439 protein-coding genes, 3 tRNA genes, 2 other RNA genes, 1 pseudogene and 3 riboswitches (2 of these 448 only partly in view) are annotated in these 459,331 nt (G+C 52.5%); of the genes and pseudogenes, 251 read left to right on the plus strand and 194 right to left on the minus strand.

Going from position 1 to position 459,331, the window contains the following annotated elements:
* Both ABKW30_RS11740 and hemH read right to left on the minus strand, forming a co-directional pair.
* Positions 1–590, minus strand: the 5' portion of a protein-coding gene (locus tag ABKW30_RS11740; protein WP_348599115.1) for an SPFH domain-containing protein. Its footprint begins 403 nt before the window's first position; 590 of the gene's 993 nt are visible here — the first part of the coding sequence; the start codon lies at positions 588–590; the stop codon falls past the left edge of the window.
* Between the two features lie 100 nt (positions 591–690).
* Complete coding sequence (hemH, locus tag ABKW30_RS11745; protein ID WP_348599116.1) at positions 691–1,740, minus strand: ferrochelatase; 1,050 nt, start codon at positions 1,738–1,740, stop codon at positions 691–693.
* Between the two features lie 345 nt (positions 1,741–2,085).
* Between hemH and ABKW30_RS11750 the strand changes: the two genes are divergently transcribed.
* Entirely contained in the window at positions 2,086–3,561 is a 1,476-nt protein-coding gene (locus ABKW30_RS11750) for an NCS1 family nucleobase:cation symporter-1 (RefSeq protein WP_348599117.1), read from the plus strand.
* A 202-nt stretch (positions 3,562–3,763) separates the two neighbouring features.
* Here the strand turns inward: ABKW30_RS11750 and ABKW30_RS11755 are convergent, their stop codons facing one another.
* Positions 3,764–5,653: a 5'-nucleotidase C-terminal domain-containing protein gene (locus ABKW30_RS11755; RefSeq protein WP_348599118.1), complete on the minus strand. Its 1,890-nt coding sequence runs from the start codon at positions 5,651–5,653 to the stop codon at positions 3,764–3,766.
* Positions 5,654–5,843: 190 nt separating this feature from the next.
* Here ABKW30_RS11755 and ABKW30_RS11760 point away from each other — a divergent pair, with 190 nt between their 5' ends.
* Positions 5,844–6,542 (plus strand): alpha/beta hydrolase, encoded by a 699-nt coding sequence (locus tag ABKW30_RS11760; RefSeq protein ID WP_348599119.1) that lies wholly within the window; start codon positions 5,844–5,846, stop codon positions 6,540–6,542.
* A 54-nt stretch (positions 6,543–6,596) separates the two neighbouring features.
* Here ABKW30_RS11760 and ABKW30_RS11765 read toward each other — a convergent pair whose 3' ends face one another.
* Positions 6,597–6,977: a hypothetical protein gene (locus tag ABKW30_RS11765; protein WP_348599120.1), complete on the minus strand. Its 381-nt coding sequence runs from the start codon at positions 6,975–6,977 to the stop codon at positions 6,597–6,599.
* A gap of 193 nt (positions 6,978–7,170) precedes the next feature.
* On the opposite strand from ABKW30_RS11765, the gene ABKW30_RS11770 reads away from it, so the two are divergent.
* Positions 7,171–7,563 carry a VOC family protein gene (locus ABKW30_RS11770; protein WP_348599121.1) on the plus strand — a complete coding sequence of 131 codons (393 nt, stop codon included), beginning with the start codon at positions 7,171–7,173 and terminating at the stop codon, positions 7,561–7,563.
* Positions 7,560–8,024, plus strand: a complete 465-nt coding sequence (locus ABKW30_RS11775) for a GNAT family N-acetyltransferase (protein ID WP_348599122.1) — start codon at positions 7,560–7,562, stop codon at positions 8,022–8,024. The genes ABKW30_RS11770 and ABKW30_RS11775 overlap by 4 nt, the downstream gene beginning before the upstream one ends.
* Here ABKW30_RS11775 and ABKW30_RS11780 read toward each other — a convergent pair.
* From ABKW30_RS11780 to ABKW30_RS11795, 4 genes are all read right to left on the minus strand, one after another.
* Complete coding sequence (locus tag ABKW30_RS11780) at positions 8,021–8,629, minus strand: LysE family transporter (RefSeq protein WP_348599123.1); 609 nt, start codon at positions 8,627–8,629, stop codon at positions 8,021–8,023. The two genes, ABKW30_RS11775 and ABKW30_RS11780, sit on opposite strands and share 4 nt — an antisense overlap.
* Before the next feature lie 139 nt (positions 8,630–8,768).
* Entirely contained in the window at positions 8,769–10,214 is a 1,446-nt protein-coding gene (locus tag ABKW30_RS11785) for a homospermidine synthase (protein WP_348599124.1), read from the minus strand.
* Positions 10,215–10,367: 153 nt separating this feature from the next.
* Positions 10,368–11,267 carry a DUF3445 domain-containing protein gene (locus ABKW30_RS11790; protein ID WP_348599125.1) on the minus strand — a complete coding sequence of 300 codons (900 nt, stop codon included), beginning with the start codon at positions 11,265–11,267 and terminating at the stop codon, positions 10,368–10,370.
* The gene (locus tag ABKW30_RS11795; protein ID WP_348599126.1) at positions 11,268–13,130 is read right to left on the minus strand and encodes a M3 family oligoendopeptidase; all 1,863 of its coding nucleotides are present in this window, start codon (positions 13,128–13,130) and stop codon (positions 11,268–11,270) included.
* 404 nt (positions 13,131–13,534) lie between these two features.
* Here ABKW30_RS11795 and ABKW30_RS11800 point away from each other — a divergent pair, with 404 nt between their 5' ends.
* Both ABKW30_RS11800 and ABKW30_RS11805 read left to right on the plus strand, forming a co-directional pair.
* Entirely contained in the window at positions 13,535–15,451 is a 1,917-nt protein-coding gene (locus tag ABKW30_RS11800) for a DUF882 domain-containing protein (protein WP_348599127.1), read from the plus strand.
* Positions 15,452–15,611: 160 nt separating this feature from the next.
* Entirely contained in the window at positions 15,612–15,995 is a 384-nt protein-coding gene (locus tag ABKW30_RS11805) for an endonuclease domain-containing protein (protein WP_348599128.1), read from the plus strand.
* A 13-nt stretch (positions 15,996–16,008) separates the two neighbouring features.
* Here the strand turns inward: ABKW30_RS11805 and ABKW30_RS11810 are convergent, their stop codons facing one another.
* Positions 16,009–16,647 carry a 2-dehydro-3-deoxy-phosphogluconate aldolase gene (locus ABKW30_RS11810; protein WP_348599129.1) on the minus strand — a complete coding sequence of 213 codons (639 nt, stop codon included), beginning with the start codon at positions 16,645–16,647 and terminating at the stop codon, positions 16,009–16,011.
* A gap of 156 nt (positions 16,648–16,803) precedes the next feature.
* Here ABKW30_RS11810 and ABKW30_RS11815 point away from each other — a divergent pair, with 156 nt between their 5' ends.
* The gene (locus ABKW30_RS11815) at positions 16,804–17,733 is read left to right on the plus strand and encodes a rhodanese-related sulfurtransferase (RefSeq protein WP_348599130.1); all 930 of its coding nucleotides are present in this window, start codon (positions 16,804–16,806) and stop codon (positions 17,731–17,733) included.
* A 273-nt stretch (positions 17,734–18,006) separates the two neighbouring features.
* Positions 18,007–18,723, plus strand: coding sequence for a tellurite resistance TerB family protein (locus tag ABKW30_RS11820; protein WP_348599131.1), 717 nt, complete (start codon positions 18,007–18,009; stop codon positions 18,721–18,723).
* A gap of 173 nt (positions 18,724–18,896) precedes the next feature.
* Here ABKW30_RS11820 and ABKW30_RS11825 read toward each other — a convergent pair whose 3' ends face one another.
* Entirely contained in the window at positions 18,897–20,066 is a 1,170-nt protein-coding gene (locus ABKW30_RS11825) for a pyridoxal phosphate-dependent aminotransferase (RefSeq protein ID WP_348599132.1), read from the minus strand.
* Positions 20,067–20,158: 92 nt separating this feature from the next.
* On the opposite strand from ABKW30_RS11825, the gene ABKW30_RS11830 reads away from it, so the two are divergent.
* Positions 20,159–20,839, plus strand: a complete 681-nt coding sequence (locus ABKW30_RS11830; RefSeq protein ID WP_348599133.1) for a GNAT family protein — start codon at positions 20,159–20,161, stop codon at positions 20,837–20,839.
* Between the two features lie 55 nt (positions 20,840–20,894).
* Here ABKW30_RS11830 and ABKW30_RS11835 read toward each other — a convergent pair whose 3' ends face one another.
* Positions 20,895–21,650: an SDR family NAD(P)-dependent oxidoreductase gene (locus ABKW30_RS11835; RefSeq protein WP_348599134.1), complete on the minus strand. Its 756-nt coding sequence runs from the start codon at positions 21,648–21,650 to the stop codon at positions 20,895–20,897.
* 404 nt (positions 21,651–22,054) lie between these two features.
* On the opposite strand from ABKW30_RS11835, the gene ABKW30_RS11840 reads away from it, so the two are divergent.
* Positions 22,055–22,264 (plus strand): hypothetical protein, encoded by a 210-nt coding sequence (locus tag ABKW30_RS11840; RefSeq protein WP_348599135.1) that lies wholly within the window; start codon positions 22,055–22,057, stop codon positions 22,262–22,264.
* On the opposite strand, the gene ABKW30_RS11845 is transcribed toward ABKW30_RS11840, so the two are convergent.
* The 4 genes from ABKW30_RS11845 to ABKW30_RS11860 all read right to left on the minus strand — a co-directional run bounded on the left by ABKW30_RS11845 (position 22,258) and on the right by ABKW30_RS11860 (position 26,109).
* Positions 22,258–23,274, minus strand: a complete 1,017-nt coding sequence (locus ABKW30_RS11845; RefSeq protein ID WP_348599775.1) for a nickel/cobalt transporter — start codon at positions 23,272–23,274, stop codon at positions 22,258–22,260. The genes ABKW30_RS11840 and ABKW30_RS11845 overlap by 7 nt on opposite strands.
* A gap of 10 nt (positions 23,275–23,284) precedes the next feature.
* Positions 23,285–23,899, minus strand: coding sequence for a DUF1007 family protein (locus ABKW30_RS11850; protein WP_348599776.1), 615 nt, complete (start codon positions 23,897–23,899; stop codon positions 23,285–23,287).
* Positions 23,900–24,022: 123 nt separating this feature from the next.
* Complete coding sequence (locus tag ABKW30_RS11855) at positions 24,023–24,922, minus strand: LysR family transcriptional regulator (RefSeq protein WP_348599136.1); 900 nt, start codon at positions 24,920–24,922, stop codon at positions 24,023–24,025.
* Positions 24,922–26,109 (minus strand): amidase, encoded by a 1,188-nt coding sequence (locus tag ABKW30_RS11860; protein ID WP_348599137.1) that lies wholly within the window; start codon positions 26,107–26,109, stop codon positions 24,922–24,924. Before ABKW30_RS11860 ends, ABKW30_RS11855 begins: the two co-directional genes overlap by 1 nt.
* 542 nt (positions 26,110–26,651) lie before the next feature.
* Between ABKW30_RS11860 and odc2 the strand changes: the two genes are divergently transcribed.
* Positions 26,652–27,785, plus strand: a complete 1,134-nt coding sequence (gene odc2 / locus ABKW30_RS11865) for an ornithine/lysine decarboxylase (protein ID WP_348599138.1) — start codon at positions 26,652–26,654, stop codon at positions 27,783–27,785.
* A 192-nt stretch (positions 27,786–27,977) separates the two neighbouring features.
* Positions 27,978–28,589, plus strand: coding sequence for an N-acetyltransferase (locus ABKW30_RS11870; RefSeq protein ID WP_348599139.1), 612 nt, complete (start codon positions 27,978–27,980; stop codon positions 28,587–28,589).
* A gap of 191 nt (positions 28,590–28,780) precedes the next feature.
* Here the strand turns inward: ABKW30_RS11870 and ABKW30_RS11875 are convergent, their stop codons facing one another.
* A complete protein-coding gene (locus ABKW30_RS11875) occupies positions 28,781–29,389 on the minus strand; it encodes an alpha/beta hydrolase (protein ID WP_348599140.1) in 609 nt (202 codons plus the stop codon).
* Positions 29,390–29,634: 245 nt separating this feature from the next.
* Between ABKW30_RS11875 and ABKW30_RS11880 the strand changes: the two genes are divergently transcribed.
* On the plus strand, positions 29,635–30,198 hold the full coding sequence (locus ABKW30_RS11880; RefSeq protein ID WP_348599141.1) for an isochorismatase family protein: 564 nt from the start codon (positions 29,635–29,637) through the stop codon (positions 30,196–30,198).
* Positions 30,195–31,190 (plus strand): helix-turn-helix domain-containing protein, encoded by a 996-nt coding sequence (locus ABKW30_RS11885; RefSeq protein ID WP_348599142.1) that lies wholly within the window; start codon positions 30,195–30,197, stop codon positions 31,188–31,190. Before ABKW30_RS11880 ends, ABKW30_RS11885 begins: the two co-directional genes overlap by 4 nt.
* Positions 31,191–31,236: 46 nt before the next feature.
* On the opposite strand, the gene gndA is transcribed toward ABKW30_RS11885, so the two are convergent.
* Complete coding sequence (gene gndA / locus ABKW30_RS11890) at positions 31,237–32,652, minus strand: NADP-dependent phosphogluconate dehydrogenase (RefSeq protein ID WP_348599143.1); 1,416 nt, start codon at positions 32,650–32,652, stop codon at positions 31,237–31,239.
* 234 nt (positions 32,653–32,886) lie between these two features.
* Here gndA and ABKW30_RS11895 point away from each other — a divergent pair, with 234 nt between their 5' ends.
* A complete protein-coding gene (locus tag ABKW30_RS11895; protein WP_348599144.1) occupies positions 32,887–33,948 on the plus strand; it encodes an endonuclease/exonuclease/phosphatase family protein in 1,062 nt (353 codons plus the stop codon).
* 7 nt (positions 33,949–33,955) lie between these two features.
* On the opposite strand, the gene ABKW30_RS11900 is transcribed toward ABKW30_RS11895, so the two are convergent.
* A complete protein-coding gene (locus ABKW30_RS11900) occupies positions 33,956–34,789 on the minus strand; it encodes a MurR/RpiR family transcriptional regulator (RefSeq protein WP_348599145.1) in 834 nt (277 codons plus the stop codon).
* A 136-nt stretch (positions 34,790–34,925) separates the two neighbouring features.
* On the opposite strand from ABKW30_RS11900, the gene ABKW30_RS11905 reads away from it, so the two are divergent.
* The 6 genes from ABKW30_RS11905 (at position 34,926) to ABKW30_RS11930 (ending at position 41,896) form a co-directional block, all read left to right on the plus strand.
* A complete protein-coding gene (locus ABKW30_RS11905) occupies positions 34,926–35,711 on the plus strand; it encodes an N-formylglutamate amidohydrolase (RefSeq protein ID WP_348599146.1) in 786 nt (261 codons plus the stop codon).
* A 71-nt stretch (positions 35,712–35,782) separates the two neighbouring features.
* A complete protein-coding gene (locus ABKW30_RS11910) occupies positions 35,783–37,276 on the plus strand; it encodes an amino acid permease (RefSeq protein WP_348599147.1) in 1,494 nt (497 codons plus the stop codon).
* A gap of 75 nt (positions 37,277–37,351) precedes the next feature.
* Positions 37,352–38,722, plus strand: a complete 1,371-nt coding sequence (locus ABKW30_RS11915; RefSeq protein ID WP_348599148.1) for a glutamine synthetase family protein — start codon at positions 37,352–37,354, stop codon at positions 38,720–38,722.
* A 38-nt stretch (positions 38,723–38,760) separates the two neighbouring features.
* Complete coding sequence (locus ABKW30_RS11920) at positions 38,761–40,146, plus strand: aldehyde dehydrogenase family protein (RefSeq protein WP_348599149.1); 1,386 nt, start codon at positions 38,761–38,763, stop codon at positions 40,144–40,146.
* Positions 40,147–40,157: 11 nt separating this feature from the next.
* A complete protein-coding gene (locus tag ABKW30_RS11925) occupies positions 40,158–41,324 on the plus strand; it encodes an iron-containing alcohol dehydrogenase (protein WP_348599150.1) in 1,167 nt (388 codons plus the stop codon).
* A gap of 155 nt (positions 41,325–41,479) precedes the next feature.
* The gene (locus ABKW30_RS11930) at positions 41,480–41,896 is read left to right on the plus strand and encodes a hypothetical protein (protein WP_348599151.1); all 417 of its coding nucleotides are present in this window, start codon (positions 41,480–41,482) and stop codon (positions 41,894–41,896) included.
* 105 nt (positions 41,897–42,001) lie between these two features.
* Here the strand turns inward: ABKW30_RS11930 and ABKW30_RS11935 are convergent, their stop codons facing one another.
* The 6 genes from ABKW30_RS11935 to ABKW30_RS11960 form a co-directional block, all read right to left on the minus strand.
* A complete protein-coding gene (locus ABKW30_RS11935; RefSeq protein ID WP_348599152.1) occupies positions 42,002–43,066 on the minus strand; it encodes an ABC transporter ATP-binding protein in 1,065 nt (354 codons plus the stop codon).
* Positions 43,067–43,081: 15 nt separating this feature from the next.
* On the minus strand, positions 43,082–43,873 hold the full coding sequence (locus tag ABKW30_RS11940) for an ABC transporter permease (RefSeq protein ID WP_348599153.1): 792 nt from the start codon (positions 43,871–43,873) through the stop codon (positions 43,082–43,084).
* Positions 43,870–44,775 carry an ABC transporter permease subunit gene (locus ABKW30_RS11945; protein ID WP_348599154.1) on the minus strand — a complete coding sequence of 302 codons (906 nt, stop codon included), beginning with the start codon at positions 44,773–44,775 and terminating at the stop codon, positions 43,870–43,872. The genes ABKW30_RS11940 and ABKW30_RS11945 overlap by 4 nt, the downstream gene beginning before the upstream one ends.
* 158 nt (positions 44,776–44,933) lie before the next feature.
* Positions 44,934–46,040 (minus strand): ABC transporter substrate-binding protein, encoded by a 1,107-nt coding sequence (locus ABKW30_RS11950; RefSeq protein ID WP_348599155.1) that lies wholly within the window; start codon positions 46,038–46,040, stop codon positions 44,934–44,936.
* Positions 46,041–46,430: 390 nt separating this feature from the next.
* Positions 46,431–48,023 carry a DHA2 family efflux MFS transporter permease subunit gene (locus tag ABKW30_RS11955; protein WP_348599156.1) on the minus strand — a complete coding sequence of 531 codons (1,593 nt, stop codon included), beginning with the start codon at positions 48,021–48,023 and terminating at the stop codon, positions 46,431–46,433.
* A 33-nt stretch (positions 48,024–48,056) separates the two neighbouring features.
* Positions 48,057–49,235, minus strand: coding sequence for an HlyD family secretion protein (locus tag ABKW30_RS11960; protein WP_348599157.1), 1,179 nt, complete (start codon positions 49,233–49,235; stop codon positions 48,057–48,059).
* A 146-nt stretch (positions 49,236–49,381) separates the two neighbouring features.
* Here ABKW30_RS11960 and ABKW30_RS11965 point away from each other — a divergent pair, with 146 nt between their 5' ends.
* The gene (locus ABKW30_RS11965; RefSeq protein WP_348599158.1) at positions 49,382–50,080 is read left to right on the plus strand and encodes a TetR/AcrR family transcriptional regulator; all 699 of its coding nucleotides are present in this window, start codon (positions 49,382–49,384) and stop codon (positions 50,078–50,080) included.
* A 5-nt stretch (positions 50,081–50,085) separates the two neighbouring features.
* Here the strand turns inward: ABKW30_RS11965 and ABKW30_RS11970 are convergent, their stop codons facing one another.
* Positions 50,086–50,490, minus strand: coding sequence for a Fur family transcriptional regulator (locus tag ABKW30_RS11970; RefSeq protein ID WP_348599159.1), 405 nt, complete (start codon positions 50,488–50,490; stop codon positions 50,086–50,088).
* Between the two features lie 187 nt (positions 50,491–50,677).
* On the opposite strand from ABKW30_RS11970, the gene aztA reads away from it, so the two are divergent.
* The 5 genes from aztA (at position 50,678) to zigA (ending at position 55,928) form a co-directional block, all read left to right on the plus strand.
* The gene (aztA, locus tag ABKW30_RS11975) at positions 50,678–51,505 is read left to right on the plus strand and encodes a zinc ABC transporter ATP-binding protein AztA (protein WP_348599160.1); all 828 of its coding nucleotides are present in this window, start codon (positions 50,678–50,680) and stop codon (positions 51,503–51,505) included.
* 2 nt (positions 51,506–51,507) lie between these two features.
* Positions 51,508–52,374, plus strand: a complete 867-nt coding sequence (gene aztB / locus ABKW30_RS11980) for a zinc ABC transporter permease AztB (protein WP_348599161.1) — start codon at positions 51,508–51,510, stop codon at positions 52,372–52,374.
* A gap of 16 nt (positions 52,375–52,390) precedes the next feature.
* On the plus strand, positions 52,391–53,359 hold the full coding sequence (aztC, locus tag ABKW30_RS11985; RefSeq protein ID WP_348599162.1) for a zinc ABC transporter substrate-binding protein AztC: 969 nt from the start codon (positions 52,391–52,393) through the stop codon (positions 53,357–53,359).
* An 82-nt stretch (positions 53,360–53,441) separates the two neighbouring features.
* Complete coding sequence (gene aztD / locus ABKW30_RS11990) at positions 53,442–54,647, plus strand: zinc metallochaperone AztD (RefSeq protein WP_348599163.1); 1,206 nt, start codon at positions 53,442–53,444, stop codon at positions 54,645–54,647.
* A 60-nt stretch (positions 54,648–54,707) separates the two neighbouring features.
* The gene (zigA, locus tag ABKW30_RS11995; protein ID WP_348599164.1) at positions 54,708–55,928 is read left to right on the plus strand and encodes a zinc metallochaperone GTPase ZigA; all 1,221 of its coding nucleotides are present in this window, start codon (positions 54,708–54,710) and stop codon (positions 55,926–55,928) included.
* A 191-nt stretch (positions 55,929–56,119) separates the two neighbouring features.
* On the opposite strand, the gene ABKW30_RS12000 is transcribed toward zigA, so the two are convergent.
* Positions 56,120–57,697 (minus strand): TerC family protein, encoded by a 1,578-nt coding sequence (locus tag ABKW30_RS12000; RefSeq protein WP_348599165.1) that lies wholly within the window; start codon positions 57,695–57,697, stop codon positions 56,120–56,122.
* Positions 57,698–58,146: 449 nt separating this feature from the next.
* On the opposite strand from ABKW30_RS12000, the gene map reads away from it, so the two are divergent.
* Positions 58,147–58,896, plus strand: coding sequence for a type I methionyl aminopeptidase (map, locus tag ABKW30_RS12005; protein ID WP_348599166.1), 750 nt, complete (start codon positions 58,147–58,149; stop codon positions 58,894–58,896).
* 10 nt (positions 58,897–58,906) lie between these two features.
* Here map and ABKW30_RS12010 read toward each other — a convergent pair whose 3' ends face one another.
* The 4 genes from ABKW30_RS12010 to ABKW30_RS12025 form a co-directional block, all read right to left on the minus strand.
* A complete protein-coding gene (locus tag ABKW30_RS12010) occupies positions 58,907–59,458 on the minus strand; it encodes a DUF924 family protein (RefSeq protein ID WP_348599777.1) in 552 nt (183 codons plus the stop codon).
* A gap of 28 nt (positions 59,459–59,486) precedes the next feature.
* Positions 59,487–61,322: a monovalent cation:proton antiporter-2 (CPA2) family protein gene (locus ABKW30_RS12015; RefSeq protein WP_348599167.1), complete on the minus strand. Its 1,836-nt coding sequence runs from the start codon at positions 61,320–61,322 to the stop codon at positions 59,487–59,489.
* A 112-nt stretch (positions 61,323–61,434) separates the two neighbouring features.
* The gene (locus ABKW30_RS12020) at positions 61,435–62,283 is read right to left on the minus strand and encodes an amidohydrolase (RefSeq protein WP_348599168.1); all 849 of its coding nucleotides are present in this window, start codon (positions 62,281–62,283) and stop codon (positions 61,435–61,437) included.
* A gap of 13 nt (positions 62,284–62,296) precedes the next feature.
* Positions 62,297–63,079, minus strand: a complete 783-nt coding sequence (locus ABKW30_RS12025) for an IclR family transcriptional regulator (protein ID WP_348599778.1) — start codon at positions 63,077–63,079, stop codon at positions 62,297–62,299.
* Positions 63,080–63,244: 165 nt separating this feature from the next.
* On the opposite strand from ABKW30_RS12025, the gene ABKW30_RS12030 reads away from it, so the two are divergent.
* The 7 genes from ABKW30_RS12030 (at position 63,245) to ABKW30_RS12060 (ending at position 71,204) form a co-directional block, all read left to right on the plus strand.
* A complete protein-coding gene (locus tag ABKW30_RS12030; RefSeq protein ID WP_348599169.1) occupies positions 63,245–64,357 on the plus strand; it encodes a mandelate racemase/muconate lactonizing enzyme family protein in 1,113 nt (370 codons plus the stop codon).
* Positions 64,358–64,446: 89 nt separating this feature from the next.
* Positions 64,447–65,181 carry an SDR family oxidoreductase gene (locus ABKW30_RS12035; protein WP_348599170.1) on the plus strand — a complete coding sequence of 245 codons (735 nt, stop codon included), beginning with the start codon at positions 64,447–64,449 and terminating at the stop codon, positions 65,179–65,181.
* Between the two features lie 9 nt (positions 65,182–65,190).
* Entirely contained in the window at positions 65,191–66,468 is a 1,278-nt protein-coding gene (locus ABKW30_RS12040; protein WP_348599171.1) for an L-fuconate dehydratase, read from the plus strand.
* 193 nt (positions 66,469–66,661) lie between these two features.
* Positions 66,662–66,860: riboswitch (cobalamin riboswitch) on the plus strand.
* 110 nt (positions 66,861–66,970) lie between these two features.
* Positions 66,971–68,212, plus strand: coding sequence for an aromatic ring-hydroxylating dioxygenase subunit alpha (locus tag ABKW30_RS12045; RefSeq protein WP_348599172.1), 1,242 nt, complete (start codon positions 66,971–66,973; stop codon positions 68,210–68,212).
* 5 nt (positions 68,213–68,217) lie between these two features.
* Positions 68,218–69,303 (plus strand): hybrid-cluster NAD(P)-dependent oxidoreductase, encoded by a 1,086-nt coding sequence (locus tag ABKW30_RS12050; RefSeq protein WP_348599173.1) that lies wholly within the window; start codon positions 68,218–68,220, stop codon positions 69,301–69,303.
* Between the two features lie 43 nt (positions 69,304–69,346).
* Positions 69,347–70,264: a LysR family transcriptional regulator gene (locus ABKW30_RS12055; RefSeq protein ID WP_348599174.1), complete on the plus strand. Its 918-nt coding sequence runs from the start codon at positions 69,347–69,349 to the stop codon at positions 70,262–70,264.
* Between the two features lie 112 nt (positions 70,265–70,376).
* Positions 70,377–71,204: a TIM barrel protein gene (locus ABKW30_RS12060; RefSeq protein WP_348599175.1), complete on the plus strand. Its 828-nt coding sequence runs from the start codon at positions 70,377–70,379 to the stop codon at positions 71,202–71,204.
* Here the strand turns inward: ABKW30_RS12060 and ABKW30_RS12065 are convergent.
* A complete protein-coding gene (locus ABKW30_RS12065) occupies positions 71,185–71,325 on the minus strand; it encodes a hypothetical protein (protein ID WP_348599176.1) in 141 nt (46 codons plus the stop codon). The genes ABKW30_RS12060 and ABKW30_RS12065 overlap by 20 nt on opposite strands.
* A gap of 145 nt (positions 71,326–71,470) precedes the next feature.
* On the opposite strand from ABKW30_RS12065, the gene ABKW30_RS12070 reads away from it, so the two are divergent.
* From ABKW30_RS12070 to iolG, 6 genes are all read left to right on the plus strand, one after another.
* The gene (locus tag ABKW30_RS12070; RefSeq protein WP_348599177.1) at positions 71,471–72,403 is read left to right on the plus strand and encodes a hypothetical protein; all 933 of its coding nucleotides are present in this window, start codon (positions 71,471–71,473) and stop codon (positions 72,401–72,403) included.
* Between the two features lie 133 nt (positions 72,404–72,536).
* Positions 72,537–73,010 (plus strand): DUF892 family protein, encoded by a 474-nt coding sequence (locus ABKW30_RS12075; protein ID WP_348599178.1) that lies wholly within the window; start codon positions 72,537–72,539, stop codon positions 73,008–73,010.
* Between the two features lie 338 nt (positions 73,011–73,348).
* Entirely contained in the window at positions 73,349–74,278 is a 930-nt protein-coding gene (locus ABKW30_RS12080) for a sugar ABC transporter substrate-binding protein (protein ID WP_348599179.1), read from the plus strand.
* Between the two features lie 89 nt (positions 74,279–74,367).
* Positions 74,368–75,909: a sugar ABC transporter ATP-binding protein gene (locus tag ABKW30_RS12085; protein ID WP_348599180.1), complete on the plus strand. Its 1,542-nt coding sequence runs from the start codon at positions 74,368–74,370 to the stop codon at positions 75,907–75,909.
* 58 nt (positions 75,910–75,967) lie between these two features.
* Positions 75,968–76,981: an ABC transporter permease gene (locus ABKW30_RS12090; protein WP_348599181.1), complete on the plus strand. Its 1,014-nt coding sequence runs from the start codon at positions 75,968–75,970 to the stop codon at positions 76,979–76,981.
* A gap of 51 nt (positions 76,982–77,032) precedes the next feature.
* The gene (gene iolG / locus ABKW30_RS12095) at positions 77,033–78,022 is read left to right on the plus strand and encodes an inositol 2-dehydrogenase (protein WP_348599182.1); all 990 of its coding nucleotides are present in this window, start codon (positions 77,033–77,035) and stop codon (positions 78,020–78,022) included.
* A 53-nt stretch (positions 78,023–78,075) separates the two neighbouring features.
* On the opposite strand, the gene iolB is transcribed toward iolG, so the two are convergent.
* The 6 genes from iolB to ABKW30_RS12125 form a co-directional block, all read right to left on the minus strand.
* Positions 78,076–78,873 carry a 5-deoxy-glucuronate isomerase gene (gene iolB / locus ABKW30_RS12100; protein ID WP_348599183.1) on the minus strand — a complete coding sequence of 266 codons (798 nt, stop codon included), beginning with the start codon at positions 78,871–78,873 and terminating at the stop codon, positions 78,076–78,078.
* Between the two features lie 3 nt (positions 78,874–78,876).
* Complete coding sequence (locus ABKW30_RS12105) at positions 78,877–79,098, minus strand: DUF3329 domain-containing protein (RefSeq protein WP_348599184.1); 222 nt, start codon at positions 79,096–79,098, stop codon at positions 78,877–78,879.
* A complete protein-coding gene (gene iolE, locus ABKW30_RS12110; RefSeq protein ID WP_348599185.1) occupies positions 79,095–79,979 on the minus strand; it encodes a myo-inosose-2 dehydratase in 885 nt (294 codons plus the stop codon). The genes ABKW30_RS12105 and iolE overlap by 4 nt, the downstream gene beginning before the upstream one ends.
* Positions 79,980–80,010: 31 nt before the next feature.
* On the minus strand, positions 80,011–81,861 hold the full coding sequence (iolD, locus tag ABKW30_RS12115; RefSeq protein ID WP_348599186.1) for a 3D-(3,5/4)-trihydroxycyclohexane-1,2-dione acylhydrolase (decyclizing): 1,851 nt from the start codon (positions 81,859–81,861) through the stop codon (positions 80,011–80,013).
* Between the two features lie 74 nt (positions 81,862–81,935).
* Complete coding sequence (gene iolC / locus ABKW30_RS12120; protein WP_348599187.1) at positions 81,936–83,876, minus strand: 5-dehydro-2-deoxygluconokinase; 1,941 nt, start codon at positions 83,874–83,876, stop codon at positions 81,936–81,938.
* A gap of 121 nt (positions 83,877–83,997) precedes the next feature.
* On the minus strand, positions 83,998–84,840 hold the full coding sequence (locus tag ABKW30_RS12125; protein ID WP_348599188.1) for a MurR/RpiR family transcriptional regulator: 843 nt from the start codon (positions 84,838–84,840) through the stop codon (positions 83,998–84,000).
* A gap of 126 nt (positions 84,841–84,966) precedes the next feature.
* Between ABKW30_RS12125 and ABKW30_RS12130 the strand changes: the two genes are divergently transcribed.
* A complete protein-coding gene (locus ABKW30_RS12130) occupies positions 84,967–86,076 on the plus strand; it encodes a Gfo/Idh/MocA family oxidoreductase (RefSeq protein ID WP_348599189.1) in 1,110 nt (369 codons plus the stop codon).
* Between the two features lie 6 nt (positions 86,077–86,082).
* Here ABKW30_RS12130 and ABKW30_RS12135 read toward each other — a convergent pair whose 3' ends face one another.
* Together ABKW30_RS12135 and ABKW30_RS12140 are read right to left on the minus strand one after the other, a co-directional pair.
* Entirely contained in the window at positions 86,083–86,724 is a 642-nt protein-coding gene (locus ABKW30_RS12135; RefSeq protein ID WP_348599190.1) for a DUF1109 domain-containing protein, read from the minus strand.
* A complete protein-coding gene (locus tag ABKW30_RS12140; RefSeq protein ID WP_348599191.1) occupies positions 86,711–87,265 on the minus strand; it encodes a sigma-70 family RNA polymerase sigma factor in 555 nt (184 codons plus the stop codon). Before ABKW30_RS12140 ends, ABKW30_RS12135 begins: the two co-directional genes overlap by 14 nt.
* A gap of 252 nt (positions 87,266–87,517) precedes the next feature.
* Here ABKW30_RS12140 and ABKW30_RS12145 point away from each other — a divergent pair, with 252 nt between their 5' ends.
* The 6 genes from ABKW30_RS12145 (at position 87,518) to ABKW30_RS12170 (ending at position 91,958) form a co-directional block, all read left to right on the plus strand.
* Positions 87,518–87,856 (plus strand): pentapeptide MXKDX repeat protein, encoded by a 339-nt coding sequence (locus ABKW30_RS12145; RefSeq protein ID WP_348599192.1) that lies wholly within the window; start codon positions 87,518–87,520, stop codon positions 87,854–87,856.
* Between the two features lie 92 nt (positions 87,857–87,948).
* Positions 87,949–88,833: a cytochrome b/b6 domain-containing protein gene (locus ABKW30_RS12150; protein ID WP_348599193.1), complete on the plus strand. Its 885-nt coding sequence runs from the start codon at positions 87,949–87,951 to the stop codon at positions 88,831–88,833.
* Positions 88,830–89,603: a molybdopterin-binding protein gene (locus ABKW30_RS12155; RefSeq protein WP_348599194.1), complete on the plus strand. Its 774-nt coding sequence runs from the start codon at positions 88,830–88,832 to the stop codon at positions 89,601–89,603. The genes ABKW30_RS12150 and ABKW30_RS12155 overlap by 4 nt, the downstream gene beginning before the upstream one ends.
* Positions 89,604–89,702: 99 nt before the next feature.
* Positions 89,703–90,374: an HAD family hydrolase gene (locus ABKW30_RS12160; protein ID WP_348599195.1), complete on the plus strand. Its 672-nt coding sequence runs from the start codon at positions 89,703–89,705 to the stop codon at positions 90,372–90,374.
* 112 nt (positions 90,375–90,486) lie between these two features.
* Positions 90,487–91,557: a Tim44 domain-containing protein gene (locus tag ABKW30_RS12165; protein ID WP_348599196.1), complete on the plus strand. Its 1,071-nt coding sequence runs from the start codon at positions 90,487–90,489 to the stop codon at positions 91,555–91,557.
* Between the two features lie 119 nt (positions 91,558–91,676).
* The gene (locus ABKW30_RS12170) at positions 91,677–91,958 is read left to right on the plus strand and encodes a hypothetical protein (protein WP_348599197.1); all 282 of its coding nucleotides are present in this window, start codon (positions 91,677–91,679) and stop codon (positions 91,956–91,958) included.
* 2 nt (positions 91,959–91,960) lie between these two features.
* Here the strand turns inward: ABKW30_RS12170 and ABKW30_RS12175 are convergent, their stop codons facing one another.
* The 4 genes from ABKW30_RS12175 to ABKW30_RS12190 form a co-directional block, all read right to left on the minus strand.
* Positions 91,961–92,593: a LysE family translocator gene (locus tag ABKW30_RS12175; RefSeq protein WP_348599198.1), complete on the minus strand. Its 633-nt coding sequence runs from the start codon at positions 92,591–92,593 to the stop codon at positions 91,961–91,963.
* 17 nt (positions 92,594–92,610) lie between these two features.
* The gene (locus ABKW30_RS12180) at positions 92,611–93,654 is read right to left on the minus strand and encodes a glycosyltransferase family 2 protein (protein WP_348599199.1); all 1,044 of its coding nucleotides are present in this window, start codon (positions 93,652–93,654) and stop codon (positions 92,611–92,613) included.
* A 29-nt stretch (positions 93,655–93,683) separates the two neighbouring features.
* A complete protein-coding gene (locus tag ABKW30_RS12185; RefSeq protein ID WP_348599200.1) occupies positions 93,684–94,037 on the minus strand; it encodes a hypothetical protein in 354 nt (117 codons plus the stop codon).
* Between the two features lie 78 nt (positions 94,038–94,115).
* Entirely contained in the window at positions 94,116–95,042 is a 927-nt protein-coding gene (locus ABKW30_RS12190; protein ID WP_348599201.1) for a Gfo/Idh/MocA family oxidoreductase, read from the minus strand.
* A 175-nt stretch (positions 95,043–95,217) separates the two neighbouring features.
* Between ABKW30_RS12190 and ABKW30_RS12195 the strand changes: the two genes are divergently transcribed.
* Positions 95,218–96,705: a carboxypeptidase M32 gene (locus ABKW30_RS12195; protein WP_348599202.1), complete on the plus strand. Its 1,488-nt coding sequence runs from the start codon at positions 95,218–95,220 to the stop codon at positions 96,703–96,705.
* A 21-nt stretch (positions 96,706–96,726) separates the two neighbouring features.
* On the opposite strand, the gene ABKW30_RS12200 is transcribed toward ABKW30_RS12195, so the two are convergent.
* The 8 genes from ABKW30_RS12200 to ABKW30_RS12235 form a co-directional block, all read right to left on the minus strand.
* Positions 96,727–97,734 (minus strand): FkbM family methyltransferase, encoded by a 1,008-nt coding sequence (locus ABKW30_RS12200; protein ID WP_348599203.1) that lies wholly within the window; start codon positions 97,732–97,734, stop codon positions 96,727–96,729.
* Entirely contained in the window at positions 97,735–98,493 is a 759-nt protein-coding gene (locus tag ABKW30_RS12205) for a class I SAM-dependent methyltransferase (RefSeq protein WP_348599204.1), read from the minus strand. It abuts the gene before it with no gap.
* 117 nt (positions 98,494–98,610) lie between these two features.
* Positions 98,611–99,468 (minus strand): WcbI family polysaccharide biosynthesis putative acetyltransferase, encoded by an 858-nt coding sequence (locus ABKW30_RS12210; protein WP_348599205.1) that lies wholly within the window; start codon positions 99,466–99,468, stop codon positions 98,611–98,613.
* A gap of 21 nt (positions 99,469–99,489) precedes the next feature.
* Positions 99,490–100,545, minus strand: a complete 1,056-nt coding sequence (locus ABKW30_RS12215) for a GSCFA domain-containing protein (RefSeq protein ID WP_348599206.1) — start codon at positions 100,543–100,545, stop codon at positions 99,490–99,492.
* Positions 100,542–101,399: a WcbI family polysaccharide biosynthesis putative acetyltransferase gene (locus ABKW30_RS12220; RefSeq protein WP_348599207.1), complete on the minus strand. Its 858-nt coding sequence runs from the start codon at positions 101,397–101,399 to the stop codon at positions 100,542–100,544. The genes ABKW30_RS12215 and ABKW30_RS12220 overlap by 4 nt, the downstream gene beginning before the upstream one ends.
* 264 nt (positions 101,400–101,663) lie before the next feature.
* The gene (locus ABKW30_RS12225) at positions 101,664–102,413 is read right to left on the minus strand and encodes a class I SAM-dependent methyltransferase (protein WP_348599208.1); all 750 of its coding nucleotides are present in this window, start codon (positions 102,411–102,413) and stop codon (positions 101,664–101,666) included.
* A gap of 334 nt (positions 102,414–102,747) precedes the next feature.
* A complete protein-coding gene (locus tag ABKW30_RS12230; protein WP_348599209.1) occupies positions 102,748–103,074 on the minus strand; it encodes an EthD family reductase in 327 nt (108 codons plus the stop codon).
* 109 nt (positions 103,075–103,183) lie between these two features.
* A tRNA-Met gene (locus ABKW30_RS12235) sits at positions 103,184–103,260 on the minus strand.
* A 354-nt stretch (positions 103,261–103,614) separates the two neighbouring features.
* Between ABKW30_RS12235 and ABKW30_RS12240 the strand changes: the two genes are divergently transcribed.
* Positions 103,615–104,577 (plus strand): Gfo/Idh/MocA family oxidoreductase, encoded by a 963-nt coding sequence (locus tag ABKW30_RS12240; RefSeq protein ID WP_348599779.1) that lies wholly within the window; start codon positions 103,615–103,617, stop codon positions 104,575–104,577.
* Positions 104,578–104,741: 164 nt separating this feature from the next.
* Positions 104,742–105,866 carry a DegT/DnrJ/EryC1/StrS aminotransferase family protein gene (locus tag ABKW30_RS12245; protein ID WP_348599210.1) on the plus strand — a complete coding sequence of 375 codons (1,125 nt, stop codon included), beginning with the start codon at positions 104,742–104,744 and terminating at the stop codon, positions 105,864–105,866.
* A gap of 32 nt (positions 105,867–105,898) precedes the next feature.
* Here ABKW30_RS12245 and mnmA read toward each other — a convergent pair whose 3' ends face one another.
* Positions 105,899–107,086 carry a tRNA 2-thiouridine(34) synthase MnmA gene (gene mnmA / locus ABKW30_RS12250; protein ID WP_348599211.1) on the minus strand — a complete coding sequence of 396 codons (1,188 nt, stop codon included), beginning with the start codon at positions 107,084–107,086 and terminating at the stop codon, positions 105,899–105,901.
* Positions 107,087–107,388: 302 nt separating this feature from the next.
* Between mnmA and ABKW30_RS12255 the strand changes: the two genes are divergently transcribed.
* Positions 107,389–107,664, plus strand: coding sequence for a DUF1153 domain-containing protein (locus ABKW30_RS12255; RefSeq protein WP_008124404.1), 276 nt, complete (start codon positions 107,389–107,391; stop codon positions 107,662–107,664).
* A 95-nt stretch (positions 107,665–107,759) separates the two neighbouring features.
* Here the strand turns inward: ABKW30_RS12255 and ABKW30_RS12260 are convergent, their stop codons facing one another.
* Positions 107,760–108,209: a paraquat-inducible protein A gene (locus ABKW30_RS12260; RefSeq protein ID WP_348599212.1), complete on the minus strand. Its 450-nt coding sequence runs from the start codon at positions 108,207–108,209 to the stop codon at positions 107,760–107,762.
* Positions 108,210–108,385: 176 nt separating this feature from the next.
* Here ABKW30_RS12260 and ABKW30_RS12265 point away from each other — a divergent pair, with 176 nt between their 5' ends.
* Positions 108,386–110,503, plus strand: a complete 2,118-nt coding sequence (locus ABKW30_RS12265) for a carboxy terminal-processing peptidase (RefSeq protein WP_348599213.1) — start codon at positions 108,386–108,388, stop codon at positions 110,501–110,503.
* Between the two features lie 31 nt (positions 110,504–110,534).
* A complete protein-coding gene (locus ABKW30_RS12270) occupies positions 110,535–110,831 on the plus strand; it encodes a GNAT family N-acetyltransferase (RefSeq protein ID WP_348599214.1) in 297 nt (98 codons plus the stop codon).
* Between the two features lie 48 nt (positions 110,832–110,879).
* Here ABKW30_RS12270 and ABKW30_RS12275 read toward each other — a convergent pair whose 3' ends face one another.
* Positions 110,880–111,266: a flagellar export protein FliJ gene (locus tag ABKW30_RS12275; RefSeq protein WP_348599215.1), complete on the minus strand. Its 387-nt coding sequence runs from the start codon at positions 111,264–111,266 to the stop codon at positions 110,880–110,882.
* Positions 111,267–111,756: 490 nt separating this feature from the next.
* Between ABKW30_RS12275 and ctrA the strand changes: the two genes are divergently transcribed.
* Positions 111,757–112,458, plus strand: a complete 702-nt coding sequence (ctrA, locus tag ABKW30_RS12280) for a cell cycle two-component system response regulator CtrA (protein ID WP_008124398.1) — start codon at positions 111,757–111,759, stop codon at positions 112,456–112,458.
* A gap of 56 nt (positions 112,459–112,514) precedes the next feature.
* Here the strand turns inward: ctrA and ABKW30_RS12285 are convergent, their stop codons facing one another.
* Entirely contained in the window at positions 112,515–113,471 is a 957-nt protein-coding gene (locus tag ABKW30_RS12285) for a quinone oxidoreductase (protein ID WP_348599216.1), read from the minus strand.
* Between the two features lie 90 nt (positions 113,472–113,561).
* Here ABKW30_RS12285 and ABKW30_RS12290 point away from each other — a divergent pair, with 90 nt between their 5' ends.
* Entirely contained in the window at positions 113,562–114,422 is an 861-nt protein-coding gene (locus tag ABKW30_RS12290; RefSeq protein WP_348599217.1) for a LysR family transcriptional regulator, read from the plus strand.
* Between the two features lie 3 nt (positions 114,423–114,425).
* Here the strand turns inward: ABKW30_RS12290 and ABKW30_RS12295 are convergent, their stop codons facing one another.
* The 4 genes from ABKW30_RS12295 to ABKW30_RS12310 form a co-directional block, all read right to left on the minus strand.
* Positions 114,426–114,812 carry a cupin domain-containing protein gene (locus tag ABKW30_RS12295; protein WP_348599218.1) on the minus strand — a complete coding sequence of 129 codons (387 nt, stop codon included), beginning with the start codon at positions 114,810–114,812 and terminating at the stop codon, positions 114,426–114,428.
* A gap of 54 nt (positions 114,813–114,866) precedes the next feature.
* Positions 114,867–115,466, minus strand: a complete 600-nt coding sequence (locus ABKW30_RS12300; protein ID WP_348599780.1) for a YdeI/OmpD-associated family protein — start codon at positions 115,464–115,466, stop codon at positions 114,867–114,869.
* Positions 115,463–115,831 (minus strand): response regulator, encoded by a 369-nt coding sequence (locus ABKW30_RS12305; RefSeq protein WP_348599219.1) that lies wholly within the window; start codon positions 115,829–115,831, stop codon positions 115,463–115,465. The genes ABKW30_RS12300 and ABKW30_RS12305 overlap by 4 nt, the downstream gene beginning before the upstream one ends.
* Positions 115,832–115,965: 134 nt before the next feature.
* On the minus strand, positions 115,966–116,595 hold the full coding sequence (locus ABKW30_RS12310) for a histidine phosphotransferase family protein (protein WP_348599220.1): 630 nt from the start codon (positions 116,593–116,595) through the stop codon (positions 115,966–115,968).
* A gap of 331 nt (positions 116,596–116,926) precedes the next feature.
* On the opposite strand from ABKW30_RS12310, the gene ABKW30_RS12315 reads away from it, so the two are divergent.
* On the plus strand, positions 116,927–117,460 hold the full coding sequence (locus tag ABKW30_RS12315) for an EipA family protein (RefSeq protein WP_348599781.1): 534 nt from the start codon (positions 116,927–116,929) through the stop codon (positions 117,458–117,460).
* Between the two features lie 116 nt (positions 117,461–117,576).
* Positions 117,577–118,629 (plus strand): hypothetical protein, encoded by a 1,053-nt coding sequence (locus ABKW30_RS12320; protein WP_348599221.1) that lies wholly within the window; start codon positions 117,577–117,579, stop codon positions 118,627–118,629.
* Here ABKW30_RS12320 and ABKW30_RS12325 read toward each other — a convergent pair.
* The 3 genes from ABKW30_RS12325 to ABKW30_RS12335 form a co-directional block, all read right to left on the minus strand.
* Positions 118,597–119,421 carry an RNA methyltransferase gene (locus ABKW30_RS12325; protein WP_348599782.1) on the minus strand — a complete coding sequence of 275 codons (825 nt, stop codon included), beginning with the start codon at positions 119,419–119,421 and terminating at the stop codon, positions 118,597–118,599. The genes ABKW30_RS12320 and ABKW30_RS12325 overlap by 33 nt on opposite strands.
* Positions 119,422–119,435: 14 nt before the next feature.
* On the minus strand, positions 119,436–120,215 hold the full coding sequence (locus ABKW30_RS12330) for a DUF2470 domain-containing protein (protein ID WP_348599222.1): 780 nt from the start codon (positions 120,213–120,215) through the stop codon (positions 119,436–119,438).
* 96 nt (positions 120,216–120,311) lie between these two features.
* Positions 120,312–120,503 carry a hypothetical protein gene (locus ABKW30_RS12335; RefSeq protein ID WP_348599223.1) on the minus strand — a complete coding sequence of 64 codons (192 nt, stop codon included), beginning with the start codon at positions 120,501–120,503 and terminating at the stop codon, positions 120,312–120,314.
* A gap of 268 nt (positions 120,504–120,771) precedes the next feature.
* Between ABKW30_RS12335 and ABKW30_RS12340 the strand changes: the two genes are divergently transcribed.
* Positions 120,772–121,662 carry a cell wall hydrolase gene (locus tag ABKW30_RS12340; RefSeq protein ID WP_348599225.1) on the plus strand — a complete coding sequence of 297 codons (891 nt, stop codon included), beginning with the start codon at positions 120,772–120,774 and terminating at the stop codon, positions 121,660–121,662.
* A 59-nt stretch (positions 121,663–121,721) separates the two neighbouring features.
* Here ABKW30_RS12340 and ABKW30_RS12345 read toward each other — a convergent pair whose 3' ends face one another.
* From ABKW30_RS12345 to ABKW30_RS12365, 5 genes are all read right to left on the minus strand, one after another.
* Positions 121,722–122,108: a DUF930 domain-containing protein gene (locus tag ABKW30_RS12345; RefSeq protein ID WP_348599783.1), complete on the minus strand. Its 387-nt coding sequence runs from the start codon at positions 122,106–122,108 to the stop codon at positions 121,722–121,724.
* Between the two features lie 123 nt (positions 122,109–122,231).
* A complete protein-coding gene (locus ABKW30_RS12350) occupies positions 122,232–122,900 on the minus strand; it encodes a hypothetical protein (RefSeq protein WP_348599226.1) in 669 nt (222 codons plus the stop codon).
* Positions 122,901–122,927: 27 nt separating this feature from the next.
* The gene (locus ABKW30_RS12355) at positions 122,928–123,518 is read right to left on the minus strand and encodes a protein-S-isoprenylcysteine O-methyltransferase (protein WP_348599227.1); all 591 of its coding nucleotides are present in this window, start codon (positions 123,516–123,518) and stop codon (positions 122,928–122,930) included.
* A complete protein-coding gene (locus ABKW30_RS12360) occupies positions 123,515–124,711 on the minus strand; it encodes a hypothetical protein (RefSeq protein WP_348599228.1) in 1,197 nt (398 codons plus the stop codon). The genes ABKW30_RS12355 and ABKW30_RS12360 overlap by 4 nt, the downstream gene beginning before the upstream one ends.
* A 128-nt stretch (positions 124,712–124,839) precedes the next feature.
* Complete coding sequence (locus ABKW30_RS12365; RefSeq protein WP_348599229.1) at positions 124,840–125,601, minus strand: 3-hydroxyacyl-CoA dehydrogenase; 762 nt, start codon at positions 125,599–125,601, stop codon at positions 124,840–124,842.
* 318 nt (positions 125,602–125,919) lie between these two features.
* Between ABKW30_RS12365 and ABKW30_RS12370 the strand changes: the two genes are divergently transcribed.
* The 6 genes from ABKW30_RS12370 (at position 125,920) to ABKW30_RS12395 (ending at position 131,582) form a co-directional block, all read left to right on the plus strand.
* Entirely contained in the window at positions 125,920–127,527 is a 1,608-nt protein-coding gene (locus tag ABKW30_RS12370) for an ABC transporter substrate-binding protein (protein WP_348599230.1), read from the plus strand.
* Positions 127,528–127,642: 115 nt separating this feature from the next.
* Positions 127,643–128,647, plus strand: coding sequence for an ABC transporter permease subunit (locus tag ABKW30_RS12375; protein ID WP_348599231.1), 1,005 nt, complete (start codon positions 127,643–127,645; stop codon positions 128,645–128,647).
* 11 nt (positions 128,648–128,658) lie between these two features.
* Entirely contained in the window at positions 128,659–129,570 is a 912-nt protein-coding gene (locus tag ABKW30_RS12380) for an ABC transporter permease subunit (protein WP_348599232.1), read from the plus strand.
* 2 nt (positions 129,571–129,572) lie between these two features.
* Positions 129,573–130,430, plus strand: coding sequence for an ABC transporter ATP-binding protein (locus tag ABKW30_RS12385; protein WP_348599233.1), 858 nt, complete (start codon positions 129,573–129,575; stop codon positions 130,428–130,430).
* Entirely contained in the window at positions 130,427–131,260 is an 834-nt protein-coding gene (locus tag ABKW30_RS12390) for a dipeptide ABC transporter ATP-binding protein (protein WP_348599234.1), read from the plus strand. The genes ABKW30_RS12385 and ABKW30_RS12390 overlap by 4 nt, the downstream gene beginning before the upstream one ends.
* Positions 131,261–131,318: 58 nt before the next feature.
* On the plus strand, positions 131,319–131,582 hold the full coding sequence (locus ABKW30_RS12395) for a hypothetical protein (protein WP_348599235.1): 264 nt from the start codon (positions 131,319–131,321) through the stop codon (positions 131,580–131,582).
* A 49-nt stretch (positions 131,583–131,631) separates the two neighbouring features.
* Here the strand turns inward: ABKW30_RS12395 and choV are convergent, their stop codons facing one another.
* From choV to ABKW30_RS12410, 3 genes are all read right to left on the minus strand, one after another.
* Complete coding sequence (gene choV, locus ABKW30_RS12400) at positions 131,632–132,672, minus strand: choline ABC transporter ATP-binding protein (protein WP_348599236.1); 1,041 nt, start codon at positions 132,670–132,672, stop codon at positions 131,632–131,634.
* Positions 132,669–133,511 (minus strand): choline ABC transporter permease subunit, encoded by an 843-nt coding sequence (gene choW / locus ABKW30_RS12405; RefSeq protein ID WP_348599237.1) that lies wholly within the window; start codon positions 133,509–133,511, stop codon positions 132,669–132,671. The genes choV and choW overlap by 4 nt, the downstream gene beginning before the upstream one ends.
* A 95-nt stretch (positions 133,512–133,606) precedes the next feature.
* The gene (locus ABKW30_RS12410) at positions 133,607–134,548 is read right to left on the minus strand and encodes a choline ABC transporter substrate-binding protein (RefSeq protein WP_348599238.1); all 942 of its coding nucleotides are present in this window, start codon (positions 134,546–134,548) and stop codon (positions 133,607–133,609) included.
* 187 nt (positions 134,549–134,735) lie between these two features.
* Between ABKW30_RS12410 and ABKW30_RS12415 the strand changes: the two genes are divergently transcribed.
* From ABKW30_RS12415 to ABKW30_RS12440, 6 genes are all read left to right on the plus strand, one after another.
* The gene (locus ABKW30_RS12415) at positions 134,736–135,317 is read left to right on the plus strand and encodes a thymidine kinase (RefSeq protein WP_348599239.1); all 582 of its coding nucleotides are present in this window, start codon (positions 134,736–134,738) and stop codon (positions 135,315–135,317) included.
* Positions 135,318–135,454: 137 nt separating this feature from the next.
* Positions 135,455–136,543: a hypothetical protein gene (locus ABKW30_RS12420; protein WP_348599240.1), complete on the plus strand. Its 1,089-nt coding sequence runs from the start codon at positions 135,455–135,457 to the stop codon at positions 136,541–136,543.
* A gap of 3 nt (positions 136,544–136,546) precedes the next feature.
* On the plus strand, positions 136,547–137,698 hold the full coding sequence (locus ABKW30_RS12425) for a hypothetical protein (RefSeq protein ID WP_348599241.1): 1,152 nt from the start codon (positions 136,547–136,549) through the stop codon (positions 137,696–137,698).
* A gap of 14 nt (positions 137,699–137,712) precedes the next feature.
* Positions 137,713–139,623: an AAA family ATPase gene (locus tag ABKW30_RS12430; protein ID WP_348599242.1), complete on the plus strand. Its 1,911-nt coding sequence runs from the start codon at positions 137,713–137,715 to the stop codon at positions 139,621–139,623.
* On the plus strand, positions 139,623–140,909 hold the full coding sequence (locus tag ABKW30_RS12435; RefSeq protein ID WP_348599243.1) for a DUF6638 family protein: 1,287 nt from the start codon (positions 139,623–139,625) through the stop codon (positions 140,907–140,909). The genes ABKW30_RS12430 and ABKW30_RS12435 overlap by 1 nt, the downstream gene beginning before the upstream one ends.
* Positions 140,910–140,919: 10 nt before the next feature.
* Positions 140,920–142,059 (plus strand): DUF2333 family protein, encoded by a 1,140-nt coding sequence (locus tag ABKW30_RS12440; RefSeq protein ID WP_348599244.1) that lies wholly within the window; start codon positions 140,920–140,922, stop codon positions 142,057–142,059.
* Between the two features lie 79 nt (positions 142,060–142,138).
* On the opposite strand, the gene ABKW30_RS12445 is transcribed toward ABKW30_RS12440, so the two are convergent.
* Positions 142,139–142,600 (minus strand): Lrp/AsnC ligand binding domain-containing protein, encoded by a 462-nt coding sequence (locus ABKW30_RS12445; protein ID WP_008124343.1) that lies wholly within the window; start codon positions 142,598–142,600, stop codon positions 142,139–142,141.
* Between the two features lie 110 nt (positions 142,601–142,710).
* Between ABKW30_RS12445 and putA the strand changes: the two genes are divergently transcribed.
* The 8 genes from putA to ABKW30_RS12485 all read left to right on the plus strand — a co-directional run bounded on the left by putA (position 142,711) and on the right by ABKW30_RS12485 (position 155,566).
* Positions 142,711–145,800, plus strand: a complete 3,090-nt coding sequence (gene putA, locus ABKW30_RS12450; RefSeq protein WP_348599245.1) for a bifunctional proline dehydrogenase/L-glutamate gamma-semialdehyde dehydrogenase PutA — start codon at positions 142,711–142,713, stop codon at positions 145,798–145,800.
* A gap of 88 nt (positions 145,801–145,888) precedes the next feature.
* The gene (locus ABKW30_RS12455; protein WP_348599246.1) at positions 145,889–147,568 is read left to right on the plus strand and encodes a formate--tetrahydrofolate ligase; all 1,680 of its coding nucleotides are present in this window, start codon (positions 145,889–145,891) and stop codon (positions 147,566–147,568) included.
* Positions 147,569–147,800: 232 nt separating this feature from the next.
* Complete coding sequence (locus ABKW30_RS12460) at positions 147,801–149,984, plus strand: anthranilate synthase (RefSeq protein ID WP_348599247.1); 2,184 nt, start codon at positions 147,801–147,803, stop codon at positions 149,982–149,984.
* A 17-nt stretch (positions 149,985–150,001) separates the two neighbouring features.
* Positions 150,002–150,931, plus strand: a complete 930-nt coding sequence (locus tag ABKW30_RS12465; RefSeq protein WP_348599248.1) for a cation diffusion facilitator family transporter — start codon at positions 150,002–150,004, stop codon at positions 150,929–150,931.
* Between the two features lie 23 nt (positions 150,932–150,954).
* Entirely contained in the window at positions 150,955–151,536 is a 582-nt protein-coding gene (locus tag ABKW30_RS12470) for an NUDIX domain-containing protein (protein WP_348599249.1), read from the plus strand.
* A gap of 287 nt (positions 151,537–151,823) precedes the next feature.
* Positions 151,824–152,768 carry an alpha/beta hydrolase gene (locus tag ABKW30_RS12475; RefSeq protein ID WP_348599250.1) on the plus strand — a complete coding sequence of 315 codons (945 nt, stop codon included), beginning with the start codon at positions 151,824–151,826 and terminating at the stop codon, positions 152,766–152,768.
* A gap of 301 nt (positions 152,769–153,069) precedes the next feature.
* The gene (gene leuA / locus ABKW30_RS12480) at positions 153,070–154,773 is read left to right on the plus strand and encodes a 2-isopropylmalate synthase (RefSeq protein ID WP_348599251.1); all 1,704 of its coding nucleotides are present in this window, start codon (positions 153,070–153,072) and stop codon (positions 154,771–154,773) included.
* 178 nt (positions 154,774–154,951) lie between these two features.
* Positions 154,952–155,566, plus strand: a complete 615-nt coding sequence (locus ABKW30_RS12485; protein WP_348599252.1) for a hypothetical protein — start codon at positions 154,952–154,954, stop codon at positions 155,564–155,566.
* Between the two features lie 23 nt (positions 155,567–155,589).
* Here ABKW30_RS12485 and ABKW30_RS12490 read toward each other — a convergent pair whose 3' ends face one another.
* Positions 155,590–156,501: a metallophosphoesterase gene (locus ABKW30_RS12490; RefSeq protein ID WP_348599253.1), complete on the minus strand. Its 912-nt coding sequence runs from the start codon at positions 156,499–156,501 to the stop codon at positions 155,590–155,592.
* Positions 156,502–156,585: 84 nt separating this feature from the next.
* On the opposite strand from ABKW30_RS12490, the gene ABKW30_RS12495 reads away from it, so the two are divergent.
* On the plus strand, positions 156,586–157,056 hold the full coding sequence (locus ABKW30_RS12495; protein ID WP_348599254.1) for an NUDIX domain-containing protein: 471 nt from the start codon (positions 156,586–156,588) through the stop codon (positions 157,054–157,056).
* A gap of 10 nt (positions 157,057–157,066) precedes the next feature.
* Here ABKW30_RS12495 and ABKW30_RS12500 read toward each other — a convergent pair whose 3' ends face one another.
* Positions 157,067–158,044 (minus strand): glutathione S-transferase family protein, encoded by a 978-nt coding sequence (locus tag ABKW30_RS12500; protein ID WP_348599255.1) that lies wholly within the window; start codon positions 158,042–158,044, stop codon positions 157,067–157,069.
* A 307-nt stretch (positions 158,045–158,351) separates the two neighbouring features.
* On the opposite strand from ABKW30_RS12500, the gene ABKW30_RS12505 reads away from it, so the two are divergent.
* On the plus strand, positions 158,352–158,858 hold the full coding sequence (locus ABKW30_RS12505; RefSeq protein ID WP_348599256.1) for an N-acetyltransferase: 507 nt from the start codon (positions 158,352–158,354) through the stop codon (positions 158,856–158,858).
* Between the two features lie 2 nt (positions 158,859–158,860).
* Here the strand turns inward: ABKW30_RS12505 and ABKW30_RS12510 are convergent, their stop codons facing one another.
* Genes ABKW30_RS12510 through ABKW30_RS12525 form a run of 4 tightly spaced genes read right to left on the minus strand, consistent with a single transcriptional unit; the run spans position 158,861 to position 165,692 of the window.
* A complete protein-coding gene (locus ABKW30_RS12510) occupies positions 158,861–160,942 on the minus strand; it encodes a hypothetical protein (RefSeq protein WP_348599257.1) in 2,082 nt (693 codons plus the stop codon).
* Between the two features lie 3 nt (positions 160,943–160,945).
* Positions 160,946–163,774, minus strand: coding sequence for a DUF4159 domain-containing protein (locus ABKW30_RS12515; RefSeq protein WP_348599258.1), 2,829 nt, complete (start codon positions 163,772–163,774; stop codon positions 160,946–160,948).
* Positions 163,771–164,685 carry a DUF58 domain-containing protein gene (locus ABKW30_RS12520; RefSeq protein WP_348599259.1) on the minus strand — a complete coding sequence of 305 codons (915 nt, stop codon included), beginning with the start codon at positions 164,683–164,685 and terminating at the stop codon, positions 163,771–163,773. The genes ABKW30_RS12515 and ABKW30_RS12520 overlap by 4 nt, the downstream gene beginning before the upstream one ends.
* The gene (locus tag ABKW30_RS12525; RefSeq protein WP_348599260.1) at positions 164,685–165,692 is read right to left on the minus strand and encodes a MoxR family ATPase; all 1,008 of its coding nucleotides are present in this window, start codon (positions 165,690–165,692) and stop codon (positions 164,685–164,687) included. Before ABKW30_RS12525 ends, ABKW30_RS12520 begins: the two co-directional genes overlap by 1 nt.
* A 122-nt stretch (positions 165,693–165,814) precedes the next feature.
* On the opposite strand from ABKW30_RS12525, the gene ABKW30_RS12530 reads away from it, so the two are divergent.
* The 3 genes from ABKW30_RS12530 to ABKW30_RS12540 are packed head-to-tail and all read left to right on the plus strand — an operon-like array spanning position 165,815 to position 168,326.
* Positions 165,815–166,423, plus strand: coding sequence for a DUF1285 domain-containing protein (locus ABKW30_RS12530; protein ID WP_348599261.1), 609 nt, complete (start codon positions 165,815–165,817; stop codon positions 166,421–166,423).
* Positions 166,420–167,058 carry a CoA pyrophosphatase gene (locus ABKW30_RS12535; protein WP_348599263.1) on the plus strand — a complete coding sequence of 213 codons (639 nt, stop codon included), beginning with the start codon at positions 166,420–166,422 and terminating at the stop codon, positions 167,056–167,058. The genes ABKW30_RS12530 and ABKW30_RS12535 overlap by 4 nt, the downstream gene beginning before the upstream one ends.
* Positions 167,055–168,326: a CCA tRNA nucleotidyltransferase gene (locus tag ABKW30_RS12540; RefSeq protein WP_348599264.1), complete on the plus strand. Its 1,272-nt coding sequence runs from the start codon at positions 167,055–167,057 to the stop codon at positions 168,324–168,326. The genes ABKW30_RS12535 and ABKW30_RS12540 overlap by 4 nt, the downstream gene beginning before the upstream one ends.
* A gap of 7 nt (positions 168,327–168,333) precedes the next feature.
* Here ABKW30_RS12540 and ABKW30_RS12545 read toward each other — a convergent pair whose 3' ends face one another.
* Together ABKW30_RS12545 and hemF are read right to left on the minus strand one after the other, a co-directional pair.
* A complete protein-coding gene (locus tag ABKW30_RS12545; protein ID WP_348599265.1) occupies positions 168,334–168,516 on the minus strand; it encodes a DUF1059 domain-containing protein in 183 nt (60 codons plus the stop codon).
* 96 nt (positions 168,517–168,612) lie between these two features.
* Positions 168,613–169,524 carry an oxygen-dependent coproporphyrinogen oxidase gene (hemF, locus tag ABKW30_RS12550; protein WP_348599266.1) on the minus strand — a complete coding sequence of 304 codons (912 nt, stop codon included), beginning with the start codon at positions 169,522–169,524 and terminating at the stop codon, positions 168,613–168,615.
* Positions 169,525–169,680: 156 nt separating this feature from the next.
* On the opposite strand from hemF, the gene ABKW30_RS12555 reads away from it, so the two are divergent.
* Positions 169,681–169,953 carry a hypothetical protein gene (locus ABKW30_RS12555; RefSeq protein ID WP_348599267.1) on the plus strand — a complete coding sequence of 91 codons (273 nt, stop codon included), beginning with the start codon at positions 169,681–169,683 and terminating at the stop codon, positions 169,951–169,953.
* Between the two features lie 220 nt (positions 169,954–170,173).
* Positions 170,174–171,277, plus strand: a complete 1,104-nt coding sequence (locus tag ABKW30_RS12560) for an ABC transporter substrate-binding protein (protein ID WP_348599268.1) — start codon at positions 170,174–170,176, stop codon at positions 171,275–171,277.
* Positions 171,278–171,321: 44 nt separating this feature from the next.
* Here ABKW30_RS12560 and ABKW30_RS12565 read toward each other — a convergent pair whose 3' ends face one another.
* Positions 171,322–171,795 carry a tRNA (cytidine(34)-2'-O)-methyltransferase gene (locus ABKW30_RS12565; RefSeq protein WP_348599269.1) on the minus strand — a complete coding sequence of 158 codons (474 nt, stop codon included), beginning with the start codon at positions 171,793–171,795 and terminating at the stop codon, positions 171,322–171,324.
* Between the two features lie 363 nt (positions 171,796–172,158).
* Here ABKW30_RS12565 and ABKW30_RS12570 point away from each other — a divergent pair, with 363 nt between their 5' ends.
* The 6 genes from ABKW30_RS12570 to ABKW30_RS12595 all read left to right on the plus strand — a co-directional run bounded on the left by ABKW30_RS12570 (position 172,159) and on the right by ABKW30_RS12595 (position 179,665).
* Positions 172,159–173,991 (plus strand): ABC transporter ATP-binding protein, encoded by a 1,833-nt coding sequence (locus ABKW30_RS12570; RefSeq protein WP_348599270.1) that lies wholly within the window; start codon positions 172,159–172,161, stop codon positions 173,989–173,991.
* Between the two features lie 133 nt (positions 173,992–174,124).
* The gene (locus ABKW30_RS12575; RefSeq protein WP_348599271.1) at positions 174,125–175,975 is read left to right on the plus strand and encodes an ABC transporter ATP-binding protein; all 1,851 of its coding nucleotides are present in this window, start codon (positions 174,125–174,127) and stop codon (positions 175,973–175,975) included.
* Positions 175,976–176,241: 266 nt separating this feature from the next.
* Entirely contained in the window at positions 176,242–176,805 is a 564-nt protein-coding gene (gene petA / locus ABKW30_RS12580; RefSeq protein ID WP_348599272.1) for a ubiquinol-cytochrome c reductase iron-sulfur subunit, read from the plus strand.
* Between the two features lie 20 nt (positions 176,806–176,825).
* Positions 176,826–178,124, plus strand: a complete 1,299-nt coding sequence (locus tag ABKW30_RS12585; RefSeq protein WP_348599273.1) for a cytochrome b N-terminal domain-containing protein — start codon at positions 176,826–176,828, stop codon at positions 178,122–178,124.
* A 20-nt stretch (positions 178,125–178,144) separates the two neighbouring features.
* Positions 178,145–179,014, plus strand: coding sequence for a cytochrome c1 (locus ABKW30_RS12590; RefSeq protein WP_348599274.1), 870 nt, complete (start codon positions 178,145–178,147; stop codon positions 179,012–179,014).
* 105 nt (positions 179,015–179,119) lie between these two features.
* Complete coding sequence (locus ABKW30_RS12595) at positions 179,120–179,665, plus strand: adenine phosphoribosyltransferase (RefSeq protein WP_348599275.1); 546 nt, start codon at positions 179,120–179,122, stop codon at positions 179,663–179,665.
* Positions 179,666–179,668: 3 nt separating this feature from the next.
* Here ABKW30_RS12595 and ABKW30_RS12600 read toward each other — a convergent pair whose 3' ends face one another.
* The 15 genes from ABKW30_RS12600 to ABKW30_RS12670 form a co-directional block, all read right to left on the minus strand.
* On the minus strand, positions 179,669–180,574 hold the full coding sequence (locus tag ABKW30_RS12600; protein WP_348599276.1) for an alpha/beta hydrolase-fold protein: 906 nt from the start codon (positions 180,572–180,574) through the stop codon (positions 179,669–179,671).
* Positions 180,575–180,685: 111 nt separating this feature from the next.
* Positions 180,686–181,162: a MaoC family dehydratase gene (locus tag ABKW30_RS12605; protein WP_348599277.1), complete on the minus strand. Its 477-nt coding sequence runs from the start codon at positions 181,160–181,162 to the stop codon at positions 180,686–180,688.
* Complete coding sequence (locus tag ABKW30_RS12610; protein ID WP_348599278.1) at positions 181,159–181,620, minus strand: MaoC family dehydratase; 462 nt, start codon at positions 181,618–181,620, stop codon at positions 181,159–181,161. Before ABKW30_RS12610 ends, ABKW30_RS12605 begins: the two co-directional genes overlap by 4 nt.
* Positions 181,621–181,629: 9 nt before the next feature.
* Complete coding sequence (ychF, locus tag ABKW30_RS12615; protein ID WP_348599279.1) at positions 181,630–182,733, minus strand: redox-regulated ATPase YchF; 1,104 nt, start codon at positions 182,731–182,733, stop codon at positions 181,630–181,632.
* A gap of 12 nt (positions 182,734–182,745) precedes the next feature.
* Positions 182,746–183,465, minus strand: a complete 720-nt coding sequence (gene pth / locus ABKW30_RS12620; RefSeq protein WP_348599280.1) for an aminoacyl-tRNA hydrolase — start codon at positions 183,463–183,465, stop codon at positions 182,746–182,748.
* Between the two features lie 24 nt (positions 183,466–183,489).
* A complete protein-coding gene (locus tag ABKW30_RS12625; RefSeq protein ID WP_348599281.1) occupies positions 183,490–184,128 on the minus strand; it encodes a 50S ribosomal protein L25/general stress protein Ctc in 639 nt (212 codons plus the stop codon).
* Positions 184,129–184,341: 213 nt separating this feature from the next.
* Entirely contained in the window at positions 184,342–185,274 is a 933-nt protein-coding gene (locus tag ABKW30_RS12630) for a ribose-phosphate pyrophosphokinase (protein WP_348599282.1), read from the minus strand.
* Between the two features lie 144 nt (positions 185,275–185,418).
* The gene (locus tag ABKW30_RS12635) at positions 185,419–186,021 is read right to left on the minus strand and encodes a hypothetical protein (RefSeq protein WP_348599283.1); all 603 of its coding nucleotides are present in this window, start codon (positions 186,019–186,021) and stop codon (positions 185,419–185,421) included.
* A gap of 62 nt (positions 186,022–186,083) precedes the next feature.
* Positions 186,084–187,235, minus strand: a complete 1,152-nt coding sequence (locus ABKW30_RS12640) for a Xaa-Pro peptidase family protein (RefSeq protein ID WP_348599284.1) — start codon at positions 187,233–187,235, stop codon at positions 186,084–186,086.
* A gap of 4 nt (positions 187,236–187,239) precedes the next feature.
* Entirely contained in the window at positions 187,240–188,025 is a 786-nt protein-coding gene (pgeF, locus tag ABKW30_RS12645; protein ID WP_348599784.1) for a peptidoglycan editing factor PgeF, read from the minus strand.
* Between the two features lie 64 nt (positions 188,026–188,089).
* The gene (locus ABKW30_RS12650) at positions 188,090–189,181 is read right to left on the minus strand and encodes a class I SAM-dependent methyltransferase (RefSeq protein ID WP_348599286.1); all 1,092 of its coding nucleotides are present in this window, start codon (positions 189,179–189,181) and stop codon (positions 188,090–188,092) included.
* Positions 189,178–190,029, minus strand: coding sequence for a prolipoprotein diacylglyceryl transferase (gene lgt, locus ABKW30_RS12655; RefSeq protein WP_348599287.1), 852 nt, complete (start codon positions 190,027–190,029; stop codon positions 189,178–189,180). Before lgt ends, ABKW30_RS12650 begins: the two co-directional genes overlap by 4 nt.
* Before the next feature lie 150 nt (positions 190,030–190,179).
* Positions 190,180–191,022: a serine O-acetyltransferase gene (cysE, locus tag ABKW30_RS12660; RefSeq protein ID WP_348599288.1), complete on the minus strand. Its 843-nt coding sequence runs from the start codon at positions 191,020–191,022 to the stop codon at positions 190,180–190,182.
* A 50-nt stretch (positions 191,023–191,072) separates the two neighbouring features.
* Positions 191,073–192,836: a family 2A encapsulin nanocompartment cargo protein cysteine desulfurase gene (locus ABKW30_RS12665; RefSeq protein WP_348599290.1), complete on the minus strand. Its 1,764-nt coding sequence runs from the start codon at positions 192,834–192,836 to the stop codon at positions 191,073–191,075.
* A complete protein-coding gene (locus ABKW30_RS12670; protein WP_348599291.1) occupies positions 192,829–193,746 on the minus strand; it encodes a family 2A encapsulin nanocompartment shell protein in 918 nt (305 codons plus the stop codon). The genes ABKW30_RS12665 and ABKW30_RS12670 overlap by 8 nt, the downstream gene beginning before the upstream one ends.
* A 419-nt stretch (positions 193,747–194,165) precedes the next feature.
* On the opposite strand from ABKW30_RS12670, the gene ABKW30_RS12675 reads away from it, so the two are divergent.
* Positions 194,166–194,462: an accessory factor UbiK family protein gene (locus tag ABKW30_RS12675; RefSeq protein ID WP_348599292.1), complete on the plus strand. Its 297-nt coding sequence runs from the start codon at positions 194,166–194,168 to the stop codon at positions 194,460–194,462.
* Between the two features lie 20 nt (positions 194,463–194,482).
* On the opposite strand, the gene ABKW30_RS12680 is transcribed toward ABKW30_RS12675, so the two are convergent.
* Positions 194,483–194,656, minus strand: a complete 174-nt coding sequence (locus tag ABKW30_RS12680; protein ID WP_348599293.1) for a hypothetical protein — start codon at positions 194,654–194,656, stop codon at positions 194,483–194,485.
* A gap of 554 nt (positions 194,657–195,210) precedes the next feature.
* Between ABKW30_RS12680 and ABKW30_RS12685 the strand changes: the two genes are divergently transcribed.
* Complete coding sequence (locus tag ABKW30_RS12685) at positions 195,211–195,711, plus strand: YbjN domain-containing protein (protein ID WP_348599294.1); 501 nt, start codon at positions 195,211–195,213, stop codon at positions 195,709–195,711.
* 129 nt (positions 195,712–195,840) lie between these two features.
* Complete coding sequence (locus tag ABKW30_RS12690; RefSeq protein ID WP_348599295.1) at positions 195,841–196,176, plus strand: tRNA-binding protein; 336 nt, start codon at positions 195,841–195,843, stop codon at positions 196,174–196,176.
* A gap of 63 nt (positions 196,177–196,239) precedes the next feature.
* On the opposite strand, the gene ABKW30_RS12695 is transcribed toward ABKW30_RS12690, so the two are convergent.
* From ABKW30_RS12695 to ABKW30_RS12705, 3 genes are all read right to left on the minus strand, one after another.
* Positions 196,240–197,811, minus strand: coding sequence for a GMC family oxidoreductase (locus ABKW30_RS12695; RefSeq protein ID WP_348599296.1), 1,572 nt, complete (start codon positions 197,809–197,811; stop codon positions 196,240–196,242).
* A gap of 45 nt (positions 197,812–197,856) precedes the next feature.
* Entirely contained in the window at positions 197,857–198,423 is a 567-nt protein-coding gene (locus ABKW30_RS12700) for a gluconate 2-dehydrogenase subunit 3 family protein (RefSeq protein WP_348599298.1), read from the minus strand.
* Between the two features lie 71 nt (positions 198,424–198,494).
* Complete coding sequence (locus ABKW30_RS12705) at positions 198,495–198,890, minus strand: VOC family protein (protein WP_348599299.1); 396 nt, start codon at positions 198,888–198,890, stop codon at positions 198,495–198,497.
* 213 nt (positions 198,891–199,103) lie between these two features.
* Between ABKW30_RS12705 and ABKW30_RS12710 the strand changes: the two genes are divergently transcribed.
* The gene (locus ABKW30_RS12710) at positions 199,104–199,424 is read left to right on the plus strand and encodes a ribbon-helix-helix domain-containing protein (RefSeq protein ID WP_348599300.1); all 321 of its coding nucleotides are present in this window, start codon (positions 199,104–199,106) and stop codon (positions 199,422–199,424) included.
* Between the two features lie 7 nt (positions 199,425–199,431).
* Here the strand turns inward: ABKW30_RS12710 and ABKW30_RS12715 are convergent, their stop codons facing one another.
* From ABKW30_RS12715 to ABKW30_RS12725, 3 genes are all read right to left on the minus strand, one after another.
* On the minus strand, positions 199,432–200,772 hold the full coding sequence (locus ABKW30_RS12715) for an ATP-binding protein (protein WP_348599785.1): 1,341 nt from the start codon (positions 200,770–200,772) through the stop codon (positions 199,432–199,434).
* A gap of 112 nt (positions 200,773–200,884) precedes the next feature.
* Positions 200,885–201,613, minus strand: coding sequence for a response regulator (locus ABKW30_RS12720; RefSeq protein WP_348599301.1), 729 nt, complete (start codon positions 201,611–201,613; stop codon positions 200,885–200,887).
* A 38-nt stretch (positions 201,614–201,651) separates the two neighbouring features.
* Entirely contained in the window at positions 201,652–202,149 is a 498-nt protein-coding gene (locus ABKW30_RS12725; RefSeq protein WP_348599302.1) for a MarR family transcriptional regulator, read from the minus strand.
* A gap of 248 nt (positions 202,150–202,397) precedes the next feature.
* Between ABKW30_RS12725 and ABKW30_RS12730 the strand changes: the two genes are divergently transcribed.
* The 3 genes from ABKW30_RS12730 to ABKW30_RS12740 all read left to right on the plus strand — a co-directional run bounded on the left by ABKW30_RS12730 (position 202,398) and on the right by ABKW30_RS12740 (position 204,501).
* A complete protein-coding gene (locus ABKW30_RS12730; protein ID WP_348599303.1) occupies positions 202,398–203,288 on the plus strand; it encodes a branched-chain amino acid aminotransferase in 891 nt (296 codons plus the stop codon).
* Between the two features lie 137 nt (positions 203,289–203,425).
* A complete protein-coding gene (locus tag ABKW30_RS12735; protein WP_348599304.1) occupies positions 203,426–203,737 on the plus strand; it encodes a hypothetical protein in 312 nt (103 codons plus the stop codon).
* Positions 203,738–203,856: 119 nt separating this feature from the next.
* Entirely contained in the window at positions 203,857–204,501 is a 645-nt protein-coding gene (locus tag ABKW30_RS12740) for an MBL fold metallo-hydrolase (RefSeq protein WP_348599305.1), read from the plus strand.
* Positions 204,502–204,538: 37 nt separating this feature from the next.
* Here ABKW30_RS12740 and ABKW30_RS12745 read toward each other — a convergent pair whose 3' ends face one another.
* The 3 genes from ABKW30_RS12745 to ABKW30_RS12755 all read right to left on the minus strand — a co-directional run bounded on the left by ABKW30_RS12745 (position 204,539) and on the right by ABKW30_RS12755 (position 206,791).
* A complete protein-coding gene (locus ABKW30_RS12745; RefSeq protein WP_348599306.1) occupies positions 204,539–204,967 on the minus strand; it encodes a BA14K family protein in 429 nt (142 codons plus the stop codon).
* 368 nt (positions 204,968–205,335) lie between these two features.
* Positions 205,336–205,551, minus strand: coding sequence for a cold-shock protein (locus ABKW30_RS12750; protein ID WP_008124224.1), 216 nt, complete (start codon positions 205,549–205,551; stop codon positions 205,336–205,338).
* A 370-nt stretch (positions 205,552–205,921) separates the two neighbouring features.
* The gene (locus ABKW30_RS12755) at positions 205,922–206,791 is read right to left on the minus strand and encodes a lytic transglycosylase domain-containing protein (protein ID WP_348599307.1); all 870 of its coding nucleotides are present in this window, start codon (positions 206,789–206,791) and stop codon (positions 205,922–205,924) included.
* Between the two features lie 126 nt (positions 206,792–206,917).
* On the opposite strand from ABKW30_RS12755, the gene ABKW30_RS12760 reads away from it, so the two are divergent.
* Positions 206,918–207,625, plus strand: a complete 708-nt coding sequence (locus ABKW30_RS12760) for an HAD family hydrolase (RefSeq protein ID WP_348599308.1) — start codon at positions 206,918–206,920, stop codon at positions 207,623–207,625.
* Positions 207,626–207,641: 16 nt separating this feature from the next.
* Here ABKW30_RS12760 and ABKW30_RS12765 read toward each other — a convergent pair whose 3' ends face one another.
* Together ABKW30_RS12765 and ABKW30_RS12770 are read right to left on the minus strand one after the other, a co-directional pair.
* On the minus strand, positions 207,642–209,159 hold the full coding sequence (locus tag ABKW30_RS12765; RefSeq protein ID WP_348599786.1) for an ATP-binding protein: 1,518 nt from the start codon (positions 209,157–209,159) through the stop codon (positions 207,642–207,644).
* A gap of 102 nt (positions 209,160–209,261) precedes the next feature.
* Positions 209,262–210,290, minus strand: a complete 1,029-nt coding sequence (locus ABKW30_RS12770) for an NAD(P)-dependent oxidoreductase (protein WP_348599309.1) — start codon at positions 210,288–210,290, stop codon at positions 209,262–209,264.
* Positions 210,291–210,445: 155 nt separating this feature from the next.
* Here ABKW30_RS12770 and ABKW30_RS12775 point away from each other — a divergent pair, with 155 nt between their 5' ends.
* Positions 210,446–211,030 carry a TetR/AcrR family transcriptional regulator gene (locus ABKW30_RS12775; RefSeq protein WP_348599310.1) on the plus strand — a complete coding sequence of 195 codons (585 nt, stop codon included), beginning with the start codon at positions 210,446–210,448 and terminating at the stop codon, positions 211,028–211,030.
* 9 nt (positions 211,031–211,039) lie between these two features.
* Here the strand turns inward: ABKW30_RS12775 and ABKW30_RS12780 are convergent, their stop codons facing one another.
* Entirely contained in the window at positions 211,040–212,344 is a 1,305-nt protein-coding gene (locus tag ABKW30_RS12780; RefSeq protein WP_348599311.1) for an MFS transporter, read from the minus strand.
* Between the two features lie 120 nt (positions 212,345–212,464).
* Here ABKW30_RS12780 and ABKW30_RS12785 point away from each other — a divergent pair, with 120 nt between their 5' ends.
* Positions 212,465–213,049 carry a TetR/AcrR family transcriptional regulator gene (locus ABKW30_RS12785; protein WP_348599312.1) on the plus strand — a complete coding sequence of 195 codons (585 nt, stop codon included), beginning with the start codon at positions 212,465–212,467 and terminating at the stop codon, positions 213,047–213,049.
* A 7-nt stretch (positions 213,050–213,056) separates the two neighbouring features.
* Here the strand turns inward: ABKW30_RS12785 and uvrB are convergent, their stop codons facing one another.
* The 5 genes from uvrB to ABKW30_RS12810 all read right to left on the minus strand — a co-directional run bounded on the left by uvrB (position 213,057) and on the right by ABKW30_RS12810 (position 219,899).
* Complete coding sequence (gene uvrB / locus ABKW30_RS12790; protein ID WP_348599313.1) at positions 213,057–215,873, minus strand: excinuclease ABC subunit UvrB; 2,817 nt, start codon at positions 215,871–215,873, stop codon at positions 213,057–213,059.
* 126 nt (positions 215,874–215,999) lie between these two features.
* Complete coding sequence (locus ABKW30_RS12795) at positions 216,000–216,905, minus strand: HNH endonuclease (protein WP_348599314.1); 906 nt, start codon at positions 216,903–216,905, stop codon at positions 216,000–216,002.
* 118 nt (positions 216,906–217,023) lie between these two features.
* Positions 217,024–217,281 (minus strand): SemiSWEET transporter, encoded by a 258-nt coding sequence (locus tag ABKW30_RS12800; protein WP_348599315.1) that lies wholly within the window; start codon positions 217,279–217,281, stop codon positions 217,024–217,026.
* Between the two features lie 109 nt (positions 217,282–217,390).
* Positions 217,391–218,560 carry an alpha/beta fold hydrolase gene (locus ABKW30_RS12805; RefSeq protein ID WP_348599316.1) on the minus strand — a complete coding sequence of 390 codons (1,170 nt, stop codon included), beginning with the start codon at positions 218,558–218,560 and terminating at the stop codon, positions 217,391–217,393.
* Positions 218,561–218,702: 142 nt separating this feature from the next.
* Positions 218,703–219,899, minus strand: coding sequence for a mandelate racemase/muconate lactonizing enzyme family protein (locus tag ABKW30_RS12810; protein ID WP_348599317.1), 1,197 nt, complete (start codon positions 219,897–219,899; stop codon positions 218,703–218,705).
* A 148-nt stretch (positions 219,900–220,047) separates the two neighbouring features.
* Between ABKW30_RS12810 and ABKW30_RS12815 the strand changes: the two genes are divergently transcribed.
* Positions 220,048–220,434, plus strand: coding sequence for an acyl-CoA thioesterase (locus tag ABKW30_RS12815; RefSeq protein ID WP_348599318.1), 387 nt, complete (start codon positions 220,048–220,050; stop codon positions 220,432–220,434).
* Between the two features lie 22 nt (positions 220,435–220,456).
* Here the strand turns inward: ABKW30_RS12815 and ABKW30_RS12820 are convergent, their stop codons facing one another.
* Positions 220,457–220,879, minus strand: coding sequence for a VOC family protein (locus tag ABKW30_RS12820; RefSeq protein WP_348599319.1), 423 nt, complete (start codon positions 220,877–220,879; stop codon positions 220,457–220,459).
* A gap of 277 nt (positions 220,880–221,156) precedes the next feature.
* On the opposite strand from ABKW30_RS12820, the gene ABKW30_RS12825 reads away from it, so the two are divergent.
* Positions 221,157–222,341 (plus strand): low temperature requirement protein A, encoded by a 1,185-nt coding sequence (locus ABKW30_RS12825; RefSeq protein WP_348599320.1) that lies wholly within the window; start codon positions 221,157–221,159, stop codon positions 222,339–222,341.
* A gap of 255 nt (positions 222,342–222,596) precedes the next feature.
* On the opposite strand, the gene ABKW30_RS12830 is transcribed toward ABKW30_RS12825, so the two are convergent.
* The 3 genes from ABKW30_RS12830 to ABKW30_RS12840 all read right to left on the minus strand — a co-directional run bounded on the left by ABKW30_RS12830 (position 222,597) and on the right by ABKW30_RS12840 (position 225,752).
* Positions 222,597–223,535: an extensin family protein gene (locus tag ABKW30_RS12830; protein WP_348599321.1), complete on the minus strand. Its 939-nt coding sequence runs from the start codon at positions 223,533–223,535 to the stop codon at positions 222,597–222,599.
* An 89-nt stretch (positions 223,536–223,624) separates the two neighbouring features.
* Positions 223,625–224,530 (minus strand): DMT family transporter, encoded by a 906-nt coding sequence (locus ABKW30_RS12835; RefSeq protein WP_348599322.1) that lies wholly within the window; start codon positions 224,528–224,530, stop codon positions 223,625–223,627.
* A 76-nt stretch (positions 224,531–224,606) separates the two neighbouring features.
* Positions 224,607–225,752, minus strand: coding sequence for a PQQ-dependent sugar dehydrogenase (locus ABKW30_RS12840; protein WP_348599323.1), 1,146 nt, complete (start codon positions 225,750–225,752; stop codon positions 224,607–224,609).
* Positions 225,753–226,038: 286 nt separating this feature from the next.
* Between ABKW30_RS12840 and greA the strand changes: the two genes are divergently transcribed.
* Entirely contained in the window at positions 226,039–226,512 is a 474-nt protein-coding gene (gene greA / locus ABKW30_RS12845; protein WP_008124180.1) for a transcription elongation factor GreA, read from the plus strand.
* Positions 226,513–226,517: 5 nt separating this feature from the next.
* Positions 226,518–227,579 carry a glycosyltransferase family 4 protein gene (locus ABKW30_RS12850; protein WP_348599324.1) on the plus strand — a complete coding sequence of 354 codons (1,062 nt, stop codon included), beginning with the start codon at positions 226,518–226,520 and terminating at the stop codon, positions 227,577–227,579.
* Positions 227,580–227,584: 5 nt separating this feature from the next.
* Here the strand turns inward: ABKW30_RS12850 and ABKW30_RS12855 are convergent, their stop codons facing one another.
* Both ABKW30_RS12855 and ABKW30_RS12860 read right to left on the minus strand, forming a co-directional pair.
* Entirely contained in the window at positions 227,585–228,055 is a 471-nt protein-coding gene (locus tag ABKW30_RS12855; RefSeq protein ID WP_122084125.1) for an Lrp/AsnC family transcriptional regulator, read from the minus strand.
* A gap of 96 nt (positions 228,056–228,151) precedes the next feature.
* Positions 228,152–229,552, minus strand: a complete 1,401-nt coding sequence (locus ABKW30_RS12860) for a TrkH family potassium uptake protein (protein WP_348599325.1) — start codon at positions 229,550–229,552, stop codon at positions 228,152–228,154.
* 280 nt (positions 229,553–229,832) lie between these two features.
* On the opposite strand from ABKW30_RS12860, the gene trxB reads away from it, so the two are divergent.
* Both trxB and ABKW30_RS12870 read left to right on the plus strand, forming a co-directional pair.
* Complete coding sequence (gene trxB, locus ABKW30_RS12865) at positions 229,833–230,807, plus strand: thioredoxin-disulfide reductase (RefSeq protein ID WP_348599326.1); 975 nt, start codon at positions 229,833–229,835, stop codon at positions 230,805–230,807.
* 58 nt (positions 230,808–230,865) lie between these two features.
* Entirely contained in the window at positions 230,866–231,762 is an 897-nt protein-coding gene (locus ABKW30_RS12870; protein ID WP_348599327.1) for a LysR family transcriptional regulator, read from the plus strand.
* An 812-nt stretch (positions 231,763–232,574) separates the two neighbouring features.
* Here the strand turns inward: ABKW30_RS12870 and ABKW30_RS12875 are convergent.
* On the minus strand, positions 232,575–233,777 hold the full coding sequence (locus ABKW30_RS12875; RefSeq protein WP_348599328.1) for a pyridoxal phosphate-dependent aminotransferase: 1,203 nt from the start codon (positions 233,775–233,777) through the stop codon (positions 232,575–232,577).
* 242 nt (positions 233,778–234,019) lie between these two features.
* Between ABKW30_RS12875 and ABKW30_RS12880 the strand changes: the two genes are divergently transcribed.
* Positions 234,020–234,634, plus strand: coding sequence for a glutathione S-transferase family protein (locus tag ABKW30_RS12880; RefSeq protein ID WP_348599329.1), 615 nt, complete (start codon positions 234,020–234,022; stop codon positions 234,632–234,634).
* 9 nt (positions 234,635–234,643) lie between these two features.
* On the opposite strand, the gene ABKW30_RS12885 is transcribed toward ABKW30_RS12880, so the two are convergent.
* Positions 234,644–235,561, minus strand: a complete 918-nt coding sequence (locus ABKW30_RS12885) for a LysR family transcriptional regulator (RefSeq protein WP_348599330.1) — start codon at positions 235,559–235,561, stop codon at positions 234,644–234,646.
* Between the two features lie 123 nt (positions 235,562–235,684).
* Between ABKW30_RS12885 and ABKW30_RS12890 the strand changes: the two genes are divergently transcribed.
* Together ABKW30_RS12890 and ABKW30_RS12895 are read left to right on the plus strand one after the other, a co-directional pair.
* Positions 235,685–236,704, plus strand: coding sequence for an NAD(P)-dependent alcohol dehydrogenase (locus tag ABKW30_RS12890; protein ID WP_348599331.1), 1,020 nt, complete (start codon positions 235,685–235,687; stop codon positions 236,702–236,704).
* Between the two features lie 98 nt (positions 236,705–236,802).
* Complete coding sequence (locus ABKW30_RS12895; protein WP_348599332.1) at positions 236,803–237,477, plus strand: type 1 glutamine amidotransferase domain-containing protein; 675 nt, start codon at positions 236,803–236,805, stop codon at positions 237,475–237,477.
* 86 nt (positions 237,478–237,563) lie between these two features.
* On the opposite strand, the gene ABKW30_RS12900 is transcribed toward ABKW30_RS12895, so the two are convergent.
* Positions 237,564–237,776 (minus strand): cold-shock protein, encoded by a 213-nt coding sequence (locus ABKW30_RS12900; RefSeq protein WP_008124164.1) that lies wholly within the window; start codon positions 237,774–237,776, stop codon positions 237,564–237,566.
* Positions 237,777–238,110: 334 nt separating this feature from the next.
* On the opposite strand from ABKW30_RS12900, the gene ABKW30_RS12905 reads away from it, so the two are divergent.
* The gene (locus ABKW30_RS12905; RefSeq protein ID WP_348599333.1) at positions 238,111–239,895 is read left to right on the plus strand and encodes an ABC transporter ATP-binding protein/permease; all 1,785 of its coding nucleotides are present in this window, start codon (positions 238,111–238,113) and stop codon (positions 239,893–239,895) included.
* 11 nt (positions 239,896–239,906) lie between these two features.
* Here the strand turns inward: ABKW30_RS12905 and carB are convergent, their stop codons facing one another.
* Positions 239,907–243,392, minus strand: coding sequence for a carbamoyl-phosphate synthase large subunit (carB, locus tag ABKW30_RS12910; protein ID WP_348599334.1), 3,486 nt, complete (start codon positions 243,390–243,392; stop codon positions 239,907–239,909).
* Positions 243,393–244,090: 698 nt separating this feature from the next.
* Between carB and ABKW30_RS12915 the strand changes: the two genes are divergently transcribed.
* The gene (locus tag ABKW30_RS12915) at positions 244,091–244,966 is read left to right on the plus strand and encodes a neutral zinc metallopeptidase (protein ID WP_348599787.1); all 876 of its coding nucleotides are present in this window, start codon (positions 244,091–244,093) and stop codon (positions 244,964–244,966) included.
* Positions 244,967–244,982: 16 nt separating this feature from the next.
* On the opposite strand, the gene ABKW30_RS12920 is transcribed toward ABKW30_RS12915, so the two are convergent.
* On the minus strand, positions 244,983–245,705 hold the full coding sequence (locus tag ABKW30_RS12920; RefSeq protein WP_348599335.1) for an aspartate/glutamate racemase family protein: 723 nt from the start codon (positions 245,703–245,705) through the stop codon (positions 244,983–244,985).
* Positions 245,706–245,846: 141 nt separating this feature from the next.
* Here ABKW30_RS12920 and ABKW30_RS12925 point away from each other — a divergent pair, with 141 nt between their 5' ends.
* Positions 245,847–246,311, plus strand: coding sequence for an Lrp/AsnC family transcriptional regulator (locus tag ABKW30_RS12925; protein ID WP_348599336.1), 465 nt, complete (start codon positions 245,847–245,849; stop codon positions 246,309–246,311).
* A 138-nt stretch (positions 246,312–246,449) separates the two neighbouring features.
* Here ABKW30_RS12925 and ABKW30_RS12930 read toward each other — a convergent pair whose 3' ends face one another.
* Positions 246,450–247,007: a TetR/AcrR family transcriptional regulator gene (locus tag ABKW30_RS12930; RefSeq protein WP_348599337.1), complete on the minus strand. Its 558-nt coding sequence runs from the start codon at positions 247,005–247,007 to the stop codon at positions 246,450–246,452.
* A 5-nt stretch (positions 247,008–247,012) separates the two neighbouring features.
* Positions 247,013–247,486: a nuclear transport factor 2 family protein gene (locus tag ABKW30_RS12935; RefSeq protein ID WP_348599338.1), complete on the minus strand. Its 474-nt coding sequence runs from the start codon at positions 247,484–247,486 to the stop codon at positions 247,013–247,015.
* A gap of 149 nt (positions 247,487–247,635) precedes the next feature.
* Between ABKW30_RS12935 and ABKW30_RS12940 the strand changes: the two genes are divergently transcribed.
* Complete coding sequence (locus tag ABKW30_RS12940; RefSeq protein ID WP_348599339.1) at positions 247,636–248,556, plus strand: aldo/keto reductase; 921 nt, start codon at positions 247,636–247,638, stop codon at positions 248,554–248,556.
* Here the strand turns inward: ABKW30_RS12940 and carA are convergent.
* Positions 248,553–249,791 carry a glutamine-hydrolyzing carbamoyl-phosphate synthase small subunit gene (carA, locus tag ABKW30_RS12945; protein WP_348599340.1) on the minus strand — a complete coding sequence of 413 codons (1,239 nt, stop codon included), beginning with the start codon at positions 249,789–249,791 and terminating at the stop codon, positions 248,553–248,555. The genes ABKW30_RS12940 and carA overlap by 4 nt on opposite strands.
* A 280-nt stretch (positions 249,792–250,071) precedes the next feature.
* Between carA and ABKW30_RS12950 the strand changes: the two genes are divergently transcribed.
* Entirely contained in the window at positions 250,072–250,521 is a 450-nt protein-coding gene (locus ABKW30_RS12950; RefSeq protein ID WP_348599341.1) for a GatB/YqeY domain-containing protein, read from the plus strand.
* A gap of 122 nt (positions 250,522–250,643) precedes the next feature.
* Here the strand turns inward: ABKW30_RS12950 and ABKW30_RS12955 are convergent, their stop codons facing one another.
* Positions 250,644–251,540, minus strand: coding sequence for a LysR family transcriptional regulator (locus ABKW30_RS12955; protein WP_348599342.1), 897 nt, complete (start codon positions 251,538–251,540; stop codon positions 250,644–250,646).
* 153 nt (positions 251,541–251,693) lie between these two features.
* Between ABKW30_RS12955 and ABKW30_RS12960 the strand changes: the two genes are divergently transcribed.
* A complete protein-coding gene (locus tag ABKW30_RS12960; protein WP_348599343.1) occupies positions 251,694–252,338 on the plus strand; it encodes a hydrolase in 645 nt (214 codons plus the stop codon).
* 318 nt (positions 252,339–252,656) lie between these two features.
* On the opposite strand, the gene ABKW30_RS12965 is transcribed toward ABKW30_RS12960, so the two are convergent.
* Positions 252,657–253,190, minus strand: a complete 534-nt coding sequence (locus tag ABKW30_RS12965) for a DUF1003 domain-containing protein (RefSeq protein WP_348599344.1) — start codon at positions 253,188–253,190, stop codon at positions 252,657–252,659.
* Positions 253,177–253,680: a GNAT family N-acetyltransferase gene (locus ABKW30_RS12970; protein ID WP_348599345.1), complete on the minus strand. Its 504-nt coding sequence runs from the start codon at positions 253,678–253,680 to the stop codon at positions 253,177–253,179. Before ABKW30_RS12970 ends, ABKW30_RS12965 begins: the two co-directional genes overlap by 14 nt.
* Positions 253,681–253,777: 97 nt before the next feature.
* Between ABKW30_RS12970 and ABKW30_RS12975 the strand changes: the two genes are divergently transcribed.
* Complete coding sequence (locus ABKW30_RS12975) at positions 253,778–253,942, plus strand: hypothetical protein (protein ID WP_348599346.1); 165 nt, start codon at positions 253,778–253,780, stop codon at positions 253,940–253,942.
* Positions 253,943–253,957: 15 nt separating this feature from the next.
* On the opposite strand, the gene ABKW30_RS12980 is transcribed toward ABKW30_RS12975, so the two are convergent.
* Positions 253,958–255,628 (minus strand): Na/Pi cotransporter family protein, encoded by a 1,671-nt coding sequence (locus ABKW30_RS12980; RefSeq protein ID WP_348599347.1) that lies wholly within the window; start codon positions 255,626–255,628, stop codon positions 253,958–253,960.
* A gap of 363 nt (positions 255,629–255,991) precedes the next feature.
* On the opposite strand from ABKW30_RS12980, the gene dnaG reads away from it, so the two are divergent.
* Both dnaG and rpoD read left to right on the plus strand, forming a co-directional pair.
* Positions 255,992–257,956, plus strand: a complete 1,965-nt coding sequence (dnaG, locus tag ABKW30_RS12985) for a DNA primase (protein WP_348599348.1) — start codon at positions 255,992–255,994, stop codon at positions 257,954–257,956.
* A gap of 303 nt (positions 257,957–258,259) precedes the next feature.
* A complete protein-coding gene (gene rpoD / locus ABKW30_RS12990) occupies positions 258,260–260,287 on the plus strand; it encodes an RNA polymerase sigma factor RpoD (protein ID WP_348599349.1) in 2,028 nt (675 codons plus the stop codon).
* 145 nt (positions 260,288–260,432) lie between these two features.
* On the opposite strand, the gene ABKW30_RS12995 is transcribed toward rpoD, so the two are convergent.
* Both ABKW30_RS12995 and ABKW30_RS13000 read right to left on the minus strand, forming a co-directional pair.
* Entirely contained in the window at positions 260,433–260,957 is a 525-nt protein-coding gene (locus tag ABKW30_RS12995; RefSeq protein WP_008124142.1) for a TIGR00645 family protein, read from the minus strand.
* A gap of 119 nt (positions 260,958–261,076) precedes the next feature.
* Positions 261,077–263,194 carry an OmpA family protein gene (locus ABKW30_RS13000; RefSeq protein ID WP_348599350.1) on the minus strand — a complete coding sequence of 706 codons (2,118 nt, stop codon included), beginning with the start codon at positions 263,192–263,194 and terminating at the stop codon, positions 261,077–261,079.
* 244 nt (positions 263,195–263,438) lie between these two features.
* Between ABKW30_RS13000 and ABKW30_RS13005 the strand changes: the two genes are divergently transcribed.
* Positions 263,439–263,891 (plus strand): YcgN family cysteine cluster protein, encoded by a 453-nt coding sequence (locus ABKW30_RS13005; RefSeq protein WP_348599788.1) that lies wholly within the window; start codon positions 263,439–263,441, stop codon positions 263,889–263,891.
* Positions 263,892–263,951: 60 nt separating this feature from the next.
* Here ABKW30_RS13005 and ABKW30_RS13010 read toward each other — a convergent pair whose 3' ends face one another.
* Entirely contained in the window at positions 263,952–264,680 is a 729-nt protein-coding gene (locus tag ABKW30_RS13010; RefSeq protein ID WP_348599351.1) for an SIMPL domain-containing protein, read from the minus strand.
* 142 nt (positions 264,681–264,822) lie between these two features.
* Here ABKW30_RS13010 and ABKW30_RS13015 point away from each other — a divergent pair, with 142 nt between their 5' ends.
* The 4 genes from ABKW30_RS13015 (at position 264,823) to ABKW30_RS13030 (ending at position 268,648) form a co-directional block, all read left to right on the plus strand.
* Entirely contained in the window at positions 264,823–265,116 is a 294-nt protein-coding gene (locus tag ABKW30_RS13015) for a hypothetical protein (protein ID WP_348599352.1), read from the plus strand.
* Positions 265,117–265,302: 186 nt separating this feature from the next.
* A complete protein-coding gene (locus ABKW30_RS13020; RefSeq protein WP_348599353.1) occupies positions 265,303–266,334 on the plus strand; it encodes a thiamine pyrophosphate-dependent dehydrogenase E1 component subunit alpha in 1,032 nt (343 codons plus the stop codon).
* A gap of 4 nt (positions 266,335–266,338) precedes the next feature.
* The gene (locus ABKW30_RS13025) at positions 266,339–267,337 is read left to right on the plus strand and encodes an alpha-ketoacid dehydrogenase subunit beta (protein ID WP_348599354.1); all 999 of its coding nucleotides are present in this window, start codon (positions 266,339–266,341) and stop codon (positions 267,335–267,337) included.
* Positions 267,338–267,340: 3 nt separating this feature from the next.
* On the plus strand, positions 267,341–268,648 hold the full coding sequence (locus ABKW30_RS13030) for an acetoin dehydrogenase dihydrolipoyllysine-residue acetyltransferase subunit (protein WP_348599355.1): 1,308 nt from the start codon (positions 267,341–267,343) through the stop codon (positions 268,646–268,648).
* On the opposite strand, the gene ABKW30_RS13035 is transcribed toward ABKW30_RS13030, so the two are convergent.
* A complete protein-coding gene (locus ABKW30_RS13035; RefSeq protein ID WP_348599356.1) occupies positions 268,629–269,267 on the minus strand; it encodes a hypothetical protein in 639 nt (212 codons plus the stop codon). The genes ABKW30_RS13030 and ABKW30_RS13035 overlap by 20 nt on opposite strands.
* 198 nt (positions 269,268–269,465) lie before the next feature.
* Between ABKW30_RS13035 and ABKW30_RS13040 the strand changes: the two genes are divergently transcribed.
* From ABKW30_RS13040 to ptsP, 5 genes are read left to right on the plus strand one after another with little or no spacing between them, the layout of a single operon-like run.
* A complete protein-coding gene (locus tag ABKW30_RS13040; protein WP_348599357.1) occupies positions 269,466–269,900 on the plus strand; it encodes a transcriptional regulator GutM in 435 nt (144 codons plus the stop codon).
* A gap of 36 nt (positions 269,901–269,936) precedes the next feature.
* A complete protein-coding gene (locus ABKW30_RS13045; protein WP_348599358.1) occupies positions 269,937–270,695 on the plus strand; it encodes a PTS glucitol/sorbitol transporter subunit IIC in 759 nt (252 codons plus the stop codon).
* Between the two features lie 19 nt (positions 270,696–270,714).
* Positions 270,715–271,737 carry a PTS glucitol/sorbitol transporter subunit IIB gene (locus tag ABKW30_RS13050; RefSeq protein ID WP_348599359.1) on the plus strand — a complete coding sequence of 341 codons (1,023 nt, stop codon included), beginning with the start codon at positions 270,715–270,717 and terminating at the stop codon, positions 271,735–271,737.
* A 29-nt stretch (positions 271,738–271,766) separates the two neighbouring features.
* A complete protein-coding gene (locus ABKW30_RS13055) occupies positions 271,767–272,144 on the plus strand; it encodes a PTS glucitol/sorbitol transporter subunit IIA (RefSeq protein ID WP_348599360.1) in 378 nt (125 codons plus the stop codon).
* A gap of 38 nt (positions 272,145–272,182) precedes the next feature.
* Positions 272,183–274,126, plus strand: a complete 1,944-nt coding sequence (gene ptsP, locus ABKW30_RS13060) for a phosphoenolpyruvate--protein phosphotransferase (protein ID WP_348599361.1) — start codon at positions 272,183–272,185, stop codon at positions 274,124–274,126.
* Between the two features lie 4 nt (positions 274,127–274,130).
* On the opposite strand, the gene ABKW30_RS13065 is transcribed toward ptsP, so the two are convergent.
* Complete coding sequence (locus tag ABKW30_RS13065) at positions 274,131–274,871, minus strand: hypothetical protein (protein WP_348599362.1); 741 nt, start codon at positions 274,869–274,871, stop codon at positions 274,131–274,133.
* 195 nt (positions 274,872–275,066) lie between these two features.
* Here ABKW30_RS13065 and ABKW30_RS13070 point away from each other — a divergent pair, with 195 nt between their 5' ends.
* The 3 genes from ABKW30_RS13070 to ABKW30_RS13080 all read left to right on the plus strand — a co-directional run bounded on the left by ABKW30_RS13070 (position 275,067) and on the right by ABKW30_RS13080 (position 276,770).
* Positions 275,067–276,065 carry a sugar-binding transcriptional regulator gene (locus ABKW30_RS13070; protein ID WP_348599789.1) on the plus strand — a complete coding sequence of 333 codons (999 nt, stop codon included), beginning with the start codon at positions 275,067–275,069 and terminating at the stop codon, positions 276,063–276,065.
* Between the two features lie 100 nt (positions 276,066–276,165).
* Positions 276,166–276,242: transfer RNA gene (locus ABKW30_RS13075), tRNA-Ile, on the plus strand.
* A 345-nt stretch (positions 276,243–276,587) separates the two neighbouring features.
* Positions 276,588–276,770 (plus strand): hypothetical protein, encoded by a 183-nt coding sequence (locus ABKW30_RS13080; RefSeq protein WP_348599363.1) that lies wholly within the window; start codon positions 276,588–276,590, stop codon positions 276,768–276,770.
* Between the two features lie 434 nt (positions 276,771–277,204).
* Here the strand turns inward: ABKW30_RS13080 and ABKW30_RS13085 are convergent, their stop codons facing one another.
* Positions 277,205–279,337, minus strand: a complete 2,133-nt coding sequence (locus ABKW30_RS13085; RefSeq protein WP_348599364.1) for a PAS domain-containing sensor histidine kinase — start codon at positions 279,335–279,337, stop codon at positions 277,205–277,207.
* 226 nt (positions 279,338–279,563) lie between these two features.
* Between ABKW30_RS13085 and ABKW30_RS13090 the strand changes: the two genes are divergently transcribed.
* Together ABKW30_RS13090 and ABKW30_RS13095 are read left to right on the plus strand one after the other, a co-directional pair.
* On the plus strand, positions 279,564–280,070 hold the full coding sequence (locus ABKW30_RS13090; RefSeq protein WP_348599365.1) for a peptide deformylase: 507 nt from the start codon (positions 279,564–279,566) through the stop codon (positions 280,068–280,070).
* A gap of 128 nt (positions 280,071–280,198) precedes the next feature.
* Positions 280,199–281,590, plus strand: a complete 1,392-nt coding sequence (locus ABKW30_RS13095) for a diguanylate cyclase (protein WP_348599366.1) — start codon at positions 280,199–280,201, stop codon at positions 281,588–281,590.
* Here the strand turns inward: ABKW30_RS13095 and ABKW30_RS13100 are convergent.
* The gene (locus ABKW30_RS13100; protein WP_348599367.1) at positions 281,583–282,596 is read right to left on the minus strand and encodes a substrate-binding domain-containing protein; all 1,014 of its coding nucleotides are present in this window, start codon (positions 282,594–282,596) and stop codon (positions 281,583–281,585) included. The two genes, ABKW30_RS13095 and ABKW30_RS13100, sit on opposite strands and share 8 nt — an antisense overlap.
* A gap of 180 nt (positions 282,597–282,776) precedes the next feature.
* Here ABKW30_RS13100 and ABKW30_RS13105 point away from each other — a divergent pair, with 180 nt between their 5' ends.
* The 4 genes from ABKW30_RS13105 (at position 282,777) to ABKW30_RS13120 (ending at position 288,000) form a co-directional block, all read left to right on the plus strand.
* Positions 282,777–283,805, plus strand: a complete 1,029-nt coding sequence (locus ABKW30_RS13105) for an ABC transporter substrate-binding protein (RefSeq protein ID WP_348599368.1) — start codon at positions 282,777–282,779, stop codon at positions 283,803–283,805.
* Positions 283,806–283,887: 82 nt separating this feature from the next.
* Positions 283,888–286,110, plus strand: coding sequence for an iron ABC transporter permease (locus ABKW30_RS13110; RefSeq protein WP_348599369.1), 2,223 nt, complete (start codon positions 283,888–283,890; stop codon positions 286,108–286,110).
* Complete coding sequence (locus ABKW30_RS13115) at positions 286,110–287,174, plus strand: ABC transporter ATP-binding protein (protein ID WP_348599370.1); 1,065 nt, start codon at positions 286,110–286,112, stop codon at positions 287,172–287,174. The genes ABKW30_RS13110 and ABKW30_RS13115 overlap by 1 nt, the downstream gene beginning before the upstream one ends.
* A 28-nt stretch (positions 287,175–287,202) precedes the next feature.
* Positions 287,203–288,000, plus strand: coding sequence for an inositol monophosphatase family protein (locus ABKW30_RS13120; RefSeq protein ID WP_348599371.1), 798 nt, complete (start codon positions 287,203–287,205; stop codon positions 287,998–288,000).
* A gap of 8 nt (positions 288,001–288,008) precedes the next feature.
* On the opposite strand, the gene ABKW30_RS13125 is transcribed toward ABKW30_RS13120, so the two are convergent.
* Positions 288,009–288,155 (minus strand): hypothetical protein, encoded by a 147-nt coding sequence (locus tag ABKW30_RS13125; protein WP_348599372.1) that lies wholly within the window; start codon positions 288,153–288,155, stop codon positions 288,009–288,011.
* Positions 288,156–288,472: 317 nt separating this feature from the next.
* Between ABKW30_RS13125 and ABKW30_RS13130 the strand changes: the two genes are divergently transcribed.
* Positions 288,473–290,290, plus strand: a complete 1,818-nt coding sequence (locus ABKW30_RS13130; RefSeq protein WP_348599373.1) for a thioesterase family protein — start codon at positions 288,473–288,475, stop codon at positions 290,288–290,290.
* 42 nt (positions 290,291–290,332) lie between these two features.
* Here the strand turns inward: ABKW30_RS13130 and ABKW30_RS13135 are convergent, their stop codons facing one another.
* Complete coding sequence (locus ABKW30_RS13135; RefSeq protein ID WP_348599374.1) at positions 290,333–292,573, minus strand: EAL domain-containing protein; 2,241 nt, start codon at positions 292,571–292,573, stop codon at positions 290,333–290,335.
* 450 nt (positions 292,574–293,023) lie between these two features.
* On the minus strand, positions 293,024–293,332 hold the full coding sequence (locus ABKW30_RS13140) for a helix-turn-helix domain-containing protein (RefSeq protein WP_348599375.1): 309 nt from the start codon (positions 293,330–293,332) through the stop codon (positions 293,024–293,026).
* 85 nt (positions 293,333–293,417) lie between these two features.
* Here ABKW30_RS13140 and ABKW30_RS13145 point away from each other — a divergent pair, with 85 nt between their 5' ends.
* The 4 genes from ABKW30_RS13145 (at position 293,418) to ABKW30_RS13160 (ending at position 297,346) form a co-directional block, all read left to right on the plus strand.
* Positions 293,418–294,518, plus strand: a complete 1,101-nt coding sequence (locus ABKW30_RS13145) for an NADH:flavin oxidoreductase/NADH oxidase (protein WP_348599376.1) — start codon at positions 293,418–293,420, stop codon at positions 294,516–294,518.
* Between the two features lie 326 nt (positions 294,519–294,844).
* A complete protein-coding gene (locus tag ABKW30_RS13150) occupies positions 294,845–295,885 on the plus strand; it encodes a methionine ABC transporter ATP-binding protein (RefSeq protein WP_348599790.1) in 1,041 nt (346 codons plus the stop codon).
* A complete protein-coding gene (locus tag ABKW30_RS13155; protein WP_348599377.1) occupies positions 295,875–296,540 on the plus strand; it encodes a methionine ABC transporter permease in 666 nt (221 codons plus the stop codon). The genes ABKW30_RS13150 and ABKW30_RS13155 overlap by 11 nt, the downstream gene beginning before the upstream one ends.
* Positions 296,541–296,566: 26 nt before the next feature.
* Positions 296,567–297,346, plus strand: coding sequence for a MetQ/NlpA family ABC transporter substrate-binding protein (locus tag ABKW30_RS13160; RefSeq protein ID WP_348599791.1), 780 nt, complete (start codon positions 296,567–296,569; stop codon positions 297,344–297,346).
* A 46-nt stretch (positions 297,347–297,392) separates the two neighbouring features.
* On the opposite strand, the gene ABKW30_RS13165 is transcribed toward ABKW30_RS13160, so the two are convergent.
* The 9 genes from ABKW30_RS13165 to ABKW30_RS13205 form a co-directional block, all read right to left on the minus strand.
* Positions 297,393–298,463 (minus strand): sn-glycerol-3-phosphate import ATP-binding protein UgpC, encoded by a 1,071-nt coding sequence (locus tag ABKW30_RS13165; RefSeq protein ID WP_348599378.1) that lies wholly within the window; start codon positions 298,461–298,463, stop codon positions 297,393–297,395.
* A gap of 4 nt (positions 298,464–298,467) precedes the next feature.
* On the minus strand, positions 298,468–299,316 hold the full coding sequence (gene ugpE, locus ABKW30_RS13170; RefSeq protein WP_348599379.1) for a sn-glycerol-3-phosphate ABC transporter permease UgpE: 849 nt from the start codon (positions 299,314–299,316) through the stop codon (positions 298,468–298,470).
* Positions 299,317–299,329: 13 nt separating this feature from the next.
* The gene (ugpA, locus tag ABKW30_RS13175; protein ID WP_348599380.1) at positions 299,330–300,220 is read right to left on the minus strand and encodes a sn-glycerol-3-phosphate ABC transporter permease UgpA; all 891 of its coding nucleotides are present in this window, start codon (positions 300,218–300,220) and stop codon (positions 299,330–299,332) included.
* A gap of 66 nt (positions 300,221–300,286) precedes the next feature.
* Positions 300,287–301,597 (minus strand): sn-glycerol-3-phosphate ABC transporter substrate-binding protein UgpB, encoded by a 1,311-nt coding sequence (ugpB, locus tag ABKW30_RS13180; protein ID WP_348599381.1) that lies wholly within the window; start codon positions 301,595–301,597, stop codon positions 300,287–300,289.
* Positions 301,598–301,745: 148 nt separating this feature from the next.
* On the minus strand, positions 301,746–302,345 hold the full coding sequence (pncA, locus tag ABKW30_RS13185) for a bifunctional nicotinamidase/pyrazinamidase (RefSeq protein WP_348599382.1): 600 nt from the start codon (positions 302,343–302,345) through the stop codon (positions 301,746–301,748).
* A 46-nt stretch (positions 302,346–302,391) separates the two neighbouring features.
* On the minus strand, positions 302,392–303,552 hold the full coding sequence (nagA, locus tag ABKW30_RS13190; RefSeq protein ID WP_348599383.1) for an N-acetylglucosamine-6-phosphate deacetylase: 1,161 nt from the start codon (positions 303,550–303,552) through the stop codon (positions 302,392–302,394).
* Positions 303,549–304,559 (minus strand): SIS domain-containing protein, encoded by a 1,011-nt coding sequence (locus ABKW30_RS13195; RefSeq protein WP_348599792.1) that lies wholly within the window; start codon positions 304,557–304,559, stop codon positions 303,549–303,551. The genes nagA and ABKW30_RS13195 overlap by 4 nt, the downstream gene beginning before the upstream one ends.
* Positions 304,560–304,573: 14 nt before the next feature.
* Positions 304,574–305,362: a GntR family transcriptional regulator gene (locus ABKW30_RS13200; protein WP_348599384.1), complete on the minus strand. Its 789-nt coding sequence runs from the start codon at positions 305,360–305,362 to the stop codon at positions 304,574–304,576.
* Positions 305,355–306,242, minus strand: a complete 888-nt coding sequence (locus ABKW30_RS13205; protein WP_348599385.1) for an N-acetylglucosamine kinase — start codon at positions 306,240–306,242, stop codon at positions 305,355–305,357. Before ABKW30_RS13205 ends, ABKW30_RS13200 begins: the two co-directional genes overlap by 8 nt.
* Before the next feature lie 198 nt (positions 306,243–306,440).
* Here ABKW30_RS13205 and ABKW30_RS13210 point away from each other — a divergent pair, with 198 nt between their 5' ends.
* The 8 genes from ABKW30_RS13210 (at position 306,441) to ABKW30_RS13245 (ending at position 315,309) form a co-directional block, all read left to right on the plus strand.
* Positions 306,441–307,352, plus strand: coding sequence for an N-acetylmuramic acid 6-phosphate etherase (locus tag ABKW30_RS13210; protein ID WP_348599386.1), 912 nt, complete (start codon positions 306,441–306,443; stop codon positions 307,350–307,352).
* Between the two features lie 54 nt (positions 307,353–307,406).
* Entirely contained in the window at positions 307,407–308,666 is a 1,260-nt protein-coding gene (locus tag ABKW30_RS13215; protein ID WP_348599387.1) for an ABC transporter substrate-binding protein, read from the plus strand.
* A 143-nt stretch (positions 308,667–308,809) separates the two neighbouring features.
* On the plus strand, positions 308,810–309,760 hold the full coding sequence (locus tag ABKW30_RS13220) for a sugar ABC transporter permease (RefSeq protein ID WP_348599388.1): 951 nt from the start codon (positions 308,810–308,812) through the stop codon (positions 309,758–309,760).
* A gap of 10 nt (positions 309,761–309,770) precedes the next feature.
* Positions 309,771–310,610, plus strand: a complete 840-nt coding sequence (locus tag ABKW30_RS13225) for a carbohydrate ABC transporter permease (RefSeq protein ID WP_348599389.1) — start codon at positions 309,771–309,773, stop codon at positions 310,608–310,610.
* Positions 310,607–311,668, plus strand: coding sequence for a Gfo/Idh/MocA family oxidoreductase (locus tag ABKW30_RS13230; protein WP_348599390.1), 1,062 nt, complete (start codon positions 310,607–310,609; stop codon positions 311,666–311,668). Before ABKW30_RS13225 ends, ABKW30_RS13230 begins: the two co-directional genes overlap by 4 nt.
* Positions 311,669–311,696: 28 nt before the next feature.
* A complete protein-coding gene (locus tag ABKW30_RS13235; RefSeq protein ID WP_348599391.1) occupies positions 311,697–312,698 on the plus strand; it encodes an ABC transporter ATP-binding protein in 1,002 nt (333 codons plus the stop codon).
* A 103-nt stretch (positions 312,699–312,801) separates the two neighbouring features.
* Positions 312,802–313,863 (plus strand): L-glyceraldehyde 3-phosphate reductase, encoded by a 1,062-nt coding sequence (gene mgrA, locus ABKW30_RS13240; RefSeq protein ID WP_348599392.1) that lies wholly within the window; start codon positions 312,802–312,804, stop codon positions 313,861–313,863.
* Between the two features lie 135 nt (positions 313,864–313,998).
* Entirely contained in the window at positions 313,999–315,309 is a 1,311-nt protein-coding gene (locus ABKW30_RS13245) for a UDP-glucose/GDP-mannose dehydrogenase family protein (protein WP_348599393.1), read from the plus strand.
* Positions 315,310–315,317: 8 nt separating this feature from the next.
* Here ABKW30_RS13245 and ABKW30_RS13250 read toward each other — a convergent pair whose 3' ends face one another.
* The 4 genes from ABKW30_RS13250 to ABKW30_RS13265 all read right to left on the minus strand — a co-directional run bounded on the left by ABKW30_RS13250 (position 315,318) and on the right by ABKW30_RS13265 (position 319,488).
* On the minus strand, positions 315,318–315,638 hold the full coding sequence (locus ABKW30_RS13250) for a lipid-A-disaccharide synthase N-terminal domain-containing protein (RefSeq protein ID WP_348599394.1): 321 nt from the start codon (positions 315,636–315,638) through the stop codon (positions 315,318–315,320).
* A gap of 79 nt (positions 315,639–315,717) precedes the next feature.
* Complete coding sequence (locus tag ABKW30_RS13255; RefSeq protein ID WP_348599395.1) at positions 315,718–317,367, minus strand: thiamine pyrophosphate-binding protein; 1,650 nt, start codon at positions 317,365–317,367, stop codon at positions 315,718–315,720.
* A complete protein-coding gene (locus ABKW30_RS13260; protein ID WP_348599396.1) occupies positions 317,351–318,550 on the minus strand; it encodes a CaiB/BaiF CoA-transferase family protein in 1,200 nt (399 codons plus the stop codon). Before ABKW30_RS13260 ends, ABKW30_RS13255 begins: the two co-directional genes overlap by 17 nt.
* A complete protein-coding gene (locus ABKW30_RS13265; RefSeq protein WP_348599397.1) occupies positions 318,547–319,488 on the minus strand; it encodes an alpha/beta hydrolase in 942 nt (313 codons plus the stop codon). Before ABKW30_RS13265 ends, ABKW30_RS13260 begins: the two co-directional genes overlap by 4 nt.
* A gap of 483 nt (positions 319,489–319,971) precedes the next feature.
* Between ABKW30_RS13265 and ettA the strand changes: the two genes are divergently transcribed.
* The 3 genes from ettA to bluB all read left to right on the plus strand — a co-directional run bounded on the left by ettA (position 319,972) and on the right by bluB (position 323,354).
* Entirely contained in the window at positions 319,972–321,621 is a 1,650-nt protein-coding gene (gene ettA, locus ABKW30_RS13270) for an energy-dependent translational throttle protein EttA (RefSeq protein ID WP_348599398.1), read from the plus strand.
* A 116-nt stretch (positions 321,622–321,737) separates the two neighbouring features.
* Entirely contained in the window at positions 321,738–322,346 is a 609-nt protein-coding gene (locus ABKW30_RS13275) for a molybdenum cofactor sulfurase (protein ID WP_348599399.1), read from the plus strand.
* A gap of 25 nt (positions 322,347–322,371) precedes the next feature.
* Positions 322,372–322,565: riboswitch (cobalamin riboswitch) on the plus strand.
* A gap of 45 nt (positions 322,566–322,610) precedes the next feature.
* A complete protein-coding gene (bluB, locus tag ABKW30_RS13280) occupies positions 322,611–323,354 on the plus strand; it encodes a 5,6-dimethylbenzimidazole synthase (protein WP_348599400.1) in 744 nt (247 codons plus the stop codon).
* Here bluB and ABKW30_RS13285 read toward each other — a convergent pair.
* Complete coding sequence (locus ABKW30_RS13285) at positions 323,287–323,604, minus strand: DUF2293 domain-containing protein (RefSeq protein ID WP_348599401.1); 318 nt, start codon at positions 323,602–323,604, stop codon at positions 323,287–323,289. The genes bluB and ABKW30_RS13285 overlap by 68 nt on opposite strands.
* Positions 323,605–323,732: 128 nt before the next feature.
* On the opposite strand from ABKW30_RS13285, the gene ABKW30_RS13290 reads away from it, so the two are divergent.
* Entirely contained in the window at positions 323,733–324,740 is a 1,008-nt protein-coding gene (locus ABKW30_RS13290) for a metalloregulator ArsR/SmtB family transcription factor (protein ID WP_348599402.1), read from the plus strand.
* Positions 324,740–325,666, plus strand: coding sequence for a methylenetetrahydrofolate reductase [NAD(P)H] (gene metF / locus ABKW30_RS13295; protein WP_348599403.1), 927 nt, complete (start codon positions 324,740–324,742; stop codon positions 325,664–325,666). Before ABKW30_RS13290 ends, metF begins: the two co-directional genes overlap by 1 nt.
* 490 nt (positions 325,667–326,156) lie before the next feature.
* Here metF and ABKW30_RS13300 read toward each other — a convergent pair whose 3' ends face one another.
* The gene (locus ABKW30_RS13300; protein ID WP_348599793.1) at positions 326,157–327,056 is read right to left on the minus strand and encodes a DMT family transporter; all 900 of its coding nucleotides are present in this window, start codon (positions 327,054–327,056) and stop codon (positions 326,157–326,159) included.
* Between the two features lie 179 nt (positions 327,057–327,235).
* On the opposite strand from ABKW30_RS13300, the gene ABKW30_RS13305 reads away from it, so the two are divergent.
* Positions 327,236–328,471: an alanine racemase gene (locus tag ABKW30_RS13305; RefSeq protein WP_348599794.1), complete on the plus strand. Its 1,236-nt coding sequence runs from the start codon at positions 327,236–327,238 to the stop codon at positions 328,469–328,471.
* On the opposite strand, the gene ABKW30_RS13310 is transcribed toward ABKW30_RS13305, so the two are convergent.
* The 8 genes from ABKW30_RS13310 to ABKW30_RS13345 form a co-directional block, all read right to left on the minus strand.
* Positions 328,466–329,677, minus strand: a complete 1,212-nt coding sequence (locus ABKW30_RS13310; protein ID WP_348599404.1) for a lytic murein transglycosylase — start codon at positions 329,675–329,677, stop codon at positions 328,466–328,468. The genes ABKW30_RS13305 and ABKW30_RS13310 overlap by 6 nt on opposite strands.
* Before the next feature lie 117 nt (positions 329,678–329,794).
* A complete protein-coding gene (locus ABKW30_RS13315) occupies positions 329,795–330,613 on the minus strand; it encodes a GH25 family lysozyme (RefSeq protein WP_348599405.1) in 819 nt (272 codons plus the stop codon).
* A 111-nt stretch (positions 330,614–330,724) separates the two neighbouring features.
* Positions 330,725–331,384 carry a class I SAM-dependent methyltransferase gene (locus ABKW30_RS13320; RefSeq protein ID WP_348599406.1) on the minus strand — a complete coding sequence of 220 codons (660 nt, stop codon included), beginning with the start codon at positions 331,382–331,384 and terminating at the stop codon, positions 330,725–330,727.
* 3 nt (positions 331,385–331,387) lie between these two features.
* Complete coding sequence (locus ABKW30_RS13325) at positions 331,388–332,653, minus strand: DUF3419 family protein (RefSeq protein ID WP_348599407.1); 1,266 nt, start codon at positions 332,651–332,653, stop codon at positions 331,388–331,390.
* A gap of 169 nt (positions 332,654–332,822) precedes the next feature.
* Positions 332,823–333,863 (minus strand): HlyD family secretion protein, encoded by a 1,041-nt coding sequence (locus ABKW30_RS13330; RefSeq protein ID WP_348599408.1) that lies wholly within the window; start codon positions 333,861–333,863, stop codon positions 332,823–332,825.
* A gap of 3 nt (positions 333,864–333,866) precedes the next feature.
* A complete protein-coding gene (locus ABKW30_RS13335) occupies positions 333,867–335,435 on the minus strand; it encodes an MFS transporter (protein WP_348599795.1) in 1,569 nt (522 codons plus the stop codon).
* Between the two features lie 81 nt (positions 335,436–335,516).
* Complete coding sequence (locus ABKW30_RS13340; protein ID WP_348599409.1) at positions 335,517–335,933, minus strand: MarR family transcriptional regulator; 417 nt, start codon at positions 335,931–335,933, stop codon at positions 335,517–335,519.
* Positions 335,934–336,048: 115 nt separating this feature from the next.
* Positions 336,049–336,549 (minus strand): GNAT family N-acetyltransferase, encoded by a 501-nt coding sequence (locus ABKW30_RS13345; RefSeq protein WP_348599410.1) that lies wholly within the window; start codon positions 336,547–336,549, stop codon positions 336,049–336,051.
* 176 nt (positions 336,550–336,725) lie between these two features.
* Between ABKW30_RS13345 and ABKW30_RS13350 the strand changes: the two genes are divergently transcribed.
* The 23 genes from ABKW30_RS13350 to lpxC all read left to right on the plus strand — a co-directional run bounded on the left by ABKW30_RS13350 (position 336,726) and on the right by lpxC (position 361,426).
* Complete coding sequence (locus tag ABKW30_RS13350) at positions 336,726–337,094, plus strand: hypothetical protein (protein ID WP_348599412.1); 369 nt, start codon at positions 336,726–336,728, stop codon at positions 337,092–337,094.
* 121 nt (positions 337,095–337,215) lie between these two features.
* Positions 337,216–337,935 (plus strand): DnaJ family molecular chaperone, encoded by a 720-nt coding sequence (locus ABKW30_RS13355; protein ID WP_348599413.1) that lies wholly within the window; start codon positions 337,216–337,218, stop codon positions 337,933–337,935.
* Positions 337,922–338,686 carry an N-acetylmuramoyl-L-alanine amidase gene (locus tag ABKW30_RS13360; protein ID WP_348599415.1) on the plus strand — a complete coding sequence of 255 codons (765 nt, stop codon included), beginning with the start codon at positions 337,922–337,924 and terminating at the stop codon, positions 338,684–338,686. The genes ABKW30_RS13355 and ABKW30_RS13360 overlap by 14 nt, the downstream gene beginning before the upstream one ends.
* A gap of 214 nt (positions 338,687–338,900) precedes the next feature.
* Positions 338,901–339,659 (plus strand): transglycosylase SLT domain-containing protein, encoded by a 759-nt coding sequence (locus tag ABKW30_RS13365; protein ID WP_348599416.1) that lies wholly within the window; start codon positions 338,901–338,903, stop codon positions 339,657–339,659.
* Between the two features lie 88 nt (positions 339,660–339,747).
* An RNA gene (rnpB, locus tag ABKW30_RS13370) (RNase P RNA component class A) lies at positions 339,748–340,181 on the plus strand.
* A 362-nt stretch (positions 340,182–340,543) separates the two neighbouring features.
* The gene (gene mraZ, locus ABKW30_RS13375) at positions 340,544–340,987 is read left to right on the plus strand and encodes a division/cell wall cluster transcriptional repressor MraZ (RefSeq protein WP_348599417.1); all 444 of its coding nucleotides are present in this window, start codon (positions 340,544–340,546) and stop codon (positions 340,985–340,987) included.
* On the plus strand, positions 340,987–342,024 hold the full coding sequence (gene rsmH, locus ABKW30_RS13380) for a 16S rRNA (cytosine(1402)-N(4))-methyltransferase RsmH (RefSeq protein WP_348599418.1): 1,038 nt from the start codon (positions 340,987–340,989) through the stop codon (positions 342,022–342,024). Before mraZ ends, rsmH begins: the two co-directional genes overlap by 1 nt.
* Before the next feature lie 3 nt (positions 342,025–342,027).
* Complete coding sequence (locus ABKW30_RS13385; protein ID WP_348599419.1) at positions 342,028–342,441, plus strand: hypothetical protein; 414 nt, start codon at positions 342,028–342,030, stop codon at positions 342,439–342,441.
* Entirely contained in the window at positions 342,441–344,180 is a 1,740-nt protein-coding gene (locus tag ABKW30_RS13390; protein ID WP_348599420.1) for a penicillin-binding protein 2, read from the plus strand. The genes ABKW30_RS13385 and ABKW30_RS13390 overlap by 1 nt, the downstream gene beginning before the upstream one ends.
* 72 nt (positions 344,181–344,252) lie before the next feature.
* On the plus strand, positions 344,253–345,722 hold the full coding sequence (locus ABKW30_RS13395) for a UDP-N-acetylmuramoyl-L-alanyl-D-glutamate--2,6-diaminopimelate ligase (protein WP_348599421.1): 1,470 nt from the start codon (positions 344,253–344,255) through the stop codon (positions 345,720–345,722).
* On the plus strand, positions 345,719–347,152 hold the full coding sequence (locus tag ABKW30_RS13400; protein ID WP_348599422.1) for a UDP-N-acetylmuramoylalanyl-D-glutamyl-2,6-diaminopimelate--D-alanyl-D-alanine ligase: 1,434 nt from the start codon (positions 345,719–345,721) through the stop codon (positions 347,150–347,152). The genes ABKW30_RS13395 and ABKW30_RS13400 overlap by 4 nt, the downstream gene beginning before the upstream one ends.
* A gap of 31 nt (positions 347,153–347,183) precedes the next feature.
* Positions 347,184–348,266 carry a phospho-N-acetylmuramoyl-pentapeptide-transferase gene (gene mraY / locus ABKW30_RS13405; protein WP_348599423.1) on the plus strand — a complete coding sequence of 361 codons (1,083 nt, stop codon included), beginning with the start codon at positions 347,184–347,186 and terminating at the stop codon, positions 348,264–348,266.
* A gap of 10 nt (positions 348,267–348,276) precedes the next feature.
* Positions 348,277–349,698, plus strand: coding sequence for a UDP-N-acetylmuramoyl-L-alanine--D-glutamate ligase (gene murD / locus ABKW30_RS13410; RefSeq protein WP_348599424.1), 1,422 nt, complete (start codon positions 348,277–348,279; stop codon positions 349,696–349,698).
* Positions 349,699–349,960: 262 nt separating this feature from the next.
* Positions 349,961–351,118, plus strand: coding sequence for a putative lipid II flippase FtsW (ftsW, locus tag ABKW30_RS13415; protein WP_348599425.1), 1,158 nt, complete (start codon positions 349,961–349,963; stop codon positions 351,116–351,118).
* A gap of 3 nt (positions 351,119–351,121) precedes the next feature.
* Positions 351,122–352,249 carry an undecaprenyldiphospho-muramoylpentapeptide beta-N-acetylglucosaminyltransferase gene (gene murG, locus ABKW30_RS13420; protein ID WP_348599426.1) on the plus strand — a complete coding sequence of 376 codons (1,128 nt, stop codon included), beginning with the start codon at positions 351,122–351,124 and terminating at the stop codon, positions 352,247–352,249.
* Positions 352,246–353,646, plus strand: a complete 1,401-nt coding sequence (gene murC / locus ABKW30_RS13425; RefSeq protein ID WP_348599427.1) for a UDP-N-acetylmuramate--L-alanine ligase — start codon at positions 352,246–352,248, stop codon at positions 353,644–353,646. Before murG ends, murC begins: the two co-directional genes overlap by 4 nt.
* A gap of 45 nt (positions 353,647–353,691) precedes the next feature.
* Positions 353,692–354,666 (plus strand): UDP-N-acetylmuramate dehydrogenase, encoded by a 975-nt coding sequence (gene murB, locus ABKW30_RS13430; RefSeq protein ID WP_348599428.1) that lies wholly within the window; start codon positions 353,692–353,694, stop codon positions 354,664–354,666.
* Between the two features lie 128 nt (positions 354,667–354,794).
* Positions 354,795–355,100, plus strand: a complete 306-nt coding sequence (locus ABKW30_RS13435) for a toxin-antitoxin system HicB family antitoxin (RefSeq protein ID WP_348599429.1) — start codon at positions 354,795–354,797, stop codon at positions 355,098–355,100.
* Positions 355,101–355,363: 263 nt separating this feature from the next.
* Positions 355,364–356,290, plus strand: a complete 927-nt coding sequence (locus ABKW30_RS13440; protein WP_348599430.1) for a D-alanine--D-alanine ligase — start codon at positions 355,364–355,366, stop codon at positions 356,288–356,290.
* Between the two features lie 35 nt (positions 356,291–356,325).
* On the plus strand, positions 356,326–357,219 hold the full coding sequence (locus ABKW30_RS13445; RefSeq protein ID WP_348599796.1) for a cell division protein FtsQ/DivIB: 894 nt from the start codon (positions 356,326–356,328) through the stop codon (positions 357,217–357,219).
* A complete protein-coding gene (gene ftsA / locus ABKW30_RS13450) occupies positions 357,216–358,538 on the plus strand; it encodes a cell division protein FtsA (protein WP_115052553.1) in 1,323 nt (440 codons plus the stop codon). The genes ABKW30_RS13445 and ftsA overlap by 4 nt, the downstream gene beginning before the upstream one ends.
* 67 nt (positions 358,539–358,605) lie before the next feature.
* Positions 358,606–360,294: a cell division protein FtsZ gene (gene ftsZ / locus ABKW30_RS13455; RefSeq protein ID WP_348599431.1), complete on the plus strand. Its 1,689-nt coding sequence runs from the start codon at positions 358,606–358,608 to the stop codon at positions 360,292–360,294.
* A 178-nt stretch (positions 360,295–360,472) separates the two neighbouring features.
* A complete protein-coding gene (lpxC, locus tag ABKW30_RS13460; protein ID WP_348599797.1) occupies positions 360,473–361,426 on the plus strand; it encodes a UDP-3-O-acyl-N-acetylglucosamine deacetylase in 954 nt (317 codons plus the stop codon).
* 1 nt (position 361,427) lies between these two features.
* Here the strand turns inward: lpxC and ABKW30_RS13465 are convergent, their stop codons facing one another.
* Complete coding sequence (locus ABKW30_RS13465) at positions 361,428–362,318, minus strand: LysR substrate-binding domain-containing protein (RefSeq protein WP_348599432.1); 891 nt, start codon at positions 362,316–362,318, stop codon at positions 361,428–361,430.
* Positions 362,319–362,427: 109 nt separating this feature from the next.
* Here ABKW30_RS13465 and ABKW30_RS13470 point away from each other — a divergent pair, with 109 nt between their 5' ends.
* The 8 genes from ABKW30_RS13470 to ABKW30_RS13505 all read left to right on the plus strand — a co-directional run bounded on the left by ABKW30_RS13470 (position 362,428) and on the right by ABKW30_RS13505 (position 372,009).
* On the plus strand, positions 362,428–362,817 hold the full coding sequence (locus ABKW30_RS13470) for a tautomerase family protein (protein WP_348599433.1): 390 nt from the start codon (positions 362,428–362,430) through the stop codon (positions 362,815–362,817).
* A gap of 13 nt (positions 362,818–362,830) precedes the next feature.
* Positions 362,831–363,253 (plus strand): cupin domain-containing protein, encoded by a 423-nt coding sequence (locus tag ABKW30_RS13475; protein WP_348599434.1) that lies wholly within the window; start codon positions 362,831–362,833, stop codon positions 363,251–363,253.
* A complete protein-coding gene (locus ABKW30_RS13480; protein ID WP_348599435.1) occupies positions 363,250–363,819 on the plus strand; it encodes a DUF4865 family protein in 570 nt (189 codons plus the stop codon). The genes ABKW30_RS13475 and ABKW30_RS13480 overlap by 4 nt, the downstream gene beginning before the upstream one ends.
* Positions 363,820–363,999: 180 nt before the next feature.
* The gene (locus ABKW30_RS13485; RefSeq protein ID WP_348599436.1) at positions 364,000–364,902 is read left to right on the plus strand and encodes an outer membrane protein assembly factor BamD; all 903 of its coding nucleotides are present in this window, start codon (positions 364,000–364,002) and stop codon (positions 364,900–364,902) included.
* 24 nt (positions 364,903–364,926) lie between these two features.
* A complete protein-coding gene (gene recN, locus ABKW30_RS13490; RefSeq protein ID WP_348599437.1) occupies positions 364,927–366,597 on the plus strand; it encodes a DNA repair protein RecN in 1,671 nt (556 codons plus the stop codon).
* 59 nt (positions 366,598–366,656) lie between these two features.
* Positions 366,657–368,801 carry an NAD-dependent DNA ligase LigA gene (gene ligA, locus ABKW30_RS13495; RefSeq protein ID WP_348599438.1) on the plus strand — a complete coding sequence of 715 codons (2,145 nt, stop codon included), beginning with the start codon at positions 366,657–366,659 and terminating at the stop codon, positions 368,799–368,801.
* The gene (locus ABKW30_RS13500; RefSeq protein WP_348599439.1) at positions 368,798–369,502 is read left to right on the plus strand and encodes a TIGR02453 family protein; all 705 of its coding nucleotides are present in this window, start codon (positions 368,798–368,800) and stop codon (positions 369,500–369,502) included. The genes ligA and ABKW30_RS13500 overlap by 4 nt, the downstream gene beginning before the upstream one ends.
* 239 nt (positions 369,503–369,741) lie before the next feature.
* Entirely contained in the window at positions 369,742–372,009 is a 2,268-nt protein-coding gene (locus tag ABKW30_RS13505) for a TonB-dependent hemoglobin/transferrin/lactoferrin family receptor (RefSeq protein ID WP_348599440.1), read from the plus strand.
* A 47-nt stretch (positions 372,010–372,056) separates the two neighbouring features.
* Here the strand turns inward: ABKW30_RS13505 and ABKW30_RS13510 are convergent, their stop codons facing one another.
* Positions 372,057–372,401, minus strand: a complete 345-nt coding sequence (locus ABKW30_RS13510) for a cupin domain-containing protein (RefSeq protein ID WP_348599441.1) — start codon at positions 372,399–372,401, stop codon at positions 372,057–372,059.
* Positions 372,402–372,542: 141 nt separating this feature from the next.
* On the opposite strand from ABKW30_RS13510, the gene ABKW30_RS13515 reads away from it, so the two are divergent.
* On the plus strand, positions 372,543–373,289 hold the full coding sequence (locus ABKW30_RS13515) for an AzlC family ABC transporter permease (protein ID WP_348599442.1): 747 nt from the start codon (positions 372,543–372,545) through the stop codon (positions 373,287–373,289).
* Positions 373,289–373,582: an AzlD family protein gene (locus tag ABKW30_RS13520; RefSeq protein ID WP_348599443.1), complete on the plus strand. Its 294-nt coding sequence runs from the start codon at positions 373,289–373,291 to the stop codon at positions 373,580–373,582. The genes ABKW30_RS13515 and ABKW30_RS13520 overlap by 1 nt, the downstream gene beginning before the upstream one ends.
* Before the next feature lie 273 nt (positions 373,583–373,855).
* Here ABKW30_RS13520 and ABKW30_RS13525 read toward each other — a convergent pair whose 3' ends face one another.
* Positions 373,856–375,694, minus strand: coding sequence for an aminopeptidase P family protein (locus ABKW30_RS13525; RefSeq protein ID WP_348599798.1), 1,839 nt, complete (start codon positions 375,692–375,694; stop codon positions 373,856–373,858).
* 142 nt (positions 375,695–375,836) lie between these two features.
* Positions 375,837–376,454, minus strand: coding sequence for a TetR/AcrR family transcriptional regulator (locus ABKW30_RS13530; RefSeq protein WP_348599799.1), 618 nt, complete (start codon positions 376,452–376,454; stop codon positions 375,837–375,839).
* A gap of 115 nt (positions 376,455–376,569) precedes the next feature.
* On the opposite strand from ABKW30_RS13530, the gene ABKW30_RS13535 reads away from it, so the two are divergent.
* Complete coding sequence (locus ABKW30_RS13535) at positions 376,570–377,604, plus strand: aldo/keto reductase (protein ID WP_348599444.1); 1,035 nt, start codon at positions 376,570–376,572, stop codon at positions 377,602–377,604.
* Between the two features lie 106 nt (positions 377,605–377,710).
* Here ABKW30_RS13535 and ABKW30_RS13540 read toward each other — a convergent pair whose 3' ends face one another.
* The 4 genes from ABKW30_RS13540 to ABKW30_RS13555 all read right to left on the minus strand — a co-directional run bounded on the left by ABKW30_RS13540 (position 377,711) and on the right by ABKW30_RS13555 (position 380,346).
* Positions 377,711–378,133, minus strand: a complete 423-nt coding sequence (locus ABKW30_RS13540) for a hypothetical protein (protein WP_348599445.1) — start codon at positions 378,131–378,133, stop codon at positions 377,711–377,713.
* A gap of 200 nt (positions 378,134–378,333) precedes the next feature.
* Positions 378,334–378,780: a hypothetical protein gene (locus tag ABKW30_RS13545; protein WP_348599446.1), complete on the minus strand. Its 447-nt coding sequence runs from the start codon at positions 378,778–378,780 to the stop codon at positions 378,334–378,336.
* Positions 378,781–378,796: 16 nt separating this feature from the next.
* Positions 378,797–379,387: a hypothetical protein gene (locus tag ABKW30_RS13550; protein ID WP_348599447.1), complete on the minus strand. Its 591-nt coding sequence runs from the start codon at positions 379,385–379,387 to the stop codon at positions 378,797–378,799.
* A gap of 83 nt (positions 379,388–379,470) precedes the next feature.
* Entirely contained in the window at positions 379,471–380,346 is an 876-nt protein-coding gene (locus ABKW30_RS13555; RefSeq protein WP_348599448.1) for a 50S ribosomal protein L11 methyltransferase, read from the minus strand.
* 112 nt (positions 380,347–380,458) lie between these two features.
* Here ABKW30_RS13555 and ABKW30_RS13560 point away from each other — a divergent pair, with 112 nt between their 5' ends.
* The 5 genes from ABKW30_RS13560 (at position 380,459) to ABKW30_RS13580 (ending at position 383,146) form a co-directional block, all read left to right on the plus strand.
* Positions 380,459–381,091, plus strand: a complete 633-nt coding sequence (locus tag ABKW30_RS13560) for a DapH/DapD/GlmU-related protein (RefSeq protein ID WP_348599449.1) — start codon at positions 380,459–380,461, stop codon at positions 381,089–381,091.
* A gap of 82 nt (positions 381,092–381,173) precedes the next feature.
* Positions 381,174–381,656: a CreA family protein gene (locus ABKW30_RS13565; protein WP_348599450.1), complete on the plus strand. Its 483-nt coding sequence runs from the start codon at positions 381,174–381,176 to the stop codon at positions 381,654–381,656.
* Between the two features lie 106 nt (positions 381,657–381,762).
* Complete coding sequence (locus ABKW30_RS13570) at positions 381,763–382,434, plus strand: N-acetylmuramoyl-L-alanine amidase (protein WP_348599451.1); 672 nt, start codon at positions 381,763–381,765, stop codon at positions 382,432–382,434.
* A 37-nt stretch (positions 382,435–382,471) separates the two neighbouring features.
* Entirely contained in the window at positions 382,472–382,723 is a 252-nt protein-coding gene (locus ABKW30_RS13575) for a type II toxin-antitoxin system RelE/ParE family toxin (RefSeq protein WP_348599452.1), read from the plus strand.
* A 9-nt stretch (positions 382,724–382,732) separates the two neighbouring features.
* Positions 382,733–383,146 (plus strand): helix-turn-helix transcriptional regulator, encoded by a 414-nt coding sequence (locus ABKW30_RS13580; protein WP_348599453.1) that lies wholly within the window; start codon positions 382,733–382,735, stop codon positions 383,144–383,146.
* 3 nt (positions 383,147–383,149) lie between these two features.
* On the opposite strand, the gene ABKW30_RS13585 is transcribed toward ABKW30_RS13580, so the two are convergent.
* The gene (locus tag ABKW30_RS13585; RefSeq protein ID WP_348599454.1) at positions 383,150–385,591 is read right to left on the minus strand and encodes a UvrD-helicase domain-containing protein; all 2,442 of its coding nucleotides are present in this window, start codon (positions 385,589–385,591) and stop codon (positions 383,150–383,152) included.
* A gap of 257 nt (positions 385,592–385,848) precedes the next feature.
* Between ABKW30_RS13585 and ABKW30_RS13590 the strand changes: the two genes are divergently transcribed.
* Positions 385,849–388,170 carry a glucose/quinate/shikimate family membrane-bound PQQ-dependent dehydrogenase gene (locus tag ABKW30_RS13590; RefSeq protein WP_348599455.1) on the plus strand — a complete coding sequence of 774 codons (2,322 nt, stop codon included), beginning with the start codon at positions 385,849–385,851 and terminating at the stop codon, positions 388,168–388,170.
* A gap of 215 nt (positions 388,171–388,385) precedes the next feature.
* Positions 388,386–388,919, plus strand: coding sequence for a glyoxalase superfamily protein (locus ABKW30_RS13595; RefSeq protein WP_348599456.1), 534 nt, complete (start codon positions 388,386–388,388; stop codon positions 388,917–388,919).
* Positions 388,920–389,209: 290 nt separating this feature from the next.
* On the opposite strand, the gene ABKW30_RS13600 is transcribed toward ABKW30_RS13595, so the two are convergent.
* The gene (locus tag ABKW30_RS13600; RefSeq protein ID WP_348599457.1) at positions 389,210–389,680 is read right to left on the minus strand and encodes an Lrp/AsnC family transcriptional regulator; all 471 of its coding nucleotides are present in this window, start codon (positions 389,678–389,680) and stop codon (positions 389,210–389,212) included.
* 145 nt (positions 389,681–389,825) lie between these two features.
* Here ABKW30_RS13600 and ABKW30_RS13605 point away from each other — a divergent pair, with 145 nt between their 5' ends.
* The 6 genes from ABKW30_RS13605 to ABKW30_RS13630 all read left to right on the plus strand — a co-directional run bounded on the left by ABKW30_RS13605 (position 389,826) and on the right by ABKW30_RS13630 (position 398,438).
* Complete coding sequence (locus tag ABKW30_RS13605; RefSeq protein WP_348599458.1) at positions 389,826–390,737, plus strand: DMT family transporter; 912 nt, start codon at positions 389,826–389,828, stop codon at positions 390,735–390,737.
* Between the two features lie 38 nt (positions 390,738–390,775).
* Complete coding sequence (locus ABKW30_RS13610; protein ID WP_348599459.1) at positions 390,776–391,663, plus strand: dienelactone hydrolase family protein; 888 nt, start codon at positions 390,776–390,778, stop codon at positions 391,661–391,663.
* An 88-nt stretch (positions 391,664–391,751) separates the two neighbouring features.
* Complete coding sequence (locus ABKW30_RS13615) at positions 391,752–392,705, plus strand: hypothetical protein (RefSeq protein ID WP_348599460.1); 954 nt, start codon at positions 391,752–391,754, stop codon at positions 392,703–392,705.
* An 8-nt stretch (positions 392,706–392,713) separates the two neighbouring features.
* On the plus strand, positions 392,714–393,088 hold the full coding sequence (locus ABKW30_RS13620) for a DUF2185 domain-containing protein (protein WP_348599461.1): 375 nt from the start codon (positions 392,714–392,716) through the stop codon (positions 393,086–393,088).
* Positions 393,089–393,208: 120 nt separating this feature from the next.
* Complete coding sequence (locus ABKW30_RS13625) at positions 393,209–394,618, plus strand: FAD-linked oxidase C-terminal domain-containing protein (RefSeq protein ID WP_348599462.1); 1,410 nt, start codon at positions 393,209–393,211, stop codon at positions 394,616–394,618.
* Between the two features lie 130 nt (positions 394,619–394,748).
* Positions 394,749–398,438 carry an AsmA family protein gene (locus ABKW30_RS13630; RefSeq protein WP_348599800.1) on the plus strand — a complete coding sequence of 1,230 codons (3,690 nt, stop codon included), beginning with the start codon at positions 394,749–394,751 and terminating at the stop codon, positions 398,436–398,438.
* 27 nt (positions 398,439–398,465) lie between these two features.
* Here ABKW30_RS13630 and ABKW30_RS13635 read toward each other — a convergent pair whose 3' ends face one another.
* The 5 genes from ABKW30_RS13635 to ABKW30_RS13655 form a co-directional block, all read right to left on the minus strand.
* Positions 398,466–398,948, minus strand: coding sequence for a VOC family protein (locus tag ABKW30_RS13635; protein WP_348599463.1), 483 nt, complete (start codon positions 398,946–398,948; stop codon positions 398,466–398,468).
* 75 nt (positions 398,949–399,023) lie between these two features.
* A complete protein-coding gene (locus ABKW30_RS13640; protein WP_348599464.1) occupies positions 399,024–399,257 on the minus strand; it encodes a ribbon-helix-helix domain-containing protein in 234 nt (77 codons plus the stop codon).
* A complete protein-coding gene (locus ABKW30_RS13645; protein WP_348599465.1) occupies positions 399,254–399,457 on the minus strand; it encodes a DUF4169 family protein in 204 nt (67 codons plus the stop codon). The genes ABKW30_RS13640 and ABKW30_RS13645 overlap by 4 nt, the downstream gene beginning before the upstream one ends.
* Positions 399,458–399,465: 8 nt before the next feature.
* Positions 399,466–400,056 (minus strand): SspB family protein, encoded by a 591-nt coding sequence (locus ABKW30_RS13650; RefSeq protein ID WP_348599466.1) that lies wholly within the window; start codon positions 400,054–400,056, stop codon positions 399,466–399,468.
* 205 nt (positions 400,057–400,261) lie between these two features.
* Positions 400,262–400,966 carry a TetR/AcrR family transcriptional regulator gene (locus ABKW30_RS13655; protein WP_348599467.1) on the minus strand — a complete coding sequence of 235 codons (705 nt, stop codon included), beginning with the start codon at positions 400,964–400,966 and terminating at the stop codon, positions 400,262–400,264.
* Between the two features lie 309 nt (positions 400,967–401,275).
* On the opposite strand from ABKW30_RS13655, the gene ABKW30_RS13660 reads away from it, so the two are divergent.
* Positions 401,276–402,484 (plus strand): multidrug effflux MFS transporter, encoded by a 1,209-nt coding sequence (locus tag ABKW30_RS13660; RefSeq protein ID WP_348599468.1) that lies wholly within the window; start codon positions 401,276–401,278, stop codon positions 402,482–402,484.
* Positions 402,485–402,542: 58 nt separating this feature from the next.
* Here the strand turns inward: ABKW30_RS13660 and ABKW30_RS13665 are convergent, their stop codons facing one another.
* Entirely contained in the window at positions 402,543–403,088 is a 546-nt protein-coding gene (locus ABKW30_RS13665) for an AAA family ATPase (RefSeq protein ID WP_348599469.1), read from the minus strand.
* A 197-nt stretch (positions 403,089–403,285) separates the two neighbouring features.
* Positions 403,286–403,644: a transfer-messenger RNA gene (ssrA, locus tag ABKW30_RS13670) on the minus strand.
* A gap of 231 nt (positions 403,645–403,875) precedes the next feature.
* Here ssrA and ABKW30_RS13675 point away from each other — a divergent pair.
* A complete protein-coding gene (locus ABKW30_RS13675) occupies positions 403,876–404,781 on the plus strand; it encodes a S1C family serine protease (RefSeq protein WP_348599470.1) in 906 nt (301 codons plus the stop codon).
* A gap of 5 nt (positions 404,782–404,786) precedes the next feature.
* Positions 404,787–405,428, plus strand: coding sequence for an alpha/beta family hydrolase (locus tag ABKW30_RS13680; protein ID WP_348599471.1), 642 nt, complete (start codon positions 404,787–404,789; stop codon positions 405,426–405,428).
* On the opposite strand, the gene ABKW30_RS13685 is transcribed toward ABKW30_RS13680, so the two are convergent.
* Positions 405,417–405,917 (minus strand): ribonuclease H, encoded by a 501-nt coding sequence (locus ABKW30_RS13685; protein ID WP_348599472.1) that lies wholly within the window; start codon positions 405,915–405,917, stop codon positions 405,417–405,419. The two genes, ABKW30_RS13680 and ABKW30_RS13685, sit on opposite strands and share 12 nt — an antisense overlap.
* Before the next feature lie 144 nt (positions 405,918–406,061).
* On the opposite strand from ABKW30_RS13685, the gene ABKW30_RS13690 reads away from it, so the two are divergent.
* Positions 406,062–406,649 (plus strand): protein-tyrosine-phosphatase, encoded by a 588-nt coding sequence (locus tag ABKW30_RS13690; protein WP_348599473.1) that lies wholly within the window; start codon positions 406,062–406,064, stop codon positions 406,647–406,649.
* 35 nt (positions 406,650–406,684) lie between these two features.
* Here the strand turns inward: ABKW30_RS13690 and ABKW30_RS13695 are convergent, their stop codons facing one another.
* The 4 genes from ABKW30_RS13695 to ABKW30_RS13710 form a co-directional block, all read right to left on the minus strand.
* Entirely contained in the window at positions 406,685–406,990 is a 306-nt protein-coding gene (locus ABKW30_RS13695; protein WP_348599474.1) for an antibiotic biosynthesis monooxygenase, read from the minus strand.
* Positions 406,991–407,018: 28 nt separating this feature from the next.
* Positions 407,019–408,008: a zinc-dependent alcohol dehydrogenase family protein gene (locus tag ABKW30_RS13700; protein WP_348599475.1), complete on the minus strand. Its 990-nt coding sequence runs from the start codon at positions 408,006–408,008 to the stop codon at positions 407,019–407,021.
* Positions 408,009–408,069: 61 nt separating this feature from the next.
* The gene (locus tag ABKW30_RS13705; protein ID WP_348599476.1) at positions 408,070–408,372 is read right to left on the minus strand and encodes a metalloregulator ArsR/SmtB family transcription factor; all 303 of its coding nucleotides are present in this window, start codon (positions 408,370–408,372) and stop codon (positions 408,070–408,072) included.
* A gap of 274 nt (positions 408,373–408,646) precedes the next feature.
* On the minus strand, positions 408,647–408,853 hold the full coding sequence (locus ABKW30_RS13710; protein WP_008123664.1) for a hypothetical protein: 207 nt from the start codon (positions 408,851–408,853) through the stop codon (positions 408,647–408,649).
* Positions 408,854–409,336: 483 nt separating this feature from the next.
* Here ABKW30_RS13710 and ABKW30_RS13715 point away from each other — a divergent pair, with 483 nt between their 5' ends.
* From ABKW30_RS13715 to ABKW30_RS13750, 8 genes are all read left to right on the plus strand, one after another.
* A complete protein-coding gene (locus ABKW30_RS13715; RefSeq protein WP_348599477.1) occupies positions 409,337–409,648 on the plus strand; it encodes a DUF2853 family protein in 312 nt (103 codons plus the stop codon).
* Positions 409,649–409,762: 114 nt separating this feature from the next.
* On the plus strand, positions 409,763–410,557 hold the full coding sequence (locus tag ABKW30_RS13720; RefSeq protein WP_348599478.1) for a thymidylate synthase: 795 nt from the start codon (positions 409,763–409,765) through the stop codon (positions 410,555–410,557).
* Between the two features lie 88 nt (positions 410,558–410,645).
* Positions 410,646–411,992, plus strand: a complete 1,347-nt coding sequence (locus ABKW30_RS13725) for an LLM class flavin-dependent oxidoreductase (protein ID WP_348599479.1) — start codon at positions 410,646–410,648, stop codon at positions 411,990–411,992.
* An 85-nt stretch (positions 411,993–412,077) separates the two neighbouring features.
* A complete protein-coding gene (locus tag ABKW30_RS13730; protein ID WP_348599480.1) occupies positions 412,078–412,581 on the plus strand; it encodes a dihydrofolate reductase in 504 nt (167 codons plus the stop codon).
* Between the two features lie 189 nt (positions 412,582–412,770).
* Positions 412,771–413,877, plus strand: a complete 1,107-nt coding sequence (gene hflK, locus ABKW30_RS13735; protein WP_348599481.1) for an FtsH protease activity modulator HflK — start codon at positions 412,771–412,773, stop codon at positions 413,875–413,877.
* The gene (locus tag ABKW30_RS13740; protein WP_348599482.1) at positions 413,877–414,821 is read left to right on the plus strand and encodes a protease modulator HflC; all 945 of its coding nucleotides are present in this window, start codon (positions 413,877–413,879) and stop codon (positions 414,819–414,821) included. Before hflK ends, ABKW30_RS13740 begins: the two co-directional genes overlap by 1 nt.
* A gap of 15 nt (positions 414,822–414,836) precedes the next feature.
* Positions 414,837–415,022: a DUF2065 family protein gene (locus ABKW30_RS13745; protein ID WP_348599483.1), complete on the plus strand. Its 186-nt coding sequence runs from the start codon at positions 414,837–414,839 to the stop codon at positions 415,020–415,022.
* A 332-nt stretch (positions 415,023–415,354) separates the two neighbouring features.
* A complete protein-coding gene (locus tag ABKW30_RS13750; RefSeq protein WP_348599484.1) occupies positions 415,355–416,902 on the plus strand; it encodes a DegQ family serine endoprotease in 1,548 nt (515 codons plus the stop codon).
* A gap of 167 nt (positions 416,903–417,069) precedes the next feature.
* On the opposite strand, the gene serB is transcribed toward ABKW30_RS13750, so the two are convergent.
* Complete coding sequence (gene serB, locus ABKW30_RS13755) at positions 417,070–417,957, minus strand: phosphoserine phosphatase SerB (RefSeq protein WP_348599485.1); 888 nt, start codon at positions 417,955–417,957, stop codon at positions 417,070–417,072.
* A gap of 14 nt (positions 417,958–417,971) precedes the next feature.
* Here serB and miaA point away from each other — a divergent pair, with 14 nt between their 5' ends.
* On the plus strand, positions 417,972–418,865 hold the full coding sequence (gene miaA / locus ABKW30_RS13760; protein ID WP_348599486.1) for a tRNA (adenosine(37)-N6)-dimethylallyltransferase MiaA: 894 nt from the start codon (positions 417,972–417,974) through the stop codon (positions 418,863–418,865).
* Between the two features lie 4 nt (positions 418,866–418,869).
* Here the strand turns inward: miaA and ABKW30_RS13765 are convergent, their stop codons facing one another.
* Positions 418,870–420,738 (minus strand): DUF87 domain-containing protein, encoded by a 1,869-nt coding sequence (locus tag ABKW30_RS13765; protein ID WP_348599488.1) that lies wholly within the window; start codon positions 420,736–420,738, stop codon positions 418,870–418,872.
* Between the two features lie 351 nt (positions 420,739–421,089).
* Here ABKW30_RS13765 and ABKW30_RS13770 point away from each other — a divergent pair, with 351 nt between their 5' ends.
* From ABKW30_RS13770 to ABKW30_RS13895, 26 genes are all read left to right on the plus strand, one after another.
* Positions 421,090–422,892: an acetolactate synthase 3 large subunit gene (locus ABKW30_RS13770; RefSeq protein WP_348599489.1), complete on the plus strand. Its 1,803-nt coding sequence runs from the start codon at positions 421,090–421,092 to the stop codon at positions 422,890–422,892.
* A gap of 17 nt (positions 422,893–422,909) precedes the next feature.
* Complete coding sequence (gene ilvN, locus ABKW30_RS13775; RefSeq protein WP_348599490.1) at positions 422,910–423,482, plus strand: acetolactate synthase small subunit; 573 nt, start codon at positions 422,910–422,912, stop codon at positions 423,480–423,482.
* A gap of 116 nt (positions 423,483–423,598) precedes the next feature.
* Positions 423,599–424,192 (plus strand): LysE family translocator, encoded by a 594-nt coding sequence (locus tag ABKW30_RS13780; protein ID WP_348599491.1) that lies wholly within the window; start codon positions 423,599–423,601, stop codon positions 424,190–424,192.
* Positions 424,193–424,230: 38 nt separating this feature from the next.
* A complete protein-coding gene (gene nthA / locus ABKW30_RS13785) occupies positions 424,231–424,851 on the plus strand; it encodes a nitrile hydratase subunit alpha (RefSeq protein WP_348599492.1) in 621 nt (206 codons plus the stop codon).
* Positions 424,848–425,507 (plus strand): nitrile hydratase subunit beta, encoded by a 660-nt coding sequence (gene nthB, locus ABKW30_RS13790; protein WP_348599493.1) that lies wholly within the window; start codon positions 424,848–424,850, stop codon positions 425,505–425,507. Before nthA ends, nthB begins: the two co-directional genes overlap by 4 nt.
* Positions 425,494–425,850 (plus strand): nitrile hydratase accessory protein, encoded by a 357-nt coding sequence (locus ABKW30_RS13795; RefSeq protein ID WP_348599494.1) that lies wholly within the window; start codon positions 425,494–425,496, stop codon positions 425,848–425,850. Before nthB ends, ABKW30_RS13795 begins: the two co-directional genes overlap by 14 nt.
* 5 nt (positions 425,851–425,855) lie before the next feature.
* Entirely contained in the window at positions 425,856–426,293 is a 438-nt protein-coding gene (locus tag ABKW30_RS13800; protein ID WP_348599495.1) for a hypothetical protein, read from the plus strand.
* 61 nt (positions 426,294–426,354) lie between these two features.
* Complete coding sequence (locus ABKW30_RS13805) at positions 426,355–427,482, plus strand: ATP-dependent RecD-like DNA helicase (protein ID WP_348599496.1); 1,128 nt, start codon at positions 426,355–426,357, stop codon at positions 427,480–427,482.
* Positions 427,483–427,508: 26 nt separating this feature from the next.
* Positions 427,509–427,913 (plus strand): GNAT family N-acetyltransferase, encoded by a 405-nt coding sequence (locus tag ABKW30_RS13810; RefSeq protein ID WP_348599497.1) that lies wholly within the window; start codon positions 427,509–427,511, stop codon positions 427,911–427,913.
* A 96-nt stretch (positions 427,914–428,009) separates the two neighbouring features.
* Positions 428,010–428,750, plus strand: a complete 741-nt coding sequence (locus ABKW30_RS13815) for a pyridoxine 5'-phosphate synthase (RefSeq protein ID WP_348599498.1) — start codon at positions 428,010–428,012, stop codon at positions 428,748–428,750.
* A gap of 141 nt (positions 428,751–428,891) precedes the next feature.
* On the plus strand, positions 428,892–430,817 hold the full coding sequence (locus tag ABKW30_RS13820) for a potassium transporter Kup (protein ID WP_348599499.1): 1,926 nt from the start codon (positions 428,892–428,894) through the stop codon (positions 430,815–430,817).
* A gap of 23 nt (positions 430,818–430,840) precedes the next feature.
* Positions 430,841–432,064, plus strand: a complete 1,224-nt coding sequence (locus ABKW30_RS13825; RefSeq protein WP_348599500.1) for an NAD(P)/FAD-dependent oxidoreductase — start codon at positions 430,841–430,843, stop codon at positions 432,062–432,064.
* A gap of 86 nt (positions 432,065–432,150) precedes the next feature.
* Complete coding sequence (locus tag ABKW30_RS13830; RefSeq protein WP_348599501.1) at positions 432,151–432,789, plus strand: TetR/AcrR family transcriptional regulator; 639 nt, start codon at positions 432,151–432,153, stop codon at positions 432,787–432,789.
* A gap of 63 nt (positions 432,790–432,852) precedes the next feature.
* Positions 432,853–433,872, plus strand: coding sequence for a ketol-acid reductoisomerase (ilvC, locus tag ABKW30_RS13835; RefSeq protein ID WP_348599502.1), 1,020 nt, complete (start codon positions 432,853–432,855; stop codon positions 433,870–433,872).
* Positions 433,873–434,449: 577 nt separating this feature from the next.
* The gene (locus ABKW30_RS13840) at positions 434,450–435,565 is read left to right on the plus strand and encodes an endonuclease/exonuclease/phosphatase family protein (protein WP_348599503.1); all 1,116 of its coding nucleotides are present in this window, start codon (positions 434,450–434,452) and stop codon (positions 435,563–435,565) included.
* A gap of 3 nt (positions 435,566–435,568) precedes the next feature.
* Positions 435,569–436,282, plus strand: coding sequence for an NUDIX hydrolase (locus ABKW30_RS13845; protein WP_348599504.1), 714 nt, complete (start codon positions 435,569–435,571; stop codon positions 436,280–436,282).
* A gap of 71 nt (positions 436,283–436,353) precedes the next feature.
* Positions 436,354–437,271, plus strand: a complete 918-nt coding sequence (locus ABKW30_RS13850; RefSeq protein ID WP_348599505.1) for a PhzF family phenazine biosynthesis protein — start codon at positions 436,354–436,356, stop codon at positions 437,269–437,271.
* Positions 437,272–437,383: 112 nt separating this feature from the next.
* A tRNA-Lys gene (locus ABKW30_RS13855) sits at positions 437,384–437,459 on the plus strand.
* A gap of 88 nt (positions 437,460–437,547) precedes the next feature.
* Positions 437,548–437,892, plus strand: coding sequence for a RidA family protein (locus tag ABKW30_RS13860; protein WP_348599506.1), 345 nt, complete (start codon positions 437,548–437,550; stop codon positions 437,890–437,892).
* A 294-nt stretch (positions 437,893–438,186) separates the two neighbouring features.
* Complete coding sequence (locus ABKW30_RS13865; RefSeq protein WP_348599507.1) at positions 438,187–439,605, plus strand: sulfatase-like hydrolase/transferase; 1,419 nt, start codon at positions 438,187–438,189, stop codon at positions 439,603–439,605.
* A gap of 260 nt (positions 439,606–439,865) precedes the next feature.
* Positions 439,866–440,141, plus strand: a complete 276-nt coding sequence (gene rpsU, locus ABKW30_RS13870) for a 30S ribosomal protein S21 (protein WP_348599508.1) — start codon at positions 439,866–439,868, stop codon at positions 440,139–440,141.
* Between the two features lie 179 nt (positions 440,142–440,320).
* The gene (locus ABKW30_RS13875; RefSeq protein ID WP_348599509.1) at positions 440,321–440,890 is read left to right on the plus strand and encodes an NAD(P)H-dependent oxidoreductase; all 570 of its coding nucleotides are present in this window, start codon (positions 440,321–440,323) and stop codon (positions 440,888–440,890) included.
* Between the two features lie 44 nt (positions 440,891–440,934).
* Positions 440,935–441,055, plus strand: a riboswitch (TPP riboswitch).
* A 102-nt stretch (positions 441,056–441,157) separates the two neighbouring features.
* Positions 441,158–442,975 carry a phosphomethylpyrimidine synthase ThiC gene (thiC, locus tag ABKW30_RS13880; RefSeq protein ID WP_348599510.1) on the plus strand — a complete coding sequence of 606 codons (1,818 nt, stop codon included), beginning with the start codon at positions 441,158–441,160 and terminating at the stop codon, positions 442,973–442,975.
* A 1-nt stretch (position 442,976) separates the two neighbouring features.
* Positions 442,977–443,972, plus strand: coding sequence for a glycine oxidase ThiO (thiO, locus tag ABKW30_RS13885; protein WP_348599511.1), 996 nt, complete (start codon positions 442,977–442,979; stop codon positions 443,970–443,972).
* Complete coding sequence (thiS, locus tag ABKW30_RS13890) at positions 443,941–444,138, plus strand: sulfur carrier protein ThiS (protein ID WP_348599512.1); 198 nt, start codon at positions 443,941–443,943, stop codon at positions 444,136–444,138. Before thiO ends, thiS begins: the two co-directional genes overlap by 32 nt.
* Before the next feature lies 1 nt (position 444,139).
* Positions 444,140–444,913, plus strand: a complete 774-nt coding sequence (locus tag ABKW30_RS13895) for a thiazole synthase (protein WP_348599513.1) — start codon at positions 444,140–444,142, stop codon at positions 444,911–444,913.
* A 9-nt stretch (positions 444,914–444,922) separates the two neighbouring features.
* Here the strand turns inward: ABKW30_RS13895 and ABKW30_RS13900 are convergent.
* Both ABKW30_RS13900 and ABKW30_RS13905 read right to left on the minus strand, forming a co-directional pair.
* Positions 444,923–445,518: pseudogene (locus ABKW30_RS13900) on the minus strand (class I SAM-dependent methyltransferase).
* A 5-nt stretch (positions 445,519–445,523) separates the two neighbouring features.
* Positions 445,524–445,973 (minus strand): Rrf2 family transcriptional regulator, encoded by a 450-nt coding sequence (locus ABKW30_RS13905; protein WP_348599514.1) that lies wholly within the window; start codon positions 445,971–445,973, stop codon positions 445,524–445,526.
* A gap of 306 nt (positions 445,974–446,279) precedes the next feature.
* On the opposite strand from ABKW30_RS13905, the gene ABKW30_RS13910 reads away from it, so the two are divergent.
* From ABKW30_RS13910 to cysW, 4 genes are all read left to right on the plus strand, one after another.
* A complete protein-coding gene (locus ABKW30_RS13910) occupies positions 446,280–446,471 on the plus strand; it encodes a hypothetical protein (protein ID WP_348599515.1) in 192 nt (63 codons plus the stop codon).
* Positions 446,472–446,721: 250 nt separating this feature from the next.
* A complete protein-coding gene (locus ABKW30_RS13915; protein ID WP_348599516.1) occupies positions 446,722–447,729 on the plus strand; it encodes a sulfate ABC transporter substrate-binding protein in 1,008 nt (335 codons plus the stop codon).
* A gap of 106 nt (positions 447,730–447,835) precedes the next feature.
* A complete protein-coding gene (gene cysT, locus ABKW30_RS13920) occupies positions 447,836–448,678 on the plus strand; it encodes a sulfate ABC transporter permease subunit CysT (RefSeq protein ID WP_348599517.1) in 843 nt (280 codons plus the stop codon).
* Positions 448,662–449,528 (plus strand): sulfate ABC transporter permease subunit CysW, encoded by an 867-nt coding sequence (gene cysW / locus ABKW30_RS13925; RefSeq protein WP_348599518.1) that lies wholly within the window; start codon positions 448,662–448,664, stop codon positions 449,526–449,528. The genes cysT and cysW overlap by 17 nt, the downstream gene beginning before the upstream one ends.
* Here the strand turns inward: cysW and ABKW30_RS13930 are convergent.
* The 4 genes from ABKW30_RS13930 to secD form a co-directional block, all read right to left on the minus strand.
* Positions 449,525–450,085, minus strand: a complete 561-nt coding sequence (locus ABKW30_RS13930; RefSeq protein WP_348599519.1) for an alpha/beta hydrolase — start codon at positions 450,083–450,085, stop codon at positions 449,525–449,527. The genes cysW and ABKW30_RS13930 overlap by 4 nt on opposite strands.
* 137 nt (positions 450,086–450,222) lie before the next feature.
* Positions 450,223–451,167, minus strand: coding sequence for a lysylphosphatidylglycerol synthase domain-containing protein (locus ABKW30_RS13935; protein ID WP_348599520.1), 945 nt, complete (start codon positions 451,165–451,167; stop codon positions 450,223–450,225).
* A 42-nt stretch (positions 451,168–451,209) separates the two neighbouring features.
* The gene (gene ybaL / locus ABKW30_RS13940) at positions 451,210–452,970 is read right to left on the minus strand and encodes a YbaL family putative K(+) efflux transporter (protein ID WP_348599521.1); all 1,761 of its coding nucleotides are present in this window, start codon (positions 452,968–452,970) and stop codon (positions 451,210–451,212) included.
* 184 nt (positions 452,971–453,154) lie between these two features.
* A complete protein-coding gene (gene secD / locus ABKW30_RS13945) occupies positions 453,155–455,689 on the minus strand; it encodes a protein translocase subunit SecD (RefSeq protein ID WP_348599522.1) in 2,535 nt (844 codons plus the stop codon).
* A 716-nt stretch (positions 455,690–456,405) separates the two neighbouring features.
* Between secD and ABKW30_RS13950 the strand changes: the two genes are divergently transcribed.
* The 3 genes from ABKW30_RS13950 to guaD all read left to right on the plus strand — a co-directional run.
* Positions 456,406–457,113: a 2OG-Fe(II) oxygenase gene (locus tag ABKW30_RS13950; protein WP_348599523.1), complete on the plus strand. Its 708-nt coding sequence runs from the start codon at positions 456,406–456,408 to the stop codon at positions 457,111–457,113.
* A 63-nt stretch (positions 457,114–457,176) separates the two neighbouring features.
* On the plus strand, positions 457,177–458,409 hold the full coding sequence (locus ABKW30_RS13955) for a urate hydroxylase PuuD (RefSeq protein WP_348599524.1): 1,233 nt from the start codon (positions 457,177–457,179) through the stop codon (positions 458,407–458,409).
* On the plus strand, positions 458,402–459,331 hold the 5' portion of the coding sequence (guaD, locus tag ABKW30_RS13960; protein WP_348599525.1) for a guanine deaminase. It continues 384 nt past the right edge of the window; the window shows 930 of its 1,314 coding nt (coding positions 1–930); its start codon is at positions 458,402–458,404; its stop codon lies off the right edge, out of view. Before ABKW30_RS13955 ends, guaD begins: the two co-directional genes overlap by 8 nt.

Here is a 459,331-nt window from a genome sequence, read left to right on the forward strand (position 1 = left end):
GCGCGGGTGCCTTCCGCTTCGAGGACCACAGCACGCTTGTCACGCTCGGCCTTCATCTGGCGGCCCATTGAATCCAGCAAATCCTTCGGCGGGTTGATGTCCTTAATTTCCACACGGGTCATCTTGATGCCCCATGAATGGGCGGCTTCGTCCACAACGCGCAAAAGACGGTCATTGATCGTATCGCGGTTGGACAGGAGTTCGTCGAGAACCATCGAACCCATGACGGTACGGATATTGGTCATGGTGAGGTTGAGAATGGCGTTTTGCAACCCGCTAACCTGATAGGCGGCCTGCGGCGCATTGAGGATTTGGTAGAAGGCGATGCCATCCACGGCAATGTTGGCATTGTCTTTGGTGATGACTTCCTGCGTTGGAACCGCAAGCACCTGTTCCATCATATTGAGCTTTGCGCCGATACGGTCAAAGAACGGTACAATGAGGCTCAAGCCGGGCGACAAGGTGCGGGTATATTTGCCGAAACGCTCGATTGTGTAGTTGTAACCTTGGGGCACGGTTTTCACGCCCGCAAACAGAATCGCCAGTACCAGAATGACCAGTACCGGTATCGTGAAATCAAAACCGCTCATAATATTTCCCCCGTGGTGGCTCCATGGCCGCAATCAATCTATCCCGTTTAGCGGGTGAGTGCACGATAGACCATAGTCGGGATGTCAAAAAACAGTGAATCTACACCCAGCCCTGCAATTCGCGGCGGACTAGCTGTTCAATGACCTGCATGCCTTCGTCACTGTCGTTGAGGCAGGGGACATGGGTGAAATTCACACCGCCATGCTTGTGGAAGATTTCTTCGCCTTCACCCGCAATCTCTTCAAGCGTTTCAAGGCAGTCGGAAACAAAGCCGGGGTTGAAGACCGCAACGGATTTTACGCCGTCCTTGGCCAGCTTTTCCAGCGTCTTATCCGTATAGGGTTGCATCCATTCTTCCGGGCCAAAACGCGACTGGAAACAGGTAATCAATTTGTCTTCCGCCCAGCCGAGCCGCTCGCGCAACAGGCGGGTGGTTTCCCAGCAGTGGCAGGGATAAGGATCGCCGCGCTTGAAATAGCTTTGTGGAATGCCGTGATAGGAAGCAATCAGCAGTTCCGGCTCGAAATCCAGCGTTGCATAATGCTTCTCAATCGAGATAGCGAGAGCATCGATATAGACGGCCTCGTCCTGATAGGAAGGCACTGTCCGGGTCGCAGGCATGTAGCGCATCTTGATCAGTGCTTCGAAGAATTTGTCGTTGACCGTGGCTGTCGTCGTTGCCGAATATTGCGGATAGAGCGGGAACATCAGAATGCGCTTGCAACCTGCCTTGTCGAGCCGTTCCAGTGCCTGTTCGATGGATGGCTGGCCGTAGCGCATGCCCCAATCGACGACGACTTGCGGGTATTCAGCGAGTGTAACGGCCAGCTTTTCGCCCTGAGCACGGGTGTAGGTCCGAAGCGGGGACTCGTTGCGCTCGCGGTTCCAGATCTTGTCGTAGAGCGCACCGGATTTTTTCGGGCGCGTGTTCAGCACGATACCGTAAAGCACTGGGAGCCAGATGGCACGAGGCCATTCAATGACACGCTTATCTGACAGGAATTCCCTGAGGTAGCGCCGCATGGAGGTCTTGTCGGTCCCGTCCGGTGTACCGAGATTGACGAGCAGAACGCCGATTTTCGACGTTTCCATTTGCGGATGGTCTTGTGGTTTTTTAACCGCCACCATCGCCTCGCCAGACATTTCCATATTCATACTCCGCTTCTGCGGCCAGAAACTAATGTTCACCCGCATTATTACAAGGGCACTAAAGGCCGCATGTTGAGTACGCAGATCAAGATAAACCGGTTCATCGAAACGCCGGATTTTTGCAAACTGCTATCGCATGGCGTGGGTGCGATCAATGGTACATCTTGTCCAAGACCATGTTTCGAATAGGTGCAATACGCCGCCTTTATTGGCAGTTGTGGTTTGATTTGAGGCATTCTTCCGGTTGTAAAATCCTGTTTGCCAGCAAATGACCGGACTTTCATTTGGCATGGAACTTGCGTTTAATCAGTTCTCTGCGTTCATCATTCAAAGGAATTGGTTTTCATGTCCAGCCACCAGCATGCAACGCCCCCCGTACTCGTCGTAACCGGCGCACATCCCCAGCTTTACAGTACCGATCTTGCGCCCACCGCACCTGAGGGACGAACGTGGGGCGCGTTCAGTCTTTTTGCCATGTGGATGTCGGACGTTCATTCCGTTGGTGGCTATACATTTGCCGCCAGCCTGTTCTTTTTGGGTTTGACCGGCTGGGAGGTTTTGATCTCCATGATCGTCGGCATAACGGTGGTCTATTTCCTGATGAACCTGATCGGCAAACCCTCTTTGAAATATGGTGTGCCGTTTCCAGTGGTTGCGCGCATGTCATTCGGCGTCATGGGGGCAAATCTTGCCGCCGTGCTGCGCGGTATTGTCGGTATCGTCTGGTATGGTGTGCAGACATATTTTGCCTCCAAGGCCGTGCAGGCGCTGGCAATCACTCTTGTGCCAAGCACGGTCGAACTGACACGCAACGACATATTCGGGCTGTCGACACTTGGCTGGCTCAGCTTCCTTTTCATGTGGGTGTTCCAGCTGCTCATCTTCCTGCGCGGCATGGAATCCATTCGCAAGTTCATCGATTTCTGCGGACCTGTGGTTTACGTCGTGATGTTCGCGCTGGCGATCTGGATATTGTCGCAGACCGGCTTTTCCAGCCTGTCACTGCAACTTGCGCCGCCGGCGGAAGGGTCGTCGCTGTCGCATATGGCCAATGCTTCCATGCTGATCGTTGCCTACTTCGCGGCATTGCTACTGAATTTCGGCGATTTCTCGCGATTCTCCCGTGATGAGAAAGCCATGAAAATCGGTAATTTTCTGGGGCTTCCGGTCAATTTCATCGTGTTTGCGATCATCGTTGTCATCGTGACTGCGGGGACGGTACAGGTATTCGGCGAGGCCATTCTCGATCCCGTAGCCATTGTCGAGCGCATCAATAATCCATGGGTGGTCGTGCTGGGTTCAATCACATTTATCGTGGCGACCATGGGCATCAATATTGTCGCGAACTTCGTCTCTCCCGCCTATGACATTGCCAATCTGTTTCCCGAAAAGATCAACTTCCGCATGGGTGGGCTGATCACGTCCATTCTTTCGGTGCTTGTCTGTCCTTGGCTTTTCGTGTCGAGTCCGCAGGCTATTACCATCTTCGTCAGCATATTTGGCGCCGTTCTCGGTCCGATATTCGGCATCATGATTGCCGATTATTATCTGGTGAAGAAGCAGAATGTGGTGCTTGAAGACCTCTATACGATGTCGCCGGAAGGATCGCTCTACTTCGAACGCGGATGGAACAGCCGGGCGCTGCTGGCGCTTGCAGTCGCAAGCGTGCTGTCGATTGGGCTATCGGTGCTGGGCGCGACGCAAATTATCCGTAATGGCGGTGATTGGGGCTGGCTGCTGGGAGCCGTGGCAGGTGGCGCTGTTCATTACCTGCTGATGCGCAATGTGCGGGTTTCCCAACTGGCGGGATCGCGTGCCTGAATAACCTGCATCAAATGCCAGCACTATTTCCGAGGCAGTGCTGGCATAACTTAAATGCGTGGTTTGACAGGGCTCACCATGAGGAAGGTGGTCTGTTTGCAACGAGCTAGGATCGCCAGGCTACAGATACTGCAAATCACAATCTTCCTCATGGTGAGCCCCGTCGAACCACGCATAATGTCAATGCAGCAACAATCAAAAGCTACTTCGCAGGAACTTTCATTTCCGCTCCGATGGGAAGTTTCCTGATCTTCATATCGGGATTGGCTTGCGAAAGCTTCTTCCATGAGAATCCATCGCCGTAGACCTGTTCGGAAATATCCCAGAAATTGTCACCGGCCTTGATTGTATAGGAACTCGGCGTTGTGGCAGGCGCTGCCGCATCAGCGGGCTTGGCAGCATCTGCAGCAGGTGCGGCAGTTGCAGGTGGGGCAGGAGGTGCGGGTGTTGTTGTTTCGGAAGGAACAGGCACGGCAATCGGGCTTGCCGAAGTGATGCGTCCATCCATGACAGGCTTGTAGGGATTGTTCTTTTGCAGGTAGTCGGCAAGAACTTCTTCCAGACCGGGGCCGTAATCATAGGCATTGACGCCATTGGTTGCGAAGACCTTGTAGCCATCGCCGCCAGCGCGCATGTAGTTGTTGGAAACAACACCATAGGTTGCGCCGGTATCAATCGGCTTCCAGCTATCGCCCTGCATGACCTCAACATTGGAAACACGGCTGCCGACCGGCTTGGAAATATCGAAAGTATATTTCAGTCCTGCGACCTGTGAAAAACGGCCTGCAATCTTTTCGATCTGGCTTGCACCATTTTCAAGTGCGGCGACAACATCGGAACCGCGCAGTTGGAATGTTGCAAGCGTATTCTGGAACGGCAAAACCGTCAAAACTTCGCCCATCGTAACTTCACCGGCATCGATGGAGGCACGTAATCCGCCGCCATTGATAATCGCAATGGTAACGCCCTGCGCCTTGACGCGGTCGAGCATGGCATCGGCAACAAGATTTCCCATGCTGCACTCGCCGATGCGGCATACTTCACGCGAGCCATCGATCTCGCCTGCGGTATCTGCGACCTTGCGGGCTTTCAGTTCTTCAATTGGCTTGGCCAGCTCCGCGACGCGGGCGGCAATGGCTGCATCGGGCGTGACGGTAGAATCGAGAAGGATCGGCGCACCGGAACTTGCAGTGACATTGCCTTCATCATCGAAGGTGACTTTCAACTCGCCAAGATATTTGGAATAGGCCTTGGCCTGAACAATTGGCACGTCGCGGCCGGAAGGGTTTTTGACCAAGGTGGGGTAAGGGCCGCCAGCGTCAGGATCGGTGCTGGACAGGAGCGTATGGCTGTGACCGCCAACAATCACGTCGATCCCGTCGACCTTGGCTGCAATCTCTTCATCTTCGAAATAGCCGGTGTGGTTGAGCGCGATGATCTTGTTGACGCCCTCGGCCTTCAGCGTGGCAACGAGCTTTGTCAGTGTCTCGATTTCATCGGCGAATTTGACAGTAGGTCCGGGCGTGGAAATTTCTGCCGTGTCGGTTGTCAGCGCGGAGATGATGCCGATTTTCTGGCCGCCGATTTCCTTGATCAGGTAGGGTTTGAACTTGCCGGCAAGAAGAGGTTCCGCATCAGCCTGTGTATTGCTGGAAATGACCGGGATTTTGACCTTGTCGAGGAATTTACCCAGCACTTCCGGGCCGCCGTCGAACTCATGGTTGCCGAGCGCCATGGCATCGAAACCGATGGCGTTCACGAACTCGGCGGTGTCGTCGCCCTTATAGGTTGTGTAAAACAGGGAACCCTGGAATTCATCGCCTGCATCAAGCACGATGACATTGCCGCCATCCTTGGAAAGCGCCTCGCGGCGGTCATCAATCTTGGCCTTAACCCGTGCAATGCCGCCAAAACACTCGTTCTTGGCGGTTTCTTCCGGGGTGCAGGTGGAATCAAATTTGTTGATCGCCTCAATGCGCGAATGCTGGTCATTAATGTGCAGAATATTGAGCGTATAGTCAGCCATCGCTGTGCCTGCACTGATGCTGAGGGCGGAGGCAGCTAGGAAAAGCTTGCCGAAAGTTCTGGACATGACCTGCTCCGTTTCAATTAAATGTGGTACTGGCAATAGGGTTGCCACAGCACTGTTAGGTGCTTGTGACAAAGCATGGTTTCATCACTTTGCAAGCGATGCAAGAGGGGAAAACGTGCTCATCCAACGTTAGGCCAAGGCAGTGTTTGTTTAAAAGATTACGTGTTCATTACACAAAGGGAGATTGATCATGAGTAACAAGCCCACAATTATTCTGGTGCATGGGTTCTGGGGCGGTGCTGCCCACTGGAACAAGGTTATTGTTGAACTCACACGCAAAGGGCACACGAATATCCATGCTGTCGAACTGCCACTGACATCATTGGCGGATGATGCCGAACGCACGCGCAAAATGGTAGCGCAACAGAGCGGTCCGGTTCTGCTGGTGGGGCATTCCTATGGTGGTGCAGTCATAACCGAGGCTGGCAATCAGCCGAATGTTGCCGGTCTGGTCTATATCGCAGCCTTTGCGCCGGATGCGGGCGAGAGTCCCGGCGGTATTACGCAGGAGCATCCGCCACTTGGTGCTGCCAATCTCGCGCCAGACAGCGATGGTTATCTGTGGGTCAAGCCGGACCTGTTCCATGAGAGCTTTTGTCAGGATCTGACCGAGGATGAAGGTCTGGTGATGGGCGTTACGCAGAAGGCACCTTTGGCGAGCACATTCGGTGATGCGATTACCGTGCCCGCATGGAAGAACAAGCCTTCCTGGTATCAGATTTCCAGCAATGACAGGATGATTGCGCCGGAAAACCAGAAGCGCATGTCAGCACGTTTGAACGCGCGCAAGGTTATCACGCTTGATGCCAGCCATGCCTCGCTGGCATCGCAGCCAAAGGAAATCGCTTCATTGATTGATGAGGCGGCAACGGAACTGGCGAAGGGGTAATCAGTATCTGAATTTGTGAGAGCGGGATTAAAACAGCGCTCTCACAAATTTTTATCAAGCAGAGCGGCGTGTCAGGGAGAACTGTTGTCCTGACGACGATGTGCAGTTCAACTGGCCGCCGCTGACCAGCGCGCAATTGACCTTGGACTGTGTGCCGCGAGCGAGTGAGCGAAGATCGATTTCAACCAGATTAGCTGAAACAAAACGATAGTTGCCTTCGGCCAGCTTTTCCTTGGTATCATTGGCGCGTGTTTCAAACACACCGCCGTTGAAATTCGAGAATGCAACCCCCGATGTATCGAACCACTGGCCCTGAACCGCATCGGTCGGGCGTACTGTCTGTATTGGGCCACCATCGGATGGCGGGCCGCTCATGCAACCGGCAAGAGCGAGGATCAATGCGGCTGAACCGAGGCCAAGTGATAAACGTTTCATCCAAATAATCTCCCGATGGGTTGCCCTCATTGATGCCGCTAAAATCAAGCAAAAACAAGACTTAAGTTTTATCGTCAGGGCAATGATCGCTCGCTTCGCCAAGCTTTGTTGCTGATTTGTCTCGGCATTTGTCTATTATGGGCGGTGAAGAATCGCCAGCATATGCAAGGGGTTGATGATGATCGGATATACGATGGTGGGAACGAATGACCTCCGGCGGGCCGAGGCATTCTACGATCCGATCATGATCCGGCTCGGACTTGAGCGCTGCTATTGCGATGAGGTTATGCTGTCGTGGGGAAGCAAGGCCGACGACACCCTTCCCCGGTTTATGGTGGGACTGCCGTTTGATGGCAAAGCGGCAAGCGTCGGCAATGGTAATATGACTGCGTTTCGGGGCGAAAAGCCTAGCCTTATTGACAAACTGTATGCACTGGCCATGCAGAATGGCGGCCGCAGCGAAGGCGAACCGGGCTTGCGCCCGCAATATGGTCCGGGCTTTTATGCGGCCTATATCCGCGATCCTGATGGCAACAAGCTGGCCTTCGTCTGCTATGATGCGAAGATTGACGATCAGGAAAAATGAACAACCATTCTTTTCGATTGGAGCTGGCTTCTGAGGGGGATTTTCAGAGGTTGTTCGAGTTGCGACTTCTCACCATGCGCGAAAGCCTTGAGAGGATTGGACGTTTCGATGAGAGGCGGGCATTCGAACGATTCCGCAACTCCTTCAGGCCCCATCATACGCGATTGATTATCCTTCCCGACAGCTCGCTTGGTGGTTGCGTGGCGCTCGGACCCAGCGATGATTGTCTGCTGCTTGAGCACTTTTACCTTTTGCCCGCCTTGCAGGGCAATGGCTTGGGCAGTGCCGTGATTGAGATTCTTCTGGCTGAAGCGGACAAGCAGGGTTTGCCGGTACGACTGAGCGTACTCCAGCAGAGCGATGCGGGGCAGTTTTATGCGAGACATGGTTTTGCAGTAACCGGCGAGGACGAGTGGGATGTCTATTATGAGAGGCCAGCCAGCCGGAGATTCTTCGATTAAATAAATGATAGCACGGCGGTAAGCAGGATCGTTGCGCCCATGACGATGTTCAGTGCACGTTCACTCTTGGGCTTTAGTTGGGCGCGGTGCAGCACTGCGCCCAAGCCCAGCCAGAGAATGTCGACAATAATCATCACGATGATGCAGGCCAGCAGTTTGAATGTAAGGTCTGCATGACTGTTGGACGGGATGATCGGATAAGCCGCCATCAGGGAAATAAAAGCGATATAGGCTTTCGGATTGGTAATGCCGAGAAGAAGGCCGCTCACCGCTCCAAAACGGGACGCACTTTTTTCCTCTGCGCCTACGGGCGCGGTTGCGATGGCATAGGCGAGATAGACGAGATACGCCGTGGCTACCACCACCATGACGGTCATGAGTTCCTTGATTGGCTCTATCATGAGCAGCAAACAGACGGCGCTTATGCCGGCAGCAAGCGCCAGTCCTATTTGCAACCCCGTGTAAAACTTCATGCCTTGGGCAAAGCCTTTCTCGCGTCCAACGGCGACGAGTGCCGCAATGCCGGGGCCGGGTGAGCCGAGCAGCGCTATAGCTGCCAATACAAACAGACCTGCATTCAACAAATTGACGCCATAATTCAACATGCGCACACCATAAACATAAAGACTTTGTTATATGTGAATATGCACAAATTGTAATGCTGTCAATTGTGCTTGAAGCCAGTCCATAAACGGAAACGGCGCCCGAGGGCGCCGTCTTTCGTCTGGAGTTTGCGTTCAAGTATCAATGAACGAGAATATTCCGGAACTGCCAGGGATCGCTTGTGTCGATATCTTCCTTGAACAGGCCCGGACGATTTTCCAGCGGTGTCCAGTCTGTATAGTGACCTTTGAGCGGGCCGAGATAAGGCGTCTGCACCTCAAGGCAGCGACGGAAATCCATCTCGTCGGTTTCGACAATCCCAGCTTCCGGATTTTCCAGAGCCCAAACCATGCCGGCCAGAACAGCGGAAGAAACCTGCAAGCCGGTCGCATTCTGATAGGGAGCAAGCTTGCGGGCTTCCTCGATGGTCAGTTGCGAACCATACCAGTAGGCATTCTTGTCGTGACCATAGAGCAGCACGCCAAGCTCATCCGCGCCATCGACGATCTCGGATTCATCAAGGACATGGAGGGTTGTCTGCGGTTGACCTGCTGCACCAAACATTTCATCGAGCGACAGGGTTGCAACATTCGATGGATGATAGGCGTAGTGGCACGTCGGCCGGTAGGTTGCCTTGCCCTTCTTGTCGAAGACTGTGAAGAAATCGGCAATCGAAATCGACTCATTATGCGTGACCAGCAGGCCGAATTGCGCACCTTCTGTCGGGCACCAGGTGCGGATACGGGTGTCAGCACCTGGTTGTTCAAGGAAGATTGCAGCCTTGTTGCCCTTCTTCTGCTTACGGGCATTCTTAGGCATCCACTTTTCGTGCGTACCCCAGCCTAGCTCGGCTGGCTGCAAGCCTTCAGAAATAAAGCCCTCAACAGACCATGTATTCCAGAAAACACCGAAAGGCTTCGGGTCATTGGCACGCTGTGTATCGCGTTCGGCAATGTGGATGCCTTTGACGCCGACCTGCTTCATCAGCTTGGCCCAGTCATGGCGATCAGCACGCTCAGGTGCGGTATGTTCAATGGAAAGGTCTTTGGCGAGATCAAGAACAGCACGCTTGACGAACCATGACACCATGCCGGGATTTGCGCCGCAGCACGCAACCGCAGTCGGTCCGCCGGGGTTTTTCTTCTTCTCGGCAAGCAGCGTCTGGCGCAGCGCATAATTTGTGCGCTCGGCATTATCGATGCCGCTTGCATAGTAGAAGCCGGCCCATGGCTCGATAACCGTATCGATATACAGCGCGCCGAGCTTGCGGCACAGATGCATGATATCGACAGAAGAAGTGTCTACCGAAAGATTGACGCAAAAGCCCTGTCCGTCGCCTTCGGTGAGAAGTGGCTTGAGCAGTGTCTTGTAATTTTCCTTGGTGACTGCTTCCTGAATGTAGCGGATGCCGCGCTCGTCCAGCAATTTCTTGTTTGCATCGCTCGGGTCGATGATGACCAAGCGGGACTTGTCAAATTTGAAGTGGCGTTCGATGAGGGGCAGGGTACCCCGTCCGATGGACCCGAAACCGATCATCACGATCGGGCCAGTAATTTCTCCATGTACAGGCCATGTAGCCTTCGCCATTTTTTTGTTGCTCCTAATTTTGATCTCCATCATTGAGGGCAGCGGATTGATATACCGCTTCAAAAGCAACCATAGAGCATAGTCATGCTCAAGAGCAAACAACTGCACGCCGGTTTCAGATGAATTTTCGATGTAATGTTAATTAAAGCAGGCTTAAAGGCGATTTAGAGTATCAATCAGCCGGTTCCGGATTGTCATAATACCTTTATAATTTAGTTGCGCCGGACTAAGCGCTTCGAGCTGGCGGCAAAAAGCTTCCGCAACAGCGCGGCATTGTGGATGTTTCTTCAATGCATTTACCGGATCGAGATAAATACGGATCGTGAAAAGAATATCTCCTGAAACGGGCAGTTTTCGCAATGTCTGGCGCTCGACCCGGATGAAGCACTGGGTTGCGAGATCGTCATTGGTGTAAAGCGCACCCTTCTGGTGGCTGGCGAGCGGATGATACAGGTTCCCATCCGGCTGCAATGACCAGTTCATGCGATAGACGGACCGGTCCGGCCGCAGATTGTCGAACATGCGGGTAATCAAACCGGCATTGCGGGTGCCTGCATTGAAGTCTGGGACGGGCGCGTGAATGTCATCCATGGAACGCCCGAACTTTTCCAGCAGCATCCATGATGAAGGGAAGGACAAGGATGCGGCAGCGAGGTGCCAGCCGCGCACCTCATCTTTTCGCATGAGCACCAGATCTTCCTGAACGAGTTTGGCAGCACGGAGAAGAGGTGCTGTTTGCCCGGAGTTCAACTCCACCGGCTCGGGCCAACCGTTAATGGCAATGGAATTGCCGGATCGTGCATAAAGATCAGGATAATGCTCGACCAGATGAGTGGCGAGCAGTTCAAGCACTTCAGCTTGCGCTGCCTGTGTTCCATCTTCCTCGACGAAAATGCGGTCAGCATGAAGTTCAAAGAGGCGTTGCTTCTCGGCGAGATAGGCGAGGAGGTTTTCGTCTATCTCTATCCAGTCTTTAATATCCAGCTGATGCAGCCCGATTGTGAAGGGCTGCGCTGATCCATCATAGGGCGTGTGCGCAGGCGTTGTAGCCATTTATGCGTTGTCCATTCCCTCCAGCTCATCGATGATACCTTCGATGACAGACAGACCCTTCTGCCAGAAAGCCGGATCTGTCGCATCAAGGCCGAATGGGGCAAGCAGCTCAGAATGATGCTTGGTGCCGCCAGCCTTCAACATGTCAAAGTACTTTTGCTGAAAGCCTGAAGCTGCATTCTGATAGACAGCATAGAGCGAGTTCACCAGACAATCACCAAAGGCATAGGCATAGACGTAGAAGGGCGAGTGAATGAAATGCGGGATATAGGTCCAGAAGGTCTCATAGCCCGAACCGAAGCGTACCGCATCGCCAAGGCTTTCCTTCTGAATATCCAGCCAGATTTCGCCGATACGGTCTGATGTCAGCTCGCCATTGGCACGTTCGGTGTGCACACGGCGCTCGAATTGGTAAAACGCAATCTGCCGCACGACCGTATTGATCATGTCCTCGGCCTTTTGTGCAAGCATGGCTTTGCGTTCGCGCTTGTCTTTGGTCTTTTCCAGCAGCGAGCGGAATGTCAGCATTTCGCCGAACACTGAGGCCGTTTCGGCAAGGGTCAAGGGGGTTGATGCCATTAGCGCGCCCTGATCTCCGGCCAGTACCTGATGCACGCCGTGACCAAGCTCGTGGGCGAGGGTCATTACATCGCGTGGCTTGCCCATATAGTTAAGCAGAACATAGGGGTGGGCAGAGGGGACAGTCGGATGAGCGAAAGCGCCGGGCGATTTGCCGGGGCGTGTCGGGGCATCGATCCAGTTCCTATCGAAAAACCGTTTGGCGATATCAGCCATTTCCGGGGCAAAGCCACTATAGGCGGAAAGCACAGTCTCGCGCGCTTCTGTCCACGGAATGACCGCTTGCGGCGTTTCGGGAAGCGGCGCGTTGCGATCCCAGCTGTTGAGATAGTCGAGGCCAAGCCATTTGGCTTTCAACTTGTAATAGCGATGCGATAGGCGCGGATAGGCAGCCTGCACCGCTTCGGCGAGAGCATCGACAACTTCACGCTCAACGCGATTGGCCAGATGGCGGCTATCGGCAATATCCTCAAAGCCGCGCCAGCGATCGGAAATTTCCTTATCTTTCGCCAAAGTATTGGTGATGAGAGTAAAGGTGCGCAGATTTTCCTTGAAGGTTTTGGCCAGCGCATCGGATGCTGCCTTGCGGACTTCGCCATTTGAATCCTGCAGCAGATTGAGCGTTGGCTCGATGGCCAGCTCTTCGCCATTTACCTCGAAACGTAACGAGGTCATGGTTTCATCGAAAAGCCGGTTCCATGCACCGCGTCCGGTGATGGATTTTTCATGGAAGAGCTGTTCGAGCTTGTCATCAAGCTGGAATGGCTTGTCCTTGCGCAGATCGACCAGCCATGGCCGGTAATGCCCAATGGCCGGATTATCATTCATCGCCTTTTCGATGAGCGCATCATCGATGCGGTTAAGTTCAAGGCCATAGAAGATCAGGTGCGTACTGGCATCGGTCAGCTTTTGCTGAATGTCGCCGTAGAGCTTGGCATGTTTAGGATTGGAGGTATCGCTTGCGTAGACAAGACCGGCATAGGAGCCGATTTTGCCCATCAGATCGTCGAGACCTTCATATTCCTTGATGGATTCCGCAAAATTGCCGCCCTTCGGTTTCGCAACTTCGGCGGCAAGGGTGCCTTTCCAACGCTCTTCAAAAGCAATGGCGCGCTCGCCTGCCAATTGCAGATCGGCCTTCAGTTCACTGCTTTCAGTGGAAGGGTAAAGATCGGCAAGGTTCCATTCCGGAAGAATGCCAAGCGCTGCCTGTTCTTCCTTTACTGCTGCTCCACCGGATTTTGCAGCAAAAGCAGCCGCTTGCCAGATCATATACCTGTTCATTTCTAGACTCATTATTGCACCACAAATTGACTGGCGAAGGGGTTTTCGGTCGAATCAGACCGGTCGAAATCGGAGCATCAACTTAGAGCAAAGAAGCGCCTGTGCAACGATTTGAAGTCAACGAAGCAAATATGCTGACAACCGCCAATTAAATAATTAAAAGACATTCTGGCCGCTTGGAGGCGATATTTAGACGCGTCTGGGGTGGATTCCTTCGCCAAAACGCCTTATTCATGTCGTTAACCACCTGTTGACCATGCCAGATAACAGTGGATTTCATTCAGGTTTTTGCCATGCTCTCAACGTATTTGTTGTTCAATAAGTGACCATTAACCATTAAATTGGATAATCCAGCTATTCGGGGACTTGAGAAAACGATCAAGGTTGGGACGACATTGTCAAACATGATTCATGCAACGGGCGGTAAATTGACGGCAGGTTTCAGCATGCGTGCCGGTTGGTTTGCGTTCCTCATGGTCTTCGCGTCGATGCTTTTTGTATCCGCTCAGGCTCAAGCCGAGACGAGAACTCTCAAGCTTTATTTCATCCATACGAAAGAACGTGCGGAAATCACGTTCAAGAAGAATGGACGCTATCAGCAGGATGGCCTGAACAAGCTGAACAAGTTTTTGCGCGACTGGCGTCGCAATGAACCGACAAAGATGGACCCCCGCCTTTTCGATCTCGTCTGGTCGACTTATCAGAAAGTGGGTGGCCGGGATTATATCAACGTCGTCTCCGCCTATCGTTCACCAACCACGAATTCGATGCTGCGTTCGCGCACCCGCGGCGTGGCCAAGACCAGCCAGCACATGCTCGGCAAGGCAATGGATTGGTATCTGCCCGGCGTGAAGCTGGCGACCTTGCGTAATGCAGCGCTTAAATTTGAAGCTGGCGGTGTCGGCTATTATCCACGTTCCGGTTCGCCCTTTATTCATACCGACGTTGGCAATGTCCGTCACTGGCCCCGCATGAGCCGCAAGGAATTGCTCGCGGTGTTCCCGGACGGCAAGACAATGCACATTCCGACCGATGGCAAGCCATTACCCGGTTATGATCAGGCTGTTGCAGCTTACGAATCCCGCAAGCGCAGCGGCGGCTCGATCCAGGTGGCAAGCTCCAGTTCGTCGCGCCGCAGTGGCAAGACCTTGTTTGGCGTGCTCTTTGGTGGCGGCGCGGACGAGGAAGAGGATTCCGGCGAAAGCTCAGTTGCTGTAGCTTCCGCGCCGACACCAGCGCGCGGAACCACACGTCAGCGGCCGGCTGCGGCTGAATCGGATGAGGATTCAGGGCCAGCACCAACAACTACAGCAGGTAACCTGCCAGGCGTAGCTCTACCGACCAGCGATGCGCCAGCGCCGGTTGCGGCACCGCGTCCGGAAGCACCGGTTGAGTTGACAGCGGAAGACAATCAGGCTCTCGCCTTTGCAGTTCCCGTGCCGCTGCGTCGTCCGGACTATGCCCCGGCTGCCGCAACGCCGGAACCTTCGACGCTCAATGCACTTGCAGCCGACAACTCAACCCTCGTAGCGGCATTGCCTGCAACACGTCCGCAGGACAGTGCTGCCGCCATCGCCCAGATGATTGCCGCAAATCCGGCACCGGAGCCCGAGCAGACCGATGTGGCTCAGCCGCAGACCGTCAATGCGCTTGTGCCTGTGCCATTTGAAAAGCCGCGTAATGCGCCCAAGCAGAATGACATGATGGTTGCTTCCATCGTGCCGACACAGCGCCCGGCCAATATACCGGCATCGGTTCAGGCAGCCTCCGCGGAAGATGTTATTCCGGTTCCTGATGATGACCTTGAAGCGATTATCAGGCAGTCCGATCCTGAGCACAGCACGGTGGTATCCGCATCGCAGCCCTCTCCCGAACTGCCAACCACTGTCGGCAAGACAGGTGGCCGCGTGAAGAAGGTTAGCGGCGATAGTGTTGCACAGGTCGCATCCGCTGCGCCGCAACCATCCCTGCGCAAGACCATGCTTGAAGCCAAGGGCGGCGATCCCGTTGCCATGCTCGACAGCGGTGTCGTAACCACGGCCAAGGCTTCCAAGCCGCGCCGTCAGGCCCATGAAGCTCCCAAGGCAATGCAGGTATCCTCCGATGTGCCGGAACGGGCCCTGTCGAACGAGCAGGTCGCTGAAACCGCGCCAGCGGTTACGCCGGCAGTATTGCGTAATGAGACAATGCGCATGGCTCCGACAACGGTTTATGTTGCCGGTTTCCAGCAGAAGCTGCCGGTTGCCGACGCCAACAAGTTTACTGGCAAGGCTGTGACCTTCATGCAGATTGCAAAGTTCAACCCGAGCCACGGCTCGTAAAGAAGCCCCTCCCTAACGCTACGCGTCCTCCCTCCCCACAAGGGGGAGGGTAATGGTGCCAAATCCTGAAATTTTCTATAAACGATAGCGAAGTGCGTTACGGTTTTACCCTCCCCCTTGTGGGGAGGGATGCTGCGAAGCAGCAGGGAGGGGTATCTTAATGCCACACAGCAATATTCCGTCAAAAGCAAGGTACCGCGCAAAGATACTCCGCCGCGAATTGACTAAAGCGGAGTGGCGAATGTGGGATATATTGCGAAGTTTTCGTAATCGGGGCGCGAGGTTCCGTCGCGAAACTCCTATTGGCGCCTATATCGCAGACTTTGCATGGTTATCTGCACGTATTATCATTGAAGTAGACGGCGATACGCACGCGACGGGTAGCGGAATTGAACACGACAAAACTCGCGATGCATTTTTGCATGCTCAAGGTTTTCACATTCTGCGTTTCGACAATAACGATGTGATTTTTTCTGAAGAGGCCGTCTATCTGGAAATTGAGACGGTGCTGCAATCCAAGCTTGTTACAGCGACCGCCCCGTAAATTTTTATATCGTTCAGCCAGCCAGCTTGACCGCTTCGGCAGCCAGCTCGGTGATTTCGTCCCACTTGCCTTCCTTGACCAGATTTTCCGGTGCGACCCACGAGCCGCCGACGCAGACCACATTTGGCAGCGACAGATATGTCTTCGCATTAGCGACGCTGACACCGCCGGTTGGGCAGAATAGCGTTCCGGCGAGAGGCGATGAAAGCGACTTGAGGAATGCAGCCCCACCAGCCTGTTCTGCGGGGAAGAATTTCAACATTGTATAACCTTCTTCGCGCAGTGCCATGATTTCGCCGGGTGTGATTGCGCCGGGCAGCAATGGCACCTTGCTGGAGCGGGCAGCATCAAGCAATTGCGGTGTGGCTCCGGGGCTGACGATGAAGCGCGAGCCGGCATTGGCAGCTTCTTCATATTGGCGGGCATTGAGAATAGTACCTGCACCGACGATTGCCTCGGGCACCTCATTTGCGACGGCGCGGATGGCGTCAAGCGCGGCAGCGGTACGCAATGTGATCTCGATGGCTGGAAGGCCACCCTTTGCCAACGCACGCGCCAACGGTACGGCATCAGCAACATTCTGTATGAGAAGCACCGGAATAACCGGCTGGCCCTTGAGGACAGGTAGCAGTAAATCGGTCTTCTGGGTCATGACAGTCTCCGTCTGGCTTGGGGTCTAATCGATTTAGTGCTGCTGAACCGTTTTGTCCAATGATTCAACCCGAAACGATGCAAGAAATACGTGACGGGCACTACTCCTCGCAAATATCTTGAAATTGACGTTGTGGCGCAGTAGTTGAATGCCATCATGACAGATCATTCATCTAATCTGCCCTTTACGGTGGCTGCGCTTTACCGCTTTGCCCGGCTGGAACATTACCAGTCGCTGCAGGAGCCATTGGCAAAACTTTGCTGCTCGCAGGGCATCAAGGGCACGCTGCTTCTTGCGGCGGAAGGCATCAACGGCACTGTTGCCGGAACAGCTGTCGCCATTAAGCAGCTTGTTGATTTTCTCGAAGCAGAGCCTGCAATCGCCGGAATGGAGCTGAAATATTCTCACGCCAGCGAAATGCCCTTCAAGCGCATGAAAGTGCGTTTGAAAAAGGAAATCGTGACCATGGGCGTCGAGGATATTGATCCGCTGCAGAGCGTTGGAACCTACGTGCCCGCAAAGGACTGGAACGCGCTGATTTCAGATCCGGACACAGTGATTATCGACACGCGCAATGATTACGAGACCGCCATAGGCACGTTTACCGGCGCGCTGGACCCGCAAACGAAGACATTCCGCGAATTTCCGCAGTGGGTGGAAAATCACCGCGAAGAACTTGAAGGCAAGAAGATTGCCATGTTCTGCACCGGCGGCATTCGCTGCGAAAAGGCTACGGCGTTCGTTAAAGGCCTCGGCTTTGATGATGTTTTCCACCTGAAGGGCGGCATTCTCAAATATCTGGAAGATGTGCCAGCTGAGGAAAGCCGCTGGGAAGGTGAGTGTTTTGTCTTCGACGAGCGGGTGTCGGTTGGTCACGGACTGATTGAGGGCGAGGCGGAACTCTGCCACGCTTGCCGGAACCCAATTGCACCGGAAGACAAGCTGTCGCCTTTGTTTGCGGAAGGGATTTCCTGCCCCAATTGCTATCACGAGCGCACCGAGGAAGATCGCGCGCGCTTTGCCGAAAGGCAAAAACAGGTGCGGCTGGCGCGGGAGCGGGGGCTGAAAGAACATATCGGTTCTTGAGGAATTTATAGTGCTGCAAATATGTTGTGCGTGGTTCGACGAGGCTCACCATGAGGATGGTGGTTGGTTGCAAGGTGATTATTTGCAACCTCGTGCTCGCGGCCACAATCTCTGCCCTTCCTCATGGTGAGCCTCGTCGAACCACGCACTGCATTATTATAGAGCAATGTTGACGCTGCCCGATCAGCCAAAATTTCCTCTGTCATTGCAATGCCATGAAGCTGTTCCTAACTAAGGGCCAGCGAATTCCATGCGACCAAGAGGGAGATATGCATGCTCGATCCGAAGAAGATTTTGAACGATTTCCTGGGAAGCAATATTCCCGGCGTTGGAACCTCGGTGCGCGATACAGCCGGAAAGGCGACGCAGATGGCCAAGGACAATCCTCTGGCGGCAGGCGCATTGGCAGCCATTCTGCTAGGCACCGGTACAGGACGTGAGGTTGCCGGTGGCGCTTTGAAGCTGGGCGGTCTCGCTGCGGTTGCAGGGCTGGCCTACAAGGCTTACCAGAATTACCAATCGGGCAAAGCTCCGGCGGATACCGCGCAGGCTCCGGCAAATGGCGAATTGCTGCCACCGCCAAGTGATTCCGGCTTCGATCCGCAGACAGCACCGCAAGGTGAGCATGAATTTGCGTTGGTTCTGGTCCGCGCAATGATTGCCGCCGCGCGCTCTGACGGCATGGTTGACGATGCCGAGCGTGCCCGCATTTTCGAAAAGCTTTCGCTTTCCGGCATGAACAGCGATACGCAGGAATTCCTGAATGCCCAGCTTAGCGCCCCAGTCGATGTGGATGCACTGGTCGCTGCCGCTGTTACTGACGAGCAGAAGGTCGAGCTTTACACAGCTTCCCGCCTTGCCATTGATCCTAAGACACGCGGTGAACGAGGCTATCTTGACCTGCTTGCAGGACGTCTCAAGCTGCCGGATAGCCTGATCGATCATATCGAGGCTACTGTAAACCAGGCCAAGACTGGCACACCTGTTTAAGCCAATGGAAATTTATAGTGCGTGGTTCGACACGCTCACCATGAGGGAGGGAGTTGATTGCAGGTCACGGAGTTTGGACCTGCGATCTGCCACTTTACTCATAAAGCATCAACATTCCTTATGGTGAGTTTGTCGAACCACGCATTATAAAAATAGGTGGGCGGTGATACCGCCTATTTCGTCAAAAACTTTTCGATGCGTTCGATAGCGCGGATGATGTTCTCTTCCGAGTTTGCATAGGAGAGGCGGATATAGCCCTCACCAAGAATGCCGAAGTCGGGTCCGCCGATCAAAGCAACACCCGCATCGTCCAATAGAGCCGCCGCCAGTTTCTTGGCAGGCCAGCCGGTTTCCTTGATGTTGGGGAATGCATAGAATGCGCCCTTTGGCGTGGCGCAACTGATGCCCGGAAGGCTGTTCAGCCCATCGACAACAATCTTGCGGCGGTTGTCGAATGCCTTGCACATTCTCTCTACATCATCCTGCGGGCCGTCGATTGCGGCGATACCGGCAAACTGGCTTGGTGCGTTGACGCAGGACCAGCAATTGACTGCAAGCTTGCGCACCTTATCATAGAGTTGATCAGGCCAGATGGACCAGCCCATGCGCCAGCCGGTCATGGCCCATGTCTTCGACCAGCCGTTCAGGACTATCAAGCGATCGCGAATTTCCGGGAATGAAAGCAGGGAGCAATGTTCCTCGCCATCATAGGTCATGACGTCATAAATTTCGTCCGACATGATGGCGACATGTGGATGGGCTTCCAGACCTTTGACCAGCTTTTCGATCTCCGACTTAGGCGTAACGCCGCCTGTCGGGTTGGCTGGAGAGTTCAGGATCAGAAGCCGCGTATTCGGGGTAATCAGCGAAAGCGTTTCTTCGGCAGAAAAAGCGAAACCGTTTTCCTCGCGGATTGGAACAGGTATTGGCTTTGCGCCGGTAAATTCGATCATTGAACGATAAATCGGGAAACCAGGGTCGGGATAAAGGATTTCCGCGCCGGGTTCGCCGAAGATCATGATTGCGGCAAACATCGTCACTTTGCCACCTGGCACGATGATGATGTTTTCGGGCGATACTTCAACGCCTGTGGTGGTCAGCGTGCGCCGCGCCACCGCCTCACGCGCAGCCAGCAAACCATTGGCTGGCGTATAGCCATGATGTCCGTCTTTCAGCGCCTTGATGGCAGCTTCGACGATATGCGCCGGTGTTTTAAAGTCCGGCTGGCCAATGCCAAGATTGATGATGTCTTTGCCTTGGGCGCTAAGGGCTGTAGCCCGAGCAAGGACAGCAAAGGCATTTTCTTCGCCGATACGGTCGAAGCCCGAAATAGTACGCAGCATTTTCTTGTCTCACATACAATTTTCAACTTCTGCTTTGTGCGGGGTGTATCGTAACAAGTCAAACGCGCTTTGCTAAAATAAGGCTTGATTACATGACCGATCTGAAAGACTGGATACCGCGACCACTTCCTGCTGTTGAACCGCTTGAGGGGCATTATGTGCGCCTTGAGCCAATCAATGCCGCAAAGCATGGCGATGGACTTTATGAAGCCTCAACCGTTACCGATGCCGACAGCCGGTTTCGCTACCTTTTCGAGGATTCGCCGGAAAGCCGTGAAGCAATGACGCCATGGCTGGAAAAAATAGAGGCCAGCAAAGATCCATTGTTTTATACGGTTATCGACAAGGCCAGCGGCAAGATAGCCGGTCGGCAGGCGCTGATGCGGATAGACCCGGTGCATGGCAGTATCGAGATCGGCAATATCTATTGGGGGCCGCTGGTCGCACGCAAACCAGCCGCCACCGAAGCGCAGTACCTTTTCATGGAATATGCTTTCGACGTACTCGGTTACCGGCGCTACGAATGGAAATGCAACAACAGCAATGAGCCTTCCAAGCGTGCTGCGGAGCGGTTTGGCTTCACGTTTGAAGGCATTTTCCGCCAGCATATGGTGCAGAAGGGCCAGAACCGCGATACGGCTTGGTATTCGGTGACAGACAAAGAATGGCCAGCGTTGAAAGCTGCCTATCAGGCGTGGCTTTCGCCGGAAAATTTTGATGCTGACGGACAGCAGATCAAACGGCTGGAGGAGTTTCGAACGATAACAGCCTGATCCGGCTCCAATTGTCGTTCACGGCCTCGAACAGGAGGCCGTGAAATTATCCGTTTCAGGATGGATTGATCGCAGCGAAGACCTCTTCATAGCGGCCCTCCCGCTCGGCGGAACGCCTGCTCCGGTCGCGTTCGACAAGGACCTCCCCCCGAGGATGATTTCCCGTTTCCAGCAAGTGCATGACTTCCGCCACATATGCGCTGACAGGTACGGCGCGAGGGTCGGAGGCCTGATGGGCACCGGTAAGTTCCGTCTGCACATAGGGCGGGGACAACTCCAGCACTTCGACCGGAATATTCCGCAACTGGTGGCGTAGCGACTGAAGCCACGAGTGGAGGAACGCCTTGCTGGCGCAATAGGTTGGAAAGTCAGCCCGGGGAATGAAGGCAAGATTTGAACTGGTTGCCATTATCGTTGCATTTGGCCGGGTTTTCAGCAGTGGAAGAAATGCTGCTGTTGTGCGCAATACGCCCACGATGTTGGTATCAATGACCGTGCGCGCGGCGGAAGCATCCCAGCTTTCCGAGGTCATGTCCTCCGCTTTTGAAATTCCGGCATTGGCGAAAAGCATGTTGAGATCAGGAAAGCGGGTGCGAACATCGCTTGCAAGTTGAGCCAAAGAGTTTGGATCATCAAGATCGAGCGGCATTCCCACCAGACCGGGACGCTGCGTTGTAATCTCGTCCAGCAAGGACAAACGACGCCCCGTGATGATAACGCGATTGCCGCGATCATGGAACGCTTCGGCGAGTGCCCGGCCGATACCACTCGTTCCGCCGGTAATAAGGATTGTGTTGCCAGTCATCTGCATAATGTATTGCTCCGTTGTTGTTACCGGCTGCAAGGCCGGATTGCGCGGGCGCCAATGGGGCAATGGTGTTTTCCCGTACCACTTCAATGGAGCGAATCCGGTCGATAACGCACCCATTTGCCGGGAGCATTATTAAAACCGTCAAGCGGCCAGCGAGTGGAGAAAACAACGTCATAACCATAGCGCCTCTTACATCGAGACCTCCCTGCTGGGACCCTCTCGAAAAGGACGCGTTGGATGACGGTAACGCCTACGACAGTCAGCTCAGGGAGCAACTGTAATCTGCGAGATAGTGCGGCTCAATGTCATTGTCAATCGACATGGTATTTTGCCCGAATACTTGCTTTGCAACCAGATAAGGCTACAACCCCTACCAACTGCGTTGAACACAGGCGACAATCTTGATGGACCCCAAAACCCGTAATGCGGCCATAGCGGCTGCCTGTATCATGCTCGGCTTTGGGTTTGCCGCCTATCTCATGCCCAATATGATGCTGGCGATTGGCGGCAAGTCTCCGCTGGCGGCCGGTATATTTGCGGTTATCTTCGTTATCGGCTTTTTCGTCGTGTTTTGGCTGCGCGCCAGAAGTCAGCGCCGTAACAAAAATCAGTAGCTCAGCGAAGCGGTCAAAAGCAGCATGCCGATAAGCACGATGAACAGTGCGCCGCCAATTTCAATAATGTTCTGAACCCTGCTCGATAGCGCAGTTCCACCGGAAATGCGCAAGGCGATATTCTTGGCAGTGACAGCCAGTGTTGCGAGAACCGCGACAGTTATAAATGTGCCGAAAGCCATGGCAAAGACAGACAGAACACCGCCGAGTACCAGACCATTCAACAATGAGAATGTCAGAACTATCAATGCGCCTGAACATGGACGCAGGCCGACAGCGATAATTGCCGCCCAAGCGGTTTTCCAGTTGAAATCACCGGAAATCATGGCCGGATCGGGAGCATGGCTATGACCGCATGTCTCGCAGACTTCACCCGCCGCATGGGAATGACCGTGATCATGTGAATGATGGTGGTGTGCATGGTCATGATTGTGATGATGATGCTCGTGGCCGGCATGAGCATGTGCTGCTTTTGCAGCGAAAAGACGCGGAACCTTGCGCCAGAGCAGCGAAAGGCCAAAGGCAATGATCAGGGCAAAGCTCGCCACTTCCATGACATGCGTTGCGTCGTCCATGGAAACTGTGGTGCCGCGAAGCACCAGAAAGGTCAGGCCGATGATGAAAATGGCCGTAAGTGCCTGCAACATGGACGACGCAAAAGACAGAAAGACGCCGCGCTTCAAGGTCGTTTCATTTGCGACCATGTAGGATGAAATCACAGCCTTGCCATGGCCGGGGCCGACAGCGTGCAGAATGCCGTAAAGGAATGACAGTCCAACGAGAATCGAAGCCTGCCAAGGGTCCTCGCGCATGGCCTTCAGGGCCTTGGTCATGGCCAGATAAAAGGTGCGCTGCTGTGTATTGATCCAGAAGATGATTTCGGCAAATGGGCCGGTTGGTTTCATCGCCACTTCATTCATGCCGATACCAAGCGAAGACGTTTGTGCCAATGCATGTCCGCCAAAAAGCGCGAGCGCCAGAAGCGCACAAAGCCAGATCGATTTCCGCATCATTTATCCTTTACCCTTGGGAGGGGCATTCTATTTCGAGCCTTGTGGCAAAAATCTTCGTCATATCGGTGCCGGTCGGATCGTTGAAAAACGCATCGGTCAGCGTGCTTTGGTTTTGCGCGATAGCCTGATCCGGGTCCGGGCGCACGACCTTCTGTTTGCAGGCGGGCGGTAACCCTGTCACATGCACGTCCGAGTCGTTGACGTAATCGATGGCGGTATAAAAGGTCGGGTCATAGACACCAAAGCTGGTCTTTGTGCCAAGCTTGAGCGGATGTTTTGGCGTGCTCTCGAAGACGATCAGCAGCTGGTTGTTCTGAAAATCGGCAATCAGATGTTTTGGTGCTGCCATGACGATCTTTTTGTCATTGAGCTGTACGGACTGGAAATAGTCGAACTCGGAAATCGAGGCGTTGATAGTCTCCGCCAGTGCTGCAAGTTCGGCCTCGTCAAGTTTGAGATCACCGTTCTTATCGAACTCCACCAGTACAGTGCTGGAAAAAATATCGTCAAACCGCCAGACATGGCCCAGCTTTTCGACCGTTCCATCCGGCTTGATGGTGATATCAAGCCGCGCTTCTGCAAAGACGTGCGGATGAACATAGGCAGGCGTGGCAAGGGTCATGCCCAAAGCCAGGGTTGCTATGAAAACCGCGAATTTCTGCTGCATGAATCGACCTTTGTAGTTGGGGCACAGGACATCCCGAACTTGGCGAAATTGGGACGATATAACATTAACAACCGCAAATTACACTTTGCGGTTGTCCTTGAACCATTTGGCCAGATAATCGACAAGCACGCGGACCTTGGCCGGCAGATAACGCCGGTGCGGGTAAACCGCATAAATACCCGCATCACGCATGGCAAACTCTTCCAGAACTGACACCAGCCTGCCGCTTTCAATATCCGGTGCCGCTATGAAATCCGGCAGCATGACAAAGCCGAGACCTGAAAGGGCGGCGCGGCGTGCGGCAAGCGGACTGTTTATTTCCATTGCACCTGACACCTGAACAGATATTGCCGGCCCGCTTTGATTATGGAACTGCCAGGTATTGCGCGAACGATTATTGGTGTCGACGATGCAGGGCAGTGTGCCCAACTGTTCCGGCCGCTTAGGAATGCCAGTCTGTTGGATCAATTCCGGGGAAGCACAGACGGCAACGCGAAATGGCGCAATGCGCTTGGCGATAAGCGATGAATCCTGCATGCGGGTTATGCGAATAGCGAGATCAAAACCCTCCTCAACCAGATCGACAAAACGATCATCGAGCCGGACATCAAGCGTGATATCCGGTTGGTCGGCGCAAAAATCGATGAGACATTGACCGATTTCAGCATCGGCAAAGGTGCGGGGCGCTGAAATCTTGATCCGGCCTTTGATGTCGCTGCTGGAGTCGCGAACTGTTTCTTTCAGGTTTTCGACATCACGGAGAATCTCACTGGCACGCTGGTAATAGGTGTGGCCTGCCTCGGTTAGCGAGAACTGCCGGGTGGTGCGGTTGAGGAGGAGGGCGCCCAGTTCATCTTCCAGTTCCCGGACATATTTCGACAGCAGCGCCTTGGACCGGCCTATCTTGCGTGCCGCCGCCGAAAACCCCTCCGCTTCCACGACATCTATATATGCGCGCATGCGGGTGAGCGTATCCATCAAGTTGCCTTTACGGAGTTGAGAATATTGCGACCAAGACGAATGAGAGCCATGTCGCTGCCTTTCGGCCCGAGCAATGAAAAGCCAAATGGAGCGCCATGAACCTGACCGAGCGGCAGGGTGATCTGGGGAAAGCCGGATAGGCCGGATATCATCAGCAGGCGCAATGCCTGCTCCCGGTAGGCTTGTAGTTCGTCAAATGGTGTCGCTGCCAGCGGTGCTGCGCCGGGAACGGTCGGCATGACCAGAATGCCATCATCCTGCAACAGATCGGCAAGCTCGCTGGTGAAGAGTGCGCGGCGTTTGCCTTGGGCTTCGTAAGTTTCAAGATCAATGCCAGCGGCATAGTCAAAACGTTCCTTGACGGCGCGGCCAAGACCGCGATCCTTTGCTGAAAGCCACCCGCCATGCGCCGCCCAAGCCTCAAAGCCCTGAATCTGCCGGAAGCAAAGATATAGATCATCCATTGAAGCCGTTGACTGGCGCGCGGAGCGGGCATGGCCGAGATGGTCAGCAACCACCTTATACATTTGCCTGTAAGCGGCATCTTCCACCTCGCTGACAAGCAAATGCTCGAGCAGGGGAATAAACAGCGGACGCTTCAGGCTGAAATCATTGCTGTCAGGTCCAAGCAGCACATTGCCGACCTTTTCATAAAGCTCAATGTCGCGGGCAAACCAGCCAAATGTGTCCAACGAGGGAGCGAGCGGCATCGTGCCGTCAAGTGATATGCGTCCATGGCTGGTGCGCAGGCCGATCAGTCCGCAGAAGCTGGCAGGGGCGCGGATGGAGCCGCCCGTATCGGTTCCTGTGGCGATGCTGGCAAGTCCGCCCGCTACCGCAGAGGCGGAGCCGGATGAGGAACCGCCGGTTACGCGATCCGGTGCTGCCGGATTTACCGGATAAGGATAATGCGCATTCTGGCCCATGAGCGAGAAGGCAAGTTCATCGGTCTGTGTCTTGCCGATGAATTTTGCTCCGGCATCGAGCAGTTTTTGAACCGCAGGAGCAGTTTTTTCTGCGACAAGTGATTCGGCTTTTTGCGGATTTCCGCAATCTGTTGGCAATCCGGTGACGTCGAAAATATCTTTGACCGCCAAAGTTTCGCCATTCAACAGGCCATCACCCGAGGAAAGGTTAACGGAAGGTAAATCCAAAAAGGCGTTCAAAGGTGAAAATGTGCTCATCGTTCAAAGATTCTATGTGATTTTGCTACGTTTGTTCAATGAATAAAAAACTTTGTCACAATCGATATTTGTCATTGATTGGACACATATTCCGCCTTATATCGCCCTTGCCCAAAGTCGCACGTGCCCATGGGTGTCCGCCGATCTTCATTATGGTGAGGAAACGGTATGGTACCTGGAACTAACCCCTCCAGTCAGCTTAGCAGCCAACTGCCAAAGCTGAGGACATCTGAAGCAACGACGGTGCGGGCCTAGTCGGTCTCTTTCGGCTGTCCAAAAGCTGAGAATTACTGAAGAGGCACACCTTCATTGCCGGTAGTGCGGATGGGAACATCCAAACCAAGGCAGACAAAGCGGATCAACGCCCCGATTGGCGCAGGTCCACCGCCGCATGAACTCGTCCGTGTTTTCAGCATCTCCAAAGGCTGGCTTCGCGGGGGATGGATTCATGCACTTTGTCCTCAGCAATTTTGACGGGCGCGTCCCGCGAAATTGCAATTTGCTGAGCGGCCATACCAGCCGCTATGGAATTGGAGCATAACATGGCTACGCAGCGCATTATCGACTTCATCAATACCCGACGCCCGAACGGCCCCTGCATGGTGCTCGATCTCGATGTCGTGCGCGAAAATTTCCACAATTTCGAAATGGCCCTGCCAGAGTCGAAGATTTTCTATGCAGTAAAGGCAAACCCGGCACCGGAAATCCTGCGCCTGCTCGCTTCGCTCGGCTCCAACTTTGACACGGCATCGGTTGCCGAAGTCGAGATGGCGCTTGATGCCGGTGCAACTGCCGACCGCATCTCCTTTGGCAACACGATCAAGAAAGAGCGCGATATTGCACGCGCCTTCGAACTCGGTATCCGTCTTTTTGCTGTCGATTGCGTTGAGGAAGTCGAAAAGGTAGCCCGTGCTGCCCCTGGCTCTCGCGTATTCTGCCGCGTCCTAACCGACGGTGCTGGAGCCGAATGGCCGCTTTCCCGCAAGTTCGGCTGCGTGCCTGCAATGGCTGTCGATGTACTCCGCCTTGCCCAGCAGCTCGGCCTCGAAAGCTATGGCGTTTCGTTCCATGTCGGTTCGCAGCAGACCGATCTTGCCGCATGGGACCGCGCGCTCGGCGATGCCAAGCAGGTTTTCGAAGCGCTTGCCAAGGAAGGCATCACACTGAAGATGGTCAATATGGGTGGTGGTTTCCCGACCCGTTACCTCAAGGATGTGCCAACCGCACAGGCCTATGGTCAGGCTATCTTCCAGGCGCTGAGCAAGCATTTCGGTAATCGCCTGCCTGAGACAATCATTGAGCCGGGTCGCGGCATGGTCGGCAATGCCGGTGTCATCAAGGCCGAGGTCGTCCTCGTGTCCAAGAAGGCCGACAATGACAATGTGCGCTGGGTTTATCTCGACATCGGCAAGTTCGGCGGTCTCGCCGAAACGATGGACGAGGCAATCCGCTATCAGATCACCACACCGCGCGATGGCGATGCGTCGGAGCCTTGCGTTCTTGCAGGCCCGACCTGCGATAGCGCCGATGTGATGTACGAAAAGAACCCCTATCCGCTGCCAGTATCGCTGACCATCGGTGATGAAGTGCTGATTGAGGGAACGGGTGCCTACACAACGACCTACTCCGCCGTTGCTTTCAATGGGTTTGAGCCTCTCCGATCATACGTAATTTAAGAGACCTTTGATAAGTTCACCCTGATGGGCATCCGATGTGATTTTCTCCGCTTCCGGTACTCATGGACCTAACGTCCACTGCGTTCCGGTTCTCGAAAACCGCACCAGCTGTCTCATCAGGCTGAATTCTCAAAAGGTCCCTCATCCACGCATGGCGTGTCGACGCATCCTTATGATTGATTGGTCAAGACAATGAGCGCAGTAGAATATATCGAACAGAACCTGCATCCCGACGGATTGCAGGCATTCACTATCCGCAACGAAACCGCGCAGGACGAACAGGCCCGTGAAGCCCTGCTTGATCGTGCCATGGGCGAAGGTCGCCGTCGCAAGTCTTCCGAGAAGCTGCGTCGCGGACGCTTGCCATCGGCAGGACTGGCCTTTGTCGCACGCGGCGATGACGGGAAACTGCTCGGAACAGTTAGGCTTTGGGACATTCAATCCGGGCATGATGCATCGGGCATGCCGGTGCGTGCGTTGCTGCTTGGACCTCTGGCTGTTGAACCGACCCTCAAGGGTCATGGCATTGGTGCTGCATTGATGCGCCATGCAACCGCCGAAGCGGCACGTCTCGGCCACGGCGCCGTCATTCTTGTCGGCGATCCGGAATATTACGAGCGTTTCGGCTTCGATGGCACGAAAACCAAAAACCTTGCAATGCCGGGCCCTGTCGAGCGGCACCGTTTTCTGGCACTGGAATTGAAAGCCGGACACCTTGAAGGTGCGCATGGCCTGCTGACAGCCAAGGGCAAACGCGCTTCAGCCATCAGGATTTTGCCGGTTTCACTGCGGTTTTCGAGGTAAGTGTGCGGTCTGCAATGCTGGTGTGCGTGGTTCGACGGGGCTCACCATGAGGAAAATAGTGGATTGCAGGTAGTGGGGTTTTCTACCTTGACGTCTCTCATTGCAGCGCACCAACCGTTCCTCATGGTGAGCCGTCCTGAGCTAGTCGAAGGGCGAACCACGCACAAATTTTATGCCACACGATTTTTCCGCTAAGATTGAATAAACCGCTGAATCGCGGCGACTTCACCCTGCTGGATTTCATGACCGCCGGGGTGCCATGCAAGTTCAGTCTCTACACCTTGCGCAATCAGATAATCTGCGAAATCCTGCGTCAGCGATGGCGGGCAGATCGGATCGCGCTGCCCGGCAGTAATCAGCACGCGTTTCCCGGCAAGCCCGGGTTGACCGGCTGGCTGCCACGGGATCAAGGGATGCATCAGCACCGCATCGTTGAAAAGGCCGGGATGCTTGAGCATGACCGACGCCAGAATGTTTGCGCCGTTCGAATAACCCAGCCCAATAACCTTGGATGGTTTGGCCTCGATTTTGCGTGTGCGGATGAAATCAGCCATTGCATCAGTGCGGACGGCAAGATCTTCCATGTCATAGACGCCTTCGGCAGTGCGACGGAAAAAGCGCAATGCGCCGTGTTCCGATACGTCGCCGCGCGGCGAGACAATGCCGGCATCCGGTAATAATTGTCGTCCGAAATCGAAGAACTGGTTTTCATCACCGCCTGTGCCGTGGAAAACAAACAGCAATGGCTGTTCCGGTTTTCCGGCCGGGTGGGTGCGATTCTGATAGCTATTCGGTGCCATGGTTGCCTTTCCGCCCGGAGTGACTGGGGCCGGACCTCATGATTACGCTTTTACTAACCGACATATGGGTGTCGGGCCAGTGAACAGAAGGGGCGGGGCGCTTGATGGATTGTCTACCAGACGAAGACAGTGAATCTTTTACAAGACATTTGGCTTTTTATGTCCGCTTTTCGTCCGATACATGCGTATCAGGCTGTCATATCTGACGTTAATATCATAGTATCAATTGTCAGGAGAATCCAAAAATGTCCGCAGACACCGCTCTTATCGTTATTGACGCGCAGGAATCATTTCGCCAGCGCGGTTACTGGAATGAGGCAGAAGCGAAACCCTTCATTGCCAATATCCAACGTCTGATTGATGGCGCAAAGGCCAAGGGACTTCCCATCGTGCAGATTTTTCATGTCGATGGGGACGGGCCATTTGCACTGGACTCAGGCTTTATCAAACCGCTGGCACCCGTTTCGCTTAACGCCGATGTTGTTTTCAACAAAGCGCGCCACAGTGCGCTGGTCGGCAGTGGACTTGAGGTCTGGTTGACCGAAAACCATATCCGTAAAGTGCTGATAGCGGGTATTCGTACCGAGCAGTGCTGTGAGACAACCACCCGCCATGCATCGGATTTAGGTTATGAGGTGGAATTCGTCTCCGAAGCGACATTGACCTTTGCAATGACCAATGCCGAGGGCCGCACTTTCAGCGGTGACGAGATCAAAGCCCGTACCGAGCTGGTCCTCGCTGGCCGCTTTGCGCGCATAGTGACAGTTGACGAGGCGTTGAGCGGGGTCGAACGCGCGATGGCCGCATGAGCATAGTCGAACCGAAAAATATCGATGTTCTGGTAGTTGTGCCCGCAAGGGCACTTCTGCTTGATATTGCCGGGCCGATAGAGGTACTGCGCAAGGCGAATTTCGAGCAGGATGCGGTGCGCTTCAAGGTCCGCTATGTCGGCCCGCTTGCGAATGTGACGACATCCATAGGGCTTACCATCAGCGGTATCGAACCACTACCAACCCGGGTTCCGTCTGGTGCCATAATTGTACTTGCAGGAGATACGACGACGCTGCTGGATACATCCGCTGCTGTCCATGCGGAAGCGCAGGGGCAAGGTGATATGGGTATTATCGAATGGTTGCGCAGCCACTTCACCGACACTCACAAACTGGTCTCGATCTGTTCGGGTGCCTTGCTGGCTGCACGTGCCGGTCTGCTCGACGGCCATGCCTGTACCACTCATTTCAGTTCAGTCGATGAGTTACGCGAACTTGTGCCAACGGCACGGGTCTTCGACAACCGGCTCTACGTCGAGGATGGCAATCGCTATTCAAGTGCCGGTATTACGGCAGGCATAGATTTGATGCTGCATCTTGTCGGTCAGATCGCTGGACCCGCCTGTGCCGTGGCAGTTGCAAGATATCTGGTGGTTTATCTGCGGCGTAGCGGAACTGATCCGCAATGGTCACCGTGGCTCGACGGGCGCAATCATATTCACCCCGCAATTCACCGGATTCAGGACAAGCTGGCTGCTGACCCGGCGCAACATTGGACATTACAGGCGCTGGCAGACATTGCAGCAACCAGCCCGCGACATCTATCACGCCTGTTCAATGAACATACGGGGATGAGCATTTCCGAATATCTCAACGGCCTGCGCATCGCTTTGGCGCGGGAGATATTGAGCAATTCACGGCTGGATATGGAAGGTGTGGCAGACCGCACGGGGTTTGCCTCTGCAAGGCAATTACGGCGGGCTTGGGGGCGGATACATGCTGCTCCGCCCAGCAGTGCGAGATTGCCGTAACTCCTGGAAATCTTGCACAACGCAATTGCCACAAGTCGCGCGTTACTTAAGCGTCTGACCAAGGTCCGTGGAAATCCCCTTCTTCGCCAAGGCGTTTGAAGCCATGAGCGCCGAAGAAATCACGCTGAGCCTGAATGACGTTTGCAGTACCCCGAGCCTGACGGAAGCCATCGAAATAGTTGAGGGCGGCAGACAGAGCAGGGACAGGAAGACCCGCAAGTGAAGCTTCGGAAACGACCTTGCGCAGGGATTTCGAGCCGGATTTCATGCGTTCGACGAAGGCTGGTACGAGCAGAAGGTTGGTGCCTTCACTGCCTTCAAACGCTGCTGCGATCTGATCGAGAAACTGCGAACGGATGATACAGCCAGCGCGCCAGATACGGGCCGTGGTCGCAAGCGGGATATCCCAGCCACGCTCCTTCGAAGCGCCAACCATGACATCGAACCCTTGCGCATAGGCGGCAATTTTACCCGCTAGCAGACCCTGCTCCAGCGCATCGATAAAAGCCTGGCTGTTGTCGGAAAGCTTGGCAGTCCCGAGATCGCCATAGGCTTTTTCCGCTTCCGCACGCTGTTTGACCATTGAGGAGATGGAGCGGGCAGCAACGGCAGCCTCAATGCCAGTGGCGGGAATACCCAGCATTTGCGCCTCGATGGCAGCCCAGCGGCCAGTGCCCTTCTGTCCGGCGCTGTCAAGAATGATATCGACTGCGGGCTTGCCGGTCTTCTTGTCGGTAGCAAGCAAAACCTTCGCAGTGATTTCGATAAGATAGGAATTCAGCGGACCGGCATTCCACTTGTCGAAAATCTTGCCGATAGCTTCCGATGTCAGGCCAAGGCCATCACGCAGCACGCCATAGACTTCGGCGATCATCTGCATATCGGCATATTCAATGCCATTATGGATGGTCTTGACGAAATGACCGGCACCGTCCGGACCAAGCAGGGCAGAGCAGGATTCGCCCTCATACTTTGCGGAGATCGCCGTCAGAACCGGCTCAATACGCGCATAGGATTCAGGCGTGCCGCCGACCATGATCGAAGGGCCGTGCCGCGCCCCTTCTTCACCGCCGGAAACACCCATGCCGACAAAGGTCGGATCATTGGCGCCGAGTTCGGCAAGGCGGCGAACCGTATCGTGGAAATTTGCATTGCCTGCGTCGATGATGATGTCTTCCTTGGCGAGGAAAGGCTTCAGAGCGGCGATCTGTTCGTCCACCGCCTCGCCAGCCTTGACCATGAGAATGATCGGGCGCGGGGCACGAATGTTTTTGGCAAGGTCCTCCAGCGTTTCACACGCGATGATCTTGTCCTGCAGGTCACCTGCATCGGCATAAAATTCATTTGTCTTGGCAACGGTTCTGTTGAAAACCGCAACGCGATAACCATTCTCGGCGATGTTCAGCGCCAGATTGGTACCCATGACGCCGAGGCCGATCAATCCGATGTCAGCTTGCTGCATGATTTTGGTCCTTACACATTCAATAGGGGCATAATTCGATAACTCATCCGACAGGTGAAAGGCCCAAGAGAGGCTTTTCCGACCCGGGACAGCATTAGTATATCAATGAGCGTTGGCGGCAATGGCAAATGACGAAATTTCGATCATCGAATCCCGGGCCATAAATGTCATCCGCGCGTAATACAGGTTTTGATATGTTATTATTTTTTAGCCATTTGTTTGCGAGGGATTATTATGAAACTCAAAAGCCTGAGCATAGGTACATTCAATCTCTACAATCTCAATGAGCCGGGCGTGCCAATCTATACCGACAAAGATGGCTGGTCGCAGGAGGAATATAACAGCAAGATTGAATGGACGAGCCGGACTATCCGGCTTCTGCAACCGGATATTTTCGGATTTCAGGAGCTTTGGCATCCTGCTTCCATCACGCGTGCCCTTGAAGCCTCCGGTCTGGCGGCTGAATATGAGCTGGTTGTACCGGAGACGGCCAATGGCAAACGTATCGTTTGCGCTGCAATCGTCCGCAAAGGGCTTTTAACTGGTCAGCCGGAGTGGATCGAACGGTTTCCCGACAAGTTCATGCTGAAGAGTTCCGGCGACGATCCCCAGACGCCAGCGATCAGCGTTTCAATTCCCAGTTTCTCTCGTCCTGTCCTGCATTTTCAAGTGCGCCCACGCGAGGATCATGAACCGGTGCATGTTTATGTCTGTCATTTCAAATCGAAGGGACCAACGCAGGTTTTCAGGGAGTCGTGGTTCAAGACCGATGAAACCACCTACAAGAAGCATGCGACAAGTATCGGCGCGGCCATTTCCACTATTCGCCGCACCGCCGAAGCTGCCGCGTTGCGCTTCCTGTTGACTGAACAGATGAAAGGCAGTCGTACGCCGGTCATCGTCCTTGGCGATATCAATGACGGCCAGCTGAGCAATACGGCGAATATTCTGACGGAACAGCCACGCTATCTTGTTGGGGATTCGCTTGGCGGAGGAGATGTCAGTCTCTATACGGCGCAGACCCTGCAGGAGTATCGCAGCACGCGAGACGTCTATTATACGCACATCCATCAGGACATCATGGAGTCACTTGACCACATTCTGGTCAGCGAGGAGTTCTATGACAACTCAAAGCGGCGTATCTGGATGTTCGACGGAATGACAGTCAACAATGACCATCTGAATTTCGATGATCACAAACAGTCCGGGACGAATGACCACGGAATAATCTGTGCGACTTTTAAATATAAACCAATGAAAGTAGAAGCACAGGAGGTTGCCGACGGTCCCGCATGATCGCCGTTCAGGTGTCGCGCAATTGCTCCAGATCGTGGATACGATCCGCACTGCTTTGCTCAAGTTTGCGCGTGACTTCGGCGACCAGTGTTTCGGCAATCAGGAATAAGGCGGCTGATGAGTCCCAAGGTGAAGGGACAGCAGTACGGCCAGCAATGACGTGTTTGGCGAAACGCGCAATCGGTGAAAGCCACTGGTCGGTGACAAGCACAATCTCGACGCCGCGCGCCTGAGCCTTTTCGGCAAAACGTAAAAGGCTGTCCTGATAGCGGCGGATATCGAAAACGATCAGTACGTCTTTCTTGCCCATATCGATCAACTGATCGCGCCAATGGCTTTCCTGTCCTGCAAGATGTGTCACGCCGGTGCGGACAATCTTGAGATGGGCAGCCATGTATGTAGCGATCGGGTCAGTGAAACGCCCGCCAAGCAGATAGAGACGCGAGCGATTGCGACTGATCGCATTGGTCACATCGTCAAGCTGCTGAGCTGAAAGATGCTGGAATGTCTCGCGAATATTTTCGATTGCGGCTTCCATAAGCGGGAAGGTAGCGCCGCCTTTTGGGCGTTGGATTGTCGCCGCGCGATTCCAGGGTGATTGAACCTGCGCTGCCAGCTCTTCCTGAAGCGCACTCTGAAATTCAGGATAGCTCTGAAAACCCAGACGGGCAACGAACCGCAGGATTGTAGGCGAGGAAACCCCAGCTTGGCCCGAAAATTCTGCCACGGTTCGCAAGCCGATCAGTGGGTAATTGGCAATCAATGTCTGGGCTGCCCTGCGTTCCGAGGCCGGCATCGCGTCGATCTTTTCTGCGATAAGCTCGGAAATGCTGGTGCTCATGAATGCGTCCCCCGTCCGAATCATAAAACGTCAATTTCGGATTTGACAATTTTGATTGTTATGTATCAAATCATACGAGAGTGGAAATAAAAATACAAAATGTAACGTAAAGTACAGTTTGCCGAAAAGGGCAAAAATGGGCCGGACCATAGCGAGCGGTGCGCCGCAGGCACTATCCAAGGAATGGACTCCTGTTCGGGTGACAAACCCGGAAGGGGTGGGGCCCTGCATTATCCTGTGCGATCATGCGTCCAATTATATACCCGACGGTTTTGGCACGCTCGGCCTGCACGATGGCGATCTGCAGAAACACATTGCCTGGGACCCCGGTGCGCTTGGCGTGAGCGCCGTGATGAGTCGCTTGCTGGATGCGCCGCTTGTCGAATCTTGCGTATCGCGTCTTATCATCGACTGTAATCGTCCGCTTGATGCGCCGGATCTCGTTCCTTCCTTGAGTGAAGCAACCATTATACCAGCCAACGAAAACTTGAACGATAAAGCGCGCCGGGAGCGTATCGAGCTTTCGCACAAGCCTTATCACGCGGCTATTGAAAGGCTGGTGCAGGAACGCAAGGCCGCAGGACTGCCGGAGCCGGTATTTATTGCGGTTCACTCCTATACGCCGGTCTATCGCGGCGTTAAGCGGCCATGGCATATCGGCATCATTCATGATGCTGATGAGAGACTTTCTGCGCCTCTTATTGCCGGGTTGAAGCGTGACGAATCCTTGAGTGTAGGAGACAATGAACCCTACTCTCCCGCGGACCGCGTTTACTACACGCTCGAGCGTCATGCCCGGGCGGCGGACCATTCATGTGTCATGGTCGAAATACGCAATGACTTGATCACCAATGCGCATGAGGAAAAACACTGGGGCGAAAAACTCGCCCTGATCTTACAGGAAACCTTGGGGAAGAATTGAATTGATCGCCGCTATGCGGCGGCCGGGCATGCACTCATAGTCGATTTAATCATCAGTTAAAGGGGATAATCATGGCAAGTGCAGACAATAAAAAAGTTGTCGGGAGTGTCGCGTACCAAACGCGCGACAAGCAGTATTTTGAGAAACGCCAACTCATTCGGCATGCGAATGTATGGCACCTCTGGGCCCTCGGCGTCGGTGCCGTGATATCAGGTCATTTTTCAGGCTGGAACGGTGGCCTCCTTCAAGGCGGATGGGGCGGTATGTTCATCGCAACCGTTATCATCGCCATCATGTATCTTGGGCTGACCTTCGCCATTGCGGAGATGTCTCCGGCTCTGCCTCATACTGGTGCAGCCTATTCGTTTGCCCGCACTTCGATGGGGCCTTGGGGAGGCTTTCTGACCGGCTTGGCAGAGAATGTCGAATATGTTCTTACGCCTGCGGTGATCGTCTTTTTCATAGGTTCTTACCTGACGGGCATATTTGGCACTTCGGCGGAATTTCAGCCGGTCTGGTGGGTTGCGGCCTATATTGTCTTTCTGGCGCTCAACATATGGGGCGTGGCGCTGTCATTCCGTGTGACATTGGTTGTGACCGTCCTCGCGCTTGCCTGTCTGGTGGTATTCTGGATATCGGCCATCGGACATATGGACTTCTCACGCTGGGCGATGAATATCGGACCCGGTGGTGTCGAGCTTCCGGAAGGAAATGGACCATTTCTCCCCAACGGCATTACCGGCGCACTTGCCGCGTTGCCGTTTGCTGTCTGGCTGTTCCTTGCAATCGAGCAATTACCGCTTGCTGCGGAAGAATCCGTTGATCCAAAGCGCGATATGCCCAAAGGCATTATTTTCGGCGTTCTCACACTGGTCGTTTCCGCTTTCGCAATCCTGACGTTCAATCCTTCGGTTGCAGGGATCGGGGCTTTTGCACTCGGCTCATCGGGTGAACCATTGCTGGACGGCTTCAAGGCCATCTACGGCGAGGGTATCGCCAAGGGCCTTGCGCTCGTGGCTGTGCTTGGGCTTATCGCATCTTTCCACACCATTATCTTTGCGCAAGGACGGCAAATATTTTCGCTCAGCCGGGCCGGTTATTTTCCGACCGTCCTGTCTGTCACCCATGGCACACGCAAGACACCGCATGTTGCCATGATTGCCGGTGCAACTCTCGGCCTGCTGGTGATCCTCAGCCTCTGGTTCCTGCTCGGTTCCGAGCGTGGCGGTGCTGTCATTGGTTTCACGCTGCTCAACATGGCTGTCTTTGGCGCGATGCTGAGCTATATCATGCAGGCTGTGTCCTTCATTCTGCTGCGCAAGAACCATCCGCATATCGAACGGCCATTCCGTAATCCATTCGGTGTTCCGGGTGCCGTGCTGACAATCATCATTGCCATAGTAACACTCTACTTCCAGTTGACCGATCCGGTCTATCGGCAGGGGATTGTGGGGGTTGCGATCTGGTTTGCGGTGTTTATCGCCTACTTTGCCTTTATCGGTCGGCACAAACTCATTCTGTCGCCCGAAGAGGAATTCGCTCTCGAAAATGCTGAAACGGCCTGACAGGCCATAAGCTAAGTTGCGCCCGGTCTCTTCCGGGCGCAGCATCATTGCCCCACTCGCCTTATCGAGGAAAAAATGGCTGGACATCTGACTTTTGACGAACTGAAAAGCCGCGTAACCAGCGGTGAAATCGATACTGTTCTGGCTTGTTTCGTCGACATGCAGGGCCGGTTGATCGGCAAGCGGTTTCACGCAAGCTTCTTCGTGGAATCCGCGCATGATGAGACGCATGGCTGCAATTATCTGCTGGCCAACGATATCGATATGGAGCCGGTGCCGGGCTACAAGGCTGCAAGCTGGAAACAGGGCTATGGTGATTTCGTCATCAAACCGGATTTGACGACCATACGCTTTATTCCATGGCTGGAAAAATGCGCACTGGTGCTTTGCGACATCCTCGATCACCATCACCATGAAGACCTCTCTCATTCGCCGCGCGCTATTCTCAAGCGCCAGCTCGCCCGTTTGAAAGATCGCGGCTATCTCGCCTACTTCGCCTCGGAGTTGGAATTTTATCTGTTCGATGAGACCTATGAAACGGCCCGCGCCAAGCACTGGAAGGGCATGACGACGGCTTCGCCCTACATCCAGGACTACGTGATCCAGATGACCACGAAGGAAGACGCGGTGATGCGCGCCATCCGCAACGGTTTGTTCGATGCGGGTATCCCGGTTGAAAACTCCAAGGGCGAATGGGGTCCGGGGCAGGAAGAGATTAATGTACGTTATGCCGAAGCGCTGGAAATGGCCGATCGTCATGTGGTCATGAAGAATGGCTGCAAGGAAATCGCTACCCAGATGGGCAAGGCGATCACCTTTATGGCGAAGTATGATTACGCACTCGCCGGCAGCTCCAGCCATGTCCACAATTCCTTGTGGAGTGCAGACGGCAAGACGCCGCTTTTCTATGACAAGAATGCGGAATACACCATGTCGCCGCTGATGCGGCAGTGGGTGGCCGGGCAGCTGAAATATGCCGATGATTTCACCTATTTCCTCGCGCCCTATATCAACTCCTACAAGCGCTTTCAGGCCGGTACATTCGCGCCGACGAAAAATGTCTGGAGTCTCGATAACCGCACGGCAGGTTTCCGACTTTGCGGTGAAGGTTCAAAGGCGATCCGTATTGAATGCCGGATCGGCGGAGCGGATCTGAACCCCTATCTCGCATTTGCCGGCCTCATTGCCTCGGGCCTTGCCGGTATCGATGAGAAGCTGGAACTGGGCAAGCCGTTTCAGGGTGACGCCTATGGCGGGGCAAAATTGCGCGAGATTCCAAAGACATTGCGCGAGGCAACCGACACGCTTGCCCGCTCAAAAATGCTCAAGGAAGCGCTCGGTGAAGACGTGGTTGAGCACTATGTCCACACCGCAAAGTGGGAACAGTTTGAATATGATCGCCGCGTGACAGATTGGGAGTTGCATCGCGGCTTCGAACGGTATTGAAGAACTGAAAATAACATAAGCAGACTAGAGGTTTTAACATGGCCGAAACGGTCAAACTGATTACGCCCATTGATGGCACGGTTTATGCCGAGCGTCCCGTTGCCAGTGACAAGGCGATTGACGCCGCCGTTGAGTCTGCAAAGCAGGCGCAAGCCGGATGGGCGCAGACGAGCATCGCCGAACGCGGGCGGCTTTGCCTTGCTGCGCTTGATGCATTGCTGTCGATGAACGATGAAATCGTACCTGAAATAGCTTGGCAGATGGGGCGCCCGGTGCGTTATGGTGGTGAAAAGGGTGGCGTCGAAGAACGCACACGCTACATGGTCAAGATTGCCGAGCAGGCGCTTGCACCTATCATCGAGAATGATAGGCCGGGTTTCCGCCGTTACATCAAGCATGTGCCGCTTGGCGTTGTCATGGTGATTGCACCGTGGAACTATCCATATCTCACAGCCGTCAATACAATCATTCCCGCACTGATGGCAGGCAATAGCGTGATCCTGAAACACGCCGCACAGACCTTGCTGGTGGGCGAACGTTTCGCACAGGCTTTCGAAAAGGCCGGTCTGCCAAAGGGTGTGTTTCAGAACATTGTACTGGGACATGCACAGACGGAAAAACTGCTGGCCTCAGGGCGCATTGACCATGTGAATTTCACCGGCTCGGTCGGTGGTGGTCGCGCCATCGAAAAAGCTGCCGCCGGCACGTTCATGACCTTGGGTCTGGAACTTGGCGGCAAAGACCCGGCCTATGTTCTGCCGGATGTCAATCTCGACCATGCGGTTGCCAATCTCGTCGACGGCGCATTCTTCAATTCCGGCCAATGCTGCTGCGGTATTGAGCGCATCTATGTTCACGAGAATATCTATGACCGCTTTGTCGATGGCTTTATCGACCTGACCAAGCAATATGTCGTAGGCAATCCGCTGGATCAGGCAACGACGATGGGGCCTATGGCCCAGACACGCTTTGCCGAACTTGTGCGCGAGCAGAAAGCCGAAGCATTGCGCAAGGGCGCGAAGTCACACGTCAATATGAGCGTTGCCAATGATAAGGCCGGTTCGCCCTATCTAGCACCGGAAGTGCTGACCGATGTCGATCATCAGATGAGCGTCATGCGCGAAGAAAGCTTCGGGCCAATTGTCGGCATCATGAAAGTGCGCAATGACGAGGAGGCAGTGGCCTTGATGAATGACAGTCCCTATGGGCTTACTGCTTCATTGTGGACCACAGATACGGATCACGCGGCTTTGATTGGCGACCGTATCGAGACCGGTACGGTGTTCATGAACCGCTGCGATTATATCGATCCGGCGCTGGTCTGGACGGGCGTGAAAGACACAGGCAAGGGTGCTGCCATGTCCGGCATCGGCTATGGCAATCTGACACGACCTAAATCCTACCACCTGCGTGAAGAAATCTAAGAGAGAATAATATGGGCCAGCTTATTTCCAAATGGAATTATCCAACCACGGTGCGTTTTGGCGCAGGACGCATAAAGGAATTGCCGGAAGTTCTGGAAGCGACGGGGATCAGGAATCCGCTTTTCGTCACTGATCCGGGTCTGGCCAAACTGCCGGTCGTGGCAAGCACGTTGAAAATTCTCGATGATGCCAAAGTTCCCTACGGCGTGTTTTCGGACGTAAAGCCAAATCCGGTGGAATCCAATCTGACAGCGGGTATCGCCGTATTCAAGCAAGGCAAGCATGATGGCGTTATTGCTTTCGGTGGCGGTTCGGCGCTGGACCTTGGCAAACTGATCGCGTTCCAAGCCGGACAAACGCGCCCGATCTGGGATTTCGAGGATATTGGTGATTGGTGGACCCGCGCCAATAGCGACATGATCGCACCGATCATTGCCGTGCCGACCACAGCCGGAACCGGCTCTGAAGTTGGCCGTGCCGGTGTTATCACCAACGAAGCCACACACACGAAAAAGGTGATCTTTCATCCGAAGCTTCTTCCGGCAATTGTCATTGCTGATCCTGAGTTGTCGGTGGGTATGCCTGCATTCATTACCGCAGGTACCGGCATGGACGCTCTGGCGCATTGCCTGGAAGCCTATTGCGCGCCGGGCTATCACCCGATGGCGGATGGCATTGCCGTTGAGGGCATTCGGCTCGTGTTCGAGAACCTGCCAAAAGCCTATGCCAATGGCAGCGACCTGACGGCGCGGGCGCATATGATGAGCGCTGCTGCCATGGGCGCGACTGCCTTCCAGAAGGGTCTTGGCGCGATCCATTCGCTATCCCACCCGATCGGCGCGCTTTACGACACGCATCACGGCATGACCAATGCCGTATTCATGCCCTACGTGCTTGCATTCAACCGTGATGCCATCGAAGAGCGTATCGGGCGGCTTGCCAACTATATTGGTATCAAAGGTGGTTTCGATGGTTTTGCCAAGGCGATCATCAACCTGCGGACCGACCTCAAAGTACCTCATGCATTGCCCGGTCTGATCAAGGATCTGGATATGGATGATGCACGCAAGGAATTGATTGCCGATATGGCAATCGTCGACCCAACGGCGGGAGGCAATCCTGTTGAACTGACCAAACAAGCAGCACTCAAGCTGCTGGACGAGGCAATCAAGGGGTAACCGAAAGGCGAGCTTTGATGGTCAAATTAAAAGGGCGCTGGCAACGGCGCCCTTTTTGCTTCCTGAAGGCAATAAGGTTACCACCAAAGTCGTATATATCACGATTCTTCTGCATGATATGAAGCTCGGTAGATATCGAGGTGAAAAACAGACTGATGAAAAAGAAAGCCGAACGTTTGCCAGCGCCGTTGCAGTTCGTGCTATGTCTTTGTCTTCCAGTTGTTATTGCCAGCATAACCTATTTCTCAGGTCAACCAACAGATCTTGTTGTATTGAAAACGGTTATTTCAGCTCTCTATTTGCCTGTTGCTATCGGCTTGGAACATTCCGGATTCAGCATGCAGCCACCTCGGTTGGAATCGTGGCGTGAGACTCTCGTACGTGGTTTTGTAGAGAGTCTGATGCTCTCAGCATGGTTGACTGCCTTCGTGTGGAAGCCCGGTTTGCCACTTGAGAATAGTCTGAACACATTTGGTGCGCTCTTCGGGTTGTATTTTTGCGTTATATTGCTTTCCCGCAACATACGACGCATTTCAGTAGTCGGGCAGCGAACCGAATCGTTTCACGTATAACGGATAGGCAAAGAGTGCAATGAGCTAGGTTTGGCTGATCTCTTAGGTGAGCGAGCAATGGACTGACGAGATTAATCCCGATCTTTCCGACTAACGGGATTCTTGCTACTGTCCCAGCAGGAGCATATCCTGTGCTGCGAGGCTGACCTTCACATTTTCACCGGGTGAGGGCGGAGGGGCGCTCGGATTGTTGAACGTATCGAATGAGACTGTGTTTTCTCCCAGCGATGCACGAATACGGATTACCGAGCCAAGGAAATGCACGCTGTTGATCTTGCCGTCCAGCGTGGTTTCACGCTTATCCGTAGCTTCGCCAAGACTGACGGCTTCCGGGCGTACGGCAAGCGAAATCTTGTCGCCTGTCTTGTGATTGATGATCTTCTGACCGATGATCACATCCTTGCCGTCGATTGCGATGACACCGGCTGCTGCATCGCGGACGGTGGCATCAAGCGTGTTCAGCGTGCCGACAAATGAAGCGACGAAACGCGACGACGGGTGATTGTAAATCTCGAACGGTGCACCGACCTGTTCGGCCTTGCCTTCATACATCACGACGATCCGGTCAGAAATCGACAGTGCTTCTTCCTGATCATGCGTCACGAAAATTGTGGTGATGCCCAGTTTGCGCTGGATGGCGCGAATTTCCTCGCGCAGCGAAACGCGAATCTTGGCGTCGAGCGCAGATAGTGGTTCGTCCAGCAGAAGGACCTGCGGCTTGGTTGCCAGCGCGCGAGCAAGAGCAACGCGCTGCTGCTGGCCGCCGGAAAGCTGGTAGGGATACCGGTCCGCCAAATGATCGAGCTTGATCAGCGACAGCATTTCATGAACAGTTGCATCGATCTCCGCTTGTGGCTTCTTCGCAACCTTCAATCCGAACGCAACATTCTGGGAAACAGTCATGTTCGGAAACAACGCATAAGCTTGGAATACCATGCCAATATTGCGCTGGTTTGGCTTGAGGTTCACCACGTCCTTGCCGCCGATACTGATCTTTCCGGATGTCGGAGTTTCGAACCCGGCCACCATGCGCAGTACCGTTGTCTTGCCGCAACCGCTGGGCCCGAGGAAGGAAATGAACTCACCCTTCTCGATATCGAGATTGAAATCATGAACAACCGTGGTCGCTCCAAAACTCTTTTTCAAATGGCTGATGGTGAGAAATGACATTGTTTCGATCCGGTCTTAGCGCTTGGTGGCGGCGAGGGATTTATTGAGACGGGTGACGATCTGAATAAGACCCATGCAAATCCACGTGATTGCAAAGGAAATAACCGCCAGTGCTGCGGGCTCATAGGCACGGTTTGCACCGATAAGCTGCAGGAATGGTCCGAACGCTGGACGGTTGAGTAGCGCAGCCATGGTGAATTCACCGATGACAATAGCGAAGGTCAGGAAGGCACCGGAGAGGACGGCAACCAGCACATTCGGGAGAATAACGCTCCACATGATTTTCACCCGGCTTGCTCCGAGGCTTTCGGCGGCTTCAGTCATGGTGCGGATATCGATAGCGCCAAGGCCGGTATCAACTGCGCGATACATATAAGGAAGCGCCAGCATCGTATAACCAAAGACCAGCAATATATTGGTGCCCATGGCGGAGCCGGTCAAAGGCAGGAACGAAGATGTGTTGTAGAGGCGGATATAGCCGAACACGACAACGATAGCCGGGATGACCAGCGGCAGCAACGTGATGAATTCGAGGAATGGACGCCAGCCGGGAAGCCGCAGGCGGACCCAGTAAGCCGTAGGGACGACCAGTACGATGCCGACAACGATAGTAACCAGCGCCATAATGATTGAATAGGCGAATGTTGCCTGGAAACGCGGATCACTGAGGATGACCCAATAGGCGTCGAGTGAATAGATGCCGCGGCGCATACGCAGGGAAAATTCCAACGTGCCAATGAGTGGCACGATAAAGTAAATAATGCCGAATGCCAGCGCGATCCAAGACCAGAAACGATTGGTTTTCATTTGAGCCACCGTTCGCTGCGCGCGCGCATCCAGATGTAAATGCCGTTGGAAACGCCGGTGATTACAATCATGCCGAAGGCGAGTGCATAGCCCAGATGCGGGTCCTGCAAGACATCGCCGCGTATCTGGGCGAAGAGCACGATAGGCACAATGCTGAGGGATGAACCGGTCAAAGCATATGCGGTTGCGATCGCGCCGAACGAATTCGCAAAGAGCAGAAGCATCGTTCCCAGCAGTGCAGGCCAAAGAATAGGAAAGGCCACCATGCGCCAATATTGCGGGCCGGTTGCGCCGAGAATAAGCGCTGCTTCCTTCCATTCCTTTTTCAACCCGTCCAAGGCGGGTGTAATGATGAGGATCATCAATGGAATCTGGAAGTAGAGATAGGTGATCGTCAGGCCCCAGAAACTGAGCAGATTGAAGCCATGGCCGTAAAGATTGAAGCCAAAGACATTGTATAGAAACGTCGTGACAAGACCTGTTCGCCCGAGTGTCGCAAGAAAGGCAAAGGCCAATGGCACGCCGGCAAAATTGGATGCCACGCCCGAAAACGTCATCAGCGGCGAGCGAATCCACGAGGGAAGCCCGCCAAGTGTTACTGCCGCCGCGACACAGAAACCTATGGCTGCACCGAGAACTGCCGATGCAAAGGAGATTTTGATGGAAATCCAGTACGCATCCATGATGGACGGCTGGAAAAGGTTCGCAATATTCGCGAGTGTCAGATTGCCCTGATTGTCCTGAAAGGCTCCGGCAATCAGATAGATTGTCGGCCATATCAAAAACAATACGGCAAAAATGATGAACGGCATGACGCCGAGCCAGTCGAGCGACAGGCGCTTACGCTCATTCGCTGCAGGTGGGACCGGTGGTGAAACGTCTTGTTCTGTAACTGCACTCATGAGTGTTGGAACCGTATTGTATAAGTAACATTATGCTGCCGCCTAAAAGGCAGTGCAGCCAGCCAGGAAAATCTGTTCATCATCGCATCCAAGACCGCAGAGGCCTTGATTTGATGGAAAAATCCCCGCGGCGGACCGCGGGGATTTCCTATCCTGTATTACTTGACGTTGGCTCCTACGATCTTGTCCCATCCCTTGGTGATGACGTCCTTGGCAGCTGCCTGTTCGTCGAGTGTTGGGAAGATCGCCTTTTCATAGGCTGCTGCCGGTGGCAGCTTGTCGAGCAATTCCTGTGGAACCTTGTTGTTCTTTACAAGGTCGTTGAAACGGATCGGATGGCAATAGCCCTTGAGCCATGTCAACTGACCTTCGTCGGAATAGAGATACTCCATCCAGAGCTTTGCTGCGTTTGGATGCGGTGCGTAAGCGCTGATTGCCTGAACATAAACACCGGCAACAACGCCGGAGGCTGGAACAACAACTTCTACAGGCGGGTTGCCCTTGAGTGTGTCACGGCCGGAAAGCGCGTTGTAATCCCAGTTGATGATGATCGGTGTTGCACCCTGAGCCAGTGTACCGGACTTGCCGATAACAGGAACGAAGTTGCCTGCCTTGTTGAGGTCAGCGAAGTACTTGAGACCTGCCTCACCAGCAGCTGCTCCATAAGCACCACCGCTTGTTGAAACGCCAGCAGCACCGACAGCGAGGATCGCCTGGTTGGACGCTCGTGGGTCGCCGGCAAGGGCAACAGCATTGGCATATTCAGGTTTGAGCAGGTCGGCCCAATCCTTTGGTACTTCCTTCACGATGTCGGTGTTTACCTGGAAGGACAGAACGCCGTAATAGTCGCCATACCAATGACCTTCAGCATCCTTGACGTTGTCAGGAATGGAGTCCCAAGTGGATACTTTGTAAGGTTGTGTCAGGCCGTCGCTCTTGGCCGATGGACCAAAGGCAAAGCCGACGTCGATGACGTCAGGAGCCTGCGGGCCCTTATTGTCCTTGTTGGCTTTGATCGCTTCGATTTCATCGCCTGAGCCAGCATCCGGGTTCAGCTCGTTGACTTCGATGCCATACTTGGCCTTGAAGCCAGCTACCATGTCGCCATAAGCGCACCAGTCGTGCGGCAATGCGATTGTGGTGAGCGTGCCTTCTTTCTTAGCAGCAGCAACCAGTTCTGCCGGTGCTTCAGCAAAGGAAATTGCCGTGCTGGCAAAAAGCACAGCAGTCGACAGCGCCACCAAGCGTTTTGTGTAACCTACCATTTTTAGACCCCTGTTTGAGCGATACGTCATTGGCTCTTTTGTCCGACGTTCCAGCACCCGATATAGGTCTCTCATGTCAGTTGGATGACAGACCTGTGACATGCTGGTGAACAGACTTTCCCTGAGCAGTATCGACAAGTGAACCACTTTTTCGGCGGCTTAGCAATTCGGGGGAAGTCTAAATTTCCGGGGTATTCCCAATCGCTTCAAAATTACTTCAATAACGACAAAAACATTGTCTGGGGCGGCAGATTGAGCTTGAAGCGGTGTCGTTTTCAGAAAAATGCGACACGCTTATTAACAAAAACAATCTCGAACGATCCAATTTAAGTTAGGGGACTAAGTTAATTTCTGTAGTGCACGGAGGAAATAGTGAATAGGACGGGCAAATTAATGCCCGCCACCACCGCCTGATGCAGGTGCTCCCGGCTTACGCATGAGAAGCGCAAATACTGCAAGAAGTGCGAAAAGCATTGTCAGGATGTAGAACACATCCATGAACGACAGCAGCGATGCCTGCTGATGCACCATTCCCGAAATTCTGCTCAAAGCAGTCGTTGGCCCATCAAGCCCATGCGAAGCAAAGTTCTTCGACATCGAATTCATGAGGTCTTCTGCTTCCGGATTGCCCCAACGGACATTCTCGGAAAGCTGGGCATAATGCAGGGCACCGCGATCCGTGAGAATCTGGTTGATCACAGCCAGACCAACTGCACCGCCAAGGTTACGCATCAGGTTAAACAGGCCGGAGGCGTTTTTCAGGCGGGCGAGCGGCAGAGTTCCGAGCGCGAGATTGTTGATAGGCACCATGCACAGCATGAGCGAACAGCCGCGCAGAATCTGCGGTATGAGCAACTCGTAGAAATCCCAGTCGGCGGTCAGATGCGTCATGGTCCAGGTTCCCGCGCCGAAGCCGAGAAAGCCGATCATGATCATGAAGCGCGGGTCCATGCGGCCGGACAGAAAGCCCGCTATGGGCGCAGTGAAGAACATGGCGAGGCCGCTGACGAACAGTGCTTCACCTATCATCAATGCATCATAACCACGGATTTGCCCGAGATAGACGGGATAAATATAGGTGAGCCCGTAGAGCCCTATGCCAAGCACGAATGAAAAGGCTGATCCGAAGGCAAAGTTCAGGTTTTTAAACGCGAAAAGGTCAACGATTGGCTGCTCGGCAGTAAAGGCGCGATAGAAGAAGATAATGGCGCCAACGACCATCACGATGCTGCAATAATAAACCGCATGATCCTGCAGCCAGTCATTGCGCGGGCCTTCTTCGAGAACATATTCGAGCGATCCGAGGAACGCGGCCATGCCGGCCAGTCCCCACCAGTCGAATTTGCTCAAAAGCGAGCGATCACCCTTGTCGAAGTCAATCAGGTTCCATGCGGCGATTGCCACCACGATGCCGGGAATGACGTTGACGAGAAACAGCCAGTGCCATGAAAAGGCATGGCTGAGATAACCGCCGACTGTCGGTCCAATTGTTGGTGCAAGTGTAGCGACGAGGCCGATCATCGGCGAGACGATAGAGCGCTTGGATGGCGGAAAGATCGTAAATGCTGCGGCAAACACGCTGGGGATCATGCCACCGCCAATGAAGCCCTGAATGGCGCGGTAGACGATCATCTGGTCGATGTTGGTTGCCGTGGCACATAGAACGCTGGCTGCGGTGAAGCCTGCTGCCGATACGGAAAACAGAATACGCGTTGAAACCAGCCGCCCGAGAAAGCCGGACAGGGGGATCATGATAACTTCGGCGATCAGATAAGAGGTCTGCACCCAGGAAATTTCGTCCGAGCTGGCGCTAAGACCAGCTTGAATTTCGGCAAGCGAAGCCGAAACGATCTGAATGTCCAGGATCGCCATGAACATGCCGAAGACCATCGCCAGAAAGGCAATGGCTTTTTTTGGATCAATCTTTTCTTCCGGAATGGCTGGAGCGCCCGGACCGCCGGCTGCTGTCGTTGCATTTGCCATGATCTTGGCCCTTTCCGATCCCGGAACCGGATTTTACTTGGCTGGAGCCGTGCGTGTATCGATATCGACGACCACACTCAGGCCAGCCTGCAATTTGCCGCTCGCCAAAGCGTCTTCCGGCAAGGCGATACGCACAGGGACGCGCTGTACAACCTTGGTGAAGTTACCCGTGGCGTTTTCCGGTGGAAGCAGGGAGAACACTGCACCCGATGCAGGGGCAATCGAGGCCACTGTGCCTTCGAATGTCTCACCATCAAGCGCATCAACCCGCACATGAACCTTTTCACCAACGGTAATGTCGCGTAGCTGTGTTTCCTTGTAATTCGCGTCGATATAGAGCGCGTTTACGGGAACGAGAGCAGCAAGACGCTGACCGGGGCTGACAAGATCACCCTTCTTGGCGGCAAGATTGCCGATAACGCCATCAACCGGCGCGCGGATGACGGTGAAGCTGAGGTCGCGAGCAGCCTTGTCTTTCGACAGGACCAGCGAAGCGACGGTGCCCTCAGCCTCTTTATATTGCGCTTCCAGAACGCCGACATTGGCTACAGCGCTGGCGATCTTGGCATCGGCAGAGGCGAGATTGGCCTTGGCCTGATCCAATGCGGCAGTTGCATCGTCAAGAGTGGATTGTGAGGCAAACCGTGTTGCGTGCAACTGGTTGGCCCGTACGGAACCGGCCTGCGCATTGGTCAATACTGCCTGAGCGCTCAACTTGCCTGCCTGCGCTTCAGTCAGCGATGCCCGTGCAGCCTCCGTCTGTGCCTTGATGCGATCAAGGGACAGTTTCTGCGTGGCGATCTGGGCCTCGGCTTGTTCTTCGGCAAGCGTGTAATCGCCGTTGTCGAGTGTGATCAATGGATCACCAGCTTTGACGCGCTGATTGGCAACAACATTGATCGTATCGATATAGCCGGTCACTTTCGGCGCGATGGCAGTGATGTCGCCCTGTATATAGGCATCATCGGTAGAGACCATGAAACGGCCAGTTGTCCAGTATTCGTAACCGAAATAGGCACCGCCAGCCAGTGCTGCGACCAAAAGGGTCGTCAGCACCAGCCGTTTGCGGGAGCGCTTGGGAGGCTCGGGCGTCTTCACTTCAGCGGCAACATCATGTTGCGGCGCTTCTGTAGTCGCAGGCATTTCGGCTTTTGAAACTGGAGCCGGGAACTGACGGATCTCAGCTTCGTTAGTTGCTTTGGACGCAGGCATTTGGGGCTTCTTTCTACGGATGTTCAGCCATAAAACTGATTGAACCAGTCGGTTCGATCATTGACATAGCGCAAATGAGAGCGCATATCAAGAGCATCGAACCGTTTGGTTCGAAAAAGAATCATAAATGAGGAAACAGACCCAGAATGTCATCTACGAAGGCCTATTCGACGCCATTGGCTGCCGCAACTGCGCTTGAAGCAGCGTTGTCAGGCGATGAACGGCAAGGCCGATTGGCTGCGGGACAGGACCCGGCAAAGCGCCAGCAAATATTGGAGGGCGCCGACCGGGTATTCTCCACCATGGGCTTTGATGCAGCCAGCATGAATGACATTACGCGTGAAGCAGGCGTGTCAAAAGGGACAATTTATGTCTATTTCGACAGCAAGGAAGAGCTTTTTATGGAGCTTTGCATTGTCTATCGCGAGAAATTATTCAATGGCATTTACTCGGCACTTGAGGGTGACCATGACTTGCGTGAGGCGCTGATCGCGTTCGGCAAGGCACTCTCCATCAAGGTGACATCCGATGTGGTCATCCGCGCGCAACGCGTGGTTATCGGCGTGGCAGAGCGCATGCCTTCCATGAGCCGGAACTTTTACGAGCAGGGCCCGAAGAAGGGGCAGGCCATGTTGAGAGTATTTCTGGAAAAGCACGTGGCCGCTGGCAATCTGGAAATTGAGGACACTGAACTTGCCACTTACCAGCTATCCGACCTGATGATGACGGGCATTTTCAAGCGTCGTCTTTTCGGTTGCATGGATGAAGCGCCGACTGACGAACAGATCAGCAAGACGGTTACGGCAGGTGTCGATGTATTCCTGAGGGCCTACGGCAAGCGCTGAACTGTTCAGGCGGTGCCGCAGCTGGCACAAACGCCGCGAATTTCAATAGTCGTCTTGGATGGCTTGAAGCCATTGCCATTAGTCCATTCGCGAACGCGTGCAGTGATGACATCATCCGAAAACTCGGAAACCTGACCACATTTTTCGCAAATCGCAAAGGCTGTCATGCCATGGCTGTGGCTATGATCGTGGGGATGGGCACAGGCGACAAAGGCATTTATGCTCTCCAGCCGGTGGATCATTCCGTAATCCAGAAGCTTGTCGAGGGCGCGGTAAACCTGAAGCGGCGCGCGGAAACCATTATCACGCAACTGATCAAGAATAGTATAGGCACTCAGCGGCCCATCGGCGCGTGTCAGCGCATCGAAAACCAGTGACTGGTTCTTGGTAAGTTCCTGCGTAGCCGTCATCTTCAGTTGATCCTCATAGCTTGATACTAAATAGGAAATTTTTTCCACAACCGCCAGTGTATCTATTATTTTCCACCGTTCTCAAATTTGCCATTGTTGACTAATGTAATAACATCACATACGAACACGTCAAGAATATGCCGGGACGCTTGCAGCGCATCCGGCTTTTCAATGAGTTTATGAGTCCATGACTGAACCGAGCCTGATATTTCGCGATCTTACACTGGGTTACCACAGCCATCCGGCCGTGCATCACCTAAGTGGAGAAGTTGCGCGCGGGTCCCTGACTGCGGTGGTTGGGTCTAACGGTTCGGGCAAATCCACACTCATGAAGGGTATTGTCGGTGTATTGAAGCCCATGTCCGGCTCATGCACTGTCGAGAAAGGCATGCGGATTGCATATCTGCCCCAGCAGTCGGAACTCGACAGGTCTTTCCCGGCTCGTGTCGTGGATCTCGTCTCGCTCGGTCTGTGGCCAAAGCGCGGGCTTCTCAGCCGCTTTACCAAGGAAGACCGAACGAGCGTTTCCGAAGCACTTATGGCTGTTGGTCTGGGTGGTTTTGAAAAGCGTGCTATCGATACACTGTCCGGTGGGCAATTGCAGCGGGCGCTCTTTGCGCGCGTCCTTGTTCAGGACGCCGATATTATCCTCCTGGACGAACCGTTCAATGCAATCGATGCAAAAACCGTTTCCGATCTGATCAGCCTCATCAAGCGTTGGCATGGTGAAAGCCGCACCATAATGGTCGTCGTTCACGATCTTGAACTTGTGAAGGAGCACTTTCCGGAAACTTTGCTTCTGGCGCGCAAGCCGATTGCATGGGGTTCATCCCGCGAGACACTGCGCCCGGAGAATCTCCTTCATGCACGTCAGTTTCATGAGGCATGGGAAGAAGGGGCTGCATGGTGCGAAGAAGACCAGTTGCACCGCCACGATCATGCGCATGCCCATAACCACGACCATGATCATGATCATGACGAGTCCCACGACCATCTGAAGAAAGGGGCGGCATAGGCATGTATGATTTCCTGATTGCGCCTTTTGTCGAGTACAGCTTTATGCAGCGCGCCCTTATTGGTTCGCTGGCGCTTGCGCTTGGTTCATGCCCGGTCGGTGTGTTTCTGATGTTGCGGCGCATGAGCCTCACAGGCGATGCAATGGCCCACGCGATCCTGCCGGGAGCGGCAGTCGGGTTCCTGCTCTATGGATTGCAGATTGTGCCAATGACCATCGGTGGTCTGGTCGCAGGTGTGATAGTGGCTTTGGGTGCCGGTGCCGTGTCACGCTTCACGATCCAGAAGGAAGACGCCTCGATGGCAGCATTCTATCTGATTTCGCTGGCGCTGGGCGTTATGATTGTTTCGTTGCGGGGCTCAAATGTAGACCTTATGCACGTGCTGTTCGGTACTGTGCTGGCACTTAACAATGACGCTCTTATCCTGATCGGACTTATCTCGGCAATCAGTGTGGTTACGCTCGCCATCTTTTGGCGCGGGCTAGTGGCCGAATGTCTCGATCCGTTGTTTTTGCGATCTGTCAGCCGTATCGGAACGCCGGTTCATTTCATATTTCTCGGGCTGGTCGTGATCAATCTCGTTGGTGGTTTTCAGGCTCTTGGCACATTGCTTGCTGTTGGCCTCATGATGCTTCCAGCTGCCGCTGCACGTTTCTGGACCACACGCGTGGGGCCGATGTGTGCTCTTGCAATCGCTATAGGCTTTGCTTCGTGTATCGGCGGCCTGTTGATCTCCTATCATTTCTCAGTGCCATCAGGGCCGGCAATCATTCTTTCGGCCGGTGCCGTTTACCTTTCTTCCATTATTCTCGGATCAAGCGGCGTTCTTAATAGCCGCCTGCGTCCACATCGTCACAGAACTGCATAAACCAAGGAAAGAGACCATGATCAAAACCCTTAAATTTGCCAGCGCTTTGAATGTTATACTATTACTGAGTGCTGCCCACAGCTCTGCATCGGCAGAAAATCTCAAGGTTGTTGCCAGCTTTTCGATCATTTCGGATTTTGCAAAAAATGTAGGTGGCGACAAGATCGATCTGACAACGCTTGTCGGAGCAGATGGCGACGCACATGTTTATGAACCAAAACCATCGGATGCCGCTGCTGTTGCCAAGGCCGATGTTGTGCTGGTCAATGGCCTGAATTTTGAGGGCTTCCTGCCACGGCTGGTTGAGGCCAGCGCTACGAAGGCGCCGATTGTCGAACTGACAAAGGGTGTAGAGCCGCTGAAAAGTGAAGAGGAAGAGCATGATCATGCCGGTGGCGAAGCGCACAAGCATGAAGGCGAGGCGCATAACCATGAAGCCGGGCACAACCATGGCGCCTACGATCCTCACGCCTTCCAATCAATCAGCAACGCAAAAATCTATGTGAAGAATATTGCTGATGCCTTCTGCACGGCCGACGCTGTGAACTGCGACACATATAAAACCAATGCTGCCGACTACACCAAGAAGCTCGATGCGACAGAAACCGATGTGAAGGCAGCAATCGCGTCCATTCCGGAAAACAAGCGCCTCGTCATCACATCGCATGATGCATTCGGTTATTTTGAACACGAATATGGCCTCAAGTTCCTGGCACCGGAAGGCATATCGACAGACTCCGAGGCATCGGCGGCGGATATTGTAGCGCTCATCAAGCAGATCAAGGAAGACAAAGCCTCAGCGATTTTTGTTGAGAACATCACCAATCCGCGCCTGATCGAACAGATCGCCAGCGAAACAAAGCTGAAAGTTGGCGGCACGCTCTTCTCGGATGCGCTCTCCAAGCCTGAAGACGGCGCCGGCACTTATATCGATTTGATGAACCACAATATAGATACGTTCAAGAAGGCCATTCTCGGCAGCTGATAGTACATACCTTGAAAAGCGGAGGACAACTCCGCTTTTCTTTCGCTCAAGAATGTTATGTTATTACATATAAGGAAAGCTCATGACACGGCACTTACTTACTTTTTCATCGTTCGCCATCACAGCCAGTTTGTTGACGGCGCCAGCATTGGCAGAGGGGAAAACCGCCTGGCGTCTTTTTGTAGCTGATCAGGTTGCCCCTGTCGTTCGGGCGCTTGATGCCAAATCCGGCGATGTGCTGGAAACTTTCAAGTTGAATGCGCCTGCCGGTCTTTCGCGTAGCGATAGTGGCCGCCTCGTCTTCGCCAATGAGCGGGATGCGGGGCAGTTTTCGGTAATCTCCAGCGGAGTCTCCATCGATGATCACGGTGATCATGGAGATCTGAAGCTTGAAAAACCTGCGCTGCTGGATGTGAAATTTGCGGGCAAAAAGCCCTCACATTTTGTCGATCATCACGGTCAGATTGCTTTGTTCTTCGATGGTGATGGGGTTGTCAAGATTGTTAAAGAGTCTGACATTCTAAGCGAAAAGGCGGAAACCCGCGAAATAAAGGTGGCTTCGCCGCATCATGGCGTTGCCGTTGCGTTCGGGGATAATGTTTTGGTTTCCGAACCTCATCCAACTGATCCGGTTGAAGAATTGCCCGTTGGTGTTCGTATTGCAGGCGCAGATAATGCTGTGACAGGTGAACTCTACAATTGTCCTGACCTCCATGGAGAAGCGGCTTCCGGCAGCATTGTCGCTATTGCCTGCAAATCTGGTTTGCTTCTGGTAAAATCCGGAAATGACGGGCCGCAGATCGAGCACCTCGACTATTCAAAGTCTTTACCGGAAGGTAAGTCGTCAACTCTTGTCGGGGGCCAGGGGCTACAATATTTCCTGGGGAATTATGGTCCGCAAGCTGTTGTCCTGATTGATCCTGCCAGTGAAGACGCCTTCCGCCGGATCGAACTGCCGGCGCGACGCGTGCATTTTGCTGTCGATTCAGCGCGTCCCCGCTTTGCCTACATCTTTACCGAAGACGGGCAACTTCATCAGCTTGATGTCGTAACGGGTTCGATCGAGAAATCGCTGAAATTGACTGACCCTTACAGCATGGATGGTCATTGGAATTTGCCTCGTCCGCGCATTGCCGTTGCCGGTGACGACATCATCGTCAGTGATCCACTGAAAGGTCGCCTCCAAGTCGTCGATGCTGGAAGTTTCGAAAAGACCCGCGATATTCCGGTCGAAGGTACGCCTTACAACGTGGTCGCCATCGGAGGCTCCGGCGAAGTCCACGAATAAACCTCATGCCTGCGCGTCTGAACGGCGCGTGGGCTTTTTCTTTTTGGAAAGGCTCAAGCCATGCAAAACACAGCAACAGCCAATCGCTTGCCGGTCACTGTGCTCTCGGGATTTCTCGGAGCAGGCAAGACTACGCTGCTCAATCATATTCTTAACAATCGTGAAGGCCGCCGCGTTGCAGTCATCGTCAATGACATGAGCGAGGTGAATATTGACGCCGCGCTGATCCGTGACGGTGGTGCGAACCTGTCACGCACTGAGGAACAATTGGTCGAAATGACCAATGGCTGCATCTGCTGCACCTTGCGGGACGACCTTCTGGCGGAAGTGCGGCAACTGGCCAGCCAAGGCCGGTTCGATCATCTCTTGATTGAATCAACGGGAATATCAGAACCACTACCGGTTGCATCGACATTCGACTTCCGCGATGAGAACGGGCTGAGCCTTTCGGACATCTCGCGGCTCGATGCGATGGTAACGGTGGTCGATACGGCCAATCTTTTAAAGGACTACGCATCAAGTGACTTCCTGAAAGACAGGGGAGAATCATCGGGCGATGCGGACGACCGCACGCTGGTGGATCTGCTGGTGGATCAAATTGAATTTGCCGATGTCATCATCCTGAACAAAATATCATCGGCATCGATGTATGACCGCGATCTTGCCCGCAAAATCATCCATGCGCTCAACCCTGATGCCAAGGTCATCGAGACAGATTTTGCGAAGGTTGATCTCGCGGAGGTGCTCGACACCGGACTTTTCGATTTCGACAAAGCACAGGAACATCCGCTTTGGTACAAGGAGTTGAATAATTTCTCCGACCACGTGCCTGAAACGGAGGAATACGGTGTCCGCTCGTTTGTATATCGCGAGAGGAGGCCATTCGATCCGCAGAAATTCCAGGACTTCATCAATTCCAACTGGAACGGTGTCATCCGTGCCAAGGGATTTTTCTGGCTGGCAACCCGGCCGGATCATGTTGGGGAACTGAGTCAGGCAGGTGCACTGGTCAGATCGGAAAAACGCGGGCTTTGGTGGTCGTCAATCTCGAAAAGCCGGTGGCCGGATAATCCCGAATGGCTGAACGCCATGAAGCCATATCTCCATCCAGTTTGGGGCGATCGCCGTCAGGAGCTGGTGTTCATCGGCGTTGAACCAATGGATGAAGTCGAAATTCGTGCTCAACTGGACGCCTGTTTGCTCGATGCGGACGAGTTTACGCCGCACAAATGGGAAGGGTTGCTGGACCCGTTTCCAAGCTGGATGAGACAGGCCTCCTGAGATCGCGCAAATGAGATTGCGCTTGGGAGGTCTGCAGAAACTGGCATCAAGCCTGTTAGGCACCGATGTCCTTGATGAGAAGAAGCCATCCCAAAGTCAAGGCTTCAACTGCGATAGTCCTTCCCCCGCAGGGGAAGGACATGATCAATGCCCGGGCGAAGTTTTTAACTGCTCCTGCGGGACAACTGAACCTAAATGAACATGGCGGCGGCGGAGGTCGAGCTGATGCGCACCTTGCCGATATTGCGGCCATCCATTTCGACGATTTCATATTCGAAGTCGTCCACGACGAGTTTTTCACCTGTTGTCGGGATATGCCCCAAATTCCAGAGAATATAGCCGGCGAGCGTTGTATAGCGGTCGCCATCATCGACAAGATCACGGTCGATCAAGCTGCCAAGCCGGCGAATATCGATATAGGCATCGACGACCATGCTGCCATCTTCGGATCGCTCCAGAATAGGGCTCTCTTCGCCTTCCTCCGGAAAGTCACCGGCAATAGCCTCAAGGATATCTGTCGGCGTTACCACGCCTTCGAATGATCCGTGCTCGTCGAGAATGACACCCATCTGCACGGTCGAACCGCGAAGCTGCTCCATGACACGCAGAACGTTGGCATTCTCGTGCAGGATGAGCGGCTGACGTGTTACCTTTTCCCAATCGATCTTGCCGCCGTCCAGAATGGCAAACAGCAAATCCTTGGTGAGGGCTACACCGACGAAATCATCAACGCGTCCGCGTGCAAGCACAACGCGGCTGTGAGCAAGGGTGCGGATTTCGGCAAGCAACTCTTCATTCGTCTCGTCGAGATCAAGCCATTCCACTTCGTTCCGCGGAGACATGATGGAACGTACCGGGCGCTCGACAAGATCGAGAACGCCACGGATCATTTCCTTCTCCTCCGGATGGAAGACGTCACCGGCCGCCGTATGTTCGGCAATGACGTCGAGTGTATCGGAGTGCGGCGTATCATTGCCGCGTCCACCACCAAGCAGACGAAGTACAGCGCCTGCTGTGCGATCACGCAAATCCATGGTGGTTACGCGTTTTTCGCGGTTGTGGCGGCCAACCTGATTGGCAGCCTCGACAAGAACCGAGAAGCCGATGGCAGCGTAGAGGTAGCCCTTGGGGATATGGAAGCCGAAGCCTTCGATGATAAGGCTGAAGCCGATCATCATCAGGAAGCCCAGACAGAGAATGACCACCGTGGGGTGACGATTGACGAAGTTCATCAATGGTCTTGAGGCGAGCATCATTACGCCTACGGCAATGATAACAGCGATCATCATCACTTCGAGATGCTTGACCATGCCAACGGCCGTGATCACGCTATCCAGCGAGAACACAGCATCCAGAACGACGATCTGGGCGATAACCTGCCAGAATACGGCATGGACGGCGTTGCTTTCCTTGGCAGCAAGATGACCTTCCAGCCGTTCGTGCAATTCCATTGTTCCCTTGAACAGGAGGAACACGCCGCCGACGATCAAAATGATGTCCCGCCCGGAGAAACCGAAACCAGCCACGCTGAAAAGCGGCTGTGTGAGTGTGACAACCCAGGATATTGAAGCGAGCAGCACCAGACGCATGATCAATGCCAGCGACAGGCCAACTATACGGGCACGATTACGCTGGTGCGGCGGTAGCTTGTCGGCAAGGATGGCAATGAAAACAAGATTGTCGATGCCAAGCACGATCTCCAGCACGACGAGCGTGGCGAGACCGATCCAGGCATTCGGGTCGGCAATCCATTGTAATGACAGGTCCATTGGGAAGTCGGGTCCTTTTAGCGGATAAAATAGGGGCGTGGCGCGGCAGGCAGAGCGGCTATCAAAGACAGCACAAATCCACCGGCGACGCGGGCAAAGTCAGAATTGGGAAAGTTGGCGGGTTTTCGGTGCTGACGCTGCGGGTGCAGAGTCAGCATGCTTCGCAAGTCCGGACTTGGAGGCTCTTCAGATTGATCGTCCGGCATTGATGCGCGCGGTCAGTCCCTGTTAACTGGCTGAAGGCTAAACAGCCATTGTTTAGATGAGCCTTTTTGAAATCCCGCACTTGCTTAACGGCGCGGGGAGATGTGCTCTTAACTCCATGTACTATACGACGCGGGTAGCGAATGCCAAGCACTTTTCTTTAGGCCCGCATTAGGCAAAACTTTTGCAATCATTTATGTACACCCTATCTTATAGGAAAGTAGGCAGAGAGCAGAGTTCGGCGAATGACCATTTCCAATGAAGATGAATTGATCCGGCTACAGGAAATTGGGCGGATCGTTGCCAATACGCTTGATGCCATGGCCAAGTCGCTCGAACCCGGGATGACGACAGCGGAACTCGATATGATCGGCCGTAAACTGCTTGAACAAGCGGGTGCCCGCCCGGCCCCGGAGATGTGTTACGGCTTTCCCGGCGCGACCTGTATCAGCGTGAATGAAGAGATCGCGCATGGTATCCCCGGCGACCGTCTTATTCTTGCGGGTGATCTCGTCAACATCGATGTCTCTGCCGAGAAAGACGGGATTTTTGCCGATACAGGCGCTTCTTTCGCGGTGCCGCCCGTTTCACGCGCAATAGACCGGCTTTGCCGTGATGGACGGAGAGCCATGTGGGCAGGTATCAGGCAAGTCGGAGCAGGCAAGCCTCTTGCAAAAATTGGACAAGCGGTGGGTGAGTTTGCTCAGAAAAATCGCTACACGCTTGTCACGAATCTATGCAGTCACGGGGTAGGCTATGCCTTGCACGAAGAGCCCGAAGAGATTGCTACATGGCCGGACAAGACAGAGCAAAGAGTCATGAATGAAGGGCTGGTTTTCACCATCGAACCCTTTCTTTCCATGGGAGCCGATTTCGCAAAGGATGGCGATGATCCCTGGACACTCTTCGCCGAACCATCTGCACCCACCGTACAATATGAGCATACAATAGTTGCTAGCCGCCACGGCCCGATTGTCGTCACCTTACCCGGGTGAGGCCGTCGTTCTATCCTGCAAAGCCGCCTTCATCGAGAAACGCGCGTTCTTCCTCGGTGGTATCGCGGCCCAGAATGATGTTGCGATGGGGAAAACGTCCGAAACGTTGAACGATGTCATAGTGATCGTTGGCATATTCGACATTGGCAGGTGAGCCATGACTGCAAAGCTCGACGCATCGACGTTGGTCATCCACATCTTCCGAATGCATGAAGGGCAGATAAAAGAATGCACGCAGCTCTTCCGCGACAGACAGGTCATGCCCTTTCTCAAGAGCGCGATTGGCATAATAGCGGGCCAGTTCATCGGTGGCATACATGTGCCCGGTATTACGGAAACAGTTGCGTGGAAACTGGTCGAGAAGGATCATCAGTGCCAACGCCCCCTCGGGACTTTCCACCCACTCTTCGTATTCCCGTCTTGCCGCAGCAAAATGTTCATCAAGAAATGTCTTGCGAAAAATGATGTCGAACGCTTCGTCTTTCTTGAACCATTTTTCAGGTCCGGCCTCACGCCAGAATGCGGCAACTTCAGCAATTTTGGACGCATGTTCGTCGGACATCATTATACTCCCTTTGGCCTCGACCAATTCAATTTGCGTCCGCAGATGCGGCGACGGGCAAGACACTTGCGGTCTCTTCGCTCAATGCGCGCCCGGGTTGGCGCGGTTTGATCAACGGGCCAGGAACCGGCATATTGCCCTTCATCAGATCATTGCCTGCGCGCATGCCGCCTGCAAGCTGAAGGTCAAGACGCTCATCATCACGCTGACGGATATCGCGGATGATTTCCGCCGCTTCTTCCGGATCAACACCAAGCCCGACCAACGTTGTCTGTCCGAAAATAAGGGCTGATTCAAAGGTTTCGCGGACTTGATATTCAACGCCGGCTTTGATGAGTTCGATCGTATTACCGCGATCAAATGAGCGCGCATAAATCTGCACCAGCGGAAACTCGGCCTTGATGAGGTGAGCGATCGACAGGATCGTTTCCGCCTTGTCCACGCAGATCAACACGGCTTGAGCGCGGCCCGCACCAGCTGCATGGAGAATATCGAGGCGTGTACCATCGCCGTAATATACCTTGAAACCGAACTGCGCCGCTGCCTGGATCATTTCAATGTCATTGTCGATAATCGACACATCGACGTCCTTGAGCAGGAGCGGTTGGCTGGAAATCTGGCCGAAGCGACCAAAGCCAATGACCAGTACCCGGCCATTCAATCCATCGGCAATATCAACATCTTCCAAAGACTGTGTTTCAACAGGCAGCATAAACCTCATGCCAATGATGGCGAGAGGGGTAAGTACCATTGAAATAATGATGATCGCCGTGAGGATCGCATTGGACTCTCCATCGAGAATGCCGACTGCTGTGGCTGTTGCATAAAGTACAAAGGCGAATTCACCGCCTTGAGCCATGACAATGGCACGTTCCAGTGAATCACGATGTGACGACTTCAGCAGGCGGGCTACGAAGTAGATCGCAATGGCTTTGACGATCATAAAGGCAGCGACATAGAAAACCACCATCTGCCAGTTGGCGGCGACGACTGCAAGGTTGAGTGACATCCCGACGGCAAGAAAGAACAGGCCAAGCAAAATGCCGCGGAATGGTTCGATATCGGCTTCCAGCTGATGCCGGAACGTGGATTCGGAAAGAAGAACCCCCGCAAGAAAAGCGCCCATGGCCATCGAAAGCCCGCTGACCTGCATGAGCAGGGCGGCACCCAACACAACGAGCAAGGCGGCGGCAGTCATCACCTCACGGGCTCGGGTCATGGCGAGAAAACCGAACAAAGGATTGAGCAGATATCGCCCTGCAACGATCAAGCCCCCGACCGCGCCGATTCCTATGCCGATATCCAGCCAGCGAAGCCCGCCGGTTTCTGTGGTGCTTATCGGTGCAAGGAAGGTAACCAGCGCAAGCAGTGGTACGATGGCCAGATCCTCAAAAAGCAGGATCGATACCATGCGCTGACCTTTGGGAGAGGCGATATCACCGCGTTCTTCCAGCAATTGCATGACGATGGCTGTCGAGGTTAGAACAAAGCCCGCACCCGAAACGAAAGATACGGCAACGGGAAAGCCGGTTGCGATACCGACGCCGGTAAGGAGCAGTGCGCAGACGATGACCTGCAAAGCGCCGAGCCCGAAGATTTCGTTGCGCAGGCCCCAAAGCCGCGTCGGCTGCATTTCCAGCCCGATTATAAACAGGAACATGACCACGCCCAGCTCGGCCACATGCAGAATGGTTTCCGGGTCGGAAAAGAAACCGAGACCAAATGGGCCGATGACCAGACCGGCAGCAAGATAGCCCAGTACAGACCCCAATCCGAGCCGCTTGAAGAGGGGGACGGCAACAACACCGGCTCCGAGAAGCACGACAACACTTAATAGATCGGGTCCACTTGCTTCCGCTGCCATTGTCTCTCCTGCGCTGCGCGTTTGCTATAATTTGACAGGTAAAGCGCAGGTGCCCGGCAAGCAAGCTAAAATGGCGGTGTGGCGAACAGGTCCGATTACAACTCTGTGAAGCCTATGCTTTCCAGATACGCTTGGCGTTTCCGGAGAAGAGTCTTGTCTTTTCATCAAGGCTGCAACCGGAGACCAATGCGTGGGTTGCTGCCACCCATGTGGCGAGACCGCCGCCAAGCGTGCAGACTGGCCAATCGCTGCCCCAGACCAAGCGGTCAAAGCCGAAGCTGGTGATGATGTGATGCACGTAGGGCTCAAGTGTTTCGACGCGCCATGTCCCGGCATCCGCATAGGCGATCACACCGGAAACCTTGGCGGTGACGTTCGGGCGTTTGGCGATTTCTGTAACTCCGGCCTGCCAGGGCTTGAATGCTTCACCCTTAATATCGGGAACGCCGCAGTGATCGAGGATGAATTGAACATCGGGTGCCATGTCGATGAGGGCGATGGTCTGCTCGATCTGCCTTGGCAGTACACACAGGTCGAATGTCAGTCGCGTGCCACCAAGCCGCTTTATGTTCTCGCGAAAGCGCGGCTGTTCCGAAAGCTCATCCGGCATGACGTGGAGAACACGGCGAAATCCTTTAACCAAAGGGTTTGCCAGTTGACGATCAAGGAAGGCTGCAAAGCCTTCATCTTCCGGACGGCAGGAGGAGATTGCGCCAGCGATCAGGCTGCCTTCGCGGGCTGATAATTCAGCGACGGTATTCGTTTCATTTTCGATATCTGAGACTGCAACATCGACTTCCATATGCAATGCGCGAGTTATGCCCGTGCGCCGTGCTTGCTGCGCGTATTCCTCATAAAGGAAATCGCGGTTCAAAGCTTCGACACTGGATAACCACGGATAGGACAGGGCAGACTGGTCAATTAGATGCAGGTGAGTATCGATCAGTTCGCTAGCCGGCATTTAGTTTCTCCAGTCAGATATGACCTACATCCGCGCCGGAAAGCTCCGACAATTTTTTCGCTGTGGCAACGATCATCTGGCATACTTGATCCACTCCGGGCGCATCCGGAACGTTGAGAACCTGAATGTAAGGGCAGGTGATCGCAGCGATGGCGCGGCCATCAGGGCCAAGTACCGGGGCCGAGACGTTGAAAACGCCACCGGTCTGGGCGCTGGGCATTATCTCATAGCCGCGTTCGCGGATGACACTCAGGCGGTCGCGATAATCATCCGGTTGCGAATCATCGTCAACGTGTCGTTCATATTCCGCAATCATCAAGCTGCGCTCCTCGACGGAACGGAATGCCAGCAATACATGGCCTGAACCAGTGTTGAGCAAGCTCATATGCGAGCCAACACGAATTGAGATGCCCCAATACTCGGGAGCTTCCTGCTGGGCAACGACGACCACTGCGCCGCGATCAAATACGCACAGGTGGTTAGCCTGTTTGGACTGAACTGCGAGGTCGCGCATGAGTGGCGTTGCATAGGCCGCCAGACGTCGGACTGGTGCATGCAGCTGTGCCAATCCGAAAAGCTTGAGGGTCAGCGAATAGCGGTCACCTTCGAGCCGGGTGACATAACCACGGCGGACCAGGCGGTCGAGCATGCGGTAGAATTCGTTGGGGCTGCGACCGAGCCGCTTTGCAATTTCCGCCTGTGTTACGCCGCCATCAATTCCCGCAAGCAGTTCAAGTATGTCGAGCCCTTTGTCTAGCGCAGGTGCGCGGTAACGGTCGTCTTCTTCAGCCATTATGCGATTACTCCCTTGCTTAGGCTTATACGAAGATCATCACCGGATGGAAGACTTTTTCATCGCTTGACGATCAAGCAGGCAAATGTTTGTATATGAATGAACTTCCCATATATGGGGATATAATACATAAGCGGATCGAGATACCAAGTCCGACGGGAGGATAATTTGGCGAAAATTCAACGCGTTGAGTTGCGAATGGTCGATCTGCCGCCAAAAGTGCTGCGGACGGATGCAATTCAGAGTTTTGTCAGTCAGGAGACGCCGATTGTCACAATTACCGATAGTGACGGCGCTGTCGGTACCGGCTACAGCTATACAATTGGAACTGGCGGTTCGTCGGTTATGCGCCTGCTTTCCGATCATCTGGTCCCAAGACTGATTGGCAAGGATGCGGATCAGATTGAAGCAATCTGGCACGATCTAGAGTTTGCAACGCATGCAACGACGATCGGAGCGATAACTGCAATTGCGCTGGCAGCCATTGATATCGCTTTATGGGATTTGCGCGCAAAGAAACAGAACTTGCCGCTGTGGAAACTTGCAGGCGGGGCAAAAGATCGTTGTCCGTTATATACTACCGAAGGTGGCTGGCTTCACATTGAGAAGCAGGCACTGGTTGATGACGCGCTGCAAGCTAAAGCCAAGGGTTTCAAGGGCGCCAAGGTCAAGATCGGCCGTCCGCATGGGTCGGAAGATCTGGATCGCCTGTCAGCTGTGCGTGATGCTGTTGGTTCCGGATTTGAAATCATGACTGATGCCAATCAGGGCTTTTCGCTGGACGAAGCCATTCGTCGCTCTCACGTGCTGCGGGACATTGATCTGGCTTGGCTGGAAGAGCCGCTGCCAGCCGATGATATTGATGGGCACGTGCGCCTTTCCGCCTCGACGCAAACGCCTGTAGCTATTGGTGAATCGCTTTATTCGATCCGGCATTTCCGCGAATATATGCAGAAGGGTGCCTGTTCTATCGTACAGGTGGATGTCGGTCGTATCGGTGGGATTACGCCTTGGCTGAAAGTGGCGCATGCGGCGGAAGCATTCAACATTCCAGTATGCCCGCATTTTCTGATGGAATTGCATGTCAGCCTGACCTGCGCGGTGCAGAACGGCAAGTATGTCGAATATATTCCGCAGCTGGATGACCTGACAAAGACGCAGATGCGGATCGAAAATGGTTATGCTTTGGCACCTTTAGAACCCGGAATCGGGATCGATTGGGACTGGGATGCGGTCAAGGCGCGAAGTGTGGATGAATTCACTACCGAAATCCGCGCCTGATGGCCTTCACGGCTTAAAAAGAGATATTATTGCCCAAATCGGGGCGAAATGCATGAGTGGCATTATGAAATGCCCAATGGAGATATGAGATGACAGGCAAGCTTGAAGGCAAACGCGTTCTTATTACAGCAGCCGGACAGGGCATCGGCCGGGCTTCGGTGCTGGCTTTTGCGCGCGAAGGGGCAATCGTCCATGCGACGGACATCAATCAGCAATTGCTCGATGCCTTGCCCAAGGAAGCGAATATCAAGCCCCGCAAGCTGGACGTGCTCAAGGCAGATGAGGTCACGCAGGTGATTGGCGAGATCGGGGCAATCGACGTGCTTTTCAATTGCGCGGGTTTTGTCCATGGCGGCTCGATTCTCGATATGCCGGATGCCGATCTTGAGTTTGCGCTTGATCTCAATGTGCGCGCCATGATCCGCACGATCCGCGCTGTGCTGCCGGGGATGATCGAACGCAAGGAAGGCGCTATCGTCAATATGTCTTCAGTCGCCAGCAGCGTGAAGGGGGTGCCAAACCGCTTTGCTTACGGGGTGACCAAGGCGGCCGTCTTGGGGATAACCAAATCGGTAGCTGCCGACTACATTACCCAGGGTATTCGCTGCAATGCGATTTGCCCCGGCACGGTGGAAAGCCCTTCGCTTGAGCAACGTATGCGGGCTGGCGGCGATTACGAAGCGACCCGTGCGACCTTTATCGCGCGCCAGCCTATGGGGCGTTTGGGTCTGCCGGAAGAAATTGCCGATCTTGCTGTTTACCTTGCGGGTGCGACCTACACGACGGGACAAGCCTACAATATCGATGGCGGCTGGACAGTTTAGGAAAGACCGATGACCCGCATTACTGATCTTCGCGTATTCGACATCCGTTTTCCTACATCGCAAAGTCTGGATGGTTCGGATGCGATGAATCCTGATCCCGATTACTCAGCTGCCTATGTGGTGCTGGATACGGATGCCGGGCTTTCCGGTCATGGGCTGACCTTTACCATCGGTCGCGGCAATGAAATTTGCTGTTTGGCAATCGAGGCGATGAAACATCTTGTCGTTGGCCTTGAACTGGACTGGGTAAAGGAAAATCCCGGCAGGTTCTGGCATTTCATCACCGGCGATAGCCAGCTACGCTGGATCGGGCCCGATAAGGGTGCAATGCATCTGGCGACGGGCGCAGTGGTCAACGCCGTATGGGATTTGCTGGCCAAGGAAGCAAAGAAACCAGTCTGGCAGCTTGTCGGTGAGATGACGCCGGAGGAAATCGTCAACATCGTTGACTTCCGCTACCTGACTGACGTTTTGACCCGTGAAGAAGCTCTGGAAATTCTGCATAAGGCAGAAACCGGCAAGAAAGAGCGTATCGAAACGCTCAAGGCTGAGGGTTATGCCTGCTACACGACTTCGGCAGGTTGGCTCGGCTATTCGGATGAAAAGCTGCGACGTCTCTGTCAGGAAGCTATCGATGCGGGTTTCAATCACGTCAAGATGAAGGTCGGGCGTGATCTTGATGACGATATCCGGCGCCTCACCATCGCGCGTGAGGTCATCGGCCCGGATCGTATTTTGATGATTGATGCCAATCAGGTCTGGGAAGTGAATGAGGCGATTGACTGGGTGAACAAGCTCGCCTTCGTCAAGCCATTCTTCATTGAGGAACCGACAAGCCCTGATGATGTGGCGGGACATCGCAAAATTCGCAAAGCTATCCATCCGGTCAAGGTTGCGACAGGCGAGATGTGCCAGAACCGTATCATGTTCAAGCAGTTCATTGCGGAAGGTGCCATTGATGTGGTGCAGATCGACAGCTGCCGCATGGGTGGGTTGAACGAAGTGCTGGCCGTGTTGCTCATTGCGGCAAAATACAATCTGCCTGTCTGGCCGCATGCGGGCGGTGTGGGCCTATGCGAATATGTGCAGCATCTGTCGATGATTGATTATATTGCCGTTTCCGGAACGAAAGAGGGAAGGGTGATTGAATATGTCGATCATCTCCACGAACATTTTGTCGATCCCTGCAACATTCAGAATGCGGCCTATATGCCACCTTCACTGCCAGGCTTCTCGATCGAGATGAAGCCCGAATCGATCAAACAATATCTGCATCGCGATCTATAACCGTGTTTTCTGCTCAACCATCGCTTCGGCGATGGTTGCTGCCAGTGAATTTCAGGTCGCAATTGGCGTATCCAATCAAGGTTGTGGACAAGCTGCGCCGTTCTGGCACATCAGAACCTGCGCCATTTTGGCCGTGTCGTCTTGTGTAAATGCGATGTCGTTTCCGCACCTATTCTTTTTTTCAAGCGAGTGCTTTTATCAGGCTACTTGAGGTGCCGCTTTCTAGGGAAGGTGGAGAATTGGGAAGCCGGTTTAATCCCGGCGCTGCCCCCGCAACGGTAGTGGAGTGAAACGCGGCAAAATAGCCACTGGAACAGGTTTCCGGGAAGGCGCCGTGAAACCCTTTAGGGAACTCCAGAGCCCGGAAACCAGCCACAAGCGATAACACCGACTGATCGCGGTGGGCGATCAAGGAGCATTGTTTTGTATGGGTAGCCATACAGGCGGTCTTCTCCGTCACCACCAGTCAGTTCTTTCGCAAATGAGATGGCGAGGACACGACATGGACGCACATAGTGAACTGCTCCGGAATTTGAAACACCGGAAACCGGGCTACGGCCTAGAGCAGGCTTTTTATTCCGATCCGGACTATTTCCGGTTGGATATGGAGAATATCTTTTATCGCGATTGGCTCTTCATCGGCCATGACTGCGAAGTGGCGCGACCTGGCAATTATTTCACCGTGCAGATTGGCGATTATCCGGTTGTTATCGTCCGTGACCGTGAAAAGAAAATCCGGGCTTTCCACAATTCATGCCGTCATCGCGGTTCGCGCGTTTGCGCCTCAGAGCGAGGCAGCTCGGCAAAGCTTGTTTGCCCCTACCACCAGTGGACTTACGAACTGGATGGCCGGCTGTTGTTCGCGCGCCAGATGGGCGATGATTTTGATGCCAGCCAGCACAGCCTGAAGACAGTGCATTGCGAAAGCATCGGCGGTTACATTTTCATTTGCCTTGCTCCGATAGCACCGGATTTTGCAGCAACACGCGCGTTGATTGAGCCTTATCTCGCTCCGCATCGTCTTGGCGAAACCAAAGTCGCCTTCCAAAGCTCCATCGTCGAAAAGGGAAATTGGAAGCTGGTTTGGGAAAATAACCGCGAGTGCTATCATTGTGCCGCAAATCATCCTGAACTCTGCAAAACCTTTCCGGAAGCGCCAAGCGTGACCGGCGTTCAGGGTTCCAAGGATGATCCGGAAATCGTGGCGCACTGGGACAAGTGCGAAGCGGCCGGTCTGCCAAGTGTATTCCGTATTGATGAAAATGGTCAGTTCCGTGCAACGCGCGTGCCGCTGCTGCACGAATCCGAAAGCTACACCATGTCAGGCAAACGCGCTGTCGCGCGTCAGCTCAGCGATGATGTGAGCACACGGCAAATCGGTTCACTGCTGCTTTACCACTACCCGACAACATGGAACCACATTCTGGGTGATCACGCGATTTCCTTCCGGGTTCTCCCGCTGAGCCCCACCGAAACGCAGGTAACGACCAAGTGGCTGGTGCATAAGGATGCTGTCGAAGGCGTCGATTATACCATCGATGAACTGACACATGTTTGGCTCGAAACCAATGATCAGGATCGCCAGATCGTGGAGGAAAATGCCTTTGGCATCCGTTCACCTGCCTATGAGCCGGGCCCATATTCGGTCGAGCATGAAGGCGGCGTACTGCAGTTCCTCGAATGGTATTCCAACACCATGGAAACACGTCTCGACGGCGGCAAGCGACTGAGCAAGGTAGCATAGTGAATATGGGCATTCCTCAAAAATACCCGCATCTCGATCAGATGCAGCCATGGAACGACCGGCTGCATCTGCTGGAGTGCCTGTCAGTCATTGAGGAAGCGCCCAATGTGAAGACCTTCACATTCCGTTCAGACAATCAGAACTGGTTCCGGTATGAGCCGGGCCAGTTCATGACTTTCGAGCTTGGTACACAACCGGAAGCGGTCTTGCGTACCTATACGCTGTCTTCCAGCCCTTCGCGTCCATTCACGATTGCCATAACTGTCAAGGCGCAGGATAGCAGCATCGGTACACGCTGGATGCTGGACAATCTCACACCTGGTGCAAGGCTGAAAGCCTTTGGCCCACTGGGTGACTTCTCCATCTCGAAGCACCCCGGTGACAAATATCTGTTCATTTCGGCGGGCTCAGGCATAACGCCGATGATGTCGATGACGCGTTGGATGCAGGATTGCGCGCCGCAAAGCGATATCAGTTTTGTCAGCTGCGCACGCCGTCCAAGCGACATCATTTTTCGCAAGGAGTTGGAGTATCTGACGAGTTGCATGCCCAATCTCAAGCTGTCGTTTCTGATCAAGGAACATGAAATGGGTCAGCTTTGGACTGGAATCCGGGGCAGGCTGGAAGCACCGAAGCTTTCGCTGCTGTCGCCAGACTTTAAAGAGCGCACGATCTTCTGCTGCGGACCCGACGGTTTTATGCGCGATGTTCGCACGATGCTTGAAGATTCGGGCTTCGATATGGCCAATTATCATCAGGAAAGCTTTGGTTCTGCTGCTGAACCTGTTCTGCCGTTGATGGACGAAATTTCGACCGACGTTGCTGAAGCTGCATCTGTCGTGACATTCTCGATGTCCGGTAAAGACGTGCCTTGCGTGGCAGGCGATACGATATTGAAGGCAGCGCGTGGTGCCGGCATTCGCATTGCTGCGGCCTGCGAGTCCGGCCTATGTGGCACCTGCAAGATCATGAAGATTTCCGGCAGTGTCGACATGAACCATAATGGTGGCATTCTCGATGAGGAAATCGATGAGGGCTATATTTTGGCCTGCTGTTCCAAGCCTTTGAGCAATGTCGAAGTGGAAGCATGACTATCGTTTAACGTGATGCTCATGCTGTGCTATTATTCAGTGCATGAATTTACGTTCGGTAGATCTCAATCTTCTCGTTGTTCTTGATGCCCTGCTTGACGAGGCGCATGTATCGCGTGCTGCAGATCGGCTTGGCCTTTCGCAACCGGCAACTTCAAGTGCACTTGAGAGGTGCCGTCATCTTCTCAACGATCCGTTGCTTGAGCGCGGCAAGGGTGGGATGAGGTTGACCGCCAAGGCAGAGGGGCTGCGCGAGCCTATCAAAAACCTTCTGGCTGAGGTGGTGACGATTCTCAATCCACCCGAGGTTGATGTTGCAACGCTTAATCAAACTGTCCGCATCATTATGGGCGATTATCCGGCGATGGTCATTGCGGGTACGTTATACCGGGAACTTGCAAACCGGGCACCGGGCATAAACCTCGTCATCCAACCCTGGCACGGCGCTGATGAAGCACTGGATGGCTTGGCCAAGGGTTTCGTTGACCTTGCCATATCGGTGTTTCCCAAGCCGGATGTCTCATTTCAGCGCCATGATCTGCTCTACCAGAAGTATGTGGTGGTTATGCGCAACGGTCACCCTGCCGCTCGCAACTTCGATCTGGAGCAATGGCTCGCCTATCCGCACATACTCGTGTCGGGGCGCGGTGATACCAAGGGGCCGTCGGATGACGCGCTAGCGGCAATCGGCAAAGAACGCCGCGTTGGGTTCGTTGTTCCAAGCTTTGTGCTTGTCCCGCCGCTTCTGGCAGAAACAGATTTGATTGCGATGGTTCCCAGCCTGTGTATTCCGCAGGACTATCGCAAGGACTTCGTTATTTTCGAACCGCCTGTGCCGGTCGATGGTTTTACCTTGCATATCGCTTGGCATATGCGCCGGGAAAAAGACCCTGCAGTACAACTCGTGGCTTCGATTATCAGGGACACACTGATAAAACTGGACATTCAGGCAGGCCAATAATTTTTTCTTGGTGGCGATTGACGGAAACGCTGCGCCGACGGATTGTGGCGCCCGAGAATTGCGGCCCATTCCCTTGGAAAGCAAGACAGATAAAAGCTTCCGGAGGAATCAGATGGGCGCAGCCGCTTCACAACCCGTTTTTGCAATCAATCATATCGCTACTCCCAAACTTCGCCCTGCCGCGTTTTTCGAGTTGGCCAAGACTTTGGGATTGCAAGACGTTGAAATACGCAACGATCTCGCCAGGAATGCAATTGTCGATGGAACTCCTGCTGGAGAAATCCGGGCTCTGGCTGAGGCAGCAGGCGTGAACATCGCTACTATCAATGCTTTGCAGCGTTTTAATGAATGGACGCCGGAGCGCGAGCGTGAGGCAATTGAACTCGCAGATTATGCGCGAGACGTTGGCGCTGCGGCGTTGGTTCTCGTTCCCGTCAATGACGGTACGGGGCAAGCCGATGGCGAGCGACAAGCCAATTTGCGCGAAGCGCTAACCGCCCTTAAACTCATCCTTGAAAGCCGGGGGCTTTTGGGTTTCGTTGAACCTCTTGGCTTTGAGATTTGCTCGCTCCGCTCAAAGCGTGAAGCTGCGGAAGCCATTGAAGCTGTTGGTGGAAAGGGCCGTTTCAAACTGGTCCACGATACGTTTCATCATCATCTGGCGGGTGAGCCTGCATTTTTCCCGCAACTGACCGGGTTGGTGCATATTTCGGGTGTCACAGATACCGCCGTGAGTGTCAGCGAAATGCGCGATCCACACAGGGTTCTGGTCGATGAAGATGACCGTCTCGGTAATGTTGATCAGATTCGCGCGCTTTTGGAACAGGGCTATAATGGGCTCTTTTCATTCGAACCGTTTGCAGAGGAAGTTCAGGAAATGGCCCATCCAGCCGCAGCCATTTCCACCAGCATGGCGTTGATCAGAACCAGATTGGGCTGATAGCTACCTTTCCGGGGAAACCTTTGTGAACAATGGCTTTTATCTGTTCCAGCGGGACGCACACTTCGCGCAGCTGTGCTTCCAGATAACTATCAATGCATTTGAAATCGGTCTTGGCCATTCACCCGTTCCTCTATCTCGTTGATACAAGGAAGTACTCGCAATATTCTGATATAAAAGTTTCATGAACTACTGTTTGCTTGTGGCATCTGCGTGGGTTATCACTTTGAGTGATAGTCTGTGATACTTCCCAAAGAGGTACCCGCATGCAGAGTCCTTTTCCCGCCAGCATGAGTAACTATGTCAGCGGACAAATAGCCAAAATCGAAGACGAGAGACAGCGCGCGGCGGAGCTTGCTGCGGCCTATGCTGCAACAGATATTTTTGCGGGAATTGATGGAACCGGCGTTTTCAACGACCGGCAATATCAACTGGAATTTCAGAACAGCTTCATCAACCGGATGTATCGGGAATGGGATTCGCCAGCGAAGTTTTACCGGCGTGGTCCCAGTATAGACGGTGTAGCCACAGCCAATCTCGCGTTTGCGGCCTTTGAACACATCCATAAGCTTTATCGTCAGGGGGGTGGAAAACCCAAGCGGATTTTCCTCGCAGGATACAGCCGCGGCGGAGCTGCGGTCGTCAAAGTCTGCGATTTGTTGCAGGACAGAAAAATTCCTGTCGACGGGCTTTTTCTGTTTGATGCGGTAGATCGTGCAGTGCTTATCACGCCGAACTTCATTCCGAAAAATGTACGGCATTGTTTTCACGCACGCCGCGATCCCCGTGCAAATTCACGCAATAGCTTTGGGAGTTACGGCACCAAATTTCATCGTGGTATTACCGTTTATCAGGAGCGTTTCTTCAATTGCACCCATGGCGGCATGGGCGGAGTGCCTTGGCTTGTCGCAGACCCTGATGGCTATATAAACGAGGCTGAAAAGATAGAGTTGGGCAAGCCAATTTTGCAGAGCCCAATGGCTCGCGCTCTGGCTTTGACGAATCCTGCCACAGCCGGCCTGGTCATCTCGGAACACCTGGCTCACCAAGGTACCGACGCGTATCGGGCAGCGGGTCGCACAAGGATTACCTTGCAACAGGACAAGACCGGGTCTGCTGAGGTGGGACAATGGATGTTCGGGGCGCTTAAAGATTTGCGCAAGAGCCTTGCAGCAACGGCGCACGTTCCAACCTCTTAGCCAATAGATAGAATCCGCGAAATCACTGCGGAATTGCGCAGACTTTTTGCTCCTCCCTTTAGCAGCTTTTTCCATATGGAACATTATCGGACCCTCAATGGTTCCTGTATCCCAATTGACAGGAGGAACCAGCATGAAAACCCTAGCAGAGATCTTCGAGCATACGCTGCACGATATTTACTATGCGGAAAATGCAATCGCCAAAGCTTTGCCGAAAGTTGCCGCGGCGGTTAAGGACGCCAAGCTCAAGAAGGCTGTTGAGGAACATCTTGAAGAGACAAAGGGCCAGATCAAGACGCTGGATATGGTTTTCAAATCTTTGAGCCTTAAACCGAAAGCTGAAAAATGCGATGCAATCGAAGGATTGCTCAAGGAGGCTGACGGCTTGTTGGAAGATGCTTCCGGGACTGCGCTCAACGCAGGACTTTTGGCGGCAGCACAAGCAGTCGAGCATTATGAGATAGCTCGATATGGTTCTTTGCGGGAATGGGCAAAGACACTCGGGCATGATCAGGCGCACAAATTGCTCAGCGAGATTCTTGATCAGGAAAAAGCAGCAAACAACAAGCTTACCAATATTGCTGTCGAAAGCGTCAACAAGCCATAAAGTTCCCGGAACATCCAAATTGATCAGGCGGGTTCGGCAGTTTGCCGGGCCCGTTTTTGCGTGGTCAATTTGCGCAGCTGTGCAAAAAATCACACTCGTTACAGGGATGTGCAAGCTGAATCAGGCTTGACGCTGGAACCTTAAAATGGAATAAATATTTCAGAAACTGGTTGTAACGGTCTGTATATTCCGAAATTGCAATCCAGGGTCAAGGTTTGCGCGAAGATTGCGCACCGTCGGCACTCAATTTCGTTGGTCGGGGTAGGTATGGCTACGAAAGAGGGTGAGGAAGGTTCCGGATAAAAGGTGTTACCGGGCACCATGTGGAGGAGAAGAAAATGAAAAAGTTTCTATTGGGAGTGGCTATTTCAGCCCTAATGAGCAGTTCCGCGCTGGCAGCCAATATTGGCGTGTCGATGGCGCAGTTTGACGACAACTTCCTGAACGTCTTGCGCACCGGCATGGAAGATTATGCCAAGACTTTGGATGGCGTGACTTTACAGGTCGAAGATGCCCAGAACGATGTTGCCAAGCAACAGAGCCAGATTCAGAATTTCATTGCGTCCAAGGTGGATGCAATTATCGTGAATGCGGTCGATACGGACGCGACCGCTGCCATGTCGAAGATTGCCGCTGAAGCCGGAATTCCACTCGTCTATGTCAATCGTCAGCCAGCCAACGTAGACGAGCTACCAGAGAAGCAGGCTTTTGTTGCCTCCAATGAGACTGAAGCCGGTACGCTTGAAACAACCGAAGTCTGCCGCTTGCTGAAGGGGCAGGGCAAAGTAGTCGTCATGATGGGCGAGTTGTCCAACCAGGGCGCTCGCGCGCGAACCAAGGCCGTGCATGATGTGATCGCAACAGACGCTTGCAAGGGCCTTTCAGTCGTTGAAGAACAGACTGCAAACTGGTCGCGCACACAAGGTGCGGATTTGATGACAAACTGGCTTTCAGCCGGATTGGAATTCGATGCCGTCATCTCCAATAATGACGAAATGGCAATTGGTGCCATTCAGGCACTCAAGGCCGCAGGTCGCGCACCAGATAGTGTTGTGGTTGCAGGTGTTGACGCTACTCAGGACGCTCTTGCAGCAATGGCTGCCGGCGATCTCGATGTCACCGTATTCCAGGATGCGGCTGGACAGGGGAAGGGCGCTGTCGATGCGGCACTTAAGATTTCCAAGGGCGAAAAAGTCGAAAGCAAGGTCTATATTCCTTTCGAACTCGTAACGCCCGAGAACGTGTCCAAGTACCAGTCAAAGAACTAGGCGGCATAGCCTTAGCCTGCCTCTCCCTTAACCGGGGGGAGGCAGCATTGGCATTTAAATGCAGCCAATCTCTCTGGGAGGAGAAGAGCATGACACTCAGCCCTTCAACCATGGCAGCAGTTCGCGCCAGCGGGGCGGTTCCGCAGGCCGAGTATCTTTTGAATGTTGAAAATATCCGCAAGGAATTTCCCGGCGTTCTGGCGCTGGATGATGTGCAGTTTCGGCTGAAGCGTGGGACTGTGCATGCACTGATGGGCGAAAATGGCGCCGGAAAATCCACCCTGATGAAGATTCTCGCCGGAATATATATTCCGGATCAGGGCGAGGTTTACTTGAAAGGCTTGCCTATTCGCCTGAAATCACCGCTCGACGCGCTGGAAAACGGTATTGCCATGATTCATCAGGAGTTGAACCTGATGCCGTTCATGACCGTGGCCGAGAATATCTGGATACGCCGCGAGCCGAAGAACGCTTTCGGCTTTGTGGATCATGGCAAAATGTATGACATGACGGCAGAGCTTTTTCAGCGGTTGAAAATTAAGCTCGATCCAGAAAGTCAGGTGCGGGATCTATCGGTTGCCAATCGTCAGATGGTGGAAATCGCCAAGGCAGTTTCATACGAATCCGATGTGCTGATCATGGATGAGCCAACCTCAGCGCTTACGGAGCGCGAGGTGGAGCATCTTTTTGCGATTATCCGCGACCTGCGTTCACAAGGTATCGGTATCGTCTACATCACTCACAAGATGAACGAGTTGTTCGAGATCGCCGACGAGTTTTCGGTGTTCCGTGACGGACGCTACATCGGCACTCATGCGTCCACCGATGTGACCCGCGACGACATCATCAAGATGATGGTCGGACGCGAAATCACGCAGATGTTCCCGAAAGAAACAGTGCCAATCGGTGACATTGTCCTTTCGGTGAAAGACCTTTCACTGAAAAACGTCTTTCGCGATGTCTCTTTTGACGTGCGGGCAGGGGAAATTCTTGGCATTGCCGGTCTCGTCGGCTCCGGGCGCTCCAATGTGGCGGAAACCGTTTTCGGCGTTACCCCGGCCACGAGCGGGACAATCTCCATCAATGGCAAAGAGGTGAAGATTACAACGCCAAACCAGGCGATTGGCTACGGTATGGCGTTCCTGACAGAAGACCGCAAGGAAACAGGCTGCCTGCTCATCCTTGATATTCTTGAGAATATGCAGATAGCGGTACTCCAGGACCGTTTCACGAAGTTTGGTTTCGTGCAGGCAAAGCAGATATCGGATGCTTGCGAGAAGATGAGCCAGACTTTGCGTGTCAAGACGCCGAACCTTGAGGAGAAGATCGAAAACCTCTCCGGCGGCAATCAGCAGAAGGTGCTGATTGGTAGGTGGCTGCTTACCAATCCGAAGATTCTTATTCTGGACGAACCGACACGCGGTATTGATGTGGGTGCCAAAGCGGAAATCCATCGTCTTGTGACACAGCTTGCAAGACAGGGTGTCGCGGTCGTCATGATTTCATCGGAGATGCCCGAGGTGCTGGGCATGAGTGATAGGATCATGGTGATGCATGAGGGCCGGGTAACAGGCTTTCTCGACAGAGCCGAAGCGACGCAGGTCAAGGTAATGGAACTGGCGTCCAAGTAATCAGGTCAAGCTTTAAGGGCCCGACGGCGCTATCTGGAATATTGGGAGGAAACTTATAATGACAAGTGAACAAGCAACTGTAACGGCCACTTCCCGCCGAAGCCGGCGGCTGCCACCCGAAGTCAACATTCTTCTGGTGTTGATCGGGATTGCGTTGGTTTTTGAAATCCTTGGCTGGATATTTGCCGGACAAAGCTTTTTGATGAATACACAACGCCTGCGCATCATCATCCTGCAGGTTTCGGTTATTGGCATCATCGCAGTTGGGGTCACGCAGGTGATCATCACAGGCGGTATCGATCTCTCTTCGGGTTCCGTTGTTGGTATGACCGCAATGATAGCGGCGAGTTTCGCACAGTCCTCCACTTGGGCACGCCCGGTTTATCCGGGTCTTACGGATTTGCCATTCATCATTCCCATTGCCATCGGTCTCGGTATCGGGTTGCTGGCCGGTATTATAAACGGCTGGCTGATAGCGCAAACGAAGATACCTCCGTTCATAGCGACGCTGGGCATGATGGTTTCTGCTCGTGGCGTCGCCAAGTGGTATACGAAGGGCTCGCCGATCTCCGGACTGACCGATCAGTTCAATTTCATCGGAACCAGTATCTGGCCGGTTGTGGTGTTTCTCCTTGTGGCCCTGATCTTTCACATCGCATTGCGCTATACCCGCTATGGCAAGTTCACCTATGCCATTGGTGCCAATATGCAGGCGGCGCGCGTCTCAGGTATCAACATCGAGCGGCACCTGATCAAGGTCTATGCTGTTGCTGGCCTTTTGGCAGGGCTTGCAGGGATTGTCACTGCTGCCCGCGCGCAGACGGCACAATCCGGCATGGGCGTGACCTACGAGCTTGATGCCATCGCGGCGGCTGTTATTGGCGGAACGTCATTGACGGGCGGTATCGGTCGCATCACAGGCACCGTCATCGGCGCGATCATTCTGGGCGTGATGATTTCCGGTTTCACCTTCCTGCGGGTCGACGCCTATTATCAGGAAATCATCAAAGGCATCATTATCGTTGCAGCCGTTGTCATCGATGTGTATCGCCAGAAAAAGAGAAAAGTCTGAAATCTGTAACGCCCGGGGATCATCCCGGGCTTTCTTCCAAGAGGTAATGAAATGACTGTACGTTTTGGTCTGCTCGGTGCGGGCCGCATCGGCAAGGTTCACGCCAAGGCAATAGGATCGAACCCGCAGGCGCAGCTTGTTGCTGTTGCCGATGCATTCGAACAGGCCGCGAAAGATCTGTCTGCAGCATATGGTTGTGAGATTCGGACCATCGAAGAGATTGAGGCTGCCGATGATATCGATGCCGTCATCATCTGTACGCCAACCGATACGCATGCCGACCTTATCGAGCGTTTTGCGCGCGCTGGTAAGGCGATATTCTGTGAAAAGCCAATCGACCTTGATGTGAAACGTGTTGAAGAGTGCCTTGCTGTGGTCAGGGAAACCAAAGCAACGTTGATGGTTGGCTTCAATCGCCGCTTCGATCCGCATTTTGCAGCGGTTCGCAAAGCGATCGATGACGGTGCGATTGGTGACGTGGAAATGGTCACAATTACATCACGCGACCCCGGTGCTCCTCCCGCTGAATACATCACGCGTTCAGGTGGCATTTTCCGAGATATGACGATTCATGATTTCGATATGGCGCGCTTCCTGCTTGGCGAAGATCCGGTCGCAGTAACCGCTCATGCGTCGGTACTCGTAGACAAGAAGATTGGCGAACTTGGTGATTATGATAGTGTCAGCGTCATCCTTTCAACAGCGTCCGGCAAGCAATGCATCATTTCAAATTCGCGTCGTGCGACCTATGGTTATGATCAGCGCATAGAAGTGCATGGCTCCAAAGGTATGGTTGCGGCAGAAAACCAGCGCGCTGTTTCCATTGAAATCGCCAATGGCGATGGTTACACGCGGCCACCTCTGCACGACTTCTTCATGACGCGTTACATTGAAGCTTATGCAAATGAAATTGCTGCTTTCATTGAAGGTATTGCGACTGGAAAGAAAGCCGCTCCAAGCGGTGAAGACGGTCTGATCGCATTGGCGCTCGCTGAAGCCGCTTTGCGGTCAGTGAAAGAAGGCAAGACGATTACTGTTTGATTACAGCTTGTTGCGATTATCCTCCTTGAGAGGAGGGTAATCGCAGTTATTTCCTAACGGGCCATCAGCCATTCATGCTCTGCGGCATTGTGGAATTTCCACGTCCGCTTCGGCCCCGCCATGACGTTGAGATAATACAGGTCATAGCCGTGGCAGGCAGCGCAGGGGTGATAGCCCTTGGGCACCATGACAACATCGCCATCCTCAATAGCCATGGCTTCATCCAGCGAACGATCATCCGTGTATACACGCTGGAAACCAAAGCCTTGTGGCGGGTTGAAGCGATGGTAATAGGTTTCTTCCAGATAGGATTCAGCCGGAAGATTGTCCTGATCATGCTTGTGCGGAGGATAACTGGATGTGTGCCCACCGGGGGTAATCACTTCAACCACAAGAAGCGAATCCGCTGGCTCATTTTCGGGCAGGATATTGGTAACATAGCGGGTATTGGTACCCTTGCCGCGTGTTTCCTGACCGAGATCGTCGGGTGATATAATGCGAACTGGCAGGCCACCGCCAAGTCCAGGTGCAGAGCAGACCGCAAGTTCTACATCCGTCTCTGCCGATATCCACCAGTCAGAGCCTTGGGGCAAATAGACCGACCAAGGCTTGCCTTCGAACGGGGACATGCGTTCACCAAGAAGGCCGAGTTCTTCGCCATTGGCTGTCACCTTGCCCTTGCCGGTCACAAAGACGAGGCAGACTTCCTTGTCTTCAGTTTTCCCGCACAATGATTGCCCGCTCTCCAGCCGGTGCAGATCGAATCCGACATAGCTCCATCCGGCACTTTCAGGCGTTACCTTGGCTATGTGCCCGGTACCGTCTATGGCCTTGATCAGCAGTTTTGACATGGATCACTCCTTCTCGACGTTAATGTCCGCCGGTGGAACTGGTTCCGACGCATCGTAGATGATGAAGAATTGCCAAACTCCATATCCTGCAAAGCCCAGTGCGATGATGCCCCAGAACGGTGTTCCGGTGACAAACTCAAAAATAGCCCACGCGATGCAGAATGCCACGACGGCAACTCTGCGCCACAATGGGCGGAAGAATGGATGGTTTGAATCTTTAGTCACGCAAGTCCTGCTTCCTTGATGAAGCGGCTGAGATTGCTGTGCCCAAGCTTGGAGTACGTTGCCGGATCGGCTTTCGTCGGGTCCTGCTCGGCTTCTACAACGACCCAGCCGCTATAGCCTTTGAGTTCCTTGAGAACCCGAACATAGTCGATCATACCGTCACCGGGAACCGTATAAACGCCAGCCAGAACACTATCGAGGAAAGACCAGTCTTCGCGGTTGGAGGCCCACATCACGTCTTCGCGAATATCCTTGCAATGAACATGGCCGATACGGGCTTTGTAATGGCGTGCCAGACGCGCCGGATCGCCGCCACCCCAAGTGGCATGTCCGGTATCCAGCAGAAGGTTTACTGTGTCACCTGTAACTTCCATGAAGCGGTCAATCTCGGATTCAGTCTGAACGACTGTACCCATGTGGTGGTGATAAACCAGTTGCAGGCCGTAAGTTTGCTTGATCGCTTCCGCAAAACGCGTATAGCGCTCGCCAAAAACGTTCCAGGCGGATTTCAGCAGGACTGGACGCGCCGAAAGTGGCAACTCCTTGTTGGAATGGATGGCGTTGGAAGTCTCAGCCGCGATCAAAACTGTACAGCCCATATCCTTCAGGAGCGTTGCATGAGCTTTGACAGCCTCAAGCTCTGCATCCACATCGCGCACCAGCAGCTCGGTTGAATACCAGCCGCTGACAAGGCTGTGGCCATAGGCGTCGAGTATCGGGCGCAATTTTTCAGCGGTGCGTGGAAATTTGTTACCAAGCTCCATGCCGGTGAAGCCGGCTGCCTTTGCCTGCTCAAGGCAGGTTTCCAGCGGAATATCGCCGCCGATTTCCAGCATGTCGTCATTCGACCAGCCGATTGGGTTTGCCCCGATACGGATCATTCTTCAGTTCCTTTGGTTGTTGGTGGGCAGCTCAGTCACCGACACGCTGCAATTTCAATTTTTGTTCGTAATCCTTGCGTGCCGCGTTGACCTGACTGCGCTGGCTGACTTCCGGAACAGCGACGTCCCACCATGTTCCGCCTTCTTCCGTGGAAATCAAAGGATCAGTATCAATGACGATAACTGTCGTGCGGTCATTGTCTTTCGCCCGGGTTAGTGCCGTTTCAAGCTCGGCAATCGAGGCAACCTTTTCCGAGATTGCGCCGAGACTGCGGGCGTGAGCGGCGAAATCGATATCCGGCAAGACTTCGTGCTTGGAGTCCTTGAGCAGATTGTTGAAGTTTGCGCCGCCTGTGCCCATTTGCAGCCGGTTGATGCAGCCATAGCCGCGATTGTCGAGCAGCATAATGGTGATGCGCTGGCCAATCATGACAGAGGTGGCAATTTCCGAGTTCAACATCAGATATGAGCCATCGCCAATCATAACGACGACTTCGCTGTCAGGCTTGGCCATTTTTGCTCCGAGGCCACCAGCGATCTCATAACCCATGCACGAGAAACCGTACTCGGCGTGATAGGTGCCGGGCGCACCTGCCTGCCATAGTTTGTGCATTTCGCCCGGCAATCCGCCTGCGGCGTGAAGAACGGTTGCTTCCGCCCCGAATGTGCGTTGAACAGCGCCGATTACCTGTGCATCGGAAGGCAAGGCTGCATTGGTTGGCCCCGTCACTTTCGCGGCGGCTATTTGCCATTCGGCTTTGCCGGATTTCGCATTCTCAGTCCAGCTTTCCGGAGCCTTGTAGTCTTGTAATGCGGCAGAGAGTTCGAGTAGCCCTTCTTTCGCATCGGCAACCAGCGGTAGTGCGCGATGCTTCGCTGCATCGAAGGTTTGAACGTTCAGTCCGATGAAAGTCTTGGCGGAGTTCTGGAATAGTGACCACGAACCAGTTGTAAAATCCTGCAGGCGCGTGCCGATAGCGACGATTACATCAGCTTCCTGCGCCAGCCGGTTGGCCGCAGAAGTTCCCGTGACACCCACAGCCGCCATATTAAGCGGGTGAGTATCGGGCAGAGAAGATTTGCCGCCCTGTGTTTCACAGACCGGGATGCCTGCAGCTTCCACAAAGTCTGCCAGTTCTTTCGAAGCCTGTGAAAAGGTCACACCACCACCGGCGATAACCAAGGGTTTCTTGGCAGATTTCAGAGCTGCGACAGCAGCGGCAAGCTCATTGCGATCAGGACGAGTGCGGCGTTGTGCCCAAACGCGTTTGTCGAAGAAGCTTTCCGGGTAATCATAGGCCTCTGCTTGTACGTCCTGACAAAGCGCCAGCGTAACCGGGCCACATTCCGCCGGATCAGTGAGTACAGTCATGGCGCGCGCAAGGGCAGGTATGATTTGTTCGGGGCGGGTGATCCGGTCGAAATAGCGTGAGACCGGTTTGAAGCAATCGTTGGCCGAGACGGTGCCATCGCTGAAAGACTCTACCTGTTGCAGAACCGGGTCTGGCACCCGATTTGCAAAGACATCGCCGGGAAGCAAAAGAAGCGGCAAGCGGTTGACGTGAGCGAGGGCAGCAGCAGTCACCATATTGGTCGCGCCCGGTCCGACCGAGCTTGTTACCGCCATCATACGCTGGCGAAAACTTGCCTTTGCAAAGGCGATGGCGGCATGTGCCATGGCTTGCTCGTTATGGGCGCGATATGTAGGCAACTCGTCCCGAACCTGATACAGCGCCTCACCAATACCAGCGACATTGCCGTGACCGAAGATCGCCCAGACACCGGCAAAGATCGGCACTTCCTTGCCGTCAATGACGGTCATTTGCGCGGTCAGAAAACGCGTCAGTGCCTGCGCCATCGTCAGGCGTATGGTATTGCTCATATCAATCTCCTCCCGGATATTTTGCCGCTATTGCGGATGGAATACCGGTTCCACTTTTCCTGGAATTGCTCTTGCTATGCCGCTTTTGCGTTGCGGCTGGCAAGCCATGCCCTGGTCAATTTTTCGAAACGATCCGCCATTTCATTGATAGCAGCTTCATCGGACAGTTTGTCTGAGAGCCAACTTTCCGCTGCGTCCATGAAAATTGTCCGGCCGACCGCAAAACCTTTGACAATCGGTGCGTCTGCGGTAGCACCGAAAGCTGCTTCCAGCTCATCGTGCGGCGCCTCCAACCCGAGCAGGACAACTCCGCGACACCAAGGATCGTTCTTCTCAACGACCGCTTCGATATTCTTCCACGCTGTTGCTGAAGCCTGCGGCTCAAGTTTCCACCAATCGGGTTTGATGCCGAGCGTATAAAGTTCTTCAAGCGCCCGCGGAATGGTGTTGTCATCGAGAGGGCCATGCTTACCCGCTATAATCTCGATCAGCAATTCGCGCCCGACCTTGCGGGCTGCCTCAAAAAGAGTGCGCAGCTTCTGTTGCTGCTCCAGCTTCAGGTCGGCAGGATCGTCCGGATGGTAAAAACACAAGCACTTGATGCAATGGTCAACGGGCCACTCGGCCAATTGCGAGCCAATGTCTTGAGAGAATTCGAAACGCAGCGGGCGAGAACCGGGTAGCTCTACCGGGCGTCCGAGCCAGTCGAAATTATGGCGGGCAAACTCGAACATCGCTTCTCGTCCGAATTTCTCGTCGAGCAACATCCCATAACCACCACGGCCGTCCGCGACTTTTGCGGCTGCTTTGACGGCCAATTCCTTAAACTCACCGACTTTCGATATATCGATGCCCAGCTTTTTGACAAGCTCTTCGAGTTGAACGCGATGGTCGATGGCGAACGTCATCATTGACGGAATGTCGCGGCGACGTGTGGTCGCCCAATGGACGTGGTTGATCGCCTCATCCTTGCGCAAAGCGTGCTGCGTGCTGCCATGCTCGAGGAAGAATTGCAGTTCTGTAAAAGTTGGTATCTCCGGCGAACAGAGCAGACGCGAAACGGCAAATGCTCCACAGGCATTTGCCCATGTTGCCGCAGTCGCCAGGGATTCTCCACCGAGCCAACCACGAAGCAGGCCCGACATGAATGCATCACCTGCTCCAAGAACGTTGAACACTTCAATCGGAAAACCTTTCCCGACAATGCCATCTTCGAGATCGTCGGAAATTGCTCCCTCATAAACAATACAACCCATCGGTCCGCGCTTGAGAACGATTGTTCCCGTTGACAGCGCCCGAATGGTCTTTAGCGCGCTCAGTAGATTATCTTCACCGGACGCAATCAGGACTTCCTCTTCGGTACCAACAATGAGGTCGCAGTCGGCCAGCACGGTCTTGAGGTGATTTGAAACAGCGTCAGAAGCTATATAGCGGCTATCTCCATCGCCATGGCCAGCAAGGCCCCAGAGATTTGGCCGGTAGTCGATATCGAATACAACTTTTCCGCCCGCCTCTTTCATCAGTCGAATGGCCTTGCGCTGAGCAGCATCAGGCTTCGGCTTGGAAAAATGCGTACCAGTAACGACGATTGCGCGGGCTGAGCTTATGAATTCGGGATCGATATCGCTCTCTTCAAGGGCCATGTCAGCACAGTCTTCGCGATAGAAGATCAGCGGAAAGCTCTTGTCATTTTCGACTGACAGAATGACCAATGCCGATAGACGCTGTGGGTCGGTGATGACGCCCGTTGTGGCAACGCCTTCGCGCACCATCTGTTCGCGGATGAAGCGCCCCATCTGCTCGTCACCAACGCGGGAAAGTAGAGCCGAACGCAGACCAAGCCGCGCCGTACCGATAGCGATGTTTGCGGGGCAGCCGCCAACGGATTTTGCAAATGAAGTGATGTCTTCAAGGCGTGAACCTATTTGTTGGCCATATAGGTCTACTGATGAGCGGCCGATAGTGATGACATCTAGCGGCTTGCCAAGGGGCTTGGCGCTATCAGTTCTATCCATGTCGTCCTCCCGATATTGATTATTCTTCCCGTGCCGAAACAGAGGGAATTTCTCCATATGAAATAATAATTCTATCAAATCGTCAATATGGAATGTATATTCTTTTTAATATTCCAGCGGTTCAAATGCTGCGTCGACGTTCCGCCACGCTGACAGTCAGCGCCATTGCAAGCGCCATAGTCCCGGACAAGGATCGGAAACCCGAGAAATCTCCCTCTGCCGCTTCGAACCAGACTTTTGCCGATTGGGCGAGGGGCGAAAAGGCACTGTCGGTAATTGCCACAACAGGCACGTTGCGCGCTGCCAGTGCAGCCGCGTGTTCAATGGTGGCTGATGCATATGGCGAAAAACTGATCGCGATGGCTGCATCTGCAGGACTGGCAAAGGACAGGATTTCGGGATCGATGCCGGCTGTCGATTCAATCAATTGGTTGCGGATTTTCAGCTTTCCAAAAGCATAGGCCATATAGGCAGTGATGGGATAGGAGCGGCGGCGGGCCAAAAGATAGATTGTTTCGGCACCCGCCAGAATATCGACTGCGCGGTCCAGCACCTCATCTTCAACCTGCCGTGAGATCGTTTCGACTGATTGACTGGCTGCAGCGAGAAAACCGTTGAGGATGGCGCGGTTTTTTGAAACGCCGTCCATATCGCCATGCAGAGCGGAAAGGCGCTCCTCATACGAAATCTGTCGTTCGCGCAGGCGCTCGCGAAAGACTGATTGGAGGCTGGTAAAGCCATCGAAACCTAGATGCTGGGCAAAGCGGATGAGGGTAGAAGGCTGCACGCCTGCCGTACTCGCGATGCTGGCGGCGGTGCCAAAGGCAATTTCGTCCGGATTGCTCAGTGCGTACGCGGCAATCTGTGCCAAGCGTTTTGGCAGTACATCCCGCCGTTCAAGGATCAGGCTTCGCAATGCGTCGAAGTCTCGCGGCAACTCCGCTCCATTTTCCATATTACCCATCCGAATCGTTCCCCTGATCCCCCTATCTTACAAAGCAAAATATTTATATCAAAGTGGATCAGTTATTCCATTTTTGTTTGTTATAGATTATTTCATTCAATATTCGCAAGCACTGGAGAAGAGTCGATGCTGGGTGTTGGACTGATCGGGACTGGTTTCATGGGTAAATGCCACGCTTTGGCGTGGAACTCGGTTCGCGCCGTCTTCGGTGATGGTCCCGATATATCGCTGGTTCATCTGGGAGAAGCGAATGAAAACCTTGCTGTCGAACGCGCAAGCGAGTTCGGTTTTCGCAGAGCATCCGGCGATTGGCGCGAAGTCATCAATGACCCGCAGGTCGATGTCGTTTCGATCACCACACCAAACCAGTTTCATCCTGAAATGGCCATTGAGGCTCTGAAAGCCGGTAAACATATCTGGTGTGAGAAGCCGATGGCACCGGCTTTTGCAGAGGCGGAAGCCATGGCGACCGCGGCAGCGCAATCAGGTAAAGTGGCGGCACTCGGCTATAATTACACGCAGGGACCGGCAATCCGTCATATCCGCAAGCTGCTGGATGAGAAGATTATCGGGGATGTCAACCATCTACGCATTGAGATGGATGAGGACTTCATGGCTGATCCGGATGCGTTGTTTTATTGGAAACACGAGGCGACATCCGGTTATGGCGCGCTTGATGACTTTGCCGTGCATCCGTTATCCCTGCTTTTCACGCTCTTCGGGCGTGTATCGCGTGTGATGTGCGATATGACAAAGCCTTATCCGAGTCGCAAGACACAGGATGGCTCAAGCCGTGCTGTCGAAACCTATGATAGTGCCAGTGTGCTGATGCATATGGAAAACGGCGTGGCAGGTACCTTACAGGTGAATCGTTCCGCCTGGGGCCGCAAGGGCCGCATTGCATTGCAGATATTCGGCTCGAAGGGTTCGATCCTGTTTGATCAGGAACGCGCAAATGAATTCCAGCTTTATGTGACGTCGGATCGCCCAACGGAACAGGGTTATCGCACCATACTGACTGCGCCACATCATGAACCCTATGGCAGGTTTATTCCCGCGCCGGGCCACGGCCTGGGTTTCAATGATCTGAAGATCATCGAATGCCATGAGCTGATCAAACGGATCGAAGGTCAGCCAGCGCATCTGATTGAATTCGCCGACGGGCTGGAAATAGAGCGGACGGTTCATGCCATGGCCCGCTCGTTCAACGATCAGCATTGGGTTGACGTGCGATAGGTCAGCCTACCACCTGAGAGCAAATCGCCCGGTTATCGCGCCAATGAGGCCGGGCACCAATACACCCAGAGTATACCAGATCGCAATGAAGGGTATGGCGCTTTCGGTGCAATGGAATGAATATATCAATGACCCAATAGCGCCTGAGGCAAGCCCGGCCACGGTCCCTGCCAGCGTCAGGCGTGTCGGTGCCAACCCGCGTAAAACCCAGAATGCGCCTATGAGCAAAGGCATCGACAGTACGACGATATTGAACGTGCATACTGCAAGTGATTTACCCGTCAGCAACGCATAATGATCCTCAGGAGGCGCCATGGCGAATATCCCCGCAGCAAGTATTCCGAATGCAAAAAGCGCGACTGTCATCAAGATGAGGTTGATGAAGATACTGCCAGCCGGATAGGCGATACGCTTGATGGCCCATGCACCAATGACGGCCAGAAGCAGAGTATAGGCAAGCTTGCCCCAGAACGGCATGGTAGCGGAAGCTTCCATGAGATCGGGCCGCATACCGAGCCACCAGACCATTAGAAGCCATGAGGCAACGAAACTTACTCCAAGTCCAATGGCAATCCGTTTCGCGACGGCTGTACGTGACACGGGTTTCAAGTCGCCTGCGAGACGTGCAATCAAATCATCCGTTGTCATGCGCACGTCCTTTCAATTTTGCGGCGATCGCTTTGATGCCTCTGTGAATGCCAACCTTTACGGCCGATTCCGAAAGCCCGGTGCTTGTCGCAACTTCCGCTATGGACTGCCCCTCGATCTTCGTCCGGTAAATCAAATCTCGTGATTTCTCGGGTACTGATTGCAACAGACTTTCCACATCCATCCGATCTGTCGCTGGATCGGAATAGTCGACCGGGATAAGATCGTCAGCATCATCCAAAGGCACTGTTGCCCGAATTTTATTGCGCCTGAAATGATCGATCAGCTTGTATCGCGCTATCGCATGCAGCCAGGCTGTGAATGGGCGGTCCGTCTCGTATGTCGCCAGCCTTGTATGCAATGCCATCAATGTGTCCTGCACCAGATCGTCGGCGTCGCTCTTGTGAGACTCAGCCAGCCGACGCAGAAAATAAAGACGCAGATGCTTTGCAACGTCATTCAACAGAATGGCGTAGCTGCGCGCATCGCCCGCAAGACTTGCAAGCATCAGTTCTTTCAATCGCGTTTCGACAGAGTGCACTCCGTTTCAATTCCTTATTCGGGCGAGAGCCGGAAAAGTTACAATTGAGATGCAAGGCAACTGAACGTCAATGGCGTAACGCAGAAACTTGCAGCTGATGATCACCAATCCGTGATTTCTGTAACCAATTTCCACTCCCGTTCGTATGTCTTGATGTGACCGGCCAACAGCTAGCCGCATATGTGGATGTCAAAGGCATCCGAAACTTTGAAGCACGTTTCATCGTGTCTGAATAACCCAAGGAGAAGTCCAATGAATGTTTTCACACGTAGTGTAGCGCTTGTCGCCCTGGTTGCCGCCACAAGTCTTGCGGGAATAAGTCTCGGGAGTGCCGAGGACGCCATGAAAAGTGAGCCGGTCAAGAAACATGACGCCATGAAGCCAGATGCCATGAAACAAGATGCAATGAAGGCTGATCCCATGAAGGGCGACGCCATGAAAACTGATGCCATGAAAACCGACGCTATGAAATCTGATCCCATGAAACCGGATGCGATGAAGAAAGACGCCATGAAGACTGACGCGATGAAAGGTGATGCCATGAAGCCTATGAAGAAAAAGCCGGATGCAATGGCTCCAGCAGCAAACTAATATAGGCTCAACAAATTGCTGCGGCCATGACGATGTCTCTCCCCAGATGGGGGGAGGCCGCGACATCCGACAACAGGCCCGTGGAGGCTCAAATGACTAGTGGCACTTCCGGCACTGCCCTGAACGAAAAGCCAAAGAAGGTTCTGTTCTACCGTCATTCGCTTGCGGTACGTATTACGCATTGGCTTAATGTACTGTGCCTGAGCTTCCTGTTGATGAGTGGCCTGCAGATATTCAATGCTCATCCGCATCTGTACTGGGGGCAGTATGGCGCTGATGCTTTGCCTGATCCTGCCTTTTTATCCATTGAAGCTTATGCCGATGGAGACAGTATGAAGGGCGTGACGACAATCGGACCATTTCAATTCACCACGACCGGAGTGCTCGGTGCGTCAAAGATGGACGGTGAACTGACACCCCGGGCATTTCCATCCTGGTTGACGATACCGAGCTATCAGGATCTTGCGACCGGGAGACGCTGGCACTTCTTCTTTGCCTGGTTTTTCGTGATCAATGGTTTCGTCTATATGCTTTATGGTATGGTCTCCCGACATTTCCGCCGTGACCTCTTGCCCACCCGGGCAGAGCTGACACCCAAACATCTTGCTCATGAAATTGCTGAACATGCCCGCCTGCGCTTTCCAAAAGGGGAAGAGGCGCGCCGCTATAATTCGCTCCAAAAGCTGGCTTATGTCGGGGTAGGCTTCATCCTGTTGCCTTTAATGATATTAACCGGCCTTACGATGTCCCCAGGTTTCAATGCCATTTTCCCTTGGCTGCTTGATGTTTTCGGTGGCCGTCAGTCCGCCCGGACAATTCATTTCATCACTGCTTCTCTGATCGTTGCCTTCGTTGTGGTTCACGTCATCATGGTCCTTATATCAGGTGTATGGAATAATCTGCGCTCGATGATCACAGGCTACTATGCGATCAAGGTTGACCCGGCCCCTGCTTCGAAAGGGGAGGTGTCCAAATGAGCATCGATCTCACACGCCGGCGTTTTCTCATTGGCTCTGGCGTTGCTGCAACAGGAATTCTGACCGGTTGCGATGCAATGGTGCGAAGCCCAAGTGTCAATGCGGTTCTGGAAAAAGGCGAGTGGCTTTCAATGAAAGCTCAGCGCTTACTCTTGGGCGGCCAGCAACTGGCCCGAGAATATACCGAAGCGGATATGTCTCCCGTATTCAAGGCTAACGGGACACAGATGCCTGAGACAGATGTCTATAAACGCCTGATCGACACCAATTTTGCGGACTGGCGCCTTGAGGTTGGCGGTATGGTCAAAACGCCGAAGAGCTTTTCCATGGCCGATCTGAAAGCCATGCCATCACGTACGCAGATTACACGCCATGATTGTGTGGAAGGCTGGAGCGCAATTGGTAAATGGACGGGCGTGCCTCTTGGGCTGGTGCTGGAACAGGTTGGTCTTGCACCCGGCGCGCGATACGCAGTGTTTCATTGTGCCGACGATTACGAGCAGTCACTTGATGGCAGCGGTCTTTATTATGAGAGCATTGATTTGGTGGATGCGTGGCATCCGCAAACGATCCTCTCCTACGGTATGAATGGCAAGGATCTGGAGATTGCACACGGCGCGCCATTGCGCCTGCGGGTCGAACGTCAGCTCGGCTACAAACACGCCAAATATCTCATGCGGATCGAACTCGTTGACAGTTTCAAGAACATCGGCTCCGGCAAGGGCGGTTTCTGGGAGGATCGAGGATATGAGTGGTATGCCGGTATCTGAGAAATCGCATTGCGCTTGGTCGAAAAATCGGTTCCTACACTTTGTCCCGGGATAATCATCTGACATAAGAGGCGAAACAATCTGAAAGAGAGATTTTTCGTGTCCGCAGCCTCTTCCGTCTTCGATAAAAACTATGCAGCCTTCCTGTTTGACATGGATGGCACCATCCTGAATTCCACCGTGGCGGCAGAGCGCGTATGGAGCAAATGGGCTGAAGCCCACGGCTTGGACGTTGCGGCGTTCATGCCAACGATGCATGGGGTCAGGGCTATCGATACGATCCGGCGTCTGGGATTGCCGGGCGTTGACCCGGAAGTGGAAGCTGCCAAAATAACAGAAGATGAAATAAAGGATGTCGAAGGCGTCATGGCGCTTCCCGGTGCAGCATCTTTTCTGGCAAGTCTGCCACCTGAAAAATGGGCAATTGTAACATCGTCTCCTCTCGAACTTGCAAAGCGCCGACTTGCCGCTGCTGGAATTCCTGTACCTGCTACGCTTGTCACTGCTGAGGATGTCAAAATCGGCAAGCCAAATCCTGATTGTTATCTTCTGGGTGCACGCAAGCTTGGCGTGGATGCTTCAGACTGCCTTGTCTTTGAGGACGCGACGGCCGGTATCCTTGCCGGAGATGCAGCTAAAGCCGATGTCATGGTCATTACCGCTACTCACAAGCACCCTGTCGAGACGACACATACAACCATCCCTGACTATGAAAATGTAACTTTTCGGTCAGTGCAGGATGGGCGACTCTCTATTGTGAAAACTGCCTGAGAAAGAAAACTGTTCGGCGTTGTAATTATTCGGCGCGATTTCCTTTTAATTCCCGTGATCTTTTCCCATATGTGTCACGAAACGTCACATGATGCATATTGAGGAGATTTGCATGCCGCTCGTACTATTCAAGCTCAGTTGGGCCACCCTCAGCAGGATCGCCGCGATACTTGTTATCGGATTGGCCGTGTCCCTCAGCGCGGTCTACGAAGCTGACGCGCGGCGAGGCGGTGGCGGGTTTGGCAGTCGTGGCACCCGGACATTTCAAGCGCCTGCACCGACACGCACAGCGCCGACCAATGCAGCTCCTATCGAACGCACAATGACACCGCGTCAACAGGCACAGCCAGGCGCGGCGCAGACGCAAGCCGCACAGCAGCAGCGTCCCGGTGGCTTGTTTGGTGGGATGGGCCGGTCGCTTATCGGCGGACTTCTGGTTGGCGGTTTGATCGGTGCCTTTCTCGGAAATGGTTTCGGTGGTATGGCGGGTATGTTCGGAATGTTGATCCAGCTTGCACTGATCGCAGGCGTTGTCATGCTGGCATTGCGCTTCTTCCGCTCGCGGCAGACCGCTTCGATGGCTCCGGCAGGCGCTGCCGGCCAAGCTTTCGGTCGCAATGCCTTTAACGATCAGCCAGCATCGTCATCTTCGATGCGTGTTCCTACAATCGGATCGGGATCAAACCACAATAAGTCCACGAATACCGGTTTTGGCTCCGGGAGTGCAGCTGCAGGTTATGTAGCGCAGCAGCCCGGAAAAACAGTGCCTGAAGATGAAATCGGCTTAACGCAAAACGATCTTGATCGCTTCGAAGCTTTGCTGACAGAAGTTCAGACGGCTTACGGCAAGGAAGATTATGGCACGTTGCGGAAGATTACCACGCCGGAAGCAATGTCTTATCTTGCCGAAGAATTGGGCCAGAATGCTACCGATGGCCTGCGCAACAGTGTCTCTGACGTGAAGTTGCTCCAGAGTGATATTGCCGAGGCTTGGGCCGAAGACAACATGGACTATGCCACCGCAGCTTTGAGGTATTCAAGCATTGATGCCATGCTCGACCGGACGACGGGGCGCGTGATCAACGGCGATGAAAGCGAGCCAAGCCAGACTACGGAAATCTGGACGTTCGTGCGCGAGGATGGCAAAGAATGGAAGCTTGCGGCCATTCAGGATGCTGCCTGATCAAAGCCTTAATCAGATGCGGCGTGGTTCCATAACGAATGGAGCTACCCCGTTACCTTAAGTGATAGAACTTTTGTTTCAGTCTCCCCGTTTGGGTTCCCAAATGGGGAGTTTCACAAATGAATTTGCTGTTCTTCAGGCTTGAGCCAGCTGAGTATTTTATCTTTCACATCCATTGGAATGCATCAAGAATACGCGAAACTTGCTGGGTACGTGCCGAGAGTGAGCACGAGGCGCGTATGATCGCCTCATTAAGGTTGACCGGGCCGATCCGGGCAAAACAAGGTTATGCTGACGAACCATGGCTGAGCACGTTACTTGTTCAATGCTGTAACGATGTCCCACCGCTCGCATTCGATAATCGCAGTCTTATTACCCAAAGCGGGATGACGTTCTTTTAAGATTAGCTCTTTTGTAAAGCGAGATGCGTGCCCAGGCCAACCAGAATGGTGCCGCCAGCACGTTGCATCAACTTCTGAGCACGACTTGAGCGCTGTAATCTGCCGAGTACAGCACCAGCCAGAAATACGCACATCAGATCAGCCGTAGAGAATATCATATTGACGATAGTTCCAAGCAGCATGAACTGCACCCAGACAGGAAAAGCGGCGGTAGGATCAATGAACTGGGGCAAGAAAGCCAGAAAGAAGATGGCGGTCTTAGGATTGAGGACCTCGACAGTGATACTTTCAAAAAAGGCACGTCTGCCAGATTTGTGTTCAAAACCAGCTGGCGCGATCTCGCCTTGTGCCTTGGTGCGGAACAGCGATATTCCAAGCCAGATCAGATAGACAGCTCCGGCAAACTTAACCACCATATAGAGCAGCGGTACGGCATGAAAAAGCATGGATAGACCCGCTGCTGCCGCGACGACGTGAACATAGCCGCCGAGATGAATACCAAGTGACGCCATAAGTCCGGACCAGCGGCCACGTGCAATCGTTTGGGCGGCTGCATAAAGCATTGCCGGGCCCGGTATGAAAGCAAAGATAGCCGTTGTTGCCAGAAAAGCGATGAAGATTTCAAGCGATGGCATTTGACGTGCTCCAACTACTAGGTGCGCAGATCCATCATGAAACCGCGATCAATCAAATCCTGACTATCCTTGTACTGGGCAGAGCCATCATAGGCGAGAGAAAAACTCTCGGAAAACTCCGGCGAATCCAATATCGCGCTGTAGTGCGCGGAGCCTCCGGCATGTCCGCCGACTTTCACTATTTTTTTAAACTCTGCCACTGAATGCGCGGAAAAGCGATAGTGCAGCAAAACAGACGTTACCGGTACAAAGTTACGGATGACAGGTCCAAGACCATGGACGCTGCCGCGCCGGTAGTCTGTTGCCTTGTCAGCATGGAATAGCGGAAATTTCACTTGGCGCATGTCACGATTAAACAGTCGTTTTCGCGGGCCGCCGCGAACAGCCGTTCCAAAGCGCTCATGCTTGATCGTGTAGCTGTCACCATCGAAATGTGACGAGACCGCAAAAGGTGAATTCCTGCCGTCATCGTGAAATTCTACCGCGTCAAGGGCGCCGGGTGGATAGGTATCAAGCATCATTGCCAGACACCGGCTATATCCCTTGGCTTCCAGATCACCAATGAACGCCTTTATGTTGCGCGTTTCCGAGCCGGGAAAAACAAGAAATTCATCGGCATCTACTGATACGTACCAATGGTCGCGCCCATAAATTGCAAGCAAGGCATCGCGCCAGTGGGCACCCAGAGCAGTGGTCTGATACGTCTTGTCAGATACATAAAGATCGACATCGTCGGCTCCTGAAAGGACTTCCAGAGTCCCATCGTCAGACCGGTCATCGACAAATATAAACCGTGTAACGCCAAGTTCCCGATAATGCTTGAGAAACGCCCTGATGTAATTATTCGCGTTTCTGACGATGCAAATCAACGGCAGGTCGTGCTGCGTCAAAGGGGTAAAAGAACCGGTATATTGTCGAAGCTTGGAGTCCGGTTTTTTGCCTAGATTCTTCAAGGTTTTCTGAATGTGCCGGAAATGTGTTTTGAGTGAGCGATATAGTGAAACCCGCTCGAGTTCCTGCCAGACTGCAGCATCCTGAACGGGATATTTCTTGGGATCCATGCGGGTTCCAGCTCCGGATTGATTATTGCTTAATTGGGCAGGATCCGCACTTTATAGCGGCCAACTTTGGGTGATGTTCCCATGATTTTAAGTTCACTATTTTCGAACTTGATAATGGAAGATGTCATGCGGAACTCCGTATGAACAAAGACCGGATTAAGCTGACCCGCTTCACCAAAGCGAATTGCCGAAACGTCATCGTCGCGGAAGCTGATATGTACGCGGGTTTGTTCATCCACGTTCCGGTCGCTGCGAAATGAAACCAGCGCATCAAAACGGCAACGCTGCCCACGATCAATGTTGATGCCCGATTCTTCAATAAAGTTGGTCAGCGCTTCCCAGTTTGCATCTTCATCAATCTGTTCCGGTTCGGTGGGTTCCATCAGGGGGCCTTATGCATGCAATGAGTAGTGGCGCGGCTTATACACCAAAACAGTCACCGGCGCGTTACAACTAAAATTTCAATCGTTAAAGGCTTCGACAAAGATATGTTCACCGAGCATGAATGCGTCCGCCACGTGCCGTAGGGGCGCTATGTCGACATCCGATCGCCTCTCGTTGATCAGGTTGGCAAAACGATGATAGAGCGCCGCATATTCGGATTGCTCCGGAACCTCGACGGACTTGCCATCGATGGTAAGTTTTGAACCACCGTCGACAAGAACCATCTGGCCATCGGTTGTTGCTACCGTGATGTCCCAGGTCTGTTTGCCTGTTTGGCGCCAGTCGAATTCAGCATGGACTGGTATTCCGCTGGCGCTTGTCATTTTGAGATCGGCTGCAATTGGTGCTTGCCGGTTCTCTGGAAATTCCAGCGTCGCGCTTTTTATGAAGACTGGAGTTGGCATGATATGCGTCAGGATGGACAAGGCATTGATACCCGGATCAAACACACCCAAGCCGCCTGCCTGCCAGATCCAATCCTGATTGGGATGCCAATGCCGGACATCTTCTTTCCAGACAATGTGGGCATTTTGCAGTGTCGCGGATGCGAGGAAGGATTTTGCCGCTTCGACGGCGGCTGCATAGCGCGAGTGCCAGCTGGCAAATAGCGAGACGCTATTTTCGATTGCCAGTTGCTCAAGGCTTGCTACCTCGCTCAGGGTTGCCCCCGGAGGTTTTTCCAAGAATACATGCTTGCCGGCAGATATTGCTTCATAAGCGGCTTCGTAGCGAAATTGCGGCGGCATGCAGAGCGATACTGCATCGATCTCAGGCATAGCTTCGAACATGGATTTCATCGTGGTGAAATTGGCGATGCCATCCACTGTGCCATTACGGCTTGCCGCTGCTATGAGCTTGAAATCGGGATTGCCTTTTATCGATGGAAGATGCTGGTCACGGGCAATCTTGCCAACGCCAACGATTGCCAGATTGATGGGAGGCATGGCCATGTCCTTTATTTTTCGCCGCCACTTGCTGCGCAGGGCGTGCTCATTTGTTTGCAGACGTAATGCCGAATCGGGCCCGATGCAATATGAGAGAACCGGACTTGCGTCTTGCACTCTGACAAAATTTGAAGTCCTCTCGGCTCTCTCTTGAATCAGTCCTGCAGGAAACAGAATGTCTTTCCAGAAAATCGATGATCTAGGCCGCAAGCTTGAAGCTCTTGAACATGCGCTGGCAATTCTTGGCGCCGACGAAGCGACGCATATGGCAGTTGGTGGTGGTGAAAAACGCGCCGAAGCAATGTCAGCGCTTGCAGGAATGTATCATAGGCAGGCAACCGCTCCAGAAATTGCGGATTGGATTGCTGACGCTGAAGCACAAACGCTGAGCGAGGAGCAGCAGGCAGCCGTGAGGGAGTTTCGGCGACATTACACAAACCTGACTTGTCTGCCGGTCGAGTTTGTCGAGCGACAGACCAATGCTCGCATGCGCTGTGAACAATTGTGGCGGGACTTGCGGGCGAAGAATGACTGGGCGGGTTTTCTGCCAGCACTGGATGGCGTTGTTTCTCTGGCACGAGAGGAGGCAGCCCTACGTGCGGATGTTTTAAAGCTTACACCCTATGATGCAATGATCGAGCAACATGATCCTGGAACGAGAACGGCCAGTATCGGGCCGGTTTTTTCCGAGTTGAAAGCTTTCCTCAAGGACTTTGTTCCTGAGGCTTTGGCCGTACAAGACGAAAGGGTAGCCAAACGCCCAGTGAAAGCTTTGTCTGGTATCTATTCGGTTGAAAAGCAGCGCGACCTTGGACTGGCAATGATGGCTGCAACGGGTTTTGATCTGGCGCATGGGAGTTTGGCCGTCTCGCATCACCCGTTTTGCGGCGGCGTTCCAACCGATGTGCGCATCACCACACGTTACAACACCAGTGAGTTCCTTTCAGCGCTCATGGGTGTGCTGCACGAAACAGGGCATGCGCTTTATGAACAGAACCTGCCGAAAGAATGGTCGCATTGGCCACTCGGCAAGGCGCGTGGCATGGCCATGCACGAGAGCCAAAGCCTCTTCGTTGAAAAGCAATTAGGCCGGAATCCGGCATTCTGGCAATGGGCATTGCCAGTTATCGAAAAGCATCTGGGTGAAACGTGGTCTCTGGAAGATATTCTGCCGCATGTACATTATGTCGAACGGGGACTGATCCGCGTCGACGCGGACGAAGTGACATATCCGTTGCACGTTATCCTGCGATATGAGTTGGAAGAGGATATTATTGCGGGCAGACTCGAAACCTCGGATATTCCCGAAGCGTGGGACGCGAAAATGCGCGAATATCTCGGGCTTTCAACGATAGATATTCCGGGCGATGGCCCGATGCAGGATGTGCATTGGGCGGCCGGTGCTTTTGGTTATTTCCCGTCATACACACTTGGTGCAATGATGGCTGCTCAACAATGGGCGGCGCTGACGAAGGAGCATCCGGACGCAGACACGGACCTTGCTGCAGGCAATTTTTCAAAGATCAATGATTGGCGCCGCGATAAAATCTGGTCACAGGCATCGCGGTGGTCAACGCCTGATTTGCTGGAGCGTGCGACCGGAGAAAAGCTTGAGGCGAGCCACTTCATCGGGCATTTGCGCCGCAGATATGGAAGCGCTTGACTATCCCAAACAATCTTGTCGTCAGAGCGGGAGGGAAAGCGATTTCAAGCGCTTGGCAATCTCTTTTTTTCGATCTGGATGTATAGCCAGAATGTTAGCGACTCGTCCCGAAGGAAAAGCCGCGTCGATTGCCCGGGTGTCTGGCAATCGTCTGACAGAGCCATCGAGAACTTCCCATATCTGATAATTCCACCCAGCCAATCTATCGAATAGTTTTCCGGGGGTGGTTCTCGACAGAATGGCGAGGACATCGCGGTTGATCTCGATAAGCATGGTAGGATTTGAGGCGGGGATTGTTTTCTGTGCGCCCTCAAAAAACAGGCCCTCAGCGCCTTCAATGTCGACCTTGATAGAATCCGGATTCAGCCCTTTTGCAATTCTATCCAAGGTTTCCACTTTTGTGCTGCGTTCGGATTTCGTATTGGCTGACCCGGCTACGAGACTTGTAGCGCCGGCGTTGACCGTATGCTCCGCTGTATTAAGCTCCATTGTACCAGGCTGATCTGCGAGAGCCAATTTGTGCACTTTGACGGTTTTCGCCAGCTTGTTTTCGATGATGGATTTGCTGAACAGGTCCCAAAGGTGAGGCAGTGGTTCAAACGCAACCACTTTGCCCGTAAACCCTGGTTTCGTGGCAACCGAAAGTGAATAATAACCGACGTTACCCCCTACATCGAAGAATATGCCGTTGTCCGGTGTAACGGCTTTCATTATGTCGATGTCGAACTTCTCGTACCCGCCACTGAAAATACCAAACGTCATGTGATACTGACGCAGATCAAGGTATATCTTGAAATTGTTCTCTGTCTCAAACAGCAGTTCGACACTTTTCTGCACAAAATTATTGAAGATAATCTCGGCGTGGCGATGATGAAATTCAGGAGAAGAGAAGAATTTTCTCCGGTGTTGCTCAAGCGGGATTTCACATAGCGCCGACAGATTATCGGAGATGATCTTTTTTTCCTCGGAGTTGGCTTCGCGTCCGAGAATAAATTTATAACAATTCAGAATATCCCCAAGATCAGTCATTCAAGCTCGTCGCGCTATAAAATAGTAAGCGTGGATACCGGTCGTTGAGCGATCATGAAGCAGATGTACGTCGGTCATCTGGTTTTTGTGGAAGAGCGCCATTACGGTATTTGCGTCATAATCGTACATCTGGATATCGGGGTGATCGTAATTATCCCGGTCAATGAAAACAGTTTCATTCTTGTAGTAATCATTGCGGAAATACATCATCCGGTCGTTATAATATTCAGTGCGGTTTGCTGTCTTGAATAGCGGAATATGGAGGGAAGCCACACCTCCACTCTTTACGCACTGCAATAGGTCATTGATTATGAAATAGCCGCGGCGCGGTTCGATGTGCTGGAGAACAATATAGCTGTTGAGCCAATCAACCTTGACGCCTTCCTTGATAAGAACTTCGGGAGACTCAACGCACCGCACATTTTTCAACTTGCGATTGGTGCAATTTTTCAGGGCAATATTCCGCATCGTTTCGGAGATATCGATGCCGATAGCGCTTTTTGCCTGTTCTGCCAGAGGTATCAGCAATCGCCCGACACCGCAGCCGAAATCAATGATCGACTCGGTTGGGACTTTGAATTCTGGAATCAGGCTTTTGACAAGGGCTGTCAAGTTAGCGATGTCAGCCCTTCCTGTAGCGAAAAACTCGTCCGTATGTTTTTTGGTCAGTTTTTTCGATTTGAACTGGTCTTCTGTGAGCACGGCCCAATAGGCGTTGTCCTGCGCCAGCTTTTCCCAGTCTTCATTTGTGTCGCGCATGGAATGCCCCTTGATCCATTCAGCTTATTTTCGAAAGTTAAGGTTGTTTGACCTCATACGAAGACGAAAGAAATATTCTTTAGATTTCGCATCAACATATTGCGAATTACTTACCTATCAATGTTGAGTCTCCATCAGAGCCGATTTTACCAAGTTGTGACGGTTGGTATAATGAACTTCCGGAAGAAATGGGTCCGGCGCCAATTTGGAATATATCCCAAAGCTTTGCTCAACGAACTGTTCGAGCGAAATTTGCCTGTATTCCTGCGGCACCTTGAACATGTAGGAGCCTTTGACACCAAAAACTTCCGCTATTTCCGGGTATACCGGATAGCAAGCGCCAGCCGTCATGACATCTGACGGTACGAGATCGGTGTCATTGGGTTCGATGCCGCATTTCTCAAGGTATAGTTGAGCGATATCATGTATTGGGCGCGCCTTGGAATGATTGATGCCGTACATGAAGCAATCGCCTCGCGACCAAATCCTGAACCGGCTTGAAATATCCAGCCCCTGATCCGCGAAGGTTTTCAGAAGCTGATCACGTTCAATGTCCCATCGCCCGAAATAACCGCATCGTTCAAACACATCGCGGCGGAAAAAGCTGCACGTTGTCCGGACATCATATCCCGCTTGATATGCGGCAAGAACGATCATCGAATGGAAAGGCCCCAGCGGGCTGTCCAGCATTGCTCCTTGCGCGACGACCGTACACAGGTCCGGGTGGTAAGCATCAAACTTTATGGAGGGTATCTTGCTGAGATTTTCCAAAGCGGAAAAATCATAGGCAAGCCCATTGATGTCCGGATGAATGATAACTTTGGCGTATTGCGGAAGTGTCTGTTTGTATTCATCAAGCTTGCTGCGGAATGACCAATAATCGGCGTGATCAATCTTGATGCCGTTGGTCAGCAGCCGCAGTGAATTTGCAAGCCCGAATGTATTGCAGTTGGAAACGAGTAACCAATTGTCCATGTCAGGTTCTCTTGCTCGAGTTCACGGGCGCATCATCTCGATCTCACGTTCATCGCAAATAACGCCGCTTTGTGGCGGGGTTTCCGGAAGAGGTGGCATTGTCGTCGCAATCTCGTCTTCGACCGGTCGGGAGACATAGTTTTTGACAAAGCATCGCATGGCATGTGCGACACCGATTGAGTTCACCTCCCGGTAGTCGTCTTCATAATAAAGCCCGCCAGCATAGCTCCCGGTTATGATCTCGTAGGAAGGGAAATAATCTACCCAGTCAAAGCGAGCCAGCATTTGCTCTGCGACTACACGCAAGACAGACTTGCTGTAAGTGGTTGAGACAAGGACACTGCGATCCTCATAGGTAGCCACCAAGGGTACTGGAGAAACTGTGAGCATGACCTTTACGCGAGGATTGACTGCTTTCAGCTTTTCCAGAAACAGCGTCATATCCTTATCGACATCGGAAACGTTGAAGTTGATGAATTCGTACTTTTCCGGGTCATAGGAACCAGCGCTTACGCCCGGCGCCAACGGAAACACGGAGCCATCAGATTTTGAGCGCCACGCCTCGGTGAGACCAAGGGTAAAGACAAAAATATCCGGCTCGAGGAAAACGGATTTAACGGAAGCAAGATGCGAGCGCCTTGCTTCTCTGACAGCTTCCTCCGTCTCATAGCCATCAGGTTCAATCAGTGGGCGAAACGGATCAACAAACTTTCCGTCTTTGCGTTGCCAGGCAGTGTCCAGTGGTGTTCTGCCTTCGAAGACTTCTTCGAAAAGTTGCAGTAGCTGGCGAGCCGTATAGAGATTGCCGTAACGTGCCGAGAACACTCCAAAATTACGACGCGAGCGCTCTTGGGCGGTCAGTTCTTCACCGGATTCTGCAATCAGATAGTGAAAACCGATCCGCTGCATCTGACGGGAAATATGCTGAGCGAAACAGCTTCCAGCAGTGGCAATCTTCATTGCACTGTCGATCTTGTATCTGGGATTTTCGACGGGATCGAAGAGATGGGTTTCCACCCGAGCAACCGAGCGTCGCCACAACTGGTAGTCTTTGATTCCGACGTAGGGGTTGGTCATTTGTCTGCCTCCGCAATGACATTCTTGACGTGGTTGTAACGATCGGCAAAGAAATACTCGGCTGCAATTTCACCGGGTGCCCATTGGGAATAAACTTCGAAGCTTTTTTGCGTGAATTCTTCGAGTGACATCAATCGATATTCGCCGAGAACCTTAAACATTCGCGAACCGCGAAAGCCGAATGTTTCTGCAATTTCGGGATAGACCGGAAGACAAATCCCATCGATGAGAGTGTCATGGGGCACGAGATCAGATTTGTTTGGCTCCATGCCGATCGATTCAAGGAAGACTTTTGCAACATCATGAATGGGCCGGGCTTTTGGGTGGCCAAGTCCGTACATGAAAGATTCACCGCGGGACCATGACCTGAAAGGCGCCGATATATCGAGATTAAAGAATGAAAAGACTTTCATGAGCCGGTCACGTTCCGACTCCCATCGTGAAAGAAATCCGCAGTGTTCGAATATTTCACGCCGAAACAGCCGTTGTGTCTTTTCCACGCTGTAGCCAGCCTCAAAAGCCGCAAAAACCAGCATGGAATGATAGCCCGCTGTCGGCCCGTAGATACGTTGTCCGTCGGCGAAGAGATAACAAAGATCCGGATGGTAGGCGTCGAAATCAATACCCGGTATCCGGCTGACATTTTCCAGAAGGGTAAAATCATATTCGACGAATTGAATTGCAGGATTGATAATAACCCTGTCGTATCCCGGCATGGTTTCTTTATACGTCTCCATGTTTTTCATAAGTTCGAAGACGTCGAAGCAGTCCAAACTAAAACTGTTACTGAGAAGCTTTAATGAGTTTGCCAGCCCATATGTATTGCAGTTTGAAATCAGCAACCATTTTTCCAAGGAACACTCTCTTCAAAGTGACTGTTACAAAACGCCATCATAGACAGCTGCTGCATTGGTGCATTACGTCTGAAACTCGCCCTGTTGAATCTCATAAGCGCATGTAAATTATCATCAATCTACTGCAACCAATGGCAGATAAGCCCCCCGAAGACCTTCAAATCTATACAGATTGCGTCGAGACGCATCACTATGCGACAATCACACATGATCATTTGAAGTCTTGGTAAATGGTTGTCTTCGCAGTCGATACCAGGGAGCCGATCAGCCGAAACACAGCACCGTATGCTCTCCGATTTCTGCATGACGCCATTTAGGAGTGTTTATCTCGAGCACCAGATCACGTTGGAGCAGCTTTTTGAGTTGGATCATCATCTGCGGATGTTCCGAGTACGTTGTCAGAAAAAGCTTGTTTTGAAATATCAAAAAGGGAGCGAGGCGGCGGTTGGCTATCCGCATATACTCAAAAAAACCTTCTGACACGCTCGGCCAGTGAGGACCAAGAAAATCGTCCAGCAGGATTACGCCTCCAGGAACGAGCAGTTCCTGCGCCAGAGCCATGTCATTAATAACGTGTTTTACCGTATGTCCGCCATCAACAGAGAACAATCTGGCTCCAGAACTATCCAGACGCTGCCGGATATTTGCGGGAGTGAGTGACATACTATCTGCTGAAACAGCAGCGATCTGGCGCTTCAAATGGGGGAAGTAATTTTCAATGTGCTGGTTGAAAGTCGACAGCGATCCTTTGCCGCTATGGTCGAGATTTTTTTCCTGATCATCAAACAGATCTATCGCGATGCACTTTTCTTCCGGGCGGGATCCTGCAGCCATAAGAAAGAAGAGCTTGCCGTGATGGACGCCGATCTCAACGATATCGCCAAGAACGTTGTTCTCCAGGTGGATTTCACGGATAAGCTTGAGGATATGAGGTACGCGGTGGCCCACCCAGCCATTAATGTTGTTCCACACATCCTTTAGGGCTGTTCCAACAGGATCGTTGTCAACTTCCAACAGGTTGTCGATAATCTGATACTCCCCCAAAGTTACTTATATTTCCAAGAGCGTATGGTTGAGTCAGCGGCACAACAATACAAATAACGACAAGATCAATCGAATTGAGAGGGTAATATATTTATTATTGTAGTGTTTTTTGGCGTTTATAATGCGCAGATCAATATAGAAAGGCATGATTAAGTATAATTGAAATAAATATTACGGAATATTATCCTCAAACGTCTAGTGGCTGCCAATGGCAGGTCGGGTCACTTGCGCAATCGACGCCGCCAAAAGTGCCACAATCGAATTCGATTTTGTATGTGCATAAGGGAAGGAGCTGCGATAGAGCTCAAATCTGCCTGATTTCGCCTACTGTTTCACTGACTTGAATAATCGGAACTATATTTGTGTATTTAGGCATGTCCGCATCAATTTCTTCGGCATGGGGTGCAAGTGCTGTCCAGAAAGCATCATTGCTGTCGCAATAAAAGTGGCACATGGCAATAAATGGCGGGGCCGTTTCGGGAGCTTTTGAGGCCAGCCCACGATCAATCGTATAGAATTTGCAAGCATTACCTGCAAGTTTTTGAATGAGTGGCATATGCGTGTTGCGATAGTAGTCATGATCGAAATGACTATTTTCCTCATTCGGATAAATTATACTGATCTTGATCATTTGGAATCCTTTAACGAACAACATCGGCCAGCCTGTATCTTCAGATACACGGAACGTTCGGCTCTAGTAGCCGAAAAAATGGGCATCAGCGCAATTGATGTGTGTAAAATGGTAGCGAAGGAGGGATTCGAACCCCCGACACAAGGATTATGATTCCTCTGCTCTAACCTACTGAGCTACTTCGCCCCATATGTCTTGCGACCCGTAAATGGCTGCCTCATAAAGCTGACCTGGGAACGCACTGTCATTCGCCGAAGACGGGCGACAGGGACGTGGGCGGATATATGTGGGTGGGATGAGCCTGTCAAGCAATCTTATCCGCATCCAAGTTGGGAAATTGTGTGAAAAGAAATTCGACAACTATCTGCGCCTATAAAAAGCCTGAAAACAATCCCAATCCTGATTCATCCCGGTTAGCCACGGCAACATTTACCATGCTTGTCCACTGTATGGGGTGAATTCTTGGGCAGCTTCGTTCGCAACACTTGTGTTCGTTAGTTGCTCCAGATATTGCATGCGGACATGAACAAGGCTGAAAAGATGGCTCCACGAATTGCAGTGCTCGGTTGTGGTTATTGGGGCAGCAATCATATCCGCACTTTGAAAAGCCTCGGCGCGCTTTACGCTGTGGCCGACCAGAATAGCGATCGCGCTGCAGGATTTGCTGCCGAGCAGGGCGTATTGCACATCGAGGTCGAGGACCTTTTCACGCACCCCGAGGTCGATGCCATCGTCATGGCATTGCCACCGCAATTTCACGCTGCTGCTGCGATACGTGCCGTCAACAATGGCAAAGATGTCCTTGTCGAAAAGCCGATTGCCTTGACTGTGCCCGATGCGGAAGCTGCTGTTAAGGCAGCGCGCGATAACGGCCGCATCTTTATGGTCGGCCACGTTCTCCGGTTTCATCCAGCGTTTGAGAAGCTGCTGGAACTTATCAAGGTCGGCGATCTTGGCGATGTTCGCTATATTCATTCGCACCGTCTTGGCCTTGGCAAGTTCCACACCGAAAATGACGCGCTATGGGATCTTGCACCGCACGATCTGTCGATGATCCTTGCTATTACCGGCACTGAGCCATTGGAAGTTCGAGGTGAGGGCGCTGCAGTCCTGGATCATCTCAGCGATTTCGCTCATCTGCATCTCCGTTTTCCAAATAACGTTCGTGGGCATCTGTTTGCATCACGGCTCAATCCCTATCGGGAGCGCCGTCTGACAGTGGTTGGTACGAAGGCCATGGCCGTTTTCGACGATATGGAACCATGGGACCGAAAACTGGCTGTCTACAAACATTCGATCTGGCAGGATAATGGTCAGTGGGCTTCAACCACCGAAGAGCCAACCTATATCAAGGTAGCGCAGGGCATGCCGTTGACGCGTGAGTGCCAGAGTTTCATTCACAGTATCGAAACGCGTGAAGAGCCTAAGACCGATGGTGAGGAAGCCGTACGTGTCCTGCGGATTCTGACGGCAGGGACAGTCGCTCACAACAAGGCAGGCTGAGCTTCCATTGCTCTCCATGTGCAGCGTTGTTACAACGCCTACGCCTTGTTACAAGAAGAGGCAAACTTTGAACGGTAACATCTGGCGGTCTTTGATCTAGCCTTCTAAAGAGTTGCCTTGGGTCTCGCCCGCATGGAATCGCGGGAATTTTTATTGGAGCAATAATGCAGTTCATCGATCTCGGCGCACAGCGTGAACGGATTAGCAGCAAACTTGACGCGGCCATCGCTAAAGTGGTGCGCGAAGGCAAATATATTCTCGGCCCGGAAGTGGGTGAGTTCGAGAAACGTCTCGCGGAGTATATTGGCGTTGAGCATGTTGTAGCATGCGCCAATGGCACGGACGCGCTGCAGATTCCGCTGATGGCCAAAGGTATCGGTCCAGGCGATGCGGTGTTTGTTCCCAGCTTTACTTTTGCAGCAACTGCTGAAGTCGTAGCGCTGGTGGGTGCAGAGCCGGTGTTCATTGATGTGGACCCGGACACGTATAATATTAATGTCGAACAGTTGCAGGCAGCTATTGATGCGGTACGCGCCGAAGGCCGGTTGCAGCCAAAAGCTGTCATTCCGGTGGATTTGTTCGGTCTGGCTGCGAATTACACTTCCATTTCCGCTGTTGCCGCCAAGGAAGGTCTGTTCGTCATCGAGGATGCTGCGCAATCCATTGGTGGCAAACGTGATAATGCCATGTGCGGTGCCTTTGGCGATGTCGGGTCAACCAGTTTTTATCCGGCAAAACCGCTTGGCTGCTATGGTGATGGCGGTGCGATTTTTACCAATAATGGTGAACTCGCCGAGATAATGCGCTCCGTGCTTTTCCACGGAAAAGGCGAAACGCAGTATGACAATGTGCGCATCGGCCTGAATTCGCGTCTCGACACGATTCAGGCAGCAATCCTTATCGAAAAACTGGCAATTCTCGAAGATGAGATGGAAACGCGGCAAGTCGTTGCCAAACGATATGCGGCCGGCTTGAAGGATATTGCCAAGGTTGCCGTCATGCCGGAGGGTTCGAGGTCGGCTTGGGCGCAGTATGCGATCGAAATAGAAAATCGCGATGCCTTGAAGGCACATTTGCAAGCCAATGGCATTCCGTCAGTGATTTATTACGTGAAGCCTCTGCATCTTCAGGATGCCTACAAGCATTATGGCCGTGCGCCGGGCGGGCTATCCGTCTCCGAGACATTGCCGAAGAATATTCTGTGCCTGCCAATGCATCCCTATCTGAGCACAGACGATCAGGACAGGATCATCGGCACGATCCGTGATTTTCAAGAAAAAGGGGCCTGAGGGCCCCAATTTTCTTCATTGATGCTGATTGTTCAGGCGTGCTGGCTTTGAGCAGCCAGCCGCTTCAGCATGGCTTCTGCTTGCGGCGCACGTTCGGAACGTCCAATAAAACCACCGCCATAAACCCGGGCTGTATTGCTGTCGTCTGAGTAAAGCACGCAAGCCTGTCCTGGTGCTATTCCACTCTCGCCATCGATCAGTTCGACCCATGTTTCACCATCCCGATGATGCAGGACTGCCGGGCGGGGGGGGCGTGTCGAGCGGACTTTGGCATAAACCTCTACGCCACCTTCGGGAATATCAGCCAGCGCTTCATCGCCGAGCCAATTGACGTTGCGCAGATAGACTTTCCGGGTTTCAAGCGCTTCGCGAGGTCCAACAACAACCCGCGCATTGCCCGCATCAAGGTGTACGACATAAAGCGGATCGCCCGTGGCAACACCAATTCCCCGGCGCTGGCCAATCGTATAATGAACGATACCTTCGTGGCGTCCCAGTACACGCCCGTCAATGTGGACAATATCTCCAGGATTGGCAGCTTCTGGCTTCAACTTGGAAATAATATCGGAATATTTGCCCTGCGGCACAAAGCAAATGTCCTGACTATCCTGTTTGTTGGCGACGGTCAGGCCCAGCTCTTCCGCGATCGCGCGCGTTTCAGCCTTGGTCAATCCACCAAGCGGGAAACGCAAATAGTCGATTTGTTCCTGGGTGGTGGCAAAGAGGAAATAGCTCTGATCTTTGTCGGTATCGACAGGGCGGAAAAGGGAGCGATGTTCGCCATTAGCGCGGCTGCGAATGTAGTGTCCGGTAGCAAGGGCATCAGCACCAAGATCGCGGGCGGTCTGCAGCAGATCGGCGAATTTGACGGTCTGATTGCAGGATACACATGGAATCGGGGTTTCTCCGCTTACATAGCTCGCAGCAAACGGATCGATCACTGCTTCGCGGAAGCGCGCTTCATAATCGAGTACATAGTGAGGAATGCCAATGCGTTCCGAAACCCGGCGCGCGTCTTCAATGTCTTGACCCGCACAGCAGGAGCCGGCTCGATGGGTCGAGGCGCCATGATCGTAAAGCTGAAGGGTCACGCCAACGACATCATATCCCTGACGTTTTAAAATGCCAGCGACAACAGAGGAATCCACGCCGCCTGACATGGCAACGACGATACGGGTGTCTTCCGGACGGGCCGGCAGATCGAGACTGTTCAGTGTCATAAGCATTTCCAATTGGATGCAGCGGCATAAAAGCGCACGGCTGATATCCGTCCTATATAGGTGAAATGCGACAGCCTGCCAACAGTAACCGGCATCACAAGTATTTTTTCCGTGGAGTGTGTTTCAAAGCCCTTATCCGGTGCCTTGTAATAAGGGATCAACGAGTTGGGCTAAGTTTAACGAAAACAATATGGTTCCATTAACGGAAGTTACCAGAGAGTGACTATGTGTTTAGTCAATTATTAAAGCCCTGCATGTAATGTCGGTTGCGATAGGTCTTGAAGTTAAGTGTAGAGAGTACAATGACCGATCTTGTTCGACCGAGAGTAAAATATGTAATCGGCCCGGATGGCAGCCCGCTGACCATCGCCGATCTTCCGCCCGCAAGCACGCGGCGTTGGGTAATTCGCCGCAAGGCCGAGGTGGTTGCCGCTGTACGCGGCGGTCTTCTCAGTCTTGAGGAAGCCTGCCAACGCTATACGCTAACGGTGGAAGAGTTCCTTTCCTGGCAGTCGTCGATCTCCGATCACGGCCTGGCAGGTCTTCGAACGACCCGGATACAGCAATATCGTCATTAGATGATGGTGCCTATGAACATGGAAAAGGCTGGTCTCCGGATCAGCCTTTTCCTTTTCGGCTGATCATCCGTGCCTGACAGGCGATCCATTACCTGTCAGCCGGCATCCTTATGCACAATGAAATGGGTAGCGACAGCTGACAGGATGGCCGATATGGTGAAAAACCACAGGCCGGGTTGAGCAATTGCAGTGGCAAGGCCGCTGGTCTTTGCTCCGAAAATAACCAAGGCTACCAACAGCACATCCAGCATCGACCATTTTGACAAGACGCCAATAGATTGGTGCCATTTTCGCGTTGATGGAGCTATCTGCATAATGGCCATCTGGGCCACTCCAAGCTTTGTGATTGGCAAAATAACCGAAAAAAGTGCGACAATTATCGCAAGCAGTTGATCGCCATCCCTCCACAGGGATTGGATAATACCGAGCAGCGACGGGTTTTCCTCGAAGAAATACAGTTTGCTGACATTCATAAGGGGCATGGTAAGCCCAAACGCCAGCGTGAATGTCGCAGCAAAAAGTAGCAGTGGAACGATTGATCGCATTGACGACAGAGTTTCCGGTTAGAGCAGAACATCCGGGCTATGCCATAGCATGGTTGTAATTATCCAGAGCAAGGCATTTTGGCGGCTTTCACCCCTTTAATTTTCTGGCCGGATAGGAACAAACACGATACAGACTTTAAATAGTCTTACAGGCACAGATATTGGATCGAAATAATATGCGTACTAAAATCGGCTTTCTTCTGGTTTTCATGGGGCTGGCAACATCCGCCTTTGCCTTGAAGAGCGGTGCGCCACCAGTATTGAAGCCTTTGACAGAGCAGGCACAGGCCGCGCATCTGAGTGCGCAATTTCTGATCCAGTATCATTATAAAACTGTCCCGCTGGGCGACGAGTTGTCTGAGGCAATCCTCAATCGCTATATCAAGTCTCTCGATTCCGAGAAGTTTTTCTTTTCTCAAGCCGATATCGACGTTTTCAACGCCGATAAGGATAAGCTTGATGACGGTATTTATGGCGAAGACCTGTCGATCCCTTTCACCATATTCAACCTCTATGAGCAGCGCGTGGTTGAACGATTGAATTATGCGCGTGATTTGCTGAAGCAGAACTTCGATTTCAGCGTCAAGGAAGATTTCCCGGTTATTCGCGACGATGAGCCATGGCCTAAGACTGAAGCGGAAAGCCGCGATCTGTGGCGTAAGCGCGTCAAGAATGATTGGCTGCGTTTGAAATTGGCTGGAAACGATGATGCGACTATCCGTACCACGCTTGAAAAGCGTTATGCCAATTCGCTTTCACGCGCGTACAAATATAAAAGCGAAGATGTTTTTCAGATATTCATGAACGCATATACAAACTCCATAGAGCCCCATACGGATTATTTCGGGCCCACTGCGGCATCGGATTTCGACATTTCGATGCGCCTTTCGCTGGTGGGCATCGGTGCGGTTTTGCAGGAACGCGAAGAATACACGACCATTCGCGAGTTGGTTGCCGGTGGCCCGGCACAACTCTCCGGGCAACTGGGCGTGGGGGACAGGATTGTCGGCGTTGCGCAAGGCAAGGACGGCGAGATGGTTGATGTGGTCGGGACGCCGCTTCCCGATGTGGTAAAACTTATTCGAGGTACAAAAGACACTGTGGTCCGTCTCAGCATATTCCCATCGGACGCTGGGCCCGACGGCAAGCATCGCGAGATTAGTCTGGTTCGGAATACCATTAATCTGGAGAAGCAGGCGGCCAAAAAGACGATATTGCAGGTCAAGAATGGCGATGTGACCAATAAGGTTGGCGTGATAACGCTGCCGACTTTCTACGAGGATTTTGATGCACGGCGCAAAGGCGACAAGAATTACCGGAGTGCCAGCCGTGATGTCTCCAAATTGTTGGCCGAACTGAAGAAAGAACAGGTCGACAGCGTTATCATCGATCTGCGCAACAATGGCGGTGGATCGCTACCGCAGGCAATCGAGATGACGGGTCTCTTTGTGGGCAAAGGGCCAGTGCTCCAGCAGCGTAATCATGACGGCCAGATCAAGGTCAATGGATCTGATGCTCGCTCTGCTGCCTGGACTGGGCCACTCGGTGTCATGATCAATCGCGGTTCGGCATCGGCATCTGAAATTTTTGCAGCGGCAATACAGGATTATGGCCGCGGCATCGTGATTGGTGAGCCAAGCTTTGGCAAAGGTACAGTGCAGACTGTGGTTAACCTCGACGAAGAAGCCAATAATTCCAAACCGGAGTTTGGCGAACTGAAAATGACCGTCGCACAGTTCTTCCGGATTAACGGAGGAACCACGCAACTGAAGGGCGTTACACCGGATATCAGCCTGCCTGGCTTCTCCGATCTCGAGAATATGGGTGAGGCAAGCTACGACAATGCGCTGCCATGGATGCAGGTAAAAAAGGCCGACTACAAGCAGCTTGGTAACATCAAGGATGTCCTGCCTGAGGTACAAAGCCTCCACGATATTCGGGTAGCCAAGGACAAGGACTTCCAGCGCTTGGTAGAAGATACAGCCGAACTGGATCGCCGCCGCAAGCAAAAAGCCATCTCGCTGAACGAAGCTGACAGGCGCAACGAACGTGAACAGCAATTGAGCCGGATCAAGGCTCGCGAGAAAGCTGATGGCGTTGCTCCGCTGGATGCTGCTTTTCAGGAGGATGGATTGCAGGCCAATGAACGCAGCCTTAGCGCAGACATTGCAAGCGAAAAGGCATTGAAAAATGCCAAGGACGCGCTGCTCGAAGAGAGTGCGCACATTCTCGTGGACATGACCGGGCTGATGAATAGTTCGTCAAGCACGGCGGGAAAAGCCGTGCAACAATGAACACATTAGCTTGAACCACAAGAGGCTCGGAATGTCTGAAAGTATCAAGATTGAAAAAGAAGAGGCCGCCAGCGGCGGCCGCTATGTAGCGACGGTCTCGGGTCACGAGGCGGAGATGGCTTTTTCCCGTACAAGCCCTCGTCTTATAATTATTGACCACACGGCTGTGCCGGATGCATTGCGGGGCCAAGGCGTGGGGCAGGCTTTGGCTCTTCATGCGGTTGAAGATGCGAGGGCAGGCGGCTGGAAAATCATTCCGCTATGCCCTTTCATGCGCGCCCAGTCGCTCAGGCACGAAGATTGGGCTGATGTCATTCAGCAGAAATGAGACGTTTGATAGATTCGCTGCCGGCTGAACTCTATCAAAAATTTCCCGTCAGCCGATCATTGCGCGACGGTCGGGAATAACGACCTCTTCGGCGTCCCGTGGTTTGCCGTCCCGCTGCTCGAGAGCTTCGGCCTTTGCCAGTTCCGTTTCCGATTCGGCAAGCGCAGCCTCGGCATCATCTTTTTGATTTTTCAGGTCTCTGATCGATACAAAAAGATTATCGCGGCGTTGCCGCGCTGCTTTCGCGAATGTCGGATAGGCAAAATGTGTGGTGTCGGTGATGCCGGCTTTTGTCTCCTCAGACGTTATTTGCGCGTCCAACTCAGCAGCCATGCGTTCGAATTCGCCCATCATCAGGTCGAGCTGGCCGAGCTGCCGGCGTTTTTCCTTGACCTGAAAGAGCTTCAATCGAACCAAACCTTCATGCGACTTCATATTTACTACCCCCGTAACGCTTCACCAAAAGCTGGTACTCTGAGCGTCCTGAAACTTTTCCAAATGCTCATCCAGCCCCATTCGACCCGAATCACCTGGGTAAAATGAAACAAAAACTTAAAGTCAGGCTCGCTTGGTAACCTTTCCTTTACGTTCAGCATTAATCATACGCCTTAAGACTTAAAGCTCTGTAAACCGATGCATCAAGTTTTGAAGCTGCAAGTTTATTGAGTCGAATGAATCGCTTAAGCGAAAAACCTGATGCTTTGGCTGATGGTTTTGGACGGGCGAGTTGACCTTATGAATCAATGCGGTGTCTGTGATTTTTAATTTATGAGTCAAAGACACTTGCAAAGCGGAATTAGATTTTGTTAACCATTCGGTGGCAATCTTAACGTTATGGAAACGGCTTGTTTCGCGACCTGACTTCGGGATTGCCTGACCAAGGGTTTTGGGCAACCCATTTCAGCGGCGGGAAAAGGGGAATGATATGCGGGTTCTTTTAATCGAAGATGATAGTGCAACGGCCCAGAGCATCGAATTGATGCTCAAGTCGGAAAGCTTCAATGTTTATACGACGGATTTGGGCGAAGAGGGTGTCGATCTCGGCAAACTCTACGACTATGACATTATCCTCCTCGACCTCAATCTGCCGGACATGTCCGGATATGAAGTCCTGAGGACCCTGCGTCTGTCAAAGGTGAAAACACCAATCCTTATCCTGTCCGGCATGGCTGGCATTGAGGACAAGGTTCGCGGTCTCGGCTTCGGTGCTGACGACTATATGACCAAGCCCTTCCACAAGGATGAACTGGTTGCCCGTATCCACGCGATCGTGCGCCGTTCCAAGGGCCATGCCCAGTCGGTTATCACCACGGGTGACCTGATCGTCAATCTGGATGCGAAGACTGTAGAAGTCACTGGCCAGCGTGTTCACCTGACCGGTAAGGAATACCAGATGCTGGAGCTTCTCTCGCTCCGCAAGGGAACAACCCTAACTAAAGAAATGTTCCTCAATCACCTCTATGGTGGCATGGATGAGCCAGAATTGAAGATCATCGACGTCTTCATTTGCAAGCTGCGCAAGAAGCTTGATAACGCTTCTGGCGGTATCAATTACATCGAAACCGTCTGGGGTCGTGGATATGTCTTGCGCGAACCTGACGCTGCTGATCTGCGCGAAATCGCCTGATACGACTTGCTTATAATGAAAAAGGGCTCCGCCAGTGCGGAGCCTTTTTGTTTCATTCAAGCTTTGAGGATTACGCTGCCGGTCAGTATTCCAGATTCAAGATCCACATGCGCCTGAGCCGCATCCTTCAAGGCATATTCGGCGCCGATTGGATTGGCCAGTCCGTCCTGAAGCGCTTCCATCAGAACATTTGATCCCTCGCGATAGAATTCAGGATCATTTACCGAGGCAATCACGCTCGGACGCATGAGGGCAATATTACCGAGATCGGCAATATTGATGGGTGGAATTGGCCCTGCTGGGTGCCCGATACTTGCAACAATGCCGAAGGGACGAACGGTTTTTAAGGACTGGGCCAAGGTCGAACCTCCAATTCCATCGATGGCAAGATGTACCCCGCCACTGATTTTTCGGGCCTCATCAATCCAATCAGGTTCTTTATAAAGCAGAACTTCGTCCGCGCCGGCAGTCCGGGCTTGAGCCATTTTCGCTTCTGAGCCGACTGTTCCAATTACGTTGGCACCCAGTCTTTTTGCCCATTGAGTGGTGATCTGGCCAAGTCCACCCGCCGCAGCATGGACGAGCACCCAATCCCCCCGGTTAACCTTGTGCACCTTGTGCAAAAGCATATAAGCGGTAAGCCCACGCAACATGGTGCTGCCGGCAACGCGATCAGGTATATTATCGGGCAATCGGACGAGCCGTGCTTCTGGCAATAATCTCGTTTCGGCATAGCCTCCAAGTGGCATTCCCGTATAGGCAACCCGATCACCGGCCTTGAATCTTACACCCTTGCCGGTGCTCTCAACAATTCCCGCACCTTCCAATCCGAGGACAACAGGAAGATCAGGTAGCGGATAGAGGCCCTTTCGAAAGTAAATATCGACAAAATTGACACCAATAATCGTTTGTCGAATACGTACTTCACCCGGTTCTGGGTCGCCAATGATGCGATCTTGCAAAGTTAGTACGTCTGGTCCGCCGGTGGTAGACATTTCCATAACAAGTGACATGTGGGTATTCTCCTTTCCGCGCACGACACCACAATATTGGAGGTGAGGAAATTCCATGAAATCTCACATCGTATGTGCAATAATTCACCAATGATGGATTGGCAGGATTTGCATTATTTCGCAGTTCTTTCGCGGACAGGTTCACTTTCTGCTGCTGCGCGTGAACTCGGAGTCGATCATGCAACTGTTGGTCGCCGCGTGGCGGCGCTCGAGAAAGTACTTTGTTTACGGCTGATCGAACGCCTGCCACGTAGCACCCGCATGACGAGTGATGGCTTGGAGGTCGCGCAACTCGTCCAGGAGATGGAGCAATCGGTCCATGTTTTGGATCGTGTTGTGCGAAGATTGGCCAAGTCGACAATTGCAACAGTGAGAATCAGTGCACCGCCTGCTGTGGCGGCAAAGCTGATTGCTCCGCATGTGGCGGCATTCCATCAAGCCAATCCCGACATAATGCTGGTACTGTCCGGCTCGGCGCAGAATGCAGCGCTTGATAGGGGCGAGGCTGACATTGCCATCCGTATGGCCAAGCCCGAGTCACCGGAGCTTTTGATCCGGCGCGTGGGTGCCATGCATTTCGGGCTGTATGCAACCGCTGCCGTGTCCAAGCTGCCCGAGCTTAGTTTGAAATTCATTGCCTATGACGCGACGCTTGATCACCTCGACCAACAGGTCTGGTTGCGAGCGATACTTGTAGGGCGGTCCATCGTTTTTCAGGCAAGCGACCTATTCGGACAACAGGAAGCCGCGCGTGCCGGTATTGGTGCGGCGGTTTTGCCCCGGTTTATGGGGGATAATGATCCATCGCTTGTAGAGTTATCGACCAGTATTCCGCCACCGGTGCGCGACTTGTGGCTTACAACCTATAGTGATCTCAGGAAGGTACCGGCGATCCGTCTCGTTATGAACTTCCTGGTGGATATCGTCGGCAAAGCCTGCCCGCAGAGTTAGTCTTTAAATCCAGACATCGTTTTGTGCTGTCCGTTGGCTGTCTTCATGTCCGGTGTTCAACACGCCTCGTGGCTCGATCAGCATGAGTTTCACTTCTTTTTCGGCGTAAGGTTTGTGCTCGACCCCTTTAGGAACAACATACATCTCGCCAGCCTTCAATGTGATCGCACCGTCCCGGAAATCGATACGCAGTTCACCTTCGAGCACAATGAATGCTTCATCGGTGTCTTTATGATCGTGCCATATAAAATCGCCTTCCAGTCGAGCGATCTTGAATTGATAGTCATTCATTTCAGCAATGACTTTAGGGCGCCACTGTTCGGTAAAAAGTCCGAACTTGTCGCTGAAGTTGATTGCTTGGCGGGGTGTTGATGATTTGCCATTGCTCATGATGGAGGCTCCTGTAGCTGACCGGAACATATCATAGCGTGTTTCCGGCTTTGGTCAGCCCTTTGCCTTGGACGGATATATGGTTTCGCCCCTTGCCAGTATATCTACGAATTTTTCGATCCTGCTGGCGCGTGTTTTTGCCTGTTTCGCGGTAAAGATCCGGTGGAGAACAGCATAGCAGTTGGTTTTGTTGATCCGTTCGAAGAAGTCCTTTGCAATCGGGTTCTGGTCAAGAGCCAACTGGAGATCATCTGGCACTTGCGCAGTGCTCGGGGGAGCGTAAGCAGCATCCCAACGACCATCGGCTTTGGCGCGTTCGACCTCCGCCAGTCCTGCTGGTGTCATTCTGCCCTGATCGACGAGTTCAATAACTTTTGTGCAGTTGCGTTGAGACCATTTGCTTTGGGCTTTGCGCGGCGTGTAGCGCAGCAGCCAAAAATCTTCATCGAACTTGTCGCTCTGGCTGTCGATCCAGCCATGACACAGTGCGCTATCAATTGATTCCGGGTGGGAAATGCTCGCTATGCCAGAATTCTTCTTGGCAAGCTTGAGCCAAAGGCCGGGCGAAGTAGGGGGTTGCTCGCTTAACCAGGTTTCAAATTGCGCGGCAGACTCGAACTGGATGACCGGTAGCTCTGGTTTGGCTGTCATCAGTTTCCGATTTCAATTGATGGCATGATTTCCGCAATTGATGCCCGGTTGAATGGTTTGAGCAGGTATCCTGCTGCTCCGGCGCGCTTGGCACGCATGATCCGGGTAATATCCATTTCCGGCAGGCAAAGATAAATGCGTGTGCTTTCTCCACCTGGAAGCGCCCGTATTTGTTTGATTATTTCGGTTGCAGGCATGTCAATGAGCCCGTCATCCAGAATAATCATATCCGGCATTTCGACGCTGCATGCAGCTACAGTCTGGTAGCCAGTATCTGCCATGGTCACGACGACCTTGTCGCTTGAAATCAGACGGCCAGCAACTTTCCTCACCACTGGCGAGCTGTCAACCACCATACAACGCAGCATAAAGTTCCCCCGAACCAGATAGCCAACTCAGCTATCTTGCCGAAACTATAGATCGCGGGTGAATAAAGAGGCAAGTCGAATGGTAAACATTGAAGTACCGCCGGAAATTACTGGCGGCTTTCTCGAAGCCAAACTCAAGCGGCTGTAAAGACGATCTCTTCAGGTGTTGCATGAATGGAAATCGTCATGCCGGATTCCTGCGCCAAAAGAAGGGTATAGTACGGCTGGACGCCATGAGCATCAATTGCTTCTTCCGGAGCCTTGCCGCTGTGAAGTTCAAGGAATTTTGGTGGTACGCGGAGCATTGGTCCGCGGGAGGTGAGGACAAACCGCGGTTCTGTTTCCGGTGTTTGCAATGAAACCGCCAAAGTGCCTCCCCGTGGCAAGGCCGCATTGGCTATCAGGATAAGGTTGAGCAGCAACTTGACCTTGTTCTTGGGCAATAGAACGCGGTTGCCTTCCCAAGTTAGTTCGGCCTTTTCGCCCTTCATGTATTGGTCCGCAACATTCTGGGCATCACCAGTATCAATCTGCACCCCTGCAGATCCAGCGGCACCAAAGGCGATACGTGCAAATTGCAAACGGGCAGAAGCACTGCGGGCGCTGGACTTGATGAGGTTCATCGCATCTTCATCTGCGCCACCTTCTTCAAGGAGTTCAAGGCCGTTATTGATGGCTCCGACCGGCGAAATGATGTCGTGACAGATGCGGCTTGAAAGGAGCGCTCCGAGGTCCGTTGCCGAAAGGGTGACAGGCAATGTCATAAGGGTCTCCTGAAAATTAGCGGTGTGGCTTTAAGTTCTCCGCGAATCAGCACCGCGAATCACTTGGTTCTCATGTTCTTCTGGATATAGAGGGCGATGAAGATGGGCAAGAACGTCATGCTGCGTGAACAAAATACCTAAAAAAATGCCGTATTTACGAGCCATTGAAATGCCAAGATCGATTCATAAACTTTTATACAAGGTTTGCTGTCTTAAATAGGGTTAACGCAAGCACAGATTTGCGAATCAGGCGTCAGGCAATGAGCGAACACCAAAAGGAATTATTATGGCGTCTCTACTCTTGTCTTTGAACCGTGGCTTTCTCCTGCTCATGACCGTGGTGTCACTATTTCTTGTGCAAGCGCACTCAGCGCAAGCACAAAGCACCTATACGATGGATGAGATTGTCAATTCCGGTCAGAGATTTTTCGGTTCGACATCTGGCGGTCTGGCTACAGCCGTCGAGAAAGTTTTTCAAAGTTATGGTTTGCCGAACGGCTATGTTCTCGGTGAAGAAGGCTCAGGCGCTATTATTGGCGGTCTGACCTATGGCGAAGGCTCGCTCTATACGAAGAATGCAGGTGACCATAAGACTTTCTGGCAAGGTCCCTCTATCGGTTGGGATTTTGGCGGTCAGGGTTCGCGGGTCATGATGCTCGTTTACAATCTTGATGATGTGCAGAATCTCTATGGCCGCTTTGTCGGAGTAGCCGGATCGGCCTACCTTTTTGCCGGTGTGGGATTTAATGTGCTCAAGCGAAATCAGGTTTTGCTGGTGCCGATCAGGACTGGTGTCGGTGCGCGTCTCGGTGTCAATGTCGGCTATCTGAAGATTACGCCTTCGGCGACATGGAACCCGTTCTGATCCTCTGAAACAGCATTTCAGAGCCAAGGCGCGGGCAATGCAGTTCGCGCCTTTGTATTTTAATGGCTGGCTGATAATAAGATTTGTGCCGAGAAGACCTCTGACAGGACGTTATAGTGATCCAGACCGCGCTTTACTTTGCTCTTGGATTTCTGGCTGCCGTTTTATTGGCATTGCTGGTAGCGCCACCAATCTGGCGCCGCGCAACCTATCTCACACGTAAGCGTGTGGAAGCTGAAACGCCTCTGACTTTGAACGAGATACAGGCGCAGCGCGATGGCTTGCGTGCTGAGCACGCCCTTGCCAATCGCAAACTTGAGCTGATGTTGGAAGGCGCAAAGGCAAAGGCGGCAAGCCAACTTGCAGAGGTGAGTGAAAAGGACAGGCTTGCGCGAAAGCTTGCCGATGAGCTGACGCAACGTGAACAAAAAATCTCCGAGCTTGAAGCAGTGATGGCTTCAAGGAAGGAAAACTTTGATAAAGTATCGGCGGCCAGTGCGGGGCAAGAGAAACTGCTTGAGCAGCGCGCAGCGGAACTCGAACTTCTGCATCGCAGGCTGGCCAGTCTTGCGACGAATGCGGATAGCTTAAAGATTGATCTGGCAGCGCAGTCTACACGGATTGACAATCTCTCCGACGAGCTGAAGACAGCGCGGAAAGACAAGCGTGACAGTGAAGAGCAAAAACGCAAAGCCGAGACGGAGTTGAAAGAGCTGCGCCACTCACTTGAGCAGGAAACAAAACGCCGCTCGGAGCTGGATACCCAGGCCAGTGCGTTGCTTAGGCAGTTTACCGACAGCGAGGCCAAGCTGGCGCGACGGGAAAAGGATGTCGAACGTGCTAATGAACGTCTGCGCAAGGTTTTGGCTGACGGAAGAAAGCAATCCGTCACGACCGGAGACGTGCCGCGCGGCAAACAGGCACTTATTCAGGTTCAGGAGAGCGAAGTGTTGCGCGAGCAGATGAACAATCTGGCTGCGCAAGTGATAGCGATGACGGCAAAACTGGAAGGTTCGGATTCGTTGATCGATCAATTGATCGGTAAAAACGGTAGCGGTGCAGCAATCGTGCATGACGCGAATGGCAAGGTAATTGTCAGTTTGGCCGATCGCATACGTACCCTTCAGGATGCTACATCAAGCGCTGGAAAAACGACTGAGCCTCGATAGAGCAATCCCTGACGCGGTTCCGACGTTGAGGCTATCGAAACTCGCTGACATCGGAATTCGGGCTGTTTGCAGCCGCTGCAGAAGCGCTGAAGGCAACCCTTCGCCTTCGGTGCCAAGCAAAAGAGCTGTTCTCAAAGATGCCTGAATGCCATGGATGCTCTTTTCACCGGACGGGCTAAGAGCAAAAAGCGTGAACCCAGCCCCTTGCAGTGTTTCAACAATCACTTCGATTGAACCTTCGCGCGCAAATGGGACCTTGAGTGCAGCGCCAACCGATACCCTTATCGCCTTGCGGTAAAGTGGATCACAGCTTGTCTCATCCATCAAAATACAATCCGCTTCGAAGGCAGCTGCGTTCCGGAAAATCGATCCCATATTATCGTGATTGGATATACCGCACAGTACAACGACCAAAGCGGTATCAGAAAGCGAACTAACAAGCGCTTGTACCGATAGCGGGTTCTCCCGTCGTCCGACAGCTAGAATTCCCCTATGCATCGGAAAGCCGGCAATGTTATCCATTATTGTGCGTGAGACGCAGTAAATGGGCACCTCAAGCGGGCATGACCGGATTTGTTCGCTGAGGCCTGCCAACCGGTTTTCGATTACAAGTAGAGACTCAATAGCGAATGATTGGTTGGCCAGAAGGACATTGAGAACCACTTTGCCTTCGGCGATGAAGCGTCCTTCACGTCCGACCAGATCGCGTTCCCGCACATTTTTGTAGGGAGCAAGCCGCTCGTCTTCAGGACTGGTAATGCGGGTAATCCGCTGCTCCAGCCAATCGCCCATGCTGGTAAATCCACTCACGCCGATGTCCGGCCCGCTTCCAGACCAGCGCGTGCTTCGCCGGCCATGCGAACCAATGTCATATGCATGTCTTTTGCCGACTCCAACGGTTTGGCAAAGAATACGCGCCCTACCTCGTCACCATCGGAAATATCAAAGCCGTCCGCATCAATGCCGGTTATACGCCATTTCCCGTCTGGCAATTTGGCGTAGTACCGGGCGTACAAAGCAATGGCATCCGCATGGTCCTCGTTCATGTGGTCGACGGCGTTTTTTTCCGCGGCAGCAAGCTCTGCATTGATCGGGCTAAGACTCAACCACTCTTTTGCTTCCAGTTGATAGGCACGCCCAAAACCGCCGTTCAGTTTTGTGTTCTCTGGTTCAAGACGGAAGAACCGAAAATCGCCAAGGCCAACATAAAGTTTCGATTTGGGAAGGTGAGAGAGATAGCGCCATTCAATACGAGCATGATCTGCCGAGCCTTTGGTCACTTCCCGTGCTTTTGCCGAAATCGTCATTCGGGGATAGGCAAGCGGATCGCCTTTACCAAGCTCACCAACCAGTAACGAACAGCGCGGATCAGCCAATAGAGCAGGCGTATGGGCCACCAGAGCCGACACCAGTGTGATTGGAGTGCCGTCATGATCAGTCGAGAGGCCGATGCGGGTGGCAATCGGATTGCCGGTATTCGGCTCCAGCGTGGCAATGACTGCATGGCGTGCGCTTCGGATCAGACGGCGAACGAGCCGGATTGCGCTGTCGTCCATTTCGCGCAGAACATCCATTTTTTCGGTCACGTCGCGTCCTTTATCAATACAGAATAGCTGATTGATAAGGCGTGCATCGGGGAGGGACAAGTCCCGTTGTTAAAGATGATTGGACGTGGTGCTTTGTCAGGCGGCGATTGCGTGATTTTCGTCGAGACCGGCATCCCTCATGCAGTCTGCAAGAAGATCGAGATCGACGGGTCCGATAGTACAAAGGACCGGAGCTACATCCTCCGCAGAAACCTGCAGGGACATCAGCTCGCGCAGTGCGTCCATAAGTGATTCGCGCGTGTCATAACGTGGGGTATTGGAACGCATGGGTCTGCCCTTCGACCTCATTAAGTGCGTATAGATTAACCTGTTAATGGTAAACAAATTCTTAATTATGCCATTATTAGGAATTTCGTGCTATTGCATTGGATTAAATAAACGCATAATTTCAATTGGATAGTAGTGCCGTCTAAAGGATTGTGTTTCGTTGCCATTGTTTGGCCCCAAATGACATCATTCTGTGCTCAACTTCACCAGCAGGAAAAACAGCGATGAGAATTGCTTCGTGATCGGCGGTAAGTGGAAATTCCACTCGGTGGCGGGACTTGTAGCGGCAGCGGCGCTTGCTAGCGGTTGCACTACACAGAATGCGCAGCAGACCAGCAAAATTAAGCCGGAAGCAGCGACGTCACAGACAACATCCGGCAACTACGCCTATACGCCCAAGGACAAGGAATGTCTTGAACGGGCGATGTTCTTTGAGTCCAACCGGTCCAGCCAAGACGGTTTGGAGGCTGTCGGGACGGTGGTTATGAATCGTCTTGATGCGGGCAAATGGGGAAATTCCATATGCAGCGTCGTCGGCCAGAAGGGACAGTTTGCCCCGGGCGTCCTGTCGCGGCCAATGAAGTCGGCAGCACTTCCGGATGTTCAGGCTGCTGCGGATGCCGTGTTGAAGGGTAAACGCAATCCTCAAGTCAAGAACGCCATGTATTTCCATACAGCAGGATTGCGGTTCCCATACAAGAACATGCACTACACTGTCGTCGCTGGTGGCAATGCTTTCTATGAGAAGCGTGATCGCTACAACTCAGCAGAGATAGCTTCCAAAGAAGCAAGTCAGGCGATTGCCAATGCATATATTGCAAGCATAAGAACGTCTGGCGCCGGTAGCAACACGCAGGTCGCAAGCCTTGCTACGACAACGTCCACACCGACATCCGGTCGTGTTGTTGCCACGCAGCCAATACAAGTGGCGCAGGCTGACATAGCTCCCCAGCAGATGGCGTTTGCAACCGAACGGGTCGCTGTCCCAGTTGATCCGCCGGTTCAGGCAATGGAACAGACGTTGCAGGCCCAACAAGCTGCCCAGACAGCACAAGTCGCTCCCTCTGGGGTCTTGGCCTACGAAGCGCCGACCAGCAAGAGCGTAGACGCTATTGGTCAGATGCTTCTTGCCCAGGATAGGCCCAACGCTCTGAACTAATAAAAAAGCACGCTACGGCGTGTTTTTTTATTTCCAGTAATTTTTAGCCGAGTGATAGTTCAGGGCACCAGGAAATGATGTTCCCATTCATTGTGGGGAACTATCTGTCCTATCGCATACTGAAAGGTCAGTATGGTCATATGATCGGGCGAAGTAGAGCAAGTGTATGACAAATGATACCATTCGCCTTTGCTTCGAAATGCTGCCCCGGTTGAACGAATCTTATCGCCTTTGATTTTGGGTTCAGCGAAAGCATAAGCCACCAATTCGTCCGGTACCATCTTGACCGGATCTTTATGGATACGCTCCATCGCCTCCAGATCGCAGCGTTGTTCCAGCCGTGTTTGTGGATCAAGCTTTTCAAGCTGTTCGGCAGCACTGTTGTCCATTGCCGAAGCCGGAGCAGAAATTGCAACCGCAATGACCAGTGCGCCAATAATTTTCATCAAGAATGCTTTCCGGGCGTAATCGTGTAACCCAATGCGGGCTGAGTGCCGTGAGATGCCGGTACTTTTAAGACTAAATTGTGGAAATCAAAACCGTTGGAACATTACAATTTGTTCATGAACCTACTTGCGCCCCTTATCCCCGTTCACTTCGATATAGGAATAAATATAAGAGAAAGAAGGTTGCGCGCGGTTTGCTGGCTCTACCAGACCTGCAACGCTACCGAGAGAGGCAGCATAATTGTTGCAGTTGAAGCCAAACATTCTCCACAGAGGAGGATTGGCAAGATTGTAGCGCACCTTGCTCAGCAATTGCTGATACTGGTTCTCAGTCAACGAAACGCGATACGCTGCACCCGTTGAGAAATGGCAATCGGCATAACTGGGCTTGAGTTCTGCGGGCATGGGAATGATTGCGCCGCCATAAAGACCAACCAGACTCCCCTTGGGGAACAGCCCGTTATACTGGCGCGTCACGGGATTGCCTTGTGCGTCTAGCCGCCCGAAGACAACGTAAAGGTGCCCGCTTGGTATGCCGGGTGAAAGGCGCTGGCGAAACTCGATATATGCCGGGTCACCGGGCTTGGTGCGATTGGCAGTCAGCTTTACCGCATTGCCATTAACGCTGCCATGCGCCGCGCAGGTTAACTGCGGTATCTCTGCAGCATATGCAGATACGCTGCTGGCATTTGTCGACTGGGGCGATGACTGGCACGCTGCGAGTGACACCGATAGCAACAGGGCAGACAAAGCTTTGACAGATGAGGAGCGAGGAGCGTTGATTTTAAGCACGATGAGGACTTTCAACCATTGGGCCAATCAGTAGATATAAGGCAAGACACGCCAGGTGCGCGCTCGATAGAGATCGTATTCTTCCGCAAAGGCTTCACCCATCATGTTTTCTTCAGGACCCACGCGTGAAAAGAACAAATATCCGAAGCCGACAAGCCCTGCAAATCCCGCAATATAGTTAGGCAGTAGCAAAGCCTGTGCAATGGCGAGGCACCAGAACGCCGTATACATCGGGTGCCGGATGCGTTTGTAAATTCCCGTTGTGATGAGTTTGTGATCCTGTTTTAGCTGCAGCGATACTGACCACATCTTTCCAAGGGCTTTGTGTGTAAGCCTGAAAAGTATAAGGGCAATTATCCCGACAATGATACCGAATACCAATAGGGCCGGATGAGGAGGATAAGAAGCGAAACGCGGAAATCCGGTTGCGATATATATGCCTGGAATAATTCCAAGCCCGGTCAGCGATATGATCATTCGCTGGGTATCCGCACCTTTACTCCGATCAATGGTCAGCCGGCCTCGGCGAGCACGACGATCAAACGGGCGACGGAGAAGGTACCATCCGACCACCAGAAGGGCCCATAAAGCCTTTCCGGCCAACGCAAGGCTCATCATGGAATGGCGGGCCTCACTATTTTGAGACCGTCCTCGGGACAAAGAACTTTTTCACAGGGCAAACCGCCACGTGCTGCGATGTCTGCAAAACGTTGAGGACCACAAAGAATAGCATGCCACGAATAGCGTGTTCGCTTGTCTACACCGAACACGAACTGGCGATGTACGCGGAAAAAATCACGCCGTATTGCTTTATATGACTCTTCGCAAAGCTGATGCCTGAAACGGACCTGCATAAGAACTGGCGATCTTCCTTTTGCAATATCAAGGTCTCTGATTGGATCGGACTTATAGAAATTCATTGGATCGGTCAGAGATTGTGCATCGATCCATGTTGTGTTGCTTTGTGCAACGTTTGCTACGCTGTCGCGTAGGTGAGCAGCGGAGGGATGTAAGGCAACCTTGAGCAGGCTGGAGCCGACAGTGAGTAATCCGTAGCGCCTCGATTTATTGCGTTTGAGTGCTTCATCAATAATGGGGAGTGCGCAAATAGCCCCCAGACTATGAGCTGCCACAATGATTTCGGTATCGGCAGGAGCTTCGCTGATCAGTGCGGCTGCATGAGTAACGACATTCTCCATCTTTCTCACAACCTCTGGTCGCTTCCCGCGAGCCATATCGCGTGCAAATGTCCAGTCATCCATGAGGAGCAATAGATGTAGTTTTGAGGCAGAGAACCAAAACAAGCATACCGCTGCCAAAAGTCCTGCCCCCGGCAGAACAAATGGGCTATGCGGGAAAACATCGTCGATCAGATATCCGGCGCTTGCAGATGCAACAATGATGCCGGCAATGACAAGCAACGGATAGATGAAAAACAACGCATAGCGCCAGCTCGTTATGATGAAGCGGAAGAATGTGCCGCTGATGATAAAGTCGAGCAGTGCAAACAGACCGCTCAACAAACGGGTAGCGGGATTGCGCGACGCATAAAATAGCGTGATATCCCCTAGACCATAAAGAGCGAAGTCTGTGTGGGCAGACCAGTCATCGCCCTTGGTGTCCAAACTAAATCGCCCCACAGAGATACCGTTGTCGACTGTGTCGACATGTAGCGAGGAAGGCTCGGTAGGAGCCATATCATAAACAGGCGCCGTTTTACCTGCCTCGCGGACAAAGCGTCGATAATGGGCCTCTACAGGCATATGTTCAAAGCCTGGCAGCAAAATCACCAGACGCCTGACGACGGACATCCGCATCCTTTCCTCATCGTTCACCGATGATTGCGATCTACCTTACTTCGCTAACAAGGATTTTAGATGACCAGCGTTAACAGAACGTCGTCAGCGATTAAAAGTTGCAACAATCGATGATGCAATCTTTATTTTGGCGCCATGCGGATGGCGCCGTCAAGCCGGATCGTTTCTCCGTTCAGCATAGGGTTCTCGATGATATGCACTGCGAGTGCAGCATATTCTTCGGGCTTGCCCAGTCTTGAAGGAAAAGGAATGGACGCGGCAAGCGAATCCTGAACTTCCTGCGACATGGCCAGAAGCATAGGCGTTCCAAAAATGCCGGGTGCAATAGCCATTACGCGAATGCCAAACCGCGCGAGTTCCCGTGCTGCTGGCAGCGTGAGGCCGGCAATACCCGCTTTTGAGGATGCATAGGCAGCTTGGCCGATCTGACCGTCGAAAGCAGCCACTGACGCCGTAGAGATAATTACACCGCGCTCGCCAGTCTCGAGAGGATCAAGCTTGGCCGCAGCATCACTTACCAGCCGCAGCATATTAAATGAACCAATAAGATTGACCTCTATGACACGCCGGTAAAGATCCAGGTCATGCGGACCATCCCGCCCGACGATACGACCAGCGTTGGCAATACCTGCGCAATTGACGAGAATGCGTGCCGTATCAAATTTTTCGGCAACCTGCTTGACCGCGTTCTCGGCATCGCTGGCACTCGAAACATTGCAACTGACGGCAAATCCGCCAATTTCTTGCGCCACTGTCTGGGCAGCATCGAGGTTGATGTCGAAAATCGCGACTTTAGCGCCTTTTGCCGTCAAGGCGCGTGCTGTTGCCGCTCCTAGGCCTGACCCGCCTCCCGTTACAATCGCGGTATGTCCTTCAAGATTCATAATTCGCATCCTTGTCCAAATATGACGACTGTTTCAGGCGCTTATCATGGCAGGCCTGGCGCCGATAGTCGTGCCTTTAGCCTATGAGACGCTAGTATTGGTCTCCGACTGTCGAAAATGTGAATGGACGGTTTTATAGTGAAATTCACTATTTTTGCATTTATGTGCTCGAGTTTCCCCAGAATCGTGAATTATGGTTCTTTGGATGGGTTGACTGCGAATAAATCTGCTTGCATTGCGACATTGCAAAGGCTTCCATGCAGCTTCGGTTGCAGGCAAGGGGGCCGGCAACAAAAAAACCTCTGAAGGTGGAAAAACATGAAGACCTACAAGAAACTCATTGCGGCCACCGCGCTTGCAATGTTGACAGGTGGGCTGATGGCAGGTGGAGCCGCAGCTAAAACTTTCGTTTATTGCTCTGAAGCATCGCCGGAAGGCTTTGATCCTGGCCTCTATACCGGCGGCAACACATTCGATGCCGCAGCTCATACGGTTTATAACCGTTTGCTTGAGTTCAAGCCTGGTACAACTGAACCGGAAGCTGGTCTTGCTGAAAGCTGGACAATTTCCGATGACGGTCTGCAGTACACGTTCAAGATTCGTCCGGGCGTAAAGTTCCAGACTACGGAATTCTTCACGCCGACCCGTGAACTCAACGCAGACGACGTGATTTTCTCCTATGAGCGTCAGTGGAAAGAAGACAATCCCTGGAACAAGTATGTAACGGGCGCGTCCTGGGAATATTTTGCCGGCATGGGCTTCCCTGAACTCCTGCAGTCGATCGAAAAAGTCGACGACATGACAGTGAAGTTCACACTGAAGCGGAAAGAAGCTCCGTTCCTCGCAAACGTTGCAATGCCATTTTCTTCGATCATGTCGAAGGAATATGCTGACAAGCTTCAGGCTGATGGCAAGATGAACCAGCTGAATCAGATGCCTCTCGGCACTGGCCCATTCGCATTTGTGGCCTACCAGCAGGATGCCGTTATCCGCTACAAGGCAAATCCTGACTACTGGAATGGCAAGCAGAAGATCGATGATCTGGTTTTCGCCATCACGACCGATGCTTCGGTTCGCTATCAGAAGCTGAAGGCTGGCGAATGCCATTTGATGCCTTATCCAAACCCGAGCGATGTGGCCGCAATGAAAGCGGACCCAGAGCTGAAGGTTCTGGAACAGGAAGGCCTGAACGTTGCTTACCTCGCGTACAACACGCTGGTTGCGCCGTTCGACAAGGTAGAGGTGCGTAAGGCGCTCAACATGGCCATCAATAAGAACGCAATTGTTGATGGTGTATTCCAAGGTCTGGCAACACCAGCCAAAAACCCGATCCCTCCGACAATGTGGTCGTACAATGATGCGATCGAAGACGACAAGTACGATCCGGAAGCAGCTAAGAAGTTGCTTGAAGATGCCGGTGTAAAAGATCTTTCGATGAAGATCTGGGCGATGCCGGTTGCACGTCCTTACATGGTCAATGCTCGCCGCGCTGCTGAATTGATGCAGTCGGATCTGGCAAAGATCGGCGTCAAGGCCGAGATCGTGTCCTATGAATGGGCTGAGTATCTCGACAAGTCCAAGGCTAAAGACCGCGACGGCGCTGCTATCCTCGGCTGGACCGGTGATAATGGTGATCCCGACAACTTCCTTGATACATTGCTTGGTTGCGATGCCGTTGGCGGCAACAACCGTGCGCAGTGGTGCAACAAGGAATTTGATGATCTGGTGACCAAGGCCAAGGAGACAACCGACCTTGCAGAGCGTACAAAACTCTATGAGCAGGCACAGGTTGTCTTCAAGAAGGAAGCTCCATGGGCAACCCTCGATCACTCCCTCTCGCTCGTACCAATGCGCAAGGGTGTTGAGGGCTTCCATCAGAGCCCGCTTGGTGACTTTGCTTTCGATGGCGTAGACATCACCGAGTAAGACCTTAAAACTTGTGGGAAGGGCGTCCGTCAGGCGGACGCCCTTTTTTCTTCCGAGCGAAAATGCGTTAAAGCAGCCGGAAGCACCGCCACCGACTGTGGCTGGAAGGTACGATATGTTCAGATTTATTATGGGACGCATAGCGGTCATGGCCCTGACCTTCGTCGGGGTATCCATCATTGCTTTTTCGTTTATTCGCATGCTTCCGGGTGATCCCGTTGCACTGCTTTCAGGCGAGCGTGTCATGTCGCCGGAGCGTCATGCGGCCATCTCGCATGACCTTGGCTTCGATCAGCCGATCATTGTCCAATACTTCAATTATCTCTGGGGTATTCTGCACGGTGATTTCGGTACATCGATTGTTACCAAGCAGCCAGTTGTTGATCAGTTCTTCAATCTGTTTCCAGCGACGCTTGAGCTTTCGATCTGCGCAATTCTTTTTGCGGTCTTGCTCGGCATTCCGGCTGGTGTCTTTGCGGCAATCAAGCGCGGCTCCTTCCTGGATCAGTCAATCATGGGGACGGCCCTGATCGGCTTTTCGATGCCTATTTTCTGGTGGGGCCTGCTGCTGATCATGCTTGTATCCAATACACTGCATTGGACGCCGGTTTCCGGTCGCATCTCGCTGATGTTCTTTTTCCCGCCCGTGACAGGCTTTATGCTGATAGATTCGTTGCTTTCAGGACAATCCGGTGCCTTTAAATCCGCTGTCAGCCATTTGATCCTGCCTACGATTGTGCTTGGCACTATTCCGCTGGCTGTTATCGCGCGCCAAACCCGCTCGGCAATGCTTGAAGTATTGTCTGAGGACTATGTGCGTACGGCTCGCGCCAAAGGTCTGGCTCCTTTGCGCGTCATCGGCGTCCACGCACTTCGAAATGCCTTGATTCCGGTTGTTACAACCATCGGCCTTCAGGTGGGCGTCATGCTTGCCGGAGCGATCCTGACCGAGACGATTTTCTCTTGGCCGGGTATCGGCAAATGGCTGGTCGATTCCGTCAGTCGCCGCGACTACGCGGTTATTCAGGGCGCTTTGCTAATCATCGCCGCCACTATCATGTTGGTCAATCTGGCTGTCGACTTGCTCTACGGTCTGATCAATCCGCGCATTCGACATTGAGGGGATAGGTCATGGCTCAGACAAATATTCAAAGTGTTACGTCCAATGACGCTTCACTCCGACGTCAGCTAACCGAATTCTGGTACTATTTCTCGGAAAACCGCGGTGCCGTTATCGGTCTTGCAGTTTTCATTCTGCTCGTTATCACAGCGGTTTTTGCTCCTTGGATTGCACCGCACAGCCCGGCCGATCAGTATCGCGATGCTGTACTTTTGCCACCATTCTTCCAGGAGGGCGGACGTGCAGATTACCTGCTCGGAACTGACGCTGTTGGCCGCGATATTCTCTCGCGTTTGATTTACGGCGCTCGCTACTCACTGTTCATCGGTATCGTTGTTACCTGTATCTCGCTCGTAGGCGGCATTTTCCTCGGTGTGATCGCCGGTTATTTCCGCGGTTGGGTCGATACCGTCATCATGCGATTGATGGATGTCATTTTGGCGTTTCCTTCTTTGCTTCTGGCTCTGGTTCTCGTTGCCATCATCGGACCGGGATTGACCGGCGCAATGATTTCCATTGCGCTTGTATATCAACCGCATTTTGTGCGTCTGACTCGCGCTGCGGTGATGGCGGAAAAGACTCGTGACTATGTGGTGGCTGCGAAGGTTTCCGGTGCTGGTCCGCTGCGCCTGATGTTCAAGACGATCCTGCCAAACTGCATGGCGCCTTTGATCGTTCAAGCAACCTTGTCATTCTCCAATGCAATACTTGATGCTGCTGCGCTTGGCTTCCTCGGCTATGGTGCTCAGCCGCCCGCATCGGAATGGGGCACAATGCTGGCGGATGCCCGCGAGTTTATCGCGAGTGGTCAATGGTGGGTGGTGACACTGCCCGGTCTTGCAATTCTGATCACGGTGCTTGCCATCAATCTCGTCGGTGACGGATTGCGCGATGCACTCGATCCAAAACTGAAGAGGAGCTGAACATGGCGAAGCTACTCGAAATCAAAAATCTCTCGGTTGGCTTTGATACCAGCAGCGGCATGTTTATGGCCGTGCAAGGTATCGACCTGTCGGTAGAAGCTCGGGAGGTTCTGGCGATCGTCGGTGAATCCGGTTCCGGCAAATCTGTTGCCATGCTGGCTGTCATGGGGCTTCTGCCAAAATCAGCAACTGTGACTGCGGACAGCATGACTTTTGACGGTCATGACATGTTGAAGATGACCAGCAAACAGCGTCGCGAAATTATTGGCCGTGATGTCGCCATGATCTTCCAGGAGCCGATGGCAAGCCTCAATCCGTGTTTCACTGTTGGATTCCAGCTGGAAGAAGTCCTGCGGGTTCATATGAAACTCGATAAAAAGGCGCGACGCGCCCGCGCGATAGAGCTTTTTAAACAGGTTGGTATTCCAACTCCGGAAGAAAGGCTCAAATCCTATCCGCATCAGATGTCTGGTGGTCAATGCCAGCGCGTGATGATTGCCATTGCGATTGCATGCAACCCGAAGCTTTTGATCGCAGATGAACCGACTACCGCGCTTGACGTGACAATTCAGAAGCAGATTCTGGACCTTCTTGTAAGCCTTCAGGCAAAGCACGGCATGGGATTGATAATGATTACCCATGATATGGGTGTGGTGGCGGAAACTGCAGATCGCGTGATCGTCCAGTATAAGGGTACCAAGATGGAGGAAGCCGATGTGCTGACGCTATTTGAGGCACCAAAAAGCCCATACACCCGCGCTCTGCTTTCAGCTCTGCCGGAGAATGCAACCGGCGATCGACTTTCGACGGTAGCGGACTTCATGAAAAATGAAGCAGCAAATGCAGGAGCGGCATCATGAGTGAGATCGTTCTCGAAGGCCGCAACATTGTGCGCGAGTATCATGTAGGTGGCAGCCTGTTTGGGAAGGCAAAGACTATTCAGGCTGTAAAGGGCGTGAATTTTACCGTGGAGAAGGGCAAGACTCTTGCCATCGTGGGTGAAAGTGGTTGTGGAAAGTCGACGCTCGGACGGATTTTGACGCTGATCGACCCGCAAACGTCGGGCGAATTGCTCATTGATGGCAAGCCAATCAACATTGCCAAGGACAAGGTGACGACAGAAATGCGCCGCAAGGTGCAGATCATTTTCCAAAATCCTTATGGCTCGCTCAATCCGCGTCAGAAGATCGGGGAAGTTCTGGGTGAACCATTGCTTCTGAATACCAACAAGACCGCTGCAGAGCGACGTGAACTTGCCATGCAGATGCTGGTGAAGGTGGGCCTTGGCCCGGAACACTATAATCGATACCCGCACATGTTCTCCGGTGGTCAGCGTCAGCGTATCGCCATTGCCCGCGCACTGATGCTAAGCCCCAGCCTGCTGGTGCTGGATGAACCGGTTTCTGCACTCGATCTATCGGTACAGGCGCAGGTTCTCAATCTTCTCGCGGATTTGCAGGATGAGTTCAACCTGACCTATGTTTTCATCAGCCATGATTTGTCGGTGGTGCGTTATATCGCCGATGACGTTATGGTGATGTATTACGGCGAGGTAGTCGAATACGGTACGCGTGACGAGGTGTTTTCCAATCCGCAGCACAGCTATACAAAGACGCTGTTTGCGGCGACGCCAAAGTCGGATGTCGAAAGCATCCGGGCACGTATTGCCAAGAAGAAAGCTGCTGCCTGAGCGGAACTTGCCTTAAGATCGGGCGTTCACTCGTTGAGCTTTAACAGGAGGAATGCCCGTGAGCAAAAAGCAGTCGATTTCGTCCGCGCCAACCGATGGCAGCAAGGTGCAGATTTTCTGGACAGATGAAGACGGCCAAGAGAACCAGTCCATCGGACAATACCGTTCGCTGGATCGTCTCAAGGCTACGGGTGGTCAATGGGATGAGACCGACGCAGGCTGGTGGATATTTACAGATTCCAACACACAGAAAAAGGTAACGCCTAACGGCTGGTTACCTGCTGGCAAGACAGACGATACTGAAGAAACTGAAGACGAATAATATAGCGGTCTGGTAATTTAAACCGGACCGCTATAGTGGCTTACTTCATTTAGTGCTTCTGGTGTTTGAGCAGTCCGCGAACGATATCGTCGGCGGAAATCATGCCAAGGATTGCACCTTTTTCGACAACGCCGACATCACCGCTGTTCTTGGCAACTGCCTGCATGACATCACGAACAGGTGTATCTGGTCTGGCGGTAGCCGCAAAAGGTCGGTCGCCGCGTGAACGATCAAGCGGAACCATGATGTCGGCGGCTGTCAGAACCCCGAGCGGGTTCATATTGGCGACGAAATCCGCAACATAATCATCCGCTGGGTTTAGAAGAATATCTTGTGCCGTTCCGCACTGGATGATGCGCCCACCTTCCATGATCGCGATGCGATTGCCTATCTTCATCGCTTCATCAAGGTCATGACTGACAAATACGATGGTCTTCTTCAGTCTCTCCTGCAAGCTCAGCAACTCGTCTTGCAGCCTGTTACGAATGAGGGGGTCGAGGGCTGAAAATGGTTCATCCATCAGAAGAATCGGAGCCCCCGTTGCAAATGCCCGGGCAAGACCAACGCGTTGCTGCATGCCGCCGGAGAGTTCGCCGACCTTGCGCTTGGCCCAGTCTTTCAGATTGACCAGTTCGAGTTGCTGCTGAACGGCTTTCGCGCGTTCTTCTTTCGGTACGCCGGAAAGTTCGAGGCCGAAGCCGACATTCTCTTCGACTGTCCGCCAAGGTAATAGACCAAATTGCTGGAAGACCATCGATACCAGATGTTTGCGCAGGTTACGCAAGGTTGGCTTGTCAGCCTTGCCTACATCGATTGACTGACCGTTATTATGGACAATCACAGAACCGCGTGAAATGGGATTGAGACGATTGATGGCACGCAGCAACGTGGATTTGCCCGAGCCCGACAGCCCCATAAGTACCAATATTTCACCTTCGGCAATTGTTAGTGAGCAATTGTGGACGCCAAGGACATGACCGGTTTCAGCTTGAATTTCCGAGCGGCTCTTTCCTTTATCAGCAAGTGCCAGCGAAGCATCGGTCCGTTTGCCGAAAATGATGCAGACTTCATCGAGTGTAATTGCAGTCATTCACCTTGCTCCTTGCCGGGACGGAAAATACGGTCAAGCACAATGGCGACGACCACGATGACCAGACCGGCTTCGAAGCCGAGAGCGGTATTGACTGAATTAAGTGCGCGAACAACAGGAACGCCGAGGCCATCCGCGCCCACCAGTGCGGCAATGACGACCATGGAAAGCGAAAGCATGATTGTCTGGGTCAGTCCGGCCAGGATTTGCGGCATGGCATAGGGAAGCTCAATTTTCCACAAGAGTTGCCGGGATGATGCGCCGAAGGCTTCACCAGCTTCAACCAGAGGCAGCGGCGTTGAGGAAACGCCAAGGTGGGTGAGACGAATTGGAGCCGGTAGCACAAAGATTGCCGTTGCAAGCAGGCCGGGCACCATACCGATACCAAAGAAAACAATGGCTGGGATAAGGTAGACGAAGGTCGGCAGCGTCTGCATCAAATCGAGCACAGGGCGAATTGCAGAATAGAACTTGGGCCTGTGAGCAGCGACGATGCCGATTGGAACACCGATACCCATGCACAGGATGCAGGATGAAAGCACAAGGGTAAGAGTTTCCATCGTTTCATCCCAATAGCCCTGATTGAGTATGAAGAGGAAACCGACAATCGTAAGGACAGTGACGGCAATGGAGCGCCGCAAAGCATAGGCAATGGCGGCGAATATTGCGACCATGACCAGCGGGTGAGGGTATTTCAGCACGAACATAAGCCCGTCGATGAAACTTTGCATCACCATCGCAAGCCCGTCGAAGAACCCGGCGAAATTGGTGGTGAGCCAGTCAACCACGGCCTTGGCCGTTTTGCCGACGGGAATCTTGTCTTGTGTCAACCAGTCCAAACCGAACTATCCCTCTGTCGTTTAACGAATAAGCGGAAAAGGCCCCCGGCTGCCTAGCCGGGCGGTCTTTGTTCTATCGGTATTATTGCATCGACCTAGAGGCCGAGCTCTGACTTAACGGCCGGGAGGCCTTCTTTGCCATCATAGGTCGTGACGCCTGCCAGCCATGTATCGAGAACAGCCGGGTTTGCTTTCAGCCACTCCGTCGCAGCATCAGCGGCATCTTCGCCATCATCCAGAATCTTGCCCATGATTTCGTTTTCCATAGGCAAGGTAAATTTGAGATTGGCAAGCAGTTTTCCGACATTCGGGCACTCTGTTGTGTAGCCAGTCCGAACATTGGTGTGGACTTCAGCGCCACCAAAATTGGGGCCGAAAACTTCGTCACCGCCAGCCAGATAGGCAAGTTTGAAGTTTGCATTCATTGGATGAGGTTCCCAGCCGAGAAACACGACAGGTTTTTCGCCCTTGGTGTCTTTGGCAACCTGGGCCAGCATGCCCTGTTCCGAAGACTCGGCAAGCTGAAAACCCTTAAGGCCGAACTGGTCCTTGGAGATCATATCGAGGATCAAGCGGTTGCCGTCATTGCCGGGCTCGATACCATAAATCTTACCGCCAAGATCGTCCTTGAACTTGGCGATATCTTTGAAATCTTTCAAGCCCTTGTCGTAAAGATACTGCGGCACCGCCAGCGTATATTTTGCGCCAGTGAGGTTTGAACCTAAATCCTCGACAGTTTTGTTCTCGATGTAGGGCTTGATATCGGCTGACTGTGTCGGCATCCAGTTGCCGAGAAAAATATCAATGTCTTTCTTGCCGAGAGAGGCATAGGTCACCGGTACCGACAAAACTTTTATGTCTGTGCTGTAACCGAGCGCCTTGAGCACTTCGGTAGTCGCTGCAGTTGTCGCGGTCACGTCTGTCCAGCCGACATCCGCGAATCGCACGCTCTTGCAGGCCTCAGGTTCGGCGGCGAGGGCGGTGCCGGCTGAAAGCACCAAAGCCAAGGTAACAGTCAATTTAGACAAATTTTTCATGTTTGTTTTCCCCTTCCGGCATTTTCCGGCTTTCAATGTGCTGAACCAAGCACCAAACGAGCAGCCATTCAAGCATAGGCGCGCATAAATCCGGTCAAATAGCGACAGTTGTTGATATTCGACGAAAAGTGATACGGACATCCCAAGTGAGGCTTCAAGCCGGGGGACAAGTCTGGTTAAAGCGGTCATGGCCAAACTATATTTCAGCTATTCGGCAATGAATGCCGGCAAATCGACGCTCCTCCTGCAAGCTTCACATAATTATAGGGAGCAAGGCATGCGGACAATACAATTTACTGCGGGCCATTATGCCGAAAATGGGATTGGAAAAATAACCTCACGGCTTGGTGTCAGTGCTGATGCCGAACTTTATTGGGATGATGACGATCTGTTTGCGCGTATCAGGACCGCAGACAAGGAAGCTCGGATTAGTTGTGCATTTGTCGATGAGGCTCAGTTCCTGACACAAGAGCAGGTTTGGCAGCTTGCGCGTGTGGCTGACAGATTGAATATTCCAGTCATGTGCTTTGGTCTTCGGACTGACTTTCAGGGAAAGCTCTTTCCGGGTTCTTCGGAGCTTCTAGCGATTGCCGATACTTTGCGTGAAATCCGGACAATCTGCCATTGCGGAGCCAAAGCAACGATGGTGGTGCGCAAGGATCAAACCGGCAAGGTAATGACTGAAGGTGATCAGGTTGCTATCGAAAAGTCGGTTTATGTTTCCCTCTGCCGCAAGCATTGGGAAGATGAAACCGGTCATCTTGTATAATTAGCGAATATTCTTCGCTTGCAAGTCTGCTTGTGCCGTTGTCATCTGGCTGCAGGCATTGTTTGGCAGGGTGTAATCGCTATATGCAACCCGTAGAGTGGTTGTTATTTTAATTTGAGTATTAGGGGAGATTTACAATGGCGAGTTTGCAGAACTTCGACACCGAGATTGAGAAGACCAGAACAATGGTCAACGAAATGCGGACGAAGATTGATCAGTCCAGTGTCGTTCTTGATAAATTCGCTAAAGCCGATGCGAAGATTGGTGCTTCCGACTTTGACATTGAGAATGCGCGCATTGATGACGTGTTGCGGCAGCAAAAGGTGATGGAAGGCAATATTGCCGAATTGATCATCGGCCTGGAGGATGCAACCAACATTTTCGGTACTGAATTCGAAAGCATGAAAGGCTATTCGGGCTGGGAAAAGTTTATCGGCGTGTTTTCCAAGGACAAGATGCAGCGTCTGCGTTCCGACCGGGTGCGCAATATGTCGCTTGCCGGTAACCTCCAGGAGCTTCTTACCAAGTCAGATCGCATCGTGGGCATTTTGAAGGAACAGAAAGTTGTTCTCGATGCCCGTTACAAAACATCGGAAAGCAGCCTGGCTACGGTAATCGAGCGTCGCAAGGCAACTATTGCCACGCTGGAAGCAACACAGAAGCGTATCGAAGAACTCAACCCGCTATTGCTCGATATTGAAAATCGTATCGCAGCATCTACGGATCAGGGCACACGTGCCCAGCTTGAAGGTGAGCGCTCCAAGCTTGCAACTGAATATAATGAACGTCAGGCCAAGGAGCAGGAACTGCTCGCTGAAAGCCAGACGCTTGAACGTTACACTTCGATGTTCCAGACGTTCGTAGACTCGCTCAACAACCAGATTGCTGCTCAAAGCACGCTCATCAACAAGCTGGCCATCGATACCGAGCAGCGCATCGTGCTCTACAAAGCTTTGGAGGATTCACTAAAGACCGCCGCTCAGCAGGACGTCGCTCACAAGATCAACACGCTTGGTAGTCAGGTAGACAAGGCGGCGGAAGAAACCATGGCTGGTGTTGGCGCTGCTGCGCAGAAGCACATTGGTGATCTTCTTGAAATGCATGAAAAAAACATGGTGAGTTCGCAGGATATTCAGCGCCGCAAGAAACTTGCTGACGATGCGTTTGCGCGCCGGTTTTCGGAAGTTCTGAAAAAGCACAATTCTGCCGGTTACGTTCAGAGCTAATCCATGGCGGAGAATGCAGATCTGGCTGCAGCGGACCGCTATTTTGGAGCGATTCGCGCGGCATTGGATGGACTTGAGGTGTTCCTGAACAATCAGGACTCGCCGCTATACAAGCACGATCTTGTGGCTCAAACCGTTGCAGAATATTTGCAGCGGCTTGACGCGTCATTTGATTGTTGGCGCAATCGGCTGGGTTTCACCGAGCGTTTCCGGATTTCCAAGGCGGAAAGCGGCTTTCCCGTATTCCAGAATGTGCTGGAACTGGAAAATGACAAAAAAGAAGCCAGGGAACGGCTAGCGGCAATACCTCCAGCAGAGACGCTACGCGGTGAGATGGCGGATTTCATTCTACGCCACCGTGAGTTTCCGCGTGATCTGCAGAAATCCATGGCGGAGCGTATCTATCTGGAAACAGTGATGAAAGGGGAAGTATTCTCGCCATTCGTGCTTCCAACGACTATCCGCGTTTCAGTTAATCCCAAGACAATGCGCCCCTTTTACGTAGTGCATTGGGGTGTCTTCGATGGCGCATCGAACCTGCCGCTGATCTATATGGCGGTTGTCGAGGATTCATCCGAAGATATGGTTGAGACTCTTGTCCAGAAGGATGGCAGACTTAATCCGAAAGTCAGGATTCCGCTCCCCGTTGGTGGATTGCTGAACCCTGACCTGGCAAGGCGCTTTGATGATTTTGCTGCAAAGAATTCTGCCTATTCGCTTTCCCCGGTGACAATCGCGACAAGTCTAGACAAGGATTTCCCGGAGCTTCATCCAAAACAGTTGCGACGGGTTGTTCTTGGGCCGTTTTATACCGCAGGCATTACAGAGCATAATCAAAAAGTTGCGGACGTACTTGAGCGTGTCCGCAACCCTAAAGATGCGTGGCTGTTGACCTGGACCATGCAGGAAGTGTTCTCGACGGCTGAGAAGCCCGGAAAACGCGGCATTTGGTCTTCAGAACCTTCTCGTGAAGAATTTCATATTAATACTGATGATCTCGAAGCTACCCGGCAAGGCGTAAGCCACTACGAGCAGCATGCACTGGTACCTCATGAAGCCTATCAAGCGCTTTATGCATCAGGAGAGGCTTCACGTATCTTCACAGGTTTTGAGACGCATATTCTGTCTAATGGCCAGGTCATTAGTGGCATTTAAAAAGGAATATCGGAATGGATGTCGGCCTGACCACGATTGAAGAAAAAGATATTTCGAAACATCTTGCCGTAGCGCAAGCGATGGTAACCCGATTTGTCTCGCTGGAAGGCAGTGACAGTAAGTCCGGCACCGAGATTGCTGGCACAGGCCGTCGTTTTGTTTCAACAGTATCGACCGGTGGCTTGCGCAAGACCCGTGAAGTCGAATTGGCGAAAACTATTCAGTCTGTGCGTGCAGATGACCAGATGTTGTCGATCGCTCAGCACACATTGCTGTTCAGGGCGCGGCGCGGCGTCGCTGTAGCACTGGCGGTATCGGACGTATTCGGGCGGCAGAGTGATCTTGAAAGTTTAATGGCACGAAATGCTTCTGCACCCCTGCAAGGTGAAGATGCCAGTCATTTCAAGCGCCTGCTTTCCGCTGCGTCTTACGTGGCGGCGTTTTCGCTGTCTGCCTATCTGGCACAGCTTATTGAAGCAGATGGCGAGCCAGCAAATGATATTGCTCAACCGGACTTTATCTTTGATACCACGCAGGATGCTCTGAAGTCCGTGATCGCCGGGCTGGATCGCGCGATCGCCGGAACGACTGACGAGCAGACAATGCTGGCGCGAGCCAAGGCATTTTCCGCGCTAAGTATCGAAGGCCTGTTACAGCGGAAGGCCCGGTTTGACGGGCTGGGCAGCTTTGAAGATATGCACCTGCGCCTCGATGGCGATGATTTTACGCTGGACGGTTTCGATGTAGCTCCATCAAAGAAACGCACGCCGCTGGTGATGACCTTCAGAAAGCCAAGTGAGGTTGTCGGCAATCACATCGCCAAATACCAGGCATTGAAGCTGTCTAAAATGCTGATGGCTTATGATTTTGACAAACAGTTAAATCCATTTGTCGAGCTTGGAGGATTCCTCTTTACGTTTATTGGTGACGGTGCTCCCGGAACAGGCAAGACCACTCTCATCCAAATGATCGCAGGTCTGGTCAACGATTATTGTCAGGTTGCCGGATATGCGTTCCATTATGAGAATTTCGGTGTGGACCAGATCTCGTCCTATCAGGGCAAGTCGGGTCAAAACTGTAAGCAGTTCGTTACCAATGTTCTGAATCCACGCACCATTGGGTTTGGCACGATTGACGATATTGATCAGGTTGCAGCCAAGCGCTCGGATGATCGGGCTTCATCGGGTCAGCACGAGATAACCGGCGTTCTGATGGAAGCCTTTGCAGGTGCGTCAACGGTGGTGCGCGGTAATTGCTCGTTTGGCATGTTTTCCAATTATCCTGAAAATGTCGACGATGCGCTGCGTCAGCGCGCGGGCGCTCGCTGGCTGGTAGACGGTCCGCAGACACGCGATGACTATATTGATATTTTTGCGTTGCTGGCCGGCAAGAACCACAAGATCCCCCTTGGAGATCACAAGCTCTATGAGGCCCAGCAAATCCAACGTGCCGTGGAAACAGCTTACGAGGAGCTGTCAAAGCCGCAGGAGGATGGACTGAAGGTCGTTTATGATCGATTTATCAAAGAAAATGGTGAGCCTGAGACACTTTCTGACATTGGAACTTATCTCCATATGATCAAGGAGCGCGAGCCGCGCTTTACCGGTCGTGCGATCAAGAATGTCACCGATGCCATCAAAATGCGCGCCATGGATGTGGAACTTCCGGATGAATGGTTTGAGAAGCCTGAAACATTCATGCACAAGAGCTACGATGACAAAAAGGCGATGATCGAGGAACTGCGTAAGCCATTCACAATGGACATGGTGGTGCAGGAAACCAACCGATATGCCGATTCAGAATTCCGTTATGCTGACAAGTCTGACGATGCCGCTATCGAGAAAATGGTTCGTGACGCAAGATTGCGGGAGCGGGCAGTACGGGAAGTCGATTCTTTGAAAGCCAAGGGGCAGTGGGAAGCCTGATGGAACTGCTCTATCAAAATGATCTGATTTATGGCCGGTTGCTGAAAATCGATCAGCCGCATCTTATCGAACGGTACAACAAGGCGCTTCAATCCTTTGGTTTTCCGGCTACCAGACTGGAAGAGTTCGACATAGACAGGACGGGTTTTTCGCCGCAAATCGCTGATGAACTGAAAGACCCTGCTTATCTCGATCCGAATGGGGTCAACAGGCGTTTTATTATCCTGACGCCATCGCAAGCAAGTTTGCCTGTCGTCCATACGCAATTCTCCAATACGTCTCAGTTGATGTATGAGTTTTTTTCGAGCAACGCCCGGGCGATCAACGCACTAACAATCAAGGATGTGCTCTATGGCGAGATCGAGGATTCAGTCTCCATAGTCACGGACATCGAGGATTTGCTCTCGATCAATCAGGTCGAATTTCGAGTGCTTTCGGCGCAGAATGTCATGGGGCAGGCGGCCGAACTCAGGCTATTGTCTGATCGCCTCAAGAATGAACCGGATGCATGGCGCGATAACGCGATGCTTGAGCGTATGGTCGAACTGGCCAAAGTGACCGGCGATATTCGTGAGAATTCGCTGGTCCCGGACAAGGTGTTGTTCAGACACAATGCCTTCTGGACCAGTCATTTCGGCGGCGTCTATATTTTTGTTGATGACAATACGACAACCGTTATCGGTGATCCGTCAGTGCCAGGTTTTCGACGTTCGCGTCCCTGGCAAGTCAATTATATCTCGATCAAGGATGCGGATCAGGTTTTTCAGTTTCTAAGCACGACTTCGCGTATTGAATTACCGCGAGCATCTTGGATCGAGCAATCCGGATATCTGGAAAATCGTGGCGAGATGATTATCCGCCACTTGATCCAGACATTGGAGCCGGAACGTGACCTGAAAAATATCGACCGCATCTGGCTGCAGACCTGGATTCACGCTAATGCAAGCCTTATCAACCATGATGGGACGTGGCCGTTCCTGAACAGCGTCAAACGGGAGATTGGACAGACCGGACAGCTGAATATGTCCGAGATTGATCCTTCGCGACGGTTTCTGGTTATTCGCGCCCTGCCCAGACATCCGGATGCTTGGCTGGTGAACCAGCTTATCAGCGATTTTGTGCCTTGGGACTTCATGTCCCGCTATGTCTTCAACAAGCCCGGTTTCTACGCCGATTATCAGCGCTGGAGCCTTCCTTATCAGGAACACGTTGTCGATATTCTCAAAACAACCTATTTGAAGGACAAGGAAGGGCTGCGGAAGCGGCTCTATGGACTTGACCAGTGAAGGAAACAGAATGCTCGATCCCGTGATCAACTTCTTCAGCCGGATATTCACCTATATCGGACGCGGTATCGGGTTGGTTGTCGGCATCCTCCTGTGGCCATTCATGTGGGCGGGCAGCTGGTATACCCAGCGGGGCTTCATTCTCAAGATTGTGGTCGGTCTTGCACTCATCGTCTGGCTGGGGCTTTACGGCTACTTCTTCTACAATACGCAGACCTGGACGAACTTTAATCCGGATTACGTTGCGTCCTACAATTTCAAGAACCAGACGGCACCTGCGGGTGAACCCCTTGCAGAACCGGCTGCGGCCGCAGCAGCGGGCACAAATGTAGCCAAGACCTGCGCGCGGTCTGCCATTGTGACAGTTACGGCGGATTTGACGGATTTCAACGTCAACCAGAATGCCTGGATTTCCTCAATGCTTCTCTACAAGCTCGGCTTGTTCGGCATGGATTGGGATAGAACACCATTTCTCGATAATAAAGCATCGTTTCAGCGCGGTATAAACTCTGCTGTTCGCCGTACCGGTATTGAACTTGTTGATACGCTCGGACGTGTGCGCGGTACATCGCAGATCGATGGTGACTTGCAAAAGGCTCGCGGCAATCTACAGTTTACAGAAGACGCGTGGTATTTCGGCCTAAATCCATTTGGTCCCAAAACACCTACACCGAGCTATTATCGCTCGGCTGTGAAGGATTTGCGGACCTTTAACGACAAGCTCGCAAATTGTAACGCGATCTTTGATGCACGCGCGGACAATTTGATCCAGTTTATTGATCGTATCGCCAATGATATCGGCGCGACGTCTGCCATCCTGAAAGACCGTTCCGAGAACCACAATAATGGCTGGTTCGACACACGCGCTGACGATCGTTTCTGGTTCGCTTATGGTCAGCTCTACGCATATTACGGCCTGATGAACGCAGCCGAGGTGGATTTCAAGCAGGTTCTTGAAGAGAAAAATCTCAAGTCCTTATGGGATGGCATGGATGGCCAACTACGTTCAGCCCTCGCCATTCAGCCTTGGATCATCGCCAATGGTAGTGAGGGTGGGTGGCTGCTACCAAATCACCTGACCACAATGGGTTTTTATATTTTGCGAGTCCGATCAAACTTGGTCGATATCAAGCAGGTCCTGCAGCAATAGTCTGCTAGCTGCAGAAAAAGGCGGGTTTACCCGCCTTTTTTATCGCCAAAAGAACAGATGGCACCAAGCGTTACCAGTATCAAACTGGTAATGCCGATGTCTCCTTGACCTCTTCCATGACTGCATAGGTGTGAGTCTCACGAACACCCGGCAATGAAAGCAGTGCATCTGAAAGAAATCGCCGGTAATGCTCCATGTCGGCAACGCGCGCCTTAATCAGATAATCGAAGCCACCGGCCACCATATGGCATTCCATGACATCCGGGTTTCTGCGGGTGGCCGCTGCAAAAGTGGCAAAGACGTCGGGTGTAGTGCGATCCAGCTTGATTTCGACAAAGACAAGCATTGCGCGATCAAGCTTTTTAGGTGACAATTTTGCTGTGTATCCAAGGATATAGCCGTCACGGGAAAGTCGCTTCACTCGCTCGGTTGTGGCTGTTTGGGAAAGGCTGATACGTTCAGATAATTCGGTGTTGGATAGCCTTCCATCCTTTTGCAGCTCGCGCAGAATCCTGCGATCGAGACTGTCCAAATTTTTCATCTCTAAATAATTCCCCATTTTTAGTTTTTTACTCTGCCTAAGCTGTTTTCATTGGTGAGAATAACCAAGTCGAATAGATTATATGGGAAAAATCAATAAGGGAAAGCCTGATGACCAACCGTTCGCCATCTACCCAAGATTTTTCCGCGCCATACGCTGTCGATGATCAGCAATTGGTCGCTGATCTGCTGCATACGATAACGCTTTCCGAGCCGGTAAACCGGCGTATTGACGAGCGTGCCAGCAAATACATCGCGACTATACGCAAGGAGGCGAGCGGGATTGGCGGGGTGGAGGATTTCCTTCGCGAATACGGGCTCTCGACGCGTGAGGGTCTAGCCTTGATGGTGCTGGCAGAAGCACTTTTGCGTGTGCCTGATGCTGCCACCCAAGACAAGCTGATTGAAGACAAGCTCAAGCAGGGCCATTGGTCAGAGCATGAGCCGAGCGGAGATACATGGTTTGTTTCCGCTTCTGCCTGGGCGCTCGGTCTTTCCGCAAAAGTGATCAAACCCGGCGAAACACCGGAAGGCGTACTGTCATCGCTGGTCAAGCGTATCGGGCTGCCAACCGTACGCACGGCTACAAAGCAGGCCATGCGGTATCTCGGACATCATTTTGTTTTGGGCGAAACCATCAAAGATGCCTTGAAGCGTGCCGGCACAAATGAGGCCAAGGGGTATCGTCATTCGTTCGATATGCTGGGTGAGGGCGCACGGACACGCAAAGATGCGCAGGGTTATTTTAAATCCTACTCGGATGCGATTGATGCCATTGGTCGCGCCACTGGTAACAAGAAGCTGCCTGATCGCATGGGAATTTCGGTCAAGTTGTCAGCGCTTCACCCCCGTTATCTTGCAACACATCATGATCAGGTCATGACGGAGCTTGTGCCGGATCTTCTTGCTCTTGCACAAAAAGCAAAATCCTATGACCTGAACTTTACAGTTGATGCTGAAGAAGCGGATCGGCTGGAGCTTTCATTGGATGTCATCGACCGCGTTTTTGCGGATTCATCGCTGAACGGATGGGATGGGTTTGGTCTCGCCATTCAGGCCTATCAAAAGCGTGCCCTTGAGGTGATCGATCATATTGACAAGCTGGCGGCGCGGCACAATCGCAAGATGATGGTGCGGCTGGTGAAAGGTGCGTATTGGGATACAGAGGTAAAGCGCGCGCAGGAACGCGGTCTTGCCGACTATCCGGTTTTTACACGCAAGCCCGCAACTGATGCTTCTTACATGGCCTGTGCAAAGCGCATGCTGGACGCTCGACCGCGAATTTTCCCGCAGTTTGCAACGCATAACGCACTGACTGTCGCGATGATTTTGGAAATGGCGGGAGACGACAAGACTGGCTTCGAATTCCAGCGGCTGCACGGCATGGGGGAAAGCCTTTACAAGCAGATCACCGAGAAAAATGACAAAATTGCTTGCCGGATTTACGCACCAGTTGGCGGTTATCGCGACCTTCTAGCCTATCTGGTACGCCGTTTGCTTGAGAATGGCGCGAATTCATCCTTCGTATCTGTTGTTGGTGACACAAATGTGCCTATCGCGGATTTGCTTGTGCGCCCTGCCGAGAAACTCAACGATGGCAAGGGATATCGTCATCCAAACATTCCCATGCCTTTGAAATTATATGGCAAGCGTACCAATTCTGCGGGTGTTGAACTTGGCGACAGGAAAGCACTTGCTGGTCTTTTGTCGGGCATCGCGAAGGCTTCGAAAACCGTCAAGGCAGTACCGCTTATAGATGGCAACTCATCCGGAAAAACGCAGGATGTTGTATCTCCTGTGAATGGAGCAACCGTCGGTTCAGTTGTTTTTGCAACTGCAGAAGAGGCGGCAAAGGCCATCGGCATCGCGCGCAAAGGTTTTGTCTCATGGTCACGTACAGGCGTGGAAGTGCGGGCAAAGGCGCTGGAGAAAGCGGCCGACCTTCTTGAGGATAATCGTGATCAACTGCTTGATCTTCTGTCGCGCGAAGCGGGCAAGACAATCGATGATGGTATTGCAGAAATCCGCGAAGCGGTAGATTTCTGCCGGTACTATGCTGCCGAAGCCCGCCGTCAGTTTGCGGCTGATAAAATAATGCCGGGACCAACAGGTGAGGATAACAAGCTACGACACCGTGGGCGCGGCGCTTTCGTTTGTATCAGTCCATGGAATTTCCCTTTGGCAATTTTCTTGGGGCAGGTCACGGCTGCACTTGCTGCCGGCAATACCGTTCTAGCCAAGCCTGCAGAGCAAACACCGCTCATTGCCTACGAGGCTATCCGTATTCTTCACGAAGCAGGTGTTCCGAAAGATGCAGTTCTGTTTGTGCCGGGAGATGGTTCGGTTGGTGCGGCACTAACATCTCACGCTGATATAGCCGGTGTTGCTTTTACGGGCTCCACTGACACGGCTTGGGCGATTAACCGCACGCTTGCTGCAAAGAAAGGCCCGATTGTACCGCTCATTGCTGAGACAGGTGGTCTCAACGCAATGATCGTGGATGCCACGGCTTTGTCAGAACAGGTGGCGGATGATGTCGTCATGTCCGCGTTCCGGTCTGCAGGTCAGCGTTGTTCAGCTCTGCGTATTCTTTATTTGCAGGAAGACATTGCTGATAACATGCTGGAGATGATCGAGGGGGCCGCAAAGGAATTGGTACTTGGTGATCCTGCATTGGCATCGACGGATGTTGGCCCGATTATCGACCGGGATCAGCGCAATATGCTTCGAGACCATATAGAGGCGATGCGCAAAACTCAAAAAGTCCGTTTTGCAGGTGAAGTGCCTAGCGAGGGACTATTCTTCGCGCCTCATATTGTCGAACTTGACAAAGCTGAGGCCTTGGAACGCGAAGTTTTCGGACCGGTTTTGCATGTTGTACGCTGGAAGGCCAAGGATCTCGACACGGTACTCGATCAGATCGCGTCAACTGGCTATGGCCTGACGTTCGGTTTGCACACACGCATTGAAGCGACAGTAACAAAGGTTATAGACAGGCTCGATATCGGCAATGTCTATGTCAACCGCAACACGATTGGTGCTGTGGTCGGAACCCAGCCTTTCGGCGGTTCAGGCCTTTCCGGTACTGGTCCAAAGGCTGGTGGTCCCTCTTACCTGACACGGTTTGCACTTGAACAGGTAGTCTCGATCAACACGGCGGCTGCTGGTGGCAATGCCAGCCTGATCGCCATGGGCGAATAGAGCCATTTTGGGGATAGGCACGTTCGCCCTATCCCCATTTCGGTTGCAGGATGCTATTTGACGTTCTTAAAACATTGGGGAAACGTCAATGGCTACCGTAAAATCTGACATCGAGATTGCCCGCTCCGCTACCAAAAAGCCTGTCATCGAAATTGGCGCAAGTATCGGCATCCCGCCGGAGCATCTCGTACCGTACGGCCATGACAAAGCTAAACTTTCGGCAGAATTCATTCGCTCCAAGCAAGATGCCAAGAACGGAAAGCTCATTCTGGTCACGGCTGTTAGCCCAACGCCCGCTGGTGAAGGCAAGACGACAACGACTGTTGGCCTTGGCGATGGTCTCAATCGTATAGGCAAAAAAGCGATCGTCTGTATCCGCGAAGCTTCACTCGGTCCATGTTTTGGGACAAAGGGCGGCGCTGCTGGTGGTGGCTATGCGCAGGTTATCCCTATGGAAGACATCAACCTGCATTTTACCGGCGACTTCCACGCCATAACATCGGCGCACAATCTCCTCGCAGCGATGATCGATAATCATGTTTATTGGGGCAACGAACTTAATCTCGATACGCGCCGGATCACATGGCGCCGTGTAATGGATATGAATGACCGTGCTTTGCGCGGCATTGCCTCATCCTTGGGAGGTGTAGCCAACGGTTTTCCCCGCGAATCCGGTTTCGACATTACTGTCGCATCGGAGGTGATGGCGATCCTGTGCCTGGCAGTCGACCTGGCTGATCTGGAGAGGCGGCTTGGGAATATCATCATTGGCTACCGGTTTGATCGCAGTCCCGTCTATGCTCGCGACCTGAAGGCAGACAAGGCAATGGCCGTTTTGCTTAAGGACGCAATACAACCCAATCTGGTGCAGACGCTGGAAAACAATCCCGCCTTTGTGCATGGCGGACCTTTTGCGAATATTGCTCATGGATGCAACTCGGTTGTTGCCACGACGACCGCGCTCAAGCTGGCGGATTTCGTGGTGACGGAGGCTGGTTTCGGGGCTGATCTGGGCGCTGAGAAATTCTTTGATATCAAGTGCCGCAAGGCAGGTCTGAAACCCGCTGCTGCGGTTATTGTCGCAACTGTGCGTGCGATGAAAATGCATGGTGGTGTGGCCAAGGCTGATTTGGGGCAGGAGAATGTTGCAGCCGTCAAAGCGGGATGCGCTAACCTAGGGCGCCATATGGAAAATGTTCGACAGTTTGGTGTGCCGGTAATTGTGGCTATCAACCACTTCACTGCTGATACCGAAGCGGAAATAGAAACAGTCAAAGCGTTTGTCGCTGCCCATGGTGCAGAGGCAGTCCTCTGCAGGCATTGGGCGCAAGGTTCAGTTGGTATCGAAGAATTGGCCCACAAAGTTGCAGCACTGGCCGAAAGCGGTGCAGCACAATTCTCGCCACTATATGAGGACGAGCTTTCCCTGTTTGATAAAATCGAAACAATTGTGAAGCGGATTTATCGGGGTGCAGAAGCGGATGCCGATGCCAGCGTTCGCGATCAGTTGAGACGCTGGGAAGAGGCCGGTTATGGTCATTTGCCCGTCTGTATGGCCAAAACCCAGTATTCGTTCTCGACAAATCCTGATCTACGAGGCGCGCCGGTCAATCATGTTGTCCATGTTCGCGAGGTTCGGCTTTCGGCAGGGGCGGGTTTTGTGGTGGCCATCTGCGGTGAAATCATGACTATGCCGGGTCTGCCGAAATCACCTTCTGCGGAACGGATACATCTCAACAGCGACGGTTTGATCGAAGGTCTGTTTTAGACCTTCAACGAACATGCGATTTTTGCTGTTGCAAGCGTCGCAATGTAACGCTAACAATCATCGCCATGAACACACGCATTCTCTCAACTGGCTGGTGGTGGGCTCGCTTTTAGCGGCCACGCAGCCTTTTGCATGTTTGTGAAAAAGGACAGGGCCGCGACGGGTTTTCCGGGCGGCCTTTTTGTTTGACCGCCAGAAGCCCGAAACGCCGAATGCAACAAAGGATTTAACGATGCATAGAATTGAGGGCGACGTGGAAATATTCGATACCAAGGGCGGTGTGACAATCAGCCGTTCGCGTGTGGCAACAGCCTATGCAAGTGCCATCGACAGCTATGTTGATGCGCTCGACGAACGGCGAGGTGCGGTTTTTTCATCCAATTATGAGTATCCTGGCCGCTATACGCGCTGGGATACGGCGATCATCGATCCTCCAGTCGTGATAACGTCCAATGGTCGACATATGACGATTGAAGCGCTGAACAAACGTGGTGAAGTCTTGCTGCTGCCAATCAAACATGCTGTCGGCAAACTTGAAGAAGTCGCAATCAATTCGGTCAGTGCGTCGAAGCTGGAGTTGGAGATCGCACTGCCAACGCGCGCTTTCACTGAAGAAGAGCGCTCGCGCATTCCCTCAGTATTTACCGTTCTCCGCGGGATCGTTGCGCTGTTCTTTACTGAAGATGATGCTAATCTCGGGCTATACGGCGCCTTTGGTTATGATCTCGCTTTCCAGTTCGACCCTATCGAGTACAAGCTCAAGCGGCCGGATGATCAGCGCGATATTGTGCTCTATTTACCGGATGAAATTCTCGTAGTGGATCACCATGCAGCCAAAGCTTGGTTAGACCGATACGATTACACTTATGAAGGCAAGTCGACTGAAGGTTTGTCACGCGAAACGGCCAAGAAGCCGTTTCAACCCACAGATGTTATCCCGAGCAGGGGTGACCACAATCCGGGTGTCTACGCAGAATTGGTCAAGAAGGCCAAGGAGAGCTTCATGCGCGGCGACCTGTTTGAGGTCGTGCCGGGGCAGACGTTTTATGAGCGTTGCGAAACCAAACCATCTGTCATCTCGCGTAGATTGAAAGCGATCAATCCATCGCCTTATTCGTTCTATATCAACCTTGGTGACAACGAGTATCTGGTAGGTGCTTCGCCGGAAATGTTTGTTCGTGTTGTCGGTCGCCGCATCGAAACTTGCCCGATTTCCGGGACGATCAAACGCGGTGAAGATGCTATCGCCGATGCCGAACAGATCATCAAGCTTCTGAACTCCAAAAAGGATGAGTCTGAACTCACCATGTGCTCGGATGTCGACCGGAACGACAAAAGCCGCGTCTGCGAGCCCGGGTCTGTTCGTGTTATTGGCCGCCGTCAGATTGAAATGTATTCGCGCCTTATCCATACGGTCGACCATATTGAAGGTCGCTTGCGCGAAGACATGGATGCGTTCGACGGGTTCCTTTCTCATGCTTGGGCAGTAACCGTCACAGGAGCGCCGAAGCTATGGGCAATGCGCTTCATTGAAGAAAATGAACGTAGCCCACGTGCATGGTATGGCGGTGCCATCGGCATGGTCAATTTCAACGGCGATATGAATACGGGTCTCACCTTGCGAACCATCCGTATCAAAGACGGTATCGCGCAAGTTCGTGCCGGTGCCACGTTGCTGTATGATTCAGTGCCTGAAGAAGAAGAAGCCGAGACCGAATTGAAAGCATCGGCGATGATAGCGGCAGTTCGCGATGCCCATAAGAGCAATGTTATTCCGGAGGAACGGGCAGTTGCGCGCGTTGGCGAGGGTTTACAGATTCTGCTCGTGGATCACGAAGACTCGTTTGTGCACACTTTGGCAAACTATTTCCGTCAGACCGGAGCTATCGTCACCACGGTTAGAACGCCGGTTCCCGAAGAAATATTTGATCGGATCAAACCGGATCTCGTGGTTTTATCCCCCGGTCCGGGTACGCCGACGGATTTTGATTGCAAGGCAACTATCAAGAAAGCGCGTGCGCGCAATCTGCCGATCTTCGGGGTTTGTCTCGGGTTGCAAGCTTTGGCTGAAGCCTATGGTGGCAGTCTGAGGCAGTTGCATGTTCCGATGCACGGAAAGCCATCGCGCATCCGTATCACCAAGCCGGGAAAGATATTCTCAGGCCTTCCGAAGGAAGTGACAGTCGGTCGTTACCATTCGATCTTTGCAGATCCTGTGCGGCTGCCGGATGAATTCATTGTCACAGCCGAGACAGAGGATGGTGTCATCATGGCCTTTGAGCATAAACATGAACCTATCGCTGCAGTGCAATTCCATCCGGAATCGATCATGACACTGGGACATAATGCTGGTATGCGCATGATCGAAAACGTCGTGGCACATCTGCCGCGCCGTGCCAAGGAACGAGCGGCTTAGAGCGAGAACTTTTCAGCATGATAGATACACGCTCAGCAGTTAACGGCGAGACCACGGTCCGCCGGCTGGCTTTCTGGTCGATTTTTATCGGCATTGCCGTACTCGGCCTGAAATACATTGCCTATCATGTGACGGGATCGGTCGCGCTTTATTCCGATGCCTTGGAATCTATCGTCAATGTGGTCGCAGCCTTGGCCGCATTCTGGGCAATTCTGGTCAGCCACAAACCAGCCGATCAGAACCACCCCTACGGTCATCACAAAGCCGAATATTTTTCAGCAGTCATCGAAGGGGTGCTGATTATCCTTGCCGCCCTGCTGATCCTGCGTGAAGTCTGGATGGCTTGGGAAACACCGAAAACCTTGGATGAACCCTGGCTCGGTCTGGCTATCAATGGCGGCGCGTCTATGATCAATGCTGTCTGGGCCACGCTACTGCTTAGAAGCGGCCGCAAGCACAGATCGCCTGCACTGCTCGCTGACGGCAAGCACATCATGACCGATGTGGTTACGTCACTGGGTGTTTTTGCGGGTCTTGTAGGTGCTGTACTGACCGGCTGGACGATTCTTGACCCGCTACTCGCCATGATCGTTGCAGTAAATATCCTGTGGCAAGGTTGGGGTGTAATCAGCAACTCCGTTCAAGGGTTAATGGATGGCGGCGTAACGACGGACGAGACAATGCGCATCCGCGATGTCATCTCGGCCAATGCCGGGGGCGCTCTCGAAGTCCATGATCTGAAAGCTCGTGTCGCAGGGCGCATGACCTTCATCGAATTCCATCTTGTCGTAGAAGCAAGCATGTCCGTTGGCGACGCACATATCATTTGTGATCGTATCGAAAACGCACTGATGCAGCATATTCCCGATGCAAGCGTCGTTATCCATGTTGAGCCGGAAGATGAGGCGAAACTGCCTATTGGCACAGCAGCTGTCCCCTTTGCCTGATCCATTAAATTGTCGGAGTGTTCATGGGCGACCACCGGGTTAAAGTTAAATCAAGTGAACTCCTTTCGGACAATTGGGGAACATTGACCAAATATTCTTATGATTTCACGCGTCGGGATGGGCTTGTCGAAACGCAAACGCGAGAAGTTTACGATCGTGGTAATGGCGCTACGGTTTTGCCTTATGATCCTGTGCGCGGAACAGTCCTGCTGACAAGGCAATTCCGGCTACCAGCCTTTGTAGTCGATCAGGAGCCAATGCTGATTGAGGCTTGCGCTGGTTTGCTGGATGATAATGATGCGGAAACTACAGCCCGCAAAGAAACAGAAGAAGAGCTGGGCTACCTTCTTCGCGATATTGAGCGCGTCTTTGACGTTTTCATGAGTCCCGGCAGTGTGACCGAACGCTTGGCATTTTTTATCGCCGTTTATGACCCGACCGACCGAATTTCTGATGGCGGAGGGCATGAAGACGAAGGTGAAGACATCGAAGTTCTGGAGATGGCTCTCGACGAAGCCATGGCAATGGTTACGCAAAACCTTATCGTTGACGCCAAGACAATCATGTTGCTCCAACATCTCAAGCTGAAACAATTAATGCGCTAACAAGACGCAATGGTGCGTTCATGCAACATTACATCACGTAATATTTCAAGCTGCCATGTTTTCGTTACAATTGTGTTGACATAGAAGCCTCGCTGGTTGAAACGTCGGCCAGCAATGCGAATTCTCCGAATAGTAACAAGCGTAAAGCGCGAAGTTGGGGGACAAGTTTATTTGGCAAAAGCGTCACTTCCGATGATGGAAATGATCGCCAACACGCATGGCAGTGTCCAGCGGACGACCGCGGCTGTTTACAAATTTAGTTAACCTTTAACCACTAGGATTAGCTTATGGGTAAACCTTATCTTTATGCACTGATTGCTGGTCTATCATTGTTCGCGGCGGCACAACCGGCCTTCGCGCGCAATACCGCTGACTGCGACAAGCTGCAATCGGGCAAGGCAGAGGTCTTGTCGGCAAATGTCGATCCTCAGCCTGATGTAGATAAGAATGATGCCGCTGACGCCTGCCCAATAAAAGGCAAGGTGGTCTCTCAGGTTCCGGAGAAGCTGAAACCCATCAATATCCTAGCAACGGGTGGTACGGGTATTTTGAAAAAGGCTGTAAAAGGCGAAATTCTTCCGCAGAGTGAAGGGGCGCTTCAGGAAGACTTGTCCTTCAAATATCGTCTCTATCGCCCTGAAACGCCAAATGGCGACACTGTTGTGCTTTTGCACGGGTCGGGTCAGGATGAAACTAGTCTCGTTTCGTTCGCGTCGAAGATTGCACCGGATGCACTTTTGGTTGCAGTTCGCGGCCGTGTTGTTCAGGACGGTTCAAATCGCTGGTATCGTCGTCTGACTCCAGTCAGTTTCGATCAAAAGGATATTCGCTCCGAGGCAAAAGCTTTTGCAGATTTCCTCAAGCAAGCCACGGTCAAATACAAAATCGATCTTAGCCGCACGACGTTTCTTGGCTATTCGAATGGAGCCAATCTCGTTAACTCGGTCATGATGCTTTATCCTGATCTCGTAAAACAGGCCGTTCTATTGCGATCAATGCCAGTCCTGACGGGCTCACTTGATGCCAATCTCGGTGACGCGCGCGTCCTGACAGTATCAGGCGCATCCGACCAGCTTTATGCTCCATATGCTCCAGCACTTGAAGACATGTTGCGTTCGCACGGTGCCCGTGTCGAAGCCCGCTCTATTAAGTCGGATCATGGTCTTGGCAAAGACGATGTCAGGGTGGTGAGCGAGTGGTTGTCCGGCGCTACCGCCCAACTTAAGAAATAACCTTCAGTCAAATGCCCTTGCATCGGGACAAACACTCGTTTAGGTGTTTGCCCATGAAAATGCGCCCGACAACAATGTCCAACGTTCAGTCTGCTTTTGCGGGCTTGGCGAATCGCGCCTTTCTCCTACCACTTCTTCTCGACCTTATTGGCGGTCGCCGGGCTCGTTGAAGGAGCGTCCGGCGGTCGAAACCGCCTTACGGCTCTCGCTCCTTATCCCTTTACAAGTTTAGTTCAACGCCTAAAAAGAGTGCCATGATTGCGCCAGCACAGATGCGCATACGGCCGGAAACGAGAAGCAAATGACTGATATAATTGCACCCCGATCTGTTGCGGGAATGCCTGACGCACACAAGAAATATGAACCCTATCCTTTTGTGGCCCTCACGGATCGCCAGTGGCCTTCAAAACGCATCGAAAAGGCGCCGATCTGGTGCTCCGTTGATCTGCGAGACGGGAATCAGGCGCTCGTCGATCCAATGGGGCATGATCGTAAGGTACGCATGTTCGCGTTGTTGCTCGATATGGGTTTTAAGGAAATCGAGATTGGATTTCCTTCCGCTTCGCAGACCGACTTTGATTTTGCACGTTGGTGTGTCGAAGAAGGCAACCCAGGATCTGATGTGTCGTTGCAGGTGCTGGTCCAGTGCCGCCCAGAATTGATCACACGCACGTTTGAATCGCTGCAGGGCGCACACAAGCCGATTGTACATTTCTATAACTCGACTAGTGAATTGCAGCGTCGCGTTGTCTTTAACAAAGACGTGAATGGTATCAAGTCCATCGCAACCGATGCAGCCAAGATGATTACGGATATGGCGGCTAGGGCCGGTGGTGGTTTCCGTTTCGAGTATTCGCCGGAAAGCTTCACGGGCACGGAGCTCGAAGTGGCCTTGGAAATCTGCAATGCAGTGACGGAGATCGTCAAGCCGACTCCGGATAACAAGTTGATCATCAATCTGCCGTCCACCGTCGAGATGTCGACACCCAACATTTATGCTGACCGCATTGAATGGATGTGCCGCCAACTCGACAATCGTGAAAACCTCATCATTTCGTTGCACCCGCATAATGATCGCGGAACAGGCATTGCGGCTACGGAACTGGGTTTGATGGCTGGCGCTGATCGCGTCGAGGGAACATTGTTTGGTAATGGTGAACGCACGGGCAATGTCGATATCGTCACACTTGCGTTGAATATGTTCACGCAAGGCGTCGATCCCGAGATCGATTGTTCGGACATCAACCGGATGAAGGAAGTTTACGAATATTCCAACCAGCTGGTTATTCCAGAGCGTCATCCATATGTCGGCGAGCTGGTTTACACAGCCTTCTCCGGTTCGCATCAGGATGCGATCAACAAAGGCATGAAAGCGATCAAACAGGCCAATAAAAGCCTGTGGGAAGTGCCATACCTGCCGATTGATCCGCAGGATGTTGGCCGCAGCTATGAGGCGATCATCCGCATCAATTCGCAGTCAGGCAAGGGCGGTATAGCCTACATTCTACAAGCTGATTATGGGTTGAATTTGCCACGTGGCATGCAGGTCGAGTTCCGCGAAGATATCCAGAACATTACTGACGAGGAAGGCAAAGAGATGCCTTCGAAGCGTATCTATGATCGCTTTCAGCAACTCTATGTCGATCAGCCAGACGCAAGGCTGAAATTCGTTGATCACCACACGTATCCGGATACTGAGCGTAAAGGTGTTCGGATATTGTCAGCGGAGATAACCGATGGCGGCGAGACGAAACGTATCGAGGGCAGGGGAACCGGTCCGGTTGACGGTTTCATCGATGCCCTTTCGCACTATCTCGGCTTCAAAATGTCTGTTGTGAATTACTCGGAACATTCACTTCAGCACGGCTCGGATGCGGCGGCCATCAGCTATATGGAAATCGAGCATCCCGGCGGAAAGATCTTTGGCGCAGGCATCAACAAGAACATTGTGACAGCCTCGCTTGAGGGCATTGTTTCTGCTGCAAACCGCATCATCGCGAAATAACTGAATGGGCCTTTCGGTCTACTTTTACCGGCTAATTAATTCGGGCCAATCCTTTGCTTAAGCCAAAGGGTTGGCCTGATTCTGACAAGTTTCAGGTGCATTGGCGGGGCAGGGTTGTTAATGATCATTAGCCCGGAACTCTGTTTACGGACAGGTCGATTTCACCTTGAAGGAACCGATGAAAGAGAATTCAAATCCCCGAGATAGATTGAGTCTTGCAGAGGCAGTGCGCGGTGCTCAGCTTGCCGCCGCCGATCGGAATGATTTCATCACAGATGCAAAGGAAGCCGATCTGGCACGCATTGAGGTGTTGGCTCAGGATTTGCAGGAAGTTTTTGAAGATGTGCCTGTTGACGATCCACAGTGGCAATTTGCAGTTTCCAAAGGACAACAGCCGCGACTATGGATTGACGTCACATCGCACGTCGCAATGGGTCGGGATCGGCGGACTTATCGTTTTGTACGGGACACAAGGCACGGCCGGATTCTGGTTGCTGAATCTACGGACATCAGGCCTATCGCGGATGCGGTGACCAACTATATCGCTGAACGCATTGTGGAGCGGCAGCAAATGATGGAAGGCAACCGGGTTGGTTTGATTGAAACAAAACCTTTCAAAGAACCCTTGCAGCCCGGGCTTTATATGCAACCATCTCCGCCAGTTGCAGCAATCAAACAAAAATCCAGACTCAGTTCGTTCATTACTGCCGTTTATTGGTTTTTTATCGGAGCAGCAGTCGGTACCGGAGTGTTGGTGGTAGCGTTTTGGGATCGCTTCTCGCAATATTTTTAAGTGCGGGCACAATCAGACTGATACTATCTGCCCGGCCACAATTCATCTTCGCGAATGGTCTGGATTGTAATCTGTGCGTCGATTACGCCGCGCTGCTTCATATGGCACGACCAGCCGGCATTGGTCTTTTCAATCGTAAACATATTATAGGCAGCAGGCGGCTTGTGACTGCCTGCGAAGCTTTGGCTTGCTGAAGGGACACATATGACAGGGACCGTCCAGTTTGGGCCGTTAATTTCATAGCGTGTAGCCAAGTGGGTATGGCCGTGCAGGACCAGCTCAGCGCCGTGCTGACGCACGATACGCTGGAAAAGACCAATGCCCAGCAAGCGCTTGTGAGACGGTGCTGCCCCGCGAACAGGCGGGTGATGGATCATGATGACGCGAAACAAACCACGTCGCCCCGTTTCAGTCAAAATCTCAGCCAGTTTCTTTGCCTGCTTTGACCTCAGGTCGCCGGTTGCCATGAATGGGGCGGTGGCACGAGCAGAAGAAACGCCTATTAGTGCAACATCCCCACGTACACGCAGGTAAGGAAATTCGACCGGCAGGTTTTCGGCTGCCTGTTTATCGCCGCGCATCCAGGCTTCCCAGTAGCGCCGCGTCTTTTTTAGTGCGCCCGGAACATAGGCATCATGGTTGCCAGGTACGACGGAAACATCTTCTGGCGGCCCCAATGTTTTGAGCCAACGCTGCGCTGTCTCAAGTTCCTCGTCCAGTGCGAGATTCACCAAATCGCCCGTTACAGCAATATGATCAGGATGTTGCGCCTTCAAGTCTGCTGTCAGCACATCCAACGTACCGCCAGTCATCATGCCTTTGCGATTGGAACGCCAGTTGATATAGCCGGTGATACGTTTTGAGACCAGCTCACGCAGGGTCAGCGCAGGCAATGGTGACAGGTGAATGTCGGAGATATGTGCAAGACGGAACATTAATTTAGCTTTATGAGAGTATGGATTTTAAATCCAGTGATAGAACCGTCGCATGGTCTGACAGTTCCATGGAAAACCGGACACATGACTGAAAAACGCTCCAAATGGCGGTACCGTCTCTTTCACACCTATTTCTTATTGCGTCGTCCAATGACATTGGGTGCGCGAGGGGTTGTTATCGATGAAGCCCAAGGAACCGTGTTCCTTATACGCCATACATATGTAGCGGGCTGGCAGTTTCCGGGTGGTGGCGTGGAAACCGGCCACACGGTTGAACAAACGCTCGCCAAAGAGCTTATGGAAGAGGGTAATATCGAGTTGACCGGGCGCCCCGAACTTTTTGCGATCTACCATAATGCGCACGCTTCAAAGCGAGATCACGTTGCGCTCTATGTCTGCAGATCATTTCGCCAGATTACACCATTTGTTGCCAATCGCGAGATTGCCGAGGCCGGCTTCTTCAAGCTCGATGCATTGCCTGAGGACATCACGCCCTCCACCCGACAGCGGCTCGCGGAAATTCTGAACGATCTGGAGCCGCCACTGCTCTGGTAGTTCCAGGCTGTCAAAAACGGTTGCGATCATGCGGTGCGCTATAATCAATATCAGGCCCCACAGGCACAATGCCCGTTGGATTGATGGTTTTGTGGCTTTCGTAATAATGGCCCTTTATGTGCCGCATGTTGACTGTCGGCGCGACACCCGCCACCTGATAGAGTTCACGTGTGTAATTTGAAAGATTGGGATAGTCGGCAATGCATTGCCGATTACATTTGAAATGTCCGACATAGACGGGATCGAAGCGAAGCAGGGTCGTGAACAGGCGCCAATCGGCCTCAGTCAGATAGTCTCCCGCCAAATAGCGCTGTTTCGATAATCTCTCCTCGATTTCATCCAGCGCGCTAAACAATTGGGTGAATGCTTCTTCATAAGCTTCTTGTGTCGTGGCGAAACCAGCACGATAAACCCCATTGTTGATATTCGGATAAACTATCGCGTTGATGGCATCGATCTCTTCGCGCAACTCGATTGGATAGAAATCAAGATTCTTATTTCCAAATTCATTGAATGCGGAATTGAGCATCCGGATGATTTCCGATGATTCATTGGAGACTATTGTATTGCGCAATTTGTCCCAAAGAACAGGTACCGTAACACGTCCGGAATAGTTTGAATCAGAACGCGTATAAACCTCGTGCAGGCGTTTGTAGCCGAACAGGTGATCAGCTGTTGCATCGTCCGACTCTGAAAATGTCCAGCCCTCTGCACCCATATAATAGTCGACTACGGAGACTGAAATCACATCCTGCAATTGCTTCAAGGCGCGAAAGATTAGCGTGCGATGAGCACAGGGACAGGCGTATGAAACATACAGGTGATAACGACCCGGTTCAGCTTTGAACCCTGCTTCACCAGTTGGGCCAGCACTGCCGTCCGGCGTTATCCAGTTGCGAAACTGAGATTCGGAGCGGATAAAACGACCGCCGCTATCCTTAGTATCGTACCACTGATTATGCCAAACGCCGTCAATCAACAGACCCATTTTGATTTTCCTTTGAGATCATCCGGTATCGATAAGGAATATGCGTATTCACTACGCTTACCTAGAGATTATTTATTCTACGGCCAGATGGCTTTGGGTAAACAGAGTGTCGCTTTCTGGACGCAGTGTGCATTTTGCGGTTTACGGCGCTGCCGTTTAATGTTAGCGAGAAAAAATGGAGACAATTGTGACAGGTATCTTGTTCATCCGACGATGAAACCTTGACCGGCGCTAATAGCGGCGGAAGTTCCTGTATTTGCCTTCTGGAAAAGAAGGTCTGTCCCACTCCCATATGAAGATAACCAGCATGCTGTCCCATGTCATGACCTACGCGCCGGAAGAACCGGTGCATGACGCTGCCATCGAAGATATTAACAAGGAAGCCTTTGGCCCCGGCCGCTTTACCCGCGCTGCGTATCGTATCCGGGAAGGTGGACCACATGATCGCAACCTTTCTTTTGTAGCCACGAACGGTGGCCATGTCGTGGGATCTGTGCGTCTCACTCCTGTTCGGATCGGCAATACCGACGCCATGCTGCTTGGTCCTCTTGCCGTACGTCCGGCTTGGAAAAAGCAGGGAATTGGCGCGGCTTTGATGCGCACAAGCATGGAAGCAGCGCGAGTTGCAGGCCACAAGCTGGTCATTCTTGTCGGCGACGAGCCGTATTATGCGCCATTCGGCTTTCGCAGGATCGAGGGCCATCAGATACTTATGCCTGCACCTGTCGAGCCATCACGTTTTCTGGCGTGCGAGCTTGTGCCTCATGCATTGAAGGACGTAGAGGGAAAGGTCAGGCATGCCTCTGTGATGTAAGGTTATTTGCCTTCGCGATACCACATGCCGCCAAGTACGAGAATCATTGCCGCAAGGCCAAGGAATCCCGAAAACAACGGCAGGCGGTCCACGCTTTTGAGGATTGTCTCGTTGGTGGGGCGAAGTCCGATCCAATTATCGCCACTGGCGCTGGCAGCGCCACGTGATGCAACAATGTTCGGAATTTCAATTGATGCCTGATCTGCATTTTCACGTATTCGGCGTGCACCACCGCCAGATTCCCGCGCCAGCGGATCGAGTTTAGCCGTCGTGGATACATTATCGGCAAACTCCGGAGCATCGACGGGGCCAACATGTGCGAGCGTCGTCAGATCGCCATTTGCCACCTGATAAAGACCAATTTCTTCCATAGGAACAGATGCCGTAAATACACCGGGCTCCGTTTCTGCCAAGGGAACTGATTGGGTTTTGCCTGATGGGGTTATAATGCTCGCAGGGTCAGCAGTCTTTGCCATGGTCTGCCGGCGTATTTCCAGATTACGTCCGGTGCCTTTGGCAGTAAGCGCTTCTTCCTCAAGTTCAGGCTCTTTCATAAGCCAATGGGCAATACGCCGGTAAAGTGCCGCATGAGGCCCTCCTCCCTCAAAGCCGCGCGCCCATAGCCAGCCCTGATCAGAAAGAAACATGCCGACACGTCCTTCGCCCAAGCGATTCAAAACGAGCAACGGTCGGTCGCCGGCATTCATGACGACTTCGCCTTCGGGCTGACTGACATCAATGACCCGGAACCAGCGGCTCCAATTTGGTGGTTCCTGTGTGCTGCCTTCAAGCCCTCTCGTCACCGGGTGACGCTTCCCTTGCTCACTGAGACGTGGATAGAAAGCTTTTTCTTCGATGTTTCCGGTCGGCACAGCCGGGAGCACCGAAAGCAGAGGGGTATTTGCAATCGACATGTTGCCGGCATATTCCGGTCCGGCGGCAATCAGCAGTGCACCACCGCGCTGAACATAATCGTTGATATAGTCATAATAGAGCAACGGCAGCACATCGCGGTGCTGGTATCGATCAAAGATAATCAGATCGAAATCCGCAATGCGCTCGACAAAAAGTTCGCGGGTCGGAAACGCTATCAGCGAGAGCTCATTGATCGGCGTGGAATCCTGTTTTTCCGGTGGACGCAAAATCGTAAAATGCACCAGATCAACAGATGCATCGGACTTGAGCAGATTGCGCCATGTACGCTCACCATTATGTGGCTCACCGGAAACGAGCAGAACACGAAGGTTCTCGCGAATGCCGTCAACCATCGCTACCGCGCGGTTGTTGACCTCGGTTAATTCCCCGGGGATGGTATCAACGATGATTTCGACAATATTGACGCCAGCGCGGGGTAACGTGACCTCCAGCGGCATGTCCTCGCCGATGATGGCGTCTTGAGTGCTGACCTCAGTGCCATTGACGCGTACACGTACATTTGCGCGACCGCCAGCGGGTTCACCTGCGCCAGTCACTTTGTAGGTCATTTGTTGTGGCTTGCCAGTGAGCCCAAAACGGGGGGCACGAACAAACTGGATGCGCCTGTCGATCTCGTTTGGCGTACCCGTGATCAGACCATGCACGGGGGCATTAAAACCAAGACCGGCCTTGTTGGCAGGAATATCGTGAATCTGGCCATCAGTGATCATGATTGCACCGCCGATGCGGGCAGGCGGGACATCGCGGAAGGCACCATTCAAGGCGCTGAAAAGCCGGGTTGATGTTGCATCGTCATTCTCGGTAGTGCGGCCGCTTTCAACCGTGCGCACTTCAAATTGAGGCAGCCGTGCCAGCGCGGCTTGGACTTGAGCGAGTGCAGAATCGGTGTCGGCGGATCGATTGCCTATATCCTGACTTTGGCTCCGGTCGGCAATTACAGCGACCACACTTTTAAGCGGCTCGCGTTCCTCATTGACGATGATCGGGTTGAACAAGGCAAGCGCAAAGGCGGCAACGGCCAGAACCCTGATCAGGCTGCCTCGTTGCCGAAAGAATACGCCTGCCAAGGTGAGGGCCAGCAACGGTACGATAAGCAGTGTGAGCAGGAGATTGGAAACGAGCGGTTGGAAATCGACAGAAAGGTACATGGCTTAGTTCCCCAACCGCAGGAGGAGATCGGGAACGTGCACCTGATCGGATTTATAATTACCAGTCAGCATATACATGACGATATTGATGCCTGTACGGAAGGCATGCACACGCTGGACGGGATCATTGGGCACCGTAGGCAACAAGGGACTGCCATCGGCGTTAATCGCCCAGGCACCGGCAAAATCATTTCCAGTGATAATGATGGGAGACACCCCGTCGCCAGCGCGAACCGGTCTGTCTGCGCGCGTTTCCTCGTTCAGAGATGCCTGAACCCAAAGTGGGCTACCATGATACCGACCGGGGAAGTCCTGCAAAATATAGAATGATTTCGTAAGTACATGATCGCTCGGTACAGGCTCCAATGGTGGTATGTTCAGTCCCGAGAGAATGTCCCGCAATCTCTGGGTCGAGGGTGTCGTTGAATTGTCGAAATTGAACGCAGCTGCATCCTGATCACGCGTGTCGAAGAGGACAGTGCCTCCCTGCTGCATATAAGCATCAATCTTTGCCACTGCCTCAGGAGACGGCATTTTGGCAGTTGCGTCCACAGGCCAGTAAATCAATGGATAAACGGCCAGTTCATCTCTGGCAGGATCAACACCTATTGGGTCTCCCGGCTCCAACGCAGTGCTGTCAGCAAGTGCTCTCGAAAGTCCGAGTAAACCCGCGTTGCTGATGTCGTCGACAGCCCCATCTCCGGTAATGACGTAGGCCAGATGCGTCACGTTGATGGCGTCGAGGATTGCTTGATCGCCGGGCTTGCTGTCATTCGTTTGAGCAAGCGCAGACGAAGCGACAAAGGCAATAAGCATAGGAAGCAACAAGATTCCCAGCGAAGCCACAGCTGCGGTACGCATGCGTCGCCGCAGATGTCCGCCGAGCCAGAGAATGGCGAGCGCATCCAGCGCTAGCAGCAGTGCGGCAAGAGCAAAAAACGGTCCCCGTAAAGGTATGGATTCGTCGACGGCATATTGCGCTGTTGTCACCGGAAAATTCAACTCTGGGCGCGGCAATGGATTTATCTCTCCATCGGCTTTGAAGAGGTTGAGTGCGGTCATTGCGTCTTCCACACCATAGAAACCGGGCGGATTTTCAAATGTTACTGATGGATTGGCAACAGCTGTGATAAGTGGCTTGGTGTCCTGATTTGGCGGCATCAGTGTGCCTTCGCCATTGAGCGTCAGATATGGCGGCAATGCCCGCGTACCACTCGCATCATTGTCCTGCGTAGTTGTTCCCGCATTTGCTGAAAGGGAGACAATTCTGTGCAACATATCGACAAAGCTGCCGCTGATCGGAAGATTGGACCATGTTGCTTCGGGCGTGACGTGAAACAGAACAAGCTGTCCGCGTTCGCGCGTTTCACCGGTCACGAGTGGCGTCCCGTCGGCCAGATTGGCCCAACTCTTTTCGAAGAGATCGGTGGATGGATCAGCCAGCACCTGCCGTGTTACCGTTACGTCCTGCGGTGTTGGCAGGCCAGCAAAAGGTCCATTTTCCGGGAAAGCTGCTACTGGCTGAGCCTCTTTCCAGGATAATGCGCCGCCGAGTGATCGTTCGCCTTTGCGCAGTGTGACCGGGAGCAGCGGGTCTTCTTCGCTCCCTCCGGCGAGGCGAGGGCCAGCGAAGCGGATCAGGGTGCCGCCTTTGTTTACCCAATCCGATAGGGTTTTCTCTGTTTCGGCTGGAAGTTTGCCGATATCCGCCATGATGACGACGGACGGCTTTTGTTCAAGTAATTCGGGCACGGCACGAACAAGTTCAGCGTTACGCGGGCGGAGTAAATCAGCAAACGGCTCAAGCGCTCGTGAGATATAATACAGCGGTGAAAGCAAGGGTTGTGACAGATCTGCTTCCGATCCGGAGAGCAGGGCAACCCGGCGGCGCTTATTGTTATCGTCGATCAGATAAGTTGCACCGGCCTGTGCAGTACCATCGATACGCAGGCTGTGAAAGTCATTCCGAAGTTCATATGGCGCTGTAATGACCGCTTCTGCGGCAGTCTCGCCAGCATTGAATACGAGTCCCGTATCAGCAATCCGGCGGCCTTTTTCATCGAACGCTCCGACGGTCACGGCATTCTGACTACGATCGACGCTGGAGCGGATGGCACGAACGGTAAGACCATTCGCATTGTTTGTCGCCTGTCTTATTGCAACGAGTGAACCTATCGATGGTTGGTACCAGAGCATTGATGCAATGCCGGAATCCTCAAGTGATTTGATTGCTTCTGAAGCCCGTAGTCCATCCACGCCGTCATTCAAATACGCCAGACGTGTGCCTTTTGTATCCACCAATGCCGCCTTCAGACGGGCAAAAGCCTGCGCGCGATCAACCGGGATTGGTCGCACGGTCAAGGCGCGGAGCCGCTCCAAAGCAGTGTTCGCGTCGAAGGGGCCAATTTCAGTGTTGGTTTTTTCAGCAGTCCCGACAACGTAAATCAGAGCGCCTGCACTTTCAGTGTCGGCGATCAGCCGTTCGGCTGTTTCCTTGCGGGCATTCCATTCCTCATTGGATGCCCAGCCATTGTCGAGCACGATGGCAACAGGGTCCTTTCCGGACATGGTCTCAGCGCGAGGGTTCCAGACAGGTTCCGAGAGTGCGAGAATAACGAAAGCAGCAAGCAAGAGCCGCAGAAGTGTGATCCACCAAGGACTTTTGTTTGGCGTTTCTTCCTTCTGCTTTAGTTGTGCGAGGATTTTCAGGGGGGGGAATATTTCTTGGATCGGGCGCGGCGGTGTTACCCGCAAAAGCCACCAGATAACCGGCAAAACAAGCAGGCCGGCCAGAAGCAACGGCGCACCAAAAGCCAAGGGAAGTGCATTCATGATGCGCCTCCCTGATAGCCCACATTGGCTGTCATGTTCATGTGTACGGATACGAGTGCTTCTGACGCCAGACGATCCGTACGGTTTGCCGTATAGCTCCAGCCAATGCGCTTGCAGAAATCACTTAATGCAGCACGCCGGGCAAAGAACAGCCGCCGATAACCTTCCGCATAGTCTTCTGCCCTGCCAAATGTCAGTGAAGAGCCGGTTTCAGGATCAACAAACTCTGTTCTTCGACGATAGGGAAAATCTTCTTCCGCAGGATCGTAAACTTCGATCAGATGTGCGCGCGCACCGGAATGAGCAAGCTTCTCCAGAGTTGCAATCGTTTCTTCGACGGGGTCAAGAAAATCGCTGACGAGAACGACTTCAGAGAACCGTTTGACTCGGCTGAGATCGGGCTTCGCACTCAAATTGCTTGCATGGGCGAGAGATGTTGCCAGCCGTTCGGCCCCATTTCGCGCAGAACTTGGATCGGTAACGCCCGGAAAGCCGATTCGCTCACCGCTGCGAGACAACAGCTCCGCCAAAGCCAGTATCATTACAAGTGCGCGCGATTCTTTGGATACCTGTGCCTGTTCGGATTTGAACAGCATCGAAGGTGATGGATCAGCCCACAGCCAGACGGTGTGCGCAGCTTCCCATTCCTGATCTCGAATATAGGTACGGTCGTCGCGTGCAGAGCGCCGCCAGTCAATACGCGATATGGCCTCGCCTTCTGCGTAAGGCCGGAATTGCCAGAAGCTTTCGCCAACGCCACTCTTGCGACGGCCGTGCCATCCGGTGTTCACGGTATTGAGAATACGGCGCGCTTCGACGAGAAGGTCGGGCAAAAGTGCGGCGCGTTGACGGGCGCGTGCAAGCGCATCTCCCGTGCCAGTCTTTTGGACTTGCGCGCCGACTGCTGCCATCAGATGGCAGCCTTGGTCAGATTTCCGATTACGTCGCGGACGTTCATTCCGTCTGCACGGGCGGCAAAGGTCAGTGCCATACGATGTTGCAGGACCGGTTCAGCCAAGGCTTTTACGTCGTCCACTGATGGGGCAAGGCGGCCATCGTAAAGTGCGCGTGCACGGGCGCATAACATCAGAGCCTGACTGGCACGAGGCCCCGGTCCCCATGAGATGAATTTCTTCGCCATCTCATTATCCGCGCCAGGGCGTGCAGCACGAACGAGGTTGAGTATTGCATCCACCACACCTTCCGGTACGGGCATACGGCGAATAAGATTTTGCATTGCGCGGAGGCGCTCGGCATCAATGATCTTCTCTGCAACGGCTTCCGTCGTGCCTGTGGTGGCGAGAAGAATCTGCCGCTCGGCTTCCAATTCAGGATAAAGAATATCAATCTGCATGAGGAACCGGTCGAGCTGGGCTTCCGGGAGAGGATAGGTTCCCTCTTGTTCCAGTGGGTTCTGTGTTGCCAGAACGTGGAAAGGCTGCGGTAGGTCATAGCGCTCGCCAGCAATGGTTACGTGGTATTCCTGCATGGCTTGCAGCAATGCAGACTGCGTGCGCGGCGATGCGCGATTGATTTCATCTGCCATCAGCAATTGTGCGAAGACCGGTCCTTTGACGTAACGGAACGTCCGCTTGCCGTGCTCATCCTGTTCCATGATTTCCGAACCCAGAATGTCGGAAGGCATAAGGTCCGGTGTGAACTGAATGCGGCGTTCATCAAGTCCAAGAACGGTTCCCAAGGTTTCGACGAGCTTTGTCTTGGCGAGGCCGGGCACGCCTACAAGAAGTGCATGGCCGCCAGCCAGAAGAGCAACAAGCGTTCGCTCAATGACGCTTTCCTGACCGAATATGACCTTGCCAATACCAGTTTTGATGCTGGAGATATCGGCCAGCGCCTTTTCGGCCTCTGCGACCATCACTTTCGGATCTACCGATACCTCAGGTTTAATCACGCTCATGGGTCACCTCTTAACTGGTATCTGCTCAGACTCTTTCTTAAATGAATCTAAATCACTATGACATGCTGACAAGCGGCTCAACGGTGACTATTTCGTGACGTATACAGAAAAAAGGTCTGGCCATGGCAGAATCAACAAGCATTCCGGGAGACGCTGCAGGGCTTGAGGCCCTGATCTCGCGTGCTACCGTTGCAGGAAAGGGATTGCCGCCTGTCGAGAAATGGCATCCGGATTTTTGTGGCGATCTGGATATGGAAATAAGGGCCGATGGAACCTGGTTCTACATGGGTACGCCCATTGGCCGGCATGCGTTGGTTCGGCTATTTTCGACGGTCTTGCGCAAAGACGAGGATGGCAAGACTTATCTTGTTACTCCTGTTGAGAAGGTGGGTATTCGGGTTGAGGACGCGCACTTCCTTGCGGTGGAACTTAACGTTTCGGGTGAGGGTGATGCTCAAACCATGACGTTCCGCACTAATGTCGGAGACATTGTTGAGGCTGGCCACGATAATCCACTGCGCTTTATTGTTGATAAGGCAAATGGCGGCCTGAAGCCTTATTTGCTTGTGCGTGGGCGCCTTGAAGCCCTCTTGGCGAGGCCTGTCATGTATGAACTGGTCAACCACGGTGAGGAAATCGAAATCGATGGCCAGACCATGTTTGCGGTGCGGTCCAAGGGAACAGTCTTTCCAATCATGCCAGCGGGCGAACTTGAAAAGCAGAGCCTATGAGTGAACACGCTTTGGATGAAGGCTTTTCGGCACGCGCATTTGCACAGCGAATAGTGCTCAAGAGCAGACGGGATGATGATGTCGATCACGGCGACCATGTGCTTAATCCCGACCTTGACGCAATGATCGCTGCCAATCCGTTGCGAGATGCAGCAGTCCTCGTGCCGATTGTTGATCGCGGAGATGAGGCGAGTGTTATTTTGACGTTGCGGAACGCCAACATGCGCAAACACTCAGGTCAGGTCGCTTTTCCCGGCGGTGCAATCGATCCGGAAGACAACTATGAGCCAGAAATAGCAGCGTTGCGTGAGGCCCATGAGGAAATCGGGCTGGAGCGTAGTAAAGTCGAACTGATTGGCCGCCTTCCGCGCTATCTGACAGCCACCGGCTACTCCATCACGCCGGTAATTGGTCTGGTTTATCCGCCCTTCGATCTAACTCCAAATGCTGATGAGGTCGCGGACGTTTTCGAGGTACCTTTGTCATTCCTGATGAACCCTGCCAACCACCGTCGCGAAAGCCGGGTTTGGCAAGGCAAGGAACGCTTTTATTATACAATGCCTTTTGGTGACCGCTTTATATGGGGCGCTACCGCAGGTATTATTCGAACACTTTATGAAAGGCTCTACACTTGAGCAATACGACTTCCATTGCAGGCAAAGCAGATTGGCTCGACGAGCCATCGCTGCAATCGCTACTGGCCCTATTGTCATCCGGCGGCGAGGAGGCCCGCATTGTCGGCGGTGCCGTGCGCAATACACTCCTCGGTCAAGCAGTAACCGATATTGATATCGCGACGACTTGTTTGCCGCAAATAACATTGGAACGTGCGGAAAGCGCGGGCCTTAAAGCAATTCCAACCGGGATTGATCATGGAACAATAACTATCGTGAGCAACGGCAGGCCTTTTGAGGTCACAAGTCTGCGTGCTGACGTGAGTACCAATGGACGGCATGCTGAAGTCGCCTTCGGTCGCGATTGGCTGGTGGATGCACAACGCCGCGACTTCAGTATCAATGCGCTTTATGCCGACGCTGACGGTACGGTGATGGATCTGGTTGGCGGTGTTGCGGATATTGAAAGCCAGACTTTGCGCTTTATCGGAGATCCTGAGCAACGCATCCGCGAGGACTATCTCCGAATATTACGGTTTTTCCGATTCTTTGCGTGGTACGGCAAAGGTCGCCCCGAAAGTGACGGGCTAAAGGCTTGTGCACGTCTCAAGGACGGCTTGGCGCAGTTGTCGGCAGAGCGGATATGGTCAGAAGTTAAAAAACTTCTTTCCGCCCCTGACCCATCACGGGCTCTGTTGTGGATGCGGCAGGCCGGTGTCCTGACCGCAATCCTGCCGGAAAGCGAAAAGTGGGGCATCGATAGCATTCACGGCCTTGTCACTACCGAGCAGGATTTGCGCTGGGATACTGATCCCTTACTTCGTCTTGCCAGTATTATACCACCTGATGCAGTGCGTGTAGCGGCGATGGCAGGAAGGCTGAAACTGTCTAATGGTGAGCGTGAGCGGCTTGAATATTGGGCAAATGCGTCCCTCCCTTCTGCAGAAATATCTGAAACCGGCTTTGCCAAGAAGCTTTATCGCAGCAATGTCAAAGGCATTGAGGACCGACTGCGTCTGGCAGTGGTTAGCGCCCGTACACAAGCCCTGAACGACAACAAAGCCATGATGCGCGCAGGCCATCTATCCAAATTACTGACTTATGTTGCCGGTTATAAGCGACCGAAATTTCCACTCTCCGGTGGCGACATCTTGTCAAACAGCGGACTGGAAGGTCCAGCGATCGGCCAGATTCAACGGCAACTCGAAGAAGAATGGGTGAACTCCGGCTTCGCGCTAGGCCGCGATGCATTACTTGCGCGAATACCGGAGATTGCAAGTACGGTATAAAATCGTATCAGGCGGCTTTGCCTTTTTCAGGCTGAATATTGGCCCTGATGGTTTCCAGCATGGACTCCCGGATAGCCGTCTCGCCATGTGTTTCGCGAAGGTGCTCGGTCGCCCGACGTATAATTTCAGCCTCGGTGTCGTGACGTGTATGCCACTGGCAACCAGGAACAATGCAATGAAGTTCTTTCATGGCTTCTCTCCCTATTGCGAGTGCGCGTGCGCACTCGTTTCACAACAATGGAGATTATAACGCATCAGAGGCTGAATTGATCCCTGAAATTCCGGCTTATGGCCATTTTACGGTTGGCGGCATTGATGAAAGAATGGAATCAACGTTGCCACCTGTCTTCAAGCCAAAGATCGTTCCGCGATCATAAAGCAGATTGAATTCTACATAGCGGCCGCGCCGGACCAGCTGTTCCTGACGGTCGGCATCTGTCCAGTCCTGATTGAAATTTTGCCTTACGAGGTGGGGATAAACCACTGAAAATGCGCGCCCGACATCACGTGTAAAACTGAAGTCCGCATCCCAGCCGCCATTTTCTTCGGATGAATGCAGCCAGTCGTAGAAAATACCGCCTGTGCCGCGAGGCTCGTTGCGATGAGGCAAGTAAAAATATTCGTCGCACCAAGCTTTGAATTTTTCATGGTCAGCGACAGCAGAATGTTTGTCGCAAACAAACTTCATCGCTTTGTGAAAAGTTGCGGTATCAGAGTCGTCCGCCTGTCGCTTGCGTTCCAGAACTGGCGTCAAATCAGCGCCGCCACCGAACCATTGCCGCGTCGTTACGACCATTCTTGTATTCATGTGTACTGCGGGGACAAGCGGGCTTTGCGGATGGGCAATCAATGAAATGCCCGACGCCCAAAACCGAGGGTCCTCGTCAGCACCCGGTATCTGTTTGCGAAATTCCTGACTGAATTCGCCATGAACGGTCGAAATATGAACGCCGACCTTTTCAAAAACGCGGCCGTGCATCACCGACATGGTTCCACCACCGCCATCGCCGTCACGCTGCCAGGGGGTCTGTTTGAAGCGGCCGGGGGCGCGATCAGAGAGGGGGCCATCCAGTTCGTCTTCCAAAAGCTCAAGGCCCGCGCAGATCTTGTCGCGCAGTTCGGTAAACCACGCAGTTGCCGCAGTTTTCTTTTCTTCGAGCGCTTCGGGAAGGATGGCGGGTATGTCGGGACGGTCCATGAGATAAGAATCCTTGTTTGCCCGGACAATAGCACAACAGATTACAGCCAAAAGACACAGCCGTTTACCCAATTCGCAAATGCACAAAAAATGACTCGTTTTCCCGCCGCTCTGCACATAATCTATGAGGTGTAGGGCTCAGTGAAGGATACGAGTATGGTTTCCAGAGCACCCAGATCGCAGTTTCCCAAGCCGCCTCTCGACGGCCTGCGCAAAAGACTGAAGCAAAGCCGCGAAGATGGGGGACAGCAGCGCGGCGCTTTTGTACGCGAAAGTTTCAAATTGCCACGACTTGCTGCTCGCGAAAAAGCGAAGGAGTGGTTTGCCCAATATCCCAAAGCTGCTTATTGGACCGAGATAGAAAGCTGGTACGAACGCCCCGGTGACATTATCGAGTTCACGATGCGGCGTTTGCCTAATGCCGATTAAAATCGCATTTTTGAGGTAAACAACAATAAAATTGATAGATTCTTCAATAAAATGATCGATTTACAGTCAAAATTGACGTCGTTTTGAAATTATTTTGAGTTTTTGAGCTATTTCTCACTAATTCCAATGAATCGTGGCTGACAGTCTATTTTAAAGCCAGTAGAACTTTTTCCCAGCACCGGAGAATCTTCCGGGACGCACAAAAAAATTGGAGGATACCATGCGTTTATCGTTGATCTCTGGAGTGGCGGCGGCCGCTGTCATGGCAATGACATCATTTGCCCAAGCTGACATCGTTGTCGGCATTATCGCGCCAGTTACAGGCCCAGTGGCTGCGTACGGCTTGCAGGTCAAGAACGGTGTTGAAAGTGCAGCGGAAGCAATCAATGCTGCTGGCGGCATCAAAGGTGAAAAGATCGTCACCAAGGTATTTGACGATGCCGGCGAACCGAAGCAGGGCGTTTCCGTTGCCAATCAGGTTGTGGGCGAAGGCATCAAGTTTGTCGTTGGTCCGGTAACATCCGGCGTGGCAATGCCGGTATCGGACGTATTGGCTGAGAATGGCATCGTCATGGTGACACCAACTGCGACAACGCCAGAACTGACAACCCGTGGTCTTGAGACTGTTTTCCGGACATGCGGACGTGATGATCAGCAGGCTGATGTTGCCGGGAAGTACATTCTCGACAATTTCAAGGACAAGCGCATTGCCATTATCTATGACAAGACACCTTACGGCACAGGTATCGGCAATGGTCTAAAGTCGGTTCTGAACAAGGGCGGCGTCACCGAAGTTGTCTTTGAAGGCATCAATGCAGGTGAGAAAGACTACAGCGCTCTGATCACCCGTATTAAGTCCGAGAAAGCCGATGTCATCTACTTTGGCGGTTATCATGCCGAAGGCGGTCTGATTGCCCGTCAGCTTTCTGATCAGGGTATCAAGGCACAGTTGATCGGCCCGGATGGTCTGTCGAACACGGAATATTGGGCCATTGGCGGTGAAGCTGCTGCCGGTACACTATTCACGAACAGTGCTGACCCGACAAAAAATCCTGCTGCTGCGAAGATTGTTGAAGCGCTCACAGCCAAGAATATTCCGGCTGAAGCCTTCACTCTTAATGCCTATGCTGCCTTGCAGGTTATTGCAGCAGGTATCGAAAAGGCCGGTTCGTCAGAGCCAACAGAAGTTGCTGCGAAGATCAAGTCCGGTGAAGGATTGCCGACGGTTGTTGGTGATCTCGCCTATTCGGCAACAGGCGACCTGACAACACCAGCTTTCGTTTTCTACAAGTGGGAAGATGGCAAGCCAGTTCAGCTTGATTAATCGCTAAACTTCAGGAAGCCGTCAGCCGTTTGGCTGGCGGCTTTTTATCCAACTTGCAATTGTCGCAGTGCTTCGCCTGTTGCGATGGCTGCGGACAGGGCAAGGTTCAGTGAACGAGCGCCCGGAACCATAGGAATTATCAATCGTGCGTCTGCAGCTTGGTGCACATCTTCGGGTACGCCTGCGGACTCGCGTCCAAGCATAAGAATGTCGCCGTCCTCAAAAGAAAATTGCGTATAGGGCGTAGCGGCCTTTGTTGAAAATAGAAGCAACCGGCGGCTCTGGCTGATCCGCCATTCCTGAAATGCCTGCCAATCTGCGTGACGCGTCAATGCGGCTTGTTCCAGATAATCCATGCCCGCGCGTTTCAGCGAGCGGTCGGAAATGTCGAATCCAGCAGGCTCGATCACATCGACGCCAATGCCAAAACAAGCTGCCATGCGCAATATGGTGCCGGTATTCCCGGGGATATCCGGTTGGTAAAGCGCGATCCGCAAGTTTGGTATCTCATTGGTCAAAGACGGCGTGCTCCATTGGCAACAGTTGGCTAACTGAAGTGCCATTCAGGAAGAATGGCCCCTCGCTTTTGGCTTTCATAATCGCTATAGGGGTTGCACCGCAACGTTAGAGCAGAATTTGGAGGTGTCGATGACTGAATTTTTCCGACTTCTTCCAAACCGGATGGCTTTCCCCAAGGAAGCTGTGGCCGGTCCCGCAAGCGGTTCTGTGTCAGTTCTTACGATCTAGGTTCTTCAAGACACAGTCCGCATTCGTCCTAATGGTTGGCGTTTGCATGTTTTTTTCACTCGATCACGCTCCAACCGGGTCCGGTAATTCTGCGCTGGGCATCATTTCTTGCCGATCCCCAAAGAGGTCTGACAATGTTTCGCTGGTTTGAAGAGAAGCTTGAGCCATTTCCTCCGGCCGAGCCAAGTGAGCCACCAAAGACGCTGGTAGCATTCTGCCTGCATTACACACGTGGTGTATGGCCGTGGCTGGCTGTCATGGCGGTTTGTACATCGCTGATAGCTGTCCTCGAAGTGTCCATGTATGCATTCCTGGGCAATATCGTTGATTGGCTGTCCAACCACTCGCGTGAAACTTTCATTGCCGATGAAGGCTGGAAACTCGCATTGCTTGCAGGTGTAGTCCTGATAGCGATGCCAGGCATCGTGCTTCTCGATTCGCTGGTCATCCATCAGACTTTGCTGAGCAATTATCCCATGCGGATACGCTGGATGGTGCACCGCTACGTTGTCCGCCAGTCTATGGCATTCTTCCAGGACGAGTTTGCCGGTCGTATTTCAACCAAACTGATGCAGACATCGCTGGCCGTACGCGAAGCAGTGATGAAGCTGCTTGACGTGCTGAATTATGTGATCGTCTATTTTACCGGTACCTTGATTATCGCCGCTGCTGCCGATCTGCGCCTGATGGTGCCATTTCTGCTCTGGCTCGCTGCCTATATTGGCCTCATGTGGTATTTCATTCCGAAGTTGCAGGTCGCATCCAAGGCGCAGGCGGATTCCCGGTCATCTATGACGGGGCGCATTGTTGATAGCTATACGAACATCGCCACGGTCAAACTTTTCTCCCATTCCAAACGTGAGGAAAGTTATGCCCGCGAAGGGATGGAAGAATTTCTTTCCACTGCCTATCGGCAAATGCGGATGGTTACCGGCTTCCATGTCACGCTTTATGCGATGAACTGCCTTTTGCTGTTCTCGGTGAGTTCAATTGCAATCTGGCTCTGGCTCGACTCTGCGGTATCTGTGGGTGCGGTGGCTGTCGGAATTGGCCTCGTGCTTCGTCTCAACGGCATGTCGCAATGGATCATGTGGGAAATGTCGGCACTGTTCGAGAATATCGGCACGGTGGAAGATGGGATAACATCGATTTCATTGCCTCGGCTGGTCATGGATGTCCCTGCAGCGCCTGATCTGGATGTTAGTGCCGGTGCAATCACCTTTGATAAGATCGGCTTCCATTATGGCAAGGGAGCAGGCGTCATTGACCGCCTTTCGCTCGATATCAAGCCGGGTGAAAAAATCGGGTTGGTTGGACGTTCAGGAGCGGGCAAATCCACGTTGGTCAATCTGCTGCTGCGATTTTATGATCTCGAAAGCGGGAAGATTACGATTGATGGGCAGGATATTTCGAGGGTCCGGCAGGATTCACTACGCGAACACATAGGAATGATCACACAGGACACGTCTCTGCTGCATCGCTCGATCCGGGACAATGTGCTTTATGGGCGACCTGATGCCTCTGAAGAACTGATGCGGCAGGCCGTAAAAAATGCGCAGGCAGATGCATTCATCGAATCGGCTTCGGACCCGAAAGGACGCCGCGGGTTCGACGCCCATGTGGGTGAGCGCGGTGTCAAACTGTCAGGCGGACAGCGACAGCGTGTAGCCATTGCCCGGGTGATGCTCAAGGACGCTCCGATCCTGATTATGGACGAAGCTACGTCGGCGCTTGATTCCGAGGTTGAAGCGGCAATTCAGGATAATCTTTATCGCCTGATGCAAGGCAAGACCGTTATCGCCATTGCTCACCGGCTTTCGACAATCGCAGCTCTCGACCGGCTTGTCGTTATGGATAAGGGACAGATTGTGGAAAGCGGTAGTCACGATGAACTCATTGCGGCTGGTGGTATCTATGCTGATCTCTGGGCCCGCCAATCCGGCGGATTTCTTGGGTTGGATGACTGACATACGAAAGCATGAACCAAGTTTAATTTGACGGCTGGCGGGACTCAACGGAAAGTATCCCGTCAGTCGTCAATCCGGTGCGGCGGCTTTGGTTCAACAAACCACAAGGATTCTCCAAATTGATGTGGTTTGCATGAAGCACCTGTTTGCTCTTTTCGAAAGCTGGGTAAATCCTTACGCAAAGGCCCCGGCAAACCGGGTTCCGAACCGCACATTGGCATTCATGTGGTTCTATGTCCGCCAGCAAAAATATGTATTCCTGGCGATGCTTGTCTGTGGAGGGCTCATCGCGTTTTTCGAAGCAGGGCTCTTCTGGTTCGTCGGTGAAATTATCGACATTCTCTCATCTACAGATCGCGCCGAAGGCTGGCGAGGACTGATTGACCGGCATGGGTTGGCGCTGCTTTTAATGCTTCTGGCCATATTCGTCGGGCGAACGCTTGTGCTTTCGCTGGCGGCACTCGTGGAAGAGCAGGCGATTGTTCCGGGCTTCAATAATCTGGTTCGATGGCAAGCGCATAGCGTCGTTTATCGGCAAAGCCTGTCATTTTTCCAGAACGATTTTTCCGGGCGGATCGTTACGAAAGTCTGGGCGACTGGTCAGGCTTTGGGTGATTTCATGGTGACGCTGTTGCAGGCTGTATGGTTCAGTCTGGTTTACTGCGCCACGACCCTGTTTCTCATAGGTAGACTTGATTGGCGTCTGGCATCTGTCGTGATCGTCTGGCTGGGAGTATTCGGCTTGACAGCGCGTTACTTTCTTCCGCGCGTCCGTCGTGCTGCGCGCGAAACGGCAGAGAGCAGCTCAGTTGCCATGGGACAGCTTGTCGATGGTTACAGCAATATCCAAACGTTGAAATTATTCGGCACGGCGAGCAGGGATGATGCCTATATCCGTCAGGGCATGGATCGCTGGTTACATGCCATAACGACGCTGACACGTGGCTTGAGTGGTATCCGTATTTCATTGGCATCCACCAGCGGTGTCATGATTTGTACAGTGGCCTATGTTTCGATTGACCTTTGGCTTGCTGGCGAAATCTCATCCGGTGAAGTGGCTTTCACCCTTGGCCTCGTGCTGCGCCTGAGTATGTTGTTGACCCGGATGATGGCAAATCTAAACGGCCTGCTTCGCAATTACGGCACTATTCAAAATTCCATGGAAATGCTCGCCAAACCTATCACGGTGCTGGACAGGCCCGACGCCAAAGAGCTTGTAGTGCCGCAAGGTGCGATCAGCTTTGAGAACGTGCGATTTCACTATGACAGTCCGAGAACTGTTATTGATGACCTGTCTCTATCAATTAGGCCCGGTGAAAAGGTTGGATTGGTAGGACGATCCGGTGCAGGCAAGTCGACGCTCGTTAATCTGCTGCTACGGTTCTATGATCTTGAGAGTGGCCGCATTCTTGTTGATGACCAAGACATATCAACTGTGGCGCAGGATTCGCTGCGTAGCAATATCGGTATGGTCACGCAGGATACTTCGTTGTTGCATCGCTCGGTGCGGGATAACATTCTTTACGGCAGGCCCGATGCCTCTGACGAACTGCTGCAAAGCGCTATCAGACGGGCACAGGCAGACGTTTTCATTGAAAGCTTAAGCGATCCGAAAGGCAGGAAAGGTCTTGAGGCGCATGTAGGTGAACGCGGTGTCAAGCTATCCGGCGGACAGCGTCAGCGGATAGCCATCGCAAGAGTTATGTTGAAGGACGCGCCCATTCTTGTATTGGACGAGGCAACCTCTGCTCTGGATTCGGAGGTGGAAGCAGCTATTCAGGATAATCTCTACCAATTGATGCATGGCAAAACTGTTATCGCCATTGCTCACAGGCTCTCGACTATTGCTGCATTGGACCGCCTCGTGGTGATGGACGAGGGGCGCATTGTAGAAAGTGGGACACATAACGAACTCATCACAAGGAACGGCATTTATGCCAACCTTTGGGCACGCCAGTCTGGTGGATTTATAGGGCAGGAGTAAAACTGGTTTTCTGCCCCGAATTGACCAAGGGCGAGCAGACGTGGCGGTTCCTTCATTCGTGTGAAAATACAACCCCTCGGGTGTTGAGGTTGTCCCTGCGACATCCTGCCCTTGTGGCGCTGTCAGGCTGGACAAGGCCCTGCGACATGCTTAGAAACCACCCGATATGTTGGGGATTCCGCGTGGCTCATTCAAGTGGGCCAATCTGCTATTGTTGATAGAGCGGGGACTTCAGCTGCGTTGTTATTCGGAAAGGACCAGGCCCCGTGAGCGCACACGATACGACCGAGCCGACACGGCGTGACTTCCTCTATATTGCGACAGGTATGGCCGGTGCGGTCGGTGTTGGAGCCTTTGCTTGGCCCTTTATCGATCAGATGCGCCCGGATGCATCCACGCTGGCAGTCTCGTCCATTGAAGTTGATGTTTCGGCCCTGACACCGGGCATGTCGCTGACAGTAAAGTGGCGCGGCAAGCCGATTTTCATCCGCAACCGGACGCCGAAAGAAGTTGAGGAAGCCAAGGCTGTTGAGCTAAGCGACCTCAAGGACCCAATCGCGCGCAATGCGAATCTTCCTAGCGATGCACAGGCAACCGATGCTGATCGTACTGCTGTCAAGGAAAAGGAAAACTGGCTGGTGATGGTGGGGGTTTGCACTCATCTCGGCTGTATTCCGCTTGGTCAGCAAGGGGATTTCGGTGGCTGGTTCTGCCCATGCCACGGTTCGCACTACGACACGGCCGGACGCATTCGCAAGGGTCCCGCTCCGGAGAACCTGCCAGTTCCGCCACTTTCATTCATTTCCGACACCGTTATTAAAATCGGCTAAGGTTTAGGGGGAGACACGACATGAGCGGTGGACATTCATCCTATACGCCCAATACCGGTATCGAAAAATGGTTTGACGCGCGACTTCCGTTGCCGCGCCTGCTTTACGATAGTTTCGTAGCCTATCCGGTCCCGCGTAATCTTAATTATGCTTATGCCTTCGGTGGCATTCTGGCGATCATGCTGGTTTCGCAGATCATCACCGGCGTTGTGCTGGCTATGCATTATGCCGCTGATACAGGCATTGCTTTCAATTCTGTCGAAAAGATCATGCGCGACGTCAATTCCGGTTGGCTCCTGCGTTATCTGCATTCCAATGGCGCGTCGATGTTCTTCCTCGCGGTGTTCGTTCATATTTTCCGCGGACTTTATTACGGGTCTTACAAGGCTCCGCGTGAGCTTTTGTGGATACTCGGTGTAATCATCCTGCTTTTGATGATGGCGACGGCTTTCATGGGCTACGTTCTGCCTTGGGGGCAGATGTCCTTCTGGGGCGCAACCGTTATCACAGGTTTCTTTACAGCCTTTCCGGTTATCGGTACTCCGATCCAGGAGCTTCTGCTCGGTGGCTTTGCGGTCGATAATCCTACGCTGAACCGTTTCTTCTCCCTGCACTACCTGTTGCCGTTCATGATTGCTGGTGTAGTGGTTCTGCACGTCTGGGCACTGCATGTGACTGGCCAAACCAACCCGACGGGTATCGAGGTCAAGTCGAAAACCGATACGGTTGCCTTCACGCCTTACGCGACGGTGAAGGATGCTTTTGGTATGTGCATCTTCTTCATTCTCTTCGCTTATTTCGTCTTCTACATGCCGAATTATCTCGGCCATCCGGACAACTATATTCCGGCAGATTCCTTGAAGACACCTGCGCACATCGTTCCCGAATGGTACTTCCTGCCATTCTACGCTATGCTGCGTGCCATCACCTTCAACATCGGGCCGATCGATTCAAAGCTTGGCGGCGTGTTGACGATGTTCGGTTCGATTGCGATCCTGTTCCTGGTTCCATGGCTCGATACATCGAAGGTTCGCTCGGCTGTTTACCGTCCTTGGTACAAGCTTTTCTTCTGGCTGTTTGTCATAGACGCGATCGTTCTCGGCTGGCTCGGCTCTCGTCCTGCCGAGGGCTGGTACACGATCTTCTCGCAGATCGGAACGGCTTACTATTTCGGTTTCTTCATCATCATCATGCCTTTGCTTGGTTTGATTGAGACGCCACGCCGCTTACCGAATTCGATTACGGAAGCCGTGCTTGCCAAAACCAAGAGTGGTGGAACGCCGGCTGGTGTAACTGCTGCTCCTGAGACAAAGGGCTGAGAATCGTGAAGGAATCGACAATGAAAAAAATCCTCCTCGGTCTTGCAGCTGCCGGTCTTGGCACTGTGCTGGCTTTCAGTGGCGCTTCTGCTGCTGAAGAAGCCAACCATGCCGCAGAGCCAACACACTTTCCGATCAAACATCCGGAACAGATGAACTGGACCTTTGCTGGTCCATTCGGATACTACGACAAGCAGCAGCTTCAGCGCGGTTTGAAAATCTACAAGGAAGTATGCTCTGCTTGCCATTCAATGAACCTTGTGCCTTTCCGTTCGCTTGAAGAACTTGGTTACAATGAAGCCCAGGTGAAGGCTTTTGCTGCCGAGTATGAAGTGCCGGATGCCCCGAATGCGGATGGTGAGATCGTCAACCGTAAAGCTATTCCGGCTGACCATTTCCCATCACCATTCCCGAATGTGCAGGCTGCCGCTGCCGCCAATGGCGGCGCTGCTCCACCGGATTTCTCCTTGATTGCCAAGGCACGGTCGGTAGAGCGTGGTTTCCCGCAGTTCCTTTACGATCTCGCTCCATGGATTCAGTATCAGGAAGGCGGACCGGACTATATCCACGCGCTGCTGACCGGTTATGGCCAGACGCCACCGGAAGGAATGCAGATTCCGGAAGGGACACACTACAACCCGAACTTCATCGCGGCCAAGTCGCTTGCAATGGCACAACCACTGCAGGATGGTCAGGTCACTTATGATGATGGATCGCCTGCCACCCTGTCGCAATATTCGCAGGACATCTCTGCATTCCTTATGTGGGCCGCTGAGCCACATCTGGAAGAACGCAAGAAGACAGGTTTCCGCGTCATGATCTTCCTCATTCTGTTTGCAGGTCTGGTCTATCTGGCCAAGCGCAGAATCTGGTCTGACGTTCCACATTGAGTGGTCAAAGACATTGATTTTGAAAGGGGCGCATCGCGCCCTTTTCTTTTGCGGTTATCTGCCTAGATTGCCTGAGCATGGCGACGGAAACAAAGGAATGAAAAGATGGATTCAACTTTGAAGCAAACGCTGGTCGATGCCATCCGCAATATTCCTGACTATCCGAAACCCGGTGTGATGTTTCGCGATATCACTACGCTTCTCGGCAATGCACGTGCGTTTCGCCGCGCTGTTGACGAATTGGTCCATCCTTATGCGGGCGGCAAGGTCGACAAGGTGGCAGGTATTGAAGCGCGAGGTTTTATTATTGGGGGCGCAATGGCCCATCAGCTTTCAGCCGGCTTTGTTCCCATTCGCAAGAAGGGCAAGCTTCCGCACGACACTGTTCGGATAGCATACAGTCTGGAATACGGTCTGGACGAGATGGAGATGCACCGGGATGCGATTACGCCGGGCGAGAAGGTTTTGCTTGTTGACGATCTGATAGCCACTGGCGGCACGGCCGAAGCAGCCGTAAAACTATTGCAGCAGTTGGGCGCGGATATCGTTGCCGCTTGCTTTGTCATAGATTTGCCGGAGCTTGGCGGCCGCAAGAAACTTGAAGCCCTCGGTGTGAAAGTGCGGACACTCATCGATTTCGACGGGCATTGATGTTTATCGTCTGGCGGGAAGCATCTCAATAATCCCCTTGGTAAGACCTGTCGGGAATACTGTGAGATGATTTTCGTTTGGAAGAGTGACTGACTGTATGCGCAGGTTTGGATAATTGCGTGATTTAAGTCTTTCTTCGAAAGCCGCCATGTCCTTGACCATATCCTTCGAGCGATTATAACGTGCATCGCCAGTCTTTACGGTCTCGAAACCACCCATATACATGAACACGTTTGCTGGCAGATTCTTGTTCGATTTTGCATAGTCTTCCTCCAGATCGAACATCACATGATCATCGTACCAAAGGGATGGACTTCCAAGTATATAGCTTTGGAACAAGGTAGGTTCGCTGAGCAGGATTTGTGCGCCGAGCAGTGCTCCATATGAATGCCCCATGAAAAGCCTCTGGGAAGGGTCGCTGCGAAACTTGTCGTCGACAAATGGCAAGACACTATCCCGCAAGTATTTTTGATATGCGGGACCGCCGCCTGAGACTGCCGAGGCTGCATTCGCTTCGTTACGCGGCGCGGGCGTATAGTCCCGGCGACGGCTAGTCATGCCATCCTCGCCTTTGGCATACGAAAGGCCGATCAGGATGAAGTCGCTGGTAACCGCCCCATCAAGATTGATGCGGCGGGTAATGCTGCGGATCAGTGGAAAGCCGTAATCGGCATCAGCGATATAAAGCGTAGGGTAACGCCGCTTGGTTTGCTCATTGTATTTTGGTGGTAAGCTCACAAACACTTCATACTCACGCCCGGAAACCGGGTCTGGAACCGACCATACTTGTGTCCCTTCAAGCATGTAAGGCTGCCCGTCAGCAGCCTGAACGCCTGAAATAGTACACATGATCAGCAGAAACGCCGAAGCAAATACGCGCAAGAAAAGAAACCGGCTGATTGTATTCAAAGTCCCCCCGTTGCACGCTAAGCGTACACCTTCACATCGCCAGACAAGTGCTGTAAGTCGCACAGCATTTCAGGCGAAATGATGACAGTTGAACTCGTTATAATCGTAAGGTTAATTTGGCAGTGCAATCAGAGCGGCGCTATCAAACTCCATGACGCGATCACCGTTCTGGTTATAGGCAGCGGAAGACATTTGCATCATTGACCAACCCGGACGAGATTGGAGCGCCCTGATACTATTTACCGTCCGTGTGAATCGGATTGTGTCACCGACATAGACAGGTTTCAGCCATTTGAGGTTTTCAAAACCGGGTGAGGGTCCAAATTGTGGAGGTTGTTCACCGCGCTTCATGGCTTCTTTAACAACGACTTTCATACTTTCGACATTAAGCCGCATCCAGATTGCGGTTGTGTGCCACCCGGATGCACAAAGCGCACCGAAATTGCTTTGTTTTGCAGCTTCGGCATCAACGTGAAAACGTTGCGGGTCATACTTTTTGGCGAAGGTGATGATTTCATCAGCGCCGAACGTATGGCTGCCAAGTTCGATCTCGACGCCGATGTGAGATTCAACATCATTGCTCTTCATGCCGCTGGCTCCCGCAACGAGAACATACCTGTATTTTGCAGATCACAAACCAGCACGCCGTCCTGATTGAAAATCTCATGGCGTAAAACCACAAAGCCGAGCGATGGTTTGGATTTTGATACGCGGCTTTCAATGACTGTCGTCTTGCCCGTCAGTGTATCGCCGGCAAGCACTGGAGCACGCCACCGGGCATAATCGATCCCAGGTGCCCCTTGGGAGGTAGAATCGAGCAGATAAGCATCACACATCATGCGCATGAACATTGAAACCGTGTGCCAGCCTGAGGCCGCCAATCCGCCAAGGATACTGGCCTTGCCCGCTGCTTCGTCGAGATGGAAAGGCTGCGGGTCGAACTGGCTGGCGAAATCGATGATCTCGCTGGCCTCGACTTTTTTTGAACCCAGCGGCCATTCGCTGCCAACGGCGAGATCCTCGAATGCATAGCGGGGTTCGCTCATTTCTGCCTCTTATGTGTTAAAGCGGAACAGCATGATGTCGCCGTCCTGCACAATATATTCTTTGCCTTCGTCGCGGGCTTTGCCTGCTTCCTTGGCGGGAACTTCACCACCAAGTGTCACATAGTCATTATAGGCGATAGTTTGTGCACGAATGAAGCCACGTTCGAAATCCGTGTGGATAACACCGGCAGCTTGCGGGGCCTTGGAACCACGCTCGACAGTCCATGCGCGCGCTTCCTTCGGTCCAACCGTGAAATAGGTGATGAGATGCAGAAGCTTGTATCCGGCACGAATCAGGCGATCCAGTCCGGGTTCGTCAAGATTCATGGCATCCAGATATTCTTTGGCCTCCTCCTCGGGAAGCTGAGCTACCTCCGCCTCGATGGCAGCTGAGATGACCACAGTTTCCGCGCCCTGTGCAGTAGCCATTTCTTCGACTGCTTCAGTGTGTTGGTTACCGGTTGCTGCATCTTCTTCAGCGACGTTGCAAACATAAAGCACAGGCTTGGAGGTTAGAAGATTCAACCCCTGCAATATTTCAAGGTCTTCCGCAGCTATGCCATTGAGCATGAAGCGCACAGGCTTACCATCCTGAAGCAGGGCGAGCGCCTCTTCCATAACAGGCAGGAGAGTCAGCGCTTCCTTTTCCTTGCTGCTTGCACGTTTACGGAATTGTACGATACGGCGCTCAAGACTTTCGAGATCCGAGAGCATCAGTTCTGTTTCAACAGTCTCGGCATCGGAAACAGGATCAATGCGACCTTCGACATGCGTGATGTCATCATCTTCGAAACAGCGAAGTACATGCACAACTGCATCTACCTCGCGGATATTGGCGAGAAACTGGTTGCCAAGCCCTTCACCCTTTGAAGCGCCGCGCACGAGACCCGCAATATCAACAAAGCTGATACGTGTTGGCACAATGTTTGCGGACTTGCCGATCTTGGCAATCGCCTGCAGGCGAGGGTCCGGGACAGCGACTTCACCCGTATTTGGTTCAATTGTGCAGAATGGATAGTTCGCAGCCTGGGCAGCAGCGGTCTTTGTAAGGGCGTTGAAAAGCGTCGATTTGCCGACATTCGGCAGGCCAACGATGCCGCATTTGAAACCCATAATGTGCGATCCTTATTCTTTCTTGCCGAAGAGCTTGTTCAGCATGTCGGCCATGGGGCCGGATTTGGGAATGTTAACGGCAGGCTTCTGAGCCCGCGCCTGCCGGATATGGCTTTGACCTGCCGGTTTTGCAACAGGCTTTTCACCGGAGGCTTTTTCAGCTTTACCGCCAGTGGCCAGAGCAACACGATTCATAAAGCCGGCATCGTCTTTTTTGACAATATAACCTGCATTGGCAGCGATTGCATCGAGCACAGGTTCCAGCCACTCGGAGTCCGACTTGGCAAAATTACCAAGCACATGATGCGTGACCAGTTCCTTGACGCCCGGATGATCGATGCCGATGCGAATGCGGCGATAATCTTTACCAACATGGGCATCGATGGATTTTATGCCGTTATGCCCGCCTGAGCCACCGCCGATTTTCACACGTACCTTGCCCGAGGCAAGATCCAGTTCATCGTAGATGACAGACATATCCCCAAGAGCAATCTTGTGGAAGCGCATGGCTTCACCGACAGATTGCCCAGAGAGATTCATGAAGGTCTGAGGTTTGACTAGCAGGACTTTTTCACCGTCGATCATCCCATCGGCGATGAGGGCCTGAAACTTTTTGGTCCAAGGTGAAAAATTATGGCGGCGATGTATTTCATCCGCCGCCATAAAACCAATATTATGCCTGTTGGAGGCATATTGGGAGCCGGGATTGCCAAGACCTGCAATAAGCAGCACGCGACCAGCTCCCCGTAAAAGCGATTATTCGCCTTCTTTTTCTTCTGCTTCGTCGCTTTCAACTGCGGCTTCTGTTGTCTCTTCTTCAGCAGCGAGAACAGCAGGAGCAGCAATGGTAGCAATGGTGAAGTCACGATCCTGAATAACCGATGTTACGCCCTTTGGCAGGGTAACTGCGGAAATGTGGATCGAGTCGCCGATAACCTTGCCGGTCAGATCGATTTCGATCGCTTCCGGAATGGCATTGGCTGGCGCATGAAGCTCTACATCGTGACGAACAATGTTGAGAACGCCGCCACGCTTGATGCCAGGCGAAAGCTCTTCATTGAGGAAGTGAATCGGTACATGCACGTTAACAACCGACTTGGCCGATACGCGCAGAAAATCGACGTGTACTGGCTTGTCGCTAACTGGATCAAGCTGGTAATCCTTTGGCAGGACCTGGATCGACTTGCCATCAAGAATGATGTTGGCAATAGTCGTCTTGAAACCGCCGCCGTGGATTTTGTAGTACAGCGTCTTGTAGTCTAGGGTAATCGAGATTGGCGCCTTTTTGTCACCATAGATGACTGCTGGCACTTTACCGTTACGGCGAATTTCCCGGGCGGACCCCTTACCGACCCGTTCGCGCGCTTCGGCCTTGAGCTCGTATGCTTCGCTCATGGCATTTCCTTTCGAAGTTCAAAATCTGGAGTGTTCGTGTAACGTCATGACTGACGATTCAAAAACATGAAGCGGTCCAAAGCTCATCCGAACGGGTTGCCCCATTGGCAGATGATTGACCGCCCCATTCCGCGTTGCCTCCAAGGGTGTCTACGCGGATGGCGGCTCTATAACGGAAAGATGACCGTTGTGCAAGTTGTGGCGGCTAAAAGCCTAGTCAAACAGGCTGGAAACAGACTCTTCCGATGCCGTGCGTGCGATTGCCTCGCCGATCAGGTCAGAAATCGGCAATACGCGGATGTTGTGAGCCGCGTTGACAGCAGGTGTAGGCTGGATGGAATCGGTAATCACCAGTTCCTTCAGTTTGGAGCCGGTGATGCGCGCAACAGCGCCGCCTGAAAGAACACCGTGCGTGATATAGGCGGTAACACTTGTCGCGCCTTTTGCCAGAAGTGCTTCAGCGGCGTTGCAAAGGGTCCCACCGGAATCGACTATATCATCGAACAACAGACAATCTTTTCCACTGACATCACCAATGACATTCATCACTTCCGATTCGCCCGGACGGTCACGGCGCTTGTCGACAATTGCCAGCTGAGCATCAATGCGCTTTGCCAGTGAGCGGGCACGAACCACACCACCGACGTCTGGAGAAACGACCATGACGTTTGAAGTGCCGTAATGCGCGCGTACATCGCGGGCAATAACCGGCACAGCATAGAGATTGTCTGTTGGAATATCGAAGAAACCCTGAATCTGTCCGGCATGAAGGTCCAGTGTAAGGACGCGGTTCGCACCAGCTTCAGTAATCAGATTGGCAACAAGCTTCGCGGAGATTGGTGTGCGTGGACCAGGTTTACGGTCCTGACGTGCATAACCGAAATAGGGCAGTACCGCCGTGATGCGTTTTGCAGATGAACGGCGGAAGGCATCGATCATGATGAGGAGTTCCATCAAATGATCATTTGCCGGGTATGAAGTGGACTGCATGACGAAGACATCCTCGCCGCGGACATTTTCCTGAATCTCGACGAAAATCTCTTCATCGGCAAAACGCCGTACGCTGGCCTTGCCAAGTGGAATGTTGAGATATTTGGCTACAGATTCAGCGAGAACGCGATTGGAATTGCCCGCGAAGAGTTTCATGCTGTATTTCCTCACGTCTTTTTCAGAGCGTCAGCCAAAATAAGGGTATGGCGCGCCTTTTACTGTGACTGACGCACATTGCAAGCAGGCAGAGGCGATTCATGCACAATTGAATGAGGTTAAGCCCTCAAACGTGTAAATATGTCACGTCTTGGAGCCCGAAACCCATGTCAGATAGCCGTCGATTGCCTTATCCGCGATACCTTCCATTGTTGCGGCAGGTACCGTGCTCCATGGATCAGTTGCACCGCCAGGCACCTTTTCCTGACCTTGTATGCGATGAAGACGGGTGCCTGCCGGGTCAAGAACATCCCAGACATAAATGATCGTGGTCTGATTTCCATCAGGCAGGGCGGAGAAGTAGCCCTTCATGATATGGGTATTATCGGTATCACCAGCAGTGCCCAGAACGATGCCTTTTTGCTTGGCGAGGGCGGAGAGGCGTTGTGACAGCGGTGTAGCAGCACCAATTGGCGCGCCGACAATGGGTGCGAACCGTAATTTTGCCGTTTGAGTTGCGCCGGGCGTTGTAGGTGTTCCAGTCAAGGGGGCGGTGCCCGTGGCAGGTGTGGCACCCGATGCGGGAACTGTGGCTGGGTCAGTCGTAGTCGCTGTAGTTGCCCCGTTTTGCGCCGGTGGCAGGTCGGATTTTGTAACGCCCAGCGAATTCTCCGAGCTGTTACATGCGTTCAGAACTATCATCGCGAAAGCGGTGACGGTGCAAGTCAGTGCATTACGCAACTTCATCTTCACTCAAACCCCGTTATGAACCGCGAAAAGCGGTCTAATAAGCAAAGCTGACAAAAGTTTTATTTTACGATCAAGTCAAGAGGTTGGCGGGAAAGCGTTTCGGCTTTTCCGTTGGTCGTCAGGTAGGTCTGGCCCAATGTCATGGCCGTATTGCTGTCTGAGTCCATGATGATCATGTGAGCAAATAGGGTCATATCTGGTTGAATGCGTTCAGGATTGCCGGAATAGAACATGGGCATGTCCATCCATGACGGCGTGAAACGTGCACCAACCGAATAGCCGCAGGCATTGAGCCTGTGGCGGGTAAGTTCGTGTTCTTCCATTACTCTGGCATGAGCATCGAACACATCGCCAAAGGTCGAATCCGGGGTCATGGCAGCTTCGACCGCCTGCAATGCTTCCAGCGACGCATCATAAAGCTCCTGATGACGTTTGGATGTCTTGCCGGTCAAGACGGTACGCATCATCGGTGCGTGATAATGACGATAGACACCAGACCATTCCAGCGTCAGCTGGTCGTTTTTGGTTAGCTTGCGTCTGCCAGCCTTGTAGCGGCAGAGCAGCGCATCTTCGCCCGAACCAATAATAAACTCGTTGGCTGGATAATCTCCGCCACCTGCAAAAATCGCACCCTGCATTGCGGCGAGAATAGCGCCTTCATCCGCTCCCGCCTTGATGAGCTTTAGCGCCGCTGTCAGCGCCTCATCTCCGAGTTCAGCGGCCCTGCGGCTATAGACGATTTCAGCCGGGCTTTTTAGCACGCGCAGCTTGTCGACAAGACCGGATGCATCGACCAACTGCCCGAAAGCGGCAAGCTGTTCATCGAGCTTGCGTCCATTGGCGGCCGTCAGGCCGTGTGTTTGATACTCGATGCCAATGCGGCGACCGAGCAAATCCAGATCGTTCAGGAGTTCGCGTAGATCGGCAGCCGGATTGGCGTTGTCGCGGTCCGCCCAAACAATGATGTTTTCGATATTAGAGGTCTGCCGTGCCTGTCTCAAATCAGCAGAGCGGGTCATCAGCACATTGCTGCCATCGGCTTTGACGACAAGGCATTGGAAAAAGCAAAAGCCAAACGTGTCGTAACCGGTAAGCCAGTACATGCTTTCCTGCGCAAAGAGGAGGATTGCATCGAGCTTCTGCTCCGCCATCACCATCATCAAACGATCACGGCGTGCAGTGAATTCTTCCGGTTCGAAATGAAGGCCCATAATGCTACTCCGTAATTGTGATAGCCGATATTTGACGGCCATAGTCTGGTTCTTTGCGATGAGTGGTGCGGCGGTAGGAAAAGAACCGATCTTCATCAGCATATGTGCAGAGCTGAAGGGATGAAGCGTTCACTCCAGCACGTTGAAGCTGCGCCGTTATAAATGCCCAAAGATCCAACATCCTGTGGTTCTCGTTAGCGGACTCTCGGAAGAACCTTTTGAAGGAAGAATCTGTTCCAATAAACTGTTCGTAAAACTCGCCGCCCACCTCGTAATTGTCCGGGCCAATCGTAGGCCCCAAAACAGCCTGAATACGATCACGCTTAGCACCAAGTTCGACCATTGCGTCTACCGTATTTCCCAGCACTCCACCGATGGCACCGCGCCAGCCAGCATGCGCTGCGCCGATTACTCCGGCTTCAGGGTCGGAGAAGAGGATTGGGCCGCAGTCGGCTGATAATGCTCCAATGACGATGCCTGGCGTTGCAGTAACCATGGCGTCAGCTTTGGGGCGTTCGCCGGTAAGGGGAGCGGTAATTGTGATAACGTCGGGCGAGTGCACTTGATGCACGGTTACGAGATGCGAGAGCGGTGTGTTCAAAGTTTCTGCCACGCGTCGCCGGTTTTCGGTGACGTTGGCTTGATTATCATTGGAGCCGCTACCGACATTCAAGCCGCGATAAATACCATCCGACACGCCACCTTTTCGAGTGAAAAAACCGTGATCGATTCGGTTCTGCTCAGGTGATCCCAGCAGTGAAGAACGCAGTGGTGCGGGCTTGTCGTACATGTTCATGCCGGAATGATTTCTCCCAAAGTCTGTGGATGGTGGTTTAGCTCCCGGACGAAGTCAATCAGCTGTTTTCGTTTTGCCCGAAAGGAAATGTCTGGGTTGCAGGATCGGTAACGCAAAGAACTTTGAACAATGTTCCCATCTCGTCCGGCCCTGCGAGACGCTCGACGTCAGTACGGATTTGTTCCTGAAACTCCGGTGTCTTGCCTTGACCCAGAGCACCGGCGCGATCCAGTAATCCCATTGCAATGAGAAAGTCGCCTTGGGTCATTGCACTGGTTTTGCAGCCCTCACAGTGGGCAGTTTGCGCAAGACTATGGAAATCCACATGCGTTGTTATATCGGCTCTTCCGGGAGAGCTAAGTGTATCAACTGGCGTATGCTGGCTTAATGCCTGCAATGTATCGCCATATCCCGGTTGCAGATGGCCATAATCAAAGAGCAGTGCTGCTCCCCGCTCTCTACGGATACGGTCGGCAATCTGGTGTATCAATGCATTTCGCGCAGGAGCAATTTCGAAAATGCTGCCATCAGGTTCGAGGGTACTGCCGCCGGGCAGCAGGCTGTGTTCGATGGAGCCGGACCCAGCAGCAAAGAGCAGATTGCCATTAGCATCGACAGAGACCATCCGTTCGACAAAATGGCCATTGGATTTCACGTATTGCCGTGAGGGGATTGCATCAAAAAGCTCATTGGCGACAAGGATAAGCGGACCTGCAGGAGTTTCAGATATATCCTTGCACCACTCAACATCCCACGGCTGTTCCGCCAGCTTGGCTTGCTGAATGTTTGTCAAACGCTCGCTTAATTCGACCACCATCACTTTTGCTGCCGCCATAAACGCTGGCGAAAGTTTTGAGACAGTCCGCAGAACGTCATTCATGAGCGTGCCGCGACCGGGGCCCATCTCGCACAGGATGAATCGTTGCGGCGAACCAAGCGCTTGCCAGACACCGACGCACCACACGCCTATCAGCTCTCCAAACATCTGGCTCACTTCGGGCGCAGTTATAAAATCGCCGCTTTTGCCAAAAGGCTCGCGCGTTGTGTAGTAGCCATTGTCCTGATCAAAGAGACACAGCGCCATGTAATCTGCCACGCTGATCGGGCCTGTTGCCGCGATCTGCCGAACGATGCGCTGTTTCAGACTCATCGTTGAGTTTTTACCTCTGGATTTCGCGCGTACAGGACGAATGCGAGACCAATGAGAACCATCGGTATTGAAAGCACCATGCCCATCGTCAACCAGCCGCCAAAAAGGTAGCCAAGCTGCGCATCAGGCTCGCGGAAAAATTCCACGATAATTCGCGACACTCCGTAGAGCGCGACGAAGGTGCCGCTGATAAAGAAAGGGCTTTTCAGTTTGCGGCCATAAAAGATTAGCAGCGCGAGGACGGTAAAGAGGACAATCCCTTCAAGTCCGGCTTCGTAGAGCTGGCTCGGATGGCGCACCTCAGGCCCGCCAGTCGGGAATACCATTCCCCATGCCACATCGGTTGGTCGGCCCCAAAGCTCGCTATTAATGAAGTTTGCTATGCGTACAAGTCCGAGGCCAACCGGCACGCCAGCCGCCACGGTATCAAGCATACTGGCTATCTTGATTTTGCGGGATCTTGCGAAAAGTACCATCGCGAGTGTAGTGCCGAGCAACCCGCCGTGGAAGGACATCCCGCCTTCCCAGACCTTGAACACATCCAGAGGGTTCGCAATGTATTTTGCGAAATCATAAAACAGAATATAGCCGATGCGGCCACCTAGGACCACACCCAGCGCTGCCCATAATACGAAGTCATCAAGGTCGATAGGCTTCATGGGTGGCGTGTTGTTAGCCCAAAGTCGTGGTTTGCTAATGAGTTTTTTTGCGTACCACCAGGCAAAGAGGATGCCGACGACGTAGCCGAGACCATACCAATGCACTGCAATAGGCCCGAGTGAAAAAATAACCGGATCGATCTCAGGGAAAGCTATCGCAGCAAATGTCGGTACCAGAAGTTCGCTCACAAAGGCACTCCGTCTCGTTTCTCGCAATTTTGCGGGACCATGCGCGAGGGCGTGACGAGCGTCAAGACGCATCTGTGGTAACATTTGCGCGTGGTGATATTGGCTTGTGGCGGCAAGGCCCGAATGTCAGCCCACCAAACGTGCTGCCAATTAAATAATATATTCAGGCTCGTACAATGTTTGATCCATTGTTACGCCGGGCATGGTGGCGTGAGTGCTGCCGACCGGTCGGGCTGGTACACCCACAACTGACGTATAATCTGCTACTGGTGTAACGACTACGCTGCCCGCCCCTACTTTTGCGCCTATTCCGATCTCGATGTTTCCGAGAATTTTTGCACCAGCACCAATCAAGGCTCCCTGGCGAATTTTCGGGTGACGGTCTCCAGTTTCCTTACCTGTGCCGCCCAGTGTTACGTTTTGCAGGATTGATACATTGTCTTCTACAATGGCGGTTTCACCAATGACCAAACCGCTGCCATGATCCAGCATAATGCCTTTGCCCATTTGTGCTGCCGGATGGATATCGACGCCAAACACTTCCGAAATGCGACTCTGGATATGGCGGGCAAGGTGTACCCGGCCATTGTTCCACATCCAGTGCGCAATACGTTGACCCTGAAGTGCCAGAAACCCTTTGAAATAGAGAAAGGGCGTAAGAATTTCCGAATTGGAAGGATCGCGCTCCTTGACTGCAACCAGATCGGCTGCCGCTTTTGCAAGAATTCCGGGCTCATTAAGGAACGTCTGGCAAATAAGAGCCAGTAGCTCGTCCTGGTCCAGCTCCGGGCTTGCAAGCTTCAACGCAATGCGGTGAGCAAGTGCCTGCGCAAAGCTGGCATGGTACAGAACAGCCGAATTCATCGACCTTGTTATGGCAGAATCGATCTCAACGGCAGCAACGGCTTCGGCGCACAGTTCGTTCCAGATAAGGGTTACCGCGCCGGAAGCCGATGGCTCGGTGGATAGGAGACTGAAGCTATTGGATGGCATTGAAACTCTTTCTACAAAACAGTTGATCGCGCTTCGTCCGGTTGTGGTTTTTACCCTATTTTACGCAATGACCTGATCAGGGCATCGATATCGGCATGCGTATTATACAGGGCAAAAGAAGGTCGCACGGAAGTTTCCACGCCAAAGCGCCGCAAGATTGGTTGAGCGCAATGATGTCCGGACCTGACCGCAATACCATCGTCAGATAAAGCCTTGCCGACTTGTTCGGTTTTCATGCCGTCCAACACAAATGACACCGCTCCGGCGCGTTCGCGTGGTTTGCCAATGAGCCGGACACCGGGGACTGTCGCAAGTTGGCGCACACAGTCTTCGATCAGCGCGTGCTCATGGGCGGTTACCTGCTCGATGCCCTGTTTTTCAAGATAGGCGAGCGCTGCACCAAGGCCGACTGCGTCGGCGATATTGCCTGTACCTGCCTCGAAAAGTGACGGTACCGGTTGGTAGGTGATGGCATCGAAGGTCACGTCCTTGATCATGTTGCCGCCACTCTGGTAGGGCGGCATTTCTTCAAGGATATGCCTCTTGCCATACAGGACACCGATACCTGTGGGGCCAAAAACCTTATGACCCGAAAAGACGAACCAGTCCGCATCCAGCGCACGAACATCCGTACGCATATGGGAGACTGATTGTGCGCCATCGACAATCACTTTTGCCCCGGCGGCATGTGCCATGGCAACCATCAACGCTGCGGGAGTAACAGTTCCCAGCGCGTTGGATACCTGCGTCAAAGATACCAGCTTTGTCCGAGGTCCGAGGAGTTTCGCATATTCCTCGATGATGATGTCACCATTGTCATCAACTGGCGCAACGCGCAGCGTTGCACCACTGGCCTTTGCCAAACGCACCCAAGGGACGATATTGGCATGGTGTTCAAGCCACGTAATGACGATTTCATCGCCAGAACGTATATTGGCACGGCCCCAACTATCGGCGAGAAGGTTGATGGCTTCAGTCGTACCTCGCACGAAGACGATCTCGTCCACGGAGCTGGCGTTGATAAAATGCCGGACTTGCTCACGAGCACCTTCATAAGCATCCGTCGCACGTCCGGCCAAGGTGTGAGCTGCCCGATGTATGTTGGAGTTTTCGTGCTCGTAAAAATAGCTCAACCGGTTGATGACCGCTCTTGGCTTGTGCGTGGTCGCGGCATTGTCGAGCCAGATTAACGGTTTTCCATTTACCCGCTCGGACAGAATCGGAAAATCCCGCCGTGCTTGATCCGCATCAAAGCGAGCATGGGTGCTCGTATTTGCAATTGCGGGAGTCTTGGCCTGTGCAGTGACATATTCAGATTTTAAAAAATAAGGGTTGGCTCCAGACGCGTCCTGACCGGAAAATGAGGGTTTCTGGTGTTTGCCGAGTAGTGCCTGCAGTTGTGCTTCATTGGGTAAAGTTTGATCAAGAGCGGGAATTTGCTGCGGTATTGATTGCGGGCGGTTACTAGCAACACCGGTCAGATAGAGCGCCGAGGGCTGCGTGCCATGCTGATTAGCAATCGAGAGCTGGTTAGGGTCCGGCGTAGCTGGGATAGCTGCGAATGGTGCATTCGCCGCTATTGTTGGAATCGTCGGGGATGGAGTACGGGGAATGTTACCCGAGGGTGGCGCAATGCCCACTCCAGCAACCGCAGGGACAGTATTGGCCATACCGAACGGCAAATTATCCGGCGTGTTTCCTCCGGGCATGGCCCGGAAGAATTCATTCGCCATCTGCTGAAGCAGCGAAACATCCGGAAAACCCGCTGTGGCAGGGATTTCCGGCGCGGTGAAGCTTGGAGGTACCTCAGTCATATTTATGGAACTTCGTTATATCAACGTTTTCCAGCACGGCCACAGCATCGTCTGTGAGAATGGCCAGTGAGCAATAAAGCGAGACCAGATAAGACGCGATGGCTTTGTCATTGATGCCCATGAACCGAACGGAAAGCCCCATGCTTTGCTCGCCGGGAAGATTTGGCTGAAACAGGCCAACGACACCCTGCCGGGATTGACCGACACGCAAGAGCAAAATGCTCGACTTGCCATTCTCTACCGGAACCTTGTTTGATGGAACCAGCGGAATGCCACGCCATGTCAGGAAGGGGGAACCGAACATCGTCACGGTTGCCGGTGGCACACCGCGACGGGTGCATTCGCGTCCGAAGGCAGCAATTGCATCGGGATGAGCGAGAAAGAACGCAGGCTCTTTCCATACCTTGGCCACCAGACTGTCCATGGCATCCGGAGTCGGCAGGCCATTCGCGCTCTGGATACGCTGCGAAGGGGCGATGTTGTTAAGCAGGCCGTACTCAGCACTTGTGATCAGCTGGCTTTCCTGCTGTTCCTTGATAACCTCGATGGACAAGCGCAACTGCTCGCCGATCTGGCTGTGGGGTGAAGAATAAAGATCTGAAATGCGCGTGTGAACATCCACGACGGTGTTCACGGCACACAACATGTATTCGCGCGGGTTTTCTTCGTAATCAACAAAGGTCTGGGGAATTTCCCGCTCGTCACGGGCGGAGCAACCGACAGCTACCCGTTCTTCATTCTTGACTCGGTTGACCCGGAGAATACCTGCCTCGACAGGCAGCCATTCAAGGCAATGGACAAGCCAGCGAGGCGAGATGCCCACCATCTGAGGAACGGTCTTGGTTGCATTGGCCAACTGGCGTGCGGCCACATCGCCGAGCGCTGTGAAATGCGTAGGTGTTTCTGACATGAAGTTATCCCGGTTTGCAAAAGGTTTTCAAGGAAAGCTAAATTTGTAATGAGATGGATTAAAACGGATTGCTCGACTAAACAATGGATAAAATATAGAAAATTATTCTATTATTTCAACAAGTTATAATACAATTGCTCTAAGTGGTGGTGTCGGAAATATTCATACTGCGGGCCAGGGGTAAATCCTTCCTCGGTCCGTTTTTCTGAAATTTCTGCAAGAATACCGACTCATTTTTCTATCAGTGAAAATGGTTGTGGCCATCGCCAGTCTTCACCAACCCAGACGGGAATTGTCTCGCTATTTTTATTGTGGCATCGCCATTCCAGATAAACTCAGTCTGATCAGATCCCGTCAACTTGCTTGCAATCATCCCAAGCGGCGATTATTTGAATGGGGAAACCAGAAAGGTGTCTGCCATGACCAATGGATCAAATCGCGTTCTCGATGAACTGGCAAAGCTCGTAACAGATGCCGCAGGTGCCGCTCAGGGCGTGCGCCGCGAAGTCGAAACTGCGTTTCGGGGCCAGGCCGAGCGCTTGCTCAATACTATGGACGTTGTTCAGCGCGAGGATTTTGAGGCAGTGCGCGAAATGGCAATCCGGGCGCGGGCGGAAAATACAGCGCTCCAAGCCCGTATTGAGGCCCTGGAGGCGCTGGTCGGCAAGAAAGATGAATCGGCCAAGCCTGCTTCAACCCGTGCGAAGAAGGCCTGAGGCCTTCTAAGTTAAGCCGCTTAGGCGATGTCGTCTTCGGCCAATCTTTCTTCGCCGTCTGCAATCGCTTCTTCTTCCGTATTATAAGGACCAACCTTTGGTCCTTCTACGCCATCGGTCGTGATGACATAATACCAGTTGCCGTCATCATTTTTTTGTACGGCTTTGACAGTTGGTTCCGCTGCATCGGACATGATGGTTCTCCTTTTTTGATTGTTCCAAAGTCTTGGAAAACTGCTTGGAGTTGTCAGGCTAGGATGGTTTGGTATCGGCTGTATGACGAAACCTTTCTCTTCTCTAATCCATTTGAGTCCGCTCGCTGGCCTGCTTACCCCGTTTTTTCCCGCCCCGGATCGCTATCCCCAAAATAAATCTTAAGTATTTATCAACAGGTGGAAATCGCCGAAAATCGTTTCCTTAGAGTCAGTTAAAGCGACCAAGTGAATCATTTTCGCAACTTCTGTCCACACCCATTCTCACCAATTGGCCAAAAGGGGACTGGCGCTGTGACTCAGCATCAATACACTGAAATTACAGCATGATTCGTTTCGACGATCATGCAGCGGTCCATAAGTTCATGGCCGCAACCCGGTTGGTGTGTTCTGCCCGCCGGTGAGTTTTAAAAAATGTTGCTGCGTTCAATGTGCATCTGCTTCGATGTGCCATGCAGCAAGCGTTTGGTGTGCTTGGTTTGGGTGCGCTGTACTCCCGCAGCGTTATACGAGATTCGATTTAGCAGGTAATGGCGATGAGCCTTCTGGAACTAGAGATTGCGCGTGACTTGCATCCAGTGGATGTGATTGAACACGTAGCCCATGCAAATGAATGGGCCTTCGAGCGCACCGGGGAAGACGAGATTGCGATTACGGTTGAGGGGAGCTGGACCGATTACCAGATATCCTTTTCCTGGATGGAAGATTTTGAAGCTTTGCACTTGGCCTGCGCCTTTGACATTGCTGTGAGTGAGCCGCGCATCAATGAGGTGATGCGTCTTCTTTCGCTGGTCAACGAGCAATTGCTTATGGGGCATTTTGACTTGTGGCGTCAGGAAGGTGCAGTGATGTACCGGCAGTCACTGCTGCTCTCAGGTGGTGCAGAGCCGACAAGCAAACAGGTTGAAGTGCTGCTATCCAGCGCTCTCGATGCATGCGAAACCTATTTCCAGGCATTTCAGTTTGTTGTTTGGTCCGGTTCAAGTGCTCGGGAATCGCTCGATAGCATTCTCTTCGAAACAGTCGGTTCGGCCTGATCCGTTTGTCGCAGTGCTATATTGCCCTGCATATAGATTTTGGTCCTACTTATAAGCCGCAATGCAGATATTATGGAATAGGAATAAGTTCTCAGCTGAGAACTTATTGGTTTTGGAGTTATAGAAATCATGACCATCAGTTTTGATGATTTCGAAAAGGTTGATATTCGCGTCGGCACAATAATCGAAGCGGAAACTTTCCCCGAAGCACGCAAGCCCGCCTTTAAATTACGTATCGATTTCGGATCGGAAATCGGCATCAAGAAGTCCTCGGCGCAAATCACCAAACGGCACACGCTGGAAGAACTCAAAGGTAAGCAGGTTGTGGCAGTGGTCAATTTCCCGCCACGTCAGATCGGGCCTTTCATGTCTGAAGTGTTGACCCTTGGGTTCCCTGATGAGGCGGGGGAAGTCGTGCTCGCTGCTGTCAGTCATAAAGTTCCCAACGGCGGCAAGCTGTTCTAGCAATGGTTTTGATTGCAGGGACCCGGCTTCAAATGGCCGAGTCCCTGCTCGTTTAAAAGGCCGTCAAATAGTCTTGGCCGCCATTTCCTTTGTAATATAGTCCGCCTGCCTTATCGCCAGGCTGACGATTGTCAGTGTCGGATTCTCTGCACCGCCCGTGGTGAACTGGCTCCCGTCGGATACGAATAAATTCTTTATGTCGTGGCTCTGACCGTGTTTGTTGACCACGCCATCCTGCGCCTTCTCGCTCATGCGGTTTGTGCCGAGATTGTGCGTTGAGGGATAAGGAGGTGTTGGAAATGCACGGGTTGCCCCAACGGCTTCATATAAGGCTGTGCCCTGCTTATAGGCATGATCGCGCATGGCAATATCGTTTGGATGATCGCTGAAGTTAACATTGGCAATCGGCATGCCATGTTTGTCTTTCTCGTCCTTGTGTAGCGTAATACGGTTGTTTTCCTGAGGCATATCCTCACCGACAATCCATAGCCCGGCCATGTTGGAATATTGATCCAAGGCAGAGGTAAACGAACGGCCCCAACCTCCCGGATCAAGAAATGCCGCCATGAATGGTAAGCCCAATGAAAGCGTTTCCATCTCATAGCCGCCAACGAACCCACGGGAAGGATCATGTCGTGCCTCGTCGCGGATAATGCCTGCCATGGTCGTACCGCGATACATATGCACCGGCTTTTCAAAAATGCCGTAAACTGAACCAGTGGTGTGGCGCATATAGTTGCGTCCAACCTGACCGGAAGAGTTTGCCATGCCGTCCTTGAACATGCTCGATTCAGAATTGAGAAGCAGGCGAGGGCTTTCTATCGAATTTCCCGCAACAGCGACAATACGGGCCTTTTGAAGCTGCTGTTTGCCGTCTTTGTCGATATAGACAACACCTGTCACCTTGCCGTTTTTGTCATGCTCAATCTTCTGAGCCATCGAATTCGGCCGGATTTCAAGTTTACCTGTGGCTTCGCCCTTGGGGATTTCCGTATAAAGCGTTGACCACTTCGCACCCCACTTGCAGCCCTGAAAGCAGAAGCCGGTCTGCTGGCACGACATGCGATCATCTCGATCGGCAGAATTGATAGCCATATTCCCGGTGTGACATTCCTTATAACCGAGTTTGTCAGCCCCGGCTTTTAAAACCTTGAAGTTGTTGTTGCCGGGCAGACCCTCAATGCCGTTGGTGCGGGTAACGCCCATCTTGTCTTCCGCCTTGGCATAATAGGGCTCAAGCTCCGCCAAGGTGATTGGCCAATCCAGAAGGTTTGCACCTTCAATTTTGCCGTAATGGGTGAGATCCTTGAACTCATGCTCCTGAAACCGGAGCGAAGCACCAGCCCAATGAACCGTTGATCCACCAACGGATTTGACGATCCATGCAGGCAAATTGGGGAAATCCTTGGCTACCCGCCAGTCGCCCGATGTTGTGCGTTTATCGACCCATGCGAGTTGTCCGAAACTGTCCCATTCATCATTGATGAAATCTTCGTACTCGTGTCTTGCGCCAGCTTCGAGAATGACGACATCAATGCCTTTTTGTGCCAACTCGTTACCCAACGTTCCGCCGCCGGCGCCTGAGCCGATTATGACGACTACGCTGTCGTCTTTAAGATCATAAGGTGCAGCCATGGTTTCCTCCCAACAGCCTGAAATACGGATGATTTTCGAGTAACCCTAGAGCCACTCTATGTCGTCGAACCCGCGCGCTATGTAGCCGCCCTTCGAATAGGATTCGCCCTCGTAGCCAAAGTACGGCCAAATATCTTTCTGGTTGTAGAGGCCGGTAACCAATCCTCCGCGAACGGTTTGGAAGAACGTGGTTTCTTCTATTCCCCGTAGAAGGGCCAGCCTGTCTTCCTCCCAACCGAGGCCGATATAACCGCCTTTTCCCGCCTTTTGATCGAGATCGGCAATACCATCTTCAATGAGCTTTTTGTGGTCTGCATCGGTGCCGGCTTTGGTGTCGTACGCCTTGATTGCGATTGCATAAAAGCGATCCGGGATCTGATCGTGCGGATAGATGTCCCGTGCCAGCTGGAGGAGTGCTGCCATTGTTTCAGGCTTCAGATTTGAGGTCTCCAAACCCCAGGCTGATTGCGGATGTATGATGGCGGTTCCGCTGATGACGAGTGCGGCGCCAAGACTAAGCGCACCACCGCGTTTCAGCAGATCGCGCCTCGATATTCCCGATCTGTCAACACTTTCCGGCAGTGCCGCTCTCCGGTTGAAGATAGTAACCATAGAATCCTCCTTTGCTTGCTATCGGCACCCTGTGGAGTGCCCTTGCTGGCTAATGACTTCGCTCAATTGGCTCACATGTAGCGACCATCCCTTTGCAACACTTCGATTTTGTAGCCGTCCGGGTCTTCGACAAAAAAGAAACGGGCGAGCATGGTGCCGTCACGCTTGAATTCAACGATGTCCCGAATTTTGAGATCGAGGGCTTTCATCCTTGAATGCTCGGCATCCAGATCATCAACGCTGAATGCCAGATGGCCGTATCCGTCGCCGAGTTCGTAAGGTGTAACTCGGCCCTTGTTAACGGTCAGCTCAAGTTCGAAGCCGCTCTCATCATTGCTGAGATAGAGCAAAGTGAAAGTCTCAAAGTCGAGGCGATCGGCTACCTCAAGTCCAAATGCTGTTTGGTAGAATGCTCTCGATACGTCCTCGTCGAGCACCCTGATCATCGAATGAATGGCTTTTGCCAAGTATCTCTCCCTAATTTGCAACTACTGCATCAAAACTTTGGTTGCAGTGTCTCGTCTTGTCAGTGATTATGATCTCGGGAGAAGAGAAGTGGTGGCAATCGGCTACCACACGCGATGTGAATAGAATATTTTTGCCAGCTATGATGCAAAGGTGGAAATTACCGCTTCAATTTCAGGCAAAACATCGCGCAGTAACATCGGGAGGTTGTTTGAATGTGTAAGGTATTTGCAGAACAGGATCCGCAAGGCTACCGGCAGATCAACCGTTCTGTGCGCATAGCAGGTCACTCTACGAGCATTCAGCTGGAGTCGACATTCTGGAAGCTGCTTGATGAAATCGCTGAAACCCAGAACATGACAACACCACGCTTTATATCGACACTGTATGACGAAGCACTACAGGCACAGGGCGAGATTCCGAACTTCGCATCAATGCTGCGCACGACATGCGCGCTTTATCTGCGCGGAGTACAAATCTGCGCAAATGCGCAGCCCGCCCCCCGCGTGCCGCTGATTGGTGAGCAGGCTGCCTGAATCGAAGTCAGGCCGGAACTTTGACGATTGCCCGCAACCCTTTTTTCGGGCTTTCTTCGAGGGTGATGTCGCCGCCATGGCTGCGCGCTATATCGAGTGCAATCGCGAGCCCTAGTCCAGTGCCGCCTGCATCCTGATTGCGGGCCTGATCGAGCCGGAAGAACGGTTTGAATACCTCATCGCGCATCTCCTTTGGAATACCAGGGCCATCGTCGTCGATTGTCAGTATCAACCAGCCATCGCGATGGTCTGCTGCGACAAAAACGTTATTGGCATAGCGGAAGGAGTTTGAAACGAGATTGGAGATCAACCGCGAAAACGCATTGGGTCGAACATGAATTTCCGGTCGTCCGCGAATGGTCGAGGTGAATCCGCGTTCCAGCAATACACCTTCCTCTTTCAGCTTGGCGAATAGACGCTCCAGATTGAAGGTGCCGGTTTCCTCGTCAGCTTCACCTCGCGCGAACGAAAGGTAGCCTTCGAGCATTGACTGCATATCGTCAATATCCTGTTCCATCGCCTCCGTATCGACCCTATTGCTCACGAGAGCCAACTGGAGCTTAAAGCGGGTCAAGATGGTTCGCAGGTCATGACTAACACCGTTGAGCATCGTCGTCCGCTGTTCGATCTGCCGTTCGATACGTTCTCGCATGACAATAAATGCTGCGCCCGCCCGCCGGACCTCTTCAGCACCCCGCGGTTTAAAGTTTGGGGGCGGTGCTTGGCCCTTGCCGAAACTGTCGGCCGCAGTTGCCAGCTGTTGGATTGGCTTTATCTGATTGCGCAGGAACAGGATGGCAATCGCCAGCAACACAAGTGCCGAACCTGCCATCCATACGAGGAATATAAGTGTGTTGGATGCATATGCCTGACTGCGCCGGGCAAAAACACGCAAAACCTTGTCTTCAAGTTGTATGCGGATCTCTACAAGGTCTGAATCACCAATTGTATCGATCCAGAAAGGCCGATTGATCTGTTTGGTGATCTCTTCGCTCAAAATGCTGTCGAGAATCGAGAAGAATGGTTTTGGGCCGGGCGCCGGTAGCGGATCGGGTGGCAGTATCGAAATATTCAAGGCCAACCGTTCGCGCGAAATACGAATCAGGTTTTCATAACCGGGGTCCTGAGGGAAGGTATCCATCAGATCGATTATACCGGAAATGTCCCTGACTACGGCCGTAGACAGACGCTGTGTTACCGTTTGCCAGTGACGCTCCATGAACACAAATGCAATCAGCGATTGCAGTAAAACCATTGGCGCGATGATAATGATCAACGAGCGCGCATAGAGCCGTTTGGGCATCCAGCGGGCAAGCCATCGTGTCAGCTTCCGCCAAGGGCCAAGCAATGTGCTCCGTTTGCGCCGCCAATGGCGTTTTTTCACGGCCAATGCGCGATTTGCGGCGTCCGGAGTTGCCATTACATTAATATCCGCTTGCGCTTTCTGCTTTGTGTGTTTGCTATTCCACACTCAATTTATAGCCAACGCCGCGCACTGTCTGCAACCAAACGGGATTGGCTGGATCATTCTCTATCTTGCGGCGCAGGCGATTTATTTGAACGTCAATAGTTCGTTCGCCCACGTCGCCCTCGGTTCCCGTCAATTCGTGACGCGGAACAGTTTCGCCGGCCCGGGCGGCAAAAATAGCCATAATGTCCTGTTCACGATCAGTGAGGCGGATCAAGTCTCCCGAGCGTTTCAATTCACGTTTGGCGATGACGAAGGTGTAAGGTCCAAAAACAATCTGTTCTATTTTTGCCTGCGTAGCAGGGGCACCACGCCGCAAAATATTATTGATGCGCAGTATGAGTTCGCGCGGATCGAATGGCTTTGGCAGGTAATCGTCTGCGCCTGCCTCAAGACCCGTAATGCGGCTGTCCGTTTCCGAAAGGGCGGTCAGCATCAGAATTGGTACGTTCTTTTCCTCCCGGAGCGATTGAGTCAAGGCAATTCCACTCTCGCCCGGCATCATGACATCGAGAATGAGCAGGTCATAATCTATGCCTGCAAGCTTCCTTCGAGCCTCATCGGCATTGGCTGCCACCGTAATACGAAAGCCGCTGCCCGTTAGATATTGGGACAGTAGATTTCGAATTCTGGTGTCGTCATCAACGATCAGCAAATGTGGAGCATCATCCGATAGCGCGAGGTCGCTACCAACCGGTGCTGTTTCTGTTTCCTGTGCCATGTATCCCCTCTCAACCAAGTGGAACTCTATATCTACCCTTACTTCGGCAGGCTGTCGATCTGTTGCCACTGCGCGGGATTTACCATTGCCCTGAGAAAACGTTCAATCACCGTCCGGTCGCTCAGATCGAGCTGTTCCAATGCATTGGCAATGCGGCGTGATTGCGGTGCTGCCAGTTCGAGCGCCAACCGGCGGCCTTGACGTGTCGGATAGAGTTCGCGTTGCCGGCGATCTCGTGGGCCCTGAATCTGCACGATATGATCCGTATCGATGAGTTGCTTGAGAACGCGGGCCAGACTTTGCTTGGTGATCTTCAGAACCTCCAGCAATTCGGCAACGGTCATGCCGGGCTTTCGATTGACGAAATAAAGAACGCGATGATGCGCACGTCCAAATTCAAGCTTTTCCAGTATCATATCCGGGTCGGCGGTGAAGTCGCGATAGGCGAAGAAAAACAGCTCGATAATGTCGAGTTCTTTTGCGTCTTTCTCCGTCAGGGCTGTCTCGATATGCCTATCTGGTGTATAAGATTTCATGCAGGGTCCCCGGTCTTGTAAAAGATTATGTCAGTGTTGTTGACTTAATTTTAGACTGCTGATAATTTTTGGCAAGCTGTTGGCCTGCATTTTGAATTAATCGAAAAGCCAATACGTGTTTCCGGGATATTTTCCTCAATTGAAACGCCTATTGGTGCTTACGGGCAATGGTACACCAATTGGACATCGGGACCAGTTGGCAGAAGATAAAACCCGCAAAAACATCAGGATAAGGCCTGGAGGAAAACATGGCATCCGCTCCATTCGATCAGCTTGAAGGTTACATCTGGATGAACGGCGAATTTGTTCGCTGGGCAGATGCAAAGGTTCATGTGCTTACGCATGGTCTCCACTATGCAAGCTCTGTATTCGAAGGGGAGCGTGCGTATGGCGGCGAGATTTTCAAGCTTAACGAACATACGGAACGCCTGCACGAGTCTGCCCGCATCCTTGGTTTTACGATTCCTTATTCGGTTGAAGAACTTAACGACGCTTGCCGCAAGCTTTTGGCAAAGCAGGGCTTTCAGGATGCTTATGTCCGCCCTGTTGCCTGGCGCGGAAGTGAATCGATGGGTGTTTCAGCGCAGGCAAATAAGATCAATGTCGCAATCGCGATCTGGCAATGGCCAAGCTATTTCGACCCTGCACAAAAGCTGAAGGGTATCCGGCTCGATATGGCTGAGTATCGTCGTCCCGATCCCAAGACAGCTCCTTCAAAGTCGAAAGCGGCCGGTCTTTACATGATCTGTACAATCTCGAAGCATGCGGCTGAAGCCAAAGGCTATGCGGATGCTCTGATGCTGGACTGGCGCGGACAGGTGGCGGAGGCAACAGGCGCCAATGTATTCTTCGTCAAGGACGGTGTTATTCATACGCCAAAACCCGATTGCTTTCTGGACGGCATTACGCGCCGCACGGTTATCGACCTTGCCAAGCGTCGCGGCTACGAAGTAGTAGAGCGAGCAATTATGCCGGAAGAACTGGCAGATTTTGAACAGTGCTTCCTGACAGGAACAGCTGCTGAAGTTACGCCTGTCTCAGAGATCGGTTCATACAAATTCACAGTGGGCGAAATCGCTATTAACTTGATGAATGATTATGCTGCGGAAGTAACGCCGAAGAAAGCCGCTGCAGAATAATCACGATCATCGATCAATATTACAAGCCTGATACAACTCTATAGGTGTATCAGGCTGTTTGACATTGCCTAAAACTTAGTCATCATGATGTATGTCAGGCATGAGTCTGACGTTGAAACGTTGACGGGGTGTCCACTATGGAAGCGCTTCTTCCTATCATTATCCAACTTATCTCGGGTGGTGTCGGCGGCAATATTGTCGGCGGTCTCCTTAAAAATCTCAGCCTTGGCACTACCGGCAATACTGTCGCAGGTGGTGTTGGCGGATTGATAGGTGGTTATCTTACACAATATCTTGGTGCGGGTGGCGCAGCAGTCGTTGCAGATGCAGTCGCATCTTCCGGGCTGGATATTGGCGCTATTATCAGTCAGATTGCTGGTGGCGGTATTGGCGGCATTATTTTGACCGCAATAGCCGGTGCAATAAAGAACTCATTGGCAAAAACCTGATCACTGCTAGACGAAGATTTGTTGGGGCGGTCCTTTAGACCGCCCTTTTCATTTGCACCCTTATTACATTAGGCTCATTGCCAGCTCGACCGAGACAAAGCAGGACAGGATTAAGATTTATGGGACAATTGCAGGCCGGTATTATCCCCGTTACGGCCTTTCAACAGAACTGTACTATTCTCTTCGACAGTGACGACAAGCGAGGTGTGCTCATTGATCCGGGCGGGGACAATGATCAGGTGCTTCATGCCATTCAGTCTAATGGAATCGTGATTGAGGCAATCTGGTTGACCCATGGTCATATTGATCATGCTGCAGGTGCGATGGACATGAAAGAGTCACTGGCTGTCGATATTATCGGGCCGCATGAGGGTGACCGCTTTCTTTTGGATAGTTTGGAGGAAAAGGCTCTTCAGTATAGGATTTCGGGAAATGTACGTAATTGCACCCCGGACCGCTGGTTGACTGATGGAGAAACTGTCTCGTTCGGAAACCATATATTTGAAGTTTTGCATTGTCCGGGCCACGCTCCCGGGCATGTTGTCTATTATAACAAGGCGGCAAAATTTGCACATGTCGGCGATGTGCTTTTTAACGGCTCGGTCGGGCGAACCGATTTGCCGGGTGGTGACCACGCGGCGCTAATAAATTCGATTAAAACGAAACTTCTGCCTCTTGGGGACGATATCGGCTTTATTTGCGGTCATGGGCCAGGCGGCAGATTTGGCGAAGAGCGTAGGACCAATCCGTTCTTGAACGAATAATGAAAAACCGCCGGATTTACCGGCGGTTTTTGAATAATCAGTTGGCGTTGCAGAAATAATCCCGGCCGTCATAGCCGCGGAATGTTCCTGTTTCCGGATTGAATGACCGGTAACGGTCGGCGCAATAGCGATACCAATCACGGGTCCAAGGTTGTGCTGAACCGTAATAGCGTGGTGCTTCAACCTGGCGGTAAGCGCGAACTGGTGCGCGATAGGCGGGGCGGTCATCATAGTCGCGGTAGATAACTTCCGGTTCGCGCGGCTGCGAGAGAGCGCCTCCAATCAATGCGCCGGCTGCAAGGCCAATTGCGCCAGCGGCAAGTGCATCACCACCACCCCGATGATGATGGCGATAGCCACGGTCATGGTGGCGCCAACGATGATCAGCCGATGCCGATGACAGCGGTGCTATAACAGTCGCCGCTACAGCTGTAGCAAGAATGGCAATTTTCATACCTTTATTCATTTGTGCCTCCTTGAAGCATCTTGGCGAGTTTTCTACGCCGCTGGATTATTTTGAGCTGTGATCCAACCGGACCGCCAGCCATAACACTGTTTTAATCGTCTCAGAATGAATGCAGGCTGAACGATGGGCGAGACTATTTGTTCCTTGCTGATCCAGTCAAACATTGTTCCAGAGCGGGAACAGGACACATGATTTCAGCAATTCCAAGGCGCAAAACCAAGCACCAACTGACCTGGGCAGCAGGTCGTAATCTATCAAAAATGAAACCCCCAAGGCAAAAGGGGATTTCAGCTGGTCAAACGCAAACAACCTCTGCTCAGTCGCGTCCCTCTGACGTGGCTCTTAAACTGGCAGAATGATCGCAGAACTTATTCTGTGATCGAAATATTTACGGCCTTCGGACCCTTGCCACGGCGATCTGGTTCTGTGTCGAAGGAAACCTTCTGATTGTCTGCAAGATCTGTAAGTCCGGATGCCTGCACTGCAGAGATGTGAACGAAGATATCTGCTGCTCCGTCATCCGGCTTGATAAAGCCAAAACCTTTTTCGCTGTTGAAGAATTTGACCGTACCGGTCTGTGCCATGCTCAGTTCCTTTTTAAATTACCGCGTTCCCCTCCGGGCTTGCGGGATTGGTAGTATGCCGTCTTCTGTACTTACATCCGACGGAGGTCATGCAGGCAATTCTCGAATTCAGGAAAGGAGCCGATCATTGCCGGGATTACTCCCGACCCGGTATTCTTGCGGTTCCGGCGCGCCGTTCTTCCAGTCTTCCAGTGTTCATAGATGCCCGAACGCTTTGAGACTGCTAGAATAAGTCTTTTTTGGCAAGCAAAAGTTTTTCTACCACTTGGATGAACAGGTAGAAATGCATTGCTGATATGAGCAGAGCATGTAGAAAATACGCCGTTATATGTATGTCGCAAACCTATGCATGCTGCACGAAAAACTAGTGTTAACGATTACGCTTAACGATGCAGGCCCCACCAGCACTTCGTAGTTGTGTGCAGATTTGATTGGCTTCTGCACGGCTGTCAGCGCCGATGCGGACCGCGTAAATTCCTCGTCGACCCATTGCCGAACGATTGCGGCTGATAACGGGTTCATGCTGGTCCAGAACAGCGGGAAAGCTTCGCTTCAGGCGCTGCAATTGGCGTACGGCTGCTGATTGCCGGAAATTGCCGGCGATCTGGATACCCCACGGTTTTGGCTTGATCTGAGCCATCGATACAGTTGCGAACCGTACAATAGGAAGCTGGCGGCAAGCAGCATCAAAACTAAGCTTACTGTTAAGAGGGCGGTTCTTGATCTCTGCGCCGCTCGCAAAGTCATCTGCCGAGATGCCGGTTATATCGAGCACATATTCTTCGGTCTCCAAGGGAAGAAAGCCACCATTGGACATCCATCGGGAGACCCGCGTAGGCCCGGCATTATATGCTGCGGCTGCCAGCCCCCAATTACCAAATGCTTTTTGTAGATCTTTCAGCAATTTGGCTGAGGCTGGTAGTGCCTGAGAGAAATCATAAGGATCGGCAAGGCTTCGCTCTCTGGCGGTTCCGGGCATGAACTGTGCGATACCTTGCGCTCCGACCGGGCTCGTAGCAGCGACATCAAACCGGCTCTCCTTCCAGATCAGTCTGGCAAAGAAGTCACGTGGAACACCATATCCATCAGCGTTCGTCGCAATTGCAGCGCATATTTGGGTAACGCTTGGTGTAGGCGGTGCAACCGGAACGGATACGGACGGATTGTCTGCAGCCAAAGTGTTGAATGAGGCCAAAAGACAAGTTGCCGTAAGCATGGCGATAGATTTGTACCAGGTCACAGTAGCCTTTCGGTCGAGAGAACAGTATTTGGCATTAAGCACGCCTTTATTTCTGATAAAAGAGAGGTGTCGACGATTCCCATGAGTCAGGCGACATACAACGACCAAATGTGAAGAGTAATGCCCATGCCGCTTCCCATCACAACTATAGGTTTTGATGCAGACGATACGCTCTGGCAGAATGAGCAGTTTTTCAGATCATCCGAAAAGCATTTCTCCAGTCTGTTAGCGCCCCATACTGATATTGCCGATCTGACTGAGCGGCTGCTCGAGGTGGAGAAACGCAATCTGGATTCTTACGGATTTGGCATTAAGGGGTTTACTCTTTCATTGATCGAGACAGCTGTGGAAGTAACAAATGGGAAGGTGCCTGCGACTGTTATCGCTGAGATTCTTGATGCGGGGCGTGAAATGCTCCGTCATCCGGTGGAGACACTGCCTCATGTCACGGAAACACTGGAGCAACTGACGGACCACTACAAGCTGGTGCTCGTGACCAAAGGTGACCTTTTCGATCAGGAGCGTAAGCTGGCTCAATCAGGCCTTGGCGAGTTCTTTGATGCGATTGAAATCGTCAGCACCAAAGACAGAAACACATATGACCGTATTTTCAGCCGGCACGGTGATGGCGCCGATAGGGCGTTGATGATCGGAAACTCACTGAAATCGGACGTTGTGCCTGCGATCGAAGCGGGTGCATGGGGCATATTCGTGCCTCACGAGCTTACTTGGGTGCTTGAGCATGTAGAAGCGCCAGTGGAGAATCCGAGATTCCGTCAGATTGAACATCTCGGGCAACTTGCTCCGCTTCTTGCTGAGATTGGCTCTATATAAACAAGATTTGCTCTAGTTATTCAGCTGCGTATTGTTCCTGTATTGGCTCGTCGGGTCCATTTGGATCGCCAGCTAAGGTTTCGCAACCCAAGTCGGGAAATGCCACAACACGATTGCCGGTGAAGTCTGTACGCACCACGACCAAGCCTTGCTCTTCGAAATAGGTAAGCAAGCGCCGTGCGCGCCTCGTCGAATGTGTCCCATAAGCCCGTGCTATTGTTGCATCTGAGGGGCACGGGCTTGCCGTAACAGCCGCTTGTGCCACGATAAAGAAAACGCCTTGAACGTCATCCGGCAGGCTTTTTGAAAGCTCCAGTGCCTGCTGCCATGGCTCTCCCTGTGCTGTTTCACCATCAATTCCAGCCCGTGCCACAGCAAGCCTGCGGCGAAACGCGGGAAGCGAAAGTTGATCTCCCGGAACCCGGCGTATCCGGCAGCGAACAAGAAAATCCTGATAAAGTACTGCATCAGTGCGAAAGGAAGCATCTGGGTCGTTCAGCATTTCATGCATGACTGCATCAATCAGGCTGTTGCGTTCTGCCTCATCAATTTCAGGGAATAATGTTGGTGCAGGCGATTCCGCCTGTGCCATTGCCTTGGCTTGCGTCAATTGATTGAGAATATCCGCTGTCGGGGTAGGGGCAGGCGGTGCGGGCGCTTTGCGCACGACCGTGCGCCTTTCTTCCGGAGCTGGTGTGAAGATAAGATCACGCGCATCGTCCCCCCGCTGTGGAAGTGGCGTAAGCTTTGGGCTGGAAGAACGTGCTGATGTTTCGACAGCTCCAATTGTAACGGGAAGGGGGCGGCGGGACAGGGCGGGTCCAAGAGCCACAAAGTGCCCGCGGGCAAGATCGCGGAACTGCTCTGCCTGACGGCGTTCCATACCCAGCAAGTCTGCCGCACGCGCCATGTCAATATCCAGAAATGTACGGCCCATCAGAAAGTTCGAAGCTTCTGCCGCAACGTTCTTTGCAAGCTTCGCCAGTCGCTGCGTTGCGATCACTCCGGCAAGACCGCGTTTACGTCCCCGGCACATGAGATTGGTCATTGCGCCGAGAGAGAGCTTGCGGGCCTCGTCCGAAACCTCGCCAGCAACAGCGGGTGCAAAGAGCTGCGCTTCATCCACGACGACCAGCATCGGATACCAATAGTCCCGTTCAGCATCGAATAAGCCACCGAGAAACGCCGCGGCGCATCGCATCTGCTGTTCTACGTCAAGACCTTCAAGATCGAGCACCACTGACACGCGGTGTTGCCGGATACGGGCGGCGATGCGTGTCAGTTCGTTTTCCGTACGCGCACCGTCGACCACCACATGACCGTACTTGTCGGCAAGCGTGACGAAATCGCCCTCGGGATCGATAACGCACTGCTGCACCCATTGCGCGCTTTGTTCTAGAAGGCGACGCAGAAGGTGTGATTTTCCTGAACCGGAATTGCCTTGGACGAGCAGGCGCGTTGCCAAAAGCTCTTCCAGGTCGAGCATGGCTTTTGCACCTGCTGGCGCCGCTCCCATGTCGATATCGACCTTCATTACTTCTCCAGACATGACGTGATTCCGCGCGCTAAATTCCGCGCGCGGTTTGTCTAGCATCCCTTTAGGCCAGATGCTTGAGTCTTCTGATATTTTCCGGAACTAACCCACAGCTGGTTTGACGTTTTCCTGAAAAACTGCGCCGAATTCTTTCATCCGATCAACGATATAATCAGCATTCATCAGGGAATCCGGCAAGTAAAGTCCGGCCTTTACAGGCTCGCCGCCATGCAGCCCGAGAAGACGTTCAACGCCGAGTGCTACATGCAGGGCTGTGAGAGGAGCCTGTCCCTTCGGATGCACAATGTCGATCCGCGTTGCGACATGCTCTCCGGTGGTCAATTCACCATTTATCTCAATGGCGATCTCGGTTGAAAAATGGTCTCCGCGTCTGCGGCTGGCCGATGTGCCATACACAAGGCCAACGCGGATGGACTTGGCATTTGTGGCAGTCGATAGGCCGAGAACATCTAGTGGCGAATAGGGCGTGGATTCTACTGTCGTTCCGTCAATGTCGACAAATGCCCGCTTGGCATCATCACCCTTTACCCATTGCCAGCGTCCATCCACGAGGAGCAGTGGGTTGGGTGCCGACTCTGTAAGCCGCTCGTAGTCTGCAAGAGCCGCTGGTCCGCCCATATCTTCTTCGTCAAGCACGACTGTGATTGAGATGTCATCAATGGTTTTAAACTTGCGTGCGGCTTGCAGAGCCGGAAATGTTGCAGCGCCCGCAAGCCAATTACTCGCCATCAATATTGGCGCTGCATTAGGCTTGCTGATGGCCAATGCCATTTCTGGCCCCACTTCGAAAACGCCACTCGACACGCTGAGGTAGGGCAGGCCGTGTGTCTGTGCATATTTCATACTGTTAAGGGTCGCGTCTTTTACAAAGACAACAATTGCGCTGTAGTTGGTATTGGCACTTTGTCCCAGATCATCGCGTTCCAAGTCAATTTTGACGGCTTGTGCATGACCAACCTCATCGGCGACGCTTTGCGCCTTGGCAAAGTCGCGGCCGCCGATTGCTATCGGCAGATCTGGATATAGTCTGCGCAGTATTTGTGCTGCTTTTGCACCTACGATTCCTGATCCACCAAGGATCAGTACTGGATCGGTGTTGGATAGTGACATGGCCTCGACTCCTGCTTTAAACTGGACAATGGTGAAACGCTGACTGGGATTTCGTTTCCCGATAATTCATGTTACTATTAGTAAGTTACTTATAGTAACATTGCAAGATGCCGGACATTATTTATTGCTGCTTGTCGAATTAGGATTGAATGCGAATGGGACTAGCTGCTGCTAAAAAGATGCCAAAAGTGCAACGCCGAGAGCAGTTGTTATCGATCGCTCTCGATATCGTTCGAAACGAAGGCACAGATGCGTTGACCCTCGGCTACGTCGCTGAAAAGGCGGGTGTGAGTAAGCCGATTGCCTATGAGCACTTCGGGACACGTAGCGGGTTGCTTATTGCTCTATTCGAGCAACTTGACCAGCAGCAGATCGATGAGCTTACCGCTGCGATTGCAGAAGCGCCCAAGCGGCTGGACGATGTCGCTCGTGTGGTCAGCAAGGCTTACATGGCTTGCTATCAAACTATCGGGGCAGAATGGTCGGCCATTTCTGCGGCTCTCAGGGGCGACGAGGTTATGGACGAAATCCAATGCAGCCTTATCGACAGCTATGTTGATCTCTATTGTTCCATTCTTGCGCCATATACAGAAATTGCCGCGGATGAGCTTCGTTCGCGCTGCATCGGAATTATTGGCGCGGCGGAGGCAATTTCACGCGAGATGATACGCGATAAGCTTGAAGAAAAAGCGGCTGCAGCGGTGCTGCAGTCGCTCATCGTCACATGGCTGTCCAAATAGACCCGGCCGTTAGTTAACCGGGACCGTTTCCAGCACCGGGTTCGGTTTGCCATGCTTGCTTAACGTCAGCACCAGTAGAGCTGCAATCAGACACAGGATGCCCGCCACGAAGAATGCCGGCATATAAGTTTCGTATTCGGTACGTACGAACCCGCCGCCATAGGCTGCCGAAGCTGCGCCCAGTTGATGACCTGCAAAGACCCACCCGAAGATCAATCCAGCTCTTTCGCGGCCAAAGCGATCTGTTGCCAATTTTACGGTTGGGGGCACAGTGGCGATCCAGTCAAGACCGTAGAACATGGCAAAAAGAGACAGGCCATAGAAGGAAAAATTGGAGTAGGGCAGGTACAGGAGTGAGAGGCCGCGCAGGCCATAATACCAGAAAAGCAGCCAGCGATTATCTACACGATCAGAGAGCCAGCCCGAGCCTATTGTTCCAAAGAAATCAAAAAAGCCCATCATTGCTAGGACGCTGGCTGCCATAACGGGAACCATGCCGAAATCACCGCACATTGCAACAAAGTGAGTTCCCACAAGGCCGTTGGTGCTGGCTCCGCATACAAAGAAAGTGGCAAACAGCACCCAGAATGTACTGCTTTTTGATGCGTCTTTTAGAGCAATCAAAGGCATGGTGATAAGGGTAATCAGTCCGCCTGTAACCGGAGGTGTGGTGACGACTTCTTTATCTCCGTAAGCTGGCAAGCCGACATCGGCAGGTCGGTCGCGCATCAGAAAGAATACGGCAATCACTGCGATGATCAGCAACGCGCAGATCAGCATGATCGCTGTGCGCCAACCGTAATTCTCGCTAAGCGATGCCATAAGCGGCATGAACGCAAGCTGGCCTGTGGCAGAACTGGCAGTCAGCATACCCAAGGCGAGACCGCGGCGCTCGGTGAACCAGCGGGCCGCAACAGTCGCACCCAGAACCATTGCTGTAAGACCTGTTCCGAAGCCAACAACTACGCCCCATAGAAGGATGAGCTGCCAGATTTCTGTCATCGCCAGCGATGCAAAGAGGCCGCCAGTGATAAGCACGAGAGCAACGCAGACAACTTTCCTGACACCGAAATAGTTCATGAAAGCGGCCGCAAATGGTCCCATCAAACCGAAGAGCAAGAGGCGAATGGAGAATGCCATCGCAATCTCTTTGGTCTCCCAGCCGAACTCTTTTTCGAGCGGGACGATCAATACGCCCGGAGCGCCCACGGCAGCGGCGGTTACAAGCATGGTGAGGAATGTGACGGCAACGACTACCCAGCCGTAATGAAAGTTGCGCTTTGCCAAAGCAGCTGCGAGCGGATTGGAAATCATATCGGGTCTTTCAATAACGGCCGCTAACAGCCATGAAATTTAAATGATGGTCATCATGTTTGACTATTCATGACGATCGTCATATATTTTGTCAATAGTTGTTTTGAAGGGGACCGCACAATGCGTGTCAGCAAAGATCAGGCAGCGGAAAACCGCGCCCGCATCATAGAAGTAGCAAGTCAGCAGTTCCGGCAGAAGGGTTTTGACGGGATTGGTGTTGCGGATTTAATGAAGAACGCCGGACTGACTCATGGCGGGTTTTATGGGCATTTCGCATCCAAGGACGATCTGATTGCAGTTTCATGCGATGAGGCAATGAAACGCTCTGCCGAAAAATGGTCGGAGCTGGCTGAACAGGGCCCGGAAGAAGCGCTTACCGCGATTGTATCGTCTTATCTTGCCAAGAGCCATTCCGGCGGATTGGCCAATAGCTGCACCATGGCGATGCTGGCACCTGACATTGCCCGGCACGGCGGCGAAGTTCAGACGAATTTTACCGATGGCACAAAGAAGCTACTCGAGATTCTTGCAAGTGTGACTTCGGGTTATACAGATGCGGACAAGCGCGAAAAGGCCATCGCGACAATGGCGGGACTGGTCGGTGCGGTGGTCCTTTCCCGCGCTGTCGACGACCCCGCCTTTGCCGATGAAATATTAAGCGCAGGTCGTAAACTTTTCGGGCCTGAGGAAGGCAGCGATCAGTGATCCTTGACTATCGTCCCGGTCGTCCGGTTTTACCCGGGCGTCGCTTCTTGCGGGCATCGCTGGCATCCTCGTAGGAACCCGCTCCTGTACGTTCGCGGCGAATGATCGTCTGATCGTTGCGATTCGTACCGGTAAACGCTGGCTTTTCAGGAACATTGCCAATGACCGGCTTTTCGGTGCGACCAACCGTCATTTCATCCAGTGAATTCTTGCGGAAAACCCCAGGCCCAAGCGGGCGGGTTGTGTCGCCACCCATCTCGTCCAGATGCGGTTTACGGAATAGCGCTGAGTTGGCATCGTTCTCATCGGTTACAACCCGATGAACGGCTCGTCCTGCATTGTGCCTGCCCTTGGTGCGCCCAGTAACAGGGCTTTCCATTTCGACTTCGCGAGCCATGGGATCGTCTGAAACAGCGAGTTCCATTTCGCGCAAACGCTTGATCTCGTCGCGTAAGCGGGCGGCCACTTCGAAATCGAGATCGTCGGCTGCATCACGCATCTTTTTCATCAGATGCTCAAGGTGGGCTTTGAGATTATTGCCCATCATCGCACCTTCTTCGGCAAAGCCGGAGATGTCCGCACGAACATGGTCGCGTTCATAAACGCTGTTGAGAATATCGCCGATGTTCTTCTTGATGCTGGCAGGGGTTATGCCATGCTCGGTGTTATAAGCTTCCTGTTTTTCGCGGCGGCGATTGGTTTCCGCCATCGCCCGCTCCATCGAGCCTGTAACGTGGTCAGCATAAAGCACGACTTTGCCGTCTACGTTACGCGCTGCACGTCCAATCGTCTGGATCAGTGAAGTCTCCGAACGCAGAAACCCTTCCTTGTCCGCGTCGAGAATGGCGACGAACCCGCATTCAGGAATATCGAGCCCCTCGCGCAGCAGATTGATACCTACCAGCACGTCGAATGCTCCGAGGCGCAAGTCGCGCAAGATTTCGATGCGCTCCAGCGTATCAATGTCGGAGTGCATGTACCTTACGCGAATGCCCTGTTCGTGCAGGTATTCGGTCAAATCCTCCGCCATGCGCTTTGTCAGAACTGTCACGAGCGTGCGGTAGCCCTTGGCGGACGTCTCGCGGATTTCGCCAAGTACGTCATCCACCTGCGATTTTGCCGGGCGAACTTCCACGGGCGGATCAATGAGACCGGTCGGGCGAATGACCTGTTCGGCGAACACGCCTCCAGATTCTTCCATCTCCCATTTGCTGGGGGTGGCGGATACCGCAACGGTCAGCGGGCGCATTGCATCCCATTCCTCAAACCGCAAAGGACGATTATCCATGCAGGAGGGCAGTCGGAAGCCATATTCGGCCAAAGTGGCCTTGCGGCGGAAGTCGCCTTTGTACATCGCGCCGATCTGCGGAACAGTAACGTGGCTCTCATCAATGAAGACAAGCGCATTATCAGGAATATATTCAAACAGCGTGGGCGGCGGCTCGCCCGGTTGACGACCCGTGAGGTATCGAGAATAGTTTTCGATGCCAGCACATGATCCTGTTGCTTCAAGCATTTCAATATCGAAAGTGCAGCGTTGCTCCAACCGTTGCGCTTCGAGCAAGCGTCCGGCAGCATTCAATTCCACAAGGCGGTGTTTCAACTCTTCCTTGATCGACTTGATCGCCTGATTGAGTGTTGGACGTGGCGTTACATAGTGCGAATTCGCGTAAATCTTGACCGAACGCAAATCGCCGGTTTTCTGGCCGGTCAGAGGGTCAAATTCCGTGATCGTTTCGATTTCATCTCCGAACATCGAAATGCGCCAGGCGCGATCTTCCAAGTGAGCGGGGAAAAGTTCAATCGTGTCACCGCGTACTCGGAACGAGCCACGTGTAAAATCCATGTCGCGGCGTTTGTACTGTTGCGCAACGAGATCGGCCAACAAGGCGCGTTGGTCCAAACGGTCACCGATCTTCATTTCGAAGGTCATGGCGGTATAGGTTTCCACCGAACCAATACCGTAAATACAGGATACAGAGGCGACGATTATGACATCATCACGCTCAAGCAGCGACCGGGTTGCCGAGTGGCGCATACGATCAATCTGTTCGTTGATCGAGGATTCTTTTTCGATATACGTGTCTGAGCGCGGCACATAGGCTTCGGGCTGATAGTAATCGTAATAGGAAACGAAATATTCGACGGCATTGTTCGGGAAGAAGGATTTGAACTCGCCGTAAAGCTGTGCTGCCAGTGTCTTGTTCGGTGCCAGAATAAGGGCAGGGCGCTGAGTTTCCTCAATGACCTTCGCCATGGTGAAGGTCTTGCCAGAGCCCGTTACACCTAAAAGCACTTGCGTTTTATCGTGGTCACTCACGCCAGATACAAGATCACGGATGGCTGTTGGCTGGTCACCCGATGGGACAAACTCGGTTTCCATCTGAATGGCGATGCCACCTTCGGATTTATCCGGGCGTGTTGGCCTATGTGGCTGCCAGGCTGCACCGTTCTTGAATAATGGATTACCGCTCTCGATCAGCGCCGAAAGCGCAGCAACCGTTGCAGTTGCACCTCCCGGAGCAATGCTTGATGCGTCTTCAAGATTAATATCAAGTCCTGCAACCGGATTAAGGCCCGCCGCAGCACGAGTTTTGGGGTCCGACGAGCCGCCAATCGACGTGCCGCGTGACGTTCTCGATGCGTTTGATTTGTCAGCTGACGTCTTTTTAGCCTTGGCAATTTTCGGGTGTGGCTTTTGGGTTTCTTGGGTGATCTGCGCAGCCCAGTCACCGATAGAGCCAGTCAGCGGTGTGCCTTCCAGTTCAGGTTGGGGCGCTTCGCCGAAACCGTCGACGGTATATTTGTCAGGTGATTTTGCCATAGGTCCAATATGGTGAGAGTCTGAACAAATGGGAAGAGGCTTGGTCTCAAAAGTGCCATCGCTTGATCGGCTACTGACACAAGGCTGTCAGTAGCCGCGTCAGGATGAATAGCGACTTAGTCCTCCTCACGGCACGAAAATGTGCTTGCGATGGTAGCGAAGGAAATCAGGGTGTGGATAGTCTATTTCATTCTTGGGTAGTTGTATTTTGCCTGTTGCGTTTATCAACCCATCGATTTTTGGATCTTGGTATAAGGATGATCTGATAATTCGATAGTCAAAACCAATTGAAATAAGGCCCTTGTCAAAAAGCCAGTGCAAAGTTCGCACCAATGTTATTCCGTTTTGCACAGAGTCTGGTCCCGAGTCCTTGACCGGCTTGATATGAGCACATTCGATCTCATAGCTGCCGTCCAGTGCGCACAAACGAATCCCGCTCATGGTGCATTTCCATCCATATGCCTCACCCACGGCTTTGCTGAATGTGCGGTCGCGGAGCGCACGGGATGTTACGAAACGACTTCTCAAGAATGGTTCAGGCTGGTCTTCCTGAAAGCCGGCATATGGAAGCACGTGGACTTCGGGCGGTGTTTCTGTCTGATGCTGGTCGAAAGCCGCTTCCAGAATTGCGTTGTACTCTTCAAGAGAAAGAACCCGAACCCGTTGTTGATTGGCATGTTTATTCAGACTGCCATCCGATTCCTGCATGTTTCGTTCATAGTAAAACTTGCTGATTGCCAAAGGAGCGGTGACACTGAAGGGTACGCTTGGAAATTCAAAAAACTCGGCCAATCTGGCGGTGGTGTAGCCAGGTCTGCCCTCGGTTGGGTGAATTGAGATGACGCGGGCAGTCGCGAAATATCCTGCGGCTTTACCTCCGGGTTCGCCTGCACGCTTAGCGGGTCGGTAATAAACAATCCAATCATTCAACACACTGTTGACGAGAGTTAAATATTTGTTTTCAAAGTAGAAAGTATCATGAATTGAATTTATATTTTCGTCACTTGATTTAATCTGGAACACTGCGGGCATGCGTCGTGAATTCACATCTTGAAACGTTGATTTATTTCAAGATGACCATCTCGGGCTTGAAGCGAAAGATATCCAAAATTGCACTTTGTGCATTTACAATCTGGGGTGGTCTAAATCATCAGCCGTAGCGGATCTTCAAGCCGAGAATGGTCAGGATCAGTAGCAGTGTCATCCCGTTTGCTGCCATGACGGGCCAAGAAGCAATCATGATGCCATAGCACAGCCATAGAAATACGCCGAGCGCCAAGCTTATGTTTGTTACGAGAGAAATGCTGGCCGTGTCTCTATACTTTACAATTTTTATGATCTGGGGAATCCATCCCATGGTGGTGATAACGGCAGCAAGGCTGCCAATGAGTTCAATGTGAAGCGGCACGGCGCGTTACTTTCAAAAGAATTTACTGCAATTGATATATGAGAGGATTCACGCTGAAAATATAGCGGAATCGTGGCGTTTCGAGAGAACGCGATAATATTTTCTAGTGTTACTGAACAACGCCTAAAAGTCGGCCCGGCAGGTATATCACCAGTGACGCTGCGCCGGTGATTACAGACGTGCCGTCAGCCAGTACGGCTTGCCCAGCGGATCGCTCATCACCCGCCAAAACCCGTTCCGAAAGCTGCCCGCTGCGCGCCATATTCATTAGCGTAGGCGAGCTGGCGAAAACACCATGTGCACCGCCATCAAGATCAGACGCATCGAGGACAACAATTCCCAATTTCTGCAGAACAGGGATACTGGAGCCATCGCCGACACGCGGGTGCCCGCCGACAATTCGTCCGGATACATTCAATGCCCGATCGGCGCGGGAAACCAGCACTGTAAAGGGACGCGGCAATTGTCCGATGTCAGCAACCTGAGCCTGGAACACATCGATATCAATATCAGGAGCAGCGAGCATGACGCCGGACATGCGACGGAAAACGTCGCTGTGACCATTTTCGGCAAGGTCTTTCAAGGCTTCCATGACCACGAATGATCCCATGGAATGGCCGACCAACAGAATCTTGCTGGCTTTGGTTTTCGCCGCCAGCCGTAACGTTTCTGCCAACCCGTCGCGTCCGAAAGTGGCGCTGTCACGGTCATAGACGTAAAGCCCGAGCGAACCGGCGGAGGGCCAGGAATAATGAAGTGTGACGGCAGGAATGCCAAAGTCATAGCTCATCTGAGCGGCGCGGAAAACGCTGTCCGCGAAGTTGTTATTATAACCATGCACGAAGATAAAAAGTTCACGCTGATTTGCAGGACGTTTTGCCAGTTCGGCATTGATCTTCTCAACGAATATCTGCCCGCTATCGTAGGGCTGGAACGTTGTGGCTGCAAAATTACGTGCCGGATTGGGTTTGGTCGTCGACTTTTCTACCTCACCATTTTTGTGTGTAGGCGGAATACCAATATCAATGCGGGAGAAGTTCAATTTTGGTGACCGCTTGGCCGAATAGGGCAGAGAAAGATTATCGGAGCGCTCACGGCTCGTCGCGACGAACACCGGTACAACCGCTTTCGGCCCAGTCTTGTCATTGAGAACCGGGGCAGGAATGGCGGCGTTGGCCTTGACCACGCCGCTTGCATCAAGGCCCAGCACTGCACGTCCACCGCAGCCAGCCAAAGCAAGCATGAGAAGCAATAATGCTGACAAGCGCGAAAGTGTCATGGCTGAACTCCGGACTACCATCCCTGAGCTTCAAACAGCAATCGTCGCTTCACGCAACCTAAATCCCACAATGCTTGGTACAATGTGCAGGTTATTGGGGCGAGGCGTGACAAAATTTCAACATTTGAATGCTGACAGTGGATCAGACCGTCAAGGGATTCCTGCCCATATTGAGATGAAGTTCGTGCCCTTCATAAGCATGTTTTTCGGCTACCTCTTCGTTTAGCTCTACACCAAGGCCCGGCTCGGATGAGGGGATTACATAGCCATTTTCCCACTGGATCGGTTTTTTCAATATGTCCGCATGAAAGCCGCCAAAAGCCTGAATACATTCGAGAATCAAAAAGTTTGGGCTACAGGTTGCCAGTTGGATGTTGGCCGCACCGACAATTGGTCCGCAATAGAGATGTGGGGCGATTTGCGCATGAAAGGTCTCGGCCATTCCGGCTATCTTTTTGGCTTCGAGCAAACCGCCGACACGTCCAAGGTTCATCTGAAGTATATTGGCTGCACGATTTACAAGCAGGCGCTGGAATTCATACTTTGTCGTCAGACGTTCGCCGGAGGCAATCGGGATAGATGTGTGCTGCTGAACGTATCCCATATTTTCCGGCATATCGGGTGGTACAGGCTCTTCAAGCCACAGGGGATCATAGGGCTCCAAGCGTTTTGCGAGACGCACCGCGCTGGTTGGTGTCATTTGGCCATGGGTGCCGAAAAGAAGATCGGCTTTTGAACCAACTGCTTCGCGCACAAGACGCACAAATTTCTCGCCGAGCTCCAACTGCTCCAACGATAGCTGGCGGGGATCGAACGAGGTATAGGGCGCAACCGGATCGAACTTTACTGCCGTGTAACCCTCGGCGACATACTCAGCGGCACGCTCTGCTGAAGCCTCGGCATTCCAGTATATATCGGAGGTCTCGCCAAGTTCGGGCTTTGGGTAAATGTAGGTATAGCTGCGCAATTTCTCGTGGACTCGACCGCCGAGCAGTTGATAAACAGGCTTGTCAGCTTCCTTGCCGATAATATCCCAACAGGCCATTTCGAGCGCTGATACCGCGCCCATGACTGTCACATCCGGACGCTGTGTAAACCCACCCGAATAAGCGCGTCGGAAGAATTTTTCGATGTGATGCGGATCGTTGCCGATGAGCCAGCGTTCAGCGATATCTTCAACGACCCTACGCATGATCTGCGGGCTGATGGTCGAGTTATAAGCCTCGCCATAGCCTACAACTCCCGAATCGGTAGTCAGTTTGACGAAGAGAAACCACGTGCCTCCGAATGAAGGTGGTGGATTGCCTACAACGAAGGTTTTGACATCGGTGATTTTCATGGCTTCTCCAGACATTTGCCTTACAAGAGACTATGCGAGGCTTGACGCAATGCAGAAACCGCGTAACGACCCGGGATGTAAGGTTTCCGACAGTTTTCAACCGGAAATCTTGCAACGCAGAACAACGAAATCGCCATGGAGGCCGCAAATGACCGAACTTACGAAACCTATTGGCGAACTGACGCTTCGTACTTTAGCGATGCCGGCGGATGCCAATGCCGCAGGTGATATTTTTGGCGGCTGGGTCATGGCGCAGATGGATTTATCGTGCGGTATCCGTGCGGCTGAACGGGCACGGGGACGTGTTGTTACTGCTGCGGTTAAAGAAATGGCGTTCGCCAAACCGGTCAAGATTGGCGATACGCTTTGCATCTATACGCATATCGCCAATGTCGGGCGAACATCCATCACGCTCAAAGTCGAAGCCTGGGCACAACGCTATCTTTCAGACTTGATGGAGAGGGTGACCTATGCCGATTTCGTCATGGTTGCGCTTGATAAGGAAGGGCACCCCACACCTGTTCCGGCAGAATGACTCCATATTGGCAAAACTTGCTCTAGCCTTGGCTGCCGATCATATACTTATCCCAGAAACCGGCCTCTGCTTCAATCTGCTCAACTACGTCGATCCAAAGACCTGACGGGTCATGGAACCCGAAGCGCCGTTGACCGAATGGCTCATCGGTAAGCGGATATTCGATTTTCAGGCCGGTTTCGCTGATCTTTTCAAAGGCAGCTTTTGCGTCATCGACCTGCAGCTCAAAGCACATGCCTGTACCGCTGAAGCTCTCTGAGCCGGGTGGTGATGAGGGATGATCCGGCGTCATGAAGGCTATTGAGGCTGAACCGTCCTCAGCAGAAAGCCAGGAAAACCAAGTGCTGTCGAAGCCGCTGACGAAGCCCAGATGCTTGATCCAGAAATCCCGGCACGCTTCTTTTCGAGCGGTTATGATAATGGGATAGCGATCTGTAAAACTCATTAATTCCTCCACGATTAAGATTAGAACATCATTTAACAGGATGCTTGAAACCCAAGGCAAGCCCAGTTTGGCAGGAGTATGAAATAGGAATAAGTTCTCAGCTGAGAACTTATTGTAAAGCGTTACGGGTGCAACGAAACCTGACTAATGACAGGCGCAGCACCGTCTGCGATAACAAAACCAGAAACTCCGGGCGAGAATACCATCATAAGTTGCAAAAATGGAGCAGGAATGCCTGCTTTCTGGGTAAAAATGTCTAAAAAATTGAGGTGAAAGCGTGGCTTTTTTAGGGGCAATTCGTGACTACTCACGCAAGAAGAATGCGCAGGATAGCGCAAAAGTTGATTTTGTAGAGCTGTTCTTCGACCTGGTTTTTGTCTTTGCCATTACCCAGATATCGCACCTCCTGCTGCATGATCTGACCTTGAAGGGACTGATTGAAAGCGCGTTGCTCCTTGCCGCTGTTTGGTGGGTCTGGGTCTATACCACTTGGGTAACCAACTGGATGGACCCGGCGAAGCCACCTGTCCGAGCAATGCTGTTTGTGTTGATGCTTGCCGGACTTGTGCTTTCGACATCCATACCAACAGCATTTGGCGAGCGTGGTCTGGTTTTCGCAGTTGCATTCGTCCTCATGCAGCTTGGGCGCTCACTGTTTATGCTTTGGGCGGTTCGCCAGCACAATCAAAGTAATTTCCGCAATTTCCTGCGTATTACGATCTGGCTTGGCGTATCGGCTATCTTCTGGATTTCTGGCGGTCTGGCCGATCCGGAGAATCGTATTTTCTTCTGGGCAGTAGCTTTGGCAATCGAGCTTGGCGGACCGGCATTCGGCTTCCGGACACCGGGGCTGGGGTCATCCACAACGGCAGACTGGGATATCAATGGCGATCACATGGCCGAACGGGCAGCATTGTTCATTATCATTGCCCTTGGAGAATCCATTCTGGTTTCCGGAGCAACATTTGCCGAACAGCAGTGGAATTTGATTTCTTTCTCAGCTTTCCTGACGACCTTCGTAGCATCTGTTGCCATGTGGTTGATCTATTTCAATGTCGGTCAGTCCGCAGCCCATCACAAGATTGCGGCTACTGATGATCCGGGGCGCATCGCACGCATCGCATATACCTATATCCACGTGCTTCTGGTGGCAGGCATCATCGTTGTTGCTGTTTCGGATGAGTTGATTCTTGCGCATCCTTCAGGCCATACGGAATTGACAGCGATATGGACGTCCATCGGCGGAACCGCCCTCTACTTGATCGCCAATCTTCTGTTCAAGTTCTATGTGGCAGGGCGTCCGCCATTCTCACACGTTGTCGGCTTGGCTTTGTGCGGCGCCTTGGCCTTCTTTGCCAGTCATGTGTCGCCGCTTGTACTGGGTGCCCTTACCAGTTTCATTTTGATCATTGTCACTGTCTGGGAACTCAAAGGAAGGCGCAAAGATCAGCATCATGCCTAGGGTCAGGACCCATTAATCTGGTCGCAATGGTATGAGGCTTTTCGTTTTGCCAGGTGGAGCAAAGGCGAAGGCAATGTGGTTCATTGTAGAGAGTTTGCGACAAACTAGCCGGACGAAAAGACCATATCCCTTGGACGCCGAAACGGCTGCAAGCTGCAGTGTCAAACCGCTCGGCCGATGGAAAGGCCCCGCGCTTCTCCTCGCATCTTCTTGCCGTTTCAGACGCCATTTCGATCATATTAATGGGTTCTGACCCTAACGGCAGGAACGCTTGCCGCTACGCCTTTCCATAAGATCAAAATGGAAATGATCGCGATGGAATATGTCATAGCCCGGCCCAAGGACCGTAGTGAAGTAGCTGCAGGCATCTGAACGGACACTGTTGAGCATGCCGCGCTGGCGGAAGGAGAACAAGCCGGGCTTCTGCACCTTGATATCTTTGCCGTTGTTAAGCGTGACCTTGGCGATATCGAGAGCATTGCCCTTGGAATGCTCTGACATGGCTCGTCCACGCTGATTGCTCATTGTCCGACAGGAATAGCTTGATGCCTGATGGATTGTGTTAACGCCGGAAAGGTAGCGCAGTCGGGAAGAAGGTACCAGATCGCCCTTGACCCATTTAGCGAAAGCGAGTGTCATCTGGCAGTTCAGAGTTGCGGCAGGTTTCAGTTTGATACGCCCGCTGGCAAAGCCGCTGACTTTTAATGGGTGGTCAATCCGGCAAACTCCACCATCATTGATTGGCTGGCGTTCCTGAAACACTACGCCAAGCCGCTTTAATTGTGTGCGACAGGATACCTCGCTGCCAGACATTGCAAAAGCGCTTTCGCCGCGTGAGATCGGATCGCTAATGCCGCCGGGATAGCCGTAGGTGTCCTCGGAACTGCTTTCATTATTTTCAACCGGCAGTTCTTCGGCCCGGGAAAGCGGCTGGATATTCTCGGATGGCTGCTCATAGTTGTCTGGTGCAGTCGGAGCAGGGGCGACAGTCACAACCTGCTCGTAGTTCTCTTCCGCCTGCGGTTCCAAATCCTGTTGTGGTTGTACAGCTATTGTGTCTTGAGAATTGCCGACATCAGCGGATGGCCGCCTGACGTCGCCCATTCCGCACGCGCTCAATGAAGCCGACAGCGTCAAAACAGCAATGGGTACAATGCGCCGGAGGCGCTTTCGGGACGACAACGCAAAACTCATGTCACCACATCCTTTTGCCCGAAATCGGGTCAATTACACGCAAAAATAGCGGCAAATTGTAAAGGAAAGGTCAGCAGTCCGGTTAAGGTCTATGGCAAAACTGAGGCTCTATTGTCATCAGAGCGGTTAAGCAGGGTGGGGATCAGTTCCACGGCAATCATGGCAGCGAATATGAGCGCGCATCCAATAGCTCCACGGAAGGAGATGGTTTCTCCCAGTAACAAGGCACCGAAAATTGCTGCAAAAAGTGCTTCCGATGACAACATGATCGCCGCCTGCGCCGAGGTGGTGAAACGCTGCCCCACAGCCTGCAATGTGAATGCGATGCCGGAAGAGAAAATACCGGCAAAGATGATGAGCGGCGCGACCGAGAGAATACTGGCAACATTACTATGTTCGATGCCGCCGGAAATAATCAGACCGAGCGCTGCACACACGAGAAACTGCACAAGTGACAGCATGATGGGGCGGCCGCTTTTGATGGCCAGTCGATTGATATAAATTATTTGCAGGGCCCAGAAAGCCGCGCAGGCTATTGTCAGCCAGTCACCGGTTGATAGTCCTTCAACCTTGCCGCCAGACAACAGATAGATGCCCGTCAGTGCCGTGAGCGCGCAGGGCCAGACAATCAGATGCGGCCATTGCCAGAACAATACCACTCCCAGGAATGGAACCATCACGACATATAGGCCAGTGAGAAAACCTGAATTTGTTACCGATGTGGTTTGCAGTCCGACCTGTTGCAGGGCGGCGCCAGTAAAGAGCAAGGCGCCAATAAAAAGGAAGCCATAATAATCTTTTGGCTCAAGTTTGCCCGTAGCGCGCCGTGCCTCGCGAACGGCGAGGGGTGTCACAGTGAGCGCTGCCAGAAGAAAGCGTATGCCAATGAACATGAATGGTTCGACGCCGGTCATGGCGCTTGATTGCGCTACGAAACCGAGACCCCAAATTGCTCCGGCTGCAAGTAGCAGTAAGTTGGCACGCCCGCGCGTCATGATTTCCTCGATGGTTGAGGCGGTTAAAGACCGCCGCCGCCATCTCTATCCATTGCCATTTGACGCGGCAAGAGCGTTATACGTCTGAAGCCCGGGTCAATCTGACAATCTTGCCGTTGCTGTCATCGGTGAGCAGGTAGACAGAGCCATCAGGAGCCACGCGGACGTCTCTTATTCTTCCGAACTCTCCTTCAAAAAGCCGCTCCTCACTTTTTATTGCACCGGTTTCATCCCGGTCCAGACGTACAAGCATTTCGAACTTGAGAGCACCAGCCAATAGATCGCCGTTCCATTCCGGAAACATTTCTCCGTTGTAGGCGGCGAGGCCGGATGGAGCGATAGATGGGTCCCAATAATAGAGCGGTTGTTCATAGCCTTCGGCCGCCGTTCCTTTGCCGATCTTCGCTCCCGAGTAATCAACACCGTATGTTATAACCGGCCAACCATAATTCTTGCCTGCCTGCGGCTGGTTAATCTCGTCGCCGCCTTTTGCTCCATGTTCCAGAGTGAGCATGGAATTGGTTACTGGGTCCCAAGTTGCGCCCTGCGGATTGCGATGTCCCTTGGACCAGATTTCCGGCAAGGCTTGCTTCCCATCGGCAAAGGGATTGTCGGAAGGAATTGTACCATCCGAATTGATGCGCAGAACCGAACCTGCGTGATCATTAAAATCCTGCGCGCGCTTTTGTTCACCACGTTCGCCCATCGTGACAAACAGCTTGCCATCAGGTGAAAGTACAATCCGCGAGCCAAAGTGTTGCCCTTTGCTGGTTTTCTTGTTCATTGAAACGAGTGTCTGGACTTCTTCGAGCGCTGCTTTATCGTCTGAGCGGACGAGCTTCGCGCTTGCCAGAGCGGTGCCGGCACCACCTTGCCCCGGCTGCGAGTAGGTAAAGTAAATCTTGCCGCTTGCCGCAAAATCAGGAGCTGCCACAACATCAAGCAGGCCACCTTGCCCATTTGCCCAAACTTCCGGAACATTCTCTATTGGGTCGGACGCCTTTCCCTTGTCGAAAACGCGCATGGTGCCCGAGCGTTCGGTGACGAGCAGTGCACCATCGGGGAGGAATGCCAAGCCCCACGGGTGATCGAGACCATCAGCAACAGTTTCAGCTGAAACCGTGACGGTTTGGGTTTTGAAATCTTTTGCCGCTGCCGATAATGTTAACGTCGGAAGAAGGGTCAGCATGCTCGCAGTCAAGACATTGAAATTCCGTCTCATGCGTCGTCATCCTCTCGATTTTGCATTATTTCTGACGAGTTTGCCTGCAATTCGGGTCACGGTCGTCTCACAGTGACGTGAATTGGCGTGTTTCCATACTGAAATGCGGAAAGCGCAGCGTGGTTGCGACATTTTCCACTTTCTTCGTGAAATCGCGGCAAACAGTGCTATATTGGGGAACGAATGACTGAACGGTTCCGAAGTCTTTGAGCTTCGGTGACCGTTTTCTTTTTGTGTTGCGAGGCTCTGCGAAGGGTACCCGACATTGACTGCGAAAGGAGAGGGCATGGAAAAGGTCCCGATGACTCAGGCTGGTTTTGACAAGCTCAAGGAGGAGCTGCGCTTTCGGCAACAGGAAGAGCGGCCACGCATTATTCTCGCGATTTCCGAAGCGCGCGCCCATGGCGACCTGTCGGAAAATGCAGAATATCACGCTGCCAAGGAAGCACAGAGCCATAATGAGGGACGTGTCGGCGAGCTTGAGGATTACACGGCTCGTGCCGAAATCATCGATATTTCCAAGCTTTCCGGCGATAAGATCAAATTTGGTGCGACTGTCGAATTGATCGATGAAGACACCGAGGAAAAGAAGGTCTACCAGATCGTCGGCGATCAGGAGGCAGACCCGAAGGCTGGCCGTATTTCAATTTCATCCCCAATCGCCCGCGCCCTGATCGGCAAGAGCGAAGGCGATACTATTGAAGTGAATGCGCCTGGCGGCGCTCGTTCCTACGAGATCGTCGGATTCAAATTCATCTGAATCAAGTGCCCGAATCATTGAACGATGTCGAGGTGATAGCTCCGAACTTGAAGCGCAAGCTGTCCGGGGTCACCTCGACTATTATTCAACTCGTCCCGCTGCAGCAGACCAACGGGCTCGGCATTGTCACCATCGGACCGGGGCTTCCCGCGACGCTGCCACATATCGGTTGGACGGACTTGCGCGGTGCGTGGTTCAAGCCGCGTAAGCGACCGTTCCGTATCTGGCATGCGCGCCGCAATACTGAAATGGTCGCGGGAATTCTCCTCCGCTCGGTTTTGCGCATGAAGTTCAAACTTCTGTTTACATCTGCCGCTCAGCGCGATCACAGGTCGTTCACCAAGTGGCTCATCCGGCAGATGGACGGCGTGATCGCAACCAGTGGCAAATCCGGAAGTTTTCTCAAGGTTCCGCATCGCGTCATCATGCATGGCATTGATACGGAGAAGTTTCATCCACCGCAGGTTGAGGATGATGATTTCTCGGCGTCGGGATTGCCCGGAAGATACCTCGTTGGATGCTCCGGGCGCATTCGCCCGTCGAAAGGCACTGATCTTTTCGTCGACGCGATGATCAACCTTTTACCAAAATATCCGGAATGGACGGCGGTGATGACAGGCCGCACGACAGCCGAGTTTGCAGGGTTCGAGAAGGATCTGCGCGGACGAATTACTGCTGCAGGCTTGCAGGACCGGATATTGTTTCTGGGTGAAGTGCCTGATGTCCGCGTCTGGTACAGGCGCATGACGCTGTATGTCGCGCCATCCCGCAATGAAGGGTTTGGGCTGACGCCGTTGGAAGCCATGTCTTCGCAGACCGCTGTTGTTGCAAGCGATGCGGGAGCGTATGCGGAAATGATTGAGCCGGAAACAGGCGCTGTAGTCGCTGCTGGTGATGGCTTGGCACTCGAAAACGCTATTGAGCTATATCTGGCTGATCCCACCAAATGCGAAGCCGCTGCAAAAGCCGGACTTGCTCATGTACGGGCAAATTTTCCGCTTCAGAAGGAAGCATCCAGCATCCTGGAAGTCTATGAGACGATCTTTGCGGGTGAACGCGTAGGTTAGAGGCTCTAAAGCACCATCAACGGTTCGTTTTTGACAGAGCGGATTGTCAGCGAGGTTCGCACGCTGTCGACATTTGGTGTCGATGTCAGTTCTTCAATAACGAAATTCTGGAAAGTGCTGAGATCCGCCGACACGCAATGGAGCAGGAAATCGGATTCGCCGGAAACCATCCAGGCGCGTCGGACAATAGTCCAGCCTTTGGTCTTTTCCGCGAAGCTTTTCAGGTCCGCATCGGACTGCCTGTGCAGCCTGATCATGCAAAAGGCGACGATATCCTGACCGAGTATCGCGCCATTGAGGATTGCGCGGTAGCCTTGGATGATGCCGCTCTCCTCCAGCTTGCGCACACGGCGCAGGCATGGGGGTGCCGAGATGCCGACCCGCTCCGCCAATTCAACATTGGTGATGCGGCCATTATCCTGCAGCTGTTTCAGGATTTTCCAGTCGATAGCGTCGAGGTCCGCCTTCAAAGGCATGATTTTTATTTATCCCCATCCCAAAGCTTAAACATCACCATAGGCGATTCCTGACGCTGTGTAATGCATCGTGCGACGGTTGCAAACAGGTTCATTTTACCGGCTCCAGAAACGTCGGGTGAAGAGAATGACAATTGTGATGATCTCCAGACGGCCGGCGAGCATCAGATAGCTCAAAACCAGCAATGAGGCATCATTCAATGTTGAAAAGTTCCCGACAGGTCCGATCGTATCGCCAAACCCCGGGCCAACATTGGAGAGTGCCGTCAATGCTCCAGTGATTGAGGTGCCAAGGTCATTACCGAGCATTGTGAGCACTGTCGCTCCAATGACCAGCGAAGCCATGTACAGGAAGATGAAAAGCAGGGCAGACTGCGCGACATCCTGCGTTATTTCGGAGCGGCCATAGCGCATTTTTATGATGGCATTGGGCATGATCAATCGCGTCAGGCTTGCTGAAGCAAGCTGCCAGAGGATGATGATGCGATTGAGCTTGATGCCACCGGAAGTAGAACCGGAACAGCCGCCAAGAAATGTGACGAGGAAGAATATGCCGAGCGCCTCGGCACCCCAAAGCGTGTAGTCCTCGGTGGCAAAGCCGGTGGTCGAGATGACAGAGACAAGATTGAATGACGAGGCGATCAGTGCATCGCCAAAGCCGATATTTGTCTCGAGCTTCAATCCGACTGCCAAAAAGAAGCTGAAGCCAATGACAATGCTGAAAAACAGGATTAGCTGCGGGTCCGCCAATGAGGAAAGACGCTGCGGCATCAAGGCTTTGATATAGAGCACGAACGGCAGAGCGCCCAAGATCATGAAGATCGTCGCGATCACCAGAATGGCGCGGTTATGGGCGTAAAAGCCGAGCGAAGAATCATGCGTGGAAAAGCCTGCAGTAGCGACTGTCGTCATGCCATGATTGATGGCGTCGAACATTCCCATGCCGGCAACGAAGTAGAGCATGGTGCAGAGTAGCGTCAGGGTCAGATAGGCAAGAATGATGCCTTGGGCAATCTGATGGATACGCGGCAATATCTTTTCGGATTTGTCGGAGGACTCCATATGCAGCAACTGGATGCCGCCCACCCGAAGCGAGGGTAGCAGAAGCAGCCCCAAACCCACGAAGCCAAGGCCGCCAAACCAGCATAACAAGGACCGCCACATCAGGATTCCACGCGGCATCGTGTCCAATCCCGTCAAAACGGTGGCACCGGTTGAGGTGATGCCCGACATTGATTCGAACAGCGCCTTGGCAAAACTGATCGGCAGCGTTGAAAAATAAAGCGGAAGCGCGCCCAGTAATGCTGCTGTCAGCCAAATCGCGACAATGAGCAGAAAGCCGAGACGCGGGCTGAAGCGGATTTCGGATTTATGCGTTGCAAGAACGACCAGCCCGCTGAGCACGCCGGTAAATATTGCCGACTGCACGAACACCAGCCAGTCGCTGTTGCCGATATGCAGATCGACCAAGGCCGGAATAAGCATGGTGCCGGCCATGACCAAGCCAAATCGAGCACAAATATTGGTAATGGTGCGAAGGATTGGACTGGCCTCGTGATCGCGTTTTGACTGCTATGTATTTCATAGACTTATCTCGGAGGTGGCACAATCCACCCGGAAATGCCAGCCCGACATGTACAAGCTGTGGCTAACCCGGCTATATTGACCGAAGACCTTGCAAGGAAGGGGGCGGAAACACTACCTTAGTGCCATTGAAAGCGAGGGTGGTGTGTGCCACCTATCGTATATCTCTAAGGTGTACCACCAAGGTCTAGTCATGACACAGCGCCATGTGCCCGTTCTCATTATCGGTTCCGGCCCAGCCGGTTATACGGCAGCTATCTATGCGGCCCGTGCCAATCTGAAACCTGTTATTGTTGCAGGTCTTCAGCAGGGCGGTCAGCTGATGATCACCACCGATGTGGAAAACTATCCGGGTTATGCGGACCCGGTTCAGGGTCCATGGATGATGGAGCAAATGCGGCTTCAGGCCGAACATGTGGGCACCGAGATCATTCACGACATCATTACCGACGTTGATCTGTCAATCCGGCCCTTCCGCCTGACTGGCGACGGCGGCACACAATACACTTGTGATGCGTTGATCATCGCGACTGGCGCGCAAGCCAAATGGCTCGGGATACCGACAGAACAGACGTTCATGGGCTTTGGCGTTTCTGCCTGCGCTACATGCGATGGCTTCTTCTATCGCAACAAGGACGTAGTTGTTGTTGGCGGTGGTAACACGGCCGTCGAAGAGGCGCTGTATCTTGCGAATATCGCCAAGTCTGTAACGATCGTGCATCGCAAAGATCATTTCCGTGCAGAGAAAATTTTGCAGGATCGGCTTTTTGGCAAAGAAAATGTCAAAGTTGTCTGGGACAACGTCATTGATGAGATTACCGGTACGGAAGCAAAGCCACCAATGGCTGCATCTGTCTCGGGCGTACGCCTTAAAAATGTAAAGAGTGGCGAAACCACAGAGCTTGAAACCCATGGCGTATTCATCGCCATCGGCCATGCGCCTGCGGTCGAACTATTCAAGGGGAAACTCAAGCATAAGCCGAATGGCTATTTATGGACTGCTGCAGATTCAACGGCCACGGACGTTCCGGGCGTTTTTGCTGCAGGAGACGTAACCGACGATGTGTACCGTCAAGCCGTTACCGCGGCAGGCATGGGCTGCATGGCAGCTCTCGAAGCTGAACGTTGGTTGGCCGCTCAAGAACCGGTGCGTCAAGCCGCCGAATAGGCGCTGTATAGAGGCCGGCCTCTATTTTTGAGGCCGACAAAGGGGGAGAGACCGCGCGATGTCGCTTGATTGGGACAAATTGCGAATATTTCATGCTGCTGCCGAAGCTGGGTCATTCACCCATGCTGCCGAGACACTGCATCTATCGCAATCGGCTATCTCCCGTCAGGTCAGCGCCTTGGAGCAGGACGTTGGCGTTCCGCTTTTCCATCGTCATGCCCGCGGTCTGATACTGACAGAGCAGGGCGAGGTTCTCTATCGTACGGCACACGAAGTGCTGATGAAGCTGGAAAACGTGCGTTCACGGCTGACCGAGAGCAAGGATAGGCCGTCTGGCAAACTACGTGTGACGACTACAGTTGGTCTTGGCTCTGGCTGGCTTGTCGAACGCGTTCAGGAATTCATTGAACTTTATCCGGAAGTGCAGCTGCAATTGCTTTTCGACAATGAAGAGCTGGACCTGACGATGCGTCATGCGGATTGCGCTATTCGCCTGCGCCAGCCCCAACAGCCCGACCTGATCCAGCGCCGCTTGTTTACGGTGCACATGCACGTCTATGCCTCGCCGAGCTATATAGCCAAGTACGGCAAGATCGAAAGCATCGACGAAATCGATTCTCATCGGATTGTGAGTTTCGGCGAACCCGCACCATCATACCTCACCAACCTGAATTGGCTTGAAGTTATAGGACGATCCGATGGCAATTTGCGCCCGGCCGTATTGCAGATCAATAATCTGCTGTCGATCAAGCGCGCGATCCAGAAGGGGGTCGGTATCGGCGTGTTGCCGGACTACATGATCGAGAAGGATTCTACCTTGGTACGATTGTTACCAGAGATGGAATTGCCCTCATTCGATACGTTCTTCTGCTACCCGGAAGGAATCAAGAATGCGGCCAAATTGCACGTGTTCAGAGATTTTCTTTTCAATAAGGCCCGTACTTGGTCTTACTAGGCAGTAAATTCACAATTTTTTAGAAAGTTTTTCTTTCCAAGGGCAGGCGATCCTGGGGAAGAAAATTGCTCGATCGGCCTTACCCTTCGCTTGGTATTTTTGATCGGTTGGCTAAAACCATAGACATGCGTTCTATGCATGGCTGCTATGCATTTGTGTGGGGTTGCAACTCCGGCTGGCGGAGAACATATCCATGTTACTTGCCGGTGCATCTCCTCCTCCCATTTGCGCACCGCCAAGTGTTCCCCTCTGGAGGTTTAGCCGGTAACGGCACCTTCAAAACTATAGGCCGGGCACTTGTCCGGCCTTTTTTTATTTGTCTCTTAGACTTTAGCAGGATTACCGCTGCTCCCCTCGAAATGTTACAATTAGGTTGCAATGTGAGGTGTGTCGGCGGCGCAGCGTAGGTAAAAAATGACAAATTCTCCAGAAATTATCCCAAAGACGTTGCTCGTGGAGAAGCCCAGCGATGAAGTGGCATTCGTAGCCGAGCCCGGACGGTTGATTACGCCTACTGACTGTCCTCCGCGTGCAGGCTGGGCAAGAGGATGCGCAGAAGGTTGCTGATGATGAAGATAGCTGTGTATGGCTCGAATTCTCGAATGCTGAGGTTCAATGGTAAAACGTGGCGACGTCTTAGCTCATCAATTTAGACCTACATTTGGGAGCGATACATTCGCTGGACAAACAGCGTCTCGTGAGAAAAATAGGCCAATTGCCAATCGTGTTATCAAAGATGTTCTTTCAGCACTTCGAACCGCATTTGAAGAAAAAAAGGCCCCTTTGAGGGCCCTTTTAAAATCGAATTGTTGTTAGCGAAGATTGGCGCAGAAGCGCTGTATGCGCTTGCCTGCTTCTTCGAGATTTGCATCGGACGTTGCATAGGAAATGCGGAAGTTTGGTCCAAGGCCGAACGCAGAGCCGTGCACGGCGGCGACAGCTTCTGTAGCCAGAAGTTCGCTGACAAAATCCTCATCATTCTGGATGATCTTGCCTGATGGAGCAGTCTTGCCGACTGCGGCTGCGCAGGAAGGATAGACGTAGAACGCGCCTTCCGGCTTGGGGCACTCGAGCATTTTGGTCTGGTTCAGCATCGAAACGATCAGATCACGGCGTCCTTCAAAGGCTTTCTTGAAAACAGGCAGATGCTCCTGTGTGCCATCCAGTGCTTCAACAGCAGCCCATTGCGAAACAGAGCTGGTTCCCGAGGTTTGCTGGCCCTGAACCATATCCATGGCCTTGATCAATTCGATAGGACCAGCGGCATAGCCAATGCGCCAGCCTGTCATGGCATAGGCTTTCGAAACGCCGTTCATGGTCAGCGTACGGTCATACAGGTTTGGCTCAACTTGTGCTGGCGTGACAAATTTGAAGTCACCATAGGTCAGGTGCTCATACATATCATCTGTCAGCACCCATACATGGGGATGGCGTACGAGAACGTCTGTCAGCTTCTTCATTTCGTCCCACGTGTAAGCCGCGCCGGACGGGTTTGAAGGCGAGTTCATGATGATCCATTTGGTCTTCGGCGTAATGACACGCTCCAGATCTTCGGGCTGCAGCTTGAAATCGTTTGCCTGAATTGCCGAGACAACGACAGGTGTGCCGCCGCAGAGTGAAACCATCTCCGGATAGCTGACCCAATATGGCGCTACGCAAATGACCTCATCACCAGGATTCAGAGTTGAAAGCAACGCGTTGTAAATAACGTGCTTTCCGCCTGTGGAAACGATGGTCTGGCTAGCCTTGTAGTCCAGCTCATTCTCACGCTTGAACTTGCGCGTGATGGCTTCGCGTAGCTGCGGTATGCCAGATACTGGTGTGTACTTCGTCTCACCGCGGCGGATCGCGGCAATTGCGGCTTCCTTGACATTATCCGGAGTATCAAAGTCCGGCTCGCCTACGGAAAGCGAAATAACGTCACGACCCTCGGCTTTCAAATCACGCGCTTTCTGGGTGATCGCAATCGTTGCGGATGTCTTCACACGGGAAAGGGTGTCGGCGAGGAATGCCATGGTATCGTTCTCCTGAAACGAGCGTTGATGACCGGTATCCGGTTTGCGGGACTGCTATGTCGCAAGACCCCGAAAATCGCAAGCAAAAGCATACATAAAGGCTTCACTTCATGCACTTTCTGTGCAGGGTGTGACATCCCATGTCGAAAACATCAGTGTCGGTTGCGTGATACGTCAATGGAACTGATTGGACATTGTCAGCGGTTGCGGGGAAATTTGCCCCGCCACAGGAGAGACAGACCATGCCGAAACTCTATTCGCAAATTGATTCCGGGAATTCCTATAAGCCGCGGCTTTTGATGGCTAAATTGAATTTGCCTTTTGAACATGTTTCGATTTCTTTCATCGATGGTTCAACCCGCAAACCGGACTTCATGGCCAAGAATCCCAATGGCAAAATACCCCTGCTTGAATTTGACGATGGGCGATTTCTGGCTGAATCGAATGCGATATTGCTGCATCTTGCCGAAGGCACCCGTTTTATTCCGGAAGCCCCCTATGAGCGCGCGCTGATGTATCAATGGCTCTTCTTCGAACAATATACACATGAACCCAATATCGGGGTACGCCGTGCGCTGCTGGTTTATCCCGAACGGGCCAAGGATGCCACACCCGAAAGGCTGGCGGCTACGCTGGAGGGCGGCAACAAGGCATTGCTTGTCATGGAAAACCAACTACAGAAAACGCCTTATTTAGCAGGTGCAGGTCTGACGATTGCCGACATAGCACTCTACGCTTATACGCATGAGGCCAACCGAGGCGGCTTTGATCTTTCGGCTTACCCGTCTGTAGCAAAATGGCTGAGCCGCGTTGCGGGTGATGAAGGCCATGTGCCGATTACATGGTTGCCCACGTAATCAACGCCGCTATTTGATCTCAAGATCAACGCCAGTCATACCCGGCAGCGTGGTGGCGAGAGCATCAATCGCTACTCTGATACGTGTCGGCATGTAGGGTTGTCTGGGCCAGACGGCATGTGTGTCAAAGACCATCTGCCCAACATCGGGAAGAAGCCGTTTGAGCTTTCCCGTTTCAAGTTGATCCCGAATGAGCCAGCAAGGCAACCATGCTAGTCCCATACCGCCAACTGCGGCATCTGCCACCGCTTCCAGATCATCAAGGATGATGCGGCTTGCAGTTGAAGCCGTATCGAAGCCCTTCCTGTCATTGGGAAAAAGCCATGAACGGATATTCCCATTCTGGCCGTAGAGAATGGCTTGGTGGGCAGCAATGTCTTCAATGGTTTCAGGCGTTCCGTGAGACATCAGATAGGCGGGCGAGGCGCAGACTGTCATACGCTGCCGGGCGATACGCTTTGCCGCGAGATTTGTCGTGTCCGGCAACCCCGCATTGCGAACGACGAGATCGTATCCTTCGGCGACCAGATCCACCGGGCGGTCTGTGAAAGATACTTCCAGGCGTAGGGATGGGTATTGTCGTGCCAGTTCGAAAAGCACTGGCGCCACGCAGCGTCGACCGAACAATACCGGCAGGCTCAGGCGGAGACGTCCGGACACAACATTCTTGCCGGAAGCGATGACCGTTTCAGCAGAATCGAGGGTTGCAAGGAGCGTCTGGCAGTGCTCGTAAAAACTATGACCGTCATCAGTAAGCTTGAATGAGCGTGTTGTTCGCTGGCACAGGCGCACGCCCAGTCTTTCTTCGAGCCTCGCGATTGTCTTGCCAACTGCCGAGCGCGAGAGGTGCAACTTGTCAGCCGCTGCCGAAAAACTGCCGGCATCCACTACTGCAACAAACTCTTCGATTCCGGCGAGGCGATCCATTTTGATATCCTTTGTAGAACTCAAGGATACAATCATGAGTAAGAATGGCGCAACTGCTTTGATTATATCTCATATAAATACGGAATCCTTGAAATAAACAGAGGATTCGACATGAGCGGAGTAATGAAACGCTGGCAAGTTGCAGCGCCTGGACGGGATAATCTCAAACTGGTTGAGGTTGCGACGCCTGCACTCGGGCAAGGCCAGATACTTGTGAAGGTTGCGGCCATTTCTTTGAACTATCGTGATGGATTGCTGATTGATACCGGCTTCGGGATGCCCGATCCACTGGAAGAACCGCTTGTTCCAGCGTCTGATTTTTCCGGCACTGTGGTTGCGGTGGGCGACGGCGTTACCCGTTTCGCAGAAGGCGATAGAGTAATCTCCACATTCGTGCCGGACTGGATTGACGGTGCAGGGCCGGGCACTGCGCGAACTCCTAATAGCCGTACGCTTGGCGGGCCGCTGCAGGGTGGATTGGCCGAGTATGTCGCGATAAGTGAAGACTGGGCGGTTCGCGCTCCATCAAGGTTGAGTGATATAGAAGCAAGCACGCTGCCTTGTGCCGGATTGACTGCATGGACGGCGCTGGTCGAGCGCGGCAATGTCAGGGCAGGCGATAAGGTCGTTATCCTTGGTACCGGTGGTGTATCGCTGTTCGGACTGCAAATAGCGCTGGCGCATGGAGCTGAGGTTATCGTGGTTTCCGGCGACGACGACAAACTGCTTCGCGCGCGGAAAATCGGTGCTCATCACACTATAAACCGGAAGAAAGAAGACTGGGTTGAGGCTCTGTACAAAATCACTGACGATTATGGGGCAGATCACATCCTTGAGACTGTGGGCGGTCCGCACCTTGATAAGTCATTGCGGGCAGCGGCAGTGACAGGACGTATTTCAATGATCGGTATTCTGGATGGTTTGGAAGTAACCGGCGGCTTTGTGCCTCTCGCCGTCAAGCGGCTTGTTTTGGAAGGTATTCAGGTTGGTAATCGCAAGGGTCTGGAGAACTTTGTGAAGGCTTGTGACCAGATTGAAATCAAACCGATTATCGATGGAGTTTACCCCTTTGACGAATTGAACGCTGCGCTTGATCATTTGGGGCGAGGGCCATTTGGAAAGATCGTCGTAGAGTTGAACTGATACTTCCAGATACAAGTCTTGATTGTGGCGGCCATTGAAACCAATGGCCGCCACAATCATATCAGGAGGCATCAGAAGCAATGCAAAGGGACCGCCTTATGAAAATTCTCATCGTCCTCACTTCGCACGACAAGCTTGGCGATACTGGCAAGAAAACCGGTTTCTGGCTCGAAGAGTTTGCTGCGCCCTACTATACATTTCTGGATGCGGGCGCGGAAATCACTGTTGCTTCGCCGAAGGGTGGGCAGCCGCCACTTGATCCGAAAAGCGATGAACCTGATAGCCAAACCGAGATGACAGAGCGTTTCCGTCAGGATAAAGCGGCGCAGCAGGTTTTGGCCAATACGAAGGTACTCACGGAAGTCAACGAGGCAGACTATGACGCTATCTTTTATCCGGGCGGTCATGGCCCCCTTTGGGATCTGACTTCGGATAAAGCTTCAATCAAGCTGATTGAGCAGTTCTACAGGAATGGAAAACCCGTTGGGGCAGTGTGCCACGCACCTGCTGTCCTGCTGCAAGCGCAGATTGATGGCGAGCCGCTTGTCAAAGGCAAGCGTGTTGCGGGTTTCACCAATAGTGAGGAAGCAGCAGTGCAACTTACGGATGTGGTGCCTTTTCTCGTTGAGGACGAGCTGAAGCGCCTTGGTGGCCTTTACGAAAAGGTTGATGACTGGGGTGTGCTTGCCATCGCTGACGGCCATCTCGTTACGGGTCAAAACCCTGCTTCTTCGAGTGCTGTTGCCGAAGAGGTCCTCAAGCTGCTGCGATAGTCCAGAAATGCAAAAAGGCGGGATCAAATCCCGCCTTTTCGAATTTCATGTGCGTTCAGAAATCAGACGATTCCCGTATGCGGCTATCAGCCTTCAACGCTAAGGTTGTCTGCGGACGACTTGCCCGAACGACGGTCCTGTACGATTTCGTAGTTGACCTTCTGGCCGTCATTGAGACCGCGCAAACCTGCACGCTCAACAGCGGAAATATGGACAAAAACATCTGCACCACCAGTATCGGGCTGGATGAAACCGTAACCCTTAGTGCCGTTGAACCATTTCACTGTTCCCGAAGCCATGGGAAGTTCCTTTCAGATATATAAAACAGGCAGCATGCACATATGCGGCCCAGGGAATCGAACCTATGCAATGGAGTTCATCAGGAAGCGCAACAGGTTACGCAGGTCGCAAAGTCACTCGACCGATAAAATCGATGCGAAATACATATGACAGAATTTCTGGCAAAACAAGCCGTTTTCAAATGGGGTTTTCAGGAGGTTAACGTGTACCTGGTTGCATGTGGAATTGACCCTAATAAACTCCAGCGTGAAAAATCGGGATGCCAGTGGGTGGTTTCAAAAAGTAAATGTTAGAGTAATCGAGCCGAATCACGGCCTTCGACGGGGGAGCCAGATGGCGAAGCAGAAACCCAACCGAGTGCCAGCAACCTCCGTCGCTGGCGAAGTACAGGCAGGGCTTTTAGCCCAGCTTGGTGTCATTGCTGATATCTATTGGAAGTCTCCGGTCCGCAATCGCCTAATACTGTTTATTTCCGGTGTTTTCGGCATCATTATCCTGACGTCCGTAGGGCAGGTGTTGCTCAACCGCTGGAATGTGCCGTTTTACGATGCCTTGTCGCGACGTGACTTTCCGGCCTTCCTTGATCAGTTGATGGTTTTCTTCGGGATTGCCGCTGTGCTTCTGGTGTTAAGCGTTGGCCAGACCTGGCTCAACCAGATGACACGTCTGAAACTGCGTGAAGGCTTGACGCGCGATCTTATCGGCGAGTGGCTTGTACCGCGGCGTGCGTTCAAGCTTTCCAATTCAGGGCCTATTGGTGTTAACCCCGATCAGCGCTTGCACGAAGATGCAAGGCATCTTGCTGAAATGTCGACCGATCTGGGATTTGGCCTGCTGCAATCGACAATCCTGATGGTCAGCTTTGTCGGCGTGCTATGGGCACTTTCGAGCGGTTTTGTATTCAACGTTTATGGCTACAGTTTCTCCATCCCGGGCTACATGGTATGGGCCGCTATTCTTTACGCATCTCTGGCATCCTGGCTGAGTTGGCTCGTCGGGCGCAAACTCATCAAATACAATGCTGATCGGTATCAAAAGGAATCGGAACTACGCTTCTCTCTGATGCGCGTTAACGAGCATATTGATGCGATCTCTCTGTATCGCGGTGAGGCTGATGAGAACCGGCGGCTCGGCTTCGATGTTGATAGCCTGCTTGCGTCTATCCGACTGCTTGTAACTGCTTTGACACAACTGACTTGGGTAACGTCAGGCTATGGCTGGATCACCATTGTGGCTCCCATTCTGGTCGCAGCGCCTGTCTACTTCGCCGGGAACCTCTCTTTCGGCGGCCTGATGATGGCAATTGGTGCGTTCAATCAGGTTCATGATGCGCTAAAGTGGTTCGTCAACAATTTCGGCGCGATTGCCGACTGGCGGGCGACTTTGCTGCGTGTCACGTCCTTCCGGCAGGCAGTGCAGGCGACGGATGCAATGAACGGCGTTGAGCAGCGCATCAAGTTTGCTGAGGCAGATGCGGATCAGATCACGCTCGATTCACTCAAGATTACGGCACCGCGCGCTACGGTACGGCTGAAGGAAAAGCATGCGGTTGTCGAAGAGGGCGACCGGGTACTTATCACAAGTGACACTGGTATTGATCGGACTTTGCTGTTTCGCGCTATTGCCGGCCTGTGGCCCTGGGGTGCCGGTACGGTGACTTTGCCTGCCAACAAAACCATAATCTACATGCCACGCCTGCCATATTTTCCGCCCGGCAGCTTGCGTGAGGCGATGTCTTATCCATTGGGAAAAGATGGCTTTACCGACGAGCAATTGGTGGGAGCCTTGCACGAACTGGGATTGAAGCGTCTTGAAAGCATGCTTGATTTTAATGCGCGCTGGGATCGCGAACTTAGTGACGATGAGCAGCAGTCACTCGCATTTGCGCGATTGATGCTGCACAAACCCGATTGGGTTGTTATCGACGAGGCACTCGATGCGATGGAAGCTGACGCCTACGACCGGGTCGTGATCGTGTTGCGCGAACACCTTGCCAAATCGACCGTCGTACATATCGGACGCGAGGAAAAGAATGATCATGTCTTTTCCAAAGTCTTTCATTTTGTCAGCGACCCCTCCGGCCATGGGTTGGAAGAGGAGGGGCTGCAAGGCGTTTAGACCGCCTGAAATCAGGCGAAATAATCTTGGAGTGGCCGTACTTCCAGCGATCCGGCCTTGAGCGCTGCAATTGCCTCAGCAACTGCATCGGCGCCGGATAAGGTGGTATAATAAGGTACTTTTTGCATCAACGTAGCGCGGCGTAGCGACTTAGAGTCCGATATAGCCTTGGCGCTGTCTGTCGTGTTGAATACCAATTGCACCTGCCGGTTACGGATGGCGTCTTCAACATGCGGACGCCCTTCCTGCACTTTGTTGATTTTCTGTGCAGCAACACCGTTTTCGCCAAGGAATCGGGCAGTGCCCCCTGTAGCCAAAATCTTGAATCCAAGCTCCGCAAGCCGCTTTACCGGCGCAAGAATGCGCTGCTTGTCTTCGTCGCGTACAGATACGAACAACGTACCATCACGCGGCAGATCAACACCCGCGCCCAGCTGTGCCTTTGCAAAGGCTAGAGCATAGTCATAATCGAGACCCATGACTTCGCCGGTCGAGCGCATTTCAGGCCCGAGCAATGTATCGACGCCGGGAAAACGAGCGAAGGGGAACACGGCTTCCTTGACTGCGATATGTTTGCGGCCATTGGTCGATGGTCTGCCGCCATAATGAGCCAACGCCTGTTCGAGAGTTTCGCCTGCCATAATGCGCGCGGCAACTTTGGCAATCGGTGTGCCGATAGTCTTGGCAACGAAGGGCACAGTACGCGAAGCGCGTGGATTGACTTCGAGAACGTATATCGTGCCATCCTTGATAGCATACTGCACATTCATCAATCCAACCACATTGAGCGATTTGGCGAGAGCTGCAGTTTCTTTCTCAAGATCAGCCACGGTTTCCGCCGAGAGTGAGTGAACAGGCAGTGAGCAGGCGCTATCTCCGGAATGGATGCCAGCCTCTTCAATGTGTTCCATGATGCCGGAAATCCACGTGTCCTTGCCGTCGCAAAGGCAATCGACGTCAACCTCGATAGCTTCCGTCAGATAACGATCAAACAGCAGCGGATTCTTGCCAAGCAGCGTATTGATCTGGCCGGTCTTGTCGTTCGGATACTTCTGCTTGATGTCCTCGGGTACGAGTTCAGGAACCGTATCGAGCAAGTAAGCCTGTAGCCCGCGCTCATCATGGATGATCTGCATTGCCCGACCGCCCAGAACATAGGAAGGGCGCACAACGAGTGGGAAGCCAAGCTCACCGGCAATGGTACGGGCCTGTTCGACGGAATAGGCAATGCCATTTTTGGGCTGTGTCAAATCCAGTTTGATCAACAGTTTCTGGAAGCGGTCGCGATCTTCGGCGAGATCAATGGCGTCTGGCGATGTGCCGAGGATCGGAATGCCAGCCTTTTCGAGGGCGTCTGCGAGTTTCAGTGGCGTTTGTCCACCGAACTGAACAATGACACCGTGCAGCGTTCCGGCAGTTTGCTCGGCACGCAAGATTTCAAGCACGTCTTCTGCCGTGAGAGGCTCGAAATACAGACGATCCGATGTGTCGTAGTCAGTCGAGACAGTCTCTGGGTTGCAGTTGATCATGATGGCTTCATAACCAGCATCGCGCAGCGCGAAGGCAGCATGGCAGCAGCAATAATCGAACTCGATGCCTTGTCCGATACGATTGGGGCCACCGCCGAGAATGACGACCTTTTTGCGGTCCGAAATCTGGGCTTCGGAAACCAGTGCGCCAGCAAACGGAACTTCATATGTGGAATACATGTAAGCGGTTGGTGATGCGAATTCGGCAGCGCAGGTATCAATGCGCTTGAACACCGGATGCACATCAAGCTTGTGCCGCAACTTCGTCACTTCGCCTGGCTCGATTTTTGCCAGGCTGGCGAGACGCGCATCAGAAAAGCCCATACCTTTCAAGGCGCGCAGGTTTTGTGCATCTTTGGGAAGACCATGCTCACGCACACGCTCTTCCGTGGCAATAATCTCGGCCATCTGTTCAAGGAACCAAGGGTCAATTTTGCAGCCTTCATGAACTTCTTCGACAGTTAGTCCAAGACGCAATGCCTGCCCGACCATCCGCAAGCGATCAGGGGTGGGAGTGCCGATAGCAGCCCGAATGGCGTTATTGTCATTACCCTCGCCAATGCCGGGGATGGTAATTTCATCAAGCCCTGTAAGGCCGGTTTCCAGTCCGCGTAGCGCTTTTTGCAACGATTCCTTGAATGTGCGACCGATAGCCATGACTTCGCCGACGGACTTCATTGCTGTCGTTAGAGTAGGCTCTGCACCGGGAAACTTCTCAAAGGCAAAGCGAGGGATTTTGGTGACGACGTAATCGATGGACGGCTCGAACGAGGCTGGTGTGGCACCGCCCGTGATGTCGTTGTCGAGTTCGTCCAGTGTGTAGCCAACGGCGAGCTTGGCTGCGATTTTGGCAATGGGGAAGCCGGTGGCTTTCGATGCTAATGCAGAAGAGCGAGACACACGCGGGTTCATTTCGATGACGATCAGGCGGCCATTCTCAGGGTTAACGGCGAACTGCACGTTCGAGCCGCCGGTTTCAACACCGATCTCGCGCAGCACCGCAATCGATGCGTTGCGCATGATCTGGTATTCTTTATCCGTCAGCGTAAGAGCCGGGGCGACAGTGATGGAATCGCCTGTATGAACACCCATTGGATCGATGTTCTCAATGGAGCAGATGATGATGCAATTGTCCGCCTTGTCGCGCACGACTTCCATCTCATATTCTTTCCAGCCAAGCACGGATTCTTCAATCAGCACTTCGGTGGTTGGCGAAGCATCAAGGCCGCTGCCGATGATCTCGTAAAATTCTGTCCGGTTATAAGCGATACCACCGCCTGTGCCGCCCATGGTGAAGGAGGGACGAATGATGGCAGGCAGACCAACGTGGTCCAACGCAGCACCAGCCATGCCAAGCGCATGGGAGACATAGCGCTGCTTGCGGTCGCCTTCACCAAGCTGCCATTCGGTTTCCAGCTTGTCCAAGGCGGCATCAAGTTCCGCACCGGAGTATTTGGCCTTTACAGCCTCGCGCTGTTCCTGATGCAATTTACGATCAAGGTCTTTCACTTCCGTGGCATTTGCCAGCATGGATTTAGGCGTTTCAAGACCAATCTTGGCCATGGCCTCGCGGAACAATGCGCGGTCTTCCGCCTTGTCGATTGCTTCAGCATTGGCACCGATCATCTCGACATTGTACCGATCGAGGACACCCATGCGGCGGAGCGACAGAGCTGTATTAAGTGCAGTCTGGCCGCCCATGGTAGGCAGCAATGCATCAGGGCGTTCCTTGGCGATGATCTTCGCAACGACTTCCGGCGTGATAGGCTCGATGTAAGTTGCGTCCGCCAATTCCGGGTCAGTCATGATCGTTGCCGGATTGGAGTTGACGAGAATGACGCGGTAGCCTTCCTCTTTCAATGCTTTACACGCTTGGGTGCCGGAATAATCGAACTCGCATGCCTGACCGATAATGATCGGGCCAGCGCCGATAATCAGAATAGATTTGATGTCGGTGCGTTTTGGCATGTTCGGTTCCTTATTAGCGGTCTGCACAAAAAACCGCACGGTTTTACCGTACGGGCAGCTACTTGAATTCAAATGCGAGGCTAAGGCTGCCTTATAGGCAAACGTTCTACAAAACGAAAGCCTATAAATGCAGTAATGGGAAAAAGGTCGTTTGGTGCAAATGAACCGATTGCAAATTATAAAGAACTATCGCGAATTAGAGTTTGGGTCTTTGACCGGTGCTTGATGGCAAGCCATCTCACACCGACGATCTTCAACATTTGTTGATTGGCGCCTACCCTGCCACTGCATAGCAATCAAATAATTCTCCAATTGAAGCAGTTCTTGATCAGCACTAACCGAGGGAGCAATTCCAATAGACTTTGTATTTTCCTTGCCTAAGAAACTTGGCTCATTGTCACTTCCATATCCGACAGAAAAGGCAAAAGAGGTAAGAGAAAGGACTGCAAACGTGGATAAAAATGTTATTGATATTGATTTTGTCATAATGATCCTTTGGTCCAAAAGTTATTATAAAAATTAACAATTCTAACTAGATTATTATGACAGCAGTTTGTTTTTTGACAAGGTGATGCAACTTAATTCAAAGATATTTCGTTTGCTCATTAGCCCAGATAAAATTGCATGGATTCACGCTTAAACTGAGCTATGTTATCTTGCCTGCCTAGGTGAGAGAATTGGCGTTTGGAGGCCAGAGTATGGACTTAAGAAATACCCCTGAGTCGGAAAACGTAGAGGACCTGCGTGGTCAACGTGGCACGTCTTTTGGTGGAGGAAGACTAGTGCGAGGCGGCGGAGGACTTAGCCTTGGCTCCATCGCCATCATATTCGTAGTTTGTTGGTTACTAGGTATCAATCCACTTACATTTCTAGCCGGCGGAGATTTAGGAGGGCAAACTAATTCGAATACAGTATCAAATGTTGATACTGCTTCCAATGATGATGCGAAGATTTTTGCTTCTAAAGTTCTCACCGAAACGGAGACAGTCTGGACAGGGATTTTTAGCGCTGACGGACAAGCTTATCCTGCTCCGACTATGACATTATTTCGCGACCAGGTTCGCTCTGCCTGTGGCTTTGCAAGCGCTGCATCAGGGCCGTTTTACTGCCCCGGCGACAGGAAGCTATATATCGATCTTAGCTTCTATGACGAACTGGATCAGAAGTTCGGTGCATCAGGCGATTTTGCGCAGGCCTATGTGCTGGCGCATGAGGTCGGCCACCATGTGCAAAATCTTATCGGAGTGCTGCCGAAGTTCAACCAGATGCGCCAGAACATGAGCGAGGCCGAGGCCAATGCCATGTCCGTGCGGGTTGAACTGCAGGCAGATTGCTTTGCCGGTATCTGGGGACATTTCACCCAGCAGAAGGGCATTCTTGATGTGGGCGATCTGGACGAGGCATTGAACGCGGCGCAGCAAATCGGCGATGATACGATGCAGCGCAAGACCCAAGGGTATGTCGTTCCAGAAAGCTTCAACCATGGCACGTCTGCACAGCGCAGCAAATGGTTCAAACGTGGTTTTGATAGCGGCAAACTTGCAGACTGCGATACCTTCAGCGGTAATATCTAGTGACGCAAGGGATGCGCTAAACCGCATCCCTTCTGCTTTCCGCGGTCTGACCCAATGCATAAGCAACGGCGGCTTGCGAGTGTATTGTCGTTGAGTCGTAAACCGGCAATGCGAGGTTATCATTCGTAAGCGAGAGGCAAATCTCGGTGCAGCCCAGAATAACGCTGTCTGCACCTGCTTCTTTCCCGCGGAAGACAATTTTTTCCAGCGCGTGGCGTGACTCATCTTTGACAATGCCGCAGCAGAGTTCATCGAAAATAACCGAGTGAACTTTGGCACGATCAATTTCGTTGGGCACAGCCAGTTCGATCTGGAATTCCTTGCGCAGATAGTCTGCGTAGAAGCTGTGCTCCATTGTATAGCGTGTTGCCAGCAGGAGCGGGCGTTTCTTGCCAGCACCGAACAGAACGCGCCCCGTTTCGTGACGGATATCAATAAGCGGAATATTAACGGAAGCGGCAACCTCATCGGCAACGAGATGCATGGTGTTCGTGCAGATCAAAACGCAATCGGCTCCAGCAGCCTCAAGGCGGCGGGCGGCGTCGGACAGAAGTGCTGCGGCCTCATTCCAGCGATTGCTCTTCTGCAGGGCCACCACTTCGGAGAAATCCAGCGATTGAAGAGCGATTTTAGCTGATGAGAGGCCACCGAGCTGAGTGCGCACTTTTTCGTTGATCTGGCGATAATAAATTGCAGTGCTTTCCCAGCTCATTCCGCCGATCAGTCCGATAGTGCGCATTGTATATCCCTCATTTCGTTGGCTGGATAATAGAGAATGTGGCGCACAATGTGTTCGCATAGTTTGCAGAATTCATTTGTGATAGAGCAAAAATAGAGCGTATATTTCTATTAAGGCGCTGAAAATTTGTTTGGAATGTAGATGATAGACGATCGTGACCGCAAGATTCTGGATATGCTGCAAGAAAACGCTTCCATGAGCGTTTCAGATTTGGCCGATAAGGTCAGTCTGTCTATATCGGCATGTTCGCGGCGAATTCAGCATTTGGAGGAGGACGGGTATATCAAGCGGCGTGTAGCGCTGCTGGATCGACCACTCGCAGGATTGCCTACTACAATGTTTGTCATAGTCCGTACGGCCCGTCATTCCGCAGAATGGCTCGAGCAATTTCGTGCTGCAATCAACGATATTCCCGAAATCGTCGAAGTTCACCGCATGACTGGCACCATCGACTATATATTAAAGCTCGTTTTGCCCCGCGTCGAAGCCTATGATGAAATCTACAAAACGCTGGTCGAGAAGGTCGAGTTTTTCGACATCTCCGCATCGGTCTCGATGGAGACGCTGAAAGCGACTACAGCTATTCCTACTCACTACGCGAAATAGGTTTGGCGGCGGAAATAGGCCGCTTGGTCCAATTTATTATGATGTTCCCGTGTTTGCGGTCTTAACCGTACCCGGATCATCAATCACGTTCAGCGGTGTGCCGTATCTGCCGGGCGCATTGGTTGAGATGTCCAGCGGCTAGGCTATCAACTGCTTTTCCATCCGCGTCATGGCGCGTTCGAACAGGGCAGGGTTGTCGAGTGCCCGTGCTATCACCAAAGCTCCCTGAATGGCGATAACTGCTTCTTCCGCAAGGCCGGTGGCTGCCTCAGCATTATGCCCCAGTTTCTGCAAAGCATGGCTTAATGCGGTTATCCATGCAGCGAAGTAGTCATTGATCTGAGAGGCAAAGCGGTCGCGTACATTATCGAGAGCAAAAGCGCCCACGAGGCAGATACGGCGGCCCGAATTGAAATAATCGGTTACAGCGCGGCAGGTTGACCGGATGGCAAATGCGGGATTTTCCGATTCACGCAAGGGCCGGTAAATCTTTTCTTCAAACCAGTTGTCGATTTCAGTCAGAACAGCCTGCGCCATTTCGGCTTTTCCACCGGGAAAGAAGTGATAAAGACTGCCTTTTCCAAGCCCAGTCCTTTCGGTGATCACTGAAAGACTCGCGCCTTCAAAGCCATGTTCCCGGAAAATCTCCGCAAGCACAGGGATAATGTCAGAACGCTCGGCAATCGTTTTGGCCATGTGATTTACAATCCGAGATCCGACAATTCCGGGTGGTCCGCAGGGCGTGGTCCGGTCTGGTCCCAAAAGAACTTCCGCTCGGACTCTTTGATTGGAAGGTCATTGATGGAAGCAAAGCGCTTATGCATGAGGCCGTTTTGATCGAACTCCCAGTTTTCATTGCCATAGGCACGAAACCAGTTGCCTGAATCATCGTGATACTCATAGGCGAACCGCACTGCGATCCGATTTTCTGAAAAGGCCCAGAGCTCCTTTATAAGGCGGTATTCAAGCTCTCGATTCCATTTTGCCTGCAGAAAAGCGATGATTTCAGCGCGGCCACGCAAAAATGTTGATCTGTTCCGCCAATATGAATCCTGCGTGTAAGCCAGTGCCACGCGTTCTGCATTGCGGCCGTTCCAGCCGTCTTCAGCAGCGCGAACCTTCTGTATGGCAGTTTCCCGCGTGAAAGGTGGAAGGGGTGGGCGTTGTTCAGACATGCAATTTCTCCAAATTGTACCAATCAGTAAAGACTGTTCCAATAGGTACAAAACTACTATCGCTTGTCAATCAAATATCAGGCATGTCGTTGTCTTATGATCGGGATTCAGACTAAAACAATGGCGCTAGCCATTCACAGGAAATTCACATGCCGTATGAAAAGCGTATCGCACTAGGTTATAACGATATCAGCCTCTCCCGACTGGTTCTCGGCGCATGGCGTCTCCTGAGTGGCCCTGACAGGCCAGATGCCGACAACGTAGCCAAGTTGATCGACGGGGCAATCGATATCGGCATGACAAGTTTTGACCATGCAGATATTTACGGAAATTACGGCGTGGAAGAAGTTTTTGGCGCTGGACTGAAGCGCTGGGGTGGCAAGCGCGATGCGATTGAACTGATTACCAAGTGCGACATCATGCTGACGACCGATGCTCGCCCAACGAACCGTGTGAAGCACTACGATACAAGTGCGGCGCATATACAGACTTCCGTGGAACGCTCGCTAAAAAATCTGAGTACCGATTACATCGATGTGCTGCTTATCCATCGTCCCGATCCCTTGATGGATGCGGACGATACCGCACGCGGACTCGAAGATGCGGTCAAAGCGGGAAAGGTGCGGGCTGTCGGCGTTTCAAACTTCCTACCTTGGCAGTTTGATCTGCTGGCATCAAGATTGCCATTTCCACTGGTTACCAACCAGATTGAACTATCGACCATGTTTGTCGCGCCATTAACGGACGGCAGTCTTGATCACGCACAGCGACTGAATTACTCGCCGATGATCTGGTCACCTCTCGGCGGCGGCAGCCTTTTTACAGGTGAGGGTGCTCAGGAAGTGCGCGTGCGCAAAGCTTTGAGTGAAGTCGCGGCAGAACTGGGCAATGCAGATATTTCGGCGGTCGCCATTGCTTGGCTGCTACGCCACCCTGCCAAGCTTATCCCCGTTCTTGGAAGTCTGAAAATTGATCGACTGAAGACCATGGCGACCGCTCTCGATATCGAGCTTGATCGCCAGCAGTGGTTCGCAATCCTAAAGGCTAGTACAGGGCAAGACGTCGCCTAGGCGTGATCACGCTCGGACAAAAGCTCCATGCCTTTCTTCTGGCGGATCAAATTGAAGAACCGGCGGAAGAGATAGTGGGAATCCTGAGGGCCCGGAGATGCTTCCGGGTGATGTTGAACTGAAAATACGGGGCGGCCAGTAACGCGCAGACCGCAATTGCTGCCGTCGAATAGCGAGACGTGCGTTTCTTCGACACCATCAGGGAAGGACGCAGCGTCAACGGCAAAGCCGTGATTCATCGAGACAATCTCAACCTTGCCTGTGGTGTCATCGCGTACCGGATGATTTGCCCCATGATGACCCTGATGCATCTTCTTGGTGTCGCCACCGAGCGCCAAGGCCAGCATTTGATGCCCGAGACAGATGCCAAACACAGGAATATCAGTCTCGATCAACTCTTTGATTGCAGGAACAGCATACTTGCCGGTTGCGGCAGGATCTCCCGGGCCGTTAGACAGGAAAATTCCGTCGGGCTCGTAGGCCAGCACATCTTCTGCGGTCGCTGTCGCGGGAAGAATAGTAATTTTTGCACCAAGGCCAGCAATGAGACGCAGGATGTTACGCTTGATCCCGTAGTCAATGGCGACCACGTGGAACTCGGGTGCGGATTGTTCAGCGAACCCTTCATTCCATACCCATGGCTTTTCAGTCCAGACTGAGCTTTGTCCGGACGTAACGTCCTTTGCAAGGTCGAGGTTGAGCAGGCCGTGCCATGCAGCAGCGCGTGCCTTCAGAGCCGGAACATCAAATTTGCCATCCGGATCATGGGCGATAACTGCATTTGGCATCCCCTTTTCGCGGATAAGTGCCGTCAAGGCTCGCGTGTCTACACCCGCAAGAGCGATGACGCCGCGCGCTTTCAACCAGGCGTCCAGATGATCTGCCGAGCGATAGCTTGAAGGAGAAGTGATATCGGCTTTGAACACCGCGCCGACCGCGCCAGCCCGATTTGCCGGAGTCAAATCTTCGATGTCTTCCTTGTTCGCACCGACATTACCGATATGCGGGAAAGTGAATGTGACGATCTGGCCGGCATATGAAGGGTCGGTCAGAATTTCTTCATATCCTGTAAGAGCCGTGTTGAAACAGACTTCCGCTTCGCAAATACCTGAAGCGCCAAGGCCCTTGCCCTCAATCACGGTGCCGTCTGCCAATACCAGCAAAGCTGTAGGCTTAATTTCGGACCAACCCGCAGTCTTGGCTTGCGTACCTGCTTCTATCGATGTGGCGGTCATGCGGTACTCCTGAAATGGGCCTGCGTCGCAGAAAAACGAGGGGCATTGAAAAATGCCCGCAAATATTCCATATGACGTGGCTGAGCGCGATGGTTGATAATCACCCACCGCAGCAACAATAAAAATGTCTGGCTAAGTCCCAGTCCATAAACAAAGCAACGCCTCCGGTCAATTGCAAGACGAGCACTTGGTGGTAATTCATGTCGTGGATGACATGGCGCCATTGTTGATTTCGTTCGAAGCCATGACTAGTGTGCGTACATAACAGGAGAATACGGCCATGCGCGATATAATCGCCGGGGCACTGAATACAGCTATTAAATCTCAGGATAAACGCCGCGTTTCAACGCTGCGCCTGATCATGGCAGCAATCAAGGATCGTGACATCGTAAACCGCGGTATCGGGAAAGACCCGGTCAGCGGCGATGAAATCAGCATGATTCTGGCCAAGATGATCAAGCAGCGCGAAGAATCAGCCAAGATTTATGAAGAAGGCAACCGACTGGAATTGGCAGAGCAGGAGCGTGAGGAAATCGAGATCATTCGCGATTTCATGCCGAAACAGTTCTGTGAGTCGGACATTCGTAGTGCCTGTACACAGGTTATCGGCGAAATCGGAGCCGGTGGTCTGCGCGACATGGGTAAGTGCATGAACGCCCTTAAAGAAAAATATGCCGGGCAGATGGACTTCAGCAAGGCCAGCGGTATCGTCAAAGAGATACTACAGTAACAAGCTTGCTTATGCCTGCACTGAAAGTGAGGCCCAGATTGTCAGGCGGTTTTACTTGCCTACGATACTGGGCCGCTTGTTATTAGCTTCTCTGAAAAATGTTTAACGCTTTAACATGCGACTCATGCAGGGGAATTTCTTGCAAAGTGCGGAGACTGGTTGAAGAACTCGATCACGAGTTCTGTGAGAATCCGTATCTTACGCGCAGGATGCTGACCAGGTGGGCGAACGACATATGTACCTGCTGGAGGCGGTGGATAGCGTGTCATGATTGGCACGAGCGCACCGGAGACCACATGTTCATGGGTAAGGCAGTCCGGTAAATAAGCAATTCCGAGCCCGGCTGTCGCAGCGGCGACCAGGGCTACGCCGTTGTCGGCCTTAAAGCGTCCCTGTGGTCGAACCGTAATAATCTTGTCGCCATCCATGAGTTGCCAGACTTCGGTGCCCTGCATGAGAGCTTGATGGGCGACTATGTCCTCCGGCATCTCAGGCGACCCATAAGCCTTGATATAGTCCGGACTCGCAACAAGCTTCCCATAGACCGGGCCGACGCGTCTTGCGATCAAATTGGAATCCTGAAGATAACCCACCCGTATCGCGCAATCATAACCCTCCGTGATCAGATCAACGACGCGATCACTGTAACAGGTATGGATGTGTATCTGGGGGTGGCGTCGTGCCATTTCAGCTAACACCGGAGCGAAGTGAGTCGGACCGAAAGAAAGCGGTGCGGCAACTCGCAAGCGGCCACGAAGATCACCGGCGGGCAGGATCGTTTCCTTGGCTAAGTCAATCTCAGCGTAAACTCTTGCTGCATAATCCCGGAAAGTGGCCCCGGCTTCTGTAAGAGCAGCCCCGCGGGTCGTTCGTGCAAGAAGCTGGACGCCAAGTTCCGATTCAAGCCTGAAAAGCCGACGACTGACGATCGACTTGGAAACCCCGAGCCGGAGCGCAGCGGACGATATGCCCCCCGCATCTGCAACCTCTACGAATGTCCTCAGCTCTTCAATTTCCAATTCAGCGTTCCCTATTCCGCGACACAGCTTACCACAAGGGGACACTACCGCATCACACTTGGGAACGGCAATGTCTCATTAGGCGATGTCGCTGCTGGCGCATGTCTCTTGGAAAAATCAATGCCACTCACAATGGCAACAAAGGATGTAATAATGACGTTTCGTAATGGTCTTGCTTCTCTTCTCCGCCCCGAAGACTCAGTCCTCGTTCTGATTGACCACCAGCCATACCAGCTTACTAACCTCAACAGCCACGACCCGCAGATGGTGGTCAACAACTCGACGGCTTTGGCCAAGGCCGCCAAAGCCTTTGGTGTCCCCACCATTCTGACGAGTGTGATAGCGGATCGCGGCGGTCTCATTTTCCCGCAAATCACCGATGTGTTCCCGGATCAGGAGGTGATCGACCGGACGTTCATCAATACCTGGGAGGATCAGAAAGTGGTTGATACGGTCAAGGCGACGGGCCGCAAGCAGCTGATTATTGCCGGACTGTGGACCGAGATTTGTGTCGCGATGCCGGTGATCCAGGCCCTCGGCGAAGGCTGGGATGTGACTGTGATTACCGACGCTTCTGGAGGAACTTCGGTCGAGGCCCATGAGGTTGCCATACAGCGCATGATCGCGGCGGGCGCGAACATGATGACTTGGTTGGCTTTAGCGTCCGAATGGCAGCGCGACTGGGCTAGAACCGAGCATGCTGCTGAGTTGACGGACGTGCTCAAGTATCATGCCGCTGGTAGCGGCATCGCGTACCTGTGGGAACAGCAGTTGCTTAACACTCCAGTTGGGAATTAACGCAGAACAATTGAAGGGCGATGACGGGAAGTTTGATAGATACGGCGGGGGAAAACCCGACTGCTTATCGAGCCCCGTAGCGTTGATATTCGACCAGCAGGCGCAGGCGTCAAGTATAACTGTCGCAAGAAGGGTATGCACCTATTTGCATAGCTATTATGCATATTTGACGGTAGCAAAAATTTTAGGCTTTGCTATCTTGAACTCGTTGGGCTCTTTCCTCCCAGATATCCCAACGCCGAATGTACTGCACCTCCTCCCGCGGTACATTTACAATCAGGACCGCTGCACCTCCTCCCGCAGCGGTCCTTTTTTGTTTCAGCCCTTGTCGGCTTCGGGTTTGTCTGACTGAAGGCTGGTCACGACCCTCTTCAAATGCACGACTTCCCGCTCGCATAGCTCGTCGATTTTCTGGTGCAGCAGTTCGATCTTTTCATGGAGAAGTTCGATTTCGAGTTCCGCCTTGATGTTGATCTTATAATCGTTGGCAGCCTCTTTCCGATCTATGTCCTGCTGCCGGTTCTGGCTCATCATGATGAATGGCGCAGCGTAGGCCGCCTGAAAAGACAGGGCGAGATTCAGGAGAATAAAAGGGTAGGGGTCCCATTCCCGTACGTAGGCGGTAACATTCAGTACGATCCAGAAAAATAGTATCGTGGTCTGGATGATGATAAAGCTCCACGAACCCATGGTTGCTGCGACAGCATCCGCTATCACTTGACCACGTGTCAGTTCGCCATCCATTTGCGCCAGTTTGTGGGTTCTTATCCTGCGGCGAACATCGCGTAGATGATGGAGCAGTTTTCGTTCGGTATCATGAAGGCCGCTCGTTACTTGATCAGTCTCGGTCATCGATTGTCTCCATGCCCGCGCCAATATGTTTGCTCATATTAATACCCGTCACATGAAATCCACAGTTATCGTAGAGTTTTTTCGCGCGCGGGTTGTTAGCGGCAACGCGTAGTTTGATCTGTTGAACTCCCGATTTAGCCGCTTCTTCTTCGAGCAGCCTCATGGCTTCTTTGCCATATCCTTTTCCCTGCTCCCTTGGGAAAACATAAAAGTCATAGATGAACAGTTCGCTCTTTTCTACATTGGTTCGATACCAAAGATAGCCAAGCAAATGTTCAACGCCTATTTGGAAATCAATAATACAGGTCAGGCTATGCCCCACCGTATTTACTCCTTGTGGCAAATCCTGCTCGATTTCGCTGATTGCGCGGTTTTTTGCAGCTGCCGCCTCAAGATTATAATTGACCGCAATCTCGATTGCGTAATCGGGGATAAAATAATCCAAAAAATCCGGATACTCATCCGCGCGCATTGCTCTAAGCACAAGCATTCAAAGTGTCCTTTTCATAGCTAAATCCATATGCCGGCAAGCAGATGGAACCGAAGTGACCGGCCGGCGTTTATGGTTAATAAAAATGGAGGCTGATATGAAAGAACATAGCTGGTCTACAATTATCGGAATACTTGCAGGCCTTTCAATAGGTGCGGGCATCGGCGAAACCGTAATGGGCAACATGGTGCTGGGGCTTTTGATCGGCTCTGCGATGGGAGCCTTTATCGGTTCCAATAGCCATATCCATCGCAATTATTGATCGATCAACACCAGCTCAGCTGTGCAATGCGCGCAGACGGGTGGTGTTCAATAGGCCTTGTTCTTCGAGGACAGGGTAGGCCATTGATGCCAGAAGCGAGTTGATCTGCTTCAGGTCGCGTATCGTATCGAGATGAATAGAGCTGGTCTCAAGGCTGCGAACCGTACCCTCACGCAACCTGCTGAAATGCCGCTGACTGCTCTGCTTCTCAAGATCGCGAAGATAGTCCTTTTCCAAAACCAGCTGATGCGCAGTTTCCCGGTCGCGGGACACCAGTACGTTGAAAGCCATGCGGGCATTCACCAGTACTTTAGCGTGGAAGTTGCTGAGTTCGAGCCAGCCTTCATCGGTGAATTTCAGCTTGCGATCCATTTTCTTCTGAACCAGCGCAAGCATGTTGCGGACAATAATGTCACCAACCTGTTCAAGCTTCACGCATGCGCCAAGAAGTTCTTGCGCACGTGCAACTTCAAAATCGGTCAGTTTCTTGGTTGTCAATTTGGCCAGATAAAGCTTGATGGCAGCATGTTTGCGATCAACCTTGTCGTCGAGCATCGATAGTTCGTTGATGCGATCCTGCTCAGGATTTTCGTAAAGCCCGATAACACCGCGAAGCATAATTTCGACAGTCTCGCAAACCCGCACAGTTTCCCGTGTCGCATTGGCCAATGCGAGGCTTGGCGTATCTAGAACGCTTTCATCCAGTGCGCTAAGTTCGGATTGAACGAGTGACGGAGCCTTTTCAGTTGGCACGTTCAGGGCGACCACGGCTTTGGTAATGCGAAGGACAAGCCCGGAAAGCGGTACGCCTGCCAACAAAATGATGACATTGAACAGAATGTGTCCGTTGATGACCTGATCGGCTGGCGAAGAGCCAAGGAAAGCAACCGATGGCTTGAACGTCATGAAAAGAATGAGGATCAAGATTGAGCCTGCGCCGCGCATCAACAAATTGCCCATCGGTACAATACGGGCCTGAGGCGCTGCAGAGCGGGTGAGGAGAGGGGCAATGAATGATGAACCAAGATTTACGCCGAAGATCATCACGATCCCGAGTTCTGGCTGGATAAGGCCTCGCGAGGCAAACGTCACCAGCAGAAGCACGGCGGCAATGCTGGAATGGAACAGCCACGTCATGATTGCTGCAAGCAGGAATGCCGTAACCGGATCGGTATTGAGATATCCAACTATGACGGGTAGCAGATCGCTATTCCGCAAAGGCTCTGTAGCCTGACCGGTCATCTCCAGCGACAGCACCAGAAGGCCGATCCCGACTAGAATGCGGCCAATTTGCCGCCAGTTGCTGCGCTCCGTGGACATGAAAATTACAGTGCCAGCGACAAGGCAGAGCGGCACCAGCAGGGTCAGATCAAAGCTGAGAATTTTTACGACAAGCGCCGAGCCAACCTCGGCACCGCGAACTGCCATCAACCCGGCAATGCCGCTGACTATCCCCGAGCCGACAAATGACCCGACAAGCAGGCTGACTGCTGTAGAACTCTGCAAAGCTATCGAGAGCATCAGGCCCCAGAGAACAGCCAGAACAGGATTATGCAGGACCCCGCGAAGGCTTTGGCGCATGCGCTCACCATAGGCGCGCTCGACGCCTGTTCGAACCATGCGTGTTGCCCAAAGCAGGAGCGCGACTGCGCCTGCCAAATGCAACAAAATTGCGGAACCGTTCACTTGCTACAATCCTGACTTGTTGGGAGAACCCGGAATAGCAACCACGTTAGTTTGATTGCAATTTATTAATATAAGATATCATTCAAAAAGCGAAAAAAATATGTTCCGGCTAAGAATAAATGTGTCGTTTTTGGCATAAATCATTGGGTTGTGGATAATTCGGGTGTGAGATTTTGATAATTCGCCGGCTTTGTAAAAAATCAAAGCCCTTCAGCCCTGTTCACATCGTATGAGTCGGGGATGACGAGCTTGAAGGTCTTTCATAGCGACCTTATTTAAGGCACAATAGGTAAGGACCCGAGACCTATTTTCTCTACAGTCCGTAACATGCAGCAGCGCCAGAATTTTAGAACGAATAGTCAAATGCGATTTCCGCCATCTTTTCTCGACGAGATCAGAGAGCGTGTGCCGATCTCCAGCGTGATCGGGACGCGTGTTTCGTTTGATCGCAAGAAGACCAACGCACCGAAAGGTGATTTTTGGGCCTGCTGTCCGTTTCATGGCGAAAAATCGCCCAGCTTTCACTGTGAGGATCGCAAAGGGCGATATCACTGTTTCGGTTGCGGCGTCACAGGAGATCATTTCCGGTTTCTGACTGAGCTTGAGGGGCTGAGTTTTCCTGAAGCGGTTCAACGCGTTGCGGATATGGCAGGTGTTCCTATGCCGGCACGCGATGCCGAAATGGAAATCCGCGAGGCGAAGCGTGCGACGCTTTACGATGTCATGGAAATGGCAACGAAGTTCTTTGAGGATCAGTTGCAGGCGGCAGGTGGTGCGAAAGCGCGGGCCTATTTGAGAGATCGCGGCTTGAGCGCTGCAACACAGCACTCCTACCGTCTTGGCTACGCTCCTGAAAGCCGTAATGCCCTTAAAGAGCATCTCGCCAGCAAAGGCGCGACGAAAGACCAGATCGAAGCTTGCGGACTGGTCGTCTATGGCGACGACAAGCCGGTTTCCTTTGATCGCTTTCGTGACCGGATCATGTTTCCGATCGAGGATTTGCGGGGACGCATCATTGCTTTTGGCGGGCGGGCGCTAGCTCCCAATGCCATCGCGAAGTACATGAACTCCAATGAGACCGAGCTTTTCCACAAAGGCAAGATTCTCTTCAATGCATTGCGTGCCAGAAGGGCGGCACAACCCCAAGCTGGTCAACCTGCAAAAGCGGTAATTGCGGTTGAAGGCTATATGGATGTGATAGCTTTGGCACAGGCGGGATTTGCCCAAGCAGTTGCACCGCTTGGTACAGCATTAACTGAAGATCAACTTGATCTGCTTTGGCGGATGTCACCGGAGCCTGTGCTTTGTTTTGATGGTGATAACGCAGGCATAAAGGCAGCCTATCGGGCGATTGATCTAGCATTGCCGGTTTTGAAGCCCGGCTATTCGCTGCGGTTTGCTGTACTGCCGGAAGGCAAGGACCCGGACGATCTCGTCAAGTCATCGGGGCCCCAGGCGTTTCAGGATGTGCTCAACGATGCGCGGCCTTTGGCCGATATGCTGTGGACGCGGGAGACATCAAGTGGTGTATTCGATACACCAGAGCGCCGTGCCGAACTGGAAGCACGTCTTAAACAGATGACCGGGCTTATCGCCGATGAGAACGTCCGGCGGCACTACGGGCAGGATGTGCGCGAGCGTATCCAGCAGTTATTTGGTTCAGGTCAGCGTGGAAACGACCGGCGGAACAATGGAGAGCGGGGCAATAATCAAAATGGTTATGGCCAAAACGGATATGGTCAACGTGGGAAGGGCGCAGCAAGTGGGCGACTTGCCGTAAGTGCTACCTTGACACAATCGGCATTGGGCGGCCGGTCATCCTCAAAGCTTCCCGCTAGGGAAACTGCAATTTTAATGGCCCTGTTCAATCATCCTCGTTTAATTGAAGACGACTTTGAAACCGTTGTCGATCTTGAATTGGATCATCCGGATTTGAAGCGTTTTCATACGGCAATGCTTGATGCTATGGCTGAGCATCATGTCGCTAACGGCGCTGAAATGCGCAAAGTGATCGCTGAGCAGGGACTAGCTACCTTGGTTGAAGCGCTTGAAGCTGTTATTCGACGTAATCGTGAGTGGTTTGCGTCCGCCGAGGCTGCAGAAGAAGATGCCAGAGAAGCTTTGCGACAGGCCATCCACTTGCATCAGCGCGCCCGCGCACTACATAAAGAACTGGAATTAGCTCGGGTGGCATTGGGTGCAGATGCGACCGAAGAAAACTTTAACAGGTTACTCGATATACAGAACGATATCCGTAACGCGCAGGCTACGGAGGCGTTGATCGAAGGGTTCGGAATCCCCTCTGGACGCTCCGCAAAGGGTTTTTGACCGAATTGATTCGCTTTTTTGACCCGAATCAGTTGAGTCGGGGTTGACGTGGGTTAATAATGACGGAATCAGATTGCGCAGAATTGTAGATATTGCGTTGATGTTTGTAGGTTTATCAGAAATACCGGCAAATTCGACAGATATGCAGTGTGCTCGCCACCGGAATAACAAGGTTAATCCGCCATTAACAGGATTTCGGCTAGTCGATCATTTACTACCTTGATGATGTAGGGGAACCGGTGCGCTGCCGCACTCGTTGTCCTCCTGCATGAAAAAAGCGAACATCGCTTGGAGATATAGAATATGGCAACGAAGGCAAAGGAAAATGAGGAAGTAGAAGTCGAGCGCGAAGGCGCGCCGGACGGACCGCTTCTCGACCTTTCCGATGACGCTGTCAAGAAGATGATCAAGCTCGCGAAGAAGCGCGGCTATGTGACGATGGACGAACTCAATGCAGTTCTGCCATCAGAAGAGGTCACTTCAGAACAGATCGAAGACACAATGGCGATGCTCAGCGATATGGGCATCAATGTTGTTGAAGATGACGAGCAGGACGCGGACGCCGAAGAGGCTGACAACAGCGCCGACGACGAGAGCGATGCTAGAGAACTCGCCGAGTCTACTGGTACTGCGGTTGCTCCGACTGTCACCAAGAAAGAACCAACTGACCGTACAGATGATCCTGTCCGCATGTACTTGCGTGAGATGGGAACTGTGGAGCTATTGTCGCGTGAAGGCGAAATCGCCATCGCCAAGCGTATTGAGGCTGGTCGCGAGACCATGATCTCAGGCTTGTGCGAAAGCCCGCTGACATTCCAGGCGATTATTATCTGGCGTGAAGCGTTGAATGAATCGCAGATTCTTCTGCGTGAGATTATCGATCTCGAAACGACATATGCCGGCCCGGAAGCAAAGCAGGCACCGGTAATCGAGCGTGTCGAAGAAGAAAAGCCAGCGCCTGGAAATGATCGTTCGCGCAGTCGACGTGACGACGACGACATTACAAATGTTGGCGGCGACACGCAGGTTGAAGAGGATGATGACGAGGACGATGAGGCTAACCTGTCGCTTGCAGCGATGGAGGCTGAACTGCGTCCGCAGGTCATGGAAACGCTCGACGTCATTGCCGACACATACAAAAAGCTGCGCAAGCTTCAGGATCAGCAGGTCGAAAACCGTCTTGCTGCGTCCGGTTCTCTTTCACCAAGCCAGGAGCGCCGTTACAAGGAACTCAAGGATCAGCTTATCAAGGCAGTGAAATCGCTGTCGCTGAACCAGAACCGTATTGAAGCGCTGGTTGCTCAGCTTTACGACATCAACAAGCGCCTCGTTCAGAACGAAGGACGCTTGCTGCGTCTTGCAGAGTCCTATGGCGTACGTCGCGAAGATTTCCTGAAGGAATATCAGGGCAACGAACTTGATCCGAACTGGCTGAAAGCCGTTTCCAACCTGACAACACGCGGCTGGAAAGAGTTCACCAAGAACGAAAAAGAGACGATCAAGAATCTGCGCACCGAAATTCAGAACATGGCGCAGGAAACTGCGATTTCCATCTCTGAATTTCGCCGGATCGTCAATCAGGTGCAGAAGGGCGAGCGCGAAGCCGCCCTTGCCAAGAAGGAAATGGTTGAGGCAAATCTGCGTCTCGTTATTTCCATTGCCAAGAAGTACACCAACCGCGGGTTGCAGTTCCTCGATCTCATCCAGGAAGGCAATATCGGCCTGATGAAAGCGGTCGATAAGTTTGAATATCGTCGCGGTTATAAATTCTCGACTTACGCGACATGGTGGATTCGTCAGGCGATCACCCGTTCTATTGCCGATCAGGCTCGTACAATCCGTATTCCGGTGCACATGATCGAAACGATCAACAAGATTGTTCGGACATCGCGCCAGATGCTGCATGAGATTGGACGTGAGCCGACGCCGGAAGAACTGGCTGAAAAACTCGCCATGCCACTGGAAAAGGTTCGCAAGGTCCTGAAGATTGCCAAGGAGCCGATCTCGCTCGAAACGCCAGTTGGTGACGAGGAAGATTCGCATCTTGGTGATTTCATCGAGGACAAGAATGCGCTTCTACCTATCGATGCTGCGATCCAGGCTAACTTGCGCGATACGACAACACGGGTGCTTGCATCGCTAACGCCGCGTGAAGAACGCGTGCTGCGTATGCGTTTTGGTATCGGCATGAACACCGATCACACGCTTGAAGAAGTTGGCCAGCAGTTCTCGGTTACTCGCGAGCGTATTCGCCAGATTGAAGCCAAGGCGTTGCGCAAGCTCAAGCATCCGAGTCGCTCGCGCAAGCTGCGCAGCTTCCTCGACAGCTAAGCGAAACATATTTGTTGAAAATGAAAAACGGGATGGGTGAAAACCCATCCCGTTTTTCTTTGCAAGTTCGATACCGCTAAGCTTTCAGCCCTTGGCAACTGGCGATCTACATAAATAGAAAGCCCACTAATGCCGGGCTGTCTATTTAAAGCGATGGCTCATTTGATTTCTTGTCACCCTTATCTTTGGCCATAAGCTTGTCGATATATGCAAGGAACAAGGCGGAGAATACAAAGGCGAGGTGGATGATTGTAAACCACATCAGCTGTTCGTTGCTGTACTGCGTCAGGTTCAAGAATATCTGCAACAGGTGAATTGAAGAAATAGCGACGATAGTCGATGCAACTTTGATCTTGAGCGAGCCGGCATCGATTGTACCGAGCCAATGGACCTCGTCCGCCTGATCAAATCTCGACACGAAATTCTCATAGCCCGAAATAATGACCATGACGACAAGGCTGGCAACAAGCGCAGCATCAATAAGGCTCAACATTTTCAGGATCGTGTCGGTTTCGTTGAGAATCATGACCTTTGAGACGAAATCGACAAGCTTACCGGCGAACGAAAAGGCATAAATCGCCAGCGCAATGGCCAACCCCAGATAAAAGACGACCAAAAGCCAGCGCGAAGCAAGGATGATGTTTTCGATAAAGATTTCTATGCGTTTCATTTACTCGGTCCGGTGCAAGGATAGTTTCAAGCAACAAATAGCGACCATACGCGCGAACTCAAGCGATAATCGCAAAAAAACCCGGGTCTTGACCCGGGTTTTCGTGTTGTCGGAGGTGGTTACTTATTGCTCGCCAGAGGCGCGACCAGCGGCGTGATCCTGCGTATTGCAACACGGCGGTTCTGTTGTTCAGGCCCGTCAGACTTGATCTTCAGATAACTCTCGCCATAACCTTGCGTAGCCATGTTTTCCGGCGGGATGTCGAAGACATTGGTTAGGGCCTGCGCCACTGACTCCGCCCGTTTATCCGAGAGAACGAGATTGGCCTGATCGGAACCCACTGCATCCGTATGGCCTTCGATAAGGAAGGTTTCGGCGGGATTCTTCTTCAAAGTCTGAGCCATGGCTTTGGCAACACTCTCTATACGCGTGATCTGGTCTTCACCAATCTCGGCAGAACCGAACGGGAAAGTGATCGTATCGAGATCGACGCGGCGCACCTTGTCGCGAATACGGGCAGAACGCTTTACCTCGTCCACTGAATAGAGACGTTCGACACGTTCAACTGGCGGTTGAGCAAAGAACTCATAGACATCCTCTTCCGGCGCTTCTTCCGCATCCATGATGTATTCGCGTACAGGGATAGTCAGACGTAATGGTGGAAGGTCGTCGCCCGGATCGCGCCATTCAACCCGCTCTTCGCGATCATAGTCAGGTGCATAGCTAAGCACGACCTCGCGTCCGTCTGGCATTACGCGTGAGCGCTGGATTACATCGCCATAACGATTGCGGACGGTGATGATCTGGACGCCGTTGTCACGTACAATAGTCTCACGCGTACGGTTTCTGGGCAGATCTTCGTAATAGACATCCTGCGCATCGCGGGACATGCGCGGGCGATCCGAACTCTCAACGAAGACATTATTGTTTACTTCGACGATAGTGCGGTTATCGAACTGCTTGATGACCTGCACGTCATCCGGACGCTCATCGCGCCTGCGCTCCTTGGTGCGAGTGCCTTTTTCAGTCCGCACGGGCTCGATCTTGACCGGTGCAAGTTCCTGCTGAACGTCGGCATCAGTTTTTGGCGGTGCGACCGGCGGCGTTGCGGGAGCTTCCGCTGACGGTTGTTCAACCGGGCCCTTTCCAGTTACCTGATCTCTCTTGCCACCACGGCCTTTCCCCTCGCGTCCGCCCTTAACAGGCTTGTCGCTGTCCAGGACAGGGGCTGCATTTTCCGGAAGCGGCGAGGCTTCCTGCTGTTCAGGCTTGGCAGTTTCCGCAGGTGCTGCTGTGGTGCCGTCGGCAGGTTTGGTTTCCTGATCCGGCTGTGCGGGCTTTGCCTCTTGTGCCGGAGCTTCCGTTTCTCCGGACTTGGGCTGGTTCGGCACTGCGGCAGGTTTCGGCGCTTGTTCACCTGCTTGAGGCGCAGTTTCCTTGGTCGGAGTTTCCTTTACAGCTTTGTCGGCTGCTTTCTTGGCGTCTTCAGCAGCTTTTTCAGATTGCTTGTCCGCAGCCTTTTGAGCGCGGTCGGTTTTCTTGCGAGCTTCTTCTTCTGCTGATTTTTGAGCCTCTGCGGCTTTATCGGTCTCTTCTTGAGCAGCCTTTTTAGCGTTCTCAGCCTCTTTGGCAGTCTCTGCTTCTGTCGCTTTGGCTGCTTCAGCTTCGTCTGTCGCTTTTTTGCGCGCAGCTTCGCCTACCGCTTTCTGCTCCTCAGCCGCTTTATCAGCTTCGGCTTGGGCGTCACGCTTAGCTTGCTTCGCGTCTTCGGCAGCCTGCTTCCGTGCTGCCTCAGCGCCTGCAGCTTCCTCTGCAGCTTTTTGTTTTGCCTCGGCTTCTACAGCCTTTTGTTCTTCTGCAGCTTTGTCGGATTCTGCTTGAGCGTCGCGTTGGGCTTGCTTTGCTTTTGCAGCAGCTTCTGCCTCAGCATCACGAGCGCCTTGGTCGGCTTGTTCCTTAGCCTGCTCGGCCGCCTGCTTCTGGGATTCGGCTGCAGCGTCAGACTCTTCCACTGCTCGCTGCTTGGCGTCGTCTACCTGTTCTTCAACTGGTTTCTTGACAGGTTCTTCTGCGGCTTCAGCTTCCGGTTCCTGGCTTTCAGCTTGGGCAAGCAGCATTTGAGGCACGTTGGTATTCGATGAAATATATGGCCGATTCAAAGCTGGTTGCTCCGCCATCGCGTGAGGCGAAGAGAAGAGAATAGCCGTCGAGGCGAAAAAAAGTGCTGTCCGTTTCATGTCCATCCCTGTCTCGCATTTCAAAAGCCTGAAACACGTCAAATGTTTATGATCGCAACCTGTTCCCATTTTATGGCAACCTCTTGTCGGGCGATCATCGTTCTGGCCGGTCGTGGAGACCGAATCCGATGATGCAGGATTGCAGGAGCGGCCTGTATCCGATGTGAAGAGCCTGTTCATCCTGCGTTCATGGGTGAGACATCAAGGCAATGGACGGGATGTTATGAGCGTTGTATTTGAGCGCATGCCTAGCGAACCATTCTGGAAAACCAAGACACTTGATGAGCTTAACCGCTCTGAATGGGAAAGCCTGTGCGATGGCTGCGGCCGTTGCTGCCTGCACAAGCTTGAGGATGAAGATACGGAAGAAATCTATTTTACAACTGTAGCATGCACATTGCTTGATGCCGGAACATGTCAATGTTCAGATTACGTTGGCAGGAAAAAGAAAGTTCCTGATTGCGTATTCCTGACGCCAGAAATTGTAAGAAGTGTTGATTGGCTTCCCGAAACCTGTGGTTATCGGCTGATAGATGAAGGCCAGGATCTTTATTGGTGGCATCCGCTGGTTTCCGGCTCGGGCGATACCGTTCACGAGGCTGGAATCTCGGTGCGTGGGCAAGTCACGGCTTTCGATCATGATTTGAAATCCGATGAAGATTATTTTGAGCACATGATCAAGGTGCCGAGCAATTGAGCAATGCCGGTAACAAAAAGGGCGCCCTGGAGCGCCCTTAACTTTAAAGAACGATGATTCTCAGTTCTTCAGTTCGAATGTCACATTCACTGAAACATTATACGTATTCTCGCCAGCGGCCACAGGAACCGAGTCAGCAGCCATTGCCATCATCTTGCCTTGCGCCATTGGCATGGGGCGAGGATTGTACGACTGCTCACTGATCTCCACGACCTTGCCAAGTTCAACACCGGCGGCTGCGCTTAGCGTCTTGGCTTTTGAGATAGCACTTGCAACAGCCTTCTTGCGTGCTTCTTCGAGGATTGCCTCTGGCTTGTCATTGGTAAACGTGAGATTGCCGCCTTGATTGACGCCAAGTGATACTGACTGATCCAGAATTTCACCAACCTTCTTCAGATCACGTACACGGACGGAGAGTGAGTTGGACACGGCATAGCCAACGATCTTCGGGGCTTCAGGAGGCTGCTTGCCATCCTTGTTTTCGGGATAGACGTAACGCGGTTCGATGTTGAATCCGGAAGTCTGAAGATCGCGGTCAGCAATGCCAGCTTTCTTCATTCCATCGAGAACCTTCGCCATGGATTCGTTATTGGCGGTCAGTGCTTCGCGTGCTGTTGGCTTTTCTTCCAACACAACAAGCGAAACAATCGCTGTATCAGGCGCTACTGCAGCTTCACCTTCACCTGTGACAATGATGCGCGGGCGCGGAGTTTCGTCCGCAAAAGCAGCAAAAGGAACGGCCATCATCGCAGTTGTAGCAAAGGCAAGGGTCAGGATTTTTGATGTCATGGATATCTCCCCAAATGACGTGAAGCTGCTGACTCGCAGGTCATTATGGGTGGATTAGGGCAAAAAGTAAAAAATCTCGCAGCACTTTAAATATGCATCTAAAAGCGTTGTCCGGCGTTCCTGAACAGCAAAGGAGTGCATTATGATGGCCGAGAAATCCAAAAACAGCGCTGTTCAAGAAGAAAGCCAGAAAAAACCCGCAAGAACTCCGATTGAAACTCAGGACTGGGATGAAGTCGGAGCTGCCGAAGTGCAGGCAGATGATGATTTGGCGATTTTAGGCGGGCGACAGCTGGAATCCGAAGATGCCGGTGATTTGTCCGAGGACGATGATGACAATCCCTATCAGGAAAGTGATGAGGCATTGCCGGACGATGAGGAAGAGGCGGAGATCGCTTTCGACCCAGAGCGGGAAGGGCACCGCTTCGGCGACTGAGCCAACCGGATTTATGAGCAAATAAGCGCCCCTTTTTAGCGGGCGCTTTTCTTTTGCGTACACACTGAACGTATGCACATAGGTCTTGACTAAGATACAAATGTTCATTACTCGATAAGGTAATTGCAGTGGCGCCTTTTCGGGGCGTTGGCCGCGTAAATGGACAATCATTCAAGGAGCGCCGAGATGGCTTCCGCCAGAACGTCGAATGCCAAACTCAAGGACGACGGCAGCAACTTTCCGTTCGCATTTCGGCACTACACGCCAGAGCAATTGAAGGAAGCCTTGCGTAAAATGTATCTGATCCGCCGGTTCGAGGAAGGCGCTGAGGAGTCTTATACGCGCGGGCTTATTCACGGCACAATGCATCTTTCCATCGGCCAAGAGGCCAGCGCTGTCGGTATATCTCTGCCGCTCGCTGAAGATGACATGATTACTTCTACTCATCGCGGGCATGGTCATTGCATTGCCAAGGGTGCAGATGTTTCGAGGATGTTTGCCGAGTTTTTCGGCAAGGAAACAGGTTACTGCAAAGGCCGGGGTGGCTCGATGCATATTGCCGACGTCTCCAAAGGCAATCTTGGCGCAAATGGCATTGTGGGCGGAGGCATTCCAATTGCCGTTGGTGCAGCGCTGTCTGCCAAAAAGCAGAAAAATGGCAAGGTCGTTATTTCCTATTTCGGTGATGGCGCGAACAATGAAGGCGCCTTTCACGAGGCGCTTAATATGGCGGCTGTATGGAAGCTACCAGTTGTCTTCGTTTGTGAGAATAATGGATATGGCATGTCTACTTCGACAGCGCGTTCAACTGCTGTCGCCAATGTAGCCGACCGTGCAGCAGCCTATAATATGCCCGGCGTGATTGTTGACGGCAACAACCTCTCAGATGTCGCGGAGGCCTCGCATGATGCCGTGGAGCGTGCTCGGCGCGGAGAAGGGCCGACGCTGATCGAGTGCAAGACTTACCGCCATCGCGGGCACTCAAAAAGTGATCGTAACCGCTACCGTACAAAAGAGGAAATCGAAGATTGGATCAGTAATCGCGACCCTATCCATCTTTTTGAGGATCAGCTGAAAGAATTTGGTTTTCTTGACGACGCTCAGATCACTGTTCTTCGCGACAGTGTGGAGACGGAGATTGCAGAAGCAATCAATTTTGCCAAGGACAGTCCATCGCCTGACCTGAATAATCTGACGCGCGACGTTTATACGGACTGATTGCATGAATGAAGTGGTACGCGAACTGAGTTATTCGCAGGCTATCCAGGAGGCGATGGCTATCGCCATGGAGGCTGATGACCGGGTTTTCCTCATGGGCGAGGACATCGGGGTTTACGGCGGTGCCTTTCAGGTTACCGGCGATCTGGTCCAACGTTTTGGCGAAGATCGTGTTATGGATACTCCTATCTCTGAACTTGGCGGTGCAGGTGTTGCGGTGGGTGCAGCATTGACAGGGATGCGCCCGATATTCGAATTTCAGTTTTCGGATTTTGCGGCGCTGGCGATGGAGCAGATCGTCAATCAGGCGGCGAAAATGCGCTATATGCTTGGTGGTGCCGTTTCTGTTCCATTGGTCATGCGATTTCCCGCAGGCTCGGGCACGGGTGCAGCAGCTCAGCATAGCCAAAGTCTGGAGGCCTGGTTCGGACATGTTCCCGGGCTGAAGGTAATTCAACCATCCACACCATATGACGCCAAGGGCATGTTGCTTGCTGCGATTGAAGACCCTGATCCTGTAATGATCTTCGAACATAAGCTTCTTTACAAAATGAAGGGCCCGGTTCCTGAGGGATATTACACCGTGCCTATCGGTAAGGCGGCTGTCGTGCGGGAAGGTACTGACCTGACAATCGTTGCTTCGGCAATAATGGTTCACAAGGCACTCGAAGCAGCTCAGGAACTAGCCAAAGAAGGTATAAATGTCGAAGTTGTAGATCTTCGTACGGTGCGTCCGATGGATAAGGAAACGATCATTGCCAGCGTCAAAAAGACGTCGAAGCTCATGTGTGTATATGAAGGCGTGAAGACACTTGGCGTCGGTGCGGAAGTTAGCGCCATGATCGCCGAGAGTGAGGCATTCGACTATCTCGATGCGCCAATTGTCCGTCTTGGCGGCGCTGAAACGCCGATTCCATATAATCCTGATCTGGAAAAAGCGACCGTTCCGCAAGTACCCGGCATCATCGAGAGTGCACGCGATCTCATCAAAGGGGTGCGGTAGGCTATGCCGGTCGAAGTTATTCTGCCCAAGGTCGATATGGACATGGAAAGCGGCCAGATTTCGCGATGGTACGCAAAAGAAGGCGACGCGATAACCAAAGGCCAATTGCTCTTCGAAATTGAGACCGACAAAGCGGCCATGGAAATTGATGCACCGTCCTCGGGCATTTTGCGTAATGTGACGGCACAAGAAGGCACAACCGTTCCTGTGGGACAGGCAGTTGCTTGGATATATGCTGAAGGCGAAAGCTACGAAGCATCGGCTGAGGTGGAAGTGCAAGCAGCTGCTCCGGCAAAAAAGCCGGAGACCATATTACAAGCTGTGACACCTGAATCTGCACCTACAAGCGTGGGAGGCGAAGGTATCCGGGCCACTCCCTTAGCACGAAGGCTGGCACGCGAGGCCGGGGTTGATCTCGCGTCAGTCAAGGGGTCTGGACCAAAGGGCCGTATTCAAAAGCAAGACATTGAACTTGAAACCCGCGCGCAGACAGATGTTGCCAAGCCAAAAGCCATGCAGGTAGCTGCCAAAGGCAGCGATGCACCGCTTAATGCTGTCTGGTTGCGGGAAGGCAAGGATAAAGCGCTTGCGCCTGTTGTGTTGCTGCATGGTTTCGGCGCTGATTTGAATAGCTGGCGGCCTATGCTTGCTGGTGGCAATATCAACAACTCAATTCTGGCGATTGATCTGCCCGGTCACGGCGATTCAACGCTTTCCATTCCGGGCGATCTGGAAGCCATTGCCGTGCAGGTAGAGCGAACTATCTCCGCATATCATTCGGGCCAGATCATCCTCGTCGGACATTCCTTCGGAGGAGCTGTTGCTGCCGAAGTTGCAGTGAGAGGCAATGCAGATGTGCAAGCGCTGGTGTTGATTGCACCCGCAGGACTGGGACCGGAAATTAACGGTGATTTTTTGTCAGGCTTCGTGCGGGCTCGCTCTGAATCCAGCCTTATCGCATGGATGAAGCAATTGGTCGAAGACGAGAGCCTTTTAACTAAACCATTCGTTGCGGCAACATTGCAACAATCGCAAAACGACGCCTTGCGTGAAGCGCAAAGACTTGTAAGCGACCGCTTCTTTGCCGACGGCACTCAGGTTTTCAGTATAAGGCAGACATTGGATCGCTTATCGATTCCTGTCCGCGTCATCTTCGGTGCTGCTGATCGCGTCATCCCCGCGAGCCATGCAGCCGGGCTGCCGGGTGAAATTGCTGTGCACCTATTTGCCCAAACCGGTCATATGCCGCAATTGGAGCGGCGCGAGGCTGTCATGCGTATCCTGGGTGAAGTCAGCCAACTGGTAAAATAGCGTCGGCAGGTCTTTTGCGCAGAGCGGCACGGCGAATGGCGCTGCGCGCAGATGCGAGGTTTGGTGCAATCCAATTGGGTTCAATACCAACGAACTTGTCGAGAAATGCGATGGCATAAGCCGGGATCTCGCTGACATTTTCTCTATAAGACCACCATGTGCGAAGATCCTCGGCGCATTTGCTGATCTTGGGCGCTGCGCCAAACTCCTGCTCGCAGATTGCCGCAATCGCTCCTACGCAGTAATTCGTGTAAAGAAAGCCCTCGGGCCAAAATGCTACGATCTCCCGCATTTCCGGCTGTGACAGGGTGTCGTCGCCAGATTTCCCGGTCGTCTCGACAGGGCTCTCCGCGATCAGTTCTTTGAGAGCCATGCCCGCTGCAAAGACAATAAAGTCCTTTCGATCAATATCAGCGTAAGACTTTTGCAGTTCAACAGTCTCGATCCAATTTAAAAACGCACGCGTCAGTTTCCTGTCATCAATTGAGAACTGATAGCCGTAATGCCCGGTGATAAGCGCTGCATTCTTGCGGAACGCCATCCGAAACCAGCGTAGTTGGCGCAGGCGATGGCGCAGATCCGGCATGAGAACAAGCTCATCCTTAAAAATAAAGTTCATTCCAGCTCACCTTGATCGCGTTTGGTAGCAAGTTCGGTATTATACATATTGACACTTTAAAGAACAAATGTTCTATTTTTTCTGTTCGCTGTACCGCATTCTGGATAATTGTTATTCCCATTCAAAAACCGGTGCCGGTTTTTCTGGTTATAGGCTAATCATAGCATATGTTACAGCGATGCAGGGAGGAGAGTTGGCATGGTCATGTGGCAATGGGGGTTGCTTGCGCTCGGTCTTTTGTGGGCTTTGCAGTCGCTTGGTGTCTGGTATCAGATGCGCCATTATACCGATGTCATGAAGGGCATCACTTCAAAATATAATGATGGTTTTGTAGGTGCAGGGAATGTTCGAGGCCGCTTTGGCAAGGGGATGATTGTCCTGATCGTAACGAATGCGGATTTGGCGATTCAGCGCTTTCTCGTCATGAGCGGACGTTCCGTTTTTGCCAAGTTCAGGCGACGCCCGGAATTCGAGAATATGTCTATTGAAGCTTTGCGAACGAGTTCCTTGATGACAACCGACGAAGATCGCGCACTCGCAAAAGCGACAGAAGTTGCAATAGCTCAGATCGATCGAGCAAAGGCAGAGCCAAAAAAGATCGGCCTTGTGGGAATAAAGGCTGCAAACGCGTAGGGGCGGTCGAAGGGTGGCCGAGAGGAGGAGGGAAACATGTCAATTCTAACAATGTTGGCACAGCATGCGGATTTGGCCGCTCACCATTTAACGGTAGCCGGTTCAATGGTTTCGGATGCGGCCTTGCATGGCAAACAAGCCATGGACCATGCAGGAAATGATCTTGTCATTCTTGCGCAGTCGACCGGTGACATTTCGGTCGAGGAGTTCAAGCAGAAACTGCAAAATGTTCAGCAGGAAGAACAGCTTGGCTGGCTTACGAGTATCGGCAAATACTTTATCGGCATTTTCCAGAAGGGTGGCGAGGTTTTTGCCGGATTTGTTACCGGGATCATTCCCACTCTTGTCGTATTGATGACCGCGTTCTATGCGCTGACCGAACTTGTCGGAGAAGAACGGGTCCATGGGATCGCACGCGGTGCCGGGCGCATCGCGTTGACACGATATACCATATTGCCTCTGCTTTCAGTGTTTTTCCTTACCAATCCAATGGCTTATACATTCGGCTCTTTTCTTGAAGAGAAGCATAAGCCTGCCTTCTATGATGCTGCTGTTTCGTACGTTCATCCGCCTCTTGGGTTGTTTCCGCACATCAATCCCGGCGAGTATTTTGTCTGGGGCGGTATTCTCGTGGCACTTCTCGAACTTGAGAAAAAAGGCGCTGTTCCGGCAGGTTATCATATCAACGTCGCGATCTGGTACGCGATCGTCGGTCTGGTTGTCATCCTGCTTAAAGGTATGCTGACTGAGCGGATAACAGTCATTATGGCGCGCCGTCAGGGCATTGAGCTTTAGGTCCGGGGGGAATCGACAAATGGCAAAAACATATACACCTGTGAAAATTTCCCGCGGCAAAAATGGTTGGGGCGGGCCGCTTGTAATCCAGTTGACGCCGGAGCGAAACAAGGTTGTCTCAGTTACTGGCGGCGGTATCCATCCAGTGGCACGGAGGATCGCAGAACTCACCGGCGGCGAAGCCGTAGATGGGTTCAAGGCGCCGCCTGTTGAAGGCGAAATGGGCGTCGTTGTCGTCGATTGCGGCGGCACAGCAAGATGCGGTGTTTATCCGCGCAAGCGTATTCCAACCGTCAATCTGACCTCTGTGGGTCAGGCTGGGCCGCTGGCACAATTCATCACCGAAGATATTTATGTTTCGGGAGTGAAAGAAACCAACATTGAACTGGCAGATGGATCACAATCAAGCACAGTTGCAGGAAGTTCCTCGTCCCAATCTGCACAACCCACACCAGCAGAGCTGGCCGCGTCTATGCGTGCTTCCGATACGGGTGAGACTGGCGAGGGTGGCCTGATCGGCCTGATCAGTACAGTTGGCCGTGTAATGGGCCGTGTCGTCGGCATTTTCTTCAATGCTGGTCGCCGCACCATAGATCAGGTCGTTCGTAATGTTCTGCCTTTCATGGCCTTCGTTACGATGCTCATCGGCTTCATCTTGTACACAGGCATTGGCGATGTGCTGGCACAGCCTATGGGGCCGCTTGCTAATAACATCGTTGGGCTGCTGATCCTGTCCGCGATTTGTGGTTTGCCGTTCCTGTCACCAATATTGGGACCAGGTGCTGTTATTGCACAGGTTATCGGGGTTGCGATTATCGGTCCGCAGATTGCCAATGGTACAATTTCGCCCGCCATGGCTCTGCCGGCGCTCTTCGCCTATAATACACAAGTTGGCTGCGATTTCGTACCAGTCGGCTTGGCGTTGGGTGAGGCCAAACCAAAGACGATTGAAATTGGCGTTCCCGCCGTTCTGATCAGTCGCCAGATCATGGGACCCGTATCTGTGCTGATCGCTTGGGTTGTTAGTCTGATCGTATTTTAAACCTAAAGTAGAGATAGAGGTTCGCCATTATGTCAGTCCAGTTCAAAACACGGATAACAGCCGTAGGGCCTGAAGTCGCGGATCTTGCAGAGGGTGGTGTCGTCATTCTGTTTGCGGATGGCGCGCCCCCCGAACTCGCCGAAGTGTCGATCCTCCATAGTGCTGAAGGCGATCCTTCTGATTCAAGCCCTCCCGTTGGATCGGTGATCCAGATCGGCGATGTCTCGGCGAAAATTACAGGTATGGGAGAGTATGCGTGGCAGAAGGTCAAGGAAATTGGCCATGTGGTCATCACTTTCAATGGTGCCAGCAAGGTGGAGCGGCCCGGTGAAATTTGCGCCGCTGAGATATCTGCTGAAAGATTGGTATCAGCACTGAAGGTCGGAGCCGTGATTACCATCGGGTGATTGCCGGGAAAAACATCGAATACCAAAGAGAGAATTGAATGGAACGCTCGACTATTGTGCGGGTGCATGAGGGATTGCATGCGCGGCCAGCTACACGGTTCGTAAACCTTGCCAAAGGTTTCGAATGCGATGTCGAACTGATCAAGGCGGACAGATCGATAAATGCCAAAAGCTCTGTGAAGCTTATGCTGCTGGGTGTTAAGGAAAACGAAGAAGTTACTGTTCGGGCTACAGGTGCGGATGCGGCGGAGGCTGTAGAAGCCCTTATAGGTTTTCTGGAAAATCCCCTCTCGGGTACGTCTGATATCAAATCAACCGGAAAACCCTCAAAGGTAGCGCCGGTTGCAACCATTGCAGATAAATCTGAATTGCGGGGAGTAGCAGCCAGCGAAGGCTTGGCAATGGGGCCGGCGTTTGGCTTTTTCCCTCCGGTGATCGATCAGAAAAATCAAACTATCACAGCGGATGCGATACCGGCGGAACTTGCCCGATTGGAACAGGCTTTTGCAACGGTGCAAACTCGCATGGATGCTTCGCTTCAGGCGGTGGGCCTTGCAATCAGCGACCGGGGGATTATTGCGGCTTTGAAGGATATTGCCAGCGATGATGACCTCGTGGATGGTGCCAGGAAGTTTGTTGAAGGCGGAATGGATGCCGTATCGGCCGTCATCGGCGCAACCTCCCGAATTGCCTCTGATTTTGCCTCACTGGACGATCCTTATCTGAATGCGCGTGCCGACGACATGAATGCCGTTGGACGGCAGATTTGTCTGGCGCTGTTAGGACAGAACGATGTCGATCTGGATGGAATTCCTCAGGGTTCAATTCTTATTGCTGACGATATCGGAGCCTGGGATTTGGCGCGAGCGCCGCTGAAACGCATTGCTGGTATTGTATGCGGTCGTGGCGGAGCAACATCGCATGTTGCCATCATCGCGCGTGCACATGGCATTCCGGCGGTGCTTGGGCTGGGGCCGGACGTGCAGCAACTCAAGACTATCAATACGATTGCAATCGATGGGAACACCGGTCACGTCTTCAAGAATCCGGACCATGAGATTACGTCGAGTTTCCAGAGCAAAATTGCGGAAGCTGCAGCGGACAGTCAGGCTCTGAGTGCATTCAAAGATTTTATTCCGAGGCGTGCTGATGGAACCATCATCGAGATTGCCGCAAACATAGGCTCGCTTGAGGAAATCGAAGCAGCGCAGGAAGCAGGTGCAATGGGTGTCGGGCTCTTTCGGACCGAGCTTCTTTTCATGCGGCATATACACCTTCCGTCAGAAGATTTTCAAACCGAAACCTATATGGCACTTGCAACTGCTTTCGCACCTTATCCGGTTATTGTCCGCACGCTTGATATCGGCGGTGACAAGGCCATTTCAGGTATCGAGTTTCCTGACGAAGACAATCCGTTCTTGGGATGGCGTGGAATCCGAATGTGTCTTGACCGTCCGGATGTGTTTAAACCTCAGTTGCGCGCACTTTTGAGGGCCAGTGCCAAAGGGAACATCAAGGTCATGCTGCCGATGGTTTCGAGTGTCGAAGAGGTCTTTGCAACCCGCGCATTGATTGACGAATGCGCGTCTGAACTGAAAGCAGAAGGAAGAGACTATGCGCTGTTTGATCTGGGAGTTATGATCGAAACACCTGCTGCCGTATTGATCGCTCCCATGCTTGCGCGCGAAGTTGCATTCTTCTCCATAGGAACGAATGATCTCACTCAATATGTCATGGCAGCAGATAGGCTCAATCCGACTGTGGCAAAGCTCAATGATGTAACTCATCCGGCTGTTATAACTGCAATCGAGATGACAGCGACAGCAGGCGTTCAGGCTGGAATAATGGTCGGTATGTGTGGCGAGGCGGCGGGTCGCCCCGATCTAATACCAGCTTTTATACGAATGGGATTGACCGAACTCAGCATGAGCCCCGCTTCGATACAAAGGGCGAAAAAATGCGTACGGGATGCCTGCCAATAAGGCCCTAAGGCAGATGCGGTATCAGAAAGGCAAACAGGTCCGACAATGTATGAAGATTGTCCCGACCTGTAACCGCCTGCTCAAACTTTTCCGGACGTGCCTGCAACGCCAATAAAGCAGTTTCCACCAATTTCTCGCCAACCGGCTCGTGATTTGAATAGGTTGCCAGTCCCATTGCGAGCGCAATTGCCGAGAACTGCAGCAAGGTCTTTGTCCGATCCGCTGCCAGCGGGGCAAATGATGCCGTGCTACGGTAATGTGCGTCCAGTTCGATGGCCAAAGCCGCACACGCCTTGCCGATATTCTTTTGCTTGCCACTTCTCGTTGCTGCGAGCAGGACTGCATGGCGGCGAATCATCGTAGCGTGAACAGCCGCAAAGCTCGCCTCATGAACAACCGGATTTGGCTCTTGAAGCTCGCTGAGAAGGTATTTTGTCAGGTAATAGGTGTCGCGGCAAAAAAGCGCTTCGCCTGCATCGCGATCTTCAGAAAAATATACAGCCAGACTACGAGCCTCGGGTGGTCCGGAATGCACAGCAGGATTCTGCGAAATAAGCGAAATGGAGACTGTTTCCACCGTAGTCAGCGCTTTATCCATTGCCCGCGCGACCTTATCGAGCATGAACTCCGGCAGTTCCCTAGGTGTCAATGCCGCATTGTGCCGGCTGGCTCTGATGAGATGACGTACGTCTCGAAGCCTGTCTTTCAGACTGACGATGATGTCGTTTGGGATGTCCCTTGGCATATTCGTGGCCTCGTGCAGGAAAGTGGATAAGGCTTTGTATCTTTTTTTCTTGGCTTGCTAAATAACATTCTAGTGGAGTTGTATAATGTTAATCATGCAGGCGATTTGTCTGTATGCGCAGGCATAGGGGGGAAACGATTGACCGATCGACGCAAGCGACCGAATGGTGCCGCTGGCAGCCCAAAAAAAGCTGCATTGGATGTTGGCCAACCCGATACAAAAATCAGTCGGATGCGCATGCGCGCCGCCTGGATGTATTACATTGAACAGATGACTCAAAACGAGATTGCCGAGGTGCTTGGGGTCGGGCGAGTAACGATTGTGCGGATGCTGGCAGAAGCGCGGGCACGCAACGAAGTCAAGATCGGTATTCAAGGCTATCTTTCCGATCTGATTGCATTGGAGCGCCAGGTCGAGCAGCAGTTCGGCTTGGATAAGGTGATTATTGCGCCGTTATCACAGCCGGATAGCGATCCAATACCAGCCATTAGTGCTGCGACCGGTGCTTATCTGTCAGATGTTGTAAGCAATGGTATGCGCGTCGGCGTCGGCTGGGGGCGCACGCTACTCAGCACTCTTTCGTTTCTTGAGGCTCGAGCACTTGAAGACTTCACTGTTATTTCGCTTTTGGGCGGAATCAGCCAGCCGCGGCGTTTCAATCCAGCTGAATTCGCCTGGCAGTTCGCCCAACTCTTTCAAGGGGAGGGGTATCTTATTCCTGCTCCGGCAATGGTAGACAGCATCGAGACCAGAACGGCGTTGATCGAGCGATGCGGGTTAAAAAGCGTCTTTGAAATGGCCGAAGATCTGGACATGGTGCTGCTCAGCGTCGGCGCAATTGAAACCGCTTCAAGCACGCCATACCGCATCGGGTTTCTCAATGAGGGGCATCAGGCATCCTTGGCGGAAAGGGGAGCCGTTGGCGATCTTCTTTTCCATTTTTACGACAAGCAGGGGAACCTCGTCGACCACCCGGTTCATGACCTCGTCATGTCGGTTGGCATCGACACAATCCAAAGGGTTCCTGTACGTGTTCTAACGTCGGGCGGGCGGGAAAAAGTCAACGCGCTCTACGGTGCCATGAAACTTATCCGGCCAACCGTATTCATCACGGACGAGGAGAGTGCCAGACAGTTGCTAAACATGGCTGACGATGAAACGGTTCGAGCGGACGCTTCTTTGGCAAAAAGTTGAGGTAATCAAACTGTTTGGTTAGTCTGGGGATTGCATTCGGGATTTTTCCCGTTATTGATCCTCGCACGGCTTGCGCCTTGGCGCAAAGCTGCCTCAGGTGGGGCCTGTAGCTCAATTGGTTAGAGCCGGCGGCTCATAACCGCTTGGTTGGGGGTTCAAGTCCTCCCGGGCCCACCATTCTTTTCAAAGGCTTGGCGAGAAATCGCTGGGCCTTTTGTTTTTACACAGTCTTCCGAAGCAACCAGTTGCGTGGATCGAACTTTCAAGGTTTTCTCGAAGTTGCCTCCATCGCGAATCACAAAATAGAGGCCGGTGTTTTGGCCGATCCGCCGATCGAAGCGAGTCTGCCACGGTTGACACGAAAACTTTGTAATTTTCTCAGAATTAATTCTGACTTTTCTGTTCAAAAACATAAAGTTACGTTTGGTGGAAGTATTTCTTACCGCCTATACGACCAAAGGCTAAGATACATTCGTGTCTCGCTGGTGTTAGCTGTCTTCAGAGGTGAAGGCGATAAATGCAATGAGCAAAGTAGCACCCAGCGTGGAAGAAGAATTGGCCGTATTGGAGCACACCAGAACGGAGCTAACTGCTCTGCTGGAATTGGCGCTGCTTACAAGCTTGCTGGAAATTGCAAAAACTCTCGATATCGCAATCACGCAGACAAACTACCAAGTGATGCAGTTAAAGCGGAAATCTCATTAGCAGGCTAGGTCACCAAACTCGCGCACGAGCAAGCCGCAGATTACAGCGCTGCTTTGTGCAGAATGAAATTCCTCACGCTGATCTAGACAGCAAACAGAATGGCCGTCACCGCCAGAGTGCCGAACAAAATCATTGAGCAGGTCATCCAATTAGAAATATCACCGTTTTGTTTTGTGTGTCGCATCATATCGACTCCTCCTGAGCGTAACTGATTAAAACCAGTGCGTTCTCAACGATCACGGGACTATCTTGGCTGGCACCAATGTCGTTGGTCGATATCGTGATCCTGTCCTCTGTCCGGCTGTACCTATTGCTTTCGCGCTGCGGCTACCAGAGAAACCAACTATAGCAATTTAACGAGTGTTGTTCAATTTTCGCTGCTCCCATGTGTCATCACATTTTGATGTGCGATATGAGAGATCTTGATGCGAAGGTCAGGCTGCAGATGTTTCTACCAGTCTCGGAAAGACCATTCGCATCAATGCACCGCGCCCGCCATAAAAGGTTGCTGGTGCATCGAGCATTTCCAGACGGCCACCATGGTCTTCGATGATCTTGTTGACGATAGCCAGGCCAAGCCCGGTACCCTTTTCTCTGGTCGTAACGTAGGGCTCAAGCAATTGATGCCGGTTTTCGGCAGGCAGTCCTTTCCCGTTATCCAATACTTCGACAACGATTGAAGAGCCCGAGCCCGTTGCACGAACAAGGATATGCCCTTGATCAATTACGCCCTGTTCGAGCACGCCATCGATTGATTCAGACGCATTCTTGATAATGTTGCCAAAGGCTTGGCCAAGTAAGCGATTGTCGAAATTACCCAAAAGTGGTTCATCGCCGAAGTCGTGTTCGAACGTGATGCGGTTGTTACTGATTTCAACGAGAAATGACGCGTCTTTAAGTACATCAACCACATTGGTGGTCGTGAATTGGGGTTTCGGCATTCGTGCAAAATCTGAGAACTCATCGACCATACGTCCAATATCACCAACCTGACGGATGATGGTGTCGGTGCATTGGTCAAATATCGCACGGTCTTCAACGATAACTTTGCCATAGCGACGCCGAATGCGTTCGGCTGACAGTTGGATGGGGGTTAGCGGGTTCTTGATTTCGTGTGCAATCCGGCGGGCGACATCTGCCCACGCGGAGGATCTATGTGCGGCTACGAGGTCCGTGATATCGTCGACGGTTACGACATAAGAAGTGTTTCTAGCATCAGCATTTTCACGGGTTATTTGAACATTGAGAGAGCGTGCAACACCCTTGCGGGTGATACTGATCTGCTTCCGGCTCGAGGACCTGTCATTTGCGTTGGCAAGAGCAAAAATCTCGCTGATTTCCGGAAATACGGTCGTCAGATGTTTGCCGAGCGTTTGGCCTACATCAATGTCAAGCATGTTTTCAGCGGGCCGGTTTAATCCAGCAATCTCGCCGTTTGAATTTACACTGATGACACCGGCTGTGACACCCGAGAGTACAGCCTCGGTGAAGCGCCTTCGCTCGTCGATTTCATCTTTCGCAGAGGTGAGGTCATCATGTTGGGTTTTCAGCTGTCCAACCATGTTGTTGAATGTCTGCGACAACGCTCCAATGTCGCCATCAGAGCCTTTAACAGGGACGGAGACGTCAAAGTTGCCCGTCGCTACCTCTTCGGCAGCGCCAATGAGCACACGGATTGGCTGCACGACCCGGTTGGCAACTGCAATGCCGGTCCAGACCGCTGTCAATAAAAGCAAGAGTGTCAGTTCTGTATAGAGCAGAGCGTAGGCGATCTGCGTATTGGAACGATTGCTGGCAAGTGACTTATACTCGGTATTATTGTCCGTCATAATACGCATATTATTGAGCGCCGAAGCGTCAACGGAGCGTATCGTATAAAGGTATAGGCCAGGTAGTGCCTGAGTTTTGATGACAGCGCCAACAAGGTTGGTCGAACCGGGTGGAATCAACACAGGACGATCGCCAGCGGCGCCGCTTATTGCTTTGAGGGGAGCTGCCGGCAATGTCAGGTCATTGAACAGTCGTGCGCTGACGACAACTTCTCCATCGGATTTAACGAGAGACGCACCCAAAAGGTTATTTCGATCAGCGTCATATGTCAGCCAGTCCGAGAATGCACTTCTGTCGAGATTGTAGAGAAGTCTCCGCTGGTCAAGCTCGATGACCATCGACAGCGTTGTTGATAAAAGGCTCTGGGCATTGTCTTCCGTGTAAGATTGAGCCGCCTTGATCGACATATCGATAATCTGATTATTCTCAGGATTGATCCAGGAATTCAGGCGATTATCCAGAACAATGAGTGAAAAACACGCAACGATGATTGAAGGGATCGAGGCAATAAGGGCGAAGATGATGGTTATGCTTGTGTGCAGGTCACGGTTCTTCTCCTTGCTTTTGAAGAAGATCAGTTTTCTCAAGGTCGCATAGGACAGATAGATCAAAATCAATATCGATATGGCATTAGCGCCGATAATGACCTGCGTAACCGCTTTTGTCGGCGAGATGCCGGTTATTCCCATCATGACGACGAAGGAAACGATGGTAGTTGCCAAGACCAGCAGCGTCATTCCTAACGCGCCTTTGGGTAACACTTGCGGTTTCACTATATTTTTGCTGTCCGGCATCCATCAGCCTCGTCGTGCCGCTCGATCTGTGTTAGCGGCAACATAAGATATTGTCGATTATCGCTCCCCGTCCACCTTGTAAAGCGAGCTTCCTTTCAGTCCTTGCTTTAAGGCAGCTGGTGGCTTTATTCCGCGCATACCTTGCCTGTCTGCCTACCGGAGAACTGCGTTGACAAAAAGAACGATTCTGATGTTTCCCGATGCCGGTTTGAAAGCAATCGCTCGGCCAGTGGAAAAGTTTGACGGCAATTTGCTGGCTTTGGCAGATGATCTGGTGGATACGATGAGGGCTGCTCCAGGAATTGGTATCGCTGCACCTCATATTGGAGAACTTAAGCGTGTCATTGCAATAGAACTTCCCGGGAGTGTGGCACCGTCAATCTATGTGAATCCCGTCGTGGAATGCTCATCCAGCGAAACCGCGCGTCATGACGAGGGTAGCATATCAATGCCGGGCGTTACAGATTCTATCGAGCGACCCGCCTCGGTGCGGATACGCTATCAGGACCTGTCCGGCCGTGAGAACACACTGGATGCCGATGGCTTATTGTCGATTTGTCTGCAGCATGAAATCGATCAGCTTGATGGGATATTCTGGATTTACCGATTATCCAAACTAAGACGCGATCGGATTGTAAAGCGCTTCAACAAGATTCGAAGCAATCCCGACGATTGACTTGCATATACCTCATCGCAATCAAGCTTATCAGGTTCATGACAAATCATTAACCTCGACAGATAGTATTCTTCTTGACTGTCTCTTTCATCCATCGGCAATGTGGATTGCAAAGCGGAATTAGGGTCATGCCAATCAGCAAGTCGCGGAAATCACCGTTCAACACATCGAATGAGCGTGGAGATGATCGTTTACTGCAGATTGAGGCAGTTTATGACAAGGTGCCGGTCGGGCTTTGCTACCTCAATCAGGATGGTGCGGTCGTTACAATCAATGATCAATTGTCCCGGTTGCTTGGCATAGATAACGACAAGGCTGTCGGCTGTAAAATCGAAGACATTTTTCCACGCCACGCGCCGTTGCTGCACATGGCATTATTAGCTGCACGGGATGGTAAAATCGTCCCCGATGGCGAAGTTGAGGTAGGCGACGAAAACTTCATGGTTTCTGCCGCTGCTGTCGTGAATGATCTCGGTCAGTTCGCAGGAATTTCGGTTGCCTATACCAATATTACCGAGTTGCATCGGGCAACTCGCAGACTACAGGAAACTGAACAACGAACAGCTTATGCCCTTGAGAATGCTGGTCAATGGATATGGGATCTCAACATACCAGCCAATCAGGTGTGGCGTTCGCCGCAGTATCGCGTCTTGCTGGGGCTTGATCCCAATGCTGTTGAAAAACCAAGTGTGGCCTGGGATATTCTTCACCCCGATGACAGAGCACATACCCTGCAAGCATTCGATAATGCTTTGAGTGGCAGAAATCCGCTTTTCGAAGCAATTTACCGCATAAAACGACCTGATGGCGGCGACACATGGATTCTGAGCCGAGGCAAGATTGTTGAATACGGACCTGATGGCGCTCCGGTACGCCTACTGGCAACCAGTGTCGATATCAGTATGCAAAAGCGTATTGAAGAGCAGCTTTCCAGTACCGTTGACCAGCGATTAAAGCTTGAAGAGAAGCTTTTAACTGCAAACCGCAAGCTGAAAAACCTTTCGGAGCGGGATCATCTAACCAATCTGCCTAACAGGCGAAAATTCAGCCATCTTCTGAGGCAAACATTTGGAGAAGCTCACGAAATCCGCAAAAGCCTTGCGGTGATAATGGTCGATATCGACCATTTTAAAACCTACAATGATTTTTACGGGCATCTTGCAGGTGATAATTGTCTCGTGCAGGTTGGCCGTGCCCTGAACAAGGTCATAAAACAGACGGGAGGATCCCTTGCCCGTTTTGGCGGTGAGGAGTTTGCAGCACTTTTATCTGTCGTTTCCCGGGACGATGCGATGAAAACAGCAGAGCAAATGCTCAATTCTGTCGCCGCAATGAAGCTTATGCATGAAGCCAGTCCAAGTGGGCTGGTATCTGTAAGCATAGGTGTAGCGATACTAAATGAAGATAACAGTCCGACTATTGCAGGACCAGACGATCTTTTGAATCTGGCGGATACCGCCCTTTACGAGTCAAAGCGAAACGGACGTGGAAGAGTCAGTCTTTGGGGTTCATTCAAGTAGGCTGATGATTGCCCCGAATTGTCTTTCTCCAGACGAGAGGCGCATTGAATGTCACGGATTTGACGTTCTGGTTGCCCAACGTATCGTTTAGCCAAAACAAGCTTGCCTGAACAATCTGGTCGATCGGTTGAGCAAAGGTAGTCAACTCGTAGGACGACCAGCCAGCCTGCTCGATATCGTCAAAACCTATGACGCACAAATCCTCTGGAATGCGAATGCCAAAATCCTGTCTGGCGCTATCCATAAATCCAAGTGCCATCAAATCGTTGACACAGAAAACGGCATCCGGGCGATTTAACCCGGTCAAGAGAGAGTGTGCCGCGCGTCTGCCGCTCTCGTAAACAGTATTTCCATGGTGGGTGGTTGCGACATCAATGCCAAAGCTGGCTGCCGCAGATAGGAATCCTCGTTCGCGCGCCATCAGGCTAGGCGTTCTCACTTCCGAATTGACAAATGCTAGTGAGCGGCAGCCCGCTCGCAGAAAAGCGCTGACCGCTATCTTGGCTGCTTGTTGATCCTCGAGATTGATATGAAAAGGTCCGTCGATTTCGTCATCACGATTGATCAGGACAATTCTCTGCCCGCTATCAAGGCACAACTTGGTGATAGCTTTATCGGGAAGGCCAGAGAGCAGTATCGATGCATCGGCACGATAATTCAACGTTTGACGCAAAGCTAAGTCAACGCCGCCGTCAGAGCGATCCGTGTTGATGAGCATTGCAACTTTTCCGGCTTTTTGCAGGTCACGTGTGAGAGCGCGAACAAGTCTTGCGCGATATGGCGTATCCATCTCGGACACCACGAGACAAACAATGCCGCTCTCGCTGCGCATAAGCCCTCGCGCAAGCTGATTGACGTGATATCCGAGCACTTGCGCCGACTTCATTACACGTTTGCGGGTTTCTTCCGAGACGCTGGCGCCAGGTGTAAATGCACGTGAAACTGCTGACCGCGATACGCCCGCGTGTCGCGCAACATCATTGGCGCTGACAAATGACTTGCTCAATCAGTGTCTCCCTGACAGGTCTTGCACGCGCTTGCGTACATCAAGATCGCATTCATATGCAAATTTATCTGATGTAATCAAGTTCCTTACTTGACAACGTGAGTGGGCATGTGAAACTTTTGCACACGCTTGCAAAATGCGTGCGGCATGGAGGTGCCGTATTATCCAGGGAGGAAATTCATGCGCTCAGTATTCGCAATTGCCGCTGCTTTTGCTTTGGGCTTTCAGATGCTGCCGGGCGAAGCCAAGGCTGCCGGGAATCTCAATTTGATCTGCTCTGCCGATGTCGTCATCTGTGAGTTGATGAAGGGCATGTTTGAGAAAGAGAAGGGCATCTCGGTCAATATGGTGAGGCTCTCGTCAGGTGAGACCTATGCCAAAATCCGCGCTGAAGCACGCAATCCTAAAACCGATATCTGGTGGGCAGGGACCGGCGATCCGCATCTTCAGGCGGCTTCCGAAGGGCTGACGCAGGAATACAAATCACCACTGCTTGACCAATTGCAGGATTGGGCCAAGAAACAGGCTGAAAGCGCCGGCTATAAGACAGTAGGCGTTTATGCGGGTGCTCTCGGCTGGGGCTATAACACCGACATCGTCAAGAAAAAGGGCCTTAAAGAGGCTAAATGCTGGGCTGATCTGGTAGATCCTGCTTACAAAGGTGAAATCCAGATGGCGAACCCCAACTCGTCGGGCACGGCCTATACTGCTTTGGCTTCACTGGTTCAGATCATGGGCGAAGACAAGGCCTATGAATATTTGAAGCAGCTCAACGCCAATGTTTCCCAGTACACCAAGTCGGGCTCGGCACCGGTCAAGGCAGCCGCGCGCGGCGAGACTGCACTCGGTATCGTATTCATGCATGATGCAGTGGCGCAGATATCCGAGGGTTTCCCTATCAAGGCTGTCGCACCCTGCGAGGGGACTGGCTACGAGATCGGATCAATGTCGATCATCAAGGGTGCCCGCAATCTTGATGAAGCCAAGCAGTGGTATGATTGGGCTTTGAGCGCTGAAGTTCAGTCGCACATGAAGGATGCAAAGTCCTTCCAGTTGCCATCAAACAAGTCCGCAACTGTTCCACCGGAAGCACCAAAGTTTGAAGACATCAAACTCATTGATTACGATTTCAAAACTTATGGTGATCCTGCCAAGCGCAAAGAGTTGCTTGAGCGCTGGGACAAGGAAATCGGCGCCAGCGCCAACTGATCATCTGATCGATCCAATGCATGCCCGGATAAGCTACCGGGCATGCTCATTCCTGTTCTCACAATAGCGCGCGGAAAGCCTGATGGAACGCAGTGACCGGAGATTGAATATTGCTCTCGGCATTGGACTTGCGGGTCTTGTGCTGGTGCCGTGGTACAGAATTGAAACAGGCTTTTACGGCTTTGGCTGGATTGGCGGTTTTCCCGGTGGAGCAGCTGAAGCACCCGGACTTGTTCAGATATTCGCCTATGGGCGTTGGACATTGGCAATAATTGCTGCGATTTTTGCCGCAGGAATTCTCGCCCGCACGCTTACAGTCTCAAAGCTTCGTTCAAATATTCTTGTCACTGCTGGGGCAGTCGGCGTTCTCTTTCTGGTTCTTCAGGGACTGGCCATCGGATTTACCGGCTGGACTTGGCTGATAAGTGAAAATCTGTTCGGTCCGCTTGCCGATGGACAACCGTCAATGGGCGCTGGTGCCGGTCTGGTTGCGCTCTCATTCGTGTTGATGTTTTCGTTTGGACTTGCCGAGAGGGGAGTGCTCAGGGGCGATGCATTTGTTGTTGCATCAATCGCACTGTTGATTTTCCTCGTCGCGATCTTCGTATTCTACCCGGTGGGGAGCATGCTTGTCGGAGCATTTCAAAGCTTCGATGGGTCGTTTGATCCATCAGGGTTCATCCGGAACATTCAGGATCCTTCGATCTGGAGCCTGGATTGTATTGTGGGCGGAAATCGCTGCGGCATTGCCTGGCGTACACTTCTTCTGGCCATCTTGGCGGCATTCGGGTCCACCTTGCTCGGACTCTGCTTTGCGCTGGTTGCAACGCGAACACGGTTTCCGTTCAAGAAGGGACTTCGTCTTCTGACCATCCTGCCCATCATCACGCCTCCCTTCGTGATCGGTCTCGCGCTGATCCTGCTTTTTGGCCGTGCGGGTGTGGTTACCCAGCAGCTATCGAGCCTTTTCGGGATTGAACCCGGCCGCTGGTTGTACGGATTGACGGGAATATGGATCGCGCAGGTGTTGTCCTTCACGCCGATCTCATTTCTCGTCCTTATCGGTGTGGTTGAGGGCGTCAGCCCTTCTATGGAAGAGGCCTCGCAGACCCTTCGTGCCGATCGCTGGCGTACATTCTGGAAAGTTTCGCTGCCATTGATGAAGCCGGGTCTGGCAAATGCCTTCCTGATTGGTTTCATAGAAAGCATGGCTGATTTTGGTAATCCGCTTGTCCTTGGCGGCAGTCACGGCGTTCTCTCGACCGAGATATTCTTTGCGGTTGTCGGTTCGCAAAACGACCCGTCACGAGCCGCTGTTCTCGCGATAATACTTCTGTTCTTCACCTTGTCGGCCTTTCTGGCGCAGCGTTTGTGGCTCTCCGGCAAGAGTTTCGCGACTGTTACTGGCAAGGGCGATTCCGGCGCCCACATCGCTCTTCCGAAATCTTTGTCGATTGGAGTCCATGCGATTGTTGTTCCGTGGATCATATTCACGCTGGTCATCTATGGAATGATCTTCTTCGGCGGCTTCGTTCGTACTTGGGGCCTCGATAACACACTGACCTTCGAGCACTATCAACGAGCATTCTCGTTTACGTTTGCTGATGGGGGAATTTCCTGGACCGGCGTCGCCTGGAATTCGTTCTGGACTACAATCAAAATTGCTTTGATTGCGGCTCCTCTGACGGCAGCAGTCGGTCTCCTGACGGCTTATCTCATCGTCAGGCAACGCTTTGTAGGCCGTAACGTATTCGAGTTTGCGCTGATGATGAGCTTTGCCATACCCGGTACGGTTATCGGCATTAGCTATATCATGGCATTTAACCTGCCTCCGTTGGAAATGACTGGCACCGCGCTGATACTTGTCGCCTGTTTCGTCTTCCGCAATATGCCGGTAGGCGTACGAGGCGGCGTTGCGGCCATGAGCCAACTCGACAAGAGCCTCGATGAAGCGTCGCTGACTTTGCGTGCCGCCAGTTTCCGGACTATTCGCAAGGTAATACTGCCACTGCTGCGCCCGGCAATTGTTGCAGCACTTGTCTATTCATTCGTTCGAGCGATCACATCCATTAGCGCGGTCATCTTTCTTGTCAGCGCCGAATACAATATGGCAACCGCCTACATTGTCGGTCTCGTGGAGAATGGCGAGTACGGCGTGGCCGTCGCTTATTCATCCATGCTGATCGTTGTCATGATCGTCATCATCACCTGTTTCCAGCTTCTGGTGGGAGAAAGGAAATTGCGTCGCGAAAACCGCGTTGCAACCGCTTTCGCACCATCTGCATCTCCAGAGAAGGCCGCGTAATGGCAACCAACCTCACAGGATCAGTTGTTTTCTCCAACGTGAAGAAGCAGTTCGGAACCTTCACGGCGATCCACGATTTATCTCTCGACATTGAGCCCGGAACGTTGGTCACGCTTCTGGGGCCATCCGGTTGCGGCAAGACAACCACACTGCGCATGCTTGCTGGCCTTGAACACCCAACCGCTGGCCGTATCATGATCGGTGGCAAGGATGTTACAATGCTTCCAGCCAATGAGCGCGACGTTTCCATGGTGTTCCAGTCCTATGCATTGTTTCCGCATATGTCGGTTCTGGAGAACGTGGCTTACGGACTCGAATCGTCGAAGATGAAAAAGGTTGAGGCGAGGGACCGGGCAGAAGAGGGCTTGAAGCAGGTCGGACTTGCTGGTTATGGGCAACGGTTACCCGCGGAACTCTCAGGTGGCCAGCAACAGCGTGTTGCCGTTGCCCGCGCGCTGGTTCTGGAGCCGCAAGTGCTGCTACTGGATGAGCCACTATCCAATCTCGATGCGCGGTTGCGCCGCCGCGTGCGAACGGAAATCCGCGAACTGCAACAACGCCTCGGTTTTACAGCTGTTTATGTTACGCACGATCAGGAAGAGGCTCTCGCTGTATCCGATCGCATCATCGTCATGCAGGACGGTGTGGTCGCTCAACAAGGCTCTCCTCGCGAATTGTATGAAGCGCCGGTGTCATCTTTCATTGCAGACTTCATCGGTGAAGCAAATGTCGTCCCCTGCGAGGTGTTACGAAGTGAAGGCGGGCAAGCTACTGTCCAGATTGGTCAACTTGAACACGGAGTTCCATCGCGCGGTAACGTTGGAACAGGACCTGCCAAACTAGCTGTACGACCGAATGCTATCACCCTGCAGGCTGCCGAAAGCGCTGCATTTCCCGGCAAAATCAAATTTGCTGCCTATCTTGGCGACCACGTGGAATATGAGGTCGAAACTGAAGCCGGCGCACTCTTTGTCGTTGATCCGGCAGTGGATCAGCATCTTGAACCCGGGACAAATGTCAGTATCGGATTTCATCGTCGTGGCATCGCACTCATCAATAATTGACCTACCAGTTTTATCAGGGGAACAGACAATGACATCGCATGCCGCCCATCTTGAGGAACGCCTTGCCTTGGCTCAAAAGATGGCAACAGAAGCCGGGGCTCTGGCTCTGAAATATTTCAATGCACGAGAGCAATTGATTGTAGAGACAAAGGCGGACCCTCAGGACGTAGTGTCCATTGCAGACCGGGAAGTAGAAGAGCTTATCCGCTCCCGGATTATGGCGAGCTTTCCCGACGATGCGATACTTGGGGAGGAGTACGGCGTCAGCTCCGGCACTTCTGACTACACATGGGTGGTCGATCCTATCGATGGCACCAGCCCGTTCGTCAACGGTATGCCCAGCTGGTGCATTTCAATCGCTGCACTTTATGGAGAAGAGATTGCCATCGGTGTGATTTATGTTCCTTGTAATGACGAGCTGTACTCGTCTGCGGCCGGAATGGGCGCCACATTGAATGGCAAGACGCTGAAACTTGATAGTGCGCGGACGATACGTAATGCAGTCACCGGAATAGGTGCCAACCACCACGTAAGCCCTGCGTCTGTTGCTCGTATTGTGGAAAAATTACTCGATGCTGGCGGGAATTTTATCCGCAACGGTTCCGGCGCATTGATGCTTGCCTATGTAGCTGCCGGTAGATTGGTGGGTTATTATGAACCCTACATGCATGCGTGGGACTGCATGGCTGGATATTGCCTCGTTAAAGAGGCAGGCGGCTGGCATCATCCATTTCCGGTTAAAGGCGATGGTCTTACAAAGGGTGCACCCGTGCTTGCTGCTGCCACGGGTGCTGTCAGTGATTTGCGGGCAATCGCAAACCTGTAAGTTGCCTGTTAGTTTTCCTGAATGGAAACTCCACCCTCGCCAATCTTTAGCTCTATTCCATCGGGCTTTGATTCCTTATCGTAAATGTAGAATCCCAAACCAGCAACCAGCACAATAAGGCCACCAATAATAAGAAAAAGCACATTACGGTTCATGGTTATTCCTTCCAGATACTACTCAGTACTATAGGTATAGATCATCTGGTTGATATGCTGGCAATAGCCCAAGAGCCAAAATTCGGGTGTAATATCATCCTGTTGAGATATGTTGTTGGTCTGGCGCCTAAGTCGATGGTACACTTGAGGAGGCTATTGCGGCCCTTGGAATGAGTGGAGCCGCGCGCAAATTAAGCAAGTTGAAAAAAGTATGATTTCATAGTGCTGGCGCTAGGCGCAGATCATTGACTTATCACAGCAAATAACATCGATTAACGTTGGTGTGTGGGTCACCGGTTCTGGAAAAGCTGGATATCATGAAGTTTGTGCGGGATTTACTGTGGGCGCCGACGATTGGCCTGTCTTGGCTGTGGGGGCTGGGCTTCTTTTATTCAATCCACGTCACGCTGACGTATGGGTGGTTGGGCTTTTTCGGATTTGCGATAGCCAATGTCGGGGGACTTTGGCTTTTTGGCTATATCCTTGGCCGAACCAAACGTACCCCAGACCAGATTATCAAGGACATTGAAGGCCGTTACGCCGGTGTCTTTCTGCTATTTCAAATGGCGGCTCTGGTCGTAACGATTTTCGGATTTGTCGCCTACCTCTGGCAGCCGATTGTTGGTGAGGGATCGGGGCTCGGCGTTGCGCTTCTGCTCTTGTTTGCCTGTGCGATTGGCCATGCACTCAGCTTGCAGCAACTAAAGCTTCTGCACATTGTTTACACAGTCGTCGGTGTTGCCGCCGGTATCGTGCTTTACCTGGGGCTTGCGAAAACATCGACATATCCCGGTGTCCCTTTGCAGAGCTTTGATGCCCGCTTCTATGGTCTGATTATGCCGACATTGATCGGTTTTCTGCTTGGGCCATGGCTTGATATACAGCATTGGCAGCGCGCTGTGACCATCAAGCGTGAAGGTGGAAATGTTGGCTTGGCCTACGGCGTTGGAGCCTTGATGTTCTTCGGCTTCCTGTTTCTTAATGCGCTAACCGCCTCGGCAGTCGGGCCTATCGGCAGTATTCTTTCGATAGATGGCTTACCAAGTGCGCAGGGCGCTGTTTCGGCAGCTACTGTGCTTGCCGCGGAAAATGGCCAGCCTTATCTTGCAGTAGCTTTCGTTATTTGGACGACAATTGCCTTGGCTTCGACCGTCGATAGCTTCTATTGCGCAACGTCGTGGTTTTTGAAGGGAAAGAATCTGCGCAGCAACAGTCCTTTGCTTGCTCTCATTCCCGACAACATTGCATCTTCTCCGCTTTGGCTGCTGATTGGTGCGACTTGGGTTTCTTACGTGGCAGTGCCGGCAAATTTTTCGCTCATGTATTTCATGATGCCGTTCGCCACGCTGTTTGTCAGTGCGTCAGCAAATCTCGTCTGTGAATCGCTGGGAGCAAAAGCCAAATTCGATCCTGTGCTTAGCTTTATGATCGGCTGTGGCTCATCCCTGATTTTCATCATGGGTTACATCCAGCCTATTCCGGGTTTTCTGATCATATCGCCCTTCATCGGGCTGATCGGTGCGTTGCCTGTCATTATTGAACTGTTTGGCCCGCGCTCGAAGGCAATTCCCGTCGATATCGTCGATCAACCTGTGCGTATGATGACATCCACGCCTTTAACGTCTGCGGCTAATGGTGAAGAGATGTCACCATCGCATGGATTTGATGGCGAGTGGTTCGTCATGCAGCTTGTGCCAACTTACGATGACACCAATTCGGTCGGTAACGTATATTTTGCAAATTATGTGCGTTGGGTAGGAAAGGCGAGAGAGCTGTTTTTCAATGTCTGTATGCCTGACTTTGATCTCGCAACAACCCGCTTCTATATTCTTACGCGTTCCTTCACTCATGACTACCGCCGCGAGTCAAAAGAGTTTGAGCAGATTAGTGTGCGGATCAAAATTGCCCGCCACAACCGGAAATTCGTGACTTTAAGTCATGAAATTCATAGTGATACACAAGGATTGCTAGGCCACGGTGAACAATCCTTGATGTTTGTTGATCGGGAACACTATAACCCGCTGGATATCCCCGGAGAGGTGATCAAGGGTTTTCTGGCTTATTGGCCAAAAGATTCACGCCTATCACCCAGCTATCGCCCGAAGACGATTGAGCAGTCAAAACGGCAAGCCTGAGATGGTTTTATAACTCGGTGATGCCTTGGGTAGATCCCGCTTCTAGCTTGCGACCTGATATCGTTTGCGATCAAATTCAAGCAGGTCGAAAGTTTTCTCCACCGGCTCGGCCGGACTGAAAAGGAAGCCCTGCACCTGATCGCAGCCTTCTTTTTGAAGACAAGCAAGTTGTTCGCGCGTCTCGACACCTTCAGCGGTAATCTTCATGCCCATGCTTGCGCCCAAGCCCATGACGGCTCTGATAATTGCCAAGCTGCCACGATTGTGCGGAAGGTCGCGAACAAATGACTGATCGATTTTGATTTTGTCGAAAGGCATCTTTCGCAGATAGCTCAAACTCGAATATCCAGTACCAAAATCGTCAAGCGCTACGCTAACGCCCATGGCGCGGAACTGTCGAAGCAATGAAATTGCAGCAACATTTGCCTCAAGGAACACAGATTCTGTTATTTCGAGTTCCAGTCTGCTTGGGTTTAGTTTGTTCTTCGTGAGTGCATCCCGCACTATGGAAGCAAGGTCGGAGTGACGGAACTGGATCGCCGATATGTTGATGGCCACATTGATATCTGTGGGCCATTTAACCGCTGTGCGGCACGCTTCCTGAATGATCCATTCTCCCAATGGAATAATGTTGCCGGTTTCTTCGGCAATAGGAATAAAGATCGTCGGCGAGATAAAGCCATGAACCGGATGCTTCCATCGTAAAAGAGTTTCAAAGCCAACCGTTTTGAGCGTCGAAGCGGAAACGATTGGTTGGAAATGCAGGATGAATTCATTGCGCGCCAACGCTCCACGCAAATCCATCGCAAGTGCACGCTTGGCTTCGATGCGTGCATCCATTTCGACTTCGTAAAACCGGTAGCTGTTACGGCCTTCATTTTTGGTTCGGTAAAGTGCCAAATCCGCGCAGCGCATAATATCATTGACGCTATCAGTTGGGGCAATCGCAATGCCGACGCTTATGTGGATATTGATCTGTATTCCGTCAATCCAAAATGGCTGCGAAATACTATGTACCAATTGCTGCGCAAGCTCGGTTGCCGCAGCTTGATCGGCGCCAGTTGCCAATATGGCAAATTCATCCCCGGACAAACGGGCGACAGTGTAGGTTGATGGCGAACTTTCACGCAGACGATCAGCGACCTGCTTCAACAACTGGTCACCAATGCCGTGGCCAAAACTGTCGTTTACGGTTTTAAATTCATCAAGATCGATGCAAAACACTGCGAAGCTACGCAGCCCATGTTCCAGATTTTTCGTTGCCTCGCTCAACTGATCGTTAAACAGGGTGCGATTGGGCAAATCGGTCAATACGTCATAGCGCGCCAGATAAGACAGCTGGTCATCCGACTGTTTTGCAGCTGTTACGTCCGATCCTACACCGCGATACCCGACAAATTGCCCGGCATTGTCGAAAATTGCTTTGCCGGTCAGTGACCACCAGCGTGTTTCACCCTTGATGTTCACGGGCAAAATGTGATTACGAAAGGTTGTCCGGTTTTCGATTGCCTGCCAGATCGAACCAACTTTCATAGCCGCGTCGGCATGTGATTGATCTATCTTGAACAACTGCGCGAAGGGCATGCCCTGTAACTCCCGCATGGTTTTTGCGGCGATCTGAGCAAGGCGCGGTGAGGTATGCTGTAGTTTAAGATCGGCATCCGTTTCCCAAATCCAGTCACTGGCATTCTCTTCAAAATCATAGAGCAGCAGGCTGATAACTTCTTTTTGCTGCTCCACTTTGATCTGATCGAGTGTTCTCATGACTATGAGATTGCTCATGTGAACAATCGTGAACAAAATGAAGAGAGCGTAGAAGGCCAGTAAAATCGCTATGAAAAGGAAAAAATCTTCACCGGTCGAGGCCAGCGCGAAAAATGAGCCCGTAATAATCGTGCCGGAATAAGCGATGGCTGCAAGAGGCACCACGGCTACACCAATGCCGGTCGCCATTAAACCTGCGGCGGTACAGGCAATCAGCAGCCGGTGATATGCATCAGCATTCAAGAAAAGCATCAGGGGTATGCTTGCAAGGCAAATACCATAAAGCGCTGACACGATGATGAGGTATTTTATGGCATCGAAGCCAAGTTCTTTGACCTTCGGGACATTGTACCACTGCCAGCAAGCAAGCAGGGAAACTGCAGTCATGAGAGCTACGATGGTTGCCAGTCCTGCCAGATAGGGCCGGGGCCCGATGTCCCAAAAAACGTAAGTGACAACGAACGTAACGCACATAGCCACCAGCACCGTGAAAGGTGCCAACCTAAGCGCGACATCCATCTGCTCTGCATACACACGCCGTTTGACAACGGGGTTTATGTTCCCGCGCATTCCGAACATGGATCGGACAGCGTCAAAAGTATGAAAGTTTGACAATCGCACGCGTGGGCCTCAGCAAGATAAAACGTATCGATCAGTCTTAGCTGTTTTGAGTTCTGTATTCGTTAAAATACTTCACATCTTTTGTATTAGTTACCAATGTCTTTAGGTCAGAAAAATCTAGATAATTGAATTTAGATGTCAAGCGCAACAAATTTATCAGTCAAGTTACTATAAGTATGGATGGCATTAGCTTCAACAAAGCAAAATCACGCATGTATTACTCTATACTAATGGCATAAAGTATAGTTTATATACAATTAACCCTTGTTTGAGTTATTAAAACGGGTAAGTATGCCCATCTGGCGATCCGATTGCAATTCACATCGATCAATCAAGGGGTTCGATGAATCAAACCCTTGGCGCGGCATTAAGTATCGCAGCCAATAGGCCAGGGAACACATTATCAAGATCCTCAAAGCGAAGTTCATTCATATGGGATGTGCCCTCGTTCCGCGTTTTCACAATGCCCGACTCCCGCAGGATTCGGAAATGATGGGACATGCTTGATTTAGGGCGCCCCCCATCGAGCGCAGCGCATGTTGCTTCACCTTCGCTGGCAAGTTGCCGCACGATTGAAAGCCTAACAGGATCGCTCAGAGCGTGGAGAACTGATTCAAGCCGTATATCGGATGAGGAAGGGTGCACAAACTGTCTCATGAATTCCTGCTAGCACAAAATTTTGTGTATTGCTATTGTTCGAATAATATCGAACAAGCGAACAATTGAATGTTGGAGAAAGCCCATGACGACTCTTTTTGACCCTTTCACACTAAAGGACATCACTTTACGCAATCGCATAGCGGTATCGCCTATGTGCCAGTATTCGGCCAATGATGGTGTGATCAATGACTGGCACCATATTCATTTAGGAGGATTGGCCAGAGGAGGTGCCGGTCTCGTCGTGGTAGAAGCAACGGCCGTCACTCCCGAAGGGCGGATCACCCCCGGCTGTTCCGGGTTATGGAATGATGAGCAGGCAGCGGAGCTTGCTAAAGCCGTAGCGGCAATAAAGGCAGCTGGCGCTGTTGCCGGCATACAAATTGGTCATGCAGGCCGTAAGGCTAGTGCAAATCGGCCTTGGGAGGGTGATGATCATATTGCTGCCGATGACGCACGTGGCTGGGAAATAATTGCACCGTCTGCAATTGCCTATGGGGGTGGATTACCAAAAGTTCCGCACGAAATGACCATTGAAGATATTGCACGCATCAAGCAGGCCTTCGTTGACAGCACAAAGCGGGCACTAGCCAGCGGCTTTGAATGGCTGGAGTTGCATTTCGCGCATGGGTACTTGGCTCAGAGCTTCCTGTCTAAACATTCCAATCAACGCACAGACGAGTCTGGCGGCAGCTTTGAGAACCGCACACGGTTCCTTCGCGAAACATTGCAAGCTGTGCGTGGAGTTTGGCCGCAGAACCTACCCTTGGCCATGCGTCTTGGTGTGATCGAGTATGATGGTAAGGACGAAGAAACAGTAGCGGAAGCAATCGAATTGATAAAGTTGCTGAAGGCAGATGGATTGGATTTCATCGATGTGAGCATGGGCTTTTCGACCGGCAAAGCGAATATTCCTTGGGGGCCGGCTTTCCTCGGTCCGCTTGCCGCACGAGTAAAAAAGGAGACAGGGCTACCGGCGTCGACCTCATGGTACATCAGCACACCACAACAGGCAGAAGGTCTGCTACGCGATGGATCGGTCGATCTTGTAATGCTTGGTCGGCCTCTGCTGGATGAGCCGCATTGGCCATATCGCGCAGCGAGGGAGTTAGGCGTCGAAAAGCCATCGTGGATATTGCCGGCGCCATATGCTCATTGGCTTGAGCGATATCGCACTGCAGCATAAATCAGTGAGTCGACGGTCAAATTAGCTGTTTGGCCAGAATCTTTAGAAGATGATTTCGATTCTAGCTTAGAATGAGAAATAAATTGCGTGTCGGCTCCGGTGCGCCTCACCTATGTTGATGACAACAGTATATCGCTGCCATCAACAATCCGAGCTGAAATGTTCATGTCTGTCGTCAAGGTCTATCGAAAATCGCGGATGCTCTATATAGACGGTCGCAAACAGACAACAGGGCGGTTGTGCGAGCGCCGCAAATGAATATGGCAGTTATGAATAAAACGGCACAAAGTCGTAATGGACCAAGTGACGGCCATGCCGTCACTCCAATGGTGGAATTTCAACAGGTTTCCAAGCGATTTGCCGCGGGCAGCGGCGGTGCGGAAGTTGTTGCACTGGAAAGTGTGGATTTGATAGTACCACGCGGCTCGGTGACCGGTATTATCGGTCGCTCAGGCGCGGGTAAGTCAACGCTGATCCGTCTGGTGAATGGCTTGGAGAAGCCAAGCTCCGGTCATATCCTGGTTGACGGAAACGATGTGGCAGGTCTGGATGAAAAGAGCCTGCGTTCCGTGCGCCGCTCAATCGGCATGATTTTCCAGCACTTCAATCTTCTGTCGTCCAGAACAGCTTTTGACAATATTGCTTTGCCTTTGGAAATTGCCGGGATCGACAAGCCGACAATAGAAAAGAGAGTCACTCCACTGCTTGAACTGGTGGGACTTTCCGACAAGCGCAACCGTTATCCATCGGAACTGTCCGGTGGCCAGAAGCAACGTATCGGTATTGCACGGGCCTTGGCGACTGAGCCGAAGCTGTTGCTTTCAGATGAGGCTACATCTGCGCTCGATCCGGAAACGACGCGTTCCATTTTGGCCCTTCTGCAGAAAATCAATCGCGATCTTGGGCTGACCGTCCTTTTGATCACGCATGAAATGGAAGTGATCAAGACCATTGCCGATCACGTTGCCGTCATTGATGGTGGTCGTATTGTTGAGCAGGGACCGACGTTTGACGTGTTTACCGAACATAAGCACGAAACGACGCAAGCACTTCTGGGCGGATTGGCTGGAATGCATCTGCCTGAGTTTTTGACAAGCCGTATGACGGACACTCCAGAGCAAGGTTCGCGGACAATCCTGCGGGTTATTTTCAAAGGTGAGAACGCAACAGAGCCCATGCTTGCGCGGCTAGGCAGTGATCTCGGAATCGAGGTCAATATCATGGCAGGTGCGGTTGACGAAATTTCAGGCAAGCCGTTCGGGATGCTTGTCGTCTCGCTGCTGGCAGGTGCAGACAAGATCAATCAGGCGCGCAATTTTCTCGCTGAACATGGTCTTTCATCGGAGGTGCTCGGCTATGTCCGCTGATATTCTGGCGCTTTTGATCAAGGCAACCGGGCAGACGCTTTATATGGTCGCGGTAGCGGGGCTGATTGGCTCATTGTTCGGTATTCCGCTGGGAGTGTTTCTTGCGACCAGCGAACGCGGTGAGCTTTTTCCGGCTCCCTCGGTAAACAAGGTGTTGGGGCTAATTGTGAATGCGACGCGCTCCACTCCTTTCATTATTCTCGTCGTAGCAATCATACCTTTTACGAGAGCCGTTGCTGGTACATCCATCGGCACAACCGCGGCAATTGTACCCCTGACCATTGCAACTATACCTTTTGTTGCCCGGTTGGTTGAGACTGCAATTCGTGAAGTTGATCCGGGTTTGACCGAAGCTGCACGTGCCATGGGTGCGAGCCCGATACAGATTGTTTTCAAGGTTCTGCTTGCTGAAGCTCGTCCTGGCATTGCTTCGGCGCTGACGCTTACCATTGTCAGTCTGATCGGCTATGCCGCCATGGTTGGCGCGATCGGAGGCGGGGGCTTGGGCGATCTTGGAATTCGCTACGGTTATCAGCGCTTCATGCCGGATGTCATGGCAATCGTGGTGCTGGTGCTCATTATCCTCGTACAATTGGTCCAGAGCGCTGGCGACCGATTGGCCCGCCAATTCGACAAGCGTAATCGACCCAAATAATCATTCTTGAACAGGAGTATAAAATGCTGAAAAAGATACTTGGCGTTGCCGCTTTGGCGTTAAGCCTTAGCGCGACTGTGGCACTGGCGGAAACAATCAAGATCGGTGTGACACCGGGCGAGCATGCTCAGATTCTTGAGAAGGTTGCGGAAGTTGCCAAGCCAAAAGGGCTGGATATCGAGATTTTGGAGTTCTCGGATTATGTTGTTCCAAATCAGGCGCTGAATGATGGTGAGCTTGACGCAAACTCATTCCAGCACAAGCCATACCTCGATAACCAGATTGCCGACCGCAAGTTCGATCTCGTTGATGTGGCCTATACGGTCAACTTCCCGATGGGCATCTATTCGAAAAAAGTGAAGAGTTTCGATGAGTTGGCGGACGGAGCTACAATTGCGATTCCGAACGATCCGACCAATGGTGGGCGTGCTTTGCTCATTCTTGCCGATAAGGGTGCGATCAAGCTGAAGGACGGTGTTGGCCTGAAAGTCACTCCAGCCGACGTGACAGAAAACACCAAGAACTTCAAATTTGTTGAACTTGATGCTGCTCAGTTGCCCCGTTCAATCGATGACGTTGATGCAGCCGCTATCAACACGAATTATGCGCTCGAAGCTGGCCTTGACCCAATGAAGGATACGATTCTCAAAGAGGGTGAAAAGGCTCCTTACATCAACCTCATCGCTGTCCGCACGGCCGACAAAGACAAGCCTTGGGTAAAGACATTGATCGAGTCTTATCACTCGGATTCAGTCAAGCAGTTCATTCTCGATAAGTATAAGGGCGCGGCTGTTCCAAGTTGGTAATCAGTATCGTCCTTTAAATGAAAAACCTCCCCAGCGGGGAGGTTTTTTATATCCGCTTGCCTGCATCGTTGAAGAGATGCAGTTTTTCCTTTGGCACGATCACGCGCAAATGGTCATCAGTCTCTGACGTAGAGCGGCCGGCAACGCGAACGACGACACGCTCGCCGCCAATGATGCCGTAAACATAACTTTCGGCACCAACGGGTTCGACACCAAGCACCTTCAGATCAAGCGCCAATCCGCCGACATGGGTGTTTGTCCCGGCCGACACTTCGAGGTCTTCGGGACGGAAGCCGATAATGGCCCCTGATGTGGGAACTTCAAGACCTTGTGCACCAATACGCGTGCCGTCTTTCAAGATAAGTCCGGAGCCGTCTGCGGTAACAGGGACAAGGTTCATTGGCGGTGCGCCGATGAAGCTCGCCACGAAAGTGCTGGCTGGTTTCTCATATATGTCCAGCGGCGCGCCGATCTGCTCCACAACACCACCATTCATGACAACCAGAATGTCTGCCAACGTCATTGCTTCCAACTGATCGTGAGTAACATAAACGCTGGTAACACCCAACTGGCGTTGCAGATTCTTGATTTCCACGCGCATCTGGCCGCGTAGCTTTGCATCCAGATTTGAAAGGGGTTCGTCAAAAAGGAATACTTTGGGGCTGCGAACGATAGCACGCCCCATTGCAACACGCTGCCGCTGACCGCCGGAAAGTTCCTTGGGACGACGCTCCAGAAGCTGAGTCAATTCAAGGATTTGTGCGGCATCTCTAACCCGCTTGTCGATCTCGTCCTTGGGCATGCCACGATTACGCAGGCCGTAGGCCATATTGTCATAGACCTTCATATGCGGATAAAGCGCGTAGTTCTGAAAGACCATGGCAATGTCGCGTTCGGCTGGACCAAGATCATTGACGACAGTGCTGTCGATCTTGACGGTGCCGTCGGTAATGGATTCCAGACCAGCGATCATTCGCAGCAAGGTGGACTTTCCGCAGCCGGATGGCCCGACCAGCACGCAAAGCGCTCCATCATGGATGGAAATATTGACGCCCTTTACCGCTTCGACGGAGCTTCCATAGACCTTGCGGACGTCTGTCAGTTCTACACTTGCCATTATATCATTTCTCCGTTTCAACCAGTCCGCGCACAAACCAGCGTTGCATCAAAACAACCACAAGTATTGGGGGCACGATGGCAAGAATGCAGGTGACCATCACCAGATGCCATTGTGTGTTGGCGTCGGTGAAGTCGATCATTTTTCGCAAACCAATGACGATTGTCGCCATATCGTTGCGATTGGTCATAAGCAGCGGCCAGAGGTACTGGGTCCAGCCATAGATGAAGAGGATCACGAACAGCGCGGCGATGTTCGTTTTCGAGAGTGGCAGGAGAATATCCTTGAAAAACCGCCACGGTCCGGCACCGTCAACACGCGCCGCTTCGACCAATTCACCCGGTATTGTCATGAAGAATTGTCTGAACAGCAGGGTCGCCGTTGCGGAGGCCATAAGGGGAAGAATAAGGCCCGTATAGGTATCAATCAAACCAAGGTCGACCATGATTTTATAGGTGGGCAGAATGCGAACTTCGACGGGCAGCATCAGCGTTATGAAAATGAACCAGAAGAAGAACATACGTCCCGGAAACCGAAAGAAGACGATCGCGTATGCAGACAATATGGAAATGATGATTTTGCCAATGGCAATGCCCAACGCCATGATCAACGTGTTGAGCAAAAGGCGATCAACGCCGACACCACCGATTTTGCTGATACCACCAAAAAGAGCGCTGGAGTAATTCTCCCAGAAATGACCGCCGGGTAGGAGCGATAGCGGTGGCCGAATAATGTCCTGCAAGGTCTGCGTTGAAGCGACGAAAGTGTAATAGATCGGGAAAGCAACGATCAAAATGCCGATAATCAGAATGATATGGGCTATGATGCGGCCGATGGGATTGTTTTGAATCATGGTCCGTTTTCCCTCAGCCGTAATGAACTTTACGCTCGACATAGCGGAACTGGACCGCTGTCATAGCGATGACGATCACCATCAGAATAACGGACTGAGCAGCCGAGTCTCCGAGGATCAGGTTGACGAAGCCATCATTGTAAACCTTGTACACCAAGGTTTCTGTTGCCTTGCCCGGTCCACCGCCCGTTACAGCGTGAATAATGCCGAATGTGTCGAAGAAGGCGTAAACCGTATTTACGACGAGCAGAAAGAAGGTCGTGGGTGCAAGAAGTGGGAAAATTATAGTCCAGAAGCGCTTCGTTTCTCCCGCGCCGTCAATGGCAGCAGCTTCGATCAGCGATTTGGGAATAGCTTGTAAACCGGCGACGAAGAACAGGAAATTGTAACTGATCTGTTTCCACGATGCTGCCGCTACTACCAGGACCATGGCCTGATCGCTATTGAGCAGAGGGTCCCAGTTATATCCGGTCGAGCGAAGAAGATATGCCAATGTACCCATTGAGGGATTGAAGAGGAACAGCCAGAGCATGCCTGCAATCGCAGGAGCCACGGCGTAGGGCCATATCAACAGTGTACGATAGATGCCTTTGCCACGGATGACCTTATCGGCCATTACTGCAAGCAACAGAGCGAAAGCCATGGCAATCAAGGCCGTGGCGATTGAGAATATGACAGTGACCTGAAGCGAGTTGAGGTAGTTGGGATCGTTCAGAACGCGTTTGAAATTGGCCAATCCGACAAACTGTGTAGATAGTCCAAAGGGGTCTTCGCGCAACACCGACTGTTGTATCGCCTGCGATGCAGGCCAGTAAAAGAAGATTGCTGTGATCGCCAACTGTGGTGCCAGTAGGAGATAGGGCAGAAACTTGTTGGGGAAAGTGACACGCGTTGACGATGCCATGAGTGCCTCGCTTAAATAAATCCCGCCCGTATGAGATTATACGGGCGGGTGTTTTCGATGGCTGAGTTACTGGCCGATGGCCTGCTTGATGGCGGCATTGCCACGCTCTACGGCATTATCAAGCGCCTGTTGAGCAGTCTGTTTGCCAGCGAGCATGTTTTCATACTCTTCGTTCTGGATATCGCGAACCTGCGGCAGGTTGACGAGACGAACACCCTTGGAATTTTCAGTCGGCGCCTTGCCCATCATCTGCTGGATTGGAATTTCGCGAGCAGGGTTCTTTTCGTAGAATCCGGACTTCTTCGTATCTTCGTAGGCCGCCAAAGTAACAGGTAGATAGCCTGACACCTGATGGAGTTTCGACTGGATTTCAGTTTTGGACAGGAAGTTGAAGAAGGCAGCAATACCTTTGTACTGTTCGTCCGATTTACCAGCAAATACCCAAAGGCTTGCACCCCCCGGTATGGTATTCAGCGGTGCATTCTTTGCTTCCGGCTCGTAGGGAAGCTGGCCCGTGCCATAGTTCATGCCAGACTTGATGATGTCGCCAAGTCCGCCCGATGAATCATTGTAGATGCCGCATTCACCTGAGGTGAAGAGTTGCTTGGCCTCGGATGTACGACCGCCATAACGGAAAGTGCCGTCTTTTGCGAGATCAGCCAGCTCCTGAAAATGCTTTACGAAGAGAGGCGAGTTGATCTTCAGTTCAACATCAACGCCACCAATGCCGTTCTCATTGCTGCCCCAGGTAATGTCGTTCCAGGCAGCGTAGTTTTCCGTGTGAATCCATGTCAACCAAGCTGTGGTGTACCCGCAGTTAGCTGCTCCGCTGGTCTTGATCTTTTTTGCAGCGTCCCAAACTTCAGGCCAGGTCTTTGGAGGAGTGTTTTCGTCAAGACCGGCTTTCTTGAAGATATCCTTGTTGTAATAGAGGATCGGCGAGGAGCTGTTATAGGGGAATGACAGCATGGTGCCGTCTGGTTTTGAATAGTAGGAAACGATACCCGGCAGGTAGAGGCTCTTATCAAACTTGGTTTCACCCATAGACAGGATGTCTGCAACTGGCTTGATCGCGCCTTCCGCTCCCATCATGACGCCTGTACCAGCATCAAAAACCTGAAGAATATCCGGGGCCTGCTTGGCGCGGAACGCGGCAATGCCAGCATTGAGCGCTTCCGGATAGGTGCCCTTGAACACGGGCACGACCTTGTATTCGCTCTGGCTTTCGTTGAATTCTTTCGTCAGTTCCTGCACTACTTCGCCATTCGCGCCGGGCATTGCGTGCCACCAGCTAATTTCGGTAACTGCGAACGATGCGGTCGATGAGGCCAATAAAATGCCGAGGGCGACAGTGAGTTTGGTGCCGTGAATAGTCATTGCAATCTCCCATAATGAGGCGTCGTCTTTAGCGCGCTTGGGCTAAGTATCCTCATTATGTGACAGAGAAACAACAACTTTCTGACTTTGGGCAAATCAGGCTATTATGCCTGTGGAAAAAATGCGCAGCTGTTCACTTTTCACCTTTTCAAATGAGGGTCACACCCGCTTTGCGCATTCTCGTTGTCATGGCCGCAAGAGAGCCCCCGAGATCAATGGCCCGGCATGCATCGAGCAGGACTTCAGCGGTAAAACCCTGCTCCACGGCATCGAGGGCGGAATAGGCAACGCAAAAATCAGTTGCCAGCCCGGCAAAGGTAACGTGGGTTATGCCACGTTCTCTCAGGTAGCCAGCAAGACCTGTTGGCGTGACATGGTCGTTTTCATAAAAAGCCGAATAGCTGTCGATGTGCGGGCGAAACCCTTTGCGGATAACAAGCTCTGCTTTTGTCCATTGCAAATCGGGGTGGAAGTCAGCTCCGTTCGTACCTTGGACGCAATGAACCGGCCAAAGTGTTTGTTCACCGTAAGGCATCGTGATGGTTTGAAACGGCGCTTTGCCGGGATGACTGGAAGCAAAGCTTGAATGGGCAGGTGTATGCCAATCCTGCGTTAGGATGACCCTGTCAAAGCGAAGTATCAGCTTGTTGATAATTGGGACAATTTCGTTGCTGCCAGAAACAGCAAGGGTGCCATCTTCGCAAAAATCGTTCTGAACATCGATAACAATCAATGCGTCTTTGGCCATGCTGAAGTCTCCTGCATGTAAGCCTAGAGTGAATTACGCTCTGGCGTCAACGCGCATAGTGGACATCACCATCTATCCAGACGTGATCCACATCAAGGTTTTCTGTCAGGTGGACAATGTTAGCCCTATAACCCGGCAACAGACGGCCATGAGTATGGTCAATACGAATGCTCTGTGCAGGATAAAGCGAGGCCATGCGCAGAGATTCGCTGAGCGAGAGCCCCAACTCCTTGTGCACAAAGCGGACTGCAGAGATCATATCGAGATCGGCACCGGCGAGAGTTCCGTCATCAAGCGTTAGTCGCCCGCCCGCCCGCGTTATCGTCCTGCCATTGAGCGTGAACGATGTAATATCGGTTCCGATTGTAGACATCGCATCTGTCACGAGGAATATTCTTGCGGGTCCCTGTTTTGCTCGGAGTGCAATAGACATGGATGCCTTGTCGACATGAAAACCATCCGCAATCAAGCCTGCGGACAGCTCGCCTGATTCCAAAGTTGCGCCAACCACACCGGGACTGCGATGGCCGAGCTGGCTCATAGCGTTGAACAAATGGGTGACCATTGATGCGCCTGCCTCGCGCGCGGCAACGGCTGTCTCATAGGACGCGCCGCTGTGGCCCAGACTTACAATCACACCGGCATCGGCCATCGCCTTGATCTTTTCAGGAGGGACGGTTTCGGGAGCGACTGTGGTGAGGAGTACCGGAATTTCCTGAACTGCTTCGATGATTGCTATCAAATCGGCATCATCCATCGGCCGGATCAGCTGTGGATCGTGTGTGCCTTTGTGGCTGACGGAAAGATGAGGCCCCTCAAGGTGCAATCCTATGAAGCCTGCGACCTTCTCCTGTGCAGCAGCTTTACCTGCGGCAATGGCAGCCGCTGTGATTTCCGGTGTATCGGTAATAAGCGTTGGCAACAGTGCTGTGGTGCCGAAAGCAAAATGCGCATCGCAAATGGTGCGGATGGCATCAAGGCTTGGCCCGTCATTGAGCAATACGCCGCCACCGCCGTTCACCTGTACGTCGATGAATCCGGGTACAAGTTTGCCGCCATTCATTTCAACCCGACGGATATCCGCAGATAAAGTGCTGGCAGATTCGATATTCTTGATGGCGCCTTGATCCACAACCAGTGCAGAATCCTCGTGCCAATTCTCGCCATCAAAAATAGCGGCGCCGGTAATTGCGTAAACAGTACTCATGTGGTCTCGGTCACTTTGCGTAGGTGCGGCGGCTCATCCGGATTAAGGCCGCGGCTGCGCGCAAACCCTTCTACAAATGCATAGAATGAAACAAGCAGCGCGAGCGGATCGGTCAGTGGATGCGATGTTGCAACAAAGGGCAGGGCTGTTGCTTTCGAGGTTTTGTTTGATGTCAGGAAGACTGCAGCGCCTTGCTCAGCCAAGCGGTCTGCTGCATCGACAAGCGACGCCTCGGCAGCATCCCGGGCAGCAAGAACCAAAACTGGAAAACCGGCACCGACGATGGCCTTTGGCCCGTGCATCACTTCAGCGGCGCTGTAAGACTCCGCATGCACGCCGCTGGTTTCCTTGAATTTCAAGGCAATCTCATTGGAAATGGCAAGGGAAGGCCCACGACCAAGAATGAAAAGCGAGTTCTCATTTTCCAAAGCAGCCGCGAAAGGTGACCAATCACAGTTCACTGCTTTCGCCATTGCCTCGGGAAGCGCGTCGATAGCGGCTAGTAGTTTTTGGTCATTGGTCCAATGTCCAATAAGTGCAAGTCCGGCTACCGCAGAACTGACGAAGGATTTCGTCGCGGCGACGCTTCGCTCTGGACCGGCAAGGATATCAATTGACAGGTCGCTTGTTTTGGCAAGGTCGGAATCGATGACGTTTGTTATGGCAATTGTTAGTGCGCCGCTGTCGCGTGCCGCCTTTGTCATGCTGACAATATCAGGGCTCTTCCCGGATTGAGAAATGGACAGGGTGGCCGCGCTACCAAGCTTCAGTGTCACGCCATAAATGGAGGCGACCGATGGACCGAGTGATGCAACAGGAATACCCGCTGTCAATTCACTGGAATATTTGAGGAAAGCGGTGACGTGGTCCGATGAACCTCGTGCAATTGATGCGAGAAATGGCGGGTTCTTTTCACGCAGTTTTGCGCCAGCAGCTGCAAGGGTGTCGCGGGAACTATCGAGAAATCGTGTTGTCACATCGGGAATGGACAAGATTTCTTCCCGCATTAATGTTGTCTTGCTCAAAGTACTGCTCCTGATATTTCCGAACTGTCGCCAAGTTTCAACTCGGCGACAAATTCATAGGCGTCTGCGCGGTAGATGGATCGGGTAAACTCAATCACTTTCCCGGATTCCAAATAGGAAATTCGCTCAATGTTCAGGCTGGCCGATCCGGCGGGAACCTGTAGCAATTTGGCGTCATTCTCCTTGAGGATCGCTGCGGAGATCCGCTGTATTGCGCGAACCGGACGGTTGCCGCTGGCAGCCAGAACGGCATAAAGCGATAGTGTCACCAGCTCCGGATTGGGCAGCACATGGACAGATAACGCGGCTCTTTCGATAGCCATTGGCGTATCGTTGGCGACACGCAAACGACTGATCCGTGAAACTCTCTCACCTGAGGTCAGGCCCAGCGTTACCATTTCCTCGGGAGAGGGTGAATAGATGCCGCGATCAAGCCAGGTCGAGCGGACAACCATGCCACGCCGGGCCATATCTTCCGTAAATGAAGTCAGATGCGTCAACGACTGCTCGACGCGGGCAGAGCGTGGAGCGACGAAAGTCCCAGAGCCATGGCGCTGTACGAGCAAGCCGTCATTCACCAATCCCTGAACTGCTTTACGGACAGTCACCCGGGAAATATCAGCGATTGCAGCAAGTTCGCGTTCAGGCGGCAGCGCATCCCCGGGTTTGAGCATGCCTTCGATTACTGCGTTTTCAATCAGGCGCTGCAATTTTACGTAGAGAGGGCCGCCTGCAATCGAACCATCATTCAGAGTAGGGAGTATGCCGATCAAGCCGTCAGACATGCGTGTACTCCGCTGATGATGAAGCAAAGTTTTTTACGGCAAGCTGGACCGCTCCTGTGAGCGCGTCATTCAACGGCTTTTGTAGCTTGCTTTGATAACGAGGTGAAAGCCGCTTTTCATAAAGTGGCCCAAGTCCACCCAAAAGAGAAAGACGCGTTTGGCGAACAGACATGATCGCTTCGAGCCCTTCTTCAATTTGATCAACCGCCGTCTGCAACAATGCAAGGGCGATTGCATCTTCTTTGGCGGCATATTCGAAGATTAGTGGCGCGAAGGTCCCAAAATCACTTGGGCTGGCCGAATGCGCAAACTGGACAATTTTATGCGGGTTGTTTTCAAACCGCTGAATGACCGTATCGGTCAGCGGAGAGGCAATGTGAAAGCGGTCATAAGTCAGCAGCGTTTCTTCCAGCAGATGCCGACCTAGGCGTGCCCCTCCGCCAAGATCGCTGACCTTGAAGCCCCAGCCGCCAGCATAGCGTACATCATCGCCATCCCGCGTGATAAAAACCGAGCCAGTTCCGAGAATGATGACCGTTCCGTCATTGTCCCCGATTGCGCCCTGAAGTGCGATAAGGCCATCGGAAGAAACAACAGCGTTCCTGAATGGAAGTGCAGCTTTCAAATTGGCAGCATTGTCGCCAACATTTGCACCGGCCAATCCAAGAACTGCTGAAAGCGAGCTTATAGACGAACTGGCGATACCCGCTTCTTTGAAGGCTGCTTCAGTTGCGTTCAGAATGTTACGCCGGGCAGTTTCCATGTCGGTCATGATATTGGCTGAACCACTCTTGCCGACGCCGAGGATGCGGCCGCTCAGATCGGCCAATGCCGCTCTGCAACCTGTTCCACCGCCATCGATTCCAAGGAGATAAGTCACGCCAATTTGCCCTCCACAAATAGAATACCAATAAAGTACCAATAGCCAAGCATTAATTTACGCATTTTGAAGTTTTCCTATAATATGTTGTTATTAATGCATAAAATTCCTTATACGTAAATGACTGCAGGAATTTTTTAAGATTTACTGGACAAGTGGTATTTTTTTGGCATTAATTATGAAAACGAGGAGAACAGAGTGGCACTTATCCGCACCGAGCAGCGCAATGACGGAGCGACCGGGCTTGACGAGAAGTCACCGGATGCCGTTCTGCGTTTGCTGCTAGAGGCGCAAATCGATGCCGCGAAGGCCGTCTCGAGCGAGCTGGAATCGATAGCCGATGCGGCACGTATAGCTGCTGAAACAATCGCCGGGGGTGGCAAGCTCGCATATGCAGCTGCCGGTAGCTCGGGACTTATGGCGCTGGCGGATGCACTGGAGATACCCGGCACTTACGGTATCGCGCCGGATAAGATTGTTATCCTCCTCGCTGGCGGCATCGCCAGTCTTAATCGCCTTGCCGGTACATATGAGGATGATATCAGCCAAGCAGCAAAAGACATTGCCGATGCAGGTTTGGCAAAGGGTGACTGTCTGATCGCAGTTTCAGCGAGCGGTACAACCCCCTATGCTCTGGCAGCAATCGAGGAGGCCAAAAAACGTGGCCTTCGCATTATTTCAATCGCCAACAATCGAAACGTACCGATCTTCAATGGTGCCGATGTTACCATAGCACTGGAAACGCCGGCCGAAATGGTTGCTGGTTCGACACGCATGGGGGCGGGCACGGCGCAAAAAATTGCGCTCAATTTGCTGTCTACACTGATGGCGGTCCGTCTTGGTCATGTGCATGACGGCTACATGGTCAATCTGGTAGCTGACAATGTAAAATTACGCGAGCGCGCCGCTCGTATCGTCTCGGCCGTAAGTTCGTGCGATCTCAATGAAGCGATGAAGTTGCTGGATGCCAGCGGCGGCTCGGTCAAATCAGCAATACTGCTCGCTGCCGGTGCGCAGGACACGGAAAAGGCTGCAAGAATTCTCGAAAGCAATCAACAGAGGCTTCGCCCGTCGCTTTCGGAACTGAAAGGGATCCTTGGCTCCCGCTAGGAGCCCGGGTTCTCATTAACGGCACTGCTCATGAGGGTGCAACAGGAGACTAAAATGGGAAGCAAGGCACTAAAATCACTGCTAATGGCAACAAGCATTCTGGCTACAGCCGGTTTTGCGCATGCTGCCGACACGGAGATCACCATTGAAAGCTGGCGTACAGACGATCTTGCAATCTGGCAGGAAAAGCTGATCCCTGCCTTTGAAGCGAAGAACCCGGGGATCAAGGTCAAGTTTGCTCCGACGCCACCTACAGAATATGACGCCGCTCTTGGTGCGCGTTTTGATGCGGGCAGCGCTGGCGATATCATTACATGCCGCCCTTTCGACAAGTCGCTGGAACAGTTCAAGCGCGGTAATCTCGCCAGCCTCAACGATCTGGCTGGAATGAAGAATTTCTCCGATGTAGCGAAGGCTGCCTGGACAACTGACGATGGCAAGGACGCATTCTGCGTACCGATGGCTTCGGTTATTCATGGTTTCATCTACAACAAGGATGCATTCGACAAGCTCGGCATAGCTATCCCTGCAACGGAAGCTGAATTCTTTGCAGCTCTTGACAAGATCAAGGCTGATGGCACTTACATTCCAATGGCAATGGGCACCAAAGATCTTTGGGAAGCCGCGACCATGGGCTACCAGAATATCGGCCCGACATACTGGAAGGGTGAAGAAGGTCGCGCCAAGCTGATCAAAGGCGAGGAAAAGCTGACCGATGAGCCTTGGGTAGAACCTTACAAGGTTCTGCTGAAGTGGAAGGATTATCTGGGTGACGGTTTTGAAGCTCAGACTTATCCGGACAGCCAGAACCTGTTCACGCTCGGTCGTGCTGCGATTTATCCTGCTGGTTCATGGGAAATCGGCCTGTTCAATACGCAGGCTCAGTTCAAGATGGGCGCATTCGCACCGCCGGTTAAGAACGCGGGCGATGCATGCTACATCTCCGACCATAATGATATCGGTGCTGGTCTGAACGCAAAGAGCAAGCATCCGGAAGAGTCCAAGAAGTTCCTTGATTGGGTCGCTTCACCGGAATTCGCGGACATTTATGCCAATGCACTTCCAGGATTCTTCAGCCTGAATTCGACACCGGTAAAGATGCAGGACCCGTTGGCACAGGAATTCGTTTCCTGGCGCGAAAAGTGCAAGCCAACCATTCGTTCAACGTACCAGATTCTGTCGCGCGGCACTCCAAACCTCGAAAACGAGACTTGGGTAGAATCCGCCAACGTTATCAATGGTACGGATACGCCTGAAGTTGCGGCCAAGAAGCTGCAGGACGGTCTGGACAGCTGGTACAAGCCAGCCAAGTAAGCGCATTTAATGAACGGGGCGTCGCACGATGCCCCGTTCATTTCTTTACCAACGTTCGATTGCATCGACGTAATATTTTTGAGCGGCAGCTGCGCGCCGTATTGTGACGCGGCCAAAATCAAAAGCAGGGGTTCTGTTTATCCATGAGCACAGTCGAGCAAGTATCGGCCGATAGCGGCAACGACAAGCGTCCATGGCGCTGGCATATATTGGTTTTTTTGACGCCAGCTTTGCTCGTCTACACGGCGGTCATGATCCTGCCACTCATCGAAACGCTTCGCCTTTCGCTTTTCAACGTCAAAGATGGCCAGAGTGTATTTGTGGGTTTTGACAATTTTGCCGTGCTTTTCGGTGACCCGCGTTGGGCTGCCAGCTTCTGGAATGCCCTGAAGAACAATTTTATCTTCTTCGTTATTCATATGGTTGTGCAGAACCCAATCGGTGTCGCATTGGCTGCGCTCCTGTCAGTGCCCAAGCTGCGCTTTGGTGCGTTCTATCGTACAGCTCTATTCCTGCCGACATTGCTTTCATTTGTTATCGTCGGTTTCATCTGGAAACTCATTCTTTCGCCAATATGGGGCGTCTCGCCTTTCCTGCTGGATCTGGTGGGTCTCAAATCACTGTTCTCTCCATGGCTGGGTAAACCCGGCTCAGCGTTGATTGCAGTGTCGCTGATCTCTGTTTGGCAGTATGTCGGCATCCCGATGATGCTGATCTATGCGGCTATGCTGAACATTCCTGACGAAGTTCTGGAGGCTGCTGAATGTGATGGTGTGACGGGTTGGAGCCAGTTTTGGAAGATCAAGCTTCCGCTGATCCTGCCTTCCATCGGCATTATCTCTATTTTGACTTTCGTGGGTAATTTCAACGCATTCGATCTGGTTTATACGGTGCAGGGTGCGCTGGCCGGACCGGATGGCGCAACCGATATTCTCGGCACGCTGCTCTACCGCACGTTCTTTGGCTTCCAGCTACAGATCGGCGATAAATCCATGGGCGCGACCATTGCGACGGTGATGTTCCTCATCATCCTCTCGGGCGTTTGCCTTTATCTGTTTGCCATCCAACGGCGCATGCGCCGGTACCAGTTCTAGGATCACGATCATGGCAAAAACCACAGCATCTCCTGTCCGCACCGGTCTCGTTCATCTGGCATTGATAAGCTACACTCTCATTGCCTTGTTCCCGGTATTTCTGACTGTCATCAATTCCTTCAAGGATCGAGCTTCGATTTTCCGAGATCCCTTGGGATTGCCGACGCCATCGGTTTTCAGCCTTGTGGGCTATGAGACAGTGTTGAAGCAGGGCGACTTTACGCTCTACTTCCAGAACAGCTTTATCGTTACTGCCGTATCGATTTTCTTTGTCCTGTTGTTCGGGGCAATGGCTGCTTTCGCGTTGTCGGAATACCGGTTCCGCGGCAATACCCTGATGGGGCTTTACCTCGCGCTTGGTATCATGATCCCTATCCGCCTCGGTACAGTTGCCATTCTCCAAGGGATGGTTGCGGCAGGACTGGTGAACACGCTGACCGCGCTGATCCTCGTTTACACTGCACAGGGACTGCCTCTGGCTGTTTTCATCCTCACCGAATTCATGCAGACAGTTTCTGATGATCTTAAGAATGCAGGGCGTATCGACGGTCTCTCTGAATATTCAATATTCTTCAGGCTGGTATTACCACTGATCAGGCCGGCAATGGCGACTGTCGCCGTCTTTACGATGATACCGATCTGGAACGATCTTTGGTTTCCGCTCATCCTTGCGCCAAGCGACGGCACCAAGACGATCACCTTGGGTAGCCAAGTTTTCATTGGCCAGTTTGTGACCAACTGGAATGCTGTTCTTGCCGCGCTTACTTTGGCGATCGTTCCAGTGCTGGTTCTTTATCTGATCTTCTCGCGGCAACTGATCCGCGGCATTACCGCTGGAGCCGTGAAATGAGTGAACAAAAGCCAATCAGAGTCCTCGTTGCAGGGCTCGGCAACATGGGACGTAGCCATGCGCTCGCCTATCATGAAAATCCGGGATTTGAGATCGTCGGTCTGGTAAATCGATCCGTTGTTTCGTTGCAGCCGGAGCTTGCGGGTTACACCATCCATCCATCTTTCGAGAAGGCCTTGACGGAACTCAAGCCGGAATTGGTGTCCATTAACACCTATTCCGACAGCCATGCGGATTACGCTGTAGCGGCAATGGAAGCGGGAGCTCATGTATTCGTCGAAAAACCCCTTGCCACAACGGTTGCCGATGCGGAGCGCGTCGTCGCTGCTGCCAAAAAACATGGCCGCAAATTGGTCATCGGTTACATCCTGCGCCATCATCCGTCATGGATCAGACTGATTGAAGAAGCGCGCAAGCTCGGCGGTCCTTACGTTTTCCGTATGAACCTCAACCAGCAATCAAGTGGCGCGACTTGGGGTACACATAAAGCCCTGATGGAGACGACCTCACCAATCGTCGATTGCGGCGTGCATTATCTCGATGTGATGCTGCAGATAACTGATGCGAAGCCTGTGCAGGTTCGCGGTATGGGTGTACGGCTGTCCGACGAGATTGCGCCCGATATGTATAATTATGGCCATCTGCAAGTTTTGTTCGATGACAAAACAGTGGGCTGGTATGAAGCAGGCTGGGGACCGATGATTTCGGAAACGGCTTTCTTCGTTAAGGACGTCATATCGCCGAATGGTTGCGTGTCCATCGTCATGGATCAGAATGCAAAGTCGGATGACATCGACTCTCACACCAAGACTTCAACGATAAAACTGCACTCGGCAGCAATGGGTTCTGATGGCCGCTTCGCCAAACCAGACGAACTATTGAATATGGCAGGTGAGCCCGGTCATCAGGAGCTTTGCGATCTCGAGCAGGCGTTTGTTCTGAAGGCAATCCGCGAGAATATCGATCTTACGCGTCACATGCAGGATGCGGTGCGCTCGCTGAGCGTTTGCCTTGCTGCCGACGAAAGTGTCCGTACCGGGCAGCCAGTAAACCTATAAATTTGAATCAAGAAACGGGAACAAGACATTGGGTTCTTTGAAGATCGAAAATATCGTTAAGTCCTTTGGCCACGTAGATGTACTGAAAGGTATCGATCTTGAGGTGGAGGATGGCGAGTTTGTCATTTTTGTCGGACCATCGGGATGTGGAAAGTCCACATTGCTGCGCGTAATCGCGGGTTTGGAAGATGCAACTTCCGGCGAAATCCTGATTGATGGCAAGAAGGTCAACAATACGCCCCCTGCAAAACGCGGCATTGCGATGGTGTTCCAGACCTATGCGCTCTACCCGCATTTATCAGTTCGCGACAATATGGGCTTGGGGTTGAAGCAGGCAGGAAAACCTGCAGACGAGATTAAGGAGCGCACCAAGGTTGCATCCGCGATGTTGTCGCTGGATGATTATCTGGAACGCCGCCCTTCAGAGCTTTCCGGCGGTCAGCGCCAGCGCGTTGCAATCGGCCGCGCTATCGTGCGTGAGCCGAAGCTGTTTCTCTTTGATGAACCGCTGTCAAATCTGGATGCGGCACTACGCGTGAACACGCGACTTGAGATTGCCCGCCTTCATCGTCAACTCAAAGCAACCATGATCTACGTGACGCATGATCAGGTTGAAGCGATGACGCTCGCTGACAAAATCGTTGTTTTGAACAAGGGCAAAATTGAGCAGGTCGGGTCGCCTATGGAGTTATACAACTCTCCACAGACTGTCTTTGTGGCCGGTTTCATCGGCTCCCCGCAGATGAACCTGATCGATGCGACGAAGCTCGGCCAGAGTGATGCGAAGACCATCGGTATTCGTCCTGAACATATTCAGGTAAGCGCCACATCCGGCGAGTGGAAGGGTTCTGTCATCCACGTCGAGCATTTGGGTGCCGACACGATAATCTATCTTCAAACCGATTTCGGACCGCTCACTGTGCGTTTGTTTGGAGAACACCAATACGATGTCGATGGCATCCTCTACGCGACGCCAGACGCAGGGCGCACCTATCGCTTCGATAATGATGGGAAAGTCATTAAAGCGTGACGATTCATGTCATGACATCATAAACTGTTTGGGTCATAGTCCCGCCGCACAAAGAGTCGCCTTCGTGTGCGGCCTATGAAATGATGAAAACAGGACGAATGTTATGGGCTATATCCCGGATTCCAAGCGTTACGACAAAATGAAGTATAATCGCTGTGGTCGTAGCGGGTTGAAACTGCCAGCGATCTCGCTGGGTCTATGGCACAATTTCGGTGACGATACGCCTCATAATGTTAAGCAGGCCATCTGCCATCAGGCTTTCGATCTTGGCATTACGCATTTTGATCTGGCCAATAATTACGGCCCACCTCCCGGCTCAGCGGAAACCGCTTTTGGTGAAATTCTACGAACAGATTTTAAAGCCTATCGCGACGAACTGATTATCTCGTCCAAGGCAGGCTACGGCATGTGGCCCGGTCCTTACGGCGAATGGGGTAGTCGTAAATATGTGATCGCCAGCTGTGACCAGAGCCTGAAGCGGCTCGGGCTCGACTATGTTGATATCTTCTATTCACACCGTTTTGATCCTGACACGCCTCTTGAAGAAACGATGATGGCGCTTGATCATATTGTCCGGTCCGGCCGCGCTCAATATGTCGGGCTTTCCTCGTATAATTCCCACCGTACGCGTGAAGCAGCTGCAATTCTTGAAGAACTGGGCACGCCATGCCTTATCCACCAGCCCAGTTACTCTATGATCAATCGCTGGATTGAGGAAGATGGTCTGGTTGATACGTTGGAAGATTTGGGTATTGGGTCAATCGTGTTCTCGCCTCTGGCGCAGGGAATGCTGACAGACAAGTATCTCAAGGGCGTTCCAGAAGAGAGCCGTGCAGCGCAGGGTAAATCACTCAACCCGAACTTCCTTAGTGATCAGAACATCGCGAATATTCGCTCGCTAAATGATATTGCGTCCCGGCGCGGGCAAACCCTTGCACAAATGGCTTTGGCTTGGGTGTTGAGGAAGGGCCGGATCACCACCGCATTGATTGGAGCCAGCAAACCACAACAGGTCGTTGATTGTGTAAAGGCGCTTGATAATCTCGAGTTCACCGACGCTGAGCTTACCGAGATCGATACCTATGCGAATGACGCCAATGTAAATCTCTGGGCTGCTTCTGCTGAACGCAAGGGTCCTGAGCGCAAGCCAGTCAAACTGGATTGATCATACAGGCTTATCAACGCCCGGTGGCATTAAATGCCACCGGGCGTTGCAAGCGATTGGCATATTGCGCCAATTATGCGAAATGTCTGCGCCAGAAACTGATACAGCCCAAAAGATGCGGATTGGAATTTTTCGATGAAGATTGCGATGATCGGGACCGGATATGTCGGTCTGGTATCGGGAGTGTGCTTTGCCGAATTCGGCTTTACAGTCACATGCGTAGATAAAAACCCTGCTATCGTCAAACGCCTGCAAGCGGGCGAAGTTACCATTTTCGAGCCGGGTCTGGATGAGCTTCTGGCACGTAATGCGCGCGATGGCCGGCTGACGTTCACAACAGAGCTTGCCGAAACTGTTGCTGAAGCCGATGTGATTTTCGTTGCCGTCGGCACGCCTTCAAGGCGCGGTGATGGTGAGGCGGATCTTCAGTACATTCATGCCGCTGCCGATGAGATTGCAGCGGCAATGAAGCCGAACGCAGTTGTTGTCATTAAATCCACAGTGGTTGTCGGCACAAATGCCGATGTGAGGGATCGCATCGCCAAGGCACGGCCGGGTGTGCCGTTCTCCATGGTGTCCAATCCGGAATTCCTGCGTGAGGGCTCAGCAGTCGAGGATTTCCTGCGGCCGGATCGTGTTGTGGTTGGCGTGCATGATGATGCGGGCGCCGATGCAATGAAGCGGGTCTATCGTCCGCTTTATCTGCGCGAGACACCCATGATCGTCACAACGCTGGAAAATGCCGAGATCATCAAATATGCGGCCAACGCTTTCCTCGCGATGAAGGTGACCTTCATCAATGAGGTGGCCGATCTTTGTGAGAAGAGCGGCGGCAATGTGCAGGATGTTGCCCGTGCGATTGGCATGGACAACCGGATCGGCTCAAAGTTCCTGCATGCAGGCCCTGGCTTTGGCGGTTCGTGCTTCCCGAAAGATACCCGTGCCTACGCCGCGACGGGGCGTAAGATGAATGCACCTCAGACACTGATCGAGCAGGTCGTCACGGTTAATGAGCAGCGCAAGCGTTCAATGGCTGAGCGGATCGTGGAAGCCGCAAAGAGGAGCGGTGCCAAGTCCGTTGCCGTGCTCGGAATAGCATTCAAGCCCAACACGGATGACATTCGCGAGTCCCCGGCTTTGGACATTGTTCCCGCCTTGCAGAGTGCAGGCCTTGCCGTGCGGGCACACGATCCTGAAGCCCGTAGCGCAGCGGAACAGGTTTTGACAGGTGTTACTTGGTGCAAATCGGCTTACGACGCCATCGAGGGAGCGGGCATTACTGTGCTTTTGACGGAATGGAATGCCTATCGCTCGCTCAATCTGAAGACGGTCTCAGACTTGATGAGCGGCAATATTCTGTTCGATCTGCGTAATGTCTTCAATGAACAGGAACTGGAAGGCTCAGGTCTTGAGTATCACTCCGTAGGTCGGCCGCTGATTGGGTAAGTGATCACTTACGTATCTATCGTCAACGCTTTCTTCTCGTTGGCGATGAGCCATAAATTGCGCACATAGACAAACAGGCCAAATCCTTGGCCTGCAATAAAAACGGGGTCCTTGCGAACGATAGCGTAAACGAAAAGCAGGGCGCCACCAAAGAGCGAGAAGAACCAGAATGCCACCGGCATTACGCTTTTCTTTGCTTTTTCGGAAGCAAGCCATTGGACGACAAAGCGCATAGTGAAGCAAGCTTGAGCGAAGAAGCCCAGCAAGATCCAAGCGTCAAACTGTTCGATAAAAACCGTATGCAGCCAATTGGAAAATGCTTCAGCCATTGCTGATCTCCATATTATTCAGGGAAGTTCCCTCTCGGGCGGGCTCAATAACACTGAATGCCCCCGTACACCATCGGGTTTATGTGCGGTTGCGGAAGTCACTCAATGTTTTTGCCGGAGTGATCGCTTCAGGATCAAGCCGAATTTCGATAATGGCCGGTTTTCCACTCTGCAGCGCGCGTTGCCAAGCACCTTCGAACTCTGCGGTTGTTTCTACCGTTTCACCGTGGCCACCATAGGCTCTGGCGAGCATGGCGAAATCGGGATTGGTCAAGTCCGTGCCGGACACCCGGCCCGGATATTCTCGTTCCTGATGCATGCGGATTGTGCCGTAGATGCCATTATTGATAACAAGAACAATGATCGGCAGATTGTATTTTACTGCGGTAGCAAAATCCTGCCCATTCATGAGAAAACAGCCATCTCCGGCAAAGCAGACGACAGTACGTTCGGGATGAAGCTGTTTCGCAGCTACTGCGGCGGGAAGGCCATAACCCATTGATCCGGATGTGGGTGCGGCCTGCGTTGCATAGCGGCGAAAGCGATGGAAGCGATGCAGCCACGTCGCATAGTTGCCCGCTCCGTTGGTCATGATCGCATCTTCAGGCAAAACTGTTTCAAGGTATGACATGATCGGTCCCATCGCGACTCTGCCCGGCCCGCTTTGCGGCGGTGTCGACCATTCAAGATACGACTTATGCGCCGCATCAGCTTCGCCCGGCCAGTTGATATGTGAAGGTGGCGCGAGATGCTCAACCGTTTCGGCGAATGCGTCAGGAGCAGAATTGATCGCAAGCGCGGGGCGATAGACCCGTCCCAACTCGTTTGCGTCAGGGTGGATATGTATCAGGGTTTGTTTTGGATAGGGGCTGTCCATCAAGGAATAGCCGGAAGAGGGCATTTCACCAAACCGCCCACCAACGAGTAGCAATACATCCGCTTCCTTTACGCGTGCACCCAGCGCCGGATTAACGCCAATCCCCACATCGCCTGCGTAATTGGGGTGGAGATTATCGAAAAGCATCTGACGCCGGAAAGAACAGCCGACGGGAAGGTGCCATTTCTCGGCAAAATGGGTGATCGATTTGACTGCTTCAGGACTCCAACGCGATCCGCCCAAAATCATGAATGGCTTAGTCGCGCCCTGCAGTATGTCCGCAAGCTTTTCGATGCTGGCAGCGGATGGGCCAGTTTCCACTGGTTGCCAAGGCTTGGCCGCAACTGTTTCAACGGTATCAGTAAGCATATCCTCAGGCAGTGCCAGAACAACCGGGCCGGGTCGGCCTGATGTTGCGATCGAGAACGCACGGGTTACAAATTCAGGAATACGCCGGGCATCATCAATTTCGGCAACCCATTTGGCTGTATCAGCAAAAAAATGGCGGTATTCCACTTCCTGAAATGCCTCACGCTCACGAGCGTCGCGTTGAACCTGCCCGATAAACAGGATCATTGGTGTCGAATCCTGCATGGCGATGTGTATGCCGGGTGAGGCGTTTGTTGCCCCCGGTCCGCGCGTAACGAAGCAAATGCCGGGCTTGCCGGTAAGCTTGCCCCAAGCCTCGGCCATCATAGCTGCGCCACCCTCAGCGCGGCAAATCGTTATGCCGATTTTTGCATCATAGAGCGCATCCAATACTGCCAGATAGCTTTCACCCGGTACGCAAAACAACCGTTCCGCACCATTGGCGGCCAAGGCCTCAACGATTAACTCACCGCCTGTCTTCATCGGATGCGTCCTTCAGTTGTTGGAGAATATCGGCACTGTGCTCTCCCAAACGAGGTGACGGCCGTGTGTAAGTCAGTGGTGTTTTCGACATGATGATCGGCGTGCGCACAGAGGGGATGGAACTGCCGTGAGAATCCTCAAGGTCGAGCCGCAATTGGCGGGCCACGATTTGAGGGTCTTCGAACATCTCGCCGATCTTGTTGATTGGTCCTGCCGGCACCGCATTTGCCGCGCATGCATCAAGGAGTTCCGCACGCGTTCGTTTCAGGGTTTCGGTACTTATCATTGATGTCAATGCAGAACGATTTTCGAGCCGTGAGCGATTTGTCAGAAAGCGTTCGTCGCTTGCCCATTCAGGATGCTCGATAATCGAACAGAATCTGGCAAATTGTCCGTCATTGCCGACCGCAAGTATCATGTGACCATCAAAAGTCGGTACAACTTCATAGGGTGAGATATTCGGGTGGGCGTTGCCCATGCGGTTAGGACTATTTCCTGTCGCCAGATAATTCATCGCCTGATTGGCCATTACTGCAGACTGCACGTCGAACAGGGCCATATCAACCATTTGCCCTTCGCCTGTCTTGGCGGCGTGAGCGAGGGCGGCTTGAATTGCAATGACAGAATAAAGTCCTGTGAACACGTCCGCTACCGCCAGGCCCACTTTCTGGGGCTGCCCATTCGGGTCACCAGTAACTGACATCAAGCCTGACATTCCCTGAATGATAAAATCATAGCCTGCTTGGGCAGCATAAGGGCCGGTCTGGCCGAAACCTGTGATGGAACAATAGACGAGGCGGGGATTTTCAGCGCTGAGGCTTGCATAATCTAGCCCATACTTGGCTAGCCCGCCCACTTTGAAATTTTCCAGAACGACGTCCGCATTCTGGCAAAGTGCTTTTACTGTTTCCTGTCCCTCTACAGTCGTGAAATCGACTGTAATGGAGCGCTTGCCACGGTTGCAGGAATGGAAATAAGCAGCGGAAAGGTTCTCGCCTTCTGCGCTTGTAATGAAAGGAGGACCCCAGCCACGTGTCTCATCGCCTCCTGCCGGATTTTCGACTTTGATTACATCGGCACCGAGATCAGCAAGCACTTGGCCGGCCCATGGCCCGGCGAGCACACGTGCTAATTCAATGACCCGTATGCCCTTCAGCGGAGCATTCGCCTGAACGTTGCTCATTGGCTTGCCTTGGATGTTGCGCGGATTGCCCAATCGGCAAATTCGCTCATGATGAGATCGCGATTAATTTCGTTCAGACCCTCATGCCGGGTATGTGCGTAGATTTTGGTCGTAACATCGCTAAAGCCGAGCTTTTGCATTCTCTGTTCCAGATCTTTTACGGAAGTGCCTTTGGCTGTGGCAGGGTCCTTGGCACCACCCACCAGATTGATCGGTAGATCGCGACGCAGCTTACCCAGCAATCTATCGTCGGCTCCTGTGAATACCAAATCGAATGTGTCTCGCCACATGCTGACGGTCGGGCTCCAGCCACATAATGGATCGTTCACGTAGAGATCGACCTCCGCCGGGTCCCGCGACAACCAGTCAAATGCTGTGCGTGGATTGTCCACGCTTCGATTCCATTCCTGGAATGTGAGCCTGGGTAGTAGCATGCTCGGAACGTCGGAACCCAAAAACATGCGTTCGGCCAGAATGATGCCTTGCGCGAGCCTACCCAATAGACCGCCGGAGAAGTTCGCATTCCAGATTGCAGCTGCATCGACTTTTTCTTGATGCTTTAGCAGGTAGTTTAACGTGACCAAACCACCTAACGAATGCCCGAAAATTATTACAGGCAAATTAGGATGGCGCTCACGAGCGTGGTTATTGACAGTATCTACATCACGCAACACCGCGCCCATACCATCTCTCGTCGCGAATCGACCTATGGGCGCATCCAGTGCTTTTGTGAATCCATGACCACGATGATCGTGCGCATAGACATGAAAACCCTTCTCGCTCAAAAGCTCGGAAAATCGTTTATAGCGCAAAGAATGCTCGGCTAATCCGTGGTTTATCTGAATAATTGCACGAGGATCTGCTTTTGCTGGCATGTGGCGTACTGCAATAGCGGTATCACTGGAAGCAGATAAAATTTCCGGATTATCAAATGTCATGGCGAACCTGTTTGTGCAGATGCCAATTGAGAACGTGCCGCAAAATTAGTCAACGCTGAAAACAATCTGCAAAATACCCTTAATTTTGGAATATTATGCACAATAATTAGCCAGTATACCTGCTATGCAATTTTATTTTGCAAAAGCACTTGCAAACCTCTTAAACTTGCCGCAGAACTTTAAACCTAAAGCACATTAGTTCCCGATTATTACAATTGTTAGTGGATCGTGGATCAAATGGTGTAGTCGCACTAAGGAAACATGTGGCGACTGAATTAGTTTACATGGCCGTTACTGGGGAGAAGAGGACGCTTCCCGTTGCGGCACCAGAGGGGAAACCGGGTGACGGAAATATCCGCGCCCGGTTTCGCTCGTTTGGTGGAGGTGAAATTCGTGGCTATCCATTGCCACAGCTAAGCCTTTCGCCTACATACGGCGCAAATTCATTCAAAAGAAATCCCGAGCATCGGAGTGACGCGCGTTATGGCACGCCAATTCATCTATCACATGTCCGGCCTGAACAAGGCATATGGAACCAAGAAGGTTCTCGAGAATATCCACCTGTCTTTCTATCCGGATGCCAAGATCGGTATTCTCGGCCCGAACGGTGCCGGTAAGTCGACTGTTCTTAAAATTATGGCGGGTCTCGACAAGGAATTTACAGGCGAGGCCTGGCTGGCCGATGGCGCTACTGTCGGTTATCTGGCGCAGGAGCCCCATCTCGATCCCACCAAGGACGTGATGGGTAACGTCATGGATGGTGTCGCCGACAAAAAGGCCATCCTTGATCGATATAATGAATTGATGATGAATTACTCCGACGAGACAGCCGATGAAGGCTCCAAGTTGCAGGACGTCATCGATTCTCAGAATCTTTGGGATCTGGAATCACAAGTCGAAATGGCAATGGAAGCACTTCGTTGTCCACCCGGTGACAGCGAAGTGACCAATCTTTCCGGTGGTGAGCGCCGCCGTGTTGCATTGTGCCGTCTGCTCTTGTCGCAGCCGGATCTTCTTCTACTCGACGAACCGACCAACCATCTGGATGCGGAAACAACTGCGTGGCTGGAAAAGCATCTGCGTGAATATAAGGGCTCAGTGCTTTTGATCACGCATGATCGCTACTTCCTTGACAATGTGACTGGCTGGATTCTCGAGTTGGATCGGGGGCGTGGTATTGCTTACGAAGGCAATTACTCTGCGTATCTCGGTGCAAAGTCCAAGCGCATGCTGCAGGAAGGCCGCGAGGATGATTCACGCCAGAAGGCACTGGAACGTGAACGTGAGTGGATTTCCGCTAGTCCGAAGGCGCGTCAGGCCAAATCAAAGGCGCGCATCAAAGCCTATGATGCCTTGGTTGATGCGGCCAATGACCAGCGGCCCGGGGATGCGCAGATTCTGATCCCTGCGGGCGAACGCCTCGGTCAGGTTGTTATCGAGGCTGAAAACCTTACAAAATCTTTCGGTGATCGTGTTCTTATCGAAAACCTTACTTTCAAGCTGCCACCCGGTGGCATTGTTGGGATTATCGGACCAAATGGCGCCGGTAAAACCACCCTGTTCAAGATGATCACCGGTCAGGAAAAGCCAGACTCCGGCTCCATTCGCGTTGGTGAGACAGTCAACCTTGGATATGTAGATCAGAGCCGCGATCATCTGAAAGCTGACAAGAATGTCTGGGAAGAGATTTCCGGCGGCACTGACATCATCAAGCTTGGCAAGCATGAGATGAATTCCCGTGCTTATGTCTCGGCGTTCAATTTCAAAGGGACGGATCAGCAGCAGAAGGTTGGAAATCTTTCCGGTGGTCAGCGTAACCGTGTTCACTTGGCCAAAATGCTTCAGTCCGGCGGCAATGTTCTTCTTCTTGACGAACCGACGAACGATCTGGATACGGAAACCTTGGCAGCCCTTGAGGACGCGTTGGAGAAATATGCAGGCTGCGCCGTGATCATCAGCCATGATCGCATGTTCCTCGACCGCCTTGCGACACATATCCTCGCCTTTGAAGGCGACAGCCATGTCGAGTGGTTTGAAGGCAACTTCGAAGACTATGAGAATGACAAGATTCGGCGCCTTGGTCCGGATAGCGTCAATCCCAAGCGTCCCAGCTACAAGCCATTGACCCGCTGATTATCTGGGAGAGCCGAGAGGCTCTCCCATCATTCATTATGACGTTGGCATCAGACATATTTGCTGGATTTGACGAGTGATTTTTCTAGAATGCAGAAAACTCCTTGGAGCAAACAATGACTGATCTGTTCGGCCATCAAGATGAAATACTTCCATCACGCAAAATCATCGGGCGTGTGAACGGGCTGTTTGAGGCGCTTGAGAATGACTTTGTTACGAAGCCCACGAATTCGCTGGAGCTAACATTTGAGGGTATCGTAGGTGACTTCCATGCCGGTCCAACCCGCAAATCTGGTGGTCGCGAACCTTGGTATCCGCGTGGAACAGTGATGCGCAATGAGCGGCATCTTTCAATTCTCGGTACTGACGAGCTTGAAGAAGTTGCCGCCGGTATGGGCTTGCCGGAACTTAAAGCCGAATGGATCGGCGGGAACATGGTCATTTCCGGTATCCCGTCACTGTCCATGCTGCCGCCGAGGTCTCTCATGTTTTTCGAAGGTGGGGTTACCTTGAAGGTCGACGGACAGAATGCTCCCTGCAAGATTGCTGGTCGTTCAATCGCTGCGCATGCCGACACGCCTGATGAGACCACGACTGCGCTGGATTTCGTACGTGTGTCAAAGCGCTCGCGTGGCATCGTGGCCTGGGTTGAAAAGCCCGGCATTATACGCGCTGGCGAAAAAGTCGACATTCGCATTCCCGAACAATGGATTTACAGAGCCTGAGGCTTGCGCGACAAGTTTTTTCGTGGCGAATAGAAACTGGTCCGGTGCCCGCAATTGGAAGATTGCAGGAGAATCGGGAAGCCGGTGAAAATCCGGCACGTGCCCAACGCTGTAACGGGGATGATTGCGCATTATGCCACGGTGGCCGAGAGGCTGCAGGAAGGCGCGCAGTTCAGTTGAACCTGAGTCAGAAGACCGGCCGGACCTCATAGCCCAAACTGCGCGGACAGCGGTGAGGGTTTCAAGCGTTGTTGGGAGCAAACAATGCACGAGATTTCGCAAGGCCTAGTCCAAGCTGCTAATTTTTCTGATGATGAGAGAGCTGCCGTTTATAAAGTCATTTATAACCGCCGTGATGTCCGCGATCAGTTTTTGCCTAAACAAATCGATGACAACGTTTTGATGAGATTACTTGATGCGGCGCATCATGCGCCTTCCGTTGGCTTTATGCAGCCTTGGAACTTCATTACTATTCGGGACGTGGCCCGCAAGAAGCAGGTGCATCAAGCTTTCTCTAAAGCCAATGAAGAAGCGAAGGCCTTGTTCGAGGATGATCGCCAGGCGCTCTATGCTTCCCTCAAACTTGAGGGCATCCTCAAAGCGCCAATTAATTTATGCATTACATGCGACCGCACGCGCGGTGGAAAGATCGTGCTTGGCCGCACGCATAATCGCCAAATGGATATTTACAGTACTGTGTGTGCTGTCCAGAATCTTTGGCTTGCAGCTCGTGCCGAGGGCATTGGGGTTGGCTGGGTAAGTATATATCACGATAGCGATATGCGCCAAATACTGGGTATTCCAGATCATATCGAGATCGTCGCCTACCTATGCCTTGGCTATGTCGAAGAGCTTTTTGATGTACCGGAACTGGAGAAAAAGGGCTGGCGCAAAAGGATTCCGCTTCAGAACCTGATATTTGAAGAAGGCTGGCGTGGTTTCAACTCGGGTCTTCCTCATCTGGATCGAGAAGACGTGTCGACCGCCATTCCGTCAGCTTGCGATTGATTGCCTCAAGGACGAAAAAGCGGGCTGACTCCTTATCGTAACCTTCGTCGCGAAGTGCGTCATAGTCTGTATGCTGGTGTCGCACATGGGCGACCGCCGCGAGCCAGATAGCAATAGGCGGCGGCAAGGTTTTCATGTGGGGTGCGCCTGCAGCTGCACGTATCGGTTCCGAATCCGAGTAGGGAACAGCGGGTAAAAGCAGTGTCAGCGCTTTGTTGATGGAACGCTGACGGTTCGTTCCTGCACTCATTGATAGCTCTCTTGTTTGATTCTTCCATCTATTTCAGACACGCCAGAAATTGTCGTCAATGGCAAATAGTTCTTGCTAAATTATCCGTCATGACATAAACATATCTTTATATCTTTTGAGGATTGATTATGGATCGGCACAATCTTAATCTGGACCTGATGGTTGATACATTGAAAGCGGCGGCTGAACCCAGCCGGCTGCGTATTCTTGCCCTGCTATCACGTGGCGATCTCACAGTTTCTGATCTTACTTCCATTTTGGGTCAATCCCAGCCTCGCGTTTCACGTCATCTCAAATTGCTGTTTGAAGCAAGCCTGATTAACCGCTACCAGGAAGGTTCGTGGGCCTATTTCCGTTTGGCGGAATCCCTGATCGTCGGGGATATTGCCCGTTCCCTGCTGGATCGTCTGGATTGCTCCGATCCTCTGCTGGAACGCGATCTTGAACGTCTCTCTTCCGTGAAGCTGCAGCGCCGTGAACGTGCGGCCGCCTATTTCAGTGCAAATGCTTCGAGTTGGGATGCGATCCGCTCTCTGCACGTTCCGGACGGCGCTGTTGAAGAGGCTCTGACCAAGATCGTAGGTACACGGCCCTTTCAGGCAATGCTTGATGTGGGAACAGGTACAGGTCGTCTGCTTGAGCTTTTTGCACCCCTGTATGTCCGTGGTGTCGGGATTGATATCAATCGCGATATGTTGACGATTGCCCGCTCAAATCTTGAAAAATCGGGCGTTGCGAATGCGCAGGTGCGTCAGGGCGATGTTTATTCATTGCCGGTCGATAAAGAGTCTTTCGACCTTGTGACTGTCCATCAGGTGTTGCACTTCCTTGACAATCCGGCCGAAGCCATTCGCGAGGCTGCCAGGGCATTACGGCCCTCGGGTCGAATGTTGATCGTCGATTTTGCCCCGCACGAGCTTGAATTTCTTCGCGATAGACATGCTCATTTGCGGCTGGGTTTTCATGACGGACAGATAAAGGACTGGCTGACCGAGGCCGGGCTGATGCTGGAAGAAAGCATGGAATTGCAACCTAAAGATAAAGACAAGCTGACTGTTAAATTGTGGCTGGCACGCGACCCACGCCTGCTTATTGCCGATCCTGTTTCAACCTCCCGCATTACGGAGAGTGTATAATGAGTTTCTTCCGCCAATCCCGCCGTGCTGATCTCGGTACTAATATCAGGGTTTCATTCGAGTTCTTTCCGCCGAAAACTGAGGTGATGGAAGAGCGCCTGTGGGAAACTGTAACGCGACTGGCACCCCTTAACCCGGAGTTTGTCTCGGTGACCTACGGGGCAGGTGGTTCTACTCGCGAGCGTACAGCGCGCACTATCAAGCGTATTCTCACCGAAACCGAGGTGAACGCAGCGGCGCATTTGACCTGCGTTGATGCGACGAAGGAAGAAGTTGATACGGTAATCCGCGAGTTTGCAGCCATGGGTGTCAATCGTTTTGTTGCCTTACGCGGCGATCCTGCAAGCGGCGTTGGTGCGCACTACAAGCCAACTCCCGGCGGTTATGAAAATGGTGCGGAACTGGTTGCCGGACTGAAAGCCTTCGCGGATTTCGATATTTCAGTTTCCGCTTATCCGGAAAAGCATCCCGAAAGCCCGGATTTTGCAACTGATATCGATATGCTGAAGCGTAAGGTCGATAATGGTGCAACCCGTGCGATCACGCAGTTCTTCTTCGAAAACGATCAATATGAGCGTTATGTCGAAAAAGTTCGTCGTGCCGGCATATACATTCCGATTTTGCCGGGAATATTACCTATTCACAACTTCACGCAGGTCACTAATTTCTGCTCCAAGGCAGGTACTCACATACCTGCATGGCTGGCTGAACGGTTTGACGGGTTGCAGAATGACGAGCAGACCCACGCGCTTGTGGCTTCAGCGGTTGCCGCAGAACAGGTGCTCGATCTGGTAGAACGTGGTGTGCAGGATTTCCACTTCTATACAATGAACCGGGCCGATCTGGCATTCGCTATATGTCATCTGATCGGTATCCGCCCGGACTCCAATGCGCTGGCGGCAAATCTGGCGGGCGCTGCAGCCTAAAGGGACTAAAAGGTGAAACGGCCCGGTTGCTTTAACCGGGCCGTTTCGTTTGTTTTATCGCTTAACGGTCAGAGACCATCTCCGTAGCGCTCATAATTCAATTCAAGGTATCAGTCCTACGACCATTGCACCAATAAATGCGAACGCTGCACAGATCATAAGGACATTCATCGATCGAGTTAGTCCCATCGCTTGTCTCCTGCAGTTAACCCACATAACATAGCGCAAATTCGCCACAGAAAAAGCCTAAATATTACCGGAACATGACACCAGTGTTGGAATTTTTTTCCCCTATATTGGTAAGTTTCTGAAAATAAACGCATTTAAACGTTTAAAAATATCGAAAAAACTGAAAAATTCCTCGGCGTGCGGTAAAATTTTGCAGCGCGTCAAAATTGTCGCGCTGGGGGCTTAGAGCGCTATTTTGCCACATTTTTGACAGGATTAAGCCTCGGGTTTTCGGGCTAACTATTGATATTTTATGACAATTCTATCTTTTTCTGTCGGATCGCAGCAATGCAACAAACCGCCCATCAATAATCAACAGGCCGAAGGCAATGAGAGCCATCCCGAGAATGTCCTGAAGGGCGAGGGTCTCGCTGAGAAAAATTGTTCCAAGCAGCACTGCGCTAACCGGCACGATCAACGTGACGAGCGAGGCATTGGTAGCTCCGGCAGCCTTAACAATAGAGAAAAAGAGAATATACGCGAAGGCGGTCGATAAAATCGCCAACCCGAGTATGGCCGACCATATGCTTGGAGCAATTGCCCCTAGGTCTGGAAGGCCGTCATAAAGCATCACGATGGGGAGCATCACAATCGTTGAGGCGGTTAGCTGGCCTGTTGCGGTGACAGTTGGTGGTATTCCTTTGAAGCGTTTGGCTAGAATGCTAGCGAATGCATAGGACAGCGTCGCTATAATAACAGCGATCTCTGCCCAAAGCGGCCCGCCCAATCCTGTAAGAATTCCCGGTCCGATCATCACGATGATCCCGGTAATCCCTAAAATTATGCCGCCTAGCTTTGCAGGCGTGACTTTCTCATCCGCAGTCAGGATAGTTGCCAAGATTACGGTCCAGATCGGAGTTGTTGCGTTGAAGATCGATGCAAGACCAGCACCGAGCGCTGTTTGACCTATGAAAAGCAGCGAAAAGGGAATGACGTTATTCAGCAAGCCAAGACCGGCAAAGCCCAGTGCATGACGGCGATAGTCCCAGAAATTGACACCACGGCTGACCAGATAGATATGGAGAGCCAGTGCTGCGATAACAACGCGAAACAACACCAGCGTCAGGGGCGGTACCACCTGCACTGCGATACGTGCGAAAAAGAATGAACCACCCCAAATTGCGCCTAGCAGCAGCAATTGCAGCCAAACGAAGCCAGTCATTGAAAGGGGCGGTGGTGTTTTGGCATCGGCAATGGACACGGAATGACCCTTTCGGAGTGGAGTGGAGTGCAAATCCTTATGCTTTTTATTGTGAGTCGCCACCCGATTCTTGCGGAAGAAGGCGACTTTCATCCGTCACTTTCCCTTGCTAAGAGTTTGTAATGACGCAAAACACACAGATGCAACGATTCGCCACCGCCCGTGATGCAGCGCTTGAACTACGCCCGGATCAACCGGTCTACTGCTTCCGGCCACAGGTACTCGTCGAAGACGCTCATAACTTCATGAAGATGTTTCCCGGCGAGACTGCTTATGCAGTTAAAACCAATGGCGAAAACCTCGTGCTGGAAACGCTTGCGCGCAATGGCATCAATACGTTTGATGTTGCTTCGCCGGGTGAATTTGCAGCCGTTCGAAAAGTCGCGCCGAATGCGCATATGCTCTACATGCATCCGATCAAGGCTCAGTCGGATATCCGCTTGGCGCTCGAAACATACGGCATCCGCATCCTTGCCGTGGACCATGAAGACGAAATTGCCAAGGTAACGCGCATTGTACGGGCTTTGGACATTGATCCGGGAAGCATAACTCTATACGTGCGATTGCAGACGAAAGGACATGCGGCCTACGAGCTTTCGAAGAAATTCGGTGCTGCTCCCGCGCATGCGGTGGAACTGCTGCAGCGTTCCGAGAAGATCGGGTATAAAGTTGGTCTTTGCTTCCATGTTGGCAGCCAGATCGATGATCCAGACACTTATGAACGCGCATTACGCGCCGCGGATTGGGTAAGAAACCGTGCCGGCGTAACATTGGCGGGACTTGATGTTGGTGGTGGTTTTCCCGCCGAGTATGGCCATGATCCTAAACGCAAACAGGTTGAGATGCCCTCGCTGGGTCAATTGATGTCGCGTTTGCGCGGGGACATCAATGAATATGGCTTTGGTGATTTACCTTTGGTCGCGGAGCCCGGACGTGTGATCGTTGCGAGAGCATTTTCATTGATTGTTCGCGTACTTCTGCGCAAGGGCAGGCGGCTTTATATCAATGACGGTATTTGGGCGTCACTGTCGGATTCTTGGACCGGCAAAATCACCCTGCCAGCTCGCTTCATCCCTGATCCAGCCAAAAAGCATCGAAATGGCAATCCGGAGACCATTGTGCCGTTTCGTGTCTGCGGCGCGACGTGCGACTCTGTTGATATTCTGTCGCGTCCGTTCTGGCTGCCGGAGACTGTAGATACTGGGGACTGGATCGAGATTGGCAATATCGGCGCTTATTCCCTGTCGCTGCGTACGCGGTTCAATGGTTTCTACCCGGACACATTTGTCGAGGTAGAAACACCGTTTGATGCTGGAAGTCGGCCGGAAGGTTTTGCTTCGCTTGAGACGATGGAATACGCTTCGCAGGAATTATAGCTTGTTCAGCAGTTCCGGCGTTGGCCAGGAATCGGCAGGCAGGCCAAGCCGCATCTGTTCTTCGCGAACTGCGTCACGTGTCAGAATGCCGAATACGCCGTCAATCTTCGGGCCCATATCATGACCACGCGCGGCAAGCTTGTTCTGCAGTTCCTTCATTTGTTCCGGAGTTAGACCCTGTTCAGGCGTTGTCTGCTCCAGTGGACCAGCACCGGCAAGGCGGGTGGCGAAATACGCTGCTGTGGTCGCGTAAATGATGGATTTGTTCCACTCAACGAAAATGTCAAAGTTTGAATAGGACAGAAAGGCTGGCCCCTTGCGACCCATCGGCAGCAGCAACGATGCATCGCCATCATCCGGACCAAGCGGACCTTTCAAGCCCGTTACACCCCATTCAGCCCACTTGGAGTGAGGCAGGCGATTGGTGCGGATTGCATTTTCCCATGGTAGCTCTTTTGTAAGCTTGACTTCTTCAAGCCATGGTTCGCCCTTACGCCAGCCAAGATCGCGCATAACGCGGGCGGCTGTCATGATTGCATCGGGTGAAGAGCCCTTCAGATCAACCTTGCCATCCCCATCGCCGTCTACGCCACGTTCCAGATAATCAGTGGGCAGCATTTGCATCTGGCCAATTTCACCGGCCCATGCGCCAGTGGTTTTTGCATCGACAACGCCGCTATCGAAAAGCTTAAGCAGCGCGATCAACTGCGGGCGGAAAAGCTCTGGCCTGCGGCAGTCAAAGGACAGCGTAAGGAGCGCGTTCAACGTATCGAAATCGCCCTGAACGGCACCAAAATCAGTTTCAAGTCCCCAAAAAGCGGAGATCACCGGGCCGGGCACGCCATATTCGGCTTCAGCCTTGGCAAAGGTATCGGCATATTTCTTCAAATTGGCAGCGCCCTGCTTAAGGCGATAATCAGCAACCATTCGCGACGAAAATGTCAGAAATGTCTGGCTGAATACGCCTTGCGCGCGGTCGCGCTCCAGCACTTTGTCGTCCATGGAAGCTTTGAAAAGCTCGCTGATGCCCTTGTCGCTGACGCCCGCTGCTTTCGCTTCGGCAATCAAGCCATTGAACCAAGGTTCAAGTTCACCGCCACAGGCAGGCTTGGCGACAACGGGTTGCGCAGGTGCAACCTGATCCAGCGCTTGCGCGCTCGATACGGCAAACAGACTGGCGGCAATGGCAATCGATATTTTATTCATAGGGAAATCTCGTTGAATGACGGGCGCGCCAACGGCACGCGCACTTTCCCTGCCTAATGCACGATAATGCCCGCTAGGTGAAGTCACAGAATAGAGAGAAAGTCGGGGAGTGGAGCTTTATCGTACCTTGTTGCGTACCAGCCACTGTTTCCAGGCGCTTTCACTTCCGGCAAAGACATTAATATCCGCATCACCGCGAATGCCGGGAATCCCGCCCGTGCCCGTGTACTGCCAGAACGTCCAGGGATGGGGCCCGTATTTTTCATCAGGGTGTCCCGCAACCGAGCGTAGCCAGAAGGGATAATTGGCGAGTTGGCGCAAATCATTATCATCGAAGAAATCGACGGTCGTGTAGATAATGGGACGCTTACCATAGTGGCGCTCAACCATGTCCATGAAAGTGCGCATCTCGCTGCGAACAATTGCAGCATTCGGGCGCAATTTGCATGTGGGTGAAGCAGCATTCCACTCCATGTCGAGCACGGGCGGCAGAGCACCGGGATCATTCGGCACGTTGCGGATGAACCAGCGGGCCTGATCTGCTGCTGATCGGCAGAAATAGTAGAAGTGATAGGCACCCCTTGGCACGCCAGCCGCTCTTGCTGCTGCCCAGTTTTCAGCAAAGCGATCATCAACCCGGTCACCACCTTCTGTTGCCTTGATGAAGGCAAAGGATATGCGGTTTGAACGAACAGTCTGCCAATCTATCGTGGACTGATATTTCGAAACATCTGTACCATGAACCGGATAATGCCACGGTGTTTTGCCGGTCCATTCATGCGGATCGCTATCACCATAGCGCGGTGCGCTGACCTTGCCGCTTGGAGCGGCCATTTGTCCGGAAGCAACAGGTTTCTTCGCATCCTGAAAGTTATAATCGACGGTGGTACAGCCGGTTAAAAGAAGTGTCATCAAAGCGGCTGCAAGGCGTTTCATATAAGGTTTTCCGCGGCTGGATCATTGGTCGGCATAAGGGTGCAGCCTTAGAGATGCACTATTATGCTTAACAGATCATGAGGGCCGCGCTGGCACACATAAAATTGAAGTCTATGCGCTTTTTCGGCGTATTGTCGTTATCCAGGAAAACCCTCGGTAAAGCCTCTGCTTGTGTACTGTGGCATTGTTCTTTGCAGCCACAGCATCGGCTACGTCGAATAGTTCATTGCGTGGTGTGACATGATACCAGTCCAGCCACGTATAAAGTGCTTTTCGAGCAATGAGCGGCACATCAGCCAGATCGCCGAAGTCCACGATGTGGAGAGAGCCGTTGGGTGCAAGATGGCTGACTGCCTCTTGCACAACCGTTTGCCATTGCGGGATCATCGAAACGGCATAGGAGATAAAAATCCGATCAAAATGCCGACGTCTAAATAGCGTTTGCGGACTGAAATCGGCGGCATCAGCGTGGGCGAGATGAACACGTTTACCAAGGCCGACAGCTTCAATTTTCTTGTGGGCGGTTGCCAGCATTTCGTTTGAAATATCAATGCCGTAAAGTGATGTCTTGGGATAAGCCTCGCCGGTCAGAACCAGATTGCGGCCTGTACCGCAGCCAATCTCAAGGATGGAACCGCGTTCCGGAGGGTTGAGACCGGCAATCATCGGATCTCGGCCCAGCAGATAGTATTTTCGTGTAGCATCGTAAAAATGGCGCTGATGCCGATAGACGCGATCCATGAGAGGACCATGTTCGATCTTGGTAAACATGAATCAATCCTTGAGCGCGTAGAGATGGAACCCGCCATAGATGGAAGAGCGGTCGCGAGCGTGAAGTTTTTGCGATAGTTCTTCCTGATATTCCCAGCGATCAAGCAAAGCGTCCTCAACACGCCCCGGTAGAAGGGATGGCTCGGCAGCAGTGCGGAAAATCACTCGTGCGCCCGAGGCGGCTGTGCGGGTGATTTCGGCCCAAAGTTCATTGAGTTGTGCATCGTTCATCCAGTCCTGTGCATCGAGCAGGATGAAGCGGTCGACCGAATTTGCAGGCTTTGCGCTTAGAAATTCCGTGTAAGACGCATTAACGACGCTCATCCGACCGGCACGCTCCCGCACTGAAGCAAAGTTATTGCGGGAAAGATAAGGCGGTAAGGGCCCTGTTTCCGCATCGTCGCTATAGCCACGACCAAAGGCTTGCCAGGCAAAATAATTCTCTGACAGGGGAAAGTCGCAAGCGAGCTTTTCAAGGCGGCCCCGCAACACCTTTGCCATATCGCCGTTTCCGGCGGTGGCAAGCGCATCATATTGTTGCGGCGGAATACCAAGTCCGAAAAGCGAGGATTTCCGGGTGGTTGCCCAGCGGATCATGCGTTTGTCAAAGAGTGGTGCGAGGGCAGTGTCGAAATAGACCCGCTGTTCAGCCAGTGTCGACGCTTTCAATATGTCTCGCGGGTCAATGCCATAAAGCTTGGCTATGCGATGGCCCATGCCGATAAACACGCCGAGCAAGCCATGGCGATAAAGGTCTCGCGAAAAAATAGTGATACGCCGCCGTCCGGAAAGCATCCGCTTTTCCCAGTAAACGCGACTGGTTGCATCAAGGTGTGACTGGATGAAGCGTTCATAAGCTCGCAAATTGGCCTTGCTGTCCGCTGTTCCGTAGAAGCGGTAAAAGGCATCATAGTTCGGAAGATTGACAACCGCTGCAAGCTTCAGGCGGTTGAACGCAACGTGAGCGGTATTCAAATCGACTGCTTCCACGCTAGCGGGGTCAGCGGTCAGGTAGGACATGGCATTGCAGCCACCGGATGCAATCGTAACGATCCGGTGGCCCGAGCGAATTTGCAACGCCTCCATATCAACTTCAGGGTCTTCCCAGATTTGCGGGTAGACCAGCCCTTTGAATAGGTGAGCGAACAGTCTTTCGGAGAATCCAGCGCGTGACAAAAGACTGTTTTGCCGGACGGCGCTATTCAGCTTCTCATTTTTGACGTGAGGGCGAGGGAGCGGCGTATTTGCAGACTGTCGAGCAATTGGCATCCAAACGAATCCCCTTTATTGGAAATTCCTGCTCGCCTAGCACCCGGATGTAACAAGTCAGTGACGCGTCCATGACGCAATGGTTGAAGATCATAACAATTTGATTCAAATTTTATAGATAAGCGGTTGGCTTGCGAATCAAAATGCCACAATGCGTTCTTTGTATCTTTCAGTGTTCCGGTGCCTCTGTGCGTACCACTACCGACATGCCCGGTGCCAGATATTGTGCAAGGTCTTGGCCCTGATCGACTGATATGCGCACAGATATGCGTTGTGCGACCTTGGTGAAGTTGCCGGTGGCGTTATCGGGTTTCAGTACGCTGAATTCGGAGCCTGCGGCCGGTGCAAACCGTTCCACCTTGCCTGTCAGTCTTTTGCGATTGAGTGCATCGACGGTGAAGCTGACAGGCTGGCCAAGGGTGATATTGCTGAGCTGCGTTTCCTTGAAGTTAGCAATGATCCAGACCTCGCTCGGAACAATTGCCATCAGTTGGGTTCCCGCACTGACATATTGCCCGAGCTTGACGCCGACCTCACCGATGGTGCCATCGCGGGGAGCCACAATTCTTGTATTCGACAGATCGATATCGGCCAATTCAACCGAAGCGTTTGCTCCTGCGACAGCCGCTTCCAGCGAACCGCGGCTGACTTTGATCGTTTCAAGGTCCTGATTGGACACTTCGAGCGCTGCCTTTGCCTGCGTTACGGAAGCTAGAGCCTGCTCCAACGCTGTTTCGCTTTGCTCGGCATCGCTCTTTGTCAGTACGCCCTGGCGGGCCAAAGGTTCGATACGGGCCCAATTTGCCTGCGCACGCCTCAATACGGCCTGAGCACTGTCGAGTTGTGCCTGACTTGAACCAATGCGTGCTTCGGCAGCACGCTGCTGCTGCGTCGAGTTGTCAAGAGCAGCCTGTTGACTGGCGAGTGTGGCTTTTGCCTGATCCAGCTTCTGCGCAAATATGCGGTCATCGATTTTTGCCAAAAGCTGACCCTGCTTGACCTTGTTGTAATCCTGTACAGGCACATCAACGATGTAGCCATTCAGCTGCGGGCTTATGAGCGTAACGTAACCCTTCACATAAGCATTTTCAGTCGTTTCGACATTGCTTTGAAATGGTGGCAATCTCCAGGAGTAGAGAACAAGGATAAGCCCGGCAATTCCGATAAGGATCGCAATTATTGTTGCTGAGTGGCGTAAATATCTGGTCATGGATTAACTCGTTTGAACTGTGAGATACGCTTCCCGACTGCGAAAAAATGCGCGCAGGGAAACGTGCGTTAAAAGGATGATAAGTGCCAGAAGCGAAATAGCTGCGATCAATAGAAATGCGTCATTATAGGCGAGAATATTGGCCTCTCGCGTTGTCTGTTGTGATAGCAGGGCTATGCCTTCGGCATTTAACAGGGTGCTGTCCGTAATCGATCGGCTATAGCCGCCGGTCAATTGGGTAATTCTCTGCACCACCAGCGGATCAGAAAGCACAATGCTCTCTGCCAAAATATTGGAATGGAATTTCTCGCGTATGGTGATGAATGTACCGAAAACAGCTTGCCCGAAAAGCCCGCCAAGGCTCTGCGTGGCTAGAAACACGATGATGAAGCTCAGAATGTAGTTGGGCCCACGCTTTAGTGCGGAACTCAATCCGACAGACATTGCCGGGGGCAGGAACAGGGCTGTTGCCGCAGCAATGCAGGCTTGACTGAGATACATTTGCGCAGGGCGTGTCAGGTTGGTCGACTGGCTATCCATATAGGAACCAGCAATCAGCAGAATCAAAGCAACCGCGTGGATCGCGGGTACTCTGCCCGGTGTCATCACTGCTGCACATGAAAGCCCCGCTACAATCATTGCAACCATGGAAACAATGTAGATCATGCTGATCTGATCATTCAACAGGCCGAGGTTTTGGAAGAAATTATTTGCGACAGTTGATTGTTCCGAGACTACAAGCCTGAATAGAAGGATGGTCCCGGCAAAATGGACGACCTCCTTGCTGGCAATCCAGCGGATGTCGAGCAGCGGCTTTTCGCGGTTAAGCTCGATAACGACTGCCGCGGTTATAGTCGTAACCGCCACGGCAAGAAGTACACCGAGCCAGGGAGCTTCAAACCACCAATACAGCCTACCTGTTACGAGGGTAACTGCTGTACAGCCGAAACCGATGGCTATGAGGAGGTAGCTGACTATATCCAGTTTTTCGATAACTTTAGCCCTTGGTATAGGGGCTAGGGGTAGTAGGTAGATGACACCAAATGCGATGAGGGCAAGTGAAATTTCGAATGTGTAAAGCCCACTCCATTGGCCAATGTCCAACAGAGTTGGCGAAAGCAGACGGGCTAGTGGCGAAGCAAGCGATATATTGGTGAGCACGATACATACGGCGATGGTCAACTTGCGGGCAGGCGGAAAGGCCTCAAGTGCATATAGGAAGGCAAGGCTTGACAACGGAGCTGCGGCGATACCGCTGACAAAGCGGATGATAATTGCCGATTGCAGATCGGTAACGACAAGATGCAACAGCGACACCAGCACGAAAATTGCAAGACTCAACTGCGCGAAGTTTCGCAGTCCATACTGATTTCTGATTTTAATGAGTGCGATTGAAAGACTGACGTTCGGTGCCATATACGCAGCAACGAGCCATGTAGTTTCGGTGTTTGTTGCGCCGAGATAGCCTTGAATCTGCGGGATGTTGGTCGCGATCAGATTCATTCCCAGACCCTGCGTCATAGAGAGCAGGGTTGATGCACCTATATAGGCTGCCGAGCGAAGCGGATGCATCGGAACGGGGGCAACAGGTGTCGGTGAGGCGGTTCTGATTGGATTATATCCAACAAATTCAGCTTCGGGAATCATTGCAACTCAATCCCTCCCGTCGAGTTCGCCAATATTGCGATTGATTGACTGAAGAACGTCAATTGTCTTCTGCAAATCCTCATCCCCGATACCAGCCAGAACGTCGGCACGAAGTCTCTGGGCAAGGTGATTAACCTTTTTGGCCAGTGTCCTCCCTGTCGGCGTGATATGGATTTCCTTGGCGCGCCGGTCGCCTTCCGCCTCTTTGCGCTGAATGAAGCCTTGACCTTCCAGACCATCAAGCAGACGCACCATGGTTGGTGTTTCTATATCCAGCTCTTCCGCAAGCTCTTTCTGATTCAGAACTTCCAACCTGTCCAGAAGCATCAATGTTCGCGCTCTGGCCTGCGTCAGGCCGAGTTCTTTCACACGCGAATCAAAATGCGTGCGCAGCTTTCTGCTGGCTCTGCTCAATTCGTCCACGAAAATGAAATGCAAACCGCGATGCGCCATAGATAGCCATGTAATAAGTAGGTTGCTAATTATTAATACGCGATATAACTTCAAATGAATGAGTTATCAAGGCTTTGACATGGATTTAACGCAGATCTAGACGCAAAAGCTCGTCCGTGTAGGACTTGCCGTCGATACGCAGGGCATCCTTTTCAACACCGAACACGGTAAAGCCAAGATCGAGATAAAGTGTTCGGGCAGATATATTCGCAGCCATGACAGTGGCATGCAATGTATCGACATGATCCCGGGCGTAATCAATTACCGCTTGCGTCAGCCTTTTTCCAAGCTGGTGCCCACGCCATTGCTCGTCGACATAAACGCCCCAAAGGAGGCCTTTATGTTTTTGCTTGGTTTTAGGATTGCCTGCGAAACCTGCAACCCCGACCAGTATATCGTCCGCAAATGCGCCGAAAACGACATTTGGCGAAGCATCAAGACGTCGGCGGATCTCGCTTATGTCGAGATCAACCTCTTCTTCATAACTTGAGCCAAATGCTTCGGGCATGGCTTTCAAGCCGCGCAAACGCAGTTTCTGGAATCGCTCAGCATCGTCACTATTCAATATCCGGATGGGGATAGTCATGTGCCAAACTCCGCAATGTTGCATATTCTTGACAGCCAAATGACGAATGCCGCCATGTTTACAAAGAGTTATCCACACAAGAGTTGATTGAAAATAAAAACAGAACTCCATTCTGCCTTATTTCAGATAGAGTGGAGGCGAGGGGCCACTTGAGTACCTAGGAGAGGATTAAACATATGAAGAATAAACTTGTTATCGCATTTGCGACCGTCTCACTTTTCGCATTGGCCGGTTGCGGTGAAAGCGAACAGAAGTCCGAACAGGCACCGGCAACCACTGAAGCGCCTGCACCAGCTCCGGCACCAGCACCAGCACCAGCACCTGCGGCAGATGAACCGGCAAAGCCAATGACTGCTGAAGATGCGATGAAGACCATCAAGGAGCAGGCCGCTACAATGACGGCTGAGCAAAAGCAGCTGGCTATCGAAACTGGTCGTAAGGCTGCTGAAGATGCCGCAAAAGCTGCTGGACAGACAGCGGATCAGATCAAGGCAGCCGCAGATGCAGCTGAAAAGGCCATTAAAGACGCGCTTGGCGTTCAATAAAATTTAATCTGCGGGTACGGCAGGCCTTGTGTTTGCCGTATCTGCGCACATTCACATCAAACAGTTTTGATGCGTGAATATCTCTCTCGCAATTGCGAAAGAATTTGAATAAAACAGTGGCATGTCCATTTGGCGCCGCATCAGCGATTTTATCACCACTACAGCAGTCGATGCTTTCTCCAGCATCATCGAGGCCGTGCGCACCGCGTTTGAGGGCGATCCTGAAACGCGTCGTCGTGTAGCGTTTTCGATAGCCATGATTGCCCTGTCTGCCAAAATGGCAAAGGCGGACGGTGTCGTATCCCAAGCTGAAGTCAACGCGTTCCACGATATTTTCCATGTTCCCTCACAATATCAGGATCAGGTCACCCGGCTTTATAATCTGGCCAAGCAGGATGTTGCCGGTTACGAGACCTATGCGGCACAGCTCGCTTCATTGTGCGGTTCCGGGCATCGCAACTGCCAGATGCTGGAAGATGTGCTGGATGGCCTCTTTCACATCGCCAAAGCAGATGGCGCCTTGCACGACAAGGAGTTGACGTTCCTTGGAACCGTAGCGGAAATCTTTGCTCTCGACGAAGAAAAGTTTGATCGCATTCTAGCGCGGCATGTCGGCCGTGGGCAGGCGGACCCATATTTGGTGCTTGGTCTTGGCCGAAATGTGAATTTTGAAACGGCGCGCAAGCAATATCGAGCGCTGGTACGGGAAAATCACCCTGATATGCTGATTGCGCGCGGTGTTCCGGAAGAGTTTATTGCTATCGCCAATCAGCGAATAGCAGCTATCAATGCGGCTTGGGAAAAAGTCGAAAAAGACCTGAAGGCATATGAGCGCGTTTAAGCCTGATCATTTGCGCGCTGCCGTTCATGCTTCGCCAAATTTTGGTCCCCGGAAGGATGGAAAACGTCCGCATATTCTTATCCTGCATTATACCGGCATGGAGACCGGCGAAGCCGCAGAAAACTGGCTGACCAATCCGGAAAGTGAAGTTTCCGCGCATTATGTCGTCCACGAAGATGGCAGGATCGTGCAGTTGGTGCCCGAGAGTGAACGCGCATGGCATGCGGGAAAGGGTTCGTGGAAGGGAGAGACGGATATCAACTCCTGCTCCGTCGGGATTGAAATCGTCAATGGTGGCCCCTTGCTCGCATTCCCTGTGTTTCCAAGTGAACAGATCGATGCGGTCATCGACCTCTGCAAGGGCATAATCTCGCGCCATGGTATCCGGCCTGAAAACGTTCTCGCCCATTCGGATGTAGCCCCGGCACGCAAGATTGATCCCGGCGAGAAATTTCCCTGGCCTGTCTTGTTCAACTCCGGCGTGGGACACTGGGTCGATCCGGCACCTGTGCGCGGTGGCCGGTTCTTTTCTGCTGGGGATCAGGGACAGCCAGTTGAGGCACTACAGTCAATGTTAGCCCTTTACGGCTATGGCGTTCCCATCGATGGGGTCTTCGGAAATGCGACCGAATTGAGTGTTTTAGCCTTTCAGCGCCACTTTCGGACCACGAAGGTGGATGGAGTCGCGGACATGTCAACCATTGAAACGCTGCACAAACTGCTTTTAGCACTTCCAGCACTGTCCGCATAACTTATTGAAGTTTAAATTCTTTCTTGAATCATTTTGTGCATTGCAGCATATATATTTCAATGGGTTACACAAAGTTATTTGATGGATCACCATTCGGCTGCATTGGGCCGTCAAATCCTTAGCCAGTGTTTCGGGTATGCCCTTTTGAAATTTTGGGCTCGGAACTATCCCGGCGCGCATCTTTCGTGCGGCCCAAGCAATTAAACGGAAAACGATGAAAAATAGATTTGGTATGATTTGCGCCCTTGTGGGGGCGGTGGCTTTGTTTGGCTCAAATTCAGCATTCAGTAAACCGGCAGATGCCCAACCGACGAACCTTGCTGATTATCTGAAGGCTAAGCGCGTTGAAGCCGACAAGAAGAAAGCAACAGAAAAGACTGCAAAGAAGGCCGACGAAAAAGGTCAGAGCAAGAAGATTGGTGCCAAGGCTTCATCCGCTAAAAAAGTTTCAGTAAAAACTCAGCGTAGCTACAAGAAAGCTTCGGGCTCCAAGCGTCCGGTTGTGCAGGCCAAGGCTCGCGTCAAAACCACTACCGTAAGCAGCCGCGTTGATACCATGACAACAGGCAGCGTTGCTTCCGCCGCTGCTGCTGGTGGTTCAACCAAGTATTCGAGCATCATCACTTCCTATGCATCGTCATATGGTGTGCCGGTTGCTCTTGCTCATGCGGTTGTCCGCGTTGAAAGCAACTACCGCGCAGACATGACTGGCCGCGCAGGTGAAGTTGGTTTGATGCAGATTAAATATTCCACCGCGAAGGGTTTGGGTTATACGGGTAGCCGTCAGGCACTTTACAACCCGGATACGAATATTCGCTGGGGTATGAAATATCTTGCCGGAGCGCATAAGCTTGGCAACGGGACGACTTGCGGCACTATCCTGCGTTACAATGCTGGTCACGGTGCTACCCGGATGAATCCGATTTCGGCCAATTATTGCGCCAAGGTAAAGTCCCAGATGGCTGCCAATTAAGCAGCCAATCTGATACATTGAGGAGGGCCGGATAATTATCCGGCCTTTTTCATTTGCCTTTTCTGGAAGATAAGCATTTATACGGGCGCCAGCTGGCCGGGCAGCCGCGCATGTCATAAGCCGAAAGGCGGCATGTGAGGAAAGTCCGGGCTCCAGGGAAACACGGTGCCGGATAACGTCCGGCGGGGGCGACCCCAGGGAAAGTGCCACAGAAAGGAAACCGCCCCGTCTTTCGTTGTGTCGAGTCCTCGATGGACAGGACGCAAGGAATGACGGGGTAAGGGTGAAAGGGTGGGGTAAGAGCCCACCGCGCAACTGGTAACAGTGGTGGCAAGGCAAACCCCACCGGGAGCAAAACCGAATAGGGACGGCGTGCCCAGCGAAAGCTGGGCGATCAGTTTCCGGGTCAGTCGTCCGGGTAGGTTGCAGGAGGCGGATGGCAACATCCGCCCAAGATGAATGGCTGCCGCGCCGGACGTAAGTCCGGCCATACAGAACCCGGCTTACAGGCCAGCTGGCACTTTAAACTCTCCGATTATTTATCATTCTCCCGAAAGGGAGGGATGCGGATTGCGATTCCTAACGCTTCATTAAGCTTAATGAGGGATAAATTCAGAATCGCCGGAAGTGTGCTCGGATTAGTAGAGCACTCCCATGTTGTGTACTCTAATCCCATTGACGCCCATAGTGCCCCATGATATCGATTGATTTCATCAGTAGCGTTCAGTCGACACGGTGTTTCCCGACATTGGATTTTGCCATGCAGGGCCGGTATTTCGCCGGGGATTCGACGCGCGCCTACGAAAATTGCTCGCCTTGGTCACGGGGTGAAGCAGGGGCAGAACTATCAGGGACCCTTGGGGTCAGAACGGCGGGGTTGAGCTTTGAACCGGTTCCTCGGGCATATGACGAACAGGATCGACGCAAAGGGGCGGGTTTCCGTTCCGGCTCAGTTCCGTCTGATTGTGCAGGCAGCCGGTCACACGGAGCTTTACGCACTGCGCTCGCTGCATCTGCCTGCTCTGGATGTGGGCGGACCGGAACTGTTGACGCGCTTCGACAAGACACTGGAGAGCGCGGACCCTTTCGCGGAAACAGCAGACGACATGTCTTTCTATCTTCATGCGGATGGCAGCTTTCTGAAAATGGACGCGGATGGCCGGATCACAGTGACGGATTTTCTGCGCGAGCATACGGGCATTTCAACAGATGTGACCTTTGCGGGAGCGAATACGCACTTTCAGATTTGGCAACCCGAACAGTTCGAAGCGCATCGAAGCAGAGTTCGGACTCGGCTGGCGGAGAAACGTCGTCAGGAGACAGACTGATGACCGGTTCCGGCAAGAATAAAACTTCGATAAATTCAGACGAGCGCCACATTCCGGTTTTGCTTGACGAGGTCATTACCGCCTTGCAGCCAGAAAAAGGGCAGCGGATCATTGACGGCACATTTGGTGCCGGTGGTTACACCAGAAGAATCCTTGAAGCCGGTGCTGATGTAACAGCAATTGATCGCGATCCTTCCGCGATCGAAGCTGGCCGCGCGATGGAAAAAGAATATGCGGGAAGGCTGGCACTTGTTCAGGGTACTTTTTCGACCTTGGACCATGTGGCGCTTCTGGGCGCTCCTGATGGTATCGTTCTTGATATCGGCATTTCATCCATGCAGATTGATGAAGCCGAGCGTGGGTTTTCTTTTCAGAAAGATGGACCACTCGATATGCGCATGTCGAGTTCCGGCCCGAGTGCGGCCGATGTGGTCAATCGTTTTAAAATCGGTGACTTGGCGCGTATTTTCAATTTTCTAGGCGAGGAGCGCAATGCAGGCCGCATAGCCCGCATGATCGACAAGCGCCGTGCAACGGAGCCCTTTCATCGTACCCGTGATCTGGCCAATGCGATTGAAGCATTGGTCGGCAGGAACCCCAAAGTGCCGATCCATCCTGCGACGCGTGTGTTTCAGGCGCTGCGTATTTTCGTCAATGACGAGCTTGGTGAACTTGTACGCGCATTGCACGCTGCTGAACGTGTTTTGCAGCCTGGCGGGCGACTTGTAGTAGTCACATTCCATTCTCTGGAAGACCGTATCGTCAAACGTTTCTTTGCGGATAGGTCGGGCGCGGGCGGTGGTTCGCGTCACCTGCCGCAGGTCGAACAGCGTCGTGCAACTTTCACACCTGTCGGCAAGGGTATTATTGCGCCGACGGAGGCGGAAGCTGCACGCAATCCGCGGGCGCGTTCAGCAAAGCTTCGTGCCGGCATTCGCACAGACAGTGCGCCGCTTGCTGAGGATCACGCGATTTATGGCCTGCCCAACCTACCCATATTTCATGAAACCCAGTCTCAAAAGAAAAGTGGGAGTTGACCAGTGCTGCGTACTTTCGACATCATTTTGATCGGGTTGATGATAGCGGCGGCGTCGATAACCTATAAAATCAAGCACGACGCTGAGAAGCAGATGAATCAGGTGACCAAGCTTGAGCGCATGATCTCGGATGAAGCCGATACGATTGATCTGCTCAAGGCTGACTGGAGCTTGCTTACACAGCCGAATCGTCTGCAAAAACTTGTCGAGACATTTCAGGGGCAGCTTGATCTGCAGCTCGTTGAAGCCAATCAGATCATCAACCTTAATGATCTCCCGCAACCCAAGCCGGTCGTTTTCGACTCTGTTGCCGATATCATCACCGAAGCCAGCGCCAAAGATCTGAAGCCTGATGCAACACTTACCGGAAGTGTTGCCAAGAAATCCAACACCGCACCAAAAGGAGCTGCACAATAATGGCTGCTGTTTGGATCAAGCGAAAGAAGAATGAGCTGGAAACCGGTGTAGCGCCGGCTTTTGCGCTGGATGCAAAGCGGAAGAAGTCAGGCAACCGAGCGCGCAACCGCGTCGTGATGGCAATAGCCTGCTTCGTTGGTATCTACAGTGTCATTGGCGGCAGATTGATCTATTACGGCATACAGGAAGATACGACCGGTTATAACGGCCCAACCGGTACAGTTCTGGCTGCGCGGCCGGACATTCTTGACCGGAATGGCGAAGTGCTGGCGACTGACATCAAGACGAATTCGCTATACGCTGAGCCGAAGAAAATCATTGATCCCGATGAAGCAATTGAACTGCTTTCGACAGTTCTCCCCGATCTTAATTTCGAACAGACCTACAGCCGCCTGAAAAGCAAGGCAGGGTTTGCGTGGCTGAAGCGTGGCCTGACACCTCAACAGAAGAGCCAGATTATGGCTCTCGGTATTCCCGGTATCGGTTTCCGTACCGAGAAAGCGCGCTTCTATCCGGGTGGCCCAACAGCGTCGCACATTCTGGGTCTGGTAAATATCGACAATCAGGGCATTGCCGGTATGGAGAAATATATCGACGAGCATGGCTTGTCGGATTTGCGGGATGCGGGTCTTGCGGATAGCCGCTCGCTGGAGCCGGTAAAGCTTTCCATCGATCTGCGTGTGCAGCATGTGGTGCGCGATGTGGTTGTTCAGGCCATGCAGAAGTATAGCGCCATTGCAGCTGGAGCAGTCGTGTTGAACGTCAAGACCGGCGAAATTCTCGCAATGGCTTCGGCACCGGATTTCGATCCGAACAATCCATATAATGCATTGGAGAAAGATCGGCTCAATCGCATGTCTGCGGGTGCCTTCGAGATGGGTTCAACCATCAAGAGCTTTACGACTGCGATGGCGCTCGACTCCGGCAAAGTTAATCTGCAGAGCACGTTTGATGCGCGCCGGCCCATCACCATTGGCCGCCAGACGATCCGGGATTTCCACGGCAAGGGCCGTGTTCTGACCCTGCCGGAAGTGTTCATCTATTCATCCAACATCGGATCGGCAAAGGAAGCGGACGTCGTCGGGATTGATGGTCATCGCGAGTTCCTGCATCGCATGGGCCTATTGGATCGCATGGTAACGGAATTGCCGGAAGTGGCTCGTCCAATGGAGCCAAAGGTTTGGAAGAAGGTTCATTCCATCACCATCGCATTCGGTCACGGCATGGCAACCACTCCACTACAAACCGCGGTAGGTGCGGCTGCACTGATGAATGGCGGCAGGTTGATGCCTCCGACATTCCTGCCAAGAACCATTGAAGAAGCCAATAAAGTTGCAAAGCAGGTCGTGAGCGAGAAGACCAGCGAGGACATGCGCTATCTTTATCGCCTGAATGCCGAAAAAGGTTCTGGCGGTTCCGGTAATCGCGCGACTGTTCCGGGCTACCGCGTTGGCGGCAAGACCGGTACGGCGGAAAAAGTTATCAATGGCCGTTATTCCAAGGATGTCAGGTTCAACGCATTTGTTGCCGCATTTCCAATCGATAAGCCTGAATATGTTGTGTTGACCATCGTCGACGAACCGAAGGCCGAAGCAGGCAAGATCGGTGCGACGGCTGGCTTCAATGCAGCGCCGATGGTTCAGGAGATTATCCGCCGTTCGGCTTCATTCCTTGGGGTGCAGCCGGATTTCAATGAAGAACAAATATCTGCTCCAATGATGGTGAACTTTAATCAGTAAGTACCGGAAAACGAATCAGAAAGAAGCGTTATCCGGCCGAATTCACGGGAAAGAACAGGTTCCAGTCCGGCCATGAAATTGAAAGAACTTAACGGCATCCCCGCCTTGGCAATCTCCGAATTAGGAGACAGAGTCATTACAGGTCTGACGTCGGATTCCCGGCAGGTTCAGAAGGGATACGTTTTTGCAGCACTCAAGGGTGTGAAGGCTGACGGAATTGCCTATGCCCAAGATGCCGTCAAACGAGGTGCATCAGTTATCATCACTTCCAGCGATGCAAAACTGGGCAACATCGGCGCACCGATCATTTATGTAGATGACCCGCGCCGTGCACTGGCGCTCGCTTCAGCAAGTTTTTACGGGCGGCAACCAGACGTAATGGTCGCCATAACGGGGACCAGCGGTAAGACATCTGTTGCATCGTTTACCCGTCAAATATGGGCGCAGGCGGGCTTTGCATCGGCCAGCATTGGCACAACAGGTGTGGTCTCGCCAACGCGTGACGATTACGGTTCCCTGACGACGCCAGATCCGGTGGAACTGCACAAGCTGCTCAGCGAACTTGTTGATGAAGGCGTTACCCATGCTGCCATGGAGGCATCGTCGCATGGTCTTGACCAGCGCCGCCTTGATGGCGTGAAGCTTTCGGCGGGTGCATTCACCAATCTTGGTCGTGATCATATGGATTATCACGCGACGGTTGAAGAATATCATGCTGCAAAGCTGCGGCTGTTTACCGAGCTTCTGCCGAAAGGTGCTCCAGCTATCATCTTTGCGGATGATCCGTTTTCCAAGGCGACTATTGCCGCTGCAACTGAGGCCGGTTGCAACGTGCTGACCGTTGGACGCAAGGGCGAGTTTATCTCTTTGAAGCGCGTCGAGCATGAGCGTTTCCGCCAGCATGTTGAAGTTCACATTGCGGGTGAGATTTATGAAATAACATTGCCGCTTGCCGGTGATTTTCAAGTTGCTAACGGGCTCGTCGCTGCGGGCCTTGCCATCGCGACGGGTGTCCCGGCCGCGGCTGCGATGCGTGGTCTTGAACGTTTGAAAGGCGCTCCCGGACGGCTTGATCTCGTAGGGGCAACTGAGGAAGGTGCGCCTGCTTACGTCGACTATGCGCACAAGCCAGACGCGCTGGAAAATGTGCTCACGTCAGTCCGTCCGTTTACAACAGGTCGCGTTATCGTTGTCTTTGGTTGCGGTGGTGATCGCGACAAAGGCAAGCGTCCCATGATGGGTGAAATCGCAACACGGCTTGCCGATGTTGTGATCGTAACAGACGATAATCCACGCTCTGAAGTGCCCGCAACAGTTCGTTCTGAAATTCTTGCTGCCGCTCCGGGTGCCCGCGAAATCGGAGACAGGCGCGAAGCGATCCGCGAAGCTGTGGCGATGATGAAGTCCGGTGACACCTTGATTGTTGCAGGCAAAGGCCATGAAGAGGGTCAAACTGTAGGCGATACGGTGCTGCCCTTCTCCGATCACGTCGAAGTGGCTCAGGCACTGAAAGATCGCCTTCCGCAGGAGGGCGGTATATGAGCCTTCTGTGGTCCTCGGATGCGATGATTACGGCCATGAATGGCAGGCCTGTTGGTGAGCTTCCGCAAGGCATTACGGGCATTTCCATTGATACGCGTACGTTGCGGGATGGCGAGGCATTCTTTGCTATCAAGGGCGATGCGCTCGACGGTCACGACTATGCCACGGCAGCAGTTGCGGCGGGCGCTGCATTGCTGGTTGTCGCAGAGGCCAAGTTGCCAGCCCTCGGCAAGCTGAAAGCACCCATGATCGTCGTAGACGACGTTCTTGCCGCGATGACGCGGCTTGGCTTGGCTTCGCGTGCCCGTTCGCACGCGCAGATCATTGCCGTTACCGGATCTGTCGGTAAGACGACAACGAAGGAAGCGTTGCGTCATGTCCTGTCAGAAGTGGGCAAGGTTCATGCTTCAGTTGCTTCATTCAACAACCACTGGGGTGTGCCGCTGACGCTGGCACGCATGCCGCAAGACACGGATTACGGCGTTTTCGAAATCGGAATGAATCATCCCGATGAAATACGTCCGCTGGTTAAAATGGTGCGCCCTCATGTGGCGTTGATCACCTTGATAGCACCGGCTCATATGGGGCACTTCAAAAGCCTGCAGGAAATCGCAACTGCAAAGGCAGAGATTTTCGAAGGTCTGCTGCCCGGTGGTTATGCGCTGCTCAATCGCGATGACAAGCACTATAAATTCCTGGAAAAATGCGCACTCGAAGCTGGTGTTGAGCACATCAAATCTTTTGGCGAGAATACCCGCGCCGATTATCGCCTGATGAAACTGAAACTGCACGGCGAATGCTCGTGCATGACCGCCCGTCTTGCCGGGGAAGAGGTCGTCGCAAAGATTGGCGCGCCCGGACGTCATATTGTGCAAAACGTTCTCGCGGTGCTGGGTGCTGCACACCTGACCGGCGCGGACATGGCCAAGGTTACTTTGGGGCTTTCATCGCTAAGGGCTGAGAGTGGACGCGGCGAGCGGCACACACTTGAGATCGCTAAGGGCACATTTACGCTGATTGACGAGAGCTACAATGCAAATCCGGCATCAATGCGGGCAGCAGTTGAACTACTGGCAGCTGCAACTCCGACTGGAAAGGGGCGGCGGATCGCTGTTTTGGGCGATATGCTGGAGCTTGGGAAACAGTCGCCGAAGCTGCACGCGGAGCTGTCTTCAGTCATCGCATCCAACAATATCAACATGGTTTTTCTCGGAGGACCGGAGATGGCAGCGCTGAAAGCGGCCATGCCGGTTGAAATTCATGCCGAATACAGGCAGAGCGTGGAAGAATTGCAACCGCAATTGCTGAATACGATCAGAGCCGGTGACGTGATCATGATCAAATCGTCAAAGGGGACCGGCTTTTCCCAGATCGTCAAAACGCTCTTGCAGAAATACAACACCGCCGAACCTCTCGCTCCAGCCGAGTGAGCCTGCGGGGATGGGGAAAGGGCACTAGTCGATGCTTTATTATCTTGCCGGTCTGGCGGAACAGATGCAGTTTCTCAACGTGTTCCGCTATATCACGTTCAGGACCGGCGGCGCGCTGATTACGTCTGCGCTCATTGTTTTCCTTTTCGGTCCACGCATCATCGATTCCCTTCGTGTCCGGCAAGGTCGTGGCCAGCCCATTCGAGCCGATGGGCCGCAGACGCACTTCAAAAAAGCAGGCACACCGACAATGGGCGGCCTGATGATCATGACCGGCATCGTCATCTCATCGTTGCTTTGGGCTAACTGGTCCAATGTCTATGTCTGGGTTGTGTTGCTCGTTGCGTTGGGTTTTGGCGCCATTGGCTTCTATGATGACTATCTGAAAGTCAGTAAGCAGGCATCAAAGGGCTTTTCCGCCCGGGCACGTCTCGGAATTGAATTTATCATCGCTGGCATTGCCGGTCTTGCGATCATGTGGGCGGGGCAGGAGCCGTTCTCCTCATCGCTGACCTTCCCGTTCGCCAAGGAGTTTATCGTTAATCTCGGTATTTTCTTCATACCGTTTGCAGCGTTTGTCATGGTCGGCGCTGGCAATGCGGTGAATTTTACCGATGGTCTGGATGGTCTCGCCACAGTCCCGGTCATGATTGCCGCAGCCTCTTTCGGGGTCATCGCCTATCTGGCGGGTAATGCGATCTTTGCGGATTACCTGCAGATTCACTTCACGCCCGGTACTGGTGAACTTGCCGTTGTACTTGGCTCAGTAATCGGGGCAGGGCTCGGCTTTCTATGGTTTAACGCGCCACCTGCCGCTATCTTCATGGGCGACACAGGCTCACTCGCGCTTGGTGGTTTGATTGGCGCGGTTGCTGTTGCGACGAAGCATGAAATCGTTCTGGCAATCATTGGTGGCGTTTTCGTTATGGAAGCCATGTCAGTCATCATTCAGGTCGCTTCGTTCAAAATGACCGGCAAGCGGGTTTTCCTGATGGCGCCTATTCATCACCACTTTGAAAAGAAGGGCTGGACAGAAAGTCAGGTCGTGATCCGTTTTTGGATCATCGCCGTGATACTTGCGCTCATCGGCCTTTCAACATTGAAACTGAGATAAGGCCGCAAGCATGATACCTGCCCGTTCCATGAAGGATAAAACCGTCGCGCTCTTCGGGCTCGGCGGTTCGGGCATTGCAACTGCTCAGGCAATCCTCGCCGGTGGCGCTAATATCGTTGCGTGGGATGACAATCCTGACAGTGTTGCCCGTGCTCAAAGCGCTGGTGTTAAGACTGCTGATTTGCGCAATGTTGACTGGAAGCAATTTTCATCCTTCGTTCTGTCACCGGGTGTCCCGCTAACCCATCCCCGCCCGCATTGGAGCGTGGACCTTGCTCGGGCTGCTGGCATAGAAATCATTGGCGATATCGAACTGTTCGTGCGTGAGCGCAATCTCGCATTGGTAGACAATCCAGCAGCATACGTTCCATTTATTGCCATTACAGGGACCAATGGCAAATCCACGACTACGGCGCTGATTGCCCATATCATTAAATCCTCGGGCCGCGATGTTCAGCTTGGCGGCAATATTGGCACTGCCGTCATGACACTCGACCCGCCGGAAAATGCTCGCGTATATGTCGTCGAATGTTCTTCCTACCAGATCGATCTCGCACCATCGCTCAATCCGACCGCGGGTATCCTGTTGAACCTGACACCGGATCACTTGGATCGCCATGGCACGATGCAGCATTATGCCGAGATCAAGGAACGGCTTGTCGCGGGAAGCCAGACGGCCATTATTGGCGTTGATGACAGTTACTGTACCGCAATCGCGGATCGGCTGGAACGTGCGGGCACATCGGTGGCGCGGATTTCCAAACGAATGGCGATAGCCAACGGCTATTTTGCCAATGGCAGTGAGCTGTTCCACGCGCATGGCGGTACGAAAACGCCGATTGCTTCGCTTGAAGGCATAGGATCGCTGCGCGGCGAACATAATGCGCAAAATGCTCTGGCCGCATTTGCAGCCTGCCGTGCGGCAGGCCTATCCGTTGAAGAAATCAATGCGGGGCTTAAAACGTTTCCCGGCCTTGCGCACCGGATGGAGCAGGTGGCCAAGATGGGTTCTGCTTTGTTCGTCAATGACTCCAAGGCAACGAATGCCGAAGCAGCAGCACCCGCATTGTCGTCGTTTCCGCGCATCTACTGGATTGCTGGCGGCCTGCCGAAAGAGGGCGGTATCGCTTCCCTGTCAGGCTTCTTCCCGCGTATTGCCAAAGCTTATCTGATCGGCGAAGCCGCTCCACAATTTGCAGCCACGCTTGGCGATGCTGCTCCGTATGAGATTTCCGGCACTATCGACGTTGCCGTGAAGCACGCTGCGCTTGATGCCAGCAAAGACGATGCTAGCGAACCAGTCGTTTTGCTGTCGCCGGCTTGCGCCAGTTTCGATCAGTTTCAGAATTTTGAAAAACGCGGTGAAGCTTTCCGCTCTGCCGTTCTAGCGCTTGATGGCGCGTCACCTATTGGGGGTGAGAGCCCTTTATGACCATATTAGACCAATTCTGACGGAGGCAGTTTGTGACAAGATCAAGCAAAGACAAGAAGACCCGCACTTTTCGTGCGGGCGATTGGCTTTGCGCTGGAATTAGCGCAAAAGGCCCCGTCCCTTCGGGTTTCCGACTGTCGGACACCCACTTTGTCAAGCGGCTTCGTCCGATGAACCACATCGGTCTTGCCACCTTCCGCGTGGACTGTCTCGTCAGTCGAGAAACAGAATTTGGCCAATATGGTCAGAAAGGGCTCTGCTAATGGTAAGTCGCATTGACCGTGGTCCCGTTGCCGAATGGTGGTGGACGATAGATCGCTTTCTTCTTGCAGCGTGCCTGAGCCTAATGGGCCTCGGCATATTGTTGTCGTTCGCAGCAAGTCCCGCTGTTGCCGAGCGCATCGGACTTGAAAGCTTTTACTTCGTCAAGCATCAGTCCATGTTTATGGTTCCAGCCGTGATCGTCATGTTTGCGGTGTCGTTTATGGCACCCAGAACAATCAGGCGCTTTGCGATCATCCTGCTTGCGGGTGCGATGTTTGCCATGGTGCTCGCCCTGTTTTTCGGTATCGAAGTCAAAGGCGCGCGGCGCTGGATTTCGCTGGCGGGAATATCAGTCCAGCCATCGGAATTCATGAAACCGGCATTTGTGATCGTCTGTGCCTGGCTGTTTGCCGAAAATGAACGACGCAAGGACATACCCGGCAATTTCTTTTCCATGGTTTTATTTGGCGTCGTTGCTGCGCTGCTGGTTGCGCAGCCTGATCTCGGTCAAACGATCCTGACGGCCGGTACATGGGGCGCCATGTTCTTCATGGCCGGTGTTCCCTGGATATGGATCATTGCCTTGGGCGGTCTTGGTGCCGTTGGATTCTTCGGCGCATATACAGTTTTCCCGCACGTTGCCGGGCGTATTGACCGATTCATGACAGGTGAGGGCGATACGTTTCAGGTGGATGCAGGACGCGAGGCTATCATTCGTGGCGGTTGGCTTGGACAGGGCCCGGGCGAAGGTACAATCAAACGCATCATCCCTGATAGCCACACTGACTTTATCTTCTCCGTAACAGCTGAAGAATACGGCATCGCGCTTTGCCTGTTGATCGTGCTGATCTTTGCGTTCATCGTCATTCGCGGCCTGTCGATTGCCTTGAAGGAACGTGATGATTTCACCCGTCTTGCGGTATCGGGTCTGGTGATCCTGTTCGGCTTCCAGTCCATCATCAACATCTCGGTCAATCTGCACCTGATGCCAGCAAAAGGCATGACGTTGCCATTCATCTCCTATGGCGGCTCGTCGCTGATTTCCGTGGCGATCTCGACAGGGCTTTTGCTGGCATTGACTCGGCGCAGACCCGAAGGCCGACGCTCTGCGACGTTAGGGAACTCGCAAAGACCTGCGATGGTCGGTGCAGGGTAGGCGATGTCAAAGGGGGTTATCTTTCTCGCCGCCGGTGGTACCGGCGGTCATCTTTTTCCGGCTGAAGCGCTGGCGCATGACCTGATCGATAGAGGATGGGATATCCATCTTGTCACTGATGATCGCGCGCAGCGATTTACCGGCAGTTTTCCGGCAAGTCAGATTCACGTTGTCCGGTCTGCGACGATCGGCGGGCGAAATCCAATTGCGTTGGCGCGGACATTCTGGAAGCTCTGGCTCGGCAATCTTGACTCCAGACGTTTGTTCCGCTCGCTGAAACCCAAGCTGGTTGCAGGCTTTGGAGGCTACCCCACACTGCCGCCGCTTTATGCAGCAACCGCAATGAAAATACCCACGCTCGTTCATGAGCAAAATGCGGTAATGGGGCGTGCAAACAAGGCACTTGCAACACGCGTAAACGCCATTGCTGGCGGGTTTTTACCGGATGATGACGGGCCATTTTCTGGCAAGACCATTGTCACCGGCAATCCCGTACGACCAGCAGTGCTCGCGGAAGTCGGCAAGCCATACAAGGCATCGCAGGCCCACCAGCCATTCAACTTTCTGGTTTTTGGCGGCAGTCAGGGTGCCCAGTATTTCTCGACTGCAATACCTGCGGCGATAAAATTGCTGGCTCCCGAATTGCAGGCTCGTATCATTGTGACGCAGCAAGCACGCGCTGAAGATGAGGCGCAGGTGCGCGCAGCCTATCAGCAGATGGAAATCAAAGCTGACGTTGCGGTATTCTTTTCAGATATGGCGCGGCGCATCTCCGAATCGCATTTCGTCCTGTCACGCTCAGGTGCATCTACAGTCTCGGAAATTGCCGCAATCGGACGCCCAGCCATTCTGGTGCCGTTCCCACATGCACTTGATCATGATCAGGCGGCCAATGCTGCTGCATTGCAAGCAGCAGGCGGCGCTGATGTCATAAAGCAATCTGATCTTTCGCCGGAACGCATCGCAGCGATCCTTACAAGCGCCATGAATGAGCCCACAAGGCTGGCATTTGTTGCTGAAAAGGCGCGTACGACTGGCAAACCCGATGCAGCAAGGTTGCTTGGCGATCTTGCAGAGGCTATTGCAACCGGCCAAAGCGTTGAAGAATTCAAAAAAGGAGTGCGTCCATGAAGATGCCGCTCAATATAGGCCTGGTTCATTTTATCGGTATCGGCGGTATCGGCATGAGCGGCATTGCCGAAGTGCTGCATAATCTCGGTTACAAGGTGCAAGGCTCAGATCAGGCAGACAGCGCCAATGTGCAGCGTTTGCGTGAGAAAGGCATTGAGATATTCGTCGGGCACGCGGCGCCCAATATTGGTGATGCCGAAGTCGTTGTCGTATCGACTGCTATCAAGAAATCAAATCCCGAGCTTATCGCTGCGCGCGAAAAGCTTCTGCCAATTGTACGCCGCGCCGAAATGCTGGCTGAGCTTATGCGCTTCCGTCAAGCTGTTGCTATCGGCGGCACTCATGGCAAGACGACCACCACGTCGATGGTTGCAACGCTTCTCGATGCGGGAAAACTCGATCCTACGGTGATCAATGGCGGCATCATTAATGCCTATGGCACCAATGCTCGCATGGGCGCGGGCGACTGGATGGTCGTTGAAGCGGACGAAAGCGACGGCACGTTCCTGAAACTTCCGGCGGATATTGCGGTTGTGACGAACATTGATCCCGAACATCTCGATCACTACGGTACCTTCGACCGGGTGCGCGAAGCTTTCCGGCAGTTCGTTGAAAATGTTCCATTTTATGGCTTTGGGGTAATGTGTCTGGACCATCCCGAAGTCCAGTCTCTCGTCTCCAAGATCGAAGATCGTCGCGTTATCACCTATGGTGAAAATCCACAGGCCGATGTGCGCTTTGTCAATCTGGTTGTCGATGGAGCAAGCTCACATTTCGATGTTCAGATTGCCAAGCGCAAAACGGGTGAAATGACCGAGATTACTGATCTGCATCTGCCGATGCCGGGCAGGCACAATGTTTCAAACGCTACTGCGGCTATTGCTGTTGCTCACGAGTTGGGTATTTCACCAACAGACATCAAAAAAGGTCTGTCGTCATTCGGAGGCGTGAAACGGCGTTTCACACATACCGGTTCGTGGAACGGCGTAGATATATTCGACGATTACGGCCATCACCCTGTCGAGATAAAGGCCGTGCTGAAAGCGGCTCGGGATTCCGCCAAGGGGCGCGTTATCGGCATCGTCCAGCCGCACCGATTCACACGGCTTGCCAGCCTTTTCGATGAGTTTGCATCATGCTTCAATGATGCCGATACGGTTGTCGTTGCCCCGGTTTATACGGCGGGCGAGGACCCTATCGAAGGCGTTACGTCGGAGACACTGGTTTCACGGATCAAAACGGCTGCCCATAGGGACGCGCGTTACATTGAGGGCCCGCAGGAAATCGCTCCATTGATCGCTGATATAGCCAAGCCAGGTGATTTTGTGATCTTTCTTGGGGCTGGCAACATCACGCAATGGGCCTATGCCTTGCCAAAGGAACTGGCGGCGCTCTAGATTTGGCGGTTGCCCTTGAGAGGGTGGAACTGCTGGAAGGATACAATGTCTTCACTTGTTAATGGCGAAGCCCTGCTATCGAAGCTGGGAGACCGATTTACTGGTTTGCGCGGGCGGCTTACGCCCAATATGGGCATGGAGAAAGTCACGTGGTTTCGCGCAGGCGGCCTTGCTGAGGTGATGTTCCAGCCTGCCGACGAAGAAGATCTCGCAGCTTTCTTGAAAGCGGTTCCGCCGGAATATCCGATCCTGACTGTCGGTATCGGTTCAAATCTGCTGGTGCGCGATGGCGGTATTCCCGGCTTTGTTGTGCGGCTCTCGGCCAAGGGCTTCGGTGAAGTAGAACGTGTTGGCGAAACGCAATTGCGTGCCGGAACAGCTACACCGGATAAACGTGTTGCAGCAGCCGCGCTGGACGCTGATATTGCCGGCTTCCATTTCTATCACGGCATTCCGGGCGGAATTGGCGGTGCACTGCGCATGAACGCCGGTGCCAACGGTGTTGAAACGCGTGAGCGCGTGGTTGAAGTACGGGCGCTGGATCGCAAGGGCGAACTACATATCCTTTCCAATGCCGATATGGGATATGCCTATCGGCATTCCGGTGCCAGCAATGATCTGATTTTTACCTCAGCGCTTTTTGAAGGAACGCGGGGCGACCGGACCGAAATTCAGGCAGCGATGGACGCTGTTCAGCATCACCGTGAAACTGTCCAGCCTATTCGGGAGAAGACGGGCGGTTCTACATTCAAGAATCCTGAAGGCTCTTCGGCTTGGAAGGAAATCGACGCTGCAGGCGGGCGAGGCCTGAGAATTGGCGGTGCCCAGATGTCGCCAATGCATTGCAATTTCATGATCAATACCGGGACGGCCAATGGCTATGAACTGGAGACATTGGGCGAAACAATCCGCTCCCGCGTCCTGCAAAACTCCGGAATTCGCCTGCACTGGGAAATAAAGCGCCTTGGTCTATTTCGTCCGGGTCAGGAAGTACATGAATTCATGGGGCAGTTGCTCTAGCCGGCACGAATATTTTGCGTGGTTCGCCCTTCGACAAGCTCAGGACGGTTCACCATGAGGAATGTGGATGATTGCACATTAGTCGCCAACCTTGCTGGAAATAACTCCCTGCAAATACAACCTTTCTCATGGTGAGCCGTCCTGAGCTTGTCGAAGGGCGAACCACGCAAAACGGGAATGCGAAGCGCCTGCCTTGGCTTGACGGTTATGGACGCGTTGATGAGCTTTTGAGCGAAGGCCGAAAGTCTCTCAAGGTGTTTCTTGAGATGTGTGCCGAAAAGAATATCCATCCTTTTCGCGAATTTTCGGGTCGTTTTAACGTCCGTCTTGCCGCCGAAGTGCACGAAGCTGCTGTTTTTGCCGCAGCAGCGGAAAATAAAAGTCTCAATGAGTGGGTTGCTGAAGCAATCGAAGCTGCTGCTCGCGCTGCTTAAATCCCCCTCCCGTCACATTTTTTTACACTAAATATCATTGTTGAATCATTGGGGACTTGTCAGCGAATCAACTCTCTGATTCTTTAGGGGCAAGCGTTAACTGATTTGAGTCGGCTGGTTCTGCCAGTCTTGGGTATCTGCGGTCCTTGCCGCCGGATGTGCGATGACTCATGCCTTTTTTCGCCCGCGTATGGCCGCGAAAATCTTGTCGGTTGTAGTTTCGGTTATGCGCCAGATGGGGATGAGTTTGAGGGGATGCCTTTATGGCAAAGAAGCATGTTGCGGTGCTGATGGGAGGGTTTTCTTCGGAGCGTCCGGTTTCGCTGTCGTCAGGAAACTCCTGCGCCGAAGCTTTGGAGGCGGAGGGCTACGAGGTTACCCGTGTCGATGTGTCCCGCGATATCGCAAATGTCCTTCAGGAACTTAAGCCTGACGTAGCCTTCAATGCTTTGCATGGCCCTTTCGGTGAAGATGGCACAATTCAGGGCATCCTCGAATATTTGCAGATCCCCTATACCCATTCCGGTGTCCTTGCTTCTGCTCTGGCGATGAACAAGGAGCAGGCAAAGATCGTTGCCAAAGCGGCTGGTGTACCCGTCGCTGAAGCCAAAGTGATGGACCGTTCGGAATTTACGGCCAAGCACCCGATGAAGCCGCCCTATGTCATCAAGCCGGTCAGTGAGGGGTCGAGTTTTGGCGTGGTTATCGTCAAGGAAGATCAATCGCATCCGCCGCAGGTCGTCACCTCAAGTGAATGGAAATATGGCGGCTCGGTCATGGTCGAGCGCTACATTCATGGGCGCGAGTTGACCTGCGCTGTGATGGGGGATGTGGCCATTGGAGTGTGTGAAATCATCCCTGTCGGGCATCAGTTCTACGATTATGATTCAAAATATGTTGCAGGCGGATCAAATCATGTGGTTCCCGCTAAAATTTCACTAAAAATTTACCAAAAAATACAAACACTGTCTCTCAAGGCGCATCAGGCAATTGGATGTAAAGGGATTAGCCGGTCGGACTTTCGTTACGACGACCGGTTTTCCGAAGATGGCGAGCTAATTTGGCTGGAAGTGAACACTCAGCCGGGCATGACTCCCACATCACTTGTACCTGATATCGCCAAAGCTGCGGGGCATACCTTCGGTGAATTGTTGAGTTGGATGGTGGAGGACGCATCGTGTTTGCGTTGAAGGGCAAAAATACGCACCGCCGCGGTGCTGCGCCGATGTCTTCGGACAGGTCGGTGGCTTTTGGCCGTTTCCGCATGGTCCTCCCAAAGTTTCTGCGCAAGCCTGTGCGCGTATTTTCGCGGATGGTCGAAGGTGAAGTCTCGATCCCGAATCATATTGGCACAATGGGGGCTGTTGCTTTCCTTGCGTTGACTGGCGCTTACGGTGCGATATTGGGCGGTCACGCTCCGGAGGTCGTTAAGGTCACTACATCTACATTCGGCTTTGCCATCGAAGATGTGAAGATTGTCGGCAATAAAGAGACCTCTGAGATCGATGTTCTGGGCGCGCTGGGCCTTGATGGTGAAACATCGCTCGTTGGCTTGAGCGCTGCTGATGCGCAGGCGGCAGTTGCCAGCCTCCCATGGGTCGAAAGCGTTGATGTTTTCAAGGTCTATCCGAATACAATCCAGATTTCGATCCATGAGCGCACTGCTTTGGCCGTCTGGCAGAATGGTGTTGAACTCAATGTCATAGATGCTGATGGCCGGATCATCGTTCCCTTCACAGGTGGTCGCAGTGCTTTGTTACCGCTTGTCATCGGCGCGGGTGCTGATCAGCAGGTAAAGCTGCTTATGGCGCAGATGGCGGCCTATCCGCAGATTGCCGGAGACGTTCGTGCCTATGCCCGAGTGGGTGATCGCCGCTGGGATCTGGTTCTCAGGAATGGCGTTACGCTCATGTTGCCTGAGCATGGTGTTTCCGAAGCCCTTGCCGACGTTGCTGGAATGGAGGCGAAGGCTGGTCTGTTATCCCGGGATATCGCATCCGTCGATTTACGGCTGGATGATCGGGTTGTTGTGAAGCTGACACCGGAAGCAATGGTGCAGCGTGTTGAGTATCTGAAGGCGCGTGATAAGGCGCCTAAGCGTTCGGAGAAGCGTGTATGAGTATTCTGAACGGAAAAAGCGCATCATCAGGAACGTCTTCCGCAAAACGGACGCGTTCTTTGACGGTTTTGGACATAGGTTCGAGCAAGGTGTGCTGCATCATTGCCCGTCTGCGTCCGCGCGAGGAAAGTGCGCACCTGCCGGGTCGCACGCATCGCATTGAAGTTCTGGGCATTGGCCATCAGAAATCGCGTGGCATCAAGTCCGGCGTCATCGTCAATCTCGATGCGGCGGAGCAGGCTATACGCCTGGCTGTCGATGCGGCAGAGCGTATGGCTGGTCTGACTGTCGATTCGATGATCGTCAATATTTCTGCCGGACGCCTCAAGAGTGAAAGTTTTTCCGCAAGCATTAACCTTGGCGGTCACGAGGTCGATCAGGCCGATATCCGCCGTGTGCTCGCCGCTGGTGCCAAGCAAGCTTTGGCAACGGAGCGCCATCTCGTTCACTCGCTGCCAATCGCCTACGGACTTGATGGTGAGCGCGGGATTCGCGATCCACTCGGTATGATCGGCGATACGCTCGGAGTCGATATGCATGTGCTGACAGCCGATGCCGCCCCGCTGCGCAACCTCGAGCTTTGCGTCAATCGTTGCCATCTCTCGGTCGAAGCGATGATCGCTACACCCTATGCCAGCGGTCTTTCTGCTCTCGTTGACGATGAAGCCGAGATGGGTGCTGCCTGTATCGATATGGGCGGCGGCACAACAACGATTTCTGTCTTCTCCGAAGGCAAGTTCATTCATGCCGACGCCATCGCCATTGGCGGCAATCATGTGACCATGGATGTGGCGCGTGGCCTGTCGGCTCATATGGACGATGCCGAACGGCTAAAGGTCATGCATGGCTCGGCCCTGCCGAGCGCCGCAGACGACCGCGACCTTATCAGCGTATCCCCGCTGGGCAACGATGCCCGCGATGTGCCCAATCAATATCCGCGCGCAGTTTTGACGCGCATCATCCGTGCCCGTGTCGAAGAGACACTTGAGCTGGCGCGCGATCGCCTCAATCAATCCGGTTATGGTCAGATTGTAGGCAAGCGCGTGGTTCTGACAGGCGGTGCAAGTCAGTTGGCAGGGCTGCCAGAAGTCGCCCGCCGTATTCTGGCTCGCAATGTACGAATTGGCCGTCCTCTTGGCGTTACGGGTCTTCCCGAAGCGGCAAAGGGTCCGGCTTTTTCTGCAGCGGTTGGTCTACTGATCTATCCGCAGGTGGCAGGCATCGAAGAGCGTTCTGTAAAGGCCGGTTCATCATCGCTGATGACAGGTACGGGTGGGCGTTTTCAGCGTATCGGCCAGTGGCTGAAAGAGAGTTTCTAGTTAATCGGGGAAACCCAAAAGAAATTACCGCAGCGGCGACGCGGTAAAGACAAAAAGGAACGGACAAATGAGCATCAATCTGCAAAAGCCGGACATTACCGAGCTTAAGCCCCGGATCACCGTTTTTGGTGTTGGCGGCGGCGGCGGCAATGCGGTCAATAACATGATCAATGCCGGCTTGCGCGGTGTTGAATTCGTTGTGGCAAATACCGACGCACAGGCCTTGGCACAGTCCAAGGCAGAGCGTCTGGTTCAGCTCGGCGCTTCGGTCACTGAAGGCCTCGGTGCCGGTTCACAGCCGGAAGTTGGCCGCGCTGCCGCTGAAGAGTGCATTGACGAGATCAATGACCATCTGCAGGGCACGCATATGTGCTTCGTCACTGCCGGTATGGGCGGCGGTACAGGCACTGGTGCTGCTCCTGTTGTGGCCCGCGCTGCACGCGAAAAAGGCATCCTGACAGTTGGCGTTGTTACCAAGCCGTTCCATTTCGAAGGTCAGCGCCGCATGCGCACCGCCGATATGGGCATTGAAGACCTGCAGAAGAATGTCGATACACTTATCGTTATTCCGAACCAGAATCTCTTCCGCATTGCCAATGACAAGACGACTTTCGCTGATGCATTCGCGATGGCCGATCAGGTTCTTTATTCCGGTGTTGCCTGCATTACCGATCTGATGGTCAAGGAAGGCCTCATCAATCTCGACTTCGCCGACGTTCGTTCGGTCATGCGCGAGATGGGCAAGGCAATGATGGGCACGGGCGAAGCTTCCGGTGACGGTCGCGCAATGGCCGCTGCTGAAGCTGCAATTGCCAATCCGCTGCTTGATGAAACTTCAATGCGTGGTGCCAAGGGCCTGTTGATCTCGATCACCGGCGGCCGTGACATGACCCTGTTTGAAGTTGACGAAGCTGCAACACGCATTCGCGAAGAAGTTGATCAGGATGCGAACATCATTCTCGGTGCGACCTTCGACGAAAGCCTTGAAGGGATCATCCGCGTTTCCGTCGTGGCAACCGGCATCGACAAGCAGATTGGAGCGTCGGCCCCAGCGCCGATCGAGTTTCGTCAACCGATGAAGCCAATTGCAAAGCCAGCACCACAGGTAGCGGCCAAGGTTGAGACAGTGGCTCGTCCACCTGTCCAGCAGCCAGCTTCTCCAGTTGCTGAAGCAGTACGCGCTGCCGGACTTGATGTAGCTCCGCATGCTCCACAGCCACTACAGCAGGAATTCCGTCCACAGAGCCGTATTTTCCAGGCTCCTGCTCCGGAAGTCTTCGATGCACCGGTCGCTGCTGCTCCACAGGAACCAGTCTACCAGCCAGCACCGCAGCCTGCTCCACAGATGGCTGAACCTGCACCGCAGCCTGTTGCGCCGCGCATGCCTAATGTTGCTGATTTCCCGCCACTGGTTCAGGCGGAACTCAACGCCCGTGATATGGGGTCGCGTGATCATTCCCGTGATCAGGCTGCCCACGAAGCCCATGAAGATCGCGGTCCGATGGGTCTTCTCAAGCGCCTCACGGCCGGTCTTACACGCCGTGAAGATGAGACTGCGCGCCTTGAGCCAGCTCAGCCTCGCGAACCTGCAATGCGTCCGGCAGAACCACGCCGCCCGCTTTCGCAGGATGCGTCAATCTACGCTCCTCGTCGTGGACAGCTTGATGAGCAGGGCCGCGTACAGCCACAGGCACGTCAGACCTCGGAAGACGATCAGCTTGAGATTCCGGCATTCCTTCGCCGTCAAGCTAACTGATCTATTCCGACATATAATCGAACTGAAATTCTGCCATTGTTTCAATGGCGGAATTTTTTATTCAACCCATTGAAAAATAACATAAACGACCTAGCTGATGACGAAGCAGTTTCGTTACGCTATTTTCGAAACAGCGATTTTGTTTGAACGCGGCCAGTTGTATCTTCGCGGCAATCAGATGATAGACTCACGATTAAGAGGTTTTTTGTTGCGGGATTTCCAGACAACGATTGCAGCACCCATATCGGTGTCAGGCGCGGGCGTGCATAGCGGTGCACCGGTAACGCTTTCTTTTTTACCGGCAGATACAGATACCGGAATTGTTTTCAATGTGATTGACACCACAGGCACTATTCACCCCATAAAAGCTCTGGTTTCTGAAGTAGGTGCCACGGATCTCTCGACCAAACTTGCCAATTCCGCCGGTGTGACAGTCAGCACGATTGAGCATGTCATGGCTGCGATTGCAGGGTCTGGCATTGACAATATGGTGCTGGAAATAGATGGCCCTGAAGTACCTATCTTTGACGGATCGTCCTCTGCCTTTCTTGATGCATTCGATCAGGCTGGCTTGGTTCAGCAGACAACCAAACGCCGTTATATTCGCGTTCTGAAACCCTCGCGCGTTGAGTCTGGCGCGTCATGGGCCGAATTCATTCCCTATGATGGGACGCGTTACGAGGTCGAAATTGACTTTGAAACTCCGGTCATAGGCCGCCAGAAATTTGCTGGCGATATGGATGAAGCGGTCTTTCGCAAGGAGATATCGCGCGCTCGTACATTTGGATTCATGCGCGACGTGGAGAAACTTTGGGCTGCGGGTCTTGCGCTTGGGTCATCGCTTGATAACTCACTGGTTATTGGCGACGACAATACTGTCATCAATCCGGGTGGCCTGCGATATCCGGATGAATTTGTTCGCCACAAGACGCTTGATGCGGTAGGTGACTTGTCCTTGGCTGGGGCACCGTTTATTGGCTGCTTCCGCTCTTATCGTGGTGGTCATCGTTTGAACGCGACCGCACTTCAGGCGTTGCTAGCCGATCCGTCGGCATTCGAGATGGTGGAACTGTCGCAAGGTGTTTCGCCGGTGCCGTTGCGGGCTGCTGTCAATTCACCTTCCATTATGTAACTCATATCAGCCGAGGTATTGATCCGACGGATTGTAACAAAATCTCTGCAAGTCGGGCTGTCGCGGGCTCCAGTTGGGCTTCGGCACGATGAAGGACAAGGCCAAGTGAGGGCAGGGATGGCAACCCGTCTTGTGCCGGTGCCAAAGGCTGCACGGTTGCAGGCAAGCCGAAGGGTGTTCGTATTGTCACGCCCAACCCCGCAGCCGTAGCAGCCCACAACCCGGTAAGGCTCGGACTGATAAATGACAGTCGCCAGGCAATTCCTGCACGATCCAGAGCATTAATAGCAGCGGTTCTTAGAAGGCAGGGCGCTTCCAGTGAAATTAACGGCAAGGGATCTGTCGAATTTTGCCACTCTTGTGAAGCTTTGGCGGGTCCTATCCAGCACATCGGCACATCAAGGATATGTTCATGGAATGGCGTTGTGGCTGCACCATTGCTCCATGCCAGCGCCAAATCGAGGCGACCAGAGGTAACCCGATCCAAAAGGTCGGCGTTTCGCGTCACGCGGGCTTCTATACGTACTTTTGGGTGGGCTCTCGCAAACTGCCCAAGTACCTCAGTTAGAAGGCTTTCACCAAAATCCTCCTGTAGTCCCAATCGAACCCATCCTTCCAATTCGCTGCCATGAATTGCAGTGACTGCCTCATCATTCAAATCGAGCATGCGGCGCGCGTAACCAAGCATGGTTTCGCCCGCCTCTGTAAGGGCGAGCCCACGGCCGGACTTGGTAAAGATTGGTGTCTCTGCCTGCTGCTCCAATTTTTTCAGCTGAGCACTCACTGCTGAAGTGGAGCGGCCAAGCCGCTCGGCAGCTTTGGCAAAGCTCCCAAGATCCATTCCCGTGGAGAAGGTTCGCAGCACATCAAGGTCAAGCGTGACTTTCCTCATTCTATACCGTCCACTTTTTTAGGATAATCAATCCTGAATAATCCAATTTTCAGGATGATTGTGAGGGTTTATTGATAGGTCGTCAAGCAGTTCGCGAAAGGAAGAAAAAATGCCATTCACCCGAATTTCTCTACTTGAAGGCAAATCGCCGGAATATCTCAAAGCGCTGTCAGACAGTTTTCATCAGGCGATGGTTGAGACATTCAATGTACCGCTGACGGACAAGTTTCAGGCTATTCACCAGCACCGTCCAAACGAGCTGATTATTGATCCGACCTACTTCAGCAAAGGCCGTTCTGATGATTTCGTGATCTTTACAATTACGATCGGTAAGCCACGCGATACAGCCACGAAACAGTCGTTCTACAAGCGGGTTGTCGATCTTCTCGGCAAATCGCCCGGCATTCGCCCGGAAGACATCATGATCGTAGTCAGCACATCGACGCGTGATGAGTGGTCGTTCAGCAGTGGGGAAACGCAGATGGTCGAACCAGCTTGAAGAGGCAACGATAATGACGAAACAAATATTGAGCTGTCCCGGCGAGATGACTGTTCTGCGTGCAGGACAGTCAATCGCGCGTGGCCCTGCAAACATTTCAACTGCTCCGTTCTGGGCTGAAATACTGCTCGAAAGCCAAATCGATGGCGAAAATAATGTTATGCGGGCCTTCGTAGATCCGGACGTTATCACCAATTGGCACACACATCCGCGCGGGCAATTTCTTTATGTATTGTCAGGTGTTGGCTTCGCTCAGCGTGATGGTGGTACGCCAGTCGAATTGCGTGCGGGTGATTGCGTCTGGTTTGCGCCGGAGGAGCGTCACTGGCACGGTGCAAGTCCTACCAGCACATTTTCTTATATCAGCATTCAGGCGACACAGGATGGCACAGCAGTCTCATGGCTTGAGCCGGTCCTACGTGGAGACGGCCAATGATTGCGATGCAGTATAGTTTCACACTGCCTGCCGATTACGACATGGGAATTATTGACCGGCGCATCACAGAGAAGGGGCCGTTGCTCGATAATTTCCCCAATCTTGCGTTCAAGGCCTATCTGACTGCGCGTAGAGAGGATGAAACCCAAAGTCGGGAAAACCTTTATGCCCCATTCTATCTATGGCGGCACGAGAGAGGCCTGAACGATTTTGTATGCGGTGCCGGATTTGCGGCTGTAAGCCAATCATTCGGTCGGCCAAGCATTAAAACGTGGATAGTATGGCAGGCGGAAATCTCGGTCGCCATATCATCGGCTGTTTTTGCGACAAGGGAAATATCGCCGATTGAACCTGATACCTCGATGGCAGAATTGAGACGCCATGAAAGTGAAAAAGCCGCTGCTGATGTGAAAAATAACGGCGCTGTTGCTGCGGTTTCGGCTTTTAATCCAACCAATTGGACCCGGATTCGATTCAGATTATGGGGTAAATTGCCTCCTTTGAAAGATAATGCAGGGCTTCAAACCTATAAAATTGGCCATCTATCGTTGCCAAAAGCCGACTAATTCCTGCTCCGCCATAAATTTGGACGATTGCATGGCAATAAGATTGCTGATTCCTGTCGCTTGTGGTTTATGAACGCCCAACCGACGGTAAGATTGTCTATGTCTAGAGCATGGCGCGGAAACGTGATATCGGGTTTCGCGATCAATGCTCTTAAATTATAATGTGGGGCCGGAGACAGCATGGCGAATAGCAGAACGCTTATCAGCGCAGGGTTTGGGAATGCAGGGTTTGGCGGGAAGGCCCGTTTAGCTCTTCTACTTCTGCCGATTGCGGGCGCTGTTGCAATCTCGGGTTGCGCAGCAAAAGATGATGATCTCGATCTTTCAGCCTATGTAGATACAATTGAACCGGCTGACGTTCTTTATAACCAGGCACTCGCAAACCTGAATTCCGGCCGTCTCGATGAAGCTGCCAAGAAATTCGATGCGGTTGATCGCCAGCATCCCTATTCGGAATTTGCCCGTAAATCGCTTGTCATGGGCGCATTCGCAAATTACCGCAGTGGCAAGTATGACGATGCGGTTGCTATGACCAAGCGCTATATCGCGCTTTACCCAACCCAGCCTGAAGCGGCTTACGCCTACTACATTACAGGCCTGTGCTATTATCGCCAGATTCCCGATGTAACGCGTGAGCAGAGCATGACACGCAGGTCCATTGCTGCATTCCAGGAAGTTGTGCAGACTTATCCTGACTCAGAATATGTTGAAGATTCCAAGGCGAAAATCCGTTTCGGCCGCGACCAGCTCGCAGGCAAGGAAATGCAGGTTGGCCGCTATTATCTGGAGCGCAAAGATTATATTGCGTCGATCAAGCGCTTCCGTGGCGTCGTTGAGCAATATTCCAACACACGTCATGTCGAAGAAGCGCTCGCGCGTTTGGTTGAGGCCTATTATGCACTGGGCATCACCAACGAAGCGCAGGCTGCGGCTGCAGTTCTTGGTCAGAACTATCCTGACAGCGATTGGTACAAGGACAGCTACAAGCTGCTGCAGAGCGGTGGTCTTGAGCCGCGCGAAAATGCTGGCTCTTGGCTCTCGAAGGCCGCCTCTGCTATTACTGGCAGCAAAGAAGGCGCCTGAACCTAGAATCAACCTTGAGCGATCATGCTTTCGCATCTGTCGATCCGCGATATTGTCCTGATTGAACGGCTCGACATCGAGTTCAGCGAAGGCTTGTCTGTGCTTACCGGCGAGACCGGTGCTGGCAAATCCATTTTGCTGGATGCTCTGTCGCTTGCACTTGGCGCGCGGGGCGATGCGTCTCTGGTTCGCCACGGTGCGGAGCAGGGGCAGGTTACGGCGGTGTTTGATGTAACGGGTAGCCACCCTGCACGTCTTCTGCTTCGGGAAAACGATATTGATGATGATGGAGACATCATCCTGCGACGGGTGCAGAATTCCGATGGCCGCAGCCGCGTTTTCATTAACGATCAGGCCGCCAGCGTAACCTTGCTCAAGGAGCTCGGGCGTAGACTGGTTGAAATCCACGGTCAGCATGATGATCGTGCGCTGATCGATATTGATATTCATCGCACATTGCTCGATGCCTTTGGGGCGCTCGAAACAAAATCCAACCTCGTCCGTTCGCTGCATAAAACCTGGCGTGAGACAGAGCATGCTCTGGTTCGCCATCGCGCAAAGGTTGAGGCGGCGGCGCGTGAGTCCGATTACTTGCGCGCATCTGTGGAGGAACTATCCAAGCTTGATCCCGAGCCACAGGAAGAAGAATTGCTGGCAATAAGACGCACGGAGATGATGCGTTCAGAGAAGATTGCCGGCGATGTCAACGAGGCCAATGATATTCTGTCAGGGAATGCGTCACCCGTACCATCACTTGCCAGTCTTGTACGTCGCCTTGAACGCAAAGTGCCGGAAGCGCCGCATTTGCTGGAACCAGTTGTCAAAGCCATTGATGAAGCCCTGAACTCTTTGGCCGAGGCACAAAACGGTATCGAACAGGCAATCCGCGCCATTGATTTTGATCCGCGAGTGCTCGAACAGACAGAAGAACGCCTGTTTGCGCTGCGTGGCGCGGCCCGTAAATATTCTGTGCCGGTAGACGATCTTTCCGCGCTGCGTGATCGCATGGATGCTGATCTTGCTGATATTGACGCTGGCGCGGAACGTTTGTCTGCGTTGGAAAAGGAAGCGCTGGCCGCACGCGATGCGTTTGATGAGGCTGCCTTGGCTCTCTCTACTCATCGTCACGAAACAGCCGGGCATTTGAAGCAGGCTGTCATGGCCGAGCTTCCTGCTTTGAAACTTGAGCGCGCGGAATTCATCGTTGAAATGACGACGGATGCGAATAATCGCACCGCTGAAGGTATCGATACGGTGGAATATTGGGTTCGGACAAATCCGGGTACCCGTGCGGGTCCAATGATGAAAGTGGCCTCGGGCGGCGAGCTTTCACGTTTTCTGCTGGCACTTAAAGTGGCGCTGGCGGATCGCGGATCAGCTCCAACGCTTGTCTTCGACGAAATCGATACGGGTGTCGGTGGTGCAGTGGCGGACGCAATCGGTCAGCGCCTTCGCCGTCTATCGGCAACTGTTCAGGTTCTTTCGGTCACTCATGCTCCGCAAGTGGCGGCTCGTGCGCAGACCCATTTCCTCATTGCCAAATCTGCGGCTGGCGATGATCGCGTAGCGACTTCGATTCGGGCAATGGAAACGGATGATCGTCAGGAAGAAATTGCGCGTATGCTGGCAGGAGCAAGCGTTACGGACGAAGCCCGCGCTGCTGCGGTTCGCCTGCTTAGGGAAAATGCTGCATAGACGGTGCCAATTGGCGGATTTTCGGCTAATCTCGCGCCGAATCCAGCAGCAGGCAAACCATGGCAGACATAGCAGTAGAACAACTGACCGAAGCGGAAGCAGCCGAGGAGCTTGGTAAGCTTGCAGCGGAAATCGCCCAACACGATTACCGTTATAATACGGAAGATGCTCCGATCATTTCGGATGCTGAGTATGATGCGTTGCGTCGGCGCAATCTTGCAATCGAACAACGGTTTCCGCAGTTAAAACGTGAAGATTCGCCCTCAAACAAGGTTGGAGCGAGCGTTTCGGAGAAGTTTGGCAAAGTTACGCATTCGATACCGATGTTGTCGCTGGATAATGCGTTTCACGATAGCGATGTCGAAGATTTCGTAGGCCGCATACGCCGTTTTCTCAAGCTGGGTACCGAGGCCAACGTGGCAATCACGGCTGAGCCGAAGATTGATGGATTATCGCTTTCCTTGCGTTACGAATTAGGGCGGCTGGTGACGGCTGCAACACGCGGCGATGGCACAACGGGCGAGAACGTCACATTGAACGCGCGTACCGTCGCGAGCATACCCAATGTGCTGGATGGCAATCCTCCCGAGGTGCTTGAGGTGCGCGGCGAGGTTTATATGAGCCACGCAGATTTTGCCGCGTTGAATGAGCGTCAGGTGAAAGATGGCAAGCCGGTTTTCGCCAATCCGCGCAATGCGGCCGCCGGATCGCTGCGCCAGCTTGACTCTACCATCACGGCATCGCGGCCATTGCAATTCTTTGCCTATGCATGGGGTGAGGTAAGCGAGATGCCAGCCTCTACGCAAATGGGTATGGTTGAAGCGTTCAAATCATATGGGTTTCGGGTCAACCCACTTATGCAGCGCTTTGAGAATGTCGAAAATCTGGTGAAACATTACCATCAAATCGAAGAGCAGCGCGCTCTGCTCGGCTATGACATTGATGGCGTGGTTTATAAGGTTGATGACCTTGCCCTGCAGCAGCGGCTTGGTTTTGTTTCACGCAGCCCGAGATGGGCAATTGCGCATAAGTTTCCTGCTGAACGCGCCATGACTATACTCCGCGGTATCGATATTCAGGTTGGTCGTACTGGCGCGCTGACGCCTGTAGCGCGGCTTGAACCTGTTACTGTTGGCGGTGTTGTGGTGACAAACGTCACGCTGCACAATGAGGATTATATCAAGGGGATCGGCCAGAACGGCCAGCCAATACGCGAGGGTCGTGATCTGCGTATTGGCGATACGGTCGTGGTGCAACGCGCAGGTGACGTTATTCCGCAAATTGTGGATATTGTTGCCGATAAGCCCCGTGGTAGCACGCCTTACGTCTTTCGCGATACGTGTCCGGCGTGCGACTCGCATGCCGTGCGGGAAGAGGGAGAGGCGGTGCGGCGGTGTACAGGCGGGTTGATCTGCCCGGCTCAAGCGGTTGAACGCATCCGCCATTTTGTTTCGCGCAATGCCTTCGATATTGAGGGTCTCGGTGAGAAACAGGTTGAGTTTTTCTTCAAATCGGATGATCCGGCGCTGCATATCGGCACTCCCGCCGATATTTTTACCCTGAAGAAGCGTCAGGCGGGTTCGCTGGCGAAGCTCGAAAATATCGATGGCTTTGGCACAACGTCGGTCAAGAAACTCTACGACGCCATTGATGAACGCCGTGAAGTTTCACTCAGTCGCTTCATTTTTGGCTTGGGTATTCGCCATGTAGGCGAGGTCAATGCCAAACGGCTGGCGAAAGCCTATCGTTCCTATGATGCTCTTGCTAATGCCGCGATCGCCGCGATTCCTCCGAAGGATAAGGGCGATAAAGGCAATGATGCCTGGCGTGAGTTAAATGATGTCGAGGGGATTGGCAGCATTGTGGCTGAGGCGCTGGTGGATTTTTATGCGGAAGAGCATAATCGCGATGCCCTCACTGCACTGCTTGCCGAAGTTACCCCGATTGATGAAGAGGTGAGGACGGTCAGCAATTCACCTGTCGAGGGAAAGACAATTGTGTTTACCGGGTCGCTGGAGCGGATGTCGCGAGATGAAGCCAAGGCGATGGCAGAGCGCTATGGCGCCAAGACGGCGGGTTCCGTTTCAAAGAAAACCGACCTTGTCGTGGCCGGTCCCGGTGCAGGTTCGAAACTGACACAAGCGCAAACATTGGGCATTGAAGTTATTGATGAAGATGCCTGGTTCACATTGGTGGGTGCATGAGCGAGATTGTTTTCAAAGGTTTTGGTGAGAAGGCTCTGCCTTTTCTTAAAGCGCTGGACTTCCATCAAAATCGTGAATGGTTTCTGGAAAACAAGGACCTGTTTGAAGCCCATCTTTATGAACCCTTGGGTGATCTCGTTGATGATCTGATCGTGCGTTTTGAAAAGGCGGGGCTGCCATTCAAGGGCGATCGCAAGAAGTCGCAATTCCGCATCAAGCGCGATACGCGATTTGCCAAGGACAAGAGCCCTTACAATAGGCATCTTTCGGCATTGCTTTCGCCGGACGGTAGCAAATGGAGCGAAAGCGGCTGCTTCTATGTTTGTGTTGGTCTTGAGGAATATAGAGGCTGCTATGCAGCCGTTGCCTTCTGGCAGGGCAAGCCTGAGCTTTTGCTGGCCATGCGCAAGGCTATTGTCGCCAAGCCGGAGAAATACCGCGCGATGGTCAAGGCGCTTGCTAAAAATGGCTTGGAGCTTGGCGATATTGAACGCCTGAAGCGTACCCCGCGCGGTTTTGAAGATGTGACTGATTCTGATCTTATTGAAGCGCTTCGTAACCGTCATTTCGCCGTTCGATATGCAATCGATCCTACGAGACTGACATCGCCAGAACTGGCAGATGATCTGTTCGATTTTGCTTCGCGGGCAAAGCCATTGATTGATTGGGGCAGGGCAATCCAAGGCACGATACCTGCGTGATTATATTTCATTATTCTGTAGTAGGGCTAAGTTGTGTCCTTCTTGTCACATATGTCTTTGCCGTGAAACATATGGAAATATTCTGTGCATTTAATGTTGACTTTAATAGTAAGGTTTTTGTACTCAAAGTGCATACAGCGCTAATTCGCGCTCATTTTTCGCTCAGCAAGCCACCGACACGCCACGATTGATCGCACGGCAAGTCAAGCCAGCCAAGCATTCTCTCACGGGGATTTGTTATGGCTTTGGGTAGGACTCTCTTTGCGCGCCTTATGTGCGGTAGCGCGTGCACAATTTTAGCTCTCGGGTTGGGCTCCGGGATAGCAGCAGCACAAAGTGCTGCTCCGGCAGAAGGCGAGAACATCAAACTTGCCCCGATTGTCGTGAAGGGCAAACAGGGTGGCGAGGAAGCTACTGTCCTTACCAATACGGTTGATCGCGAGGCAATCCAAAGCCGCATGGTGCAGGACTTTGAGGATCTTGGTCGCCGGGTCGATGCGGGTGTGAACTACAACTCGACCTCAAAAAGTATCAATCTTCGCGGGCTGGATCAGAATCGCGTGTTGACGATCCTCGATGGAATTCGTGTGCCGTGGATTTCCGATCCGCGCAGTACGCAGGGTGGACTGGATACATTTGGTTTTGACGGCCTTTCAAAGATCGACATTACCAAAGGAACCGATTCCAGTCGCTATGGTTCCGGCGCGCTTGGTGGTGTGATCCAGATTTATACGCTTGATCCGGCAGACGTGATTGGAGCTGATAAAAACTGGGGTGTCTGGAGCAAGGGCACCTATGATGATTCAAATCGTAGCTGGCGTACGACCGTTGCGGCAGCCACCCGTATCAACGATACGGAATTGCTGGTGCAAGGCGGCTATACAACCGGCCACGAGAAGGACCGGATGGGCGATATCGGTGGTTTAGGTGCCGGACGCACAGAACCAAATCCGCTCGATTTCGACCAGCGTAATCTGTTGGTAAAGCTTTATCAAAATGTCGATGGCGGTCATCGTTTCGGCCTGACCGGAGAAATCTCTAACCGTGAACAGGATGGCGAAAACCTTATCGGTACAACGTCGTCATATGTTCCGGGCAAATTCCAGTCCGGTGAGGAATCCGAGCGGATACGAATTTCCGGCAGCTATGATTATGTTGCCCCGGATAAAACGGGCTGGCTTGATGAAGCCCATGTGATCGCCTATTGGACTCGCCAGACGTTGAATTCTACCACCGATGCAATCCGTAACCCGGATGGCAGAGCGTTCATTATACCGGGCGATCCATTTCATTATGGATATCCTTTCGGTGTCTACAAGCGTGACAATGAACTAAGGCTTGATGCTTATGGCTTCACGGGTAATGCTATAAAGAGCGTTGAAATCGGTAATATCCAGCATAAATTCCGTGTTGGAGCTGAGATTTACCGTCAGGACCTGCATCAATATTCGGCCGGAGTAGACAATTGCCCGGATGTGGATTGGACCAAGATTCCTTCACCATTCGGCCCGCAGTCTTGCAAGATGTTGCACAGCAATGCGTCCGATATGCCTGACGTGGACACGACAGGGTTCGGGCTTTATGTAGAAGACGATATAGAGCTTCTCAACGGTAAGCTGACACTGACACCGGGCGGTCGTTTCGACTGGTACGATCATAGCCCGCAATCAACTGCAGCCTATGAGCGTGGACCAAACTATGATGGCGGTCTGCCAGCGTCAAACAGTGATTCGCGCTTTACGCCTAAACTGCGTGCAACTTGGCATGCAAACAATAATCTCGACCTCTATGCGCAGTGGGCACAGGGCTTCCGTATGCCATCGGCGATGGAGCTATATCAGAACTATGGCGCACCAGGTTCTTATGCCAGAATTGGCAATCCGGATTTGAAAGCGGAAACCAGCAATGGTTTCGAGGTCGGTGCAAAATATGACGATGGCACGAGAGCCCTGTCTGCCAGCATTTTCAACAACTACTACCGTAACTTTATTCATGATGTCGTGATTGCTCCTCCGGGCGGAGATTACCCGGTGGGAGGTATAACCGGTTATGAAAATCTTGATCGTGTTCAGATTTATGGCGCGGAGCTAAGCGGGCGTATAACTTTTGCCGATAACTGGACCACGTGGGCGTCGGTAGCCGTTTCTCAAGGCAAGAACAAAAAGACCGATGAATACCTGAACTCTATTCCTCCAGTAAGAGCTATCGTTGGCCTGGGCTACAATGCTGACAGCTGGGGTGCGGATGTTTCTCTAACGATGGCCGCCAGACGCGACAAGGTGAGCGATGGAGGTTTCGTTGCTCCGGGCTACGGTATTGTGGACACCACCGCCTACTGGGAGCCAAAGTTTGCCAAGGGCATGAAACTGCAGGCTGGCGTGTTCAATATCTTTGACAAGAAGTATTGGAATGCAACTGACGTTCCGGACGGTATCAATCCTCTTATCGGAGATCGTTATTCTGAAGTTGGACGCAGCTTCCGCGTTTCGCTGACACAGAAGTTCTAGTCAAAAATAATCCGGCCTCTCGTCACAAGGCGAGGGGCCGGATCGCCTTATTCAAGCCATTCAGTTAGAAACACCTCGTTGGCGTGAATATCGATCGTTTCCAGTGTTCCCGGTCCCAGATTTTTGAAATTGTGCGGTGTGTTCGCAGGGCAAACAACGATCTGTCCTTCTTCGGCATCGATTGTCTCGTCACCCACCGTAAAGCGGGCCCGCCCGCGGCGAATGATAAAGGTTTCCGTATAGGGATGTTTATGCAATCGCGGCCCTGCGCCCACACGTTCCTGACAATTGAATATGATCGATACATTAGTGCCATAAGGCTTGCCGGTGATCTCCCCATGCCAGCTTAGCGGACGATCCTCCCACACTTCCCGGCCAATAATATGTGCCATTATCCCTCCTTCGGTTGTGCCGGGGAGGAAGTTAAACAGGCAACGCCCGTACAGCAATACCTGCAACATGTGCGCGGAATTGATGATACCCATCAACAAATCTTACGTGACAGATCAGGCTGACTGGCCTAGATGATGGCCATGGACGAACATATATATCAGCAGAAGCCTATGCAGGCCGATCCATCAAGCAAAAGCACGCAGTTTTGGGAAGGCTTTGCCAAAGGGCTGCCGATCATGATTGCGTCGGCTCCTTTTGGCTTGTTGTTTGGCGCTCTTGCAATCGATCAGGGTTTCAGCCTGTTCGAAGCCGTGCTCATGAGCGCAGCAATTTTTGGCGGTGCCAGCCAGATGGTCGGTATCGAACTGTTCGGCCAGAACATTCCCGCGTGGCTGATTGTGTTTTCAATCTTCGCGGTGAATTTTCGCCATGTGCTTTATTCCGCAGCGGTTGGTCGTCGTATTGGCCATTTCAAACCATTGCAGGCTATGTTGAGCTATTTTGTGCTGACGGACCCGCAATATGCCGAAACGGAAAAACGCGCGGAATCCGGTAAGCAAGTGACATTCATCTGGTATCTCGGTGTTGCGACGCCAATTTACGTTATGTGGGTAGTTGAGGCCTTTATAGGCGGACTCTTCGGCAATCTTATTACGGATACCCACGCCCTTGGCATTGATATGCTTCTACCCATCTATTTCCTCGGGCTCGTTATGGGTTTCCGCAGCCGATCAAATTGGGGGCCGATTGTTATCGGCAGCGCAATCGCATCAATTATCGCCTCCAAGACTATCGGGTCTCCATGGCATGTCAGCATCGGCGCGGTGGCTGGCATTTTGGTCGCCGTCATTCTTGCCAAGCCTGAAACTGCAAAGGAAAAACGCTGATGTCGTCGATTTTCTGGATCATCATTGCAGGTGCAGTGGCAACCTTTTTGACCCGCATCGGCGGACATCTCGTGCTTTCACGTTTCGAGCGTGTTCATCCGCGCGTGGAAGTCGCGCTGAATGCTGTGCCTGCAGCAGTACTGACCACGCTTGTCGCACCTGCCGCCGCGACTGCTGACTGGCGTGGTCTGATAGCTCTAGGCTTTGCTGGGTTGGTATCGTTGCGCTTCAATGCGCTGACAATGTTTCTGGCCGGCGCAGCAATGATTATCCTCCTGCGCCAGTTTTCCTGATCAGAGCAAGTTTTGCTTATATAAGGCCATTCTGCCGGAGGAAATTCGCGGCTAAGGTCGAGGGATTTAGCGAGGCCGATGTTTATGCATCGGACGAGACTCAAGCCCGATGGATTTGGTTCGAATTAACCCGGCCTTTCAGGTTCCCGACTGACGGCCAACCACATTGTCAGGCAGCTTCGTCCGATGGGTAAACATCGACCTCGCTACCTTCCGCGTGGATTGTCTCGTCATCCGCGAAACAGAATTGGCTCTATATAAGCAAAACTTGCTCTATCCTTCGTGACCGAATGGTTCGGTCGCATTGACCAGCCATTCACATGCCTCACCAGTGGTATGAGGCAGAAGTTTTTCACGAACCTTTGCGTGGTAAGCATCGAACCAGACCAATTCGTCACGCACCAGCAAGCTCGTATCGATCAAGCGTTTGTCGATGGGGCATAGGGTAATGGTCTCAAAACCCATCATCGGCAAGTCCCCACCTTCCGGTACCTCCGGTTCGGTGACGATAAGCAGGTTTTCAATACGAATACCGTAGCCACCGGGCTTGTAATATCCGGGCTCGTTCGAAAGGATCATTCCGGGCAACAGCTCGTGCGTGCCGCGTTTTGAAATGCTTTGCGGCCCCTCATGCACTGACAGGAATGAGCCAACGCCATGCCCGGTGCCGTGGCCATAATCATAACCTTGCTTCCATAGGGCTATACGGGCGAGAACATCGATATCCATGCCGCGCGTTCCCTTGGGAAACCGGGCTGTAGAAATCGCGATCATGCCTTTCAGGACGAGCGTGAATTTCTTTTTCATGTCCTCGGTCGGCTGACCGACTGGCAAGGTGCGGGTAATATCGGTCGTACCATCGCGATACTGGCCGCCGCTATCAATCAGGTAAAGCTCTCCATCCTGGAGCTTGCGGTTGGATTCAGTGTTGACGCGATAATGCGCAAAGGCCCCGTTTGGCCCAGCACCGGAAATGCTGTCGAAAGACAAATTCTCAAGAGGCATCTGGAAACCTTGTGCAATATCGTGCCGCGTTTCCTCCAGCTTCGTTGCCGCATCGATCTCGTCGATAGTGCCCGGCGCTTGCTGGTCGATCCAGGACAGGAACGAGACCATGGCTACACCGTCGCGCTCGTGCGATTTGCGGGCACCTTCAAGCTCAGTGTTGTTTTTGATGGCGCGGGGAAGGCGGGCGGGATCAAGTCCTTCGAGAACCTTGCCGCCAGCTTTTTCTATAATCAGCCGCAGCTTTTCTCCTGCAAGCGCTGGGTCAAGCATGACCGTGTGACCCTTCGCAGCGAAATCCGCAACATCATTGTCAAGCGTGGATGGAGCGCGCAGCGTTGCAAGCTGAGTCAGATAGGCTTCTGTTTCCATCGGCAGCTTGCGCTTGTCGATGAAAAGCAGTGGCTCGCCGCTGGCTGGAATAAGCGCAAAAGCCAATGGCAGAGGGGTATTGCTGACATCGTTGCCGCGAATGTTGAAGGCCCATGCAATGGATGAGGGATCTGTCAAAATAGTTGCATCGGCTTTGGCTTTGGCGACAATCGTGGCAAGTTCCTGCAATTTTATCTTGGCAAGCTTGCCGGCATATTTATCCGGCTGGATTGTCACTGCTTCAAGAGGCGGAGCAGGTTGATCATCCCAGATAAGGTCAACCAGATTATCCTTTACGGCGACAAGGCTGCCACCGTTCTTTTCCAGTGCTTCGCGCAGTGCTTTGGTTTCACTTATCGTGTGGAGCCAAGGGTCGAAGCCGATCGTCAATTTGCGGTCGACATTGCGCAGCCAGACGGATGGAGGCGTTTCGATGAGACTTTCTATAGTAAAGACAGATGGATCGGTCTGGTCGGCCGCTTGCAAGGTGTAGCGCCCGTCAACGAAAAGGTGCGCTTTGTTCTTCAAGATGAGTACGACACCCGCGGAGCCAGTGAAGCCGGTCAACCACGCCAATCGCTGCGCACGGGCAGGGACATACTCGCCCTGATGCTCATCGGCGCGCGGTACTAGAAAGCCGTCCAACTTCAGGGTTTCAAGCTCTGCTCGCAATTTCGCGACGCGCGGTGCACCGGTAGCAGGATTGCTGGACACCTCAAACGACTGGAACATGATGATATCGACCTCTTTTGTTTGGGGTCGAAACCTAGCTTCCCAAGTTGTTCTACGCAATGGAACATTGAATTTAGCAACCGGTTTAATCGCTGGTTGTAGTTTAGCTTTGAAGCTCATGCGGGAAGGGCGTGGGTTCTAAAATTCAAACTTCCCCTGACGTGCCGCTCGGGGAATATCGCAGACCGTCAACAAGCAATGCTATCATCCGTTTTGCCTGTGCTGTATCACCGTCGTTCGTTGGCGTTGCCAGCCGTAGCCCCGCGTTCAAAAGATCGTTGGCATCCACATCATCCCGAACATCGCCCGAAATGGCAGCAGCCTTCAATAGACGATGAAGTGCTGGCGTGAGTTGGCCGAGAACGAAATCCGGAAGCGATTGATAGGCGGGATCGCCAGAGTGAAGTGCCGGACCCAAACCGCGCTTGGTGCCAACGAACTCAATGAGACGGCTCATCCACAGGGCAAGTGCTTCGCCCGTTTTGTGGTTCTTAGACAGTGTTTCTGCGGCCTCGACCTGAGCAGCAACTTCCCGCTGGATTATCGCTTTTATAAGATCGGAACGCTGGGGAAAATGGCGATAAACCGTCCCGACACCTACGCCAGCCTTCGCTGCAATTGTTCGTATGGGTGTGTCCACACCGGATTCGGTAAATACGCTTCGCGCCGCCTCCAGTAACGCATCAACGTTTCGACGCGCATCGGCCCGCATGGAAGAAGGAGCGTCGCTGGTCATCTCCTTGTCAGTGTCGGCTGTCTTCACCAAGAATATCTTTCCTTGCTAAGTGGAACATTGTTCCGTATAAGTGGACGAACGTTCCGCTTTTGAACATAGCTTGCTTGGCGGATAATTACCAGAACCACTCCAGGAGATTATTATGCACTATCGTCCACTTGGCCGTACAGGCATCAAGGTCAGTCCCTATTGCTTGGGGGCGATGATGTTCGGGAAACTAGCCAATAGCAATCACGATGAATGTGCCGGAATGATACATCGTGCGCTTGATGCCGGCGTGAATTTTATTGATACAGCTGATGCCTACAGCAAGGGTGAATCAGAAGAGATCGTCGGAAAAGCTCTGAAGGGTCGACGTGACAGTGTCGTACTAGCCACCAAGTTCTATCATCCTATGGGAGATGATCCGAATCAAAACGGTAGTTCGCGGCGTTGGATTGCCCTCGCGGTAGAAGATTCATTACGGCGGCTGGGAACCGACTACATTGATCTGTACCAGCTTCATCGGCCAACACCGGACACCGATATTGAGGAAACGCTGTCGGCACTTACTGACCTGATGCGCGAAGGTAAAATACGTTCATTTGGCGCGTCGACCTTTCCCGCATCCGATATCATTGAAGCACAGTGGGTCGCCGAGCGTCGTGGATTGGCTCGTTTCCGCACCGAACAGCCGCCATATTCGATCTTGAATCGCTCGATTGAACGTGAGGTGCTTCCCGCTTGCCAGCGTTTCGGTATGGGCGTTTTAACATGGAGTCCGCTCGCCAAAGGCATGCTTACCGGGAAGTACCGCAAGGGTCAGCAGACGCCCGACTCTTTGCGCGCGAACTATTTCCCGAAGGCGATGTCGGATGAGACAAGCCTCGATAAAGTCGAACAACTTATCCCACTCGCCAACGAGGCGGGAATATCGCTGATTCACATGGCACTTGCCTTCGTGGTGGCCCATCCCGCTGTTACATCGGCTATCATTGGTCCACGAACTCCCCAACAGTTGGAAGATTATCTCAGCGGTGCCGAGGTGGTGTTGAATGACGAGCTTCTTGATAAAATCGACACTATCGTGCCACCTGGAACCGATGTAGCGCCGCTGGAAGGTGCTGCCTATGTCCCTCCGTCCCTCAAAGAAATATCGCTGCGTCGGCACCCAATTGAGAGACGGGCAGCGGCTTAAACACCGGCCGCACAACGTGCGTTTACGGCCTCCGTTCGCTCGCTGGCATTGTGGCTGGCGAGCACCTGATCTGGTTCCGGAACCTGCGGTAGTTGCAATAAGCTGGTCAACGATCCGAAAGCTCAAGCGGGAAGGGCGTGGGCTGCCAGTATTTTTCCAGCTTGAGTTGTTTTATCGTTGATGCTTCTGATTGATGCAGAAATTCTGTCAGCGCCGACTTGTCGCGTGTCAGTAATACATCATAATAGTCTGGTTTTTCAGTTAATCTGCCATCGGCAAACGCGGATTTCATTATCGAAATTGCCTCGTCAAAATCACCTTTCGCGATCGCGACGCCTGTTGAAGTGTAATGATAGTGCCAAACATCTGAGTATGGTTGGGTATAGAGCAAAAAGTCATCGAGTGATTGGATTTGGCGAAACGCAGGAAGAACATCTTGCTCAAGCCTATCGCGTAACAATTCGATGGATTCTTCATCGCGAATATCCCAAAGGCGCCTATGAAGATAGAGATTTTCGCCATATCCCAACGGCCAGTCAGCAAAAGTTCCAAATGATATGTTTGCCGAGGTGGAGACTGCAAAAATGTTGGGGCTCGATCTACGATCAAGGCACACTGAACAAAGGATATGACGCACCGGTTTTAGAAATAGAAAGCGCCCAATAAGCGCCAGATCGGAGTGGCGCTCGAGTAAAGGCATCATTGCCTGTTTTACATGTGTAGCTGTCGTCACATATTTAATCCGGGTTGTATCGGGATAACGAAAATGCGGTATACGTTAGAAAAGTTCTTGCGCACTGATTGGCCAATCTCAAGCATTCTTGCAGGCGTTAACCCGCTTTTCCCGGTTTTAAGATCATAAACGCAGATAACGCCACTCTTTACTTTCTCCAAAACATCCAGGCGAAGAGAGCCCGGAAGACCGTAGCGTACACCATTCTTACTATAACTTTGTTCGGCGATTTCCTGAGCATACTTTAAAAAAGATCGTTCCGGTATTAGACGTCCGTAGTAGTTGTGGAGAATGTTATTCTTCAAAATCTTATGCACCCTTGTGCCATAATCAGCTGCTGAGCGATAATCTGAAGGTTTTCCTGCTGCTTGCGCTGCAAGGTTTGCCTGTGTCTGAACTGCTTTATAGAGTGGACAGGCACCTTCTACCTGTTCGCGCAGCATTGGTACAACGACTGTTTCAAGTTTGGGGCCTTGCCCCTGTCCGAAACTCGTGTGGCGTAAAGTGCAGTGCCGGGACGGTATTGTCGGGGGCATTCTTGAGAAGCCAGTTGTAGCGTTCCACCGCCTCGGTGGTCGTTCCCCGGAATGATGAAATGAGCGGGTCGGTTTGTAGAAACTGACGCAGAGCGTCAGCGCCCATTGCCGGTGCTCCACCTCTGCCCGAACGAGAGCGGGGCTTCAGATACGGTGCCGGATTAAGTGGAAGACGCTGCGTTTCTGCAGTCGGGCGGACACCAGAAAAGTCGATATTTCTTGGCTTGGCATTTTCACTCGTCAACGGCGATCCCCCGCCGCCATCAGTCCACTGCCCACCGTCTGAATTGCCAGCTGATACGCGTGGCTGATTGGCGTTGAATTTGCGTTCGGCGGCTTCCAGAAAACGCAGCCGGGACTTACGGAAATCCAGACCAAGCTCAAGCTGGCGAAGCTGCGTGCGGGGATAAGTGTTCCGTGGTGCGAGCCGCAAATGTTTGAATTCAACATTTTCTGCAGCAATGCGATGTCTCAGGTAATGAATTTCAGAAGTGTAGGGAAATAAGCTATTCATGAAATAAATTCTTGTTAAAAGAATATATTCCTATAACAAGATAGCGCTGTCAATTATACCAAAGAAGCATTCCGCCCTTAGCTTTAGTAAGTCGTTCGTGCCTTTAGATGCAGTGTCACCCAGCCTTCGCGGCGCAGGGTCTTCACATGAAAGAGCCCTTGGACGCGGTAGGCTGCGAGCACTTTATCGCGTTGGCTTTCCAGAATGCCCGAAAGGATTAATGATCCACCCCATGCAAGATGTTTGCGCATTTCGGGAGCAAGCATCATTAGCGGGCGGGCCAGAATATTGGCGACGATCAGCTCAAAGGGGGCCGCTGCCCGCATAGCCGGATGGTGAAATCCGGTTGCCGTCTCGGTACGGATACGGGCTGCGACGCCATTCTTCACAACGTTTTCCCGTGCGACGTCGACTGCAACGGGATCGATATCGGTTGCCAGCACGGGAATAGGCGCAAGTTTTGCAATGCCGATGGCGAGAACCGCGGAACCTGTACCCAGATCAAGCGCGTTTCGTGGATGTTCGCGCCGTATCACTTCGCCGATCATATCGAGACAGCCTGAAGTTGTACCGTGGTGCCCGGTGCCGAAGGCTTGTCCGGCGTCGATCTCAATGCCGAGGTCATTGACGCGGCGCTTGTGACGGTCATGCGAGCCATGCACGAAGAAGCGCCCGGCGCGTACCGGCTTTAGCCCTTCAAGCGAATGGGCTACCCAATCAATATCCGGCACCTGCTCACGTTCGACAGGCAAATGGCTACCTACCGCATCAATCATGCGAGCTTCGATTTCCTCGGGCTCGAACGTGTAGACAGAGACTTCAAATATCTCCAGGTCTTCATCGATCTCCGCCGAGGAGATTGGCAAACCGTCATCTTCAAACGCGCTTTCCAGCAGAGTAAACAGACGTTCGGCTTCGGCTTTGCCGGCAGTGAGGAAGAGTCGGGTCTGGGTCGTCATGAGGATTTGCTTTCGGAAAGGCGTTTGTTGGCTACCCCTATCAGGATTTTCGCCATAGGCAACGGTGCATCATTTGTGCGAAAGATGCGCTGTGCTTATCCGGAAAACCATAATGACTGAAACTGACGATCCCCGCTTCCTCAATCCGCAGCCGCGCATTCATCCCAGTGCGCATCTGAAGGGTGTCAAGCTTGGCAAATATGCGGAAGTAGGCGAGCGCGTTATCCTGCGCGATGTCACTGTCGGCGACTTTTCTTACATTGAGCGCCATAGCGAAGGAATTTATGCGGATATCGGCCGGTTTTGCTCGATTGGACCAAATGTCCGCGTTAATGCGCTTGAACATCCAATGGAGCGTGTAACGACGCATAAGATAAGCTACCGCCCCAATGAATTCTTCAAGTTTCAGGGCATTGATGCGGAGTTTCGTGCGCGCAGGCAGGCAAAGCGTGTCAGCATCGGCCATGATGTCTGGATCGGCCACGGCGCCGTTATCATGCCTGCAATCAGTATCGGACATGGTGCGGTCATCGGGGCCAACGCGGTCGTTACCAAGGATGTAGCGCCCTATACAATTGTGGCTGGCAATCCGGCCAAGCCTCTGCGTCGTCGCTTTTCAGAAGAGATCGCCGCGCGCCTGATCAAGCTTGCATGGTGGGATTGGCCACATACTGTCTTGTTTGACGCCATCGCCGACATACAATCATTAAATATAGAAGATTTTCTCTCCAAATGGGAACGTTAGAGCAATATCGCCGTTCTGGTTGCATTCCTTCCGCCCGGTATCCACTTGTGGCGGGTAACAATCGTACAATCCGGAGATTTCGATGAAGCGTACTCTTGCTGCACTGGCCCTTTTGGGCGCTGCTATTTTACCTGCCCACGCGGAGGAGGTCGGTAAGGTTGGCGTGGATTGGCTGGGCAATGATATTGTTATTGATGCCGTCACTGATCCGAAAGTGCAGGGCATAACCTGCCATCTTGCTTCTTTCTCCCGCGGCGTCATCGACAGGTTGCAAAAGGGCAACTGGTTTGAAGACCCGTCCAACGCCTCGATTTCCTGCCAGCAGACAGGTCCGGTTGTCGTCGGCGATATTGAACTGGATGAAGGCGGCGAGCGGGTGTTTTCCGAACGCACCAGCCTGATCTGGAAGAAGCTGATCATTACACGCATTTACGACAAGGCGAACAATTCGCTCATCTATCTTGCTCACGCCAGCCAAGTGCAGGACGGTTCAGCAAAAACCTCCATCTCGACGATTCCGCTATTTGCGGGCAATGTTACGTGGACAAAAGGCAAGCCGGAATAGTCAAAGACGGACTGAATAGTGCCGCATCATGCGGCATTATTCCTGTTGACGAATAGGAATAAAAACTTATTATGAGGATAATTAATTTGGTTTAAGGAATTTTATCATGATTCTATCAGTTAGAAACCATCTGCTTTATTCCGGCTCCAGCAAAATACCTCAAGTGCCATCACCAAATACTGGAGGGATATTTTCTCCGAAATTTCTGATCATCCATTACACGGCAAGCGGGCCCGCGTCAGATGTTGCCAGCTATTTTGCTCAAGAGTCAGCCGATGTTTCAGCACATCTGGTTGTTCGCCGCGATGGATCATTAAAGCAATGCGTGGCTTTTAACAGGGTGGCGTGGCATGCGGGGAAAAGTCAATGGACGGGCAAGAATGGCACCCATTATTCCAGCCTGAACAACTCTTCAATTGGAATAGAAATTGAGAATTGGGGGCCGCTGCAGAGAACTGGAGACCGCTGGATTTCTTGGCGAGGCACAAACGTTGGCCGCTCGAAAGTTATGGAAGCGCGACATAAGTTTGGTACTCCCGACTGTGGATGGGAAATTTTTACGAAAGCCCAGATTGCGGCAACCGTAGCGGCAGCCCGCGCGATCTGTGCCGCTTATGCAATCGAAGACATTGTGGGCCATGACGATATTGCGCCCGGTCGGAAGTCAGATCCGGGTCCTGCCTGGGATATGAAGGCGTTTAAGGCGAGCGTTAGGGCTCAGATATCTCGTGGCAATAGCTTGTTTGGAGAAACAGTACAGGTACAATTAACGGATTAGAATCTATTGTTTTTTATAGCTATTGGTAATATTTATAATGAAAAACATTGCATATAGCAAAGATTCGTCGCAGTTATTGCGGCGAATTCCGAGAAACGAAGCAGATAGAATTATCAAGAAAATCCGAGCTTACGCGGATGATCCTGCAAGCTTGCAGAATAATGTGAAAGCTTTGCAAGGCTTGGGGTTGAAACGTCTGCGTGTGGGCGAGTGGCGGGTAATTTTCGATGAAGACGGAAACGTGCTTACAATCTTAAAAATTGGACCGCGAGGCAGCGTCTATGACTGAGGTAATTAAATGGGCGATTTGAAGGTGAGTTATATCATTCCTCCAGGCAGCGATCAGCGCTACGCTATGATTTTAGAAAATGATTTCATTGCTATTAACACAGCCTTGAAACAACTGGACGGTGCGAAACTTGATCATGATAACCAATCAATAATGGAGGCTTTAAAAATTCGGGACGCGATTGTGAAAGGTGAAGAGGAGACGTTTCCCGAAGATGTCGTTGTCGCGCTGGTGGAAGGTAACAATCCGGTTCGTGTCTTCCGCAAATGGCGCGGGATGACTGCTGTAACGCTCTCGCAGGCAGCAGGTATTTCGCAACCTTATCTGTCAGAAATTGAAAACGGCTCGAAAGATGGCTCTTTGTCAGTCATGAAACGTATCGCCACTATCCTGAATGTAACGCTTGACGATCTAGCGGGCTAACGCTCAAATCCCTTTCACGAAACTATCCAGCACGCGTTTTTGTCCGGCCTTGTCGAAATCGATTGTCAGCTTGTTGCCTTCAATGGATGAAACATTGCCATTGCCAAACTTTATGTGGAACACACGGTCGCCGACGTCGAAATTCGAAGGCGTTTCGCTCACGGACTTGGCGACAAGCTCACCATCAATAGTGCGGCCTTTGACCGAACCACGCCCCGCACCATGGCCAGAGTCGGTCTCGCCATAACCAATGCGCTCTACGCGTGCGCCCGACCGTGAACCCCAATTATTGCGGGTCGCATCGGAGCGGTTTTGTTGGGCCCTTTGCCAGCCGGGTGTGGAATATGTATTTTCGAATGGATCGGCACGGTCGAAACGGGACTGGCCGTAACTGCCGCGGCCGCCATATCCGCCATAGCTATCGCCGCTGGCGACGACTTCCACATGGTCTTCGGGCAGTTCTTCGAGAAAGCGGGAAGGAATGGTCGACTGCCACAGACCGTGAATACGGCGGTTGGAGACAAACCATATATGCAGGTTTTTCTTGGCGCGCGTCAGCCCGACATAGGCGAGACGGCGCTCTTCTTCCAACCCGGAACGCCCACCTTCATCCAGCGCGCGCTGATGCGGAAACAGGCCTTCTTCCCAGCCGGGAAGGATGACCGTTTCAAACTCCAGACCTTTTGCTGAATGCAGCGTCATGATGTTCACTGCATCAAGATTTTCGTTCTGCTCAGCATCCATGACGAGTGCTACGTGCTCAAGGAACGAACGTAGTGACTCATATTCCTCCATCGAGCGGATAAGTTCTTTGAGATTTTCAAGCCGTCCGGGAGCTTCGGCGGAACGATCAGCCTGCCACATGGCCGTATAGCCGGACTCGTCGAGAATTTTCTCGGCCAGTTCCGTGTGGGGGATTGAATCGATCTGCGATTGCCAGCGCCGGAAATTTTCCACCACTTCGCGCATAGCGGAACGCGGCTTGGGCTTCAGTTCTTCCGTTTCAACAAGGTCCGCGGCTGCATCAAGCATGCTGATGTCCTTGGCCCGCGAATAATCATGTACCTGTCTTATCGCAGCTTCGCCGAGACCGCGCTTCGGATTGTTAATGATGCGCTCAAGCGCCAGATCATCCGAACCTTGGGCGACGACGCGGAAATAGGCCAGCGCATCGCGAATTTCCATGCGCTCGTAGAAGCGCGGGCCGCCGACAACGCGGTAGTTCAGACCAAGCGTGACAAAACGATCTTCAAACTCACGCATCTGAAACGAGGCGCGTACGAGAATGGCAATATCGTTGAGGTTGTGGCCTTTGCGCTGAGCTTGCTCAATCTCTTCGCCGACGGCGCGGGCCTCTTCCTCGGAGTCCCAACCGGCGTGAACATTGACCTTGGTATCTTCCGGATTTGGCGCATCGGTAAAAAGCGTTTTGCCCAGTCGTCCCTCATTATGCGAAATGAGATAGGACGCCGTGCCGAGAATATGGGCTGTTGAGCGATAATTACGCTCCAGCCTGATAACCACTGCGCCGGGAAAATCTTTCTCAAACCGCAGGATGTTATCGACTTCCGCCCCGCGCCAGCCATAGATTGACTGGTCATCATCACCGACACAGCAAACATTCTTCGAGCCCTGCGCGATCAGGCGAAGCCACATATATTGCGCCGTATTGGTGTCCTGATACTCGTCTACGAGAATGTAGCGGAATTTCGCGTGATATTCCTTGAGGATGTCGGGATAGGCGCGAAAAATGCGGATCGGATGGCAAAGCAGATCGCCGAAGTCGCAGGCGTTTAATGTCTTCAGGCGGTTCTGGTAGGCGGTATAAAGCTCGCGCCCCTTACCATTGGCAAAGGAGCGTGCGTCGCCTTCAGGAATTTCCGAAGGTCCAAGACCCTTGTTCTTCCAACCATCGATCATCAGGGCAAACTGCTTGGCCGGCCAGCGTTTATCGTCCAGACCTTCGGCCTGTATGATCTGCTTTATGAGACGGATGACATCATCCGTATCCAGAATGGTGAAGTCGGAACGAAGGCCTACCAGTTCCGCGTGACGACGCAGAAGTTTAACGCCGATAGAGTGGAACGTACCCAGCCAGGGCATGCCCTCAACAGCGCCGCCGACGAGAACGCCAATGCGTTCCTTCATCTCTCGCGCCGCCTTGTTGGTAAAGGTAACGGCGAGGATCTGGCTTGGCCAGGCTTTGCCCAGAGACAGGATATGCGCGATACGCGAGGTCAGAACGCGGGTTTTGCCGGTGCCTGCCCCTGCCAGGACGAGTACCGGTCCTTCGGTTGTTTCAACCGCCAGTCGCTGTTCCGGGTTTAGGCCGTTGAGATAGGATGGCGCGCTACGGGCCTGCATGGCGCGCGCAGCTATTCCCGAAGGCTGGCGTGGCACATCAGGTTCGTCGAAAAATGGAATATCGTCAGGCAATCCAGACATTTGAACCCAATGTAGTGATTCGGTACCGAAAAACCAGAAAAATGCGATACAAAAAGAGAACAATTACAATTGGTGCGCGATTTTCAGTTGAAGCGTGCGGTTGAAATATCAAGTCTTCATATTGCGTCGCCCGATATATGAGCTTACCCATTTTAATTAGTGACTCGTTGACTTCAAGGTTTTGACAGCCGCTGGCGCATTCGCTGCCTCATGTCAGGACCATCAGTTTTGATTGGGCTTGGAAAGGGACTCTCCCCATGGCAATCACTCTCACGGCACTTGTTTTCCTTCTCATTGGCGCAGCGCTTGGTGTTGGCGGTGTCTGGCTCGCGGTTCTCGGTGGCAGCTGGTATTACATTATCGCCGCACTCGCGTTCCTTGTGGTTGCCTTGCTCCTGTTCCGCAGGCGGTCATCCGCGCTGCTGCTTTACGCGTTGCTGGTCATAGGCACGCTCGGTTGGGCCATATGGGAAATCGGTTTCGATTGGTGGCAGCTCGCGCCTCGTGGCGGTGTCATCATGGTTCTCGGCCTTTGGCTGCTTACACCATGGATAAGAAGAGGTTTGACCTCAACATCTGGCGGCCCGACTGCTGCACTGTCCGTTGCTGTGGTGGCCGCGCTGGTTGTTGCCGGTTATTCGATGAGCCAGGACCCAATTCAGATTACGGGAGAGTTGAGCAAGGAAATCGTCTCGGATGCGGTCGATCTTGGCGGCAACATGCCTGTTGGCGACTGGCATCAATATGGGCGCACGCCCTACGGCCAGCGTTATTCGCCGCTGAAGGAGATAACCACGGACAATGTCGACAAGCTGCAAGTTGCCTGGACCTACCAGACAGGTGACGTGAAGCTGCCGGAAGATGTCGGCGAAACGACGTATCAGGTTACGCCTCTGAAGGTTCGCGATACGCTGTTCATTTGTACACCGCATAATTGGGCGATCGCGCTCGATGCCGCCACTGGCAAGGAAAAGTGGAAATTCGATTCGAATTCCGGAATGAATCCGGATCGTCAGCATCAAACCTGCCGTGGCGTTTCCTATTATGCCGATCCTGCTGCAACACCGGGACAGCCGTGCGCCGAGAGGGTCTATCTGCCGACTTCCGATGCCCGTCTTATTGCGCTGGATGCTGCAAACGGTCAGGTCTGTCCGTCCTTTGCCGATAAGGGCACGCTGCATCTTGAAAAAGGCATGCCATACAATCCTGCAGGTTATTATTACTCCACGTCACCGCCCGTTGTTGCGGCTGGCAAGATTATTGTTGGTGGTGCGGTCAACGATAACTACTCGACGCAGGAACAATCCGGCGTTATCCGTGCCTTTGACATCAATACCGGCGCTCTTGTCTGGAACTGGGATTCAGGCAATCCGGATGTAACGACGCCGTTGCCTGAGGGCCAGACATACACGCACAATTCACCCAATAGCTGGTCTGTTTCCAGCGCCGATGAAAAACTCGGCTTGCTCTATGTGCCACTGGGCAATCAGACGCCCGACCAGCTTGGAGCAGGGCGCTCGGCCAATGTCGAGAAGTTCTCGTCATCGATTGTCGCTCTTGATTTGAATACCGGCCAGATGCGCTGGGTGCGCCAGACTGTCCATCATGACCTTTGGGACATGGATGTGCCTTCGCAACCGACGCTGGTTGATATCAATACCGCCAATGGAACTGTCCCCGGACTGGTGGGGCCAACCAAGCAGGGCGACATTTACGTGCTGGACCGCCGTACCGGCGAACCCATCATTCCAGTTAAGGAAATACCAGCGCCGTCAGGCGCAATCGAAGGTGATTTTACCTCGCCCACGCAGCCCATTTCCGATCTGACATTCTCGCCGCCACCTCTTACCGGCAAGGATATGTGGGGCGTGTCGATGTTCGACCAGCTCGTGTGCCGGATCGAATTCCTCAAGCTGCGTTATGAAGGGCGTTACACTCCGCCTTCGCTGCAAGGATCATTGATCTATCCGGGCAATTTCGGTGTCTTCAATTGGGGTGGCGTGGCTGTCGATCCGGAGCGACAGATAATGTTCGGCATGCCGACCTATCTTGCATTCACATCGCGTCTCGTGCCGCGCGCCGACGTTCCTGCGCCCGGTGCGGGAACGAAGGGTAGCGAGCAGGGACTCAACCGCAATGAGGGCGCACCCTACGCGGTGGTAATGGGACCATTCGTTTCTCCGCTGGGCCTGCCTTGCCAGACGCCGCCATGGGGCTATGTCGCTGGTGCGGACCTTCGCACGGGTAAGATCGCCTGGAAGCATCGTAACGGTACCGTGCGGGATTCTTCGCCACTGCCACTACCATTCAAGGTGGGTGTGCCGGGTATTGGCGGTCCGATTATTACAGCGGGTGGTGTAGCCTTCCTCGGCGCGGCGGTTGACGATTATTTCCGCGCTTATGACGTAACCAACGGCAAGCAGCTTTGGGAAGCTCGTCTTCCTGCTGGTGGCCAGTCGACCCCGATGACCTTCTCGCTGGACGATGGCAAACAATACGTCGTCATTGTTGCGGGCGGACATGGTTCGGTAGGCACCAAGCCGGGGGATTACGTTATCGCCTATACATTGCCGAAGTAAGTTTGATGGGCCGAAGTAAGATTGACGGGCCAAAACAGATTGACGGCAGACAGCAGCGGTAATATTTCTTCGGGGGGCTGATACAGCCAGCCGCTCGCGGCCTTCGGGCTATGGTGAATGTATCGGGGCAAAACTTCGCTTCATCCTTTGAGTGGTGAACGGGTCGGCAATGCGGGCACTGACTTTCCTGGTTCACCGTCAACGAAGGATCGATCATGCGTACATTCAATGACGCCAAGGCTATTGCCAAATCTCTGCGTCAGGCACTGCAGCAGAAGAATATCGAAATCTCCCATAGTGAGGGACTTGAACTTGTCGCTGCCGGTTTCGGTTTCGACAACTGGAATGTGCTTGCTGCCAAAATTGCCGATGAGCCCGTAGCGAAGCAGGACATTTCCATCGGAGCGGCCAATCCCATCCTGCGTATCTTTGATGTGGCCAAAGCCCGGGAGTTCTATCTCGATTTTCTCGGCTTCACGCTCGATTGGGAGCATCGGTTTGGAGATAATTTCCCGCTTTATTGTCAGATTTCACGTTCAGGTCTGACGCTGCATCTGAGCGAGCATTCAGGCGATGCCAGTCCCGGCGCGAGGGTTTTTGTCCGCATGACAGGCATTGAAGCTTTCCATAAAGAGCTGCATTCCAAAAACTACCGCTTCATGAAGCCGGGGCTTGAAGAAGCCCCGTGGGGACGGGAGGTCACGGTTACAGACCCGTTCAGCAACAGGATTACTTTTTGCGAATCCTGATGACAATCGCGTGTGGTTTTGCAGTATTGTTGATGCGTGGTTCGCCCTTCTGCGAGCTCAGGTGAACCAGCATAAACGCTTGCACTATTGTTGACGCGTGGTTCGACGGGGCTCACCATGAGGAAGGTCGATGATTGCAGGGAGCGAGCCAGTATTTGCAGGTTCTCATTGTGGTAGCCGATCAGGCTGCGCCGCGCTTGCTCTGTTCCCACGTTAAATGCAATCACCAATCTTCCTCATGGTGAGCCCCGTCGAACCACGTAAAACGATAGTGCAGGTCTCTTGCAAACTCAGCGCTGCGGTAGTTTCAAAGGACTATTGGTCTTGATCGTGCGAATGGCAAAGTTTGACCGGATGTCGGATATGCCGGGCAGGACCAGCAGTTTTTCTGTGAGAAAACGCTCATAGGCCGAAAGGTCTTCCACCACCACCTCAGCAAGAAAGTCTGCCGTTCCTGAAATCAGGAAAGCTCCGGTAACTTCCGGCATGGCGATCAATGCCGCCTGCTGGAGTTCTGAATTTTCCCTGCTGTGCTGCCCCACCTTTATTTCCACGAAAACAGTCAGCCCGAGCCCGACTTCCTTCCGGTCGATGTCCGCGCGGTATCCACGGATGACACCCGACTTTTCGAGGTTTCTGATGCGCCGCAGACAGGGCGAGGGTGACAGGTTCACCTTCTCCGCGATCTCGACATTAGTCGCGCGTGCATCAGCCTGAAGCGCTTCAAGGATACCAATATCAAATTTATCAAGATTTGGCATAATCTGCCTTCTTACGTTTAATATCTTATTGAAAGTTGCTGAAACTATAGTTGGAGTGGCATCAACTTGCAAGGACATGCCAGTGCCATTCGCCATATATTGCTTCCACGGAAACACATTCAGTTAAATCTGAAAGGATACTTCGATGGTTGCGATCTCACCGGAAATAAACAAGTCAAGCTCTCTGGCACCCGGCTATACCGGCGCGCTGGTGACCGTTTTTATCTGGGCTACGTGGATCATAGCGACACGCCACTCCAGCGGCACGCATCTTGGCACAATCGATCTTGGGCTTATTCGCTATGGCATTCCGGCACTGGTGCTCGCTCCTGTCTGGTTGAAGACCGGGCTGCTGCCACGCAATGTACCCCTCTTATTGCTTGCGATCATGGTCTGCGGCGCTCGCGTTTTGTTTTTCCAGATCACGACCTTTGCCATTCACTCGACACCAGCCGCTGCCGTTGGCGTCTTGCTTGGTGGTTCGATGCCTCTTGCGGCTGCCCTGATCGGTGTCGTCTTGTTCGGCGAGCGTCCCGACCTGACCCGTTGGCTCGGCCTTGCTGCCATCGTTGCGGGTTTGGCGATTCTGTTGACACTTGCCCTGAGCAGCCATCAGGTTTCATGGATCAGCTTTGTGTTTCTGCCGCTCGGCGCATTGCTTTGGGCTGGTTATACCCATGCATTCAAGCGTTCGGGACTAACCGCATTGCAGGGTGGTGCTTTGATTGCAGTCTGGTCTTTCATAATTCATCTTATGCTCGCTGCCTTCTATGGCACCACGATTATGGAAGTTCCGCTGCCTGAACTTGGCCTGCAATTCCTTTCTCAGGGTGTGCTCTCCGGCCTCGCTGCAATGCTGGCCTATGGTGTAGTAGTCCGCTCGCTCGGCGGCAGTCAGGCAGCCGCGTTTAGTGCACTTACTCCGGTCCTTGCAGCTATTGGCGGCTCTATCTTCCTTGACGAGCCGATCGGTGTCTGGGAAATTGCAGCAGCAATTATCACGGGACTGGGCGTTGCTCTCTCAACCGGCATCCTGTCGCATCGCGCCAGAAGCTGATAGAGGCGCGCGCTTGCCCCCCTCGAAAGGCTGGTAAAATGAGCGAACCGACAAAGCATCCGAATATTACCCAGCAAATGGTCGATGCGTTTGATGAGTACACTCATCTTACGCTCGACCGTCGCGGTTTCATGGACAAGCTCACCAAGCTTGCAGGCTCAGCCACCGCTGCTGCTGTCATTGCGCCCATGCTGGCGGCAAACTCCGCTCAGGCGGCCATAATCACTCCAGATGATAAAAGGCTCTTGACCAAAGATCTCGTCTTTTCCGGGCCTTCCGGCGATATTAAAGGCTATCTGGCAAGTCCTGCAGAATCTTCGGGCCAGCTCCCGGCCGTTATAGTCATCCATGAGAATCGCGGCCTCAATGACCATATTCGCGATGTTGCCCGCCGCATGGCTCTAGAGGGTTTTGTGGCGCTGGCACCTGATCTGCTTTCTTCTGCAGGTGGTACACCCACGGATGAAGAAAAGGCCCGGGGTATGATAAGCGCTCTCGATTCAAAGACCGCGATTGCAGAAGCTATCGCTTCAATAGACTACGTTGCCAAAGTGAAGTCATCCAATGGCAAGGTTGGAGCTGTTGGATTTTGCTGGGGTGGGGGCATGGTCAATGATCTGGCTGTCAATGCGCCGCAACTTGGCGCAGGTGTCGCGTATTATGGTCGTCAGGCTAAATCGGAGGATGTCGCCAAGATCAAGGCACCATTGCTTTTGCAGTATGCAGGGCTCGATACAAGGATTAATGCCGGAATTGACGATTACAGGAAGGCGCTGGAAGCTGACGGAAAAGCGTTCGAGATTCATATCTATGAAGGCGCCAACCACGCTTTCAACAATGATACCTCGGCAGCTCGCTACGATAAGAAGGCCGCTGATCTTGCATGGAGCCGCACAGTCGAGTTTTTCAAGAAGAATTTGAGCTAAGCCTGAGTGCAAAGAATAAACGAAACCAATCGCTTGCAGGATCGTTTTGTGCTTATTACTTTTGCATGAAATGAACGGGAATTGGTTTATGCGGTTTGTTATCCGGGTCTTTGGCCTTCTATTTTTATTGGTGATCTTCAGCCACTCTGTACTTGCTCAGGAAGTCGTGTTTCCGAACGGGTCTGGTATTGGTCTGATACCGCCTGCAGGGCTTGTTCCGTCATCCAGCTTTAGCGGTTTTGAAGATTCTGCCAAGGGAACGTCGATTGTTGTAACCGAGATGCCTGTTGATGCTTACGCTACACTTGCCGCCAGCTTCAACAAGGAAGATCTGTTGGCAACAGGTATCGAAACAATTTCGGGACCGGATGAATGGCCGGTCGAGGGTGCTGTGGTATCCAAACTCATACGCGGAAGCCAAATTGCTGCCGGGGTTAAATACCGGAAGTGGATTGTGCTTGTCGGAGCCGAAACCACGACTGCAATGGTAACAGTGCAAATTCCTGAAGGGGTGACGGGCGGCCTTTCTGATGCCGACGTCGAAAAAGCTTTGCGAACCTTGGCCATTCGTGCTCCTGCAAGCCTGCCGGACCAGATAGCATCCTTGCCCTTTAAGGTTGCCGACAGTGCAAACTTCCGCCCGGTGCGCGTCATAGCTGGAGCAACTCTCCTTTTGACCGAAGGGCCGAATGATGTTGCCGCCAACTCCACGCAGCCGATGATTGTCATCGCATCGAACCTCAATACGGCCCCGGAAGCTGCTACACGCCTTGAGTTTGCGAAAAAGGCTTTTGCATCGCTGACTGGAATTAAGGACGTTCATTCAGACAACGAAACCAGCAGCCATTCGGACAATGCGGAGTGGATTGAAATCGATGGAACCGCAACGGATGCGGCAAGCGGCGATGCACTTTATGTTGCTCAAATCGCACGCTTTGAGGAGACGCGATATGTGCGGGCTATCCTTATCGTTAAGGCTACGGAGAAAGACAAATATGCGGATCGCTTCCGAAAGCTAGCCAAGTCCATGACGATCAACTAAAATTGGGTATGGATAAAAGTTACCGACTCACCAAGGAAGAAATACGACCGTTGATACGCAATTATGGTGGTTGCATTGCCACCGACACGATCACGATTGACGGGTATCCCGTGCGTTTCATGTATCGCGAAGACCCCGACAACGACCTTGATAGTGGTTGGCGCTTTCTTTCCGGCTTTGAGAGTGATGACTACATGGAAGATCCGGAAAACAGCGGTATCTTCGACGTAAATACGATCGCCAACTATGATCCCAGCATCATTCCCCTTCTGGATTCGCCTGTCGGCAGTGTTTTTGAGAAGACAGGAGAGCAGGAACGCTTTGTTGCGGTAACCGACTGGTCGCCCGGTGAAGATGATGATGACGAGGACGATGAGGACTAACGCAGTTTTATCGGAAGTCCTGCGGCCTTTCGTGTAACGCAGAGTTACAACTGGACAAGAGCCGTGTATTCCCTGAAAATGCCATTCTGAAGAGAATCCAACAAAAGGCTGGAAACTGGAATGGCATTGGCAGACGCAGGTGCATTGCTGCGCAACGAAAACGGCATAGCGACCGTTGTATCCATCCTCAAGAAGCGCTTCGGCGAGAATGCTCAAAGTGGGAAATCCATCCGTGAGCAGCATGCTCACACAACCAGTTATGTTCCCAATCAGGCGCCTGATCTGGTCGTTTACGCGGAAACCGTTGAAGACGTGCAGGAGATTGTTCGCCTCTGTGGTGAATGGCAGGTTCCCGTCATCGCCTTTGGAACCGGAACTTCGCTGGAAGGTCACGTCAATGCGCCTGCGGGTGGCATATCGATTGACCTTTCGCGGATGAACCGCATTCTCAAGGTCTATAACGAAGATCTGAATGTCGTTGTCGAACCTGGCGTCACGCGTAAGGAGCTTAACGAGTATCTGCGCGATACCGGTCTGTTTTTCCCGATAGACCCGGGTGCCAATGCCAGCCTCGGTGGTATGGCCGCAACGCGCGCCTCGGGCACAAATGCCGTTCGCTATGGAACGATGCGGGAAAATGTTCTGGCGCTCAAAGCCGTCATGCCCGATGGCAGGCTGATTACTACCTCAAAGCGGGTAAAGAAGACGTCAGCCGGGTACGATCTGACGCGATTGCTGATCGGATCGGAAGGAACGCTCGGGATTATCGTTGAGCTGACTTTGAAATTGTATGGTATTCCGCAGGCAATCTCCGGCGGCATCTGCGCTTTTCCTGATTTGGAAAGCGCCTGCAATACAGTTATCGAAACGATTCAGATGGGTATTCCCGTTGCACGTATCGAGTTGGTGAACGAGCTGGAAATGAAGGCAATGATCACCTATTCCAAGCTCGATTATGATCCGGCGCCCTATCTGTTTCTTGAGTTTCACGGCAGCGAAACAAGTGTGGCAGAGCAGGCGGAGCTTTTCGGCGAAATTGCTGCCGCCAATGGCGGTGGTGAGTTCAAATGGACTGCCAATGTTGAAGAGCGCGAAAAGCTTTGGTCGGCACGGCATAATTCCTACTTTGCCTGCATGACACTTGCGCCCGGAAAGCAATCGCTTTCGACTGATGTATGCGTACCGATTTCGCGTCTGGCGGAATGTATTGTCGAAACCGAGAAAGATATCGAGCAAAGTGGTCTGATTGCACCCATTGTTGGCCATGCGGGCGACGGCAACTTCCATGTGCTGGTACTCTTTGACGAGAAGAACCCGGCCGAAATCGAGAATGTCGAGGCATTCGTCGAGCGGCTGAATCTCAGGGCTATCGCCATGGACGGAACATGCACCGGCGAGCACGGTATCGGGCAGGGGAAGATCAAGTTTCTTCGTGCGGAACTTGGCGGTGCCGTGGATGTGATGGAAACAATCAAACGGGCGATCGATCCGGGGAATATCATGAATCCCGGCAAGATCTTACGCCTTTAGGCTCGTATTTTGATTCCAGTTCCTAAAGCATGGTGTAAGCATTGCAAATCGCGCATAAAGCCAGTCATGTCTCGGCACTGCCATAAAGACGTTTCAATGGTGATCCGCGCGAACTTATCGGAGTAAGACACTGGCACGCCTGTTTGTTTTCATCGGCGGATTATTGGTACTGCTGCTGACGGCAGCATTGGTCGTGCCATATTTCGTCGACTGGGCCGGTTATCGCTCTTCATTCGAGCGTGAGGCTTCCGCCTTGCTCGGCCGCCCGGTAACTGTTGCAGGAAGTGCCAGTGCGAAACTTCTACCGTTTCCTTCAGTAACCTTTTCCGATGTGCGGGTTGGTGATCCCGGTGCAGAGCCGGTGATGACCATTGAGAAGTTTTCGATGGACGCAGAGCTGGCACCATTTCTCCGCGGTGAGATTCTCATATTTGACATGCGGCTGGAGAAGCCCACTGCGACGGTTCGGATCAATGAAGGCGGTGTCGTCGATTGGGCAATCCGCCCGCGTACCCCTTTCCAGAGAACGCAGGTCAAGCTGGAAAATCTTAGGATAAATAATGGCTCCGTGGTTATCCGCGATGCTTCCACAGGCACTACCCGCTCTATCTCCGATTTAAACGCCACTATGTCTGCCGAGGATCTTTCCGGACCATGGAAGTTCGACGGGAGCCTGTTCTTCAATGGCGAGAAAATGTCCGTTTCGTCGTCAACCGGCGCGTTGAAGCCAGATGGATCATTGCAGATGCACGCGCGCGTCATACCGGACAGTATTCCGGCGGCAATGGAAACTGACGGGCAAATAACGCTGGATCAGGGTGCCCTGAAATATGCTGGCAGGATCGACGTTCGCTCACGCGACGAACTTGTTGTTAAACCTGGAGAAAAAGCCAATCCGGCGGAGAAGCCGCTACTTTCCAGCGTTCGCTTGTCCGGGCAGTTTGAGGCGGATCATGCAAGGATAACCGTACCTGAGTTCCGTATGGAGCAGGGGCCGGTAGCTGACCCCTACGTGGTTAACGGAAATGCTCATTTTGACTATGGCGATAATCCGCGATTTGAAGTGACTGCCGATGGCCAGCAAGTCACCTTCGGCAGTCCGGAGCAGGAGCAGGAAAATGCCAAGGCAAGCTCTGAAACGACGGCGCAACGTCTTGGCGTATTCCGGCGGTTGATGGATCAGCTTCCTGTGCCCACAGTGCCGGGAAGAATAGATTTGAAACTGCCGGCCATTGTTGCTGGCGATACGACGATCCGCGCGGTGACAATCGATGCGGCCCCGGTAAACGGTAGCTGGGCGATAAATCAGCTTAAGGCGGAACTGCCGGGGCGTACCCAGTTTGAAGCAAAGGGCGTTTTACAGGTCGGCAATAATTTCGGCTTTGACGGCAAGCTGCTGTTGGCATCGCGTCAGCCTTCAGGTCTCGCTGCCTGGCTCACTGACTCCGTTGACGACGCTATCCGCCGTATTCGCGGGGCGGGCTTTTCGGGTGATGTGAGCCTGCACGATGAGTTGCAAAAGGTTGATAATCTTGAATTGGCATTGGGCGGAGCGTCACTCAAAGGATCGCTGGTTCGTAGCGCCAGAGGGGATTCATTGCCTTTGACCCAGCTGAAGCTTGAAGGCGGTGCGCTGGACGCAGATGCGTTGCAGGCGTTTTCTGCGCTGTTCAGCAGCAATGCATCCGATACCGGTTCTGCAATGTTGAGCGGTCAGGATCTCGACGTGGACCTGAAAGCCGGGCCGGTTACGCACGATGGGTTCGTTGCTGAAACCGTGGATACTGCATTCCGCCTGCGTGACGGAATCTTTGATATTGATCGCCTGACCATCGGCAATGTTGCGGGAACGACAATAACCGCCACGGGCAAACTGGAGCCTTTCAAGGCCGAGCCGTCTGGTTCTGTCGATGCAACTTTATTGTCTGACGATATGGCACCATTTGTCGATGTTCTGGCACAACGTTTTCCGGATTTTCCGTTTCTTACCGCCATGAAAGAGCGAGCTTCGCGTTTTCCGGGACTGTTCGAAGAAACGCAGCTGAGCCTTCTTGCCAATACCTTGCAGGGTAAATCCGGAGCCAATGAGTTCTCACTGAGTGCAGCCGGAAAATCAGGTGGCATGAACATCACCTTATCTGGCACAAACGAGATGAATGAGGAGCAACTTCGCACGCTCGAACTGACCATGAATGCCCAGACCGATCATGCGGAGAGTTTAATGGCATTTATCGGCCTGCCTGCCTTGCCTCTCGGGCTTGCAGGTGAGCTTGAAGCAGACATTGCCCTCAAAGGAAATCAAAACGCCGGGTTCCAGACGCAGCTTGCTTTAAAAGCTCCCGATGGACGCGCACTGCTCGACGGCAGTTTCCGTTATGCTGAAGGCGGTCTGAGTGGAGAAGGGCGTGCATCGTTGAAAAGCACGGATATTGATGCCTATCTCGCCACGGCCGGCTATTCGGTTCCCGGCTTTGGCAATGGTACGCCGGTTGACGCTGCCAGCAGCTTTTCGCTGAGCAAAGGAAAGCTCATGCTTCCCGATCTGAGCGGACAGGTAAGCGATACAAAAATCGGCGGGCGGCTTGGCTTTGTGCTGGAAAACGGCGTGCCGAATGCGCAAGGCGATCTGACGCTTGCGCGAGTGAACCTTGATGCGGTAACGCAATTCATTTTGGGTACGGGTACAACGGATGGTGACGGCAAGTCACAGTGGCCACAACAAACCTTCCTTACCAGTCCGCTTTTCCCGATGAGTTTCGATGTGAAGCTGCGTGCGGATGATGCGGATGCAGGTGCCATCGGTGAAATAAGCAATTTTCAGACGACGGCTTCGTTGAAGAATGGCGCGCTACGCCTTGATGATACAAAGGGCGATCTGTTTGGTGGAAAGCTTGAAGGCATGTTCGAGCTTCGCAATACAAGCGGAACCGGCTTGGCGACAGGCCAGTTCACGCTGGATCAGGCGGCAATCGATGGGCTTTACCAGCCGGAATCGGGCATTCCGCCGGTAAATGGAAAAGCCAGAATATCAGCATCAGTAAACGCAACGGGGGCTTCAATGAGTGAACTCGTCAAATCAATTGCGGGTTCCGGTGTTGTCTCGGTCAGCGACCTTGCAATCAACTCCCTCAATCCCGGTGCACTTGTGCCCATTTTAGCAAATGTGGATGCTGCGGAAGGACCTGTTACAACTGCCGCCATTGATGGGACCATCAATAAATATCTGTATGCTGGTGTATTGAACGCAACTGCATCTGAGATTCCCTATACGATTGCCGGTGGGGTCGCCCGCACTTCGACATTCCAGTTGAGCAATGAGGATGCCCGCCTGTCTGCGGATTTGCGGATCAATTTCCCGGAATTGTCCTTGTCCTCCCAGGGAAAGTTCACGTTCGAGCCGGGCAAGGCTGTTGTTGTCGGCGCAGATCCCGTGGTCGAGTTTACGCTGGATGGCCCGTGGGCAAGTCCTGCTGCAACATTTAACCGCCAGCCGCTCGAACAGTTTTTGACACAGCGCGCATTGGAGCGGGAGCAACAGCGCGTAGAGACATTGCAGGCATCGCTGGTGGAAAAACAACGCCTTCGCCGTGAAGCGCAGCTTTATCAGGCTTTGGCGGACGACCGTGTTAGAGTGGCCCGCTTGAAGATAGAGCAGGAAACACGCGAGGCGGAAGAAAGAAAAGCGGCGGAAGAAGCTGCGCGTAAAGCCCTTGAAGCGCTGCCTGCGCAATCCAATCCGCCAGCGCAACCTCAAGGTGCCATCAACAGGCAGTCGGTCGACGAGTTCCTGAAAACCATCGAGCCGACTGTTCCGCAGTAATCTGATTAAGTTGCAATAGATAAGCCACTAGCCCCTGTAGGCCGCTTCCAACTTGGCAACATCAAGTTTGCGCATTTGCATGACTGCATCCATGACACGCTCGACCCTACCCTGATCTTTGTCCTGCAGCATTTCCGGGATGATGGAGGGCACGATCTGCCATGACAGTCCAAACTTGTCCTTTACCCATCCGCACGGACCTTGCTCGCCGCCGTCAGCGATCAGTTTTTCGGTGAAGTCGTCGATTTCTTCTTGGGAACCGCAATCAATGGTAAGGGAGATTGCTTCATTGAAATTGAATTCCGGCCCCCCGTTCAGAGCAATATATTCCTGACCTCCGATCTGGAATCGTGCCGTAAGAACAGATAGTTCAGGGGCGTTTGCTCCTCTCTTCCAGTAGGTCTTTTCAAGAATCTTTCCGTCCTTGAAAATGGAGAAATAAAATTCCATCGCTTCTTCGGCATTACCGCTGAACCACAAGCATGGAGTAATTTTCTGTTTGGCAGGCATTTCATTCCCTTTCATTGCGATTTGAACCAACTGAAAGACGAATGGGATCTGGCCATCCCTACACCATGCCGAGAATTATTTTGCTTCCTGATGTCCGGCATTGCGCACCCACTCCAACGCATGGAGTCTTAATGCGGATGACAAACTGGAATCGCGATTTCGCTCCTTGTCGATTTCGGCAACAAGTGCTGCCAATGTCATCCGGCGGCTTTCTGCGATGGAGGTGATGATCTGGTAGAAGGGGTCTTCAAGCGAAAAGCTGGTGCGGTGACCATGGATCGTCACCGAGCGTTTGTGAACAAGGCTCACTTGTCGCCCAACTTGTCGGACGTGGGCTTTTCCAGCCGCCTGTCATCCAAAAACCGCTCTGCCTTGCGTGACACAGCGGTTTCAAATTTTTTCTCTGCTTTGGTTCGCCCGAACAAGGTGCGGTTTTGGGCCGCAACCTTTTCATCGGCTTCCTTGGCCTTGCGTTTCCTGACTTGCCGGAGGTTGACGATCTCGGCCACAGCGCCTGCTATTTCTTTTTGCGGAAGGAGTCGAGCGAGACAACAGAGGCAGAGCCTTTTTCGCCGCTGGAATCCGCGTCAGCAGCTGCATCGGATTTTCCGCTGGAAGCTTTTGCCGGTTTCTTTGCAGGTTTTGCCGGTGGCTTCGGCTTGGCACTCGTGCTTGCCAGCTTGGGACCATCGGCAACTTCTGCCGGACCAATGCTGGTTATGCCCTGATCGTTGTCGCCAACGGTTTCTTCAACCTCGACATCGAATTCGAGTTCAAAATTCACTGACGGATCGTAAAAACCGCGAATCGCCGAGAAGGGAACGACTAACCGCTCCGGCACGTCGCCGAAGGATAGTCCGACTTCCAACTGGGTGTCGGTTACCTGCATGTCCCAGAATTGATGCTGAAGAACGATCGTCATCTGTTCAGGGTATTTTTCATGCAGCCGTGTGGAAATACGTACGCCGGGAGCGCCAGTCAAAAAGGTGACGAAAAAATGATGGTTGCCCGGCAGTCCTGCCTTGGCAACTTCACCCAGCACTTTACGGATCACACCGCGAAGCGCTTCCTGGGCCAGTATATCGTAACGGATCATATCTTGTGGCATGCACTCTTATCCCATGGATTCACCCCTGCCTGTCAAGCGGAGATGGAAATCGTATCCGGCCATTATGGCGCATCGCTAGCGCAATTACGACCGATTGTCAGCTACGGGATCAAATTTATCCGAGACGGGCAAAATCGATAGCCGCAAAATGCAATCTCGGTGCAGTTTGCGGCAAATTTTATATCGGGATTTACAAGTAGGAAATTTAGCTCACAGCCACCAGAACAGGGGCGGGCTGGGCAGCATTCTGCTGTTGGTGCGGAGCATAGGCCCGAAGAAATGTCTCGACGGCATTGCTTGCAGCGGTTTGCAACTCTTCTTCCGTCGGTTTGCCGCCAAAGAGATAAATCATCTGGAGGTCAGCATTCACCAAGGCCAGAAACTGCCGGGCGGCTAGATCGCAATCATCGATTCGCAAGGCGCCCTTGTGCGAAAGTTTTGCAAACAGCGCACCAAGCGTCGTGCTGATCTTGCACGGACCCTGCTGGCGCCAGCCTTCGAACAGATGCGGATATCTTTCACCTTCCGACTGCACGAGCCTGCGCAGGAATTTCCCGTCTTGGTTGCAAATGCAATTTGTGGTCAGCCGTATGGCAAAGTCAGTCAAATCCCTTTGCAGATGATCCGGCTTATCGGGGAAGGTCGAGAGTGTCGAGAAAAGCATAGCATTCGCCCGCTCCATGACATCTTCGATTACTGCCACAAACAGAGTTTCTTTTTCACGATAGTGATTATATATTGTCTGTCGCGAGACGCATGCCTCAATCGCAATCTCATCAATACTGGCTCCGGAAAAGCCTTCCCGGCAAAAGACATTTGCTGCGGCGTCCAGAATAGAAATACGTTTTGAACATTGACCGCGTTGCGTAGGGCCGGTGTCTTTGCGTGTTGATGATCGGCTTACAGCCATCGTGCGATTTTTCATGAAGCCAAGATAATGCGTCTTGACGAGTTAGACAATAGTGTCTAATTTTACATAACTGTCCAAATTTATTGACAATCTATTTTTACATGAAAGTCACGCTCCTCCCAAGCAGTCGTCTTCATGTTTCCGAGCAGTTTCACGGTAGGCCGAATTCCGGCTTTCCGTGGGAATTGTGAAAAAGATCAAGGGTAGGGTGGCCATTTGTTCGAAATTGAACGGGGTTGCTCTATCAAGGCCGTTCAATTTGCAAATGCAACGCGCTTATGTGCCGCGATTGCGTGAAAGAGCATCATCATGAAGTCGTCCTTCCTTCGTTATGCAATCATTTTAGGGCTGTTGTCGGCCATCGGTCCTTTTGCGATCGACATGTATCTTCCTGCTCTGCCTTTCATCGGTGCTGATCTGGCAGCCGGTGAAAACGCGGTGCAGATGAGCCTTCTCGCCTTCTTCCTGTCTTTTGCGCTGTTTCAGATCGTTTACGGTCCGCTGTCGGATATGTGGGGGCGCAAGCTGCCGCTTTATCTCGGTATCGGCTTGTTTACGGTAGCAAGTATCGGTTGTGCGGTAGCAACGAATGTTGAAACACTGATAGCCTTCCGCTTTTTGCAGGGCATTGGCGGTGCGGCCGGCATGGTTATTCCGCGCGCTGTCGTGCGTGATATGCATACAGGTGTTCAGGCAGCGCGCCTTATGTCGCTGCTGATGCTGGTATTCAGCATTTCGCCGATCCTTGCGCCTTTGACAGGTAGCGCCGTTATCCACTTCTTCGGATGGCGCGGTGTGTTCTGGGCTGTGATGATCGCTGCCCTCATAGGTCTGGTTCTGCTGTCAACGCAGTTGGAAGAAACCCGTCCGAAGGAAGCGCGCGCGGAAAGTGGATTGCGCAGCGCACTCAAGGCCTATGGCACATTGCTGCGTGACCGCAATTTCCTGACGCTGACTTTCATCGGCGGATTCGGTTTGGCGAGCTTCCTTGTCTATCTTGCCAATTCGCCATTCGTGCTTATCGATCACTATGGTTTGACGCCGACGCAGTACAGCATCGCCTTCTCAATCAATGCCGTTTCATTCTTCACCGTGTCACAGCTGACCGGTTGGCTTGGCAGCCGCTTTGGGCTGCTGCACGTCATGCGCATGGCGGTAACGGGATTTGGTTTGTCACTTGCCGCAATGGTCGTGCTTATGAGTGCGGGCTTCGATCAGTTCCCGGTTTTGGCGGTGTTTCTCTTTATCGGCTATGGCTTTCTTGGCCTTGTCCTGCCGACAACAGGCGTCTTGGCTCTAGAAGAGCACGGCGAGATTGCAGGTTCTGCCTCTGCACTGATGGGCACATTGCAGTTCGTCATTTCGATCATCGCCATGGGTCTTGCATCGCTGTTCTTCACTGGTGGTCCCGTACCGATGGCGGCGGGTATTGGCGCCTGTGCGGTGGTGGCACTTGCAATCACGCAACTTACGATCGGTCGCCGCCGTCCCGTTGAAGTCGGTGCTGCTGCCGAATAAAATCTGATCCTCCATCAGATGTGCAAGGAAGAGGCCCGGATTTAATTCCGGGCCTTCTTTATTCCAGATGTTCCAGAATGAAGTCGCCGCGCTTTTCCGGCGTCAATCTAGGAACTTCGATAAGATCATAACCATAATCATCATACGCCTTTACCATCGCATGGTAAGTTTGTGCTGCTTCATCCAACGTCTGTTTTCGCTCAGTATCCTGCTCAAAGATTTCTTCCCAAGGTGGCAGGATGAAGACCAGCGGGTTATAGCGGTAATGATCTGCAGCGGCGCTCATGTGGCTCGGCACAGAGATATTTGATAGGCGTAGATATCCTGTAATATCGGGCACGCCGCGGTCGAAGAAAACGATGCCTTCATTTTCGCGGGCCATTTCGTAAGAGCGCAATTCCCATGAAAGCATCAGCTCGGCAAAAAGAGCGGGATCGTTCCAGGGTAGTGCGGGCCCTTCAATGCTCACGTGCTGTTGAATAATTCCACGCCCGGCCTCGACGGACGACGTATAGCCGCGTCGATTAAGTTCATTGATGATGGTGGTTTTGCCTGATCCGGGACCACCGGTGAGGACAACAAATCTTTCATTTAATATGCGCATGGATAGCTCCTGCCGACACTGGTGCCAGCGTCATGAGTTTACGGACAGCAGACGAAGTACGTCGCCTTATTGGGAAAATTTCAGGGGAGAGTGGGGGAGAAGGGAGTAGCAACTGCTACTGCAAACGAAGCTGACAGCGAGAAGCGCAGCTCACGAAGGCACCGCTGCGGTAGCTTGTATCGTGAATGTGCTGGGAAAGTGGAGGTTTCTGTTGCCAGGTACCTCCGAACCCCGCCTAGAAGTGCGAACCCCTAGGACTTGATTTGAAGCTATCGCACTGCATTAAGCAGCGAGACGTGCTTCCGCATAGTTGTCGTTTGCAACTACTGAGTTAGCCCGATAACGGTGGTACAATGCCGGGCAAAAGTTCGATCTTTACACCCTTGTCGATCCTATTTCGCCCCCGCCACAAGGCAGCGATAACCTGCTGCATTGTGGTGGAGGCGCCGGGTACCGCCCCCGGGTCCAAAAGGCTTATTTCATCGTCCGTTTATCACCATAGCCGTCTTGCGACGGCAGGGGGAACATAAGCATTCGGTACTTCGAAATCAACTACCACATTGCCGTTAAATGCGCTCATTACAGTTTACACCTAAGCGCTACGGGTTTGATCTGAATAACATTTCCGGGAGCGGCAGCCTGATGCCATGCCGTCTGGCTACCGCTTATTATAAAGGTGGCTACCTAATATAATCGGGTTATGTTCTTATAAACACGGCTGCCCTTGTGCCTACTGGACCGACTTCATACCTATTAGAGGAATATCCTCGCAGTTGGATGGATTGCCATGATGACAAATACACTTTCACAATCTGTCGTAGCAGTTCGATCTGTTATCCCGGATGATGCGTTTACCGCGCCTGCGCTCGGGACAATCAGAGAGGGCAGCGGGGTGGTTATCCGCGAAGATGGCCTGCTGCTGACAATAGGCTACCTGATCACAGAGGCCGAAGAAATTTGGCTGACCCGCCATGACGGGCACGTGGTGCCCGGACACGCGCTCGCTTACGATCAGGAAACCGGGTTCGGGCTTGTCATGCCAATGGCCCCGCTTGAACTTCCTCCAGTGAAATTTGGCGATGCGGACGCGGCGTCAGTTGGTAGTCCCGTAACGTTGATTGACGGACTGGGGAAATCTGTGCGGTCAAATATTGTCGCAAAGCAGGAATTTGCCGGATATTGGGAATATCTGCTGGACGAAGCGATCTTCATTGCGCCCGCCCATCCTTCTTGGGGCGGCGCTGCGCTGTTCGATGCTGAAGGAAAACTCCTTGGTATCGGCTCTTTGCATCTGCAAATGATGATGAATGGCGATCGCACCAACATAAATATGGTCGTTCCGATCAATATATTGCTGCCCATCCTCGACGATTTGCTTACCCGGGGGAAAGTCAACAAGCAACCGCGCCCATGGCTTGGGGCTTTCTCGGCAGAGAGCGACGGCAAAGTCATGGTCATGAGCGTTGCGGATGTCGGCCCGGCTGCTCAGGCTGGCTTGCGCGAAGGTGATATCATCTCCGAAATTCAGGGTGGCGAAATCGATGGTTTGGCCGATTTCTACCGGAAAGTCTGGAAGAGTGGCCCGGCCGGATCAGAAATACCCGTCAGGGTTCTCCGCAATGGACGCGAAGCATGGTTGCGCATAAAAACTGCTGATCGTGACAGCTTTCTCAGAAAGCCTCATTTGCAGTAGCTTTGATGAAACCAGTTTTTCTTTTTGATGACCACAACAACGCTGACAAGACAGTGTTGTTGGCTCACGGTGCCGGTGCTCCGATGGACTCGGTTTCAATGACAGCACTTGCATTTTCGCTGGCATCATCCGGCTTTCGGGTAGCAAGGTTCGAGTTTAATTACATGGCGGGCAGGAGGACTTCAGCCGGACGAAAGCCACCACCTCGTGCCGAAAGCCTCGTTCCCGAATATCTTGCTGCGATAGAGGCACTTGATGCGCCAGGGCCGTTGTTCATAGGTGGCAAGTCCATGGGTGGTCGGGTCGCCAGCATGGTTGCTGATGATCTTCACGCATCCGGTAAAATCGCAGGGCTTTTGTGCCTTGGATATCCATTTCATCCAATTGGTAAACCGGAGCAATTGCGTATTGCGCATCTTGCGGAGATGAAGACACCGGCACTCATAGTCCAAGGCAGTCGCGATCAGTTTGGTAATCAGGCCGAGGTCGCGGAATATAAGCTCTCTGACAAAATCGAAATTCTCTGGCTTGAGGATGGAGATCACGATTTCAGACCGCGCAAAAACGTGTCCGGTCTCGTTGCGGCAGATCATTTGAAAACCTTGGCAGCACACGCTGCGACATGGGCAGACAGGCTACTTCGATAGCTGCGCATGAGCTATGGATTTGCATCCATGATCCGCCAGATCATCGGCGCGTTCGTTGCCCGTAATACCGGCATGGCCCTTGCACCACAGTATTTTGATTGGCGGATTCCGGCATAGCCGGGTGTCGATCTCCTTCCAGATTTCCATGTTGGTGATAGTCCGGCGCCGAGCATTCGGGTTTGGATCAATTTTCTTCCAACCGTTGGCCTTCCAAATCGGCAGCCAGTCGTTGCAGCCCATAACTGCATAGAACGAGTCAGACCATATAACGGGATTCTCTCCCGCAACATTTGAATCGATCCAAATGATGGCTCTCAGGAGTGCGGCCGCTTCCATCGCATTATTCGAAGTATTTGCTGTCCCGCCGAAGTCTGAAGCGATTTCCGCTCCATCGCGATAGACGACAAATGCCCATCCGCCTCGTCGTGAAACGGGATCGAAACATCCATCTGCGAATATGTGTAGTCCATGATTGGCCGTATCGCTCATGGGCTACAAATGGCTCAATGCTCTTGGTTCGTCCACTATTATCCGCAGGCATTCTGGCCTGCTCCAAACTATTGATACGGGTAGCGATTGCGGCTTTGTTATCCTATAAGCAGGCCGTACAATTACAGGAAAAGCGGTCAGGTCATGCAGTCACTTAGAATATCCACTCTCACAATATGCGGCATTGATGAATTACCGGGGCAGGGAACGCGCGGCGTCAGCCATGTGCTTTCAATCCTGGACCCGAATTGGCCGGAGCTGGAAGCTTTTCTGTCCTATGGTGCTCATGACCGCACGATCCTGCAATTTCACGACATTATCGACGCCGCACCGGACCGTATTATGCCGCAGCCGGAGCACGTAACGCAGATACTGGATTTCGGGTCGCGTCTGCTTCAATCAGCGAAGGATCGCGTTGAAGGGCATCTGCTTGTTCATTGCCATATGGGTATTTCCCGTTCGACCGCCGCCATGCTGACGCTGATGACGCAGGCCACTCCGGATGCAACGGAAGAGCAACTCTTTGCAAGATTGCGGGAAATACGGCCACAGGCCTGGCCGAACTCGCTCATGGTTGGCTATGCCGATGAACAGCTCAACCGCAAGGGCAGGCTTGTTGCCGAATTGCAGCGTCATTATGCATTGCAGCTCAAGCGCGACACCATGTTCGAAGAACTGATGACACGCATTGGCCGGACGCGGGAACTGGAGATGGGCAGGTCCGCAGCCTGACTATCGCTCCTGACGGCTGGAACGCTTGGGCCGGATCAACATTCAGCAAAAAAGCTGCTCCCCTCAATATGATAAACCCTCGGTTCCTCCGAAAAATACTCCTGTAAGCCCATCATGAACATGCGATGGTCTTCACTCACTTCGAAGCCCGGCGTGTGGTCCTCGAGTGACCGCCATCGCACGATCAGGTGGAATAGTTCTGGTGTTTCAATCCCTTGCGCGAGGAAGTGACCGCAATAACCCTCTGCGCGGCTAAGCAACGGAGCGACTTCGGCGAATGCACCTCTGAACGTTTCAATTTTCTCTCTGTGAACCGGGAGTTGAGCGATTTCATAAATCATGGCGTTCCTTTAAAGTGAGTTGAAGCGATTATGAGCTTGCACGCGTAGTGTCAGCCGACGGTGCCACTGCAATGGCGACTTTCCCCCGGATACCGTTGTTCGGGGTCTCAAGCCGCGCATGGGCTTGAGAGAGGTCAGCGAGCGCATAGACAGCGCCAACATGTGGCCGTAGCTGACCGCGCTCGACCAACGTGGTCAGCTCATCAAGCTTGCCGCGGTTCTGTCTCGTGAACACGAAGTGATAACTGGCGTTCTTACCCCACGCTTCAATGAGGTTCTGTGGCTGTGCGATGTCCACGATCGAGACAACGCGGCCAAGTTGCGCGAGCACGTTCGGGCTGCTGGACAATGTGTCGTCACCGATGGTGTCGAACACGACATCGACCCCGCGACCATCCGTTTCGCGCATGATGGCGCCGACAACGTCTTCTTTCTTGTAGTCGATGACGACATCCGCACCAACACTTCGTGCGAATTCGAAGTTTTCTTCGCGTACGGTCGTGAATACCTTCGCACCGATTGCTTTCGCGACCTGGATCGCCACATGACCGACCCCTCCGGCGCCGCCGTGGATCAGAATACTTTCTCCCACTCTCAAAGCCGCACGCAACACAAGGGCCTCCCAAGTCGTCCCACCAACCAGGCTTAGGCTTGCTGCTTCGAGATGGCTCAAAGTGCGAGGTTTTCTTCCGATAATGTTTTCCTTCGCAACGTGGTATTCGGCATAACTTCCCGGCCCGTCAAAAATTTGCGGGGTGTACCAGACTTCGTCCCCTGGAGAGAACGTAGTCACACCCGGCCCGACCGCTTCGACAACGCCAGATACGTCGTGTCCGGTAATAGCCGGTAGTTGTACCAAGTCGGAATAATCGCCACGTCGGACCTGGTAATCCAACGGATTGATGGAGGTTGCATGGACCTGGACCAGGACTTCTCCAGCGTGCGGAACAGGCTTTGGTACTTCGGTAAGCTCGAACGCTTCCGGGCCACCAAATGAGTTAAGTGTCATGGCTTTCATTGCGCATCCTCATTTCGGTAAAAAGAAATATCGTGAATTATCGATATTATCTGGTAAAAAATTACAGTTCTTTGCCTATGATCCCGGCAAGAGCACTGATTGTTGCTTCGTTCCGTTTATAGTAGGTCCACTGACCAATACGCCTGACTTCGACCAAACCTGCCCGTTGCAGAGTTGCAAGATAATCCGACACCGTCGACTGCGACAGCCCGACGCCCTCTTGAATGCTGCTGACGCAGACTCCTACCTTTAGAACGTCACCTTCATCCTGTGGAGGGAAGTTCCTCGCGGGGTCCTTCAAACCTTTCAAGATTTCCAGGCGGGTACGGTTTGACAGGGCTTTGAATATTTCGAGCAAGTCCATAAACGAATAATATCGAGATATACCGATATGTCAATGCAATAAACAAGGGCCATGCCTGCGGCTTTGGTAACGGATACGGTGAAGACTGTTAATGCGCCTAAGGCACCACGTTGGAATCGTCGCGATTGGAAGACCGGATGCACGAGATCGGATCGGGCTCATGTTCAAAGAGAAGGGCAACGCCACCTCGAATCAGTCAGCAGACCCGGTCATAGTCAGCTCCAATCGCCTTGATGGTGGCTTCGTTCAATCCTGAATGTCGATCCGACCCAGATCACTCGGGAACAAGGCCGTCAAATACCTCCAGCATGGCATCGGCGATTGCCTTGCCAAGCGCTGCACCGGACTCTTTCAGCCCCGCTTCATCCATGTCCCGCGCGGCCAGCGCAAGTGCTGATCCCTCAAGCCGAACGATCTCCTGCGCCCGTTCAATTGCCCATAAGGCAAAATCACTCCGCGTTGTAATCTCGACAGTGTCCATGCTGATATCCTTTCCTGATAGATCGGGCATTGGATTACATGAGTGGCGGCCGGAAAACAAAGATTGGATTGACTTGAAGGTAATGCTGGGGAATGTTTCACTCTGTCTAGCGTGGACATTGGCGAGGCAGGTTACTGCATTTTGCCATGTCTTCATTGTCAGGGAGGTTGCAATGCCACGCATTGGACCTAGAGCAAGTTTTGTTTATATAGAGTCATTCTGCCGGAGAGAATTCGTGGACAAGGTCGAGGGATTTAGGGAGGCCGATGTTTATCCATCGGACGAGACTAAAGCCCGATGGAGTTGGCCCGAATTTACCCGGCCCTTAGGGTTTCCGGTTGACGGCCAACCACTTTGTCAGGCAGCTTCGTCCGATGGATAAACATCGACCTCGCTACCTTCCGCGTGGATTGTCTCGTCATCCGTGAAACAGAATTGGCTCTATATATACAAAATTTGCTCTAACAATCAGGGGATTTTTACATGAGTGACTATCTAACCGATGTTCGTCATTACGATGCTGCGGCAGACGAAGCTATAGTGGCAAAAATCGTCAAACACCTTGGAATTGCCCTTCGCAACCGGGATTCTTCGCTGGTTTCATGCTCTGACCCTGAAGAATTGGCGCGCGTTCGTACCAATTGGGTGGAAAAAAAGCTTGGCCTGACAGATGCTGCCAAAGCTGATGCTGCCATTGAGGCAGTCTGCGCGACAATGAAAGAAGACCGCACCAAGAGCCGCGTTACCTTTTATTATCTGACAGCGAAATCGCTTGGAGCGCTGGGTAGCCTCTGATCCCGTCATTCCGATAACAAAAGTCCCGTTTATCGCGGGGCTTTTTGTTTTTCAGCACTGTGGATCACGCACAAGTTTTACTGCTTCGTTACCAGAATCTGTTAAAGAGGAACGATGCGCACTTATCTCGACCTTCTACAGCACGTACTGGACAATGGCACTGACCGTGGCGACCGCACAGGTACAGGCACACGTTCGGTTTTCGGCTACCAGATGCGATTCGATCTGGCGGCAGGCTTTCCTGTTCTCACGACGAAGAAGCTGCACCTCAAATCCATCATTCACGAGTTGCTGTGGTTCCTGAACGGCGACACCAATGTCGCTTATCTGCGGGAAAACGGTGTAACGATCTGGGATGAATGGGCCGATGAGAATGGCGATCTCGGGCCGGTATATGGTTATCAATGGCGCTCATGGCCGACACCGGATGGCGGGCATATCGACCAGATTGCCGGATTGCTCAATGCTATACGCACCAATCCGAATTCGAGGCGGCTGATCGTTTCCGCCTGGAATCCTGCGCTCGTCGATGAGATGGCCCTGCCGCCCTGTCATTGCCTGTTCCAGTTTTATGTCTCTGACGGCAAGCTATCCTGCCAGCTTTATCAGCGTTCGGCGGATATTTTTCTTGGTGTGCCTTTCAACATCGCGTCCTATGCATTGCTGACCATGATGATTGCGCAGGTGACAGGTTTGCAGCCGGGTGATTTTGTTCATACGCTGGGCGATGCGCATCTTTACGCGAACCATTTCGAGCAGGCGCGATTGCAGCTTGCCCGCAAGCCGGGACCGTTGCCGATCATGCAGATCAATCCTGAGGTGACTGATCTATTCGCCTTCAAATATGATGATTTCCGGCTTGTCGATTATGTAGCCGAACCCGGCATCAAGGCACCCATCGCTGTCTGACCGGTTTTCGCCGCCTCTGGGTCGGTAGACGCACAGTTTTATTTGTTGCGATTACATCTCCAGCGAAACAGATAAGGAAACAGTTGGCATGTTGCGTCAACAGATGATTTTAGCTGCCTTCTTTCTCAATCCTCAAGGCGATCATCGTCTGGCATGGCGGCACCCGCGAGCGCCTGATCGGGAGTTTCTTGGTCTGGATTATTATCGCCGGCTGGCGGAAGCGGCAGAGCGTGCCAAGCTGGATGCAATCTTTATTGCTGATCACCTTGGCATTTGGGACGGTTACGGCAGCGGGCTTGCACATTATGCAAACCCCCGCCTTGAGCCTTTATCGCTGGTGTCCGCGCTTTCGGCTGTTACCAGGGACATTGGTTTCATGGTTACGGCATCGAGTTCCTACAATGAGCCGTTTAACACGGCGAGGCTGTTTGCCTCTATTGATCACGTAAGCAATGGTCGAATTGGCTGGAATGTCGTGACATCGGCATTGGAGGAGGAAGCTGCGAATTTCGGGCGCGATAGCAATATCGATCATGCGCAACGCTATGAACGGGCAGCAGAGTTCCTCGATGTTGCCAAGGCATTATGGGACAGTTGGGATGACGATGCGCTCGTCATCGATAAAACCTCCGGTCTCTTTGCTCACCGCGAGCGTATCCATTATCTCAATCACCATGGAAAGCACTTCAAGGTAAAAGGCCCGCTCAACGTGCCGCGCCCGCCGCAAGGCCATCCTGTGATCGTTCAGGCCGGATCTTCCGACGCCGGCAAAAACCTTGCCGCTCAACATGCCGATGTGCATTTTGCTGTCCTTCGCAGTGAGGCGGAAGGTTTGGCTTATCGTGCGGATATGAATGGCCGCCTGGCAAAGTATGACCGAGCGCCGGAAAGCTTCAAACTCCTGCCCGGAATCCTTCCGATAGTCGCCGAATCTGCATCCGAGGCACAGGAAAAGCACGAAATTCTTGAGACGCTGATGCTTGATGAGGTTGCGATTGATCTTCTTTCAAGTTGGGCCGGGCTTGATCTGTCTGTCTATCCGCCTGACGGTCCTATACCGTCTTTGCCTGATGAAGGCACATTCAATGGCTGGCGCACCTGGCTTGCTCTCGTGAAAGATGATGCCAACAAGGGCCTGACGATAAGGCAGCTCGCACGCAAGATCGCAAACACAGGTTCTGTTCCGCTTGTTGCGGGAACTGCAACGCAAGTTGCCGATCAGATGGAAGCGTGGTTTGTCTCCGGAGCGGCTGATGGATACAATCTGATGTTTCCACTGCTTCCTGAAGACTGGTTGAATTTCATGGATAAGGTGGTTCCGGAATTGCAGAGACGTGGGCTGTTCAGGGCGGAGTACGAGCCGGGCACGCTACGTGACCGTCTGGGGCTGGCACGTCCGGAAAATTCCTTCGCACGCAGGACTGGTGACGACTGATCGTTTGAAGCCTGTTCTTTGTTTTTTATTTCGCTCTGCTGGAGTGAGATCTCGAAATACTCCTTATGAAAAGGAACAAGTTTGAATGATCAGCTTTGTGGTTGCTATTGCGCAGAATGGCGTTATCGGCCGGGACAATGACCTACCGTGGCGTCTGTCGTCGGACCTGAAGCGGTTCAAGGCCGTTACCATGGGCAAACCTATCATTATGGGTCGCAAGACATGGGATTCTTTGGGCAAGCCACTGCCGGGGCGTACCAATATTGTCATTACCCGCGATCCTGCGTTCGGTGTAGATGGTGTGGTTTCTGCCCGCTCGCTTGATGAGGCACTGCTCATTGCGGGTAGTCATGCAGCTGCTGATCAAGCTGACGAAATCTGTATAATAGGTGGTGGTGAGATCTTCCGTCAGAGCCTTGGTCGCGCCGACAGGCTTTATGTGACATGGGTGCTGGCGAATATCGAAGGTGACGTTCATTTCCCCGACATCGACCCTGCAATTTGGTCAGAAATGTCCAGCGAAGAATACCCTGCTGGCGAAAAAGATAATTATCCGACACGCTATGTTGTCTACGAACGACGCCATTAACCTTGTTCACGAGACTTATATTATGAAAATATTGTGATAACCGGCGATAATTGTTTGGTTTTTCAGCAAAAGGCTTAGAAAAACGGCGGCGTGCGTTGAAAGCGAACCCCGCCATCCCTATAAACGGGTTATTAGACTTGCGAGGGGTAGCCACAGGGTGGTGATTTTCGTTCAAATTAAGAGGTAGGAATGCCCTGGAGTAATCAGAACGGTGGCGGCGGCCCTTGGGGTGGCGGCGGTAATAATAATGGCGGCGGTGGAGGCCCATGGGGTCAAAAACCGCAAGGTGGTGGTGGAGGCAAGACACCTCCCGACCTTGAAGATATTTTCCGTCGCGGTCAGGATCGTCTGCGGCAAGCCATTCCCGGTGGCAGTGGTGGTAGCCCCGCAATCTGGGGGCTGATCGGACTTGCGGTCGTAGCTTTCTGGGTTTTTCAGTCGGTTTATACTGTTCAGCCTGATGAACGCGCTGTTGAACTGCGCTTCGGCAAGCCCAAGACAGACATTTCCGAACCAGGCCTGCATTTCCACTTCTGGCCAATCGAATCCTACGAAAAGGTCGAGATTGTCGAAAAGCAGAAGAATATCGGTGGTCAGGGTACACGCGGAGCCAAGGAAGGCTTGATGCTTTCGGGTGACCAGAACATCGTTGATGTTCAGTTCTCTGTGCTTTATCGCGTTTCCGATCCTGTTTCTTATCTGTTCAAGGTCGAGAATCCGGAAAATCTGGTGCAGCAGGTTTCCGAGAGCGCCATGCGCGAAATCGTCGGTCGCAGCCCTGCCCAAGACATTTTCCGTGATAACCGTGCAGGCATCGCCAATGACGTACGCGCCATTATCCAGAAGACGCTTGATGAATATGGCGCTGGTGTCGCTATCAACGCACTGTCAATCGAAGACGCAGCACCACCGCGCGAAGTTGCCGATGCGTTTGATGAAGTGCAGCGTGCCGAGCAGGACGAAGACCGCTTCGTTGAAGAGTCCAACCAGTATTCCAACCAGAAGCTGGGTCAGGCTCGCGGTGAGGGCGCGCAGATTCGAGAAGATGCTGCCGCTTACAAAAACCGTATCGTTCAGGAAGCCGAAGGTGAGGCGCAGCGCTTCACCTCTGTTTACGACCAATATGTGAAAGCGCCGGAAGTTACCCGCAAGCGTCTTTTCCTGGAAACCATGGAGCGTGTGCTGAAAGATTCTACCAAGGTGATCGTTGATCAGAACGGGCAGGGCGTTGTGCCTTATCTGCCATTGCCGGAACTGAACAAGCAAGCGAAGCAAGCAACTGGAGGGGCACAGTAATGAACCAGAATCGCCTCCCAGTTTTTGTTGGACTGATCGTTTTCATCGGGCTGCTTGCCTATGCATCAATCTTCGTTGTACGTGCCGGCCAGCAGGCTATCGTCTTGCGCTTCGGTGAAATCGTCAATGTGGAATCGGAACCCGGCATTTACTTCAAGCTGCCTTTCGGCTTTCTTGAAGCCGACAATGTCCAGATGATCGAGGACCGCGTGCTTAGCTTTGAACTGGATAACATCCGTGTTCAGGTTTCCGGCGGTAAGTTCTATGAAGTCGATGCGTTTCTCGTTTATCGCATTACCGATCCTCGTAAATTCCGTCAGACTGTTTCGGGTGACGTAACGTTGGCGGAAGCCCGTTTGCGCACACGTCTCGATGCTGCCTTGCGCGGTGTTTATGGTTTGCGCGGCTTTGAAGCAGCTTTGTCGGATGAACGTGCAGGTATGATGCGTGAAGTGCGCGAGCAACTGCGTCCGGATTCTGAGTCCCTTGGATTGCAGATTACGGATGTGCGTATTCGCCGTACCGATCTTACACAGGAAGTTTCACAACAGACCTTTGATCGCATGAAGGCCGAACGTCTTGCTGAAGCTGAACGTCTGCGTGCCCGTGGCCGTGAAGCAGCCCAGCGAATCAAGGCTATTGCTGATCGTCAGGTTGTCGAGATCGTCGCCGAAGCCCGCAAGGAATCGGAAATCGCCCGCGGTCAGGGTGAAGGCGAACGCAGCCGTATCTTTGCCGATGTGTTTTCCAAGGACCCGGACTTCTTCGCGTTCTACCGGTCCATGTCTGCCTATGGCACGGCACTGGAGAATTCAGGAACAACGATGGTGCTTTCACCAAATTCCGAATTCTTCCGCTATTTCCAGGATGCCGGTGGAACATTGCCTCCGGTTAGCGGTGCAACACCGCCTGCGCCTGCCGCAACAACGCCCGCCCCACAATAGGGGCGGGACTTTCGTATGACCGATTTTCTGGATGCTGTAGGGCTGTTCCTCGTTTTTGAGGGACTGCTCTACGGCTGTTTCCCGATTGTAGCCAAAAAGGTTGCCCGCGATGTGAGCGAGCAGCCCGATGGTTTTCTGCGTGTTGCCGGCGTTGCGTCTGTTGCAATTGGCGTAGCAGTGATCTGGCTCGTTCGCGGATAAGAGTTGCGTGACAGGGCTGTCGTCGCTTTGCAGCATGCAATCATCAAAACTTGAGTTGAACTCTGTCGAAATAAAAGCTGAAATAGCGAGAGCAAGTTTTTGTTTATATACAGCCATTCTGTCGGAGGGAATTCGGGCCAAATCCATCGGTCTTTGGTTTCGCCCGATGGGTAAACATCGGCCTCGCTACCTTCCGCGCGGATTGTCTCATCATCCGTGAAACAGAATTGGCTTTATATAAACAAAATTTGCTCTACTCGGCCATACTTTCGACCATAGTGATGGTTCTGCTGGCTCAAAATATTCCGACCTTATCGAAAAGGCCTGTTGTCATGGTTTCCAGCACCGCTCGCACTGCTCTTCGTTCTGCTACAGCTGCAATTGCATTGACGGCTTTGACAGCCACCGGGTTTGCCCCGGCGCTGATTGCGCCAGCCAAGGCTCAGACGCAGGCACCGGCTGTTCCCAACAGTGCGCAGCCACGAGCACAAGGACCGGCTTCTGTAGCCGACCTTGCTGAAGGATTGCTTGGCGCTGTTGTGAACATCTCCACCTCGCAGACCGTCAAGGGACAGGATGGTGATTCAGGCCCTATCCCCATGCCGAAAGTTCCGGATGGCTCGCCATTCCAGGAATTTTTCAATGACTATTTCGGCAAGCAGAAGCCGGGCGAAAATAACCCATCACGGCAGGTGCAGTCACTGGGTTCGGGTTTTGTAGTTGATGCCGTCGAGGGCATTATCGTCACCAACAACCATGTGATTGCCGACGCAGACGAAATTGAAGTCAATTTCAGCGATGGTTCCAAGCTGAAGGCAGAATTGGTTGGCAAGGATACAAAGACCGATCTTGCCGTTCTCAAGGTTGATCCGAAAAAGCATAAGCTTGTTGCCGTCAAGTTTGGCGATTCCTCAAAAACGCGTATCGGCGATTGGGTCATGGCAATCGGCAACCCATTCGGTTTCGGCGGTACTGTAACGGTAGGCATTGTTTCGGCGCGCAACCGCGACATCAATTCCGGCCCCTATGACAGTTTCATCCAGACTGATGCTGCTATCAATCGCGGCAATTCCGGTGGTCCGCTGTTTGACATGTACGGTCAGGTTATCGGCATCAATACTGCCATTATCTCACCGACTGGTGGCTCAATTGGTATCGGCTTTGCCATCCCCGCCGAACTTGCATCGGGCGTGATCGCTCAGCTGCGCGAATTTGGTGAAACGCGTCGCGGCTGGCTCGGTGTGCGCATTCAGCCTGTGACCGATGACATTGCGGAAAGTCTTGGCATGACCACCAGCAAGGGTGCGCTGGTTGCCGGCATTATCGATGGTGGGCCGGTAGCGAACGGCTCTATTCTGGCTGGCGATGTGATTATCCGTTTCGATGGCAAAGAGGTCGGGACTGTCAAAGACCTGCCGCGTGTCGTCGCTGAAAGTCCGGTTGGCAAGGAAGTGGATGTCGTCGTCGTCCGCAAGGGCAAGGAGCAGACTGTGAAGGTCACGCTTGGCCGCCTAGAGGACAGCGAACAAACCGCAAAAAAACCTGCTGACGCGGATCAGGACGAAGACGGAGCGATTCAGGGCGTCGATGTTCTAGGCATGACCCTCGGCACCTTGGATGAAGATACCCGCAAGTCGTTCGGTATCTCCAAAGAAGTCGAAGGTGTGCTGGTGACGGAAGTTCAGGACGATTCGGTTGCAGGAAACAAGCGGATACAAGCTGGAGATGTAATCGTCGACATCGCGCAGGAAACGGTTTCAACTCCGGAAGATGTAGCGGCACGTATCGAAAAATTGCGTGATGAGGGTCGCAAGAATGCACTTTTGATGTTGGCATCAAAAACCGGCGAGTTGCGATTTGTAACTTTGCAAATGGATTGATTGACCTGAAATCTGCTTGGCGAAATAAAAGGGCAATCTCGAAGACAATTTCGGAAAGCTCAGCCCGTTATCCGTAGAAATTAATCAAGGTTCCAGAAAAACAGACGAAAATGCGAGCATTTTCGCTATCTAAGCGTGTAAAATGGTTGTGGGGAGGCGAGTTTCGTTCAGATAACGAAATCTGTCTTCCTGTAGCCCTGGATATAGAGAAGGGCGGTCAGATCACCATGATCGATACGCACCTTGGCCTGTTCTGCAACCACTGGCTTTGCGTGTAGAGCGACTCCTGTGCCCGCTAGTTGCAGCATGCCGAGATCGTTTGCTCCGTCTCCGACAGCCATTGCTTCCTCGGGAGCAAGGCCGAAACGTTCACAGATACTGCTCAAGGCAGCGACTTTCGCAGCACGGCCAAGAATAGGTTCCTTGACTTCGCCCGTAAGCGTTTTTCCGTTATCTATCAATATGTTGGCGCTGTTTTCATTGAAGCCGATCATTTCGGCAATGCGCTGTGTAAACACTGTAAAACCACCGGACACCAATGCCGTGTAAGCACCGTGTTTCTTCATTGTCCGGACCAGTTCCGGACCTCCGGGCATCAAGGTGATGCGGCTGGCGATCACTTTGTCGATGACCGAATAGGGTAGACCCTTCAGCAATGCAACGCGCTCGCGAAGTGCAGGCTCGAACTCGATTTCACCATTCATTGCCCGTGCGGTGATTGCCGCGACCTTATCGCGCAAACCTGCTTCCTCTGCCAGTTCGTCAATGCATTCCTGCTGGATCATGGTGGAATCCATGTCCGCTATCAGAACTTTTTTTCGCCTAGTATCTTGATTTTGAATGATAATATCGATTGCTGCGCCATCGAGTGCTCTCGTTAGCACTGCTCTGACTTCATCAGGATTATCCGCGTCTTTAAGGGTGATGTCGCATGCGATTCCGTCGGCAAGCCAATAAAGACCTGTTGCATTGACTGCCGCCGAGGCTTTAATCCCCAGCGATGATGTTAGACTTGGCGCGGCAGGGTTTGCAATAAGCGTAGCCATCAGTGGCATGGGGCGATTTCCATTTGGGCAGTGATTTGATGAGACAGATAATCCTGATAGCCGGACCGACGGCCAGCGGCAAGTCGGCGCTTGCGCTTCGTTTGGCCGAGCAAACCGGGGGCGTGATTATCAACACGGATTCCATGCAGGTTTATAACGTGCTGGAATACCTGACTGCGCGCCCCGGCAAAGAAGAGCTGGAGCGTGTTCCGCACTACCTTTATGGGCATGTGGCACCTTCCGTGGCCTATTCCACGGGCCGCTGGTTTGCGGATGTTGAAGATATATTGAATCGGCCTGAACTTATTGAAAAGACTTTGATTTTTGCTGGTGGGACAGGGCTTTATTTCCGGGCGCTCCTCGGTGGTCTTTCGATCATGCCGCCAATTCCGGATGATGTCCGCGCATTTTGGCGCAAGCAGGATACGGAGTTGGGAGCCGAAAAGCTCCATGAGATTTTAGCGGCGAAAGATTCTCTGGCTGCCGCGTCCCTACGTCCTACTGACAGCCAGAGAATTGTACGGGCGCTTGAAGTTTTCGATGCTTCGGGCCGCTCCATTGTCGAATGGCAAAAGGAAACCGGGCGGGCACTGATCGAGCCGGCCAGCGCGAAGAAAATCGTCATCGAGCCAGACCGTCAGTGGCTGGGCGCGCGCATCGCCAAACGGTTCGAAGCAATGATGGGGGAGGGCGCGATTGAAGAGGTCAAGGCTCTGTTATCATTAGGCCTTTCGCATGAACTGCCAGCCATGCGCGCGATAGGAGTCAAGGAAATAACTGAGGTGCTGGCAGGCAAATCAAAGAGGGAGGAGGCCGTTGAACTGGCAACAATCGCAACACGTCAATATGCCAAACGCCAGATGACGTGGTTTCGCAACCAGCTTGGTGATGATTGGGAAAGACTGCCGTATCCCTGATCTGTCAGGTTTTGTCGTTGCGAAAGCTCCGTATCAGATCACTGGCGCGGAAGCCCTCAACCGTGGCTTGGCTTTGATCAGGCTGTGGTTGGGAAGATGGTGTACTGCGCCATTGAATCTTCTCCGGTAAACGCTCCGCTGACGGTTGCGGTTTCGGCATTGTAGCTGGCGAACTTGCAGTTTCGAATGGCAAGCTGGCGTCATCTTTTACAGTGCTTTCTGCAACACTTAATTGGCGCATGCGCATCAAAACCATGTCCAGACTTAAGTGCTGATCACCGAGCCTTGCCAACTCCTGCTGCGTCACATGGGCAGCCGGAAGATCAGCTGGTGCAATCGTTTCAAAAACCATTCGCATAGGGGTGGGAACAGCTTCACCGAAAGCGATCGCTTCGCGGTTGGCAATGGATGACAGGAAGCCCACTGTGCTCTTTGAAGCGCCTGTGATCGCACCGCGAATGATTTCCTGATCCCGTTCATTACCAAGTCGCATGGCAAATACGGTGCTGCATTGTGACAGGATGGTGGAATCGAGTTCCCCCGGTCTCTGTGTAACAACTCCGAGGTAGACGCCGTATTTCCTGCCTTCCTTTGCAATCCGGGCTATTGCCTGTCTTGTCGGCCAGAAGCCCGCATCGGCATTGGCTGGAATGTAGCGATGTGCTTCTTCGCATACGACCAACGTCTGCAAGCGTCCATCGCTGGATACAGCAAGGTCAAACGCCATGCGGCACAACACTGATGCAACAGAATTGACCACTTCAGACGGCAGGCCAGCCAACTGAAAAACACATATAGGCTTGTCGTTGATTGGCACGCGAAAGATGTGGCCAATCGTTTGCCGCATGGTGTCCATCGTCGTTGGCGCAGTAAACATAAAGCGATAGCGGGGGTCGGCGACAAGAGCCTGCAGGCGCTGCTTCAATGCTTTCATAACCGGTCTGTCAGTCTTGCCTTCAAGCTGGCCTATACGCTCATCGATCAATTTGATCAGATCGGCTATCCGATAGGGGACAGGTGTATCCGCCGTCATTGACGAATAGTCCCGGTCTTTTTTCAGAAGGGAAGGTGCTGTTGATAATTCCCCGTTTGCAAAGCGTTCTTTCGCCAAGGGGATCAAATCCCGCAATGCGTCTACTTCGCCGGGTATAACCGGTCTTCCACGGAAAACAGCTTCGGCAAATTCCTCCAACCTGAACAGCCAGTACGGAAGATCAAATGTATTGTGATCTATAGAAATCGCATGTTTGGGAAATGCGCTGGCAAACTCGTTGTGCGGATCAAGTATCAAAACACGCAAGTCAGGACGCTGACTGATGATTTTGCGCAGAAGCAGCGATACCGCGCTGGATTTTCCGACACCTGTACTTCCAAGAACTGCAAAGTGGCGGGTAATCAAACTTTCAATGGAAATGAGCGCGGGAATCGATGCGTTTTGCGACAGGTGTCCTATCGAGACTGCATTCGCAAGGCTGGCTGTATAAATCGTCGCCAGATCCGTCGCGCGAATACGGTGTGCGATTGCACCCATGTGGGGATAATTGGCGACGCCCGAAGAGAATGTTAGTTTTTCGTTTGCACCGACATTTACCTGTCCGACAAGTTCGACATGCACATGAACATCCTGATCGACTCCTGATACCCATCGCGTTTCCGGCAGATCAACCTTGAAGATAAGTCCGACGACCCGGGCTTTGTCGACCTGAATGGAGATGAGTTGCCCTATGGTCCAGTAGTCGTCAGACGCGTTTATCGACGGACCGGTCTGGCCATAGATGATGGCCGTTTCACCGTTGCATTCAATCACATGCCCATCAGTTCTATTACGAACAAATGGCCTCGGTTCTTCGGCAGACATGGCTTCAGCGCTCATCGGCTGTTTCATTCCCAAGGTTGATTGCCCGTCGGATGACAGAGCGCCAGTTTGGCATTTTGCACGCAAGGAATTGAAAATACCTTAGCGTCCATGCGATTGAATGCTTTGATTGCACTCATTTGCATTTTGCCGTTGACGGATTGAAATCGCTAAATTATCGTCCGCGACCATGAAAACAGTTCTTATTGTCGTGGGACCGCGTATGGGCAGGGTGTTGTAAGCACCCGGCGAAAGCTCCCATGCGCGAAACACAGGCTCCCTCGGGGGCCTTTTTTATTTTCTACATCTCAGCTAAACGAAAGCACCTTCTGGAAGGCTACAGGCCGCAGAATAGACGGGAAGAGACCGATGACCGCAGATAAACAGGACAGCAGTAAAACTTCGCAACGACGTGAAATGACCGGCGCCGAAATGGTTGTACAGGCCCTTATTGACCAAGGCGTGACAGATATTTTCGGATATCCCGGCGGTGCTGTGCTTCCGATCTATGATGAACTCTTCCAGCAGGACAAGATTAATCACGTTCTGGTCCGGCATGAACAGGGCGCTGGTCATGCCGCCGAAGGCTATGCCCGTTCCACTGGTAAAGTCGGTGTCATGCTGGTGACTTCCGGTCCCGGTGCGACAAACGCTGTTACTCCCCTTCAAGATGCGCTGATGGATTCCATTCCGCTTGTTTGTATCAGCGGACAGGTTCCAACCAGCTTGATTGGCTCGGACGCCTTTCAAGAGTGCGATACAGTTGGCATCACCCGCCCTTGCACCAAGCATAATTGGCTGGTGAAGGATGTAAACGACCTCTCCCGGATATTGCATGAGGCATTCCACATCGCCCGCACGGGGCGTCCTGGTCCGGTTCTGGTCGATGTGCCTAAGGATGTTCAGTTTGCGACGGGCATCTACACACCACCTGAAACAAGCCCACGCACAAGTTATCGCCCGACCCTTCAAGCTGATCTCGAAGCTGTCAAACGCGCCGTCGCGCTGATGTTGACTGCGAAGCGCCCGGTAATTTATTCCGGCGGCGGCGTGATCAATTCCGGCGATGAGGCAAGCAAGTTGCTGCGTGAGTTGGTGCAATTGACCAACTTCCCGATCACATCGACATTGATGGGTCTTGGTGCTTATCCGGCTTCTGGCAAGAACTGGCTGGGAATGCTTGGCATGCACGGCACATACGAAGCCAATATGACCATGCATGATTGCGATGTCATGGTGAATATTGGCGCGCGTTTTGATGACCGTATTACCGGGCGTTTGAATGGATTTTCACCGAATTCGAAGAAGATCCACATCGATATCGATCCATCGTCGATCAACAAAGCCGTTCGTGTTGATATCCCGGTTATCGGTGATGTGGCCTCTGTGCTTGAAGATATGATTCGCTTGTTGCGCGCTTCGTCCACCAAACCCGATGCGAAAGCAATTGATGACTGGTGGTTGCAAATCGATAAATGGCGTAGTCGCAAGTCCTTATCCTATACGCGCAACAAAGACGTTATCATGCCGCAATATGCGCTTGAGCGTCTTTATGCTCTGACAAAGGATCACGACACCTACATCACGACGGAAGTCGGTCAGCACCAGATGTGGGCTGCACAATTCTATGGTTTTGAAAAGCCAAACCGCTGGATGACCTCTGGTGGGCTTGGTACCATGGGGTATGGTTTGCCCGCAGCACTAGGTGTGCAGATCGCCCATCCTGGCTCGCTGGTCATTGATATTGCTGGCGATGCCTCTGTTCAAATGACCATGCAGGAAATGAGCGCAGCGGTGCAGTATGAAGCGCCGATCAAAATCTTTATTCTGAACAACCAATATATGGGAATGGTCCGCCAATGGCAGCAATTGCTGCATGGCAATCGCTTGTCGCACTCCTATACGGAAGCATTGCCGGACTTTGTCAAACTGGCGGAAGCTTATGGTGGTCACGGTATTCGCTGTGAAAAGCCGGGCGATCTCGATGATGCCATTCAGGAAATGATTGATGTCAAAAAGCCCGTTCTCTTCGATTGCCGCGTGGCTAATCTGGCAAACTGCTTCCCTATGATCCCATCCGGCAAAGCGCACAATGAAATGCTTTTGCCAGATGAAGCTACTGATGAAGCCGTCGCCAATGCTATCGATGCCAAGGGCAGACAGCTCGTTTAAGAACCCGGAGAAATAGTATGAACGCTCAAAATCTAGCCTCCGGCTCGGCATATTTCATTGCCAAGGAGACTGAACTACCTGTCACGACAGTCCTGTCTGTTCTGGTTGATAATGAACCTGGTGTACTTGCACGCGTTATCGGGCTCTTTTCCGGCCGTGGTTACAACATCGAGAGTTTGACGGTTTCTGAAACTGAACATGAGCAGCATCTGTCGCGCATCACGATTGTGACGCGTGGCACACCGCATATTCTCGATCAGATACGTCATCAACTAGAGCGGATTGTGCCGGTGCATCGCGTAGTAGACTTATCGGTTCGTGCCGATGAGCTTGGTCAAGCTGGCCCAATTCAGCGTGAACTCGCCTTGGTGAAGGTTGCTGGCCTTGGCGACCATCGTAATGAAGCGTTGCGCCTTGCAGACGCCTTTCATGCAAAGGTTGCTGACGCGACAACCGAGCACTTTATCTTTGAGATCACGGGTAAAGGTTCCAAGATCGACCAGTTCATTGCGATCATGAAGCCACTCGGGCTTGTTGAGATTTGTCGGACTGGCGTGGCTGCGATGAACCGCGGCCCTTTGGGGATGTGATCTCTCCAAGCGCCAATTTTCTTCTTGTCAGGGCGGAATTGTATCCCTGACAAGTTCGATATTGAGCGGTTACGGTGCCAATCCTATCGTCGAATTTTCATTGGTTGGTTCTTTAGATGACGCTTGATGTCTTCCTGACACTTCTGCTCTTTGCCTTTGTAACCTCGGTAACACCGGGGCCGAATAATCTGATGCTGCTAACATCCGGTGTTAATTTCGGCTTTCGGCGCTCGATTCCGCACATGCTCGGTATTGGTTCTGGCTTCTTTACTTTGTTGATTGGTGTCGGCTCCGGGCTTGGTGCATTAATCGAAACTGTGCCCCTGCTTTATACGATCCTGAAGTTTGCTGGCGGGGCCTATCTTCTTTATCTTGCTTACAAAATTGCGATGTCACGATCAATCAGCAACGTTGATGACAAGGCACGTCCGATGACATTTCTGGAAGCTGCAGCTTTTCAATGGATCAACCCCAAAGCATGGGTGATGGCGGTTACTGCCATGGCTACCTACACTTCTGCCGATGCATATTTTACGACGATGTTTATCGTTGGGTTTGCGTTTGCGGTGGTCAATATACCTTCAGTGTCGAGTTGGGCAGCATTTGGTCAGATAATGCGCAACTGGCTTGCCGATCCGGTAAGGCTCAAATGGTTTAATATTACGATGGCTCTTCTCTTGGTCGCCAGCCTCTGGCCAATGTTGAAGTAGGCTTGCGTCCACGATCGTAGATGCATAGGATTTTTGCCATGCCACACGATCACGATGACCACCACCATGATAATGAGCTTGACCCAATGGCTGCGCGCGTACGTGCGCTGGAAACAATATTGACGCAGAAGGGACTCATTGATCCGCTGGCGATTGATGCCATTGTTGAAACGTATGAAACCAAGGTTGGGCCACGAAATGGCGCGAAGGTCGTGGCGAAAGCCTGGAGCGATCCCGAGTTTTCTCAATGGCTCAAGCGTGATGCAACGGCAGCTATTGCATCACTTGGATTTACCGGCCGCCAAGGTGAGCATATGCAAGCCGTATTCAATACGGTCGACACGCATAATCTGGTCGTTTGTACACTTTGTTCTTGCTACCCTTGGTCGGTGCTTGGGCTGCCGCCGGTTTGGTATAAATCACCACCCTACCGGTCGAGGGCCGTTGTCGATCCACGCGGTGTCCTGGCTGAATTTGACTTGATCCTGCCTGAGACCACTAAAATTCGCGTATGGGATTCCACTGCCGAACTGAGGTATCTGGTGGTGCCTTTACGTCCCGAAGGCTCGGATAAATTCAATGAAGAGCAACTGGCTGAACTGGTTACGCGTAATTCCATGATTGGTACCGGGCTGGCTTCGACACTGGTGCAACGATGAACGGACCACAAGACCTCGGTGGGCAAATGGGATTTGGCCCCGTAGCGCCGGAAGCTGATGAACCATTATTTCATGCAGACTGGGAAAAAAGAGCATTAGGTTTGACGCTCGCGGCGGGCGGCATGGGCCATTGGAATATAGATGAAAGCCGTCATGCTCGCGAAAGCCTGCATCCCGCTGATTACTACTCGTCGACCTATTACGAAATTTGGATCAAGGCTCTGGAAGTGCTGCTGGAGCGGCATGGATTTGTCTCCGGTGAGGAACTGACGACAGGTCGCTCCCTGATCGAAGGGACGCCCCCAAGGCGCGTTCTCTCAGCAAACAATGTGTCGACCGTTCTTGCGAAAGGAGGCCCTTGTGATCGGGAGATGACTACTATCCCTCGTTTTGCTGCTGGCGATCATATCCGCACTCGCAATTTAAACCCGCAGACGCATACACGTCTGCCAAGATACGCGCGCAACAAGTTCGGTACAATCGAGGCTGTTCGCGATGGTTTTGTATTTCCTGATACCAATGCGCATGGTGGAGGCGAAAATCCTCAGTATGTTTATACGGTGGTTTTTCCGGCCACAGAAATTTGGGGTGAGACCGCAGATCCGACACTGACGATCAGTATCGATGCCTGGGAGAGCTATCTTGAACCTGCGTGACCTGATTAATGTCCCCACTGACTTGGCAGGCGAACCCCCTGTTTTTGCGGAACCATGGCAGGCTGAGGCGTTTGCCATAGTGGTTGCCTTGCATGCGCAAGGACTATTCACCTGGGAAGAGTGGGCACGGGCTCTCTCATCACAGCTGAAACAGCCGGAAGCAATGGAGGATGCCAGCGATTATTATAGATGCTGGCTCGCTGCGCTGGAATCACTCATAACTGAGAAAAATATTACACCAAAGGCTGATATAGACTTGCTGGCGGAAGCGTGGCAACGCGCTGCCTTGGCGACGCCACATGGGCAGCCTATCAGGCTCGAAAATGATCCTCACCGGGTATGAATACTATGCTGACAGCAATACGATGTACCTCTCTTCTCGCTTTGATCTTTTTGGGGTTTGCAGGGGAACAGGCCTTTGCGCAAGCAGATATTTGGCCCGCACCCAACGAAGAAGAGCTGCGCAAAATCATTACAGGGGCGACCCTGACCGGCGAGGTGAAAGCTCAGCCGCCGTTTAACTTCAGTGAATTCCTTGGCGCTGACGGCACGTCACGCGGCAAGATGATCGAATGTTGCAAGCCGGAAGAGTTGGCAACAAAAGGGATGTCCTATTCAGGGGAGTGGGCACTCGATCAGGGCAGCCTGTGTTTCACCTATGAAGGCGAAGAAAAGAAGATCTGTTGGAAGTTGCAGGTCAAGGGTGATCGTTTTCGCATGTTGGACCAGCAATTCGGACTTGCGGGTGAAGGGCAAATCCGTTCAGGTAACCCTGATAACCTATAGTCTAATATGCTTGGGCAGCATTTTCCTTGCCCTTTGATTACGAATCCTGTCTCTCAGGATCATGCAATTGTCACCACAACAGGATGAGGCCTTACAGGCCGTTTCAAAATGGCTGAAAGGCGGGCGGAGTCCGATTTTCAGGCTGTTTGGCTATGCCGGCACTGGCAAGACGACGCTTGCGCGCTACTTTGCCGAGCATATTGAAGGCGATGTCCAATTTGCTGCATTTACAGGCAAAGCAGCGCAGGTATTACGTTCGAAGGGCGCCCGAAACGCCCGAACGCTACATTCGCTGATTTACAGGCCGCGCGGTGAAGAAGCTGTTGAAAATGAAACCACCGGCAAAACCAGTATAGCACCAACGTTTTCTCTTAATCGTCAGAGCCCCGTAGCAAAGGCGAAATTGATTGTTGTTGACGAATGCTCCATGGTTGACGAGCAGCTTGGTCGCGATCTTATGAGTTTCGGCACGCCAATTCTCGTGCTCGGTGATCCGGGGCAGTTGCCGCCAATATCCGGCGGTGGATTTTTCACCGAGCATGAACCTGACTTTCTGTTAAGCGAGATTCACAGGCAGGCGCGCGATAATCCAATCCTGCGGCTGGCGCTGGATGTTCGTGAAGGTCGCGACTTTGACTTTGGCGATTATGGTGCTGCCAAGGTGATTTCCAAATCTGATGTAACTCAGGAGTTGGTACTTGGCGCAGATCAAGTTCTGGTCGGAACCAATCGAACCCGCAAGCGATATAACCAGCGCTTGAGGGAGTTGAAAGGGTTCTCTGCCGCCTTTCCCCAAGCAGGAGATAAGCTGGTTTGTCTGCGAAATGATCCCGCCAAGGGGCTGCTTAACGGCTCCCTTTGGAAGGTGATGACTTCTTCCCGTGAAACCGTAAAGCCTGGCATCAATCTATTGATTGCGCCGGAAGATGAAGAGCCAGGGCGTGGTGTTGCCAAAATCAAGCTCTTGAAAGCTCAGTTTGATGATCCTGATGTAGAGATTCCCTGGCAAACGAAGAAGCGTTTTGATGATTTCGATTATGGCTATGCCTTGACTACACATAAGGCGCAGGGTTCCCAATGGAATGAAGTTGTTTTGTTCGATGAGAGTTATGCCTTCCGGGATACGCGCGATCGATGGCTTTATACGGCGATCACCCGGGCTGCCGAACGATTGACCGTTGTAAGATAGTTTCACTCTTGCCGTGTGAGTATGAGATGAATTTTCATTGGATAGAAGCGTTCGAAGGACAACGCGCAGTGGAACTCCATGATCTGTACAGCAAGGAATGGTGGACCAAGGGACGATCATTTGATGATATGATGCGAATGCTCAAGCATTCTGATTTAACGCTTGGATGTTGCACCGAAAATGGCAAACTGATCGGGTTTGCCCGGGTGCTTACGGATTATACATTCAAGGCGTTTATTTTCGACGTAATTGCCCATGAGAGCTTTCGCGGACTGGGAGTGGGACAAAGGATAGTCAAACGGATATTCGACCACGAAACATTGAATGGCGTTCGAAGTTTTGAGCTTTATTGTCCCGATCACATTGCTCCCTTCTATGAAAAGCTGGGATTCACCAGATCGACTTCTTCACTTTTGGTACACCGGCATTAAAGCGCGATATCAGGAACGCGTGGATGAAATAACCATGTCTAGCGTCGCTGAACTCATGTACAACGAACCAACTCATATCATCGGCGGATACCATTCATGACTGCGTCACTCTCCGTAAATCTAAATGCCGTTGCCATGTTGCGGAATCGTCGTGATTTGCCTTGGCCGAATGTTATTGGTATCGGCCGCATTGCACTGGCCGCGGGTGCATCCGGGTTGACAGTGCATCCCCGGCCAGACGAAAGGCATATTCGTTTTTCAGACCTCCCGGACCTTCGCGCGCTCATCGATGACGAGTTTCCTGAAGCAGAGTTTAACATTGAGGGTTATCCAACCAGCGAATTTCTGGAGTTGGTCGCCAGAAACGAGCCGGAGCAAGTGACATTGGTGCCCGATGATCCGGCTCAATCCACATCGGATCACGGATGGGACTTGCAACGACATGCAGATTTCCTGATGCCAATTATTCAAGGTTTGAAAAGCCGAGGCGCGCGCGTTTCCTTATTTATTGATCCAAATCCGGAAGCACCCGATGCGGCAAAGAAATTGGGTGCAGATCGGGTCGAGCTTTATACCGGTCCATATGGAGCAATGCATGATGATGCGAAGCGTGCTGTGATCGAACTTGAAAAGCTGACAGCTACGGCTTCTGCAGCGGCAAGTATTGGTATTGCAGTGAATGCCGGACACGATCTAACGGTTGCCAATTTACCCCCCTTGGTCAAGAAAATGCCAAACCTTGTTGAAGTTTCGATTGGACATGGCCTTACAGCTGACGCTTTAATACATGGAATGGCAGGAGCTGTAGAAAGATTTTTGGATGCACTCAAAGTATAATGCTTTGATTTGGCAGAATAATCTCTAGCCATGCATTTTTGCATAACGAAAATGGTGAGTTATGTTAAAATGGCGATTGATATTGCGCTGCAACACGACTAACTCGTCCGCCCACGCTGTACGAGCGAGGGAAAAATTTTTATGAATGACCACCAGGCGGTCGGTGATGATTGCGATAATGGCTCTGTCAGCTATGAGCCGGAGCCGCATCACAAAGAAGCTTTCCCAGTCCTGGTTCTGGGCGCCTTGGGTGTTGTCTATGGCGACATCGGAACCAGCCCGATCTATGCTTTCCGCGAAGCACTGCATGCGGCTTCATTGGATGGTAGCTTGAGCCGTACAGACGTGCTTGGCGTCGTGTCCATGATCTTCTGGGCATTGGCACTGATCGTCACCATCAAATACGTCATCTTTGTATTGCGCGCGGATAATGATGGGGAAGGCGGAATACTGTCCCTCATGGCGCTGGCTCGGTCGAGCTTTAAATCACGGCCACAACTTATCCTGGGGCTAGGTATTGTCGGAGCTTCGCTATTCTATGGCGATGCAGTGATTACCCCCGCGATCTCGGTGCTTTCTGCTGTTGAAGGGCTCGAGATAGTAACCCCGACCCTGAAACCATTTATCGTCCCCATAACGATTGTAATTCTTCTGACTTTGTTCTCCATTCAGAAGTTTGGGACAGCAAGCGTAGCTAAGATATTCGGGCCGATTACGTTGATCTGGTTTCTTGCTATCGGATTCTTTGGGCTATTGCATATAGCCGATGACCTCAGCATTTTTGCGGCCGTGAATCCCTATTATGCGTTTGAGTATATTATGAACAATCCGCAAACCGCATTCCCGACGATCGGTACCGTGTTTCTTGCGGTGACCGGTGCGGAAGCGCTGTATGCCGATCTTGGCCATTTCGGTCGTAAGCCAATTGCCACAGCTTGGATGTGGGTTGTTTTCCCCTGCTTGTTGCTCAACTATTTTGGACAAGGCGCGTTTATTCTAGCCTATCCGGATGAGGCGAAGAATCCGTTTTTTGAAATGTTCCCGCACTGGGCTCTTTTGCCGATGGTGCTGCTGGCAACTATGGCGACAGTCATTGCCAGTCAGGCAGTTATTTCCGGCGCTTATTCCTTGTCGCGTCAGGCAGTGCAGCTCAATCTTCTACCGCGGCTGAATATCGAACACACTTCCGAGAAACAGTCGGGGCAAGTTTATCTGCCAAAGGTCAATGCGCTTCTTGGTATCGTTGTTGTACTGCTTGTGCTGGGCTTTGAACGCTCGTCAAATCTGGCATCTGCATACGGTATTGCGGTCACCGGGAATATGCTCGTAACGACGATACTCCTTTTCATCGTCATGACCCGCATCTGGAAATGGAGCCTGTGGTTGGCCGCCACTCTAACGGGGTGCTTCCTCATCATCGACCTTACTTTTGTGAGCGCTAACCTGATCAAGGTTGTCGATGGTGGCTGGGCATCGCTGGTTGTCGCCTTCCTCATTGTCCTTATTATGTTTACTTGGGTTCGCGGTAGCCGCAAGCTTTTCGAAAAGACCCGAAAGGGCGAAGTTCCGCTTGCTTTGATATCAAAGAAGATGGCTGAAAATCCACCGACTTTGGTTCCTGGTACAGCAGTTTTTCTGACTGGTGATCCCAAAAGTACGCCAACTGCTCTTATGCATAGCCTTAAGCACTATAAGGTCTTGCATCAAAACAACGTCATCCTGACGGTAATTACTGCACCATCACCATTGGTCAAAAAGAGTGACCGGGTCCGGATTGAACCCATCAACGACCTGTTCATGCGGGTAACTTTGACCTTCGGTTATATGGAGCGGCCCAATATTCCCCGGACGCTGGCTATCTGCCGTAAGCAAGGGTGGAAGTTCGACATTATGACGACTTCCTTCTTCCTGTCCCGGCGATCTTTGAAGGCCTCGGCGCGCTCTGAAATGCCGCACTGGCAGGATCGCCTGTTTATTGCTCTCGCAAAAAGCGCTAGTGACGCCACAGAGTATTTCCAAATCCCGACTGGGCGCGTGGTTGAAATTGGAACGCAGGTCAACATCTAGCCTCTCGAGCAAAACTGGTGGCAATGAGGAAATTACAGATCGGGATTGTGGGCGCGGGACCAGCTGGACTTGCTGCTGCACTCTATCTCAAACGCGCAAATCATGATGTTACGCTATTTGAGCGGTTTTCCTCTGCGTCTCCGGTTGGATCAGGGCTGATCCTTCAACCGACCGGACTGACTGTACTCGATGATCTCGGGTTGTTTCAGGCGATTCAAGTCTTGGGTAACCGGATTGACCGGCTATATGGTGCGGACGCGCTTTCCGGTCGTACTGTTCTTGATGTGAGATACTCTGCGCTCAAGGGTGGAAGGCACGGTATAGCAGTTAATCGGGCAGCTCTATTCGATGTCCTTTACGATGCGGTGTTACGTCAGGGCATCAATATTGAAACCAACGTTGACATCGTATCCCTTGACGTTGGCGCAGGTTCTTCATGGCTTATAACGGATACTGGTCGCCGTATTGGAGCTTTTGATCTGGTAGTGGATGCCAGTGGATCAAAATCAAAGATCAGGAGCTTTGCATACAAAAGTCGGGAACCGAAGCCGCTGACCTATGGAGCTTATTGGGTGTCGCTTAAATGGCATCCAGAAGGTTTTGACGAACATTCGTTATTGCAGCGTTATCGTAAAGCGGGAGTGATGATCGGTGTTCTGCCAATAGGTAAGGCAAGCGCTGACGGTCCGAAAACCGCGGCATTCTTTTGGAGCACGAAGCCTGAGGAAGAGCCAAAGTTGCGCGACGCGGGAATAGCTCACTGGAAAGATCGCGTATTTTCGCTTTGGCCGGAATGCTCGGTCTACCTCGATCAAATCGATAGTTTTGATGATATGACACTGGCGCGGTATGGTCACCATACATTGCCGATGCCAATTGGACGCCACCTCTCTGTAATAGGTGACGCCGCTCATTCCACAAGCCCGCAGTTGGGGCAGGGCGCTAATATGGCATTGCTGGATGCCAGAGCTCTGGCCCATGCCCTGGATACATCAACTGAGCTGACCGCTGCGTTAGCTCAGTACGCATCTTCGAGGCGCATGCACGTAGCCGGGTTTCAAAGTCTCTCGCGCGCCTTTACGCCCTTCTATCAGTCTGATTCTAGGGTATTGCCCTTCATTCGCGACCATGTTGTTCCAATAGTCTCCCGCATTCCTCCCACGCCACAACTATTGGCATCAATGGTCTCCGGTACCTTGATCGATCCGTTCGGGCCGATAGGTCTGCGTGAGAAAATCTGGGGCTAAATTTTTTCCAGCACCGCTTGTCAAACCTCGGCACGTATATTAGAAAGCCAACCGTAACGTACGGTACGGTACGGTTGGAGGACGCGTTGAAGTCAGAACTGGAAATTAGCGAAACTGCATTAACCGAGCGTCAGAAAGACGTGTTGGATGCTGCACTCGCGCTTCTGGTTGAGGCTGGTGACAAGCTCACAATGACAAGCGTTGCCCGGCGCGCAAGCTGCTCGAAGGAAAGCCTGTACAAATGGTTTGGTGACCGTGATGGACTGCTGACAGCAACCGTTCAGTGGCAAGCCTCCAAGGTGCGCGGAGTTCCTGTTAGCCGAGATGCGTTTGATCGCAATGCACTGGTAGCAGGTTTAGAGCGCTTTGCAGCCGATTGGCTGCGTGTTCTGTCGGGTAAAATCTCAGTCGCATTGAATCGTGTAGCGGTGACGCACGCCGGTACTGATAAGCACGGGCTTGGTCGCGATCTTGGCGGTATCGTTTTAGAGAACGGCCCATTTGCCATGGCTCGCAGGCTTGAGCCCGTTCTGCTGCTTGGACGCGAAGCAGGGCTGTTACAATTTGAACAGACCGATGAAGCATTCCGTACATTTTTTGGTTTGGTCGTGCGCGACGTGCAAATTCGCCTGCTGCTGGGAGATCATTTCGAACTCGGCGAGACAGCAATCGAGCGTGACGCAAAACGGGCCACCGAACAATTTCTCGTTCTCTACAAACCCTAAGGAAAATCGGTCAGGAAATGACCGAAAAACAATACTGATTGAAACATAGGAAGGAATAAACCAATGCGCGTATATTATGACCGGGATGCTGACATCAATCTGATCAAGTCGAAGAAGGTTGCCATCATCGGCTACGGTTCTCAGGGCCGTGCCCATGCGCTTAATCTCAAAGATTCAGGTGCCAAGGATGTGCGCATTGCTTTGCGCACCGGTTCAGAAACTGCCAAGAAGGCAGAAGCTGATGGGTTTCAAGTCGTCAATGTTGCAGAAGCCGCAAAATGGGCAGACCTGATGATGATGGCAACTCCTGACGAACTTCAAGCTGATATCTATAAGGACCATATTGCTGCCAATATCCGTGATGGTGCAGCGATTGCCTTCGCTCATGGCCTCAACGTGCATTTCGGTCTTATCGAGCCAAAGAAGACTGTTGACGTTGTTATGATCGCGCCGAAAGGCCCAGGTCATACGGTTCGCGGCGAATATCAGAAGGGTGGCGGTGTACCCTGCCTTATCGCCATTCATCAGGATGCATCAGGTAACGCCCATGATCTTGCTCTGTCATATGCTTGTGGCGTTGGTGGCGGTCGTTCAGGCGTTATCGAGACCAATTTCCGTGAAGAATGCGAAACTGATCTATTCGGTGAGCAGGTCGTATTGTGCGGTGGTCTGGTAGAGTTGATCCGCGCTGGTTTCGAAACGCTGGTTGAAGGCGGTTACGCGCCAGAAATGGCTTATTTTGAATGCTTGCATGAAGTTAAGCTGATCGTTGACCTGATCTACGAAGGCGGCATCGCCAACATGAACTATTCGATCTCGAATACCGCAGAGTGGGGCGAATATGTATCTGGCCCACGTATCATCACTGCCGAGACAAAGGCAGAAATGAAGCGCGTTCTGACGGATATCCAGACAGGCAAGTTCACTTCCGACTGGATGCAGGAATACAAGGCCGGTGCATCGCGCTTCAAGGCTATCCGTCGTAACAACGATAAGCATCAGATCGAAGAAGTTGGTGAAAAGCTGCGTGGCATGATGCCTTGGATTGGCAGCAACAAGCTGGTTGACAAGGCGAAGAACTAAGATATCCAAAAATGGAAGGCCAGTGACGAGAACCACTGGCCTTTTTTGTATCAAGAACTGTTATGTGAGTTGCCCGGATTTAGTTTCCCAAAGCGTCGCACTTTGGCAGATCAAAGATCACACCGCTGCCTTGGACGATTGACAGGCTTGTACGTGTTGTCGAACGCCCGGTAGGATTGATAGGCCGCGCGGCATTTTTCTGTTTGTGTAGGGCCACTGTTACCCGTTGGCCGATTGGCTCGCCCATTATAGCAGTTTCCGCTCGAGCAATCGCGCAAGCTGTCCCGGTAAGGACTATTGTTACGTAGGATGATCGGAGCCCGTGGGACTACATCAAGTCCACGTGGTGCAGGGCGGTACGTTTGGATTTCGCGTGCTGAGGCGATGGATATCTGTCCCACGATCGTCAAAGACAAAGCGGCCAGTGCAATTTTAAGAAGTTTCATAGTCTCGCGGTTCCGGTTGTCCATGTGTTTGATATAGGCGCTTACGTCGCTGATCGCTACTGGCAGCGGCAGGTTAATACGGGTAGGGTCTTTGTAGTGAATACTTCCTGGCCTCCATTTCGGGATTTTGCATGTCAGTTCGCATTGCTACCTTTAACGTCGAAAATCTGATGAACCGGTTCGATTTTTCCGGTTTCAAGAATAATCTTAATAAAGACAGGACCTTGCAGCTTTTCCAGATACAGGATGAGGCGCAATACCGGCAACTGGAACAAGCGCGTGCAATCGCTCACGCCGACGACACACGTCAGTTGACCGCTTTAGCGATCGCTGAAACTCACGCCGACATTCTTTGCCTTCAGGAAGTCGATAATATCGGGGCGCTGAATGCTTTCGAGTTTGGCTACCTCTTCAAAATGGTTGGTGAAGGATATCGCCATAAATATATGGTCGAAGGAAACGATAGCCGCGGGATTGACGTGGCTGTATTGATGCGAGATCAGACACGCGATGGCCTGCCAATCGAATTCGTTGCGATGACGAGTCATGCCCACATCACATATAATGATTTCGGAATTCACAACTCAGAGTTGGCATTGCTGGGTATCGAGGCGTACGAACGAATATTCAAGCGTGATTGTCTTGAGATCGACGTGCGCATTGATGGTAAGCCGCTGACGCTTTTTGTTAGCCACTTCAAATCAATGGGTACGCCACGCAATGGTATGGATGGTCGCACTGCGTCCATGCCCGTTCGAGTGGCGGAGGCCAAGGCGGTACGCCGGATAATCGAAGACAAGTTTGCTGGGAACGGTGGCTCGGCCGATAAAAGCTGGGTCGTTTGCGGCGATTTCAATGATTATCGTGAACGCGTTCTGATCAAAGGCGATACATTGGCCGGATATCGGTTCGAACCTGTCAGTGAGGCTGAGAGCAGTGTGAATGTTCTATTAGAGGGTGGATTTTGCGAAAATCTCGTTGAGCGCCGTCCTGTTATGGACCGTTGGACACTTTATCATACTCGTGGACCGGAGGAACGGCACTTGTGCCAGCTCGATTACATTCTGGCCTCACCGGCGCTGGCGCGAAACAATACACAAACTATTCCGGACATTATCCGGCAGGGACAGCCATTTCGTACGGTTTTTCCGCCGGATCAAAAGGTTGAGCATTTTCCACGCATCGGCTGGGACCGCCCCAAGGCTAGCGATCATTGCCCCGTCGCAGTTACATTTGGCGTGGTTTAACAAATGAAAGCCTTTCCCGAGAAGACAGTGATTGAGCTTAGAGATGCCTCGATTCGAATAGAAGACGGCACCCTGGCCTACGTACTGGACAACAAATCAGAAATTGCGGCAAATTGGGAAGCAGAGCGCAAAGCAAATCCCGCGCTTTTCAATGGCGATTTCTTCATGGCCGAACAAGCACATATCGCTCGCGGCTTGTTTGAAGCAGTTTATAAGCGAACGCGTTTCGAGACGATGATGCATTGGAAGCGGAATAATGCATCGCTCAAGCCTTGGCATATTTTCGCGGTAGGTGTGATCGTTTCCAGTGACAATGCGCTGATTGCGGGACGAATGGCGAGTTCGACAGCAGCTGCGGGACGAGTTTATTTCCCTGCTGGGTCTTTTGATGAAGGCGATGTTCGCAATGAGAGCATCGATATTGACGGCAACATGCAACGAGAGGTTATGGAGGAAACGGCAATCGATCTAATGGATGCGCGCCGCTTCGATAGCAATATCTACCTTGTTACCGCAGATTGCAGTATTGCATTGTTCCGCCGTTATTATTTTGATTTGAGTTCGCAAGAGTTGCTCGCTCGTATACGCCATCATATTGCGGGTGAGATCAATTCGGAGCTAGACGATGTAATTGCTGTGACGTCGCCGGCCGATATGAGCGATACGACACCTGCCACATTCCGAGCCTTTGGTGATTGGCATTTCAGCCAAATGTAACCGTTACAAGGTTTGGCTTGAACGACTAGGGTGTTGCTCTATTTTCACTGGCTTTAGCAGGAGCATTGTCAATGTCTGATCGCCATTATGAAGTATATGACGTTTTTACCTCTGAAGTCTTGAAGGGAAATCCGTTGGCGATCGTTCACGATGCGGACGGCCTTGATGATGAGGCAATGCAAAGGATAGCACGCGAGTTCAATCTCTCGGAGACGGTCTTTGTACTGCCAGCCCAAAACGCCTCTCATACAGCTTGGATTCGTATTTTTACCCCGGATTATGAGATGCCCTTTGCCGGGCATCCGACAGTCGGAACGGCGGTGTCGCTTGCACAAAAGCGATTTGGCGATGCGGGAAGTAGTCAGGACGTGCTTATCATCCTGGAGGAGCAAGTTGGTCCTGTGCGTTGCGGCGTGAAGCTGAGTAAGGATGGGACTTTTGCTGAATTCGACCTTCCAAAATTGCCTGAAAGGGTAGGTTACAATTATGATAAAGTGGCAATTGCAAAAGCGCTGCGGCTTGAGCCCGATGAAATCGGTTTCGAGAATCACGTCCCAAGTATTTGGGATGCAGGTGTTCCATTCCTGTTAGTGCCGATCCATGGGCTGGCTACAGCCGCCCGTATTCATATTGACCAGACTGCGATACGAGAGGTTGCACCGCGTATCGGTCATCGCCAATTGCCGGTCTATGCTTATTGCCGGGAAACCATGCAGCATGGAAGTAGCTTTCATTCACGTATGTTCGTGAGCAACGATGGGACCTATGAAAATCCCGCAACTGGATCAGCCACTGCTGCCTTTGCCGGAGCTGTTCATTTGTTCGACGAGCCGCTAGACGGCTTGCTTCGCCTGTCTATCGAGCAGGGGTACGAGATGGGCCGTCCTTCTAACCTGCAATTGGAACTTGATGTCAAAGATAGAAAGTTAATCGGCGCAAGAATTGGTGGCTCCGCGATCAGGGTGGCGGAAGGTAGATTGTTTGTCTGAGAGCAAAAAACTCACGTTCTTGGCGATCAACGCGATAAAGTTTTGCGAAGGGCTGGACAGGCAAGATTTGCCCCGTTATAGAGCGCTCACTGTCGTCGCGGAAGCGGCTGACGGGCACATAGCTCAGTTGGTAGAGCAGCTGACTCTTAATCAGCGGGTCGTAGGTTCGATCCCTACTGTGCCCACCACTTATTCTGAAAAGAGGGCCATATGGCCCTTTTTTCTTGCACTCAAACAAGCATCCGCTTGTTCTGAAACCTTCCAGAGGAGATTTTCATGAGCGTTCGTCGTATTGAAGCAGGGCCGCGTATGAGCCAAGCCGTCATTCATGGCAATACGGTGTATCTGGCTGGTCAAGTCGGTGGCCCCGGCAAGAGCGTAACTGATCAGACGAAAGATATACTCGCGTCCGTTGATCGTTTGCTGAAAGAAGCAGGCACCGACAAATCCAAGCTGTTGCAGGCCATTATTTGGCTCGATGATATGAAGGATTTTGGTGAGATGAATGCAGTGTGGGATGCTTGGGTTGATCCGGCAAATGCTCCAGCGCGTGCAACCGGCGAAGCCAAGCTTGCGACACCAGAGTATAAAGTAGAAATTATCATTACTGCTGCAATTTGAGAGTTAGCCAATAACTCTTCCAGCATTCGGAACTAGCGCGGACACGTGTGTCCGCGCTTTTTTATTGTCAATGTCATGATGGCTCGTTCAGAGGGAGACAGAGCCGTCAATAGGATGGGCCGTTGGGACCATAAGTCATCAAGATGCATTATTTTTCCTAGAATCTCTTTAATACCAGCATCGGTTTTCTTGAATTACACCCCATCCCTAGCTCAATATCCCGTCCATCGGTTTAAGCCTTTATCACAGCGACGATATTGAGAATTTTATACTATAATTTATAGGGCATTGATTATGGCGACAAATATAACGCGGCGTAAGGTGCTGCAGGGTGCAGCCATTGGAACGATGCTGGCGACAGCTGCAAGCGGTAAAGGGGCGCTCAATCTCAACAAAAAACCTAATATCATTTTTATTCTTGCTGATGATCTTGGATACGCCGACCTTTCATCTTACGGGCATCCGACAATAAAAACGCCTTACATCGATAAGATTGGAAATGATGGTGTTCGCCTGTTGCAGGCCTATTCCAACTCGTCGGTTTGCTCAGCGACCAGAACAGCAATTATGACCGGCCAGTACCAGTATCGATTGCCGCTTGGTTTGGAAGAGCCACTTGCGGGGCGCAATGTAGGATTGCCGCCCTCCCAGACAACATTGCCGTCTCTGTTAAAGCAGGCCGGATATGAGACAACATTGATTGGGAAATGGCATTTGGGAGCTTATCCCAATTATGGTCCACTGAAGAGCGGATATGATCATTTCTACGGATTTCGAGGGCCAGCACTCGATTATTACAATCATGGTGCGGACTTCTGGGAAGATGATGTTCAGATTAATGAGGTTGGCTATCTTACGGATCTTCTTGGTGACAGGACTGTTGAGCTGATTGAAAAAAGCGATAGTTGTGAAAGGCCATTCTTTGCAAGCGTGCATTTTAATGCCCCACATTGGCCATGGGAGGCTCCGGGAATACAAGGACAAGAGGAGTCCGCTCGGAAAAAGGCAGGTTTGGCTGCTTTTGACGCGGGTACTCAGGATGTCTATCGTCAAATTGTCGAGCGGTTGGATTTTCAGGTTGGTAGAATACTGCAAGCCCTCTCTGACAATCGCATCAGTGAAAATACAATCATCATTTTTACGAGCGACAATGGTGGCGAAAGATTTTCAAATACTTGGCCTTTCTCCGGCAAAAAATCCGAGTTGCTTGAAGGCGGTATAAGGATTCCCGCCCTCATACGTTGGCCAGCGAAAATACCCGCCGGACAAACCAGTGAGCAAGTCACCTTGAGCATGGATTGGCTGCCCACATTGCTGGAAGCTGCAGAAACAAATGTTAATCCCACCTACCAGCCGGATGGCCTATCCATTTTGCCTGTGTTGACAGGAAACGAACAGGTCAAATCGCGCAATGTGTTTTGGCGCTACAAGGGAAATGCTCAGCGTGCAGCACGTATCGGAAACTATAAATATCTCAAGATTCTAGCGAATGAGTTCCTTTTCAACGTTGTAGATGACCCGTTAGAGCGGGCAAATCTCAAAAATCGACTACCGGATACTTATAAAAGCATCCGACTTGAATGGCTCAAATGGAATCGTGGCATGCTGCCGGAAACGAACGAAAGCCAAACTTATGGATTTACAAGCGCGACATTTGCAGATCATATCGGCGCGCAACCCGTGACGACGGGTGCGAATAAACATGATGAGTAATTTCCTGTGAGCCAAGCGTCGGGATTTAGCCTGCCGGCCGGTGTTTGGGCTGCTGATGTAATGATTACGAAAGTAGTGTTTTGAACAACTACATTGGGACTGCACCAAGTTAATTGCTTGGGTGCACTGGATTTTTGGCGCGGGGTTGAATAAAGTCCGCGCTTCTCCGGATTGCCGTAGGGGCAATTCTTTAAAACGCTTGTCTGATTGTGGTCATTTTCGTCTCCGCAAGACGAGGCAAGCATGAGTAAGGAAAACGATTGCAAGTTCTCGTCCGTGATAACAATGTTGAACAGGCCCTTCGGGTTCTGAAGAAGAAGATGCAACGCGAAGGTCTATTTCGCGAAATGAAAGCCCGTCAGGCTTTTGAAAAGCCATCCGAACGCCGCGTTCGTGAAAAAGCTGAAGCTGTAAGCCGCGCCCGCAAGGCAGCACGCAAGCAGGCTCAGCGTGAGGGTCTGTTACCCGGCCCGAAAAAGAAAGAACGTATTGTACGTCCTGGTGCGCCAGCAGGGAACGACTACAATAACCGCTAAATATTGATAGGCCTTTGTTGCCTTTCATCGTGACGACAAACCCGCATGGCTGAAAGGCCGTAGCGGGTTTCGTTTTATTGTACTTTCAGCATCGTGCGGTTTCAAAAAAGTGCCTTCTTGCACGAAGCATTAATGTATTTACTTATCGATCATCGCAGATTTTTGGAGATATGATCGCTATGGCACTGAAGCTTAATATTATCATCGCAAGCACGCGCCCAGGCCGCGGCGGTCCTGCGGTAGCAAAATGGTTTAATGAGTTTGCCAAGCAGGATGGCAAGTTTGAGCCTGTGCTGATCGATCTTGCTGATTTCAATCTGCCAATCTACGACGAGCCGAATCATCCTCGCATGAAAAAGTACGAGCATGAACACACCAAGAAGTGGAGTGAGGCCATCGAGCCGGGCGATGCTTATATTTTTGTTATGCCGGAATATGACTATAACGCCCCACCGTCATTGATAAATGCGCTGGTCTACCTGTGGAATGAGTGGAACTACAAGCCTGCAAGCTTTGTCAGTTATGGCGGTGTTTCGGGCGGTTTGCGCGCCACGGAATCTGTCAAGGGTCTATTGTCGGCACTCCGCATGGTGCCGCTTGGCGAGAGTGTTCCAATCCCTTCCTATCAGCAGTTTATCAATGATGATGGCGTGTTTACACCAAACGAACTTGTCGCGACCAGCGCTACGACTGTTTTGACAGAATTGGCCAAGTGGGCCGGTGTGTTGAAGCCGCTTCGGAATTCATGATTGTAGAGCCGCTTGACAATAACGTGTCCAGCGGTTCACTTTAAGCCATTCACCAGGGGAGTCCCGACAAGGGGCTGAGATACTGCTTCAGGCATAGCCAAGCGCAGTGACCCGTTGAACCTGATCCAGTTCACACTGGCGTAGGGACGGTGCAAAGGTTATCGCGCATGGTGCATTGGCACTGAATCCATTTTTGGATTCGCGAAGCTTCTTTCATCCTTCCGGCACAGAACTGGGTTTCCTGCAATAACGCAAAGGAACCTGACGATGACTGCTGTAACAAAAATTATCGAGGCCCCAAAGGTTTCAACGGGGCCGCTTCCTGCTTCGATCAAGGTTTATAAACCGGGAAACATTCATTCCGAAATTCGCGTTCCCTTACGTGAAATTTCCGTTCATCCTACTGCGGGTGAACCAAATCTTGCTGTCTATGATTCATCTGGCCCTTACACCGATACAGCCAGAAGTATTGATATCAATAAAGGTATCGAACGCACCCGTGAGACATGGAAGGTTGGGCAGCAGGCCGATAGTTACTCCTACGAAGGACGGCTGATCCAATCCGCCGACAATGGTTTCGCCACTGGTGAGCGACTAACCCGAGAATTCCCCATACTGCATCAACCCCGCAAGGCTCGTGATGGAAAAGCCATAACCCAGCTTGCGTATGCTCGCGCCGGGATTATCACGCCTGAGATGGAATACGTTGCAGTTCGGGAAAATCTTGGCCGTGACGTGGCCCGAAACATAGTGCGGGATGGTGAGTCCTTCGGTGCTTCAGTACCGGATCATGTAACGCCAGAATTCGTCCGTGAAGAAATAGCTCGAGGCAGGGCTATTATACCGGCCAACATAAATCACCCCGAACTTGAGCCAATGATTATCGGCCGGAATTTCCTGGTAAAGATTAATGCCAACATCGGTAATTCGGCCGTGACATCTTCGATGGAAGAAGAAGTGGAGAAGATGGTTTGGGCCATTCGCTGGGGTGGCGATACTGTGATGGATCTTTCGACAGGTCGTAATATTCACAATATTCGCGAGTGGATCATTCGTAATTCGCCCGTACCGATTGGAACAGTTCCGCTTTATCAGGCGCTGGAAAAAGTAGGAGGTATCGCGGAAGACCTGACGTGGGAAGTTTACAGAGATACGCTGATCGAACAGGCAGAGCAGGGAGTTGATTATTTTACCATTCATGCGGGTGTGCGGCTGCACTATATTCCTCTGACTGTAAACCGCGTCACAGGTATTGTTTCGCGGGGCGGATCCATAATGGCAAAATGGTGTCTACATCATCATCGCGAAAGCTTTTTATACGAACATTTTGATGAGATTTGCGATATCTGCCGAGCTTATGATGTGAGCTTCTCCCTTGGAGATGGTTTGCGTCCAGGTTCAATAGCCGATGCAAACGATGCAGCGCAGTTTGCCGAGTTGGAGACCTTAGGTGAACTAACACAAATTGCCTGGGCCAAAGATTGCCAAGTCATGATTGAAGGGCCAGGCCATGTCCCGATGCACAAAATCAAGGAGAATATGGACAAGCAGCTTGCCGTTTGCGGCGAGGCACCTTTCTATACGCTTGGACCGCTCACCACCGATATTGCCCCCGGTTACGATCACATTACATCTGGTATCGGTGCTGCAATGATCGGTTGGTTTGGTACGGCGATGCTTTGCTACGTTACACCCAAGGAGCATTTGGGATTACCCAATCGTGACGATGTAAAGGTTGGCGTCATTACCTATAAGATCGCCGCTCATGCGGCGGACCTTGCCAAGGGGCACCCGGCCGCGAAATTGCGCGATGATGCACTGTCGCGCGCGCGTTTTGAGTTCCGCTGGGAAGACCAGTTCAATTTGTCGCTCGATCCCGAAACGGCACGGCTTTATCACGACGAGACCCTACCGAAGGAAGCGCATAAAGTAGCTCATTTCTGCTCGATGTGCGGACCAAAATTCTGCTCGATGCGCATTTCACATGACATTCGGGCAGAAGCACAAAAAGAAGGCATGGCTGCGATGGCGGAAAAATTCCGCGTTGGCGGCGATCTTTACTTGCCGCTCACCGCTGGAGAATGACGTGGTAAGCGTTTTGGTAAAAGGGGCTGGCGTCGCCGGCCTCACAGTTGCCTATGAGCTTCGTATACGCGGCGCTGAGGTTACCATCGTTGAACCCTATCCAGACGGAAAGGCTGCCGCCTCATGGTATGCCGGTGGCATGTTGGCACCGTGGTGTGAACGGGAAAGCGCTGAACAAACGGTGGTCGAACTTGGACTACGGTCGGCGGATTGGTGGGAGGCAACACTTCCCGGCTCGGTAACGCGCAAAGGCACGCTGGTAATCGCTTCCTCGCGAGATGCGAAAGATCTGGATCGATTCGGTTCGCGTACATCCGGTTTTGTGCATATCGGTGATGAAGCAATTTCGCTTTTGGAGCCGGATCTTGCTGGGGCTTTCCAGAAGGGGCTTTTCTTTGAAAGCGAAGCACATTTATCCCCTCGTGCTGCCCTGTTTGAGCTGAAGACCAAGTTGGTCGCTTTCAGTACCCGCTTTGAGACAAGCCTGGATAATGTTGAGGCTTCCCGCTTTGACTGGATCGTTGATTGCACCGGAATAGCAGCAGCGGACACTGAATTACGGGGAGTGCGTGGGGAGATGCTTATCCTACGGACGAAAGATATTCAGTTGGCACGTCCGGTGCGTCTTTTGCATCCGCGCTTTCCGCTATATGTCGTACCCCGACCGGACCATATGTTCATGGTGGGAGCCACGATGATTGAGAGCGATGCAGACGGACCAATAACTGCGCGTTCAATAATGGAATTGTTGAACGCTGCCTACGGTGTTCATCCCGCATTTGGCGAAGCAGAAGTCATAGAGACCGGAGCGGGGGTTCGCCCAGCCTATCCTGATAATCTGCCGCGTGTGGTCAAGTCTGGCAATATAATCAGCATTAACGGACTTTACCGCCACGGCTTTCTGCTCGCACCCACAATGGCAAAAAAGGCTGCTGATATGATCGTGAAGGAAAGGAGCATGCATCATGAAACTCATCGTGAACGGCGAAGCGCATGACGTCGTGGCGCAATCTCTTGACGCATTGTTGCTTGAATTGAACTTTGAAGGTGAATGGCTTGCAACCGCAGTGAACAGTGAATTGGTGCGTGCAACGGAGAGGCAGAATCACGTTTTAAAGAGCGGTGATCGCATCGAGATTCTAACACCCAAACAAGGTGGATGACATGCTGAAATTGTATGGCGAGGAGATATCGTCCCGCCTTATGCTTGGCACGGCGCAGTATCCGTCTCCTGCAATTCTCATTGATGCAATCAAAACATCAAAAACAGAGATTGTTACAGTGTCGCTTCGACGAGAAATGTCCGGGGCGAAATCGGGTGAAGGATTCTGGTCTCTAATCCGTTCGTTGGATTTGCGCGTACTGCCCAATACAGCGGGATGTCACACAGTAAAAGAGGCCGTTTTGACGGCACATATGGCACGCGACGTCTTTTCGACTGACTGGATCAAGCTGGAAGTCATTGGCAATCACGACACTTTGCAGCCGAATGTCTTCGCGCTTGTGGAGGCGGCACGGATTCTCACCGAAGAAGGTTTCAAGGTATTTCCCTACACAACAGACGATCTGATTGTAGCAGAACGCCTGCTGGAAGCCGGGTGTGAGGTTCTCATGCCATGGTGCGCGCCTATTGGTTCGGCAATGGGACCGTTAAATCGATATGCATTACGTTCCATGCGCGGGCATTTTCCTGAAGTACCTATGATCGTCGATGCAGGATTGGGGCGCCCATCGCATGCAGCCGAGGTAATGGAATTGGGATTTGATGCTGTTTTATTGAACACTGCGGTGGCTAAGGCAGGTAATCCTGTTGCGATGGCCGACGCTTTTGCCAAAGCTGTTGATGCAGGCTGCTCGGCATATCAAGCAGGCATGCTTGAACCACGCGATCTAGCTGTTCCCTCTACGCCGGTTATAGGCAAAGCTGTCTTTACATAAGATGGAAAATTATGACGCCTTAGTCGCGATGACGTGGAGCCATTCGGTAGGCTCATTGTCATAACCACTACCCATAAGACTGGTGATTTCAACCGAAGACCAGATTTGGCCGTAAGCCTGCCGAAGCCATTCCGGTGACGGATAATTATAATAACGACCGAACGCGTCGCGGCCTTCCTGCTCGCCGACCTTGTAGCTTGCAAAAAAACAACCATTAGGCTTGAGCGCTCGTTCTATGCGTTGAAGAGCTGCTTTTAAGTCTGCTCGGGGAACAGCAGGAGAGAGGCATTAGCCCAAACTGCATCGAATTTGCTGCGGTCCACAATTTGATCGAATCTCATTACTTCTGCAGGAACGCCAAGGCGCTTTTGCGCCTGATAAGCAAGCTCCGGACTTCCATCGGTCGGCGTAACGTCAAAACCTCGTGCCAACATATGAGCACTGTCATCACCTCCGCCACAGCCTAATTCCAGAATCGAACAACCGGGCGTGAGGCGAGTAAGAAAAGAATCCAGTTGTTCATAAGATCGATTATGGTCGCGATTGGCATAGGCCTCAGCATTTTCCGAGTAAAATCGCTGCGTATCTTGATCTTCGCCGCTCATGACAATCACATATCCAGGATCGCGGGTATTTTGCCTTTTTCTCCGTGAACAAGACAATCAGCAATTGTTGTTCCGTCGAGAACACCCCGAGTTACGTTTGCTACTTCGTTGAAAACATGACGAATTTCACACGTGTCTTCACTGGTGCAATCCTCGCAACGTCGATAGGCGATTTTGCTAAGACAGGGAAGAGAAGCAATAGGACCATCAATCAAACGCAGGACTTCGCCGAACGTAATATCATCGGCTCCCTTGAGAAGAAGATAGCCTCCCATCTTCCCGCGGCGGCTCGTGACAATGCCTTCGCGCTTGAGGTCTAGCAGGATTTGTTCAAGGAACTTTTTGGGAATGTTCTGCTCTTCCGCAATATCCGAAATGAAAAGAGCTTTCTCGGAGTCAGCGCGTGCAAGGACGACTAGTGCCCGCAGGGCATATTTGGCTTTTTGCGATATCATTCTTCTTTGCCTGACAACCGGTTGGATGCAGTCATAGTCCCTCGCTAGACATTTTCTAGTGTAAAAACGTTAAAAATTTGAGTTTTTTTGTGGCAGCTAAATGTCTTCATAATGGCGGGTAAGCCGCTGAAAAATAATAAATCATTAATATCTGCGAGGTCTCTGACTTTCGATAAGCCACTCTTCCGATACACGATTAAAACAGTAGTGATTGTTGACAAATAATTTCAAGGCGTCATCATTGGGTATCCGTTGACCGTAAATGGCAACTCCACTCTGCAACCGAGTTCATTTCAGGAGGTCGCAATGTACAGTGAAGTATCAGGCATTTTTAATCGCGCGGAGCGTCTGTGGCGGGAAGTTTTCACGTCGGAAAATCTTGAGTTTACTGCTCGCGACTCGCAGAATCGCGATGAGGAAGAGGCTTCAGCAAAAAAGCGCCGCAACTGGACAGAAGAAGACTTTCTATGGTGCTGGCAGCATCGTGGCTTCTGGTAAATTTACGAGTCCAGTCTGATCCGTTTTCACTCGCATCGGAAAACGACAGAATGCTATTTGGCGTTTTCTCGCATTTTATTAATTTATAGAATTTGAATCCTGGCTGGCCGGATTTATTGACAATATAAATCTTCCTTCTGGCCGCAATTCCCGTCAATCTCGCAAAAATTGTTCGTTAAGTTAAAAGTAGAGCGGACTGGGTGTGGCTAGAAATGCGGAGCGCAAGTTGTGCTCGGCCGGGGAGAATTTAATGAAAAAATTGGTTGCCTATGCGGCGTTGGCTTTAGGATTTGTTTTGACTCCGGCACAGGCAGCTGATGAGCCTACCGAAATCCTCAATGTATCTTACGATATCTCCCGTGAACTCTATGAGCAGATCAATAAGGCCTTTAGCGTCGCCTACAAGGCGCAGGTGGGCAAGGATATTACTGTTAATCAATCACACGCTGGTTCGTCCAAGCAGGCCAGATCCATTCTGGAAGGACTAGAAGCGGATGTAGTAACCTTCAATCAGGTTACTGACGTGCAGGTGCTGCATGACAAGGGCGACCTGATCCCTGCTGATTGGCAGTCGCGGCTACCAAACAACTCATCTCCATATTATTCGCTTCCGGCTTTTCTGGTGCGTGCGGGCAATCCAAAAAACATCAAGAATTGGGATGACCTCGTTCGCGATGATGTCAAGGTTGTTTTCCCAAATCCAAAAACTTCCGGTAACGGGCGGTATACCTATCTGGCTGCTTATGCCTATGCGCTTGAAGCGAACAATAAGGATGAGACAAAGGCGCAGGAATTTGCCAAGAAACTGCTCGCCAATGTTCCGGTGTTCGATACGGGCGGTCGTGCGGCGACCACGACTTTCGCTGAACGTGGTATCGGAGATGTGCTGGTAACTTTTGAGGCTGAGGTACTGGGCACCCGCAAGCAACTTGGTGAAGATAAATATGAAGCGGTTGTCCCGCCGGTGAGCCTTCTGGCCGAGTTTCCGGTATCGGTAGTTGATAAGGTTGCTGATAAACGAGGATCTCGCGCCATTGCTGAGAGCTATTTGAAGTTCCTTTATACGCCCGAAGGACAGGACATTCTCGCGCAGAACTATAACCGCGTCCACGACGAGACCATTAAAGCGAAGTATGCATCGCAGTTTCCGGACACCCGCCTTTTGACGGTTGAGGATGTATTCGGGGGCTGGAGTAAAGTCACCAAGGATCATTTGGCGGAAGGTGGTATTCTGGACAAGGTATTTACCAAACGTTGAGGCAAATACTGTCGGTACTTTGAGAAAATGGCGCGGTCAGTTGCCCGCGCCATTTTCTGTTCAATAGATCGCTTGCGTTAAAGCCCGGATGAACTAAGAAACCTTCATGTCATTGTTTTCGAAATCCAGTCAGCGCGGCATTTTGCCGGGTTTCGGTCTCACTCTCGGAGTGACGCTGTTGTATTTTATGATCATTGTTGCGCTGCCGCTTCTGGCAATGCTCTATAAGTCCTTCAATCTGGGTTGGGCTGATTTTTGGTCTATCGTTTCGTCTGACAGGGCTGTCGCTACCTATCGCATAACGATCGGTGCAGCTTTACTGGCAACTCTTCTGAACGCGATGTTCGGAATGTTACTCGCATGGGTTTTAGTGCGTTATGAGTTTCCCGGGAAGCGCCTCCTCGATGCTGTAGTTGATTTGCCCTTTGCACTACCTACAGCGGTTGCGGGGCTGGCGTTGGTAACTGTGTTTTCTGCCAATGGTTGGTTTGGTCGGTATCTGGAACCATTTGGCATCAAGGTGGCCTATGCACCACTTGGCATAGCACTTGCCATGATGTTCACCAGTATTCCCTTCGTTATCCGCACAGTTCAGCCGGTATTGGAAGATGTGGCGACAGATGTTGAGGAGGCTGCCCGTTCATTGGGCGCTACGAACTGGCAAATATTTGCCAATATAATTTGGCCAGCTATTTTGCCGGCATTTATTGCCGGATGCAGCCTGTCATTTGCACGTAGCCTGGGAGAATTTGGCGCCATCGTTTTCATTTCGGGTAATCTGCCATTTGAAACCGAAGTAATGTCTCTTCTCGTCTTCATCCGGTTGGACGAATATGACTATCCGGCCGCCGCGGCGATCGCCACAGTCATGCTGTTCATCGCATTCGTTATGCTCTTCGTTACAAACTCCATACAGGCTTGGCAGCTCAGATATGCAGAACGCAACTAATCTGATTGCACCCGTGGCAGGGTTGCAGCTTTCGAAACGGCACGGCAAAAGACCAGGGCAGCTTTCGCAATGGCTTTTGATTATTGCAGCAATGCTTTTGTCGCTTGTGCTTATAGGCGTGCCCCTGCTGGTAATCTTTACCTATGCCTTTCGGGAAGGGATGGCCGTCTATTTAGGCCAGATAAGCCAACCGGCAACTTTGCACGCTATATGGTTGACAGTCCTCACGGCAATCGTTGTTGTCCCAATCAATATGGTGTTTGGGATTTGCGTGGCTTGGTTGGTAACGCGCTTTAGATTTCCCGGGCGCCGCCTATTGATCACCTTTATCGAAATTCCTTTTTCAGTCTCTCCGATCGTTGCGGGTGTGACCTATTTGTTTCTGTATGGTAGCCAAGGGCTACTTGGACCATTACTGGAGAGCTACGACATCAAGATTATGTTCACCGTTCCAGCGATATTTCTGGTGAGCCTTTTCGTTACCAGCCCATTTGTTGCACGCGAATTGATCCCGCTCATGCAGGCGCAAGGTAGCGAGGACGAGGAGGCGGCGATCACACTAGGTGCCAGCGGGCTGCAGACTTTCTTTTATGTTACGCTGCCGAATATTCGTTGGGCCCTTCTTTACGGTGCCGTGCTTTGCAACGCCCGCGTAATGGGCGAGTTTGGCGCTGTTTCCGTCGTGTCCGGCGCAATCCGTGGGCAAACAAATACGTTGCCATTGCAGATAGAATTGCTGTTCAATGACTACAATGTAACGGGGGCATTTGCGGCGTCGTCAACATTGGCCTTGATTGCTGTCATAACGCTGGTTCTCAAATACATCCTTGAACGAAAACAACTAAGCTAAGCGGCGTGTTGCCTGCCAAAAATCTGCTGAGGTCTGCGCATTGAATCTGCGAGGATATGACCTTCCGGCCATGAGCCAAAACCGCTTTCAATGTTGATGTGTCCGGAGTTCTTCATGTCTACGAAGCCGGAACCCCAAACATTCGCGAGTGCCTGTGCCTTGTTGAATGACATATATGGGTCATCGCGGCTTGCGACGACAACTGATGGGAAGGATAGCTTATGACGGGGTAGGGGCGCGAAGCTCTGAAATTTTTCATCCCATGTGGCCATGCGCTCGGCATCTGCTGGCGCTACGAGAATTGCACCTGCCACATGTGCAGCCGAAGGTCGGCTTGCGAGGTGCGCAACCAGGATGGATCCAAGGCTATGAGCAACTAAAATGGCTCCGGGCGTCTCGGCGAGTGCAGCTTCGAGCACATGAAGCCATTGCGAAAGAACCGGATTGTTCCAGTCATCCTGCTCAATAAGGCGCGATGTTTCATCCTCAAGGAGCCACTGGCGCTGCCAATGTCCGTTTTCCGATCCGCGATATCCCGGAATAATCAATGTTGTCATTGCGTCACTCCATGTTGAAGTCTGTGTTCAAAATAGAGTGTCGAGCCACGCTCTTGAAGAAACTGTGCACTAAAGTCCGGGATATCTGGAAAATATTTCCTGCGTGAATGAGCACTGAGGTGAAATTGAACGGGCGCTCACTCGTCTTTTTTGTACCAACGCAGCAACAATTGCGAGCGCTCGAAAACAAGCACAATCACAAGTGAAAGGGCAAATGGAATCAGCAAATAGAACAAACGAAATATGATGAGGGCGGCAAGTACATCGGCTTGATTCATGTCCGGTAAGCCAGTGAGGAACACCAGTTCGAGAACCCCTAATCCCCCGGGTGCATGCGATATTAATGCTGCAGAAAATGAAACCAAAAATATGCCGAGGATAATCATAAACCCAGGATTTCCAGCCGCTGGTAACGTGAAATAGATGATTGCGGCCGCGCCAATAAGTTCCAGAGGCCCCACAATCAGTTGCTGTGCAACCACCGGCAGCCGTGGATACTCAAGAGTAAACTGACGAATACGTAAGGGCTTGAAGTGAAGCCAACTGCCAAAAACGTAAAGCAGGATAAGCGCCAGTGAGCCAATTCCCAGGATGTAGCCTAGTGAAAGAGGCAACTCGGAATTGAATCGCTGTAGAATTTCTGGCTCGATCAAAAGAACAATGGCACTTAAAGTCATCACACCAATAAGAAAAGTGAACGAACAGAAAGCGATCAGTAGCGCTATCTCGGGACCGCTCATTCCTTGAGATGAATAGGCGCGATAGCGCACGACTGCACCTGAAAGAACGGAAGCACCTATATTGTGCGACAGTGCATAAGTCGTGAAAGAACACAGGGCAATAAACACCCATGAAATCTTGCGACGCAAATGTAAAAGTGCGATGCGATCGTAGCCAGCGAGAGCGGCATAGGCAATTAGAGAAGCCAAAGCAGCCAACACCCAGCGATGCATCGAAATAGCTTTAAGACTGTCGATTACATCGTCCAGAGAAATACTCCGTAGCTCCTTGTATAGAAGCCATGCGGAAATGCCGACAGCAGCCAGTCCGACGACCGGCCAAATGTAGTCCTTGAGCTTCATATTTTTCCCCGCCCGGCCTTATCAATCATCATTTTTTTAGTTTCAGGTTTCGGTCAGTGGTCCCTCTGGCTTCGGCTCGTCCAGATTGAGTATATGCGAAACAATTCCACGCGCTATCTCACGTTCTCCCATGATTACGGCATCGGCGCCCAGATCCTGTAAATGCTGTACCTCCGCATCGGAGTGAGCGCGAGCCAAAATGCTGATGACTGGGTTAGCTGCACGAGCCTTGACCACTATCTGGCCTGCCTCGAACGCATTCGGTATGGCAAGAATCAATTGCTTTGCGCCAGCCAAATTTGCGGCAGCCAGAATATCACCATTTGCGGCATTGCCGACGATCGTTTCAATGTTGTCATCCCGCAATCTCGCGACGGTCTTATCCGCATCTTCGATGACGAGAAAAGGCTTGCCGACTTCTTTCAAGGCATCGCCAACCAGACTGCCAACCCGCCCATAACCCACAAGTACGGCATGATCAGTAAGTGATGTGGGACGAATTTCCTCTACATCGATTTCTTCCGTCGGAGTGTCGGTCTCGGCACTTGGTTCTGCGGCTGTTGGTACACGTTTTTCCATCCACGGTTTCAAGTAGGTCACCCCGGCGAAAACCAGAGGATTCAACAGGATCGAAAGAATCGCACCACCGAGAATGAGATCGCGGCCTTCCTCAGGAAGCATGCCCAGCCCGACGCCAAGTTCTGCAAGAATAAAGGAGAACTCGCCGATCTGTGCGAGACTGGCCGAAATGATAAGAGCAGTTCCTGTCGGATATCCGAATGCGAGTACGATGAAGAAGGCGGCGAGCGATTTTCCTACCACGATGATTGCCAGTGTTGCGAGTAATGGCAGCGGGTCGTTGATAATGGTCATCGGATCGAACAGCATACCGACTGAAACGAAGAACAAAACTGCAAAAGCATCGCGTAGCGGCAGTGATTCCTCTGCAGCGCGGTGGCTGAGTTCAGACTCGCTCATGATCATACCGGCGAAGAATGCACCAAGGGCCAGCGACACACCAAACAGCTTTGCCGCGCCGAAGGCCACGCCAAGTGCAATTGCCAAGACAGCGAGCCGGAAAAGTTCACGTGAGCCGGTATGTGCAATGGCATGGAGAGTCCAGGGAATGACCCGCCGCCCGACAATCAGCATGACGGCGACAAAGGCCACAACTTTCCCAAGGGTTAGGGCTATAACACCGCCGATCCCCAGATTGAAGTAAGCTGCTATCGGATCAGCATTTGCATGAATTGGCCCGCTAGGCGTGTCTCCGCCATTAAGCGCACCTGCAATTGCAGGAAGCAGGACGAGAGCCAGCACCATTGCAAGGTCTTCAACAATAAGCCAACCAACTGCAATGCGTCCACGTTCGGTCTCGATCAGCCGGCGCTCTTGCATTGCCCGTAGAAGAACAACGGTACTTGCAACAGAAAGGGCGAGACCGAAAACGAAACCTGCCTGCATGTCCCACCCCAAGACCCAAGCAAGACCCATGCCAAGAAGCGTTGCGGCAAGAATTTGTACGATTGCACCGGGGATAGCAATTGCCCGGACAGACAGAAGATCTTTAAGGGAAAAATGTAACCCGACACCGAACATCAAAAGAATGACACCGATTTCGGCGAGCTCGGCTGCCAGTTCCTGATCTGCAACAAAACCGGGGGTGTGAGAACCGGCGAGTACACCGGCAACAAGATAACCGACAAGGGGGGGAATACGCAGGCGGTTGGCAATCGCGCCAAAAATGAAGGCTAATACAAGGCCTATGACGATTGTCGCAATCAGCGGCGTTTCATGAGGCATATGTCGGCTTCTCCCCCTTGAGGTTGTTTACGGATGGATTTGTATTTTTCTGACAATCATGTCGTTCAACAGTATTGCCTACCAAGTTTGGCTTGCAAACCGTTTTCATCAGTTTGCGGCGCAAGAAAGACGATTTTTCCTATGCGCCGCAAATATTTAGCGTCAAATGCTAAGTTTGGTATTTTCACCCCTGCGTCACAGCCTTTTCCGTGGAGCCGATGCGGTGGGCGTGGTTCTTTTCCCACCACGTTCCGAGAAGAAGCAGGATCGGTGCCGCGATGAACAATGAGGAACTGGTTGCGATAATAACGCCGAACAACATGGGCAGTGCAAAGTTTTCCACTGCCTTGCCGCCCCAGATTGCCATTGGAAGCATAGCGAGAAACACGGTCAAGGAAGTATAGATACAACGCGCCAGCGTCTGGTTGATCGACAGATCAATAATCTGGCGCAGAGGCATCTTCTTGTGTATGCGCAAATTTTCGCGCATTCGGTCATACACGACAACCTTATCGTTCACCGAATAGCCGATGATCGTCAGCAATGCGGCGATGGCTGTGAGGTTGAAGTCAAGTCCCAGCAGCGCAAAAAAACCGACCGTTTTTGTAGTGTCGAGGATCAGTGTTGCTATGGCACCCAAGGCAAAATGCCACTCAAAGCGCCACCAGATGTAGAGTAGCATGGCAAGGCTGGCAAGAACGACGGCGATGACACCTGAACGAGCCAATTCTCCACTAACCTTCGGTCCCACAACTTCGGAACGCTCAATCTTCACGCCTGAATCAAGTTCCTCGACAGCGGCCTTGACCTTCGTGACAGCGATGGTTTGTGCTTCTTCACCACCTTCCTGTCGCTGCACACGGATCAGTACTTGGCTATCACCACCGGCCTGCTGTAGTGCGACTTCGCCAAGCCCCAATCCTTCCAGTTTTTCGCGCATGGAAGCAAGGTCAGCCGGCTTGGACGTGTTGACTTCGACCTGAATCCCTCCCTTGAAGTCGATGCCATAATTGAGACCGGGATGAATAAACAGAATGACTGACGCAATGGACAGAAAGATTGAAACACCGATGCCAAAGAACCGAGCGTTCATGAACGAGATATTGGTGTTTTCAGGAACGAGCTTGAACAGGTGTTCGATATGAATTGTCTTCATTTTGCGACGGCGAACAATAGCCATCGTGATGATACGAACGACTGTGACCGCTGTGAACAGCGACACGAGTGCGCCAATGATCATTGTGATGGCGAAGCCGCGTACAGGTCCGGTGCCGAAAAGGAAGAGCAGGAAGGTTGCGATAAGATGCGTCGCGTTGGCGTCAATAATGGTTGAGTAGGCCAACTTAAAGCCGCGGTCCACCGCAGCCATTGCGCCGATGCCTTTACGCGCTTCTTCCCGGATACGCTCATTGATAAGAATGTTAGCATCAACCGCAAAGCCAATCCCGAGGATGATAGCGGCGATGCCGGGGAGGGTTAGAGTTGCACCAATCAAGCTCAAAATACCGAATGTCAGAATGATATTCAGTGCGAGCGCAAAATTCGCGATCAAGCCCCATCCGCTGTAGAGAATGAAGATAAAACCTACCACTAGCGCAAAGCCGATCAGGCCCGTTAAAAGACCCATCTTGATGACGTCGCCGCCAAGATCTGGACCAACCGTACGCTCTTCGATAACTGTCAAAGGAGCGGGTAAGGCACCGGCTCGGAGGAGGGCAGCGGTGGTGACCGTATCCTGAACCGTAAAGTTACCGGTTATCTGACCAGAACCGCCGGTGATTGGTACCTGAATAACGGGGGCCGTGAGAACCTTTCCATCAAGCACGATAGCGAAAGGACGACCAACGTTTTGGCTGGTTATTTCGGCAAACTGACGCGCGCCAATATTGTCAAAACGGAAAGAAATGATGGGCTGATTGGTCTGTTGATCGAATGCTGCGCGCGCATCGGTCAATCGCTCACCACTAAGTGCTACGCGATCCTCAACCGGATAGGTCACACCCGGCTCCTTGGCGTCGGGCAGGATGGATATGCCGGGAGTCGGTGCTTCACCGGCATTGCGATCCGCAACCATGTGGAACGTCATCTTCGCAGTACTGCCGAGCAATGCGCGGAGTTGACTTGGATCTTGCAGGCCAGGCAGCTGAACGACGATGCGATCTGATCCAACGCGCTGAATGGATGGTTCGGCCACACCGACCTGATCGACGCGGCGGCGAACAATCTCAAGGCTCTGAGTCAACGCGTTGTCGAGCTTGTCCTTCATGCCAGCTTCGGTCAGTGTAAGCCGGATTTGATTTTCATTCGTTGAAATATCGATATCGCTGACGGGCGCAGCAAAACCGATTTGGGCAACCTGGGTAGTCAATTCACGGAGTGCAGTGACCGCTGCATCACGCTGCGTAGCATCTGGAATTGTGACAACCACACTGTCGCCAGCCACGCGCACTGACTGTGGTTGGATCTTTGCTGTACGCAAACGACCGCGCGCGTCATCCAGAATGGAACGTACACGATCTCTTTTCAGAGCAGCTGCATCAACTTCAAGTACAAGATAAGAACCACCGCGAAGATCTAGGCCGAGAGCCACTTGCTTCTTGGGAAGCCAGTTTGGCAACGCATCGAGCTGAGCCTTGGTAAACATATTGGGGAAAGCAAGGACAATGCCCGCAAGAATGATAAATATATAGGTCCAGAGAACCCATCTCGAAGTACGCATATCTGTGTTCCATTATGAAAAGCGGGCATGCCACATTGGGAGCAGCTTGCTGCCGGAATTTACTATCGTCGCCTCCTGGCAGGAAACGGGGATACTAAGCCGCAAGCGGCGGTGCTCTGGCACTGAAGGATGAATTGTAGTCCGATATCAAGTCGGACCCGAATTGTTCCGCTAACGCCGTAAATTTCTGAAATGTAAGTAACTGGACTTCATGGGGCAGAAGTCCGTCTTGGGCGCCAGCATCGGCACGCAATCCGCTTTTGATTTTCAGATGGAGAGTTTCAAGAGCAGCAACTCGGAGTGGTCTCTGCGCTGGCACTGACGAGCTATCAGGCTCACGGGCGATCCGTGTTTCATTCTTTATCGGATTACCAACATCAGTTGACGCGATGTTCGCATCGCGATCAGCTATATATCCAGCAGCCAAAGTCGCACTAAGAGTGGAAATAAGCCAGAAAACAGAAATCAGAAGCGGAGCAGGGCCGCGCCTTCCTGTCTTTCTGTTTCCAAACAAACCCATAAGTTATTCCCATGCAAATTTATCGCGGCGCGATGCACCTCGTTGCGACTCTATTTATGAAGTCTGGCCCCCTGAGTCACTTAAAATCGTCGTGTATTGTGAAAATGTCTGCAAAATATGGCGCTCCGCAGGAAACGGGTGGAAGAATACTCAGAAAACGGCACGCTGGTTTCAAATCTGACGGAGGAGATGCAGTATGATGCACCAAACTGACACGCTTAAAATAGATTGGGTCTCCGTAGAGGCGGAACTTGATAAGTTCGGCTGTGCAGTTCTGCCCGGATTATTAACACGTGAAGAATCGACTGAGATAGCTGCTAATTACACGGATGATGGTCAGTTCCGAAAGCGCATTGTTATGGCGCGACATGGCTTCGGGCGTGGTGAATATAAGTACTACAGTTATCCGCTACCGGAAATCATTCAGAAGTTGCGCCTAGCCCTTTATCCGCCGCTAGCAAAGGCTGCAAATCGTTGGAATGAATTGATGGGAATTGAGATTCGCTATCCTGACCGGCACGATGAATTCCTTGAACGATGCCACGCCGCGGGACAAGATCGCCCCACCCCGCTTCTGCTGCAATATGGCGAAGGCGATTACAACTGTCTGCATCAAGATATTTACGGCGAACACGTGTTCCCCCTACAGGTTGCGATCCTGCTATCGCAGCCATGGGATAACTTCAGTGGCGGCGAATTCGTTCTCACAGAGCAAAGGCCCAGGATGCAATCCCGCGCTGAAATCGTTCCGCTTCGTCAAGGCGATGCCGTCGTATTTCCAGTAAGCCAACGCCCAGTCAAAGGAGCACGCGGACACTATCGCGTGAACATGCGACACGGTGTGAGCCGCGTGCGCAGTGGGAGGCGAAATACGTTGGGAATTATTTTCCACGATTCGAAATAACAGTAGGAGTTGCATCAACCTTGGAACGACAGCATTGTGTGACGGAATCGGCATGGGGTTTCGATGGATTATCTGATTTTCTGGGAATGGTTGAGTTTCGCCGCGCGATGGCTGCACGTAATTACAGCCATCGCCTGGATAGGATCATCGTTTTATTTCATTGCGCTTGATCTTGGCCTGCGCAGGCACTCCGGGCTTCCCCAAGGCGTGAATGGTGAAGAGTGGCAGGTCCATGGAGGTGGCTTCTATCACATACAGAAGTATATGATCGCCCCGCCAAATATGCCGGAACATCTGATCTGGTTCAAATGGGAGTCCTATGCGACTTGGCTTTCGGGCTTTGCTTTGCTTTGCATTGTCTATTATGCGGGGGCCGACCTCTATTTGATTGACCCCAATGTGCTGGACGTTTCAACGCCTGTTGCCATTTTGATATCGCTTGTTTCGTTGTCACTCGGCTGGTTAGTCTATGATCTGCTTTGCCGTTCGCCACTCGCTTCGAACGATACCGCCCTAATGATTGTCCTCTATGGGGTAATCGTTTTCATGGCTTGGGGGTACACGCATTTATTTACAGGACGGGCTGCGTTCCTGCACCTTGGTGCATTTACAGCTACAATTATGTCGGGCAATGTTTTCCTGCTGATCATCCCTAACCAGAAAATCGTGGTTGCAGATCTGATCGCCGGTGAAACGCCAGATCCTAAGCTTGGTAAACAAGCCAAACAGCGATCAACTCACAACAATTACCTGACGCTACCAGTTATATTTCTGATGTTGTCAAACCATTATCCTCTGGCACATTCCACACAGTTCAATTGGGTTATTGCTGCGCTGATCTTCATTATAGGCGTTCTCATCCGCCATTATTTCAACTCCAAGCATGCAGGAACGGGCAATCCGCATTGGACGTGGCTTGTTAGCACCATTCTTTTTATTGTGATCATTTGGCTGTCAACTGTTCCCAAAATTCTGACCGGTGACGAGAAAATCTCGCGCGCTGCAGAGCCATTTCTTGCAGTAAGTAATTTCAAGCAGGTTCAGGATACAGTGCTGGGCCGGTGTTCAATGTGCCATTCAGCTGAACCAGCTTGGGACGGAATACTTCTTCCTCCAAGGGGTATACGTCTCGACACAGCGGAATTGATCGCGACCCATGCAAATGAGATTTACATTCAGGCGGGAGTCAGTCACGCGATGCCGCCCGGCAATGTAACACGCATAACAAATGAAGAGCGTGCGCAAATTGTTGCGTGGTATCGTGATGGGACATTGAGCAAACCAGCAAATGACTGAAATTTTACTACGCGGACGTGTTCTGACTTTTCACGCCGAACCTATAATGGGTGAAGCAAGCACCGAGACATTCACATACATCGAAGATGGGGCTTTGCTGATCCGTGATGGCAAGATTGTCGCTATGGACAATTATACAGTCTTGCAATCAGGCGAGGGGGGTAGTGTAGAGGTCATTGACCATCGACCGCACCTTATTATGCCCGGTTTCATCGATTGCCATATTCATTATCCGCAAATGCAGGTAGTCGGATCGTACGCTGGTGCGCTGCTGGAATGGCTGGACAAATATACTTTTGTTGAAGAGCAGAAGTTTTCAAACCAAGGGCACCCAGCACGGATCGCTTCGGCCTTCTTCGATGAGCTTATCCGAAACGGCACAACGACTGCCGCAGCCTATTGTTCAGTCCATAAGGGGTCGGTGCAAGCCTTCTTCGCGGAATCGCACAAGCGCAATATGCGGATGATCGCAGGCAAGGTGATGATGGATCGCAATGCACCGCCCGGTCTGCTGGATACCCCGCAGTCAGGCTACGACCAAAGCAGGGAACTTATTGATGAATGGCACGGTGAAGGCCGCCAACTTTATGCAATAACGCCGCGGTTTGCACCGACATCGACGCCGGAGCAATTGGAGATGAGTGGTGCCTTGGTGCGCGAGTTTCCAGAGTTGCATGTTCAGACGCACCTTTGTGAAAATGCTGCCGAAATCGCCTTCGTTGCGGAGCTTTTTCCTTGGAGCCGCGATTATACTGATGTTTATCGGCACTATGGCTTGCTCGGGCCAAAGACGTTGCTTGGTCATTGTATTCATCTGACCGATGCAGAGATTTCAGTAATTGCCAGCAGCAAATCTGTTGCGGTTTTTTGCCCAACGTCAAATCTTTTTATAGGCAGCGGCCTTTTTAATCTTGCCCGACTG

The sequence above is a fragment of the Phyllobacterium sp. SB3 genome, from assembly GCF_040009165.1.
Classification (GTDB): Bacteria; Pseudomonadota; Alphaproteobacteria; order Rhizobiales; family Rhizobiaceae; genus Phyllobacterium.

Coding starts and splice junctions, on each gene's coding strand:
- ABKW30_RS12510 (WP_348599257.1), bottom strand. CDS start 160,942: ATGTACCTTTCTGTCGATTTCCAACCGCTCGTTTCCAATCTCCTGCTC.
- ABKW30_RS12045 (WP_348599172.1), top strand. CDS start 66,971: ATGGACGCACATAGTGAACTGCTCCGGAATTTGAAACACCGGAAACCG.
- ABKW30_RS12260 (WP_348599212.1), bottom strand. CDS start 108,209: ATGCGATCAATCGTTCCACTGCTACTTTTTGCTGCGACATTCACGCTG.
- ABKW30_RS12020 (WP_348599168.1), bottom strand. CDS start 62,283: ATGCCGGCTAGCGAACTGATCGATACTCACCTGCATCTAATTGACCAG.
- ABKW30_RS12585 (WP_348599273.1), top strand. CDS start 176,826: ATGAGCGGTGGACATTCATCCTATACGCCCAATACCGGTATCGAAAAA.
- ABKW30_RS13085 (WP_348599364.1), bottom strand. CDS start 279,337: ATGACGCTGCTGGTCTTGGCAACTACCATCGTTTCCTTCGTCGTCATG.
- ABKW30_RS13740 (WP_348599482.1), top strand. CDS start 413,877: ATGAACCAGAATCGCCTCCCAGTTTTTGTTGGACTGATCGTTTTCATC.
- ABKW30_RS11810 (WP_348599129.1), bottom strand. CDS start 16,647: ATGACCCAGAAGACCGATTTACTGCTACCTGTCCTCAAGGGCCAGCCG.
- ABKW30_RS13355 (WP_348599413.1), top strand. CDS start 337,216: ATGTCCATTTGGCGCCGCATCAGCGATTTTATCACCACTACAGCAGTC.
- hemH (WP_348599116.1), bottom strand. CDS start 1,740: ATGGAAATGTCTGGCGAGGCGATGGTGGCGGTTAAAAAACCACAAGAC.
- ABKW30_RS12780 (WP_348599311.1), bottom strand. CDS start 212,344: ATGATTTCCAATCCGCTCGCAGCTGCTTTGGCAAAGCGCAACTTTCAT.
- ABKW30_RS12880 (WP_348599329.1), top strand. CDS start 234,020: ATGCCGAAACTCTATTCGCAAATTGATTCCGGGAATTCCTATAAGCCG.
- ABKW30_RS12465 (WP_348599248.1), top strand. CDS start 150,002: ATGATAGATACACGCTCAGCAGTTAACGGCGAGACCACGGTCCGCCGG.
- ugpB (WP_348599381.1), bottom strand. CDS start 301,597: ATGACTATTCACGGCACCAAACTCACTGTCGCCCTCGGCATTTTATTG.
- ABKW30_RS13010 (WP_348599351.1), bottom strand. CDS start 264,680: ATGACATCAAAAATCCTGACCCTTGCCTTTGCTACAACTGCGATGATG.
- ABKW30_RS13470 (WP_348599433.1), top strand. CDS start 362,428: ATGCCATTCACCCGAATTTCTCTACTTGAAGGCAAATCGCCGGAATAT.
- ABKW30_RS13715 (WP_348599477.1), top strand. CDS start 409,337: ATGAGTGACTATCTAACCGATGTTCGTCATTACGATGCTGCGGCAGAC.
- ABKW30_RS13140 (WP_348599375.1), bottom strand. CDS start 293,332: ATGAGACAGTTTGTGCACCCTTCCTCATCCGATATACGGCTTGAATCA.
- ABKW30_RS11790 (WP_348599125.1), bottom strand. CDS start 11,267: ATGGCTACAACGCCTGCGCACACGCCCTATGATGGATCAGCGCAGCCC.
- ABKW30_RS11965 (WP_348599158.1), top strand. CDS start 49,382: ATGTCATCTACGAAGGCCTATTCGACGCCATTGGCTGCCGCAACTGCG.
- murC (WP_348599427.1), top strand. CDS start 352,246: ATGAAGATGCCGCTCAATATAGGCCTGGTTCATTTTATCGGTATCGGC.
- ABKW30_RS13395 (WP_348599421.1), top strand. CDS start 344,253: ATGAAATTGAAAGAACTTAACGGCATCCCCGCCTTGGCAATCTCCGAA.
- ABKW30_RS12375 (WP_348599231.1), top strand. CDS start 127,643: ATGTTCAGATTTATTATGGGACGCATAGCGGTCATGGCCCTGACCTTC.
- aztD (WP_348599163.1), top strand. CDS start 53,442: ATGACACGGCACTTACTTACTTTTTCATCGTTCGCCATCACAGCCAGT.
- ABKW30_RS12050 (WP_348599173.1), top strand. CDS start 68,218: ATGGGCATTCCTCAAAAATACCCGCATCTCGATCAGATGCAGCCATGG.
- ABKW30_RS13930 (WP_348599519.1), bottom strand. CDS start 450,085: ATGACAACATTGATTATTCCGGGATATCGCGGATCGGAAAACGGACAT.
- ABKW30_RS13725 (WP_348599479.1), top strand. CDS start 410,646: ATGTTGCGTCAACAGATGATTTTAGCTGCCTTCTTTCTCAATCCTCAA.
- zigA (WP_348599164.1), top strand. CDS start 54,708: ATGCAAAACACAGCAACAGCCAATCGCTTGCCGGTCACTGTGCTCTCG.
- ABKW30_RS12635 (WP_348599283.1), bottom strand. CDS start 186,021: ATGAAGTTGCGTAATGCACTGACTTGCACCGTCACCGCTTTCGCGATG.
- ABKW30_RS11930 (WP_348599151.1), top strand. CDS start 41,480: ATGAAAAAGAAAGCCGAACGTTTGCCAGCGCCGTTGCAGTTCGTGCTA.
- ABKW30_RS13275 (WP_348599399.1), top strand. CDS start 321,738: ATGACTGATCTGTTCGGCCATCAAGATGAAATACTTCCATCACGCAAA.
- ABKW30_RS12180 (WP_348599199.1), bottom strand. CDS start 93,654: ATGGATCCCAAGAAATATCCCGTTCAGGATGCTGCAGTCTGGCAGGAA.
- ABKW30_RS13605 (WP_348599458.1), top strand. CDS start 389,826: ATGGTTGCGATCTCACCGGAAATAAACAAGTCAAGCTCTCTGGCACCC.
- ABKW30_RS13045 (WP_348599358.1), top strand. CDS start 269,937: ATGTCAATTCTAACAATGTTGGCACAGCATGCGGATTTGGCCGCTCAC.
- ABKW30_RS13510 (WP_348599441.1), bottom strand. CDS start 372,401: ATGGCACATATTATTGGCCGGGAAGTGTGGGAGGATCGTCCGCTAAGC.
- murG (WP_348599426.1), top strand. CDS start 351,122: ATGTCAAAGGGGGTTATCTTTCTCGCCGCCGGTGGTACCGGCGGTCAT.
- ABKW30_RS11805 (WP_348599128.1), top strand. CDS start 15,612: ATGCCACACAGCAATATTCCGTCAAAAGCAAGGTACCGCGCAAAGATA.
- ABKW30_RS13810 (WP_348599497.1), top strand. CDS start 427,509: ATGAATTTTCATTGGATAGAAGCGTTCGAAGGACAACGCGCAGTGGAA.
- ABKW30_RS13720 (WP_348599478.1), top strand. CDS start 409,763: ATGCGCACTTATCTCGACCTTCTACAGCACGTACTGGACAATGGCACT.
- ABKW30_RS12770 (WP_348599309.1), bottom strand. CDS start 210,290: ATGTCACTATCCAACACCGATCCAGTACTGATCCTTGGTGGATCAGGA.
- ABKW30_RS12685 (WP_348599294.1), top strand. CDS start 195,211: ATGAGCCTTCTGGAACTAGAGATTGCGCGTGACTTGCATCCAGTGGAT.
- pgeF (WP_348599784.1), bottom strand. CDS start 188,025: ATGTACGACAAGCCCGCACCACTGCGTTCTTCACTGCTGGGATCACCT.
- aztA (WP_348599160.1), top strand. CDS start 50,678: ATGACTGAACCGAGCCTGATATTTCGCGATCTTACACTGGGTTACCAC.
- ABKW30_RS12905 (WP_348599333.1), top strand. CDS start 238,111: ATGGCGAAGCAGAAACCCAACCGAGTGCCAGCAACCTCCGTCGCTGGC.
- ABKW30_RS12435 (WP_348599243.1), top strand. CDS start 139,623: ATGGAACTGCTCTATCAAAATGATCTGATTTATGGCCGGTTGCTGAAA.
- ctrA (WP_008124398.1), top strand. CDS start 111,757: ATGCGGGTTCTTTTAATCGAAGATGATAGTGCAACGGCCCAGAGCATC.
- ABKW30_RS12515 (WP_348599258.1), bottom strand. CDS start 163,774: ATGAATGCACTTCCCTTGGCTTTTGGTGCGCCGTTGCTTCTGGCCGGC.
- ABKW30_RS13390 (WP_348599420.1), top strand. CDS start 342,441: ATGGCTGCTGTTTGGATCAAGCGAAAGAAGAATGAGCTGGAAACCGGT.
- ABKW30_RS13765 (WP_348599488.1), bottom strand. CDS start 420,738: ATGAGCGCTGAAGCCATGTCTGCCGAAGAACCGAGGCCATTTGTTCGT.
- ABKW30_RS13655 (WP_348599467.1), bottom strand. CDS start 400,966: ATGGCTGTAAGCCGATCATCAACACGCAAAGACACCGGCCCTACGCAA.
- lpxC (WP_348599797.1), top strand. CDS start 360,473: ATGATAGACTCACGATTAAGAGGTTTTTTGTTGCGGGATTTCCAGACA.
- ABKW30_RS11815 (WP_348599130.1), top strand. CDS start 16,804: ATGACAGATCATTCATCTAATCTGCCCTTTACGGTGGCTGCGCTTTAC.
- ABKW30_RS13545 (WP_348599446.1), bottom strand. CDS start 378,780: ATGCTGCGCGAACAGGTAGAAGGTGCCTGTCCACTCTATAAAGCAGTT.
- ABKW30_RS12075 (WP_348599178.1), top strand. CDS start 72,537: ATGAAAACCCTAGCAGAGATCTTCGAGCATACGCTGCACGATATTTAC.
- cysE (WP_348599288.1), bottom strand. CDS start 191,022: ATGCCATCCAATAGCTTCAGTCTCCTATCCACCGAGCCATCGGCTTCC.
- ABKW30_RS13225 (WP_348599389.1), top strand. CDS start 309,771: ATGGCAAAAACCACAGCATCTCCTGTCCGCACCGGTCTCGTTCATCTG.
- ABKW30_RS12315 (WP_348599781.1), top strand. CDS start 116,927: ATGACCGTGGTGTCACTATTTCTTGTGCAAGCGCACTCAGCGCAAGCA.
- ABKW30_RS12490 (WP_348599253.1), bottom strand. CDS start 156,501: ATGTTCCGTCTTGCACATATCTCCGACATTCACCTGTCACCATTGCCT.
- ABKW30_RS12165 (WP_348599196.1), top strand. CDS start 90,487: ATGCCGCTCGTACTATTCAAGCTCAGTTGGGCCACCCTCAGCAGGATC.
- ABKW30_RS12960 (WP_348599343.1), top strand. CDS start 251,694: ATGACGTTTCGTAATGGTCTTGCTTCTCTTCTCCGCCCCGAAGACTCA.
- ABKW30_RS12595 (WP_348599275.1), top strand. CDS start 179,120: ATGGATTCAACTTTGAAGCAAACGCTGGTCGATGCCATCCGCAATATT.
- ABKW30_RS12605 (WP_348599277.1), bottom strand. CDS start 181,162: ATGAAGAGCAATGATGTTGAATCTCACATCGGCGTCGAGATCGAACTT.
- ABKW30_RS11935 (WP_348599152.1), bottom strand. CDS start 43,066: ATGTCATTTCTCACCATCAGCCATTTGAAAAAGAGTTTTGGAGCGACC.
- trxB (WP_348599326.1), top strand. CDS start 229,833: ATGACACAGCGCCATGTGCCCGTTCTCATTATCGGTTCCGGCCCAGCC.
- ABKW30_RS13825 (WP_348599500.1), top strand. CDS start 430,841: ATGAGGAAATTACAGATCGGGATTGTGGGCGCGGGACCAGCTGGACTT.
- ABKW30_RS12265 (WP_348599213.1), top strand. CDS start 108,386: ATGCGTACTAAAATCGGCTTTCTTCTGGTTTTCATGGGGCTGGCAACA.
- cysT (WP_348599517.1), top strand. CDS start 447,836: ATGTCATTGTTTTCGAAATCCAGTCAGCGCGGCATTTTGCCGGGTTTC.
- ABKW30_RS13800 (WP_348599495.1), top strand. CDS start 425,856: ATGCTGACAGCAATACGATGTACCTCTCTTCTCGCTTTGATCTTTTTG.
- ABKW30_RS13030 (WP_348599355.1), top strand. CDS start 267,341: ATGCCGGTCGAAGTTATTCTGCCCAAGGTCGATATGGACATGGAAAGC.
- ABKW30_RS13025 (WP_348599354.1), top strand. CDS start 266,339: ATGAATGAAGTGGTACGCGAACTGAGTTATTCGCAGGCTATCCAGGAG.
- ilvC (WP_348599502.1), top strand. CDS start 432,853: ATGCGCGTATATTATGACCGGGATGCTGACATCAATCTGATCAAGTCG.
- ABKW30_RS12810 (WP_348599317.1), bottom strand. CDS start 219,899: ATGAAAATCACCGATGTCAAAACCTTCGTTGTAGGCAATCCACCACCT.
- ABKW30_RS12895 (WP_348599332.1), top strand. CDS start 236,803: ATGAAAATTCTCATCGTCCTCACTTCGCACGACAAGCTTGGCGATACT.
- ABKW30_RS13875 (WP_348599509.1), top strand. CDS start 440,321: ATGGCACTGAAGCTTAATATTATCATCGCAAGCACGCGCCCAGGCCGC.
- ABKW30_RS12505 (WP_348599256.1), top strand. CDS start 158,352: ATGCTGTCCCATGTCATGACCTACGCGCCGGAAGAACCGGTGCATGAC.
- ABKW30_RS13260 (WP_348599396.1), bottom strand. CDS start 318,550: ATGAGCAACGTTCAGGCGAATGCTCCGCTGAAGGGCATACGGGTCATT.
- ABKW30_RS11950 (WP_348599155.1), bottom strand. CDS start 46,040: ATGGTAGGTTACACAAAACGCTTGGTGGCGCTGTCGACTGCTGTGCTT.
- ABKW30_RS13705 (WP_348599476.1), bottom strand. CDS start 408,372: ATGGACTTGCTCGAAATATTCAAAGCCCTGTCAAACCGTACCCGCCTG.
- ABKW30_RS12820 (WP_348599319.1), bottom strand. CDS start 220,879: ATGAGTTTTACAGATCGCTATCCCATTATCATAACCGCTCGAAAAGAA.
- ABKW30_RS13290 (WP_348599402.1), top strand. CDS start 323,733: ATGGATCGGCACAATCTTAATCTGGACCTGATGGTTGATACATTGAAA.
- ABKW30_RS13145 (WP_348599376.1), top strand. CDS start 293,418: ATGACGACTCTTTTTGACCCTTTCACACTAAAGGACATCACTTTACGC.
- ABKW30_RS13675 (WP_348599470.1), top strand. CDS start 403,876: ATGATGACAAATACACTTTCACAATCTGTCGTAGCAGTTCGATCTGTT.
- ABKW30_RS12275 (WP_348599215.1), bottom strand. CDS start 111,266: ATGAAGTCGCATGAAGGTTTGGTTCGATTGAAGCTCTTTCAGGTCAAG.
- ABKW30_RS13625 (WP_348599462.1), top strand. CDS start 393,209: ATGGCATTGGCAGACGCAGGTGCATTGCTGCGCAACGAAAACGGCATA.
- ABKW30_RS11855 (WP_348599136.1), bottom strand. CDS start 24,922: ATGGATACGCTCACCCGCATGCGCGCATATATAGATGTCGTGGAAGCG.
- ABKW30_RS12310 (WP_348599220.1), bottom strand. CDS start 116,595: ATGACATTGCCTGTCACCCTTTCGGCAACGGACCTCGGAGCGCTCCTT.
- ABKW30_RS13560 (WP_348599449.1), top strand. CDS start 380,459: ATGACTGAAACTGACGATCCCCGCTTCCTCAATCCGCAGCCGCGCATT.
- ABKW30_RS13620 (WP_348599461.1), top strand. CDS start 392,714: ATGGATAAAAGTTACCGACTCACCAAGGAAGAAATACGACCGTTGATA.
- ABKW30_RS11920 (WP_348599149.1), top strand. CDS start 38,761: ATGGCCGAAACGGTCAAACTGATTACGCCCATTGATGGCACGGTTTAT.
- ABKW30_RS12815 (WP_348599318.1), top strand. CDS start 220,048: ATGACCGAACTTACGAAACCTATTGGCGAACTGACGCTTCGTACTTTA.
- ABKW30_RS13780 (WP_348599491.1), top strand. CDS start 423,599: ATGACGCTTGATGTCTTCCTGACACTTCTGCTCTTTGCCTTTGTAACC.
- ABKW30_RS13040 (WP_348599357.1), top strand. CDS start 269,466: ATGGTCATGTGGCAATGGGGGTTGCTTGCGCTCGGTCTTTTGTGGGCT.
- ptsP (WP_348599361.1), top strand. CDS start 272,183: ATGGAACGCTCGACTATTGTGCGGGTGCATGAGGGATTGCATGCGCGG.
- ABKW30_RS13845 (WP_348599504.1), top strand. CDS start 435,569: ATGAAAGCCTTTCCCGAGAAGACAGTGATTGAGCTTAGAGATGCCTCG.
- ybaL (WP_348599521.1), bottom strand. CDS start 452,970: ATGCCTCATGAAACGCCGCTGATTGCGACAATCGTCATAGGCCTTGTA.
- ychF (WP_348599279.1), bottom strand. CDS start 182,733: ATGGGTTTCAAATGCGGCATCGTTGGCCTGCCGAATGTCGGCAAATCG.
- ABKW30_RS12525 (WP_348599260.1), bottom strand. CDS start 165,692: ATGAGCGTGATTAAACCTGAGGTATCGGTAGATCCGAAAGTGATGGTC.
- ABKW30_RS13265 (WP_348599397.1), bottom strand. CDS start 319,488: ATGACATTTGATAATCCGGAAATTTTATCTGCTTCCAGTGATACCGCT.
- nagA (WP_348599383.1), bottom strand. CDS start 303,552: ATGAGTACTGTTTACGCAATTACCGGCGCCGCTATTTTTGATGGCGAG.
- ABKW30_RS13345 (WP_348599410.1), bottom strand. CDS start 336,549: ATGACTATCCCCATCCGGATATTGAATAGTGACGATGCTGAGCGATTC.
- nthA (WP_348599492.1), top strand. CDS start 424,231: ATGCCACACGATCACGATGACCACCACCATGATAATGAGCTTGACCCA.
- ABKW30_RS13515 (WP_348599442.1), top strand. CDS start 372,543: ATGGACGAACATATATATCAGCAGAAGCCTATGCAGGCCGATCCATCA.
- ABKW30_RS12560 (WP_348599268.1), top strand. CDS start 170,174: ATGCGTTTATCGTTGATCTCTGGAGTGGCGGCGGCCGCTGTCATGGCA.
- ABKW30_RS12950 (WP_348599341.1), top strand. CDS start 250,072: ATGCGCGATATAATCGCCGGGGCACTGAATACAGCTATTAAATCTCAG.
- ABKW30_RS13055 (WP_348599360.1), top strand. CDS start 271,767: ATGTCAGTCCAGTTCAAAACACGGATAACAGCCGTAGGGCCTGAAGTC.
- ABKW30_RS11885 (WP_348599142.1), top strand. CDS start 30,195: ATGAGCATAGTCGAACCGAAAAATATCGATGTTCTGGTAGTTGTGCCC.
- ABKW30_RS13580 (WP_348599453.1), top strand. CDS start 382,733: ATGGGCGATTTGAAGGTGAGTTATATCATTCCTCCAGGCAGCGATCAG.
- ABKW30_RS12455 (WP_348599246.1), top strand. CDS start 145,889: ATGGCTACCGTAAAATCTGACATCGAGATTGCCCGCTCCGCTACCAAA.
- ABKW30_RS13745 (WP_348599483.1), top strand. CDS start 414,837: ATGACCGATTTTCTGGATGCTGTAGGGCTGTTCCTCGTTTTTGAGGGA.
- ABKW30_RS12650 (WP_348599286.1), bottom strand. CDS start 189,181: ATGAGTCTGAAACAGCGCATCGTTCGGCAGATCGCGGCAACAGGCCCG.
- ABKW30_RS13350 (WP_348599412.1), top strand. CDS start 336,726: ATGAAGAATAAACTTGTTATCGCATTTGCGACCGTCTCACTTTTCGCA.
- ABKW30_RS13905 (WP_348599514.1), bottom strand. CDS start 445,973: ATGATATCGCAAAAAGCCAAATATGCCCTGCGGGCACTAGTCGTCCTT.
- ABKW30_RS13125 (WP_348599372.1), bottom strand. CDS start 288,155: ATGAACCGTAATGTGCTTTTTCTTATTATTGGTGGCCTTATTGTGCTG.
- mgrA (WP_348599392.1), top strand. CDS start 312,802: ATGGGCTATATCCCGGATTCCAAGCGTTACGACAAAATGAAGTATAAT.
- ABKW30_RS13120 (WP_348599371.1), top strand. CDS start 287,203: ATGACATCGCATGCCGCCCATCTTGAGGAACGCCTTGCCTTGGCTCAA.
- ABKW30_RS13105 (WP_348599368.1), top strand. CDS start 282,777: ATGCGCTCAGTATTCGCAATTGCCGCTGCTTTTGCTTTGGGCTTTCAG.
- aztB (WP_348599161.1), top strand. CDS start 51,508: ATGTATGATTTCCTGATTGCGCCTTTTGTCGAGTACAGCTTTATGCAG.
- ABKW30_RS13250 (WP_348599394.1), bottom strand. CDS start 315,638: ATGGCTGAAGCATTTTCCAATTGGCTGCATACGGTTTTTATCGAACAG.
- ABKW30_RS12740 (WP_348599305.1), top strand. CDS start 203,857: ATGGGACAATTGCAGGCCGGTATTATCCCCGTTACGGCCTTTCAACAG.
- ABKW30_RS12555 (WP_348599267.1), top strand. CDS start 169,681: ATGGTTTCCAGAGCACCCAGATCGCAGTTTCCCAAGCCGCCTCTCGAC.
- ABKW30_RS11875 (WP_348599140.1), bottom strand. CDS start 29,389: ATGGCACCGAATAGCTATCAGAATCGCACCCACCCGGCCGGAAAACCG.
- ABKW30_RS12670 (WP_348599291.1), bottom strand. CDS start 193,746: ATGTCAGAAACACCTACGCATTTCACAGCGCTCGGCGATGTGGCCGCA.
- ABKW30_RS11775 (WP_348599122.1), top strand. CDS start 7,560: ATGAACAACCATTCTTTTCGATTGGAGCTGGCTTCTGAGGGGGATTTT.
- ABKW30_RS12155 (WP_348599194.1), top strand. CDS start 88,830: ATGAGCATCGATCTCACACGCCGGCGTTTTCTCATTGGCTCTGGCGTT.
- ABKW30_RS12975 (WP_348599346.1), top strand. CDS start 253,778: ATGAAAGAACATAGCTGGTCTACAATTATCGGAATACTTGCAGGCCTT.
- ABKW30_RS12145 (WP_348599192.1), top strand. CDS start 87,518: ATGAATGTTTTCACACGTAGTGTAGCGCTTGTCGCCCTGGTTGCCGCC.
- iolE (WP_348599185.1), bottom strand. CDS start 79,979: ATGATCCGTATCGGGGCAAACCCAATCGGCTGGTCGAATGACGACATG.
- ABKW30_RS13500 (WP_348599439.1), top strand. CDS start 368,798: ATGAGCGAGATTGTTTTCAAAGGTTTTGGTGAGAAGGCTCTGCCTTTT.
- ABKW30_RS12365 (WP_348599229.1), bottom strand. CDS start 125,601: ATGAATCTTGAAGGACATACCGCGATTGTAACGGGAGGCGGGTCAGGC.
- ABKW30_RS12370 (WP_348599230.1), top strand. CDS start 125,920: ATGAAGACCTACAAGAAACTCATTGCGGCCACCGCGCTTGCAATGTTG.
- ABKW30_RS13520 (WP_348599443.1), top strand. CDS start 373,289: ATGTCGTCGATTTTCTGGATCATCATTGCAGGTGCAGTGGCAACCTTT.
- ABKW30_RS12970 (WP_348599345.1), bottom strand. CDS start 253,680: ATGCTTGTGCTTAGAGCAATGCGCGCGGATGAGTATCCGGATTTTTTG.
- ABKW30_RS13315 (WP_348599405.1), bottom strand. CDS start 330,613: ATGAAACGCCTTGCAGCCGCTTTGATGACACTTCTTTTAACCGGCTGT.
- ABKW30_RS11800 (WP_348599127.1), top strand. CDS start 13,535: ATGATTCATGCAACGGGCGGTAAATTGACGGCAGGTTTCAGCATGCGT.
- ABKW30_RS12765 (WP_348599786.1), bottom strand. CDS start 209,159: ATGAAGGTCGATATCGACATGGGAGCGGCGCCAGCAGGTGCAAAAGCC.
- ABKW30_RS13680 (WP_348599471.1), top strand. CDS start 404,787: ATGAAACCAGTTTTTCTTTTTGATGACCACAACAACGCTGACAAGACA.
- ABKW30_RS12920 (WP_348599335.1), bottom strand. CDS start 245,705: ATGCGCACTATCGGACTGATCGGCGGAATGAGCTGGGAAAGCACTGCA.
- ABKW30_RS13820 (WP_348599499.1), top strand. CDS start 428,892: ATGAATGACCACCAGGCGGTCGGTGATGATTGCGATAATGGCTCTGTC.
- ABKW30_RS12885 (WP_348599330.1), bottom strand. CDS start 235,561: ATGGATCGCCTCGCCGGAATCGAAGAGTTTGTTGCAGTAGTGGATGCC.
- pncA (WP_348599382.1), bottom strand. CDS start 302,345: ATGGCCAAAGACGCATTGATTGTTATCGATGTTCAGAACGATTTTTGC.
- map (WP_348599166.1), top strand. CDS start 58,147: ATGACCATTTCCAATGAAGATGAATTGATCCGGCTACAGGAAATTGGG.
- ABKW30_RS12570 (WP_348599270.1), top strand. CDS start 172,159: ATGTTTCGCTGGTTTGAAGAGAAGCTTGAGCCATTTCCTCCGGCCGAG.
- ABKW30_RS12915 (WP_348599787.1), top strand. CDS start 244,091: ATGGACTTAAGAAATACCCCTGAGTCGGAAAACGTAGAGGACCTGCGT.
- ABKW30_RS13770 (WP_348599489.1), top strand. CDS start 421,090: ATGACCGCAGATAAACAGGACAGCAGTAAAACTTCGCAACGACGTGAA.
- carA (WP_348599340.1), bottom strand. CDS start 249,791: ATGACCGCCACATCGATAGAAGCAGGTACGCAAGCCAAGACTGCGGGT.
- ABKW30_RS13505 (WP_348599440.1), top strand. CDS start 369,742: ATGGCTTTGGGTAGGACTCTCTTTGCGCGCCTTATGTGCGGTAGCGCG.
- ABKW30_RS13475 (WP_348599434.1), top strand. CDS start 362,831: ATGACGAAACAAATATTGAGCTGTCCCGGCGAGATGACTGTTCTGCGT.
- ABKW30_RS13910 (WP_348599515.1), top strand. CDS start 446,280: ATGTACAGTGAAGTATCAGGCATTTTTAATCGCGCGGAGCGTCTGTGG.
- ABKW30_RS11840 (WP_348599135.1), top strand. CDS start 22,055: ATGGACCCCAAAACCCGTAATGCGGCCATAGCGGCTGCCTGTATCATG.
- putA (WP_348599245.1), top strand. CDS start 142,711: ATGACCAACCGTTCGCCATCTACCCAAGATTTTTCCGCGCCATACGCT.
- ABKW30_RS13660 (WP_348599468.1), top strand. CDS start 401,276: ATGAAGTCGTCCTTCCTTCGTTATGCAATCATTTTAGGGCTGTTGTCG.
- aztC (WP_348599162.1), top strand. CDS start 52,391: ATGATCAAAACCCTTAAATTTGCCAGCGCTTTGAATGTTATACTATTA.
- ABKW30_RS13155 (WP_348599377.1), top strand. CDS start 295,875: ATGTCCGCTGATATTCTGGCGCTTTTGATCAAGGCAACCGGGCAGACG.
- ABKW30_RS11755 (WP_348599118.1), bottom strand. CDS start 5,653: ATGTCCAGAACTTTCGGCAAGCTTTTCCTAGCTGCCTCCGCCCTCAGC.
- ABKW30_RS12325 (WP_348599782.1), bottom strand. CDS start 119,421: ATGGGCGATTGGCTGGAGCAGCGGATTACCCGCATTACCAGTCCTGAA.
- ABKW30_RS13865 (WP_348599507.1), top strand. CDS start 438,187: ATGGCGACAAATATAACGCGGCGTAAGGTGCTGCAGGGTGCAGCCATT.
- ABKW30_RS12805 (WP_348599316.1), bottom strand. CDS start 218,560: ATGACACTTTCGCGCTTGTCAGCATTATTGCTTCTCATGCTTGCTTTG.
- ABKW30_RS12230 (WP_348599209.1), bottom strand. CDS start 103,074: ATGATCAAGATCAGTATAATTTATCCGAATGAGGAAAATAGTCATTTC.
- ABKW30_RS13110 (WP_348599369.1), top strand. CDS start 283,888: ATGGAACGCAGTGACCGGAGATTGAATATTGCTCTCGGCATTGGACTT.
- ABKW30_RS12410 (WP_348599238.1), bottom strand. CDS start 134,548: ATGAAAAATTTGTCTAAATTGACTGTTACCTTGGCTTTGGTGCTTTCA.
- ABKW30_RS12390 (WP_348599234.1), top strand. CDS start 130,427: ATGAGTGAGATCGTTCTCGAAGGCCGCAACATTGTGCGCGAGTATCAT.
- rsmH (WP_348599418.1), top strand. CDS start 340,987: ATGACCGGTTCCGGCAAGAATAAAACTTCGATAAATTCAGACGAGCGC.
- ABKW30_RS13950 (WP_348599523.1), top strand. CDS start 456,406: ATGATGCACCAAACTGACACGCTTAAAATAGATTGGGTCTCCGTAGAG.
- ABKW30_RS12295 (WP_348599218.1), bottom strand. CDS start 114,812: ATGAGCAATGGCAAATCATCAACACCCCGCCAAGCAATCAACTTCAGC.
- ABKW30_RS13220 (WP_348599388.1), top strand. CDS start 308,810: ATGAGCACAGTCGAGCAAGTATCGGCCGATAGCGGCAACGACAAGCGT.
- ABKW30_RS12345 (WP_348599783.1), bottom strand. CDS start 122,108: ATGAAAATTATTGGCGCACTGGTCATTGCGGTTGCAATTTCTGCTCCG.
- ABKW30_RS13570 (WP_348599451.1), top strand. CDS start 381,763: ATGATTCTATCAGTTAGAAACCATCTGCTTTATTCCGGCTCCAGCAAA.
- ABKW30_RS13635 (WP_348599463.1), bottom strand. CDS start 398,948: ATGCCTGCCAAACAGAAAATTACTCCATGCTTGTGGTTCAGCGGTAAT.
- ABKW30_RS11820 (WP_348599131.1), top strand. CDS start 18,007: ATGCTCGATCCGAAGAAGATTTTGAACGATTTCCTGGGAAGCAATATT.
- ABKW30_RS11900 (WP_348599145.1), bottom strand. CDS start 34,789: ATGAGCACCAGCATTTCCGAGCTTATCGCAGAAAAGATCGACGCGATG.
- ABKW30_RS11910 (WP_348599147.1), top strand. CDS start 35,783: ATGGCAAGTGCAGACAATAAAAAAGTTGTCGGGAGTGTCGCGTACCAA.
- ABKW30_RS13750 (WP_348599484.1), top strand. CDS start 415,355: ATGGTTTCCAGCACCGCTCGCACTGCTCTTCGTTCTGCTACAGCTGCA.
- ABKW30_RS12285 (WP_348599216.1), bottom strand. CDS start 113,471: ATGTCACTTGTTATGGAAATGTCTACCACCGGCGGACCAGACGTACTA.
- hemF (WP_348599266.1), bottom strand. CDS start 169,524: ATGGACCGTCCCGACATACCCGCCATCCTTCCCGAAGCGCTCGAAGAA.
- ABKW30_RS13360 (WP_348599415.1), top strand. CDS start 337,922: ATGAGCGCGTTTAAGCCTGATCATTTGCGCGCTGCCGTTCATGCTTCG.
- ABKW30_RS13305 (WP_348599794.1), top strand. CDS start 327,236: ATGCAACGATTCGCCACCGCCCGTGATGCAGCGCTTGAACTACGCCCG.
- ABKW30_RS12925 (WP_348599336.1), top strand. CDS start 245,847: ATGATAGACGATCGTGACCGCAAGATTCTGGATATGCTGCAAGAAAAC.
- ABKW30_RS12640 (WP_348599284.1), bottom strand. CDS start 187,235: ATGGGCCTTCATTTCGAACCGGAAGAATTCACTGCACGCCGTGATCGT.
- ABKW30_RS12760 (WP_348599308.1), top strand. CDS start 206,918: ATGCCGCTTCCCATCACAACTATAGGTTTTGATGCAGACGATACGCTC.
- ABKW30_RS13335 (WP_348599795.1), bottom strand. CDS start 335,435: ATGCATCCGCTTCGCTCGGCAGCCTATATAGGTGCATCAACCCTGCTC.
- ABKW30_RS11765 (WP_348599120.1), bottom strand. CDS start 6,977: ATGAAACGTTTATCACTTGGCCTCGGTTCAGCCGCATTGATCCTCGCT.
- ABKW30_RS12870 (WP_348599327.1), top strand. CDS start 230,866: ATGTCGCTTGATTGGGACAAATTGCGAATATTTCATGCTGCTGCCGAA.
- ABKW30_RS11750 (WP_348599117.1), top strand. CDS start 2,086: ATGTCCAGCCACCAGCATGCAACGCCCCCCGTACTCGTCGTAACCGGC.
- ABKW30_RS13895 (WP_348599513.1), top strand. CDS start 444,140: ATGCTGAAATTGTATGGCGAGGAGATATCGTCCCGCCTTATGCTTGGC.
- gndA (WP_348599143.1), bottom strand. CDS start 32,652: ATGCAGCAAGCTGACATCGGATTGATCGGCCTCGGCGTCATGGGTACC.
- ABKW30_RS12215 (WP_348599206.1), bottom strand. CDS start 100,545: ATGACCAACCCCTACGTCGGAATCAAAGACTACCAGTTGTGGCGACGC.
- ABKW30_RS13465 (WP_348599432.1), bottom strand. CDS start 362,318: ATGAGGAAAGTCACGCTTGACCTTGATGTGCTGCGAACCTTCTCCACG.
- ABKW30_RS12355 (WP_348599227.1), bottom strand. CDS start 123,518: ATGATGAGCCTTGCGTTGGCCGGAAAGGCTTTATGGGCCCTTCTGGTG.
- ABKW30_RS13230 (WP_348599390.1), top strand. CDS start 310,607: ATGAGTGAACAAAAGCCAATCAGAGTCCTCGTTGCAGGGCTCGGCAAC.
- iolB (WP_348599183.1), bottom strand. CDS start 78,873: ATGTCAAAACTGCTGATCAAGGCCATAGACGGTACCGGGCACATAGCC.
- ABKW30_RS12305 (WP_348599219.1), bottom strand. CDS start 115,831: ATGCTGCGTTGTATGGTGGTTGACAGCTCGCCAGTGGTGAGGAAAGTT.
- ABKW30_RS13615 (WP_348599460.1), top strand. CDS start 391,752: ATGCGGTTTGTTATCCGGGTCTTTGGCCTTCTATTTTTATTGGTGATC.
- ABKW30_RS13440 (WP_348599430.1), top strand. CDS start 355,364: ATGGCAAAGAAGCATGTTGCGGTGCTGATGGGAGGGTTTTCTTCGGAG.
- rpoD (WP_348599349.1), top strand. CDS start 258,260: ATGGCAACGAAGGCAAAGGAAAATGAGGAAGTAGAAGTCGAGCGCGAA.
- ABKW30_RS12710 (WP_348599300.1), top strand. CDS start 199,104: ATGTGTAAGGTATTTGCAGAACAGGATCCGCAAGGCTACCGGCAGATC.
- ABKW30_RS12855 (WP_122084125.1), bottom strand. CDS start 228,055: ATGCCTTTGAAGGCGGACCTCGACGCTATCGACTGGAAAATCCTGAAA.
- ABKW30_RS11870 (WP_348599139.1), top strand. CDS start 27,978: ATGAGCGCAGTAGAATATATCGAACAGAACCTGCATCCCGACGGATTG.
- cysW (WP_348599518.1), top strand. CDS start 448,662: ATGCAGAACGCAACTAATCTGATTGCACCCGTGGCAGGGTTGCAGCTT.
- ABKW30_RS13565 (WP_348599450.1), top strand. CDS start 381,174: ATGAAGCGTACTCTTGCTGCACTGGCCCTTTTGGGCGCTGCTATTTTA.
- ABKW30_RS13535 (WP_348599444.1), top strand. CDS start 376,570: ATGCACTATCGTCCACTTGGCCGTACAGGCATCAAGGTCAGTCCCTAT.
- ABKW30_RS13135 (WP_348599374.1), bottom strand. CDS start 292,573: ATGGATGTCGCGCTTAGGTTGGCACCTTTCACGGTGCTGGTGGCTATG.
- ABKW30_RS12875 (WP_348599328.1), bottom strand. CDS start 233,777: ATGGCATTCCTCGCCGACACCCTTTCCCGTGTGAAGACATCCGCAACG.
- ABKW30_RS12775 (WP_348599310.1), top strand. CDS start 210,446: ATGGGACTAGCTGCTGCTAAAAAGATGCCAAAAGTGCAACGCCGAGAG.
- mraY (WP_348599423.1), top strand. CDS start 347,184: ATGCTTTATTATCTTGCCGGTCTGGCGGAACAGATGCAGTTTCTCAAC.
- ABKW30_RS12900 (WP_008124164.1), bottom strand. CDS start 237,776: ATGGCTTCGGGAACAGTGAAATGGTTCAACGGCACTAAGGGTTACGGT.
- ABKW30_RS13555 (WP_348599448.1), bottom strand. CDS start 380,346: ATGACGACCCAGACCCGACTCTTCCTCACTGCCGGCAAAGCCGAAGCC.
- ABKW30_RS13710 (WP_008123664.1), bottom strand. CDS start 408,853: ATGGACACTGTCGAGATTACAACGCGGAGTGATTTTGCCTTATGGGCA.
- ABKW30_RS11850 (WP_348599776.1), bottom strand. CDS start 23,899: ATGACCCTTGCCACGCCTGCCTATGTTCATCCGCACGTCTTTGCAGAA.
- ABKW30_RS13695 (WP_348599474.1), bottom strand. CDS start 406,990: ATGATTTATGAAATCGCTCAACTCCCGGTTCACAGAGAGAAAATTGAA.
- ABKW30_RS12080 (WP_348599179.1), top strand. CDS start 73,349: ATGAAAAAGTTTCTATTGGGAGTGGCTATTTCAGCCCTAATGAGCAGT.
- nthB (WP_348599493.1), top strand. CDS start 424,848: ATGAACGGACCACAAGACCTCGGTGGGCAAATGGGATTTGGCCCCGTA.
- leuA (WP_348599251.1), top strand. CDS start 153,070: ATGACTGATATAATTGCACCCCGATCTGTTGCGGGAATGCCTGACGCA.
- ABKW30_RS12830 (WP_348599321.1), bottom strand. CDS start 223,535: ATGAGTTTTGCGTTGTCGTCCCGAAAGCGCCTCCGGCGCATTGTACCC.
- ABKW30_RS12135 (WP_348599190.1), bottom strand. CDS start 86,724: ATGACAACGGATGATTTGATTGCACGTCTCGCAGGCGACTTGAAACCC.
- ABKW30_RS13595 (WP_348599456.1), top strand. CDS start 388,386: ATGCGTACATTCAATGACGCCAAGGCTATTGCCAAATCTCTGCGTCAG.
- ABKW30_RS13445 (WP_348599796.1), top strand. CDS start 356,326: ATGTCTTCGGACAGGTCGGTGGCTTTTGGCCGTTTCCGCATGGTCCTC.
- ABKW30_RS12430 (WP_348599242.1), top strand. CDS start 137,713: ATGGATGTCGGCCTGACCACGATTGAAGAAAAAGATATTTCGAAACAT.
- carB (WP_348599334.1), bottom strand. CDS start 243,392: ATGCCAAAACGCACCGACATCAAATCTATTCTGATTATCGGCGCTGGC.
- ugpA (WP_348599380.1), bottom strand. CDS start 300,220: ATGGCATCGTCAACGCGTGTCACTTTCCCCAACAAGTTTCTGCCCTAT.
- ABKW30_RS13035 (WP_348599356.1), bottom strand. CDS start 269,267: ATGAACTTTATTTTTAAGGATGAGCTTGTTCTCATGCCGGATCTGCGC.
- ABKW30_RS12385 (WP_348599233.1), top strand. CDS start 129,573: ATGGCGAAGCTACTCGAAATCAAAAATCTCTCGGTTGGCTTTGATACC.
- ABKW30_RS12380 (WP_348599232.1), top strand. CDS start 128,659: ATGGCTCAGACAAATATTCAAAGTGTTACGTCCAATGACGCTTCACTC.
- ABKW30_RS11825 (WP_348599132.1), bottom strand. CDS start 20,066: ATGCTGCGTACTATTTCGGGCTTCGACCGTATCGGCGAAGAAAATGCC.
- thiS (WP_348599512.1), top strand. CDS start 443,941: ATGAAACTCATCGTGAACGGCGAAGCGCATGACGTCGTGGCGCAATCT.
- ABKW30_RS11880 (WP_348599141.1), top strand. CDS start 29,635: ATGTCCGCAGACACCGCTCTTATCGTTATTGACGCGCAGGAATCATTT.
- ABKW30_RS12675 (WP_348599292.1), top strand. CDS start 194,166: ATGACCAATGGATCAAATCGCGTTCTCGATGAACTGGCAAAGCTCGTA.
- ABKW30_RS12270 (WP_348599214.1), top strand. CDS start 110,535: ATGTCTGAAAGTATCAAGATTGAAAAAGAAGAGGCCGCCAGCGGCGGC.
- ABKW30_RS12240 (WP_348599779.1), top strand. CDS start 103,615: ATGGCTCCACGAATTGCAGTGCTCGGTTGTGGTTATTGGGGCAGCAAT.
- ABKW30_RS13840 (WP_348599503.1), top strand. CDS start 434,450: ATGTCAGTTCGCATTGCTACCTTTAACGTCGAAAATCTGATGAACCGG.
- ABKW30_RS12010 (WP_348599777.1), bottom strand. CDS start 59,458: ATGTCCGACGAACATGCGTCCAAAATTGCTGAAGTTGCCGCATTCTGG.
- recN (WP_348599437.1), top strand. CDS start 364,927: ATGCTTTCGCATCTGTCGATCCGCGATATTGTCCTGATTGAACGGCTC.
- ABKW30_RS13150 (WP_348599790.1), top strand. CDS start 294,845: ATGGTGGAATTTCAACAGGTTTCCAAGCGATTTGCCGCGGGCAGCGGC.
- ABKW30_RS12205 (WP_348599204.1), bottom strand. CDS start 98,493: ATGCGCGACACAAATGAAGACTGGGAAAAGCTGGCGCAGGACAACGCC.
- ABKW30_RS13850 (WP_348599505.1), top strand. CDS start 436,354: ATGTCTGATCGCCATTATGAAGTATATGACGTTTTTACCTCTGAAGTC.
- ABKW30_RS13935 (WP_348599520.1), bottom strand. CDS start 451,167: ATGAAGCTCAAGGACTACATTTGGCCGGTCGTCGGACTGGCTGCTGTC.
- ABKW30_RS12085 (WP_348599180.1), top strand. CDS start 74,368: ATGACACTCAGCCCTTCAACCATGGCAGCAGTTCGCGCCAGCGGGGCG.
- ABKW30_RS12860 (WP_348599325.1), bottom strand. CDS start 229,552: ATGGCCGGCACCATGCTTATTCCGGCCTTGGTCGATCTGCATATCGGC.
- serB (WP_348599485.1), bottom strand. CDS start 417,957: ATGCCACTGATGGCTACGCTTATTGCAAACCCTGCCGCGCCAAGTCTA.
- uvrB (WP_348599313.1), bottom strand. CDS start 215,873: ATGGCAAAATCACCTGACAAATATACCGTCGACGGTTTCGGCGAAGCG.
- ABKW30_RS12130 (WP_348599189.1), top strand. CDS start 84,967: ATGCTGGGTGTTGGACTGATCGGGACTGGTTTCATGGGTAAATGCCAC.
- ABKW30_RS13550 (WP_348599447.1), bottom strand. CDS start 379,387: ATGAATAGCTTATTTCCCTACACTTCTGAAATTCATTACCTGAGACAT.
- ftsW (WP_348599425.1), top strand. CDS start 349,961: ATGGTAAGTCGCATTGACCGTGGTCCCGTTGCCGAATGGTGGTGGACG.
- ABKW30_RS12995 (WP_008124142.1), bottom strand. CDS start 260,957: ATGAAACGCATAGAAATCTTTATCGAAAACATCATCCTTGCTTCGCGC.
- ABKW30_RS11785 (WP_348599124.1), bottom strand. CDS start 10,214: ATGGCGAAGGCTACATGGCCTGTACATGGAGAAATTACTGGCCCGATC.
- hflK (WP_348599481.1), top strand. CDS start 412,771: ATGCCCTGGAGTAATCAGAACGGTGGCGGCGGCCCTTGGGGTGGCGGC.
- ABKW30_RS11835 (WP_348599134.1), bottom strand. CDS start 21,650: ATGCAGATGACTGGCAACACAATCCTTATTACCGGCGGAACGAGTGGT.
- ABKW30_RS11860 (WP_348599137.1), bottom strand. CDS start 26,109: ATGAGCACATTTTCACCTTTGAACGCCTTTTTGGATTTACCTTCCGTT.
- ABKW30_RS12700 (WP_348599298.1), bottom strand. CDS start 198,423: ATGGTTACTATCTTCAACCGGAGAGCGGCACTGCCGGAAAGTGTTGAC.
- ABKW30_RS13955 (WP_348599524.1), top strand. CDS start 457,177: ATGGATTATCTGATTTTCTGGGAATGGTTGAGTTTCGCCGCGCGATGG.
- ABKW30_RS12785 (WP_348599312.1), top strand. CDS start 212,465: ATGCGTGTCAGCAAAGATCAGGCAGCGGAAAACCGCGCCCGCATCATA.
- ABKW30_RS11845 (WP_348599775.1), bottom strand. CDS start 23,274: ATGCGGAAATCGATCTGGCTTTGTGCGCTTCTGGCGCTCGCGCTTTTT.
- ABKW30_RS12035 (WP_348599170.1), top strand. CDS start 64,447: ATGACAGGCAAGCTTGAAGGCAAACGCGTTCTTATTACAGCAGCCGGA.
- ABKW30_RS13130 (WP_348599373.1), top strand. CDS start 288,473: ATGAAGTTTGTGCGGGATTTACTGTGGGCGCCGACGATTGGCCTGTCT.
- iolD (WP_348599186.1), bottom strand. CDS start 81,861: ATGAGCAATACCATACGCCTGACGATGGCGCAGGCACTGACGCGTTTT.
- ABKW30_RS13320 (WP_348599406.1), bottom strand. CDS start 331,384: ATGTTTACCAAGATCGAACATGGTCCTCTCATGGATCGCGTCTATCGG.
- ABKW30_RS12185 (WP_348599200.1), bottom strand. CDS start 94,037: ATGGAACCCACCGAACCGGAACAGATTGATGAAGATGCAAACTGGGAA.
- ABKW30_RS12190 (WP_348599201.1), bottom strand. CDS start 95,042: ATGCCTCCCATCAATCTGGCAATCGTTGGCGTTGGCAAGATTGCCCGT.
- ABKW30_RS11770 (WP_348599121.1), top strand. CDS start 7,171: ATGGTGGGAACGAATGACCTCCGGCGGGCCGAGGCATTCTACGATCCG.
- ftsA (WP_115052553.1), top strand. CDS start 357,216: ATGAGTATTCTGAACGGAAAAAGCGCATCATCAGGAACGTCTTCCGCA.
- choV (WP_348599236.1), bottom strand. CDS start 132,672: ATGACTGCAATTACACTCGATGAAGTCTGCATCATTTTCGGCAAACGG.
- ABKW30_RS13485 (WP_348599436.1), top strand. CDS start 364,000: ATGGCGAATAGCAGAACGCTTATCAGCGCAGGGTTTGGGAATGCAGGG.
- ABKW30_RS13200 (WP_348599384.1), bottom strand. CDS start 305,362: ATGTCTGACGGCTTGATCGGCATACTCCCTACTCTGAATGATGGTTCG.
- ABKW30_RS12840 (WP_348599323.1), bottom strand. CDS start 225,752: ATGAGACGGAATTTCAATGTCTTGACTGCGAGCATGCTGACCCTTCTT.
- ABKW30_RS12065 (WP_348599176.1), bottom strand. CDS start 71,325: ATGGCCAAGACCGATTTCAAATGCATTGATAGTTATCTGGAAGCACAG.
- ABKW30_RS13610 (WP_348599459.1), top strand. CDS start 390,776: ATGAGCGAACCGACAAAGCATCCGAATATTACCCAGCAAATGGTCGAT.
- ABKW30_RS11970 (WP_348599159.1), bottom strand. CDS start 50,490: ATGACGGCTACGCAGGAACTTACCAAGAACCAGTCACTGGTTTTCGAT.
- ABKW30_RS12055 (WP_348599174.1), top strand. CDS start 69,347: ATGAATTTACGTTCGGTAGATCTCAATCTTCTCGTTGTTCTTGATGCC.
- metF (WP_348599403.1), top strand. CDS start 324,740: ATGAGTTTCTTCCGCCAATCCCGCCGTGCTGATCTCGGTACTAATATC.
- ABKW30_RS13005 (WP_348599788.1), top strand. CDS start 263,439: ATGCCTAGCGAACCATTCTGGAAAACCAAGACACTTGATGAGCTTAAC.
- ABKW30_RS12425 (WP_348599241.1), top strand. CDS start 136,547: ATGGCGGAGAATGCAGATCTGGCTGCAGCGGACCGCTATTTTGGAGCG.
- murD (WP_348599424.1), top strand. CDS start 348,277: ATGATACCTGCCCGTTCCATGAAGGATAAAACCGTCGCGCTCTTCGGG.
- ABKW30_RS12730 (WP_348599303.1), top strand. CDS start 202,398: ATGGCATCCGCTCCATTCGATCAGCTTGAAGGTTACATCTGGATGAAC.
- ABKW30_RS12415 (WP_348599239.1), top strand. CDS start 134,736: ATGGCCAAACTATATTTCAGCTATTCGGCAATGAATGCCGGCAAATCG.
- ABKW30_RS12630 (WP_348599282.1), bottom strand. CDS start 185,274: ATGAAACTCTTCGCGGGCAATTCCAATCGCGTTCTCGCTGAATCTGTA.
- ABKW30_RS13815 (WP_348599498.1), top strand. CDS start 428,010: ATGACTGCGTCACTCTCCGTAAATCTAAATGCCGTTGCCATGTTGCGG.
- ABKW30_RS12245 (WP_348599210.1), top strand. CDS start 104,742: ATGCAGTTCATCGATCTCGGCGCACAGCGTGAACGGATTAGCAGCAAA.
- ABKW30_RS13805 (WP_348599496.1), top strand. CDS start 426,355: ATGCAATTGTCACCACAACAGGATGAGGCCTTACAGGCCGTTTCAAAA.
- ABKW30_RS13915 (WP_348599516.1), top strand. CDS start 446,722: ATGAAAAAATTGGTTGCCTATGCGGCGTTGGCTTTAGGATTTGTTTTG.
- ABKW30_RS11760 (WP_348599119.1), top strand. CDS start 5,844: ATGAGTAACAAGCCCACAATTATTCTGGTGCATGGGTTCTGGGGCGGT.
- ABKW30_RS13330 (WP_348599408.1), bottom strand. CDS start 333,863: ATGACCAGATATTTACGCCACTCAGCAACAATAATTGCGATCCTTATC.
- ABKW30_RS13590 (WP_348599455.1), top strand. CDS start 385,849: ATGGCAATCACTCTCACGGCACTTGTTTTCCTTCTCATTGGCGCAGCG.
- ABKW30_RS12720 (WP_348599301.1), bottom strand. CDS start 201,613: ATGGCACAGGAAACAGAAACAGCACCGGTTGGTAGCGACCTCGCGCTA.
- dnaG (WP_348599348.1), top strand. CDS start 255,992: ATGCGATTTCCGCCATCTTTTCTCGACGAGATCAGAGAGCGTGTGCCG.
- ABKW30_RS13065 (WP_348599362.1), bottom strand. CDS start 274,871: ATGCCAAGGGACATCCCAAACGACATCATCGTCAGTCTGAAAGACAGG.
- ABKW30_RS12535 (WP_348599263.1), top strand. CDS start 166,420: ATGAGTGAACACGCTTTGGATGAAGGCTTTTCGGCACGCGCATTTGCA.
- ABKW30_RS12040 (WP_348599171.1), top strand. CDS start 65,191: ATGACCCGCATTACTGATCTTCGCGTATTCGACATCCGTTTTCCTACA.
- ABKW30_RS13730 (WP_348599480.1), top strand. CDS start 412,078: ATGATCAGCTTTGTGGTTGCTATTGCGCAGAATGGCGTTATCGGCCGG.
- ABKW30_RS12575 (WP_348599271.1), top strand. CDS start 174,125: ATGAAGCACCTGTTTGCTCTTTTCGAAAGCTGGGTAAATCCTTACGCA.
- ABKW30_RS12015 (WP_348599167.1), bottom strand. CDS start 61,322: ATGGCAGCGGAAGCAAGTGGACCCGATCTATTAAGTGTTGTCGTGCTT.
- ABKW30_RS13365 (WP_348599416.1), top strand. CDS start 338,901: ATGAAAAATAGATTTGGTATGATTTGCGCCCTTGTGGGGGCGGTGGCT.
- ABKW30_RS12255 (WP_008124404.1), top strand. CDS start 107,389: ATGACCGATCTTGTTCGACCGAGAGTAAAATATGTAATCGGCCCGGAT.
- ABKW30_RS13600 (WP_348599457.1), bottom strand. CDS start 389,680: ATGCCAAATCTTGATAAATTTGATATTGGTATCCTTGAAGCGCTTCAG.
- ABKW30_RS12360 (WP_348599228.1), bottom strand. CDS start 124,711: ATGTCCGTCGTCAGGCGTCTGGTGATTTTGCTGCCAGGCTTTGAACAT.
- ABKW30_RS12335 (WP_348599223.1), bottom strand. CDS start 120,503: ATGCGTTCCAATACCCCACGTTATGACACGCGCGAATCACTTATGGAC.
- ABKW30_RS12200 (WP_348599203.1), bottom strand. CDS start 97,734: ATGACTGATCTTGGGGATATTCTGAATTGTTATAAATTTATTCTCGGA.
- ABKW30_RS11895 (WP_348599144.1), top strand. CDS start 32,887: ATGAAACTCAAAAGCCTGAGCATAGGTACATTCAATCTCTACAATCTC.
- thiC (WP_348599510.1), top strand. CDS start 441,158: ATGACTGCTGTAACAAAAATTATCGAGGCCCCAAAGGTTTCAACGGGG.
- ABKW30_RS12470 (WP_348599249.1), top strand. CDS start 150,955: ATGGGCGACCACCGGGTTAAAGTTAAATCAAGTGAACTCCTTTCGGAC.
- bluB (WP_348599400.1), top strand. CDS start 322,611: ATGCACGAGATTTCGCAAGGCCTAGTCCAAGCTGCTAATTTTTCTGAT.
- ABKW30_RS13115 (WP_348599370.1), top strand. CDS start 286,110: ATGGCAACCAACCTCACAGGATCAGTTGTTTTCTCCAACGTGAAGAAG.
- ABKW30_RS13435 (WP_348599429.1), top strand. CDS start 354,795: ATGGTGAGCCGTCCTGAGCTTGTCGAAGGGCGAACCACGCAAAACGGG.
- ABKW30_RS12290 (WP_348599217.1), top strand. CDS start 113,562: ATGATGGATTGGCAGGATTTGCATTATTTCGCAGTTCTTTCGCGGACA.
- ABKW30_RS12195 (WP_348599202.1), top strand. CDS start 95,218: ATGTCTTTCCAGAAAATCGATGATCTAGGCCGCAAGCTTGAAGCTCTT.
- ABKW30_RS11940 (WP_348599153.1), bottom strand. CDS start 43,873: ATGAAAACCAATCGTTTCTGGTCTTGGATCGCGCTGGCATTCGGCATT.
- ABKW30_RS12695 (WP_348599296.1), bottom strand. CDS start 197,811: ATGGCTGCACCTTATGATCTTAAAGACGACAGCGTAGTCGTCATAATC.
- ABKW30_RS13325 (WP_348599407.1), bottom strand. CDS start 332,653: ATGCCAATTGCTCGACAGTCTGCAAATACGCCGCTCCCTCGCCCTCAC.
- ABKW30_RS12520 (WP_348599259.1), bottom strand. CDS start 164,685: ATGGCAGCAGTCGGCGCGCAAGTCCAAAAGACTGGCACGGGAGATGCG.
- ABKW30_RS12890 (WP_348599331.1), top strand. CDS start 235,685: ATGAAACGCTGGCAAGTTGCAGCGCCTGGACGGGATAATCTCAAACTG.
- ABKW30_RS13215 (WP_348599387.1), top strand. CDS start 307,407: ATGGGAAGCAAGGCACTAAAATCACTGCTAATGGCAACAAGCATTCTG.
- ettA (WP_348599398.1), top strand. CDS start 319,972: ATGGCACGCCAATTCATCTATCACATGTCCGGCCTGAACAAGGCATAT.
- ABKW30_RS12935 (WP_348599338.1), bottom strand. CDS start 247,486: ATGTCTGAACAACGCCCACCCCTTCCACCTTTCACGCGGGAAACTGCC.
- ABKW30_RS12965 (WP_348599344.1), bottom strand. CDS start 253,190: ATGACCGAGACTGATCAAGTAACGAGCGGCCTTCATGATACCGAACGA.
- ABKW30_RS13020 (WP_348599353.1), top strand. CDS start 265,303: ATGGCTTCCGCCAGAACGTCGAATGCCAAACTCAAGGACGACGGCAGC.
- ABKW30_RS11925 (WP_348599150.1), top strand. CDS start 40,158: ATGGGCCAGCTTATTTCCAAATGGAATTATCCAACCACGGTGCGTTTT.
- ABKW30_RS13015 (WP_348599352.1), top strand. CDS start 264,823: ATGATGGCCGAGAAATCCAAAAACAGCGCTGTTCAAGAAGAAAGCCAG.
- ABKW30_RS13665 (WP_348599469.1), bottom strand. CDS start 403,088: ATGCGCATATTAAATGAAAGATTTGTTGTCCTCACCGGTGGTCCCGGA.
- ABKW30_RS12210 (WP_348599205.1), bottom strand. CDS start 99,468: ATGGACAATTGGTTACTCGTTTCCAACTGCAATACATTCGGGCTTGCA.
- greA (WP_008124180.1), top strand. CDS start 226,039: ATGGAAAAGGTCCCGATGACTCAGGCTGGTTTTGACAAGCTCAAGGAG.
- ABKW30_RS12060 (WP_348599175.1), top strand. CDS start 70,377: ATGGGCGCAGCCGCTTCACAACCCGTTTTTGCAATCAATCATATCGCT.
- ABKW30_RS13255 (WP_348599395.1), bottom strand. CDS start 317,367: ATGAAGACAGGCGGTGAGTTAATCGTTGAGGCCTTGGCCGCCAATGGT.
- ABKW30_RS12170 (WP_348599197.1), top strand. CDS start 91,677: ATGAATTTGCTGTTCTTCAGGCTTGAGCCAGCTGAGTATTTTATCTTT.
- ABKW30_RS13400 (WP_348599422.1), top strand. CDS start 345,719: ATGAGCCTTCTGTGGTCCTCGGATGCGATGATTACGGCCATGAATGGC.
- ABKW30_RS11780 (WP_348599123.1), bottom strand. CDS start 8,629: ATGTTGAATTATGGCGTCAATTTGTTGAATGCAGGTCTGTTTGTATTG.
- ABKW30_RS12545 (WP_348599265.1), bottom strand. CDS start 168,516: ATGAAAGAACTTCATTGCATTGTTCCTGGTTGCCAGTGGCATACACGT.
- ABKW30_RS12745 (WP_348599306.1), bottom strand. CDS start 204,967: ATGAATAAAGGTATGAAAATTGCCATTCTTGCTACAGCTGTAGCGGCG.
- ABKW30_RS12835 (WP_348599322.1), bottom strand. CDS start 224,530: ATGACGCGCGGGCGTGCCAACTTACTGCTACTTGCAGCCGGAGCAATT.
- ABKW30_RS13585 (WP_348599454.1), bottom strand. CDS start 385,591: ATGTCTGGATTGCCTGACGATATTCCATTTTTCGACGAACCTGATGTG.
- ABKW30_RS12475 (WP_348599250.1), top strand. CDS start 151,824: ATGGGTAAACCTTATCTTTATGCACTGATTGCTGGTCTATCATTGTTC.
- iolG (WP_348599182.1), top strand. CDS start 77,033: ATGACTGTACGTTTTGGTCTGCTCGGTGCGGGCCGCATCGGCAAGGTT.
- ABKW30_RS13650 (WP_348599466.1), bottom strand. CDS start 400,056: ATGCCACAAGATATGATCCGTTACGATATACTGGCCCAGGAAGCGCTT.
- ABKW30_RS13285 (WP_348599401.1), bottom strand. CDS start 323,604: ATGAGTGCAGGAACGAACCGTCAGCGTTCCATCAACAAAGCGCTGACA.
- ABKW30_RS12150 (WP_348599193.1), top strand. CDS start 87,949: ATGACTAGTGGCACTTCCGGCACTGCCCTGAACGAAAAGCCAAAGAAG.
- ABKW30_RS13575 (WP_348599452.1), top strand. CDS start 382,472: ATGAAAAACATTGCATATAGCAAAGATTCGTCGCAGTTATTGCGGCGA.
- ABKW30_RS13700 (WP_348599475.1), bottom strand. CDS start 408,008: ATGAAAGCCATGACACTTAACTCATTTGGTGGCCCGGAAGCGTTCGAG.
- ABKW30_RS12665 (WP_348599290.1), bottom strand. CDS start 192,836: ATGACTGAGGTACCTCCAAGCTTCACCGCGCCGGAAATCCCTGCCACA.
- ABKW30_RS12725 (WP_348599302.1), bottom strand. CDS start 202,149: ATGAAATCTTATACACCAGATAGGCATATCGAGACAGCCCTGACGGAG.
- ABKW30_RS11955 (WP_348599156.1), bottom strand. CDS start 48,023: ATGGCAAATGCAACGACAGCAGCCGGCGGTCCGGGCGCTCCAGCCATT.
- ABKW30_RS12070 (WP_348599177.1), top strand. CDS start 71,471: ATGCAGAGTCCTTTTCCCGCCAGCATGAGTAACTATGTCAGCGGACAA.
- ABKW30_RS12460 (WP_348599247.1), top strand. CDS start 147,801: ATGCATAGAATTGAGGGCGACGTGGAAATATTCGATACCAAGGGCGGT.
- ABKW30_RS12680 (WP_348599293.1), bottom strand. CDS start 194,656: ATGTCCGATGCAGCGGAACCAACTGTCAAAGCCGTACAAAAAAATGAT.
- mnmA (WP_348599211.1), bottom strand. CDS start 107,086: ATGACACTGAACAGTCTCGATCTGCCGGCCCGTCCGGAAGACACCCGT.
- ABKW30_RS13080 (WP_348599363.1), top strand. CDS start 276,588: ATGAGCAAAGTAGCACCCAGCGTGGAAGAAGAATTGGCCGTATTGGAG.
- ABKW30_RS12690 (WP_348599295.1), top strand. CDS start 195,841: ATGACCATCAGTTTTGATGATTTCGAAAAGGTTGATATTCGCGTCGGC.
- ilvN (WP_348599490.1), top strand. CDS start 422,910: ATGAACGCTCAAAATCTAGCCTCCGGCTCGGCATATTTCATTGCCAAG.
- ABKW30_RS12610 (WP_348599278.1), bottom strand. CDS start 181,620: ATGAGCGAACCCCGCTATGCATTCGAGGATCTCGCCGTTGGCAGCGAA.
- ftsZ (WP_348599431.1), top strand. CDS start 358,606: ATGAGCATCAATCTGCAAAAGCCGGACATTACCGAGCTTAAGCCCCGG.
- ABKW30_RS13300 (WP_348599793.1), bottom strand. CDS start 327,056: ATGACTGGCTTCGTTTGGCTGCAATTGCTGCTGCTAGGCGCAATTTGG.
- ABKW30_RS12795 (WP_348599314.1), bottom strand. CDS start 216,905: ATGCCCGCAGTGTTCCAGATTAAATCAAGTGACGAAAATATAAATTCA.
- ABKW30_RS13685 (WP_348599472.1), bottom strand. CDS start 405,917: ATGAGCGATACGGCCAATCATGGACTACACATATTCGCAGATGGATGT.
- ABKW30_RS12495 (WP_348599254.1), top strand. CDS start 156,586: ATGACTGAAAAACGCTCCAAATGGCGGTACCGTCTCTTTCACACCTAT.
- ABKW30_RS12445 (WP_008124343.1), bottom strand. CDS start 142,600: ATGAAAAATTTGGACAGTCTCGATCGCAGGATTCTGCGCGAGCTGCAA.
- ABKW30_RS12485 (WP_348599252.1), top strand. CDS start 154,952: ATGAAAGAGAATTCAAATCCCCGAGATAGATTGAGTCTTGCAGAGGCA.
- ABKW30_RS11945 (WP_348599154.1), bottom strand. CDS start 44,775: ATGAGTGCAGTTACAGAACAAGACGTTTCACCACCGGTCCCACCTGCA.
- ABKW30_RS11915 (WP_348599148.1), top strand. CDS start 37,352: ATGGCTGGACATCTGACTTTTGACGAACTGAAAAGCCGCGTAACCAGC.
- ABKW30_RS12735 (WP_348599304.1), top strand. CDS start 203,426: ATGGAAGCGCTTCTTCCTATCATTATCCAACTTATCTCGGGTGGTGTC.
- ABKW30_RS12625 (WP_348599281.1), bottom strand. CDS start 184,128: ATGAGCGAAGCATACGAGCTCAAGGCCGAAGCGCGCGAACGGGTCGGT.
- ABKW30_RS12440 (WP_348599244.1), top strand. CDS start 140,920: ATGCTCGATCCCGTGATCAACTTCTTCAGCCGGATATTCACCTATATC.
- ABKW30_RS12590 (WP_348599274.1), top strand. CDS start 178,145: ATGAAAAAAATCCTCCTCGGTCTTGCAGCTGCCGGTCTTGGCACTGTG.
- ABKW30_RS11795 (WP_348599126.1), bottom strand. CDS start 13,130: ATGAACAGGTATATGATCTGGCAAGCGGCTGCTTTTGCTGCAAAATCC.
- ABKW30_RS12175 (WP_348599198.1), bottom strand. CDS start 92,593: ATGCCATCGCTTGAAATCTTCATCGCTTTTCTGGCAACAACGGCTATC.
- ligA (WP_348599438.1), top strand. CDS start 366,657: ATGGCAGACATAGCAGTAGAACAACTGACCGAAGCGGAAGCAGCCGAG.
- ABKW30_RS11960 (WP_348599157.1), bottom strand. CDS start 49,235: ATGCCTGCGTCCAAAGCAACTAACGAAGCTGAGATCCGTCAGTTCCCG.
- ABKW30_RS13860 (WP_348599506.1), top strand. CDS start 437,548: ATGAGCGTTCGTCGTATTGAAGCAGGGCCGCGTATGAGCCAAGCCGTC.
- ABKW30_RS12090 (WP_348599181.1), top strand. CDS start 75,968: ATGACAAGTGAACAAGCAACTGTAACGGCCACTTCCCGCCGAAGCCGG.
- ABKW30_RS12125 (WP_348599188.1), bottom strand. CDS start 84,840: ATGGGTAATATGGAAAATGGAGCGGAGTTGCCGCGAGACTTCGACGCA.
- ABKW30_RS11830 (WP_348599133.1), top strand. CDS start 20,159: ATGACCGATCTGAAAGACTGGATACCGCGACCACTTCCTGCTGTTGAA.
- ABKW30_RS13050 (WP_348599359.1), top strand. CDS start 270,715: ATGGCAAAAACATATACACCTGTGAAAATTTCCCGCGGCAAAAATGGT.
- murB (WP_348599428.1), top strand. CDS start 353,692: ATGTCTTCACTTGTTAATGGCGAAGCCCTGCTATCGAAGCTGGGAGAC.
- ABKW30_RS12940 (WP_348599339.1), top strand. CDS start 247,636: ATGCCGTATGAAAAGCGTATCGCACTAGGTTATAACGATATCAGCCTC.
- ABKW30_RS13000 (WP_348599350.1), bottom strand. CDS start 263,194: ATGAAACGGACAGCACTTTTTTTCGCCTCGACGGCTATTCTCTTCTCT.
- ABKW30_RS13165 (WP_348599378.1), bottom strand. CDS start 298,463: ATGGCAAGTGTAGAACTGACAGACGTCCGCAAGGTCTATGGAAGCTCC.
- ABKW30_RS12530 (WP_348599261.1), top strand. CDS start 165,815: ATGGCAGAATCAACAAGCATTCCGGGAGACGCTGCAGGGCTTGAGGCC.
- ABKW30_RS12930 (WP_348599337.1), bottom strand. CDS start 247,007: ATGGCCAAAACGATTGCCGAGCGTTCTGACATTATCCCTGTGCTTGCG.
- ABKW30_RS13690 (WP_348599473.1), top strand. CDS start 406,062: ATGCAGTCACTTAGAATATCCACTCTCACAATATGCGGCATTGATGAA.
- iolC (WP_348599187.1), bottom strand. CDS start 83,876: ATGGATAGAACTGATAGCGCCAAGCCCCTTGGCAAGCCGCTAGATGTC.
- ABKW30_RS11905 (WP_348599146.1), top strand. CDS start 34,926: ATGGGCCGGACCATAGCGAGCGGTGCGCCGCAGGCACTATCCAAGGAA.
- odc2 (WP_348599138.1), top strand. CDS start 26,652: ATGGCTACGCAGCGCATTATCGACTTCATCAATACCCGACGCCCGAAC.
- secD (WP_348599522.1), bottom strand. CDS start 455,689: ATGCGTACTTCGAGATGGGTTCTCTGGACCTATATATTTATCATTCTT.
- ABKW30_RS12500 (WP_348599255.1), bottom strand. CDS start 158,044: ATGGGTCTGTTGATTGACGGCGTTTGGCATAATCAGTGGTACGATACT.
- ABKW30_RS12750 (WP_008124224.1), bottom strand. CDS start 205,551: ATGGCACAGACCGGTACGGTCAAATTCTTCAACAGCGAAAAAGGTTTT.
- ABKW30_RS13195 (WP_348599792.1), bottom strand. CDS start 304,559: ATGCGGGAAGAAATCTTGTCCATTCCCGATGTGACAACACGATTTCTC.
- ABKW30_RS13480 (WP_348599435.1), top strand. CDS start 363,250: ATGATTGCGATGCAGTATAGTTTCACACTGCCTGCCGATTACGACATG.
- ABKW30_RS13310 (WP_348599404.1), bottom strand. CDS start 329,677: ATGAATAAAATATCGATTGCCATTGCCGCCAGTCTGTTTGCCGTATCG.
- ugpE (WP_348599379.1), bottom strand. CDS start 299,316: ATGATTCAAAACAATCCCATCGGCCGCATCATAGCCCATATCATTCTG.
- ABKW30_RS13245 (WP_348599393.1), top strand. CDS start 313,999: ATGAAGATTGCGATGATCGGGACCGGATATGTCGGTCTGGTATCGGGA.
- ABKW30_RS12420 (WP_348599240.1), top strand. CDS start 135,455: ATGGCGAGTTTGCAGAACTTCGACACCGAGATTGAGAAGACCAGAACA.
- ABKW30_RS13095 (WP_348599366.1), top strand. CDS start 280,199: ATGCCAATCAGCAAGTCGCGGAAATCACCGTTCAACACATCGAATGAG.
- ABKW30_RS12000 (WP_348599165.1), bottom strand. CDS start 57,697: ATGGACCTGTCATTACAATGGATTGCCGACCCGAATGCCTGGATCGGT.